Raw genomic sequence first — 461,373 nt, 5'->3', positions numbered from 1 at the left:
GTGAATAGTCAATAGTGGGTAGTGAATATTTTTACTCACTATTGACTACCCACTTCTCACTAATAAAGTTACTACTCCACGCTCCCTTATCAAAATATTTACTCCCAAAACCACATACTTATGTGATGCCTTTTTTAACAGCAAAACCGGGCATTACACTGACAGGCGGTGATTAATGCGGATAGAAAGTGAAGAATGTTAAAAAGAGAAGATGAATACAATATACCGCTACTGTTTTTCACATGGAAATGCGGTTGAATAAGGGAGTTTATAAATGCACTTTTGCAGTATCAAATAAAAAAATCAGCACATGAAAGGGAAATTCATTACAACCGCATTGATCATAGCAGTGATCGCCGGTGGTAAAAAATCGACAACACTCGCATAAGGCGAGAGCAACCCTGCAAAGGGTTTTAACTATGGCAAGTTTGGGTTTTTTATAAGCAGTATGTTAGAAGCAGAGCAAACAGGTTACATAACAAGTGTGTAACCTGTTCTCATTTTAGCACCGTCCATCGAATTCTCTCCATTTTCTTGTGACCGGATCTTTAATTTTAATAAAAAATGAAAGCCTTTTTTCTTTGTCTCCTCACTTTCCTATCTGTTAACGGGTACTCACAAAAAGGAATACATGGATTGATTCATGCAGAAAGATCTTTCGCCCGTTATACGGTTCAGCAAGGAATACCGACCGGGTTTTCTCATTTTTTAGATAAGAATGGTATTGTATTCAATGGCGCCGAGCCCAAAAATGGTATTCAACAATACAAGCAACAACCACTATCACCTACCATATTAAATTGGGGACCCGAATATGCTGTCATTAGTGCTTCGCAAGATTTTGGTTTTACAACCGGTCCTTATCATGTACAAAGAAGCTCAAAAGATTCTGTGTCAGGAAGGGGCCAATATAGTTCTGTATGGCATATCGATGAAAAGGGAGAATGGAAAGTATTGATCGATCTTGGTGTCCGTTATTCGAATCAACGCAATATTCCGGAATCGACAATGGACATGGATCTTTCCAAAATTACCGTCATTCCTTTTTCAATGGAAGAAGTACAGCATGCAGATGAAGCGTTGAATCGTTTGTTAGAACAAAAGGGTGGAACTGCTGTAGAAGGTTATCTGACTACTCAATCATGGTTCAATACAAACGGACAAGCACCATTGATGGGCGCAAGAGATATTTTCAGCGCATTGCAAAAATTTTCAGCAGGTAAGAAGCTTGCTTATACTGGCGGAGGAATCTCTTCTGCAAAAGATCTGGCTTTTACTTACGGAAAATTGATGGATAAGGAACCCCAACCTTACCTGCGTATTTGGACCAAGCAAAAAACAGGATGGATACTACTCTTGCAAGTCATGAATTGGTATCAACAATAGAGCCCGATAAGACTACCGGGCTCTTCCCTTGGCAGGGAACCTATAGAAAACAAGAGAGATAAAGAATCACTTCATCATTCCATATTTATCATTGGATATTGTTCAATTGTCAAAGCCTGATACCGGCAGAAAGATTCAGATAGAACATGCTTTTTCCCCGCTCTGAAAGATCTGGTCTTCCTGCCGTTGTTATCAGGTTTTGTGGCATTACATAGGATGGTGTAATGGCCAGATTGCATTTGCCCTTGACAAATACAACAGGTACGGCTATTTCATAGGAAAGTATATTGAATTGGGTAATATTCTCTGTTGTTCTTTGTGTTACAGGAATACCCAATACATTTTTTCGTTCGAGGTATGTATTACTGAATTGTTGTGTACCAATATTAGCGGTAAAAGAAGGCGCTACTGCAATGGCTGCATTATTCATTCCCTTATTAAAAATGAAGAGATGATCTACACCCAAACTGGCATTCACATCTGTCTTGTCACTGAACAACAAATTCAATCCTCCATTCAGGTTGAGTATTTTATTCAAATAACTAAGGTTAGCTCCCGTTTGTGATTTGATGGCTGATTGTACCAATGTGCTCTCATCCTTGTATAAGAAGCGAGACAAAAAAAGATTCCCGGAAAAATGTTCTGTCTCAGGAAAGCGATACCCCGCTTCGATCGTAGCACCTGTATAAGCCGTCGATTGCATACTATTCTGAACAAAGATGAAATTTCCCTGTGCATACAAACCTCCTTTGAACTGAAACCCTAATATGGGAAATAAACCACTGCTTCGTAAACTATCGGTCCGACCAAAAAAATGTAAAGCCGATTGATAATTGATAGACGCACTGAATTCATTTTTCTTATTGGCTTCATCTCCGGCTTCTTGTGCCAGGAGGAATAAGGGACAAAACATTGCCAGCAAAAGCAATGCGTTGCTTTTGAACTTTTTCATAACCATTAAGTTTTAGTATGTTTTTATCGACGGCTTATCAGGATACTATCTGCGATTTAGGTATCGACCTTACTTTTTAGCTGCCGGATTTTACAGAACCCTTGGCTTTTACTTCACCTGATGCTGATACAGATGGTTTTGCTTCCTTTGCTTTTGTTTTTACTTCTGCGGCTTTGTTCATGCCTGCTTCTTTTGCAGCTTCAGCCTTCGTTTTAGCATCTGCTACTTTTTCTTTCGCCATATCTTTTTGCTCACCAGCCATCTCCGCTCCTTCACGCAAAGGGAGTTTAGCGTTGGCATTGGCATGTAGATCAGCTTCAGAACGAGAAGAAGCTCGAACCAAACCTCTTTCTTCTCCACCTGCATTACTATTCAGGTCTGCCTGACTAGATGCTTTTACACTCGCATTGGCATTTACATCTGTATTGGCTTTTACGCGATTTACAGAACCAACGGTTGCCGCAGTGGTGGCACGTGTGGCATTAACAGTAGCTGAAGTTAGCTTACCCGTAGTGGCTGTTGCCCTTACTGCTGCATTACTTGCTGCTGTAGTAGCACGTGTAGCATTAACGGTAGCTCTGGTAGCTGTACTGGTGGTTGCTCTTACACCGAGTTGTGCCTCTGCGGTCTGTAAAAAGAATAGACCCGCTAAGGCTGCTGTTGCTTTCATCATTGTTTTCATGATAAATGGATTTTGGTGAATAATCGGATTCCTGCTTTATCCTTTTCAAGTACTGTGCCAAAAAATTATTTTCACCTGAAATCCTTTATTATCAATGGTTCTAGGATGATGCAAAAACTTATATGTACGATATCGACAACATTTTAGATTGCCGAAATCGTTAAAATTTTGCATTGTGAAATTTTGAAAAACAGATTTTTAAACAAAATCGGGAACCCAATATGTATTAAATTGGATGACCTAAAACTTCCTTATGAAAAAAATATTCATCGCAATCGCTTGCTTGTTTTCTTCTGTTGCTTATTCGCAATACCAACAGGATGTTATTTCCGAAGATGCCATTATCAAAGCATTGTACGATGTGATCTCCGGGCCTAGTACTCAGAATCGTGATTGGGATCGTTTCAGAAATCTTTTTACAAAAGAAGCGCGAATGATGACCGTTGCCTTACACAAAGACAGTGGTAAAGTGATACGCACCATTACACCCGAACAATACATCGAAAGAAATGGAAAAAGATTACAGGAGATCGGCTTTGTAGAAGCAGAATTAAATCGCATCACTGAAAGTTACGGTGCAGTCACACATGCATTCTCAACCTATAAATCTGATTATACCGTGAATGGAAATCCTATGAAAGCTCAAGGCATCAACAGCATTCAATTATTCAATGATGGCAAAAGATATTATATCGTTTCTGTGTATTGGGATGGTGATAGTAAACTCATCATGCCAAAAAAATACCAAGGTCAATAATTGAACATATCATCTTACTACCCTGAACAACCGATCTTATGAGTACTTTAAAGAAAAGATCTTTATTCATTTTTATACTACTGCTTGCGATTGCTGCAATAACTGTATTATGGAGTCCTATACTTGCCAAAACCCAAACCGGTATACGTGTATGGAATTGGAACAGCTGGCTTATTCTTTTGGCAGGTCTTCCATTTATTTTAATACAAAGGGAAGCGGGTTTACCTGAATTAACCGATCCTTCTGTTAGTAACCGTCATCGTATTTGGCAGCCGTTATTGATCGGTTTTCTGTTTGCCATTCCTGATGTGATCATTGTTGGCTTCCTTATGCATCCTGAGCCTTACACTGATTTACCTCCTTTTTTGCAACCTTTTCCCTACTCTTTATCACTGTACAGTTCCGGCGCTTTGGAAATAGAAATCTTTTATCGCCTTATTCCAATCACTTTACTATTATGGCTGATCTCTGAAAAACTCCTGAAAGGAAAACATCGTGCAACTGTTTTTTGGTGTGTGGCCATTCTTACGGCTATTCGAGAGCCGCTTGAACAGTGGCCTTCAGGAAATACCTGGTTCATACTCTATGCATTAGCTTCCGGGTTTGCTATGAATCTTTGGCAAGCATATCAATATAAAAAAGCGGGATTCCTTGGTGCATTGATGATTCGTTATGGACACTATCTTATTTGGCATATATTATTGGGTGTATATATAGAGTTTTTTGTATTGCAGTGATTTTTAAACCGCAGAGAAGAGGAGCAAAAGAGATAACACAGGGGTATTTCCGTGTATATTTAAACTATGTCTGCCATTCATTCATATCAGTGTTATACAATCGGTGATCATGGACTGACCTTCTGCTTTGGCGATCGTATAGATATCGCCGTGAATGAATACGTTCTGCAATTATTCCATCAATATCAAAAATTAAAACCTCCCGGTATCAAAGATTGTATCCCTGCATATACTACACTCAGTTTTGTATATGATGCCTTGTATTTTCTTGACAGAAAGATAGATCCCGTTGTTACCATTCAACAGTTTGTAAATGAATTATTAATTCCTAATGCAGTTACGCATAAGAGAAGCTCAAGCAATATCATTCGTATCCCTGTTTGTTATGACGAAAAATGTGGACCCGATCTTACATCACTTGCAAGCATCAAAGAAATATCAACCGATACACTGATTCAACTACACACGGCAGTTACCTATCGTGTGTTCATGAATGGATTTTTGCCCGGCTTTGCATATATGGGTAAAGTAGATGAAAAAATAAATGCGCCTCGCTTAACATCACCCCGACAAAAAGTACCCGCCGGTAGTGTAGGTATTGCCGGTGATCAAACAGGTATCTATCCCCTTGAATCACCCGGTGGCTGGCAGTTGATTGGGAGAACACCCCTTTCACTTTTTAATACTGAAGCTGTCAAACCCTGTTTGCTGGAACCCGGTGATGAAGTTCAATTCTATCCGATTTCATTGACTGAATTTCAAAACTGGTCTGACCAATGAGCATCCGTGTCATCAAAAAAGGATTACTGGATACCATTCAAGATCAGGGAAGGTATGGCTATCAACATCTGGGTATCAATCCTTGCGGTGTTATGGATACGGTAGCGATGCGCATCGCTAATGCATTAACAGGCAATACTGCTCATACACCGGTTTTAGAAATACATTTTCCGGGACCCGTATTATCATTTGAAACAGATGCAATCATCGCAATTAGTGGTGCAGATTTTAGTGCAAAATTGAACAATGATCTATCGATCCCAATTAACCGATGTGTAGCTGTTAAAGCAGGCTCACAATTGTCTTTTCAAAAACAAATCACAGGAGCCAGAGCATATATAGCTGTTCATGGAGGTTTTCAAACTGAACAATGGCTGAATAGTGCTGCAACTCATATGGGGCTTTCATCGGTGGGTACACTATTACAAAATGAAATGCTCCTTCCGATCAAAAAAATAATTCAGGTCTCTGAAAATAAAATACACAGCTGGAGTGCCATCTCTCCCGTTGTTGAAAAAGATCTTGTGATTCGGTATACTGCCGGACATGAGATCAACAGGTTGAATGATACAATGCAAGCAGTACTACACGATCATTCTTTTACCATTGATAAAAGCAGTAACAGAATGGGTTATCGTTTACAAGGACCTTCACTTATTCCGGATACAACAAGCGAGATCCTTTCTGCTGCGGTCACCAGAGGTACCATTCAATTGCTTCCCAACGGACAACTCATTATTCTTATGGCTGACCATCAAACCACCGGTGGTTATCCGAGGATTGGACATATCATTACGGCAGATTTTTCAAAACTGGCACAACTGAACGCCGGAGCATGTTTTCAATTACAGCAGGTTTCTCTCTCAGAAGCACATCAAGCATTACAAGCACAAGAATTACATTTGAAACAATTGGAAACAGGGTGTAAATTGAGGATCGCAGATAGCAGATCTCAGATGTCGGATATCTGATTTCTGATATTAGATATGGTATTTTGTATTGTATTCCTGAAAAGATATTACATCTGAGATCTGCCATCTGACATCAATAAATCAGCAATCCGACATCAGAAATAACAAAATGGTCATCGATATCAACTGCGACTTAGGTGAGGGTATGCCCAATGATGCTGCACTGATGCCTTATATCAGCAGTGCTAATATTGCTTGTGGTTTTCATGCCGGTGATGAGGATACCATGAGACGCACGATCGCATTAGCCGTTGAACATGGTGTGTCCATTGGCGCACATCCCGGATTCCCGGATAAGAAAAATTTCGGTAGAACAGAAATGATGTTTCCGGAAGAAGATATTGTATCGATTGTTTCGGAACAAGTATACATCATGCTTGACCTGGTATTTGCATTGGGCGGAAAATTACAACATGTAAAACCGCATGGTGCATTGTATAATATGGCTGCAAGAGACCTCTCTTTAGCAAGCGCCATTGCAAACGCCATCAAAGATATTGATGAGCACCTCATTCTATTCGGACTCAGTGGCAGTAAAAGTATTGAGGCTGCACAACTCATTGGATTAAGAACAGCCAATGAGGTCTTTGCTGATAGAACTTATACAAATGAAGGTACACTTACACCTCGACAGCAATCCGGTGCCCTGATCACAGATCCCGCTGCCATGGAACAACAGGTTTTACAAATGATCCGTGAACAAAAGGTAACAAGTTTGCAAGGAAAAACCATTCCTTTACAAGCTGATACTATTTGCATTCATGGTGATGGAGAACATGCGATCGTTTTTGCGCAGCAAGTTCATCAGTTATTACAGAACAATCACATAACCATTCAATCTTTCAATCGTTGAAACAAATTGCGAAGAATAGTGCTATTACCGGTGCTGCATTTTTAATGGCAACATCTGCTATTGGCCCGGGGTTTTTAACACAAACCACGGTATTCACGCAGACACTACTAGCTAGTTTTGGTTTTGTGATCTTGATCTCTGTTCTGCTGGATATCATTGCCCAACTCAATATCTGGCGCATACTGGCTGTTACCGGTAAAAGAGCACAGGATATTGCGAATGAAGTGATACCGGGTCTTGGTTATCTTTTATCCTTACTGATCGTATTGGGTGGTTTGGCATTCAACATTGGTAATATCGGCGGCTGTGGTTTAGGATTGAACGTACTCACAGGTATCTCTAATACCAGCGGTGCGCTCATTAGTTGTGGTATTGCCTTATTCATTTTTTGGATGAAAGAGTTTAGCAGTATCATGGATGCTTTTACCAAACTATTGGGTATACTCATGATACTACTCACATTATATGTGGCCATCAGTTCTTCGCCACCGGTATTAGATGCCATACATCATAGTTTTATTCCGGAAAAAATAGATGCTAAAGCCATTGTTACACTGGTGGGCGGTACTGTGGGTGGGTACATTTGTTTCGCGGGTGGACATCGATTACTTGATGCGGGATTAACGGGTGTTACTTCCTTACCTCAAGTCAGCAAAAGCGCTGTCACTGGTATCTGTGTGACTGCGGTAATGCGTATTGTATTATTTCTGGCCGTGTTGGGAGTGGTGACCAAAGGACAACTACTCGACAGTACAAATCCACCGGCTTCTGTTTTCAGGATTGCAGCCGGAGAGATCGGGTATCGATTTTTTGGTGTGGTGATGTGGTGTGCTGCCATTACATCTGTCGTAGGGGCGGCATATACTTCTGTTTCGTTTTTAAGAACTTTTCATCCCTGGATAGAAAACAATTATCGAATACTCATCAGTGTATTCATCGTGTCATCTACATTGATCTATATCAGCATGGGTAATCCGGTGAATATATTGGTAACAGTCGGGGCTCTTAATGGTGTTATACTTCCGATAGCCCTTGCTGTGATGCTCATCATTATGCAGCGAAAAAAAATAGATGGGTATCAACATCCCGTCTGGTTAAGTATTAGTGGTTGGATGGTTGTAGCCGCAATGGCTTATATGAGCTTTCTAACGATCAAAGACTGGTTGAACTAACAGGCATGTCTTGTTGATAGACCGCCAAAACTTTTTTTGCATTCGCGATCATGTCTACCGTTTCCAAACTGATCTTTTTAAATACCATTTCCGGATTTTCACGCATATTGTTCATGCTTTTGGTATAAAAGCGATCATAGTAATGAAGCAATACTCCAAAAGCGCCATGAAGATCATTTTCAATTAAATAATTCACAGCCGTTTTTGCTTCTAGTCCGCCTAATCGTTTTTGTATTCTGACGGTTGCGTTGATCAGGTCTTCTTTTTTAAACTTACCATAAGCAGTTACGATATATTTCAATCGTTCTTCAAAAGGTATATCCAAAAAATAAACCCTACATGTTCGCATGAATTTGAAAAGCGTGATCGGAATATTCACTTCACCGATACGCTGACTTTCATCTTCCAGCCAGATCGTGCTGTTCTTTTCTGATACAACGGATAAAGCATTGGCCAATAAATTCTCAAACATTTCCTGCTTGGGTTGTTTGGGTTGTCCGAGATTACCAAATGCCGATCCTTTGTGACAAGCTAATCCTTCAAAATCAATAATTGCTTCTCCTTGTTCTCTTAAAGCATGTAATACTTCTGTTTTACCGCTTCCTGTATATCCACCGATGATTTTGAATGGATATTCCTTTTCAAACTGCTTCAAGACCCAAGTGCGATAAGACTTATAGCCACCAACCAATGTATACACTTTAAAACCATACAGGTCCAACAACCAGGCCACACCCGCACTTCGCATACCTCCACGCCAGCAATATACCAGCACCGTTTTATCGGTTATCTCTACTGGCTTATTCTCCTTCTTGCCATTCATTTTCCCGTTAACTGTCATCTGTTTACTATCCAACACACTCTCCACTTCCTCTACCATCTTCACCATCTTTGGACCAAAATATTCGAGACCCAGTTTTATGGCTTTTTGTTTGCTTTCTTGTTTATAGGCAGTACCTACTACTTTTCGTTCTTCATTATTGAATAAAGGAAGGCTGTGTGCACCGGGGAAACAGGCATGCTGAAATTCACCTTCACTTCTTACATCGAAGACAGGATGTTGCTTTGCCAGCGTGATAAAATCTTCTATGAGTAGTCGGGTTATAGGCATGGATACAAATGTAAGTGGACTTTATTGTAACTTTTCAGCATGAAAGAACTTCTTGTGATCAGACATGCCAAAAGCAGCTGGGCCAATGCCTTTCAGGGCGATTTCGAGCGCCCCCTGAATGATAGAGGACATCGTGATGCACCCATCATGGCTGAAAAAATATTGAAACGGGGTGTATCCGTTCAATGTTTTGCATCAAGTACTGCCAACCGCGCACTGACTACAGCTATCTATTTCGCAGAGGCGTATGGTAAAAACAAGAAAGACATTCTTTTGTTCCCTGAACTATACCACGCACCGGAAGAAACATTTTATCAAGTCATCACCAAATTGCCCGACAACTATAACAGCGTTGCCCTCTTTTCTCATAACCCGGGTATCACTGATTTTATCAATGGTCTTACCAATACACGTATCGATAACATGCCCACCTGTGGCATCTTCGCCATCAAAGCTGTTACGAATGAATGGAAACATTTCAAGCGTGCTGAGAAAGAATTTTGGTTCTTTGATTACCCGAAACTAGATCTGTGATTTTTTGAATTTTGACTTATTCCTCAAGTCAAGAAATCAAAGATCAAAAATTCAAACATTTCTTTTCCGAAGATTAACGAGATAAACACCGCTAAAAATACAGATCGCTGCCAATGCTTTTGTAATGGTGAAATGCTCTCCCATGAATACCATGGCAATAATGGCTGCAAAAACGGGTTGTGTATAGATATAGGATCCTGTTGCTGAAGAACCAATCACAGAGAGTCCGTACACATTGAAGAGATACGCAAAGAAGGTAACAAACAAAGCCACAAAAGTCAATGCGATCCATTGTGAAGTACCAAAAGCTGCCCAGTTGGTATCTATGAACTGTTCAAGTCCGAAAGGAAGGATCATGAATGTGCCAAAAGTGAAAATCCAGCGTAGCACATGCACGGGTTTATAATGTTCCATCAACGGGCGTACCAATACCAGATAAGATGCGTATGAAACAGCATTGATAATGATCATCACATCACCCAACAACATATCTTTTCCGGTAGCACTATTATCTTTCATCAGTATCAGCATGGTTGCTCCTCCAATACCCAATGCAAGTCCTGCAACTTTGTTGATCGTCAGTTTCTCTTTGAGTAACCAGGCTGCAATGATGGTAATGAAAATAGGTGTGCCTAGTGAAAGCAATGAACTGTGTATCGCTGTTGTTAAAGACAAGCCCTTGATAAAAAATAATTGATTAATGGCCACACCCGTTAATGCGCATAATAAAAATCTGGAAAGATGCTTTCTTTCAAATCCGGCCTTACCGGGCTTCATTAAAAACAGCAACCAGAACAATAATAGGCTGGATAATACGCGCACCACATTCAATGCAAATGGTGCAATAAATTCAGGTGTAATGGTCTTCACCACAGCATAACCGGCCCCGAATATGAAATTGGCTGCCAATACTGCGAGATGTGCTTTGGTGGTTCTGTTCATTCCTTTGCAAAAATAAGAGACCTCAAGCCGATTTAAGAAGAAGCTTTTATCGGTAATGCCGCGATCAATCTTTGCAGGTCTGCTTCTTCAAAAAAATGGAAAGAAGGAAAGACAATATTTTGATCAACTGTTTTTGTTATTGCATTGATCAAATCAAGATCTGATTGATCCGCATAAACCGCATAACCCTTCTCCGCACAACGTTTTGCTAAGTAAACTTGTTCTGTTTGTCCGGGTGTAGGAATTAATATAGTAGTACAATGCAATCGTGAAAAGTCCATCAAACTACTGTAACCGCTGCGTGCTATCACTAAAGCACTATTCTGCAATACTGTTTGCATGTCTTCTGCTGTTAGATGATTCACTGCCTTGATCGTTGACGGAACCTTGATACTGTTTGTAGCTGCTGGTAGCCCTCTCACCAACAATACCGATTGCTGAACAGATGATATCTGTGCGATGATTTGCTCTTCTAAGATGGTTCTTTGAGGCTCGGGACCTGATAAAAGCACTGTGATCTGCTTTTCATTGGAATGATTGCCTTTTTGAAAACGTGAAAGCAATCCAATATAAGTCACAGGTATGGCCGGTTTTTTGATCGGATGTGACAGTGTACCTGCTAATCCATCTCCTGATTCCTGATCAGGAACCCAACAAGCGCTAAAGCGTTCAATAAAACGATAATGTATTTTTTGGATGAGGCGCTCAAGCCATGCAAATGGCGCTTTGATCTGTAATTGATGGGTAATAAAAACTGTCGGACATTTTTTCGTCCATAAACCATACCGGTTGTCGGAAATCACCAGATCGATGCCATATTGTTCAATCGCCTTATCTAACCAGCGGTGTTCCCATTGAACAATACGTAGTATGGCAGGCAATTGTTGCATTATTTTGAAGGGCAGCCAACCTTTGGATCGACTGTAACGTACCTGATAACCGGGAAGTGAAAGGAATGTATTCTCCGGAAATTCTTTTTGTAAAAGGGTTTGCTGAGGTCCGTGGGAAGCAATGTATACACGGTATCCCGCACGATTCAATGCACGAATCAATGGAATACAACGTGTTGCATGACCCAGGCCCCAGTCTAGTGGAGCGATCAGTACGTTTTGTATGTTAAAATCGGTAGACAGCTGGAATGGTTTGATTCATGAAATGATTGAAAAGTGTACTTTAGATCATCATATGAAACTCAAAATAAACCAAATAATCGTTCTGCTGTTACTTATCACGATGGCCAGTTCCTGTGGTATATTCCAAAAAGGAAGGAATGGCAGAGGGGGCTGTAATTGTCCCAACAATGTTCGTTAAACCGTTGAGGTATGAAAGACATGAACCGTGATCTCTGGCTGTTGTGTAAAAATGATTACATGACACAGTCTGAACTAGATCGTCAGGTAAGCCTGTTAAATACCCTTTTATACTATGCAGAAAACTGGAATAATTTCTGCGCCTCTCACGAAATTCTAGACATCAACCGCCGCAAGATCATCCGCAAACCCCATCTGATGCAAAGTATTCTGCATGAAAGAAGGTTGAAGGCCTTTGTGTTTGTGAATAATCTGAATTGAGCTGTAACCCACAAGTTTCAGGCATCAGGCTTGATTTATCATACCATTCAGGCCTTTGATTCAATATCAAAATTAGTAGGAGCTTAATTAAAAAAACTTGCAGCTTGTAGCCTGAAGCTTAAGGCTTATAAGAGCTTTCCTAAAGCGCTCTCTAATTTCTCCAACATCTCTCCAATCTCTTCTTTCTTACAAGTACCAACACTTAAGCGATACCATGAACTGTTGGATCCGGCGCCGAAAGCGGAGAAGGGTACTACCGCCAGTTTTGCTTCTGCAAGAATATAAGATGTTACATCAGATTGTGTTTCCAGTTTTTTACCGTCTGCCGTGGTTTTACCTACAAGATCAATTTTAATAGTAAGATAGATGGCCGCTTGTGGTGCAATGGCATCAACAGGATAGCCTTTCTGCTTGAGCGCAATAAAACCATCATGAATATTTCTTAAACGAAACTCTACTTCTGACTTGAATTGAGTGAGGTAGCGTTGAATATTTTCTTTCTGTAATAAATATTGTGCAACAGCTTTCTGCTCTGCCATCGGAGCCCATGCTCCAACATGGCTTAAGATGGCTTTCATTTTAGCGATCACAGTGCTAGGACCCAATGCCCATCCCACACGTACACCTGTTGCCGCAAATACTTTAGAGATACCATCTATGAAAATGGTATAGTCTTTCATAGCAGGTCTAAGGTGCAGCGGGTTGTAATGAACAGTAGTGCCATAAGTCAAGGTCCAATACATCTGATCAAACATCAGGTAACACTTCTTTTCACCCTCACCTCTTTTTGCATTCTCTTCCAGTATCAGATCACAGATGGCTTCCAGACTTTCTTTTTTAAGTGTAGTACCTGTTGGATTCTGTGGTGTGCAAATACAAATAAGCGTAGCACCGCTGATATTCTTTTTGATGTCTTCTACCGTAGGCATGAAATCATTCTCTGCCGTACACTCTACCACACAATGCACTGCATCGGTTAAATGTGTATAGTGATTGTTATTCCAGGAAGGAACACCATAGATCACTTTATCACCTTTGTCAACAATCGCTTTGAACAAAGTATAGATCAATGGGCGACCACCGGCTGCTATTTGAATTTCATTGGGTTCAAAACTCAATCCTTCCCATTCTTTGATGAATGTTGCTACCGACTTGCGCAGATCCAACACACCTTCTGCTGCAGGATAACTGGTATTTCTGTTGCGATAAGAATCGATGATGAGTTCTTCTAACTCTGCAGGAATAGGAAATACAGAGGGATCAAAATCACCGATGGTAAGGTTGTAGATCTTCTCACCATTACGAATACGCTCACTGATGGCATTACCCAATTTCACGATCTCACTGCCCGATAAAGTTTCTGCTAAATGACTCAGTTTTGGCGTACTCATACATTTGGTTTTGTTCCGGCCGCAAAATTAAGATTTTCAATCGGAGAAGAGGGGGAAATGTTGAATGTAGAATGATGAATATAAAATATCGAAGGAAAATTGACGGTTAGGTGACAAGACAAGGCTAAAGCCGCAGATTCGCTGATTATTAAGCAAACTAATCAGCGAATCTGCGGCTTTAGCTATTGCTAAGAAGCTTTGTGAAAGTTATCGATCAAACCACGCTTTTTCAGGTCTGTTTTTGGGATAGCCATTTTCATCGCGAAACTTTTTTCGTTCTTCGGTAAAGTCCCACCAGGTTTTTTTTGTGTCATTTGTATTTGCAAAGTTCACGACTAATCTGAATTGGTCTTCAACGCAAGGATCAATCCAATAGCCTTTTTTTTGTTCGTATTCGTCTGTGAGTTTGGCGCCGTCTTTTTGTTTGAGTTCCTTGAGTGAATAATAACCCAAAAACACAAGGTCTTCAGCAAACTTTATTCCGACTGACGGAACGGTTTGAAACTCTGCCAACGCATAAATTTCTTTTGCGCGTTCATTTGTAGCGTTTAATAAGACTTCTAATTCGTCAGGTGCGAAATCGAGAATATCAGCAATTTTGATTTTGTTTTTTCTCAAACTAGCTTTCTCTATTTCCGTCAAAGGAAGTTGTATATTTCTTTTATTTTTCATCCGCAGCAAAAGTTAGTGAATAATTTTTATCACCTTCTACTAAGAAGAATCTTGGGGAAAGATTTAAAACCTTCCAAAGTTATTGATCAAAAAAATCTGCGAATCTGCGGCTTTATGATTAGGCTATACCATAAAAGAAAAGAGACAACTGTTAGTTGTCTCTTTTCTTTTATGGTTTGATAGAAAATTTACTCTATCGCCTTATAATCCTTAAATAATTTCAACTCAATCTTATCCGCCACCGCTCTGAATGCTTTCCACTTGGTATCGAATAATGTGTTGGCACGGCTGATGACTTCTGAGATTTTATCTTCTGCTGTTTTCATCAGCCTTTCCTCTTGTTCTCCCGGTATGGTTGTTTTGCCGGTTACATTTGAGCGCGCTTCGTTGAGATAGCCATTGATGGTTACCTGTGGTATATTACCATAACCTTGTTTGGTTTGTGGTTTACCATTCAGCATTTCACGAATAGCTTGTATTTCTTCACGAACAGGTTTCATGGTTTTGCGGATCGTGTCTGCTTGTTTTGCATCCATATCACGCAATGCTGTTTCTACTTTATTCATGATACCTTCTGCATCGCTGAAACGTTCATTCAGATTACCCAATCTGATCGAGCTTTGATTCAAACGATCCACTGCTTTACGTAATGCATCACGCACTGCCTTTGGTGTTGGTGCATATGGATCATCATTCACAACGATCGTGGTACTATCACTGATATTTCTTCCCAAATTCATCACCACTTTGTAAGTGCCCGGATCTACTGGTAATCCCGGAGGCTCTGCAGTAGCTCCACCGCCTGCACCACCAAAGCGTCCGGCGCCACCGCCGCGACCACCGCCGCCGCCAATGCGTACACCTCTTCCTTCCATACCCCAGTAGTAACGGTTAAGGCCTGTATCTGCTTTGGCAGTCAGTGTGCGAACCAACACATTGTTGGCATCATAGATACGCATGGTCACTGTATCACTGAGTTTATTTTTTCCGGTATCCGCTGCTGTTTTATTGACGAAGAAACTAATGGGTGCGCCTGATCTTCTGTTCTCTCCTTCATAAGTTCCCCAAACACTATACTCAATACCCGATGCATTTTTACGCTTAGCCTGATAACCATCAGGTAATGCAAAAGCTGTGAGTTTATTGGTGAAGAGTTGTCCTTTATTAGCCGCTAATTTGCGAAGCGGACGAATATCATCCAGGATCCACAATGCACGACCAAAAGTTGCGATCACCAGATCCGCTTCTCTCTCTTGGATCACCATATCATAAGTAGATACTGAAGGATATCCATTTTTGAATTGCTGGAAAGTGGTTCCATAATCCAAGCTGATGAATAATCCCTGCTCTGTTCCAACAAAGATCAAATTTGGTTCTGTTGGATCTTGTACCACACACAATGTATAACCGGTTACTTTTTTCTCATCCACCAGATTGGTCCAGGTTTTACCATAATCAGTTGTACGGAATAAATAAGGTTTGTTATTACCACGACGATAATCATTCACCACTACATAAGCTTCTCCGGCATTGTGTCTGGATGCGCGGATCTGTGGAACCCAAGCTCCTGTTGGCATTCCGGGGATCTTACCGCGGAAGTTGGTCCAGGTTTTACCACCATCTCTTGTGAGTTGTACATTACCATCATCGGTTCCTACCCAAATCACACCTCTTTCTTTTGCTGAAGGCTCAATGGCCAAAATAGTACAATGGTTTTCAGCACCGGTAATGTCTACTGATAAACCACCGTTATTGCTTTGATCAATTTTTGCACTGTCATTGGTAGTCAGATCACCCGAGATCTGTGTCCATGAAGCACCTTTATCTGTACTCATGTTCACTAGCTGACTTCCATAATAAATGGTCTTCTTATCAAAAGGATCTTGTGCGATTGCTGCATTCCAATTGAATCGCTGACGAACACCACTTGCAGTGGTTGGTGGACGAATGCTCCATCTTTCTCCGGTTGCAATATTGTAACGTCCTACACTTCCTCCCTGACTCATGCTGTACACCCAGTTTGGATCTTCCGGATCAGGCATCACATCAAAACCATCACCACCACCAACTCCTTCCCAGAATGCATTACGGATACCGCTTTGTCTCCATACATATGCCGGACCATGCCAGCTACCATTATCCTGTAAACCTCCCATTACATTGTATGGGATATTATTATCGACATTGATGTGATAGAATTGTCCGAGTGGTAATTTTTCATCAAACTGCCAGTTCTTTCCGCGATCGCGTGTAATTGCGATACCGCCGTCATTACCATCAATGATGAAGTTGCCATCTTTCGGATGGATCCAGAAGGCATGGTGATCAGGGTGAATACCTGCATAAGGAATCACCGTCTTGAAAGTTTTGCCTGCATCTTCACTCACGGTGATGATCTGATTGATATTGTACAATCTATTTTCATTCGTAGGATCCACCGCTATGTCCTGAAAATAAAACGCACGATTGGTCACTACTGCTGCATCGCTATTCACGAGTTCCCAGTTATTACCACCATCATCACTTTTATACAAACCATTTTTGGTTGCTTCTACCAGCGCATATACTCGCTTTGGATCATTGCGAGCAATGGTAATACCGATACGGCCATAATCGCCATCCGGTAAGCCATTGGTTTTGCCCAGCTTGGTCCAGTTTTTACCGCCATCGTAAGTCACATAAAAACCACTGCCTTTACCACCACCCTGTAAGCTCCAGGGTGTGCGCTGATGCTGGTACATGTTCACAAACAATTTATTCGGATTAGCAGGGTCCATGACCATATCACCTACACCCGAAGTATCATTGGTATAGAGAATCTTATTCCAGGTAACTCCACCATCGGTTGTTTTATATACACCACGTTCAGGATGCGGCGCAAAAGGATTACCGATCACACCTACATACACGACATCCGGGTTATTCGGATCGATGATGATGCGATGAATGTTACTGGTTTTTTCGAGTCCCATCATTTTCCAGGTCTTACCACCATCGATACTTTTGTAAATACCGCCACCCAAACTGATTGAGTTACGGGGATTACCTTCACCGGTACCGGCCCATACCACACTAGGATTGCTTTGTGTGATGGCAACAGCACCAATATTCAATATGGGTTGGTCATCAAAGATCGATTCCCAGCTGGCACCGCCATTTTCAGTTTTCCATACACCACCACTCGCTGTTCCGAGATAAATGATGTTGGGATTGGTCCATACTGCATCGATCGCAGTTACACGTCCACTCATACCGGCCGGACCGATATTGCGTGGTTTCATGTTTTTAAAATGTTTTGAAAGATCTGCCTGTTGGGCAAAAGAAAGAATTGCAGTGCCTAGTAGCATTGCAGCAAACAGTAGTTTTCTCATTCCATTGGTTTTTGGGATCGGGAATTTCTGCAATTAATGGTGGATTGCCAAATTAGATGGATAATTGGGTGAGGAGGCTACGTGCTTTGAGTCAAGAGCGGCAAGCGACAAGCTGCAGGCTGCAAGTTTTAAATAATCAATTTCCCTGTGTACTTCTGTGTCTTCAGTGGCAACCAATCAACAAAAAAGATATTGCCACTGAAGACACAGAAGAGCACTGAGGTTTTGTTTGGAGTTTGCCTATATTTATTGCAAACAACCAACGCTTGAACACAAAATCAGTTTTCAAAGGTTCGCCGATACAAATAGGAATCTATGCTGCCGTTGCAGCTTTTCTTACCTATACCATGATATTCGGATTTCGCAAATCATTCACCGTTTGCACATTTGATGGAATGACTGTGGGTTCTTTGAGTTATAAAACAGTGTTGGTACTTAGTCAGATGATGGGGTATCTGATGGCTAAGTTTTATGGTATCAAATTCATTTCCGAATTAAAACGTTTTGGAAGAAATAAGATCATTCTCCTTCTAGTGGGTATTGCATGGATGGCATGGCTTTGTTTTGCGCTGATACCCGCTCCCTATAATATTGTCTTTCTTTTCATCAATGGTTTTCCCTTGGGTATGTTATGGGGCGTGGTTTTCTCTTATGTAGAAGGAAGAAGAAGTACTGATTTTATTGGTGCTGCACTTGCAGTGAGTTTTATCTTCTCGTCAGGTTTTGTGAAATCGGTGGGAGGATGGTTGATTCAATTGGGCGTCACAGAATTTTGGGTGCCTTTTTGCACGGGATTGGTGTTTGCATTGCCTTTATTATTGTTCATCTATCTCATGGAACGCATACCTGCACCAGATGCTGAAGATGAAGCCGCACGTATGAACCGAACACCCATGAGTGCTGAACAGCGCAAAGCTTTTGTTCGCTCTTTCTTACCCGGTATCATTGCCTGTATCTTTATTTATGGTTTTGCAACCATCTTTCGCGATATCAGAGACAATTTCAGTGCTGATATGTGGAAGGAAATGGGGTATCTAAATCAACCTGCTATTTTTTCTAAAACAGAAACACCGATTACACTGGTTATTCTTGCACTCATCGGCAGCATGGTCATCATCAAAAATAGTTTCAAAGCATTGATGATCGCTCACTTGTTCATTGCGATTGGATTTGTGGTTGCAGGCGTGAGTACGTACTTGTTTACCAAAGGACTTGTAGCACCGATCTGGTGGATGACATTGGTGGGACTGGGTCTCTACATGGTATATATACCTTTCAACTCTGTATTTTTTGAAAGAATGATCGCTGCATTTCGGTTTACAGGAAATGTCGGTTTCCTGATCTATCTCGCTGATTCATTCGGATACCTGGGCAGTGTGACTGTATTATTAAGCAAAGAAATTTTCAAAGTACAATTGAACTGGGTTCAATTCTTTTCAAATAGTGTGATGATATTATCTGTAGTAGGCGTAGGAATTACAGTATATGCGGCCTGGTATTTTAATGCCAAACAAAAACAGCTATAAAATCAGTGTAACTGTTCTTGATATTTATTGAATGTATTAGCTTTATAAAGAAGTTGTTCATGTGTTGTATTCACTGACTTGTTTCACAGACATGACTATTGTACTGAATAAAAACAACTAGATACCGTTTTAAAAAAATTTATGAAAAAATATATTTTACTGTGTTTTGTTTCCTTCCTTTTTATTTCTGCTTCTGCGCAGAAAAAAGCGATTACAGATACTGGCGAGGAAGTCATTCTTTACCAAGACGGCACTTGGAAATATGTGAATGGTGCTGATTCTGCAAGAGCCGTTGAAGTTAACAAAACACCATTCGTAAAACCATCTACCAATACCTTTTTACTTAAGAGTAAAAAATTCAATATCGGTTTCTGGATCAATCCGAAAAAATGGAAAGTACAAACTGATAAAAACAATGACGATGCAGAATATGAGTTGCATGAAGAAACCAATGATCTGTTTGCTATGATGATCACTGAGAAATCAGAAATTCCGGTTTTAACACTAAAAGATATCGCGATCAAAAATGCGAGAAAAGTTGCTCCAGATATCACCATTCAAAAAGAAGAGTTCAGGATCGTAAATGGACAAAAAGTATTGCTGGTACAAATGAAAGGAACATATAATGGTGTTCAATTTATCTATTATGGATATTACTACTCGAATAAAAACGGATCTGTTCAATTCGTAACCTATTCTACAAACAATCTGCTGATAGAAAACATCAAAGATTGTGATGATTTATTGAACGGCTTTGTGGTACTACAAGAGTAAAAATTTACAATAACACAGACTCCAGTTATGCCCATAATTAACAGAAGAAATTTTCTCCGTAGCTCCGGTAGCTTTGCCATTCCGGCCGTTTTTCCTTTGTCGGGTTTAATCAGTAATGATACTTCTGTTCGTAGCGACTGGCCTGCTAAGCTTATTGTAAAGTTTTTTGGTGATGGTGAAATGTATGAACCCACTGATTATATCCGAGTATTACAGGAAGCTGATAAAACTACTGCTATTGTAAAAGATCGTTATGGTGTGGGCGGTGTTGTAGAAGCACTGGAAAAAAAATTCGCTGATATTACTGGAAAAGAAAAAGCCATCTTCATGCCCAGTGGTACTATGGCCAATCAACTGGCCATTGCTGTATTAAGTGGCAACAAAAGCAAAGTATTTGTTCAGGAAACCAGTCATGTCTTTCGTGATGAAGCAGATGCGGCACAATCTGTGTTTCAGAAAAGGTTGATACCACTTGCTAAAAATGAAACTCATTTCACTGCTGATGAGCTTAAGAAAACAATCGAGGAAATGAGTACAGCAGAGGCTTTTGATACAGGTATTGGTGCCGTTTCAATTGAAAATCCGGTAAGAAGAAGTGATGGAAGAATGGTTTCCCTTGATGAGATCAAAGCCATCAGGAACTATTGTATCACTAAAAAAATACCGATGCATTTGGATGGTGCTCGCTTGTATGTAGCATCGGCATGGTCGGGTGTATCGATCAAAGAGTACAGCCAATATTTTGATACTGTCTATATTTCTCTTTACAAATATCTTGGTGCTACTGCAGGCGCTATTCTTTGTGGCAACGCCACAATCATCGATCAAATGACCCATCTTATTAAAACACATGGTGGCTCTATGTATGGTAACTGGACCAATGCTGCCATGGCTTTGCACAGACTCGAAGGAGTGGAAGAAAGATTCAAAGCTGCAAAGGAAAGAGGTGAGCAATTATTCAAAACACTCAATTTGAGTAATCATATTCGTATTGAGCCTTTGAATCAGGGAACCAATATCTATCGATTAACATTAGCGAAAAATATCAATGGTACTGCTTTTCAGACCAAGCTCAATCAGCAATTCAATATTCGATTGGCAAGGCCCGATACAAATAATCAATCATTGATCAATGTAAACGAAACAATCTTATACCAATCGCTGAATGATCTTGTAAATGCGTTTGGTAAGGCCTTAAAAAGTTAAGATCTGAAGTCGTGCTTATATAAAAATGGTTCATAACAAACAGTCAATACCCATTTGCCATGAACCATCCGCTATAAGCTGCTTACTATCCCTTCTTCCCTTCCTCGTATTTTTTCTTAGCAGCTTCTGCTTTTTCAAAATCAAGGATCACACCATTGATGCAGTAACGTAATCCGGTAGGAGGTGGACCATCTTCGAATACATGTCCTAAATGACTTTTACATCTTCCGCATTGTACCTCTGTTCTTACCATACCGTGTGAGTTATCTGGCAGGTAGATAATTGCGCTTTTGCTGATGGGCTCATAAAAACTTGGCCATCCACATCCGCTATCGAACTTGGTATCGCTTTTGAATAAGGCATTACCACAAGCAGCACAATAATAAGTACCTATCTCTTTGAAATTTTCGAACTTACTGGTCCAGGGACGCTCTGTTCCTTTTTGACGAGCGATATAATACACATCGGGAGAAAGAATCTTCTTCCACTCATCTTCTTTCAGGTTCACTTTTGATTTGTCGGTTCTTGAATACACCGGATTGTTCTTTTCTGTGCTGTCCATTTTTACCTCTTTCTGTTTAGTTTCTTGGGAATAACAGCCCTGCACTATTAAAGTTGCAAGGAGTAATATCTTGAATCCCTTCATATGCCAATACTTTTGATACATTAAAATTACGTTTATCGTGGCCGAATAGTTTACTGTTAAACTGACGAACAGTCGTTTTTTGCCTTACAATTTGCAGTTATTCAATGTTTTAATGTGTTGTTAAATGTTTTTTAAACGATCGGGCTTATATTTGTTCTTCACGTAAGGTTAGTTAGTACATGTTTAATATTATTCTGTTTGGACCTCCGGGCAGTGGAAAAGGAACCCAAAGCGAAAAACTGATCGCTGCTTACGGACTGAAGCACTTATCTACCGGTGATTTATTAAGAAGCGAAATTGCAGCCCAAACACCGTTGGGACTGGAAGCCAAGTCTATCATGGACAAAGGCCAGCTGGTGCCTGATGAAGTTGTAGTAGGAATGATCAGTTCCGCTCTTGATAATAATCCGCAGGCCAAAGGATTTTTATTTGATGGTTTCCCCAGAACAGAAGCCCAGAGTATTGCCCTGGATAAGCTTTTGAAACTAAAGAATACTGAGATCGGAGTGGTTCTGGCATTGGATGTAAGTGAAGAAGAACTCGTAAGTCGCTTATTGAACCGTGGTAAAACCAGCGGCAGAAGTGATGATACCAATGAAACCGTGATCCGTGCCCGTATTGCTGAATACAAGGCTAAAACCACAGTCGTAGCCAACTACTATGCTAACTTTGATAAAGTGGTTCATATCAAGGGAGAGGGCTCTGTGGATGAAATTTTTGATTCGCTGCGCAGCGAGATTGACAAAAGAATGTCTTAATCTAATAATACATAAGCATTTAACAACCAATAACCAACTGCACCCGCTCTGTTTTTTGAGCGGGTTTTTTTATGTCCAAATGCTCCCAATAAGCTGTTAAACCTGAAACAGCACTACACTTGCTTTCCGTTAACAGGCTTAGTTTTGCCGTCCCCCGTGCTGAAGTGGCGTGGAAAATTGGATGTATGATCAGCAAAAAAAGTCAACTAGTTCTACTCTGTCTTGTAATCGCTACCGGTTTTTCCTTTAAAGAAAAGCCTGTGATGCATATTGGTACTGCACCCAGTAACACACTCACAGCTGTATATGAAAACCTGGATCTCGCGGCTCTTGGACTTTCCAAAAAAGCCTATGAATTTGCCTTGTCCGGATATGAAAGTCTGAAGTCGAGCGGGCAGCTTATTCAGGACCATATTTTGTCTGTCGTAGATTTTAGTCTGCCTTCAAATCAAAAAAGACTATTTGTGATCGATCTGCTGAAAGGGGAGTTGTTGTTTCATACGTTTGTTTCGCACGGAAAAAATTCAGGCAAGCTGATCGCTAAAAAATTTTCCAATAAAGCCAGTAGCTTTCAAAGCAGCATTGGTTTTTACACCACCGGTGAACCTTATCAGGGAAAACATGGTCTTTCGTTACGACTGATCGGAAAAGAAAAAGGCATCAACGATAAGGCCCTGCAAAGAGGTATCGTGATTCATGGCGCTGATTATGCAGAAGAAGTGGTGGCAAGCAGACAAGGCTATTTAGGCAGAAGTCTGGGATGTCCGGCAGTACCTCAGTCTGTTCATCGCGAACTGATCTCAACGATTCAAAATGGGAGTTGCTTTTTCATCTATGCACCTTCTTCGGGGTATCCCAAACAGTCAAAACTCATTTAATCATTTGTTCTGACCGTACAACATTTTTTAACAAGTAAATGCCCTTGCACGCTGTCTATCTTTATTGCAAGGTGCAACACGTAGAATTTTTTCATACCGACCATTTCAACCAACATTACAAGCGGCAAAAAGCAGCTTCGTCCATTTCCTATTTCATAGATTTTTTCTGGGAGACAGATTTTGATCACCTGTGGGATTCATATCCCAAAGGGTTTTCAGATGCTTTATTTCCAAACACGGGTTACACATATCTCATTAACCTCGGTACTCCTTTTGTTATGCAGGTTGGTGAAAAGAAGTTTGATATGAAGACCGACGGTTTTCTTCCTCGTCACCGGGCCATTGAGTGTTTTCATCAAAAAGGGAATAAGCTGTTTGGTATCAAGTTCAAAATATCACCGGTTATTTTTGAAAAGAAGATCAATTTCTCAGAATACCGTGAATACATTTTTCCATTGAGTTATTTAATGGATTCGGGTATGCTGGTCAAGATCAAAACATCTACTTCTTTTGAAGAGCGTGTGAGCATACTCACTGATTATTTTGAAAAGATCATTGATCAATATTCCGGCTCTTTAAAGCCGATCGAAATTGTTTCTCAAATTTTGGCACATTGTGAAAACAACAGAGATTTTATAACCCCCGTAGAAGATTTCGCTAAACAATACAATATCTCTTCTCGAACACTACAGCGTTATTTTGAAACGGCTACCAGTATCAGTACCAAAACTGCTATACAGATCATGCGCATCAGAAAAGCCACAGAACACCTGGCCACTGATCCGGATACTTTCAATAGTGCAGACTATGGTTACTATGATCACAGCCATTTCTACAAACATCTCAAAAGTTTCCTCCAAAAAAATACACTCAAAAAACTGCAACCACATTTGAGGTTGCTGGAGAAGTTACATGGGAAGTAGTTAATGGTCGATGGCCCATAGTCCATAGCAGAATCGATATTTTTCTTGCTATGGACTATGGGCCATAAGCTATTAACTACATTAATTCCCTGCTCTGCTTCTTTCTTCTTCTGATGCGGTTGTTCTTCTGCGGGCGGCTTGTACGGTATTTTTACCGAATCGATAAGTGAAAGTTATATTAGCAACACGTGTTTCACGGTAAGCTCTCCATATCTCGATATAATTATTGTATGTGATGGTTGCGCGTGGTAGGTTGGTCCAGAAGATATCCGTTACATTAAAACGAATGGTCCCCTTTTTATTCAAGATCGATTTCTGCACACCAAGTGCCAATCCCCACTGTGGGCGGGCTACCATGAAGCCATATTGTCCACCTGAATTATAATTCACGTTCAATTCACTGATCCATCCTTTACCCATGGTAAAATTGTTATTAGTTCTGATATCAAAAGCCGGTTTACCATTGTTCAAAGTAGTACTGCCTAATTTTCCGTTGAAGTGATTATAAAATACATTCCCATTGTTCACCATATTCCACCAGCTGTTAACGCGCAAAGGCGCTGAAACGGTGAGACCATAATAATCCTGTGAGCTCAGGTTGATCGGTATCTGCACTGTTACATTATCATTGGACGGTAAATTTGGAAACACATCTTTGAAACGCGCAATAGCAATATTCTGATTTTGTTTTGTATGACTATACCCAAATGTAAAATTGATGTTCTTCATGGTATAACTCAACTCATAAGACCAGGTAAGTTGTGGTAACAGACCCGGCCGGCCGGTTGCATAAGTTGTTACATCAATCAAAAACAAAAATGGATTCAGTTGAGAATAACCCGGACGATCAATTCTTCTACTCACTGATAATCCCAGCGTTTGATCTTCTTTCAGTTTATAGTTGAAAAATGCACTCGGAAATAACTGGAAATAGGAAGAGTCGAATTTTTGATTGCCTTTGATCTGATGCGTATTGATCTTGGTATGTTCACCACGTAAGCCAAGCTGAATATTAAACTTCTTGAACTCTTTACTAAAGTTCACATACACAGCATTATTATATTCATTGTACTTAAATCGATTGGTTTTATTGACATCATCTTGTGGAATTCCAGTACTCATATCAAAGAATTTCGCATCATTATCCGCAGACACATAACTGGTCTTTGCACCTAATTCAAACTTGCCCCCTTCTTTTAAAGGATTTGAATAATCGATCTTTGCTGTGCGCAAGATCAATTTTCCATCCTGATCACCATCTAATATATAATCAGGTTGCAAGGGTGTTCCATTAAGATTGTAATACTTAGTAGCAACTCTCGAAAGTGAAGAAGAGTTGTACTCACCATAGTCAACATCCGCAGTAAGTTCTTTACCATTGGTGTTGAATGAATGTTTAAAATTGATATTGGCAACTACATTCTGCGCATCATCATTATTATTAGCGAGTGTGGCGAATGTGGATACCTTCTGCTTTTGCGCATCAATTACATCAGATGCATTAACTGTTTTTCTTCCGAAGTTATTGAAGTTGGCACTGACCACTGCACCAATAATGGTTTTCTTTGATGGAAACAGATCAAATCCAAAACGAGTATTATGAAAATGAAAAGGAGATGTGGTATAATTATCTTTTAGATCACCTCCTGTGTACACTTTACTCTCATTAAAGAAATTACGATCCAAGATCAGGTGATTCATGTTCATTCTGTAACCATAAGTATAATTACCAAACAGATTTATTTTTTTGTTGCGGTGGTTGAATGTTAGTCCGGCATTCGATTTAGGGTACACACCTTGACCATAACCCAGCGTTAATGTTCCATTGGTTCCCAAACGTTGGTCTTTTTTCATTCGGATATCAATGATGCCGGAATTACCCGCAGCATCATATTTAGCAGAGGGATTGGTAATAATATCGATCCGCTCAATCGTATTTGCCGGTAAGCCTCTTAAATAGTTGGCCAGATCTGCTCCAGACATCGGTGTTGGTTTTCCATCGATCATAATGATAACACCTTGTCTGCCTCTCAAACCAATCACATCATTCTGATCCACACTAACTCCAGGCGAGCGCTCCAGTACATCCAATGCAGAACTGCCCGCACTAACAATACTGCTCTCTACATTTACTACGATACGATCTGTGAGTTTCTGAATAAAAGGTTTACGACTGGTCACGGTTACCTCACTCATGGTATTGGCCGCTGCCTGTAAGGTTATAGTGCCTGCATTGACTTCGCCTGCTGATTCAGTAACAGTAATGGGTGCTGTATACGAAGTCGTATACCCCATCATTGAAATGCGGATGCGATAGTTTCCTGATAATAGATTTTCAAAAACAACAACTCCTGTTTTGTCACTGATCGAAGCTTTTATCAGCGAAGAGTCTTTCACGCGTAATAACTCAGCTGTTGCATTTTCAAGCAATTGCTGTTGCTCATTACGAAGCGTGAGCAAGATCTTTCCATTCTTTGAAGACTGAGCAAGAGATGAAATGCTCAACAGGATCATACCCATTAAAAACAGGTGCAACTTTCTCATTGTTTTCCTTTTAGCATTCAAATATGAAAATGTTCGTAGAAAAGAATTTTGGTTTTCATTTGAACAGTCAAACAAGAACAATGAGCGGAGTTTAGTCAAAAAATCAACGTCTGATTTTTACATGATTTCTTTGTATTCCACTTTGAGTAAGGGTCAAGGCCTTGTTTTATATTTGTTAGATGCAACCACTATTACTACTACACGGGGCTATTGGATCGATGGATCAGCTGTTATCACTTAAAAGTGAACTCAGTCCTTACTTTGACGTGTATTGCTTTAATTTCCCCGGTCATGGTAATAGCGACCCTGTTGAGTCTTTTTCGATGCAGGCTTTTGCAAAAGCAATCGCCGATTTTATCGAAAAGCATCAACTTGATAAGCCCATGGTATTTGGTTATAGTATGGGAGGATATGTTGCTGTTTATTTAGCGTCGCTATATCCCGGCATTTTTCAAAAGATCATTACACTGGGTACTAAATATGAATGGAGTGAAGAAATAGCCGCCAAAGAAACCAAAATGCTGCGACCGGAAGTTATCGAAGAAAAAGTACCGGCATTTGCTCAGCAGCTGGCAGAAAGACATGGTCATACGGAATGGAAAAATCTACTCCACAAAACAGCCGCCATGTTATTAGCACTAGGCAAAGATCCATTACTTCCTGTTGCTGTATTGCAAAAGATTGATTGTCCTACACTGGTATTACTCGGTGAAAAAGATAATATGGTATCATCCCAGGAAACACAAAATGCTGCAACAGCATTAGTGAACAGCCAGTATCAGATCTTACCCAATACCGCACATCCGATAGAGCAAGTGGATGTGAAGTTATTGGCTGAAAAAATCAAGGCATTTTTATTGGATCATTGATGATGGATCTTGATCAATAATTTCAGAAACTCATCCGGTTCAAAAGGTTTGGTAACGATCGCATTGATAGAAAGATCGCGTGCACGTTCTTCTACCTCTGATGGTAAACTCGCTGTTAGTGCGATTATAGGAATGTTGATCCCCTTACTGCGAATGATCTTCACTGCTTCATATCCATCCATCACAGGCATATGCATATCCATTAAGATCATTTGATGCTTATTTGTATCAAGCTTGCGAATGGCTTCTTCTCCATTGGCCGCCACATCGATCTTTGCTCCCCATTTCTCGAGGAACGTTTTTGCAACCAACACATTCAACTCATTGTCTTCTGCCATTAATAATGAAACGCCTGAAAGCGGACGGCCTTTTTCGATTTCTTCTAGTACGGGTTCTCCTTGTGAGAAATTAAACACTTGTGATATTGGGAAAGTCTGGGTGAAAAAGAAAACAGATCCTTTACCCGGCTCACTTTTTAATTGCAATTGTGACCCTTGTAGCTCCAGAATTTTTTTGCAGATGGCAAGACCCAGTCCGGTACCACCGAAACTTCTTGATGTTGAAGTATCCGCTTGTGTAAAACGATCAAAGATCAGTTTCTGTTTTTCAGCTGCGATACCGATTCCGGTATCTTCTACTTTGATCGTTAGTGTGATATGTTGTTTTTGGATCTTCTCCTGTTTTATGATGAGCTTGACATGACCCGATCTTGTAAACTTAATGGCGTTTTGCAAGAGATTGCCAATCACTTGGCTGATGCGTGTTGGGTCTGAGATGATACGATGATTAAATGCCGGATCCTTTTCTAGGAGTAATACAATCCCTTTTTCATCAGCCAGTGTTTTCAATCCGGATAAAAGATCTTGTGATACCTGAACCAGGTCCATATCAATGTATTCAAAATTGATCTTGCCCGCTTCAATTTTATTGTAATCCAGAATGTCGTTGACAATATTCAAAAGATTATTAGCAGAAAAAAGTAACACATTCAGTTGTTCTTTCTGATCCTCACGCGGCTGATTATCCAATAATATATGTGAAAGACCGATCACCGAATTCAGCGGTGTTCTTATTTCGTGTGACATATTGGAGAGGAAATCACTTTTTGCAACAAGTCCCTGCTCCGCTTCCTTCCTGGCTTTATTGAGCAGGTATGAATATCGATAAGAAAGAATCAATGACTGCAGAAAGAAGAATGATAAATAACCGATGAATAACAGTTCTTTTTGAGGAGCAACAAAGTCAAAGTATTGCAAATTAATGATCACAAAAATGATCATTACAACGCCTGTACTTAATAATGCATATCCTGCACCGAGTCTTTTTCTTCTATAGGCCACGACATATACATAAAATGCATGCGCAATCACAAAAAACATAACCACTAAAAACGGATTGATCAGCTGTGTAAATACCGAAGGAGGGAAGAACAGTGTGATCAGTGACAGGATGATACATGCCCACATTTCCAAAGTAGTAATGAGCTTGTTAGAATCTTCCGGATAAAGATTTTGTGTATACTGTGTAAAAAAGATAACACTTACAAACAATGACAGGTATTCCATGTGAATGGTGAACGCCCAGGGAAGATCAGGAAAGATCGTGTGCAAAGAATACTGGGATGTTCCAATGATACGATAACTGTAAGTGATACAGAAAAGAGCAAAGTAAAGAATGGTTTTATCGTAACGACCAAAGAAGTACAGACCAAAGAAGAAGAGTCCACACATAATGATACTTCCGGTAAGAATAAAGTTGAAGGCATTGTCTCTGTTTCTCTTACTGAATAGTTTGTCTTTATTCCCGATCGTAATAGATTTATAAGGACCTCCTTTAGAGTGTAAAAAATTCGCTACTTGAAGTATGAGTTTTACGGTATCTCTTTTTATGAATAGCTCCCGTGTAAATTGTTGCCACTTCGGTTTGGTCGTTTCCGCAGAAGTGCCGGGTATTCCTGATTCAACAAAAACGGCATCATCCACAAACATTTTATAGCTGGTATAAGTATCCGGAACATCCAATGCCAGATTTGAAGCGTTTTTGGGAAGTAAGATGGTAAGCATATAGGATGCATACCCTTGGGCTGTGATTTTCTTCCCACCAACAACTGTATTATCCCATCGCTTGGGGAAGGTGGTCATACCGGTCATTTCCTTAGAAGTGTCTCCCGGCACACATAATTTTTCCCAGCAGAGTCCCCATTCGCCATCCAGTGGAACAGATTGTTTTGATAGATCTATATTTCGTAAATCAATAACACCGTGTTTGGCAACCGGTAGTTGCGCGAAAGAAGAAGAGGGAAAAAGAAAACAACAGAAAATAATGACGGAAAAAAAGATACCAGTTCTCTTAAATATTGAATACATACTTATCTGCTTGCTTGTTAAAATTCGCTGCAGGGGTATCAGCGTTTCCGTTTCTTAAATGTATTAATTCTTCTGCGAATTAATACATTTTATCTGTTTATACAGAAACCGGAGGACCTTCTTTCTTGTAAAAATAGTGCCGTCATCATTGGTTTTAAGCCGCTCATCCGCAACCACACTTTTATGTGATTGAGCTATATAAACCGTTAGTGCAGTTTTGCGCAAACACTAAAAACGACCATATGAATCAATTATCACGTTACAACCCCTTTCATCAGATACATCAGGGGTTAAGAGCCCTGCTGTATCATTGCTCTTTGCAGGTGCAGCATACAGATTTTACAGAGGAGGAAGAAGCTTCCAAAACAATTGCACAACTAAAAGAGCTGATCTGGCTTTTTGATGGGCACGCGCATACCGAAGACACAAAAGTATTTACATTGATTGCAGATAAAGCACCACAGGTGATCGCAGATTTTGAACAGCAGCACGATAAGGATCATATGCTTGCAGCACATTTGCAAGGATGTATTGAACAGTATGAAGCCGCGGTTAAGCCCTCCGATAAAATTTTTGCTGGAAGACAAATACAGTTCTCGCTTGCCGAGTTTACTGCATTCAATTTATCACATATGAATATGGAGGAAGTGATCATTAAAGAATTGATCTGGCAACATTATACGGATGAGCAATTACACAACCTAACCATGGAGATCGTAGGCTCTCTTCCTCCTGATAAAAACGCGCGATATAGCTACTGGATGATGAAAGGATTAAGTATCAGAGAAATCGCTGAATGGTTTCGTGCCATACAAGCTTCTGCACCTCCATTTGTAATGGATCAAATGATGGAGTTAGCTGCAGCTGCATTGGATTGTACAGATTTTAATGAAGTTCAAAAATCTTTGGCATTAGAAACGGTCTAAATTTTCTAATAACTACAAATAGAAACCCCCGCAATTGCGGGGGTTTTCTTTAGGCGTATATGGTTGGGTTAGTATGTACTTTATTGCTGTGGTTTTGTCTCTAATAATTTGAAGAACTGATCCAACATTGGCTGGATCACAATACGCGTTCTGCGATTAGCCGCACGTCCTTCCGCCGTACCATTATCTTTCAAAGGAATATACTGACTTCTTCCCGCTGCTGTCATACGCTTAGGATCGATTCCATAGGTCTCTTGCAAAATGCGAACAACTGTAGTTGCTCTTCTCACACTCAGATCCCAGTTATCCTGGATCGCTGCTGTTTTGATCGGGAGAGAATCGGTATGTCCTTCTACGATAAATTCTATTTCAGGTTGCGCATTCAACACTTTAGCAACTTTACCCAGTACCTCTTTGGCTCTGTCTGTTACTTCATAGCTCGCGCTTTTGAATAAAAGTTTATCAGAAATATCAACATACACTACTCCTTTATCGACTTTGATATTGATATCTTCATCATTCAAATTACCGATAGCGCCTTTCAGGTTCATGACCAGAGCCATATTCAATGAATCTTTACGGGCGATTGAACCTTGCAGATCACGGATATACAGGTCTTTTGCACCGATATTCTCTAGCGACTTTTTAATACTTTCTGCCTGAGCACCCGTTACTACAGAAAGATCTTTCAACTGATTCAATACAGTCGTATTGTTTTGTTTCAGAAAATCAATTTGCTTATTCAGGTCTGCTATTTGATCTTCCAGTGCTTGCTTACGGGTGTTAAGTTCGCTGTTTTGTCCTTTTGATTTGGCCAATTGGTTTTCGAGGTCTTTGATCTCATCTTGTAGTTCACGGTACTTGCCCTGCATTTCAAGATAAGCACCACTTAACTGTGTATACTTGGCTTCTGAATCTTTGAATTTTTTACTGCTCACACAGGAAAAAAGCAGTACAGAAGACGCGAATGCGACTATAAAACGATTGGTTCTCATGCATTTACAATTTGAAATATGATCATTCGATAATTATAACGAAAGAACCATAACAATATTGTGCCAAAAATGAGAGATGCCCAAACTCTTCCTATTCAAAAATAATTATTTGCTCCGCGCGTAGCCAATCCGGATATGACTGTGCATATTGCTGATCGATATTTTTCCGCTTGATCTTAAGCGTTGGGGTCAGTAAGCCATTTTGAATACTCCATTCTTCTTTACACACGACCATGCGTGCCAATTGTTCATGATGCTCTAACTGTGTATTGAGGCTTCGCAATAAATTTTCCAGTTCTTGTTGCACATCATTGACCGGTACCGCTTTTGCCTGTTCCGACAAAGTACATAAAACCAGTGCTGAAGACATTCCCGATCCAACAACACAAGCCTGCCCTACATATTCATGAGCTCCCAATGTATTTTCCATTGGTGCCGGTGTGATATACTTACCCTTTCCGGTTTTGAATTGATCTTTGATACGGCCGGTAATAGTCAGGTATCCTTCTGCATCAATAGATCCCTCATCACCCGTTTTTAAAAAACCATCTTCAAAACATTGTGCCGATAACTCGGGCTCCTTATAATAACCCAACATAGAAGCCGGGCTCTTTACCTGTACCTCATTGTCTTTACCCAATCTCACTTCAACAGATGCATAAGGTTGACCTACGGTTCCAAATTTTGCGGAATGCTTTTTATTGACATGAGATAAAGCCACGTTCTCTGTCATGCCATATGCTTCCTGAATAATAATCCCCAATTTCGCATACCACTGTAATAATGCGGGATTGATGGGTGATGCTCCAGTGAAAATATGTTGCGCTCTTCCTAAGCCTAATTTCTTTCGGATCATTTTTTTGATCAATCCACTGATCAGGGGAATTTTTAACAAGCGATCCAACTTTGCTTGTGGCATTTTTTTCAATACACCTTCTTGCATCTTTTCCCAGATACGCGGTACCGCGAGAAAAACTGTTGGTTGTGTATGTGCAAGATTGGTAGCAAACGTATCTAGTGACTCCACAAAATAAACCGTACTACCCGTGAAAACAGTGCCACACTCTACCAACATCCTTTCGGCTACATGACAAAGGGGTAAGTATGAAAAGAATATTTCCTTTTTGATCTCTGGAAAATTGTCCAGGAATGACTGAACTGCAAATGACATGGCATGATAGGTATGCATCACCCCTTTTGATTGTCCTGTAGTTCCGGAAGTATAGACAATACACGCCAAAGAAAAAGGGTCTAGCTGTGGCACGCCTTGCAAAGGTTCGTGACTTTTTACCAGATCATTCCAGTTGATACAATCTGCGTTGGGATAAAAAGGAAAAGTGATCTGTAATAAGGAATCAGGAACTCCTTGACGAATAGCGTCCGGGTTATCCAGTTTTCCGATAAAAATTGCTTTGCTCTCGCTATGAACAATAATATCACGCAAAGCATCTGCAGTAATATTTGGATATAAAGGAACTGACACACAACCGGCCATGGCAATGGCCAGATCAGCCATGATCCAGTGAGCGCAGTTTTTACTGAGTATGGCTATCTTATCATCTTTACCATATCCGAAAGAACGCAAAGCTGCAGCCATGCTTCTGATCTGTACACCTGCTTCTGCCCAGGTAAAATGTTGGTACACGCCTCTCACGGGTTCAGCTAAAAATAAACGTGAGGGTGTTGTTTTTTCGTACTCACAAAATTTTTCAACAATGTTTGGGTAGTTCATGTTTCGGGGGGTTATCATGAATTAAACAAATGATGATTCTTTCAGGTGTGCCAATCCTTGTTCAGGAATTTTTCCCTGAACAGGTGCATAGAAATCTATGATCTTTCTAAAATCAGCTTCTTCATTATCGGATGTAAGAAAGGGTTCAGAAAACCAGGCTTCTTTTTTAGTGAAATCCATCGCCGCCATTACGATCGGAACATTTGCTTTTTTGGCGATGTGATAAAAGCCGGTTCTTAATCGGTCTACTTTTTTTCGGGTTCCCTCCGGAGAGAGCGCCAATACAAATGTCTCATGTTGATCAAATAATTCTGCTACCTGATCTACCATATTCTTATTATTGAAACGATCGACCGGATAACCACCTAGTCTACGAAAGAAAAACCCAAATCTTCCTTGAAATAATTCTGCCTTCCCTAAATATTTTACATGTGTGAGTCGAAGTACGCTTCGAATGGCGAGACCAATTACAAAATCCCATGCGCTCGTATGCGGCGCAACGATCACGATGCATTTTTTCAGATGGTACGGGAAATTATCCCGGACTTTCCATCCCGTGATCCACAGGTAGATTTTCCAGAGTATTCTCATGGCAAGCAATGGATAACAAGATAATTTGAAAATTTGAGAATGTAGCAAATTGATCAGTCTTAGGCAGACAAATTTTCCAGCTTCTTCTTTAACGAAAACATTTCATCTCTCAATCTTGCTGCTTCAATGAAATCCAGATCGCGGGCAGCTTTTTCCATTTGCTTTTTGATGGCATTGATTGCTTTCTCTAATTGCGGGATCGTTTTATATTCTACCTGCTCTTCTGCCGCTGTTTGTATCAATGGCTCATCTTTTTGCAGTGCATATGGATTGGATGGATCATATCCTTTAATATCCAGCACAGAAGTTTGTGCAAAGACCTGCTCCTTACTTTTTGAAACGGTTTTTGGCGTAATGCCATGTTCAATATTATAAGCGATCTGCTTTTCTCTTCTGCGGGTCGTTTCATCAATAGTACGCTGCATACTTTCTGTAATGGTGTCTGCGTAAAAGATCACCAGACCATCTACGTTACGGGCAGCACGTCCTGCTGTTTGTGTCAATGATCTTTCATTACGCAGGAACCCTTCTTTATCTGCATCCAGAATCGCTACCAATGAAACTTCCGGAAGATCGAGTCCTTCTCTCAAAAGATTGACACCGACCAATACATCAATCACTCCCAATCTCAGATCACGTAAGATCTCAACTCGCTCTAGGGTATCTACATCACTATGAATGTATTTGGATTTGATGTTGATACGACCCAGGTATTTATCCATTTCCTCCGCCATTCGCTTGGTGAGTGTGGTCACCAGAACACGATCTCCTTTTTTTACACGTTTATCAATTTCATCCAACAGATCATCTATCTGGTTCACACTTGGTCTGATCTCAATGGGCGGATCCAGTAATCCGGTAGGTCTTACAACCTGCTCCACCACCACGCCACCCGTTTTTTCCAATTCATAATCTCCGGGTGTAGCACTTACAAAAACCGTTTGTCCGATCAATGATTCAAATTCATGAAAGTTCAGCGGACGGTTATCCATGGCACTGGGTAAGCGAAAACCATAATCAACCAATACCAGCTTCCGACTTCTATCTCCGCCATACATTCCGGCTACTTGTGGAATGGTCTGATGGCTTTCATCAATCACACATAAAAAATCTTTGGGAAAATAATCCAATAAACAAAACGGACGCGTTCCCGGTTTCCTTCGGTCAAAAAAGCGGGAATAGTTTTCAATACCATTACAATATCCAAGTTCGCGGATCATTTCCAGATCATATTCTACTCTTTCTTTGATACGTTGTGCTTCAATAAATTTTCCGGTATTCTTAAAGTATTCTACCTGTGCCATCATTTCATCCTGTATCTCATTCATCACCTGTTGTATCATGTCTTTGGGCGCGAGATAAAGGTTCGCAGGAAAGATGGCTGCATTCTCCATCAGTCCGATTCTTTTGCTGGTTGCTGTTTCTATGCTTTCAATTTCTTCGATCTCATCACCAAAGAAGGTAATTCGATATCCAAAATCTACATAAGGCAGATTGATATCTACCGTATCCCCCTTCACACGAAAAGTACCGCGCTTGAATTCTTCCTGACTTCTGTTATACAATGCATTTACCAATTGATGCAAAAAACCCTGACGAGATATGACCTGACCTTTGTGAATTCGAATGATCCCGTTTTCATATTCCGTAGGGTTACCCATACCATAAATACAACTCACACTCGCTACTACGATGATATCTCTTCTACCACTCAGCAATTGTGAAGTGGCTTGTAAACGAAGCTTGTCCAGCTCCTCATTGATGCTTAAATCTTTTTCGATATAGGTATCGCTCACCGGCATATATGCTTCCGGTTGGTAATAGTCATAATAGCTAACAAAATACCCGACCGCATTCTCCGGAAAGAATTGTTTGAACTCTCCATACAATTGCGCAACCAGTGTTTTATTGTGTGTGAGTACCAATGTGGGTCTTTGCACCTGCTGAATCACATTGGCCATGGTAAATGTTTTACCACTGCCCGTCACCCCCAATAAGGTCTGATACTGCTCTCCATTCAGAAGACCCTCTGTTAATTGTGCAATGGCGGAGGGTTGATCACCTGCAGGAGAATAAGATGAATGGAGTTTGAATGGCATTTTTTTACACTTAAAGAAAGCTGATAAAGTTACGAGAGATAATATTTAAACAAGAGAGAATTTTGTTGGGTTGTATCACTCAATTATAAACAAGCGATACATTATATTTACAATGAAAGTTTGTATCAATTCTTCATTCTATGGACTTGAATTCAAGATCCGATATCGATATTTCAGCCTATCACCTCGAAAATTTTTTTGAGCTCTCCGCAGACCTGTTTTGTATTGCCGGTTATGATGGTTATTTCAAAAAAATTAATAGCGCTGTTGCGAAGGTATTAGGCTATTCAGAAGAAGAGCTGATGTCGCGTAGGATTTCTTCATTTATTCATCCGGATGATCAGGATAAGACCGCACAACACAGAAAAGAATTATTAAACGGTTCTCCGCTGTATCATTTCGAAAACCGTTATATCACTAAAAGCGGCGAAGTGGTTTGGTTGTATTGGACTTCCATGCCGGTTGCAGAAGAAGAACTGGTATATGCGATCGCCAAAAATATTACCCACAAAAAGAAAGAAGAAGAAGACAGAAATAAACTCATTGCTGAACTATCTGCGCTGAATGCTGATTTGAAGCGATTATCCTATACTACTTCTCACGACCTGCGTTCACCGGTCAATAATCTCTTGAATGTTTTTAATCTGCTTAATAAGAGAAAGATCGATGATGAACAGGTACAACAATTTTTATCGATCCTGAAAACCGGTACAGAACAGTTGAAGAACACTTTGAATGATTATGTAGATATCCTGGCGGAAAATGATCGTATCAATACAGAAAAAGAGTCTGTTCTTTTTGAGGATGTGTTGAAAAAAGTTACCCAATCCATTAGCAGCCTTATCATTGATTCTCGTACGATCATTCAAACAGATTTTGAGTCGCTTCCAACCGTGCTTTTCAAAAAAAGTTATTTAGAAAGTATTTTTCTGAACCTCATTACCAATTCCATCAAATATGCTATGCCGGGTAGAAACCCCCTCATTGATATTCATACCTGGGTAGAAAATGAAAAACAATATTTAAGTATTACCGATAATGGAATTGGCTTTGATATGGAGCTGGTAAAGGATAAAATCTTTGGCAAACACCAACGCTTTCATGATCATGCAGACAGCAAGGGTATCGGTCTGTACCTCGTTCATAATCACGTTACCAGTATGGGCGGAACCATTCAGGTCAACAGCGAGATCGGTAAAGGCACCAGTTTTGTTATTTGTTTTTAAATCCATTCCTTTTATTTATTCAACATGTTAATGCAAAAACGCTTTATTCTTTTTTATGTTTTCGTTTGTATGCTGTTGGTGACAAACGCTCAAAAATCCAATGAACAATTCTTTGCGTTTAAAGAAGATTGGTCACCGATTAATAGCATCGACAAGGCCACTTATTTCATGTATAAGTTACGAGAGAATGATACCACTTATTCCTGTCGCTTCTATCATAAAAACGGACCCATGATCCGATGTGAAACTTACCGCGATAATGAATTACAAATACCTCATGGAAGATTTGCATGGTACAATAGTAGTGGTCATATAGACAGTACCGGACTAGTAAGCTATGGCAAAAAAGATGGTTTTTGGGAGTACAAAAAACCGGATGGCTCTACACTTGCTTTGATACAGTATGAAAATGGCAAAAGAGTTTTGACGAGAAACTACGAAACCAAAACCATCTATTATTCAGATGGAAGACCTGAAGAACCAATGGATGCTCTATTCTTTATGAAGAATAATTTTACAAGTGATAATAAACCACCCGAATTCAAAGGTGGAGTGGAGGGCTGGGTCAAATACCTGGAGAAAAATCTGGAAACACCAGGGCGATTCAAACAAATTTTTCCACTCGGTAGCAAAGAAAGGGTTGTGATCAGCTTCAAAGTAGATACAACCGGTGCCGTTTCTGAACTGAATATCGATAAGTCTGTAGAATGGTCTGTTGATATGGAAACCTTACGTGTTTTCAGACAAAGTCCCCGTTGGATTCCGGCGGTACAAAATGGCAAAGTTGTTTCTTATTACCATAAACAAGGTATCACACATGCTTTAAGAAGCTTCTAAATCAATGGTTTAGCTAATCCTAGAAGATTTAATATTAAATAATTGTTACCATTTCGTAAATTCAGTAAGCACAAACGCATTGAATTTGACGAAAAAGGGGTTCATATTATTCATAATCACGGTTTTATACATTTCCACCGGTTTTTCACAAGATCGCTTGGATCGTTCTGTTACCGTGATCGATTTTTATGGAGACAGTCTACAATTCCCCGTGGATGCTTCTATGAATGTGCCTTTTGAAGAACAACTATCTAAAAAGAGTATCAGTGGTTTTTATGAGCACTTAAAGAATAGCCTGTATCAACCCATGATCCAGACCCTTATTCAGTACCGTGATCAGAAAAAATTAGATGATTGGTTTTACTATCAACTCATCAGAACAACTGCGGAAAAATTGAGTCCGAAAGCGGTCAACTATCATCGCTATACTTTATTCAAATGGTTTTTATTGAATGAATCAGGTTATTCATCTACTACGCGCTTCAGAAATGATACCCTATTGTTGTATGTAAGAAGCGAAGAAGTGATCTATGATGTGCCCTATTATATGAAGGATGATCAGCAATATGTTTGTCTGAACTATCATGATTACAACAGCAATGTAAACTTTGATGCCATGTCTTTCACCACACTTGCATTGGGTGTAGGTGGCACCAATCGTTTTTCATATAAGGTAACCAGTCTACCCATTCTGAAAAAGAACAACTATACCGTTAAGCAACTTCAGTTTGATTATAAGAATAAAGACTATCGTTTTAATGTGGTACTAGATCAGCAAATGCAGAAGATCTTTACCAATTATCCGGTGGTGGAATATGCTTCTCAATTCAGTATTCCATTGAGTCAGACCACATACAACTCTTTGATCCCGGTACTTCGTGAAGCCGTGAAAGGTATGACACATCAGCAAGGAGTAGATTATCTGATGCAATTCACTCGATCGGCATTTTTATTTGAAACCGACACAAAGGCTTATGGTAAAGAAAGAAGATTGTCTGCCGAACAAACGCTGTTCTATGAGTATAGCGACTGTGAAGACAGGTCTGCTTTCTTCTTCAATATCATTAAAGAGATCTATAACCTGCCAATGATCGTTTTATCATATCCCACACATATTACTGTTGCTGTACATTTTGAACATGCTACCGGTACTCCGATCGTTTATAATGGAGAACAATATTGGGTTTGTGAACCAACACCCCAAAAAAAGAACCTGAAAATCGGAGAGATCCTTCCCGCATTGAAAAAGCAGCCCTATGAAGTAGTGTATGCTTATAAGCCTTTTTAATTCCGTTTATCCTTCTTTCCAATAGCTTAACCCTTCTTTTTCTTTTTCCGCAGAAAAAAAATTTATCTTTTTTGTCTGATTCGGTCTGCGCTATTCGTCTTGTAATAGTTAATCGTTTCATTCATCTTTAAAACAACCGGTATGAGCAATTTTATGTTTGTCTTCCGCGGAGGACTGGATCCCTTTACTGCATCTCCAGAAGAAATGCAGCAGAATATGGAAAAATGGATGGCCTGGGTAGGTCAGCTACAAGCTAACGGAACCTATGTTTCCGGAGAAGCCTTGATGCCTACAGGTAAAACACTACACAAGGGCAATGTGGTGACCGATGGACCTTTTATTGAAAGTAAAGAAATGGTAGGCGGCTTCTTTATTGTAAAGGCAGATAATATTGAAGCTGCTGTAAAGATCGCACAAGACTGCCCTGATCTACCATTGGGCGGATCTGTTGAAGTTCGAGATGTTGTTGTATTTCAATAATGAACCTTCAACAACATACTGAACAAACCATTGACCATCTTTTCCGGCAACAATCGGGAAAGATGGTTGCTGTTTTATCACGTCTCGCAGGTTTCAAACACCTGAATCTTATTGAAGACATTGTGCAGGAGTCTTTTATCAGTGCACTACAGCATTGGAAGTTAAAAGGCATTCCGGACCAACCCGAAGCCTGGCTAATGAAGACGGCGAAGAACAAAGCAGTTGACCTGCTGAGAAGGATCAACTATCATGCTCGCTTTGTTCAATCACAGGATAACGCTAATTATAGCGAACAAGTAGCGTCATTTTTCCATGATCATGAAATCAGTGATAGCGAGTTGCGAATGATCTTTGCTTGTTGTCATCCCTCTTTAAAAAAAGAAGACCAGATTGCACTTACATTAAAGCTTGTTTTTTCTTTTTCAATAAGCGAAATTGCAAAAGCATTGGTACTAACAGATCCAGTTGTTCAGAAAAGACTGAGCAGAGCCAAAGAATTTCTGGTAAGTGAACATATTGAATTAGAAATCCCATCTGGAAAAGAATTGTCTAACAGACTCGAAGCTGTTCGAATCGTACTCTATCTTTTATTCAACGAAGGTTATTATGCACGTAAAACCGACGAATTGATCCGTCGCGATCTATGCATGGAGGCCTTGCGCTGCTGTAAGATTTTATGTGAACATACGGCTGTAAAAGATCCAATCAATCAGGCACTATTGGCACTGATGTGTTTGCATGCTGCAAGATTTGACAGTCGTTTTTCAGATACACAACAATTCATCCTGCTTGAACACCAAGACCGTTCTTTATGGGATAAAGAACTTATTCAGGTTGGATATTATTATTTGAATGCGGCTGCGGAAGGAGATAAGATCAGTAAATACCATATTGAAGCCGCCATTGCTGCAGAGCATTGCAAAGCGACGCTTTATAACGAAACCAACTGGGGGCAATTGTTATATTGGTATGATCTATTGATACAAACAGATGCTTCTCCGGTTATTTTATTAAACCGTGCACTTGTTATACATGCCAATGGTGATACTGAAAAAGCCATTGGTGAAGTACTTTCCATTCCCGGTATTGAGTTGTTGTTGAAAAATGATCATCACTATAGTTCGGTGTTAGGTTATCTCTATATGAAACTAAGCGACCGTATTCAAGCTAAAATATATTTTCTGCAGGCGATGTCTATGGCGAATTCCGAAGCCGAGAAAATACTTTTGCAAACGCGTATCGATCAACTATCTGCCAAAAATTAAAGCCGCTTCTTATCAGAAGCGACTTTGTTCTCATTCATCAATACTTATTCCTCTAGTTTTTTTACGATTGCTTTTACTTTACTATCGATTTGTTTGTCACTTAATTTTCTTCCGTTTAACTCAGAAGTAGTCCATCCCTGCCAAATGGTTTTATCGGTATCAGCGTCCATCATTGTCAATGTCAGTGTTCCTTCATTCACCGTTCTGGTATTCTCATCAAATCCCAGGAACCTTGATGGATAAAATACAGGTACCCATCTTCTGCTAGCCGGATTAAAGAACCATCGAGTAAAAGATTGTGAGTATACCGCATTACGATCGATCTTGTTTTCCTTTTCGATCATCACATCATAAACCAGGTATACGTCAGGATTATTTTTTACCTCTTTCCATCCCTTTTCCGCGAGATTGCGGTCAATGGACTGTCTGATCTTTCTATTTGTAAGATCATCGTTTCTGGTTGATGCATTCGCCGTTTCTTTATCAGCCTGTGTTCTTACCCAGCTGTACGTTTTTATTTTACTAAAATCAACATCACTGTCTTTTTGAACATAGGCCGTACGACTACAAGATATCAGCAAGAATATCGCTGATAAAAGTGTTGCTGTCCATTTCATTGTTTTCATAATAGTAAATTTTATGTTCAGGATTCTTTACACTATTATGTATCCAAGCTTCGTGCCTGTGATTGCGAAAAGGAATATAAAGTTTTGTCAATCTGCTGTTAAAAAGTTGCTGTCATTTGCTTTTGTAAAAGTTTAATTCGTGAATAAAAAAAGCCGCAATGCTGCGGCTTTCATACACATGAGAATAGTGAGTGAACTGTAGAAACAGTTTACGTGGTTATTTAACAGATTTTCGCAGGTAAAGATTACCGTAAGTTGATTTTAGCGAATATGCAGGACCTTTACCCGGTGCCATTGTTATTGACGTATAAAAATCTTTTTCTTCTTTTTCGGTGATAGTCAGTTTCAGATTTGTGTAGATCTGTCCATAATGTGTGGTAACAGAAAGCTTTCCGGTATTCGCTTCATTGATTGATGCATCAATTCCTCCGTAAGTAGCATCTGCTTTTAGTTGTCCATTAAAGTCGGCCAGCTCTACAATACCGTAAGTTGATTTTACATACGTAGTCGCGAGATTTTCCGGTACTTTAATATCGAGTGTGATCTCTATTTCTACACCTTCTGAATAATATTTAGCGCCTTTCAGGTCTGCGGTAAATTCCCTATACGCTTCTTTGGAAGTAAACACTGTTTTCTTTCCATCTTTCATCACAGTATAACGTTTGGGAAGTTTATCCATATCCTTGATGATATTCTTGATGGTAAGTGTATTGCCTTCAGAACTTTCGATCAATTGAAAAGCATCATTATTGTCGCCATTGTTAATGCTCACTGATGCAGTTATCGAAACTTCATTTTTATCCCAGGTGCTTAGCTTTACTACTTTCGGATAATCAAATGAAAGGTTTAATTGCTGACCTGCTTTTACCGGATAGCTTTTTGTGATGGTCTGTTGTGCCTGAGCAAGGCACAGCAGGGTACAGCACAATACGGTGAGTATTGTTTTCATACAAGTATGTTTGATAAGATGAGGAATTAGTTAGACTTGCGGAGGTATACTTTTCCGTAGTTAGAGGTTAAGGTCATATCAATACCACCCCCGTTTAATTTTCCTTTGATATTGTTATCGCTGTACTTCACCATATCGCCAGACTTTTCAATATCAATTTTAAAATCAGCAGAAGCCAGTATCTCACCCCAAGAGGTATTCATCTTTAGGTTGGCTTTAGTAGTTACAGGCATTGCAACATCAACGTGTTTATAAACGGATATGAGTGATACAGGCCCTTTGATATTCTGACCCAGCTTTACTTCTACACTTCCATAAACAGATTTAACGGTAAGTGGTCCGGTTGTATTTTCAAGCTCTACATCATTATATAATGCAGATACTTCGATTTCGCTCTCTACATTTTTAAATGAAGCAACAGAATGGTTCATTACTTTATTGAATGAATAAGAGATTGCAACTCCTTTAGGTACTTTGATCTTGATCTTGTTATCACCTTTACCTACAGGATTCACTTCTATATTCCCGCCTTTATCGGTTACATTGATTCCGATACCGGTATTATCCTCCAAGCCAGAGCCGCTGATCGGACGTAAGCCTTTTGCTCTTTCATCGTCTTCTGACTTCATCTTGCTGGAAGAGAAGATGATCTCATTGCCATCATATCCTTCAACCAATACGCCAGGTAGATTGATGATGAGTTTTCCTGAACTTTTTGCGATCTTATAATCCTGCGCAAATGCTGCTGTGGTTGCGATCAGCGCTACAATTGTGGTGAATATGAACTTTTTCATTTCTTTCGTTTTCTTTTTTATGATTTTATGATAGTGATTCAGACCTAACTGTCATGCATGAACCAGTATTTGTCTGTTTGTATTATGAACCAAGGGTTAAAATGCTTGAATAGGCGCGTTCTTTTACTGCATCATTTGTATTTGCATCCTGCACCATTTTCTGTAAATCGTCAAGAATTGATTTTTGTTTCATTTCTGTGAGTACTTGAATCAATTCTATCTGTACCATCGGATCTTTTTGCTTTTTCAAAGAAGCGATGAGCTTTTTCTTCACATAATTTTCTCGGTGAAAACGAGAGAGCGCTTCTAGTGCTGCCAGTCTTACATTGGTACTCGGATCTTCATTCATTGTTGATACCAGTGCGTCTATAATATCTCTGTCTGCTTCCTGCATCCGATAAGCTTTCATCGCTGCTGCAATTCTTGTGCTGGGTGATTCCATATTTCCCAGACTAGCGAATAGCAATTGCTTTTGTTGGTTGTTTTCCTTGATGAGTTGTTGTGCTGCTTCTCCTGTTGTTTTTTCAACTTCAGGCAATGCTGCAATAGCATTCTCCTGAATGATCTCTTCTTTCGGTATTGCTGGCGTATTCTGTTGTTGCGCTACTGTTTGTGTGGAGGCTACCACTGTTGCTGTATCTTGATTCATCCACCATATCCCGAACCCCCCCAATGCCAATACACAAGCTGCCGCAGCGATACGTAAGGTCCTGAAAGAGATCACCAATGCTTTCGGGCGTTCTTCTTTTACAGGTGTTTGTGCCATTCGTTCCTGAATGCGAGACAATACATCTGCTCCGGGAGTGCGATCATCAAACGCTTCTCTATTTTGCTGTATGAATTTTTCCAGTTCACTGCTCATGCAACACCTCCTTCTTTAAGGCTTTTTAAAATTTTTTGTTTTGATCGATGGTATTGGATCCTTACATTATTATAAGAGATCCCCAATATTTGTGCGATTTCTTCCTGTGGAATATTTTCGAACAGGTATAATTGCACAATGGTTCTATTTGAATCCGGAAGTTGATCGATCGCTTTTTTCACTTCTGCTACCTTGAACACAAATTCTGACTCATCGATGCTTTCCTCTTCTTTCAAATAACTGTCTTTATCTTCCAGCTCTACCCATCTTACTTTCTGTTTCCTGATCCAGGAAATAGAATGGTTGATGGCAATTCTTTTGATCCAGGCCCTGAATCCACCCGTATTCTCAAAGCGATGAATGGCCTGAAAAGCTGCAACAAATACTTCTTGTAAAAGATCCTCTGCCTCACCTGTATGGGGCACGAGACGATAGATCGTGTTGTACACTTCTTTGGAATGCAAGTGATAGAGTGCAGAAAAGGCTGATGTTTCGCCCTTTTTACACCGTTCCACAATTTCCTCGCTCGTTATTGTTTTTGCCGGTTCCAAAGATGTTTGCCTGTAGTCTTGTTATATAATCGCAGTTTCTGCATTCATGTTACAAGATATTCTCAATTTTTTCTTTTCGGGCATAAAAAAGCCATCCGCCTGAGGCGGATGGCCGTATTTGGGATAGGTTATTCCTTGGTTTAGTACTTCTTCTTCTCGCGGATCTCCAGCACTTCCTTCTTCAGAGGTGCCAATTCATTTGGATCCAGGTGATTCCAGGATGTGTTGAATACCTGCTTGTAATAATCCTGTAAGGCTTCGATCATGGGGTTGATAACACCGGGATCGCGGCTAAAACCAACATTGAAGCTTCTTTCCAGGGTATTATATACCGGAGCGATGTATACCTGCTTTTGCTTAAGCGGAATACTTTTCGCCCATAATTTTTCTTTGGTCAGCGGCTCTGCTGCAACCAGGTTTACTTTACCCGACAAGATAAAAAAGCCGGCGTACTTATAGGCTGTTCTGTAAGTAGCATAACGTCCTTTACCTGATACATACTCAGAATACGTATTCCAGTTTACATTAGAACTATTGATATCAAAATCAATTTCCACTTGTAATAACAGATCGCTTTCCTTTTTGTCGTTGTACACTACCTGATCATAGTATTCAAAAGGTCCGCGAACAGAATATCCTTTTGCGGTCAATGATTCGTTATAGTCAGCAGCCATGGCTTTAGAAAAGTCGCTGAATATTTTATAATTCGAGTACGCAAATTTTTCCTGATACGCCGGGTCTACCAGAAGAAATACGACCTGAGCTGATTTTGCGGGTGCTTTTTGTGGTGGTTCAAAGTCATAACTAGGCGCCTTGATCGTTGGGGCCGGAGGCGGTGCTGTAACTTTTGGTCCGGAGCTTGCCACATACAATACTGCATAAGACAATACGACCAATATTGCCATTAGATTTCTTTTGTTTCTCATATTCGTTTTGTTTTGTGTAGGATATATACGGTTAAAATCGCCATTTGGTACATCAATACATCTATCCAATCTCCTGTTCCATGCAACCATCCCAACCATTGGAATAATTCGGTTGCAGAAACCATTACTGCTATTCCTATTTTCCAGCTCTTTGGAATCCGATCCCAACCATCCCAAACCATTACCATCGCCATCCATAGTGAAACACACCATAAATAATCAGGTATCCATATTGAGCCGGGAAAAGAGCTTGTCTCTTTTGAATTATACAATAACCATCGTTCAAATAAGACCGGAACCTTTCTTCCTTTTAAGTACAGTGCCGTTCCTATGATAATGGGTACGACCACCCATATCAGTCTTACCATCAAAAGCCTTCTATTCGCGTTCAAGCTCTTCTGTATTAATGCGATCATCAAAAAAGACGACCACATAGTTTTCAGACTTCAGTTTTGCGATCAGATCATCTCGGTATTCTATAATTTCTTGAAGCGTTGCAAACAGCTTGGGTGATTTCCATGTTTGCGTTACCTTATCTTTAAAGTAACCCAGTTTTTCAAACTTGTTTTTAAAATGACCGACAGATCGCGTTGCCACTGAACTATAAAAATCTTTGGCTTTATAAAAACCACTGATGATCGCAAATTTTTTATAGTGCGCAGAACCTTTGGGATTACATTCTATACAGGTAGTAGAAAGATACATAAAGCCATACCCACCGGTTGTATCGGCAAATTTATCAACCTGTTGTTGGGTTGAATCAGGTTCTTGGGCCTTCAATTCCGTAATTCCGAAGATGAATAAAAACAATACCAATAACCGGCGATAACAGAATACTTGTTCACGCATTATATAGTAAAATTAGGCTTGTTTAAATCTATAAAAAATACCTGAAAATGAGTAGTTTATCTTCTTTTTTTTGATATTCTCACTTTCTTCTGACATTATAAATCGCAATCGGAGGATCGAGGTACTGATTTCTGTCATTCTGCATATAAATCTTTCGTACAACACTCATCCCCTTGATCACTTTTCCAAATGCGGCATAGCCTAATTTGTCTTCAACATTCTCGCCGCCTTCATCTAGTCCGGGTTGATCATCAATACAAATAAAAAATTCGCTTCCCGCAGTGCCGGGTGCCAATCTCGCTACAGATATCACTCCATCTTTATGTTTTACGCCTGTTTTGCCGGTACTCTCATGAGGTATCCCTGTAATGCTTCTTGCTTTTTCGTTTTTGGTGCGCCACAATCCGCCTTGTAAAATCTCTGTCTTTGGCGCGTTCGAAGGTTGATTGTTTACATTCAAGACCCTGTAAAAAGATGTGTTCTCATAAAAACCCGAATCCACATAACTTAAAAAAGCAGCAGTTGTTGCAGGGGCCTTATCGGCATAGAGCTCCAATTCAATTTCACCATATTTTGTTTCAATGACCACATGTGGATTTCCCGAATTTATCGTCTCGGTGCATGCAATCAGCGATATTAAAAGAAAAAGAAAGATCAGTTGCTTCATAACGATTCATTCACTTCAAATAAAAAGAGTTGTGATCTTTCCAAAGGTGAGAAATTATTATCAGCGATCATCCATAAAGATCGTTTTCCGTTTTTTAATCTGGGCCCCAGGCACATGCCTTCTACATTATCAGTATAGATTCCTAACTCATCCAGATTCAGCAATAGTTTTTTCCGAAGTGGCTTTTGGGGCGGAGCATTTTTCAAACTCTTCACCGCGCTGATATCTTCGGCCCCATTCAGATCAACCATAAAAATTTTGATCGTGCAGGCAAGTCTGCCAGTAGAAAAAGAACGCTCCATCACCAACAATCGGTTGTTACCAATATCCATGATATCGGGTATTCCATTCACCATAAAACTTCCCGCCGGATTCGGCGCATATGCAACCGGATCAAGTTTATAAGCATATTGTGCAACCGCTTTTCCATAGGCCATATTAAACTGATACAGACGAACCCACGCATCATTCGGTTCCAATGCTGCTTGTGGACCATCTTCATATCTTGGTTCTTCCAGACTAACGAATAAAGTTTGATAATTATTCGCGAATGTCGCTCCTTCTACAACACCGTTTCTCCGTGGACCTTTTTCCATTGCTGACATGCGTAAATTATCCGGCAATGAAAGACTGCGAATATATTTTCCGGTCTTATCGACCAAATGAATAGATGGATCTGCGATCACGGTATCTTTTGCTGTTACGATTCTTTCTCCTTCACTGGTCCATATCAATTGCTTTTGGATCGGATCATAACGAATGGCTTCCGGGTCGGGTGTTTGTTGTGGATTTTCTTTGGAAGAGGGATAGGGTTGTCCGTTCGGTTGTTTCAATGTAACAACCTGCTGAAACAAAACTGTGTCGATCTGCTGATCATTGAATAAGATCTTCATCGAATAAAACCGCGCAGGTTGTAAAGAAGATCGGTCATCGCTGATCGTGTAGAAAATTTGCTGTTTATGATCATAATCAATGCCTGATAAGCCTCCTACAGTTGTTTCACGAAACGAAAACTGATAAGGGATATCGTACACGTCTATTAATCGCAGTGATTGTGGTGTTACTTGTACCGTTACTTTTTTGAACGGAGAACACGCATACATAACCAATACAGCACAGGCAAGGATAAATGATTTCAAACGCTTTTATTGAGATCTAAAAAAATTTCAGTATTCATCGTAGTAATCCATTCACGCAAAGTTTGTCTTAGTTCTTTTTCATCTTCTTCTTTTGTGAAAACAACCAAGGCAATAATTTGGGTTCCGCGAACGCGTTATTCCAACTATCGTGTGCCACTCCGGGATATTCTGAGTAGGTCACATCTTTAGCACCTGCTGTCATCAAAGCTTTATACAATTCGCGGTTAGGCTCTGGGGATACAACAGGATCTTTTTCACCATGGAAGATCCACATAGGAACATCTTTTGCATTATGCACTAACAATGGTATGTCTGCGATGCCACAAATTGGAAATGCAGCCGCAAAAAAGTCGGGATAGCGACGTAACAGATCATAGGCTCCAAAAGCTCCCATTGATAATCCACCGAGATATACTCTTCTAGGATTTACATGTCTGGTATCAACCAGACTATCCATTAATGCTTTCACAAGTTGTTGTGAAACCGGGGCATCACCTTCAGAATCTACGGCTGCCCATTGTCTTTCTGCAGATCGCTTGTACTTAGACCATGTCATATTTTTCGGGCATTGCGGGAAGATAACGATGCTTTCAAAATATTTACGATTGGTAGGTTCTAGAAATAGTTTGGCGCCATGTGTAAGCTGTGCTTCATTGTCGTTCCCCCTTTCGCCAGAGCCATGCAAAAACATAACAAGTGGATATGCTTTGTTCTTTTTATACTTAGCCGGATACAAAATGCGGTAGTGAAGCGTATCGTTTCCTCGGATCAATTGCTTCTTTTCATAAGCAGAAAAGTCCTGTGCGGTCAATGCAGTAGAAAAGGGGATAAGAAACAGCAGTGACAGGATGTTTTTCATATGGAATCGTTTGGATAAATATACAAACATCCTATAAGTTAGCTTTGGTTTTGTGGTCGTCTTTTGTGCGGTTTTTGTAGTTTTATTTTATCCTGACAAAAGACCCACCTATGAAACATCTCTTTTTATTCTTGATGCTTTTCTTTTCAGCAACAGTATGTCTCTCACAAAATGTTCCGATTCCGCGCAATTATTCTATTGTTGACTCTATTCGTGGCGATCTTGATAAAGATGGGGTGGATGAACTTGTTGTTGCCTATAATACAAAAAGCGATGAAGAGGCGATAGATGATGGTGTTCCTAGAGAGCTGATTATATATAAACTGGTCAATCATAAATGGTCCGTTTGGCAAAAATCTACACAGGCATTGATGGGTAGTCGTGATGGAGGAATGATGGGCGATCCATATGGTGAAATGGTTATTGAAAAAGGTATTTTAAAAATTTTACAAGAAGGAGGAAGTAGCTGGAAATGGAATATCACTGACAAGTATCGCTATGATGGAAGGGAGTTTAAATTAATAGGGTGTGAAAGTCATTACGGTAAACCCTGTGAATATTTTGGCTCTTTTGATTTTAATTTGGTAACAGGTAAAATAGATGTCCAAAAAGAATTCGAACGCTGTAAAGATGATGCTGAAGATCCGGTAATTTATAAGAGACAAAACGAAATCTTTTTTAAAAAGGGGATTGTGCTCTCTTTACAAAACCGTTCTGCTAAAGACATCATGATTGTTAGTCCAAAGTATCGACACGAAATTTATATTGCTTCGAAACAAGATTAAACGTCCGCTTATTCAAACACTTCACAACTGATGTTGCTGTGCATATAACACCATCATTGCGGTATTTTTCAAATCCAGTTTTCTCAAAATGTTTCTGCGATGGGTGTCTACGGTATAGGTGCTTAAGAATAATTTTTCTGCTATTTCCTGGCTGGTCAACCCTTGTGTGATCAGTCGTATGATCTCTTTTTCTCTTTTACTCAGTACGTCTGCATGTTTTGCAGTCGCTGGTTTTTCGGGCGCCCACATAAAAATTTCTTGTCCATCCACAGATTGCTGAATAGCTTCCAGCAGTTCATCAGAGGAAAGGTTTTTGATCAGGTATCCTTTCACCCCGGCTGTTTTACACTGATAAATAATATCATTATCGTGCTCCATGCTTAGAATCAGAATAATTGCTTTCGGAAATTCTTGAAGGATCGTTGCCGCAACTTCTGATCCTTTTCCATCGGGTAAATGATAATCCAGCAACAATACTTCAGGCTGCTTTGCTTTGAATAAGGCAATGGTTTCTGCTGCGCTATGTGCCGCTCCCGCCCATATGATCCAATCGATCTCTTTGGTCACACTTTGTATGCCTTCTGCAAATATTTTATGATCATCTGCAATGGCAACACTTACTTTTCTCATGTTATCTGTTTTCGTTTTCCAAGGATACATCTATGATCACTGTGGAGCCCAGGTGACTGGAGTCCAAATTTACTTTTCCATTCATATACTGAACACGCTGTCGAATACTTTTACATCCGATTCCCTCTTCTTTTCCCATATCGAATCCTTTTCCATTGTCTTCTACCAGCAAAGTTAGTTTCTTCATTTTTTCATCTTCCCAAATCTCAATGGTTACTTCTGTTGCTTCTGCGTGTTTTTTGATATTGTGCAATAGCTCCAACACAATCCTATATAATGCCGCCTCTGTTCTCAAAGGGTATCTGTTGATGAGTTGGCTGCTATAACGGATCTTGATTCCTTCACCGCCATTCCATCTTGATACTGTTTTTTCCAGGATTTTATCCAATCCCTGTTCCTGTAATTGCACAGGCATCAGATCATGAGCGATATTGCGCAGGTCGGTTACTGCCAGATCAATCTGTTCTCCTATCCAATTTTGTGTTTCGGGATCTGATTTTAAACGGTGATGCGCTCCGATCCTGATCCCACCCAATAATCCTCCTAATCCATCATGCAATTCCCGCGCCAGTCTGTTTCTTTCTTCTTCCTGGGTTTGGATCATCTTATCGGCTACTTCTCTTTTTTCTTTTTCCAGCGCCTGTGTGATCAGTTCTTTTTCTTTTTTATACACGTTATAGCGTTGTGAAAGACCAAAAGAAAGAATCGTACTCTCTCCTAAAAATCCAACTGGTGCTCCATATACATTTGCAAAGAACATCCATTGTCCTCCCAAATTGTATTGTGATAAAAGCAGCAAGATCACATACGCCGCGAAGAAACCAATGGCGGCAAGAAAGAACTGTGATAATGTTCTTTGTTTTTTATAACTCTTGGCAATGAATAGAATAATCAGTATCGCTGCTACGATCCAGATTATATTCATGCTCGTTAAAAAAACATATCGCAGCAATGTTGAACTACTTGCATAATCGATCAGTAATAATCCTATACTTGAAATGACCAATAAAGTCTGAACGATCCTGATCGCTCTTGTAAATAAAGCCTGTGTATTGGGTATGGTAAAAAAGCGGGCGGTTAATTCCAGTAAAAAAATATAGGAAACATTAGAAAAGAAGGGGCGCGCTTTTGCGGTGAAGTCTGTCCATTCCGGCCAAAAAAAACGAAACCCGATTCCCCACTGTGCGATGATCCAGCAAACAGAAAAGGAAACATAGAGAATATAAAACAGATGGATGTGGTCTTTGAGGGAGATCCATAAAAAAGCGTTCAGCATCAACAATAAAATGATCCACCCGAAGAATATTCCATGAAAGAAGTTTCGGTTGGCGAGATAAGGTGCCAACGCGCTTTCACGGATCATTCGTAAGGGTATATTGAGTGATTCGCCTTTTTTATCTACAAGCATCAGAATTCGTTGCTGTTTGGGTGATATCGGATACCAGAAATCAGGGTCATCAAAGACCCTTTTTTCATAAGGATAATAATCCCCCGATACATAGTTTTGCCGCCACTTACCTTCATCCTCCTCATAAATACGAATATCATTGATGTGTGGATTTGCGATCTGTAGCCAGCTTTTCTCCTTTGGTGAAACCGTTATCAATACCCACCAACGGTATTGTGTGAATCCTGCATTGAAAAAACCATCCGTGATCTTTTCAGGATATTTTTGAATTTGAGTGAGTGCTTTTTCAGGTGAATAATCGGCAGAATCTGCCGTTATAAAAAATTCGGGAGTAGAAAGATCATTGCTGAAATGCGTAAGGCGAAATGCCCCGAGCATGGTAAACACAAAGAGCAAAACAGCTCCCGTTATTAGGATGATGATGTTTGTATTGGATCTTAAAGCCATAAGGGGGTTTACAACCGTTCTATAACAATACGAAAAAAGCCCGGAATCCGGGCCTTTTGTTTTACTGTTTTTTATTGATAGGCAGGTGGGTGCATTTCATCCCAGCCCGTTACTTGCTGATATGCTTTTGCGGCGGCCAGTATACTTGCTTCATCAAATAATTTTCCGATCAATGTAATACTGGTGGGAGTATTGGATCTTCTGTCAAATCCAGTTGGAAAACAGATAACCGGATGTCCGGTAAGATTTGTGATCGCTGATTGATTGCCGCTTCCTCTTGTCGGACAAATGATCACATCGAACTGACTAATTACTTCATTTACTTTTTGCATCAGCAGTAATCGGTGTCTGTTTGCATTGATATATTCTACTGCAGGAATCAGTCTTGATACACGAAAAGTATTTGGCCAGTCGAAAGAAAATTGTCGGGTCATTAAATCATCAATGTCTTTTCTGGTAAAATCATCAAACGCAGCAGCACATTCTGCGCTGATCACCACATCCATGATATTGAAAGGATATACGGCACTATCCGGAAAATCTACCGGTATTAATTCTATGCCCATGTTACGATAGGCTTCGAGTACTTTTAGTTCTGTTCTGCTGGTATCGGTGATCCTGTCGAAATAATTTTTTGCATAACCGATCCGCATTTTTTTAATGTCTGTATTGGGTTTGTAATTAAACGGCATATTTACCGCACTCTTATCTTTTCCGTCGGTTCCTTTGATATAGTAATAAACAATGGCCGCGTCTTCAGCACTTCTGCATATGGGGCCCACTTTGTCTAAACTCCAACTCAGGGTCATAGCACCAGAGCGACTGATGGCGCCGAATGTGGGTCTCAGTCCTGTAGCTCCGCAGGTTGATGAAGGAGAAATGATAGAGCCCCAGGTTTCTGTACCGATGGCAAAAGGTACCAATCCGGCAACGGTTGCTGATGCTGATCCTGCCGATGATCCTGATGATCCGAAGCGCGTATTCCATGGGTTCTTGGTTCTTCCGCCATACCAGTAATCACCCATCGCTAATGCACCGAGCGTAAACTTGCCAACCAAAACGGCTCCCGCTTCTTTTAGTTGTGTATATACAAAAGCGTCTTCATCTATTACCTGATTTTTATACGGCTCTGCACCCCAGGTTGTTTTGGTTCCTTTTACAGCAAACAGGTCTTTGAGTCCATAAGGAATACCATGCAAAGGACCGCGGTATTTTCCGGATGCTATTTCTGCATCCGCATTCGCAGCCTGTTCAAGTGCAAGGGATTCAGTAATAGATATCACACACTGTAAACTATCACCATACTTTTTGATGCGTTCGATAAAGAATTTTGTTAGTTCCGTAGAAGAGATCTTTTTATTCTTGATCAGTGATGCCAGCTGTGGTATACTATACCAGGCCAGTTCATTTTTATTGGCCGGCAGCGCAACATTTTTGGGAAGGCCCCAATCTATTTTTTCTTGTTTGGTATTGAATTGCATTCCCGGTAAAATAGCACTGTGTGCAAATGCCGGCTGGGTGCTATTATTGAGACTTTGCTGATGCATTCGCTGAAACACGCCAATATTTTCTTTCACCCCGGCGTACATCGTGTCGATCTCTTTTTGTGTAAAATTCAGGTCGAATAATCGTGCTGCTGCTGGAATGTCTTTTTTAGATAACGTGTCCTGTGCTTCTACACTAGCACTTACAATGAGTGCAAAACAAATCCACAAAATTCTCATAGTGTTCTGGTATTGGTTTAAAAACTTTTTCGCTGACGATTGTGTTCTATTATTTTTTTTGCTTGATTTCTTTATCCCTTATTACCCATTCGCTTCACCCACAAATATTCATCCAACAACTGATTGTTTTTAATGATCGCCTTTTGCTTGATGGCTTCCAAGTAAAAACCATTTTTTAATAACACCCTCATCGAGGCTTTGTTGTGATGAAACGTACTGGCTTCTATTCTGACCACATCCATTTGTTGCTCGACATAACTGCATATAAGTTTACAGGCTTCTGTTGCGATTCCTTTTCCCCAATAGGCTTCCCCGATATAATAACCGATCTCAATGTTCTTTCGATAGATATCTTGTTTGGTTACTAAACCAACTCCTCCAACCACTTGTCCATCATAAAGAATCGCAAAGTTCAATGCCGGTGATTCTTTTTCGGTCATACCGATCCATTGTATGGCATCGCTTACTGTATATGGACTCGGGAAAAAATCCCTCACCTGGTTCCAGATATTTCGATTGTTAGCTACAGCGGCCAGCGCTTGTGCGTCCTGCATGCGCCATCTCCTCAATTCAACCCTCATCTTCTTGTTTTTTGATAGATCGATTTAAATAATCGCTGTAGTCGGGTAACTGTGATTCGTATTCTTCGTGCATGAATGGTGATGTGATGAGAAAATCAGCAGTAGCTCTATCACAAGCCATCGGTATATTCCAAAGCACACATAAACGCAGTAGTGCTTTAACATCGCTATCATGAGGTTGGGCTTCCATCGGATCCCAGAAGAAGAACATCATATCTATTTCGCCGTTGGCGATCATGGCGCCGATTTGTTGATCACCACCCATTGGACCGCTCATTAATTTTCTTACCGGTCGATCTAATTTCTCTTCAATGATTCTTCCCGTGGTTCCCGTAGCAAACAACTCGTGTTTTGATAGTACAGTTCTGTTATGAACTACCCATTCCATGAGATCTGCTTTCTTATGGTCATGGGCAACCAGCGCAATTCTTTTTCGTTTGCCGAGTTTTTTAATGGCTGTCATCTTTTCTTCTTGATACGTTTTAACACATTAAGGTAACCGATTTTTAGTGGTTTACACGTTGTTGTTTCGTGTTATTTTATATTGAACTGCACACCAGGCTAAAAAAGGGTGCAATAAAATGACCGGACCTATGATCGAAAAAGGTAGGTGGAATAACGACAAGAGTACGATTAATAAAATCAGATACAGGGGATATAAAATCAATAAGACACCAAACATCACTGAATCAAAAAAAACGGTTCCTTTTGTTCGCCGATAGATTTGTTTTTTTATAAGCGTGTAGATCGGTATATGCAAAAAGAATCCAATGATGGCAGGAAGCGCAAGTAGTATTCGTTGTTGATGCCGAAAGGCTTCGGGAACGTGTATCATACCGGATAGTTGTTCATACATTCTTTCATTGAAATATTGAAAGTTTTTAGCATCATCCTCATACGGTAATAATTGTTCTGCCGAAATGGGTGCAGCCAGATGAATGCGAATGTTTTTACCGAAAGAAAGAAAGCTGTTGTATGCAATTGTAATTGGCATAATATTCAGTGGGCGTTGTTCTTTTAGTAATGCTAAGGCGATTCTCGCAGCTCCTTTTTTAAAAGGTTGTAATTGATGTTTGTTCAAACAGATGCCTTCTATAAAAATCAATACGATCTGATTTTGCTGTAATAGTTCTGCGGATCTTTTAAATGCATCTTCATTTTTGTGCAGGTTTTCTCTACCCTCGCTGATTCTGTAAATCGGTATCATATGCAAAAGTCGAAGCAGGGTATTGTGCCATGGTTTTCGAAAAGCATCACCACGGGCAAGAAAATGAATCGGGTGCTTAAAATGGGCTGCTATGATAATGGCATCGAGGAAAGAGTTGGGGTGATTGGCCACCAGCAGCAAGGGGCCTTTTTCCTGAAAATATTGGGGGTGAATGATTTCTTTGTTTACACAAAAAATGTGTAGCGCTAGTCGTATTGGCAGTTTGATCAGGAAATACAACAAAGAATGAATTTTCTATAAAGTACGTTCATGTTCTATTATGAAGCTTGAAAATCAGCATAGAATCAACAAATAATTAGTTTTTTTCTAATTTGAAACAGTATACCCCTAAAAATAGGGGTATAGATAAACAAAAGCCGCTTTTTTTCAAAAGCGGCTCATTTACTAACCCATCTCAAAAAACAGATTTATGCTTCCGTCGTGGCCCTGGCTTCTGCCACTTTGGCCCTGATCTTTGCTTCAATTTCATTTGCGAGTTCGGGGTTGTCTTGCAGGAGTGTTTTCACTGCGTCGCGACCCTGACCCAATTTATTGCTCTCATAGCTGAACCAGCTTCCGCTTTTCTGAACGATTCCAAGTTCTACACCCATATCGATGATCTCACCCATTTTGCTGATTCCGCCACCAAAGATGATGTCGAATTCCGCGGCACGGAATGGAGGTGCTACTTTATTTTTTACCACTTTTACTTTTACTCTGTTTCCTACAGCTTCATCACCATCTTTGATCTGTGTCATTCTACGAATATCAAGACGTACCGATGCATAGAATTTCAATGCATTACCACCGGTTGTGGTTTCGGGGTTACCGAACATCACGCCGATCTTTTCACGCAGCTGGTTGATGAAAATGCAGACTGTATTTGTTTTATTAATGGTTGCTGTTAATTTTCTCAGCGCCTGGCTCATTAAACGAGCCTGCAGACCCATTTTGCTGTCGCCCATTTCGCCTTCAAGTTCTCCTTTAGGAACCAGTGCTGCTACAGAGTCGATCACAACTACATCCAATGCTCCGGAGAGAATCAGACGATCAGCAATCTCTAATGCTTGCTCACCATAATCGGGTTGAGAGATCAAAAGATTGTCGACATCAACACCCAGCTTTTGTGCATAGCTGCTATCAAATGCATGTTCCGCATCAATGATAGCACACATACCTCCCTTTTTCTGTGCCTCGGCGATCACATGAATGGCAACCGTTGTTTTTCCGGATGATTCCGGTCCATATATTTCAATGATCCTTCCCTTTGGTAATCCACCAACGCCTAGCGCTGTATCTAAACCGATAGAACCGGTAGAGATCACTTCCATCGCATCCTGTGTGCGTTCGTTCATCATCATCACACTTCCTTTTCCAAAATCCTTGTCGATCTTGTCGATCGTCAGCTTCAGCGCTTTTAATTTTTCTGCGTTACTCATGGTTATTTGTTTTTTGAGATAAATGGGACTGTAAAAGTAATGCTTTTTTTGAAATAAACTAATTTTTTTAGTAAAATTTAGCTAATTCATTTAGTTTGTCCTTTTTATTCCTTGTGAGGCAATAAAAGTAGGGGTTTCAGACCTTACTGTTCTAGCGTATTTATACGCATTTTTCTGACAGTGTGCTGAACGCAATCAACAATGTGGCCTGGGTGTTGTTAATGCGCCGCTGATGTCTATGACCCTTGTAATCAATGCAGACTGGGTAAACACAATTGCGCGCTGATCGCTTGCGGCTTAAGTCTAATACGTGTTCGTCATATCCTCATCCACACAAATGATAAAATCGGCTTTGCCCAAGTGTTCTTTTTCTAGTTGGTGGATATTCTTTTGTGATACCGTACTGATGGTTCCAATTTTTAGGCCGGGATTTTGTCTTTTCAAATACCAATTAATACCATCATAATAGTCAGAATGATAGGCTCCGTTATAATGGATCAACATGCTGCCCTGACGAAGGTATTTCAATATAAAATGCGCCATCGTAGCATCCTTTAATGCCTGTGCCTTGGGCAGGTTTTCTCCTCCGTGTCCTCCCATCATTTCGATCATTTTTTTATAGCCCGGTAATTCGGCGTCATAAGCAATGGGGAGTGGGGCCATCCATGTTTTTTCTTTTGCCGATATAGTATCCAGTACCGTAAATCCTCCGCGCGACACCATCGATGCATATCTTCTCGGCACATTCGTGGCCGCAAAAGCGATCTTATTTTCTTTTGCAAAATTCACCAGCGGCGCATAATCTGTTGGATAGTTTTTCCAAAGTCTTGCCATTGAATCCAACTGCTTTTGTTTGATCGTTCCGGCAAGGTATAGATCAAGCGCCTCCTGATTATCTTGTTCAAACATTTCTGCTCCCAACACCAACGCTCTTTTTTCTTTAAGATCCTTGGTCACTTCCAGCTGCAACCAGTGTGCGATGGCGTTGTTGTGGTATTCGCCAAAAAGCAACACATCTTTCTCGGTCAACCGCTTCACCATTTTTTCATAGCTCACTTTTTTACCCTTGGCATCATAGATGATATATGGCTGCTTTTTCTGAGCATACAGCGAAAGAGAAAGCAAAAGCGTTGTTATTAAAATGATGTGTTTCATACGATGCAATGTAAATAAAAAACTCCGTGAAGCGCTGTAGCAAAAAGTAACAGCGGCTCACAATGTTCAGTCGTTTTTTTAGCGATTGTATTCACTTAACCAATGGAATTGTTTCTCTGCTAACCGATATTGTTTGTTGGTTCTTTTAAGTCTTACAAAAAGCGTGTCTCCTTTCACCGGACCGCGTAACAAGATCGTGCTGCTATCCGGAATAGTATACTTGAGCGTAAACAAGCTATCTGTTTGTTTACCGGCCCACCTGAATTCGATCTGTTGTTTGGTACTATCTACAAAATATCCAAAATAAGATCGTCCATATGCTTTTCGGAATACAGTATCTGAGCTGATCAAACTGCCTGTTGTACCCGGTTGTAAAATAAAGTGGGTCCATCGTGTAGAATCGCCTACAATGGCCGGAATGGTGTCTTTATTGATCACAAAATCTGCCACATCATAAATACCTGATCGTATCGGATCCTGATCACTCATTTTTTTTGCATCTACATAGCGTTCATAACTATTGTAAAATGGAAAAATAATGATGCAGATCACAAACAAACCCTTTAGCACATATCGAGTAATGCGTTGCCATTTTTTTGTGAGAGTGATCTCATACAAGGTTCCCGCTGCGGTGGTTTGATTGAAAACAAAAAAGGAGAGTATTCTTTTGTATTCCTGCAACACCAAAAACAGCGACATGAGTACGAGATGTGTTGAGAATAATTTCACCGGTATATCATAGCTCAGGTTCATGGCCATAACATTGGTAAAAACCGCCAATGCAACCAACGCACCCAATGTTGCTGTTTTGCGATTGAATAAAAGCAATCCCGCCAACACTTCTGCCGCGCCGGAAAATATTTGATAGGGGGCCGAATAGCCAATGAACATCCACGAAAATCGCATGGGTAAGTATTCTCCGAGAGGGGTTGCGAGTTGACTCAAAGAAGGAAACCACATTTGCAATGCAAATAGTTTGATGATACCATAACCAAATGAAACCATCGCTACATTATAACGAACCACAGTTACCAATAAATAATTCCATCTTGGATATGCAGGCTTGTTTCTGTCTACGGCAGACCAGATTGCGGCTACAATGAGAGAAAATAAGGTGAAGAACCAAAGATGTGTCCATGCCCATGATGTGTCTCCGCTTCCATTGAGTGGTACCAACTCTTTGTACACTTTGAAAATTGATCGATTGGCAATTTGAACGATCTGATCTTGCAGCCAATACCAGGGAACGGTTGCTTCTGCTACATATGGAATGTTCTCCAGCCATGTCCATGGTGCGATGGAGATCATGAAATAGATAAAGAAAAAACGGAAGAGGAATTTTTGCGTAAAATTCCATTGGGTGTTGACAGTATTCATGCTTATTGGTTGGTTGTATGAATTTATTAAAAAAGCGGAGGATGATAAAACATCTTCCGCTTTCTCTTTATTTATTTATTGCCACTGAGGGCACAGAAACTTATGCTACCAACCAATCCCATAATCCTCCCCATGATTGCTGCTGCCTCCCCAGAAACTGCCATGTTTCCAATCGAACCAAATCGCATTGATAGGACCGCTGGTTCGGTCTTCGAAACTGAGTGTGTAGCCCATACTACGCAATTCTTTTCTTACCCAATCCGGTGTATTACTGTGTAGTAAAAGATTTCCCGCACGTGGTGCGCGATCTGATGTTTTATTTCCTCCAAGAGATAACCACAATTGATTGGTATTAATATTCGCTGCTTCACTTGCTTCTTGTACGGTCATTCCGAATTCTACCATGTTCAGTAAAAATTGCAACAGGTTTTGATCTTGTGTATCTCCTCCTTGTACCGCAAATGACAACCAGGGTTTTCCATCTTTTAATGCCATCGATGGTGTCAGTGTTACACGTGGTCTTTTACCAGGCGCTACCACGTTGAATGGATTAATGGTGGAGTCCAACACAAAGCTCTGCATGCGTTGACTCATACCCACACCCGTTCTTCCTGCAATGCATGCGGGCAACCATCCTCCACTGGGTGTAATAGAAACAACCCATCCTTCTTTATCCGCCGCTTCTACCGAAGTGGTTCCTAACCATAATGCTTCTTTGTATGCTGCATCTGTAAGCATCGCCGTTTGTCGTTGATCGTGTGTAGGAGCAAAGCCTCTTTTGTTACTCGTATCTTTTACATCATATCCCCTGCTTTTCAATAAGCTGATGTATGGATTGGTCTTTCCTTCAAACGGATACGGATCTCCCGGGCCCGCATTCGCATCGTTTCTGTCCATGCGAATCTGCGCTGCTCTTTGTTTTGCATAGGCCTTGCTTAACAACCCTTTCATGGGCTCTTCCGGCGGGAAATAAGAATCACCATAATAAAAATCTCTATCCGCAAAGCTTAGGTTCATCGCCTGATAGATGGTGTGTATATATCGTGCTGAATTATACCCCATACTTTTCAGATCAAAATTCTCCAGTATGTTCAATGCTTGCAGTAACATCGGACCTTGCGTCCACTGTTTTAATTTGTAAACATCTATTCCTTTATAATTGGTTTGTAAGGGCTCTTCTTCTATCGGTTTCCAATTTGCAAGATCCGCTTTGGTGATGAGTCCGCCTTGCTCCTGCGCTCCTCTTACAAATTCGTCTGCGATATCTCCTTTATAAAAACGATCGTATGCAGCATAAATCGCTTCTTTTCTGCTCTTGCCCGCATTCAATGCATTCTGCTCGGCTTCCACCATCTTGGTCAGTGTATTCAACAGATCTTTTTGTACAAATATTTCTCCTGCTTCGGGTGCTTCTCTTTTTTCTCCGGGATGTGTCAGAAACACTTGCTTACTATATGGCCATTGTTTGATCTGGTCTTTTCCTCTTTCGATACTATTCGCTGTTTGTGCTTCAATCGGATAGCCTGCTGCCAGGTCCATCGCCGGTGCCAATACTTCTTTTAAACTCATGGTACCATATTCTGCAAGCATATAACAAATTCCGCCTGGTGTTCCGGGAGTGGTGGCGGCTAATGGACCGTATTGCGGTGGAAAATTCATCCCCTTGCTTTTGAAAAATTCGGGTGTTGCTCCGGTTGGTGCTACGCCCATCGCATTGATGGCGATCACTTTTTTCGTTTTAGGATTATAGATCAACGCCTGTGTTTCACCTCCCCAACTTAATACATCCCACATGGTACAAGTAGCAGCAAGCATTGCGCAGGATGCATCTACTGCATTTCCTCCTTTTTGAAAGATCATCGATCCTGCAGTGGCGGCTAATGGTTTACCGGTAATGGCCATCCAGTTTTTTCCATGTAAGGGTGGCTTCTGTGTTTGTTGTGCAAAAGAAAAAGATGAAATAAATAAGGCTGCGAAGAAAATTTTTTTCATGTGTAACTATTGATGCATAAATATAAGCATATCCTCTGTTCTTCTTTCCCTACGCCATCACCGCTAACATCGATAACAAATGTTCTCCCGCCATCTTGTTTCCTTGTACACTTATTCTTGTTTCTTCTCTACTAATTCCTTTCGTGAAAAGTCGCCACGCAATTTCTCCATCGATAGTAATCAGGTTTTCTGTCACAGCTATATCTTCTACTTGTAACCATTGTTGTCCATCAAAGAATAAATGCCAGATACCACCACCTTCACCTGTGATCTGAAATGATAATACCTCTCCTTTTGTTCCGGGAAAATTTTTATAATGATGGGGTAATGCCCGCATCGATGTATTTAAATGCGGATAATAGAATGCGCGACTATACAATTCTTTTTCTTTCCCCACCGCAAGTCGGATCTGTTGTTGATGGTGCCATTTCTCTGTATACTCTCTAGCCCAATGAAACCAATTCGCAGACTCCTCTTCTCCCGCCCAAGCAACAGAAAATAAAGCTTGTGAAAAAGGATCTATCGTTTGTAAATAATCAGCCACTGATACACTGGTCTGTTTCAATAGATCCAATACTAATTTTGGACTCATTCTTTTTGCTGCAGTGATCCAATCTGCATTTAATTCATTCAGGTAATTCAATAAGTCTTGATAACTATGGATATTTTTCGGCGGCACACCAAAATATCCATCTCTTTGAATAGAGAGTATTCTGATATTTCCATCCAATAAATGCAATATCACATCTTCTACTTTCCACCTGGGTGCAATGGTTTGTTTTTTCCAGTCTTCAGGAGAAAGTGTTTCGACTAACTCGATCAATTTAGTGTCCAACTGTGGAATACGATCAATGATCAATATTGGTTCCGGAAATTTCATAACAGAAAGATAGTTAAACACAGAAACAAGGAATATGAAATCATTCTGTTTTCTTTTTTCCGATGTCTCTGTTTCCTACCCGATCAATCCAGCTGCTTTACTGATTTCCAGCATTCTATCCATTGGTTTTTTAGCCGCGAGACGCAATGTTTCATCCATGATGATCTCTGGTTGTTCATACATCATACACAGGTATAATTTTTCGAGTGTATTAAGTTTCATGTGTGGACAATCATTGCAAGCACAATTATTATTCGGAGGTGCGGGAATAAAGGTTTTATTTGGGCTGGCTTGTTGCATTTGGTGTAGAATTCCTGTCTCAGTAGCAACAATATATTCCTGATTATTATCTGTTTGAGAATATTTCAATAATTGTGTAGTACTTCCAATATAATCAGCTACTGCCAGCACCGCTTCTTCACATTCCGGGTGAGCGATGACTTTTGCGTTTGGATGTCTCACTTTCAGTTTAGTGATCTTTTCCAAACTGAAAATCTCATGTACCATACAAGCGCCATTCCAAAGAACCATATCTCTACCGGTCTTTTTAGCGAGATAAGCTCCCAGGTTTTTGTCCGGTGCAAATATGATGGGTTGATCTTTTGGAACACTCTCAATGATCTTCTCTGCGTTACTACTGGTACAAATGATATCAGATAGGGCTTTAATCTCTGCTGTACAGTTAATATAAGAGATGACGATATGATCCGGGTGTTTCTCTTTGAAGGCCTTAAATGGTCCCGCAGGGGCACTGTCGGCTAATGAACATCCTGCCTTAAGGTCGGGGAGAAGTACTTTTTTGGTTGGATTTAAGATCTTGGCTGTTTCGGCCATAAAGTGTACGCCGGCAAAAACAATAAGATCGGCATTTGTTTCGCGGGCTTTTTGGGCCAGACCCAGACTATCACCGATATAATCTGCCACATCCTGAATATCGGGTTCTTGATAATAGTGAGCGAGGACGATGGCATTTTTTTCTTTCTTTAGTCGCTCAATCTCGGCAAAAATATCCAGACGCGCATCTATTTCTATGTCAAGAAAACCTTTTTGTTGAATTTGTTCTTTCGCTTCAGAAATGTTCATAATCACGGTAATAATATTTAATAATACTTATTTATATAAAAGACCTATTACTATTACGGGTGTGGATTTCGGGATAACTTACTTATCCCCACCCTGCAAAGTTAACCTGTACAGATGTATCCACAGGGAATTAACAGGTTTTTCCACGTCATAAGATTCGGTTAATGCTGAAAAAGCTGTAATTCAGTCACATCTGTGGAAATAGGAATACACAATCACCATTTTTCACAATCCACTTTTCTTCCACTGTGCGTTAACGTGTGGTAAAATGAGAAGAATTTGAGAGGTCGGCAGTCTAACCCCAGATTTCGGGGTATTTATTCGAGCTCTTTCCACATTTGAAAAGGTAAAATGCGGGGTTTTCCACCCAAAATGGAGGTTTTTCACATGCGTATGTGAATTATCTAGAATGTCTGATTTCTAATGTCGGATAATAATAGGGATGATGAATTATTGTGATTATCAAAAATCAAAAAATCAGAAATCATAGATCAGACATCCGAGATTCCCTTCAGCCTTTGTCTGGCTTGCACCGAAAAGGGTTTTCCACAATTTGTTCAAATGCTTTAAACCCCTATTTTTGCCTCCCGCCATTGGGCGGATTTTATTTATTAGACCAATTAAACTGTATTATGTCTGTTATTCAAAGAATTCGTGACAAAGGTGCCTGGATCGTATTTGCGATTATTGCGTTGGCCCTGATTGCTTTTATACTTCAGGATGGAGTGGGTCGTGGTGGTAGTGCCTTTTCAAATACTACAACGATCGGTAAAGTGAACGGACAAAACATCGAGCGTCTTGATTTCGAAGAGAAGTTAGCGATGCAAGAACGTATGTATGGTGCACAAGGTGCTCAGCGTGATCAATTGATCGGTTCATTGTGGAACCAGGAAGTTGAGCGTATCGTATTAGAACAGGAATATAAAAAGTTAGGTCTGCAAGTTTCAGGTAAAGAATTATCTGATATCTTATTCGGACCAAACTCTCCTTTGCGTCAAGAATTTACAGATCCTAATACCGGTGAATTCAAAGTTGCAGAAGCAAAACAAGCGTTTGCACAAATCAAGAAGAGCACCAATCAGGAACAAGTGAACATGATTCAGAAGGCTTATATCGAGCCTACTATTGAACAGACATTAAGAAATAAGTACTTGTCATTATTACAACAAGCTGCTTATGTTCCAAAATGGCTTGTAGAGAAACAACAGGCGGATAACAATGCGATCGCTAATATCTCTTATGTTTACTTTCCATATGCTGCCATTGCTGACAGTGCTGTAAAAGTAACGGATGCCGATATCAGCGCCTATTTGAAAAAGCATAGTAAAGAGTATCAGAAAGAAGAAGAGACCAGAAGTATCAGCTATGTAACATTTGATGCAGCTCCTAAAAAAGATGACAGCCTGAATACGCTGAATCAATTGATGAGCCTGAAAGAAGAATTCAGAACAACTACTGATATCGCTTCTTTCCTCAATCGTGCAGGTACTGAATTACCTTATTATGATAGCTATTTTGGTAAAGCCAGAATGCAGCAACCGAATAAAGATTCTATTCTTAACACACCGGTAGGTGGATTGTACGGTCCTTACATCGATGGTAATAACTATACCATTGCAAGAATCGTTGGTGCTAAGCAATGGCCTGATAGTGCCAAGGTTCGTCATATCCTGATCTCTACTTTCAACCCACAAACCAATCAGGTATTAAGACCGGATAGCATTGCTAAAAAACTGGTAGACTCTATTGAAACCGCTATTAAAGGCGGCGCTGATTTTGATGCATTGTGTAAAAAGTATTCCGAAGATCCGGGTAGTAAAGACAAGGGTGGTGTTTATGATTATTTTCCTCAGGGACAAATGGTGATACCATTCAATGACTTTGCATTTGATAAAGCAGCTGGTTCAAAAGGTGTTGTAAAAACAGACTATGGTTACCACTACATCGAAGTATTGGGACAAAAGAATTTCAGTCCTGCATATAAGATCGCTTATTTGTCTAAGCCGATTCTTTCTAGTGGAGAAACGATCAGTGCTGCAAGCACTGCAGCTGCTCAGTTTGCTTCGGGTGCAAAAGGAAAGAAAGAGTTTGATGCAGCAGCTATAAAAGGAAACTTGCAAATACTTACTGCAGCTGAAATCAAACAAAACGATTTCAGCATCAACGGTATTGGTCAAAGCCGTACGTTGGTTCGTTGGTTATATGAAAATAAAACGGGAGCTGTTTCTGAACCTGTAGAAGTTGGCGATAAGTATGTGGTTGCGATCATAACAGCGATCAATCCTGCCGGAACATTATCACCATCTGAAGCAAGACCTTTGGTAGAAGGTTTTGTGCGCAATGAAAAGAAAGCAAAGCAAATTCTGGATACCAAGTTCAAGGGAGCAACATTGGAAGCGCTTGCAACAGCGATCGGTTCTACTGTTCAGCGTGCTGATAGCATCAGTTTCTCTACCCCATTCATTCCGGGTATCGGAAGTGAGCCAAAGATCATTGGTGCATCATTCAATAAATCATTGATCGGAAAAGTTAGTGCTCCAATTGCTGGTGGAACAGGTGTATTTGCTGTGAAAGTGGAAAGCAACGGTGCCCGTCAGGGTACTATGGATGCTGAAACCGTGAAGCAGACCTTATTACAAGGAAACAGAGTTGCTGTTTTCCGTGGCGTTCAATCACTTAAGAGTGCAGCGAAGATCAAGGATAACAGATTTAAATTCTATTAATAGAAATAGCTTATCGCAAAGAAAACCCGGCCAATAGGTCGGGTTTTTTATTGCCCGATACGATTCCGCTTACCGAAAGCGAAGAATGAACAGGATATGGTAATTTTGTGTTTTAATCCCATGTTATGGCAGATGTGATCGTAAATAAAGTAGCAGAAAGCGGATTGATCAGTTTTGATCTGGAGACCTTATACCCTCAGCAAACCAGAAAAGTGTTTGACCTGAAGGATCATCTTTTTATGGGTCTTATTCTGAAAGAGAAGGATTTCAGGGCGGCGTTATTACAAATAGACTGGAATGAATACAAAGATGCCGCAGTTGCCATTACCTGTTCTGCTGATGCAATCATTCCGATGTGGGCATATATGTTGGTGGTCAGTTATTTGGAGCCGGTGGCATCCACCGTTTTCTTTGGAACAGAAGAACAAATGATCCAGTCATTATTATTGAAAAATATTGATGGTGTGAACGCAGAGGAGTATGCTGATAAAAGAGTTGTAGTTAAGGGTTGTGGAGATGTTGCGATTCCAGAAGCTGCTTATGTTGCCATTACACAAAAACTTCGTCCCGTTGCCAAGAGTATCATGTATGGCGAACCCTGCAGTACTGTACCCATCTATAAAAAGAAATAAAGCTTCTGTGTTTTCTGTGGCATTTTATTGCCACTGAGTACACAGAGAAGCACAGAAATTATTTTGAAGGAATGACCCTTTCTTTTACTTCATCAAATCGCGCTTCGTAATCTTCGCGGATGGTACCAAGAATTCTGTCCCAGAACAGAAAATACAAACCATAGTTCCCTTTAAAATATTGATGATGTTGGTTATGGTTTACAGATGTATTGATCCATCTGCCAAACCAATGTTTACCAAACCCTTTTGGATATAATTCATAACCGAGATGTCCATACACATTGTAAACGATCATGAATAAAAAGAAGATCAATAAATGTGTTTTATGAATGGGAATGGTAAATACAAACACAAACAGAATTCCAATTTCTATAAATGCTTCTAATGGATGAAACGCATACGCTGCCCAGGGAGAAGGGTTGGTAGATTGATGATGCACCAGATGTACATAATTGAAAATCTTTTTATGGTGCATCAATCTGTGACACCAGTAGAAATAAGTATCATGCATGAATAACATGATGGGGAAAGCCGCAAAATAATAGACCCAACCATATTCTGAAATATTTGTGTACATGGTAGTATGGGGCCGAATACGCGGATGTGTAAATACAATCGATGAAACCAATGCAAAAATGATCATCGTAGTAACTGAATAGAGAATTTCTCTCGCATAATCTTTGTTCTTAGGAAAACGCTGTTGAATTTTTTTATACAGCCACTTGTTTCTGAACAAAACATAAAACAGCATAAATGCAATAAGTGCCAGAACAAAATAGCGGGTGCCGATCAGCTGCAGGTTTCTGAAGAAAGCTTCCCAGTTCATAAGGTGTAAAATGATGACTATAAAGTTACCCTCTTTTCTGTGTTCTTCAGTGTTCACTGTGGCAATTATTGCCACTGAACGCTCAGAAATACACAGAAAATTATTGGTTCATAAACTTTTGAAGCCCCGTCTTGGCTTTCAACTGTAGTTTTTTATGAAAGTAGCCGGACCATCCCAGCAATAAACCTGTAAGACCAAAAGCCTGTCTGCACCAACGATATACAGGAAATGCATCCGAGTGTTCGCAGATGAGTCCGTCATTGAAACGCATATGCGCTTTGATCTTGTTCACTACTTTTCTACCGGTTTGAGTGAAAGTGTAAACGGCGACCCATTCCACAGTAGCATATTCATCATCTAAAACCTGGATATTACCGTAAGAGAGTTTTAGATCTGTTGCTCTTTTGCAAAGCATTTCCCACATGGCCCGAACTTCATTCCCATCCAATAGTCCAAATACGGGATCACTGAAAACAGCGTCAGGCGTATAACAGGATTGCATGGTGGTATAATCAAGTTGCTGAAAGGCGGTATAAAACTTATGTATGGTTGCTTCCATAAAATAATATGTGTTCAAGCATGAAGAAACAAGGTACAATGAAGATCCAAGAAACCAATCCTTCAAGATTGGATATCCAATCTTCCTTATTTTAATGTGCTTCCAACCAGTTGTGTCCCATTCCTACTTCAGCTTCTACAGGAACTTCGTTGGGCAAAGGCATGGCTGTTGTCATACAGTTGATGATCAGTTCTTTTAGTTTCGGAACCTCTGGTTCTACCGCATCAAACACCAATTCATCGTGCACTTGTAAGATCATTTTTGATTCCCATTTACCTACCCCCATTTCCTGGTGGATCTTGATCATTGCTAATTTGATCATATCAGCTGCGGTTCCTTGAATAGGAGAGTTGATGGCATTTCGTTCAGCATAACCACGTACCGTGAAGTTGCCGCTGTTGATATCTTTCAACCAGCGCTTTCTTCCCGCAAGTGTTTGTACATAACCATTCTCCTTTGCAAAATTTACTTGCTCATCCATGTAACGCTGGATATTGGGGAACTCTTTTTTATAGTTGTCAATGATTTCTTTCGCTTCTGTTCTGCTAATACCCAGATTGTCTGCCAGACCAAAAGCCCCTTGTCCATAAATGATTCCGAAGTTGACGCTCTTTGCTTTGTAACGCATTTCTTTGGTGACTTCATTTTCAGGAACACCATATACTTTTGCGGCTGTTGCTGTATGAATATCTTTATGTTGTCTGAACGCCTCACACATATTCGGATCACCACTAATGGCAGCAACAATGCGTAATTCGATCTGAGAATAATCTGCACTCAACAAAACGCGACCGGTCTCTCTTGGAATAAATGCTTTTCTGATCTCTCTTCCTCTTGCGGTTCTGATGGGAATGTTTTGCAGATTCGGGTTGTTACTACTCAATCTGCCGGTAACAGCAACTGCTTGCGCATAGCTCGTGTGAACCCGACCTGTTTTTGGGTTGATCATTTCCGGAAGCGCATCTACATAAGTAGACTTCAGTTTTGTGAGTTCACGAAAACCAAGAATATCATCAACGATCTTATGTTGATTCGCCAATTTTAATAACACATCTTCTCCTGTTGCATACTGACCCGTTTTTGTTTTTTTGGCTTTTGGGTCCAGTTTCAGTTTTTCAAAAAGCACTTCGCCCAATTGTTTGGGAGAAGCGAGATTGAAGCGAACACCCGCTTGTGCATATACACTCTCCTCACAACGCTTGGCTTCTGTTTCTAGTTCTTTGCTATAATCTTGTAAAAAAGGAACATCAATTTTAACGCCTTCAAACTCCATATCTGTTAACACACGAACAAGGGGATTCTCTACCTTTTCGAAAACCTGTACCACTTCTTTTTCTTTCAGTAGCGGAACAAACACTTGCTTGAGTTGAAGGGTGATGTCGGCGTCTTCTGCTGCATATTCTTTGATCTTTTCCAACTCCACATCACGCATACTTCCCTGGTTCTTCCCTTTTTTACCGATGAGTTCTTCGATATGCACCGGCTCATAACCCAGGTATTGAGCACTTAAAAGATCCATGCTTCTTCTTCCTTCGGGTTCAATCAGATAATGTGCCAACATGGTATCAAACAGCTGACCCTTGATTTCTATACCATACCATTTTAATACGAGCAGATCATACTTGGTATTTTGTCCTACCCACGTGATAGTAGTGGCATCAAATAAGGGTTTGAAACGGGCCAGTATATGATGTACTTTCTCCTGATCATTCGGACAAGGAACATAATAGCCTTCGCCGGGTTGATAAGAGAAGCTTAAACCAACCAATTCCACATTATTCGCATCGGTGCCGGTTGTTTCTGTATCAAAACAAATTTCAGATCGTTGTAATAGATCTTTGACAAGCGCATCAATTGCTGCATCATCATTGACCAGATGATATTGATGTGGTGTGTTTTGAATGTTTTTGTCTGCAACCAAACCTGATTGCTCAGCCGCAGATCCGTATACTGATTCTGTTTCGGGCTCTTTTTCTTTTGCGGATTTTGTTTTGGGTGTATCAACCGCATTGCCGAACAGGTCGGTTTGAACGCCTTGTGGTGCTGCATGAAAAGCATTGAATTCATCTCCCAGAATTCTTTTACCCAGCGTTTTGAATTCGAGCTCTGTAAAGACTTCTGTGAGTGCTTCGCGATTCCATTCTTTCAAACGATAATCTTCTTCATGAAACTCAACAGGTACATTGGTAATAATGGTTGCCAGTTTTTTACTCATGATGGCGAGGTCTGCGCCGTTTCTAACTTTCTCACCCAAAGCGCCTTTTATCTTGTCTGCGTTAGCCAATACATTTTCAAGCGTATCGTACTCTTTCAACAATTTAGCAGCGGTCTTTTCACCCACACCCGGTATACCCGGAATGTTATCTACTGCATCGCCCATCAGCCCCAACATATCAATCACTTGTTCTACTCGCTGTATATCCCATTTCTCACAGATCTTGGCCGCGTCTACAATTTCTTCGGGATTACCATAGGCAGGAGGTTTGTAAATATATACTCCCGGATGAATGAGCAATTGCCCATAATCCTTATCGGGCGTTACCATATACACTTCATATCCTTTGTCGGCGGCTTGCCAAGCTACTGTTCCGATCACATCGTCGGCCTCATATCCATCCATTTCCACAACGGGAATATTAAACCCGCGAATGATGCGCTGAATATCCGGAATAGAGTCTAACAAGTCTTCGGGAGCTTCTTGTCTGTTGGCTTTGTAATCCGTAAAATCAGTATGACGCTCTGTAGGTGCATGTGTATCAAAACATACGGCTAAATGCGTCGGCTTTTCTTTATTGATGAGATCGAATAAAGTATTGGTGAAACCAAACTGTGCATTGGTGTTTCTTCCCTTTGAAGTGATGCGGGGATTGCGGATGAGTGCATAATAGGCACGATAGATCAATGCCATTGCATCCAGCAGAAATAATTTCTTACTCATGAAGCTAAGGTAGTGAATTGTGAATGGTGAATTGTCAATATCAATATTTCTAATTGACAATTCACCATTCACAATTGACGGCTTTTATCTCTTCTTCCTGAGGCTTAAATAATCCAAGAAATAAATTACCCGAATAGAAATACTGTTTTGCTGATCAGAGCGTAACGTATTACCAAAGTTTTTGAAATAGTTGGTGTTTACATCTCTGTTGAAACTGCTGATCGCGTCTTTCCAAACCACATTGATAAAACTACCCAGTGCAAACTGCCAAGTATATACCATGTCGATATTGAAGTAGTTCACATTAAAATCTACATTGTTGCTGATGCCGCCGGGAATATGGTTGAGGTATCCGTCTTCTCTGAGTTTATAAAACTCTTTATTGGCAACCTTGCTCCAATAGTGTCTGGCCCTGAATGTAAGACCCATCTTATTGTTGAAATTGTATTTCACATTGAACACATTCTCAACTGTGTTTCTTTTGCGCAATGCGAAGATGATACTGTCTTGACCATACATCGTCGCATATCCCAGATTATTATGCGCGAATTGCAAGAAGGTATTGATGGATAAGGTCAGCTTCTTATTGAAACGATAGTTATGACGCAAGAAGATATCTTGTCCGTTGCTACCATACTGGTTAAAGGACCTATTGAAGAATTCAACGACTGCAGAATATTTCTTGGCATTATTGGTTTCGAACCAGAATCCGGTAGCCCAGCTGGCCGGACGTTTGAAAACCTTTCCATTGACACGCGGTTCAAAAAAGTCGTTTTGTTCCGGATTGATGTTGATGTTAAAACCGGTCCACCACAAATTTTTCAACTGTGAGTTCACGTTGATATTGAAATTGAAGCGCTGATAATCCATCGGCTTGTAGCGCATCGAATAATTGATGTTCATATTTGCCTGGATCCTGTTGTACCATTTTTTCGGCTGTAACCAACGATAGCCCATCCACAAACCATTATTGAAATAGTTGTTATTGGTGAAGTAGCCCATATCATTGTGGTTATACTTGTTATCGGCCAACTCCTGCCAGATATTGAAGTTGAATCGACCACTGGTTTTACCAAAACCCAGCGTGTGATTATAACCTGTAAGTGTTTTACCCGGCGCCTCATAACCAATCAACTGGCTCACGCCGACTTGTCCGTTTACATTCCAGGTATTCTTTTTATCGTAGATATCCCAAAGCGCGGCTGTTACATTGGCGTCATAATCAGTACCGCTTCTGGTGACATTGGTATTGATCAATGAAACACTTGAATTGTTTTTTAGTGATTGATCAAATACCAAAATGTTATAGTTCGTAAGTGGATTTGTTTCTATTCTTCTACTCTCTTTGCCTCCATTTTCAATGGTTGCATACTGTGCTTTCGTTACCGCGTTAAAGAAACCAATGCCTAGGCCGCTGCTTGTTCTTCCGCTGATCTTACTGGCATTCAGCAATCTTGTTTCCAAAGGATTGTTTGTGATCGATTCACCGGGTTGCAATTGTCCTTGAACTTTCCCCAAATGCATGGGTGTTCCACCAATTCTTCGGCTATAAAAAAGATTCCCCTTTCCAAACAGTTCTGTCCCCTCTGTGAAGAAGGTTCTGTTTTCGTTGAACTGTACTTCAAACGGTGTGAGGTTCAATACCTGATTATCACTTTGTACTTGTCCGAAATCCGGAACAAGGGTCATATCTAAAGTAAATGCCTGGTTGATACCATATTTCACATCCATACCACCATTGATAGATGTGGTAGTATTTTTTACACCGGGTGTGTTATAAGGAAAGTGATTGGCATAGGTTGATAAATATGGAGAAAGTGAAAGACGCACCGGAGGTTTGATATCACGAATGCCTGTCCATAAACCAAACTGAGCAAGAAAGTTTCCGCCAATGGCCGGATCGGTTGGATTCCACATTAACTGTTTACCACTTTTGCTTCTTCTTCTGGTGATATTGATACCCCAGTCCTGAATTTTTGTATTACCAAAACGAATGGCCGCATAAGGAATTTTCATTTCAAAGGTCCATCCGTCTGATTGTAACTGCGCATTGCTTTCAAAGACGCTGTTCCAGCTGCCATCTTCACCATTTGATGAATACTTTGCATCAAACTGCTCACCCAATGCTGTTACATAATACCCGAAACCATTGATCTTGTCGTTATACGTGTCGAAGATTACGCCTACAAAATCATTTACACCCACCACATCACGACCTACTAATTCTTTTGTAATGCTATCCGGACTTGCTTCGTGTGCATATCCGGCAATATAGATGGCATCATTATCGTACAGAATACGGATCTCGGTTCTGTTCTTTTCGTCTTCTTTGTTACCAAACGCAGGACGCCATTCCACAAAATCTGTGGCCACAGGAGCAGATAACCATGCAGAATCTTTCAGGTTACCATCAATGACGATCTTTTGGGTGGTTCTTGTGGCTTCGATCTTTTTCACCACACGAGTACTGTTTTGAGCATGCAGCGTAAATGCCGATGATAACAGCAGTATTAACAGGGATACGATTCTCATACAGTTGTTTTGCAGGTAATGGTTTTTCTTCATCTTGTTTCTTTTCGGGTTGTTCATGCGTTTACAACAACCACGCTTACGAAAAGAAACGTAGTAAAACTAAGAACGTTACATACCGGGCACTGTTAAGGACTGTACAAGAAAGATGAACGGTAATTGACGCAGAAGGATGGTGAATAGCAAGGATGCCGCTGTAAATATTTTGTTAAGCGAAAACAAAAAACCCCGATCAGATTTGACCTGATCGGGGTTTTTCTTTTGCAACAATTATGTCGCTTTTTTACTTGATACCGTATTTGTGTTTGTATCTTTCGTAGAGCTGTGTGTGTTTACTGCTCAGGTTAATACCGCGACCCTGGATATAAGCATTCGTGATGATGCTACTCTTCATATCAAGGATATCACCGGCGCTGATAACGATATTCGCATCTTTACCAACTTCCAGTGTTCCGGTTTTGTCATCAATACCTAAGATCTTAGCGGCATTGAGTGTGATCGCTTTCAGTGCTTCTTCTTTACCCAAACCATAAGCCGCAGCAGTTCCTGCATTGAAAGGAAGATTTCTTCCTCTGTTCTGCGGATCGTCATCATTCAAGCAAAAGAGCACCCCTGCTTTGTGTAATGCTGTAGCAGCTTTGTAAGGCTGGTCTACATCATCATCATCCAAAGTTGGCAAGTTGTGTTCTTGTGTGAGGATCACTGCAATATTGTTTTGCTTTAACAGGTCAGCAATTTGCCAGCTGTCAGATGCGCCTACTAATACTACATCGAATCCGAACTCTTTTACAAAGTCAATCGCCACCAGCATTTGTTTTACTTGTGAGCAATGGATGTAGAGTTTTTGTTTTTTCTCGAAGAGCGCTTTCGTAGCTTCAAATTTCAGGTTGATCTCTTTACCTGCATCTTTTTGATGATACGCTTTTGCTTCTCTGAAGAAAGCTTTCACTCCTTCAATACGGTCTAATGCTGCTTTCACAGGATCGCTGGGCTGTTGTGGTCCCAGTAATGCCAATAACGCAGCAAAACGACCACCACCCGGACGAGCCAACAAGCTTGGCATATAGAAGTGCATACCGTTATCGATCTTGTAAGCGGCATCTTCATAATTCCACGCATCAAGCTGAACAACGGATGATTGTCCGGCAACGAGTTGTCCGCCCGGTGCCACATGTGCTAACAGAATACCATTTGCACGCAAGGTGTTGGTAACAATAGATTCTGCTTTATAAGCAACGATAGAATGGATCGATGGATTCAATTCACCGAGTTCATTGATATCTGTGCTTCCGCGCACACCTGAAATTTCCTGAAGACCCAATGTGGATGCAGGAAGAATGATGCCTGGATATATGTGTTTTCCTTTTGCGTCAACGATGGTTTCAGCAGAAGGAGCGCCAGCAGCAGCACCGCTGTATGTGATCTTGCCATTATCGAAAACCAATGTACCGTTTTCAATCACGGTACCGTTTCCAACATGGATCACCGCGTTGGTGATGGCTGTTCTTTTGTTTTGTTTGGGAGCAGGATAAACATCATCCTGCGCTGTTGCAGTACTCAGCACCAGCGAAAGAAGTCCTGTATATAAAAGTGTTTTTTTCATGATGCGGTAGTTTATTGGTTATCTGCATGGATGTCTTCTGCCTCAATTTCCAACATGCCCAGTTTATGGGAGTGATCCAGACAGGTATGAACATATTTATAACTAGGTGTTGCAGGCATGGTTGGACGACCTCCGCGCTTTTCACCTACCATTTTATTAATGAGGCGCATACGCTCTGCTAATACTTGCTTACGCATAGCAGCATCTTTTTCACGATCGAAATAGATGATACCATCTACCATTGTTTTTTCTGCTTTCGCATAAATACTTAATGGATGATCGCTCCACAGAACAAGGTCAGCATCTTTACCTACTTTGATACTTCCTACTTTATCATCTACGTGCAGCATCTTTGCAGGATTGATGGTAACCATCTTCAATGCTTCTTCCTCTGTTAAACCGCCATACTTCACACTCTTCGCCGCTTCCTGATTCAGACGACGCGCCATTTCTGCATCATCAGAATTAATGGCAACATTCAATCCTACTTTATTCATGATAAAGGCGTTGTAAGGAATTGCATCGGTAACTTCAACTTTATAAGCCCACCAATCAGAGAAGGTAGAAGCAGCAGCACCATGTTCTTTCATTTTATCTGCTACTTTATATCCCTCCAAAATGTGTGTGAAGGTGTTGATGCGGAAACCAAATTTTTCTGCTACGCGCATGGTTGCAGTGATCTCATTCTGTACATAAGAGTGACAAGTAATGAATCTTTTCTTATTCATGATCTCTACCAATGCATCCAATTCAAGATCGCGACGTGTTCCTTTTGGATCTGCTTTCATGGCTTTCTCATAAGCAACTGCACGAGAGAAAGCGTCTGTCAGGACTTGCTCTACACCCATACGTGTATCAGGGAAACGATTGTTGCTGGTAGATGAAGTACGTTTTACGTTTTCACCCAATGCGAATTTGATGAAAGGATCTGCACCCTTGAATTTCAACCCTTCATCATCTGTACCCCAACGCAATTTGATCAATTGTGTTTGTCCGCCAATAGTGTTCGCAGATCCGTGCAGAATATGAGAAGTGGTAACACCACCGCTCAGCTGACGATAGATATTGATATCATCCGGATCCAGGTTATCACCCATGCGCACTTCTGAAGTTACACTCTGCGCTCCTTCATTGGTAGAAGCAGAAGCAATGTGTGAATGTTCATCAATGATACCCGCTGTCAGGTGTTTGCCTGTTCCATCGATCACAGTAGCTGCTGCATCAGAAAGATTCTTTCCAACACGGGCAATTTTACCACCTTTCACCAATACATCTGTTCCTTCAAGTTTACCTTCTTTTTCGCTGGTCCAAACGGTAGCGTTCTTGATCAGATAAGTTCCTTGAGTTGGAATGGCGTTTTCAGCAGCACCAAAAGCAGTGAAAGGGTACATTGTAGCGCCGATCAGATTTCCTCTGGTGTTCATTCTGCTTGCAGAATCTTTTTTAGCAACTGGAGCAGCACTCATTTTTGCTGTCCAGGTCATTCTGTTACCTTCTGCATCTTCGGCAGTACCATTCCAGCTATCACCATTACTGAATCCGCTGAAACGAATATTATTACGTGAACGTTTTTCAGGAGCGAAGCTGAATTTCACTGCTTTGCCATCAAAATTAAATGTGGCATTAACAGTATCTTTTGCGATCACAGTAGCAGCGCTATTGCTCTTCACATCCATGGTGTAAGCGGTTGTGCCGTTTGCACCTGTAATAGACAATTGATAAGTACCGGCAACATTGTACCAGTTGCTTTCGTTCACTGCATATTTTTTGCCCTGTACCCAGTTTTGAAGAATGCTTGTTCTCTCTGCAAAAACAGGTCCGGTTGTGATCACGAAGTTGGCCATCTTGCCGTTATCGAGACTACCTACTTTATCATATACACCCAACCAGGTTGCAGGTGTTTTTGTAAGTGCTTCCATAGCCGCTTTTTCAGACAGTCCCATTTCCATGGCTTTTCTGAGATTGGTCATGAAGGTTCTTGCATCACGAACATCAGCTGCGGTTAAGGCAAAAGAGATACCTGCTTTTTCAATCGCTGCTGGATTTGTAGGCGCGAGTTCCCAATTCTTCATGTCTGCCAGAGAAACCAAACGAGCATCGTTCGGATCTTCTACATCCATCGCAGCAGGGAAATTCAATCCCACGATCAGCGGAGCTTTGGTAGCCGCTACCTCTTTGATGCGCTGGTATTCTTTACCGGTAGCTTTTAAGATATATTGAACACCAAACTCATCACCCACGCGATCAGCACGCATGATGTTCCAAAGTTCCACACCGGTTCTGTCTGATGGATCCATGATCTGCGGAAGACTTTGTTGATCATTAAAATATTTCAAAGTGATATTGACGCCATCACCTTGTTCAGTAGTAGCTGTAGGATTGTTTTTATACCATTGACCATCTAAGTAGGTCTGGCGCAACAAAGCGATGGTTCCCATCAATGAACTTGGATACGATTGAGTGGATGTTCCTTTGTTGAATGACAAATGTGCCGCAGCTTTTTCTTTTACGATAAGGAAGTTGTCTGCATCGTTGGCCAATGTTACCACTGTTCCGGTTCCGCGGAGGATACCATCTTTCTGGTGCGACAATACTGTGCCAAAACCCATCTCACGAAGTGGCTTTGCACGCGCATCATCTGCAGTAAACATTTTGTAAGCATGCACATCTGTTCTTAATGCCTGATTCCAACCATAAGCCCCTTTTTGATTGGAGGTCAACTGTGCAGGTGCGTTAAAATTAAAGCCCCCTGTTTGTTGTCTTTGCTGGGGCATACCGTAATCTGTATAAATGTCAATGAAAGAAGGATAGATGTATTTATCCTTACAGTCAACCACTACTGCATCTTTTGGAATGGCAACGCCATTGCCAACCGATACAATTTTTCCATCACGAATAACCATTGTGGCATTGGTTAATGTGGTCTGTGCATCTTTCACAATGGTGGCATTGGTAAATGCGTAACAGCCGTCACGCTTATCTCCAATACCATTGATGTGAAATGTTTCCTGAGCCTGTAGCAATGTTGCGAACAGTAGCCCCGAAAACAGGAACTTGAGTCTTCTCATGGTAAGTTAGATTGGTTTTAGGAAGAGTTTAAAGCTACTGAATTAGCCGAGCCAATTAAACAGCAATTTTATTTTAAGGATGAATGGATGAAAACAATCGGTAAATCCCCGATCGGCTTATAATAGCTCCGGGCTTAAACCTGGAGCTATTTCAAAGAATTATTTGGCTGAGTCGGTTTCTTTGATGAATTGGATCACGCCATCCATGAATATTTTCTGGTCATCCCACATAGATAAATGACTTCCGTTGGGACAATACAAATATTTTCCATTTTTCACTTGTTTGCTCATCCATTCCATATGTGCCGGATCCATGGTGTCATATTTGGCGCCAACGGTCAGGGTTGGTACGGTAATTTTGGGTAGATCTGCCTTTCTATCCCAAGTCAGCAAGCGACCCCCTACTTTAAATTCACTCGGCCCCTGCATCATCACATAAACGGTTTCGTTGACATGCTTAAAGGTTCTGTTCACGGGTTCGGGCCATTCAGGTAGGCGACAAAGATGTTTTGTATAATATTCATTGAAGACCAGCTCCTGGTAGGTTGGATCTTTGAAGAGTCCTTTTGCTTCATACTGCTGTAATGAATCTACCAATGATGGACGCATCTGTGAACGAAGTACTCCATTGTACTTTTCATAATCAGGAATACTAGCCATCATATTGCAGATGATAAGACCTTTTAGATTTTGCTGATACTTCAGTGCATATTCCATTGCGAGAATACCGCCCCAGGAATTCCCTAACAAATAGAAATTGTCTTTGGTCAGTCCAAGCGCCGTTCTTACCTGTTCTACTTCTTCTACAAATCTTTCAGTAGTCCATAAGCTACTATCAGTAGGTTGGTCGCTATAGTAAGAACCGAGTTGGTCATATTCAATGATCTCAAAACCCTCTTTGGGAAAGAAGCTTTCAAAGGCTTCCATATACTCATGGGTCATAGCCGGACCGCCGTGCAGCAACAATACTTTTACGCGAGGGTTATTACCAATGGTTTTGGTCCACACTTTAAAAGTACCAATCTCTGTTTTAATGGGGATCATTTTGATACCGGCCATTTGCACACCGGAATCTTTGGTGGCAAAATACTCTTCAACCGTAGTAGATTTTGGTTGACAGGAAACAAGGAATGCGATCGATAGGAAAGCAATTAAAATTCTCATAGCAATAGATTTTATAAAAAAGGCTTATCCTTAAAGATAAGCCTTCGGTATAAAATTTGCGAATCGTGAAATCTTATCTACCCATATACACCATCAAAATCTGTACATCACTGGGATTCACTCCGCTGATTCTACTAGCTTGCCCGAGTGTACGAGGACGAATGCGTTTGAATTTCTGCAAGGCCTCGTTGGATAGAGCCGCTACACGATCATAATCAAAGCTATCCGGAATTTGAGTGTTCTCCATTTGACTCATGCGTGTTGCGATCTCTTGTTCTTTTTCGATATAGCGTTCATACTTGATCTGTATCTCCGCTTGCTCGATCGTGTCTTTGTCAAAAGCATTCAGTACATTGGCTAAACCGGGAACATGTTGCATCAAAGAAGGTAGATCCACATTTGGACGCAAGATGATCTTCGCAGCTTTTTGTTTTTCTGAAATACTTGCCGAGCCAATGCTCTCAAAGAAGTTGTTGATATGATCAGGTTCAATATTGAACTCCTGTAAGATCTTTTTGATCGAAGCAACACCGTCTCTTTTACTGATCACTTTATCCATCCTATCCTGAGAGGCAAGACCGAGTCTATAGCTCAGCTCTGTCAAACGCAGATCAGCATTGTCTTGGCGTAAGAGTGTTCTGAACTCAGCTCTGCTGGTGAACATGCGATAAGGTTCATCGGTTCCTTTGCTGATCAGGTCATCTATCAACACGCCGATATAAGCTTCGCTTCTTTGCAAGATCACTGGGTCTAACTCTCTTGCTTTTTGGTGTGCATTGATACCTGCCATCAAACCTTGACAAGCCGCTTCTTCATATCCCGTTGTGCCGTTGATTTGTCCGGCGAAGAATAAATTGGAGATGAGTTTTGTCTCCAGAGAATATTGTAATTGAGTAGGCGGAAAATAATCGTACTCGATGGCATAGCCGGGTCTGAAAATTCTACAGTTCTCAAAACCCGGAACAGTACGAATAGCTTCGTATTGCACTTCTTCGGGTAATGACGTTGAGAAGCCGTTGACATAGATCTCAACAGTATTCCATCCTTCCGGTTCCACAAATAGCTGATGTCTTTCGCGATCTGCGAAGCGGTTGATCTTGTCTTCAATACTCGGACAATACCTCGGTCCCGTTCCTTCAATTCTTCCCTGGAACATTGGACTTCTGTCGAATCCGGTTTTTAGAATATCGTGTACCTTTTCGTTGGTATAAGTAATATAGCAGCTGCGTTGTTCAGCGGCTTTGATACGGGGAACATCGGTAAACGAAAAGCCAACGATCTCATCATCCCCTTTCTGTTCCTCCATTTTGCTGTAGTCCAAACTACGGCCATCGACACGAGGCGGTGTTCCTGTCTTCAAACGATCGCTTTCAAAACCGAGTTCTACCAATTGCTCGGTGATACCTGTGGCAGCTTTTTCAGCGACACGTCCACCACCAAATTGTTTCTCACCAATATGGATGATGCCATTTAAGAAGGTACCACTGGTCACCACCACCGTTTTCGATTGGATCTCGTGTCCCAATCCGGTTACCACTCCACACGCTCTTCCATCTTTGATAATAAGCGAACGAACCATGTCTTGATAGAAATCTACATTCGGAGTATTCTCCAGCATCTCTCTCCACTTGGCAGCAAAGAGCATTCGATCGTTTTGGGTACGAGGACTCCACATGGCCGGACCCTTACTGCGGTTCAGCATGCGGAACTGTATGGTGCTGAGGTCGGAGACAATACCACTGTATCCACCCATGGCGTCGATCTCACGAACGATCTGTCCTTTAGCGATACCGCCCATGGCCGGGTTACAGCTCATCTGGGCAATGGTTTGCATGTTCATGGTTACCAATAAAACCTTGCTACCCAGATTGGCAGCAGCAGCGGCAGCTTCACAACCGGCATGTCCGGCTCCAACTACAATGACATCATATTGCGGAAACATAGTTTGCAAAGATAGTTCAGGCTACAGGCATTAGCTGAACTTTTTGAGTATTTCCCTTTCTAATAATAGGTCTTCAATGCTCATACCCGCATTATACCGGGCAAACTCCTCCCGGGTTAATTGAGTGATTTGTTCAAGGGCTGTTTTGTTTTCTATAATAAAGGCTTCTATCGAAGGACTACTTTCTATCTCTGATATTTCAAGGGTAGCGATTTTATCCAACATCTTTTGACAAAGGAAAAAACCTGTTTGCTCATAAAGCTTTTGAAAATAAGGCCTTACAGAAATAACATCGATTCGATTGCCCCTGTTTTTATGCTGATCTATCGGCTCAACCCTCAGGTTGATAAAGCTCCAGCATAGCTTTAGATCTTCCTCAGCGGAATAATCGAAGTAGGCGGCGGGAACGATATGGTCAAATTGCCAATGCGTTCCGAAATTGTCCCAGCCCAGCCCATCGGTAAATTGTATTTCAAACCATCTTCTAAGGGTTGAAGCGCTTAAACCAAAGTATGGCGCATAGAATTCGCTGGGGGCGCCTTCTAAAACATACCTTCTGTAGGCAAGCTGCCACTTTCTCTTTTCCCTAAACTTTAATAGAGAATCCGTTACCTCCTCCTGTGGAGTCCATCTTTTTCTAGCCATATCCCAAAGTTAGGCAATGTTTCAACCTGAAACTGGGATACGTGGAACAAATCAAGATTTAATGTTTCAGCATGAAACTGTGTTTTGTGGAACATCTTCGACTTGATAAAAGCTTGATTATTATCTGAGAAGGCTATCTCAACTCTAATTTTCTCCTATGCACCATCTCCGCGACCATTTGTTTTCTGTGGGTCATCAGTTCACCTTACCGCAAGAACGAGAGGGCGCGTAAGTTTCGCAGAGGAAGGTCTAATGTTTGGTGAGATAAGTAGAGAGATAGTGGTTTTCTTTTTCCCGCATCAAGGTGATGTCGCTTTTCTTCTTGTCTTTATAACCACATAAGTGCAAAGCGCCATGGAAGATCACCCTAAGCATTTCTTCCTTGAAAGAAACACCGAGTTGAACGGCATTGTCCTTCACGCGGTCTACACTGATATAGATCTCGGCTTCTACCGGCTCGCCAGGTTCGGAGAGACCGAAAGTGATGATGTCTGTATAATAATCGTGCGATAGAAAATCACGGTTGATATTTAGGAGGTAGGCATCGGAGCAAAAGACATAGTTGATATGCGCCAGCTTCTTTTTCTCTTTCTTAAAGATGGTCTCCACAAAAGCCTGAATGGCCGTCTTCTGTGCCAATACTAATTTCCTGTCTGCATATCGAAACGTTACTTCCTTCATAACCGTATATCTATTACTCCAAAATTCGTAACAAAAGCCCATTATGCCATGCTACCTTTATATAATATTTATAATCAGACGATGAAAAGACTCTCAGAGTTAGAAGCCGGACAAAAAGCCATCATTAATTCCTTTGAAAAAGATGAGATATTTATCAAGCTCATGGAAATGGGATGTATTCCGGGTGAAGTAGTTCAGGTAGAACAAGTGGCTCCACTGGGCGATCCGATCTCCATTTCTGTGGCCGGATACCATCTCAGTCTTCGTTTGAGCGAAGCCAGAAGTATTTTTGTGGAAGACGCAATATAGCATAATTAATTGATAGTCAATATATTAGATGAATATCGGACTCTATTTTGGCTCTTTTAACCCCGTTCATACCGGACATTTGATCATCGCATCTCATGTTGTGAACTATACCGATGTACAACAAGTATGGCTCGTGGTTTCTCCGCAAAATCCTTTTAAACAGTCTGCCTCTCTGTTGAATGAATACGACCGACTTCATCTGATGAACCTGGCCATTGATGATGAAACACGCATCAAAGCGTCTGATGTGGAATTCAAATTACCACGCCCTTCTTATACGATTGATACACTCACCTATCTGAAAGAAAAATATCCGCAACATTCTTTCAGCATCATCATGGGTAGTGATGGTTTTCAAAACCTGCCCAAATGGAAAAATGCAGAACTGCTCATCAAAGAATATCCCATCATTGTGTATCGTAGACCAGGATTTGAAATCACTGATGAATGGAATGCACAACTCACGGTACTCGATGCTCCTATGCTGGATATTTCTGCAACACTCATCCGCAACAATATCAAAGAAGGAAAATCCATTCGTTATCTCGTTCCTGAGAAAGTAAGAGAAGAGATTGAGCGGAATAATTATTACAAATAATTTTTATTGCCACTGAAGACACAGAGAAGCACTGAAAAATTTCAGTGTAATTCAGTGCTCTCAGTGGCAATACTTTTATCCGCCCGTCTATAAAATTCATTTCTTCATCCCCCATTGTTACAATAGATTTATCGGATTAAAATTTCCGAATGAAACATAAACTGCTTTTTACAGGGCTGATGTTGGTATGTCTTTCCTCATTTGCCCAGTTGACCGTTGAGAAAATCATGCGTGATCCAAAATGGATCGGCACATCTCCCTCCAATATTTTCTGGAGTGCAGACAGTAAAAAAATCTATTTCAGTTGGAACCCGGATAAAAAAATGTCCGACTCAACCTATGTCTACACGGTTGGCGCTTCTGGAACACCTGTACGTGCATCATTACAAGAAGTACAAGTTGCGCAAGCACAGAACAATGCCGTGTTCAATGAAGCACGCACCAAAATGTTGTATGTATTACGAGGTGATCTGTATCTCGTAGAGATCGCTTCCGGAAAAACCATTCGTATCACACAAACACAAGAACAGGAATTTGCACCACGCTTTATCCTGAACGACGAGTGGGTGGTATACAACCGCAATCAGAATTTATTTGCTTGGCACACACAAAATGGAAGTACACTGCAATTGACCAATATCATTCGCGGAACAGAAACAGCTGTTACTGCAGTTCCCTTTGGCGGAGGCGGTCGCGGTGGTGCACAATTTGGTGGAAACAGAAACGCCGCTCCTGCTATTGCTGCATTGGCACAATCACAAGAACAATGGTTACGCGATCAGCAATTGGATCTCTTTGCTGTATTGAAAGAAAGAAAAGAAAGAAGAGATGCCCGTACAGAATTTTTACGCGCCAATCGTGATACCGATACTTTAAAAACGATCGGTATCGGTGACAAACAATTACAAAATTTACAGATCAGTCCCGACGGACGTTTTGTTACGTATCGTTTGTATCAGGCTCCTGCCAATGCAAAGAATACCATCGTTCCTGATTATGTAACGGAAAGTGGATTCACTACCGATATTCCTGCCAGAACAAAAGTGGGTGCTCCCTTGGGTCGATATGAGTTTTATGTATTTGATAAAACAAAAGACAAACTCATGATGGTGATGATCGATTCTGCAGCTATTCCAGGTATCATGGATCAGCCGGATTATGTAAAAGATTATCCGAAACAATTTGGCAATCGTCGCGCACCGATTCGTGGCGTGATGATCAATGGTCCGTATTGGAATGCATCAGGAACTGTTGCCATTGTTGATATCCGTTCTCAGGATAACAAAGACCGCTGGATCATGCAACTGGATGCAGAAACCGCCAAACTCAAACTCATCGATCGTCAGCGTGATGAAGCCTGGGTCGGTGGTCCGGGTATCAGCGCCTTCGGTGCAACCATGGGTTGGATCAACGACAGCCAACTGTATTTCCAAAGTGAAGCCACCGGATATTCTCATTTGTATGTCTATGATATGGTATCCGGAAAAAAGACAGCGCTCACACAAGGGAAGTATGAAGTACAGTCTGTTTCACTGAGCAATAACAAACAATATTTCTATTTACTCACGAATGAAGAACATCCGGGCAAGCTCAACTGGTATCGAATCAATAAAGACGGCAGCGCAAAAGAAAAGATCACTTATATGACCGGTGGTTATGAAGTGAGCATGTCGCCTGATGAAAAATGGATCGCGTATCGTTATTCCTATAGCAATAAACCCTGGGAATTATTTGTTCAGGAAAATACAGCCGGAAAAACAGCAGCACAGATCACCAACAAAGCAGTGACCGATGAGTTCAAAGCGTATCCTTGGAGAGATCCGAAAATGATCACCATACCCGCACGTGATGGACAACAGATCTATGCACGTTTGTACGAGCCTACCAAAGCCAAGAACAACAAAGCGGCTGTGATCTTTGTACACGGCGCAGGATACTTACAGAATGTACACTATTGGTGGAGTTCTTATTTCCGTGAATACATGTTCCATAATTTATTGGCTGATCAGGGATATACCGTCATTGATATCGATTACCGTGCGAGCAGTGGTTATGGCAGAGATTGGAGAACTGGGATCTACAGACATATGGGCGGAAAAGATCTCGATGATCATGTAGATGCCGCTCAGTTCCTCACAAAAAATTATGGAGTAGATGCCGGAAAGATCGGTATCTATGGTGGCAGCTACGGTGGATTCATCACACTGATGGGACTCTTCACCACTCCGGATGTTTTCAAAGCGGGTGCTGCATTAAGACCTGTGACAGACTGGGCTCATTACAACCATGGTTATACCTCTAATATCCTGAATGAGCCGGTGAATGATAGTATTGCTTATGCAAAATCATCACCGATCAATTTTGCAAATGGATTGAAAAATCATTTGTTGATCTGTCATGGTATGGTAGATGTGAATGTTCATTTTCAGGATGTGGTGCGACTCTCACAAAAACTGATCGAACTTGGAAAAGACAACTGGGAGCTGGCAGTATACCCCATGGAAGACCACGGTTTTGTAGAACCCAGCAGCTGGACAGATGAGTATAAGCGAATTCTGAAATTGTTTAATGAGCGATTGTTGAAGAAGTGAGTAGGGTGAATGGTGAATTGTCAATTGTGAATATTGAGTAATCAATGATTGGCATTTAGCTAAAAAAAGCGAAGTGGTTTCTAATCACTTCGCTTTTTATTTTGTAGTCACCCCTTATTGACCATTGACCATTCACACCGAACTAACGATTCATCGACGCGAGAAACTCTTCATTGTCTTTCGTTCCTCTCATTCGTTTCAGCAATTCGTTCATGGATTCTTCGGTATTCATATCATTGATATAAAGACGAAGAATGTTCATGCGTTGTAACACTTCTTTATCGAGTAATAGATCATCTCTACGTGTAGAAGAACCTACCAGATCAATAGCAGGGAATATGCGCTTGTTGGCCAAACGACGATCAAGCAACAACTCCATATTACCGGTGCCCTTGAATTCCTCAAAGATCACTTCATCCATTTTACTACCGGTTTCGATCAAAGCGGTTGCAAGAATGGTCAGTGAGCCGCCGTGTTCAATTTTACGTGCCGCACCAAAGAATTGTTTGGGTTTTTGCATCGCATTGGCTTCCACACCACCACTCAGCACTTTACCACTGGCAGGTGCAACGGTATTGTGTGCACGAGCCAAACGAGTGATAGAATCTAATAAGATCACCACATCATGACCGCATTCTACGAGGCGCTTTGCTTTTTGTAAAGCGATAGTAGATACTTTCACGTGTTTTTCTGCAGGCTCATCAAAAGTAGAAGCGATCACTTCTGCTTTTACACTGCGCTCCATATCGGTCACCTCTTCCGGACGCTCATCGATCAATACCACCATCAGGTAACATTCCGGATGGTTGGCTGCAATGGCGTTGGCCACTTCTTTCAGCAACATGGTCTTACCCACTTTTGGTTGGGCAACGATCAATCCACGCTGACCTTTACCGATCGGGGTAAACAGGTCCATGATACGTGTGCTGTAATTATTGGAAGTGGTGAACAGGTTCAATTTTTCGTAAGGGAACAATGGTGTCAGGTAGTCGAAAGGAACGCGGTCGCGCACTTCATCCGGACGTTTACCATTGATATGATCCACTTTTAATAGGGCGAAATATTTTTCTCCTTCTTTTGGCGGACGAACAGATCCCGAAACGGTATCACCGGTTTTCAGACCAAATAATTTGATCTGAGATGGAGATACATATACGTCATCGGGAGAAGATAAATAGTTGTAATCAGAAGAGCGGAGGAATCCATAACCATCTGGCATCATTTCCAATACACCTTCACCGGAGATCACGCCTTCGAATTCGATATTGAAAGTAGGCTCTTTGCGCTGGTGTCTGTGTTGAGGCGGAGCAGGTGCTTCTTGCGGCAAACCTGTTTCAGGAGCTGTTTCAGCAGTAGCATTCGCATTGCTGTTGGCTTCTGTTGGCTCCTGCATTGTTTCCTCTGTTTCGGTAGGTTGTTTATCTGTGCGGCCTTTTTTAACCGGACCACGTTTAGCGGCTGCGGCAGGTTTTTCAGGTGCTTCCTGCATCACTTCTGCCTCTTCCGTACCATTCGCAGTTTTCACCGTTACGGGCTTACGGGCACGAGCCCCTTTTTTGGCAGCGGTATCTTTTGTTTCACTGGCCTGAACCGCCTGGTTGTCCAGGATCTTATAGATCAGACCTTGCTTGTCTAATTTCTTAGCACCCGTGATCTTTAGTTGCTCGGCGATATCGAGTAACTCGGGCAACAACATGTCATTTAATTGCAGAATATCGTACATAAAGTCTATTGTGGAGAAAAATCAAATTGTCATCATTCAACATCCAGTCTAAGGAAAAGTAAACTCAGATCGGAAAATCTATTGGGTATAAAACTGATTGGAAAGAAGATAAACTGATGTGTCGAGAGCTAAAAGAGGACCGTATCAGCTTGGTTTCCGATGCAATGTTAAGCGAATTTTCTTAAAAACAAAACAAAAAATCTTTCCCGGAATCGTTAAAAATCGGCTTCATATTGCGTTTTATCAACGATTCGACTGATCAAACCATCCAATTCCAACACGCTCTGCCTGAGATATTGCAAAATTTGTTCATTTTCTTCCTGCGTTTTTTCTTTCAGATCAAAAAGATCGGTCAGTCCCATGATATTGGCCACGGGTCTGCGGATCTCGTGCGACTGAATCTTAGCAATCTCTCGGAGCGAGTCAGCTTGTTTTTGGATTTGTAATTCCTGTTCTTTTCTATTCGTGATATTAATGGAGGCGATCACAATTCCGGTCAATTCACCACCATCATCGAAAACACCGTAATAACGTCGAAGAAACCAGCGGTTCTCACCATCCGGATATGTCAACTGGTGCTCATGAGAAATGGTCTTTTTTTCCTTTCTCAATTGACGAGCATGTTCCAACGCCCTTTCTCGTTCAGATTCAGGATAATAATTGGTCAGCTTCTCGCCTACAATAAACTCTTTCCCAAACAACTTTCGGGCATGTTCCTGCGCTCTTCGATTTGCATATCGGATCTTGAAATCATTGCTCATATATATAAGCACATTATCAGAGCTATTGATGATAGATTGAAGCGTTTGCTCTGACGCTATGAGCTGATCTCGTTTCGCTTTTAATTCAGTGATATCTTTTGAAACACCAACAACATATTCAATGGCACCATCCTCGCTTGTGATGGGAAACAATTCGCTGAGACTGGTGGTTTGATCTTCAAAGCTTTCTTCAAAACTGATATTCGAGCGAAGGCGTACGCACTCAGTAAAACGTTTACGGATATCTCCTACAATATTGGGCTGAAGCATGTCCCGGAACTCCTTGCCTACAACAGATTCCGGGGTAACATTGAATTTGCGGAGATATGCATCGTTTACATATTCCATCACAAACTCATCACCACTCGGCTGCACCCGCACAATGAATACGGCATCTGTCGTTAGTTCAATCAATGATCGGAACAAAGATGGCTTCATTGCTTGCTATTGGATTTGAGAGTAAAATGCCATTAAATATAGCGAAAAAGGGTATTGGGTGATCGGGGTATCGGGTAATTGGGATATTGGGTAATCAGGTAATTGGGAAATTAGGTGATCGGGTGTTTGGTAGGGAGCTTTTTTTATGGTGGGTTCTGATGCTACAGGATTCATTATATACACCTCCAATAGCCCTATATCCTGATTTCCCAATTACCTGATTACCCGATACCCCGATTCCCCAACCCCATTCCTTCTTATCTTTGCCGCTCAAAGCCCGAACGATGGGCGTTTCAAAACAGCAAGCGATGTTTAACAAAAGAACCAAGATCAAAGACCTGCTGAGTAGCGGGGTGGCCGGACAAGAAACCATTGTCATGGGATGGGTGCGAACTTTTCGCAACAATCAGTTCATAGCATTGAATGATGGAAGTACCAATAATAATTTACAGGTAGTAACAGAACTCGGCTTGTTGGATGATGCTACATTAAAAAGAATTACTACCGGTGCTTCTTTAAAAGTAACCGGCACAGTAGTGCCCTCTTTAGGAAAAGGACAGTCGATTGAATTAAAAGCAACACATGTAGAAATATTGGGTGACAGTGATGCAGAAAAATATCCGTTGCAACCCAAGAAGCATAGTCTCGAATTCTTAAGAGAGATCGCACACCTTCGTTTTCGTACCAATACATTTGGTGCTGTATTTCGTATCAGACATTCACTGGCATTTGCGGTACACAAGTTTTTCAATGAAAAAGGTTTTGTGTATTTGCATACACCCATCATCACGGCAAGTGATGCAGAGGGTGCAGGAGAAATGTTTCGTGTGACCACATTGCCGTTTGATAACCCACCACGCAAAGAAGATGGCAGCATCGATTTTGCAGAAGACTTTTTTGGGAAGAGTACCAATCTCACCGTAAGTGGACAATTAGAAGGAGAGTTGGGTGCGATGGCATTTAGTGAGATCTATACATTCGGTCCTACTTTCCGCGCAGAAAATTCAAACACGACCAGACACCTCGCAGAGTTCTGGATGATAGAACCGGAGATGGCGTTTTATGATATTGAAGACAATATGAATCTTGCTGAAGAGTTCATTCAATATTTGATTCGATATGTGATGGAACACAATGCCGATGATCTGTCCTTTTTGGATCAGCGACTGGCAGAAGAAGAAAAACAAAAACCACAGCAAGAACGTCAGGAGTTTGGATTGTTGGAGAAGCTGAAGTTTGTTACAGACAATAGTTTTGAAAGAATCACTTATACTGAAGCGATACAGATATTACTCGATTCACCTGCGTACAAGAAAAAGAAATTTAAGTTTGATGTGAAGTGGGGTATTGATATGCAGAGTGAACATGAAAGATACCTGGTAGAAAAACATTTCAAGAAACCGGTGATCGTAACGGGCTATCCTGCAGCCATCAAAGCATTTTATATGCGCTTGAATGATGGATGTGAGCCGGGTAAAGAAACGGTAGCCGCCATGGATATTCTGGCACCGGGTATCGGAGAAATTGTGGGCGGTTCACAAAGAGAAGAGCGTTTAGAAAAACTGGAAGCGCGCATGCAAGCGATGCATATACCATTGGAAGAGATGAGCTGGTATCTTGATACCCGTCGCTTCGGAACCGTTCCACACGCAGGTTTCGGCCTGGGCTTCGAACGCATGGTACAATTCGTAACCGGCATGACCAATATCAGAGACGTCATTGCTTTTGCGAGAACGCCGAAGAATTGTGAATTTTAATTAGCTACAAGCCACAAGCTGCAAGAAGAAATTAAATGTTCACTTGCAGCTTGTACCATGAAGCTTGCAGCTTACTCCCTTCAACCATTTCCCCCCTCCACACGTATATAATGCATGGAAAATGAAAAAATAGTTCAGCTGAAACAAAGGCTGGAAGAAGTAAGACCTGATCTTGTTGATCATTCTCTATATCATAGTTTGGTAGATCTTGAACAACTCCGTCGGTTTACGGAGTATCATGTGTTTGCCGTCTGGGATTTTATGAGTTTGTTGAAATCATTGCAACAAAAATTGACCTGTACAACTACGCCATGGATACCGGTGGGTTCGGCGAATACACGTTACCTCATCAATGAAATTGTATTGGGCGAAGAGAGTGATGTAGATGAAGCGGGCATCAGAACCAGTCACTTTGAATTGTACCTGAAAGCGATGGAACAGATGGGTGCTGATACAACGGCCATCACACAATTGTTAACCTATATACACAATGGTGTGCCGGTGCAACAGGCATTGCAACAATTACAATTGCCCAGGGCTATTTGTGATTTTGTAGGATATACGTTTGAGGTCATTGAAAAAGCACCGGTACATGTACAGGCAGCCGTATTTACATTTGGTCGTGAGGATCTGATACCGGATATGTTCATGGGTCTAGTGAAGGATCTGTCTGTGCAGTATCCAGCACAATTGGCCGTTTTCAAATATTACCTGGAACGACATATTGAAGTAGACGGCGATCATCATAGTCATCTGGCGATGGAAATGGTTAGTGAACAATGCGGACAAGATGCTTTGAAATGGGAGCAGGCCGCGGAAGCAGCACTCACAAGCTTGAAATATCGGAAGCGATTATGGGATGCGGTATATGCAACGGTAGTATAAAAAAGAAGAAGCCTGTTCAAGAAAGAACAGGCTTCTTCTTTTTTCGAAGTGTCATTACAGCTTTGTGGCTTTATAAATTTTAACGAGGCCATCATTCTCACTACTCACTACTAAAAGACTTTGTTGAATGGGACTTTTAGAAGCGGGAATGAATAAAACGCCTTCAGGTGCATCACCTGTTTTGATCATTTTCAGAAAAACAGGTGCAGTAGGAATGGTAACATCATAAATGGCAATGGCATCCGCTCTTTCTAAACCAACAAAAGCGATCATTTTGCTACCTACTCTGCCAATGGTAATGGCTTCCGGTTCTACTGATTTATCATCACTTCTGCCATCATCGTATACGGCCAGGTCTTTGGCTTTTACATCGAGTTCATTTTTACTATCGAAGATCAATGCGCCATTAGAAGCATCCCAAATACTGAAAGATCGTCCACCCATACTATACAGCGCATCGTAATCACCATCATTATCGGTATCACCATTGGTGGTGAGTATATTCAAACGACCCATCTGAGCATCTGTTTTTAAAGTGGCAGCATTAGGAAACGCAGTGGCATCTAAGTTCACAGAAGACAATCTTCTAACGTCAGCAAAATTGTTGTACTCTCTAGAGTCACCTTCATTGGCGGTGAATAAATAGGTTTTACCGGCCATAGAGAAATTGGCAATGGCATCTGGCATATAGATACCGAAGATCTTCCAGGGAGCGAAGTTGATACCATTGTCACGATCAGAAATATCAATCGCATGGGCAGTACTATTAAAATCTTTGAAGCCAAGGGGTAAAATATTGGTGAAGGTTTTAGAAGCCAGGTCAATGGTAGCAATGGCATTGGCTTCCTGTAAGGTAACCCAGGCTGTTTTAGAATCAGCAGAAACGGTGATGTATTCGGGTTCAATGTCTTTCAGGAAATTTTTATTGGGTCCGCTGATGCGTAACCCTTTTTCAGCCAGTGTAGTTTGTTGAGCTGTAAATGCAGCGAAGTTGAGTGTGGTAACAGCATAATTATTATCTACACTGATGATAGAAACCGATCCTTCGGGGTCATTGCTGTAGTCGGCACTGGGCTCACCTTCATTGGCGGTGAGAATAAATTTTCCATCAGGACTAAAAGTAACCATGTCAGGCAAAGCGCCTACTGTTATTACTTTTTCTTCCGCATAGGTAGTGGTGTTAAAGATCACCACTTTACCCGGATCTTGTTTGTTGGTAGATTCGATGGCGGCGGCCAGTTTACCATTGTATACATCCACGCTATTGACGAAACCACCATAGGGCGACATGCTTATGGAGTGAATAATGCTGATAGCAGCCGGATCGGCAATATTGATGACATCTATTTTATTGGTGGTGCCGTTGTTAACAGCAAAGAGTCTTTTGGTGATGGGGTCATACGTGGTGATTTCTGCAGCACCGAGACCGCCAAGGTTAATAGAGGCGATCTCCACATAGGAAGCGGGGTCTTCATTGACGAACTTTTCAACCGGATCGGTATCTTCTTTTTTACAGGCAACAAAAGCCAGTAAGCAACAGGCAAATGCGATGAATCTCATAGTCGTTTAGTTTTGGCTGCAAAACTGAAGGCGCAAGGTTATCGCAGAATTATGGAGCTGTTACCGAATTGTTATGGAGAAGGTTCGCAAAAAAGCAAAAAATTGTCATTTCCTGTGGATTATATGTGAAAACCCCCTATTTTTGCTGCCCCGAAAGGGGATAGTAAGCTTCAAGTATCAGGCTTCAAGCCACAAGTATAACCTTGTATCTTGTTTCATAGATCTTGAATCTTCACCGAAGGTGCGGTAGCTCAGTCGGTAGAGCAAAGGACTGAAAATCCTTGTGTCGCCGGTTCGATCCCGGCCCACACCACAAAGACCTCAACAGAGATGTTGGGGTCTTTTGTTTTAGGAGAAGTCATCAACAAAGGATAAAATTTTTTAAATAAGAAGCTATTACTAATAAAAGCCGCTCTCATTTTACTACACATGCTATTGCTGCATAACCGGAAATGGTGATGACCGCATCCGAAAATATTACGGATGCGGTGAGTATGGCGGCACTGATCTCTGCCAATCCAACAGAGATCTTCTTTAGTGTGCGGAAAATGAGATAGTTTAATTGAAGCGTATTGAATATATAATGTAGTAAGCAGGTATGAATATCTACCGACAACATTCTTTGCTGATTTACTCAGCTAATAAAAGAAAACACCACTCCTTTGTAATTTTTTCGAAATCGTTTCATCAAAAAATACTGATGTGTTATCAATTGTAATTCTCTATATAATGTAAATCCTCCATCAAAATATTAAACACGCTATCTCATTTTTACGCGATCACTTCTCTTTAATGATTTATCCCCCTCATTAAAGGGAATTTCAATTTAATAAAATCGGCGCATGTTTATTTACTGATAAATAAACCGCGAACAGCTTATTTAATTATATACAACTGCAGAATAATTGACTCCTCTTGCTTAGTGTATTAAACCCCATCGATTGTCTGAAAAGTAATTTCGACACTATTTTATAGCCATCGTTTTGGCATTTGACATCAATACATTTAGACAAGATCATATGAAGAGTTATTCCTATTTACTCAACAGAGTATTTGTTTTTTTATTTCTGTTTTTCATCGTTGAAAAAATATCTGCTCAAATTGAGATAAGCGTTCCTTTTAATAATGGTTTTGTGGGGCTTATAGACAATAACCCCCAGCAAGCGAATAATATTCAGCAGTTTTCAACTCTTTCTATTGCAAAGATATCGTTCGTTCAATCGACCAACTCTGGCAGGTTTGAGCTTACCCAAGGAAATGATATCGCAGGTTTATTAAGAGTGCAAATGTTGAATGGTCAAAAATTTGATATCGCCGGTTCATTGGTATGGCGAGTGAACTCGGGTAATACGAATGTTTTACTTGGCTTTATTGCTGGATCCAGCGTTTCATTGAATCTTTCTTCATATGGTGGTCCTAATTATTTAATTCAAGGTGGGAATGTTTCTGGTAAATCAAATTTTGGATTGAAGCTGAATGGAGCTAATTATACTTTACCCAATAGTGGCGGTAGTGTTTCTGGTAATGCCGCTACAGGAAACACGGCGCTTACTGATTTGAATAATTACTTGGATGCACTTCCAAGGGTGGTTTCACCTAACCCTGCAACTTTCCCATTAAGTGCAACCAACAATGATCCGGGTGATTTCTATTTAACAGGATTTAATCAGTCAGCTACTTTATTATGTGCGATCGGATTGGTCAATCCTCCTAATAATGTCACTTTTAATATCACAACAACAACCGGGTTAACACCCGCTACTGGTTATACCCTGACAGGCGATAAAACTCGTTTGGCTTTTACAGGTACGCAAGCAAACATTAATAACGCTCTTGCATCTCTTGCTGTTAAAACAGGAACATCAGCCGGTGATATAAAGATTTCTGTATCGGCTGCAGTAAATGATCCGGGTTATTTTTATAACCCCATTAATGGACACTTTTACAGACCGGTTTCCTGGCCTGCAAGCGGGAGATCTGGTGGTGCGAGTGTATACGATCAAATTTTATCAGATGCGGCAGCGCAAACATATAAAGGAGCTGCGGGATACTTAGTAACGATCACCTCAGAAACCGAAAACAGCTTTGTTTCGTCGAATACAAATGCAACCAATGTTTTAATCGCATTATCAGATAGAGAAGCAGAGGGTGTATTTAAATGGAATGCGGGACCCGAATCTGGTACCATAATTCGCAATGGTGCAACTAATGTATCCGGTAAATATAATAACTGGTGTGGTGGCGAACCGAACAACTGGGGCACAGGCGAAAACTATGTAGTAACCAACTGGAATGGTGGAACCTGTTGGAATGATTTTGGACCTCCGGCAACAAGTTTTCCCGGATCAATCAGTTCTTATGTAGTGGAATTCGGAACCTGGTCTGATCCTGATGACAATGCGTTTCTGGATTTTTATACTGCCAGTACAACTTATACAGCATTATGTCCTGCAAACCAATCACCAGCAGCCCCTACGCTTGTAAGCCAGGGTTCAACAGTTGGTGCGGGTTCAGTGCAACTGGTTGTTTCAACACCAGCTGGAACAACGGCTGACTGGTATTCTTCTCCTACAGGAGGGTCCGTAGTTGCAGGTGGAACAGGGGTAACAACATTTAACACGCCAGCCATCAACTCAACAACAAATTTTTATGCTCAAACCAGAAATACAACAACCGGTTGTTTGAGCACATCTCGAACATTAGCGGTGGCAACATTTGCTGCATGTCCAACAACATTGCCCAACATTCAGTTTAATTTATCACCACCCAACGTTACAACATCTGCTATTCAAGGACAAGCAGGTTCTAGAACAGAGAATTTTAATTCCGGATCAGTGGGTACTATCGCGAATTCCGGTTCATTCACGATTGGTAACTATACAACAATCAATCCCGGGAATATTAAAAAATTAGCAAATGATGTTTGGGGTGGTTCTGGATCACAGTATTTAGCAATACATAAAACAAATAACCAAGATGCATTTGTAAGTATAACATTGACAGATCCATCAAGATATGTTGGTTTCTGGTGGGGGGCAGGTGACGCAGCAAATACTGTTACCATTTATGGTTCATGCGGAGGAAATGAAATTGAATTGGGTCGTTTTACGACACAAACAGTTATCAATCTTCTAAGTCAGCAAACAGTTACGGCTGTTGATGGAAACAGTTATACCTCTTCATTGTATAGAAGATCTAATGCTGCGAATGAACCATTTGCATACATAAATTTACAGCTAGATGATCCCAATATTTATTTCACCAGACTAGTGTTTGGCGGGGGCGGGTTTGAGGTTGACAATATAACAACTGCAACTGGCTATGGTGCTGCAAGTGCCACTACTCCTTCTGCTCCAACCATTACTTCTATTACATCTTGTAATGCAAGTGCAACCGTGAACTTTACTGCACCTTCTTCAAATGGTGGATCTAATATTATTAATTACGAGTATAGTACAAATGGTGGTACTTCCTGGACTTTACTTGCTCAGCCAAGTACATCCTCTCCATTACAAATAACCGGGCTTACAAACGGTACTTCTTATAATATATTAATAAGGGCGGTAAATGGTATTGGAAGTGGAGCATCTTCAAATACTGTTTCTACAACGGTAATTACTTCACCAACAGTAGGAGCTATTTCCAATCAAGTAGTTTGTAATGGATCACTTACTGTACCTATTAGTTTCAGTCCTCCCAATACGGCTGGTTTTCAATGGATGACCATGAATAGTATTGCTGGAACTACTGCTTCAGGAACAGGTCAAAATGGTATTACTGTATCTATTAACCAAAGTGGCGGTGGGATGCAACCCCAACCTAATGGAATGTATTCAGCAAACAGATTCCCTGCTCGATACAATGTACCATCAACCGGCATTCAAATTCAAAATAACAACCGAGGTGTCTTTACTGCAACATTTAGTCAGCCGGTAACGAATCCAATAGTAGCATTTGCAAGTGTTGGTAATCCGAGTTTACCAGTTCCTGTAATTGTTTCCAGACCGTTTACACCCATATGGACAGACAATGCTACTCCAGGATGGTCTACTACTTATGATCTAGCGAATAATACATTCACTGGTAGGGAAGGGTTTAATATTATCAGATTAGATGGAACCTTTACCTCTGTTAGTTTTGACTACACAGTAGCGGAATCGTATTGCACAGTAGCGTTTGGTTTTGAAGATCAAAATGTAACGTATAACTGGACAAACAGTTTAACATCTATTGGACTTGCCGCATCTGGTTCGAGTAATATTCCTTCATTTACAGCCATCAATACCGGCTCTTCGCCAGTTATTGCGAACTTATCTGTTACTGCAACAAATGCTTGTGGTGCCGGAACGCCTCAACTGTTTACAATTACAGTTAATCCTTCTTCAAGTATAGCATATAGTGCTTCTACTTATACATTTGAGCGTAATAAAGCAATTACCTCATTTCAGCCAACATCTAGCGGAGGGACTCTTAGCAATTATAGAATTAATCCGGCGTTACCGACAGGTTTGTCTATTAATTCTACAACAGGAGCCATTAGTGGTACACCTACTATTTTGTCAGCAGCTACAACGTATACCGTTGCAGCCACATCTGCTATAGGCTGTACTGCCACAACAACATTTACGCTGTCAACATTTAATTCAACAGCACCGACCAATCTCACGTATAACCCCTCGTCACAAACTGTACGCCGTAATACAACTATTGCTAACATGCTGCCAACGGTCTCTGGCGGCACTGTTGATACTTATACCATAAGTCCATCATTACCGGCCGGTTTAACCATTAATCCTACAACTGGTATTATCAGCGGTACATTAACGACGCAGGTAACAGGCTCTGTAACTTATACGATTACTGGATCTAACTCCGGCGGTAGTGCGACAGCAAGCATTGTATTGATCTATAATAGTGCTCCTACCAACATTACTTTAAGTAGTTTATCTATTAATGAAAACAATACGGCGAATGCTATCATAGGCACATTGAGTAGTACAGACCCCGATGCTGGTGATACACATACGTATACATTGGTAGCCGGAAATGGGGATAGTGATAATGCCGCATTTAACATAAGCGGTAATAGTCTGCGCGCAAATGCTGCATTTGATTTTGAAACAAAAAACAATTACAGCATTCGCATCAGAACCACAGATGCAGGTGGATTGAGCTACGAGAGAATATTTGCAGTTGCTGTAATCGATGTGGATGAAGACAGAGATGGCGATGGTGTAATAGATAGCCAGGAAATACTGGATGGTACCGATCCACTGAACAGTTGTTCATTCAAACTGAGCAGTCAGACAGCAACACCAAGTACTGCATGGCAATCTGCGGATTGTGATAATGATGGATTAACGAATCAACAGGAAAAAACATTGGGTACTGATCCGGTGAAAGGAGATAGTGATGGAGATGGTGTATTGGATGGCAAAGAAGTGAGTGATGGTACAAGCCCATTAGATAGTTGTTCATTCAAGCTGAGCAGTCAGACAGCAACACCAAGTACTGCATGGCAATCTGCAGATTGTGATAATGATGGATTAACGAATCAACAGGAAAAAACACTGGGCACCGATCCATTAGTTGAAGACTCAGATGGTGATGGGGTACTGGATAGTAAAGAAGTGAGTGATGGTACAAGCCCATTAGATAGTTGTTCATTCAAACTGAGCAGTCAGACAGCAACACCAAGTAGTGCATGGCAATCTGCGGATTGTGACAATGATGGATTAACAAATCAACAGGAAAAAACATTGGGTACTGATCCGGTGAAAGGAGATAGTGATGGAGATGGTGTATTGGATGGTAAAGAAGTGAGCGATGGTACAAGCCCATTAGATAGTTGTTCATTCAAACTGAGCAGTCAGACAGCAACACCAAGTAGTGCATGGCAATCTGCGGATTGTGACAATGATGGATTAACAAATCAACAGGAAAAAACATTGGGCACCGATCCTTTGAAAGGAGATAGCGATGGTGATGGCGTGCCAGATGGAAAAGAAGTAAGCGATGGCACAAGTCCATTAGATAGTTGTTCATTCAAACTGAGCAGTCAGACAGTAACACCAAGTACTGCATGGCAATCTGCGGATTGTGACAATGATGGATTAACAAACCAACAAGAGAAAACATTGGGCACTGATCCGTTAATTGGAGACTCAGATGGCGATGGTGTGCCAGACGGCAAAGAAGTAAGTGATAAAACAGATCCTAAAAATAGCTGTTCATTGAAGCTGGAGAGCCAGACAGTAACTCCGTCTACAGCATGGTTGAATGCAGACTGTAATGGCGATGGTATTAAAAATGGACAGAATCTGGTTGTCATTATGTATGGTACCAAACCACAGTTATTGGCTGATGGTACTTTTAAAATGCAATACATCACATCGGTGCGTAACCTTCGTCCGGAAACAATTACGCTCAATACTGTTCAACAAAACCTGAGTACAGTATTTACGATGCCGATGACTTATCGGATAACAGGTGTACGATCAACAGGTCGACTAAATACAGTATCCGGTTATGATGGACGTACACAAATAAACCTGATCAGTAATACCAGTACTCTAGCCGGTTATGCGAAAGATTCGGTTGTGGTAGACCTTATTGTTACACCCAATGGTTTCTCGGGAATCGTAAATGCACAGGCGGTATTGACTGGAACGGGAGCCTTCTCGCTACCTATCAATACTACTTCAACAGATACCACGGCATCGAATGGGGCAATTCTATTGAATGGCTTACCTGCTCGTACGAACATTCCAAAAGTAGGCTATATCATACCTGATGGATTTTCTCCTAACCGCGATGGTATGAATGATGTATTTGTGGTCATACGTCCATACCAGACAACTATTTCCATTGAAGTATTTAATCGATGGGGAAATGTGGTCTATCGGAACAGTAACTACAATAATGAATGGGATGGCAGGGCTATGTCGCAATATGGTGGCGGTGATTTACCTCCGGGTACGTACTACTATATTATCAATGCGAAAGAATTAAACGGACAAGTAAAACAATTCAAAGGGTTTATTACACTTAAACGATAAAAGAATTCAGTGTTTATGCATTTCTATAAAAAAAGATTTCTGATGATACTGTTCAGCAGTATTGCAATTTCCATGCAAAGTGAAATACATGCGCAAACAGAGCCTATGTATTCTCAGTACATGTTTAATATGTTGAACGTAAATCCTGCTTATGCAGGTTCAAGAGGTACTACTACGGCTTCTGCATTGTTCAGAAAACAATGGATCGATATGCCTGGTGCACCACAAACAACGGTTATCTCTATTGATGGCGCTACTCGTGAAGGTCGTATTGGTTGGGGACTTCAACTACTGGATGATAAATTGGGTGTTGAGAGAACTACGGGATTGATGGCGAGTTATGCTTTTCGAATTCCTGTAAGCGATAAAGGAGTGTTATCATTGGGACTGCGTGGTGGTTTATTGAACTATCGTGCCAACTTCACAGAGGTAAATACATTTTCGCCCAACGATCCAACGTTCAACCAAAATGTAAATGGCCTTCTTCCGGCTGCAGGAGCAGGTATACATTATACTACTGACCGTTTTTATTTAGGTCTTTCCATTCCTTCCTTGCTGGAAACAAAACTAAATGCACAAAAGCAGGCAGATGTACAATCTGGCAAGTTGAAAAACCTGCATTTCTTTTATACCATGGGTATGGTGATGGACCTGAGTGATCAGGTAAAGCTAAAGCCATCAATGCTGGTAAAAAAAGTAAATGGCGCACCTGTTCAATTTGACCTTAACGCCAATGTATGGCTTATGGATAAACTTGCATTTGGTGCTTCTTATCGTACTAAAGATGCAATAGTCGGTTTGGTAGAATGGCAGATCAACGAGCAGTTGCGTTTTGGATATAGTTATGATCATACTATTTCAAATCTGAAATCTTTTACACAGGCAACGCATGAAATGATGCTTCGCTTTGAGATTGGTTCATCAAGATCTTCATTTGTTTCACCACGTTATTTTTAATACATGTATTATTTGTTACTTCCTTTTTTGTTATTAATATCAGCCATGTCATTTGCAGGCAATGAACCTGTGAATAAAACATATGAGCAATTGCGTAAGCAGGGCGACAAGCTGTATGCGGCAAAAAAATATTATGAAGCATTACCGTTCTATCAAAAATATCAGACCCGTTATCAGGATGATGTATTGAATTGGAGTATCTCAGATTGTTTTTGGAATATAGGTCTGTATGATAGTTCGTTGATCTATTTGGAAAAGCTGGAAAAGAAAAATGCACAGATGACAGAAAGGATAGCTGAGATCTATGCACGCAAAGGCAATTACGCATCAGCCATACAACAATATCAAACATTACTATCTGTAGGCAATGCCGATAGTAAAAAGGCTTACAATACAAGAAAGAAGGGTTTTGAGCAAAAGGACTTGTTTTTGAGAGACTCTTTAGATTGGCATCTGGAATATCTCTCCATCAATACTGCCGCTCGAGAATTTGCTCCTTTTGTACTACAGGGTCAATTGTATTTTGTATCAAATAGAAATCCCGGATTCATAATACCCAGAACAAACGCTTGGGATGGAATGCCCTATGACGATGTTTATGTAGGAGGAAACGTATCCTATTTACAAACAATGCAACCTGTACTTGCTAAGACTGATTATAATGTTCAGGTCAGTAGATTTTTATCAGACCTTACACCTGCAACCAGTAATGATAACAATACCCTGATGCCATCTAAATCAGGACCGGCGATGGGACCGTCTTCCGGCTCTTTAGCAAGATTATTGGGTAATGTGGTATTCAAAGGTCATACAGGTCCGGTGAGCATGACTGCAGATGGCAAGCATATTTTCTTTACCCGAACCAGTGTTCACAAAAGTCAGGGAGTATATTTACTTGAGTTATGCAAAACCACGAAAACTACATCCGGTTGGTCTAAACCACAAGTGCTGTCAGTGAATACAAAAGAATCATCTTCATTCCATCCGTTTTATGTTGATTCAGAAAAAGCCTTGTTGTTTTGTAGCGACAGAGCCGGCGGTAAAGGCGGAGCAGATATTTATCGTGCAAATATGAAAGAGGATGGAAGCTTTGAAGAACCCGTGAATTTAGGAGATCGTATCAATAGCATGGGAGATGAAGGATTCCCATTGGTATACAATGACAGATTGTATTTTTCTTCTAATGGTTGGCCGGGTTTAGGAGGCGTTGATATGTATGAAAGTGCATTGAAACAATCCAATAATCAACCCAAAAACCTAGGCTATCCGATCAATACATCATCGGATGATTATTCGATCAGTTTTGCAACGAATGAATCAGGGTTCATTGCGAGCAATCGTTATGGAAATGATGATATACTACGTTTTAACTATGCTTATAAAACAGTTACAATAAAGAGTGCCGTGACCAATGCAAGTAATGGTCTTCGTCAGGAGGGCGTCTTAGTTAGCTTAGAACAACAAGACGAGCAGGGTAACTGGAAAACAATCGCATCTCAGACCACAGATTACAAAGGGGTATATTCATTTCAAGTAAGACCTAATCAAACAAACTATCGAATCAAATTATCCGGAAAAGATTTTCAAGAGCAAATACAGTTGTTTGATAGTAAGGGAGTAACTGCTTGGAAAGAGCTCGATCCGATAAGCTTGCGTTTGAATGCTGAATCAAACTCGACATCGACAAGTTTAACTACGAATAAAGGAAATAGTGCAGCAACGTCGACTCATGAAAATGCCGCTTCGAAGACGATACCAAATACAAATGAATTGTCAACAAGTGGATATCGCTTATACCATTATTTTGATGGTCAGGGATACATTCCAGAAAGCCATACGGTATTACTGCAAGTCATAAACCTGATGCGTCAACAAAAAGAGTTGAATGTAGAAATTATTTCAGCAGCTGATTGTATTGGAAGCAGTGCTTACAACATTGCACTGTCGCAAAAAAGAGCTGAATACATTGCTTCTCTTTTTCCAAAAGAAATGAGATCTCGTATCAAATGGAATGGTATAGGTAATACAAAACCTGAAGAGCCTTGTATACAAGGAGATCAAGCCAATCCTGAGGCGCAGCAAAAGAATAGATATACGCTGTTGCGTGTGTATCAGTAATGATACGTATAGATGTTACAATTTTTTTTTCTTGAATGCGATCAAAGCAAAAACCCATCCCCCCATGGGTTTTTGTTTTTTATTTCCATTGAATCCTTTTAAATACGATCTCTTTATAACCCTTTCGTTCATACAAAATGCCAATGGAATTTTTATGGATGTAAACCAGATCCGAATAAGCAGTGTAGTCATTCTTTGTCTGGTCGGGTGCAGCATCAATGAGTTGTTGGTAGGGCCAGGTTTTTCCTTCATCCCAACTAATGCGCAAAGTGAGAGAGTCTCTTCGGGTGGTACTGGCTGCATTGCTAAATGCGAGGATGGCTTTTCCTTTTTTACGACCGATGGTCAATAAAGAAGCTTGATTCACCGGGTCAGGCAATTGTGTATCGAAATAACTCGTATCCCAATTTTGTCCGCCATCACTGCTGATAGAAATGATTCGCGCACGAATGTCTCCTTTTTGATTGCGACTGTTCATCATCAGGTTACCATTGCTTAATTCTGTTGCAATGGATTCGTTGCTTCCTTTTATAGTCAGTGATGATGTAAGCCGGAATGTTTTACCATGATCATCTGAATAAAACCCATGCGCCGTATAATCTTCGAATTGATTTTGTGGTGCACCAGCTGAATGATTGGCTGCAATAAAAATGCGTCCACGATATCGTCCTTGCTGAAACTGTATCGCATGTCCGGGTGTATTGGCATAACTTCTCCAGTCTTCCTGAAATTGATAACTTGAATTCCTGTTGGACTGAAGTGGTCGATGGACTTGCGTAGTGATATTTACCGGCGCACTCCAATTCAATCCATTGTCTGTTGAAGTAATATACCAGACTTCTCTGAGTCCATTTCCTTTACGTACTTCATTTTCATGATGATCACCGGTATTGTAAAACAAAAAAATGCGACCCTTAGGAAATGCAGGATCTGTTTGATCTACGACAGGGGCGGGATTACCTACTTGCAAGTTTCCCATGGCTGCCACCACTTGAATCGGTGACCAGGTTTTACCCGCATCCATACTTCTGCGCATTACAATTTTGATAGTACCATAATCACCGGCATTGTTCACGCGGCCTTCACAAAAAGCCAATAATGATTGATCGGGTGCGCGAATGATCGCAGGAATACGGAAAGTATGATAACCTGCTTCACCGGATTTGAATACCACCGAAAGACTATCTGATGCCTGACTAGAAAAGCTGCAGCAACACAATAAAAACAGAGATAACAAGCGCATACTGAAAGGTATGTTTTCTCATCAAATTCTAATAACAAGGCATCAATTGCGGTATAAAAGCCTGTGGATGTAACTTTCGTACACATTAAAATAAATTTATTTTAATGTTATATTTATGCAACGTTTTTATTAAACCAATTGCCTTCCATAAGAAAGGCCAAATACTGCCTATGAGAAAATTGCTCAACCTTGTTGTGTGCGTAATGCTTACGTATGCACTCTCCGCACAAGACACCGCCGCTATTTACCTGAAACTTCAGGAGATCGCTATTATCGATCAGAAAGTGATGATGCCAATGCGTGATGGTATCCGATTGGCTACGGATATTTATCGTCCTAAAGGCGATCAAAAAGTACCGATCGTTTTTTCCAAGACCCCTTATCAATTCAATACCTGGGTGGATGGTAAAATGACTACCCGCACCCTTGAGGAAGCCTATAATGCGGTTTCCCGTGGCTATGCTTATGTGGTTCAAAATGAACGCGGTCGTTATTTCTCGGAAGGCGAATGGGATATTCTCGGCGCTCCGATCACGGACGGTTATGATGCTTTTACCTGGATGGCTGCTCAATCCTGGAGCAACGGTAAAATCGGCGTCATCGGTTGTTCTTCGACTGCAGAATGGCAAATGGCTGTTGCCTCTCAAAACCACCCTGCCCTTGCAGCCATGGTAGCTCAGGGATATGGTGCCGGTATCGGTCGCGTAGGAAAATTCATGGAACAAGGCAACTGGTATCGAGGCGGGGCCGGACAAATGCTCTTCACTGCATGGCTCTATGGTACACAGAATGATAAATTCAAACCCACTTTCCCTAAAACCGTACAACAAAAAGACCTGCAGCGTTTACAACGCTTTTATGATATGTCTACCGAAATGCCTCGTGTAGATTGGTCTGTTGGTCTGCGTCATCTTCCGATACAAGACATCATTAAAAATGTAAAAGGACAAGAAGGTGTATATGAAGACATGATTCGTCGCAAACCCAATGATCCTAAATGGTTCAAGGGCGGATTGTATCATGACAATATGCCCTTGAATGTTCCTGCATATTGGTTTGTTTCCTGGTATGATGTTTCTTCTGCTCCCAATATTGCACTCTTCAATCATGTTCGTAACAATGCCAAAGACAAAGCCACAGCAGATAATCAGTATCTCGTAATTGCTCCGGTATTACATTGTTCTTATAAACGAGCAACAGAGAATACCATTGTTGGTGAAAGAAGTGTAGGTGATGCGAGATTGAATTATGATGAACTCACCTGGGGTTGGTTTGATCTGTTACTGAAAGGCGAACAAAATGATTTCAAACAAAAGAATCCACGTGTTCGCTACTATACCATGGGTAGTAACAAATGGCAACAGTCAGAAACCTTCCCTCCTGCAGGCGCTGAAATGCAATCTTTTTATTTGAGCAGTGCCGGTAAAGCGAATACCAGAAACGGTGATGGACAGTTGACAGCAACACCTCCTAAAGAAAACAAGCCGGATGCTTTTCAATATGATCCGATGAATCCTGTACCATCCTATGGTGGTAATGTTTGCTGTACCGGCAATGCGGTACAAGGCGGTTCTTTTGATCAGTCTACAATGGAGTTGAGAGAAGATATCCTCGTGTATACTTCTGATGTATTAAAAGAAGGCGTAGAAGTAACAGGTTTTATTGAATCTACACTGTATGTTTCTTCTTCGGGTCCTGATACCGATATCACATTGAAATTGATCGATGTACATCCGGATGGTAAAGCATATAACCTGGATGAAACCATTCAGCGTTTACGATACAGGGAAGGATATGATAAAGAAGTATTCATGGAGAAAGGAAAAGTATATAAAGTAGATCTTACTCCGATGGTAACGAGTAACTATTTCGCACCCGGACACAGAATTCGTATTGAAGTATCGAGCAGTAATTTTCCTCGCTTTGATAGAAACATGAATACAGGCGGAAATAATTATGATGAAGCAACGGGTATTAAAGTGGAGAATAAAATTCATCACTCTACCCAATATCCATCGGTGATCAAGTTGCCGATGATCAAAAAATAGTCTCTATATCCATTTCAAATAACCATTTCAAAAACCCAATTATTCACAAAACAAAATGCTGAGTATGCAGAAACGTTATCTACTGAAAACGCTGCTTCTGTTCTTCTTCTTTATGAAGATGATAGATGCAGACGCTCAGGGCTTTACCGCCTCGGGCACAGTTAAAGAAAGCGTAACTGGGAATCCACTTGCAGGGGTTTCCGTTACTATCAAAGGCACCAAACAGGTGACCACTACCGACGCGAGCGGTAATTTCTCCATTAAACCTGCAGGAAAAACGGCCGTGCTGGTACTGAATTATGTTGGTTATAAATCAACAGAGATCAGTGTATCAGCAGACAGACCAACCGTAAACATTATGATGGAAGAAGAGATCAATCCACTGAAAGAAGTGGTGATCACGGGTCTGGCTTCTTCTATCAAACGTTCGAATCTTGCCAATGCGGTGACAACTGTTTCAGCCAGAGACCTTACAGGAACTACACAGATTCAAACAACCGATGGAGCACTGTATGGTAAAGTTCCGGGTGCTACCATTCGTATGAACTCCGGTGCTCCGGGTGGTGGTATCAACATTCAATTGCGTGGTTTATCAAGTCTGACACAGGCTTCTGCGCCACTCATCGTATTGGATGGAGTGTATATCAGCAATGACTTTCAGCGTACCGGTCGTGCCTCTGTTACCGGTGCGGGTGCTGCCAATCAGGATGATGGTGCCAACCGTTTGGCAGATATCAACCCTGCAGACATTGAAAGTATTGAAGTATTGAAAGGACCATCAGCAGCTGCTATGTACGGTACACGTGCAAATGCAGGGGTATTGGTGATCAACACTAAAAAAGGTGCTGCCGGAAAAACAACGATCAGCTTTGCACAAGACATTGGTTTTGCAACTCCATTGAAATTGATGGGTGTTGACAATTGGAGCGAAGCAAAGATCAACACCTTCTTTCCTGCTGCCAGAAGACCGATCGAATTAACACGTTATCAGAATGCAGTTGCTTCAGGAACATTTATCGACTATGAAGATTATTTCTACGGAAACACAGCGACCCTGCTGAATAGCCGTTTGAGTCTTCGTGGTGGTGATGAGAAAACCAAATTCTTTATTTCAGGATCACTGACCGATGAAGGCGGTACTGTGAGAAGAACCGGTTTTGAGCGTCAATCGATTCGTGCCAATATCGATCACAAACTCACTAAAGACATCACGCTAACGGTGAACTCTAACTACAGCCGTAGCAATACAGATCGTGGTTTCACCGGTAACCAAAACAACTCCGGTGCAAGTATTGGTTATAACATCGCTTATGTACCCAATTATTTCGATCTGAGACCAGTAAATGGTATCTATCCTGCGAATCCTTATTTCGCAGAGAATCCGGTTCATGTAACCGATAAGGGTGTCAACAATTCCTTGGTGAATCGTTTCATTCAATCATTCGGATTAGATATCAACCTCCTGCGTACAGAAAGATCTCAGCTGAAATTCAAAGCCAATGGTGGTTTGGATTTCTTCCAGAATTCAACCAAAGTGTATTTGCCGGATGATCTTCAATTCCAGCGTGCACAGGCGAATCCGGGTGATGTTCTCGTAGGTAGACAACAAACCATGAACACCAACTTCCAGGCTGCGATGGTGTACAACTGGGAACTGAAAAAAGTGAACATGACCACACAAGCCGGTATGGTTCGTTTGGATTTTAAAAACGATGGACTCTTTAACCGTGGTCGTGGTTTAGCTCCGGGACAGTCTAATATCAAACAAGCAACTGTACAAGAAGTAGAAGCGCAGTTTGAAAACTCTCAAAGAGACGTGGGTATCTTCTTACAACAGGAAGCGAATTTTGAAGATAAGATCATTGGTACAGTAGGTATCCGTTGGGATAAATCCAATACCAATGGAGATCCCAATAAATATTATGCATTTCCCAAAGCATCATTGGCTGTGAACCTGACCAATTTTGATTTCTGGAAATCACGCACCATCACACAGTTGAAACCACGTGTGGCTTATGGTCAAACAGCGGGTCCTGTTCCTTTTGGTGCTACTTTCACTTCATTGGGTGGTGTGAACATCGGTGGATTACTGGGTTCTACTGTTGCAGTGAATGTAGGAAACTTAAACATCAGACCTGAAAGAGCGGAAGAAATTGAATTTGGTTTAGATGCGGGTTTCTTCAATAACAAAATTTTGTTTGAAGGAACTTATTACATCAAAACAACCAAAGACAACTTACAGCCGCTGAATCTTTCTCCTTCAACCGGTGTGGCAACTACGCTGAGCAATGAAGCAGAGATGAGAAACAAGGGTATTGAGTTGGCTTTATCAGGTACCGTGATTCAGAAACAAAATATCAAATGGTCTACTCGTTTGATGTGGTGGAAGAATGATGTTGTATTAACAAGACTGGGCATTCCTTCTTATACAGCAGGTGCATTCGGTACAGCACTGGGTACCTTCCTGTATCAGCAAGGTGTAGCACCTACTACGATCGTTGGTACTCCTGCAATTTCTCCGGGTGTATTTACTGTATGGGGTAATGCGCAGCCTGATTGGACTTCATCTTGGTCAAACAACATTACTTTCCTGAAAAATTTTGATCTGAACTTCCTGATGGAATACCGTAGTGGTGGTGATAACATCAACCTGACTTCATTCCTGACCGATGGTGGTGGTACTACTAAAGGTTGGTTTGATGATGATAACAAAGATGGTATTCCGAATGGACGTCAGCGTCCGCCAGCACCGTATAACAATGCCGGTCGTTGGGTACAGGATGCTACTTTCCTGAAAGTACGTGAGATCGGTTTGTACTATACTGTTCCAAAAGAATTCCTGAGCCGCACATTCGGAAGAGTGATTCAGCGTGCAAGAGTTGGTTTCTCAGGAAACAATGTCTTCCTGGCAACAAAATATGTTGGTTACGATCCTGAAACATCCACATTTGGAGCACAAGCTGTTGCCAATAACGTAGATGTGGCTCCTTATCCAACAGCCAGAAGATTATTCTTTCACTTACAAATTGACTTCTAAATCACAAACACATGAAATGAGCCATGATGAAAGTTGATATCAATTGATTTTTTGGCGAATTCCATGTGACTAAAATCAATAAACAGAGACACATGAAAAAGCTTCAAATACTATTAATAGCGGGTGCTGCAGCATTTCATTTTGCATGTAACCCACTGGAAGTAAAAGAGCTGGTTGATCCGAATAATCCAAGTGAGGCGAGTGTGTTGAACAATGCTACTCGTCGCCAGGTTCAGTTTCTGGTTACCGGTCTCGAACAAAGACACAAAGGATATGTCACTAATATTTGTCAGGCGTGGAATACTTTCGGAAGGGAAGTATGGTACCTGAATGGTTCTGATCCTCGCTTTCAAACCGATTGGTTAGGTCAGGCAGGTCGTGTACCTGATGCTGCTTACTTCGGATTTGGTGCAACAGGTGGCGGATCTTATGCAACACCTTATCAGTGTATCAAACAAGGCTATGTTTTGATTGATGCTGCAAATAATTCCGGTGAATTAACGGCTCCTGAAAAAAGAGCGGTTGCCGGTTTTGCAAAAACCATCATGGCATATCAATTCATGATTCCTGCCAACTGGCAATATGAAAACGGTATCCGTACTGATGTAAAAGATCCGTTGAAACCCGGTGGTTTCAGGTCTTATACTGCTGCAATGGGATTTGTTGATTCACTATTGAATGCAGGTTATGATGACCTGAATAATGGTGGTACTACTTTCCCATTCACACTAACAGCCGGATTTAATGGTTTTAATACCATCGATGGTTTGAAAAGATTGAACAGAGCGATAGCAGCGCGTTGCGCGATTTATCGTAAAGATTGGCAAGGTGCATTAACTGCATTGAACCTGTCGTTCATGAACCTGACCGGTGCTTTGGGCGTAGGTCCAGCACACACGTTTGGTGCACCACCGGATGGTTTCAATCCGATGTTTTATGTATTGGATGCAAATGTGAATACCATCATCGTTGTTCATCCTTCCGTTCTCGCAGATGCTACACCGGGTGATGCACGTGTTGCTGCTAAATTCCATCAGCGCGCTACACCGGTGACCATTACCACAGATGCGATGCCATTGGTTGGAACACATCAGGATAAAAGATGGGCAAGCAATACTTCACCCATGCCTTTCATTAAAAATGAAGAATTGATCTTGATCAAAGCTGAAGCGCATGCACAGTTAAACCAAACCACTGATGCCGTTAATGCGATCAATATCATTCGCAATGCTGCAAACATTGGTAACTATGGTGGCGCTACAACACAAGCCGCTTTGATCGATGAGATCTTGTATCAGCGTCGTTATTCACTGTGGGCTGAACCTTGGGGTCACCGCTGGATCGATGCGCGCAGATATGACAGACTCAATACCATCCCTACTTCATTTGATCAGGGAACGATCTTCAAACAATTCCCTCGCCCTCAATCTGAGATCAACTGGGATCTGTATGCGGGTGGATAGTTTATAGTTCATAGACCATGACCCATGGATAAAAAAGAGAGACCATCTGTTAAGTTGGTCTCTCTTTTAATTTTAAATGCTCAAAACTGTTTTCTTTAAGAGCGTCTCTTTAAATTGGACTTCTAAAACTTGGACTTGAAAAAAGGTGATCCGGTAAAAGTATTTACACATCAGTATCCAACATGGCTATTAAAACACCCTCGATGGATACACCTGATCTATACATTCAACTATCTGATACAACTTCGTAAATGGTATCTGACAAGCCGACTACAAAAAATGTTAGCTGCAAGAGCCCATTCATTTAATCTGCTTGATGCGGGCTGTGGGGAAGGGCAATTTCTTCTCCCTTATGTTGCCTCCTATAAAGATGCGCATTTCAAAGGGATTGATCGAGCAGATAGTAATATTTCATTCTGTAATAGCTACGCACAAGTCAATGGTTATGCCAATGCTGTTTTTGAGCAAAAGGAGCTGGAATCTTTACAAGAAACAGAAGTGTATGATATTGTTCTATGTATATCAGTGCTTCCTTATTGCAAAGATGACCATGCTGCTCTCTATGCACTATATACTGCCTTGAAAAAAGATGGTGAGCTTTTATTGTATGTTCCGGTGAACAATACCAGTATACTTCCTTTCTATAGAACGATACTGAATACGTATGAAAATTATGAGCGCATTCAAAACAATCAAAGAGTATATACAAAGTACAGGGTATTGGAACTTTTAGATTCCAATGGTTTTAGGATCTCTGACATGACCCTCACCTATGGCTTTTTTGGTAAGATTAGTAATGAATTATACAATACGCATCTGATTCTCTTTAATGCCTGTTCATTACCCTTGAAGATTATTTTGTCAGTATCTCTTCTTCTGTTTTACCCACTCATTTTACTTTGTATGATATTGGATTTCATACTGCCTGTTACCAGCGGGAACGGATTGATGATCGTTGCAAAAAAATGACTGTTATATATTTTATCCAGACTTATATAGCAGCTCAAAACATACTTTCTTATCTTCAACATTCAAACAGCGCCATATGAAAACAAACATGAATCGCATTTTTCTGTTATTGATCGTCACCGCAACATTCATCACTGTTACCGCATTTTCCTATAAGAAAACAATAATGGCGGATAATGACGTCATTGGTCGATGGGACCTCACTGTGAATATGGGTGATAGGATCGCACCATCTTGGTTGGAGATCAAATTGTCTGGTATAAAAACATTGGTTGGACAATTTGTTGCTGATGGCGGTAGTGCCAGACCTATTGCACAAGTGCATGTGAAAGAAGGAAAGATCACCTTCTCAATTCCACCACAATGGGATAGAACAGATAAAGACATGGTCTTAGAAGCAACATTTGCAAATGACCAACTTCAGGGAACCATTCAGGCGAGCAATGGTAAGACCTATACTTTTACAGGAGTAAGAGCACCATCCTTAAAAAGAACCAATGCTGTTGTATGGGGAGAGCCCATCGCCTTATTGAATACAAAAGACCTGAGTGGTTGGCATGGACAAGGAAAAAATAATCAATGGCAAAATATCAATGGCATATTGACCAGTGCTAAATCAGGTACGAATCTGATCACCGATCAAGCATTCGCAGATTTCAAATTACATATTGAATTTCGTTATCCCGCAGGAAGTAATAGCGGCGTGTATTTGCGCGGGCGCTATGAAGTACAGGTAGAAGATAATGCCGGTAAAGAACCTTCTTCCACTTATTTTGGTGGTATCTATGGGTTTTTAACACCCAATGAAATGGTTGCCAAAGCACCGGGTGAATGGCAGACTTATGATATCACGCTGATAGGTCGCAGGGTAACTGTGGTGGCCAATGGAAAAGCCATCATCGTTGATCAAATCATTCCAGGAATCACAGGTGGTGCTTTAGATAGTAAAGAAGGAGAACCGGGACCTATTATGTTACAAGGTGACCATGGTCCGATTGAGTATAGAAATATTATACTTACACCGGCTAAATGATCGTCATGATTGCTTTATCTACTGAATTCGTTTCTTGGTATACATATCGATATCCCTAATCGAAGTGATTTTATAGATCGGATACATACGGGTACTTTCGCCATAGAAATTATTCATTCAGAAAATAAAGAACGATCAGCTATTATCCGGGGGGATTTTTATTGACTTGTTTTTATAACCCTAATGAATATCTGGATCCGCCATCGGCGGATCTTTTTTTGATATGATCTGAGAGAAACGACTTCCGTTTCTTTTTCTCTTTCGTGAATCTGCAATGATTTTTTATAGTATCTTATGTGGTCAATACAACTGATTATGCATAAGAAGCTTGCTCTATGGTCCATCACGGTAGGATTAGGTGGATTATTATTTGGTTTGGACGTAGCTGTCATCTCAGGAGCTGAACAAGCCATTCAATCTTTATGGAATTTAAGTGATTGGATGCATGGAACTGCTATTGCCATGGCATTGTATGGAACGGTGTTTGGTGCAGCATTGGGAAATATTCCCGCCAATCGTATCGGAAGAAAAAAGACTTTGTTCTGGATCGGTATTTTATTTCTAGTAACATCAGTTGGGGCAGCATTGGCACAGGATGTGTATACGTTTATGGTCTTTCGCTTTTTGAGTGGATTAAGTATTGGTGCTTCTTCTGTTGTAGCACCTGTTTATATTTCAGAGATCGCACCTCCTAAGTATCGCGGACGAATGGTGATCTCTTTTCAGTTGAATGTAGTGGCAGGAATTCTGCTAGCTTATTTTTCTAATTATTTATTGCAAGGCTTGGGCGGAGAAAATGACTGGAGATGGATGTTAGGCGTTGTAGCGATACCCTCTCTTTTATTTTCAGTGATGATGTTGTTTACACCGGAAACACCGAGATGGCTTGTACTATATAAGAATGATCCTGCAGCAGCAAAAAAAGTATTGGCAATCACCGGTGAAGCAACAGATGCCATGATCGATGCTATTCGAAATTCTGTATCGAAGGCCAAGGAATCTTTGTTCTCAAAAAAATTCATAGTTCCTCTGATGTTGGCTTTCTTGATCGCTTTTTTTAATCAAATGTCAGGTATCAATGCCATCATCTATTTTGCTCCCAAGGTTTTTGAAATGGCGGGAATTGAACGAAGTGGTGCGTTGTTATCTTCAGTGGGTATTGGTGTGGTAAACCTTGTATTTACAATAACGGGCTGGTATCTCATTGATCGCTTTGGTCGAAAACTGCTGATGTATATTGGTTCCCTTGGTTATATCATTTCTCTCTCTCTGATAGCGATTTCTTTTAATGCAGCCGATAAAACCATGATTGTATATTATGTATTTATGTTCATTGCCGCACATGCTGTTGGACAAGGAGCCGTGATCTGGGTGTTCTTATCAGAATTGTTTCCCAACTCTGTTCGTGCCAGTGGAACATCTTTTGGATGTCTGACCCATTGGGTGTTTGCAGCATTGGTAGCACAGGTGTTTCCGTTCTTTGCGGCCAATGTTCCCGGGACTTACATCTTCGGTTTTTTTGCCTTCATGATGTTCCTTCAATTGCTATATGTATGGAAGATGATGCCTGAAACAAAAGGAGTGGCATTAGAAGACATGGAACAAAATATTGTATTACACTGAGCCGCTTCAGGAAATCATGGATGACACCTGCTTTACCTGATGTTTTTCTGAATGATATGCATCTAGCCTGTCTAATAAATGGTACAGGGTTTCTTGTTCCTTTGAATTCAATGGCAGAAGGATGTCTTCAATATCATCCAATGTTTGCATGCATGCAAACATAATATGCTGTGCTTTTGCACTCAATGAAAGCCTGGTGATTCTTTTATCATTTTTATCTCGTTGCTCCAGTAGCCATTTTCTCGCAACATAACGCTTTAGCATTTCACTGCCTGTGGTAATCTCCATCAGGTTCTGTTTCAATAATTCTGTTTTAGTCATACCCGGGTGTACCAATAAAGTTGCGAGCAAAGCGAATTCATCAATGGATGCAATATCATGTTTTGCCAACAAATCTTTGCTGGCCATTCGAATAAAGCGGTAGAGTCTGGAAATGAAAACCCCCACCATATCCGTAGAAGTCATTTTGCCGGATACTTTTTTCTTTGCAGTACTGTTCTCCTGATCCGTATTTTGTTTGACAGACTCTTTTTCCGGTGTATCATTTTTGATCAGCCATACGCCAAAATCTGTCAGAGACCCTTTTGGATGCTGATTTTCAAAGCTTTTCCATAATTGTTCTATCGGCTTCATGTATTAAAGTTACAATTTTGGAATAATATTATTTCAATTTTGAACAATTTTTTTATTTCTTTGTTTTTCGAAATAAAAGCAAGCATATGTTACTTCGTTTAGCACTTTTATGGTTGGGATTAGTTACTCTTTTCTTGTCTGACTTACAGGCTCAGGGTACTCAGCAAGGAAGTTTGACGGGAACCCTTATTGACAAAAATACACAGCGACCGGTTGTTGGCGCAGTGGTTTTGCTATCTCCTTCGGGGAAAAATACGCTTACCGACTCAACAGGTACTTTTCGTTTTATAGGTTTGACACCGGGTACTTATAATATCAGTATCAATACCCTTGGATATAAACCCTCGAACCTGAATAATGTTCTGATCACCAACGGAAATATCAATGTGATCACCCTGGAAGCAGAACCTACAGCTTCATCATTGGCTGAAGTAACCGTTTCAGGAAGAAGAGCTACAGCCAGAGCCGCCAGTATAGAAACGCCATTGAGTGTTCAAAAAATGACCACAGAAGAGATCAAAAGAAATCCGGGCGGAAACTTTGACATCAGTAAAGTTGTTCAATCGCTTCCCGGTGTAGGTGGTGGTGTTGGTGGCGGCGGCTTCCGTAATGATATCATCATTCGTGGAGGAGCTCCCAATGAAAATGTATATTATTTAGATGGCGTTGAAATACCCGTGATCAATCACTTCGGTACACAAGGAAGTGGTGGCGGACCACAAGGTATTCTAAATGCAAATTTTATTGAAGAAGTGAAACTCAGTACCAGCGCATTCGATGCGCGCTATGACAATGCATTGAGCAGTGTTTTACAGTTCAGACAAAAATCGGGGAATGATAAGAGAACACAAGGGAATGTGATACTGAGTGCAACGGAACTGGCATTGACATTGGACGGTCCGATGGATAAGAAAACCACATATCTCGCTTCTGTAAGAAGAAGTTATTTACAGCTGTTGTTTCAAGCCATCGATCTGCCGATCAGGCCGAATTACTGGGACTTTCAATTCAAGACAACAACTAAGATCAATCCTACTACTACCTTAAGTTTTCTGGGATTAGGTGCGATTGATGAATTCAAATTTGCTGCACCCAAATCCGCAACGCCTGAGAAATTGTATGTGATCAATAGCAATCCTATCATCAATCAGTGGAACTATACCATTGGCGCCAGCTTACGCAAGCTCACTAAAAAAGGATTCTGGAACCTGGCTTTGAGTAGAAATACATTGAATAATAATGTAGAGAAGTTTGAAGACAATGAAAAGCCATCTCCTGCAACACAAACCCTGTTAACAGATAGTCGCGAAACCGAAAATAAACTTCGCTTTGATATGACCGCCAACAGTGCAAACGGTTGGAAGATCAGTTATGGCGCGATGTTGCAGTATGTTGATTTCAATAATCAGTTCAACAATCTTTTCAGAAAAGAACTACGTGATCAGAATGGAAATATCATTCAACCGGAAGTCAGGATCTTTGCCAATAGCAATACAGATTTTATCAAATACGGAGCTTTTATTCAGGGAAGTAAAAAAATATTCCGTGATAAAGTGGCCATTAGTGGTGGTATCAGAATGGATGCAAACAGTTTGAGCACCAGCGAGTCCAATCCATTCGATCAGTTGTCACCGCGTGTATCACTGAGCTATGCTGTTGCACGTCAATGGAATATCAATGCAAGTGTGGGACGTTACTATAAACTCCCTTCTTACACACAATTGGCTTTCAGAAATGGAGGTGTCAGCAATCCGGGTAACTATATCCAAAGCACACATTATGTGGCTGGTGTTGAATATATTCCCAGTAGTACATTTCGTTTAACCGTTGAAGGGTTTTATAAAAACTACACTGATTATCCTGTAAGTATTTTAGAAGGGATCAGTTTAGCAAATAAGGGAACAGAGTTTGGCAGTATCGGTAATGAGGCAGTGGTGCAGTCGGGCAAAGGAAGAGCTTATGGTATGGAAATTTTCATGCAGAAAAAACTCACTAAACGATTCTTTGGTATCCTCAGTTATACTTTGTACAAATCAGAGTTTACCAATCGCAACGGTGTTTATTTACCGGCGGGTTGGGATAATGGACAACTTTTAAGCATCACAGCCGGATATAAATTGCCGCGTAACTGGGAGCTGGGTATCAAGTTCCGTTATCAAGGTGCTGCACCTTTGACACCGTTTGATCTGACTGCTTCTCAATTGAATTATCTGAGTGTTGGAACAGGTATTCTGGATTATTCCCGCTTTAATGCTAATCGTTTGCCGGCATTTAATTCAAGTGATATTCGTATCGATAAAAAATGGAACTATCGAAAAACAACACTCAATGTGTTCATTGATGTTACGAATTGGTATGGCTCAAAGATCAGTGGAGTACCACAATATACTTTCCAGCGTAATGCGGATAATACGGCCTTTCTTACTACGAATGGTCAACCTATTGCAGCCAATGGAAGCAATGCCATTCCTTTGATCTTATCAAATGCAGAAGTACAGATCACTCCTACTTTCGGATTGATAGTAGAGTTTTAGCTCCCTACCAGAATTTTATAGGAAGCAGCGTTCTTTTGATCGTATTAAAAAGCAAATTTTTATCTATTCGACGGGTGTATTTTTTGAATACATCCAAAGGAATATTTAAATGAAAGGTATCAAACTCACTGCCATTATTAACAATGACTTCTCTGAATAAAACAGGTTGATCTTGTATAAACAGATTCATGTATACTCTGTAATCAATCTTTGAATTATTATGGATGTGTACTGAAAATTCAGGCAAACTCCTGTCTGAGTTATATACTTTATCGAATGAACAGTGGGTCCCAAGTAATATTTTACTTTCAAATTCCTTTTCCTCTTTATAAATAAGATTTGCCTTAATGGATAAAGGATAAGAAACATGTACTTCGTACCTAAAACGTATATCTTTCTTTGTTTGCTTCATAGGTTGATGATTGTGTGTCATGCTGGTTGAAAGAATTGAATCTGCATTAGACTGTGATCTTTCCTTTGCGCGTAATGTTACCTTTTAGTAAAAAGAAATGTTTCTTGGCCCTTTTTATGGTAGATGTTAATAGCATAATATCCGGGTAAGTAGTTGTGACCAAACTCAATGATATTTTTATTGGCAATTAATGTTTCTACTTTTTGCCCGGAAATAGTATAAACATTGATGTAAATGATTTCAGAAATAGGAATCATCAGTTTCAGTGAAAAGTATTTGGTAGATGGGTTTGGATAAACAGATGACCTGGCAATGATTCCGGTTTTCGTAAGATTTTTCCCGAATGGTAATTTCAAGTTTATGCTTCTTTGTAAAAAAGTGATTTTCAGTTGTGATGGCTCACTGAGTTCACCATTGATCGACTGTCTCACCCAGAAGTTTTTGGTTTCATTGGTAAATGCTTCGAAACTGCTTACGGTATCAGTGGTTGTATGATCTTTAAACAAAAGCACTCTTGCATCTGACAGCGTAGTGACTTGTTGTAGTAGCATTTGTTTTGTCACCCACTGATCATAAGCGAAAGAAGTATCTCTTGTGATTGGCGGAGTGGGTACTATTTTAACTGATACAGATTCTGAAAAAACGCATCCCGCATCATTTACGGAGGTCATTACTAGATTTGTAACACCTGCTCTTTTTGCGATAAGAAAATCATTATTGTGAATGCTTGCCAAATCATCATTCACTTTCCACTGTATAGCTATGGGTTGATCTCTCAATGAGATAGAATCACCTATGGTCATTTTTGAGTTGATCTTTTCACTGATCCCTTTTAAAGCTTCTTTTGTTTTTTGAAGAAGCATAAGGCTATCAATTTTAATTTCATTCGTGGTAAGCTCCATTCCATTTTTAAGAATAACCTTTGCTTTATATAAACCCGGCTTCTTTACCTCTTGCACTAAATCAGCATCCGTCATCAGTCTTTTTTGAATGATTCTATGGTTGTGTTGATCAGTAATGAAGAGGCCCTGTTCATTATCCAGGAAAATATTTCTTGGAAAGTTCAATAATAGCGAGTCTTCAGTATCAAAGCCATTACCAGCAATCGTTATTCCATATTCGCTTTCTTTTGGCCATACCTGTATACGATGATTACAGAAATCAGCTACATAAATATCTCCGGCAGCATTTACAAACAGAGCTTTAGGATCTCGCAATTGATGGTTGCCATTACCTCTTCCATTTCCTCCGGCTACGGTAATGCCAAAATCCCCATCTTTTTTCCATAATTGTATCCTATCGTTTCCTGAGTCAGCGATGTATACGTTCTCTTGCTCATCTACAAAAATGCCGGTGGGATTTTTTAACTGATCATGCTTACTACCCAACCCATTTCCTCCTGCTACCGTGATTCCCTGCTTAGCTCCGGGTATCCATTTTTGAATACGTTGATTATAGGTGTCTGCCACATATATATTGCCCGTCTTTTCATGAACAAAGACATCTGATGGACTTCTTAATTGATGGGTACCATTGCCTCTTCCATTTCCTCCCGCTACGGTGATTAAGGATTTGGTTTTGTTATCGAACAATGCGATGCGATGGTTTTCCTGATCTGCTATATAGAGTTGATCTTTTGAATTGATGAAAAGATCTGAGGGATAATACAGCAATGGATCTTCAGCATCATTGTTGCCAATTAGTGTTGAAGCTTTTTTTTCATCAACTTTCCATGACTGTATTCTGTGGTTAAAAAGATCAGCAATATATATATGACCTTCGCGAACAGTGCTTGCTGAAGGAAATTTTAAATGTGTATCATCAATACCCTCTCCGTCTTTTCCTGCGTACAAAAAGGAATTCCCTCTTTCAGATTTGCTTACTAATACAGTATCGTCTTTCAACCAGATAAGCTCTTTGATTAAATGCTTGTTAATACTGGTGATACCTAGTTCAATAGATTCACATGAATTAACCCGTAAGTGAAGTGTAGGAACAAATAAAGGATTACCGGGAGCTTGACTTATTACTGGTGCATGATAGAAAAACATTTGTATGCAGAACAGACAAATGAAGGTATATCGGATATCACGATTCTTTTTTAGCGAATGCTCAAACACTTTGTAAAACTCCTAACCAATGAAAAGAGTTTGTAGTACAATTCGCGCATTCCTTGTAATGGAATCGTCAAATCTTTTGTCGTTAAAAATTCGGATTACAGATTCTTTACTGATTTTCTGATGATGCATCAGAAATATCACATTAGAAAAGTCATGTAAAAGTAAAATGTCTTGATGTTTCTGCATTGCAAACGATTGCAATTTAAAATTTACTTAACCCCTATTTTCAGGGATTTTAATATAACTAATTCGGGTGGATATTTGTAAAGATTGTTTTTTAATCAAACTGCTCATTTAATAAAATAAGTATAGCAAGATTTTAGCTACGAATATGAGACAAATAGGAATCATCGAAGATGATAATAACTTGCGAAGCAGCATAGAGGCATTCATTGAAATTGATGAGGATCTTGAACTCATTTTTTCATTTGAGAGCGTTGAAAAATGGCAAGCTGAATATGCTGTAATGAAAGAGCCGCCTTCTTTACTATTGATTGATATTGGCTTACCCGGTTTATCAGGATTGAATGCCATCTCTTTATTCAAGAAAGTATATACTGAAGTAAAAATTATTGTTATTACTGGTGATGATTCCTCTAACACTATATGGACCGCTATTTCCAACGGCGCTGATAGTTATGTGTCAAAGCCTTTTTCCTTAAAAGAGTTAAAGGAGCAAATCTCTATCGTTTGTTCTGGTGGAGCGGTTCTTTCTCCTCAAGTAGCCAATACGGTATTGGAACAGATCCGGAACCGATCGGGTTTAACGAATGAACAATTAAAGATTCTTACAAAGAGAGAACGTGAAGTAGTCGATGAACTTATAAAAGGGCTTACTTATAAAGAGATTTCCAAAATACTGAATATATCTTCTTCAACGGTGAATGATCACTTGAAAAGTATTTATCAGAAGATGTCCGTGAATTCTAAAGCGGAGCTGATCGCAAAAATCTTGACCAATTAATTATCCATCATTATAAAGTTCAATGAATACTCTACAGCTTTCAGATTGTCTGATACTTATTACAGACGATGATATGATCAATCGTGTTGTTTTAAAACACATGTTAAAGGAAGTCGGAATACAAACTGAAGAAGTAACAGATGGTGCTGAATGTCTGAATGCAATCAAAAATTCAAATGCCAAGCGTATCATTATTCTGCTTGATCTGAATATGCCTGTTATGGATGGCTTTGAAGTCATTGAACATATCAAATCTCGGCCATCAGAATTTGAACATACCCGAATATTAGTAGTAAGTGCAAGCTTATATAGTCATTTTTTAAAGTCTGGTCTGGGCGATCATATCCATGGATACATCGAGAAGCCTGTTGATCGAGAGCACTTATTGACCAAAGTAATCGAATGCAGCATTTGATAAAAGATATCGAAACCGATCTCAAACTAATACTTGAGAGCATATCTACTGCTGTTTTGTTCGAATCAGGAAAGCGGGAGATCATTTATGTAAACAAAAATTTTTGTAACCTTTTTTCAATTCCGGTTGAACCCGAATTGATGATAGGGGCCGATTGCAAAAATGCCGCAAAGGAAGCAAGACACTTCTTTAAGAATCCACAATACTTCATGGATTTGGTTGAACAGATCCTTGATGAGGGGTTACCCGTTTACAATCAGGAGTTGATCTTAGTGGAAGGGTCATCTGTATTCCTCGACTATATTCCGGTACAAAGAGAGCATGAGCCAGAACATGGACATTTGTGGATCTATAAAAACATTCAGGAGATCAATCATTTTGTTCAATCAGCCAATGAACAAAAAAGGCTTTATGAAAACCTACTGAATAATATACCTGCTGATATTGCCATTTTTGACCATCACCATAAATACCTTTTTGTCAATAAAAATGCTATCCAGAATGAGGAGAAAAGGTCTTGGATCATTGGCAAAGACGACTTTGAGTACTGTGCAAAATTTGATAAAGCTACCGATGGAGCAAATTTGCGAAGAACGGCATTTGAAAATGCAATCAATACCAAAAGTACGATCGAATTTGAGGAGATCAACTATGATACCCAACAACAACCGATCTATAATTTACGTCGTTTTTTCCCGGTGATAAAACCGGATGGAGATATTCATCATGTCATCGGGTATGGTATCAATATCACAAAGATCAAACTTCATGAACAGAATCTTATAGCGCGCGAAAAGGAATTCAAAAATCTGATCGATTCTATGGATCAGATGGTAGTTTCTGTAGATGATTCACTATCTGTACAATATTGTAATCCTAAGTGGACAAAGATCACAGGAAGAAAATTGGCTGATTGTAAAGGGAAAAAGTTAGATGCTTTTATACATTTGACCAGAGGGTCCTTTGAAGATATTCTTGTTTCATTTATAAAAAATGGCGCGCACAAAAAAGGGAATAGACGCGCGTACCTATTTGATTACAATGGTGGAAAACGAACGGTCAAATATTATATTTCACATTTCGTAGATAATTTGACACTATCAGATCGATATGCAATATTCATGACTGATATTACGGATCAAATTCTTGCAGAGACTAAGCTTAAAAAGATAGCCAAACAGGAAAGAAAGTTGAATGAACTGAAGTCGAACTTCATGAATATGGTGTCTCATGAACTGCGAACTCCACTGTCTGTCATCCTTTCTTCAACGGAACTGATAGAGCTAAAGTTGAATAATGATAACCAACTTAACTCCTCTTTATCTACATATACGGAAAGAATTATTGCACAAGTAGATAGAATGAGTCAGCTAATGAATGATTTCCTATTTATTAGCAAGATAGAAGCAGGAAGAATTGGCATCAGACCCGTCACGATCAATCCTAAACACTTTTTGGAAACAGTGATAGACGAATTGTATCGGCCGTGGAAAGATGGTCGTAATGTTCTCCTTGATATTAAAGGTGAGCCATTTGATATTCAGGCGGATGAAATGATGTTAAGGCATATTGTCGTAAATATCATTAACAATGCATTCAAATATTCGATGGGTAAACCGGCGCCGCGTGTCAGGCTGATCTTTAAAGCTAAACATTTCCAGCTACTCGTTATTGATGATGGAATTGGTATACATCAAGAAGATTCTAAGAATTTATTTGCGCCTTTTGTAAGGGGTTCGAATGTAGGAGATGTAGAAGGAACAGGGTTAGGTTTACTTGTTGTAAAATATTTTGTAGAACTCCATAAAGGAGCAATCGAAATTAAAAGTGTTCCCAATCGCGGAACAGCAGTATTGATCAGTTTTCCAATAAAACAATAAACATGTACAAGGTATTAGTAGTCGAAGACGAAAAAAATATCCGATACTCAATACAGGAGATCCTTCTTTTTAGCGGGTATGAAGTAGAATTGGCGGAGAATGGATTGGTAGGCTTGCAAATATTGAAAGCTAAAAAATTCGATCTGATATTATGTGATGTGATGATGCCTGAAATGGATGGATTTGAATTGTTGGCAACATTGAAAAAAGACGAAACCTTTAACACTCCATTCATATTCCTGACTGCAAAAGCACAATATGATGATCTGCGAACCGGAATGAATCTGGGCGCTGATGACTATATTTTCAAGCCGTTTAAAAGCAAAGATCTTATCACTGCTATTGAAAGTCGAATATCAAAGAAAGACAAACTCGTAGGTGCTTTGATTAATAAGTCACAAGAGCTGGAAAAAACGCTTGAACTAATGGTTGGGCATGAGTTCAATACTCCGATGAATGGTATTCTTTCTTTTTCAAAAATGATACGAGAGAATGCACAGAAGTGGAATGATAAAGAATTGGTAGATTTTTGTGATTACCTGGATAAAAGTTCTCAAAGGCTACATCAGACATTTAATAAGGTCAAACTCTTATTAGAGTTACAACAGGGCGGAACACAAGTACAACAGTCTACTGAAAAAAGGTTTGATGCGGAACATATCATTACTCGCATTTCGAATGATATAGCACTGAGGTCTAATCGTACAGCAGACCTTATTTTACAAAAGATCGATCATGTTCTTACTGCTGTTGATGAAGAACTTTTTACGATCCTTCTTTCTGAGATCATTGAAAATGCTTTCAAATTTAGTGACGCAGGAGATAGTGTTACCGTGCAATCGGAAAAACAGGCTGATGTGTACGTTCTGCAAATTACAGATACCGGCAAGAAAATTACGGCTGAGGAGTTGAGTAGCTATGAATCATTCACACAATTCAACAGGAACAAGTATGAGCAACAGGGATTAGGAGCCGGACTTGCTATTGCAAAAGCAATTATTGGATTGTACAAAGGAGAGCTAATTTTTTCGGACAATAAGCCTTCGGGTATCTGTGTAACCATAAAATTGAAGTTATGATGAGGCCAATACAAGAATCGCGTTCTCAGATTTTGGTTGTAGAAGATAATAAATCACTCAGGGAATCTGTCTCGGAAGCCTTATCTATTACGCATAATGTTAATGCAGTAGAAAATGGTATTTTGGCATTGGATTATTTAAAAACAACCATTCCCGATCTTATTCTCTTAGATGTGATGCTGCCATTTCCAATTGATGGCTTTTCCATTCTACGTATTCTTAAGAACGACACACGATTGTCATCTATACCGGTGATTTTAATGTCTGCACTAAATTCTGATGAAAAAATAACGACCGGACTTGAAATGGGTGCTAATGATTATATCGTTAAGCCATTTCGCATGCAAGAGATGTCATTGAAGATTCGTAACCTTATAACCATAAAGAATTCCATTGTCAACAAAATGGAAAAAGAGATCGTTCTCAAGATGCCTTTTCAACATCAAGAAGGATATGAAAATGTCTTCAAGCAACGATTCGAATCTATTGTTGAGAAAATCAGTGACGACTCTGTAATGTCTATTCATGATATAGCCAATGAAATGTCGATGAGTATATCAACTTTGGAAAGATGGGTGAAAAAAATGTACAATGTCACTCCCAAGAAGTATATACTGAATCATAAGCTATTCAAAGCAGAGATCATGCTCCGACAACAGATGGGTACTGTAAAGGATATTGCTTATCTGCTTGGCTTCAATTCTGTGCCTTATTTCTGTCTTTGCTTTAGGAATTTATATGGCAAGAGCCCGAAAGCGTATACGCAGGAAAAAAAGCGAATCATGGAAAAGGCGTAATGACTGCGGTTTAGTGATTTTGTTATACTGTTTGCGCAGAAGATGTAATGATACTGTTTACAGGCGATCTACCTTTAATACGTTACAGTTTTGTGAAATATCCTAGGGAAAACTTTAAGTTTGGTCTTAAGCAACTTCTTTTTTGCTTACCCCCCAAAAAGGAATGACTCGTAAGAGTTATTCCTTTTTACTTTATTGATAGGGCAGTGATATCACAAAGATCGATCCGATGTTTTCAATACTTTCAAAAGAGATCTTTCCGTGATGCATGTCAACGAACTTTTCAACTAACGCAAGTCCAACACCCGTGCCTATTATATCCTGTGTATTTCTTGCTCTGAAAAACATATTGAATATTTTACACTGATCTGCCTTAGGTATTCCTATTCCATGATCCCTGATATGTATTTGTAAATCAGCATCGTCAAAGATGAATGTAATGCTCGGTTCTTTTCTTCCTTCCGAATATTTAAGGGCATTGGATAAAAGATTGTCTATGATATGTCTGATCTGCGTTTCGTCAACCATCACTTTCTTGGGCTGACCAATGATCTCGATCGGAATCTTTCTGCCATCATTCTGTTTGGCGATCTGTCTTTCACTACAATCTTTTGCGATCTCAATGATGTCAGACCATTCTTTCTTTATGAAATAGTTTCTCCCTTCGATCTTACCAAGATTGAGGATCTCATCAATCAGTTGAGACATTCTGTCAACTTCTTTATCAATCGTTTTAAGGAACCCCCCAATTTTAATGATATCGGGTTGTGAACTAGATAATAACATTTCAGCTATTTCTGCGCTGGATTTGATGGCGGTCATTGGAGTCCGGAATTCATGAGAAGCCATGCTTACGAACTTTGATTTGAGTTCATTCAGCTCTTTCTCTTTTTGGTAAGACTCCATTAATTTTTGTTCAGCCTCCATTCTTTCATCTACAACCCTCGTAGAAATAATGATGATCTCTTTGTTATAAAACTCATCAAATACCGCTTTCGTATTTGACTCAAGCCATTTGTAAGTTCCATTCAAATGCTGAAAACGGTATAGCAGATAATTTTTCTCATTGTTATGTTCATTGTGAGCGAAACGTAAAATGACCGGCTCTCTTTCATCAGGGTGAATAAATTCAAATGGTTTTATGCCAATTAATTCTTCCTGTAAGTAGCCTAGATGTTGATACACGGCAACACTCGCGTAAAGAATGGTTCCATCGGTTTCATGCAAGGAAAGAATATCTTCAATGTTATTCGACAACAATTGATAAAGATGTTCATTTCTTTTAGCATCGGTAACATCTGTTAATATTCCGGATGTTCCCGTTATAACTTCAAACTCGTTGGTGAGTACGGTAATAGAAATCCTGATCCATTTTATACTAAGGTCTTTTGATACCATCGGCACTTCATAGGTACATGAGCTGCCTCGATTATTGATGACCGTATTGAATAGTTCAGTACAATGTTCTACTTGTGCAGGAGCAATAAAATCAAAAATAGATTTCCCGATAGACTCTTCTAAGGAGAATCCCACTGTTTTCTCCCAGGCCTGGTTAAGATAAATGATAACCCCTTCAGCAGAAGTGCGGAATACAATATCATTGATCGTATCAATAACCTTCTTGAATTCTTCCTGAGAATCTTTTAATTTTTTTCTTGATTCGATGGTTTCGGTCATATCAATTGAATAGACCGCAATACCGAAAATGGCATTTGTATCATCAAATAAAGGGCTGGCTCTTACTAAGATCTGTCGGCCACTAATATCTACCAGTCTTTCAGCTTTCAAACCTCTAAATGCATCCTGATATGCTTCTGACAATGTTTGGGATACTGTTAAAGAGTGATACGGATACTCTACTTTTTCACCAATCACAGGAGCTTTGCCCAATGCTTCTACATACGCATTAACAAACGACTCATTGAATCCAATAAAACAATGTGCTGTATCAAGTGCAAATATTCGATCCTCATTGGAATTGATGATCCCTTCTAGGTACTTATTCCGGATCAGAATATCCGACAGGTTTGTTTCCGCGTTTGCAGGCAATGGGGGGTGCATTTTATAGGTTGATAAAGATTATTTCCTTCAAGGGAAATGCCTTTCTTCAACTATAAAATTATTCGATAATCAACAGATTTAGTATAACAAATTAGTTAAGATTACGGGTCAGAGAGCTACAGACAAATGATACCATGTGTTTTTAAACGCTACTTCTGTATTTATAGTAAATACTTCTTCTACAGGAGGTTGTTCTTCTACCTGAATACTTAGCCGTACTGTTTCATTCGCTTTTTTTAGTGGATTCGTAACATAAGCTTTCAAAACAACTTTATCTATTGAAGGATGTAAAAAGGTTTCATATAAAAAATGATCCCCGAAAAACTCTTTAATGGTAGATTGTCCATTTTCATCATAATACCATACCTGGAAAAAGGCTTTAAAACTTATATTGATTTCATAATAGATGGATTTCTTTTTCGGAAATCCCAATATGGCTGAATTTTGTTTTTTTTCCATCAGTTTTTTAAAACTGTTGATCATAGGAAATGCTTTTTTATTTAGAATAAGGGATCTTTAAAAACACCTGTGTTCCTTTTCCCAGATCACTATGAAGCTGAATAGAACCATTGTGTAATTCAAGGAACTGCTTTGCAACTACAAGACCTAACCCGGATCCTTGATAGGTAAGCGTATTCGTTGCTCTGTAAAAGGAATTAAATACCTTCTCGATCTCGTTTTTAGGAATACCGATACCATTATCGGAAACAAGTACTTCTACAACATTATCCAAGTAGTTTACATCAATCTGAGGATCTGTGGAACCTTCAGAATACTTGAATGCATTGGAAATGATATTTGTAAGTACGTGTGTAATGAGCATTTCATCCATCATCACTTCTTGCTCTTTACCATTGATATTGATATGGATCCTTCTTCCGTCGGGTTGATTAGAGAAGTAAGTGTGTATGACTCTGTGTATCAGACCTGTGAAATCTGTTTTTCTGAAATTATAATTGAACTGCTTTGCATCATAACGACCCATCAAAAGAATATTATTCATCAGATCCGTCATTCTATCTATTTCATTTCTGATCAATTCGGCAGATGTATTGATTCTGGATGCCAGCTGAGGATCTGATTTTGTAGCATACAATTCGATCAGCTCGATATTGGAAAATATTACCGTCAAAGGTGTGCGGAATTGATGCGAGGTAAGAGAGACGAAATGCTCCTTCATGTCGGATAGCTCTTTCTCTTTCTCTTCGCTTAATTTCTTTTCATGAATATTGATGATACTTCCTGCGATGAATACGCTGTTGTCTTCATCAGACCCATATTTTCTCAATATTAGCTGAACCCATATCACTTTCAGGTCTTTCCTGATCAATCGAACGTCAAGTGCGATGCTTTCTCTGACTTCTTTTTTTACATGTTCCAGGGCATCCAGTATTGCGTCTCTGTCTTCAGCTACAAAGTAGTTGATGATTTTACTTTGCATGGAATCTTTGATGCTATAATCAGACAGGCTGGTCCAGTATTCATTTAAAAATGTAATATTATTATCCAGGTTTAATCTGAAAACAGCTTCACCTAATCCATTGATCAGGTTATTGAATTCATTACGCTGTTTTTGAAGTTGTTCCTGTTGTAACTTGATCTCTGAAATATCAATATGAGAACCTACCATGTAAACCGGTAAGCCATCTTTATTTCTTTTAACGATACCTGAACTTTGGATCCATACATAATTGCCCGTTTTGTGTTGTAACCGAAATTGAACAATGTATTTTTCTTTTTTTCTGGTCAAGTACAGGTTCAATTGTTCTAAGGCATATTCTCTATCATCAGGATGTAAGCGTTCTTTCCAGTTTTCGAAATCGTGTGCGAATTCGTAATGCTTATAACCCAGCATTTTCATGAAGATCTCTGAAAAGTAAACCTTATTGATATCTATATACCATTCCCAAAGACCTTGCTGAGAAGCTTGAACAGACATGTTAAAGCGTTCAATGATCTGCAGATGGTCTTGTTCTATTCGGTCACGGCTAAGTCTTAATCCTATATTTCTCGCTACTGCAAATAATACATCTACTTCATATTGAGTCCATGCTAATTCTGTAGAACAGTTATCATATCCCATCCATCCCCAGAATTCATTTTGAGAGAAAATAGGAACGAATAAATATGAGATGATACCCTGTGACTCCATGATCTCCCTAAAAAAAGGGTTGGGAGAATCTTTGACCATACCATACATGGGTTGGTTCTGAATCAATTGCTCATACAATCCCGGGAAAACTTCATAGCTATGACCACTTAAATCAGGGTTGCCTAGTTGAACTTCTATGCCTTCATTGCACCATTCATTGATATAATATAAGCGTAAAACACCTTCACTGTCTTTCTCATTTTTGAAAATGTAACACCTGTCTACACCGGTAGCTGATCCCAATGCCTCCACTACATCATGCAGGGCCCTATTATAATCACCACTTTCGAGTAGTATACTGTTCGCGTTTGATATACCGGTTAATAGATTGTTCATACACTCGGGTTTATGTGCGAATGTATTTTATGTGTATTTACCGATGTTTCACGCATTCGTCAACATGACGATTTTGAAACAGTTTTCGATTAAAAGTAGCTGAATTTTACGTGAATGGTTGGTATCAGGCCCTGGGCAGCTGTTTTAATAGTGTAGTTCCGTAATAGCTGTTCAGCCCCAACGAGGTGATCGACTCATATTTTTCAAGTGGAATAAAACCGGTATCATCTACTAGGTTTTCACTTAAATAGACGTCCTGTAATTGGCCTATTACCAAAAAAGTTCCATTATGTGGTATCGGTATGATATCGGCTAACTGTAAAGCATATTGAATACGACTTTCTTGTACAAAAGGTGCTTTGCAATCATCGCGCCACAACATATGTAAACCCACTTCCTCAAATTCATTGATGTTTGTATCATATTTAGCACTTGTTTGATGTGCTTGCTCAATGATACTCGGATGAATATGATTCATAGTGTATACGCCTGTTTCTTCGATGTTTCGAATGGTGTCCGGTGCTGCTGCTTTTGGTCTGTTAATGAATCCGATCAAAGCGGGATCAGCGCCTAAGTGAACGATATTGCTGAAGATGGCCAGATTGGGAATGCCTTCCTTACTCTGTGTGCCGATCAGACAAGCACTTTTGAATCCGCTTAAACTATTAATGAAATTGGCACGGTAAAATCGGTCCCAGGATTGAATGGAATCTTTTGTAATCGTTATCATGATCGACTTATATCCTTTTTACGCAAATGGTTATACATATCACTCATCACTTCCAGATGAGGTGCAGTTAGAATAGCAATACCTACAAAAAAGAAAAACAAAAATACTGACTCTGTTTTTAAGTAAGTCGCCATAATAATGAGTATACCTATTCCTAAAAATGCAATGATCGAATAAGGCACACATTTTTTCAAAAGAGCTGTAAAGCTGATAGTTTCAGATCCGGAATCCGAAAGATATTTTCTGATATTTTCCAGTGAATGTAAAGAATGCCAGCCTCCGAAGTAGAAAGCAAAAGCCAATGGTAAAGGAAGACAAATAATGATCGCCAAAATGATCGAGGTTCGAATGATGATATCCATATACCATTTATAGGGTAAAGCTTGAATCCTATGTAGCCAAATAAAGGTTACAATCAAAATGAACAGCGTTATAAGTATGATGAATATGGAATTGCGTGTTTCAAAAACAATAGATAAAATATCGGCATTTTGCTTTTTGATGATCGAAAGGATCGGTAGTACCTCTTGTGTATGTGTTAGTAGTAATAGTAACACGATCAATAACCCATAGATGGTTTGTGCAGTAGCTGCTAAGTTTTTTTTCAGTGAAGTGGGAAGTAATAAATCTGTTTCCCCAAAATGAAATGCCGATAACAGGATAAAAATCAACAAAGAAAAAGAAGGAAAGAAAAGCCAGCAAATTCCAAACAAAGCCATTCTGGATAAGTAGGTGAGATAGAATTGCGTACTTGAAAATGGCTTTTTTTGAAGCATGCTGTTTTGTTTGGCAACAATATGATCTAAAGCGCCATGTGGTACGCCGGCTATTAGAATGGTGATCGCAAAAATGATCCATTGTAGGGTTGCCGGTATGGGAAGGATATAATTATTCCAAACAACCAGTAAGACACCAATGGAGAGGAGTACTTTACTTAGGACTGTATTGCCGGAATATTGTTGAGTGGAACTGGCTTCCATAATTCAGGGATCGTTAGAAGAAACGACTTTTTGGGTAGTTGAGCAAACATAACCGCTTCTTGCCAAAGATTTGTATCCTCATCTAAGAATTGTAGAATGCGGTTAAATGAAATCTTTTCAAACAAGGTCTCGAGTATGAATCGAGCGTTTTTCGGATCTTTTTGAATGATCTGTAGCAATAAGTTATCATAAAAGTGAAAACGGCTCTTTTCAAATCCGGTGATATTTTTTCCGGTAAGAATTTTTGATGCAAGTTGTAAACTATCTTTTAATATTCTGTTGAATGCATATCCCGTTGTCGGCTTTACCATACCTGCTGCAGTTCCTATTGCGATCGCCCCATCTGATGTATGTCTTTTAAACATATGGTCTGTCATTGGTATGATGGCTTGCTCACATTTTATGACTTTGAAAGTTGTATCGAACTCTTTATGTATAAACTTAGAGAGTATGTTTTCAAAATACTGTTTGTCAAATGCCTTATCTGTGAAGCTGGTGAACTCTATCAATGCGGTATTTCCCGAGAAAGGTAGTGTGTAAATAAAACTGACACCTTGGTGCTGTTCTGTTCTAAAATCCATAAGAGTTGCAGCGCTTTCATTGAAAACCTCTTTTGCTGTTTCAATCTGCCAACCATAAAACTGCTGTTGTAAGTATACTCGAGAATGTTCAGCCACCATTTTATGATCCCAAGAACTGGAAAAAACATGTTGGGTAAAATAGCATTGTTTATTGGTACTCACATAAAAGCCTTGCTCTCTCTTTTCCGTAAACAATACTTGCTCTTCTAAATAATGTATCTGTGGATTTTGTTGAATCAATGAAAAATGGAAATCAAAAAAGTCAGTACTATCGATATGTCCGTAAACATAGGGTGTAATGACTTTTGTTTGATATTTTGATCTTGTACCAATGGATAGCTGATCCCATTTTTTACTGATCAAATGTTGGTAAGGATGCGAGTCTGGTTTAAACCAAAAGCACCATGTTTTTGATTGTTGAATTGATTTTCCATCATCCAACATCAAAATGCGCTGACCATCATACAAGGGGTGATGCAGTAATGCTTTCATAAGTTGCATGCCTGCACAACCTGCACCAATGATGATGATATCGTATTCTTGGGTGATCATAGTAAAACGGGTTGCGGATGATACCGCAACCCGTTGATATATATTTATTAAGCTTTTTCTTCGCTTCTGCTGAGTGCATAGATCACAAGACCGAATCCGATCTTATTAATGGCATCAGCAATATTGTAAACGATATCCATTGAAGCTTGAGCGGCTTTCGGATCTGTTACTAACTGCATACCGAATAAACCACCTTGCGTACCAAGTATGTAGCCTAAAGGATAAATAGCCCAACCTACCAATACGAACCAGGCTAATACTTTGTTGGCTTTTGCAACAGCAGGACCAGCACTACCGGCAAGTTTAGCTACATCACCAAACCAGATCAAATACACAATATAGAAATAGGCAACACCACTGATGGCGCCCCATACCCAGCTTTGCGTTTCTGTGCCATAGATGGCTTCACCAATATAACCGGTAACTAACATAACCAGTGATGCAAAAATGAGTTTCCATAACAAGCCTTGTGTTGCACCCACTTTTTTGGTGATCAGATAAAACTCAACACACATCAGAGGTACAGTAAGAATCCAGTCTACATAGCGAAAGAATGTAGGAGATTCGCCTGTCTCCAAATTGTAACCGCGCATATAATAATAATGCACAGCTGCAATGAATGTAATTAAACCAGATACCAACAATGACGTGCGCCATTTTTTATCGGTATTGTTTAATTCAAAAAAGAAAAACACCGAAGCGGCCATCATGGCCATAGTGCCGATGAAGAACGTGAATGCAACGTAATTGTCACTCGCAATGACTGTTGCATTGAGTAAGGTTTGTGGCATAGTTAAGGTTTTAGTGAAAAATTTGTTTAACCGTTGTACGGTCAAGGTCAAACAAAAATTTTTTAAAATTGGTTCAAACCCTTACCTGACAAGGGTTTCAAAGCATATCAAAAAATAGGCGTTTCGTGGATTCTTTTGTCGAATTATTACATTGATGATTCAACAAACAGACGTAGACCTGTTTTCAAAAAATTTTTTAAAAAAAGAGGAAAATTTTATGCTTTTTCATCCCCTGTGCAAGTTTTGAGGAAGCGAGTCGTCCCCCATTAAACCCCCTTCCGGTTCCGGCGTCTGAATAGTATATAAATAAAGCAATGAAGCATCATTATATCTGGATACTCTGTTTTCTGTTGTATGGATGTTCGAAAGAAACACCTCAACCCGTAACGATATCACCCAATACCAGTACTTATTATTTTCCATCTGCGAGCTCATGGGAAATGATGAATCCGGCATCGCTCAACTGGAACACAACAGCACTGAATGAAGTGTATACTTATCTGCAACAGAAAAATACCAAAGCATTTATCATCTTAAAAAATGGTAAGATCGTTGCTGAAAAATATTTCGGAACATTCACCGCAGATAGCAACTGGCAATGGGCTTCTGCAGGAAAAACCATGACAGCATTATTGGTGGGTATTGCGCAAGAGCAAGGGATACTTAATATCAACCATAAAACATCTCAATATATTGGAACAGGCTGGACCTCTCTTCCACTTGCAAAAGAAAATCTCATCACTATCAAACATCAGTTAACGATGACCACCGGATTGGATGATGGTGTTACCGATAATCATTGTACTACTCCCGATTGCTTACAATACAAAGCAGATGCCGGACAGAGATGGGCTTATCATAATGCACCCTATACATTATTGGATCGGGTGATTGAGAAAGCAAGTGGACTTACCTACAATCAATACTTTCAACAAAAGATTCGTGATCGAATTGGTATGAATGGGCTTTGGATCAAGTTGGGATATAACAATGTGTATTTCAGCAATGCCAGAAGTATGGCTCGTTTCGGATTGTTATTATTAGCAAAAGGAAAATGGAATGATACTCCTATTCTCGCAGATACCAATTATTTAGCCGCTCAGATCAATAGCTCTCAAACCATCAATCCATCTTATGGATACTTAACCTGGCTTAATGGTAAGAGTAGTTATATGTTACCAACACTTCAATTTAGTTTCAATGGTAGTCTGGTACCCAACGCTCCTGCTGATCTTTATGCTGCTTTAGGAAAAGATGATCAGAAAATATATGTAGTGCCTTCACAAGGATTGGTTGTGATACGGATGGGTGAATCAGCCGGACAATCACAATTGGCGCTGAGTAGTTTTGATAATGAACTGTGGGGTAAATTAAAAGCGGCCGGGGTTTTTTAATTGAACCCAGATCAATGAGCCGGGTTCGGGAATATTTTCTTGTGTATGTATTACCAAGGAATAATCACCATGTTTCGCAGTAACAGCATAGTAAGAACCACAGAATAAAACTTTTTCCACTACACAATCGATCGCATGAGTATGATCCTCTGTTATGATCAATTGCTCGGGTCGAATACAAATTGTAGATGATGTATCAGCAAGCGGCCAATACTTTCTAAAAGGATGTCTGCTTCCTTCTAATAGTGTATAAGCGCCAAAGAGCCCGGCAACATATGCATTTGCAGGACGATAATAGATCTCTTCAGGTGTATTGTGTTGAATGAGTTGTCCATTTTTCAAAACCATGATCTCGTCTGCCCAGCTCAATGTATCCACGGGGTCATGTGATACCAGTATGCAAGTGGTCTTTAACTGTTCACTGATCGCATGAACCACTGCATTAATGATCTGCTTATGCGGAATATCTAAATTGGAAAAAGGTTCATCGAGGAGTAATAACTGAGGCACACCCACTAATAATTTTGCCAACGCAATTCTTTGACGCTCCCCTCCGGATAGCTCATCGTTTTTTCTTTGTAAGAGATGATCTACCTGACAAACTTTGTACAGCTGTGCAGCTGATTCAGGTGATAAAGCATTTTGATAACTCAATAATTCATGCACTTTATAATTATTGCGCAACTCATAATGCTGAGAAAGATAAGCAATGCCTTTGTGTCCGGGTAACAATGTGATCGGTGGACTCCAGACTCTTTCCTGTTTGAAATATACTTTACCGGTGTCGGGAGCAATATGTCCACCAATGATGCGTAATAAAGTGCTCTTGCCGGATCCTGTTTCTCCCACAATGGCCAATTTTCGCAGTGCAGGTAACTGAAAGCTGATCGGATGAAGCACTTGGTTATTACCCTCAGTCTTACTGATATTCTCAACACGTAACAATGTATTTGGGTGAACCTTTTCCTGCTGCACGATGAACTGATTGTAGATGTGTCAAAGGTAATGATGAAAAGTGAACAGTACTAGGGATGAGTAGCTCTTTGGAGACGATCGTTAATCGATCTTCCCAAACCCTTATCAGGAAAGCGTTCTGCTATGATGATGTCGAGTTGATGATGATCCAATCTGTGCATCGCTGCATATAAATTGGAAGCTGCTTCTTCCATGGAGCCGCTTGCTGATAAAGTTTCAACAACGGTTACTTGCCCATTGGTGTAGGTATCACGGAATAACATCAATCCGATCTTCCTGCCTGTATTTTCAGCAATGCTTTTTTTAATGTCACTGCTCAGTATTGTTGTTGTAGCAGGTGCATAATGACGCAACAACATGCCCGGGGCATCGGGATTTTCTTCATTACGGATATATTCCTGTAAAGGTCCGGTGATGTTTTCTATTTCTTCGATGGCCAAAGATCCATAGCGATAAATGATAGCGCCATCTTCATTGAAGCCAATGATGGTAGATTCTATGCCTTTCTTACAAGCACCGCCATCTAATATGTAGGGAAACTCATCTTTAAAATAAGATGCTACATGTTCTGCAGTTGTTGGACTGATACTTCCAAAAGGATTCGCACTTGGTGCTGCAAGTGGAAAAGGTAATTGTTGTAATAGTGATAAGGTAACCGGATGGTTGGGAACACGTACGGCAACAGTATCTTTTCCTGCGGTAATGAGATCCGGAACCGAATCTTTTTTAGGTAATAAAAGAGTGAGCGGTCCGGGCCAGAACTTTTCTGCCAGTGCCTGAGCCAAAGGTGGGATAGCTGACGCTACTTTTTCCATTTCACTGACATCATGAATGTGCACGATCAATGGATTGAAAAGTGGTCTTTGCTTTACTTCATAAATACGTCTGATGGCTTTTTCGCTGAAAATATTACCTGCCAGTCCATACACGGTTTCTGTAGGAATCGCAGCAACATCATGCTGCATCAAACTATCAGCAACCAGGTTGATATCATTCGTAATAATGGGCATATAAGCTGTTAGCTTCAAGCCGCAAGCTACAAGGAAATTCAATTCGATGCGTGGAATTGAGCCATCAGCTTCAAGCCGCAAGCTACAAGGAAAATATATTTACTTTCTCCACCTATACTTGATACTTGAAGCTTGTGGATTGAAGCTTCAATCTTTCTACTTATAAACTCAATACACTATTACTGCTCCCATATGTATTTACTACTTCTCCATCTGCCTCGGGTTCATTGATCCATTCTGTTTCATTGAGCAGGTAACGGAATTCGTGTTGTGAAGCTTTGGGTAATTGAACTTCTGCGATGAAACTGCCGTCCTTTTTCTTTTTCATGGGGATCGGGTTTTTCCAATCTCCATTCAAACCAAGGATCGCTGCACTTTCTTTATCTTCTATTGAGAGGGTGAATTTTACTTTAGAGTAGTCTTTTGTTTTGTAGATGGTTTTCTGAATCATAATCGGTTGTTTGCTTGCCCTTAATACGAAAAGTTGGAAATGGTAACCCAAAAAAGCTTCAGGCTGCAAGTTTCAAGCTACAAGCGCTATGCAATTGGATTAACAAATGTTCGTTTACCTTTTTCATATTATCCATAATCCCTAAAATTTGATTGTTACCACGTGTAGCTTGAAGCCTGTAGCTAAAAGCTAAGCCTTATTCACGATCATCAATACAAATCCAATCAATGTAATACTCACATGAACAAACAGCCAAACACGTTGGTAGAGTGGTCTTTTGGCGAAGGGAACTTTTGCATCAAAGGGTTCGAAGATGGGTGCTAGTCCCCAGAACACGATGGCGTTACTATAATCTTTTCGGATCAGAAAATATATACCGGCGATGACAAATACGGCGTAAGCTATTTTCTCGAATTTTCCCGTTGAGGTTTTTGTGTTTGCAGAAGCTTCCATGGTTTTAATTTCTAAATTGGTTGCAGGAAGCTTTCAAAAATTACAGGGTCAGCTTTTTTCTTTTAAGTCGTCAATATTTTGCTTGAGTGTTTTCAGGTGTTTACCAAATGCTTTATGGCTTAACCATTTTGCAAGCCAATAACCAATCGGTGTTAAGACTGCCATACAAATCAATAAAGCCCATATCATCACCGGCTTAGACATGATCTCATCAACCGGCTTTCCGGCGCCGATCACACCACCCAACATAAAGCCTCCGGCTGCACTAACCGGATAAATAATGAGTCCCGCCCACTTTTGTGAGTTGATCCATTGAAGAATATTTTTGTAATGACGTTCCATTTCTTCTAATACCGGCAATGATTCTACATTACCATCAATGGCAGAACGCAAACGAAAAGCACCTATGGTTGCCCAGAGGGTGAAGATTAATACCGCACCGATACAGGTTTGTATTTGCCAAAAAGGAAAAGCAATGATGCAGAAAATATAAAAGCAGGCAATGATGATTCCTATGATACCATTGCGTAACAGATTTTTCCGAATTGTGTGAAGTGGATTTTTAGATTGTAGCTTTCCCAATGTCTTTGGTTTTAGCAAAGACAACAATGCTTCATCCGGCTGTTCATCTATATCTCTCCAGGTTTTCTCTATGCTCATGATCATTGCTTTAATAGGTTGGCTAATTGTTGCTTGCAACGATGCAGTTTTACCGCAACATGATTGACTGTAATACCTAAAACTTCAGCTATCTCTGCATTTTCATAACCATCGAGATGCATAGATATCAATGCGCGGTCTGTTTCAGATAATGTTCGTATGGCTTTTCTTAATCTTTCTGCTTCTTCTCTTTTATGTGTTTGATCATTTGTTGCACGATCTACTTGTTCCAATGATTCCACATAATCTATGCGGGATGATTTTCTTTTTTGTGTGAGAATGGTATTTAAAGAAATACGGTATAACCAGGTGCTGAACTTTGCATCTCCCCGAAACCCCGACCATGACCTCCAGGCTTGCAATAAAATTTCCTGATACAGGTCTTTCCGTTCTTCTGCATCATTGGCATAGAGTCCCACGAGCTTATAAATAATGCCCTGACTATTCTTCACCGCCTCTAAAAATTGTGCCTCGCTCAAATGACCTTTTTTCTGGTAGTACAATTGTATGTGAAGTTAGTTGCAGAAGACGAGGGGAAATTACAGGGGGTAAGCTTCACGCTACAAGCCGCAAGCTACAAGCGGTCTAAATTATTGATAATATATTGGTTATCAATTTCTTGTAGCTTGCGGCCTGCAGCTCTATTCCCCCTTATACAATCCTTTCTCACAAGCATACGCCACCAAGCCTGCAATACTCTTGACGTGCATTTTTTGCATGATGCGGGTGCGGTGTCCTTCAACGGTTCTTTGGCTGATGAACAGCGTACTCGCAACTTCTTTACTTGTACATCCCTGACAGATCAACTGAATGATATCTTTTTCTCTTTCGGTAAATACAACCAGGTGATTACGATAACCGGATTGGTATTTTTCGATCAGGTCCGTGATCTGTCGTCCACTTTCTGTACAGAAATATGGGCGGTGTTCATATACCGATTCAATGGCTTCAACGATCTCTCGTCTGCCGGCACTTTTCATCACATAACCAATGGCGCCGGCTTCCAGCATTTCCATGATATGTGATTCTTGTCCGAAAACCGATAAGGCGATGACACGTGGGTTGGTATATCTTTTACAAAGTTCTTTGGTAGCCATGACGCCATCCATTACGGGCATGGAAACATCCATTACGATCACATCCGGGTGCAATCGGCTTACACCGGATAGTAATTCGAGACCATTTTCAGCCTCTCCGATAATGTTAAGTTGTGGAACGGTTTCCAGTATTTTCCTGAGCCCTTTTCTAAAAATGATGTGATCATCTGCGATCATGATCTTGATCCTCGTTTTCTCCATGCCTGATAATTAATATAGAAATGGGGGGTGACAACGATTGCAAGTTGTAATAATTACAGCAATAGAATTACTGTATTTCTACGGAATTTTTCTTGCGTTTTTTCAATCCAAAATGTGATTTTACGAAAAAGGCGTCAGCGCCGTTTTTTACTTCAATTATTACGGAGTAATGAAGCCGGAGAAGAGTTCTTCCAGGCTCATATCTAAACCTTGTGCCAGAGATGACAAGGTGGTAAGCGCAACATTTACTTTTCCTTTTTCGATGCGCTGAACATGGCTGTATTCCAGATCTGATGCATGTGCCAGCTGATGAATACTCAGCTCGCGCTCCTTCCTAAGTTTAGTCAGGTGTTCACCAAATGCAATTTTAATTTGATCCTTATCCATGCGATGACAAGGTCAAGTGAATCGATAAAAAAGTTGGCGTATGATTATACGCCAACAGATTTTTCTTATTATTTTTATCAACTAAATTTTCTCTTATGGTTTCTTCGAGCGATACGATCATGCAAAGTATACCCGGCTGTTCCAAAAAAGTATCAGATATGATCTTATATGCTGTTGCAAGAGAGATGGCTACGAGATTACTCTCTGATCAGCCGGAAGAAAATCCAAAACATACCAACACAATTGTTAAACGAAAAAAAGTGATCGGTAATAGGCATAAAAAAATGTTGGCTGTTTGATATTTCATGGCATAGAACTTATCAACGACCTCACCACATACCCGCTCAACTGATTAACTTGCGCCCATGCAAGATTACCTGAATGGATTGAATGAACCCCAGCGCGAGGCAGTGACACATATCAAGGGTCCGCTCATGATCGTTGCCGGCGCCGGTAGTGGAAAAACAAAAGTACTCACCACCCGCATTGCTCACCTGATGAACAATGGTGTGGATTCTTTTAATATTCTCGCACTCACTTTTACCAACAAAGCTGCCGCTGAAATGAAGGAACGTATTGAACGTATCCTTGGCAATGCGGAAGCACGTAATTTATATATCGGTACTTTTCACAGCGTATTTGCACGCATTCTTCGTGCAGAAGCGCATCGTATCGGTTATCCCAACAGCTTTACCATTTATGATACAGATGATAGTCGCTCAGTGATCAAAACCGTGGTGAATGAACTGAACCTGGATGACAAACATTATAAACCCAATGTAGTAGGCAATCGCATCTCTTCCGCAAAGAATGCATTGGTAGGCCCGGCGGAATATGCTACTGATTATTATATTCAGCAGGAAGATATGCGGGCAAATCGTCCGGCCATTGCGCAGATCTATGCTGCTTATGCCAACCGTTGTTTTAAAAATGGGGCTATGGATTTTGATGACCTGCTTTTGAAAATGTATGAGCTGCTGAAGAATTTTCCAGAAGTATTGCATAAATACCAACATAAGTTCAAATACATTTTAATTGATGAGTACCAGGATACGAATCCGGTACAATACCAGATCACAAAACTGTTGGCAGCGGTTCATGAAAATATTTGTGTGGTGGGTGATGACGCACAAAGTATCTATAGCTTCCGCGGTGCTACCATTGAAAACATTTTACAGTTTCAGAAAGATTATGATGATGTGAAAGTGGTGAAACTGGAACAGAACTATCGCAGCAGTCAGAATATCATTCATGTAGCAAATGAAGTGATCAAGAATAATAAAGGACAGATCCCTAAAAATCTTTGGACAGAAAATAAAGAAGGTGATAAGATCAATCTGGTAAGAACGATGACCGATAACGATGAAGGTCGTTTTGTAGCCGATTGTATCCAAGAACAAAAACTGCGCAACCATTTTTATAATAGAGACTTTGCCATCCTTTATCGCACCAATGCACAGAGCCGTTCTTTTGAAGAAAGCCTACGAAGAATGGGTATCCCTTATCGTATCTATGGTGGTGTAAGTTTCTATCAGCGTAAGGAAGTGAAAGATTTTCTGGCCTATCTGCGTGTGATCGCTAATACCAGAGATGAGGAAGCATTAAAGCGTATCATCAATTATCCGGTACGTGGTATTGGTAAAACCACGATCGAGAAATGTGTCATTGCAGCGAATGAGCAGAATATCTCTATGTATGAAGTGATTGCTCGTGCCGGAGAATTTGGATTCAAGGCAGGCACGTTGGAAGCGCTGCAGAATTTTGTGACGATGATCCGCTATTTCCAGAGCCTGCTTACGGGTACCAATGCTTATGATGTAGCGGTACAGGTTGGCAAACATACCAATCTGGTAAAAGAGCTATTCAATGATAAGACCACGGAAGGACTCGCACGCTATGAGAACGTTCAGGAATTATTGAACTCTATTAAAGAGTGGACAGAAAGTCCGTCGAATGAAGATGGTGAACTGGGCGATAAATCATTGGGATCTTATTTGCAGCAGATCACCTTATTAACGGATGCGGATGATGATAAAGGTGATAATGATGTGGTGAAGCTCATGACCATTCATGCTGCAAAAGGTTTGGAATTTGAATGTGTATTTGTAGGAGGTGTGGAAGAGACTTTATTCCCTAGCGGTATGTCTATTAATACGCGCGAAGAATTGGAAGAAGAGCGAAGATTATTTTACGTTGCCGTTACCCGTGCCAAACAAAAGCTTTGGTTAACACATGCGAATGCGCGCTATCGTTTTGGTCAACTGGTACAGAATGAGCCCAGTCGCTTTATTGAAGAAATGCCGGAACAGTATATTGATAAAAGTTATGCCGGCGGCGGCGCACGTAACCATGCGGGAAGTGACATGGGTAGTGCTTTTGAACGTATGCAGCGTGGTTTTGGTTTTGGTGGTGGCAGCGCAGCCCAAGCTGAAAAACGTTATGGTCCCCCACCCGCACGTAAACCGAATGCAAAACCGGAATATCTACCGGTACAACCACCGGCACCCAAAGTAATAGCACATACACCTTCTCCGAATTTTGTAGCAAGTGATACTTCACAACTCCAGGAAGGACAACAAGTAGAGCACCAAAAATTTGGCTTTGGTAAAGTGATGAAGATCGAAGGCTCAGCTCATAATCCTGTAGCCACGATCGTATTTGACCAGAATGGCGAAAAGAAGATCATGCTGAATTATGCGAAGCTTAGAATTGTAGAATGAAGAAACAAGAAACAAGAAAGGTTCGAGTAACCATACATAAGCTTCAATAGCGCCGGACTTCAGTCGGGCGAAAAATTCGAAGCAATTGTTTGTTCCTTCATTTCATATTCATGACTCGATATTCTTTTGTTTTGCTAAATTGTATCATGCAAAAATCCATCCTCTCTTTTTTCGGGCTTCTTCTTTTTGTTTTATTGTCTTTACCGGTTCATGCACAAAACCTATCTGTACAAAAGGTGAAAGCCGCAGACATTACCTATGTACTGAATAATATCAGGTCAACGCATAAGACAGAAACGGCCAATTTCATCGTGAATGTATATGCCGTAGCTAATAAAAGAGGCAGTGCAAAGCAAAGCGGCTCTGATGAGGTAACAGATCATTTATATATTGCTATTTCATCGTTTGATGAAAATCCGCAACAGTTATTGTTTGTGATCAAAGATGTATATGGCCCATCAGCAATTAAGATGATCAAACAATCGGAAGAAGCCATTCAGCTTTCTTTTTACTATATGCAGAAAGGAAAACGAAAGTTTTTCACCACAGTAATAAAACAAGATGGACTGCATCAATAGTATAAATTTTATACTTTTTTTATACCTGATGACCTACCTTGGTTCTTAAATGACGGGGATACTTCCAAAACTATCAATAAAGATTCAATTTTTTATCGCTACGGCAATTGTATTGCTGGTATCGGGTTTGTGTTTTTTGGCAACAGGATTAATCGGATATAAAATTGTAGCGCTGATTTTATTAGTTGTAGTTTCCTTACAAGCACTTTTATTTGATATTATACCGGTTGTGTTTTGCGCATTGCTAAGTGCGTTCATTTGGAATTTTTTCTTTATCCCTCCACGGTTTACTTTTCATATTGCAGATACAGAAGACCTGTTGATGTTTTTCCTCTATTTTTTAATCGCATTAGTGCATGCGGTGTTGACTTTCAAAATTCGGCAAGCTGAAAAGAGGGCTAACCTGAAAAAAGAAAATGAACGAGCGGTTAAATTATATCATGCAGTATTCAATTCATTGTCACATGAACTGAGAACGCCCATTTCAACACTTATAGGTGCGGTTGATACTTTAAAAAATCCTTCAAACACACTCAATCCTCATCAAGAAAGTGTTTTATTGGGAGAAATTGAAACAGCGGGACTTCGTTTAAATCAACAAGTAGAAAACCTTTTAAATATCAGCCGATTGGAGTCGGGTATGATTCAGCCTAAAACAGAGTGGTGCGATATTCAAGAGTTAATAAATTCAGTGATTCAGGAGTTGAATTATTTATCCTCTAGGCAAATAAACGTATTGATGGATAAAGATTTCCCACTGATCAAAATCGATATAGGTATCATGGAGCTGGTTCTTTTCAATCTAATACACAATGCGATTCAACATACGGAAACTGATACCCGAATTGAACTAGAAGCCAAAATAGATGAAGAAAACATTTTTTTCTCGGTTCGAGATTATGGCATAGGGGTGTCAGAAAAGGATTTAGAGTATATTTTTCAAAAGTTTTATCGCTCATCCGATAATAAATCATCCGGTGGTATAGGTTTGGGGTTATCAATAGTAAAGGGCTTTATTGAATCGTTAAATGGTACTGTTACAGCTTATCGAACAGAGCCTAATGGGTTAACAGTTGCAATTACTGTGCCTTGTGAAATCTCTTATATCAACAGACTCAAAAATGAATAAAGCTACTATCCTAGTCATTGACGATGAGCCTCAAATCAGAAAGCTGCTTGAAATAATATTTGAGAGTAATGACTATCGTTGTATTGCAGCAGCCGATGCAAAGTCTGGAATAGCAATGGCAGCGAGTTATCAACCTGATCTCATATTGCTTGATTTAGGATTGCCGGATAAAAGCGGTCAGTTTGTATTACAAGAATTGAGAACTTGGTTTGATAAAGCCATCATTATACTATCAGTTCAAAATACGGAAGAAGATGTCGTAAATGCACTTGATAATGGTGCAACTGATTATCTCACGAAACCTTTTCGTACTGCAGAATTGCTTGCCAGAATCAGGTCTTCATTGAGAAGAAACATTGTAGTTGAGCAGAAAGAGGTATTAAAAGCGGGCGATTTAGATGTAGACATTTCTTCTAGGATCGTGCATAAAGGGGGACAACTTGTAAAACTCACTTCAACAGAATTTAACCTGCTTGTTCTTTTAATGCATAATGAAGGTCGCGTATTAACCCACCAATTTATTTTAAAGTCGATTTGGGGTGTGACTTACCAGAATGAAACACAATATTTGCGCGTTTTTATAGCGGCACTTCGTAAGAAAATTGAAACACACCCAGAAAAGCCGACTTATATCATTACAGAATCTGGAGTCGGGTATCGTTTTGTTTCCTGATCATCTTTATACTTTCTTTATAAAGCATCGTACATTCTTTATAACTAACTGATGCATCATACGACAATTTTGCTGAGCAAATCAGCAAGATGAAAAATTATTTTTCCCAGAAGCAAAACACAATCACTGCAGGCTCATTATTAGTAGCCCTTGGTATCATTTATGGGGATATTGGTACCAGCCCACTTTACGTTTTCAAAGCTATCATCGGTAACAGATCTATCGATGAAACACTTGTTTATGGCGGCATATCCTGTATATTTTGGACATTGGCTATTCAAACTACTTTGAAATATATCTGGCTGACGCTTAAAGCTGACAATGATGGTGAGGGCGGTATATTTTCTCTTTATGCACTTGTTAGACGTTATGGTAAATGGTTAGTGATTCCAACCATCATAGGAGCAACAACACTTTTGGCAGATGGAATTATTACTCCACCTATATCTGTAGCATCTGCAGTTGAAGGTTTAACAATGGTAGAGGGGCTTCAGGAACTTCCAACAGTTACAATTGTCATTATTATTTTGTCATTTCTATTTTTCTTTCAACGATTTGGTACGCAAAAAGTAGGGTTTGCTTTTGGGCCAATAATGGTTGTATGGTTTCTTATGTTATTTGTGTTAGGGTTGAATCAATTATTGAAGCATCCGCAAATACTGATGGCTTTAAATCCTGTATATGCATATGAATTACTGGTTCATTATCCTCATGGTTTTTGGTTATTAGGCGCAGTCTTTCTTGCTACCACAGGAGCTGAAGCCTTGTATTCAGATCTTGGTCATTGTGGCAAAAAGAATATTCGAATTACATGGGCTTTTGTTAAGATCTGTTTACTTATTAATTATATGGGTCAGGCTTCATGGGTGTTGACACAGGGGAATGATTTTTTGCAGGATAGAAATCCATTTTATCAAATCATGCCATCATGGTTTTTGATCTCAGGTGTTGTAATCGCAACTGCTGCAACTATTATAGCGTCTCAGGCACTTATTAGTGGAAGTTATACACTCATAAGCGAAGCAATGAATCTTAACTTCTGGCCTAGAGTGGCAGTTCGTCAGCCTTCAGAAACAAAGGGTCAAGTATATATACCAAGTGTAAATCTAATTCTTTGGTTAGGCTGTATTATGATGATTCTTTACTTCAGAACTTCCTCTCATATGGAAGCTGCCTATGGCTTCAGTATTACATTGGCTATGATGATGACAACTATTTTGTTATCCTTTTTTCTTCTTTATAAACTAAAATGGAATAAGTGGTTTGTAATCATTCTACTCTTGGTTTTTAGTACTGTTGAATTATCTTTTTTTGTAGCCAACATTGCTAAAATAAAGGAAAGATGGATGTTTTTGTTTTTCGAACTATTTATTTTTCTGGTGATGTATGTTTGGTTTTTTGCAAGAAAAATCAATAATAGATTTACTCGATTTGTTGATTTAGGTAAATATGCTTTATCTATCAAACAATTAGCTCAAGATGAAGGAATACAGAAATATGCAAGTCATCTTGTTTACCTGACTAAAGCAGATAGTAGAAATGAAGTAGAAGAAAAAATCATCAAATCTATTTTCGCGCCAAAACTTAAACGAGCAGAAGTTTATTGGCTGATTCACATAAATAGAACCGAACAACCTTACGGACTAAGCTATAGTATAAATGAACTCGTTGATCAGTGTTTATTTAAAATAGAAATTAATACTGGCTTTAGAGTTATGCCCAAGACTGAACTTTTCTTTAAAAAGATCTTGCAAGAAATGACTCATTCAGGGGAATTATATTTCAAAACGAACACCACCACTAATAATAGGTATCCTATCGAACCCGATATCCGATTTGTATTTATTGAAAAATTTTTATCGGTTGAAAATGAGTTTACTTTAAAGGATAGTTTGTTATTAAATGGATTTTTCTTCTTAAAAAATCTTGGACAAAGTGATGCAAAGGCATTTGGTATTGATAAAGGAAACATTGAAACTGAATTTTCTCCTTTAGTATATCATCCCGTTTCGTCAGAAATATTAATTCGAATTCAATCATGAAACATATAGTTATTATTTTGTCATTGCTTATTTCAATCAATGCAAACGGGCAAAAAGACAGTCTATCTCTGCGTAAAGATCAAAAAATCAAAGAACTGGATTTTAGTTGGGCAAATGGAAGTGACAGAAGAACTGAAGCATTATTTGGGGAACTAAAATATTTTTTGCCCAGTCTTTTGATGGATATTAATTATACGCATTCTTTCAATCAACCCAATGACAATACAGTAGTTGGCTCAACCGCACTAGCTAGAAACAATGAAGTGCAACTATCAGCATTACATTTCGGGGGAGATTTTTTCTATAAGAATGCACGAGCCAGGGTAATGACACAATTCGGAACAAGATCAGTAGTGGTTCCAAGAAATGACCTCAGCCCATATAGAGGGCAATATCAACTGGCAAATGTTTATCGCTATTTAAGTGAAGCGTATGCCGGTTATCATATCCCCAAATGGGAAGGAATAAATATTGATGCAGGCTTATTTATGTCGTACATCGGACTCAACTCTTTTTATCAAGCAGAAAATTGGGAATATCAGGCTTCGTTTACATCTGATAATACGCCTTGGTTTTTTAACGGACTCCGTATTCAGATCTTTCCAAGCAAGCATCTGAAGATTGAACCTTGGATTATTAATGGATGGCAGAGTTATGGCAGGTTCAATGCTATGCCCGGAATCGGAGGGAATATCACATGGACACCCAATAGCAATTTGAAATTATTGACTAATAATTATTACGGAACAGATGCTGCAGGAATACCTGATCGAAAACGTTTTCATAGCGATAATAGCTTATTGTATCGATACTATGATAACCCAACAAATAATGGTGTTTCAAGACTAGCTTTTTCAATTACAGGCGATATTGGTTTTGAAAAAGGAGGAGGGGTAAATGGATTTAATAATAAGGATTCTATCAAAGGACCTGCCCAGTATTTTGCCAGTGCAATGATTTATCATCGGATGTGGTTTGCTAAAAATAAGTTTGCATGGACCCTTGGAGGCGGTATCATGACCAATCCGGGTAGATACCTTGTCTTATATCCAACCGGAGAAGCGAGTCCGTTACCCAATCCACAAAACCCACAACAAACAGAAGGAAGATTTCCTTTTAGTGCTAATCCAGGCGATCAGTTTAAGGGATGGGATGTATCAACCAATCTTGACTATATGCCTAATCAAAGCATTACATTTCGACTTGAATGGGTACACCGAAACGCCAGTGTTCCTTATTTCGCAGGATCGGGTGGCGTAACTTCTTCCACCGGATATTCTACTACGCAAACTGATCCTCTATGGAGACCGGATCTGGTAAAGTCTGAAACTAGGGTAATTATGGCAATATTGTTTCGTTTATAAACAAAGAAATAAAAAGGGGATGCGGAAATACGAAACAAGAAAGTTTCAAGTAACCACTATTCAAGTTTACATAGCGCCGGACTTCAGTCCGGCGAAAAATTCGAAGCAATAGTTTGTTTCTTCATTTCATATTCATGATTCGATATTCTTTTGTTTTGCTAAATTGTATCATGCAAAAATCCATCCTCTCTTTTTTCGGGCTTCTTCTTTTTGTTTTATTGTCTTTACCGGTTCATGCACAAAACCTATCTGTACAAAAGGTGAAAGCCGCAGACATTACCTATGTACTGAATAATATCAGGTCAACGCATAAGACAGAAACGGCCAATTTCATCGTGAATGTATATGCCGTAGCTAATAAAAGTGGCAGTGCAAAGCAAAGCGGCTCTGATGAGGTAACAGATCATTTATATATTGCTATTTCATCGTTTGATGAAAATCCGCAACAGCTATTGTTTGTGATCAAAGATGTATATGGCCCATCAGCAATTAAAATGACCAAGCAATCAGAGCAAGTAATTGAACTCTCTTTTTTTTACAAGGAGAAAGGGATAAAGAAAAAGTTTATTGCTTCTGTACAACAAGATGGTGTTGTAAAAAAATAAAGAATGGAGAATATCCAATTGAAATATACCAACAGTTCAATATTGGATATTCACCATTCACTTTTTTGTTGTTAGTTGCCCACTTCTATCTTTACGGATGTAGCATATTTGAGTGCTGCCATTTTTAAACAAGAATCCATACCCAATGCTCTTACTGTAGCAGTATCACAACTGACTTTTTTTAAGTCTGCAGTAACCGTATAACTACCGGCCGCTGAAAAAGAGATCGTGTTTTTCTGGTTACTGGAATACTTCTCTGATAAAGTGGCTGAAGAAGCCGGTGTGACATTCCAAACAGCTACTAGATCTGCATCCGCATTTTTAACCTGAATTGTAACAGACTCACCTACTTTGGCAGTGGTTTTACTGGCTTCAATTTTTAGTGCAGTGGGATCATCTTTCTGCGTATCTGACTCATTTTTTTGACAAGAGATGACAGACAGAGAAGCAGCAGTCATAATGCATGCTGTAATGACAATTTTTTTCATAAACGATGGTTTCTTGCTTAGATACGTTTGCAGTCACATCTGTGGTACAACATTTTGCGTGTGACCGGTATATTCTACATATAACAAGTAACCGTGTATGAAAAGATAAATACTGTCTATGTAAAGATGATTTTTTTAGAACAAGTAGTGTTCAATCATGAGTTCTTGTGATCTCCGTTCTTGAATTCAACATGGAGGAAAGTTGTTCTTCGGTCAAATACTGCTCCAAGTTCCGTCATCGGGAATCCATACTTGTTTTTCCAATCGATTTTGTACAACCAGTTCACGGAAGTCTTTTCTTTTTTCCAGACAATGATTCACTGTTTCAAGATGTACTATACTAATCTTATTTTTAGTGTATCTACTTACTGCCAATACATCTTTTCCTGTCATTGTAATAGCATCTCCTTGTAAAAAACGGGCTCCGCCTCCATTCACGATGATATGATCAGGGTTCATCACTTCGATCACTTTTTTCACCTCATCACACCAAATCGTATCTCCTGCGATATATAGTGATTGCTTTTTGTGTGCGATCACATATCCTGATACCTGTCCCATTCTTTTCCCAATTTCTCCGGTGCCATGCTGTCCGCCGGTTCGGGTAATACCAATACCTTTCCACTCCATGTGCTCGCTCAATGGAATGATCTCTTTAAACCCTTGTTGTTTTAATCTTTCTGCGTCTCCAGGTTGACAAATGATCGGTATTTCTTTGTTGAGCAATTCTCTTGCTTTTACATCCCAATGATCTGCATGTAAATGCGTGAGTAAAATGGCATTGACAGTATTTAGTTTTTTCTTCAATTCCTCTTCACTAAAAGGCAGATCTACCATGGGTATCCTGAAACTATTCCCTGCATTTTGAATGGGATTCATGGTTTCTTTGGCACTGAGCATAGGATCTACCAGTATATTCAGTTTGTTCACTTCTATAAACAACGTTGCATGTCGCCACAATTGAAAACGAAAACAGTTCCTTCTTTTAGGTGCTGCATACAGCTTGTTAGTGGCCAATGCCATTAATGCCAGACTACTTTGCTTTAAAAAAACACTTCTTTTCATATGGCTTCAACTACAAATTGAGGAAACAAAATGTTCAGGCTGCAAGCTACAAGTTTCAGGCAATAGGGATCAGCTGTTTACAAATTGGATAGCTCTTCTTTCCGGATACGTTTCTTTTGTGCCCGCCAGCATAAACCCACAATGACCACCTGCTGCAGTGGTTTCAAGCAAAATATTTGGATTGCTTTCTGCCGCTTCATACCCCATGCATTCCGATGTTAAAAAAGGATCGTTCAACGCCTGTATTAATAAAACAGGAATTTGTATTTGCGGGAGCAGCGGTTTTACGCTGGCTCTTGTATAGAAATCGATCGCGTCTTGATAGCCATGTAAAGGAGCGGTATAGCGATTGTCAAATTCGATAAAGGTTTTCATTTTTTCATATCCCTCATAACTGATCTTATCTGGATAGCGGGTCGATTTTTCTCGGATCTTTTTTCCGAGCTTCTTCAAAAATCTTTTTACATAGATGCTATTGCCCGGTTGTGAAAGTGATTGCACACTGGAATAGAGATCGCAAGGCACAGAAATACCGATCACTTTTTTTACTGCTTCGGGAACCTGATCCGGATTTTCTCCTACAGCCCGTAAACTCAAACTACCGCCCATGCTAAATCCTACAAGTACAATTTCTTTATACCCATGTGTGTCAATGGCATGTTGTATCACAGCCCTTAGATCATTTGCATCGCCATGATGGTAAAAGCGTAACAGTCTGTTGGGTTCACCACTGCAACTTCTGCAATTCCATCCCAATGCGTCCCATCCGGCAGCAACAAATTTTTTCGCCATACCGGTTACATAATGCCTACCGGAATCACCTTCCAGCCCATGCGTGATGATGACCAACTTTTGATGAACAGTATTTTGCTGATGCCAGTCCAGGTCAATAAAATCTCCATCCGGTAATTCAAGTCTTTCCCGACGATCATATTCAAAAGATATTTTCCGAAACATACTCGGATAAATAGATTGTACATGTCCATTCCATTGCCAAAAGGGAGGACGATACGAAGCAGTGGAAATAAGTGGCATGAAAAATTTTGGTAAAAATAATGGGAAATAGGAGATGAGAAAGAAGGAACAAGGAACAAGAAACATGAAACAAGAAAGTTCCAAGTAAACAAAACACAAGTTTAGATAGCGTCGGACTTTAGTCCGGCAAGAGGTAGAAATAAGAAATTTAGGATGAATATAAGTCTCTCTCTTTTTCATTTCTTATTACTTATTTCTTGTTTCTTATTTCTTATTTTTAAGTCATGACCGGTGCCAAATACCTTAAATACTTAAACCCTTTATCACTGTTTGATACCAAGCGTACAAGGGATATTTTTCATGTGAATCCTACTGTTATTCCTGAGCGTATCGAAGCCAGTGAGATCAAGGTGAAAGTATATGATTATAATGCTTCATCATTTTCGGAGACACAATTAACTGATATCAAGGAATGTTTTGCCTATCGTGATAACGATCATATCTCCTGGATCAATGTAGATGGTATTCGCAAGGCAGATGTGGAAGCTATTTGTCATCATTTCGGCATACACTATCTGATCGTTGAAGATATCATGAGTGTGAGTCAGCGTCCTAAAATGGATGAGATGGACAATGTGCTGTTTTGTTTACTGAATATGTTGTATTTCAATGAACAAACCGGGGCTGTAGAAACAGAGCAGATCAGTATCATTTTAGGGAAAGGGTTTGTACTGTCTTTTCAGGAAGATGCAGGAAGAGATGTATTCAATCCGATTCGCGATAAGCTAAAACTCAATGGTAGCAAGCTTCGCGTGAGTGGTGCTGATTATCTCTGTTATGCTTTGTTGGATATGATCGTTGATAATTACTATTTAGTGATGGAGAAGCTGGGAGATCGTATCGAGTTATTGGAAGAAAAAATTATTCGCGGCAGTAATACGCGCACATTGGCTGTGATCAACAGTTTGCGGAAAGAGCTCATTGTATTGAAACGAAATGTGAGTCCGGTTCGTGAGCTCATCAATGGTTTTATCAGAAGTGAAAGTGATCTGTTGGAAGAAAGAACTACTAAATATTTTAAGGATGTATATGATCATATCCTGCAAGCAAATGACTTGGCAGAGAACTATCGTGATATGATGATGAACTTACAAGATCTTTATCTCAGTAATGTGAATTTGAAGACCAATGAAGTGATGAAGGTGATGGCCATCGTAACCTGTTTACTGGCACCGGCTACTGTTATTGGTGGCATCTTTGGTATGAACTTCGATCGTATTCCTTATATCCACCATCAATACGGCTTTTTCATCGCCGTAGGTCTCATGCTCATCGTTCCTGTTTGGATGTTGGTGGCGTTTAAGAGAAGAGGTTGGTTTTAGTATTATAGCTGCAAGTCACAAGCTACAAGCCGCAAGTATAAATTCCTTGCAGCTTGCAACTTGTAGCTTGCCGCTCATATCCTATACTTTCACCAACTTCCATTTCCCTCTTTTGAACAGTATCACGCTTGTAATGGTGATACAGGTTTCTGTGGTTACGATGGCGATGAAAACGCCGGTGGTTCCCATATTGAATACTTTGGACAATAGTAGGGCGAATGGAATTTGAAATACCCAGAACCAGAATAAGTTGATCCAGGTAGGTGTTCTGCTGTCACCAGCGCCATTGAAGGCATTGATCATGACCATTCCAACACCATAAAAAATGTATCCCAAGCTTACAATGCGTAATGCTGTGACGGCTGTTTTAGTAACGGCCGGATCATGAGAGATCAATCCCACAAAAAATTCAGCACCCACTACAAAGAGTACGGACACAAATGCCATGAATATTGCATTGTATCGAGCCGTTTTCCAAACAGATTGTTCTGCCCGATCAGGAAGTTGTGCGCCGAGATTTTGTCCGACCAATGTTGCAGCTGCATTACTCAATCCCCATGCCGGCATGATGAAGAAGATGAGCAATCGAATTGCGATGGTATAACCTGCAACTGCATCGCTACCAAAGCCGGAAACTATTCTGGCCATAGCGATCCAGCTGGCGGATCCGATGATGAATTGTAAGGTTCCTGTTGATGCGATATTGGCGATCGAAGAAAGGATCTCTTTATTCGGAATAAAATGTTTACGAACAATGCGTATGATATTTTTTCCATTGAATAAATGATAGAGCTGATACAATACACCAATACCTCTACCGGTAGTAGTGGCCATCGCCGCACCTGTTAAGCCAAACTGATCGATCAGTATCGGACATAGGATGATGTTACAAATATTGGCGAGCCATAAACTTTTCATGGCCATTGCTGCATCACCTGCGCCACGAAAGATACCATTGATAAGGAACAGTAACATGATCACCAGATTACCCACTAACATGATGCGGGTATAATCGGTACCCATTGCTACAACAGAAGCATCAGCACCCATGAGAGCCAGTACATCAGATGCATAAAAAATGCCGACGATACTGATGAGTATCGAAATAGCAAAGGATAATAATAATGCTTGAGCTCCTGCCTTGGCGGCGCCTTCGGGATTTTTTTCTCCGACCCTTCTGGCCACCATGGCTGTAGCCGCCATGCTTAAACCAATGGCAACGGAATAAATAAGGGTGAGACAAGATTCTGTGAGCCCTACAGTAGCAGCTGCGCCGGCACCGAGTTTGCTTACAAAGAAAATATCTACCACCGCAAATACTGACTCCATGCACATTTCAAGGATCATGGGTATGGCCAGCATGAAAACTGCTTTGCGGATGCTGCCTTGTGTAAAATCCTGATGTTCGCTATTGAGTGCTTCACGGAAATAGCTGAAAAAGCCCTTTTTGGGCGTATGATTAATGCTAGTATTCGTCATTACCTGATTGAATTATGTAAATGAAAGATGGTACGCTGATAGCGTACGTTTAAGGGTTTCGAAGAGAGTGGGTAGCAGTGTTCAATTCTGGTACCCTGCTTAGATGTTCATAAAACAGGTATTCGTGTGCGAATGTCTTTCGGTGATGATAGATATTTTGTAGACCGAAAGCATTGCAAAATTATTCTTTTCCTACATATATGCAAGACAAAAAAATAGATGAATGGTAAATCTGTGGTATAAATTCTTTCTGTATATTGAAACTGCTTAATAACCAACAAATACCCAAAGAGATTTGGTTCGCCTAAGACCAAACCCTGAGAAACAGCCCCGACGGTAACGTCGGGGTTTTTAATTTTTTCAATAGCAGCATACTAAACATAGGTTTTATACGTATATAATGCTGTTACCCAAGTATGAACTTTTAAAAGGATAAGCTGTTGAATATCATATTCCTATATCTTTATTACAAAGTTCAATATCCCCCAAGATGAACTGTTTGAGATTGATATGGTCCAATGTCTGCCTTAAGGTGAGCGGAGTGCTGCGTAGTTCAGCCTTAATTAAATTTATACTTCTAATATCATTTCTGAATCTTTTTTCTACAACATCCTCTTTTGCACAATTGACAGGAGGGACGATTACAGCCTCAAAATGTCAATTTTGGAATTTAAGAAGTATAGGAGAAGCCGCTAGCATAACGGGTCAGAATCTGGGAGAACCAATTTTTTACTATTGGGAAAGATCGCAGTCAAGTGATATGTCTGGTTTTGTTGATTTTTTAGGCGGTCAAGTTTTGAATAATAATACTACACAACTAAGAGGAACATGGTATTATAGGAGAAGAGTTGAAAATGATGGTAATATTGCTTATAGTAATATTGTTCAAATTGTAATGATGCCGACAGTTTCAATCACCGGTTCATTAACAGTTTGTGAAAATGCAACGAACCCAACATTAACCATTACGGCCGTAGGAGGAACTGCACCTTATTCGGTTACCTATTCTATCAATGGTGCTGCCCCTGTTACTGCTACTACTACAACGGGTTCGGGAACTATGACGGGTACGCTAACGCTTACTGTACCTACATCAACAGCGGGTGTGTTTACGTATAGTTTAACTTCTGTTGTAGATGCCAACTCTTTGTCTGAGAGTTGTACGAACACAAGCGTAACCAGTAGTGCAACAATTACTGTTACAGCGCTACCAACTGCAACTATTAACGCCAATACACTAACGGCGTGTTTGAGTGGAATATCTCCAGTTGTAACCATTACAGGGTCTGGAGGTACAGCACCTTATACCTTCGTTTATACGATCAATGGGGGTGCAAATCAAACTATCACGTCAACTGGGTCATCGGCTGATATCACAGTTCCTGTAAGTTCTTCTGGTAACTTTATCTATCAGTTAGTATCTGTTCAGGAGAGTAGTGCCACCGCTTGTATTAATGCGCAAACAGCTTCATTGACGATAGTCGTTAATCCTAAACCAATATTTGCAAGTATTGATCCTCTTGAGCCAACGATCTGTTATGGATCTTCTTTTTTTAATGTAACACTTACTTACTCAAATAGCCCTACAGAATATAAATTAGACTGGAGTCCCTTAGCTATTAGTCATGGCTTTACAAATGTTGGATATACTACAAATAATTTTTCTTCAGGTTCTCCACTTACTGTTGCTGTTCCAACAGCTACAGCTCAGATTACTACTTACTCAGGTACCTTAACAGTTCGAAATGCAGTAACAGGTTGTGAAAGTGATCCGGGAACAGCACAATTTAAAATCAATCCAGTTCCTATACTAGGAACGATAACGGGTGTTAGTCCTGTATGCGTTGGTTCAACCTTGAATTTATCTAATTCATTAGGGGGTGGAACTTGGACGATTGATAATGCAAATGCAACGATAGGATCATTGACTGGAGTATTAACTGGATCAGCAGCTGGAACATCTGTCGTTACCTATTCGGTTACGAATGTACAGGGTTGTTCAAGTCTAACAACAACAAGTGTAACGATCAATGCTTTGCCTGTACTAGGAACGATAACGGGTGTTAGTCCTGTGTGTGTAGGTTCAACCTTGAATTTATCTAATTCATTAGGGGGTGGAACTTGGACGATTGATAATGCAAATGCAACGATAGGATCATTGACTGGAGTATTAACTGGATCAGCAGCTGGAACATCTGTCATTACCTATTCGGTTACGAATGTACAGGGTTGTTCAAGTCTAACAACAACAAGTGTAACGATCAATGCTTTGCCTGTACTAGGAACGATAACGGGTGTTAGTCCTGTGTGTGTAGGTTCAACCTTGAATTTATCTAATTCATTAGGGGGTGGAACTTGGACGATTGATAATGCAAATGCAACGATAGGATCATTGACTGGAGTATTAACTGGATCAGCAGCTGGAACATCTGTCATTACCTATTCGGTTACGAATGTACAAGGTTGTTCAAGTCTAACAACAACAAGTGTAACGATCAATGCTTTGCCTGTAGCGGTGATTACAGCGAGTGGTTCATTAACATTTTGTGCTGGAAACTCTGTGGATCTAACTGCTGCGGGAGGCGTCGGTTACTTATGGAGTAATGGAACGAATGTAGCACTAACGAATATCACAACATCTGGAACATATAGTGTTACTGTTACGAATGCTGCGGGTTGTACGGCTGTTACATCAACAACTGTAACAGTAAATGCATTACCTGTGGCTGGGATTACAGCGAATGGATCATTGACATTTTGTGCTGGGAATTCTGTGGATTTAACTGCTACGGGAGGGGTCGGTTACTTATGGAGTAATGGAACGAATGTAGCACTAACGAATATCACAACATCTGGAATATATAGTGTTACTGTTACGAATGCGGCGGGTTGTACGGCAACTACATCCACGACAGTAACAGTGAATGCATTACCTATTGCTAATATCAATGCAAGTGGCCCACTAACTTTCTGTGCCGGTAATTCTGTAACGCTTACAGGCATAGGCGGAACAAGTTATGCATGGAGTAATGCAGCTACTACTGCATCAACTACAGTAAATAGTTCTGGTACTTATACGGTAACTGTGACAGATGGAAATGGATGTCAAAATACAGCATCAAGAATCGTTACAGTAAACGCATTGCCCGTTGCTAATATCAATGCAAGTGGACCATTAACTTTCTGTGCAGGAGGTTCTGTAAACCTCACAGCGAGTGGTGGTAACACATATGCATGGACTGGTGGTCCAAGTACTGCAGCGTATAATAATATCACCACATCCGGTACTTATAATGTTATTGTTACAAATGTGGCGGGTTGTACGGCAACTACATCCACAACAGTTACAGTAAATGCATTACCTGTTGCCAATATCAATGCAAGTGGCCCACTAACTTTCTGTGCAGGAGGTTCTGTAAACCTCACAGCGAGTGGTGGTAATACATATGCATGGACTGGTGGTCCAAGTACTGCAGCGTATAATAATATCACCACATCCGGTACTTACAGTGTTACTGTTACAAATGCGGCTGGTTGTACGGCAACTACATCCACTACAGTGACAGTGAATGCATTACCTATTGCTAATATCAATGCAAGTGGCCCACTAACTTTCTGTGCAGGAGGTTCTGTAAACCTCACAGCGAGTGGTGGTAACACATATGCATGGACTGGTGGTCCGAGCACTGCAGCGTATAATAATATCACCACATCCGGTACTTATAGTGTTACTGTTACAAATGTGGCGGGTTGTACGGCAACTACATCCACAACAGTTACAGTAAATGCATTACCTGTTGCTAATATCAATGCAAGTGGCCCACTAACTTTCTGTGCAGGAGGTTCTGTAAACCTCACAGCGACTGGTGGTAATACATATGCATGGACTGGTGGTCCGAGTACTGCAGCATATAATAATATCACCACATCCGGTACTTATAGTGTTACTGTTACAAATGTGGCGGGTTGTACGGCAACTACATCCACAACAGTTACAGTAAATGCATTACCTGTTGCCAATATCAATGCAAGTGGTCCACTAACTTTCTGTGCAGGAGGTTCTGTAAACCTCACAGCGAGTGGTGGTAATACATATGTATGGACTGGTGGTCCCAATACTGCGTCGTATAATAATATCACCACATCCGGTACTTATAGTGTTACCGTTACAAATGCGGCAGGTTGTACTGCAATCACATCAAGAACAGTAACTGTAAATCCATTACCTACAGCTACCATCAACGCCAGTGGTCCATTAACTTTCTGTGCTGGTAATTCCGTGAACCTCACAGCTACCAATGCAGTTAGCTATGTATGGAGCAGTGGCGCTACCACTAATGCGCTCTCAAACATTAGTAATTCAGGTACATTCAGTGTTACGATCACGGATGTAAACGGATGTTCCAATACCGCTGCACCCGTTACAGTCACAGTGCATGCACTACCTTCTTTGAATATTACCAACCCGGCATCTATCTGTTCTCCGGGTACGGTGAATCTTACGGATGCTGCTATCACCAATGGCAGTACTGCAGGACTGCAACTCTCTTACTGGACCAATGCAACTGCTACCACACCACTCTCAGCACCATCTTCTGTTGGTACAAGTGGTACATATTATATACGTGGTACCGAAACCGTTCATAACTGTTCTGTCATTCGTCCGGTTACTGTATCCGTTTTACCACAGGCTGCAATGGTGGTGAATACTCCAGCTGCGGTGTGTGCTCCTAATACAGTGGATATTACTGCTGCTGCTGTTACCAACGGCAGTGCTGCAGGTCTCACGTATACCTATTTTACAAATGCACTGGGTACTGTTGCACTAAATAATGCCAATGCGATTTCACAATCCGGCACTTACTATATCAAAGGAACACCCGCAACAGGTTGTAGTGCGGTAGTGCCTGTTCAAGTAACCATCAATCCACCACCGGTATTGGTTGTCAATAATCCTTCACCTGTATGTGCACCATCATTGATCGATCTTACACGCAATGAAATCACATCCGGTAGTGAAAATAATCTTCGCTTCAATTATTATATCGATGCGGCGTTGGCGGCTGAGATCGGAAATCCGGCACAGATCAATAATTCCGGTACCTACTACATTCGTGCAACCAGTAATGCAACCGGATGTCGCAGTAGTCTGCCCGTTACGGTTACAGTAAATCCGCTGCCTGCAGGACAACTGCAAATACCTGCGGTTAATTTTATTTGTGAAAACAGCACACTGACCTTATCTGCATCCGGTGCTAATAACTATCAGTGGTTGCGGAATGGACAGATCATTCCGGGTGCTGTAGCTGCTACTTATAATGCTGCAACTGCCGGAACTTATACGGTTCGTTTTACTTCAGCACAAGGGTGTAGCAGACAAGCATCAGAAAATATTGTATTAGAATTATTATCACAACCGGTGGTTGATTTTTCTGTTTCCAATGCATGTGTTGGCGTAACAGCTTCTTTTCAAAACAGATCACAAACAAATAATTCAGGAGGCATTAACTGGTTATGGGAGTTTGGTGATGGATCCAGCTCTAATCAATTCTCTACACAGTACGCATATCTTACGCCGGGTGTATATCAGGTGAAGCTTTCTGCCAGCAATCCGAATTGTTCTGTAAGTGCCAGTAAAACGATGGAATATATTGTGCGCAGTGCAGCCCCACCTGTTCGTTATCCGGATGTAGAAACACTGCGTGGTATAGGTGTTACTGTGAGTGCAAGAAGTAATATCGGCAATCAATATCGCTGGTCACCGATCACCGGTGTGAACCTGCCCGGTATAGCATCACCGGTCATCACCGTGAATGAAACCACTTTGTATACTGTTGCGATTACATCAGATATTGGTTGTGTTACAACAGATACGGTACTCGTGAAAATCATTCCGGGTACGGATATTTTTGTACCACAAGGGTTTACGCCCAATAATGACGGACAAAATGATCGACTGTTCCCGATACTGGTTGGTATGCGTCAGTTGAATTATTTCAAAGTATTCAATCGTTGGGGTAATATGATCTTCTCTACGAATACAGCAACTCCCGCTGAAGGATGGAATGGTGTGTACCTGGGCGTAGCACAGCCCACAGGTGCCTACACCTGGATCGCTGAAGCGACAGACCTGCAAGGCCGCGTAGTGAGAAGAACAGGAACGGTGATGTTGTTGAGGTAGCGAATGGCTGATAGCATATTGCTAATAGAATAAACGGTTCTTCTATTAGCAATGAACTATTAGCTATGCGCCAAAAAAAAGATAATGAGAAAATACCTACTAAGCATTTTACTATGTCTATCCTTCCATATTGTGGAAGGACAGGATCCTTATTTTTCTCAGTATTTCAGTTGTCCTTTGAGTTTTAATCCTGCGTTAACAGGATATATTGATGGGTCGCATAGATTGGCGGTGAATTTTAGAAACCAGTGGGCGAATATTTCAACACCTTATCAAACGGCGGCCGTTTCTTTTGATACGAGGATATTGCGCAAACAATTACCACAACGAGACCGATGGGGTCTGGGGGTTCATGCGATGTATGATGTAGCCGCCGGTGGTATTTATAAGAATAGTTATATCGCCCTTTCAACCGGGTTCAATAAGGGGTTGGATGAAGATGGGAATCAGTCGATCGGTATTGGTATACAAGCGGCGTTAGGGAGAAATGTAGTAGACTTTAATAAGATCAGTTTCGGTAATCAATTTACCAGTAGTGGTTTTGATCTTTCAGTGCCTAGTGGTGAAAGTATCAATAACCGTTCGGTTTCCTTTGCGTCTGTGAATGCCGGCATCTTATACAATTATGCTGATGAAGCAGGCAATGCCTTTAGTTTTGGGGCATCTGTCTTTCATCTTACCAGTCCGCGATTGAATTTCTTTACGGCACAAAACAGTCGGCTCTCTCGTCGCTATGTATTACATGGCAGTGCGCTGTTGAAGACAAATGAGCAGGATGAGCTTTTCTTTAGTGCCAACTTTATGCAACAAGCCAGGAATACACAGGCAGTTATTGGAGGCGCATATGGTTGGGGTGTGGGTAATAGCGGCTATCATTTATATACAGGTGCCTGGTTAAGGGCAGGAGATGCATTGTATCCTTATACCGGATTGAGAACGGAAAGTTTTCAGGTTGGGATCAGCTATGATATCACAAATTCTGATCTAAGTAAAAGCAATGGCTTTACAGGCAGCAGCGAAATTTCATTGATCTGGTTCTTTGATCAACGCAATAAAGGAAAGATTATTCCTTGTTTCTTTTAGTGAAAGATTGATGGGTCGCAGATTTTCATGGTCGTCATGATGAACGCGAATAATTTTTTTATTGTTAACCACTAAGCATTCCAATACTGTTAGGTAACAATCATGATAATCTGTGTTCCATTAACGACCTAATACAAATAAGCTAATATCATTACTGATTACTTCATGATGTTGCTGATAGCTTATCCATTTCTCAATAAAAGCTTTACCCATGATACGTTGAGGGGTGCTTAACAATATCAATGTTTGCTGATCAAGAAAATGCTGCAGCATTGTATTCAGCGCGTCAAAATCTGAAGGATTGTAGTTGATATCACTCAATAACAATACATCAGCACTTAGGTCTTTTGGTAGCTGTTGCCAGTTAATGATCTTTGTGCGTAGATGTTTGATATGATTGAGTTCAGCAGATGCTTGTATATACTGAAGAGGTTCAGGCAAAAAATCAGAGCAGCAGACTTCTGCCGCGAATGTTGCCGCCACTAGTGATGGTAATCCTAGTCCACCAGCCAGCTCTAATACTTTTTTGTCTTTTATATAATGAGGGTTCGCGGCGAGAAAACCGGCCAATGCTTCAGCCGCAGGCCAGCACTTACCCCAGAAGGGGAAATGTGTTAAACGATCTTCTTGCCAGTCTTTGCGTAGCTGATTTTGTTTTGGCGTTACCAATGTAACTGCAATTTCCCCGAACTTATATACTTGATGCTGTTGGTGCAATCGTTGAATCGCCGCTTTTTATTTTATCAGTTGCATGAGTTTTTCGATCACGGGATCTTTTTCTGATAAAAGTGCAGACGGCCGGAAAGGTATAAAAATAGTAGGCTGCACTCCCTTTGATTTTTTATCTGCGATGGCACCTTCATAAACTGCTAAAGAGCAATAGCCGTATAATTGGGTATTGGGTAAAGTAAAGCTGGCATTTTCTCCCGTAAGATCAATGCGCTCACCGGTGGGTTCACCAATAATAGTACCCATTCCAGAAGATTTTACAGACAAAGCGGTCATATGTGCTGATGAGTAAGTGACAGGCCCTGTGAGCAAATAAAACTGACCACGGAAAATATTTTCTTTTTTAATCGTAGTATCCAACCCTTTTGTTTCAAAACGCATGGTGTAATGATTCCCATGCTGTATTCCATTCTTGATGAAATTTTGCATCACCCGGTACATACCACTGTTCTCTTTAAAACGACGCATCATAGAACCATTGCGTAAGGTTTTACTATACACATCCATATACGGTTGTTGTGCGATATATGCCAACAGGTGATCACCGATAGAAGAGTTACCTCCTCCATTATTACGAATATCAAATGCCAGGTGCCGGATGTTTTCTTGTTGTAGTACTGCAAATGCAGAGTCGATGAATCGAATGGCTTCTGTGTAGTTATTATAGGATGAACAACTGATCACGGCAAGCTGCTGTTCTTTGAATAGTTGCAGATTCCATTTTTTTCTGGGGAATTGACGTTGAAAGAATCCATTCATCGTAATGCCTTCGGGATGGATAGTGGTGCTGCTTTGTTGGTAAGGATCCTGTAATACTATTTCATACTTATTCTCCCAACCATATAATGACCATAATAAAAATGGGAATAAACGCGATAATGATGCTTCTCTCATTCGATGATGATCTGCCGGAACTACGGGTAAAATACGTGCTACGATATCTTTTGTGGATATGCCATTGATCGACATTACCATCATGCCTCGATATAAAGAAGAGCTGTCTTTCCAGTTTTCAGTGATCCATAACGTATCATCATATAGTTTCACGCGATAAGGAAAAAGCTTTCCGTTTCTTGCGATCAGTTGCTCTACTTCTTCAAAATCGAAATCATAAGTGAGCGCAGTATGTCCATCATTGTACTGGGTAGTTGCCGGAGCTATCAATTCTATGAACTCCCATCGCTTCATAGGTCGATTGATCTTTTTTCTGATCTCTTTCCATCGTTGTTCTGTAGCTAAACTATCAGCATCTGCCCATAGTGCAGGGTGGTTATCAGTGATGATCTTATGCAAGCTATCATAGTCATTCAATAATTCCTGTACTGAAAAAACACGCAGGTGTGATGAATCTTGTGATGCTTTTGCATTTGTTGCAGTGATCATCAAGCACAAAGATGAGAATAGGGTGATCAGATATTTCATCATTATTGAATTAGATCATTGGGGATGGTTGTTGAGTGGACGGAAGAGCGGTTGCTCACTTTTTCCATAAACTTATATTCTTCATCCGGACTTTTAAATACTTCAATGGTTTCTGGTGAGGATTCGTTTTCAGTGGTATAATGTTTTTCTACCGTCTTCTGCAACATTAGTAATAACACCACCAATATACCCATTGTTACCACTGCAAAAAGGATCAATCGTAACAACTTTTTTTTAAAATGTGAATTTGATGATTGCATATTACCAATATGTATAAGAGAAAGTAATAGGAGTTACCGGATTGGGCATGTTTTCTACAAAGTGCTTTTTAGTGAGCACATATCCATCGCTGTCATAGGTATATTCAAAACGATCGACCCTGCCTGTAAGTCCCATTTTATCTACTGTGATGATTTTTGTAGGATTGTTTTTCATTAATACAAATCCAGGCAGAAAATAGTCGGTGCTTACCTCTTCCGGAACTGCGATTTTATTATCGTAGGCTTCATACAACTGTTTGTAATAAAACTCAAAAGGATCATTCAGGTCTTGGCGGGAATAATATTCTCTGCGTATCAGATTGCCTTGTGTATTGTAAAAGAGTAATGTTTTGGTTTCTGCCAGGTGATTTGATACGGGCACTTTGAACTGCTCAACTATTTCTGTGATTTGATTTTTTTCATTGATGGTCAGAAAACTGGTGGCAAAGAGACTGTTATGCTGGTTATAACTTTGAATGGTATGTGGCTTGCCATCTTTATAGTAGTAGAGACTATATCCATTCGCTGCCTGTAATTTTACCAGCCTTTTATTGTCATACTGAAAGCCAAGGTTGTACTGACTGATAGCACCATCTGTTCTACTGGTGAACTGTGCAGCATATTGTTGCAGGCTACCATCGGCATTAAAGGTATAGGTCCTGAAATCATTCGGAGAATTTCTGATTTCTTTGATCTTTTTTACAGCAACGGGCAAGTTAGGCTGAGGTGTTTCTATGGGTTTACTACAGGATATCACCGTTATGCCCGCTATAAGCGTCCACAATACATATTTCATATTCGTCTTGTTTTAAATGAACATCCAAAACTCACGAATAGTAGACCTTAGAACAACCGCATGATAGTGTGAACTGACCGGTGAAAATTTTGTTGAGTGGTGAATATGCTCATCCAATGGTAGGCAGGCATGCAACGTCACATATTTATGTGATATCGGGTTATTGAACAGGGATATTCAGTGTGATCTGTGTGCCTTCTCCGGGCTTTGATTGTATCTGTATGCGCCCTTTTAATGATGCGGCTCTTTTATACATGTTTCCGAGGCCATTGCCATCAGCTTTATCAATATCAAAACCAATTCCATCATCCTGAACGATCATGATCAGTCTTTGATGGTGTAATGCCAAATGAACCTGGGCCTTGGATGCATTTGAGTATTTAGCAATATTATTGATAGCTTCTTTGAATACGAGGAAGAAGTCGCGACGTGCCTGCATATCCATCTTTACTTCTTCAATGGAAGGATCTGTTCTAAAATCAAGGTCAATATCTTTTGCCTCCAATACACTGGTTGCGATTTCACGCATTCTGGCTGTTATTTTTTGCATGGAATCATTCATGGGTTTGATACTCCATACAATATCATCCATTGCTTCCATCATGCGCTGACTATTGTCACTGATCTTACCGAGGTATTCACTTACGCGAACGTTGTCTGTATTCAATTTACTTTTTGCCATGGTACTGAGAATATTGATGGTACTCAGTGTTGAACCCATGTCATCATGCAGATCCCTTGCTACGCTGTTACGCAGATTTTCAACCGCTAATATTTTATTGATGCGTAAGCGATGGATAAAATACAATAGTCCAAAAAAGGCCAAACTCAATAAGCTCAGGAACCACCATGTTTTCCAGAATGGCGGTTTGATATGAATCATGAGTGTTGTGATATTCTTTGATCTAACACCATCAATGTTTTCACAATACACGTTGAATACATATTTTCCCGGAGGAAGTAATGAATAGTTGACCAGCTTTTGACGGTCAGCTCTTTGCCAGTTATCATCAATGCCTTCCATTTTATAATAATAGATCAGCTTATCGCGATTGATATAACTCAGCGAAGAAAAATAAAGACTAAAAGAGTTCTGATCGTATTTCAGTTTTACCTGATTCTGTGCTGCAAGAGAGTCAATAGGAAGGTATTGATTGAACAGCTTAAAGTCTGTGATGCTAACATCCGGTGGTTGTTGATTGGTTTCAAACATCTCGGGCTGAAAGAACATCAGCGAGTTAGATCCCGCAAACATCACAAAACCTTCACTACACAGATAGTCGGCTGTTTTTACTTTCTCACTCATCACCATACCGTCTCTGCTAGAGTAGGTGGTGATATTGTTGTTATAAGGATTGTACCTGCATAAACCGTTATTGGTATTGATCCACAAGTATCCGGATCTGTCTATTCGTAAGCGCTGTATAGAGTTAGATGGTAGCCCTTGTTCGTAAGAAATTACTTTTACTTTTTTTGTTTGTTTATTGATCAGATTCAATGCGCCTGCTCCAAATGCAATGATACTGTCGTTCAGCTGATCAATATCGTTTCCGGTAGAGGAATACAAACCATTATCTGCTTTTGTATACTGTTGTAATATTTTTCCATTCTCACTATTGATAGCTACTATTCCGGTTCCTTGAACTGCAGCCCATAGCCATCCATCTTTGTCAAACATCAGTTTGGGGATGATGGCAGTTCCAAAATCTTTTACAACCGTAAATTTTTTATTGTCATACACAATGATCCTTCCTCTTTGTGTACTGAACCATAAACGTCCTTTTTTATCTTCTGTGATATATCGAACAGTTGCACTGGCGAATTCAGGTGGATTGTAATACGTGGTTTTATTGCTTACAGGATTATATCGCGTAAGGATACCGCCATTTGATCCGATCCAAACATCACCACTTGCTTTTTCCTGATGCATACACCAGGTAAGTGTTACAGCTGCTTGTGTTGCCTTTGGCCAAGAGGAGGGGGCTGATTTGAAAATATTATAGGGTTTCTTTTTAAAAGTTCGATCCAGTGTTACTACCCCTCTTCCCCAGCTGGTCAACCAATAATCGCCATTGTTCAACTCCAGGATATCAGTGAATTCGTGCACTCCATTTTTATCCATCACCATCATATTCTGCACGCCATTTCCATCAGTACCCGGAGAAGAAAAATACAAGCCTTCATTGGTAGCTACCCAAATACCACCCTCTCGGTCTTCCATTACCTGATGTACAACTTCATAATGGATATCAAAATTCCTAAGTGGATCACTCTTGTAAAAAATGAACTTGTTGGATCGTTTATTGAAGCTGAATAATTTATCCAGTCCAAACACCCACAGCCCGCTTTTCGGAAGCTCAGCCATATTTCTGTATTCCCCGTACTTGCCGGTGAATACCACCAGTCCGGCAGTATCTTTTAAATAACGTGTTCCCGTAGAATCCAGACAGTGGATGACTTCCCCGCCGCCTGCCCATACAGGCCAGTTATACAACCAATACCTTCCACTTTTATCAATGAATATATTGGCAATATTTTCTTGTACACGCCAATTCTTCAGTAGCGGAATATTTTTCGGATTGTATACGTGTGTGTAAGTTTCACCTGTTTTATAATCATAGGCGGCCAAACCTTTATCGCCAAACGTAAGCCACAGTAAACCATTGCGTGTATCTTCTGCGGATCGGATACCAAAACTCCAATTCTCCGGCGCACGAAAAGGGGCAGAAGAAGTAAATGCATCTGCAGTACTATCATATTTTAAAATGCCGGTAGGTTGAATGGAAAGATAGATACTACCCATTTTGTCTTTCCATAGTCTTGCATTGATTCTTGGCGGGATCTGTTTATTGGGTTTGATAGCAACTTTTCGATAAGTGAATTTAGCCGGATCAAATACCCCTACTTCCCTTAATTCAGGAAAATACAGCCATAAAGTTCCGTTCTTTCCCGGTACAATATAATCGAGTGTTGAGATCGGTAATGCATCACTTCCTTTTTTACCGGGCATAAAAAAGTTGACAAACTTGGTACCATCAAAACGTTGTAATCCATTCGAGCTTCCTACCCAGATAAATCCTTTCTCATCCTGATGTAAAGCATGCACATCATTACTGGCTAGTCCGTCATTGGTGCTAATTTGTGTAAACGTGTAGCCTATTTGTGCAGTGGTAGGAGCTACACAAAGAAAAGACAGCAGTATATAAAAGGATATACGAAGCAACACATTACAAATCTACTACCTGCTAAGGGTATAAAAAACAGCATATTTATGTGAGTGCGGGAGGTTGTAGTTCACTCTTTGCTAGCCTCTAATAGTGCTAATGCTTCAAATAGGGTCCTTGAAATACAATCTGAATCATAGCTGTTGAAAACAACATCATCGATACCGGTCACGGGTATCAGCCTTTTCGTAGAGCTGGAGATAAATGCCTCTTTCGCAGAACGGATGTCTTCCAAGCTTACCGCTCTTTCCTCTACTTTCATTATTCCCTTGGCTACTTTCAGAATATTGGAACGGGTCACTCCTTTTAACATGCCTTCATGAGGGGTTACTAGTACGTTTTCTTTTGTGATGATAAAAAAGTTAGATCGAGGACATTCGCTTACCCATCCATTGTCATGGTACAGTACATCATGCGCACCCTGCTCCTTGACCCATGGCTGTAGCCAGATGGCCATCAGGTAATCTGTGGTTTTTACTTCAGGTAATTGTCTGCGATACTGATAGGTCACTAGTTTATACGGACCCGTAAGCATGGCTTGGGGTGGTTCAGGAATAGATTGTTGAACAATGATGAGATGTGGGTCAACGGGTGTGTAGCCATCCGGTGAAGCCCCGCCGGTAACAGTAATACGAATGCCGGAATGAGATAATTGATTTTGATCGATCAATGATTGAATGATGTTGATCAGTTCTTCTTTGCTGTAAGATAAATGCAATCGCATCAGTTCCAATGAACGATACAAACGATCGATATGCTGCTGAAGAAAAAAAGGTTGCTGACCTTTGACACGCAAAAAATCAAAAACACCATAACCACGCTGCAAACCCAGATCATTTACGGGAATGCTTGCCGCTGTTGATTCAATAAAAGTTTCGTTGATATAACTGACCATGGTGCAAGTAACAATTTTTATATAATGGAACACGGATTGTCATGATAATAGAAGATCTTTTTAATAAATCATGACTTATCATGAAAATCTGTCTTCGATCCTGCTTATTTAATCTTGTTATACTTTCTTAAGATCTCTTTCACTTTCTCTACCGGTAATCCTGGTATTTCGCGATTGTCTTTTCCTTTCATGGTAGTAGACATGAATAAGGAATTCAATACAGCTTCTTCTGTTGCTTCAATGGCTGCCAGGAATAAAGGTGTAACGGCATCGTTCACCAATAATGAAGTACTCAATGTTTTTGTACGAGCTACATGAGGAATACGTAAACTGCTATCTGTAGAAAAAGCGATCACATAATCACCGCTGCCATTGGATGCAACACCTCCTGTTTTAGCTAAAGCCATAAAAGCGCGTTTGGCCAAGCGCTCGAGATTGCGACCATCCAAGGGTGCATCAGTAGCTACAACGATCATACAAGAACCATCAGATTTTTTACTCAACTCCCGACTAAAGCTAAACTGACCAAGCGCTTGTCCAACAGGCACACCATTGATCTCTAACACCCCACCAAAATTTGTTTGCACCAATACGCCAACAGTATATCCTCCCAAACTTTCGGGTAATTTTCTCGATGAAGTACCAATACCTCCTTTAAATCCAAAGCAGATGGTTCCGGTACCCGCTCCAACAGAGCCCTCTGCTACCATTCCATCTGAAGCAGTATTGATGGCATGCAATACATCGGCTTTTTGAATATGTCTTCCACGAATGTCATTCAATCCACCATCATTGGTTTCGCCAACCACTGCATTCACAGATTGTACTTGTTCATTGCCTTTTTGTGAAAGGGTGTGTTCGATCACTGCTTCCATAGCAGTGGCAACACTTAAGGTATTCGTGAGAATGATTGGCGTTTCTATATTACCCAGTTCTTTCACCTGTGTGCTACCAGCCAGTTTGCCAAATCCATTGCCTACATAAATAGCAGCAGGCACTTTTTCCTGAAAGAGATTGCCGGTATGAGGCAGGATAGCGGTAACGCCGGTACGGATATCATTACCCTTAATCAATGTAGTATGTCCGACTTTCACACCTGTTACATCGGTTATGCTATTGAATTTACCCGGTTCCAGTACCCCTATCTTTAATCCGATTGCACATGCTCTTTGTTGCGCAATAGCACTGGAAAGACCAAAAGCCAATAATAGTAGAAAAGGCAATTTCATGGGTGTGTATTTAAAGACCGCAGACTTTTAATTCATGATGATAACCGCAGATCGTAGATCGAAAATCATAAACCGTCATCAAAATCTGCGTCCCATCCTCGGCAAACAAGATACTGAAAATCCTCTTTTACCGATTTAGTCGCTCACTTATCAAACTCCTGAAAAATCTTAGCGGTTCTTTCTTAAATTACCGGTTCATTTAAATACTGTTATGAGAAAACTATCACTTGCATTGTTTTCGCTGATCGCTTGTTTACAGTCATCAGCACAAACCGAACCCAATTGGATGCGTTATGCTGCCATCTCTCCTGATGGTAAAACCATTGCCTTTACCTATAAAGGAGATATTTATAAAGTGCCGACATCAGGCGGTAATGCAACCATGCTTACGCTGCATGAGGCCAATGACATGATGCCTATCTGGAGTAAGGATGGCAAACAAATAGCATTCGCGAGCGACCGTTTTGGCGATTTTGATGTATTCCTTATTCCGGCTGAAGGTGGCGAAGCAAAGCGACTTACCTACCATTCCGTACCAGAGTTTCCATATAGCTTTACAACCGATAATAAGTCGGTACTATTTGGCTCTACACGTATGGACGCAGCCAGTAACCGTACGTTTCCTACCGGATCACAACCTGAGTTGTACAAGGTTTCTGTAAATGGAGGTCGTATTGAACAAGTGCTGACCACTCCCGCTGAATGGGTAAGCTTAAGTAGTAATGGACAATTGATGTTGTATCAAGATAAAAAAGGTGGTGAGAACCAGTGGCGTAAACACCATACTTCTGCTATTGCAAGAGATATCTGGATCTATGATAACAATGCGAAAACACATAAGAAGATCACAACGTTTAACGGAGAAGACAGAAACCCTGTTTTCACAGATGCAGACAAAGCATTTTATTATTTGAGTGAAGAAAGTGGATCATTCAACGTTCATAAAATGGGTATTGAAGGTGGTAAATCTCAACAACTGACCAGCTTCAAAAAACATCCTGTTCGTTTCCTCAGTTTGTCGAATGATGGCACGCTTTGTTTTGGTTATGATGGTGAACTGTATACCATGAAAGGTAATGGACGCCCGCAAAAAGTAAGTGTAAATATTGTAGCAGATGTGCGTAGCAATAATACACGTGTTGTACCTGTAAATGGTGGCGTGAGAGATATGGCTGTTTCTCCCAATGGAAAAGAAGTGGCGTATATATTTCGTGGTGAAGTGTTTGTCAGCAGCGTAGATGGTGGCGTTACCAAAAGAATCACCAACACCCCTGAGCAGGAAAGACTCGTAAGCTTTTCTCCGGACGGAAAAACATTGTTGTATTCTTCAGAGAGAGGAAACAGTTGGAAGATCTTCGAAACAAAAAAACAGAGAAGTGAAGAGCCTTATTTCTATGCTTCTACAGTATTGAATGAAACAGCTGTTATTTCAAACAACAATGAAAACTATCAGCCAGCCTATTCTCCTGATGGAAAAGAGATCGCTTTCATAGAGAATAGAATGACACTGAAAGTGTACAATATCGCAACCAAACAAACCAGAACCATCCTTACCGATAAAGAATTATTCTCTAATGGTGATAATGATCAGTACTTCCAATGGAGTCCTGATGGTAAATGGTTCTTATTTGATTATGCAGTGCCCGGTGTTGCTCCCGGTGAAGTTGGATTGGTTGCTGCTGACGGAAAAGGCAAAGTGATCAATCTTACTGAAAGTGGTTTCAATGATTCTCGTGCAAAATGGATCATGGGTGGAAAAGCCATGATGTGGTTCAGTAACAGAGACGGTTTGAAAGCAGTAGCACAAAGCGGTGGTGCTCAGGCCGATGTTTACGCTATGTTCTTTACGCAGGAAGCTTTTGATAAATTCAAGTTAAGTAAAGAAGATGCTGCATTGCAAAAAGAAATAGAAGACAATAAAGCAAAAGCGGATACCAGCAAAAAACAGTCTGCTAAAAAAGACAGTGTTGTAATTGAGTGGGAAGGATTGAGTATGCGCAAAGCCAAGCTCACGATCCATTCATCTCAGATGAGTGATGCATTGGTCAGTAAGGATGGCGAAACGCTTTATTACCTGACGCGTTTTGAAAGAGGAGTGAATCTCTGGACCACCAATCTTCGTACCCGTGAAACCAAAATGCTGGTAACACTGAATGCACAAGGTGGAAATATGGTATGGGATAAGGATCAAAAAAATATCTTCCTTTCTGCAAATGGCGGTATTTCTAAGATCGAACCGAACAGCGGTAAGAGAGATATGGTAAGTATCAATGGTGAAATGACCTTGGATGTAGCAGCAGAAAGAGTCTTCATGTTTGAGCATGTATGGCGCAGAACCAAAGAAACTTTTTACACCAGAACCATGCATGGTGTTAACTGGGATAGCTATAAACCAGATTATGAACGCCATCTTGCACACATCGGTAACAACTTCGAATTTGCAGAATTGCTGAGTGAGTTATTAGGTGAGTTGAATGTCAGTCATAGTGGTGCTACTTATTCAGGATTTAATCCAAATGGAGATGTTACTGCTTCGCTGGGTGTATTCTATGACCAAAACTATAAAGGTGTAGGTTATAAGATCGAAGAGATCATCAAAGGAGGTCCATTGGATCGTGCAGATATCAATGTTAAAGCAGGTATGATCATTGAAGCGATCGATGGACAAACCATCGCTGCCGATACAGATATTGCACAATACCTGAATCGTAAGGCGGGACAAAATACTTTATTGACTGTGACAGATGGCAATACCAAAATGGAAGTAACTGTAAAGCCGATCTCTACAGGTGAAGAAAATGGATTGTTGTACAGAAGATGGGTGAAGAAAAATCAGGATGAAGTAGACAGACTAAGCAATGGTCAATTGGGTTATGTACATATTCCAGGAATGAGTGATGGTGCTTATCGTACTACTTATGAAGAGATCATGGGTAAATATGTAAACAGAAAAGCGATCGTTGTTGACGTACGTTTCAACGGTGGTGGTGATCTTGTTGCAGACCTTGCTATGTTTCTGAGTGGTAAGAAATTCTTTGACTATACCACTGACACCAGAAGCAATGGCTATGAACCAAATTTCCGCTGGACCAAGCCAAGTATCTCTATCATCAATGAAGCGGCATACAGTGATGGACATTGTTATGCATATGCATTCAAAGAGTTAGGTATTGGTAAATTAGTCGGAATGCCGGTGCCTGGTACTTGTACTTTTGCAGCATGGGAGCAATTACAAGATAATAGTATTCGTTGGGGTGTTCCGCCGGTGGGTGTGAAAGGTTTGCAGAATCAATACCTAGAAAATGCACAAACCGAACCGGATATTAAACTGATGAATGAGTACGATGTCGTGAACAAAGGACGTGATCAACAACTGGAAGCTGCGGTGAATGAGTTGTTGAAACAGTTGAAATAAAACTTCAGGTTGTAAGTGATAAGCTTTAAGGAAGAAATAAGAAATCAATTTTATATAACGCCGGGCTTCTGCCCGGCGTTTTCTTTTGAGAATGCAGCCATTGTCTACCGTATAAATAATATTAATCATCACTCCGAACCTTTCGTGAATTCTGTTGTATACGGTTTTAAGTGTGAGATTTCTATGTAATAGACGCTTGCGCTTAGCAATTATTTCCCTGCTTAATAACAACACATGCTTAAGAAAATCACTAAACCCCTGGTAATGCCCTATTGGTGGCAGGACCTGATCCTTACCATCCCCCGCGTGGTATATGGTTATTTATTAGCCATTGAATTTGGCGCTTCAAAATTTGGCATGCCATGGACTCCCGACGATAAAAACCTCGGCTTATTCGAAGTGGTCTTCTGGTTCCCAGAAGATGTAAAAGCGTATGGTGGCATTTTTGCCATGTTCCCCGGCTTCTTTGCCTGGATGGGCGCATTCAGTGAAGCTGTAGGTGGAATCTTTCTGGTATTGGGTTTACAGACAAGGCTGTTTTCTTTTCTGATCGTTTGCACCATGATGGTTGCTGTGTTTATACAACAAATAGATAATGGCTTATGGAGCATGTTGTCTGGTATGGGCTTTCTTTGGGTGGCCGTATATACGATGATCCTTGGATCTGGCAGATTTGGATTTGATTATCTCATAACCAAAAAACAATTGACCCATGCGCAATAACATGTTATACTTATTCTTATTCGTCTGCACGCTTGCATCCTGTGTTCAAAAAACCTATAAAAAAACGGTAGTGTTTGAACTCGATGTCAGTCAGCTAAAAGATATTCAAACGGTTGGCTTACGTGGTGATGATAAACCATTGGATTGGGATGCCGGCATTCCCATGACAGCTATCAAAAAAGATACTACCTATACCGTTACTGCAACTTTTGTTACAGGCTACAAATTCACAGAAGTGAAGTTTGCAGTGAATGATGAATTTGAATTGAAAGGGAAAAATAATCGGCGGATCAATTTTTCAGAAAAAGATACTACTTACTACAAAGCAGTTTTTGATAAAGAATAATGATATTCCGAGTTAACTTTTGGAAAGTTTGAAAACTTTCCAAAAGTTCAAAATTAATCCACTAAGCGTAGTTTCCACTGAAATTGAGATTCTGTTTCTCCTACTTTGATAAAATTATTTCTGAGTAAGACTTTGAAAGAAGCTTCATTCTCTTTATTTGTAGATGCCGTTATTGATTTAACGGCATTTTGCATTTTTGCCCATTCGATTATGGCACTAACCATTTCAGTCATATAACCGTTGCCTTGAAATTCATCATAGGTGCCATAACCAATTTCAATTTCCCCTTTTTCATTGGGCTCTCCGACAATGCAAAGATCTCCGATCATCTTATTATCTTTTTTGGATATAGCAGTCCAAAGCGTTGAATACAAATAGTTCTTACTCGTATCAGCAACATTGGGTACGATCGTTTGTTCAAGCGCTTCTTTTAGTTCTTCACTAATAGTTCTTGAGGTGGGATTAAGATTCAACTCTTCCTCCAATGAACCATCGCACCGAATATATTTGATCAGTTGATCAAGCGTTAGTGGTTTAATTACCAGTCTATTGGTTTCTAGCATACAATCTATTTCTTACATTCTCCTTGGAGAGTAAACTTTTGTTTCTTGACCCATTTGTTGTTCCTTGTATCTTATTTTTTGTCTCTTTCCTGTCACTCTCCCGGATGATAGGTCTTGACTTTATTTTTCATCACATCTTCTTTATAAAAGAAAATGTCTTTGAATTTACCATTGATATAACCTTCCACCTGATCGGTAAAATTCGGCGACTTAGGATCAGTAGATTGTCCACCAGTAAGAATGGTTTTAGCTTTTAGTCTTTTCCCAAATTCAACAGCTGCGATAAAACTGTTACCTGAAACGCCATAACGCTTATTGTATCCGCTTCCTGATCTGCTTTCATAAGCAGGTAAAGAACCCCAACGTGATGAAGCCAATGGTACGGCGATACTAGGTTTACTGTCATCAAATCTTTCTCCATCAGCCACACGCTGGTAGCGATTGATATCTCCCCAAGGCTGGCGCCAGTTTCCATAAGTTTTAGTTAGCTCATCCAATACTCTTTTAAGCGTTTCCAGTTTTTGATTGGCTGATAATTTAGCCATGTCTTCATAGCGCTTTATCGAATTCGTGCCTTCTTCCATGGTTTCGGGACGAGGTAAAAATTGGCCGAGTTGATTGGCCCAATCAATAGCAAGAGTGGTTGCTACAGAACTGATGGAAGATGTTTTATCCCAATTACGTAATAATTCAATCGGCTCTTTCAATGCTGTTTTGAGCGAGCCATCTACATATCCATCATAATCTTTGATCAACGCTGGAATCAGAAAATCGAAAGCAGCGAGATAACGATTGTATCCCAGTTCAATCACTTTATCTAGGTTGAGGTTATTTGCAGTTGATAATAATCGAACAGCATTGATACCTCTTGCATTTTCACCATCGGGTGCCATATAAGATGGATACTTATTTTTATCAGGGCTATCTTTTCCTGACGCTGTGAAAGGTGTAGAGTTGCAATTTTGTATCCAACCAACAGATGGATTGTGAACTTGTACGATCTCCTCTAATGCATGAGTACCTTTCCATTCAGTGGCTTTGATACTGCCATCAACAGGTCTTGTAAAATCAAATGATGGATCGCGTTTCGGAACAAAATCTCCATGCCAATAAGCAATATTACCCTTGTCATCTGCATATACAGTGTTATTGGTCGTATTCGACAACAAACGCATCGCCTGTTTGAACTCATCCAAATTATTGGCCTTGGTACTTACCCATGATTGTATCAAAGCACTTAATGACCGATTGAATTCTTTCAGTGCTAGCCACTTTCCATTTCGATTACCCATCACAGGTCCATGATGTGTGAAATAACCGGTGAATGGAACAGCTATCTGCTTTCCATCTTTCAAATAACTGACAGTGATATTTTTAGTTGTTACTTTTTTTGATTCTTTTTCATATTCATAGACCCAGGTACCATTACGATTGCTTACTTTCTCTTCATACAGATCTGCTACATCCGCATAACCTGTGGTGTGCATCCAGCCGCAGTGTTCATTGAATCCTTGGTATACAAACATTTGTCCCCACGTCACTGCACCATAGGCATTCAGTCCTTCTTCACTAACCATATGCATTTCCGGACGGAAGTAAAATGGTACATGTGGATTGATATATAAAATGGCATTGCCACTATTAGTGAGTTTAGGCGCAATGGCAAAACCGTTAGAGCCACGTGTTTCAACATCTTGGTGACTCACGGGTTGATAGGCGCTTGCATTTTTATTACCGTTGTAAAAATTTCTTACTTCTTCCAATGCGATACCACCGGTACGAGTAGCAGAGACACTGCCATCCGTAAACATGAGGTGAAACCAAGGTTCGAAGCGAGTCAATACTTTTGGTTTTGTTTGCGGATGTTTGTACAAATAGTAGTTGACACCATCAGCAAAAGCGTTCAATAACTTTTTGAACCAATCCGGACTGTTGTTATAATCTTTAATAGCTTCAGCACTGTCTACGATCAGACGCATTTGTAAATCGGCGTACAACATGCGTTCTCCATCTGCTTCTGCTTGTCGACCGAGTACTTCCAGATAATTTCTTTCAACACGCGAAAAGTTTTCTTCGCATTGCGCATAGAGTAGACCAAATACAGCATCCGCATCTGTTTTACCATAAATATGCGGGATGCCCCAGGTATCTTTAATGATGGTTATATTTTTCGCTTGTTTCTCCCAGCGCTGTATTTCGGTGGGAGTAAAGTTTTGCGCATAACTAAAGGAGGAAAGGAGCAGAAGGCAAAGCAGTAATCGCATGGTATTGGTTTTGAGTAATACCAAATATAAAGAAGCTTTTTGATGATTATATTGGTTACGTGACTACCATTAGCGAAAGCTAAATTTTATCTATGAAAAACTATTACTGATTTGCTTTAATTTAATGCCATGATATCTTCAATTCGCAACTACATTCGAAATCACCCCTGGATTTTTTTGTTATTCATAGTAGGGTTGGTGGTTCGATGGATAATGGCTGCTGCTGATCCCTTCTTGCATCCATGGGATGAGCGTTTTCATGCATTGGTAGCAAAGAATATGATGGAGTATCCATTTCAGCCCATGCTTTTGGTTAACCCAATACTTCCGTATGATTATACCCATTGGTGGTCGAATAATATTTGGGTTCATAAGCAGCCATTATTTATGTGGCAAATGGCACTGAGCATGAAGATTTTTGGAATTTCAGAATTGACATTTCGGATTCCTAGTATAATAATGGGGAGTCTTATGATATTACTTGCACATAGAATTGCATGGTTATTTTCCAACCAAAATCAACGAATAAGTACACTCGTAGCTGTCATGATGACGTTCTCTTGCTTTCAGATTAAAACGATAGCAGGCATACAAACAACAGATCATAATGATATTGCTCATCAATTTTATATTTTATGTAGTCTTTGGGCTTTTGCTGAATATCTCAAAGAACCTACTATGAAATGGGCTTTTTGGATGGGCTGCTTTGCCGGGGCTGCTATACTCAATAAATGGTTAACGGGTTTATTAGTATTTCTTGGATGGGCATTTTTAATTGTAGTATTTAAAGAATTCCGAAATAAAAAATCTGTACTTCATTTTTCATGGGCGCTTTTTATCTGCTTTATTGTTTTTATTCCATGGCAGATATATATTCATACGGCATTTCCTAAAGAAGCTGCCTATGAGCTTACATACAATACGCAACACTTGTCAAAAGCTTTAGAAGGACATAGCGGCACCTGGTATTATTATCTCCATTTATTTGATCAGTATTTCGGCTATTTCATATACTGGCTGATATTGCCGGGAATACTATTTACTTTGAAAGACAAGCTTTTGAATACAAAGTTAGCCCGCGCATTGACGATCAACTTTCTGTTCACATTTATCTTTTTTTCTTTTATTGTGCAAACAAAAATGGAAAGCTTTTTCTTTTTTGTGGCACCTATCGGGTTCATTTATGTTGCAGTTGTGATTGATAAAGTCTTGAATTTTGAAAGATTTAAATACTTATTTCCTATTACAGCTATCGTAACAGCTTTGGGGATTATGAATATTCAGTTTTACACGGGATACTTTTCAAAAGAAAATACAGATAGAAATAAGCGTATCGAGAATGCAAGGGTATATAAAGATTTGTCTAAATACATAGATGCTGATACCAAAGTAGTGATCAATATGAATAGTCATGACGATAAAAACGTTATGTTTTACAATCCATCAATCACTGCGTATCATTGGTGGCCATCTAAAGCAGATATGGAAAAACTCTTATCTCAAAGAATAAAAGTGGCAGCTTTCCGTGATCATGATCAATATGTATTACCCGATTATGTGCGGCAATATCCATATCTACAAATTATTGAAGTAAATCTTTTTTCTTTTGAATAGTGTGTTTTATAGGCCACAGATTTTTATGATCACGCAGAAGAGTCTCGATGCTGATGCGTTTACTAAACTCAATTCTCCTATTGATCAGCAAGCCAACATCTACCCTTGTTCCTTGAAGTTTGAAGCTTGTTGCATGTAACTCAAAACTCACAGGCCTCTCAATACCCCCACTGCTTCATCACTGCTAAATCTTGTCTTACACATTCAATAGGATCCACGCCTTGATAAGCTTCTTGCTCAATGATAAAATGAAGGGTTCCTCCTTTTGATTTGCAGAGGTCAGTAATGGCTTTGGTATTGGCTACACCTTTTCCAAGTATGGTACTTTCAAATGATTTACCATCAGCTGTTTTGGTCTCATCCTTTACGTGTACAGAAACAAAACGTCCGGGATAGTTATGTACAATTTCTAATGCATTTACACCAGTATGGTACAGGTTACCCATGTCTAATTGTTGTACCACTAAAGATGGATCCGTATTTTTTAAGATGATATCATATACGGTCATGCCATTGAGTTTGGCTGTAAATTCAAAATCGTGGTTATGATAACCGAAACGCATGCCTGCAGCTTTACAGAGCTCGCCACTCTTGTTGAAGACTTCCATGTATGCCAACATCTCATCCAGCGTCTTGCGAAGATCAGCATCTAACCATGGACTGATCACCAGCTCTTGTCCAACTTCAGCTGCATCTTCAACGGTATATTTCCAGAGGTCTGTAAATTCTTTTTTACCGGCATCCCAATGTTGTTTACCCATAACGGTATGTCCGCTGGGCATTTGCATACCAAGATCAGCTAATATCTTTTTGAATTCTTTAGCTGTGTATCCATAAAACTTTCGATTCACATAGTTGGCATGTTCAACATAGCGATAGCCCATGTCAGACAAGGCTTTCAAAGTGCCCAACGGATCTTTACGCATCGCTTCACGCACAGAATACAACTGAACACCTGTCAGCATTTTGATATTGCCAGCGGCTAATAGGCTGTTGGGTAATAATGCAACTGCTGCTGCAGCAAAACCTGTGTTTTTCAGAAAGGATCTTCTTGTTGTATTCATATGGAAAGCTTTAAAGAATAAATATAAGCTGTTTTCTTCAAGCAAATACCTTGTAGCTCGAAGCCTGCTGCTTGTAGCTTTTCCCTAATTCTCTTCATCGAAGTATATCTTATAAAAATGCTTCCCACTCATTTCATCGTAACCTTTTTCAATCAGGTCTCTTCTGCCATGAATATAGATGTGAAAGTTTTTATCCAGCTTCAATACGCTTTTAAAAACACGTTGTTGTTTTTTGACAGCAGCCAGGTGAATATCGAAAGTATCTTCAATATTAACTTGTCTGGCCACTTCATATTGCTGTTTGTATTGTGTGAAGCTGTCGATCACTTCGGGGTGGTGTAATACTTCAGTAGCAAATTCATTCAGATCAAATGATTCTTTGGTGCTGAAATATTCTATGCTCTTATTCAGATAATCGATTTGGTCTGCTTTATTTACTTCAAACTTTTCATTGAGCTCATTACTGATGAATAATTTACACATACCCAGCGCTGCATCTGTATGGTGGTAACTATTCGATGTTCTGATTACCTGTAAAAAGTCATTGACCCAATATTGTGTATCCTGTTTATTGGTATTATCTACCACACAAACCACATAACCTTCTTCTTTATTCTTTTTAAAGATCAGACAGCCCTTGTCCAGCTTATTGATATTAACACCATCTTCTGCGATCACTTCCCAGCTTTGTCCATGTGGAAACACTTTTAAAAAAGTTTCTTTTGTTTCACTTTTGAATAAACCAATGGCATCAATGTATTCTGTTCCAAACGGAACCTGACCAAAGCGGGCAACATATAATTCACCTTCTTTTACCCTGGCATGAGTGCTTTTATTATATAGAAAAGAAGCGAGTAAGGCAGACTGAGATACAAAGCTTTTAGGATCTTCAAAGATGCCGGTGATATATTGATATACTTCATTCAGTTCTAAACTGCTTAAATGAGTGAACTGGTATTGCTCATGTTCATTGAAAGGCGACAAAAAATACTTGGTCAGCATACCTCTTACAATCTCGTCATTCAAAGTGAGGGCATTGGCTGACAGTTTCAGTTCTTCACCACGTGTCGGATTTCCGACTTTGTGAATGATCACTTGTTCTAATTGAACATCATTTATATTGGTCATGCTGCAAAATAATGGTTCTATAGTGTGACCAAGAAAAAAACTAACGGTCATAAGGAAAGGATTGCCAATTCTTTTATAAAAAGTCTACTTATTTTGTAGGGAATATGAAATTGCCTTTATATTTGTATAGCATATACGTTACTTATCCAGAAAGGCAGAGGGAATTGGCCCTATGAAGCCTTGGCAACCATCCATTTTTATCAGGAAAGGTGCCAAATCCATCCCGATCGAGATCGGGAGAGATGAGTCAGATTATATTATATACAGCAACTGTAGATATATAAGGCACATCTGACTGAGCATCGGAAGTGCCTTTTTTGATGGTATAAAGAATAAGATATAGACGATATGAACATGATTCATAACCATAAGACTTTCTTTCCTGATTTAGTAATATGACAGAAGAACAATTCATACAAAATTTGTTTAAGCGTAATAGAAAGGCATTGAATTATTTTCCTGACAAAGTCTTGTCAGAAAATTTTACAAATGACTTATTCAATTTTTTGTTTGGATCTTATCAGCGGGAATTTGATTCTGAAAAGAAATTAGCAGATGCGTATCAGGATTTGAAACATACTTTTTCAGTCATACTCTTTGAATTATTGAAAGAGGAATCGTCAGTAAAAAAGCATACAGAAACATTCTTTGAGGCTTTACCTGCTATTTATCAAGCATTACTCATAGACGCAGATACCGTATTACGTTTTGACCCGGCCGCACAATCGATAGAAGAGGTATTGATTGCTTACCCGGGATTTTATGCTACTGCTGTATATCGATTATCACATCAGCTGTATATACAAGGCATTAAAACCTTACCAAGGCTGCTTTCCGAATATGCACATAGTAAAACGGGAATCGATATTCATCCAGGTGCTACCATTGGTGCTGCATTTGCGATCGATCATGGAACCGGGATCGTTATTGGCGAAACAGCTGTGATCGGTGAAAGAGTAAAGATCTATCAAGGGGTAACATTGGGAGCGTTGAATGTTTCTAAAGAGCTTGCTAGTATGAAGAGACATCCGACCATTGAAGATGATGTGATCATTTATTCCGGTGCTACTATTTTAGGCGGAGAAACGATCATCGGCAGCGGGAGTATCATTGGTGGAAATATCTGGTTAACACATAGTGTTCCCCCCAATTCAGTGGTCTATCATAAAAGTGAAATACGCATCAAAGACAAAGACCCATTTCCTGAACCTTTAAATTTTGTGATTTAAAAATATAAACAGATGAAAGTAAACAATATTTTAGCGACGATCGGGAATACACCACATGTCAGACTGAATAAGCTTTTTGGTGATCAGCATGAAGTATGGATCAAGCTTGAAAAAAATAATCCGGGTGCAAGTATCAAGGATCGGATAGCCTTGGCTATGATCGAAGATGCAGAGCAGAAAGGAATCCTTCATAAAGACAGTGTGATCATTGAACCCACAAGTGGTAATACGGGCATTGGTTTAGCATTGGTAGCGGCGGTGAAAGGATACAAGATCATTTTAGTGATGCCTGAAAGTATGAGTATCGAGCGGAGAAGATTAATGGCTTTATATGGTGCTGAATTCGTACTCACTCCCCGTGAAAAAGGGATGAAAGGAGCCATTGAAAAAGCTACAGCGTTACTACAGGAAACCCCGAATGCTTGGATGCCGCAACAGTTTGATAATCCAGCCAACACCGCTATTCATAGAACTACGACAGCGCAGGAGATTTTAGCAGATTTTCCGGATGGACTTGATTATATCATTACGGGAGTAGGTACAGGTGGACATATCACGGGTGTTGCCGAAATTTTGAAAGCGAAATTTCCTCAACTGAAAGTATTTGCTGTTGAGCCGGAACTATCGCCGGTATTAAGTGGTGGATCTCCATCACCACATCCTTTACAAGGAATCGGAGCAGGTTTTGTTCCATCTATTTTGAACACTAAAGTATTGGATGGCATTATTCAGGTATCCAAGGATGAAGCATTTTCTTTCGCACAGAGAGCTGCTAAAGAAGAGGGTATATTATTAGGGGTTTCATCAGGTGCCTCTTTAGCGGCTGTCGCAAAAAAGCTTGCAGCAATTCCCGCAGGATCCAAAGTGCTTACTTTTAATTATGATACCGGAGAAAGATACTTGTCAATCGAAGGACTATTCTAATGTACAATCCAAGCATCCCTGACCATATCATCAAAGAGTTGAAATCATGGCTGAGGGTTTCAAGTAATGGTATTTTGTAGCACCCGCTATAAACAAAAAACCTTTGCTGGAAAATATCCTGCAAAGGTTGGTAGCGTTTGGTTTTTCTTTTCGGATATTACCTGTTCAACTTACACTACAAGAGTCAACAGGCTTGCTTGGATTTTCTTAAGATGTTTGGATTCTAAAAAATTCCTTTTAAGGAATAATTTAATGATGTAAAGAAACAATAGTAGTAAAAAAAGACCAATAGTGCTGACTATTAAATGAGTGTAGCGACATCACTACATGTATACGGTGTTTTCAACCGTTTTCTGATTATTCTGATGTGAGATTCCCGTAGCGAATGTTACGATAAAGGTCTTCATGAATTTTTCTAACACTATTCATTACCTGAGGAATAATGTACTGTTGAACATGATCCAAATGATTCAACTGATTACTATTGTAGGTTTCTAAATCAAACTGTGGTGGTCGCATTCCATTCCTAGTAGTAGCGGTAGTAAAGCATTTCAGGTCTGATACCCTGCTTTCAAAAGCGCTGTCTTTGAAATTTACCGTGAGTGTGTACATCACAAAAGTCTGTTCCATATTTAGCCCTGATCGATCTTCGATCGGATACATGATATAAAATCCATATTTCCCGGATATACTCCTCATTCTTTTATCTTCTGATAAATAAACAGGTTTACCGTTTTTGCTAATATTAAAATGGTCATCGAATTTTGAAGTAGTATATTGATAGAGTAACCAGTTTCTGGTTCGTTTGTACATTTCTGATCTTGGTAATACCACTGAAGACACTTTGGTGAAAACGATCTTTCCCGAATTATCGTCTAGCGGAAATCGTAATTGTGCAAATATTTGTTGCAATGAAAATAGTAACAGGAAAAAGAACAGGGTTTTCTTCATGATTCAGTCTTGCTTCAGTATGCTCAAAATAGATAAATATTTTAATACACAGCCGTCTCTGAACATATATTTGATTTCCAGAAATTGCGAAGGGTACAACACATTCTGGTTTCAGCTAAAACTCCTCCCAGAATAGTGATCATGGAAATGATGATGAGTGTAATTGATAAGCCAAATCGATCTGCTAGTATTCCTGCCAGTATTGCACCAAATACATAGCCACTATCTCTCCAGAATCGAAAAATACTCAATCCCTTGGCTCTTTGTGAGGGATGTAAATGCTCTGCGATCACTGTCAAAAAGTTCGGATAGACCAGAGCGGTTCCAATGCCAAGTAATGTAGAAGCTGCTACCGTTACTATAAATGAATGGAAAAGAACAAACATGAGTATGGCCACACCTTGTAAGAACATACCCGCACTGATGATCTGTTTTTTACAAAACCGGTCTCCCATTTTACCACTGAATAATTGTGAAAGACCCCAAACAGCCGGATAGATACCGGCTACCCAAGCAATCTGTTCGATAGTAAAATTACGTTGCATCAATAATAAAGGAAGCAGACCCCATACGATCGCATCATTCATATTATTGATCAAGCCATTCAAAGTAGTTGTTCCCATATTATGGTGTTGCCAACTTACTTTAGTCCAAAGATCTGGATGTTGCTGAAGATTGCTTTGACCTGTTTCATGTATCACAAAATCTGTGGTGTCTTTGACTAAAAAGATGGAAACAAGTAAACCTGCCAATACAAAGAATACACCAGGTAAAAAAGGATACCACTTATAGCCCCATGTTGCTGCAATATTACCGGCTAATAATGCCGCCAGTCCAACGGATAAATAACCCGCAAATTCATTGATGCCCATGGCAAGTCCTCTGTTCTTGGGTCCTACCAGATCAATTTTCATGATCACTGTAGATGACCAGGCAAGTCCTTGGTTGATGCCCAATAAAATATTCGCTAGGATCACCCATTTCCAGGAGCTGGCATACATGAGTAAGAATGGAACGGGCAGTGCAAACAGCCATCCAATGATCAGTATCTTTTTTCGGGTGAGTGTATTCGATAAAAAAGCGACAGTCAGATTCGCCAATGCTTTTGTAATGCCAAAGGCGAGAATAAAAGAGAGAATGACTGCATATTCACTGAGATCAAAAACCTCTTTACCCAATCCTGATAATACTGAACGCTCAAGTCCGATCATCGCTCCGACAAAAGCATTCACCAATACCAAGAGGAAAAACTGATGCGCATTTTTTTGGAGACCCTGCATAGCTATAGCTGTTTAGTGTGGCAATCGGTCTCTGAAATACCCATATACCCAAGTGCCCGCGATAGCACTTAGTAATACTATGATCATGACCGTAATGCCCATACCGATTTGTGCAAAAATGGGACCCGGACAAGCACCGGTTAAAGCCCATCCCAAACCAAAGATCAATCCGCCAATGATTTGTCCTTTATTGAATTTTTTGGGTGTAAAGTGGATCTCTTCTCCATGAATCGTTTTCACCTTGAACTTTTTGATCAGTGCAACAGAGATGGCACCTACAACTACAGCGGTACCGATTACCCCATACATGTGAAAACTTTGAAAGCGAAACATTTCCTGCATTCTGAACCATGAAATGATCTCTGCTTTTACAAATACAATTCCGAATAAAATACCCACTGTTAAGTATTTAAAGTTATACCACCAGGGGTGTTGTTGTGTGGATTCATTCACACAAACAGTATCAAGTGAGCGTACTTCAAAATCTGTTAATGTCTCTTGTATATTTTTTTCAGAAGCCATGTGGTATCAAATTATAATTTCATAATGAATGGGAGAATCAGATTGGCCATGAGAAATCCGCCGGCCATGAAACAACAGGTAGCTACCAATGATGGCCATTGAAGATTGCTCAATCCCATGATTGCATGTCCACTGGTACATCCGCCTGCATAGCGAGAACCGAAACCTACTAAGAAACCACCGCCTACCATCATAATCAGGCCTCTAGCTGTAAACAATGACTCCCAAGACACCAATTGTTTTGGTACCATGCTGCTGAAATCATTGATGCCGTAGGTATTCAATTCACTAACGAGATCCGGATTCACAACAACCGGGTTGGGATCTGGCAATCCGAATATGGCGATCATTGCTCCGATCAATATGCCACCAACGAAAAATAAATTCCAGCTTTCCTTTTTCCAATCATAATTAAAGAAATTGATATTGGAAGGAAAACAGGCGGCACAGGCATGACGAAGATTCGCTGAAATGCCAAAATGTTTGTTTCCTAAAATCAATAATGCGGGAACGATCAGTCCGATCAAAACACCGGCCACATACCAGGGCCATGGCTGTTGTAAAAATTCTTTCATTGTTCTAAATGATTGAGTAGCAAAAATGAATGGTTCTTATACATTGAAACGTGATTGATGTCACGTCATTTAGTTTTTATCTCTTGCAAAAAGAATCGGTAAAAATGGACCGTATTTATGTTGTTGCTCACTAAAGCTGTCTGCATACGGACCAAAAGGATGATCTATGGGTTTTTTGTTGAGATGCGGCCAGTCATGGTTCTCTTTCATGACAGGTCTGGGTTGACTATTCACGTATGCTGCAATATCCCAGGCTTCTTCATCTGTAAGTTTATGCTGATCTGTTACCTCATTAAAAGGCATATTTTCTTGAATGTATCCGGCGAAATTGCTGAGTCTGTACAAACCTGCACCGGTATTATAACTGTTCTTGCCCCAGAGTGGTGGATAGCTGTATCCTGTATTCTCCGGATTCAATTGACCTTCACCATTGGATCCATGACAACGTTCGCAATGAATGGCGTAAACTTTTTTACCTTTTTCAGGATCAGCAGCTCGTTCTAAGTAATTCGGCCTCTTGATACCACTTCCTTTTGGATGTGTTCCTTTAGGTACATCTTTTCCAACCCATTGAATGTATGCATGTATGGCCTGATACTCTCGGCTATTACTATCCGGTGTAGTACCATTTAAACTTCTTTCAAAACAATCGCTGACTCTTTTATAAATGCTTTCCACTTTACCACTGCGCTCTCTGAATAATGGATAATTAGCATACACAGCACTGAAATTATTGCCATTGGGCTTAGTACCTGCATCCAAGTGACAGTTCTGACAATTCATGCCATTACTGATCTGCATCACGCTTCCTTTAGGCCCCAGGTATGCGGAGGTATTTGCGATCAACTCTTTACCATAAGAGATCAAATCTCTTTCCTGTTTATCTTTTATAGGATTAAGATACATGCTAGGGGCATGCCAGGTACTATCATTCGATACAGTAGGTTGTTGTCTCTGATCCGTCTTTATTGCTTTTGTCAATATGATCAATAGCACTACGAAGGATAGTAAGTATGCAGGCCAATCTGATTGAATCTTTCTCCACATAGCACACAAATTAAAAATGGTAGTTTAAAATTAAGTTGAATAATGATGTGTTCACTTTATGAATAACATATTTGTTATTGTCATAACTATTTCCTTCTTGTCCTTTATATACATATAACAATTCAGCACTCATGCCATGTAATGCGCCTGTAAAAGAATATTGGATGTCTATATTGATCTGAGAATATGAGGGCATTCCATATTTGTTGAGCCTCGTATCCGTTACATCCGGCAAAGCATAGTAACCTAAGCCGATCATTGTCTGAAAATGTTGACGGGGGAATATTTGCTTGAATTTGAACATAGTGGCATGTACATCCCCAAATCCCTCATTCCTTTCCCTTGGAAGAAAGGTATAAAATGGATCTCTTCCCCATTCTCTCGGCATTAGATAACGTCCTCGTTCCGTAATTCGGTTGTAGTTGAAAGAGAGGTCCGTGTTTTTATTTTTCCAACCTGTTGTTGCACCGAAACTAAGTGCTGTATTTCCTTTTTGAATATAAGTTTTACTTTGATCTGCGTTTCCTCCATCATTGATAGCATGTTGCAGGATTCCTTGTATACCAGTATAGAAAGAAGAAGAGCCCCATTTTTTATCCATTTGCAGCAAAAGCGTATTGAAAACATTTTCTGTCCACTGTTCCCATAGCTGCACTTTCAGTCCATTGTTAAAATCATGTGTAATACCACCAAGAAGAACAGCTCTGCTATTGATATGGTCTTTATAGTTGGCTGCTTGTCCGTTCTCACGAATGCCTTGCGGATACACTCCAATAGATGCACCGATATTGAACCATCTCACAGTACTTCTTGGACTTATTCCCCATAAAATCCCTCCTTCCCATTTTGTTTTTTTATGGGTAGCATTGAGCCAGATACCTTCTACGCCGGTAGGTCTCATTCTGCCATCTTGCTGATTGATAAAAGGCGTATTTATGATTTGCTTGCCTGCGCTGACCGTTGTTTTTTTGAAATGATATTTCAGATACAATTCTTCTAATCGGTCTATATCATTTTTATTGGATGCATTTTCAATATCAAATAAACCTATCTCATACCTGTTCATTTGTTTGGTGGCTGCATCTGGTTGGTTGAGATTGGAAGAACCGATATTGAATATAAAAAAACCGCCTACACCGGCCTGAAACCCATGGAACTTAGCGGTTTCATATTTTAATCCACCGCCAACTGCATTTGCGTAATAATCTGTAAGCCCTTTTTTATTATCTGTTATCATCAAAAAATAACGAAAACGAACTTCTGTTTTCCCATTGATGAAAGCGGCTCTCAGACTATTGCTATCTATTACGTTAGCTTCTTTTTCCGGCATAGCTGATGCGGATGAGCTTAGCAAACAGAATAGGAGTATAGCTGCAGTATTTTTTACTAGCATTGATAATGAATTGAACGATATAAATGATTATCGACCGGCTGAACAGGAAATGAACGAAGTAGCTTTACGGAAAAGCGAATTATGCCCCGATAAAGGATATCCGAGTTTAGCAAGGGTTGTAATGATCACATCTCTGTTGATTCCTATTCCCATCACACATACTTTCTTATCGGTTAAAGAAATAGTGACCCCTTGTATACCGGGTATTTTGATGATTGCCGATTCAATAGTGTTGGCACAACCATTACAACGCATGTTTTCAACAAAAAATATCTCTGTACTTGTCATGATGTATGTGATTGTAGGATCTGTTGTAATTGCGATACATTTTTTACACCAGGCTCTCTCCATAAAAGATTGCCCTGCTTGAATAACATCAGTGTTGGAATACTGCTAACCTGAAAATGGGCAGCTACATCATTGTGCTCATCTACATTTACTTTGAAGATCTTTATCTGATCGCCCATTCTGTCTTTTAACTCTTTCAAAACTGGGGGCATCATTCTGCAAGGGCCACACCAATCTGCATAGAAATCAACCAAAACAGGCGTCTCACTATCAATGATCTTTTGAAATGAATGATTCAGCATGATTTTTTTCTTTTGAATTCTTTTTGAATAAGCTAAATACCACTGCTCCAATAACAGCGAAATAGATCGTGCTATTCATCGGTTTTGAAGTAATAGCACAGGTGCCGCTTAGGCAGCCAACATATTTCCAATACAAATAGCCGCCTATCGCTCCGGTGAATGCTCCTATGATGATCAGCTTATTGTGTTTAAACCACTTCTTCATATACGGGATCCTTTTCTGAAGATTTTTTAACTGGATGAAAAGATTTACTACAACCGCCAGCCCCACAACATCCTACATTAAAGACAGCACTTGCGAGTAATACTACACCCAACACAGCAGTAGTAGAATCTCTCATGTACCACGACTGTACTACAATAGCCATCGCTAAGATCAGTCGAATGATACGCATCATATGCCAATTACTTGTAAGTACTTTCATTTTATTTTATTTTCTGTTCTAGACTATTCCAGGCACCACCATTGTAAACCTCTATGCCATCACTTTTCAGAATGCTTTTGGCAATACTGCTTCTGTTACCACTTCTGCAAACGACAATAATGGGTTTATGCTTTTGATGAAGCTCTCCAAGCTTTTTTGGAAGTTCATCCAGTGGAATATTTAAGGAACCTTTGATGTGTCCACTATCAAACTCGGCTTTTGTTCTTACATCAAGGATTAAAGCTCCTTTCGCTATTACTTCTTTGAAGTTCACTGGAGGCGCAAATAGTTTTTTAAATATTGATAGCATGGTTATTTGTTTTGATAAAACAACATGTCGTTCAGTCCTCCGCCATTGTACACATCCTTTAATCCTTGTTGATGCAAGAAATTCATACCGATACCGCTTCTGTTACCACTTCTGCAATAGAGAAGAATGGATTTGTCGTCCGCCTTCAGCTCTGCGAGATGTTTCGGTAATTCATCCAGGGGAATATTAATAGCACCCGGATAATGTGAAACATTGTATTCACTTGAGGTCCTTACGTCAATAATGATTGTGTTTGAATCGTTGATCAGTTCTTGTATTGTTTTCATATTTATAATAAAGTTGTTGGGCATACATAATCACTCACAGGAAACTTTCCTGACTCTTTGATGGCTTTGAACCCCCCTTTTATATCGGTCAGATTATTAAATCCTCTTGCACGAAGAATCGAATTGAAGATCATCGAGCGGTAACCTCCTGCACAGTGTACATAATAGGTCTTGTTTTTATCGATCTGACTCATACTGTCATTGATAAAATCAAGTGGCGCATTTTCGGCATTGATCACGTGCTCGCTAAGGTGTTCACTGTTTTTACGAACGTCAAGTATGTGTACTTGTTCATTTGCTGCAATGACTGCAAGTTCTTCGGCTGAGATCGAACGAATCTGATCTACTTCTTTGCCGGATGCTTTCCATGCTTCAAAGCCGCCTTTCAGATAACCGATGGTATAATCGTAACCGACTCTTGCCAAACGTGTGATCACTTCCTGCTCCCTGCCTTCATCGGTCACCAATAAAATCTCTTGTTTGATATCCGGTATCATTGCACCTACCCATGGAGCGAAGTTTCCATCGATACCGATATTGATCGAATTCGGGATAAAACCACCAGCGAATGTTTGAGGATCACGTGTGTCAAGGATCAATGCACTTGTTTCATTGGCAGCTGCTTCAAAAGCCTCAGGACTCAATGCATGCTGACCTCTTTCTAAAACAGTATCAATACTATCATATCCATGGATATTCATCATGACATTCAGTGGGAAATAAGCGGGTGGAGCAACCAAACCAGTAATAACTTCTTTAATGAATTCATCTTTGGTCATATCAGCTCTAAGTGCATAGTTGGTTTGCTTTTGATGACCCAGTGTATCAGTGGTTTCCTTACTCATATTTTTTCCGCAAGCACTACCTGCACCATGAGCCGGATACACGATGATATCATCAGCGAGTGGCATGATCTTGTTACGTAAAGAATCAAACAGATATCCTGCTAACATTTCTTGTGTGAGGTCTGCTTTTACTTTTTGTGCCAGGTCCGGGCGACCTACATCTCCGATAAATAAAGTATCACCGCTGAATAAGCCTACTGCTTTACCTGTTTCGTCTTTCAATAAGTAGCAAGTACTTTCCATGGTATGCCCTGGCGTGTGTAATACCTGAATGGTAGCATTACCTACTGTTAATACTTCACCGTCTTTAGCAGCATAAAAATCAAAATCGGGTTTTGCATTGGGTCCATAAACAATCTTTGCGCCTGTTTTCTTTGCTAAGTCGATATGCCCTGATACAAAGTCGGCATGAAAATGTGTTTCTAATACATACTTGATCTTAGCACCATTGCGTTCTGCTTTTTGAATGTAGGGAGCTACCTCTCTCAAAGGGTCGATCACTACAGCTTCGCCATTGCTTTCAATGTAATAAGCACCTTGTGCTAAACATCCCGTGTAAATTTGTTCTACTATCATGGTATTATTTTTTTTGATTTGGTAAGGCAAATTTCAAATCGGTTATGCTCTTTTATCGTGACCGTTATCACGTTGTAACCGCTTTAACATTTCTGTTGAAAACCTTATCGGTATTATGTAAAACTGCAAATGAATGATCGAGAAAAACGTGACATTCGTCACATCAGGAACTGTTCTTTGTCATAAAAGGCGAAAGGCCTGCATTGCTGCAGACCTTTCTTTATTGGGGGGTATAAGAAACGATTTTAATGACCGGCGCCGGGTAGTAACAATTCTTTTGCGATAATATAAATGCCCATTACGAGTACGAACCAGCCAAAGCCTTTTTTGAGTTTATTGCCATCAATTTTTTTACTGAGTTGATTGCCAATGAAGATGCCTACAATCGCTAATGTTGTAACCAATCCCAGCAAAGTCCAGTCCATCTTATAATTACTGATGTCTCCTGTAAATCCGATCAATGATTTGGCAGCGATGATAAGTAGAGAAGTGCCCACGGCTTGCTTCATAGGCAGTTTACTCAAGAGTACCAATGCGGGAATAATAAGAAAGCCACCTCCTGCACCTACCAAACCTGTTAGAACACCTACCACAGCTCCTTCTAAAAGGATAACAGGGTAGTTGAATTTTTGTTCCTCGTTTTCATTTTTAGTGGATTTTCCCTTTTCACGAATCATCGAAACAGAAGCAAAAACCATCAATACTGCAAAGAGCAGCATCATGAGGATGGGTTTTGTGACGATAAAATCTCCTATTTGAAATACCTCGCTGGGAATATGTGGTACTATGAATTTTCTGGTAGCAAAGACAGCAGCAATAGAAGGGATACCAAAAATCACAGCTGTTTTAATATTTACAAGTCCTTGTTTGTATTTAGGCAAAGCACCTACTAAACTGGAAGTACCTACAATAAATAATGAATAGGCTGTTGCCAAAACAGGCTCTACACCAAACAGATATACCAATACCGGAACAGTAAGGATTGAACCACCTCCGCCTATCAATCCTAAAGAGATACCAATAACGAGGGATGCGATATAACCTGCAATTTCCATTTATACGAATTTGACCGCAAAACTCAGACCTTGTATCTGAATCTTTCGTGATTTATATCACGATAGTAGTTTTTGCAGGTTAATGATTTCGATGTGTGATTTATGTTGTTTGATCATTCCTTTTTCAGCTAGCTTTTTCATCAGTCTTGAGATCACTTCTCTTGAGGAATTCAACTCCTGTGCTATTTCAGTAAAACTGACGGATACAATATTTGATTTTAGTGTGTTCTGATGCTGTTGTAAATAAAACACCAAACGTTCATCCATATTGCGGAATGCGATATGATCGATCGTTTGTAACATATCCTCAAAACGATCTCTATAGCTGCTTACAACAAAATGATACCAGGTTTTATAACCGGCCATCCATTGATCCATAAAACTCAGCGGGATGGTAATGACCTCTGTCTTCGCAGAGGTTTTTGCCATGATCTGACTGGTCTCTTGTTTGATGGCACAAACCATTGAGAGGGCGCAGGCTTGTCCGGGTTGCAAGTAGTACATGAAAAACTCATTCCCATCTTCATCCTCTCTGAATATTTTAATGAGTCCGGATATAACGAGCATGGTTGAGCGAATATTCTGCCCCGTTTTCATGAGTATTTCTCCGGCGTCAAATTCCCGCACATCTCCTGCTTCAGCGATCTGCTCTTGTAAATCTTTTTCAAAAAAAGGAAAGTGCTCACGTATGATGTCGATAGGTACCATCGTCACAATTTAGACAATCTGCAAATTTATTCCGATAAAATAACCCGTGCGTGATATTTGTCACGCCTTATTTTTTACCCTCGATCAATAAGCGATAGAATTTTTCCAGCTCTTGCTGCTCAATCAGTGAAAATGGCTTTCGCTGCTTGAGAAGGGTCTCAAAATAAACCACTCGCTTGTGAGCCGGGTATTTTTCCAGGATCGCTTCACATTGACCGATCCATTTATCGTAAGGGTCTGTTTCAGTATTTTTTGTGAGATCTATTGGCGTTTTATCCCTTGTTGGCATTTTTAAAATGATGGCTTCTACGGCTGCTAGCCATCCCACAGGCATATCGGGTACTTTACGGGCTTTGGCAATCAGTCCTTCCAACTGTTTCTTACTCAGGCTACCCCTTTCTTCATACTGATGCATCAGGCTCATAACAAATAATGCGTCTTTATTATATTGATAGCAGGCTTCCAAGACCTTATCAATCACATCGACTTTCTTTTTATTCCCCTGTAATGGCATTTTAAAAAATATAGATGTGGGAAGGTAGAAAAACTAAGCTATTCGAGTAGTTTTATCTTCCTTAAAACAGAAAATACATGTCCAGGAAAATTGTTTTGTTTGGTGTGCTCATGCTGACTGCATTCGTATTTCAGCATTGTAAAGTCTCGCAAAAAAATCAATCAGTAAAAAACCCTGTAAATACAACATTCCAGGCAGACAGAGAATTCAGGGCTGCATGGATCGCAACAGTAGCGAATATCAACTGGCCATCAAAGCCGGGTTTAAGTGTTGCTGAACAGCAACGTGAAGCCATCGAGCAATTGGATTTTCTAAAGGCACACCATTTCAATGCTGTGGTATTTCAGGTACGACCGCAGGCTGATGCCTTGTATAACAGTGAGTTGGAGCCTTGGTCTTATTATCTAACCGGACAACAAGGGAAAGCCCCGGATCCATTGTATGATCCGCTGACATTCTGGACAGAAGCTGCACATGACCGTGGAATGGAAATGCATGTATGGCTGAATCCCTATCGTGCGCATCATAAGGATGGTAAAGAGATCAGTGAGCAATCCATTGTTAAGAAGAGACCCGACCTTGTGATGAAATTGAAAGAAGGATATTGGTGGATGGATCCGGCACGTAAAGCCACACAAGATCTTACTTCTGCTGTTGTAAAAGATTTGGTGAAGCGCTACGATATTGATGGCATTCATTTCGACGATTATTTCTATCCATACCCTTCTTATAACGGAACGGATGATTTTCCGGATGATGAAAGTTGGTCGGCCTACAAAGCATCCGGTGGACAACTATCCCGCGGCGATTGGCGAAGGGATGCAGTGAATACTTTGATCGAGAGATTGTATAAAGAGATCAAAGCAGAAAAGAAATATGTGAAGTTTGGATTGAGTCCATTTGGTATCTGGCGTCCGGGTTATCCTGCTTCAATAGAAGGCTTCGATCAGTACGATCAGTTGTATGCTGATGCAAAGCTTTGGTTGAATAAAGGGTGGATCGATTATTTCTCTCCGCAGTTATACTGGCCTATCAACCGAATGCCACAGAGCTATCCCGTATTGCTGGGTTGGTGGCAAGGTGAGAATACCATGCAGCGACATTTATGGCCGGGGATCAGTGTTGGCAGAGATACCAGTGCTAAAAATGTAAATGAGATCATGAGTCAGATCATGATTTCTAGAGGGATGCTTCCACAAAGTATGGGCGTGGTTCACTGGAATATTTTTTCAGTGTCTAAAAATCCACCTATGGCCAAAGCACTGATCGATGGGCCTTATAAAAAACAGGCATTGATACCTGCAAGTCCATGGCTGGGATCAGAGCCACCTGCTACACCAATGGTATCACTGGAAACACTGACAGATAAGATCAAAGTCAGTTGGACACATACCAATGAAGCATCGGTTTTCAGATGGGTTATTTATTATGAATATGGCAATCAGAAAAGGTATCAGATACTCAACCGAAAAGACAGATCTATTTTACTCGACAGATATATTGCCAATGGAGGAAACGAAAAACTGGTTGTTTCAAATATTAAAGTAACAGCTGTTGACAGATTAGGAAATGAAAGTAAACGATAGCTCTTTTTTGCTGCTAAACATGTAAATTGATAGACAATCGAAGATCATGAAACAAATTTTGATGCTTATGGCATGGCTTGCTTTTTCTTCAGCAGTTGATGCACAATATACATTTGATAGATATCCTACCTATAAAGGGTCTGACTTGGGGTTAACTTATACGCCATCATCTTCTGTATTCAGAATTTGGAGTCCGCCTGCATCAGCAATGGAGTTGAAATTATATGAAACAGGAACGGGAGGTGTTGCAAAGCAGACCATTCAAATGCAGAAAAATGTATCAGGCACTTGGGTGGCTATTGTAAATCGTGATCTAAAGGGTATGTTTTATACCGTTCGTGCTAATATAAATGGCCGGTGGAGTAATGAAGTAACAGATCCCTATGCCAGAGCAACTGGTATCAATGGACAAAGGGCACAGGTACTTGATTTAAAAGAAACAAATCCTGTTGGTTGGGAACAAGACAAGAGCCCGAATTTTTCGGAGAAAAATTTACCTACCGATGCTATCATTTATGAATTGCATATTCGGGATGCTACTATCGATGAAGAATCGGGAGCAAAACATAAAGGGAAATTTCTTGGGCTTGCGGAAACGGGAACCAGAAATAAAGCCGGACTTTCAACCGGATTGGATCATATCAAAGAACTGGGTGTAACGCATGTGCATTTATTACCCTTCTATGATTATAACTCAGTTGATGAAACCAAGACCGGTCAGTACAATTGGGGTTATGATCCGGTGAATTACAATGTACCCGAAGGTTCTTATAGTACAGATGCAGCTGATGGCAGAACACGCATCCGAGAATTAAAACAAATGATCCAGGCATTTCATCAGAATGGATTGCGTGTGGTGATGGATGTGGTGTATAACCATACAGCATTAACAGAAACATCCAACTTCAATCAACTGGTGCCGGGCTATTACTATCGCCAAAAACCTGATGGTAGTTTTTCTGATGCTACGGCTTGTGGTAATGAAACGGCAAGTGAAAGAGCCATGATGCGCAAGTTTATGTTAGAGAGTGTGGTGTATTGGGTGAAGGAATATCATATTGATGGATTTCGTTTTGACCTGATGGGTGTTCATGATATTGAAACCATGAATTTGATTTCAGATACACTGCATAAGATCAAGCCGGATATCTTATTGTATGGTGAAGGATGGACAGCCGGTGCATCTCCTTATCCCGAAGAAAAAAGAGCGTTGAAAAAAAATGCCCATCTGTTAAAAGGGATAGCAGTATTCAGTGATGATATCCGTGATGGAATCAAAGGAAGTGTATTTGATATTAAGGATCGGGGTTTTGCAACCGGTAAGGCTGCAAATACTGAATCAGTGAAATTTGGGATCGTGGCTTCCTTACCACATCGGCAAATTGATATGAGTAAGGTGAATTATTCTAAAGAAGCATATGCTAGTGGTCCATCGAATGTGATCACTTATGCAGAGTGTCATGATAATAATGTTCTGTGGGATAAAATAGCATTATCGGTACCCGAGGCCTCAGAGGAAGAAAGAAAAAAAATGCATGAGTTGGCATTAACGATCGTGTTGACTTCACAAGGGATCCCTTTTTTGCATGCGGGTTCTGAATTTTTGCGTTCTAAGTTTGGAGAAGAGAACTCCTATAATAAAGGAGATAGTGTGAATGCGATACGATGGGGATTGAAGACAAAAAATAAGAGTACCTATTTTCTTATCCAAAAACTGATCAGCTCAAAGAAATGGCATTCATCTTTTAGACTGTCTTCAGCCGACGATATTCTTAAAAGCATTCAATTCATTGAAAATAATCCAGAGGGCGTTATTAGTTATATGACCCATGAAGTGATATCGAATCCTTCTATGAAAACGGAGCAAAAAAGGAACATTTTTGTGGTCTACAACGGAACAAGAAATAGTCAAACCATACAGATGCCGAAAGGTTTATGGATGCCGTTGGATGTAATGTGTTTAGAAGGGGTGCTTTCGCCAGCAAGAATAGTAGAGGGGGCTTTCGATTTAGCAGGATTTAGCGGTGATATTTTAGTAGAGGTTAGTCGTTAACCCTATATTTGCACAAAATCAACAAGGTATGACCATTGAAAGTTTTAAAGAACTGAGCCATGAAAAAAAGCTGTTGGAGCTGAAACACAATGGCGAAATATTGGGTGCATATGAGCGCAGAAGTGAGAATGGCGATAGTAAAACCCCCGGCGACATCTTCGCACTGTATGAATTCTGGGTATTTTTGAGTGAAGATGAAAAAATGATCATCCCCACTCGTCGTAACCCGCTTCATAAAGAAGAAGAGTAATCCGGTAGCCGATCGATACAATAGCCACAGAGGTATAGGATCAAAAGATAGTATGTCTTATTCTTATACATCTGTGGCTATATTTATGCTATAAACTCAGCTTATGCAATTTCGTTTATCAGCCAAATTGGTCAAAGCCCAACTGACCTATGATCTGATTGGTAAAGATTCGCAAAGGGGTATTACACTTAGTTATGGATGGCTGGCCAATCAGTGTGGACATTGCATGTTAGGGTATATTCCCACACACCTGATCTATTTGTTATTGCATTATTGTTTGAAACTGGATGGTGCCACTTGGATATCGGCACTCATTGTTTCATTGATCTGGACCATCTTTGAATATATCAATGTTCGTAAACCGCTCAAAAAACAAAAAGAAGAAGGCGCATTATTTGAGCCGGATTGGAAAAATATCATTCATGATACAGTAACAGATCTGGGATTTTTTATTTTCGGAGCATTATTGGCTGCTATTGTTTTAGGTGGTAGCTGGATCTTATCTATCATCATATTGATATTGGTTTTGTTCTTATACCCTGCATCAAAAAAATGGTATCACACGAAAATATTTCAACAAGCTGCGGAATATCCTATTCAATTCAGATTGAGTCAGTGGAAATGGAAGATGCAGGAAGTCGATAAGGAAAAAGTATTGGTATTTCTCTCTAATCGAAAACCTGTAAAACATCTACTGATCTCTGGTGAGTATAAAACAGGAAAAACATCTTTAGCGGTAGCGATCGCCAATGAGTTGTCGATACAGCATTACGCTTGTAAGTATACTACCGCTATTAAATTATTCAGTTCATTTATTGAGTCTGATCCTGCACAGCCACAAGTGCCGGGTAATATATGGGGTTGGCGTACATCTCATTGTCTGGTGATTGATGATATCAATACCGGATTACCCGGTACATCAGAGTTGATCTCAGCTGAAGCATTTCTGAAATATGCACAATCGGGTAATTACGGTACAGAAAATATCAATGCCTTGAAACAATTAAATGTGATTTGGGTATTAGGGGATGTTGCTGGTGTAGGCGCAATGAAACTGCAAACAACCTGGACACAAATGTTGCATCAATTAGGCATAGCAACTGAACAGATCACACATATTCATCTCAGTCGATCCTGACCATTTAAGGCAGGATATGATTTTCATAAGCAAAACTCACTAAGTGTGTCAAGCTTTTTACATCAAAACGTTTGTATAACGGAATGATTCTTTTTTCAATTGCGGATTGGGATACATTAAAAAGGTTTGCGATCTCTTTGAAGGAGTATCCCTTAGCAACCATGGCCAAAGCTTCTCTTTCTTTATTCGATATCGCATATTTATAAAACAGTGTTTTATTGAGTTCTTCTTCAAATTCAACTTTATCAGGACCGAATGCAGCATAGCGCATTACTTTTCCAAAAGTCAGATTTCTATTTACCTGAAAGCGACCAATGATCGATTTCAATTTTCCGTTTTCGTGTTCAAATACTCCTACTCTTGCAACGATGGGAACTTCAGAACCATTTTTGTGTAGTTTTTTTGACTCGATCAAGAAGCTGTATTTGTCGAGATCAGTAGTGGTCTTGTGAATAAACATCAATGCTTTATCGTTCAACTCATCTACAAAAGGTGCATAATCAGGTGCTGTCATACTTACTATTTTCAGCATCGTGATTTCATCATCCCGATAACCCAGCACTTCTTCCCATCCATGGGCATAGATCATTCTGCCTTCTACAAAAGAGTAGATATAAATACCTTCTTCCGGAAACTTTGGGATGGTTTCATTGAAATACTTGAACTCTTCAGAATGAAGATCAGCGGGGATATCGGTGACAAATGAACGCGTGTACTTGCCTAAATCTCTAGGTTCCATATCTGCATTTACTTTTCTAATCCCCTCTTACCTGTACCTGCGAATTTTCGCAGTTGACTTGCATAGCAGACAACCATAATTTTGGCCATAAGTAAGAAGAGGTATATTAAACTTTCGACCGTTTAACAGTTTAAAATTAACACTCATCTGTTAATACACCAAAACTGGCACTTCTTCTAACTTACTGATAATCAGGCGAAAGCCTTTATCGATATACCTGGTGGGACTGTTACTGATCATATCGGGGGGTGTGATTCGGTAACAGCCCCGGGTTTAAGCAAGCAATCTGATTGGTCCTATGAAGCCAAGATCCTGCATTCCAATCAGAGGAATGTTCAATGATCCGGGTACATACTATCCGGATCTTCTTTTTCTCCCCCTCCCCTAATAGCTGGATTCACACTGAGAAAGGATGTATTCATTCATTTCAACATAGAATACCATGCCACTAGCGCAATTCAAAATTTTTTCAGCGGATGATTTTGAAGCGTACTTGCAAGCAACAAGTTTTTCCAGAACCATCAAGATCATACAAAACCATCACACTTGGAAACCGGGTTATTCGCACCTAAAACACAGTGAATATTTCATTCATACCGAAAAGTGTCAATGGTGCAATATTATTAATGAATTCCATAGATGATCAGGCAGATACTTTTTTCGGGAAAAATATACCCTATGGCATTTATATATTAGAAGTACAACTTTCACATCAATCCGAAGCGGCATCTATTATTAATTTGTCTGCATCGAAACAGATCGAAATCAAAAAGAGACAAGAACAGGTTCATGTTTTATTAGAAAAGCTGGAAGGAGAGGGATAAGCAGAAAAAAACTATATTTGGTTACATCCATTTCCAGACCGAACAGCCTTCGATGCAATTTAACACATGGGAATTCTTATGGTTTTGTAGCGCCGTATTGTTGCTTTATTGGTGTTGTTATAAGTCTGTACGTCTACAGAATATTCTTTTACTGATTGCCAGCTTTTATTTTTATAGTCGACTTCATTATAGTTTTGTTTTTTATTTAGCTGGTCTCATTCTCCTCGCTTTTTTTTCTGGATTATGGATCAGCAAGATCAAAGCACTCAAAAAGCCGGCGCTAATTTTATCCCTTGTACTACTATCTTCTTGTTTGGTTATTCTGAAGTATACCAATTTTGGTATTGATATTATCAATGGAATGGGGGCTCGTTTCGATAATTTGAAATTTTTGGTACCCGTTGGCCTTAGCTTTTATACGTTTAGCACCATTGGATATGTAACAGACGTATACAGGAAAAAGATTGAGCCGGAGAAAGATATCTTTTCATTTAGTGCCTATATCAGTTTCTTTCCCCATCTTTTAGCAGGGCCTATTCCTGCTGCAACAAAACATCTGCGACAATTTACATATCCAAGAATATTTAGTGTATCGAATGTTGAGCCCGCTATTCGTAAGATCATTTGGGGCTTATTCAAAAAAATGGTGATCGCTGATAATATTAGTATCTCAGTAGATTATTGTTTTGCAAGGGCTGACTCATTGAATAGTCTCTCCTTGTATTTGGGTATTGTATTATTCAGCTTTCAAATTTATGCCGACTTCTCTGCTTACTCAGATATAGCTAGAGGGGTAGCCAAATTTTTCAGTATCGATCTTTTCCAAAATTTTAAATCTCCCTTTTTTAGTAGAAACCCGGGTGAGTTTTGGAGGAGATGGCACATCTCACTTACAAGATGGCTTACTGATTATTTGTATAAACCAATGGGCGGACGCTCTTTAGGATACGGGGGTTTTATAGTTGTTATTCTTTTTATTTTTCTGTTCAGTGGCTTATGGCATGGTTCGAGTATCAACTTTGTATTATGGGGATTGTTGAATGGGATCTATTATGTCGTTTATCTGCTTTTTAAACAGATCAAGCATTATGATGAACCCCCAGATAAAAATCGATGGTTACCCTCCTTTGCAACGTTGGGGAAGGTCATGCTAACATTTCATCTGATCACTTTCAGTCGTATCCTATTCAAAGCAGAAAGTCTGGGAAAAGCAAAGTTGTACTGGAATAGTATGATCAATAATCATTCCTTGAATTGGCCTCCCTCTTTTTTATATGCTCACATTCATTGGTGTTTGTTGTTAGTACTGATGGAGTGGATGCAACGTTTTAGGCAACATCCGCTGGATGTTTCAAATAATAAGTGGATACGTTATTTTCTCTATGCCATTATTTTTTTGATCGTGATTCTTTATCATAAGAAATTATCTTTGCAAGAGTATTATTACTTCAGATTTTAAAATTCCAATATGCTTCAGAAGCTAGCACTGCCTTTCGTTGTTTTATGTATTGCTGTCTCTTGTAAAGATGGAGAGAAGAAAGATACAATGGTGATGGACCCTGTTGTAAGTGAAACAAAAAATGAACAGCGAGAAGAATACCTAAGTCAATATCCTAAAGTACCCGAAACGCCAGACATACTCAATGCAGGTGATACAGGAGCTGCTGTTTATAATATTTGTGCTGAACGATATGAGCAATCCCTTGCGGCACTGAAACAACAATCAGATGAGCTAGAAGCAAAACTCATTGTCACGATTTTATCTCCGGAAGTAGGAGATGCTACAACAGTAAGCGGACAAAAAGGCATTCCACTCATCAATTCAATTAGTAAAAAATTAGGACTGGATGTATATGATTGCATGAAACCGCTGGAAGCCTTCGTTGGACAAAAAATCACGCAAATGCCATTGGATGGTCATTGGTCTGTAAATGGATCAAAAGTTGTTGCTGATCTATATCAACCAATTATTGGCAAATATGTTGCCCACCGCTCTACCAAAACCTTTGCTGAAAATGAAAGACCGGCTGTTTTGGGTGATCTGGATCCGAATCAGGATGTGGCATTGGATGGAGGAAAGAACCTTCCATATCAGTTGATCACCAATAAGCAAGGATTCAGGATGAATACAGATCTTGTTTTTCCGAAGGCTAAACAACGGATCTTATTAATAGGAGACTCACAGCTCTATTCTCCTTTTCTTGATAACAGTCAGATTTTTACTGCATTACTACAACAGCGTTTTCCGGATGCAGAGATCATCAATGCAGGTGTGATCGGATATACCATCGATGACCAGGTAAGTTTAATAGCAGAACGTGCAAAATATGCTGAGCCTGATCTGATTATTCTGGTAACCAATCCGAATGATATCGGAGATTTTTATTTCACCCAACGAAATAGGATGAATCGTGCTAAGAAAGCGTATGATCCCACTACAACAGAATTGGCTTTGTACCAACAATTGTATGGCTCTAAATAAGTGATCTCTAAAAAGAAATAGCAGCTACAAGCTGCTATTTCTTTTTAGGAGTATTCAGTAGAAACATTCGCATTCTCACGTCATTAATAGGTCTGTCACTCTTAGTGGGTGTTGTTGCAATTGAATCCAAGACATTGAACCCTGTAATAAGTTCGCCGAATACCGTGTATCCACCGTCAAGATGTGGCGTGCCCCCTTCTGTAGTGTATAGATTTTTTTGGTAATCATTCAGCGTAAGATTTCGCGAGCGAATGGTACTGTCTAATTCTGATCTGCGCCATGCAGGTCGTTGAACGATATAAAATTGACAGTTACTGCTGGCTTTTTCCGGATTATCTGTTCTGGCTGCAGCCAATGCACCTCTTTTATGGAAGATATTTTTTTCTGTTCTGAACTCAGCAGGAATACGATCTCCGGGTGCAGATCCACCACCAATTCTTTTATCAGCAGTAGCATATTTACTTTCAGGGTCACCACCCTGGATCATGAAGCGATTGATGACACGATGAAAAAGAAGGCTGTCATAAAATCCTGCCTTGACCTTTGAGATAAAATTATCTCTGTGCAAAGGTGTTTCGTCATATAATTTCACTACCATTTCTCCCTTGCTGGTCATGATGAGTACATGCGTTTGTTTCGGAGACAGATCGACCCATTTCTTTGCTTTTTTTACCGCCGTTTTTTCCTCTTTATCCAGCTTTCGGAAATACTTAGGGGTAGAGCAAGCCGATACAGCCAGTAAAACCAATAAGCAAAATTGTTTTATATACATATTCATAAGATTAAGCTTCTCCATTCCATTCTGCATAAAATTGTTGTAGATATTTTTCCATGAAACTGTGTCTCTCTTCGGCGATCTTCTTACCGGTATTGGTATTCATTTTATCTTTTAACAACAACAATTTTTCATAAAAATGATTGATGGTAGGCGCAGTGCTTTTTTTATACGCTTCTTTGTCCATATGGAGATCGGGTGGTATACCCGGGTCATAGATCTCGCGGTTCTTATAACCACCATAATGAAAAGCCCTGGCGATGCCGATTGCACCAATTGCATCAAGCCTGTCTGCATCTTGCACTACTTGTAATTCCGGGGATATAAAAGAAGGTGTATCGTATCCGGATCTGAATGACATGTTTTCCATGATATGAATAACATGCTCAATAATCGCAGTATCCGCACCTTGGCTTTCTAAAAAATTCCGCGCCATCTTAGGTCCGATGGTTTCATCTCCATTATAAAATTTTGAATCTGCTATATCATGTAAAAGCGCCGCTAGTTCAACAACAAGCATATCTACAGGCTCATATTGGCCTATGTGTTTTGCGTTTTTCCAAACACGCTCGATATGAAACCAATTATGTCCGCTTTCGCTGTGTTGTAAAGTATCTCTAACGAACAATTCTGTTTTTTCAATAATATCTTGTTCCTGCATCAAAAAGAGATTAATATTTTTTTTAAGGCATCTTTTTACTGAATTTTTTTTCTTAACCAGTAATCGTATAATCTGTAGATGCTCAGCAAAACATTTGATCAGCAAAACAAACAAACCAGCAGAGTAGGTTGTTTTTATGGTTTTGATTATCGGTTAAATATAGAAAAATTAATACAGTATCATACTTACTGTTGGCGCTCATATATAAAATGTAGTGGTTTGTATGACAAGCTTGTAGCATAATTATTAAATAGCATTAACTTGATCATTATTTCCTTCCTGTTGGTATCTTTATTACCCAAAAATATCTTAATGCCGGCCCCATTACCAGAAAAAGAAATGCAACGCGTGATTGAATTATCTGAATTCGATCTGGATTATTCATCGTTACAAGAAAATTTTAAAGATTTAGCCAAGCTTGCAGCTAAAGTAGCAGGTACCAATATCTCATTGGTGAATATGATTGATTCGTTCACACAGTGGACTGTCTCTAATTTCGGACTAGAGATTGAGCAAATGCCAAGGGAGGATTCTGTTTGTCAATATACGATTGTATCAGATCAGTTCTTTGAAGTAAAAGATCTGTCTGCTGATGATCGCTTCAAGGATAAGTTTTATGTAAAGGATGATCCAAACCTCCGCTATTATTTTGGCGTGCCATTGCAAACGAGTGATGGACTTCCATTGGGGGCCTTGTGTGTATTGGATACGATCGGTAAAGAAGTTAGCCCCGAAAAGGTAGAAATGCTGAAGATCATTGCTGATGAAATTGTGAATCGACTCATGGTAATTCGGGTAATCAATGGCTTAAAGAACCGAGTGAAAGAAGCAAAAGAGACTCAGAAAAAAATTGCACATGATATCAGAGGTCCATTGTCCGGTATCGTAGGTTTGGCACAGTTGATTAGCGAACAAGGAAATGATAATAAGCTGGAAGATGTATTGCAATTGGTGTCCATGATCCAGAAAGGCGGCCACTCTTTATTGGAATTGGCTGATGAGATATTAAGTGCCGAAAAGAAGATAGATAATCCTTCTCATGAAGCAGGGGCTAATGAATATAACCTGCTTAGCTTTAAAGAAAAGATCGAAAAGTTGTTCGCACCGCAGGCGGCAAATAAGAATATCACATTCCGAGTGGTTACAGATAGCAAAACAGAAGACATTCCTTTTTCGAAAAACAAATTATTACAGATCACCGGTAACCTCATTTCAAATGCCATCAAATTCACACCGTTAAACGGTCAGGTTACTGTTCAATTATCGATTGTTATAAGCAGGACCAAAAAATTATCGATCAAAGTCACAGATACCGGATCGGGGATGGATCAGGATACAATTCATCAAATATTATACGGAGAACAAGAATCAACCGAAGGTACTTCCGGTGAAAAGGGATATGGCTTTGGTCTAATGTTGGTCAAACACCTGATCATTAAGTTGAACGGATCACTGAATATTGAATCAGAACCTAATAAGGGAACTACATTCAGTATTGAATTGCCTATCGTGTAACTTATATTGTTAACCCCAAACAATGTAAAAGTAAAAGATAGCAGCTATCAATGCACTCCAGAATATGGCGGTACCTGCAGCAACTAAGAAAGCTTTGACTTTCCCTGCCAGGTTGTACTCGCCCATAAAGCGGTAGTAGAAAAAGGTCCTGTATACAACTTCGAATAGCATAAATCCGAATTGCAGGCTTCTGTTTTCAGTTGGGATACTGAAGAGTATTGCAATTGGAGAAATGATCATACATCGAAACAGATTCGTGAAGCCGATGAGGTATAAGTTAGCAACAAGATGCTCTGTAAAGTTATATCGGCCTTTGAAGTATAAGAGCCAAATCAGTAAACTGATCAGTGGCGCAGCAAACATGGCTACGTAATTGGAATACTTGGAAAAAAAGCGACCAATTTTAACCATTTTTTCCATCCGCTTGATACCTTCTGCTTGCTTTAAAGCATCGGGCTTTGTTATTTGCTGTGCAGATGCATAATTATTACTGCGATATCTTTTTTGAAGAGCTGTATTGCCATATTTTGTTGTAATACTTCCTAAGATCAGATAGACCGCAGCTACGATCAAGAAGAAGTTCAAGGGCGGGAAATGTTTCTTTCTTTTCCCTTCAACATATTCTTTGGCTACTAATCCGGGTTGTAGCACAAGTGATTTCAGTAAGGTAAAAATACCTTTATCGGCATGTGTGAAATAGTGAACAGCATCATGTAAGACATCATGTAAATTCACGCGCTTCAATGCAGTCTTTTGACCACACTCGCCACAAAATTTTTGTGTAGCGGTAAGAGCAGCGTTACAGTTTAAGCAGTTGGACATTTTATATCTGCAATATAAAAAACAAAGATTGCTTTTCTATGAACTTTTGCTCATTACAATACCATTACCTTAGCAGAAAAAAATGGATCAGCAGAAAGCCTTGTATATCAGAACCTCTTTTCCTGAATCGGTGGCGCATTTATCAGCAGATACCGAAGCTCTCTGGGGGAAAATGAGTGTTCAGCAAATGGTAGAACATGTTACCGGGTTCTTCAAAGTATCCACCAATGAGCTGCATTTCCCATTGGTTACACCAGAAGAACACTTGCCAAAATTCAAAGAGTTTCTTTTAAGCGATAAGCAGTTTCGAGAAAATACAAAAGCTCCGGTATTACCTGAAGAGCCCTTACCTGTTACAACACCGGATCTTTCAACGGCCATTTTACACCTGAAAGCAGCAATCGAAAAGTTTTTCCAATTTTATGAACTTCATCCGGATCTGAAAATCGCACATCCTGTATTTGGTCCACTCAATTTTGAAGAATGGATACTCTTGCATTATAAACATGTCACTCACCATGCCAGACAGTTTGGTTTGTTACCGCGTTAAATATGTTGATCCGGTCAACAAACAAAGCGATCAATCGTTAGCTTTGTTGTTCTAAACGATTGCTATGGCTAAGCTTGAAAATTTTATTCTGGGACGATGGATCACCGGAGATGGGGAAGGACAACCCTTGTTTAATGCAGTTACGGGCGAACAGATCGCTACCGCTTCTACTAAAGGAATCGACTTTAAAGATATTTTACGATATGCCAGAACAACCGGCAATCCTGCACTCCGAAAAATGAGTTTTCATGAGCGCGGGTTGATGCTGAAAAATCTGGCACTATACCTACGCAATCATCTGGATAAATTTTATCAGATCAGCTATCAGACAGGGGCAACCAAAGCCGATAGCTGGGTAGATATTGAAGGTGGAATTGGAAATCTATTTTCTTATGCCTCACTCAGAAGAAAGTTCCCTGATGAATCATATTGTCTTGATGGAGAACATCATGTGCTGGGTAAAGCCAATACATTCATGGGTCATCACTTACTGGTACCCAAAGAAGGTGTAGCTGTTCATATCAATGCATTCAATTTTCCGGTATGGGGTATGCTTGAAAAAATTGCGGTGAATCTGCTGGCCGGAATGCCGGCAGTTGTTAAACCTGCAACAGTTACCTCTTTTCTAACAGAAGCAGTGGTCCGCGAGATCATTGCTTCGGGTATTCTCCCTGATGGGGCATTACAACTGGTGTGTGGAAGTGCAGGCGATATGTTACAGCATGTTACCGAACAAGATGTGGTAACATTTACAGGTTCTGCTTCTACAGGGCTGATGTTGAAATCAACGCCATCTATTCTATCGCAAAACGTACCCTTTACGATGGAGGCAGATTCATTGAATTGTATCGTTTTAGGGAATGATGTAACTCCCGATATGCCAGAGTGGGATATCTTTCTGAAAGAGGTCAGAAAAGAAATAACGACCAAGTGCGGACAAAAATGTACAGCTATCCGTAGAATTTTTGTGCCTGCAGATAAGATCGAAGATGTACAGATCGCACTAGGTAAATATTTATCACAAACAACGATCGGTAATCCATTGAATGAAAAAGTAAGAATGGGATCGTTGGCAGGTGAATCGCAACGCGCAGAAGTAAGAGCACAAGTTCAAAAATTATTGGCTTCTTCACAACTGATCTACGGATCATTAGATAGTGTACAAGTCATTGATGCAGATGCGCAGAAAGGAGCATTCATGAGTCCCTTGCTATTACTGAATGAACATCCATTTCAGTCCAAAGAAGTACATGAGATCGAAGCATTTGGTCCGGTTTCAACACTCATGCCTTATGACCATTTAGAAGATGCAATACAACTCGCTAAAATGGGTAAGGGGTCTTTGGTGAGTTCAATCGTTACTGCCGATAAAAAAATTGCTAAATCCTATGTCTTAGGAGCGGGTATGTATCATGGACGTATCCTAGTGTTGAATGGTGATTGTGCCAAAGAGAGTACCGGACATGGTTCGCCGTTGCCATTATTGGTGCATGGGGGTCCGGGCAGAGCCGGAGGTGGTGAGGAAATGGGTGGAATCCGGGGTGTGAAACATTATATGCAGCGAGTAGCTATCCAGGGCTCTCCGGATATGATCACTGCGATCAGCAATATTTATCAGCCTGGTGCGAAGGGAAATACCGGAGGGATACATCCTTTCAAAAAGTATTTTGATGAATTACAAATAGGAGATCAGTTATTGACTGAAAAAAGACTGATCACCGCAGAAGATATCGATCAGTTTGCTGATCTAAGTGGGGATCATTTTTATGCGCATTTAAGAGATACTGATTTTTCAGGTACAATGTTCGAGAGACAAGTTGCACATGGTTATCTGATCATGAGTTTAGCAGCCGGACTCTTTGTAAGCAGTTATGATAAAAATCCGGTATTACTGAATTATGGTATTGATGAGTTGCGATTTACAAAGCCCGTATATCCAGGATCAGAGATACAGGTTCGTTTTACTTGTAAAGAGAAAACAAGGCAAGAAAAAAAGGAACCTACGGATATTGATAAAGGAATTGTGAAATGGCTGGTAGAGATCATGGATGAAACCGGTGAGATCACCGGAGTTGCTACTATTTTGACGATGGTGGAAAGAAAAAGCTAACAAGCCTAATCATTAACTTGAAAAACTATTGTTATGATCGAAGAAATTAAAGAGGGTTATGTAAAAGTGGAACGTGAGCATGGTATTGCTACTATTGAGTTTTATCATCCGCAACGCAACTCGCTACCCGGAAAGATCCTGGATGCACTTGCAAAAGCAATTCATAGTGAAGGATTGAATCATGAAACGAAAGTGATTGTACTTCGATCTGCGGGAGAAAAAGTGTTTTGTTCTGGCGCTTCTTTTGATGAGCTTTCATCGATCACAGATGAAGCAACCGGATCAAAATTCTTCAATGGTTTTGCTCACGTCATCAATGCGATGAGAACAGTTCCTCAATTGATCATTGCTCGAATTCAGGGAAAGTGTGTGGGTGGAGGTGTAGGTATTGCGGCAGCAGCAGACTATGCAATAGCTGTGGAAGGTGCAGACGTTAAACTAAGTGAACTTGCAGTAGGGATAGGTCCTTTTGTAGTAGGGCCAGCTGTGGAAAGAAAGATCGGCACTTCGGCATTTTCCCAATTAGCCATTGACGCATCGATGTGGAGGCCGGCAGATTGGGCCAGACGAAAAGGATTGTTTGCTGAATTACATGCAGATGTAGCGGGCATGGATGATTCTATAACCAGAATGACAACCACACTATCTAATTCCAGTCCTGAGGCTATGCACGAAATGAAGAAAATATTTTGGGCGGGTACCGAGCATTGGGATGAGTTGTTGAAAGAGCGTGCTAAGATCAGTGGACGATTGATCTTGAGCGAATACAGTAAAAAAGCGATCGCAAAGTTTAAGGAAAAACAATCATGACAGCAGGATCAAGGTTTAATGAAAAAGACCTTGTAGTGATTTGTGGTCGATTATCTGAAAAAGACCCACATTTATTACAGATACTGGAGAACTATGGATATCCTCCATTTTGGAGTAGAGAACCTTCATTTGCTACATTGATACATATTATCCTGGAACAGCAAGTCTCCTTAGCTTCAGCGAAGGCAGCATTTGTGAAGCTGAAAAGTTTTATCGGTGAAATTCAACCCGAGAAAATCATGAAACTGACAGATGAAGAACTAAAAATGTGTTATTTCAGCAGACAAAAAACAGTATATGCACGTTGTTTAGCCCAGGCTTTTATTGAGGGGTCTATTACTATCGAGCAGCTTACGAATTCTTCTGATGAACAAATTCGAGCTGCACTCACCCGTATCAAGGGTATTGGTCATTGGACAGTAGATGTTTTTTTGATGATGTGCTTGCACAGTACTGACCTCTTTCCTTTTGGAGACATTGCTCTGATAAATAGTTTAAAGTATGTCAAACAATTACCTGCTGATACGAATAAAGAAGAACTGCTAGCAATAACAGAATCATGGAAGCCTTATAGAACGATTGCCTCATTCATGTTATGGCATGCGTATATCCGTCGGAAAAATATTGTTTTTGAATCAGCGTAATAATCCCGAAGCCCAATCAATTGCGTAACGTGATTTGAGATACTTGATACGAAGTGAGATCATTTTTTCAGCTGTCTCGATCACTTTATTTTCTCGTGTATTTACAAGAAACAATGAGCTCTCACCATTACGAAACCTTAGATACTCTGCATTTAGTAAGCTTTGAAAATTCTTATAAGCACTCTGAGCAATGACAAGCTGTTGTTCAAGCTGTGTTGTTTCATTTAGATAAGATCTTACTTTGTTTTCAACTTCTCTTCTTTTCAATGAAAGCTCATAATTGGTTTCTTTGATCTTCAATACAGACTTCTTATAGTCTCCCCTTCCTTCTCTCAAGAAGATCGGAAATTTGACATCAATGCCCCACAAATAGTTGTTTTGAAACAATGCACTATTCCAGCCCTTAAAAACATTGTATCCGCTGTTAAGCAGATTGGCTTTCAGGTTGATGGTAGGCAGTAGATTTTGTTGCTTGAGTCTTCGATCAACTTCCAGTGCATTCAATTTAAAATCATACGATCTGATAGAAGGGTTGATCGTAAGTGCCTGTTGGAGAATTTCATTTTCTGCAGGAAGCTGTGCGTATTGCATGAACTGCAAAGTATCAGGTACAACTCTGGGTGGTAATAAATAAACGCTGTCTTGTTCATCCCATAAATAGTTTGATAATTCCAGTGTCGTATTGGTCAATCGCAAGAGCGCTTCATTTTGTACCAGCTGAAATTGCTGGAGTTGCGTTAAAGCTTCGATAGTATCAATGGTAGCTCTGTCGCCATTTTCAAAAGCGATCTTTACTAAACGAAAACGGTCCTGCGCAATACTTACAAATTTTGAATAGATATTGTACAACTGATAAGAACCGGCCCATTGCCAATAGATCTGGTAAGCGTCGAATAATAGATTGTTTAGCGCATTCAATTGTTCTTGCTCGCTCATATCACGATAGATACGCGCTTGCTGAAGTGTGGCTCTTCTTTTATCCAACAACAATCCTTTTGCAATCGGCATTTCAATTCCGAGATAACTGGTTTGTCCGGCAGTTGTTTCTCTCGCCAAAAACTGACCGCCATTATTTTCAATACCGGCTTTGATATCAGCACCGATCCAGGTAGGAATTTTCACTTCAGGATTGGTATAGAAATAGTAGTTCTTACCATCAAATGTTTTTCTGCTGGCATCCATACCGATCAATGGATCAAATCCGCCTTTGGCACTTAAGAGATCAGCTTCTGCCTTACGAATTCCGATCAATGCCTGTTTAGCGATCGGATGATTGTTACGCACCAATTTGATGAATGCATCCGCATTCAATACCTGCGCTGTACTTTGAAGCGTGAAAACCAATCCTAAAATGAATACAATTCCTTTCATGAACATGCTTTATTTCGCTGACTCTTTATTCTTTGTTGTAGTGGTACTGGTAGCCGGTTGATAATACTCTGGCGGGAATCCATTGATATTTCGCCATAATTCATAACCAACAGAAACATCTTTCAACAATGCAATCCCGTTGGCTCCTCCACCTATTCTCAAAAGCTTAGGCCATGCTTTATCAGAAGGATCTTCAGTTACCAATACCCTGAATTTACCATTGGTACTTACTGAATTTTCAATAGCAGTAACCAATCCTCCGAAAGTTCCATACGAACTTGCAGGCCATCCACTAAAGACGATAGCAGGAAAACCGTCAAATACAAAACGTATTTTCTGTCCTTTCGATAAAAGTGGCATATCCATTGGCTCTACAAACAATTCAACTGCATATTGAATATTATCTGGAACGATCTCGACGATCATATCTCCTTCTTTCAATATTTCGCCAATACCCGCTTTTCTGGCTTTTGTGATTTGTCCACTTTGAGGTGCAGTAACATAGTATAGCTTGTTACGCATATCATAGTTTGAGTAGGCGTTTTTCAATTTTGCTACCTCTGCATCACTGGAAGCTTTATCTGACATGGCACTGAACTGATCACCTCTTGCTTTTGCGATCTTATCAGTATAATCCTGTATCACCGTGTTTTTCTCGATCCTTAAGGCAGTAAGCTCTTGTTTTGATTGCAGGTATTTATTTTCTGCACCGATTCTTTTGGCTGTAGCATTTTGAAATGCAATTTTTCGTCTTTCAAAATCAACCAATGAAATAACGCCACTATCGAGCATGGCTTTGGCAGCATCAATCTGTCTTTTAGCAACGGCTAATTCATTTTGTACCGCACCCAGATCCATGCTATCGCTCTCTACTTTGAGTTGTTGTTGTTTGAGTTTGATATCTATTTGTGAAAGCTTCAGTTCTCTACCCTCTTCTAATGCTACTACTTGTTGTGAAGCAGTGAGTGCTTTGTTCTGATATCCTTCTGCTGCATTTTGTTTGGCGTCGATCTGTAATCCTGTTCTTTCCAATAATGCAGGATCGAAATATTCAACTTTTACCTCTCCCAGTTGTAAAATAGTATCCCCTTTTTGTACAAAGTCACCTTCTTTTACATACCATTTTTCAACGCGACCACCAATGATTGAGTTTAACTCCTGAGGTCTTTGTTCTTGCTTAAGTGTTGTGATCAATCCGCGCGCACGAATATTTTGTGTCCATGGAAGAAACATCACAAGTACTACCAATATCAATGACCCCCATAACCACTTACGCACTCTGCTGGTACGGTTGATATGATAAATATTACGAAACGAGGGTAGTTCGTTTTTTTCTAGCTCTTTTTCAGGTTCACAAGTCAGGTATTTGCTCATACGATTATGCATTAAGTTGATTAGACACCGCATCCCAGCTGCCAAAAGATTCAGCAACTCCGCGATTCAGGTAAAGCACTTTATCACAATTCTTTGCTACTTCACTGTCTGTAGATGTGATAATGATGGTTGATTCAGTATCATTTCTCAAGAAAGACAATACTTCTTGTTTATTTTTTTCTTCCAAACCGTGAAAAGGATCTTCCAATAACACTAGTTTTCTATGTCCTACCAATGCCCGCGCTAATAAGATCCCTTGTCGGATCTTCATCGGTAATCTTTTTCCGGTAGGATCTAATGATGTATCAAGTCCATCAGGTAATGATTCCAGAAAATCACTGAGTCCGCAAAGCTTCAATGTATCTGTGATCTCTGCGATAGAGATGTCTTTATTACCCATGGTGATGTTTTCCCATAAAGTGCCCTGGAAGATATCCTGCTGGCTCAATAAAATACCAGTGGACGCTCTTAGAGATCCAACGTTGTAGTTGCCGATAGGAATATCATTGATGAGAACGCTGCCTTCAAAATTTCTGAAAGCGCCAGTCAATAATCGGAGTGCAGTAGATTTTCCTGATCCGGAATTACCCATGATACATAGTTTCTCTCCCGGATTCAAAACGAAGTTTACGTTTTGTAAAACATTCCCACCATCAGGATAACGGAAACTCACATTGGAAAAACGTACACGAATAGCTTCTCCGGTTTTACTGATCAGTTCTGTGCCTGATTTTTCAGTTTCTGCACCCGTTACCTTATCCATCTTTTCGATAGATGTTAATGCGTCATAAACATTATCGAGATTGATGATCAGTTTTTCGATGGAGTTCATAACAGTGATGATCACAATATCTGCAGCTATGAACTGACCGATATTGATTTGTTGATCAACCAAGAGTACCACACCTACGATTAACATAGCAGCGGTGATGATCACTTTAAATCCAATCAGACTCCAGAACTGGGCCAATAAGATATTAAAGTATGTTGTTCTTGAGTTGAGATAACTTGTAACAAGGATGTCCGTTTTTTCTACGTTGAGAGAAGTACCACGTGAATACTTGAATGATTTGATTGATCTGGAAATTTCTTCCAGCCAAGAAGCGGTTTTGTATTTGAAGTCACTGGCCTGCATACTTGCTGAAAATCCATTGGGAAGTGTGTTGCGTAAAATGATATACAACAACAGCAGCAATACAGATCCAAAGCCAATGAATACAGGATGATAGAATGAGAGTAATACGATACCAAATACGATTTGTATCAGTGCTGTAGGGATATCCAGCAATATCTTCTCAATACCTTTTTGCAGAGAGATGGTATCAAAGAAACGATTGACCAGTTCCGGCAGGTAGTAGTTATCGAGTTTTTCAATATTGAGTTTAGGGATACGATCAGCAAATTCAAAAGAGTAGCGCGTAAATATTTTTTGCTTGATTTTTTCAATGATCTGCATTTGTCTTACCTGGAGCAGACCATACAGAAAAACACCCGCCACTACTAAAACAATCAATACCACAATGGATGTGGAAATAGATCCAGCCATTACGAAACTGATAATGGTTTGAATTCCTAAAGGAAGTGATAGCTGAACCAATCCGGCAAGGATGGCGAATGCGTATACGGCAGAAACGTCCTTCCTGTCCAGATTCAACAATGCAAAAAATTTCCGTGCTGCACCCGCTGGTGAGCTGTTTGCCTCTTTGGCCATAATGATTGTTTGTCAAAGAAAGTTATGAATAATTTAGCCCGTTCTATAACAGAACTTTAAGCGTATTGTTCTCTCAAAGCCTGATAAATAAGGTCTTTAACGCATATTTAAGAACCAAAATCGGGAACAGGACAATAAATATCCTGTCCCCTAGATAATTTACAGATCATCGTACTCATACAAATGATCAATATTGGTATTGGCAGGCATTTCAAATACAGGTTTGATCAGACCATCTTTCAAACCATATACCCAGCCATGTAAGTGTGGTCGTTGTTCATTTTTCCAGGCCCTTTGAATGATGGATGTTTTGGCCAGGTGAATTACCTGTTCCTGAACATTCAGTTCAACCAGTCGGTCAAATTTTTGCTGCTCATCAGCCATGCTATTCAATTCGTCTCTGTGAATTCGGTATACATCTTTGATATTACGTAACCACATATTCAATACCTGCTTATAGTCATGATTCGTCATAGCAGCTTTAACGCCACCGCAACCATAATGTCCGCAAACGATGACATGTTTTACTTTCAAATGCGTAACGGCGTAATCTAAAACGCTTAACAGGTTAACATCTGTATGTACCACCATGTTGGCGATATTACGATGTACAAATATTTCACCCGGTTGCGTATTGGTGATCTCATTGGCAGGTACGCGACTATCACTACACCCGATCCAGAGAAAATCAGGTTTTTGTATATCGGCAAGACGACTGAAATATTCAGGATCATCCTGTATTTTCTCAGTTGCCCAGGCTTTGTTTTCTAAGAGTAACTTTTCATAAATTTTCATCTTCAGTGATTTGAGGGATGGTAAATATATTTTTTGAGGCTCTGCCTTGACCTGTTTTCACTTCAACCCTGATCTTCTTCAAGTGAGCGTGGCATAAGAAATTATTCACTTCTTCTATCACATCCTTATCAATAAAATCAGCTCTTTCAGCATCTATGATTACAAAAGCATTTTTAGGAACTTCTTCCAGCTTCTTTTTTACAATGGGTTTATTCAAAAAAGAAACATCTTTTCTGAAACGAATGAGATAATTATTATCATCATTCACCACCATTACAGCCGATCTAAAATTACTTCTTATTAGGAAGAATAATGCCACACAAATTCCCACAAGGATACCGATCAGGAGATCTGTGAGAAGAATTGCTGCTATTGTAGCAACAAAAGGCACAAATTGATTCCATCCTTTTACATAAAACTCTTTGAACAAAGAAACTTTGGCCAGTTTATATCCTGTAAAAATTAATACAGCGGCCAGTGCACATAATGGGATCTTATTCAGAATAGTTGGTACGAACATGACGCAGAGCAACATCATGGAACCATGTAAGATGGTAGACATTTTTGATTTGGCACCTGCAGAAATATTAGCAGAGGTTCGTACAACAACAGAGGTAAGTGGTAGACCACCGATCATTCCTGAAACCATATTGCCAATGCCTTGTGCTTTGAGTTCTCTGTTGGTTGGAGTAACTCTTTTCAGGGGGTCTAGTTTATCTGCTGCTTCTATACCCAATAAAGTCTCCAGACTGGCAACAATTGCCAATGTGATTCCTGACATCCATACGTCTGGATTTTTCAGGAATTGAATATCAGGGAATGTAAAGAAGGATAAAAATGATCCTACATTTTCAGCAACAGGTAAGGTCACCAGGTGTTTTTGTTCCAATGCATAACTGCTGCCGGATAAGCGCAGGTATTCATTGAATAAAGTTCCAACCAATACCACGATCAATGCACCCGGAAATAATTTCAATGACTTTTTTGTTTTGATGAATTTACTTTCCCAAAACATCAGCAGTAAGATGGATATTACTCCAATGACCAATGCAGTTGGAGTGATATATTTCACTGCTTCAAATAAAGCCGTAAATGTATTTTGATGATCTGCTTGTATAAAGGATTCATCTCCTTCAAAATCGGTATCGTAGCCAATGAGGTGCGGGAATTGTTTCAGAATCAAGATCAAACCAATCGCTGCTAACATTCCTTTGATAACAGCATTGGGTACATAATCCCCAATTACACCTGCTTTCAGGAATCCCAAAATAACTTGTAACAAACCTCCAATCACAACCGCCAGTAAAAATGCTTCATAAACCTGAAGCTTAGTGATGGCTGTTGCAACAATAACTGTTAGTCCGGCAGCCGGACCGCTCACGCTCAGTTGTGACCCGCTCAAGAAACCGATAACGATACCACCTACTACGCCCGCAATAATTCCGGAAAAGAGGGGAGCTCCGGAACCAAGTGCAATACCTAAACACAGTGGTAATGCTACCAGTAGTACAACAATTGATGCAGATGCGTCGGCACCTGCATGCTTTAAATATTTCTTCATGCAATGATTGAATTAAGGAAGAGGTAAAAGTTGCTAATCTTAGAGGATAGGATCAGCAATTCGGTGGGGGAACATGAATCTCGTTCGTATGGTTCTGCGGAATCACATCTGATGTAATTGGACGAATTAAGTTGGAAGAACCATTCACATATAGTAGTGCTAATTCAGGAGTAGAAATGAAATCGCTTTTTGATTCAGATTGTTTTGCGTTTTCCTGATTATGATCTAAGCTGTGTGGAATTTCCTCTGTAAACTGGTTGCAGTACAGCATTTTTCCCATTTGTTGAACAGGAAGTATCTGTACTGACAAAACGAGTATCAGAAAAATATTTATAATTCGCTTAGCCATAGAGAGTTGCAAATGTAACAGGCGATTAAACAAATTGCAAGCTTAAACATTTGTTTAACAAAAAAATAAGCCGAAACAATTCCTCTAAAATACTGAAAATCAGGGAATTAAAATTATTTCTAAACCCGTTTCGGTGAGAAGTCTATATAAATAGGGGAATAAAGCCGCTATCTTGAGTGGATCGATAGCGGCTTGAAAGATATCAATTCAGTAAAAGGATTAGATATTCAGACCACCACAAGCACTCAATACCTGGCCTGTGATATAACTACTCATATCACTTGCCAAAAAGAGCGTGGTATTTGCAATTTCTTCTGTCTTTCCAAATCTTCCCAAAGGAATCTTCTTTAAAAACTCGGCTGCTCCTTCACCATCTTTCAGGTAATGGGTCATATCGGTTTCAATAAACCCCGGTGCAATGGCATTGCAACGGATATTTCTACTGCCGAGCTCATGTGCAACAGACTTTGTAAAACCAATGATACCAGCTTTGCTGGCCGCATAACTGCTTTGTCCGGCATTACCTCTGATACCGATGATTGAACTCATGTTAATGATGCTGCCATTTTTGGCTTTCATCATGGGACGTATAACCTGCTTGGTCATATTAAAGACACTTTTGAGGTTGATATCCATGACATCATCCCATTGTTCAGCTGTCATGCGAAGCAAAAGATTGTCTTTTGAAATACCCGCATTGTTCACGCAAACATCTACCGTACCAAATTCTTTGATGACTTCATTCACAAAGCTTTCGCATTCTGCAAACTCACCGGCATTACTTTTCCAGGCTTTGGCATTTACACCCAAAGCTTTTAATTCTGCTTCCAAAGCTGCGGCTTTTTCTGCACTACTGTCGCTAACATACGTAAATGCGATATGACTGCCTTGCTCAGCAAGTTTTAATGCTATGGCTGCACCAATTCCTCTTGCAGCACCGGTAACAATGGATACTTTTCCTTCAAGTAGTTTCATGTTGATTCTTTTGATAACAGCTACAAATAAAATGAATTTATCAGAGATGTTGTAAGTGGGTTCTTTGAATATTAGTGTTGATGCATCATCATTTTGATATCATCGATGTATTTTCTGTCATTACTCAAGCGAGGCACTTTGTGCTGTCCGCCCAGCTTCCCTTTGCTTTTGAGCCATTGATGAAATAATCCTTGGGGAACTGCAATTACATTTGGAAGGGTTAATGCTATGTCTTTATATCGCTTCGCTTCATAATCGCTGTTCAATGCTTTCAATGCACAATCCAGTTCATACGCAAACTGATCTGTAGAAGAAGGTGATTGCTCAAACTCGATCAACCATTCATGCGCACCTTTACTATGATCACCAAAATATACAGGCGCAGCAGTGTAATCCTTTACAAATAACCCTGTTTTTTCACAAGCCATAGCAATGGCTTTATCGCTATTATCAGCGATCACTTCTTCACCAAATGCATTGATGTATTGTTTGAGCCTGCCACTTACTTTGATTCTAAAAGGATATAGTGAAGTGAACTGAATAGTATCTCCAACGAGGTAACGCCACAGACCACCATTGGTACTGATGACCAATGCATAATTTTTTCCGATCTGAACTTTATCCAGACCAATGGTCATCGGATCTTTTTTGCCGTATTCTTCCACCGGCATGAATTCATAGAAAATACCATGATTCAGAAACAATAACATTCCTTCTTCCTTCGGATCATCCTGCGCTGCAAAAAATCCTTCGCTGGCATTGTACATTTCCAAGTAAGTACAACCGTCTCCAATCAATCTTTCAAACTGTTCACGATAGGGCGTAAATGAAACACCGCCGTGTATGTAGAGCTCTAATCCTGGCCACACTTCCTTAAGGGTTTGCTTACCCGTGATCTCTAATATTCTTTTGATGAGTACCAATGTCCATGTGGGTACTCCAGATATTGAAGTAACAGGTTCGGGTATCGTAGACTGTGCTAATTTTTCAATTTTCTCTTCCCATTCATCCATCAACGCAATGGATAAGTCAGGTGTTCTGATCCAGTTGGCCCAGATGGGTGTATTTTGTAATAGTACGGCGCTAAGGTCACCATAATTTACTTCTTCATTCACCTTACTGATCTGATGACTGCCACCGATGACCAATCCCTTTCCTGTCAACAGATCACTTTCATTTCGCTGGTGATAGTATAAAGTCAAAACATCTTTTGCGCCCTGATAATGGCAATCTTCCAAACTTTCTTGTGTGATAGGGATGAACTTGCTTTTATCACTGGTGGTACCACTACTTTTTGCGAACCAGTTCACGGGTGTATTCCATAAAAGATTCTGTTCGCCCTGCATCAATCTTTCGATGTATGGTTTCAGGTCATCATATTCATGGATGGGTACTGCAGCCTTGAATTTTCGAATGTTAAATAGAGAGGTGAAACCATATTTTCTGCCGATCTCGGTATATTGTCCGTGTGTGACGAGGTCTTGTAACACTTCACGTTGTGCTGCTATTGGATCAGTCACCCATTGTTCAATGCGCCAATGCCTGAAGCGGGCCAAACGGGATATCGCGGGACTGAGCAGTTTCATGGTTGATGTCAGCAAAATAAGGAATACCCGTGAAAAATGCTAATGTGTGATGCTAAGTTGACAATACTATTCTGCAGGAGCTGTATGTGTTTTGCCCATTTCAATGATCCAGTCTTTTCTGCGTAACTCAAAATTTGTACCCAGATAGAGACGCCTCACTTGTTCATCATCCGCCAATTGTTCTGCGGATCCGTGTTTAAATATCTTACCCTCGATCAACAGATAAGCACGATCGCAAATAGAGAGGGTTTCATTCACATTGTGGTCTGTGATCAGAATACCAATATTCTTATACTTCAATCGGGCTACTACCCCTTGAATATCTTCCACGGCGATCGGATCGACACCGGCAAAAGGTTCATCCAATAAAATGAATTTGGGGTCTACTGCCAAAGCACGGGCGATCTCTGTTCTTCTTCGCTCACCACCGCTTAAACTGTCACCATTGTTTTTTCTGACATGATGCAGGTTGAATTCATCCAATAACTGTTCCAGCTTAGTGAGACGCTCTTGTTTGGTGAGCTTGGTCATTTCCAGTACAGATAGAATATTGTCTTCTACACTCAGGCTTCTGAAAACACTGGCTTCCTGCGGCAAATAACCTATGCCCATTTGTGCCCTTTTGTACATGGGCAAACGTGTAATATCTATATCATTCAGGAATACACTTCCTTCATCCGGTTTGATCAGGCCTACTACCATATAAAAAGTAGTGGTTTTGCCGGCTCCGTTGGGCCCCAGTAACCCCACGATCTCACCCTGGCGAACTTCAATACTTACATTGTTTACAACGGTTCTTCCTTTGTAACTCTTAAGCAGGTCTTTGGTATGTATCGTAATATTCAAGTGGGATGATTTTCTACAAAACTAAGGCATCTGTTTTGCATGCCATAAAGCATACTAGGTATTAACAGATGTTTTTGTAACGCTGACAAGGCTGTATATTGCAGCAGTTTAATACCCAGCAAGTAAGCAATCATGAAAATTACAGAACATATACAGCAGGCAAAAGATACGCTGATTTCTTTTGAGGTATTGCCTCCATTAAAAGGTAAGACCATTGTATCGCTTTATGACCATCTGGATCCTTTGATGGAGTTTAAGCCATCATGGATCAATGTTACCTACCATCGAAGTGAAACCATGTTCAAGAAAAAGGGAGATGGCACATTCGAAAAAGTAGAAGTCAGAAAACGTCCGGGCACAGTAGGTATTTGTGCGGCCATCATGAACCATTATCAGGTAGATGCAGTTCCCCATATCATTTGCGGTGGTTTCACCAAGCGTGAAACAGAAGATGCCTTGATCGACCTTGATTTCTTAGGTATTGATAATGTACTGGCACTAAGGGGCGACGCTGCTAAAAATGAAGCTTCTTTTGAACCTGAAGTAGGCGGTAATCATTATGCGATTGATTTGTTACAGCAAATCAATAATATGAACAATGGTATTTACCTAGACGATGATATAAAAAATGGTGGTAAAACAAAATTCTGTATCGGTGTAGCAGGGTATCCTGAAAAACATTTTGAAGCACCCAATCTGGATATCGATCTGCAAAAATTAAAACAGAAAGTTGATGCCGGAGCAGAATATATCATGACTCAAATGTTTTTTGATAATCAGAAATTCTTTGATTTCGTGAACTCCTGTAAAGCAATGGGGATCAATGTTCCGATCATTCCGGGCTTAAAACCATTGACGAATAAAAAGCAATTGTCAGTACTTCCCAGAATATTTCATGTCGATATTCCATCAGATCTTTCCAATGCTATCATGAAATGCAAGACCGATGCAGAGTGTGAGCAGGTAGGAACTGAATGGCTGGTTCAGCAATCTAAGGAATTAAAAGAATTTGGAGTACCTGTACTACACTACTATACTTTAGGAAAACCTAAAGTGATCTGGAATGTTGTAAAAGAATTGGTATAAAAAAAGGGCTGATTTGTATCAGCCCTTTTTTTATAGTGCTACTTCGATCGCTGCATGAATATCCAGCACCTCATTTTTGTTGGACTGAATTTTATATCTCAACTCTGAAAATGTTTGCTGCAATTGCTTGATCTTTTTTTCAGAGTGTTTGATATCTTCTTCATTCATCTCTGTAGTTCTGATCTTCTCCTCATGAAACCCGATCTTGGCTCCATACAAAGCAGATAAGATATGTAGAGCTTCTTGTTTTGTGAAACGACCATCCATTAATTGTTGTTTCATATAAAGTGATTTGGTGTGTGTTATTGTCCTTGTGCAGCGGTATATCCGGCAACACCATCGAATTCATACAGATTTTCTGTTTTGATGATCTCAAGATCTGTTTCATGGATACTTTTCATCAATGTGAGTACATCTGCATAGTTGATCTTGGAAGCGTTATTGGGTTTGAATCTGCAACGCCAGTGGTCAGTACAGAATGTTTCCGGGAATCCATCGGGCCATACTTTGGTACCTCTGTTGGTTATCATGCTTAGTTTTAGTTCATCGCTGTTGGAAACCTGTAATCGTTTTGCAAGTGATTCAGGGTCTCTTTGTTTTGAGCAGATGAATACATCTACACCTACCAGTTTCTTTACAACTTCCTGCTGTGGTTTCAATGTGATCTTGAAATTGGCGGATTGATTTGAATAGCTGATGGGCTTCAGTTGCTGTGGTTTTTGTCCTAGTCGCTCAATGACAGCATCTGCGAATTCTTTGGTCCCCAGTCTTGCCTTTGAAAGATTTTCTTTGAAAATATCATAGGTATGCATTCCATCTTCCAGTGTACGTAACCAGGCATTTTGAATTTTTTCAGCCACATCTTGTTGACCAATATGTACCAACATTTGAATGGCTCCTAATAAAAGACCTGAAGGATTTGCTTTATTCATTCCTGCGATCCTCGGTGCTGATCCATGAATGGCTTCAAACATGGCAAATCCATCGCCGATATTGGCGCTGCCTGCTAAGCCTACAGATCCTGTTATTTGTGCAGCAACATCGCTGAGAATATCGCCATATAGGTTGGGCATTACAATGACATCAAACTTTTCAGGGGTATCTGCCAGTTTAGCCGCACCAATGTCCACGATCCAGTGTTCTTTTTCAATATCCGGATACTCGTTGCCAATCTCATCAAATACTTTATGAAAAAGACCATCAGTCATTTTCATGATATTGTCTTTTGTGAAACAGGTCACTTTTTTTCGGTTATAAGCTTTCGCATATTCAAAAGCATAACGAATGATCTTTTCTGTTCCCGGGCGTGATATCAATTTAAGACATTGATATACCTCATCTGTTTGCTGGTGCTCAATACCTGCATAGAGATCCTCTTCGTTTTCGCGGATGATCACAACATCCATTTCCGGATGTTTGGTATCTACAAAAGGATGATAAGAAACACAGGGTCTAACATTGGCGAATAAACCCAGTACTTTTCTGGTAGTTACATTCAGACTCTTGAATCCGCCACCTTGTGGTGTTGTGATGGGTGCTTTTAAGAATACCCTGGTTTTTCTCAAACTGTCCCAGGCTTCAGGTAGAATTCCTGCTGAATGACCTTGCTGATAAATCTTTTCACCTATTTCAATCTCTTCAATTTCAAGATCAGCACCAGCGGCTGTTAAGATTCGAAGCGTTGCGTCCATGATCTCCGGACCGATCCCATCGCCTCTGGCAATGGTGATCTGAGTAGGCTTTTTTGTATTCATGCCGCAAAAATGAAACAATCATACAGTATAATTTTATTTATGTTTTTTATAGTTTCAATAAATAAAATTTATGATTAGATGTAGAACGTCTTACTGCTTGGTATTGGTTAATGTCCCTGCTTGTATTTTCTGACGGCTATTTCTGTTTCGATTTTGTAACGATCAAATCATCAAACTGCTCCAGACTTAGTTGCTTGGCGATGATTCTTTTGTCTTTATCTAAGAGGTATAATGTCGGTGTCTTGAATATGTCATACAGTTGCCTGTAATTAGGCGCTCCTGCTCTCTCTTCTGCTTCTTTGGCAGCCTTTGTCTGATAAGTATGTGTCCAGCCTGCTAACTTTTTCTCTGCAATAAATTTTTTCCATGCCGGCACTTCATTTTCATAAATATTCACAGCATAAATGGCTACACCCAATGCTTTCCATTTACTTCTGTAGAAAGAATCCAATCTTGGCATTTCTTCTTTGCAATGTCCGCAATTGGGATCCCAGAAAGCAACAACAGTAAAGGCCGATTTCAATCCGTATAACGATACGATCTTTCCGGTAGTATCCGTTAAATTCAATACCGGTGCAGGTTTGCCCAGTTGATTTGCCATTAGACTATAGGCCCTTTCTGTCACCGTTTTTCGTGAAGCAGGATTTAGGATCATTGTGTCTCCCTTCGCATAAAAATTCTCAAAGAGGTATACAAAGACTTTATCCTGTCCCATGAATTCAGGATTCATATACTTATTGGTGAACTTGGTCAGCAAATAAGGATAGATCTCTTTTCCTGTTCTGGCAGATAATAACATATACTTTACCTCTTCAATGATGGAATCAGGCTCAGGTGACACATAATACCTGAAATAATCGTCAAGTTTAGGCTCAAAGAAGGGTGTGCGTAATAAGCGATCATCATTGAAAGCTACATCATCCCAAAAATGTTCTTTTACATAGCGGAATGGATAAGTGGAATCCGGTTTACCATTTATAACAGGAATGGCCGGTGTTTCCGGAGTTTTCATGGTATTGAAAAACATGGCCAGTAGAGAGTTCGGATGTTGTTGAACAATATTCATCCGATACTGCTGCACTTCTTTATCTAATGCTGTCAATGAATTATATAAACGCGTAGAATCTGATTTATTCGTAGCTGCTTTATAAGCATTGCTCAATTGCTGTCTCAATTGTCCCTTCTCGATCGAATAAGCGGTATAACTTTTAAAAAGATCATTGTCTTTTGAGCCGGTGATTTCAGCCTGATCTTTTAAGGTAGTATCACCTTTAATTGAGAAATGCTGAATATCATCCATTAACAATTCAAACTGAATGGTCATTTGTGGCGATACCACGAAATAGATACCTCCGGGCAATTTTTTATCACCTTTGAACACACCCTGACTCTTATCATTCAATATTGCAGAATCAACCAGTGTTCTTCCCGTACCCAAATAACTGCCTAGATATACTTTACAGTTTTTTAATGGAGTGAGTGTGATAGGAATATTCCGTCCGTTTGCTAGTGCTGTAGGCGATTTAGTGGCAGTTTTTGTCTGCGCTGCAGATACTAAGAAAGCAAGGATCCATCCGGACAACAATACATATTTTTTCATAACCCAAAATTCGCAACAAGTTAGTTAAATACTAAAAGCCATGATACCTATTTAACAAACACTCCGTGTATTCTTAAATAAATTGATACTCATTTCTGATAGAGAACAGTGGTCTGACCGATCATGTTTACCTTTGCAGGGTGAGAAAACAAAAGAAAAGAATCATTCTGGAAAATATCCTGGTGGAGGATTATGCCGCTGAGGGTCGCTCATTGGCACGCGTGGATGGGAAAGTGGTGTTCATAGAAGGCGCCGTACCCGGCGATCAAGTAGATGTACAGCTGACCAAAAACAAGAGTGATTGGGCAGAAGGTCATACAATTGCCATAAAAAGCTTTTCACCCGATCGTGTGCAACCTTTTTGTAGTCATTTCGGTGTATGCGGTGGTTGCCAATGGCAAATGCTGCCGTATGAGCAACAATTGAAATACAAACAAAAACAAGTAACGGATAACCTTACCAGAATAGGGCGTATCCGATTACCTGAAATATTGCCGATCGTTGGTGCTGATGAAACCAGGTATTACCGGAATAAAATGGAATACACATTTGCCACTCGTAAATACATTCCTTCTGATGAATTCCGTAGACTTAAAGCGGAAGGAATTGATCCCGATGCTTTACCGGGTGCAGCCGGATTTCATGCCCGTGGTTTTTTTGATAAAGTAGTAGAGATCGATACCTGTCATTTACAGGAAGAGCCAACTAATTTGATCCGAAAATTTGCAGCCGCGTATACGATCGAAAAAGGGATTCCTTTTTATAACATCAAAGAACATCAGGGTTGGCTACGCAACATGTTTGTACGTAATACAAGTACGGGAGAGCTGATGGTAAACATCATTTTTGGTTATGAAGACGTAGCATTACGTGAAGAGCTGTTGAATTCATTACTTGAGCGTTTTCCGCAGATCACGACTTTGTTATATACGATCAATATCAAAAAGAATGATAGCCTTTTCGATCTGCATCCTCAGATCTATACTGGTAAAGGATATATCATTGAGAAGTTGGAAGATTTTCAATTCAAGATCAGTCCTAAATCATTCTTTCAGACAAATACCAAGCAAGCTGAAAAATTGTATCAGGTAACGCGTGATTTTGCTGAGTTGAATGGAACGCAAACTGTTTATGATCTTTATTGTGGAACTGGCAGTATTGGTATTTTTGTGAGTAAACAGGCGGCCAAGGTAATAGGGGTTGAAGTAGTAGCTGATGCCATTGAAGATGCAAAAGAGAATGCAGCATTGAATGGACTCGCCCAAACCGCTTTCTTTGCCGGAGACGTGATCGATATTTGTGATGATGCTTTCTTTGTGGAGCATGGTCGTCCGGATGTGATCATCACCGATCCGCCAAGAGCCGGAATGCATGAGAAGCTTGTAAGAAAGCTGTTGGATATCGCAGCTCCGTTAATAGTGTATGTGAGCTGTAATCCGGCCACACAAGCAAGAGATCTGGCATTATTGGATGAAAAATATGAAGTAACAAAAATTCAACCGGTTGATATGTTTCCGCATACCTTGCATATCGAAAATGTAGTTCAACTGAGATTGAAAAAAGAAGCCTAACTATTCACTATAAATACGCATAAGCGTTGGATGCATGACAGAATTCAGACCCAGTAGATTTGAGATATTACCGATCATCGTTAAGAACCTGCTTATCATCAATGGCTTGTTCTATCTGGCACAGGTCACTTTCTCTAAAGGTGCGGTTCCGATCTTTTCTTTTGAAGACACATTGGCTTTACATGCTTGGCAGAGTGATCTTTTCAAACCCTGGCAACTGATCACACACATGTTTTTACATGGTGATTTCTATCATATTCTGGGAAATATGTTCGCTTTGTGGATGTTTGGATCTATTCTGGAAAATGTGTGGGGTGCAAAAAGATTCCTTACGTTTTACTTGATCTGTGGACTAGGCGCTGCATTGATACACCTGTTGTTTCTTTCTTATGAGCTAACACCCATCATGAAAGATTATGCATTGGTTTTACAACAGCAAAATGATCCGATCGCTTTTGTAGATGCCATGGCAAGCTTTGGTCGTAGATACAATATGGGTTTTAATGAAGAAGCCTTGGTTTTCCTGAAAGCGGATCCATCCAATACCCTTATGACCGATAAGGTTTTGGAAGCAGTGACCACCTATTACAATAACAGGATCAATACGGCCACATTAGGTGCAAGTGGTGCTGTATTTGGTATTTTGGCAGCTTTCGTATACCTGTTTCCCAATACGTATATCTATTTGTATTTCTTGGTACCGGTTAAAGCAAAATGGCTAGGCTTATTGTATTTTTCCTATGAACTGTTCTTCGCCCTTCAAAACTCAGCCGGAGATAATGTAGCACGATGGGCACATATCGGAGGTGCGATTGTAGGCTTGCTGATTGTGATTACCTGGAACAAAACCAACAAAAAAACGTTGTATTAATAGTCACCAAGAACCGTGTGTATGGAAACCAGACCGTATAAAACAAACAAAAAGATATTACTGGGGCAGGATAATAATGCACTTGTATTCCTGTTTGCCGTTAATGCATTGATGTTTGTGATCGTGAATTTCATAAAGATCGTGTACTATCTCTCCGAAATTCCCGATGAATTTTTTTACCGTCAGGTACTGAATTGGCTAAGCCTGCCACCACAAGCAGATATCTTGCTTACCCGTCCCTGGACCTTTATCAGCACCATGATCACGCATCATAGTATCTGGCAACTGATCAGCAGCATGTTATGGTTATGGTGTTTTGGATATATTCTGCAAGACCTTGCCGGAAACAATAAATTGATTCCCCTTTATATCTATGGGGGTATTACCGGCAGTGTATTTTTTGTGGTGATGAATAATATGGTTCCGGTTTTGGCCAATCAGGTCGAAACAGCCGCACCCTTATTGGGCGCTGGCTCTGCGGTAATGGCCATAGCAGTTGCTACAACCACATTGGCCCCTGATTATCGCATCTTCCCTTTGATCAATGGAGGGATTCCATTGTGGGTCATCACGCTCATTTTTGTGGCAATTGATTTTGCAACCCTTGCCGGTAGTAATGCCGGTATTGGTGCCGGACACCTCGCAGCGGGTATGGTGGGTTATTTATTTATCCGCCAATTACGCAGAGGCAGTGATTGGGGTGCATGGATGAACCGATTCGCTGTTTGGGTAGATGATCTTTTCAATCCCGAAAAAAAGCATCGAGAAAAAAATAGCAGCGAACGTCATTTCTATAAAGCCGATGCAAAACCTTTTGATAAAAAACCCAATCTCACGCAACAGCGCTTAGATGAGATCTTGGATAAGATCAATCAACAGGGCTATCAGTTCCTGACAGATGAAGAAAAGGAGTTTTTGAAAAAAGCCAGCAAGGAAGATCTTTAGTAGGATGCCACTGAAGTATCCTGTATAGACGCCGGTATTTTTCTATATCAGCACGTCTTTTTTATCAGTATTTTAGCTCATGGCCAAGAGCATCTTTCGACGCATTACTAAAACAGTATTTCTAATACTGAATCTGGTGATCGTTATTCTATGGCTGACCTCTTGTTTAACTCCGTTTTTGAACCCCGCTAAATGGTGGATGATCGGATTTGTTGGACTAATGGTTCCATACTTGATTCTAGCACTGATCCTTTTTCTTATTTTCTGGTTGTTCGTGAAACCCAGACTGGCATTGATTCCTGCGATTGCCTTACTGATCGGGTATCAACAGTTGAATGTGGTATTCGCCTGGAAATCCGGTCCCTCGGTCACTGAAAGCAAGCCGGAAAAAGTATTACGTGTGATCAGTTGGAATATCCAAAGTTTTAATGGCAATAGTAAAAGTCGATCGGCCAAACAATTGGCCAGAACTGAATTGGCAGAAAGTATTCAAAAACTGGATGCAGATATTGTTTGCTTGCAAGAGTTCAATCATACCGATGGACATCAATCCGAATCCAATAATCTTTCTCTCTTTAAAAGTAAATATCCGTATCATTTTTTTTCAAAAGACTATGAGCGAAACGGGGGGAGTTATCAATCGGGATGTATCATTTTTTCAAAATATCCCATCATTCATCAGGAAAAAATTAAGTTCCCGATAGCGGAGAGTCTCATCTATGCAGATATTGTAAAAGATGAAGACACCATCCGCATTTTTAATACGCATTTGCAATCTTTTAAATTCAAGCAAGCAGATTATACAGATCTGGAAAAGATCAAAGAGCAGGATGATGAGACATTGAGAGCATCTAAAAATATTATCCGTAAAATGAGACTTGCCTTTAAAAGGCGTGGGGTTCAGGCGGGTATTGTCAGAAACTCAATGGATCAAAGCCCTTACCGATCGCTGATCTGCGGGGATTTTAATGATGTGCCGAATTCTTACACCTATTTTCATATTCGTGGTGATTATCAGGATGCATTTCTGAAAAAAGGCTTTGGTATCGGTCGTACTTTTATCTCTCTGGCATCCACTCTGCGAATCGATTATATTCTTCCGGATCCATCTTTTGAGGTTAAAATGTTTGATATGATCGATGAAGGGCTAAGCGATCATATTATGCTGGTCGCAGATTTACAATTGAAAAATTAAATATCTTCGCCACAGAATGAAACGAATATTTAATTCTTGCTGTTGTTGATGCTGTTAATGCGGACTTTTCTGGTCCAGCTGTTTCTTTATTTTCGGTATCGTTTTTTATTTTCTCTAATTCGCAAGCATGTCACTAAAAGTTTATAACTCATTAACCCGTAAAAAAGAAGTTTTTGAAGCCATCAATCCACCTTATGTGGGTATGTATGTGTGTGGACCAACCGTGAGTGGAGAGAGTCATCTCGGACATGCGCGTCCATTCATCACATTCGATGTCGTGTATCGTTATCTGATGCACCTGGGTTATAAAGTTCGCTATGTAAGGAATATCACTGATGCCGGTCATTTTGAAGAAGAAGGAAGAGAGGCAGAAGATAAGATCAGTAAAAAGGCGGTATTAGAAAAGCTGGAGCCTATGGAATTGGTGCAGAAGTACACAAATCTGTATCACTGGGCCATGGCTCGCTTTAACAATTTACAGCCAAGCATTGAACCTACTGCTACCGGACATATCGTTGAGCAAATTGAAATGATCAAAAAGATCATTGCAGACGGCTATGCTTATGAAGCCAATGGCTCTGTTTATTTTGATGTTGAAAAATACAATACTGACTTCTCTAAAAAAGGAATGCCTTATGGTATGTTGAGTGGAAGGATACTCGATGATCAGATGGATACCACTCGCGAACTTGATAATCAGGAGGAGAAAAGAAATAAAAGTGATTTCGCCTTGTGGAAGAACGCGCCCCCTGAACATATAATGCGCTGGCAAAGCCCATGGGGAGAGGGTTTTCCCGGATGGCATATCGAGTGCTCGGCGATGAGTAATAAGTATTTGGGAGATCAGTTTGATATTCATGGAGGTGGTATGGATCTTCAGTTTCCGCATCATGAATGTGAAATTGCTCAGAGTACGGTTTGCAATCATAAAACACCGGCTCGTTATTGGTTGCATAATAACATGATCACCATCAACGGAAAGAAGATGGGTAAGAGTTATAACAATGTGATCAAGTTGAGTGAGTTGTTTGAAGGAACACATCCGATCTTAACACAGGCATATCATCCGATGACGGTAAGGTTCTTTATCCTGCAAAGTCATTATCGTGGTACGCTCGATTTTAGTAATGAAGCGCTGCAGGCTTCTGAAAAAGCGTTGCGTCGTTTATGGGAAGCTTATGAATGGTTAATGAAGCAAAACTTTGATGCTCAGGTAGCCGCAGGTGATAAAGCGTTGGATGAGAAAATGGCTGCTCAGATCCGTGAATTCGATGAGTTTATGAATGATGATCTGAATACAGCCAAAGTACTCGCCAATATGTTTGAATTGAGCTCAGTGATCAATTCTATCAAGGATAAACATATTGCCAATACTGCCATCAGTGGTACTACGCTTCAATTGCTGCAACAGCAAATGAAAATATATATTGAAGATATTTTTGGTCTCACCGGTGAACGAAGAGCCGATGACGGAAAACTCGATGGGGTATTACAACTACTGATCGATATTCGAAAAGAAGCTAAACAACGCAAGGATTTTGTGACAAGCGACAAGATTCGAAATGAACTAGCAGCATTGGGTGTGCAGTTGAAAGACGAAAAAGATGGTGGCGTGAGTTATACGATTCAGTAAGAGTTTAATGATGTCAGATCTCAGATGTCTGATTTGTTCCAAAAGTCTGTGTTGGTTACTGACCAATACAGACTTTATCATTTTATTGAAACTCTCATCCCAAAAAAGAATCGAATTCCCTGATTGGGTGCATACACATAGGTTGGATCAAAACTCAATGCATAAGGGTTATCAGCGGTAGCTTCCACTTGTCCGTTGGTATTGTATACGACTTGTTTATCAAACGGGTCATTGGTCCGGGCAATGATGAAAGGATTGCCTTTATTGGGTGTCCAGTTCAATAGATTTTTTACACCGCCATACAATTCAATCGAACGCATACCTGAGAATACCAATTGAATATTCTGAATACTCCACAGCGGTGAATGTGCACTGCGTGGATCTAACGGACCTAGTAGTGGTAATCGCATAGGGCCATAAAAATTTCCTGTATAGTCAATGCCCAGGTTCCATGGTTTGATACGGTATGAAAGAGACCAGGTTCCGGTTATTTTTTCCGTAAGAATTTGTTGGGTTTTTATTCCTTGATTAACAGTAGCTACTTCCTGTAATGTGATACCTGCCATGCCTTTCAAACCATTCAGCAAACTCAGTTCTGTATTAAGGGTAATGCCTTTACTGATGGCATGCCCATTTAAATTATCATAATTGATCTCATTAGGATTGCTTTCATAATCAGCAATGATGCGATTATTGAAATAAGTGTACCAGGCTGAAATATCAAAGTTCCAGATGACGCCTCTTGTTGTCAGTAATTTTTTGGAATAGTTTAGATTGATATTATAAGAGCGTTCAGGTTTCAGTTCATTTTTGATCACCACTTTTCTGGCACCTGTTAATGCTGCATGATCTTCCGTAAAGAGGTTTACCACTCTAAAGCCACTACCCGCATTGATACGAATACTCTCCTGATCTCCTGTTTTCCATTTGAAAGCAAGACGTGGCGTGATGATGTTTCCATGAACATCATGTTTATCGTAACGTAGCCCTAATAATAATTGCTGTTTTGCATTCAACCTGATTTCATCTTGTACAAAAATGCCGGGCAACCAATTTCTGTTAGGAATATTTTTAGATCCGACCGGATCGGCAGTTGCAGGAGTATTGTCATCATAAAAAGTATAACGTGCTGTGATACCGGCCAATACATCGTGTGCACCTGATTTTTTATCCCAGGTTAATTGCTGAAAGAAAATTTTTTGTCGGGCGATGTAAGAGGTCGTTCCATACCTGCTATCCTGATCATGATCATTGTATGAAACAGCGTAGAGGATCTTTTCTTTAAATGGTAATTGATATTGACCGGTCAATTCCCATCGTTTGGTGTAAATGCTCTCTCCATAAATACTGTCTCCACCTCTGAATCTTTTATTCCAGTTCATCTCACCGCCCCATCTGTCTTCATAATAGTAACGTAGGGCTACACTGAGTAGTCTGTTTTCTTTTCGTTGGAAATTCCATTTTTGAAAAACAGAGATACGCTGCTGTAAGGTTACATCTGTAAATCCATCTTTATTCTTATCGATAGGGTCATTATAGTGATAGAGATTAATACCGGTTAATACTTGTGCTTTCTGTAAAGGCTTCCAGACAAAACCCAGGTCAGCATTTTTTTCTTTCCAACTTGTTTGCATATAATCTACATATACCGATGGCGCATGCTGTGGCTTTTTTGTGATGATGTTGATGAGTCCGCCAACTGCTTCACTGCCATATAAGGAAGATGCGGGTCCTTTTACGATCTCTACTCTTTCAACCAATGCATTGGGGATACCGGATAACCCATACACAGAAGCCAAACTGCTTACGATCGGCATACCGTCAATTAATACCATGGTATAAGGCCCTTCAAGTCCATTGATATGGATATCACCGGTATTACAAATATTACAATTCAGTTGTGGTCGTACTCCATTGATCTGTTGTAAAGCATCAAAAATATTGGGCGTCGGATTTTTTTTGAAGAAGGTCTGTGTATAGACTTCTACCGGAACCGGGCTTTCTGTTTTTCTTACTTCTTTCAAAGTGCCCGTTACTACCACATCCGAAACCAGGGAAGTGATTGGGGTCAATTGGATGTCAAGTAATAATGACTGTGTAGATACGAGTTGAATTTTTTTACGAAATGATTGATAGCCGACCTGGTCTACAACTAAAGTATAGGTACCGGGATTCAGGTTTTGTAATTGATAAAATCCATTCACATCTGAATGAATTTGTATATCAGTATTCATCAAACGAATAGTAGCCAGCTCAACCGGATTACCGGATTCTGTTATTCTTCCCGCTACCGATGCATACTGGGCATTGGCTGAAGTGGATAATAGTCCTAAGAAAAAGGCATACAAAAACTGTCTCACAAAATAACATTTACGCTGTTCGGTTTGTAAAAGTAAAAAAGTTAGGTCTATCTAACAAAATAAGTTTGTCAATTCAGCTATCTTTGTAAGATGTTATCGACCACCGAAGAGAATTATCTCAAGGCCTTATTGCAGCTCACGCTGGAGCAATCACCTAAAACAGAAGCCGGTACCAATGAGTTGGCGGCACATTTGGGTGTAAAACCTGCTACTGCAAATGATATGTTGAAAAAACTGAAGGAGAAAAAGCTGATCAATTATGAAAAATATGGGAAGTCATCTCTTACAGCACAGGGACGAAAATTGGCTATCGAAGTAGTGCGGAAACATCGTTTATGGGAGACTTTTTTGTATGAAAAGCTAGGGTTTACATGGGATGAAGTTCATGAAGTAGCAGAGCAGTTAGAACATATTCAAAGTCAAAAGCTGATCGATCGGTTGGATAAACTTTTAAACTACCCAAGTTTTGATCCACATGGTGACATCATTCCAACTGCTGCCGGCGAAATGAAAATGCCGGTGAAGAAAACATTGAATGAAGAAGAGGTGGGGCATAACTGTAAGATGATTGGTGTGAAAGATAATTCCGCTGCTTTTTTGCAGTATGTCGATAAAGTAGGGTTGAGTATGCACAATCATATCAAAGTATTGGCCAGACAAACCTATGATGAGTTGATCGAGATCGAGGTGAATGGTCGGAAATCCAGTGTGAGTCCGCGTTTCGCAGAGAATATTGTGATTGTATGTGAAGACTGTGAAACAAAAAATAAAAAGTCTTCGAAGAAAAAAAATCAGTGATTACAGTCATCACTATGCGCATGATTGTGAACCCTACACATGCGATAATTGAGATAGTGTGCGGTAATGATGCAGGCAACGGAGGGAATTAATAACCATAGCTCCCATTTATGCCAGATCACTTTGCTGAGCAAGAGAAGTATTCCTACTGTGAAAAAGATCATTGGAATCCAGCTGTGGTGGTGTTTCTTTCTACCATGATATAAAGAATAAGTGCCCACCCCAAACGCTAGAGCGATCATTGCATATTCAAACCAGTTGTTATCAATGATATTATAACCAAAAAGCGGGAGGCTGCTGATGAACAAAGGCAATAATGCACAATGTATAGCACAGGCTACCGATGTGGCAATTCCAAAAGCATCCCAATTGATCTTAAAATTCATGAGGCGACAAAAATACGACTATGCAACAATGTTGCAAAATTAATTTCAATATTTTTTAGAGCACCCCGATTGAACAGAATGGGGTGTAACTTTGTCCTTTAGTATTGATTATGAGTAAGAAGTTAATAGGTTATCTGTTGTTTTTTGCGGTTTTGGTCGCCGCCTTTTATTATTTCCTGTTTCGAGGAACTGATAACTGGAAGGTGAAATTACCGCAGTTAAGTTATGTGAAGCCTTTTATGTTCCGCAATCAGGATGGGGTACCCTTTACTGAGAAAGACATGTTGGGCAAAGTATCGGTGGTAGAATATTTCTTTACTACCTGCAAAGGGATATGTCCAAAAATGCATGTGGGTATGAAAGGGATCTATGAAGCGTATAAGGATAATCCAGACTTTATGATCGTAGCGCATACCTGTGATCCTGAAACGGATTCTGTTCCAAGGTTGAAATTCTACGCAGACTCGATGCAAATCAACACTAAGAAATGGGTGCTACTGACAGGAAGAAAAGACAGCCTATATCAAATGGCCAGAAACTCCTATTTATTAGATGATCCTAAGAATAATTTTGAGAAGATCGAAGATCAATTCATTCACACGCAATTTTTTGCATTGGTTGATAAATCAGGTAAAGTTCGTGCACAGATCTATGATGGCCTGAAAGCGGATGAATTGGAAAAGCTCAAAAAGGATATTGGTATTTTATTGAAGGAGAAAGCGACCGGTAATTTTGTGAACGGTATTTTTACAAACAATCCACAGTAAATCATAAGATCATGCAGGAGCGTATTGTAGATCTGTTGAAAAAAAACCACTTAAGTGTTACGGAAAGCAGGAAGAAGATCCTGCATCATTTTCTGGATGCAAATGGTGCGTTGGCTCATGCAGATATTGAAAGTAAGAGTGGTACTGAATTCGATCGGGTAACAATTTACCGAACCTTACAAACCTTTGTAGAAAAGGGGATCATTCATACCATACCCACTGCGGATAATTCTGTGCGCTATGCTTTATGTAAGGATGAATGTTCTGCCGGACATCATCACGATGATCATGTTCATTTTATGTGTGATGCATGTGGAACTACTTATTGTCTGGATCATGTAACAGTTCCAAAAGTAGCGCTACCCGATGGATTCAAAGCGGTACAAAAAGATCTGGTAGTGAGTGGGCTTTGTAATAAATGTTCTAAATAGCGTATCATATCAGGGTGTTTCGGTTATCCGTATCATTAGGTTAACTTCGTTCAAATCAATTTCATGATTCTTGTTACCGGGGCAACAGGTTTGGTTGGATCACATTTGTTACAGGCATTACTGAACAAAGGTGAGCAAGTGCGTGCTTTATACCGTTCCGTCATTCCTCAGATACCCGGTGCAGAAAAAATTGATTGGGTCAAAGGTGATATCCTCGATATCCTTTCATTGGAAGAAGCCATGAAGGGGGTCCAACAAGTTTATCATTGTGCTGCAGTTGTTTCATTTCATCCATCACAAAGAAAAAATCTGCACCATGTAAATACAGCAGGTACTGCCAATGTGGTCAACGCCTCTTTGGATGCCGGTATTACTAAAATGGTTTTCATGAGTTCTGTAGCAGCTTTGGGCCGCATACGTGAAGATGTCATGATCGATGAAACCATGAAGTGGACACCCGAAACCAGTAACAGTGAGTATGGGAAGAGTAAGTATATGGCCGAAATGGAAGTGTGGAGAGGTATTGGTGAGGGATTGAATGCTGTGATCGTGAATCCGGTGATCATTCTTGGTGCCGGTGACTGGAGCAGTGGTTCAACTGCCATCTTCAAATCAGCATATGATGAATTTCCCTGGTATACGGAAGGTATGAGTGGGTTTGTAGATGTAATGGATGTAGTGAATGCAATGGTAGCATTGATGGAAAGCAAGATCAGTGCGCAAAGATTTATCATCAGCGGGGCAAATCTGCCCTATCGTTCTGTTTTTACCATGATCGCTCAGGCTTTTGGAAAAAAACCACCACATAAAAAAGTAACAGCCTGGATGGCCGCGATCGTTTGGCGTCTGGAAGCGATCAAATCAAGATTTACCGGGAAGTCGCCCTTGCTGACCAAAGAAACAGCCAAAACAGCCAGAGCTAAAGTGCGATTCAACAATACCAAACTATTAGAGGCAATTCCGGCATTCCAATACACGCCTATAGAAGAATCGATTATTCGTATTTGCAGGGAGTTGAAAATAAAATACCACTTACCCTAAATCTATTCCTCTCATTCAGAAAATACGGTAAATTGTACTGCTTGAAATACATAGTAGCAGTCATATTATCCTTTTCTCTTTATGCGCCATCGGTAGCGAAGTTTCTTGCATATGCAGAATGTTCTGCCCTTGCCGTTTCGCAGGCTGATCAAAATTGGTGTGATTGTATGTTGACAGCGGATACTGATACGGACGGAATACCTGCCACTGAAAAACAAAAAGATATTGCCTTCAAAACAGACTGGAAGTATACAACAGCAGTAGCTTATGAGCAAAGCACTGATTTTATTTCTTTAGATAGATCCCATACAGATTTTATAGCTGATGCACTTCTGCATCCTTATCAGAAAGCTGTTTTTCATCCTCCGCTTTATTGATTACATACACTAGATCGTTATGCTCCCACAGCAGGGGGCTATCTGTTTATTCATGTAATCAATTCAACAATATGAAATCATTTTCTTTGATGTTCACTGTGTTGTGCATAGTGACCATCCAATCATCTATTCTTGCTCAGACAAGAACTCCATTTGCCAATATAGAAGTTAAGAACAGTTATGGTGAGCCTATGTTACTGGGTCACTGTGATCTTTCTTTTTTACAACAAGGGGTTTATAAAAGTTGGTATCAGCCAGGATACGATAGCTATGTTCCTGATTCCTCAGTCATTCGATCACTTAATGGATCATTGAAAGGAAAGCAAATCGATATTTTTCTGGGCACCTGGTGTGGCGACAGTAAACGAGAAGTGCCTCGTATGATGAAGATATTGGCACTATCAGGAATGGATCTGCAACAGGTCAGACTCATTTTTGTGAGCAATGAAGCTAACAGTTACAAGCAAAGCCCGCAACATGAAGAAGCCGGAAAAAATATCAAAAGAGTACCAACAATGATCATCTATGAAAATGGTATAGAAATAGGACGTATCGTGGAGTATCCAATTGTTTCTCTGGAAAAAGATATGTTGTCCATTATCCGACAGGAGAAGTATGTGCCGAATTACGGGTTGATGAATTAATGTGAATGGTGAATGGTGAATTGTCAATTATCAATAGTTTAATCCATTATTGACAATTCACCATTCACCATTCACTACCAACCTACCCCTCCATCACTTTCTTCCACAATTCAGGAATTCGTTTGATCCAGACAAGTTCCCTTCTTTTGAGTGAAGCATCTTCCGCAGGGTATCCGAAATATGTTTTTCCGCCTTCCAGAGAAGAAGGAACACCGCTTTGAGCTAATACTACCGCATTGGCACCAATGGTCAATGTTTTACTTACGCCGACCTGTCCCCAAAGTGTTACACCATCTTCGATTATCGTACCCCCTGCAATACCAACCTGTGCGGCGAATAAGCAGTTCTTTCCTACAGTGGTATCATGACCGATATGTACCATGTTATCCATACAAGTTCCTCTGCCAATTCTTGTTTCTGCGGTAACACCTCTATCAATGGTACAACCGGCACCGATCTCTACATGATCTTCGATCACAACATTGCCACAGCTTTGCATTTTCTTATACCATACTTCACGATTTTTTTTCGTGTTATAATAAAATGCATCACTTCCAATAACTGTTCCGGCCTGAATCGTAACATGGTCTCCAATGATGGTATGATCCAATATGGTTACACCTGGATGAATGATACAATGCTTGCCGATCTGCACATGATTACCAATAAAACAATTGGGCATTACGACCGTTCCTTCACCAATCACAGCAGAATCACTGATCGCTTTTTGTGCAGGTACAAAGGGTCTGAAATGATTGACGATGGTTAGATATGCTTCGAAAGGTTCGGATGTTACAAGAATGGTTTTGCCTGAAGGAATATTCACTTCAGCAGTATTAATGATAATAAAATCAGCAGCGCTGCTTAAACATTTATCATAGTACTTGGGATGATCAACAAAAACAAGATCTCCTGTTTCTACTTTGTGAATTTCATTAATACCGGTGATCAATGCATCACTATTACCAATCAATTCGGCATTGATCAATGATGCGATCCAACCGGCAGAAACAGGTGCAGGAAACTTCATAACACGCTTTTTTGTTAAAATCAAAGGTAATAAGAGCCGGTCAGCCTTAGGTATTTTAGTTTTTTTTAAGGCGGAAAAACCAGGTTAAAAAGAGGCGTCCATTCTGTAATTATAGTCGATCGTTTTGTGATAACAGTAAAACACGATCTTCTGAAACCATTTATTCATCAATGTTTCAGCGGTTTTATTTTTTTATATCACTTTGTATTTCGTCTAAGATTCAGTGCGTATCAATGTCAAAAGCTGTTGAGGTATTCACAAGGGCATCTAAAATGTGAATAAAATTGTTTAAAAAATTTTTTGCTTTCGATGAAACTCTTTTTAATATTGTGTAGGGAAATTTATTTCCCAGTACTTACTAACCCATCCATATACAAAGTCTCGCTTCTGCGGGACTTTTGTTTTGTATGAATCACTACTACATCATCTACAAACCATATCTCGTACAATCGCAGTTTTCTCCGGTTGAAGGAAAGCGAACACTCGCTGATTTTTTTGATGTTCCAAAAGATGTTTATCCGGTAGGCAGACTTGATCACGATAGTGAAGGATTGTTGATCCTTACCAATGATAAGCAACTTAATCATCGATTATTGCATCCTTCTTTTCAACATGAAAGAGAATATTGGGTTCAAGTAGATGGTGCAATTACTACAACTGCTATTCAGGAATTACAAAGAGGCGTAAACATTTCTATTGACGGAAAGAAGCATCGTACGCTACCTTGTAGTGTTTCTGTTTTTTCTAATGAACCGCAAGTGCCGATTAGAAATCCCCCCATCCGATATCGAAAAGAAATTCCGGCACCATGGATCCGAATGGTTTTGAAAGAGGGAAAGAACAGACAGGTCAGAAGAATGACAGCCAGTGTCGGATTTCCGACCTTACGATTGATCCGCTACCGTATAGAAGATATTACCATTGATGGATTACAACCCGGTGATATAGTGGATCTTTCGCGCAAACAATTGTACCAACAACTTTTTCATGAATAACTACAAATTTTTATCCAACGAGGGATATACCATCAGTACCGAAAAGCATAGGTTGGACATCTTTTGTATTCATCAATTTTTATCAAAGTCTTCTTATTGGGCTAAAGACATACCGATTGAAGTACTCCAGCGTGCCATTGAACATTCTATCTGTTTTGGCTTATACCATCAGGATAAGCAAATAGGCTTTGCGAGAGTGGTTACCGACCAGGCAACATTTGCTTATCTGGCAGATGTATTTGTATTGGATGAATACAGAGGAAAGGGTTTATCAAAATACCTGATGGAGGAAATTCATCAATATCCGTTGTTACAGGGACTAAGACGCTGGATGTTAGTGACCAAAGATGCGCAGGGCTTATACCAGCAATTCGGGTGGGAGCTCATCCCGGAAACGGTCATAGGGAGGTTTATGCAGATACATCAGCCTGATATTTACCAAAGAGGGAAAGCTTCCGAACAAAACGGCAATAATCAGTAGCAGATTATCGATTCTTCCTCGCTAACCTTTAATTTTGCTGCTCTTCACAATTGAGTATTTATGAGTCAAGCACATTTGTCAGAGCAGGAACTGATTCGCCGTGAGAAACTGGCCAAATTACAAGAAGTGGGTATTGATCCATTTCCAGCTCCGTTATATCCCGTAAGTCATTATTCAACCGATATCAAAGAGAATTTCAGTGAAGAGCATAAAGACAACTTTGCGAATGTCTGTGTTGCCGGTAGAGTGATGAGCATCAATGATAAAGGCAAAGTATTTTTTATCAAGATTCAGGATAGTAAAGGAATTATTCAACTCTATGTAAAACGCGATGATATTTGTCCGGAAGAAGATAAATCCTTTTGGGATCATGTTGTCAAGCATGGACTGGATCTGGGAGATATCATTGGTGTAACCGGATTTGTTTTCATTACCAAAACGGGTGAAACCTCGATCCATGCACAGACCTTTACCTTACTGACAAAATCATTGAAGCCACTTCCGGTAGTTAAAAGAGATGAAGAAGGTAATGTCTTTGATGCTGTAACAGATCCTGAATTCCGCTATCGTCAGCGTTACGCAGACCTGATCATCAATCCGGATGTAAAAGAAACATTTGTAAAACGCACGAAACTGATCAATACCATCCGCGACTTTTTAAATGAGCAGGGTGCATTGGAAGTTGATACGCCTGTATTGCAAGCGATACCGGGTGGTGCAGCTGCAAGACCTTTTATCACACATCACAATGCATTGGATGTTCCTTTCTATTTAAGGATCGCCAATGAACTATACCTGAAAAGACTGATCGTTGGCGGTTTTGATTGGGTGTATGAGTTCAGCCGTAATTTCAGAAATGAAGGAATGGACAGAACACATAACCCGGAATTTACTGTGTTGGAATGGTATACGGCCTATAAGGATTACTTCTGGATGATGGAAACAACGGAGCAACTCTTTGAAAAAATCGCCATCGCTTTACATGGAACTACAGACGTGCCTTTGGGAGATAAGATCATTAGTTTCAAAGCACCCTTCAAGCGTATCAGTATTCATGATGCGATTCAAGAGAATACTGGAATAGATGTTAGTGGAATGGATGAAGCAGGTCTTAGAGAAGTATGTAAGCAACTCAAAATCGATGTTCCGGGAAATATTGGTAAGGGTAAACTGATCGATGAGATATTTGGCGCTACCAGTGAACATACTTTTATCCAACCAACATTTATCATCGACTATCCGGTTGAAATGAGTCCATTGACCAAGAAACATAGAAGTAAACCCGGACTCGTAGAAAGATTTGAATTGATGGTGAATGGAAAAGAAATCGCTAATGCCTATACAGAATTGAATGATCCGATTGACCAGCGCGAACGTTTTGAAGAACAATTGAAATTGATGGAGCGTGGAGATGATGAAGCAATGTTCATCGATCATGATTTTCTTCGTGCATTGGAATATGGGATGCCACCAACTTCAGGGATTGGTATTGGTATCGATCGTTTGTGTATGATGATGACCAATCAGCCTTCTATACAAGATGTGCTGTTATTCCCACAAATGAGACCTGAGCGTTTACAGGATACACAAGAAGGTTAGTATTTATAAATGGGAATTTGCTGTTTCAGCTCATTTGAAAAATTATTGGCAGTTCCTTCATTTCTGAATGATATCAACAAATTATTACGGACCCCATAAGTGGGTCCGTTTTTTTTCTGCAAATAAGTCGTTGTAAAAAAGAAGGTTTCCTTTTGTGACAACCGAACTTTAAGTGTAAAGGGATCAACAGCAACGGATTCTATACAGGAAGTATCGATCTCAGATAATCTAGCCCACATGGAGATAAACTCATTTACCTGTTGATTGCCGGGCTCAAAAATTTCTTTCCAAAACCAGATGTACCCGGATTTTTGCTCAATAGAATAATAAGTTTTAGTGGTAACGTCGTTGATTTCTACGGTGCTCACGAGTTTTCCCTTGATGGTATACCTAAAATTGCCACATCTCCCATTATATTGGGCTTGGGTATACAATGTCATTATCACCAACAGAGTGGTAAGCAGGGATATCGTTCGCATAAGGGGGTATGTAATGTTACCCCGTTTTACCCGTATTAGATAATGAACGACCTTAAAATCTGTTTAAACCTATACAAACAGGTCATTATAGAGTATTCCGCCCGGTACAACGGAGTACTTTTCGAGGTCTGTAATGCCTTCTCCGGCCAGAACCTGCTCATCGATAAAAGTATTACCGCTGCATTGATCTGCTGTTTTTTGTAGGATATAATAAACAGCATCAGCAATGATCTCAGGCGTGCGGCTCATTTTTGCCAAAGCCTCACCTCCCAACAGGTTGCGAACAGCTGCGGTATCGATCGTCGTTCTGGGCCAAAGTGCATTTGAGGCAATACCCATTCCTTTGAATTCGGCAGCCCATCCTAATGCCAGCATGCTCATATTATATTTTGTAAGTGTATAAGCAATATGTCCGCCCATCCATTTCGGATCCAGGCTAATCGGAGGAGATAAAGTAATGATATGTGGGTTTTTACCCTTCTTAAGCCATGGTAAGCAGTTTTTTACCACCAGAAAAGTACCTCTGACATTGATGCTATGCATCAGGTCGAAGCGTTTTGTATCGGTTTGTTCGGTGGGAGTTAGTTGTATAGCTGAAGCATTATTGATCACAACATCAATGCCTCCAAATTTTTCTACAGCTTTTTGAACGGCAGCTTGTATTTGGTCTTCATGCCGAATATCTACCTGAACAGCCAAAGCCCTACCACCGGCTTTTTCTATTTCTTCTGCAGCAGAAAAAATGGTACCGCCAAGTCTTGGATCTTCTTCCACACTTTTCGCAGCAACAACAATGTTGGCTTTTTCTTTGGCTAAACGAAGGGCAATGGCTTTCCCGATGCCTCTGCTGGCTCCGGTAATAAAAATGGTTCTGTTCTCAAATGACATGATCAATGGTGTTGCTGAACCTTAAATTTCAGGAAAACTGTCTTACCAACCTAAGAATTCTTTGATAAGATCTTCTGTCTGCGCACAGGCTTTATCTAACTGCTCGTTTACTACTATATGATGGAAATGATGATTGAAAGACAATTCATAGCTTGCCTTGTTCACGCGAGTTGCAATACTTTCCGGTGTTTCTGTTCCTCTACTTTCCAATCTTCTTTTTAGCTCTTCAACAGATGGAGGTTGAATAAATATTGATAAACACTTACCGGGAAACTCTCCTTGTACATGTATGGCGCCCTTTACATCAATATCCAAAACAGGAACGCGTCCATCATTCCAAATACGCTCTAATTCTTCTTTTAGGGTACCGTAATACTTTCCTTCATAGACCATTTCCCATTCAATGAATGCATGTTCATTGATCTTCGACTGAAATTCTTCAACTGACAGAAAATAATATTCTACGCCATGCTGCTCGCTGCCTCTAGGAGAACGGGTAGTAGCTGAAATGGAAAAACAAAGTCCGGGATATTTATTCAACAGATAATGCGTAATCGATGTTTTCCCGGATCCTGATGGAGCCGTAATAATAATGATCTTGCCTTTGTTTTCCTGCATGCGCAAAGAAACAGAATTTTAAGAAGGCTTAGTCTTTCCAGGTGATTTTTTCTGCCAGCGGAATATTTCTCTTAGCGACTGGTGAGGCATCATCTGTATAGCCGAGATACAGTAACCCCATCATCAGATCCTGTTCTTCCAGTCCGAGTAGTTGCTTCATGCTGTCGTGATATGTCATACCACCCGTACTCCAAAGCGCTGCGATACCTTGTTCCTGAGCACCCAACAAAATATGTTCAATAGCTGCTGCAGTAGCCGCAATTTCTTCGATCAGCGGAATTTTCTGCGTAGCCTGTCTTTTCATATATATTGCTATGATATGTGAAGCTTTTTCTCCATTCTGAATGATATTCTGGTACTTAGCATTGGTAAAACTTTCTTCTGCGGTGTGATTTTTGTACAAGGCTGCATGTTGTTGTGCAAATGTTTGTAATCCTTGTCCACTGAATACAATAAAACGCCAAGGTTCAGTTCTGCCGTGTGTAGGGGCCCAATCTGCTAATTCCAGTAAATATTGAATCAATGATCGATCGATCTTTTTTCCATTCATGGAAGAAGGTTTGATGCTTCTTCTTTCATGGATAATTTTTTTAAGTGTACTCATCTTACAAAATTAGCGGCGCAGAACTGAACAATTTCGTTGAATGACGAAAATGTTTTATATTGATGATCGTTTCTTTTAATCCGCAGGTTTCTTTTCAAATTTTCATAGTAACGATTGTAATGACGATAAAAGAATTTCAATCTGTTTTTGATAACCTGCCGGGGATGTACCTTCTATTACAACCCGATACGCCCAATTATACGATCTTATCAGCGAACAAATCTTATTTACAGTCAACCTTTACGCAAGAAGCGCATATTATCGGCAAACCGGTATTTGCCGTTTTTCCGGACACACCCGGCCTTGATACCAAAGCCAGCAAAGAATTACTACTGGATCTTTTTGCAGAAGTGATTCGTATCAAGCAAACAAATCGGGTAGAAGAGTTGCGTTATGATATCCCTTTAAATGATGGCACAGATAATTTTTTAGAAAGATATTGGCGAGTGATCAATACGCCGGTATTAAATGAAGAGGGAGATGTCATTCAAATCATCAATTCAGTAGAAGACATCACAGATCGTGTTTTTGCACAGAGAAGTATTCAGGAAAATCTGCAAAAAACCCAATCATTGATCACCAATCTGTTGACCAGTATTTCAGATGGTTTTGTAGCATTGGATGTCAACTGGAATTACACATATATCAATGAACGTGGTGCTGCATTGTTGAATGGACTTCGGCCTGAAGACCTGGTAGGCAAGCATATATGGACCTTGTTTCCTGACGGCGTGGGTCAGCCTTTTTATTGGAATTACCAGAAGGTGATGAAAGAAAGAGTACCCATCGTTATGCAGGAGCATTATGCACCCTGGAATCGATGGTTTGAAAATCGGATCTATCCATCACCAGATGGAGGCATCACTATTTTCTTTACAGACATTACCGATTCCAAAAAAGCACAAGAGCGGTATCGTCAGTTGTTTTATGACAATCCCATGCCTATGTGGATTTATGAGGAACATTCATTTAAGTTCCTTGAAGTGAATGATACGGCAGTTCGTCATTATGGTTATAGTAGAGAGGAGTTCCTGCATATGACCATCAGGGATATAAGACCTGTTGAAGATCTTGAAAAGTTGGATCGATCACCCAAAACTCGAAAGGGTGATATTTTAACACACAAAGGAATCTGGCGCCATTATAAAAAAGACAGAACCCTGATCGATGTAGAGATCACAGCACATCATATAGATTTCAATAACAAACCCTGTGTACTGGTATTGATCAATGATATCACTGAGCGATTGCAGAATGAAAGAGCACTTACCCAAGCTTTTAAAGAGGTATCAGATTACAAGTTTGCCTTGGATCAATCCAGTATCGTTGCTATCACAGATCAAAAAGGGATCATTCAGTTTGCAAATGATAATTTTTGTACCATATCCGGTTACTCCAGACAGGAACTGATCGGTCAAGACCATCGTCTGATCAACTCAGGGTATCATAGCAAAGAATTTTTAAGAGAGTTGTGGGTAACGATCGCTAATGGAAAGGTTTGGCGCGGAGAGTTAAGAAATAAAACCAAATCCGGCAATTATTATTGGGTTGATACTACCATTGTTCCTTTTTTAAATGAGCAGGGTAAGCCTTATCAGTACGTGGCTATTCGAACTGATATCACAAAAAAGAAAGAAGAGGAAGAGAGATTGAGACTCATGGATATGGTGATCACAAATACAAATGATGCCATACTTATCACCGAAGCTGAGCCCATTGAAGAGGAAGGACCAAGAATTTTATATGTAAACGCTGCGTTTACAAGAATGACCGGTTATACTGCCGAAGAAGTGATCGGGAAAACGCCCAGGATACTACAAGGCCCTGATACAGATAAAGGAGAATTGGCTCGTTTGAAACAAGCTTTGCAAAGATGGGAGCCATGTGATATAGAAGTGTTGAATTATAAAAAGAATGGAGAACCTTTTTGGAACAATTTTACTGTTGCGCCTGTAGCCAATGAATCGGGATGGTATACACATTGGGTAGCCATTGAAAGAGATGTGACAGAAAGGAAGAAGACAGAAGCCTTGATTCGTGATAGTGAACAAAAAAGAAGGCTGATCATGAATGCGGCGCTTGATGCGATCGTTTGTATCGATACTGAAGGAATGATCACTTTCTGGAATCCACAGGCAGAAGTTGTTTTTGGATGGAAAGAAGCAGAAGTCATAGGAAGAAGACTATCGTCTATCATTATTCCTGAGCCTTACCGACAAATGCATGACCATGGTATGGAGCAGTATAAGGTAACCGGCAAAGGACCTGCATTGAATGTTTTACTGGAGTTGAATGCGATCAACCGTGAGGGTAATATGTTCCCCATAGAACTTACCGTACTACCGATCAAGCAGGAAAGTGAGGAATTCTTTTGCGCATTTATCAGAGATATTTCTGAGCGAAAGAAATCAGAGACATTGATCAGAAGAACCAATGAGCGATATGAGCTGGTGGCTAAAGCTACCAGTGATGCAATATGGGATTGGGATCTGCGTACACATGCAGTGGTTCGTTCAGGTGATGGCTTACAAAAACTATTTGGATACAATACATTAGAAGCATCTCAGGATAATGAGTTCTGGCGCAAACATGTACATCCCGTCGACCTCGAGAGAGTGATTGAGAAGAGAAGAAGATTATTGGAAGAAACCAAGGATCAATTTTGGGAAGATGAATATCGCTTCGAAAGAAAAGATGGTTCTTATGCATTTGTATATGATCGAGGATATGTCATCAGAAATAAAGAAGGAGTAGCGGTTCGTATGATTGGTTCTACCCAGGATATTTCGGCATTAAAACAATCAGAACAACAATTACAGGAGTTGAATCAGGTATTGGAAAAACGCGCTGCAGAACTAATGACCTCGAACAAAGAGCTGGAAAGATTTGCATATGTGGCTTCACATGATCTTCAGGAGCCTTTGAGAATGGTAAGTAGCTTTTTGCAGTTGTTGGACAGACAGTATGGAGCGAATTTGGATGAAAGGGCCAGAGAGTACGTCAATTTTGCCGTGGGTGGTGCAGAAAGAATGAAACGACTGATACTGGATCTGCTTTCTTATTCCAGGGTAGGCACTGTAAATGAACCTTTTCAGCCAATTGATATGAACAATTTGGTGAAGAGCGTGATACAAATATTTGAATCCAGATTTGAAAAAGAACAAATAACTTTAAGGGTAGATACATTACCTGTTATTCTTGGAAATACATCACAATTACAACAATTGATGCAAAACCTGATAGGGAATGCATTAAAATACAAAAGCGACAAACCCCCGGTCGTTGAAATCGGATGTATTGAAGAAGCGAATCGTTTTGTGTTCTTTGTGAAAGACAATGGGATCGGGATCAATTCTAAATATTTTGAAAAGATCTTCGTTGTATTCCAAAGATTACATCCGATTGATAATTACTCTGGTACAGGAATTGGGTTGGCTATCTGTAAAAAGATCGTAGAAAGGCATCACGGAGAAATATGGGTGACTTCTGAAGAAGCGAAAGGAAGTACTTTTTATTTCAGTCTGCCTAAACCATAGACCCCTAAAATTATTTTATGTCAGCATTTCAAGATCTGGAAATTCTACTCGTTGAAGACAACGAGGGAGATATCCGACTCACAATAGAAGCTTTTAAAGAAGCCAAGATCCGAAATCATATTCGTGTAGTAAGAGATGGCGAAGAAGCGATGTCCTACTTAAAAAAACAAGGTGCATTTGTGGATGTACAAACACCGGATATTATTTTACTCGATATCAATCTTCCTAAAGTAGATGGCAAAGAAGTATTGCACATGATGAAAACAGATCCTTTGCTTAAGAGCATACCGGTGATCATGTTAACGACCTCTTCTGCAGAAACAGATGTACAGGAGTCTTATGCAAATCATGCAAACAGTTATGTCATAAAACCTGTAGACCTGAATAAATTCATGGAAGTGATACGCAGTATTGAAGAATATTGGATATCTATCGTAAAACTGCCTTCGCGATAAATATTTTAAGGTACTCTTTTGATATCAGCACCAATACTTCTCAATCTCTCATCAATTTTCTGATAGCCTCTGTCGATCTGTTCAATATTTTGAATCGTACTCTTCCCTTCAGCACTCAATGCAGCGATCAGCAATGCCTGTCCGGCACGGATGTCGGGACTACTCATCGTAATACCTCTCAAATTATTCTTTCTTCCCAATCCGATCACCGTTGCACGATGCGGGTCACAAAGAATGATCTGTGCTCCCATATCAATGAGTTTATCTACAAAGAATAATCTGCTTTCAAACATTTTTTGATGAACGAGTACGCTACCTCTTGCTTGTGTAGCTACTACCAATACAATGCTTAATAGATCCGGTGTGAAACCCGGCCATGGATGATCTGAAACAGTAAGGATGCCACCATCAAGATAAGTTTGTATTTCGTAAACATCTTGTTGTGGTACATGAATATCATCTCCCTGAATATCTAATGCGATACCAAGTTGTCTGAATTTCTCAGGAATGATACCCAGGTGATTCACACCCGCATTTTTGATGGTAAGTTCACTTTGTGTCATCGCTGCCAGTCCAATAAAACTTCCGATCTCGATCATATCCGGCAACATTCGGTGAGAAGTGCCATTCAGTTTACTCACTCCTTCAATGATCAATAAATTACTGCCAATACCGCTGATCTTTGCACCCATGTGATTGAGCATAGCACAAAGCTGTTGCAGGTATGGCTCACAAGCGGCATTATAAATTTGCGTAGTTCCTTCTGCTAATACTGCTGCCATTACGATATTGGCTGTTCCGGTTACAGAAGGTTCATCCAGTAACATGTACGTGCCTTTCAATGAAGGTGAAGTCAGTTTGAAACAACTATTGTCTTCATCAAACTCAAACTTGGCACCTAGTTTTTCAAAGCCAATAATATGGGTATCCAATCTTCTTCTGCCGATCTTATCACCACCTGGTTTTGGGATGTATGCTTTTTTAAAGCGGGCCAACATAGGTCCGGCCAACATCACACTACCTCTTAATCTTCCTCCTTTTTTTCTGAAATCTTCGGAAGACAAATAATCAATATTGATATCATCGGCGCGAAAACTATAGGTATCATCGTTGACGCGATGGGTTTTAACGCCCATATCTGTAAGTAATTCTATCAACAGATTCACATCAAGGATATCAGGAATATTGGAGATGATCATTTCTCCATCCGTTAATAAAACGGCAGAGAGGATCTGTAATGCTTCATTTTTAGCGCCTTGAGGAATGATCTCCCCTTTCAATCTGTTACCACCGCGTACTTCGAAGGAACTCATAAGAATAGTTTGATTGCTTATTGATACGAATGTAATAAAACGAAGTGGTGATTTTTTTTATTGTCTGCATACAGTACATAAAAAAAGTCCACCGAAGTGGACTTTCTAAACAAAGTATATGGATCAATATCTTTTCTTGAATTGACCACCGCCACCATTACGGTTGTTATTGTTTCTTCCGCCGCCACCATTGTTGCGGTTGTTATTGTTTCTTCCGCCACCGCCATTATTGCGTCCACCACCGCCACCATTATTACGGTTGCGTCCACCAAAGTTTTGTTGCCAGCGACCACCACGTCCACCGCTACCATACTCATCGCGCTCAAAATTCTGATTGCGATGTTTGATGTATGGGGTATTGCTGAACTCAAGTTCACCGCCTGTGATACTGTTGAGCTCACTGCGGATCGCATCATCATGCACCAACTCCTTATGCCAGTTACTATACGCAAGTTTCATATAGTAAGCAATCGCATGCGCAAAACCGGCTTTCTTCTCCGGATCTTCCTCTTTTAATGCCTTATCAATCACAACTTCAAGGTTTTTACCCAAGTGCGCATACTTAGGATGACGCTTAGGGTAAGGAAGTGGATCGGGTTTTAACTTGTACGTTTCTTTAGTAGGTATCGGATATGGACTATCTACATCCAATTTAAAATCACTGATAAAAAACAGGTGATCCCATAATTTATGTCTGAAATCTTCTACATTCTTTAAATGTGGATTCAAAAAACCCATCAATTCAATCACAGCCTGTGTCTGTTGCTGTCTTTTTTCACGGTCTTCAATGGTCAGTAAATAGTCCACCATTTTGTGTACATGACGACCATATTCACGCATTCCCAGATAACTTCTCGAAGTATTATATTCCATGTAACGATAATAAGTAAGACAACAAATGTAAGTAATTAGGGCTTTTCAGGAGGTATTTTAACGTTATGACCGCTAACAAATCATTTTTTTGTCACTCCTCTCCGCTATTTATCTTCGCAATATGGAACAGATCGTGCAAAAGATTGAGCAGTATAAGCTGGAAATGCAGGCTTTCGAAGCTACCACCCCCGATCAGGTAGAAGCCTTTCGTATCAAATACCTGGGTACCAAGGGATTGGTAAAGACCGTTATGGGTGAGATGAAAAATGTGCCCGTAGACCAGAAAAAAGCATTCGGACAAATCCTCAATGAGTTCAAAGAGTTTGCAGAAGCCAGATATGCTTCTTTAAAAGACCAGACAGGAGATCAGTCTGCAGGTGGAGATCTGCAAAGAGATATTAGCTTACCGGGTGAAATTTTCTCAGTAGGTACAAGACATCCGCTGAATATTGTACGCAATCAGATCGTATCCATTTTTGGTCGATTGGGTTTTGCAGTGGCTGAGGGTCCGGAGATTGAAGACGACTGGCATAATTTCGGAGCGATGAATCTTCCGGAAGATCATCCTGCTCGCGATATGCAGGATACTTTTTATATCAGTCAAAACCCGGATTGGTTATTGCGTACACATACCAGCAGTGTTCAGGCCCGTGTAATGGAAACACAAAAGCCACCAATTCGAGTGATTTGTCCCGGTCGTGTATATAGAAATGAAACCATCAGTGCCAGAGCACACTGCTTCTTCCATCAGGTAGAAGGTTTGTATATCGATGAAAACGTAAGCTTCGCCGATCTGAAACAAACACTGTATTTCTTTGTACAAGAATTATTCGGTCAACATGTGAAAGTGCGTTTCCGTCCTAGTTATTTTCCTTTCACAGAACCTAGTGCTGAAATGGATATCAGTTGTCAGATTTGTGGTGGTGATGGTTGTAACATTTGTAAACACACCGGTTGGGTAGAGATATTGGGTAGTGGTATGGTACATCCGAAAGTGTTGGAGAACTTTGGTATTGATTCCAATAAATACACAGGTTTTGCATTTGGTATGGGTATCGAAAGAATCACCCAGCTAAAATATCAGGTAAACGATCTACGCCTTTACTCACAGAATGATGTGCGGTTTTTGAAACAGTTTACGGGAGCGATTTAAAGTTGGTCCATGGTACATGGTCCATGGAATGGTAACTATATCCATTTTAAAATCAAAATACTATTGACCATGGTCTAGGGACTATTGACTATGGTCTAAACGCATCATGGTTCACTCCACAAAAGGCATTGTACTAAGAACAGTTAAGTATGGCGATACGAGTGTCATCACAACCGTGTATACGGAGTTGTTCGGCATACAAAGCTATTTGGTGAAAGGAGTTCGACAGTCGACCAAAACGTCTGCAGGTAAAGCAGGATACTTTCAACCTTCAGCTTTGTTGGATATGGAAGTATATCATAATGAGCTCAAACAATTACAATTCGTTAAAGAGTATCGATGGAGTTATTTGTATGATCATGTTCTGTCAGATGTGGTCAAACATGCTGTTTCAATGTATATGATTGAAATGGTGCAACACAGTCTGAAACAACCGGAAGCCAACCCTGAATTATTTTATCTTATTGAAGACAGCCTGAAACAACTGGATAAAGGCAATGAAACCTTAACAGCGAATCTGCCTCTTTATTTTGTGCTACACCTTGCATCGGAACTGGGTTTTCGTCCGCAAGGGAGATACAGTAAGGATACCCCGGTATTGGATCTGCAAGAAGGTGTCTTTACAAACACGATACCTCCGCATCCCTACTTTCTTGATGAACAAATGGCTGAATTAACATCACAACTCATCGATCTTTCTTTTTACAATGAACTGGAACATCTAAAATTGAATCGTTCAACCAGAAGAACTTTATTGGAGTCTTATCAAAATTATATGGCATTGCATATTGCTGATTTTGGGGAGCTGAGAACACTTGCGATTCTTCAGGAAATATTGAGTTAGTGATCTTACAATATTCGTTGCACAAAAGCATCGGGTCCGATCTTATCAGTGATATGCTGCAGTAGCAATACACCCGGCTTTTTTCCTTTCTCAAAACTGCCCAATTGTTTTTCCATTCCTAGAGCGATAGCTCCATTGTAGGTAGCGGCTTGTAATAAAAGAGAAGTAGTTAATTGCGGAAAATGATTGTGTAATGTTTTTAATTCCTCCAATACACTCAATTGATGATTGCTGGCGAGGCTATCTGTTCCGATAACCAAGGAAACATCATTCTTGACCAATAAATCAATAGGTGGCAATGTTTGCTCAATGTATTTATTAGCGTTGGGGCATAAACAAAAAGAAACGGATGTTGGTGAAGATCGAATGAGATCGATATCTGATTGCTCAGTAAAACTATTATGTACTAATAATACATGCTTGGCTGCTTCAAGATAATGAAACACAGAAGGCAAGCTATTCTTTCCTGTAGCAACGAATGAAGGATTATCAATTTGCATTTGTCGATACAATCTTTGAAAATCACCCTCACCTGATATGAACAACTCATTTTCAGCCGTTGATTCCTGATTATGTATCGTGATGATCTGATCGGTAAAATATGGTTGCATTTCCTGCCATAAAGCATCGGAAACAGAATACGGAGCATGTGGAGAAATGCTGGTATGCTTAGGAAACAATTGATCAAATGCTTTAAAATAACCCAACGATTTTTCCATTCTGATTTGAGCAATGGAAGGGTTCCATCCACTGATCTCGATAAAATGATGGTAATCTAGTCGTTGAAGTTTTTTTTGCGGGATCGTGAGTGTATTGTTGCAAATATCTCCCACCGCTACGATTCCGGCTTGTAACATCTCATCTTCAGCCTTACTGATCGCAGCCAAAATTTCTTCATCCGGAAAATGTCTTTGTTGCACAACCTGCAAAATAAAATCTACCAGACCTGTTCTTTCCGGAATACATCCTTTCAAATGACTCAATTCCAGATGACAGTGTGCATTGATGAAACCCGGACAAAGAGTGCCCTCTAATACTTGTACATCTTCGCCTGCATCTTCTTTTCCAACAATGCTTTCGATATTACCCAGATCATCAGTGATGAGTACGGCATTTGTGTCCAGCATTTGTTCGCCGGTAAAAACCTGGGTTGCATTGAATTTCTGATAAGCCATTGATGTCGGCGAAGTTATTACATAAGTAAGTTGTTCTATTCAAGCAAGACTCACTTTCTGTCGTAATAGTTTAGTAACTTGAAAGTGAATCTATATAAAACCGGATCTTATGTCAGCACATATGCATGATTATCTCGCACCTCATTATATCAATAGAAGTAATTGGCTACGAGCGGCCGTATTGGGAGCCAATGATGGAATATTATCTACAGCCAGTATTGCGATAGGTGTGGCGTCAGCCAGTATCACAAGAGATCCGATTGTATTAGCAACGGTTGCCGGACTGGTAGCCGGTGCTTTGTCGATGGCAGCAGGAGAATATGTTTCTGTGAGTTCGCAGACAGATGTAGAGAAAGCAGATATAGAACGTGAAAAGCAAGAACTGGAAGAAATGCCTGAATTAGAGTTGCAAAGACTGGCGGAGATTTATGAGCATCGTGGATTAAAAAAAGAAACAGCGATGTTGGTAGCAAAAGAATTGACCGAGCATGATGCACTAGGTGCACATTTAAGAGATGAGTTGGGTTTGAATGAGATCAGTCAGGCCAATCCCATTCAGGCTGCACTAGCATCAGGCGCGGCTTTTACAGCAGGGGGGGTACTTCCCTTATTGGCCACTTTGTTTTTACCACTAGAATCACTGCGTTATACATTGTACGGGTCTGCCATTCTTTTTCTCATTATCTTGGGTGCATTGGCAGCAAAAACAGGTGGTTCCGGTGTGCTCAAGGCAATAGTACGAGTGACTTTTTGGGGAACCATCGCGATGGGCTTGTCTGCATTCGTAGGTTATTTGTTCGGAGTAAATGTAGCCTGATACGAACAAACGATCGTAAGATCATAGCTCGCTGATGATGCATAACTCCATGTGCGATAAGCTTTATGATTCTTGTATGACAATCACCTCTTGCGAATGAAATGTGAAAAACAATGGATTGATCTTTCTAAACACATTAATAAGTATTTTTGCTCAAGCAAGATGTATACCCAAAAGCAAAAAGCACCTCTTACAAAGTTGATCAAGACCGGCAAGAACATTGCAGGTTGCTTTCTTTTGGTATTATGGTTACTGGTCTTTTTTACCAGCCCGCTGAAACTCAGTGCAAGTAAAACTGGGTCTTATCCATACAAAAGCAATGTTACAGCCAATGTAGAAGCGGGTGCACACCAGCATACTCCTACTTCTCCTCATGATCCGCTACCCATACCTGAAGATCCGGAAGCGGTTTCAGAAATTGAGAACATCATTGATGCTGATAAAAAAGCAGCCATTACTGCGTTTATCATCCATGTATTGTCGATCACAGAAATACAATCTGTACAATCGGTTCGCTCTTTTCATTACAATCAGGCAATCTTACAAAGATTAGCCATCCCTCTTTTCGTACTCCATCACTCCTGGAAAAGTTATCTTATTTGATTCTCGTTTGAGTAGTTGTATTTCCTAAAGATGCTACAGCTATTGTGTGTCCATAGTTCAATTGCACTATGGTTTGCTTTCATTTTATTATCAATCAGAGAATCATGAAGATGCGTTCACTTTTTTTCTTTCTTATCGGTATATTTTTAATTACGAGTTGTAAAGAACACCATGAACAAAAGCAGGAAGAAGTTGCTTTTGTAGTTACCAGTCCTATTCAAAAAGATACGGTCATTTACCGTGAATATGTTTGTCAGATACAATCCCACCAACATATAGAACTAAGGGCACTTGAAAAAGGATATCTACAGAATATCTATGTTAACGAAGGGCAGTTCGTTAAAAAAGGGCAGCTGATGTTTCGTATCATGCCCTTGATCTATCAGGCAGAAACAGAAAAATCAGAAGCGGAAGTCAATTTCGCAAAGATCGAATACCAAAACACGAAGAAGCTGGCAGACAGCAATATTGTTTCTAAAAATGAATTGGCTTTAGCCAAAGCAAAACTAGATAAAGCACAAGCCGAATTATCATTGGCCAAAGCACATTTAGCTTTTACTGAAATACGTGCTCCCTTTGATGGTATAATGGATCGCTTTCAGGTTCGTTTAGGTAGTTTGGTAGATGAGGGTGAGTTATTATCAACCTTGGCAGATAATAGTAAAATGTGGGTTTACTTCAATGTTCCGGAATCTGAATATTTGGATTATATCACCCAAAAAAAATCAAATAAACCGGCAGAAGTAAAACTGCAGATGGCCAATCACCAACTCTTTGATCAGAAAGGCATTGTTGAAACCATTGAAGCAGATTTCAATAACGAAACAGGGAATATCGCATTCCGGGCAACTTTCTCCAATCCACAACGCATACTGCGTCACGGTGAAACAGGTAATATCTTGATGCCGGTGCCGCTTAAAAACGCGATCATCATTCCGCAAAAGTCAACCTTCGATGTCTTAGATAAAAAGTTTGTGTATGTAGTTGATGGTAATAATATCCTTAGAGCCAGACAGATCACTATTGCACAAGAAATGCCGCATGTGTATGTGGTGGCTTCCGGACTTGGTCCTAATGATAAGATACTCGCAGAAGGATTAGGCAAAGTGAAAAATAATGAGCGTATCAAATTCTCTTTTATTCCTTTCGAGAAAGAGCTCTTTGACTTAAACAATTTACACGCAGAATAGCGGAGAACCCCAAAATATTGAATGATGTTTAACAAGTTTATTAAAAGACCGGTTCTTGCTATTGCATTATCTATTGTGATCGTGTTCATGGGTCTGTTGGCGATCAATACATCACCGGTTGCACAGTTTCCTGAAATAGCACCACCGCGTGTGAATATATTTATTGAATTCCCCGGATCGAATGCGGATGTATTGGTGAAATCAACCTTGACCATTCTCGAACGAGCGATCAATGGGGTGCAAGGCATGCAATATATATTGTCTGATGCCACCAGTGCTAGTGAAGCAAGTATCGAAGTGATCTTTGAACCAGGTACCGATCCTACGCTTGCTGCTGTAAGGGTGAAATCAAGGGTGGATCAGGTGATGACGAATTTGCCACCATTGGTACAAAGAGAGGGTGTTATCATCTCTCCATTACAACCCAGTATGTTGATGTACCTCAATCTGTATAGTGAGGATAAAAGCATCGATGAAAAATTTCTATTCAACTATGCCAATACATTCATACTTCCTGAACTTCAGCGTATCAAAGGAATGGGCTTTGCACAAGCCATCGGTAGCCGCTCTTTTGCCATCCGTGTTTGGCTTGATCCGGAACGTATGCGTGCTTATAATATTTCCGCAGAAGAAGTATTAAAGTCGATCGATGAACAAAGTGTATTGGCTCGTCCCGGACGAGTAGGATTGAGCTCCGGTAAAAAAGCGCAATCACAAGAATATGTATTCACCTATAAAGGATGGTACAATACTCCCGAACAATACCAGGATATCATTATCAAAGCCAACGCCAACGGTGAGATCCTGAAACTAAAAGACATTGCACAGGTTGAAGTCGGAAGTGAATTTGTCGATATCTATTCCAATAAAGACGGACACCCTTCCGCTTCATTGGTACTCAAACAAAACCCGGGAAGTAATGCCAGCACGGTTATTAAAGATGTAAAAGCAAAGCTGGAAGAGTTGAAAAAAGACTTTCCGCCGGGAATCAATTATGAGATCAACTATGATGTATCAAAATTTGTGGATGCATCAATTGAAAAGGTATTACATACGTTGATCGAGGCATTTGTACTGGTTGCCATTGTTGTATTTGTTTTTCTGGGCGATTGGCGCTCTACATTCATTCCGATACTTGCAGTTCCTGTATCATTGATCGGCGCATTTGCATTGATGAAGTTCTTTGGATTGAGTATTAATCTGATCACACTGTTTGCTTTGGTACTCGCTATCGGTGTCGTCGTCGATGATGCCATTGTGGTGGTTGAAGCTGTTCACGTGAAAATGGAAGAAGAATACCTTTCACCTTTTGCTGCTGTTAAAAAAGTGATCCGAGAGATCAGCGGAGCCATCATCGCCATTACACTTGTAATGACATCGGTATTCGTTCCGGTGGCTTTTATGACAGGTCCTGTAGGTGTATTGTACCGTCAGTTCTCACTCACCATGGCAAGTGCGATCGTTATCTCCGGCTTTGTGGCATTGACACTTACCCCGGTATTGTGTGCGATGTTATTAAAGAATACACACGGTAAACCAAAAAGAAAAACACCGATCAATCTGTTCATTGACTGGTTCAATAAAACCTTTGAGCGGGTTACTGGTCGGTATACAGGATTCCTTACAAAGATCGTTGATCGAAGATTGATCACTTATGGACTATTGATCGTATTTGCTTTTGGGATCATGAATGTCAATAAAGTACTTCCTGCCGGATTTATTCCAAGTGAAGATCAGGGACAAATCTATGCTATCATTCAAACTCCACCGGGTACTACATTGGAGAGAACGAATGAGATCTCCAGAAAACTTCAACTCATCGCTAAAAAGATGGAAAGCGTTTCATCTGTGACTTCTTTGGCAGGGTATGAAATTCTTACGGAAGGACGCGGATCCAATGCCGGTACTTGTTTGATCAATTTAAAAGACTGGGCAGACAGAAAACAATCTGTTAAAGAAGTGATCGAAGAACTTGAAGAAAAATCAAAAGATCTTCCTGCGAATATTGAATACTTCGAGCCGCCGGCTGTTCCCGGTTATGGTACATCGGATGGTTTTTCATTGCGATTACTCGATAAAGGAAGTAGTGTAGACTATCAGGAATTCGACAGAGTCAACACAGAGTTTTTAGCAGCATTGCGAAAGCGGAAAGAGTTGACAGGTTTATTCTCATTTTATTCTGCCAAATATCCGCAGTATGAGATCACGGTTGATAATGAGTTGGCCATGCAAAAAGGTGTTTCGTTGGGGAATGCCATGGAGAACCTGAATATCATGATCGGTAGTACTTATGAGCAAGGCTTCATCCGTTTCAACAATTATTATAAAGTGTATACGCAGGCCGGACCTGAATTCCGGAAACAGCCTTCTGATCTGCTGAACATGTTTGTGAAGAATGATCATGGTGAAATGGTTCCTTATTCGTCATTCATGAAGATCACGAAAACACAGGGGCCTAATGAGATTGCACGTTACAATCTTTATATCTCATCATTGATCAATGGTATTCCTGCAAAAGGATATTCTTCCGGAGATGCGATCAATGCGATCAAAGAAGTGGCGGCACAAACATTGCCTCGAGGGTATGATATTGCCTGGGAAGGTCTCTCTTACGATGAAGCCCGCAGAGGAAATGAAGCGCTGTATCTTTTTATCATCGTTGTATTTTTTGTGTACTTGATCCTTGCTGCACAGTATGAAAGTTTCTTACTACCGATGGCGGTTATTCTCTCCTTACCACCCGGCATCTTTGGGTCCTTCCTTTTATTGAAATTAATGGGACTTGCAAACGATGTGTATGCACAGGTTGGATTGATCATGTTGGTCGGATTATTGGGTAAGAATGCAGTATTGATCGTTGAATTCGCAGTACAGAAACACAATAAAGGCGCTACAGTATTGGCTGCAGCGATTGAAGGTGCAAAAGCAAGATTCAGACCTATCCTCATGACATCATTTGCATTCATCGCAGGATTGATACCACTTGTGATCGCTACTGGGCCCGGAGCAGTAGGTAACCATACGATCGGTGCATCAGCATTGGGAGGTATGGTCTTCGGAACTGTGTTTGGTGTGATCGTAGTACCCGGACTGTATTTCATTTTCGGAAAACTGCAGGAAGGAAGGTATTTGATCAGGGATGAAGATAAAAATCCACTCAGTGAAGATTTCGTAGAAAGCAATGATGGAAAATCACTGACCATGAAGATCAAACGAATTATTTCACGAATCAGAAATAAAAAAGAAGATGAAACGAACGTATAGTTATATATCACTCATCGGTTGGATGATCATATTGTTCGCTTGTAAAGTGCCTGCTATCACCAGCAAGCAAGAGAATACCACTGTTCCGTCTACCTACGGAAATACAAGTGATACTGCTAATATGGTTACAATACCATGGAGAAATTATTTTGATGATCCCGATCTCATTTCACTGATCGATACCGCATTGCGGAATAATCAGGAACTGAATATCATGCTTCAGGAAATTGAGATCAGCAAGAATGAAGTGATGCAGCGAAAAGGGGAATACAAACCCTTTGTAAATCTAGGTGCAGGTGTAGCAGCCGACAGAGCGGGCAAGTACACTTGGGATGGATTTTCAGAAGAAGACCTGAAAGCTAATCCTGATAAAGGTCCTAAGTATATCGGTGATTTCAGGGTCGGTGCTTTCTTTTCATGGGAGCTGGATGTATGGAAGAAATTACGCAACGCACAAAAATCAGCAGTCATGCAATTTCTTTCAGCTGTAGAGGGAAGAAATTTTATGGTGACGAATATCATCGCCGAGATCGCAGATGCTTATTATGAATTGATAGCACTGGATAATCAGTTAGAGATCATTCAACAGAACATCGCGCTACAAAGCAATGTGCTAAAAGTGATCAAACAACAAAAAGAGGCAGCAAAAGTTACGCAGCTTGCGGTGAATCGATTTGAAGCACAATTACTCAATACTGAGAACCTACGTTTTGCTATTGCACAACAGATCACCGAAAATGAAAACAGGATCCGCTTTCTTACCGGTTCTTATGCACCTGTGATCAAAAGAAACGCAGCTCGTTTCAATCAGATGGAGTTTAAGGAAATGCAAACAGGTATTCCTTCACAGTTGCTGGTGAACAGACCAGATGTTCGGCAAGCAGAACTGGAATTGGAAGCTGCTAAGATCAATGTACAGGTGGCAAGGGCGAATTTTTATCCATCATTCAGAATGGAGGCTGGACTTGGGTTTCAGGCTTTTAATCCATTGTATGTGATACAACCTGCATCCATTGTTTACAATCTGGCGGGTGATATGGTAGCACCGTTAATAAATAAGAATGCTATCACCGCCACCTATTACAATGCCAATGCACAACAAATACAGGCTGTTTACAAATATGAACAGCAAATAATCAATGCTTATACGGAAGTCCTGAATCAATTGGCAAAAGCAAAAAACTATGAGAAGAGCCATGAAACAAAAGCAAAAGAAGTAGAGATCTTATTGCAGTCTGTCAATATCTCTAATAGTCTTTTCAATTCGGCAAGAGCTGATTATCTCGAAGTTTTATTGACACAGAAAGAGGCATTGGCTTCAAAGATGGAATTGATCGAGATCAGAAAAGAGCAATTGAGCGCTAAAGTAAATATGTATAAAGCCCTCGGTGGAGGGTGGAATTAAAGAAGGTAGAAAACCAGCAGACAGGATAGATGAATAATTGACGATTTGGTTTTTGAAATGGGCGGTCGGGTTTCTACCCGACCGTATTTTTTGATGCATAGTATTATTAAAGTATCTTGATAAAAAAATGTTATGCGTATAAAAAACTTTTTAGCAATGGCTTTACTGGCATGCATGATTCATGTCGTAGAAGCGCAAGAAGTGATCAAGCTTTATGAAGGCAAAGCACCCGGCTCAGAAAGCTGGACCTGGTCTGAAGCGTATATCGAAAAGACAGCATGGAATACGCCTGTTGTATATAATGTGTCAGAGCCCACACTTACAGTGATTAAACCGGAAGCAGGAAAAGCGAATGGAACATCGGTAGTGATTTGTCCTGGAGGAGGATTTTTTGCATTATCGATCGAAAATGAAGGGTTGGGTGTGGCAAGATGGTTGGCTTCAAAAGGAGTAACCTGTTTTGTTTTAAAATATCGATTGGCAAAAGCATCAGGTGATGATCCGATCAAAGATTTCAATGCTTCATTTGGCGATAAGGATTTGCAAGCTAAACAAATGGCATCCGTTCCGATGGCCATTGCTGATGGAAAGCAGGCGATCACTTATGTAAGAAAAAATGCAGCACAGCTAGGAGTTGATCCCAATAAAATTGGGATCATGGGCTTTTCTGCGGGTGGAACCGTAGCCGGTTCAGCAGGTTTTGGCTATACTCCCGCCAACAGACCCGATTTTGTGGCTCCTATTTATGCCTTCCTTCCTCCGGAAATGCAAGGAACAGTTGCGGCAGATGCGCCACCTATGTTTATCGCAGTGGCATCCGACGATCAAATTGGACTACAAACACATAGTGTAGCATTATATACAAAATGGAACAATGCCAAACGATCGGCTGAGTTGCATGTATATAATAAAGGTGGACATGGTTTCGGCATTCGAAAGCAACAACAGCCTTCCGATGCATGGGCAGATCAGTTAGCAGCATGGATGGAGTATCAGGGGCTGCTTAAAAAATAGGATATTAAGCTACAGGCTGCAAGCCACAAGCTACAAGTCATTGGTCCAGAAATGCCGTAAAGTGGTGTTATAATAAGCCACAGATGCACAGATTTTGGTGGCATAATCTATGCATCTGTGGCTCATTTTTTACTCAATAGAAATTTTCATTCAAATTTTTTATTGATAATCAATCAATTACAAAGGTTCGATTAAAAATACATCTCTTTTTCTTTGGAAAATCATGTATAACAGACCTACCTTTGCCGTCCCAAATTTCTGGGAACATTATAAGTCCGGTGGGATAGCGCCGGGTTCACTTAAAAAGAAATATTATGAGTAAACTTCATTTCACTACGAAGCATGCGAATGCGGCTACCGTACAGCACAACTGGTACGTTGTGGACGGTACTAATCAAACCGTAGGACGTATTGCCTCAAAGATCGCTTCTGTTCTTCGTGGTAAGAACAAGGCTTATTACACACCACACGTTGATTGTGGTGACTACGTAATTGTTATCAATGCTGAAAAAGTTGTTTTCACAGGTAACAAGTTCGAAGACAAACAATACATCAACTTCTCTGGTTACCCAGGTGGTAAGAAAGAAGAAGCTGCACAGGATTTGATCAAGCGTCGTCCGGAAGTTATTATGGAGAGAGCTGTAAAAGGTATGCTCCCTAAGAATCGTCTGGGTCGTAAAATGATCAAGAAATTGTTTGTGTATGCAGGTAGTGCACATCCGCACACTGCTCAACAGCCAAAAGAACTGAAGTTCTAATCAACAACAAATTAGCTAATTACAAATTCCTGATAAATGGAAAAACAAAAAAACGCAGTTGGTCGCCGTAAAGAAGCTGTTACCCGTGTCTTCATCAGCAAGGGTGATGGTAAGATCACTGTAAACGATAAAGATTACAAAGAATATTTTCCGCTGGTATACCTGCAGAATCAGGTAGAAGCTCCTTTGAAAACTGCTGAAGTATTTGGTAAATATGATGTAGTGATCAATGCACAAGGTGGTGGTCTGAAAGGCCAGGCCGAAGCAGCTAAATTGGGTATTGCTCGTGCATTACTAGAGATCAGTGCTGAGTTCCGTCCTTCATTGAAGGCTGCCGGACAACTGAAGCGTGATCCACGTGGTGTTGAACGTAAGAAATTCGGTCACAAGAAAGCACGTAGAAGCTACCAGTTCAGTAAGCGTTAACAGAAGAGAAGCCACAAGTCTCAAGCTACAAGTTACAAGCAAGATATCGCTTGCAGCTTGAGGCTTGTAGTCTGAAGCTGATAAATAATTTTAAAAAATTACAACAATCATACAAGATGGAAAATAACACTTCATTACAGCAACAACTTCTGGAGGCCGGCGTACACTTTGGTCACCTGAAAAAGAAGTGGAATCCCAAGATGTTGCCTTACATCTTTGCTGAGAAGAAAGGTATTCACATCATTGATCTGAATAAAACTGTTGATCACCTGCAGGAAGCTGCAGCAGCTGTGAAGCAGATCGCTAAAAGCGGTAAGAAGATCATGTTCGTGGCCACCAAAAAGCAAGCAAAAGAAATCGTGAGTGAATGCGCTAAGCGTGTGAACATGCCTTTTGCTACAGAACGTTGGTTAGGTGGTATGTTGACCAACTTCAACACCGTTCGTAAGAGCGTAAAGAAAATGCAGAGCATCGAAAAAATGCTGGCTGATGGCAGTGCTGAAAGCCTGACCAAAAAAGAACGTCTGACTTTGAGCCGTGATAAAGACAAAATGGAAAAAGTACTGGGTGGTATCGCACAGTTGGGTCGTCTTCCAGCAGCTTTATTCCTGGTTGATATCGGACATGAGCACATTGCATTGGCTGAAGCTAAGCGTTTAGGTATTACCACTTTTGGTATGGTTGATACCAACTGCGATCCTAATAAAGTAGATTTCGCTATTCCTGCGAATGATGATGCTACTAAGTCTATTGCTATCATCACCAACTATATCGTTGCAGCTATTGCTGAAGGTCTGGCTGAACGTCAGGCTTCAAAAGATGAAGAAGAAACAGAAGACAGCAACAACGAGAATGAAGCAAAAGCACGCAGATTAGAAGCTGAAGCGCAAGCTGAAGCTGCACGCGGTGGCCGCCGTGGTGGTGCTGGTGCTGGTGAAGGAAGCGGAGCTCCTAAGCGTCGTGTTCCGGGAAGCCGTCGTCCTGCTGGTGGCGGTGGAAGCAGATAATGAAGTAATCAGATTGGGTCATTGCGTCATTATCTGTTCGGATAGTGACATAATGACCCAATTTATATATACACTTCAGTCTTTTGAAGATCAGGCATTGTATTTGACAATACCTGTTCATCATTTCATAAAATAAGTATTCTGAGACAGTCATTTATTTTGCACGTCATCAGATTCATATCAATTAACATTCAAAATTCAACATACCATGAGTACTGTAACAATTACAGCCGCTGATATCAACAAATTACGCCAGGCCACAGGTGCTGGCATGATGGATTGCAGAAAAGCTTTGACTGAAACCAATGGTGATTTCGAAGCAGCAATTGACTGGTTGCGTAAGCAGGGACAGAAAGTAGCTGCTAAACGTAGCGACCGTGAAGCAAAAGAAGGTGTGATCATCGCAAAAACTTCTGCTGATAACAAAACCGGTTTTGTGGTTTGTATCAGTTGTGAAACTGACTTCGTATCTAAGAACGCAGACTTCGTTGCATTTGCACAATCTATTGCAGATGCTGCTGTTGCAAATAATGTAAAGAGCGCAGAAGAACTGAGTGAAGTAGTGATCAATGGTTCTAAAGTTGCTGATATGATCAATGATAAACTGGCTGCTATCGGTGAAAAGATCGGTATCGCTAAGTTTGAAAGAGTAGAAGCTCCTTATGTAGCATCTTATATCCATGGTGCATACCGTATGGGTGTACTGGTAGGATTAAGCAGCGAAGCTGCTGAAGCTGGTAAAGATGTAGCGATGCAAATTGCTGCGATGAATCCATTAGCAGTTGATGCAAATAGCATTCCTGCTGAAACCATTGAAAGAGAAAGAGCGATCGTAATGGATACCATGAAAGCAGATCCTAAAATGGCGGGCAAACCTGAAGAGATGATCGCTAAGATCGCTGAAGGTAAATTGAATGCATTCTTCAAAGAGAATACATTGTTGGCTCAGGCTTTCGTAAAAGATGGTAGCATTACCGTTGAAGCTTACCTGAAAAATGCCGGTAACGTAACTGTTACAGGATTCAAGCGTGTAGCTTTAGGTTAATTACAATTCATGAATTGATATAATGAGGGAGATGAGTGATCATCTCCCTTTTTTTTACTGAATTTTTTCAATTAATGACCAGTAGGCTCACGATGATCATAACTCAACACCTCACTCAGTTTCCAAATACCATCCTCCATTAACCATACATGCGTGAATTTCGCGGTACTGGTATGTACATCATCTTTGCCCTGTTCTCTGATATAAAAATGATGAACACCCATTTGAATCGCACCATATAATTTTCCATTATTATATAGTGGAAAAACTTCTAAACTATTCGCCTCTACTTTCCGGATGGGCTTTTTATTCGTTGGAGCGCAGATATACTGTTTGATATTCTCAAAAAATTTCGTTCTGTCCTGAAATCCACTTTGGTCATGATAAAATTTAAGATCGCGTGTCATACGACTTTCCAGATAAGCGATATCACATTGGTTGAAGCTGCGTTCAAAGAATAAACTGTCTTGCTGTTTAAGCTCAAGAAAGAGGGAAGATTTTTTATCAGTTTGTCCTACAACCGTGCTCGCTGTAATTAAGAGTAGTAAAAATATATTTACAATTCCTCGTGTCATATGTATCAATTTTCTTGAAAGAATACTTTAAGATAGTTTTTTATCGACCAATGACGTTCAATAAAAATTGATGATCAACGATTATTTTTTTTCATTGCACGAACTATTTTATCTGTTCGCTTGTCGGCTCTTGCATTTTGCAGCGAAATAACAGCCCAAATGGCAGCGGGAATCCAACCTAGTATGGTGATTGGTAAAATCAGACATAGGATACTTGTAAATAGTTTACCTCTTAACAGGAAAGAAAGGAAAGGGAATAAAATAGCAATGAGTGTCATAAGGAATTAGCTGCTTCAAGTTAAGGACTATGAATGATATTTTTTACTACACATCTGCAGCTAGAAATTACACAATCATTTTTTTAAAAGTAAGGGTGTATATGCTGGCTATGCGATTTTTACATTTAATATGAACGACGCTTTGCGAAAGATGAAATTATGCGAAAACACATATAGTATGCTTATTTGAGTTAAACATATGAATTGTAGGGCAGACTCACATAATCATGTGATTGCGGTAACCTTTTGTAACATCTAAGTTCGAACTGCGTTTTATCACAAAATCCTTTGCATGAAACAGATCCTTACACTGCTTATTTTATTACTGTTGGGCACGCAGGCCTGGACTCAGGTTCAAATTCGTGTGCTGACTGATCCTTCTTTAAAGAAAACTTATACGGGTAAGCTCTACATATTTACCCAAAGTGATACGGCTAAACGAATTCCGAATAATCCTGATCCTTCTCAAGCCATGTTTGCATGGATGGTAAAAGATGTAAAAGACGAAATCACGGTGAGTACCGATCAGGCTAGCAGCAGCTATTTTCCCAATGGCTTAACTGCATTAAGACCCGGTTACTATAAGATTGCCGGCATTTTGGATACCGATTTTGAAGAGAGAGGAACTTTCAATGCAGGAAATATCTACGCAAGAAAGGAAGTTCTTTTATATGTTGATGAACAAGGAAAAGGTACTGCAACAATTGCATTCACTTCTTTTATCGCTTCTCGTGTTCTTCGTGAAACCGATCAGGTGAAGGAGGTAGTGGTAAAAAGTAAGTTGTTATCTGACTTTCGTAAAAAAGATATTTTCATAAAGGCTGCAGTACGCTTACCTGCTTCTTATAAAAATGATAGCACTCGATCTTATCCTGTTGTATTTGTAATACCTGGTTGGGGTGGCACACATTATGATATGCAAGGCTCCATGCCGGTTAGACGCTATGGAATGGATATGGGGAAGGATAAGATCTTTGTATACCTGAATCCTGAAACACAATCTCCTTTTGGATTACATGCTTTTGTAGATTCCAGAGTGAATGGTCCATGGGGTAAGGCATTAGTCGAAGAATTGATCCCACACTTGGAAAATAAATACCGCATTGTAAAAGATGCAGGTCAGCGGTTTTTAATGGGACAAAGTACCGGGGGCTATGGCTCTCTTTGGTTACAATTGAATTATCCGGATGCCTTCGGCGGTTGTTGGTCAGTATCTCCGGATCCAGTTGACTTTACTTCTTTTATCGGCATCAATTTATACGAAAAGAATGTAAACCTCTATACCAATCAAGAAGGAAAAGAACGCGGTATCTTTCTTATGCAAGGAGTTCCAACCATGACCACTCGTGTTATGGCTGCAGTAGAAAATTTCACAGGCGATGGAGAGCAGCTGCAAGCATTTGAAGCAGAGTTTGGAGTGCCTGATAAAAACGGGAGACCCAAACAGGTGTATGATCATACCACGGGAAAAGTAGATGTTGCAGTGGTAAAAAGCTGGGAGCCTTATGACCTAGGTAAATTCATTCAACGAAATGCATCTAAGTTATCGGGCAAGATCAATGGTAAAGTCCATGTGTATGCAGGAGCTGCTGATAATTTTTTATTGAATGAAGCAGTAGCTGCTTTCGCACAAAAAGCCGCTATGGTAAAAGTGCCGGTTACTACAGAATTAATACCTGGTGCAGATCATTGGAGTATCTGGTCGGAAGCCTTTACAAAAAGAGTAGTGGCAGAGATCGATGCGAAAATCAAATAAAAAAATGGCTCCGGACTTAAATCCGGAGCCATTTTTTTATTCAGGAAATGATCTGTATAAAATATACCAGATGATATCAGCAGAATAGTTGGCGACTAATGACATGAGAAATGCGATAACGAGTCGCTTCATCTTTGAACTACCAGGCTGAAATACCTTTTCAAAACTATAGATGAACCATGCTATTGAGATGAAATAGATCAATAAGTAGAAATCATTCATTATACCTGTTCGAAGCGGCAGCTGAAAGATTCGACAAATAAAACCGAATGTTGCTAATAGGGTAGAAATGATGGTAGTATAGGCAGAGCCATATATAAGGGCTACCCATCTTTCAATAAAAGAGGTTTTAGTATTTCTAAAAACTATCCACCCCAATAACACCAGTAAGGGTGCAACGATGAGGATGGTAATAAAGTTTTCATATTGAATAAGGGTTTTATTTTTCGTTCCATGCCATAACACCCTTAATGCTGGCTCAGAACGCGTGAATTTTTCAAGATCAAGCCATAAAGACAATGAGTCGTAACCGGCGGTAATGATTTTATAGATCGCGAACCAAATTAAAACAAAGGTTATCGGCTTATGAACTTTCTTTCTTTTGCCGTCTAAAAATTCTTTTACAATATGTCCGGGTTGCGTAAAAAGGGAGCGGGATGTATAAATGAAACTATGCTCTGCATGCGTAAAAAAGTGAATAAATTCATCACTTAAACTTTTCCAAGTGAGTTTTTTCACTGAAGCTTTTTGTCCACATGAAGAGCAATAGTTTCCTTGAAATGAGTAACCGCAGTTCAGGCAATGAATCATTTTTGAGTTACTCATGGTGTATCTTATTTCACTGGAGGTAGTTAGTTTTTGGCGAAATACTTATCATTATAAATATAAGAAGTAATCGCAACACCAAATACGAGTACCATCATACTCATGCCAGGATCTACACCCCCAACGCTGATAATTGAGTATACTGCACCGATGAGGTCAAAGAACAATCCTGCATAAGCCCACTCTTTGATCTTTTTTAAGAAAGGCATCAGTATGGCAATGGATCCTAACAATTTCGCAATACCAATAAAGCGAATAAAATATTCGGGATAACCAAGGTATCCTGATAGAAATTGTTTAGACTCTGCATTCACCATGATATTGGGAATCGCAGAGAAGATCATAAATCCTGCAAATAATACAGTCGTGATCCAGTAGATGAGTTTGGTTGATTTGTTTGGCATAGTTGGGTGTTTTATAAGGGTTCTTCAGTGTATTTCTGTGCTTTCAGTGGCAACCTCCTGATACAAAAACTATTTGTCACTGAAGACACAGAGGAGCACTGAAATTATTTTGCAAGACAATTGATCATCCAGTTGATACCATATTTGTCTGTGAAGCTACCAAAATAAGCGCCCCAGAACATATCCTGTAATGGCATTGAAACATTACCTCCTTCAGACAGCGAATCAAAAATTCTTTTGGCTTCAGTTCTTGAAGATGGCTCTAAGCTGATATGCATATTGTTTCCTTGTGTAACAGTAAAGCCCATTTCTTTAGGCGCATCGGTACCCATCAAAATATGATTAGCGGTGATCGGTAATTCTACATGGAGGACCATATTTTTTACAGCATCAGCTATCGCCGGTTGACCAGCCGAAGGTGGAAGTTCACCAAAGCGTTTGATGCCTCCTGTTGTAAATTCTGTTTTAAAAACAGAACGATAAAAAAGAAAAGCTTCTTCTGTATTACCCGGGAAATTCAGGTAGGTGCATACTCTCTCTTTAGTTGAATTTTTTATTTCAGCACGTAGTTTAAATTGTGCTTCAATGTATTGATCGAGATTCTGCAATGCCATTGTAAATCCTTCTTTGAATCCGAGTTCTACAATTTTTTCAAGATCTGCCAGTGATTGATAAGCGATCACAATATTTACCGTGGTGATATCTTCATTCTCACTAAAACGGTTGGTCCAATGTGAGCGCGGGAAATCAGTATTGACAGTTCCTGCTTCATCGCAGAATGCATCTAAGCCAGAGAATACGACGTGTGTATCAATATGTTCAAAATCTGCGCGGCACCAATGACAATCATTTTCCGGACCGATCATTCTGTAGTGCCAATAACCCCCTTCTCTGAAATCCATGGATTTAGTTTCGGTACGATACGGTTTGGGCGCCCACCAAAGATCAAGTAGCTCCGGTTTTGTCCAGGTATCCCATACAAAATGAAGATTAGCGGCAAATTCTCGCTTTACATGAATAGTGTTGGTTTCTTTATTCACTGTAAAGTCGAATAAAAGATTGGTGTTCATTTCTTTTGTGTTTTAAGGGTGTGTAAGACTTTATCTAATTGATTGAACCTGTTTTCCCAAAGCTGGCGAAACTGTTCCAACCATTTATCTATCTCTTTCATTTTTTTTGCGTTAAGGGTATAGAAGATCTCTCGTCCCGATTGCTCTTGTTCTACCAATTGGCATTCTGTTAATATGCGTAAGTGTTTGGAAACCGCTTGTCTGCTCGATTCAAAATGTTCCGCAATGGCATTAGGCGTCATTGCCTGAAAAGCAATCAAAGCAATGATGGCTCTTCTGGTCGGATCTGCAATAGCTTGAAATACATCTCTTCTCATGATAGGCTAATTTATGAAACTATTCGGTTGCAAATATAAATGCAACCATTTGGTTTCTCAAAATTTATTTTCTAATTCTTTAGGGGAGCTTTTGTTGTTGGTAGTTTTTCTAGGGTGGATAAAAGAATCTATGCCTCACCGGCTAAAGCGGGAAAAATGATTTCAGGGGTGTTGAGTACCAAACAGAATTAGTAGGGTATACAATCTGAGGGTTTAAATGCATTATTTCATCATAAAATATTCTTTTACTCTCCATACTTCTCTTCCCCAACGTACTTTTGCACCAGCTAAGCATCTGTTATGAAGAAAATTCTGTTATTATTGGTTCTTGTTCCTGTTTTTTCGTGGTCTCAGAGTAAACGTAAAAAGCGAATTGCTGAAGAAAAAGCCAATATAGCTTTGGTAACATCGCTGAAGAATCATGTTCAATACCTCGCCGATGATCAGTTGGAAGGCCGTTTAACCGGTAGTAAGGGGGAAGAACTGGCCATGCAATACCTGATCAGCCAATACCAACAGATGGGTATTACAGCTAAAGGAACGAACGGATATGTACAGGAATTTGAGATCAAAGAAGGCAAACAGATTGATGCCGCTACTATTTTAGTGGTAGAGGATCAAACACTCACCCCCCGTATTGATTATTTCCCCCTCCCTTATAGTGCCAATAAATCAGCACAAGGAAAACCGGCAATGGTGCTTACTGAAAAGGGGCAGCCCTGGTTTTTTGATCTACAAGATGCATTGGAAGACAATCAAAACAATCCACATTTTGATGTAGAGGGGCTTATCAAACAGCAAGCAACACTTGCGGTAAGCAAAGGAGCCACAGCTTTGTTTGTATATAATAGTTCCAAGCGTGTTGACAATATTCAATTCAATAAAAATGACAGTTCAGCATTGCTGTCCATTCCTGTAATATATATCACGAAAGAAGGGATCAAAAAATATTTTGCAGATGAGTCTGCGAGTTATCATATCCGCGTCAATGTTTCTTTATCAGAAAAAAAGCGAAAAGCCAGAAATGTGATTGCATTTTTGGATAATAATGCTGCCAATACCGTGATCATTGGTGCACATTATGATCACCTAGGGTATGGAGAAGACAAATCCGCCTTAGATACTTTTCATGCCATTCACAATGGGGCTGACGATAATGCCAGCGGCACTGCGGCGCTACTGGAACTTGCTCGTATGTTGAAAGCAAAATCACCTGTTAACAATAATTACCTATTCATTCATTTCTCAGGCGAAGAACTGGGATTGTTGGGAAGTAAATACTGGTTGGAAAACCCTACTGTAAAGATCACACCTAATTATATGATCAATATGGATATGGTGGGTCGTTATGATACTGCTCATAAACTAACCGTAGGTGGTTATGGTACGTCGCCGGTTTGGGGCGAAGTATGGAAGGGATTGAATACTCCTCTCATTGTTAAGTTTGACAGTACCGGAAGCGGGCCGAGTGACCATGCCAGTTTTTATCGTGCAAATATTCCTGTACAGTTCTTTTTTACAGGTAGTCATCCGGATTATCATAAGATCAGTGATGATGCAGACAAGATCAACTACGATGCACAGAAAGATATTGTGAAACTGATCTATGAACTTATTAACCGAACAGATACCAAGGGTAAACTGAGTTTTGCTAAAACGACAGAGCCACAAATGGGACAAACACGCCGATTCACAGTAAGCTTAGGTGTGATTCCTGATTATGGCTATTCCGGCACCGGTATGCGTATTGATGGTGTGAGTCCGGGTAAGTTAGCAGAAAAACTGGGCTTGCAAGCCGGAGATATTTTGTTGCAGTTGGGGGAATTTAAGTTTGTGGATGTTATGAGTTATATGCAGGCATTGGGTAAATTTAACAAAGGAGACAAAACACAATTGCGGATCAAGAGAGGGAATGAGGAGAAAGTGTTTGAAGTGGAACTGTGATGTGGTCCATGGTCCATAGTCGATGGCCCATGGTAGGAAAAGAGTAAGTTATCGAAAAAATGCCCTGGTCTACGGACCATGGACTATCAAGTATCACCTATGGCCACTACTAAACTAAGACTGAACATTGAAGAGTTGAACGAGGATTTCTTCGATGATACACGGTTGTTGGGTATAACGGCACCGGTAAAGAATTATCAGTTTTGTTTACAATTGAATCATCTACTGGGATATCAATTCAGACTCAATCCTTCATTAGAAATTCACTTGAGAAGAAAGGAAAGGAGTTATTATTTCAGCATCTATGAATCCAAAGAGCCCAATAGTTTTTTGGTACACTATTTATACCATAACCAATTTGATGGGGAATACCTGTTACCTGAATTTAAGCATATGGATTTCTTATGGCTGATGAAAGGTGATCTGGTTGATGATACCAAATGTAACTGGATCAAACAATCAGTGAAAAACTTAGTAGGCGTTCAGTTGGTAGCTGAGCTAACGAATGAACAGATCAAGAACAAAGGCAATATGGTCTTTTAAATCATGGAGAGTGAATGTTGAATGACGAGTCATTCGCTTCATTATTCAGTATTCATCATTCAAAATTCATTTATCATCATGTGGGTAGAAGAAAATAATAAACTGTATAAGAAGTTTCAGTTTCAAAATTTTTCCGAGGCTTTTGCTTTTATGACCAGAGTGGCCATCGAAGCAGAGAAATTGAATCATCATCCTTATTGGAGTAATGTGTGGAATACTGTTGAAATATGGTTAAGTACGCACGATGCAGGAGATATCGTGACCGACCTTGATCATAAACTAGCTGAACGAATTGATAAATTGTGTTGATATGGCCACACCCGCTGAATTAGTATTAATGGTACGTCCGACAGAAAATGCTGACAAAGGAGTGTTACAGGATTTTGATGCACTACATACTGCATTCAAGAAACATGATGTTCAGGCGGTAGTATTTGAGCAGGATATGGATAGTTCTATCGATGCTATTTTCCCATCTTGTTGGTTAACGACCTTGCCTGATGGTACGGTAGCAGTACTGCCGATGTATCGAAGAGAAAGAAGACAGGAAAAAAGAGATGATGTTCTAGAATACCTGCGTAAATATTTTCTGGTGAATGATATCGAAGACTGGAGCGAGTTTGAAGTGGATGGGTTTTTTCTCGAGGGTACAGCCAGTATGGTGATGGATCATGAAAATAAACTGATTTATGCTTGCATGTCGCAACGTACACATACAGCTATGCTGGAAAAGTTTGCGGCAGCGCATCGGTATAAAGCCATCACATTTTATGCAACCGATACTGCCGGTAAATTTTTATTGCATACGAATCGATTGTTGTGTCTGGGTAATGATTTCGCTTTGCTATGTGAAGATGCTTTTGTTGATGATATGGATCTGATGGCCGTAAAGCAATTACTATTGTCTACCGGTTATCGAATTATTCCGTTCTCGCATGATCAGCTCGAAGCATTCATGGGTAATGCGTTTTGTTGCACCAATGCCAAAGGAGAAACGCTTTTATTCCTTTCCGAAACAGCTCTATTAACCACAGAGCAACGTACAGCCATTAATGCATCAGCAACGATTGTTAAAGTTCCATTGAATGCTATCGAACAACTGGGTGGGGCTAGTATAAGCTCTATTGTTACACCTGTTTTTATCCCTGTTGCATAAAGTGCTATGAACGAAGGTTGTATCCTTCCTGTTCGATCATCCGGCAATAACGGTTATGGTTTTCTCAGTTTTGCTGATCATTTTACCAACAGGTGTAGTGAAATTTTCAAGCCCATTTTCACGTAGCGTATTTTGTACTTGCTCTAATGCATCGGGTGCAACGGCAATAAGTAGTCCGCCATTTGTTTGTGGATCAGGAAGTATATTGAATGCCTCCATTACATTGACACCTGCACCAAAACCTGTTTTACTGCTATAGCTGTTCCAGTTGCGGTACGTAGCATCGGGAACAATTCTTTGTGCCAGATATGTTTTAGCGGCATCGATCACGGGTACTTTTGAATAATAGAGTTCTGCTGAAAGTCCGCTGCCTTCCGCTACTTCGAGTAAATGTCCAAGTAATCCAAAACCGGTAACATCTGTCATCGCATGTACGCCATTGATCTTGCCCAATGCTGCACCAACTTTATTCAACTGCATCAATTGTTGCAACAAAATGTTTTGGTCATCACTGCTTAGCAATTCTTTTTTCTGTGCGGTCGATAATATTCCTACACCTAAAGGTTTGGTCAGTAATAACCAGTCTCCTTCCTGTGCAGTATTATTTTGTTTGAGTTGGTCTTTATGAACGAGTCCATTGACCGATAGCCCAAAAATGGGTTCAGGAGAATCAATACTATGTCCGCCAGCCAGTGGTATACCTGCTTCAGCGCAAATGGCACGTGCACCTTCGATTACCTGTTGCGCCAGTTCAGCTGGTAGTTTATCCACCGGCCATCCAAGAATGGCGATAGCAAGAATGGGTTGTCCACCCATGGCATACACATCACTGATTGCATTGGCTCCTGCAATTTTTCCAAAAGCAAATGCATCATCGACGATCGGCATAAAAAAATCGGTGGTACTGATGAGTGCTTGTCCATTACCCAGATCATAGGCTGCAGCATCATCCTTACTTGCATTTCCTACCAATAACTGCGGAAACAAAGCGGTAGGCTGATCAGATTTGAGAATGGTATCCAGAACAGCCGGTGCTATCTTACAACCACAGCCTGCACCATGAGAAAACTGGGTAAGACGAATATTGTCCATAGTAAAAATTAAATCTGCTGCAAGTTACGAGGCGGGGAATAAGGAATGAGATATCAGCAATCAGAAAGTTTCTCCACTTTCCTTTGTTTCTCACCCCCAACTCACTTCGCCAAACGCAAAACGATCAGAAGGACCGTCTTTTACGAGCAGTTCTCCTATCTCATTAACGCCAAGAATGGTACAAGTGAAGCGGGTATTTTGTTTTTTTAGGTGAACGGGTTGATTTCTTTTGAATAAGCATTGATTGTATTGCTCCAATAGAATTGCGAAAGGAGTGTTGAATAGCATATCGATGCGGTGTGTAAGGTCTTTGCACAGTTCTTTGGCGAGCAAAACAGGATCAAAGGTTTTGCCGGTGATCTGTTTGAGAGAAACAGGATTGAGTAGTACAGGATCAAAAAGGGTTTGATTGATATTGATACCCATACCCGCTACGGCCCACTGCCATTGTTGACCACGGATCTGGTTTTCAATCAAAATACCCCCTGCCTTTCTGTCACGCCAATAAATATCATTGGGCCATTTAATACGAGTTTCTTCCCCAGCATACCTGCTGAAAAAATCATAACAACCCAATGCTACCGCAACGCTTAATCTGAATTGCTGCCCCAATACCAATGGATTTGGGTCGATGATCGTTGAAAGAATGATGTTTTGTCCCCCCTCGGTCACCCAACTTTTACCGTGTTGTCCTTTACCGGCTGTTTGCTGATGCGCAAAGAAAACTGAACCATGTGTTGCCATATTGTGTTGAATATGGGTCATGGCATAGATGTTGGTACTATCCGTCACGGATAATTCCACGAACGGCTGTCCGATTGGTGTTTTAACGATGTCTGATGGCAAAGAATTACTATTTTTGACGAAGTTACCGATGTCAAAGGTAAGCCGACCGTTCAACACCTGTATTGGGTAGGGTTTAAAGGACCCGGATCATTGTTTAATTTAAATCAACGCTATTATTGGAACCGCTTTCAGTTTTACAGGGCCGCACGAAGAGTTCAGTATCTAGACTCACCAGAAATTCTAAAATTTTTAAGGCTATTATTAAAGCCATTCAGGATAAAAAAGGTGAAAATATCATCAGTCTTGATCTCAGAAAAATACCGGAAGCTTCCGCTGATTTCTTTGTGGTTTGTCAGGCTTCCAGTACTACCCAGATCAGAGCGATCTGTGATTCGGTGGAAGAGGAAGTGAAAAAAAGTTGTGATGAGCATCCGTATAAACATGAAGGCAGACAGGCATTGCAGTGGGTGTTGATCGATTATGTGAACATTGTGGTGCATGTGATGCATCCGGATGCCAGAAAGTTTTACAAATTAGAAGAAATGTGGAGTGATGCGGCTTCGCAAATCCATGAATAAATAAAAAATACAGGATCACTGAATATATCGGATCCTGAATCGTCAATCCAGAGAGGAATATGTCACAGGAAAACAAGCAATCGAAAATGGAAAAAGGAGATGGTCAACGTAAGGGACCAAAATTCAATATTTATTGGGTATATGGTATCATCGCTATTGTGCTGATCCTTGCACAGGTCATGAATTTTTCACCCGAACTCAAAGTGATCTCTGAGCAGCAATTCAGAAATGAAATATTACTGCCCGGTGATGTACAGAAATTGGATCTGGTGAAGAACAAAGAACAAGTACATGTATATATCAAGCCCGACAGGCTCTCCAAAGAGTTTTATGTAAAACAATTCAAAGGACGTTTGTCTGCCGATAAAGTAAAAGGTACTCCACTGTTTGCTTTTGAGGTGGTAGACTGGAAAGCATTTGAAGAGCGACTGGATACTTTCTGTAAAGCCAACAATGTAGCAGAAGTAGAAATGCGTGTAGTTAAAGCACCGGAATGGTTTGGGCCATTGTTGAATACGGTATTCACTTTACTGATCATTATTGTTGCATGGATACTACTGATGCGTAAGATGGGTGGTCCTGCCAGTGGCGGCGGCCCGGGTGGTATTTTCAATATTGGTAAATCAAAAGCGACTTTATTTGATAAAGGCGCGAAAGTGAATATCACATTTGCAGATGTAGCCGGATTGGATGAAGCGAAAGTAGAAGTGATGGAGATCGTTGACTTCCTCAAGAATCCAAAAAAATATACTTCACTGGGCGGTAAGATTCCAAAAGGTGCTTTGCTGGTAGGTCCTCCGGGAACCGGTAAGACCTTGTTGGCAAAAGCCATGGCCGGTGAAGCACAGGTTCCTTTCTTTAGTTTGAGTGGTAGTGATTTCGTAGAAATGTTTGTGGGTGTTGGCGCCAGTCGTGTACGTGATCTCTTCAAACAAGCAAGAGAGAAAGCACCTTGTATCATCTTTATTGATGAGATCGATGCCATTGGTCGTGCACGTGGCAGAAATGCCATCATGAGCAATGATGAAAGAGAGAATACACTGAACCAGTTACTGGTAGAGATGGATGGTTTTGGTGGAGATACCGGTATCATCATCCTTGCTGCTACGAACAGACCGGATGTATTGGATAGTGCCTTATTGCGTCCGGGTCGTTTCGACAGACAAATTTCTATTGACAGACCAGATGTAAAAGGTCGTGAAGCGATCTTCAAAGTACACTTGGGTCCGATCAAGATCTCTGAAACCTTGGATCTGCATAAACTGGCGGAACAAACACCGGGTTTTGCGGGTGCTGATATCGCCAACGTTTGTAATGAAGCGGCATTGATCGCTGCACGGAAAGGCAAGGAAGCAGTTGATATGAGTGACTTCCAGGATGCGATCGATCGTGTGATCGGTGGACTGGAAAAGAAAAACAAGATCATCGCCCCACATGAAAAATCTGTGATCGCATATCACGAAGCAGGGCATGCAGTATGTGGATGGTTCCTGGAACATGCCTACCCATTATTGAAAGTAACCATTGTGCCAAGAGGTACCGCTGCTTTGGGTTATGCGCAATACACACCTACTGAACAATACTTATACAATACAGATCAGTTAATGGATCAGATCTGTATGACACTGGGTGGTCGTGCAGCTGAGCAGATCTTCTTTGGAAAAATTTCGACCGGAGCTGCCAATGATCTGCAACAGATCACACGTATTGCATACAGTATGGTCACTGCGTATGGTATGAACAAGAAAGTAGGTAATGTAAGTTTCTATGATCCTTCACAAGAAAATACATTCACAAAACCATACAGTGAAGAAACCGGCAAGTTGATCGATGAAGAAGTGAGAAGTATTATTGATGAGGCTTACCAGCGTACTATTCAGTTGTTGACAGAGAAAAAAGAAGAAGTAGAAAAACTTGCAAAAGAATTGTTGGATAAAGAAGTATTGCATAAGAGTGATGTGGAAGAGCTGATCGGTAAAAGACCTTTTGAAGAAAAGAAATTACTAGAGGTGGAAGAAACCACTACACCTGTGGTAACAGATGCTGCTACTGAAGAAACAGCAGCACCTGATGCGGAAACAGCAACAGATTCAAACGAAACGGTATAATGTCACAATCAGCAAGAGATACCATTTTAAAAAAAATAAAACAGGCACTGACTCAACCGGTGCCTGTTCCCTTTCCTCAACAGACAGACCAGTCATCAGTGTTTCATACACCAACGGAGGAATTAGATCTCTTATTTGCAGAAAATTTCACCAAACTACAAGGTCGCTTTTCTTATTGTGAAAATGAAAAAGAACTGGCCTCACAGCTCAATATGCTTTTTATTAAGCGAGAGTGGAAGGAGTTGTATTGCAGAGAAGATGAACTTAGGCAAGTGTTGACAGATGCCGGCTTCCATGCCATGACATCGCCTGATGTAGAGAGTTGTGATGCTTCTATTACTGGTTGTGAATACCTAGTAGCAAGAACCGGAAGTATGGTATTATCCAGTGGACAGCAAAGCGGCAGAACAGTAAGTGTTTATGCGCCTATCCATATTTGTATTGCATATACAGACCAGCTGGTGTATGATATAGACGAAGCGCTATTGTCATTGCAAAAAGAATATGGAGAGCAATTGCCATCTATGATCACACTGGCAACCGGACCGAGCAGAACGGCAGATATCGAAAAGACCTTGGTTGTAGGAGTGCATGGTCCGAAAGAAGTATTTTGTTTTTTAGTACAAAGAAGTAACTAAAGTATATATGTCCATTACCGTTTTGCCTTTATTTGTATATGGTTCACTGAGGAGTGGTTTTCAGCACCCAGCATATGCGTATATCAGCAAATATTTTGAATTGGCAGGTACTGCGAAAGTCAAAGGTCAGTTATATGATATGGGCGATTATCCGGCGGCGGTTCCCACCGATGAGGAAAACTGGATCATCGGAGAATTATACACCATCAAACAAGATGCTGAATTTCCCTGGGCGATTGGTCAGCTAGATGATTATGAAGGTATCAATGGTGAAGCAGATGAGCCGGTATTGTATGCAAGAGAAAAAGCAACCGTATATCTGAATGATGCAGCCGTTGAGGCATGGATTTATTGGTATAAAGGTGATGTGAACGGCAGACCCCGTATTGAATGTGGCGATTTGCTGGTCTATATTCAGCAGAAAAATAAACAGTAACTTCATACATCATTCATGCATCCATTAAGATGCACAATTGTTATATAACTGATGCCATCCATCACACCCCAGCAAAAAATATATTTCCTTTCAGATTTTCATCTCGGCGCGCCTGATCATGAACAGAGTCTTGTTCGTGAAAAGAAAGTAGTGGCATTTTTGGACAGCATCAAAGACAGTGCTGCTATGATCTTTATTGTGGGAGATATCTTTGATTTTTGGTATGAATACAAACAAGTAGTACCCAAAGGATATGTACGCTTACTTGGCAAACTCGCAGAACTCACCGATCGGGGTATTCAGATTCATTGTTTTGTAGGGAATCATGATATGTGGATGCGTGGTTATTTTGAAAAAGAATTGAATATTCCTGTGTATCATCACCCCAAAGTATTTGAGTGGAATGGAAAACGATTTTATATCGGTCATGGTGATGGTTTAGGTCCGGGAGATCATGGTTATAAGTTTTTGAAAAAAATATTCCGCAACCCACTGTGTCAATGGTTATTTGGAATATTACATCCCAGTTGGGGAATTGGATTGGCCAATTATTTCAGTAGAAAGAGCCGTGAGAAAACCGGTATGTCTGATCAGCATTTTCTGGGAGAAGAAAATGAGTGGCTTATTGTTTATTGTAAAGAAATGTTAGAAAAAGAACATTTTGATTTCCTGATATTCGGACATCGTCATTATCCTATCGACTTCAAACTCAATGATAACAGTCGTTACATTAATTTAGGCGACTGGATCCGCAACTTTACTTACGCAAGCTTTGATGGTACTGATATGCAGTTGCATCAATGGCAGTCTTAATGGTTATTTGTAAATTGCAGCATGGAAAAATTGTTGCAACAAAAGGTACTGGACAATACCATTGAATCGTATTTGTATGTGTTAGGTACGATCTTGGTGATGCTTGTCTTAAAGCGCTTTATTTCCAAATACCTTGCGAATCAGTTATACAAAGCGATTACCAAGAAAAGAAATCAAACAGCTCGTCAGTCTTTTTTAGATCTGGTTGCTGGTCCGCTGGGTTTATTTCTCTTTTTATCAATCACCATCATAGCAGTAGATAAACTACGTTTTCCGGGCGTATTGGATTTTAAGATCTATCGTATTACATCACGTCAGATGATCGAGTCTGTTGCCAATGCAATTATGGTGATCGTTTTTATTCGTCTTTGTTTACGCATCATCGATTTTGTTGCGATCGTATTGGAAGAGAAAGCCAATCTCACCGCCGACCAAACAGATAATCAACTCATCATTTTTTTCAAAGATTTTTTTAAAGTGATATTAGTGATCATTGGGATATTACTGATGATGAAATTCTCTTTCAATAAGCCTGTAGGCAATGTATTAACCGGATTGAGTATTGTGGGTGCTGCACTGGCATTGGCTACAAGAGAGAGTTTAGAAAATCTGATCGCTTCTTTCATCATTTTCTTTGATCGACCTTTTGCAGTAGGTGATCTGGTGAAAGTAAATGGTTTTACAGGCAATATCGAAAAGATCGGGTTGAGAAGTACTCGGATCAGAACAGCAGAGAAAACCTATATCTCAGTACCCAATAAGCAGATGGTGGACACGATCGTTGATAATATCAGTTTGCGAACACAACGCAAGGCAGAGCTTAGGATGGAATTGGATCTGGCGGCATCTGCATCACAGCTGGAAGCGTTCACTGTTGCAGTAAAGAAAATATTGGATAAACCAGATGTGCTCAACTCTGTGGTCTTTCTTGCAGAAACCGGTAAGAATGCAAATGTGGTGATCATTGAATTTTTCACTTCTATGGATCAATCCATTGAAGCATTCAATCAATTAAGACAGCAAGTGAATCTCGAGATCATCACTTGGCTGGAAACACATCAATTACAATTGGCTGCTGCGAATACGGATGTCACAGTAAGACAGGGTTAACTTCCCAAACCTGCTCTTAGTTCTAATAAGAACGATTTGAACTTGGTCAGCGATTGTACGAGCTGTGCTTGTACATCTGCCTGGTGTTTATTTTGTTTGAGATAGGTTCTTGCACCTTCAATGGAGAACTTGCGCTGGCGTAATAAAAAATAAATCAGCTGCAAGTTGCGAATGTCTTCATATCTGAATAAGCGATCTCCTTTGCGCGTTTTGCGGGGCTGGAGAATATCAAATTCATTCTCCCAATAACGCAATAAAGAAGTATTCACTTTGAACCATTTGGCTACTTCACTGATGGGGTAATACAGTTTTTGTTTCAGTGTTTCTTCATCCGGAATATCAACAAGATCGATCTCAGTATCTATTTCACGAAACGATTTTCTACCGCGTTTGCCGGGTTGTTTGGTTACAGGCTCTGCAGCTACTTTTACGGGAGCAGGTGTTTCAACCGCTTTCGCTTCTGGGATCGTGTTCTTGGGTTTGATCTTTACCACAATACGTTCGTCGGCAAAAACAACAGGGTCTGTGGTAGGTAAAGTAGGAGTTGCAGCAACAGGAGTTTCGGCTTCAATAGCTGGTACTTCTATCACTTCTGCAACAGGTGCAGGAATAACAATAGGTTCAGGTTCTGCTACAACAACGGGTACAGGTTCAGGTTGCTGTTCCTGAACAGGCTTTGCTTTTGGCGCTGTTGTTTTTTTTGTAGGTGTACTCACCGGTTCAACAGGCATTCCAAACAGATCGAGTTGCTGCATTTTTTGCATGGCATAAAAGTAAGCCATCTGAGTAGCAGGATTTTACGACGTTTAGTTAAAGTGGAAAAGATGTAAGTATCTTGCGCTCCAATCAATCGAACACCGTATGAAATCGATTCAAACCATCTGTATCTGTGGTGCCGGAACCATGGGAAGCGGTATTGCACAGGTGAGTGCCCAGTCTGGCTACCGTACCATTCAGTTTGATCTGAGTGCGGAGATGATCGAAAAAAGCAGAAAAGGCATTGAGTTGAGTCTTAGTAAGCTGGCAGAAAAAGGGAAGATCAGTGTGGAAGAAAAACAAGCAATACTCGATCGTATCCTGTTTACTACCCGAGCAGAAGATTGTGTTGCAGATATGATCATTGAAGCCATCATTGAAAAGAAAGAAGCCAAAGTAGGTTTGTTCACGCAATTGGCTGCTTTGAATAGTGCTGATACCATTTTAGCTACCAATACCTCTTCGATCCCTGTGAGTGAGATCGCTGCTGCAGTTCCTTATCCTGAAAGAGTGGTCGGGATGCATTTCTTTAATCCTGCGCCCTTGATGAAATTGGTCGAAGTAATTCAGGGGGATGTTACGTCTCCCGAAGTGATGCAACAAACGATCGATACCAGTAAGCAAATGAAAAAAGTGCCAGTGGTATGTAAAGATGCACCGGGTTTTATTGTAAATCGTGTGGCCCGACATTATTATCTGGAAGCCATGCAACTGGTTGAGAAAGAGCAAGCAGATTTTGCTATGATCGATACAGTGATGGAAGCCAGTGGCTTTAAAATGGGTCCGTTCAAACTGATGGATCTGATCGGTATGGACATCAATTTTGGTGTGAGCAATATTGTATGGAAAGCATTGGGTAAACCCAAACGCTTAACGCCATCTCCTGTACAAGCCGCTAAAGTAGCTGCGGGTGAATTGGGAAGGAAAACGGGGAAAGGGTTTTATCATTACTGATAAGGAATACCGATTTTCATTCATTGTTATTGCTCACAAATCTCTTTCAACCTATTGAGTGCTTTTGGGTATTTCTCATTCATGTAATCTAAAAAATCTTCTGTGGTATCTAATTCAACAGTAACAGCAGTAGTGCCATTGTTTTCTTCGAAACGATAGTTCTCGTATCCATTGGCCCATTTTTCTACATCCGGTCCTTCTGTTATTTCCTTGTTACCTTGTACAAGACCATAATGTTGAATCGAAACAAATTGGTTGGGAATATTCTCAGCTATCTTAGAAACAATACCTCCCTTTTCTCCTTTCTCATCTACGCCAATAAATAAAATCTTACTTCCCTTATCCCAACTTCCTTCATAGGTGGACGTGGGATTGAACAAAGAAGTCCATTGCTCATAAGTTGATTTATTACTGATGCCCAGCATTATATTATATGCTTTGGTAGCAGGTGCATGGATACTTACTTTGAATTGTAACTTTTGCATGGCATGAATATTTTGGAGAACGACTATTTTACTTTAATATCATCTGTGATATTAAAACTACACAATTCATCAAACAGAATCTATACTAAAAAAGCGAATTAAAAATTTACTGCCAGATTGTTTCCACAGGGGTGTAGCCTTTTACGGTAAAGCTGTGTTTAAATCTATTCTTCCCGGCAAATTCACCTCGCTTCGTATAAATAGCAATGGCGCCTGCTGCTCCAGATAATGGTGATAACATTGCAGGCGGACGATACACTTTTACCATCGCCACATCAGATGGAGACACGATCCAGATATCCTGTGGTGTTACTCTAAATTCATCCAGATAAATTTCAGCCGGCTCACCTCGCCATCTGGCCATTTCAACCATGGTTTCCTGATCTTTTTCAATGATCAATCCCGGTACTTTCCCTTCTAAAAACCGAAGAATACTCATAGAGCGTGCCATGGTTTCATCTTCTATTCCATCAAAGATCATCGCTTCATCACGTTTGAATGGACCGCTTGAATAATAGTCATCGTATTGCTCTACTTTCTTTTTGTATTTGCCAACCACTGTTACATTTGGCAAGAGGTCTGTACCGGAGCTTGTGATCATGTTAAATGCATAAGCAGCAGAATCTTCTTTATTAATTGCTCGCTTTACACTGCCTACGCTGATCCATATTCTGCTTTCCATTTCAGGAATAAAAGAAGAATCGAGCGGTGTTTCAATACTAATATTCAAATTGTTCTTTGCATTCTTTTTTACTGGCGTAAAAATGAAATAAGCAGAGTCTTCAAACAAAGTGCTTTTCAAACGAAAAAAACCATCCTTGTTCAAGGCAATGGTTTCCATATAAGTTCGCTTATTCTTTGGAATCATCAAGTAATTAATACTGTTCTCGTCAGCGAATTTATCTTTTAGTTGTCCGGACAAACGGAAATACCCTTTTTGAACCATGAAGTTTACCGCGAAATGTCCATCAGGTAATGTTTTTGCCAATACCAAAGAAGCTTGTGCCTCACCGTTGATAAAAGGGTAGCGAAATTTCCAGCGGGTACCGGTGCTGATATGATCGATCCATACATGAAGAGATGCGGCATTTAGTTTTACTTTTTCAAAATCAGGTATGATACAAGAAAAATCAAGCGTATCTCCTTTTTTGAAACTTTGTTTATTGAGTTGAATGCTCAAGGAGTCAGCTGCTTGTATCTGCGACAACGATAAACAGGTGATCAATATGAAAAGTATTTTTCGCATAAGTGAATACAATAATATAATAAAAGAGGCAGGCGATATGCGCGATAATATAATTTAACAAATTTGGGTTGAGACCTGCTAATTTTGCTACCCATGCGCATCGCTATCAATGCTATATTTCTGCAGAACAATCCAATGGAAGGGTACGGGCATTATACCGCGGAGGTCCTGCGTCGCATGGTGGCCTCTCATCCGGAAGATGAATTTTTATTATTGTATGATCGGCCATGGACCCATTCTTTTATCACTGCGCCTAATATTCATGCTGTATTAGTACCGCCGGCAGCGCGTCATCCCCTGAGTTTTAAATATTGGTATGATGTGAAAGCTACACGGATAGTAAAAAAATGGAAAGCTGATGTATGGTTTCAACCATATGGCTTCTGTAGTTTGACAAGCACTATTCCGCAAGTATTGATGATCCATGATCTGGCTTTTTTGCATCACCCCGAATATATCAGTTGGTATCAGCGTGCTTATTATCGTTGGTTTACACCTGCATTTGTACGAAAAGCAAAACAGATCATTACGGTATCTGAGTTTTCAAAAGCAGATATCTTGAAGCATTATCACACTCCTGAAACAAAGATTCAGGTGATCGGTGGTGCGGTGCGAAATGGATTTCAACCCATGGAATGGGAAGAAAAACAAACGATAAAAGATGGGTATGCTGATGGCAGAGAATATTTTTTATTTGTTGGCGGCATTCATCCGCGGAAAAATTTATTGAATCTTCTAAAGGCATTTTCTCATTTCAAGAAATGGCAGCATAGTAATATGAAACTGCTGGTGGCAGGAAGAAAAGCCTGGCAATACGATGATCTGCTAGAAAAAATCAAAACCTACAAATACAGAGAGGATGTGGTGTTACTCGATTATTTATCTGAGGAACAACTGCAAAGAGTAACGGCAGCCGCATATGCCTTGATCTATCCATCTTGGTTTGAAGGGTTTGGCTTACCGATCCTGGAGGCCATGCAATGTGGTGTTCCGGTGGTTTGTTCGAATACCAGTAGTATGCCGGAAGTAGCGGGAGATGCAGCGCTACTCGTTGATCCCTCTGATCCGGATGCTATTGCGAAAGAAATGCTGAGTTTGTACCGCAATGAAGGAATTCGTAATGCCTTTATTGCCAAAGGACTAGAAAGGGCAACTCAGTTCAGTTGGGATAAGACCGCTGCCGCTGTACATGAATCATTATGTAAAGCAGCACAGAAGGGCTAAGTCCTTACTCGACTGCTGATTAAACCTTATTTTTGCGGCTTATTTAAAAATCTTCGAAAAACATATGCATACTTCAACAATAAATATTGATGTTCATTTGGATGAACAAAAAGTACCACAGGCCATTAATTGGAAAGCAAGTGACAGTACCGCGGATATGGCACAACCAGCCAGGGCCATGATGGTGGCTTTTTGGGATGCAGCTGATAAATCTGCTCTTCGTATTGATCTTTGGACCAAAGAAATGATGGTGGATGAAATGGCTGATTTTTATTATCAAACCCTGATGGGTATGGCAGACACTTACATGCGTGCAACACAGCAAAAGGAAATGATGGAAGACATGAAAGCGTTTGCAAAAGAATTTTATAAGAAATTCCGCGATTCTCAATTAAAAGAAAACCAATAAAATATATCGCTATGAGTTTAGAAGAAAAAGTAATGGCAGGTATGAAAGAAGCGATGAAGTCAAAGGATGAAGCGCTTCTGCGTGGCTTACGTGCCATCAAAGCTGAGATCATCAAAGCTAAAACAGAACCGGGAGCGAATGGACAAGTTACTGCTGAAGGTGAATTGAAACTGTTGCAGAAACTGGTGAAACAAAGAAAAGATTCACTCGAAATATTTCAGCAACAAAATCGTGAAGACCTCGCTAAAAAAGAACAGGAAGAGATCGCAGTAATTGAGCAGTTTCTTCCAAAGCAATTGGATGCTGCTGAATTGAAAAAGATCATTGCTGATATCATTGCCGCTACCGGTGCCGCAGGTCCTCAAGACATGGGCAAGGTAATGGGTGTTGCCTCCAAGCAACTTGCCGGACAAGCAGATGGGAAAACGATCTCTGCTGTGGTGAAGGAATTGCTGGCATCTAATTAAAAAATCAAAAGTCAAAAGTCAAAATCATTTTGACTTTTGACTTCCACTTTTGAATTATCTCATGCTCATCGACATCATTTTCCTGCTATGTATGATCCTTGCTTGTATCAAAGGATACCGCAACGGATTGATTGTGGCAGTATTTTCTTTTGTGGCCATTGTGGTAGGTTTAGCCGCAGCCATGAAATTATCTGCTTATGTAGCGGAGAAGTTGGGACAACAGACAAGTATTTCTCAGTCTTGGTTGCCCTTTCTTTCTTTCGCAATTGTGATGGTCGCTGTGGTGATATTGGTGAGATTAGGTGCTACTGCACTTCAGAAAATGGTGGAAATGGCTTTTTTGGGATGGTTGAATAAAATAGCGGGTATGCTCTTGTATGCAGTGATCTACACGTTGGTGTTAAGTGTAGTCTTGTTTTATGTAGAACAATTACACTTGTTTGATAAAACCACTGTTGAAGCCTCACAAACCTATGGGTTTATACAACCTTGGGGACCTAAAGTGATCGACGGGATCGGGAAAGTAATACCCTTATTTCGGGATATGTTTGCTTCTCTTTCAGATTTCTTTGAGACGGTTGCGAAACCTGCAGCCACCGCTTCCGGTCAGGTTACACAGTAAAAGCATACACTTTTGCTTATAAATCAGTATTTTAGTGAAGATGCGGCACAATCCGAAGCCTGTTTCAAACGTTTCTTATATTGTTAATGGTTTTTCTTATATTTGTAACGGATATCATGCTTGCATAAGAAATTAACCCCATGAATTACGAGATCAAACATCAGGACAAGTTCAAATACATTGAAGAAGGGGAGGGTGAGCCATTGTTGCTGCTCCACGGATTATTTGGCGCACTCAGCAATTTCAAAGACCTCATTGAATATTTCAAACCCAAATACAAAGTGGTGGTTCCCATGCTGCCACTGTTCGACTTGGATATCTTTCATACTTCGGTGGGTGGATTGGAAAAACATGTCCATAAATTCATTGAGATGAGAGGGTATGAAAATATTCATCTCTTGGGTAATTCTTTGGGTGGACATGTTGCCTTGGTACATATCCTGAAACATCCGGGAAGAATCAAATCACTCATTCTCACAGGAAGTAGTGGTTTATTTGAAAATGGAATGGGCGATAGTTACCCGAAGCGTGGTGACTATGAGTACATCAAAAAGAAAACTCAACTTACTTTATATGATCCGAATACAGCTACCAAAGAATTGGTCGATGAAGTATTTGAGATCACGAACAATAGATTGAAAGTCATCAAGATCATTGCATTGGCAAAAAGTGCCATCAGAAATAACCTGGGTGAAGAATTAAACCAGATCAAACAACCTACATTGTTGATCTGGGGTAATAACGATACCATTACACCACCATTTGTGGGTAAGGAATTCAACCGATTGATCCCGAATAGTGAATTGCATTTTGTAGACAAATGTGGTCATGCTCCGATGATGGAGGTACCGGATGAATTCAATCGTATACTCGATGGGTTCTTGCAAAAATTAAGTGTTGTTTCACAACCTTCCTAAGGGTTGACGCGTATATTAGTTGACGAAAGAATTGGATCTATCATGCTCGCAACGCAGCTCATCAATACCGGTTTTCCTGCAGTCAATTTGTTTGACAAAGTTTCTTTTGCGCTCCAATTAATGGAAGATTATGATCTGTTGCATTTGCCAGTACTGAGTGAAGAAAAGTTTGCAGGGATCATTGAAAAAGATGAATTACTGGATGCTGATGAAGATGCATTACTGGCTTCACTGGAGCAATCGCTAAAAAAAATATCTATAAAAGGAGAAGAGCATTTCCTTGTTGCGCTTAAACTGATCGCAGAACATGAACTCACCATACTGCCCGTTGTGAATGAGCAATCGGAGTTGGCAGGAACCATTTCTTCCCGATCGATGCTTGTACATCTTTCCCGCTTTTTAAGCACAGAAGAAAAAGGAGGTGTGATCGTATTGGAAACAGATAAAAGACATTTTTCTTTTGGAGAGATCAGTCGATTGGTAGAAACCAACGATGCATATATCACACAGCTGAACACATATCCGGAAAATGATTCAGGTCAGATCATTGTAACGATCAAGATCAATAAAGTGGAAGTATCGGATATCGTAGCTACTTTCCAGCGTTATGACTATTCAGTTCGCTACTATTTTGGCGAAGAGCAGTATGCCAATGAGCTGAAAGAGAACTATAATCACCTGCTCGCCTACTTAAACATGTAGTGGGATCATCTACCTGCTTTTCCCTATTTTTACAAGCTTACTATTGTATAAAGGGTTTCATGCGCAAGAGGTTATTCATTGCTTTTATAGTTGTTTTTGTATCCTCAGGCGCTTTGCTTGCGCAGGAAGATTCCACCACCAAAGAATCATTGAGTTTGGCTGAAAGGGTTGCTATGCGCAGTATCTATCAGATCGTTGGTGACATCAAACTCAATGGAAATAAAAAGACCCGCGACTTTATTATCCTTCGTGAAATGGCCTTTAAAAAAGGAGAACATATCGCAGACAAGGAACTAGATAAACTACTGGAGCTATCACGACAACAGATCATGAATACATTGTTATTTGTAGATGTGAATGTGTATGTAGCCGCAAAAAAGGGAAATGTATTGATCATCAATGTTGATCTCAAGGAACGTTGGTATTTTTTCCCGACACCTTATTTCAGATTGGTCGATAGAAATTTTAATCAGTGGTGGGTAGATCAAAAAAGAAGCTTAGATCGGGTGAACTATGGGATCAAATTCATACAAAACAATACTACCGGAAGAAATGATAACCTCAATATCTGGTTTATCAATGGATATACTCAACAGTTTACAGTCAGATATGATATTCCTTTTATCGATAAAAAACTCACGAAAGGATTTAATATCGGCTTCATACGGGCTACTCAAAAAGAATTGAATTATGGAACAGCAGACAATAAGCAATTATTTAAGAGACAAGAATCTATAGCGAGAAAGTTTACCAGAGTGGATCTGACCTATTCTTATCGTCCGGATGTTCGTAATCGTCATTACTTTAAGGTGTCTTATAATGATGAGAATTTATCAGACAGTATTCTTCTACTCAATCCGAATTATTTTCCTGGTCGCACCACAAGATTCAGATACATTGATTTCAATTATCAGTATAAATATTACAATGTAGATTATATCCCCTATCCATCAAAAGGTTTTCATCTCGAAGCAAACCTGTATAAACGTGGGCTAACAAAAGAATCCAATCTCTGGCAAACCAGTGTGCGTGCTATTTATGCACGTCCATTATCAAAAAATTCCTTTTTGCATTTTGAGGGAATCGGCATCGTAAAGCTTCCCAGAAATGATGTGTTTTTTAATCAGCGATTATTGGGGTATGGACTGAATCAAATGCGTGGATTGGAATACAATGTAGTGGACGGAATTGCGGGTGGCATCCTGAAAACCACTTTACACAAACAGATATTCGGCTTTATTCTGCGTAATCCCTTCCCTAGTAAAACACATGATAAAATCCCTATTCGCTTTTTTCTGAAAGCTTATGGAGATCTGGGTTATGGGCATCATATCAATCCGGTAGCATCTAATACCCTGAACAATACATTGTTACGGACATGGGGCTTAGGCTTGGATATGGTATCGATCTATGATTTTCTATTTAAAATTGAGTACAGCTTCAATCAACTGGGGCGCAATGGCTTATATTTACAGACAAGAAGAGAGTTCTGACAACCAGCTTGTAAGAACGGATGTATCTGGCGGGAGATGGAACAGACCATCTACCAAACACACAAAGCATAACAATGAAAATTGCCATCTATAGCCGAGGGCTTGATTCTGAAATGGGTAATCCCATTCTGATATTATTGGATGAATTGGCCCGTTATGAAACTGAGGTATATATCTATCGTCCACTGATCGAAACCATGCATATTCCCGGGCATCTTTCAGAGAAAATGATCCCATTTAATGGTTCACAAGACCTGAATGAAGAGATCGATTGTCTGATCAGTTTGGGTGGTGATGGTACCATGTTGGATGCAGTAACCATGGTGCGCGATTATGGCATTCCCATACTGGGTATCAACTTTGGCCGATTAGGATTTTTGGCAAGCATCAGTAGGGATGAACTGACCAGTGCAGTAGAAGCGCTTATCAATCGCACATTTGTTGTTGACAAGCGAACACTGATGCATCTTGATTCCAATGAACCTTTGTTTGGTGATGCTCCCTTTGCATTGAATGAGTTTGCAATCCATAAACGGGATACTTCACCGATGATCAAGATACACACTTATCTAAATGGTGAATTCCTGAATACTTATTGGGCAGATGGATTGATCGTAGCCACACCAACCGGATCTACAGGTTATAATATGAGTTGTAATGGACCGATCTTATTTCCTGAATCAGCCAGTTTTGTGATCACACCGGTTGCCCCACATAATTTGAACGTACGTTCCATCATTGTTCCGGATAATAATATCATTTCTTTTGAAGTGGAGGGCAGGGCCGATATGTTCATTTGCGCATTGGATGCGCGCCGAGAGATCGTGAGTAAATCTGTTCAACTGGCCGTGCGAAAAGAACAATTTTGTGTGAATCTTGTCCGCTTGAATGAGAATAGTTTTCTATCAACCCTTAGAACCAAGCTGACCTGGGGATTGGATAAGAGAAACTAGCACATTCTATAAATTCCAAGGTAAAACTAAGCGCAGGCATCATTTTTGTGTAACTACTTATCTAATCATAATACGGTTTCCTTATCGGTAGTATGGTCTTGTAGTGATAGTTCTATGTGAAATACCGTTAAATTAACTTTTATCGTAACAAAATTTGGTGCTATTTTACAAAGGGTAAAGACGCAAACGCTATGTTCAAAAAAGCAATCGTATCGGTGTTACTGGTATTGGGTCTTCAACAGACACATGCTCAATTGATGGAAAGTTTTGTTCATCAGGGAGAAGTAGGTGTATCTGTAGGGGCCGCACATTATTTCGGTGATCTAAATCCGAATATCAAGGTCAATAGACCAAAAATGGCTGCGGGTCTTTTCTTTCGTAAACAGATCAGTAATTATATCGGTGTCAGACTTTCGGCAGAATATGCCATGTTGGGCTATTCAGATATTTACAGTGATAATGCTGCGCAACGCCGGCGTAACCTGAGTTTCAATAGTAATGTATGGGAACTTTCGGTGTCAGGAGATTTTAACTTTTTCCGTTTCCAGCCAGGATTTAAAGGATATCACTACACTCCCTATGTAGGTATCGGCTTGGGCGTTTTTTCACATGATCCTTATGCTTTTCTGAACGGAGAAAAATATATGCTTCGTCCTTTAGGTACCGAAGGTCAGGGTAGCTCACTGTATCCAAATTTGCAACCTTATAACCCAATTGCCATCAGCATACCTTTTACATTAGGGTTTAAATATGCTTTGAATGAAAGGATGAATGTATTTGGCGAATTGACCTACCGCTTTACCAATACCGATTATTTGGATGATGTCAGCGGACAATATGCTCCGGATGCCTTTCCACCCCTACCTGATGGATCACCTTCTCCGGCCTTCCTTTTACAAGACAGAAGCTATGAAACAGGTACTTCTATCGGAATCAAGGGGCGTCAGAGAGGAAATAGTCCACAAAAAGATGCTTTTGCAAGCTTCAAAGTCGGTGTTTCTTTCAGTTTACAGTCGTATAAATGTCCCCCTACCAAGTAGTTTGATGGTCAACCATCGGCTTAATGGCTGTTTATTCCTGATTTTTATGGGAATTAAATCCCTGCAACCCATTGATTTTGTTAATTTCGCAGCCTTAATACCGTAGGGACGACCATGCAGGAAACCTTAATTACACAAATCAATAAAGAGCGTCTGCCCAAACATATTGCCGTGATCATGGATGGCAATGGTCGTTGGGCCAAAGAAAAGGGGCAGGACAGACTTTATGGCCATTTTCATGGTGTGGAGAGTGTTAGGAGTATTGTTGAGGGCACTGCTGAATTGGGTATCAGCTATTTAACCTTATATGCATTCAGTACCGAAAACTGGGACAGACCGGTAAAAGAAGTAGAGGGGTTGATCGCTTTATTAGTGGATTCGATCAGGAAGGAAGTACCAACGCTCAACAAGAACAATATTCGTTTGCATGTGATCGGGGATTTGAGTATGCTGCCTGATTTCGCTCGAAATGAATTGAATGAAGCACTGGAAATGACGAGTACGAATACCGGCCTCAATCTCATACTGGCACTCAGTTACAGTAGCCGATGGGAGTTGACAAATGCCGTGAAACAAATCGGATTGGATGTTAAAGCCGGAAAAATCGATCCAGAAAACATTAATCAGGATACGATTCAGCAATACCTGGCAACCAGTGAGTTCCCTGATCCGGAATTGATGATCCGTACCAGTGGAGAATATCGTATCAGTAACTTTTTATTATACCAGTTGGCCTATGCGGAATTGTATTTTACCAATACCCGCTGGCCTGATTTCCGCAAAGAGCATTTATATGAAGCCCTTATTGATTTTCAATCCAGAGAAAGACGTTTCGGTAAAACCGGTCAACAAATTCAGGAAGAAAAACAATTGGCCTAAACAAAGCTGTCATAATAGCCTACATAAAGGTGGTTGATTTAACAAAGACTTTTAATAATTCCCGTTAATTTGCCCCGTTTATATAACCCAAAACCATTGAAAAGACTGCTGTTTCAAGTCCAGCCAGTTGAAGAACAAACAGAATCCGGATGCAGAAAGTGTACAAATTTTTAGTCTTGGCTTTAGTATCATCACTGGTAAGCGTAGGAACCTATGCGCAAGAAACTACTAGTAAGGATACGGTAATTACTTCCGTAGATGCGGATCTGATCAATATTTTCAACCAGCGTACTCCCAGAAAATACAAAATATCAGCTATCAGAGTTACCGGTAATAAATTCTTTGATGAGAATCTACTCATCTCGATTTCCAATATGAATATTGGCGATGAAGTGACCATCCCGGGTGGGGATGCCTTCTCTAAAGCCATCATGAAATTGTGGGATCAAAAATATTTTAGTGATGTAGAGATCTATATCACCAAACTGGTGGATAAAGAAATTGAAATCGAAATCGCTGTTACAGAGCGTCCGCGTTTATCTAACTTCTTTTTTAAAGGTGTTCGGAAAGGTGAGTCAGAAGATCTTACCGGTAAGACCGGTCTCGTTCGTAATCGTGTGATCACTGAAAACATGAAGATCTCTGCGATTGAAGCGATCAAGAAATTCTACAGTGAGAAAGGCTACCAGAATGCAAAAGTGCGCATTGATGAAAGACCGGATTCCACCTTTGATAATACACTGATCCTCGATTTCGTGGTCAATAAAGGACCTAAAGTTCGAATCAACAATATCAACTTTGGAGGCAATACTGTTGATGCCACTAAGTTGAAAAAACAATTAAAGGGCACGAAGGAAAAATCAAGACTGACATTAAATCCATCATTTGATAGCGGTCAGATCGTAACGGTAAAACGATATGATTTTGAACAATACCTTAAGGAAAAAGGGTTCCTGACATTAAGTAAGACCAAAAAAGTATTGGACCCTTATGCACGTTTCAAATTGTCTTCTGCAAAATTCAATATCATCAAATTTGAAGAAGACAAACAGAGTTTATTGGATTATTACAACTCACTGGGTCATAGAGATGCAGTGATTGAGAAAGACACGGTTTATTACAACAAAGCCGGTCATCTCAACATTGATATCAAAATGAATGAAGGTCGTAAATATTATTTCGGAAACATTACCTGGAGAGGTAACACCAAATATTCCGATTCTATTCTTTCAGCGATCATCGGTATTCGCAAAGGCGATATTTACAATCTCGATGTACTCAACAAAAAATTAGGTAAATCTGCTTCACCCGATGGAGGTGATATCAGTGGATTGTATCAGGATGATGGTTATCTTTTCTTCCGTACAGAACCTGTTGAAACGGCTGTATATAATGATACCATTGATTTTGAGATCAGGATCATTGAAGGTCCGCAAGCGACCATTAAGAATATCCGCATCAGTGGAAATGACCGTACCAAAGAACACGTGATTCGCCGTGAGTTGAGAACCATTCCGGGAGAGAAATTCAGCAGATCGGACCTGATCCGTTCACAGCGTGAGATCGCACAATTGAATTATTTTAACCAGGAGAAAATTGGTATCAATCCGATCCCTAATCCTGAAGATGGTACAGTAGATATCAATTACAGCGTTGAAGAAAAATCGAGCGATCAGCTTGAATTGAGTGCAGGTTGGGGTGGAGTGATCGGTTTAACAGGTACACTTGGGGTGTCTTTCAATAACTTCTCTATCCGAAATATCTGGAAGAAATCTGCTTGGGATCCATTGCCAATGGGGGATGGACAAAAACTCAGTTTACGTGTACAGAGTAATGGTAAGGCCTTCCGTTCTTATAACTTCTCATTCACTGAGCCTTGGCTGGGTGGAAAGAAAAGAAATGCATTGACCTTTAGCATTTACAATACCCGATTCGGACAAACGTTCAATCCTAATACCGGACTTTTTGATCCAAATTTTGCAGATAGAAGTTTTATCTCAACCACTGGTGCAACCATCAGTTTAGCCAAGCAATTGAAATGGCCGGATGACTTCTTCTCGCTGTCGATCGGTTTGAACTTTACGCGTTATAAACTAAGCGACTATGCAATTGATCCGATCAATTTGCCTGGTTTCAACAATGGTAACGTACACAACTTTAACTTCCGTATTGCTTTACAGCGATCATCGGTAGATCAGCCTTTGTTTCCGCGTTCAGGATCCAACTTCATGTTGAGTTTGGCGGTAACACCACCTTATTCATTGATCAATCCGAATATCACGAGCAAGGTCAACCCGTATCGTTGGGTAGAGTATCATAAATGGCGCTTCAATGGTGAATGGTTTGTGCCATTGGGAAGACCGCATGGTGAAGAGAGAAATAAGCAGTTTGTTCTTCGTGCATCTGCAAAATTCGGTTTTCTGGGAAGATTCAATAAAGACCTTCAGATTTCTCCATTTGAACGTTTTCAGGTGGGTGATGCGGGCTTGAGTAACCAGTTTGCACTGTTGGGTTATGATATCATTGCACACAGAGGATATCCTGTTTATGATAACTCAAATCCTAAAGTGAACCCTGATCAGCAGACAGCCAGACAATATTTTACAATATTTAACAAATACACCATGGAGCTGCGTTATCCATTGAGCTTAAATCCGAGCAGCACCATTTATGGGCTTGCATTCTATGAGGCAGCCAATGGTTGGTTTAACATGAAAGATTATAACCCATTCAAGCTCAGAAGGTCTGTCGGATTGGGTATGCGCTTCTTCTTACCCATGTTCGGTTTGCTTGGATTTGATTATGGCATAGGATTGGATAGGTTCTCACCAAACGGTCCGTTGAAAGATGCAGCAAGGTTTACCTTTATGCTAGGATTCGAACCGGAATAGAAACCTGAACAAAAAATTAATAGTTTATGAAAAAAACCTTACTCTTCGCCTTTCTATTGGTTGCTACATCCTTTATGGCACAATCGCAGCAGCGTTATGCGATCATTGATACCAAATACATCCTCGAGAAAATACCAGAGTATAAAAACGCAGATAAAAAATTACAGGAGATCGGAGAACAATGGCAGAAAGAGATCGATGATAAGCAGACTGCCTTGGATAAAATGTACAAGAACTATGAGGCAGAGCAGTTCATGCTGTCTGAAGATCTAAGGAAAAAACGGGAAGATGAGCTGTTTGTACGTGAAAAAGAGATCCGTGACCTGCAGAAAAAGCGTTTCGGGTACGAGGGCGATCTGTTTAAGGAACGTCAGCGACTGATCAAACCGGTACAGGACAGGGTTTATTCAGCTGTTCAGAAAATGGCGCTTGCCCGTTCTTATGATTTCGTACTCGATAAAAGTGAAGGAATTACCGTTATATTTGCCGACCCCAAACTGGATAAAAGCGATGATATCCTGAAAGAACTGGGGATCAAATAAAACTCCTAAAACAAAACAAATATCTCAAAATCCTCTCTACAATGAAGCAATTATTACTTGTGTGTGTGACGGTGGCTAGCTTACTGTTCTCCAACAATGCCCAGTCTCAGGTTAAGATCGGTCACTTCGATGAACAAAGTTTACTGAGCCTGTTCCCCGGTTTAGAACAAACCATGGACTCTGTTATGAATACTTATCTCAGAGATTCTTTAAATGTTGAATATGCATATTCCGTTCAGGATTATCAGCGCAGAGACAGCATCTTCAAAAAAGATTCTGCTACCATGCCTGCTAAAGCAAGAGAAATGGCCCTGAGTGATTTGAATAGATTGTATTACAAGATCGCAAACTGGCAACAGTATTCTCAGGAAATGCAACAAGATAAAATGGAACGTTTATTGGCTCCATACAGACAACAAATGTTCACTGCTTTACAACAGATCGTTGCAGAACAGAAATATACCTGGGTATTGAAATCAGAATCATTGTCTCCTTACGTACAGCCAAGTATCCTGGACAACCTTACCATTCGAGTTGCCATGAAACTCAATCTGCCACTGAGCAAAGAGATCATGGATGCTTGGAAAGCCGCAGGTGGAACAGTTCCTGCAAATACCGGAGCAAAGCCAGCAACACCGGCTCCTAAGAAAAATTAATTCCATTCTTTGAATGATATTCGATCCCGTTCATGTTACAATGAACGGGATTTTTTATGCTCATTTCTTATTCCTTTGATGAGCTGATAGGTATTAACTTCGTAACATGTCTTCTGCAAAGCAACCAATTGGTGTTTTTGATAGTGGTTATGGTGGACTTACCATTCTCAAAGAAATGGTCAAGACCTTGCCAGCATATGATTATCTCTATATGGGAGACAATGCACGCGCGCCATACGGTCCACGCTCTTTTGATACCGTGTACCAATACACTTTGCAATGCGTGCAATGGTTTTTTGAGCAGGGTTGTGAATTGGTGGTACTGGCATGCAATACGGCATCTGCAAAAGCTTTGCGTACCATTCAACAAAAGGACCTGGCAAAGATCGATCCTCATAAAAGAGTATTGGGTGTGATCAGACCTACTACAGAAGTCATCGGTGAATACAGCCGATCCGGATCTGTAGGTATTTTAGGAACCACAGGAACGGTGGTAAGTGAAAGTTATCCCATTGAGATCGCTAAATTCTTCCCATCCTTGAAAGTATATCAGGAAGCCTGTCCTATGTGGGTTCCATTGGTAGAGAATCATGAATATGATAAACCGGGTGCGGATTATTTTATCCGACAACACTTGAATCGTTTGTTTGAACAAGCACCGGATATCGATACACTATTGTTGGCCTGTACGCATTATCCATTGCTAATGGATAAGATCCGGGCATTTGCTCCTGCAGGTACCACCATTTTATCTCAGGGAAATATTGTGGCAACCAGTTTGAAAGCCTATCTCGAGCGGCACCCGGAAATGGAACAACGCTGTTCCAAAAATGGTAGCCGTACTTTTTATACCACCGATTCCGTGCAGGATTTTAATAATCATGCCAGTCTATTTTTTGGAGAAAAATTAGAGTCCAAACATCTTGAACTTTTATAACTGCACTTTTTTATCACTGAAAATCAATGCTTTAAAATTTATAAAGCGAAATTTTGTCGATTTCTGACCGCTTTTCCTTACTTTTGCCGTCCTTTCACAGACAGCAGTATGGTGACTGCCGTAATGAAATGAAACAAAATTATAGGGTTAGTTAAAAAAACGTAATTATGAAACGTACATTTCAACCGCATAAGCGCCGCCGTAAATCTGTTCACGGATTCCGCAAGCGTATGCAAACTGCTAACGGCCGTAAAGTATTGGCAAGCCGCAGAGCGAAAGGACGCAAGAAGCTGACGGTTTCAAGCGAAAAAGGATTAAAATAAATCTTGTTCCGATCTATCGGAATAAAGGATGAAATATAAAGTCCCGCTTTACGGCGGGACTTTTTTAGTTTAGTACCCAACAAATGAAGGCAAACGGTTATCATAAGAAAGAAAAGCTCAAGAGCAGAACGGAATTAAAAGCTGTATTTAGTACCGGCAAGAGTTTTTCTGTGTTTCCGATCAAAGTGTTTTTTATTGAGAAAGAAATCAATGATGCTTCATTTCCGGTGAGTGCCGGTGTGGGTGTGAGTTCAAGACATTTCAAAAAGGCAGTAGACAGAAACCGTATCAAAAGATTATTGAGAGAAGCATATCGTCTGGAAAAGCAACCTTTACTGCAAGCAGTTGCATCACAATCAAAGAGTTTTGCTGTATTCTTTCTCTACCTCGATAAAGAATTGCCGGATTATACATTGATCAGAGAAAAAGTAAAAGAAGGAATAGAAAAGCTGATCAAAAAAGTAACTAATTAAACAACCTACTCACTATTCACAATTGCCCATTCACATCATGAAGCTTCTCCTTCAACTACTCAGCTACCCTTTTATTCTGTTGATCAGGTTCTATCAGTATGTGATCTCTCCGAATATAGGCCCTAAATGCAGGTTTACTCCTACTTGTTCCCAATATGCAGTAGAGGCATTAAAAATGCATGGGTTGATCAAAGGCGGATGGCTATCAGTCAAAAGAATCAGTAAATGCAGACCGGGAGGAGGACATGGGTATGATCCGGTGTCGGAATAGAAAATAGGAAATAAGAAACAGAGAAATAAGAAATCAGGAATAAGAAAGTATATGTTTTCTCACTTTCTGATTTCTTATTTCTCTGTTTCTTATTCTTCTGTTTTCTCCTCTCCTGTCATGCCTTGTAATTTGGCAATGGTTTCGCGGATCTCTTTGATGCTGTAGAAGCGGTATACTTCGGGAGCTTTACCGTCTTTGCCTTCGGCAGAACGCATTTTATGAAATGGTCCGATGATAATGGCGTCAAAGTTATCGGTGATATGTACTGCCGAATTAGGAAGGATGAAAAAATTGCGATTGGCTTTACCAACATTTTTATTGGCTACCAGGTTTTCCAAAGAATCGATCTTAAATCGCAGCGCTTCCTGTGTGATCACCTGATTGGCCAGTTGAGGATTAGTATAGTTGACCTGACTTCCGATGATGGTATCGCTCTTTACATTCACGATATAGTAACCATTCTCTGTCAAGGTAACTTTAGCATCTCCCGCAGGAGTATTTAAAGTAAGTTCTACATTCTTTCCTACAAAGTCAACCGTTTTATCTTCATGTCCGGCTCCATCTGTGGCTTTGATGGTTTTGTTTTCTGTATTGATCTCGGCTGTTCCTTTACTAAATACTACCACTCTTTTCTGATCAGAAGCGCAAGCAGTAAAGAATAAGACAGCAATGAGGATGGAGAGGATTGATTTCATGAGTTATGTTTTGGTATAAAAAGGCTACAAGCCGTAAGCCTCAAGCTACAACGAATATTTCTATTCCTTTCTTATAGCCTGAAGCTTGTTGCTTGCAGCTTCTATTATTATTTGGCAGCTGCAAAACGCTCAGCTACTTTATTCCAGTTCACTACGTTCCAGAAAGCGGCGAGATAATCAGCACGGCGATTTTGATATTTGAGGTAATAAGCATGTTCCCAAACATCGGCACCTAAGATCGGCGTTCCTTTTACTTCTGCAACATCCATCAATGGATTATCCTGATTAGGAGTAGAGCTTACTTCCAGTTTGCCATCTTTTACAATCAACCAAGCCCATCCGCTACCAAAACGGGTCATACCTGCGTTGGCGAATTTTTCTTTAAAAGCATCAAAAGAGCCGAATGCAGCATTGATGGCATCGGCCAGTGCTCCACTTGGTGCTCCACCTGCATTGGGTGCTAAACTTTCCCAGAAAAAAGTATGGTTCCAGTGTCCGCCGCCATTGTTGCGTACTGCGGGACTAATAGATCCAGCTGCAGCAACCAATTGCTCCAATGTTTTTCCTTCATGCTCTGTTCCTGCAATAGCTTTATTCAGGTTGTCGACATAAGCCTGGTGATGTTTACCATGGTGGATTTGCATGGTAGTAGTATCAATATGTGGCTCCAACGCCTCATGTGCATACGGTAATGCTGCTAAAGTAAATGCCATAACTATGATTTTTTAAATGATTAAATAGGGATAACAAATTTACTGCTGTTAGGGGGAATGGAGATGATTTGTTTCTTAAATCGAAAGTTGGTTTTAGCTTCAAGCTACAAATAGTGGATTTAAGCCTGACTTGTGGTATGTCGCTTGCCGCGTGCAGCTTTTCATCGCTTCTGCTGAAAGAAATTCTTCATCAGCCAGGCGCATTCATCTTTCAATATACCACTAATGACTTCTGTTTTGGGATGAAAGGGGGAGTGATTGGCGATGAGGTGTTTATGGAACCCATTTTTTTCATCACTAGCCCCATATACAATACGTCCGATCTTACCCCAATATAGAGCACCGCAGCACATCAAACAGGGTTCTAGGGTTACATAGAGTGTAGCATCGGGAAGATATTTACTGCCTATACTACTGTATGCAGAGGTTAATGCCAATATTTCTGCATGTGCGGTTGAATCATTCAATAATTCTACCTGATTATGCCCACGCGCAATAATCTTATTATTCATTACCACTACAGCGCCCACGGGTACTTCATCGGTATCAAAAGCCAATTGCGCTTCTTTCAGCGCTTGTTGCATGAAGTATTCGTGGGATTCTGGGATCATAGAGGGAGTTGAATAGTCCATAGACCATAGACCATGGTCCATGGACTAGTTTGGCGTAAAAGTACTATATATCGTGAAACATATTTTGCATCTACCATCTGCCATCCGCCATTTCACTTGTACTTCCAGTTTCTATCTTTTCCTTCTTCCAACCATTCCATCATGGTATTGAGGCGTTTGATGCGGGTGGGTTCTGTTTTGGCTTCTGTGATCCATTCGATGTATTCTTTTTTGTGCGATGGTGAGAAGGCTTCAAATATTTTTCTGGCTTTTGCATTTTTTTTCAATGCAGCGGTCACATCTGATGGAACAGTGATCTCTTTTTGTACTGTTTTGGTCTTGGCAGGCAACTTAACACCGTTTTCATTCAGTTGAACGGCTTCTTTGATATATGCGAGCATGATCTTATCAGCAGGCAGATCTTTAATGCTTGTTATTCGATCAAAATGTCCCATCGCCCCTCGGTCTTTGAGCTGCATGATCTTATTCGGATCTTTCATGATGGATGCTTTCCAGAAACCAAAAGCACAATGTTGTTTGAAGGCTGCCATACTACATACCACACCTTTGTATTCAAAATGAGGGAAGCTCCATTTCATGGTTTCAGTAATATCCGGACAGGCCTTGTGTACCAACTTTCGAATGTGTTGTAAAATGGGCTGTGCAAAAGGTGCAGCTTTTGCGATATAGACATCAATACGTGGGTCTTGTCTGGTCATTAGCTAATATAAAAAAACATCCGCTCTAATTAAAGCAGATGTTTTTAAAATCCTTACAGGTGGAAGCTTGCAGCTTATACTCAAAGCTTTTTCACCACAATGTTCTTAAACCAAACATTGTCTCCATGATCTTGTAAAGCAATATGTCCTTTGAAAGTTTTACCGAAGGCAGGCATGGATCTGAATTTGCTGTTTGCGATCAGATTATTCCACTGCTCATCACCATAGGTAGTTGATAAAATGGAACTGCCATTCAATTTGAACTCCAGTTTGCCTCTGTTGCAAATGATCTCAGCAGTATTCCATTCTCCTACCGGTTTGATAACCCCTTCTGTGGTCGCGATCAGGTCATATAAGTTACCTGCACGATGTTTTTGGATCTTTCCATCCGGATGTCCATCATTATCTAGCACCTGCATTTCAGGTCCGGTATACCAAACATATTTGTATTTGGATGGATCATTCTGTACCCAGAAAATAACACCACTATTACCGTTCTTGGCGATCTTCCAATCCAATTTCAGGTGAAAATTTTCCAGTTCCATTTCATGCACAATGTCACCACCGCCTTTCGATTGCCAGTCTGTTTTATCAGATGCATCTAAATGCAATGTACCATCCACTACTTTCCATGCTTGTCCAACAGATTCTTTACCATAGGTCTTCCAACCTTTGGTAGATTTTCCATCAAAAAGGGATATCCATTCTCCCTTTTGTTGAACACTGTTCATGGTAGTATCATGATTGGAAGGCGTGCTAAAAAACAACATAGTGCTTAACAATGCTGCACTGATCCAGGTTTGTATCATACTTATTTCTTTAAGAGCATAATGTATTTCACCATTGCTTTTGCATCCTCTTCGCTAATGGTTGGGTGAGCAGTCATAGGAACAGATCCCCATACGCCTTGTCCACCTTTGATGATCTTTCCTGCCAGCATGGTGATATTCTCTTCTGTATTCTCATACTTCTCAGCCACTTCTTTGTAAGAAGGACCGATCAGTTTATCGCCAACTTTATGGCAGGTCAAACAATCAGATTTTCCGATCAGTTCCAATCCTTTTACATAATCAGGATTGCTACTCAAGTCATCTGTTGCTGCGGTAGTAGTGGTAGCAGCAGTCGTAGTTTCTTTTTTCTCTTCATTGCCTCCACATGCAGCCAGAATAGCTAACATTGAAAGGGATACTAAATACTTTTTCACGGTTTATTTGTTTTGGTGATGAGTGTGAGTCGTCCATGGACCATGGTCCATGGACGATTAAGCTAAGTTATTCATTGATTCCCAGAATTCTCCGGTTAAAGTTTTCATCTGATCCGGTACCGGCAAAATCGTCGAAGGCTTTGTCGGTTACTTTGATGATGTGTTTTTTTATGAAGGGGGCTCCTTCCGCAGCTCCTGTTTCCGGATGTTTGATGGCACATTCCCATTCCATCACAGCCCAGCCTTTGTAATCATAGGCCGCCAATTTGCTGAAGATGGAACTGAAATCTACTTGTCCATCACCCAGTGAACGGAATCTTCCCGCACGGTCGATCCAATTCTGATAACCACCATAAACACCTTGTTTTCCACTCGGATTGAACTCCGCATCTTTTACATGAAACATACGGATACGTTCATGGTAATGATCGATATAACTGAGATAATCTAGACACTGTAAAACAAAATGCGAAGGATCATAGAGTAAACAAGCGCGCGGATGATTGTTTACTTTTTCGAGGAACATTTCATAGCTAATGCCATCGTGTAAATCCTCACCGGGATGAATCTCATAACAAAGATCCACGCCATTTTCATCGAATACATCTAAAATCGGTTTCCATCTTTTTGCCAATTCGGTGAAGCCTGTTTCTACCAGTCCGGCCGGACGCTGCGGCCAAGGATAGACTGTATGCCATAGCAATGCTCCGCTGAAAGTAGCATGTGCATTTAATCCGAGATTGGCAGATGCTTTGGCAGCATATTTTAATTGCTGAACCGCCCATTCTGTTCTGGCTTTTGCATTACCTCGAACAGTTTCCGGTGCAAATCCATCAAACAATACATCATATGCAGGATGTACAGCAACTAATTGTCCTTGCAGATGGGTAGATAATTCTGTGATCTCTAATCCGGCAGACTGTACAATGCCTTTGATCTCATCAGCATAAGTTTTACTCTCGGCAGCTTTTTGCAGATCGATACATCGTGCATCCCAGGAAGGGATCTGCACACCTGTAAAACCCAATGATGCTGCCCATTTACAGATACTCTCCAAAGAATTAAATGGCGCCTGATCTCCCATAAACTGCGCCAAAAAAATACCGGGTCCTTTGATTGTTGTCATGATGTTTAAGTCAAAAGTGAAAAGAGTGAGTAGTTAGTAGGGAGTAGTCAGTAGTGAGTGTTTGTATTTTTACTCACTACTCCCTATTCACTAAATCTGGTATTCCGTCCATTTTTCCGATGAAGCAGCTGATGCTACAACATTATCGATGAAAGCCATACCTCTTAGTCCATCTTGTGTGTTGGGGAAATCCAACATTTCTGCAGTGGGGGTAGTACCATCGATCCTTGCTGATAATGTTTGTGCAAAGTTGCGGTAGATATTCGCAAAGGCTTCCAGGTATCCTTCCGGATGTCCGCCAGGTGTTCTGCAATTAGCAGTAGCAAAAGAGCTGAGTCTATCGCCATAATTACCACCAGCTCTTAAAATCTGTGTTGGTTGGTCAAGCCATTTTACGATTAGGGTATTGGGTTCATGTTGAGCCCACTCGATTCCGCCTTTTTCTCCATAGATGCGGATCTTTAAAGCATTTTCCTCACCTGCAGCAACTTGTGATGCCATCAGTACACCACGAGCACCATTGCTCATGCGTAATAGAACATTGCCATCATCATCCAGTATTCTTCCTTCTACCATGGCATTGAGATCTGCGCAGAGATGGGTGATCTGTGCGCCGGTGACATATTCTGCCAGATGAGCAGCATGTGTACCAATATCACCCATGGCACCTGCTTTACCTGATTTCTTGGGATCTGTTCTCCAGGCGGCTTGGGCATTGCCTTCTCTTTCTGATAACTTACTCAACCAGCCCTGCGGATATTCCACCCATACTTTTCTGATCTTGCCCAATGCACCTCCGGTAACCATAGCTCTTGCTTGTTTTACCATTGGATATCCTGAATAAGTATGTGTCAAACAAAGGATCAATCCTGTTTCCTGTACTTTTTGATGTAATTGTCTTGCCTCATCAAGTGTAAAAGCAATTGGCTTTTCGATCACAACATGAAAACCATGATCCAATGCCATCATTGCAGGAGCAAAGTGGGCAAAGTTGGGGGTAACGATGGTAACGAAGTCCATGCGTTTGTCTGCAGGCAGTTGACTTTCCTTGGTGATCATCTCATCATAGGTCAGATAGATACGATCTTCCGGTAAAAACAAGGAGCGACCAGAGTCTTTCGCGATCTCGGGATTGATGCTGAGTGCTCCACAGCAAAGTTCGATCAGTCCATCCATGTTAGCGGCAAGGCGGTGAATGGCACCAATAAAGGCATCTTTACCACCACCCACCATACCCATCCTGAGTTTACGGTTCATGTCAATTAATTTTTGGTTTCGGTTATTAAGCGCTGAAATATTTTAGGAGTGTAAGGTTATTAAAAAAAAGGAAGCGGACGAAATTTTGCTGAGCAAAACGAAAAGATAAAAGTGAACAGTTGTTCGTTTTATACAGAGGGTGATACCAAATGTATTAAACATTTTGGTCGGGCATCTAAAAATAAAAATTACATTTAGTGGACTTTTCAATCTTCAATGCCAACGATCATGCAAGCCATCACAGTTCCGTGGATATACCGTTATTTATTAGCCTTTCACCGACAATCAATTTTTCTCACTCAACAGCTATTGTTTAAACACTAATTCCTATATTTATTACCCGCGAAAAGAACATCATGGGAACAGATCAGAACAGAAGAAAAACGATCAAACAATTGCTTGCCGGATCTGCATTACTTGCTACATCTGTGCCTTCTTTTGCATTGGAATCTGAAAAAAAATCTTCCCCTATGGCACTCAAAGGCAATATCAATCATTCTGTTTGTCGCTGGTGCTACAATGATATTCCACTTGATCAGCTATGTGTGATCGTGAAAGAAATGGGCTTAGTGGGTATTGATTTGGTTGGACCTAAAGATTGGGATACACTCAAAAAACATAACCTCATCTCTACCATGTGTAATGGTGCGGAGATCGGACTCGTAAAAGGATGGAATGATCCGCAATACCATGAGGTATTGATAAAAAATTATACAGAACATATTGACCTGGTAGCCAAAGCGGGTTATACAAATTTGATCTGTTTCAGTGGTAACAGAAATGGGATGGATGATGAGATCGGATTGAAAAACTGTGTCGAAGGATTGAAAAAGATCATGTCCCTCGCTGAGAAGAAAGGCGTGGTGATACAGATGGAGCTATTCAATAGTAAAGTAGATCACAAAGATTATATGTGCGATAGTTCTGCATGGGGTGTTGAATTGTGTAAACGTTTGGGCTCTCCTAATTTTAAGTTACTGTATGATATCTATCATATGCAGATCAATGAGGGAGATATCATTCGTACGATCAAAAGAGATCACCAGTATTTCGGACATTATCATACTGCAGGTGTTCCGGGCAGACATGAAATCGATGAGACGCAAGAATTGTATTATCCTGCCATCATGAAAGCTATTGTAGAGACAGGGTTTAAACAATATGTAGCACAGGAATTCATCCCAACCGGAAATGATAAAATAGGATCACTGAGGAAAGCGGTGGAGTTGTGTGATGTTTGATTTGGGATATAGTCCATGGTCCATAGTCCATGGTGCAGCATTTTTTCCATGGGCTATGGACCATGGACCATCAATGAAAACAAACAACAAACCTTCATAAACAAAAGACCATGGCCGATCAAAATTATGACGCAATTGTAGTGGGCTCAGGTATTAGTGGTGGCTGGGCTGCCAAAGAGCTTACTGAAAAGGGGCTCAAAGTACTGATGCTCGAACGTGGACGTAACATTGAGCACATCAAAGATTACGTGAACGCCAACAAAGAAGCATGGGACTATCCCCATCGTGGAAGAAGAACACAGCAGATGATCAATGATTATCCTGTGTTGAAACGCGACTATCCTTTGAATGAAACCAATCTTGACTATTGGGTGAATGAAAAGGAAAGCCCGTACACCGAAGTAAAACGTTTCGACTGGTTCCGTGGATACCATGTAGGTGGTCGTTCACTGATGTGGGGCCGTCAAAGTTATCGCTGGAGTGATTTTGATTTTGAAGCCAATGCCAAAGATGGTATTGCTGTAGATTGGCCTGTGCGTTATAAAGAGATTGAAAAATGGTATGATTATGTAGAACTGTTTGCGGGTATCAGCGGAAGCAAAGAAAACCTGCCTCAGTTGCCTGATGGACAATTCCTGCCTCCCATGGAATTGAACTGCGTAGAAAAAGACCTGGCAAAGCGACTGAAAGAATATTATAAGAATCAGCGTACCATGATCATTGGTCGTACGGCTAACCTTACCAAAGAACATGAAGGTCGTACCAGTTGCCAGTATAGAAATAAATGTTGGCTGGGTTGCCCATTCGGAGCCTACTTCAGCACGCAATCATCAACTTTGCCTGCAGCAATGAAAACAGGTAATCTGACATTGCGTCCATGGTCTATTGTTACCAAGGTCTTATATGATAAAGACAAAAAACGTGCAACCGGTGTTGAAGTGCTGGATGCAGAAACGAATAAGACCTATACCTATAATGCAAAGATCATTTTCCTGAATGCCTCTGCTTTGAACTCTGCATGGATACTCATGAATTCTGCAACCGATGTATGGCCTGATGGTTTAGGCAGTAGCAGCGGTGAGTTAGGTCATAATGTAATGGACCATCATTTAGGCGTAGGTGCAGGTGGACGAATAGAGGGTTATGAAGACAAATACTATTTCGGTCGCCGTGCCAATGGAATTTATGTTCCGCGTTATCAGAATCTATTTGGTGATAAGCGTGATTACCTGCGTGGCTTTGGTTATCAGGGAAGCGCTTCTCGTGCAGGCTGGGGAAGAGATGTAGCTGAGCTCACCATCGGTGCTGCATATAAAGATGCATTGACTGAGCCGGGTGGCTGGTCATTTGGTATGATGGGCTTTGGTGAAGTATTGCCTGATCATAGCAATAAGATCACACTCGATAAAAATGTAAAAGACAAGTGGGGACTTCCAGTACTCTCTTTTGATTGTGAGTTGAAAGAAAATGAGCTCAAAATGAGAAAAGATATGGAAGCTGATGCCGTAGAAATGTTGACCAATGCCGGCGTAAAAGATGTAAGAGGTTACGAAGGCAATGGTGTACTCGGTCGCGGTATCCATGAAATGGGAACAGCTCGTATGGGACATGATCCTAAAACATCTGTATTGAATAAATACAATCAGGTTTGGGATGCACCAAACGTATTTGTAACAGATGGCGCATTCATGACTTCATCAGCTTGTGTAAACCCATCATTGACCTATATGGCATTCACAGCAAGAGCTGCAGATTATGCAGTGTCTGAATTAAAGAAACAAAATTTATAACAGTGAGTAGTGAGTAGTGAGTAGTCATAAAAATGATTATTTACTCACTACTCACTGCTGACTTCTCACAAAAAATATTTACCATGAATAGAAGAGAAGCCCTTTCCAGCGTAGCATTGCTGCTTGGTGGAACCATCATCGGTTCCAGCGCTTTCCTGATGGGTTGTAAATCCAGCGGAAGCGAAAGTGGTATCAGCTTTTCCCCAGACGATATCAGTTTCCTCAATGAAGTTGGAGAAACGATCTTACCTGCTACCAGTACTCCCGGAGCTAAAGAAGCCAAAGTGGGAGAGTTCATGTCTGTATATGTAGCAGATTGTTATGAAACCAAGGATCAAACGATCTTTAAAGAAGGTATCAAAAAACTCGATGAAGCCAGTCAGAAAAAGAATGGTAAATCATTCATCGAAAGTACACCGGAACAACGTCATGAATTATTGGTTGAGCTTGATAAAGAAGCCAAAGAATACCAGAAGAATAAAAAAGAAGAAGACCCTAATCATTATTTCAGAATGATGAAAGAACTGACACTACTAGGCTTCTTCACTTCAGAAGTAGGCGCTACCAAGGCATTGCGTTATGTAGCGGTGCCTGGAAAGTATGAAGGCTGTATCCCTTATAATAAAGGGGATAAAGCCTGGGCGACTTAATTATGTAAAAGTTAAAAATCAAAAGTCAAAAGTGAAAAGGATTGAATCATACAATTTCTAGCTTTTGACTTTTGATTTTTGTTTTTCCATCACCTTAAACTTATCACCATGTCAACCAATCGCAGAGAATTTCTTCGGAATACAGGTTTTGCAGCACTTGCGGCTTCATTGCCATTTGCAGGCAAATCATCCTCTTTATTAAGTTCACTTGCTCCTTATAAACCTATTGGCTCTTTTGGCATTCAATTATGGACCGTAAAAGAAGCCATGTTTGCTGATGCAAAAGATACCCTTGCTAAACTTTCTTCTTATGGATACAAACAGATCGAAAGTTTTGAAGGACCCAAAGGTTTCTTCTGGGGAATGAAACATACTGAATTCAAAAAGTACATGGATGATTTGGGTATGAAGATCGTTTCCTCACATTGTAACAATACCGTAGACTTTGAGCGAAAAGCGGCTGAAGCTGCTGAGATCGGAATGTCTTATCTCATTTGTCCTTGGAAAGGTCCACAGAAATCGATCGATGATTTCAAAAAGTTCAATGATGAGTTCAATAAATGTGGTGAGATCGCTAAGAAAAATGGCATTCGGTTCGCTTATCATAACCATGATTATTCTTTTAAAGTACTGGATGGACAAGTTCCACAAGTGGTTATGATGGAAGGAACGGACAAGGATCTGGTAGACTTTGAAATGGATATTTATTGGGTAGTAGCTGCGGGAGAAGATCCAAAAGCATGGTTCAAAAAATATCCGAATCGTTTCCGTTTGTGTCATGTAAAAGACCTCACCAAGACCGCCAAAGGAAATGAATCTTGCCAGATCGGTAAAGGAACCATTGATTTCAAATCGATCTTAAGTGAAGGATCAAAATATGGAATGAAAACATTCATTGTAGAACAAGAAGCTTTTACCGGTACCAATCCAATGGATAGTGCGAAAGCGAACGCAGGGTACATGAGTAAGTTTGAAATCTGAGAAATAAGAAATAAAGAATAAAAAATAAGGAATGAGAAAGTAAAGACTCTACCACTTTCTCATTCCTTATTTTTTATTCTTTATTTCTCAGTTCCTACACTCCTAAACTCCAGCCCTCTCTGTACTGTCTCTTCACAAACTGATTGGCTTCATCGAAGTTGGTGATCTTCATGTTCGGACCATCCCATACAAGTCTGATATTACGACCCGGATATGTAATACGTCCATTTTCCATTTTCTTTTGAAGATCATAACTGCGGATCGCCAGGTTACCCATGAGAACACTTTCAGTGAGTGGTCCGGCAACATCGAAGTTCGAGCTGAGATTTTTAGCAGCAGCAGAACCATATCCTGCAATAGCTGCTTCTACCCATGCAGCATAGTGCCCATTGTCTCCATTCGGAACCCTGGCAATGGTTTGAGGAACTTGTGTGGTCTTGGTCAAACTAGTAGGCAACAGATTAGGAATCGCACCATAAGTACCACACATCATCTTTCCTTTGGTACCTATAAAGATGGTTCCGTTACCGCCATCACCCATCATTTCATTCGGACCTAATTCTGCAGGACGTTCTGGTTGAATACCACCATCCATCCAATGCATGGTAAGATCAGGCTTACCATTCTGTCCTTTGAATTTTAAGATGATATGTGAAGCGATAGGTCCGCACTCAGGAGCATATACCGCATTCCAGTTTCTTTCATAACGTTTGGCAACACTACATTCTGCAGATTCAGGATAACCAAGTCCTAATACAGCAAAAGCTGGCGCCATAATATGACAAGCCATATCACCTAAAGCACCGGTACCATAATCCCACCAGCCGCGCCAGTTGAATGGAACAAGATTGTCTACATAGTCTTTATAAGGCGCTGTTCCCAACCATAGATCCCAATTCAATTCTTTAGGAACAGGCAATGTATTCTTAGACCATTGAATGCCTTGCGGCCATACAGGTCTGTCAGTGTAACAATAAACCGTATGTACATCACCGATTAATCCGGCATTGTACCAGTCTACCAGTTGTCTCACGCCATCGCCTGATGCCCCCTGATTTCCCATCTGCGTCACTACTTTATAACGATGCGCTGCTTGTGTAAGCATTCTTGCCTCATAAATATCGTGAGTCAAAGGTTTTTGAACATACACGTGTTTCCCTAATTGCATAGCAGCCATTGCTTGTACGGCATGCATATGATCAGGTGTGGATACAGAAACGGCATCAATATTTTTATGTTCCTTATCCAGCATCTCACGGTAGTCTTCATACACTTTGGCTTTTGGATAACGTTCACGGCTTTTCGCTGTTTGTCTGCTGTCTACATCACAGAGAAAAGCAATGTCTGCTTTTCCGCTCATGAAGAAACTATAGATATCACTTTCACCTTTACCACCTGCACCAATACCGGCAATTTGCAGTTTATCACTCGGTGCTACAAAACCGCGGCCCAATACATTGCGCGGAACAATGTAAAAGCCGGCTAAAGCCGTAAGACCGTTTTTCAGAAACTTTCTTCTGGAATCATCCTGTGAAACAACTTCTTGTTGTTTCTTTTTGGAATTTTTTTTCATAAATCAGTTGTTGGTTGGATAAGCAATCGAGGTATGAATTTATTTAATTATTTTGATTGATGGGGTTAAAAGATTGAGCCGCAGATCCAAGTTCTTTGATAAAGAATCCGGAATCTGCGGCTCAAGAAACAAATGATCCAACTACCTTATAAGTTAGGGGGGCGTCTGTTCTCGATGTACATATCAATACCGGTATATTTTCCTCCGATTTTTTTCAATATACCCGTATCCACAAAACCATACTTTTTCTGTATGGTCAGGGAATCATCATTGATATATGTCACCATCAGCCATCGGTCACTGTCTAATCGAATGGGTAATACTTTGGATTGTTGTCCATTATGTGTATTGATCTGAAGTGCATACTCCCCTCTTTTAAACTGTGTAACAGGGATTTCCTGTAATCCAGGTTTGGCCTGATGCTTAATAGACGTTAGTACTTTATTATGTGATCTGTCATTCGCTACAATACTAAAATCTATTTTTTCTTTGCTTTCATTGTTGAAAACGACATAAGTAACGGGTCTGTAAGACCTGCATGCAAAAAGAAAAATACAAGCTAATAAAAAGGATACTGGATGAAGTTTCATAGGCGAATATTTACATCAAAATGTCAAAATTAAATATTGCTTCATCGATTGATGATGAACGCAACTAATGATGTACACAAAGAGTAAAACGTTGCCTCTACGTCAAATAAAAATCAACTTTTTATTGATTGAAAGTGCTGTCAGGAACAATGGCAAAACTGCCGGGTTGAATATTGAAGAAGGTGATATCTGTAAGATCTTGATTGGAGCGAAACCCATTCGCATATCTCCCTTTTTGTTTGTAAGGATAGCTCTGTATCAGTGTAACCGGTGTTGCAGTAAAAAACTGTGCGAGATTTTGATCCCAATACAATTCATCGCAATACAATGTATCTCCTTTTATATTGTAAATCACGACCTGATCTCTCAGGTATACTTTGCTTTCATTTTGTAAATAACGCCCGTATTTGGCGGATAGCTTGCTTTCCACCTTCATACTATCATCGTAAAATTCAACAAACAATGAATTAGGGAATTCTGTTTTTCTGGCACTATCACCTTGGTAGCGAAGCAATACCGGAGCAGTTAATTTCGCACCAATTCTTCCGTTCTGACTCAAAAAACTTTCGATATTCTTTCCTTCCTCAACCGCTGGAATTTTTTTACCTAATGCTTTCACATCATTTACATCATTTTCACAGGCCAATAAAAAAACACAGCCCAACAAGCAGGCTGTGAGTAGATGTTTAATATGTTGCTGATGATTAATCATACCTGCGTTTCTGGAACCAAATATCCGTTAAGCTGATACCCAAAGTAAACTGGGCATAACTCTCAGTAATATTGTTCACGCCTGAACCACGCTTCCCAAATTGTAAAGCAGTATTCAGAATCGTAAACTGACGATCATAATTATTCCACTTCTTGATCGGGAATCCTGCTCCCAATGAGAAACCGGTTGTTTTAAGACCATTGCCATCCGGATCGATGTAATCCTTACCAATGAAAGCACCCACGCGATAGTTTACATTGCTCCAATAGTTTCTGCCATTCAAAGGATCGGGAGCCAACTGAGCACCGATCTTCAGCTGCCAGCTATTCACTAAACGATCAGGCTGGTTATAAAAACGATACCTGCTCCACTGTGTTGTTGTGTATTCAGCACCAACAGACCACATTTCAAAAGTACCGCGATTATTGCTTGATGTTTTGTGGATGGTAATTCCCGCTGCATAAGTAGAAGGTAATACAACGGTACCTTTGATATCATTCACAACAGATACGGTATCAATGGTAATATCACCCGCTTGGGTTTCTGTATACGTTTCTCTCTTCTGATCCTGTGAGGCCGACATATTTTGATTCAAGCTGTACGTACCCCCTAATCTTAGGAAATAATTATTTGTAACACCCGATTTCTGATCGATCTGCTTTTTCAACAGGAATTCATATTGAAAACCCGTATTCAGAAAAACTTTATTGAAAGTTGTAATGGTAGAAGAATTCGATTGGAAAAAGAAAGCAGTATCACTTAAGAAAATCTTTTTAGTGGATATTTCCCTTCTTCCGAAATTAAATCCGGTATTGAAACCCACGCTAAAGTTTTTCCATTTTTTACCGAGCCCTACAAAAGCCTGATTCAAACCTCCGGATCCTTCATAGATAGTAGCTAAACTATCACCGGCCACTCTTTCTCTGTTCACAACAGAATAGTTGATACGAGTTACAGGTCTGATACCAAACGCCATACCCAAACCTTTGGTTCTTTTCAAAGGCATACCTACAGCTATGTATGAAGGGTAGAAATAATTAGATCTGAATTTACCGGATGGATTTTCACTTCTTAGATTTCTGGTATCGATCGTTAATCCAAGATCATAGGACACCATGAAATAATTAGAATAGGTGGCCGGATTCATAAAATTCACCGCCTGACCAACGTTATTATTGATACCATCAGAATAAGCGGCACTTAGTCCGCCCATGGCCCGATTGATCGCATGTAAGCTGTTGAAACTTTCACCCAATCCATAACGTGTGAAAGGTGAATTCTCCTGAGCGCTTGTTTGAAGCAGGGTAAATCCGGTGATCAGAAGGGTTAAACTAGATCTCAATAATGTTGTGCTCACAAATCGCATACAGGCCTTTAAAAATTAGATAAGGGTCGGCAAATATCCTGTTTTTTAGATGTGGGACAAAAAAAGCCATATCTCCCCCGGTTAATAGCACGTTAAAGTTGTTGAATTTCAATGCATAAGCATCAATAATTCCATCTATTTCCTTGGCCATTCCCATGATTACACCACTTTGGAGGTTGGTTTTGGTGTCAAAACCGATCAAAGGGAAGTGATGATCCGGTTCTACCATGGGCAATAAAGCAGTTTGTTCATGCATCGCCCTGAAACGCATGGTCATGCCCGGAGAAATACTTCCACCCAGAAATTCATGCGCTTTATTGATATAATTGTAAGTAATGCATGTACCTAAGCCAATGGCGAGATTGTGTTGATTTGGAAACAGGTCCACCGCCGCGGCGCAGATGGCTAACCTGTCGGCTCCAATCGTTTCAGGCTTGCCTACCGGCGTAGTAAAAGGAAGTTTACTGGTATGGCCGAGTTTATGAAAGCGCGTTTTTTCAGTTAAAAGCTTTTCTATGACCGGATTATGCTTGATCACAGAAGAAAGGATGGCTTTTTTCGGTTGATACTGATCCAGCACAGCATCTACGATGTCAATATCATCACTCTCCAGAACAAGTACTTCTTTGAGTTCTTTGCCTTCAAATACAGCACACTTAAGACGGGTATTGCCAAAGTCGAAACATAAACTGGTATACATAGATCGGTTTATAGGTCAAAGTTAAAGCCTTTCAGTTCTCTAAAATGACCATTGAGTTGTATACGCTCTTTTAATGATTCCATACCGGCAATAACTGGCAATACTTTTGATAAATGTTGTTTCAGGTATTCCAACCGCTGCGACTCATGTAATAAACTCAATAATTCATATTCTTCTTCGAGTGAAAGTCCGGCATGATGTGCCAGGTCATAACTGCACAATTCATCATCCGTTTTTTTGAAATCCTTGGTCACCTGGATCAACTTGTGTAATTCTCGGATACCTGAGATCACCTGAGCAGTTAACTTACTGTTTTGTCTTTCGTCATTTGTAGGATAATGAACAATAGCACCACTATAAAGCTTATCGGGAATGGTTTTCACGAGCTCAAGCATCCGGAATACTTTTTCACCACGCGTACGGATGTCCATCTTGCCATCTTCATGCACCTGAACGATCTCAGTGATCGTAACCAGTGTACCCATTTCTGATACATTGTTCTTGAGTACGATCGGAATACCAAAAGAACGATTTTCACTAAAACAATCCTGTATCAGTTGTTTATATCGAGGTTCAAAAATGTGCAGATTCAATTGTTCTCCCGGAAAAACGACTACACCTAAAGGAAAAATGGGAATAAAATTGGTCATATACTTTCAATACAATACGAAATAAGGGAAATAGGTGTTATCCGACAAATAGCGTGGAAGGATTAATATGTTGTTTTCTCAAACACTCGTGTTTTGTTTTCTTGTATCCCCTATTTCATCTTTACTTTGTACTATGAAGATCTCAGGGTTTACCATTATCAAAAATGCGGTATTGAATGATTATCCGATCGTAGAAGCGATCCGTTCTATTTTGCCTGTGGTGGATGAAATGATCATTCTGATCGGTGATTGTGAAGATGATACGATCGCTTTGATGCAATCTATCAATGATCCCAAGATCAAGATCCATCACTCGGTTTGGGATAAAACCCTGCGTACCGGCGGTACCGTACTTGCTGTTGAAACCAACAAAGCTTTTCAATTGATTGATCCAGAAAGTGACTGGGCTTTTTATATCCAGGGAGATGAGGCAGTACATGAACAATACCATGATCGTATTCGCAAGGCCTGTTTACAATATAAAGACGATAAGCGAGTAGAAGGATTGGTATTCAAGTATCTCCACTTTTATGGCACATATGATTATGTAGGTGACAGTAGAAAATGGTATGATCATGAAGTTAGAATTATCCGAAATGATAAGAAGATCAGTTCTTATAAGGATGCACAAGGTTTTAGAGTAGGTGAAAGAAAGCTATGGGTGAAACCGGTAGATGCATATGTGTATCATTATGGATGGGTGAAAAATCCGGAGCAGATGATGAAGAAAATGAAAAATTTCAGCAAACTCTGGCATTCTGATCAAAAGCTTGAAGAATTGATGAAGTCTCCAGACTTCTGGAACTATGATGATTTTGATTCACTGCAAAAATTTACAGATACACATCCTGCGGTAATGCGAGAGAGAATCGCCCGACAAAACTGGAAAACAGAACTCGATATCAGCAAAAAGAAATTCTCTTTAAAAGATAAATTCCTTTACTATTTCGAAAAACTGACGGGTATCAGACCTTTTGATTTTCGTAATTACCGGATCTTGAAATAGTGATTCCCTCGAGAAAAGAGTCAGGTAGATTCCACAATAAAGCCACTGACCATGCGTGTATCCAAACACTGTATTGATATGCAAGATTGGTTTCTATCAAACAAGAAACAATGACGGCGGCTGATACAGCACTAAGCGCTATATTATTTTTACGAATACCCCGAATCAAAGGATATATCAACCATGCGCTGAATAATAGTAAGCCCATAACACCGCTTCCCATATACCAAAACAACCATTGATTAAAAGGCCATCCGAAATCAAATGTTTGCTGCGGATAGTTCTTGCGAATACTGTTTCTGATTACATCATCGATGGCAGACCAGCCTATATTATTTTCTCCGGCTTGAATGAGCTTCCAGGATTCGCCATTGATCACCCTTCTGGTGGCATCTGATAAATTTGGATCGGCTTTACCAGCTTCAAATTGTTGCCAGTCGTATACTGTGTAAGCAATTTTTTGTTGTATGCCTGGTGATAGCAGATAGGTGATGGCAGTAAATGAAACCATAGCTAAGATCGCGGTCATCAATACTCTTTTTTGAAATGGAGTACCCTTTAGCAGGGTCAATAATGACACAACTATGATCATGATCAATAGCATGATCCATGCTGTTCGGATAGCAAGTATCAAAATTGCGAAGAGTAAAAAGACACCGATCAGTCGCATTGATTTTTCTCGCACGAATACTGCCAAACTGATCAAACAACTGATGGCTAAAAACATTCCAAAACGAACATGATCATCATCCATCCATACCGGTACTGTTTGTCCTGAGCCATACCTGATCAATGTTTCCTGATAATGCGTGATATACCATAATAGCGGATAACCCAATGCGATCAGACTTGTCCAAACCCAATATTTCAACAATACATTTTGCGTATATCTTGCTGAAATAAGCGCACCTGCTAAGGCAGCAAGTATATATGTACTTAAAGTGAGTAAATGATCAAGATCTTCTTTGGCAAAACCATTCTGCCAACAACCCAATAAGGCGATCAATACCGGCGATATTCCCCAGATGAGTAAGGATTTATTTTTGTCGTGGAAGATGTCTTTTTTTGAATGAGACAGCAGCCAAATGACCCATAAGGGTGCGGATAACGACAAGAGAGCACGGCTCCAAAGTAAACCTGCTAAGGAGATGATCATCAGTAGAACAGGTAGCCACGCTTTTTTCATGATATATCAATGAATCAGTGATACTCTGGAGGCAAATACTTTCTTTTGCAATAGTAAACTTAAATTTAAGCTACCTATCGCAATATGTGGGATCAATTATTACGACAAATAGCACATTCAGATCTGAAAGCTTTGGCCAGAAGTATTTCATTGGTAGAAAATGAAGTAGAAGGCTATGAAAAGTTTTTAGGTCAACTGCCTGCCGGACATGCTTTTGTTACCGGTATCACAGGCCCGCCGGGAGCAGGGAAGAGTACATTGGTAGATGTATTGATCCATCAATGGGTCAATGAAGGAAAGAAAGTAGGTGTGTTGTGTGTAGATCCTTCATCCCCCTTCAATTTAGGGGCTGTTTTAGGTGATCGTATTCGCATGAGTGATTGGTACAACCACCCCAATGTATTCATTCGGTCACTTGCTACCAGAGGTTCATTAGGCGGGTTGCATCCGCATATCATTGAGATCACTGCTTTGATGCAGGCTGCAGGATTTGATCAGGTAATTGTTGAAACCGTTGGGGTTGGACAAAGTGAAATAGAAATTGCAGGGTTGGCTGATACAACTGTTGTAGTGGTAGTGCCTGAGGCTGGTGATGAAGTGCAAACAATGAAAGCCGGATTGATGGAAATTGCTGATGTTTTTGTAGTGAACAAAAGTGACAGACCTGATGCCGATCATTTTGTAAAAAATCTGAGAATGATGTTGGCACCTGCTTTCAAACAAACCAGTTGGGAAGTGCCGGTAATAAAAACCATTGCCTCTGAGAAGAAAGGGATCGCTGACTTAGCAGCATCAATTCAGCAGCATCAAAGCTTACAAGAAGATCGACCAAGAAAGGCCTGGTTGTTAACGGAAAGAGCTTATCAGTTGATACAAAGATACCGTATGCGTGATGTGGAAAAGAGCGCGATCAAGGAAGCCATAGAAGTAGATTTGAAAAAAGGAAATTTCAATCTATTTACTTTCATTCAACATTACATATAAATTTCGTGAGCAATTCATCAACAACCTTGATCGATCAACCTTTGGTTTCTGTGGTAATGGCCACTTATCAGGGCGAACGGTTTATTGGAAAACAACTGGAAAGTATTCTCACCCAAACATATACGCACTTAGAAATCATCATTGTAGATGATGGGTCAACAGACAGGACCTATGCTATCCTTGAAGAATATGCTGCAAAAGATCCACGCATCCGATTATTTAAAAATGAAAAGAACATCGGCTATATCAAAAACTTTGAGAAAGGATTATTGCTGGCTACCGGTGATCTTATAGCACCCAGTGATCAGGATGATATATGGTTGCCTGAAAAAATTGAGGTTTTGATAAATAGTATTGGAAGCGCTACAATTGCTTATTGTGATTCTTCTTTGATGGATGAAAACGGTTCACTAATCGGAAAAAAACTTTCTGAGATCAAACGATTAGCAGATTTTAATGATTGTTTGAATTTCCTGGTGGGTAATTCAGCAGCCGGACATGCCATGTTAATCAAAAAAGAATTGATAAGAAATTCAATTCCTTTAGCACCTATGATCCCTCATGATCACTGGCTGGGATTTGTTGCTACATTATATCAAGGAATCAAATTCATCGATCGGCCTTTGGTACATTATAGACAACATAATAGCAGCGTTTTTGGAGCAGTGAAAGTAAAGGATTCAAGCGGAGAACGCAGAGCCAAAAAAAGAAAAGACCTGGATGCGATCAGACAACGAGTAGCCCTGATGTATGATAAATGTAAAATATTAGCGCATAAGGAAACTGATTTTTTCAGACGCTGTTCAAAAGCTTATGAATCTTTTACGCTTATTCATAACTTTAATCGAATGCTTTTATTTTTCTCTCATAACAAGAGAATTCTAGCCTATAAAAGAAGAAATCTTTTAAGAAGATGGCTGTATTGCATAAAACTATTTTTTACTATCCAATAAAGTGAGTACGATAAAAAGAATAACCCAAGAGAAACAACGGATCGTATTCGATTGCGAACGTATGAAGTATCCTCATACGGGGTTGTATCATTTTTGTCAACAACTTGGCAGTGCTTTACTTGAAGAAGTGAGCAACGATGAAGAGATCGTTTTTTATACTTCAAAAAAAAATATTGGAGCTTTTGGTCTGGATCATACTTATCTCACTCAACGTTTTTTTCATAAGTTGATAATGCCTTCAGTGGAACAGTACAAAGTCTGGCATGTTACGCATCAGCATAGTATGTACCATCCCTCTCCCAAAAACATACCGGTTGTACTTACTGTTCACGATCTGAATTTTTTAAAAGGGGCGCTAAAAAATGATGTAAAACGGAAGCATTATTTGAGAGAGTTACAAAATAGAATTAATCAAGCTCAATATATTGTTACGATATCTAATTATGTATTGAACGATCTAAAAGAGAATATTGATATTGGTACAAAACCTCATTCTGTAATTTATAATGGCTGCAACCTTTCTACCTTACAAACACCGGAAACTCCGTTGGTCATTCCCGAAAAGCCATTTCTTTTTTCCATTGGAACTGTTACCGAGAAGAAAAATTTTCACGTATTACCCAGGTTGTTGAAAAATACTGAGTTCTCATTATTATTATCGGGAGTAATTCAGGATGAGGAGTACAAGAAAAAAATTATAGATGAGGCACGGACATTAGGTGTGTTGGATCGAGTATATTTTACCGGACCCATTTCGGAAAACGACAAGCAATGGTATTATAAAAACTGCGTAGGTTTTGTCTTCCCGTCCATTGCAGAGGGGTTCGGGCTTCCTGTAATAGAGGCGATGGCGCAGGGTAAGCCTGTTTTTTTATCTTCTCTTACCAGCTTACCGGAAATAGGCGATCAGTATGCATTTTATTTTTCAGACTTTACAATAGAAAGTATGCAGAAAACCCTCGAAGAAGGGCTACGATCGTATGTACAACAAAATATGGAGCAATCGATCATTGCACATGCAAAGAGTTTTGATTGGTCGATCACTGCAAGGAAATACCTAGAGATATACAGGTCCTTTTATTGAAATGATCATTTTGTAGCATATCCCCATAACCCTGATGGCATGGTATGATTCTCAAATGATGTGTATCCTTTTTGATAGGTTGAATATTTCTTGTCGTTTTTAATGAGATGTTTATGAAAACAAAACAAGAAAAATTTCACTAGTAATCGAATAATACCCTTGCTGCCTGCTTGTTTTGCCCATAAACTCATCATGATGATCAGGCTATAATTAAATCCACCTCTTGGATAAATAGAATGACTTGAAAATTCATTGTCAGTAAAAAATCTGCTCAATGAATAAGGCGTAAAACGATGGTGATCATGCGGTACTTCATGTAGACTATAAATAAATGGTACTGAAAAGAAGATGCTACCGCCCGGTTTTAACACACGACGCATTTCTTTCAATATTGCATTTGTATCAAAGTAATGTTCTAAAAATTCGGTTACGATGATCCAGTCAACACTTTCTGACTCGAGCGGAATGGTATATCCATCCCAATACATATCTGGTTTCACCTTATTATGATACTCAGAGTATTCAAGATCCATTCCAATATATTGATCGATAGTACCTGCCTCAAGCAGGAAATCTCTGTAAGGCATTACCCCACATCCTAGATCAAGAACATTTCCTTTTATTTTCTTTTTTAAGTCTTTAACAGCTTCAATCAACGAGTGTTGAATAAGATAATAACCATAGCCCAATTTTAGCGTAGGTTTAATATAAACTTTTTCAATTTGTTGCTTGGTCATGGTGGATTTGTTTCTAATCAATCATACCTAGTATGTATTGCTATTTAAATTTCTTTCTTGATCTGACGATAGGGGAGTCAATTATTTTCAATAAATACAACGGATAAAGAATCGGAGTTAAGATAAACCTGAGCATATCAACCTCATAGCGCTCTTTGATGTAGGAAAGACGAATGATCTTTTCAAGATAGAAGTCCGAGTGTTTTTTTATGATGTATTGCTTATTTAGTTTTATCCGGTCTTCATTGGAATAACCGGTAATCACTGAATTATTGATGATGCGGTAATAAAAAAGTTCTTCGTCAAGAAAGTGAAATTTAAATCCGTTTGACGCTGCATGGATCCAGAACTCCCAGTCTTCAAATCCATAATAGGGGATGGCTGTATCATATCCGCCATTCTTTTCCCATACTTCTCGTTTATATAGGGCACACGCATCAGCACAGTTGCCGGTTACAATATCGAGGTCATCAAATTTTCTCACTTTATATTGTCGCTTCTTTTGAGAAAGATCACCAAAAAAAATAGGTCTTGCATAAACTATATCAATATCTTCTTTTAATAAAAGCGGCATCGCCTTATTGATATAATCAGGTGAGATTTTGTTGTCGGCATCCAGTGGTAAAATATATTGACCTTTTGCATTGGCTACCCCGGTATTTCTTGCACTGGCAGGCCCTCCATTTTTTTGGAAAATAACATGATAACCTGCGGTTTGAAGAGCTTCTAATTTAGCATGTGTTGCATTGTCACTAGAGCCATCGTCTACAATGATAATTTCAATGGGGTATGCAATTTTATCTACAGTGATACTATCAATGGCTTCTTGAATATAGGCTCCATGGTTATAACAAGGAATGACAATTGATACAAGCGGGTTATGTAGATCCATTATTTTGGGATGAAGCGATTAATGGTTGTTTTCCTTTTCATTCTTCCACCATCTCCATCCAATATACCCCATAATCGCCAATGGTGCTCCGGCAAGGTAAATAATAGCAGAATTCAATGCTTTGGCTGGTCCTTCCCCTAACTGTGAAGCTGTTTTGGTACAAATAGAGCATTGTGCATCAGCGAACTGACTGATCATTAGCAATACGAATACAAAAACCATCATTTTCCATCCCTGCTGTTTCATATCGGAAAGTTTGTACAAAGGTAGGGATAAGTTAAAAGCCAAAAGTGATAAGCGCAATGGTCTTATGAGTGTTTTTGACTTTTCACTTTTGACTTTTGAGTTTCCTTCATTATCTTTCTTGTTCAACCTTTTACCGTGAATCAACGCAGAGATTTTCTACAGCGTATGGGACTTTTGGCCGGAGCTTTTTCCGCCAATAGTCTGTTTCAGCAGTTACATGCTGCCGAATGGGCGTCTGCACAACAAAGAGTGGCGTCTTTTAGTCCGGAACAAACCGCTACGGATGAAGACTATTGGTCAGTGATCCAGCAGTCCTATACTGTTAATCCCAACCTGGTCAACCTGAATAATGGTGGGGTAAGCCCTTCGCCCAGAGTAGTACAACAGGCGGTGGAAAGATTCAATCAGTTGTCGAATGAAGGTCCTTCCTACTATATGTGGCGAATCCTGGATCAAGGTCGTGAACCACTCCGTTATAAGTTGGCAACATTGGCAGGATGTTCTACAGAGGAAATAGCGGTCAACAGAAATGCTACAGAAGCATTGAATACAGTGATCTTTGGTTTGGACCTCAAAGCAGGTGATGAAGTGATCGGTACCAAACAAGATTATCCCAATATGATCCAGGCATGGAGACAAAGAGCCTTGCGAGATGGTATTGTGTATACACAGATCAGTTTTGACTTTCCGATTGAAAATGATGATGAGATCGTAGCAGCATTTGAAAAAGCCATCACTCCCAAAACAAGAATTTTACATCTGACACATATCATTAACTGGATCGGACAGATTCTTCCGGTAAAAAAGATCGCACAGATGGCACATCGACGTGGATTGGAAGTGATTGTCGATGGCGCTCACTCTTTTGGCTTGCTCGATTTTAAGATCCCGGACCTGGAATGTGATTATTTCGGCACAAGCTTACACAAATTCCTCAGCGCTCCGATCGGTAGTGGGATGTTATGGATCAAAAAAGAAAAAATCGAAAAGATATGGCCGTTGGTATGTAATGATAAACCACGAAGTGACGATATCAGAAAGTTTGAAACCCTTGGTACCAGAAGCTTTCCAATTGAACAAGGGATCGGTGAAGCTTTGAATTTTCACAATGCAATTGGTGCAAAAAGAAAAGAAGAGCGGATTCGTTACCTGAAAAATTACTGGGCAGAGAAAGCCAGATCTATTCCCAAAGTAAAAATACATACCTCATTTAAGCCCGAATATGCTTGCGCCATTTGTGGTGTATCTGTTGATGGCATGACACCTGCGCAATTGGATCAGGCATTATTTAATACCTATAAGATTCACACTGTAGGTATTGTCTGGGAAAATATCAGCTGTGTTCGTGTAACACCACATGTTTATACCAGAATACAGGATCTGGATAAGCTGGTGTTTGCATTGGAGGAAATAGCGAAGAAAAAGATGTAAGATGTCAGATCTCAGATGTCGGATTTTGAATACAAATCTGAGATCTGACATCAAACGTCCTAAGAAGCTTTCGCAGCTGCTTTCTTAGCCTTTACTGCAGTTGCTTTAGCATTTGCAGGACGGCTTTTGCCGAAAGAACCTTTGAATCTTTTTCCTTTAGCGGTTTTTTTATCGCCTCTACCCATGGTACTATAGTTTTTGTTTGATGAATGGTGAGGTGCAAAAATAGAAAAACCCCGCGAAAGCGGGGTTCAATTCTTTTTAGAGGCTCAGATTAGATCTTTGCGCTCAGTTCTTTACCAGCTTTGAAGCGGGCAACTTTTTTAGCTTTGATCTTGATAGTCTCACCAGTTTGAGGATTACGACCTGTACGAGCAGCACGCTTAGATACAGAGAAAGTACCGAAACCTACCAGTGTAACTTTATCACCTTTTTTCAGGGTTTTAGTTACTGTATCAACAAAAGAATCTAAAGCAGCGTTAGCTTGAGTTTTGGTGATACCTGCATCTTCTGCGAGTTGCGCGATTAATTCAGCTTTGTTCATAGATGTGTTTTTAGATGTATTTTAATAAGAGAAACAAATTTATTCGCTTTTATCAAACAGCAAAATATTTTTCCAACTTTACCGTCTTTTTGTGATTCCTTAAAACCCTTCGCCAATAAGCATTTCAGCCGATTTTATAGAACTTGCATATTGCGTGTTTCAACACCGGTATCTCGTGAAACCCTTTATTATCAATGGTTTCAGATGATTTGTGCTGAAAAGCAGTCCCAAAGCGGGTTTCAGAGCAATATAGCGAAGTTTTGTGATTGACAAAATGAATTTGCAAAACTATCCACACTCAATTCACAACCTGCATTAAAGAACGAAAACCGGCAAATTGATTGCCCCAAACATCCAGTGTATCTTTACGTAAGGCTGATGCATGGTGCTCTATGTAGCGGTCATAATCTTCTTTGGTTGCAGCAAAATATTGAGTAGCATAAGTAGGTCCTTCTGTTTCATCCAGTTCAAGAACACGAACAAAACGAAATTCAGTAAAACATCCGGTGGCCATTACTTCCGGAATATGTTTGGTTTTCATCCATTCCAGCCAGTCTTCATGAATGCCCCAGGCCAATTGAATGGTTACATTATAGATATACACGGTAAAAAGTTTATCATTTAGAGAATATTAGCCGATCTCAGCATAGATCGGACAATGATCGCTGTGCTTGACATCCGGATAAATAGCTGCTGCTTTCAATTGCGGTTGTAAAGCATCTGTGATACTGATATAATCGATACGCCAGCCCTTATTTTGTAACCTTACTGAAGGAAATCGCTGACTCCACCAGGAATACGCTCCGGTTACTTCCGGATGAAGATGGCGAAAAGTATCTACCCATTTGTTGGCAAGAAATTGATCCATCCATGCCCGTTCTTCCGGTAAAAAGCCAGATGATTTTTTATTGCCTTTCGGATCATGAATATCAATCTCGGTATGTGCAATATTATAATCACCCGTAACGATCAGTTTCTTTCTTTTTTTTCTCAGGTCTTGTACATAGGTGAAAAACTCATCGAGCCACTGGTATTTATAAGTTTGTCTCTCATCTCCACTTGTACCGGATGGGAAATAAGCATTGATCAGGGTAATATCTCCAAAGTCTGCTCTGATCACCCTTCCCTCTGCATCACTTTGTTCAATACCATTTCCAAAGAGTACTTGATCTGGTTTTATTTTAGTGAAAATGGCGACGCCACTATACCCTTTTTTTTGTGCAGAATACCAGAAAGTCTGATACCCCGTTTTTTCAATCGAAGAGACATCAACATCTTCCTGATTGGCTTTTGTTTCTTGCAGGCAGATCACATCAGCAGGATTTGTTGCTAACCAATCTGTAAAACCTTTTTTCATGGCAGCCCTGATACCATTGACATTATAGGATATGATGCGCATAGCTTACTGGTTTATCGGAAAAAACGGGAGAACCCGATCATCATTAACTGGTTCAATGTTTCCTTGTCTAAAGATGCATCAAAAACAGCAATTCTTTCGGGTAAAAATTTTCCCATAGCAACCGCTGCTGTTTTTTTATTTAGATAAAACTCTTTGAGCATATTTCTGTCACTGCATATGATCATGAATGGCTCATTACGAATGGATCCGGAAATAACATATTCCGCAAAAATATTTCTGGTAACATCATCAGGTCTAAGTAAAATGATGCTAGTACTGTCGTAACCATTGCTTATTTTATTCAAATAAATCTTCCTGTCACCAATACCCAACGCTGTGTTCTTATTGATTTTGAACTTGGCAATGGTATCCTTATCCGATAAGAGAAAATGTATTGGATCAGGCATAAAACTCGTAAATGCTTCATCTTCATTTTTATAATTAAACAAAGGATTGATCTCTATGAACATTTTAAGTGTATAGTTTTTATCTCTCAGTACATCCCTGCTTTCCTGTCGTAGCTGAACAAAATCAGAACTGCTTTGCCTGTCGGTATTGATAATGGCTGTATTGATGAGAGAATTGTCTTCTATATTTTTATTTTTCCCTTTCACAATGAGCTGCTCATAAAATGAGTCACCCATTCTTATGAGCTCATCTGTCTGATCTCTTTTGTAAGAGGCAATATTGTTTTTGCCATTTACTTGTATGACCGGGTGATTGCCAATAATGGGGAGTATGAAATTGTCTGCATAATATACCGGAGCTGCTTTTACTTCCATCATAGCTATTTTATTCTCCGGGTCCAAGAGTCGCCCTAATCCAAGATTCAGCATATCTGTAAAACCTTTACTGCCGAGTGAAGGGGTAGCGGCCATGATACCGAATCCGCTACTATTACCTCTGCTGACACAAATGGTCATGATTTCGTTCAGTATGATTTCTTTAGCTGAATTGGTCAATAATACACCTAACTGGAATACGGACTCTGTTCTTTTGAACACCGCTGAGTCTTCTTTGTACTCGGGTTGTGAGAAATAAAAAGTATTGGTTTCAAATTCATACAGATCCAGATACATGTGCCATGTACTGCTATCTGCTAATGTAAATGGCACATTTGATGAACTGGTTTGTTTTAGATCCGGCAGCACGATCAAGCGTAAATCATGATCATTCAGTTGAGCATTTTTATGTTTTAATAAGTTATTGTTCAGTTGTTTCAGAAATACGGTTTTGGTTTCTTCATTGCTCAAGTACTTCATCACAGGACCTACCATAGAAAAGGTTCTGAATTGTTCCAATATCACTTTTGTTTGTGAAGCGGCAGACAGAAACATGATGGCGCATACAATGCTGACGTAGAATTTTCTCATAAAACTGTTAAGGATGGTTGGCTATTTATTATGACAGCAAATTTTGTGCTAATTTGAATTTTCATCAATATAAGGATAGATATGAATAAAACAGAAAGGATCATTCCCGCGCAGGAATCAGTGTATTTAGATGGACCGAAGCCAAGGATCAATGAATTGGGTTTTGCCTGGCAGATCTTCAGACAGTTTATCAAAGGATTTCGTACACTTCACTTTGTAGGACCCTGTATCACCGTGTTTGGATCAGCGAGATTTAAAGAAGATCATCCTTATTATCAACAAGCGGTTGCTGTAGGTAAAAAAATAGCTGAGTTGGGTTTTACAACCATGACAGGTGGCGGTCCGGGTATTATGGAGGCAGCCAACAAAGGTGCTTACGAAAATGGCGGACAATCCGTTGGTTGTAATATCAAATTGCCTTTTGAACAGTATCCGAATCCATACATGCATAAATGGATCACGTTTGATTATTTTTTTATCAGAAAAGTGTTGCTGGTCAAATACTCTTACGCTTTTATCATTATGCCCGGCGGATTTGGTACGATGGATGAATTTTTTGAAACGCTTACACTGGCACAGACAAAAGTGATCAATGATTTTCCGATAGTGTTGTTAGGTAAAGATTATTTCCAGCCTCTATTAGACAGTATTGATGATATGGCAAAACATGGAACCATTTCTCCGGAAGATAAAAAACTGATTTTTCTGACAGACGATGTAGATGAGGCAATGAATTACATCAAAACCTATGTCAAAAAGAATTATAAAGTGAGACCAAGAAGAAGATTGTGGTGGTTGTTTGAGAAAAGATGAGAAATGGGATTCAGAAATGAAGCCAAAAAAACATGAAATGGGAAAATCTTATAAGATCAATTTTCCCATTTCATGTTGCTTATTAATCAAATCGCTAACCTTCCAATACCGGTCTTAGCCATTTTTCAGCGGTTTCGAGAGACATGCCTTTTCTTTTCGCATAGTCTTCAAATTGATCTTGCTGAATTTTGCCTACACCATAATACTGACTTTGTGGATGAGCGAAATACCAGCCACATACAGAAGATGCAGGATACATGGCCAGGCTTTCTGTAAGCTCTATGCCGATATTTTGAGTGACCTGAAGCAGATCAAATAATTTGTATTTTTCTGTATGGTCTGGGCAAGCTGGATAACCGGGTGCCGGACGAATACCCACATATTTTTCTTTGATCAACTCTTCATTGCTCAAGGTTTCATTCTTATCATATCCCCAATATTCCTTTCTGGTTTTCAGGTGAAGGAATTCTGCAAATGCTTCTGCTAAGCGATCTGCCAATGCCTGTAACATGATCTTATTATAATCATCAAGGTTGGCTTCAAACTTCTTGATATGTTGGTCGATGCCCTGAATGGTTACCGCAAACGCACCTATATGATCTTTTTTTCCGCTGTCAGCAGGTGCAATGAAATCTGCTAAAGATAAATTGGGTTGTCCGGGTGCTTTTTTGATCTGTTGACGGAGGAATGAAAGTGTGGTCTTTTTACCTTCATTGGTTACGACCACATCATCATCAGTACTCGCTGCTTCCCAGAAACCAATGGTACCTTTTGCAGTCAACCATTTTTCTGCAATAATGGTATCCAATAAAGCATTCGCATCATTGTACAGTTTAGTGGCCTCTTTTCCTACTACAGTATCTGTTAGTATCTCCGGAAAATTGCCATGCATTTCCCAGGCGATGAAGAAGGGTTTCCAATCGATGTAAGGACGAATCTCATTCAAATCTACATCCGCAAATACTTGGATGCCTGTAAATTCAGGACTAACAGGCGAGAAGGTATTCCAGTCGATTTTGACTTTGTTCTGTAATGATTCATTGTAAGGAAGGTATTGTTTGATGCTCTTTTTGTTATCAAACCCTTCTTTCAACTTTACATATTCTTCACCGGTAGACTTCAGGAATACTTCTTTCTGTTCTTTATTCAGCAATGATCCTGCAACAGTAACACTTCTGGATGCATCCAATACATGAATGACGCCATTGTCATATTCGGGAGCAATTTTTACAGCAGTATGCATTCTCGAAGTAGTAGCTCCACCGATCAGTAGTGGTTGAGTCATACCACGACGTTTCATCTCTTTGGCAATATGAACCATTTCATCCAGCGAAGGAGTGATGAGTCCACTCAAACCAATGATATCTGCATTTTCTTTTTGTGCAGCATCTAAGATTTTATCTGCAGGTACCATTACACCAAGATCAATGATATCATATCCATTACAGCCGAGTACCACGCCTACAATATTCTTTCCAATATCATGTACATCACCTTTTACGGTAGCCAACAATATTTTTGCAGCACCTGCTGCTTCTGTATTGGCGGTACCGGCTTTGAGATGGGCTTGTTTTCTTTCTTCTTTTTCAGCTTCAATATAAGGAGTGAGTACGGCCACACTCTTTTTCATGACACGTGCACTCTTTACAACTTGTGGTAAGAACATTTTACCAGCACCAAACAGATCACCAACAATGTTCATACCATCCATCAATGGACCTTCAATGACATCCAAAGGTTTGGGATATTTTTGTCTGGCTTCTTCCGTATCTGCTTCAATATAATCTGTGATACCATTGATGAGTGAGTGTGCCAGCCTTTTTTCAACAGGCTCATTGCGCCAAGCTTCATCTTTCACTTCTACCTTGCCCTTCGCCTTCACGGTTTCAGCAAAAGCAATGAGTTTTTCTGTGGCTTCGTTGTTTTCATTGTTTCTGTTCAAAAGAACATCTTCACATAAATCACGAAGCGTTGGCTCTATTTCATCATATACCACCAATTGTCCTGCGTTCACAATGCCCATATCCATTCCGGCTTTGATCGCATGGAAAAGGAATACAGAGTGGATGGCTTCACGGACATGATCATTCCCACGGAATGAAAATGATACATTGGATACCCCACCACTCACTTTGGTCAGTGGCATCAATTGTTTGATCTCTCTGGTAGCTTCAATAAAATCGACAGCATAATTATTATGCTCTTCAATTCCTGTAGCTACAGCAAAAATATTTGGATCGAAAATAATATCCTGAGGTGGGAAACCCACTCTCTCTGTGAGGATCTTATACGCACGATGACAGATCTCTACTTTTCGCGCTTTGGTATCAGCTTGTCCTACTTCATCAAATGCCATCACAATGACTGCAGCACCAAAAGCTTTACAAATGAATGCTTGTTCTATGAATTTTTCTTCTCCTTCTTTCATGGAGATAGAGTTCACGATACATTTACCCTGTACACATTTCAAACCTGCTTCAATGATCTCAAATTTTGAACTATCGATCATGATCGGAATACGTGCAATATCCGGCTCACTTTGTAAGAGGTTCAGGAAAGTGGTCATGGCTTTAACACCATCCAATAATGCATCATCCATGTTCACATCCAAGACCTGTGCGCCATTCTCTACTTGTTGACGTGCAACAGACAATGCTTCTTCATATTTATTTTCACGGATCAGTCTTGCGAATTTTTTTGAGCCGGTTACATTGGTTCTTTCCCCAACATTCACAAAGTTGGTTTCCGGTCTGACCACTAATGGTTCAAGACCTGATAAACGTAGATATGGTTTTATGATAGTAGCTGAACTCATGTTGTTAACTTAAAAATTAAGCCAATGCTGTTTCAATAACAGGAAGTGGTCTTGGTGAAATGGTTTTAACGTGATCGGCGATATGTTTGATGTGATCGGGAGTCGTACCGCAACAACCACCAACAATGTTGACAAATCCTTGCTTAGCCCACTCTTCAATAAAGTGTGCTGTTTGATGCGGTGCTTCATCATATTCACCCATTGCATTGGGTAATCCTGCATTCGGGTATGCTGAAGTATAGCAAGCAGCGATCTGACTCAGTTCCTCAATATGTGAACGCATTTCAGCGGCTCCTAATGCGCAATTCAACCCTACACTTAATGGTTCTGCATGCATCACAGAGGTGTAAAATGCCTCGAGTGTTTGTCCGCTCAATGTTCTTCCGGATGCATCTGTAATGGTACCGCTGATCATGATCGGTAATTCGGGTATACCTGTTTCACGGAAAAATTGTTTTGCCGCGAAAATGGCACCCTTTGCATTCAGGGTATCAAAGATGGTTTCGATCAGAAGAATATCTACACCTCCATCAACCAGTCCTTTGATTTGTTCTTTATACGCTGTTACCACTTCGTCAAAAGTAACAGCCCTAAAGCCGGGATTATTAACATCAGGTGAAAGACTTAATGTTTTATTCAAAGGGCCAATGGCACCGGCCACATATTTAGGGGTTGTACCTGGATTTTCAGCCATAAATTCATTCACCGCATCTTTAGCGCATTTGGCGGCAGCTACATTTAGCTCGTAGGCGAGTGATTGCATATCATAATCAGCCATTGCGATCGTGGTACTGCTGAATGTATTGGTTTCAATAATATCAGCTCCGGCAGTAAGATATTCTTTATGAATTCCTTTGATGATGCCGGGTTGTGTAATGCATAAAAGGTCATTATTCCCTTTTACATCACAATGCCAGTCTTTAAATCGTTCGCCACGATAGTCAGCTTCTGTCAATTTGTGACGCTGTATCATTGTACCCATTGCGCCATCAATGACCAGAATTCTTTTTTCTAATTCTTTGCGTATACTCATAATACCTCATTTAGAACAATCAATTGTTCAGTGAACATTGGTGAACCAATAAAACGCAGTGAGAAAATTTGAGGGTGCTTTTCTGTACGTTTATTAGTTCGATTTGTCCCGATACCATCGGGATTACAGGCCGAACAATAAACAAATCCGCCTGTGAAGGGAACAAAGATAGGTAAAATGTAATAAAAAGCCCCTGAGTACAATACCCAGGGGCTTTTTAGTTATGCGGATCGGTCCTTATTTCTTTTTGTTTTTACCCAGCGTAAAAATACGAGAGATATTAAAGCCCCATCGGATATCTCCTTTACCCCATGATCCAAAAGTCTCATGAATAAATGTATGTTCGTTCATACCGATCGAATTTGTGAAATGCAGTTGGAATACGTGTCCGCCTGTTTGTATGTCTACTCCGATCGATAAAGGATTATACGTTCCATCAAAACGTTCTGTCTGCACGAAATACTCAGCATTGATGCTGACGCGCTTGCTTACTTTTTGTCTGGCCAAAAAGCCCACCGAGAAAAGATCTTTTGCTCCTCCGTTCAGGAAAAGAATTCTGTTATAACGGGTATAAGTTGGAGAGATCTGTAAAGAAGTGTGCTCATTGAATTTTCTGGCGATCATTAACTGTGCTGTATAGTAGGTTCGGTCTTTTGTTTTAACATTAAGGGTTGGATCAGCATAGCGCAATCCACGGTACATCACGGAGCCCAGCAAAGAGATCGATACAGGAACATTTTTCACGCCGCTGCTTTGTCTGAGTACTCTGTATTTTACAAAAGCATCCCCTTCTTTATTGGTACCTGTTCTTCCAATGCCGACCATTAGATTTTCTGCTAATCCGAAATCAAAGCCGATACGTGCGGAAACAAAATCAAGTCCGAATAAGTTATAAAACCCTTGATTCAAAGGGGCGAAACGGTGATTGATTCGAAAGTCCATACTTCCCTTACCTGTGATCTCCACAGTTTGTGTGGTCACGAGTCGGGTAGAATAAAATGTATTCAGTGTTTTTTCGGTCTTGTTTTTATCATCAGCTGCATTGGTACTGTCTTGCATTTTGAACAGATCCGTTTCTTGTGCAACAGAAATAAAGGTGATGAGGGTCAGGCATATGATGGCCAGTGACCTTGTAAATAAGATCTTCATACAGGTGTTTTTATAGTGATAATGATTACTGGTACTGACAGTTGATATCAACGGATACTTTTTCTGTAACCGAAGATGCATCGATCTTGAAGTCGCTCATATTGATCACAAATCCTGCTCTGGCACTAGGCTTTCCGCTTTTGATCTCAATATTGCCTTTTACGGTGATGTTTTTGGTTACACCATGCATAGTCAGGTCTCCCTTCACAGTAACGGCATAAGATCCGTCTTTTGCGAAGTTCACATCTTTCAGATTCACGATATTACCTTTAAAATCAGCTCTTGGAAACTTGGTACTTTCTATATACTGATCATTAAAGTGTTCTTGCATTTCAGCATACTTGAATTTGAATCCTTTCATCAACATGCTGAACGTTATTTGTCCATTATCAGCTATTCTGCTGGTTACTTCATTGTTTACAGCTTTCACATCAGCATCTGTTGGAGATTCGAATGTGATCTTTCCATTGCGTGTTCCGAATATTTTTTGTGCGTCGGCTTGAAGTCCGATCAGAAACACCATTGATACCAATCCAATAATTTTCTTCATATTCTATCCTTTCTTATTTTACTAAAATGCCATCATTGATCACAACATTTGCATCGGGAATATATCCTCTGCAAAATCCTTTGAACGTAATGTTTTGTCCGGCAGCTAAGGTTCCCGGGTCTGTTTTAAAAGTACAATTGATCACTACAAACGGATCATTTGTTTTTATATCTACGACAACCTGACCATCCTGGTTTGTATTGACAGCCAATATCTCTCCCGACAGTTCTATGGCTTTATCCAGATACAAAGCATTAGCGGCGTTTTCGTCTGCTTTGAAGGCATCAAATAATTGTTGTGCCGTCATCTTCACACCTTCTTTTTGACTTACATCTTCGTGTTTACGGTTATAGACAAAAAACACCGTGGCTGAAACCGATAGTAGTGCACCGACCACTCCAAACCACAGTAATTTTTTTGCCTTACTGAAATTGGTAACTACATAGATCAGTAAACCCAGAAAAGGAAGAATAGCAATCAGTATCATCCACTTTTGCTGCTGACGCTTGTCCAGATCTGTTCTCTTGGCTACTGCGATCAATGATATGATCATCAAGATCAACCAAATGATGCCTGTGCTGATCAATCCTGCCATTAAACCTGATATTTCCATACGATTGTTTTGAACTGGTTTATAGAAACACCTGTTTTTTGTTTTAGTTCAATGCCTGTTCAAGGTTAAAAGATAAAACAAAAGGCGTTTCCGGAAAAATTCAATGTTTAAACGGCAATTTAGTCGATCTTGTTTATATGAACTATTACGAAAAGGGAAAAGAAAGGTTGCTTTTAGCTAAAAATTAACCTATTTCACATATTGCTGTACGGGAAGTCGGTTAGCGATGCTTTTCGCGAGGGTCATCTCATCTGCATATTCAAGGTCTCCCCCAAAAGCGATGCCCCTGGCGATGGTTGTGATGCGACAAGGAAGATGGGCAATTTTTTTCTGGATATAGTAGATTGTTGTATCTCCCTGTATATTGGGATTCAAAGCAAAAACGATTTCTTCTGTTTTCTCTTTTTCTATTCGCTGAACGAGTGACTCAATGCTTAATTGTTCAGGACCGACGCCGTCCAGTGGTGAAATGATACCGCCTAATACATGGTAGGAGCCATTGAATTGCTGGGTGGTTTCAATAGCGATCACATCTCTAATATTTTCCACAACGCAGATCATTTGTTGATTGCGCATGGAATTTGCACAAATAGAACAGATATCGCCATCACTGATATTGTGGCAACGCTGACAGAACTTGATATCACGTCTCATTCTGGCAATGGTTTCGCCAAAATGCTGCACTTCATTCACCTCTTGTTTCAGTAAATGCAAGACCAGTCGCAAAGCGGTTTTTTTTCCAATACCCGGAAGTTTGGAAAACTGCTGTACTGCATTTTCAAGAAGTGAGGAGGGGAGTTGCATGATGCGAAGATAAGAGGGAAAAGCTACAAGCTGTAAGCTTCAAGTAACAAGTCATAAGAAAGAGAGAAGGTTCAAGGTACAGATAATGTATAATTAGGGTTGTAGATGACATTATAAGTAACTTGTTACCACTTATTGTAAAGCAATCGTTGTTTCGTTATCCCAGTTGGCTCGAATGTTTAATTGACGAGGTATGAAGAACACTTTTTCCGGCTGCTTTTTGATGGGGGTAAAACTACCGGTATCCCATTTGCCGTTTTTATTTGCATCATACAAAATCCTTAACTCATAACTGCCCGGTTTAAAACGGCGAATCTGAATATCATTTTGATTGATAGGATAAGAGGCCACTTGTTCTTCATTCTGGAAGAGTTGCAAGACCGCATGCTGTGCGGTATCAACATTCAGAAAACGAAAGCGTACACTGCCATACTCTGTTTCTTTTCTTGTACTTAACAGCAATGTATCTGCTCGCGAAAGCGATATGGCATTACTATCCAGTACTGCATCTTTTTGAATGATGAGTTTATAGGTAGTATTTTCTTTCCATGAATAGCGAAGTATCAGTGTTTTACGCAGACTGTCCAAACTCACCGTATAGCCATTTTGTACTACATCCTCATTATTAGTGAGTCTCACTTTCCCCGTATCCAATGAGAATATCTTTCTATTGAATACCATCTTAAAATCGCTTAGCAGATCTTGCATGCCATTATCTAATATGGTGAGATAGCGGAGTCTTTTATCATCACGCAATGAAGGCGGTAGACTGCCGGAAGGATCAGTAGCTTTTACATTTTTGATGATCGATTGTGTAAAAGCATAAAAAGTATCCAACTCATTGTAGTTGCCAATTTCTACCAAAGCATCCCTGAAAGCAAAAAGAGCAGTACTGTCAAAGATTTTATTATAGCTTTTCCCATCTACCACATATGCTGCAAAAGTTCCTGCTGGTAAATTATTGAACTTGAATTCGCCTTTGCCATTGATCCTGGTAAAAAAACGCGGACTTAATTTTTTGATCGCACTATCCGAAGTGTTCTTATGTAAAACGATGATCAAGGTACTATCGACTTTACCCGTTTCCGCTACCAATACTTTACCTTGATAGGTATTGAAATCAATAGAAGGGCCGGTAGAAAAAACGTATCGGAAATTTTTCGCCACATTGCTTTCATTCACATCGATGATGCTGTTACCGAAATCGATGGAATAAGTAGTATTCTCTTCCAATGAATCTCTGAACCGAACGGTAACATTTCGAAGTTTATAATCAACCTGTGGGGTATTCTTTGGAACAGGTGAATAGATAATATTCTCCGGACTCTGTAAACTCACAAACTCGTTAAAAGTGAGCAGGATATTTTTGGTCTTTACATTCGTAGCCGAATCCTTTGGATTGGCGATCACTAATCGGGGAGGTAAACTATCTCTCGGCCCCCCGCTAGGCGGTACGATATTGGCACATGAATTGGCCAACAGGATGGTCATGAAGCCAATGACGATGCAATTGATAGGAAGAATATGTCTCAAAAGATTTTTCATGCGTGTTGCAAACTTACAGGCTTTCTGCGGAGCGATGTGCCGGTTGAATCAAAAATCGTGTTAATCATTCTGTCTCTTCTTCATTTTCATCTGTTTCATGTAATGCAACAGCCATTTCATTGGTCTTTACAAATTCACACCAACGACAGTCTTCCTTACCGCAACCGGTATAGAAATCTCTTTTTTTGATCTTCTCCCAAACCATTTCGATCTGTGCCTTAACCGTTGCAATATCCTGAGGTGTGATGACTCTTTTTTCTTTCAGGTAGCCTTTCTTTTTATCAGGCTCTATAAAATCAAACTCTGCACTCACTGCTTCCCAGTTTTTGGATGGGTAGTGATCAACCAGGATTTTATAAAATACTGCTTGTCGCCAGTAATCACCTCCATTTGGATCCTTATCGCTTGGGGGGGTTAATTTTTTGATTCCCTTTTCAGCATCGCCTGTTTTGTAATCTACCACATTGACTTGTCTTCCCGTAAATTCAAGTTTGTCGAGTTTACCTTTTAAAGGGATGCCATTAAGGATCACATTGCGGATATTGGTTTCTATGGCCACGATCTTTTCCCATTCATGAATGTAGCGTTCATAATAAGCGGGTAAAACCTGTTCTCCTTGTTCTATTCTCCTTGCAAATTGTTCTTTGGTAAAATGTTCTTTATTGCGCTCCATATACCATTTAAAATCTGCCAGAAATTCTGATTGATCCGGGAACTGGTTATGATTCTGCTGCATTTTTTGGAATAGCTTCTGCAGTGCATGGTGTACGGCAGACCCGAACTCTGTAGCTTCGGACTTACCGGAAGGAACCCGTACGAGGTTATTGAAGTAAAACTGCAGCGGGCATTTCAGGTAGTTATTCAATGCTGTTACATTCATCACAAACTTATCGAGGAGCTGATCGATGAAGGCTGCTTCGGTATGTTCGATCTCCGGTTTTAGTTCTTTGCTCATAGCGAGTATCGCAAAATCAGCGATCGTTTCTTCCGGCAGACTGATCTTTTCATAAGGCAGTGCATGTTCTTCTCTGATCTCGGCAATGAACATAGACGGCTCTATTTCTTTTCCATCTCTGTTGGTTCTGGTATAAGAAATATATAAATGCTGAGACGCACGAGTCATTGCTACATAAAACAATCTTCTTAGTTCTTCTTCCTCACTATGCGCCGGCTGAGATGCGAAGATGGTATCCGGCATACTATATCCACCAGACGGTTTCCTTTTCTTTTCCCAATTAGCGGAATTACATCCCGCAATAAATACGTACTCGTATTCTAATCCTTTGGAGCCATGTGCTGTGAGAAGATTCACAGCGCTATCTGTACCCGATACCCGAACAAGTGGTAACACCAAGGATTCTTTTTCCATTAGATCAAAAATGTTGACCAGCTTTTCTAATGTGAGGTTGGGATTGCGGTGTGTTTCTTTTTTAATAAAATCAAACAATCCAGTCAGTAATTGTAAAAGCCAGTGTTTATCCGGACTGTTCATGACATATGCCAATAAACCTGTTTCACGAATACAATTTTCAAATAACTGTTGTACGGTTACATTGGGAACATCTCCGATCAGTTTTTCCAAAATGGTCTGTGCTTTTCTTAGACCAGGGATTTCAGTGCTGAATAGATCCGGCAATGGCCCCTGAAGTTTTTCTGCGATCAACTGACGTAAGGAAATTTTTTGATTACTCAGATTTTTCTGCGCAGCTTCTGCACTCAATTTCGCGACTTCAATGGGGGGGATACCAAACCATTGATAATGGAGGATTTCAAACAATAATTCATCACCACTAAACGGAATATGATGTTCATCTTTCAGATATCTCAACAATTGTAATAACTGCCGACAGATTTGTTCATGAAGAATATTGACATCTCTTTTACTGTATACCGGTATTTGTTTTTGTTGAAAAAACTTGGCCAGTTCTTCATTTGGTTTATTCTCACGATAGATGATACAAATATGCCTGGGTTCTACACCACTTTGAATCAACTCCTCCACTTGTAATGTGAGATGGATCATTTCTTCCCGTGGATTCTCATACTCTCTTATTGTTGGAGGTATTGTACCCTCATTGATCTTTGTATTAGAAGCGGTCAGTATTTTACTGAGTCCTTCAATCTTATTCACCAATCGTTCTTTGTTTCTTTCGATCAATGATCTAGAAACATCCAGAATGGGTTGAGTAGAACGATAATTATTGGTGAGCACAACTGTATACAATGAGTCACTGAACTGATCAGCAAACTGCTGCATATTCTCCACATTCGCTCCCTGAAAACGATAGATACTTTGATCATCATCACCTACTACAAATACATTGGGTTCATCCCAGTAGCTGATCAATAGTTTTATCAGCATATTTTGAGTGCCACTGGTATCCTGAAACTCATCCACTAAAATGTATTGGTATTGCTCCTGATACCTTGCGAGTACATTGGGATGTGTTTTGAAAACATCGATCACCCAATTGATCATGTCATCAAAATCGTATAGGTTCTTACTTCGCATCATTTGCTGAAAACGGGTAAACTCGTTTACAGCTGCGCGAAGTTTTTCCATCTTTTCTTTTTCATCAGCGATCTTATTCTCTTTCAGGTCTCCCTTTTTAAAAGAGCCTTGGTTTCTTTTATAGATGAACTCTTCCCGATTGGGTAGATCATTCAGGTAGTCGTCAATACATTGATTGATATATTCCGGTTGCCAACCCTCTCTTTTCATATTACTGAAAAGATGTTGCAGGTTTTTGATCTCAAAATATACATCACCCCTGTATCGCTTTAGCAAATGATTTTTTGGAAAACTATCGATCAGCGATTTTAGTAAATCAATTCTTTCGAGATCAGATATTGGGTCCATCGCAGTTTTCTCGAAAAGAGATAAGTTATCCTGGATCACATCATTACAAAAAGCATGAAAAGTGCAGATATTTACCTTATATGCATCGGGGCCGATGAAATTCAATAATCTCTTACGCATCGCTACCACACCGGCATCCGTATAAGTAAGACATAAAATGTTTTCGGGCTGTGTGTCTGTTTCCAAACGAAGTTTTCCGATACGGGCTCCCAATATTTGTGTTTTACCGGTACCAGGTCCGGCGATGACCATTACCGGTCCTTCCGTTTTATCAACAGCGCTTTTTTGTTGTTCATTCAAACCATCATAAATCTTCTTGAATTGAGCCTGTTGTTGTTCGCGCGTAATCATATATATAAAGATAGAGGAATATTGGGTGCTGTATAATGGGTTATGAGCGTTTGGGAATTACAAAAATAGGTAGATGACCGAACGCTTGAACATTGCCTACCACCCATTCCCCTTCATATAACCTGAACCTTTTACGCTAGAATCTGTTATCACACAAAGTACTCGCATGTCAAAGGTTTATTCACTCAAAACCATTCAGAAAATACCGATCTCACTGGCAGAAGCCTGGGATTTTTTTAGTCGCCCACAGAACCTGAAAGAAATCACTCCTTCCAACCTGGGTTTTAATATCATTAGTAAGCATCATGGCGACAGAATGTATCAAGGGCAGATCATTGAATACAAAGTGAGTCCAATCCTCGGTATTCCTTTGTATTGGATGACCGAGATCACACATGTGGAAGATCAGAAATTCTTTGTAGACGAGCAGCGCTTTGGTCCGTATAGTTTATGGCATCACCAGCATCATTTCAAAGCTATTGATGGCGGAGTGGAAATGACCGATATCGTACACTATAAATTGCCATTATGGTTCTTGGGTGATATAGCCAATACCATTATGGTACGTGCCCAATTACGTGGCATATTCGATCATCGTTTTCAGGCCGTGGAACAACGTTTTGGCGCATGGTCTGGCAGTCAGGAAAAAAAGGTCATGTTCGACGGCTCACTGTAATAATCTGAGTGGGCTCACATTATTGTCTGTATCTACTGAAGCAATGAGTACATTTTTATTTTTTGCTTCTGGTAATTTAGTCAGGTCAATAACAGCTGTTTTATCTCCCGGAATAAAAAGAATGAGTTGACTATTTGCAAAATCAGCTTCTCCTTTTCCCTGATGCATGAATACGGCAAAACCTTTGATCTTTTCTTCTCCTTTATATGCTAACTTATAAGTATGCTCATTCGTCTTTTCTACCAAAGGTTGTGGTGGAATTGTATTGTCGATCCAGGGCATAGGAGGAACCAATGCAGGATAGCGATAATAGTTTTGCTGTAAACTATCATTCCATCCGTTTGGATTTCTATTGAAAGAGCTGCTGTTGTAATAAATACTTCCCTGTACATTTTCATAACTTCTCAATGCCTTGATCTGTTCAGGAATTTCATTTCTGTTCTTCCATGCAGTATTACTTCCTGCACGGTAAATACCATGTCCGATATATAAATGTCTTTCATAGCTGTGTTCATTCCACCAGCGGAGTAAGATATCATAACTCGCCAAGGGATGTCCTCGCTCCCAGTAGAGTTGTGGAGCGATATAATCTATCCATCCTTTTTGTAACCACAATAATACATCGGCGTGTAGCTCGTCATAATTGGTAGGACCCGATCTGGTCTCGCTTCCCATGGGGTCCTGATGTTTATTGCGCCATACTCCAAATGGACTAATGCCAAATTTTACTTTCGGATTTGTTTTTCTGATCGTTTGTTGTAACTGAACAATGATGCTATCACAATTGCTTCTTCTCCATTCATCTTTGGTCATCCCCTTTCCATATTTCAAAAAAGTAGACTGATCGGGGAATTCTCTTCCGGGTATTTTATACGGATAGAAATAGTCATCCATATGAATGGCATCAATGGCATAACGTTGCACGATATCTTTTACAACAGCTGAAACATGATCCCTCACTTCAGGGATGCCGGGATTGAAATATTTTTTGTCGCCGTAAGTAACAAACCATTCCGGATGCTGTTTGCTGATATGATTAGGGGCAATGGAAGATCGAAGAATATTGAATACTGCACGATAAGGGTTTAGCCATGCGTGAAATTCCATGCCACGTTTATGTGTCTCTTGAATCATGAACTGGAGTGGATCATAATAAGGTGTAGGAGGTAAACCTTGTTTGCCGGTAAGGTATTCACTCCATGGTTCCAATGTTGATGGATAAAATGCGTCTGCAGATGGACGGATCTGAACAATCAATGCGTTCATTCCATTCCGATGATGCATCTCTACCAATTTGATGAATTCAGCTTGTTGCTCTTCCGTTGATAATGTTCTTTTACTCGGCCAGTCAATATTTTCAACTGTGGCAACCCAAGCTGCTCTGAATTCATAATTCGGAGTGTTTTGTGCTGGTGACTGATAGAACAGAACAAGAAATAGAAAAAGGGGGAGTAGACGCAACAAAGATTTCATATCCTAAAGATAACCCAGTCATACACGAACCGGCCGGTTGTGGAAGAAATCCAATTGCGTAATGAGGAAATTCACATTTATGAAGCCAGCTCGCGCACTTTATCAAGCAGTTTATTGAGGGTGACTGCTTCTGCCTCTGATAAGTTCTGCATCAGTTGATCTATTTCGGCATTTTTCTTGTCAAGCTTGTCAAGAAGGGCCAAACCTTTTTTAGAGATGCTGACATCCACCAATCGTTTGTCGGCAGAGCAAACCTTTTTTTCAACCAGTCCTTTTTTGAGCAATCGTTCAACGATACGGCTGGTATCACTCATTTTGTCAAGCATTCTTGCACGTATCTGTAAAGTACTGAGTGGTTGTTGACTTCCCCTTAAAATGCGAAGAATATTGTATTGCTGCGGGGTAATGTCATCCGGATCAAGCATGGTTTTGATCTTTTCATTCAACCAGTTGGCAGAATAAATGATATTCACAGAAGCCTTCTGGTATTCATTCCTGAAATGCTGTTGTTGTATATCTTTCTCAATACCCATAGCTGTAAAAATAGGTGAAAACTAAGAGGTGAAAAGTGAAAAACATAAGAAATACGTTTCCTGTCACCTTTCACTGTTGAGTTTTCATCTCCTTAATCCTCCCAAACACTCAATCCTTCACTGCAATTGGCGCAGATATCTATATTCTTCCTGCTGGTCATTAACTCACTTCGAAACTGTTTATAGTTATCGTTTCGCCAGATATCTTTAAAACTTTGTGATTTCAGATTGCCTAATTGATGCATGGCATCTTTATCAAAACAGCAAGGAACTACCAATCCATCCCAGGTGATCACATTGGCATGCCAGAGTTTCCAGCAACGGTTATTGAGGCCACTCTTCACCTGCATTACACCATTTTTATCCTTTTTATATCGACTGTATTTATTCTTCGTAGGGATCAGTTGATGCGGATCGTTTTCATAATCATAAACCTGAGCGGTCTTAAAACGTACTTGATCAACCCCTATTTCAGCACCTAGTTTTTTTACTTCTTCGATCTGATGTTCATTGGGCTTTACTACCAGGAATTGAAAGAAGATAAAGGGCGTTTTACTCTTCAACTCTTTTTTCCACTTCACAATATTGCGAGCGCCTTCCAGTACTTTATCCAGTTTACCACCTACACGGTATTGCTGATACACATCCTGCGTAGTACCATCAATGGAAATGATCAGACGATCTAATCCGCTCTCAACTGTTTTTCTTGCTTTTTCATCGGTCAGATAATGAGCATTGGTAGAAGTAGCAGTGTAGATGCCTTTATCATGTGCATACTTGACCATATCCAGAAAATCAGGATTCAAGTAAGGTTCTCCCTGAAAATAAAAGATCAGATAGAGCAGATCTTTATGAATATCATCAATGGTTTCCCTGAAAAAATCCTTTTGTAGCATGCCGGTAGGTCTGGTAAATGCACGGAGTCCGCTCGGACATTCAGGACAACGAAGATTACATGAAGTTGTAGGTTCGAAGGAAATGGAAATTGGATAACCCCACTGTATTGGTTTTTTGGTAAACTGACTGATCTGGTAGCTGCTGTATACTTTACAAGCATTCCAAAACCTTCTTAAGGTAAGCTTACGCAAAAAATTAACGCTGTCGTTCCAGTTAAAATAGCCCATCAGTGTAAAATTAGGAAAAACAAGGCTTGTATGAGGTTTTCGTCACCTTCTGATGGGTATAAATATGATTCAAATAGCTTTTCAACGATTTTTGTACTCTATGGCACGAAAGAGACGAACAAAACTCAGCAGATCGTAACGTCTATGGTTGATTTTATTGAGCAGTGGGTTTCTGCTGATCTTATATTTTGCCTTACTGGAAAAATGGGAAGAAAGACAAACAGCCACAATCGCTTCTGTTCACTATGATGCTTTTGGCATTACAATGCCGCCGGGGTACTCGATACACGGTATTGACGTGAGTAGTTATCAGGGGGTTATTCACTGGCCTTCTGTAAAAAATAAAGTGTCGGGAGAAGTGAAAATGGGTTTTGTATTTATGAAAGCAACAGAGGGTTTGAATGATACAGATAAGCGTTTTCATACCAATTGGCAAAAAGCCAAAGAAGCAGGCATGATCAGAGGTGCATATCATTTTTTCCTGGCTACCAAAAGCGGGAAACAACAGGCGCTACAATTCATCAAACAAGTAGTGCTAAGAAAGGGAGATCTGCCTCCGGTTGTCGATATCGAAAAATTATATGGTGTTAAACCGGTGTTGATGCGACAAAGAGTGAAAGAGTTTTTGGAAACGATAGAAGCTTATTACAGGGTTAAGCCTATTATTTATACGTATGCAGATTTTTATGACAGGTATTTAGGTGAGCCTTTCAAAGAATATCCCTTATGGGTGGCGCATTATTTTCAGCCGGATAAACCAAGGGTTCAGCGCGACTGGCATTTCTGGCAGCACAGTGAAGATGCCACCATTGATGGCATTAGACACAAAGTAGATTGCAATGTGTTCAATGGTGACTCTGTAAGATTTAAACAATTGCTGATCAATTGATAAGATTAAAGGATTTTTAAAGAGGTTACATTAATTATAATTTATTTTTGTATCTCAATCCTTCTAATGAACGTTCAGTACGATCATAACACATGTCAAACTTGTTCTCAAAGATTCAACTCTGTTTTCTGTAAAGCAAGGGAAGAATATGTGAATGCTATCAACGAACAAAAGATCTGTAATAGCTATAAAAAAGGACAGGTCTTATTCAATGAAGGTTCTTATCCTTTTGGTGTATACTGTATCAATGATGGGAAAGTAAAACTCTCACATCAGGGAGATGATGGTAAAGAACAAATCATTCGTCTGTTGAAAGCGGGTGATGTATTGGGTTATAGAGCTTTACTCAGTGGAGACCGTTATGGTGCATCTGCAGTTGCACTGGAAGACACAAAAGTTTGTTTCATTCCCAAAGACCTGTTCGTAACTGTACTAAAAAATGATACGGGACTAGCATTTGAGATGATGAAATTATTGAGTGATGAGTTGCATAAGGCTGAAGTCAAGCTCACGCATCTTGCACAAAAACCCATCAGAGAGCGCTTAGCGGAAACTTTGTTATTTATCAAAGAAACCTATGGCTTTGAGGAAGATGGTATCACACTCAATGTGCGACTTTCCCGTGAAGAAATTGCCAATCTGGTAGGCACCGCTACTGAATCTACCATTCGTTTACTCTCTGACTTTAAAAAAGACGGGATGGTTGAGCTGGATGGTAAAAAGATCAAGATACTCAAACCTTCATTACTCCTGCAAACCGCTAATCTTCAAGATTAATGGCCGAAACATGATAAAAATCATGTTTACGGTTGAGTAGTATCATAGTTACCCTGTTTACCTGCCGCTACCTTGCATTCAAATTACCGGTAATGTTATTGCAGGCACGCGACCCTTTATTTTCAGGATTTAGTTCAGCACAGGAAGTTTGTTCTGTGATACCGGCAGACTATCATGCCCCTGTCTTAAAGTCGTGCACCATCATTAATACCTATCTGCAAAACAATGCATCAATCCGGGAGTTGCCGGAATCAGTTACAGAATTGGTTCAATTGGTATTTCAGCGTATTGAAGATGAATTGATACACACTTTCCGTAAAGAAACGGGTATTTTATTTCCATGTATTCATCAACAGAACACAGCATCTGCACACTTACAGCCTAAAGTCATTGAGACCATGATCTCTACTCATCAGGTTTTGATCGCTTTGTTCCGAAAGCTGCGTGAGTTGATGAATCAGTATATCGCTAGACCTGATTGGTCAAAAGAATTAAAAGATTGTATACACGAAATGTTTTTACTGGAAACCTATGTATTCAGATGGATCCAGTTTGAGCAAAGTGTTTTATATCCCCAATTGATCAGAATCGTTAAAGCAGGAAAAGAATGAAGCAAGATCCTGTCATCCCATCTACTGATATTGCATGTTTTCACTGCGGGGAACCTTGCAGAGACCGGGATATCATAATCGACGATAAACATTTTTGCTGTGAAGGCTGCCGATTGGTATTCGATATCTTGAATCAGAATGGGATGTGTACTTACTATGATCTCAATAAAACTCCGGGTCAGTCACAAAAAATAACTGTTCGAAAAGATAAATTCTTGTTTTTGGATGATACATCCATACAACAGTCACTGATCAGTTTTAAAGATGCCAGACAAACACATATCACGTTTTATCTCCCACAGATGCATTGCAGCAGTTGTTTGTGGTTGTTGGAACAACTACACCGATTGCATGAAGGGGTGATCAGTTGTAAAGTGAATTTTGAAAGGAAAGAAGCAGATATCATTTTCGATCATGATAAGATCTCTCTTCGTCAAGTTGCGGAACTGCTTACCGGGATTGGTTATGAGCCTTATATCAGCTACAATGATATGGGCAAAAAGAAAAGGGTCATTGATCGTAAAAAGATATTTCGTTTGGGGGTAGCAGGCTTTTGTTTTGCCAATATCATGTTGATGAGCTTTCCCGAATACCTTGGTATTGATGATAAAGAAGAAAGTCTGCTCATCTTTTTTCGTTATCTCAATCTATTCCTAAGCTTACCGGTTTTCTTTTATAGTGCAGGTGAATTTTATACAAGTGCGTGGAATGCTTTAAAGCAAAGATTCCTGAACATTGATGCGCCGATCGTATTGGCCATATGGGTGACTTTTGCAAGAAGTCTCTATGAAGTATTTACAGCAACAGGCAGCGGGTATTTTGATTCCATGACCGGTATTGTATTCTTTATGCTGGCAGGACGCGTGTTACAAGACAGAACCCATCGTCAGTTAAATTTTGACCGTGATTACACTTCTTATTTTCCGGTAGCTGTTACCAGGATCAAAGAAGAAGGAAACTCAACGGTTACGTTACCAGATATTCAACTCAACGATACATTATTGATCCACCATCAGGAATTGATCCCTGCAGATGGTATCATTACTCGAGGCAGGGCATTGATCGATTATAGCTTTGTAACGGGTGAATCATTGCCGGTTGCAAAAGAAATGGGTGAGATCGTATATGCAGGCGGGAAACAAGTTGGTGGAAATATTGAGATACTAGTGATCAAAGAAGTAGCACAAAGCTATTTGACCCGCTTATGGAATAAAGATGTATTCAATCAGTCTTCTCAAACAGAATCTTCATTTGTACATGGACTGAGTCGCTGGTTTACCTGGGTTGTTTTTGCCATTGCATTGATAGCTGGTATTTATTGGACCATTTTTGATACCAGCAGAAGCTGGAATGCCATCACAGCAGTATTGATCATTGCTTGTCCATGTGCGTTGTTGTTGAGTAATACTTTCACGAATGGAAATATCTTAAGGAGATTGGCGCGCAATCAGTTCTATCTGCGCCATGCTACCGTCATAGAAAAAATGGCATCCATTGATACCATTGTTTTTGATAAGACGGGTACCCTTACAGCAAGTACAGAAATGGAAGTGGTTTATGATGGAAAACCTTTATCAGCTTCACTGAAACAAAAGATCGCAACACTCGCTGCACAATCTACTCACCCTTTGAGTAAAGGAATCGCAGCTTGGGCGGGCGCGCCGTTGACAAATCCTTTTCTGGCATTTGAAGAAAAACCGGGAAAGGGAATAGAAGGTATGGTGGATGGTGATCTGATCACTTTGGGATCTGCATTGTTCATCACCGGAAAACCACAGCAGGACGATGCTTCAACTGTATATGTAGCTGTTGAAGGTCAATTATTGGGAAGGTTTCGATTTCGGAATCATTATCGTCAGTCTGTACCTATGTTATTACGCCGGTTGCAGCAACATTTCAGATTGGCCATTGTGAGCGGAGATAATGATGGAGAATTACCGTATCTCAGAAAGTTATTGGGACCACTGGCCGCATTACATTTCCATCAACAACCGGAAGATAAACTCGAGGTTTTACAACAGATGCAGCAAGATGGCCATCGTGTTTTAATGATCGGTGACGGACTCAATGATTCAGGCGCTTTAAAACAAGCTGATGTGGGTGTTGCGATCACAGATAACAGTAACAATTTTACACCTGCCAGTGATGCGATCATTGAAGCTTCTGCTTTACCCAAATTATTTGAGCTGATCCGATTGTGTAAACTGAATCGGAAAATCGTAATGGCAGCATTCATTATTTCGATCGTGTACAATATTGTCGGACTCTATTTTGCGGTGCAGGGAACGCTGTCGCCGATGATCGCTGCAATTTTAATGCCTTGTAGTAGTATCAGTATCCTTCTCATAACATTCGGCTTGAGTAATCTGGCAGCGAGACGATTAAAACTGAGCTGACAAAAACATGACTAAAATCATGTGTTCCCTTGAGTAATATCATAGACTGCCCGAGTAGCTCAAAATACTTTTACATCCATTACAGAACCATTATGAGTGTGATCATCCTCTTATTAATTGCCAGCATCAGTGTAGCAGGTTTATTTCTGGGAGCATTCATATGGAGTGTTAAGACAGGTCAATATGATGATGAAAATGCACCTTCTGTAAGAATGCTTTTTGAAGATAAACCGAAACCATAAAAGTTTAACTGCTTCTCAAAAACCAACATTCATGCAATCAGAAAAATTTTTCTACGACAACAAAACAGTAAAGCTTTTTGCCTATGCTACCATTCTATGGGGTGTAGTTGGAATGATCGTTGGATTACTCGCAGCTGTTCAGATCTATTTGCCAGCAGCGAACTTCGGTCTCCCCATTACTACGTTTGGCAGGGTAAGGCCTTTGCATACCAATGCGGTGATCTTTGCCTTTGTAGGTAATGGTATTTTCATGGGAGTGTATTATTCACTGCAACGTTTGTGTAAAGCACGAATGTTCAATGATACACTTAGTAAGATACATTTCTGGGGATGGCAATTGATCATTGTGGCTGCAGCCGTTACTTTATTGGCAGGATATACTACCGGTAAGGAATATGCAGAGCTGGAATGGCCAATTGATATTGCTATCACTTTAATATGGGTAGTATTTGGTATCAATATGTTTGGTACCATTTTGAAAAGAAGAGAAAGCCATTTGTATGTAGCTATCTGGTTTTATATCGCAACATGGGTAACTGTTGCCATGTTGCATATTGTAAATTCATTTGAGATCCCTGTTACCTTTCTGAAAAGTTATAGCTGGTATGCAGGTGTTCAGGATGCATTGGTACAATGGTGGTATGGTCATAATGCGGTGGCATTCTTCCTGACCACTCCATATCTGGGTATCATGTATTACTTTTTACCTAAAGCTGCTAACCGACCAGTATACAGCTATCGTTTATCAATCATTCACTTTTGGGCGCTGATCTTTATTTATATCTGGGCAGGTCCGCACCACTTATTATATACTGCCTTACCTGATTGGGCACAAAGTTTGGGCGTAGTATTCAGTGTGATGTTAATCGCTCCATCATGGGGTGGTATGTTGAATGGATTGTTCACGCTAAGAGGTGCATGGGATAAGGTTCGCGAAGATCCTATTCTGAAATTTATGGTGGTGGCGATCACTTGTTATGGTATGGCCACTTTTGAAGGTCCGATGTTAAGTTTAAAAAATGTAAATGCTATTTCGCATTTCACTGATTGGACCATTGCTCACGTACACGTTGGTGCTTTAGGATGGAATGGCTTTTTAACCTTCGGTATTTTATACTGGATCATTCCTAAAATATTCAATACACCACTGTATTCAACCAAGCTGGCGACCACGCATTTTTGGATCGGTACTATTGGTATCGTTCTCTATGCCATTCCGATGTATTGGGCTGGTTTTACACAAGCCATGATGTGGAAACAGTTCACTGAAGATGGTACTTTGAAGTTTCAGTTTCTTGAAACCGTTACACATATCATTCCATTGTATGTAGCAAGGAGTATTGGAGGCTTATTATACCTGGTAGGGGTATTCATCATGGTATACAATATTGTGAAGACGGTTAAAGCAGGACAACTTGTATCTGAAGAAGCTGCTGAAGCTCCACCATTGCCGGCTAAGATCGTTACCCACGGTAAGCAATATTGGCATCGTTGGATCGAAGCAAGACCTATTCAAATGTTGGTATTTAGCTTGATCGCAGTTGCTATCGGTGGTATTCTTGAGATCGTTCCTACATTCTTGGTGAAGAGCAATGTGCCTACGATCGCAGCGGTGAAACCTTATACACCACTTGAGTTACATGGTCGGGATATCTATATCCGTGAGGGTTGTTATACCTGTCACTCACAAATGATCAGACCTTTCCGTGATGAAGTAGCACGTTATGGTGAATACAGTAAAGCGGGTGAGTTTGTATATGATCATCCATTCCAATGGGGCAGTAAACGCACCGGCCCGGATCTGGCTCGTATTGGCGGAAAATATCCTGACAGCTGGCACTATAATCATATGCTCGAACCTCAGAGTATGAGTCCGGGTTCTGTAATGCCTTCCTATCCCTGGTTATTGGATGATGCGATCGATACTGCTACCACAGGTGCACGCATCAGAGCCATGCAAACTTTAGGTGTGCCATATCCGGAAGGATATGATCTGATCGCTAATGCTGAGTTGACAAAGCAAGCTGAGCAGATCCAAAAAAACCTGAAAGCAGATAAGATTGAAACAGGTACTCATAAAGAGATCGTAGCACTCATTGCTTATATGCAAAGAGTAGGTACTGATATCAAAGGAGAACAAAAACCACTGGCCGCAAAACAATAAAATCAACACACATGAAATTCATTAATTATTTAGAGAAGATCATTGGCGTAGATATCTATGCGATCAGTTCTTTTTCCATCTTTTTTACATTCTTTCTGCTGATGACCTTATGGGCATGGAAAGCAGATAAGAAAATGATTGAAGAGATCAGTCATTTACCACTTGAAAACTAACCTTCTGACCTATATAAAACCGACCGCAATGCAACAGCGTAAAAATCAATGGATGAAAATTTCAGGTCTTCTTTTCATGGGTGTCTTATTCGCTGCAATTCCCATGAACGCCTGGGCTGATGGCCCACCCAAACCTTCTGCTATGGCAAATCCATTGGCACAGGTACTGGTAGTCATTATTGGAGTACTCTTACTGGCCATTGCTTTATTGGCCCATGTAGTATTAGGGGCAGCCGAAATGAAGATGCAACGATTTCGTGATCAGCAAAAAAACAATGCAGGGGCAAAAATAATGAGCGTAATAGCATTGTTATTTGCTGCCAATAGTGTTTTTGCAGCGGAAGAACCTGCAGCAGAAGCTGTAGTAGCTACTTCTTCAGCAATTGGCGGATTGTCACCTACCGCATTTTATTCATTGATCTCTGTAGTAGGAGTTGAATTGTTGGTATTGCTTTGGTTATTGTATCATCTGAAAAGCTTGCTGGCAAAAGAGCCGGTTGCAGCAACCGCATCTGAAATTGTAATCAAGGAGTCTGCCTGGAAAAAATGGTGGGAAAAGGCAAACAGCTTTAGACCTGTTCAAGAAGAAGCCAATATCGATCTGGGGCACAATTATGATGGTATTCGTGAACTGGATAACAGATTGCCTCCATGGTGGCTCTATGGATTTTATATCTGCATTATTTTTTCCGCTATTTATTTATGGCGTTACCACGTTACACATACAGCCCCATCAAGTTTGGAAGAACTTGCCATTGTGATGGAAAAAGCTGAGCTGGATAAAGAGAATTATCTTAAAAAAGCAGCCAATAATGTGAATGAGAATACTGTTACTTTTTTAACAGATGCAACATCGCTCGAAGCAGGTAAAAAAGTATTTGTAACAGCCTGTGCTGCTTGTCATGCAGCGGATGGCGGTGGTACGGTTGGTCCGAACTTGGTAGATGATTATTGGATCCATGGGGGTAGTATCTCAGATATTTTTAAATCCATAAAATATGGCTGGCCTGAGAAAGGGATGAAAAGTTGGAAAGATGATTACTCTCCGGCACAGATCGCACAGATCGCGAGCTATATCAAGTCTTTGAAAGGAACAAAACCAGGAACACCAAAAGAACCTCAAGGCGAATTGTATGAAGAGAAACCGGTTCAAGATACTGCCAAAGCTGCACCGGTCATCAAAGCGGGACTTAACTAAGTAGAATGAGTGAGATAAAACATAGTAATGTTGTTGAAACTGAAGCATTCAGAGATCGTATTGCTACGGTTGATGAAACAGGAAAGCGAAAGTGGATCTATGCATATCAACCCAAAGGGAAATTCTATACCATCAGAACAGTATTAAGTGTACTGTATTTTCTGATCTTTTTTGGATTGCCCTTCGTAGAGATCGATGGAAGACCCTTGTTCCAGTTCAATATTCCGGAAGCAAAATTTATTTTGTTTGGGAAAATTTTCTGGCCGCAGGATTTTTTCATCTTCGGTTTAACAATGGTCACTTTTGTTTTCTTCATTGTTCTTTTTACTGCAGCATTTGGTAGATTATTTTGTGGTTGGGCTTGTCCACAAACCAACTTCATGGAAATGATGTTCAGAAGGGTCGAGTATTGGGTATTAGGAGATGCACCCGCACAACGGCAACTGAAAAATGCCCCATGGACAAGTAAGAAGATCTTTAAAGTAGGATTGAAGCATGTTTTATTTTTCTTGTTATCCTTCATTATCGCCAATTTTTTTCTGTCATACATTATTGGCATCAAAGAGTTGGAAAAGATCATCACAGAGCCCGTAACTGCGCATGTAGCCGGATTTGCTTCAATCATCGTGTTTAGTGGAGTATTCTATGGTGTATATGCTTTCTTCAGAGAACAGGCCTGTACGGTAGTTTGTCCATACGGAAGATTACAAAGTGTATTGCTCGATAAGAACTCCATGATCGTAGCGTATGACTATAAACGCGGAGAGCCTAGAGGTAATTTTAAAAAACAGGCCGAACTGAATCTTGGCGATTGTATCGATTGTCATCAATGCGTGAAAGTTTGTCCAACAGGAATCGATATCCGCAACGGAGTGCAAATGGAATGTGTAGGTTGTACTGCTTGTATTGATGCGTGCGACCATATTATGGACAGCATTGATAAGCCTAGAGGTTTAATACGTTATGCATCTGAAAACAGTATTGCGAAAGGAGAGCCGCTTCGCTATACAACAAGAATGAAACTGTATACAGGTCTGTGTTTTTTATTACTGGCAGTACTGAGTGTGATACTGATCACCAGAAAAGATGTGGATGCAACGGTAATCAGAACAGCTGGAATGTTATATCAGGAAAGAGGAACAGACAGTATCTCTAATTTATACAATATCAGAATGGTGAATAAAACCGCGAAGGATTTGAATATCGGAATACGACTGGTGGATACAAAAGGACGAATCCAAATGGCTGGAAATCCGGTGATCAAGATGGCAAAAGAGGCACAGGCAGCAGGAACTTTCTTTGTGGTATTGCCTAAAGAAGAGATCAAACAAAGGAAAACAATAATTCGACTGGTAATTTTTGAGAATGGAAAAGAGATTGCAACTACAAAAACGAATTTTTTAGGGCCCGCGCTCTAAAGAATGAATGATAATCCAATATCCCCGAGTCTCATGACCCTTAAAACGAAACAAAATGAACTGGGGGAAAGCGTTACTAATAATCATTTTGGTGTTTTGCGCCTTTCTGATTTATAGTATTAATAAAATCAATCATCGAGGGCACACTGATTTTATTGCACAAATCGATATAGAAAATTATCAGAGGTGTAAAGAACAATTGATTTCAATTGAAAATGCACAGAAGGATCATTCCTTTAAAGTTGTACAAGCTGATCCATTTGTGGTTATAGAATTACCCAAAAATGACAGTGATGAACATATTGTTGGGGAGATCTTGTTTTATTGTTCTTATGATGCTGATTTGGATAAACACATACAACTAGTCCTTGATAAGAATAGGCAACAACTTATACCTCGTAGTTGGCTTCAAGCAAAAGGATATCTTGTGAAAGTTGGATGGATTGATCATAATGAATGGCACTATGACGAAAAATATATCATTTTAAAATAGCTCATATGAATTGGGGAAATAAACTAATACTCGTATTCGTGGCATTCGCAGGATTGATGTTTGTGCTTGTCTATAAAGCCATGAACACACGCTATGAATTGGTGAGTAAAGATTATTATCAAGATGAATTACGATATCAGGATAAAATTGATGGGAAGGCCAATGCAGCTGCTATTAGTCAGATAGGAGTTCAAACAGACCAGGAGCATCTAATTCTGCAGATGCCCAAAGAATTGTATGGTCAACCTTTAAAAGGCGATATCTGGTTGTATTGCAAAACAGATGCAGTTAAAGATCTTCGTTTGCCATTAAGTGCCGACGCCGAAGGGCGACAATTCATTTCTAAAAAGCAACTCAAGGCCGATAAGTATTTATTGAAGCTAAGTTGGAGAGCTGCCGACAAGCATTATTATACTGAACAAGATATTGAACTGAATATACAATGAGTGCTGCATTACTCATATCATCCTTACTATTAGGTCTTGCCAGTAGCTTGCATTGTGTGGGCATGTGCGGACCTTTGGTGATGAGTGTTCCTGTTCATCATTTACCTCGCGATAAAAAAGTGACCGGTATTTTACTGTATCAATTGGGAAGAATCGGAACTTATGTTGTGTTGGGTGTAATAGCAGGGTTACTGGGTTGGCGAATCTATGCAGCAGGTTTTCAACAGTTATTTTCGATCACCCTTGGTGTGATAATTCTATTGATGCTATCAGGACGTTTTTTTCTCAACAAGCTACATGGAAATAACTGGTTGAATAAAAGCGTAACTCAACTCATGTTTTGGGCTATCAACAAGCAAACACCCGAAGGAATGCTCATGATGGGTGCGGCAAATGGTTTGCTGCCTTGTGGTATGGTATACATTGCACTCACAGGAGCCATGGCAAGTGGAACCATTGTTGGTGCGGCGTCTTTTATGTTTTCATTTGGAATCGGAACATTGCCTGCTTTACTCGGATTGGCATTTTGGGGTGTAAAATTAAATTGGCAAACCCGCCGGTATATGCAAAAAGCTGTTCCATATGTTGTTGCGGTAACCGGTATTTTATTGATTATCAGAGGACTTAATCTAAATATTCCTTACCTCAGTCCATTTCTTTCCGAACGTAGTGCTGATACGGTATCCTGTCATTGATCCTTTAACAAATCATTGTTAAACCATTGACATTTTCTTCTGTCTATTATATAGAACTTTGCACTAGGCAACAGTCCAAAAAGAATTAGTATCTATTTAGAAAGGATTAACAAATTCCTGAAATCTTTTGGCACTGAATTTGCGTTTATATAGATATAAGTAAGTAGTCAATTTTCTCATAAGCAGTTAGTTTTGGTTGCGTCCCCTGTTTCCACAGGGGACAATTTTTTGTATATACACCAAGTATTCTGTCTATGCGTATACAATCAGTTTTTCGAAGTTTGTTTTTGGAGGAAAAATGTCAAAGAAAAAGCCAATGCTGAGAAAGCTCCTACGCTATCTGCAAGAATATCAGCCTCTTCAAAAGATCGATTTACAATCAGTTCTCTTTGTACAAACTCCATGATCGTACCATAGGCAACGGAGAAACAAGAGATCATCCAAAACCACAGTTTTCTACGCGTATTATTCCAATTACTTTTCATAGCCGGCCAATGAAATAACAGACTAAGTAAACCAAAGAGGCCAATATGTACCAGCTTATCAAATTGAGGTATTTTCTGAAACCACCATGCTGCCGGAAAATTTTTTGTACCGGGTAAGCAAAGCAGGATCACACTGATAATAAAGAATAGAAAGGCGGGAATAAAATGGATGATTTTCAAAACAGGGACTGTTTTATGCAGTGAAGTACAAAAATATACTTCGCAGACAAAGAAACTGTTGTGATAAGGTTAATAAGGGGGAAGATTATCCATTTACCCCACCAAAGACCTGTAATTGGTCCAGATTAGGTGTAGGGCTGCCGCCACGTTTTTCCAATGTGATGGCAAAGGCAGAGGCATTGCTGATGTTCTTCATCTTGCAAAGACCATTGCAAATATCTACCATACCCGCATCTACAGGTTTACCGTCTACGATAGCCCACAGCTGGTATTGGGTATCAGTACTGGTTTTTGGTAAACGGTTGGTAAGCAAATACACTTCATTGTTTTTCTTATCCCAGAAAACGGTGGCTAGCTTGTTTTCTTCTGCTTTTACTCCAGGCATAGACACTTTGGTATAGCTAGGATCACTCATGATCTGCATTCCCTGATAGAGATCCAGTCCTTTCGCTTGTAAAGCTTGGTTTTGAGCCAGCAAACTGGTCTTTTCAAGGAGTAATGCCTGATATTGAGTAGAAGCATCACGGAATTGGCGATAGAAATAAACATTGGTAGCTGCACTAACAACCAAGAGAATCACAGAAGCGGCAGCTACATAACGTAACCAACCTGTGCTGGGGGCAGACATAGAAACCAGTTTGGCTGTAGATGCAGGAGCTGTCTTGTCAGAAAACTCATCAGCGATCTCAGCTAAGATATTGGCTTTTACATGTGCAGCGGGGTTCATGGCATTGGCCATGGCAGTTTGCTCGAGCGACAATTCAAACGCATCAATAGCAGCCCTGATCTCAGGGTATTGACGGCTTAACTGTTCAAGTTCGGCACGCTCCTGATCATCAGCCATGCCTAACACATAGCTTTCAATGATTCCGCTTTCTATGTATGCCTTTATATCCATTTATGGTTTAATAATTCCTCTTAATTGTGTTAATGCTGTTCGTAGCCTTGTTTTCACGGTACCCAAAGGTATATCCAACATTTTGGATATCTCATCTTGAGTAAAACCTTGAAAATAAGACAGGTCGATCAATACACGATGTTCCTCTTTCAGCTGATGCACCACTTTGCGTAAACCAATCTGGTCTACTTGAAGTTGTGCTGTACCGGCTGATACATATACGTCTTCTGATAACTCACGGTTTTGAAGATTATTCTGATAACTTTTACTGCGAACGGTATCAATAGATGCATTACGGGCAATGTTCAGCATCCAGGTGAATAATCTTCCCTTACTACTATCATAGCTTTCAATTTGACGCCAGATCTTTACAAACACCTCCTGGAGTACATCATTAGCAAGTTCTTCATCCTTGACAATGTTGCAGATGATGGATAATAAGGCGCCTGAGTAGTTATCATACAAATAGCTGAATACATGCTGGCTCCGCTGTTGAAGCAAACGGACCAATTCGGACTCGCTGTATTTTTTAGCTACTTCCAAAAGCAGGTTGGTGTTTAGTACAAGGTTATGTAACCAATATACGGGGAAATTGTTCGGATGGATTTAGCAGGTATAAAAGCTATCCTACCAGTGCTGCATAAGCTTCACTATTCATCAAAGCTTCTACATCTGCCGGATTATTTACCGTCATTTTAACCATCCAGCCGTCACCGTATGGATCAGAATTGACCAGTTCAGGCTGCTTTTCCAGTAAGCTGTTCACTTCATTGATTGTGCCTGCTACAGGTAAAAAGAGGTCACTCACGGTTTTTACAGCTTCTACTGTACCAAAAACTTCTTCTGAAGCCAGACTTTTACCAACGGTATTGATATCAACGTATACAATATCACCCAACTCATGTTGAGCAAAATCTGTAATACCAATAGTGGCAATATTACCTTCTAACTTGATCCATTCATGATCTTTAGTGTAACGTAATTCAGCTGGGAAATTCATATGGTGGTTTTTTTATTAGCTTTTTGTCCATAGACCATTCTCCATGGTCTAACAACGTGCAAATATTGCTTAATTCTTCAACATGAAAAATTTATTCCTCGGGAAGTTCGGATTGTTGGAAATATAATAAAACATGGTCTTTAATGAAGTTCTCCTGATCCGGCAAAGACATCACCGGTAACTCCTTTACCTGTCTGAAATGGGGCCATCCTTCAGTATCCTTTCCTTCAACGACATAATAACCACTCTGCGCAAGAACGGTACACACCGCCACATGCATCAGGTCTTGTTTTTGTTCTTTTGAAATTTTTTCCTGAATAAATCCGGTCTCTTGTAATCCGATAAGAAAAAGGACCGCTTCCAGATCAGGTTTTTTTCCAAAACGTTCTACCAATTGGGCTTCCAGTGCCCACCAACGCTGCTGCAGATCATCACTTATAAATTGCATGATGCAAAGGTAAACGCTGAAAGCCATCCTTCATCAGCAGCAAGGCTTTATCTTTGCGCAAAATTGACCCTTATGTTACAAGTGAGTGTTTTGAGAGCGAATCCTGAGGAAGTAAAGAAAAGATTGATCAAAAAGCATTTCAAACAACCTGAACTGGTAGATACGATCATTTCATTGGATGATGAACGTAAAAGAATCCAATTAGATTTTGATACTACACAAGCCAGTATCAATGCTGCTTCTAAGGAAATCGGCAAACTGATGGCACAGGGAAACAAAGAAGCGGCTGAAGCTATGAAAGCGGAAGTGGCAACGCTGAAAAGTGGACTGGAACCGCTGAAAGAGAAAATGGCGGTTACAGAACAAACATTACTGGATACATTATTACAACTACCCAATCTGCCTGCAGCAGAAGTACCTGAAGGAAGAACACCCGAAGAAAATGTGGTAGTGCGTGAGGGTGGCATTCATCCATCTTTACCGGCAGGAGCACAACCACACTGGGACCTGACAAAAAAATACAACCTGATCGATTTCGAGCTGGGTAACAAAATCACTGGTAGCGGATTTCCGGTTTATATCGGAAAAGGTGCGAAGCTGCAAAGGTCTTTGATTCAATATTTTCTTGATTTCAATACTGCTGCCGGATATACAGAATATCTACCTCCTTTTATGGTGAATGCGGCATCTGCCATGGGTACTGGTCAATTACCGGATAAAGAAGGGCAGATGTATTATATGCCGGAGGATGATTTTTATATGATTCCTACCGCTGAAGTGCCTGTTACAAACGTTTATCGCGATGTGATCTTAAAAGAAGATCAGTTTCCGGTAAAGATGACCGCCTACTCTCCATGTTTCAGAAGAGAAGCAGGTAGTTATGGAAAAGATGTACGTGGACTGAATCGTCTGCATCAATTTGAAAAAGTAGAGATCATACAAATTGTTCAGCCCGATAAAAGTTATGCGGCATTGGATGAGATGGTATTGCATGTAGAAAAACTATTGCAATCTCTGGAGTTACCCTATCGCATTCTTCGTTTATGTGGAGGTGATATGGGTTTTGCAAGTGCAATAACATATGATTTTGAAGTATTCAGTGCAGCACAAGAACGTTGGCTGGAAGTAAGCAGTGTTAGCAACTTCGAAAGTTTTCAAACCAATCGTTTGAAATGCAGGTATAAAGATGAAAATGGTAAAATGCAATTAGCACATTCACTCAATGGAAGTTCATTGGCATTGCCGAGAATTGTTGCCTGCTTATTGGAAAATCATCAAAAGGAAAATGGTATCCAGCTTCCTACTGCACTCATTCCTTATTTTGGCGCAGCAATGATCGACTAATACCCTTGTATATTTTAAAACAACCGCACATGTTATCTAAATGGCTCAAACGAGTTGGTTATACCTTTCTTGTTTTGTTCGTACTTGTGAATATTATCGCTGCTTTTCATGCATATAAATTCACACATTTTTATGTGGATGCTCAACCCGTTAAGAAGCCACAGGAGATGGGTTTAGGGGAAAAAACAAAAGCGATATTTTTTGGCATCAGCTATCCTAAAAGCAAAGTGGTTGATTCACTTAACATCCCGCATGAAACAATACAATTAAAAACTGCCGATAGTATTCGTTTGGAGAGTTGGTACGCACAAAAAGATTCTGCAAAAGGAACTGTACTCATGTTTCATGGACACGGAAGCAGCAAAAGCGGCATCATTGCTGAAGCACGTGAACTTTATTCAATGGGATACAATGTGATGCTGACCGACTTCCGCGCTCATGGAAATAGCGAAGGAACAGCAACATCCATTGGGATCTATGAATCGAAGGATGTTAAAGCAGTTTACGATCACATTGCTCAGAAAGGAGAAAAAAATATCATTATCTGGGGCATATCAATGGGCGCTGCTACAGCTTTAAAAGCAGTGGATGAATTTGGTATCAAGCCCTCTAAAATGATCATTGAAATGCCCTTTGGTTCTTTACACTTAGCAGTACAGGGGCGTATGAAAACCATGGGACTACCTGCAGAACCCTTAAGTACTTTATTGACTTTTTGGGGTGGACTGGAGTTAGGTACTTGGGCTTTTGCTCATCAGCCATCGGAATATGCCAAAAAACTGAATTGTCCGGTCTTACTCCAATGGGGAGCCGGCGACCAACGTGTTACAGAAGATGAGACCAATGAATTATTCAAAAATCTCGCTAGTCGTGATAAGGTCATGATCAAATATCTCCAAAGCGGTCATGAAAGCCTTTTTAAGAAAGAAAAGGCCAAATGGGTGTCTGTAATGAGCTTTTTTCTAAATAAATAGCGATTTTTAAGTGAGTAGTGAATAGTCAGTAGTGAGTAAAAAATAGGACTCACTACTGACTATTCACTACTCATTTCTCCCTCCTAATCGTAATCTGCGTTCCTACCGGAAGCACATCAAAGATCTCTTCTACATATCTGTTCTTGGTGCTGATACATCCTTCGGTCCAGTTTTGGAGTCCATCTACAGCAAAATCTTCATTGGGCCAGGTGCCGTGAATACCGATACTACCACCGATCTGGGCATTGGCAGGAATGAGGCCGGCAGCTTTTCTTTGATTGAACTTTGCAATACTTTCTGCATTGGGGTAATCGATCAACAAAAACCGACTCCATTTTTCATGTTTTCTTTTGAAGGAAATTTTGAAAGTTCCTTCCGGCGTTCGGCGATCGCCTTGCATCATTTTATCGCTCATGTCTTTGTTGCCAAATACAACCGGATATGTAGCTAAACATTCGCCGGTTGAATCAAAGATCTTCATCGCATACTTTGTTTTGATCACTAGAATTCGATACGTGTCTTTAGTTGCGTGGAGCTTGTTGATGTTAGTAGGTGTTTTGAATGAAGTGCTGCCAATGCATATGGACAACAACGTGGTGGCATAAATGAGGGGGCGCATGGTCATAGGGTTTTGATTCGACCACTAAACTAAAATTACGCTGCACCTAAGACTGTTGTTCTTCGGTTAATTGACAAAAGTTTTGGTTAACAAACTTTATGTTAAAGCTACAAGCTTCAAGTATGGGAATAAAAAAACAGAGTGTCTATTTAACACTCTGTTTTTAGTTTACTTGTGGCTTGAAGCGTGAAGCTTGTAGCTTCGCTGCTACCATCTACTAAATCTAATACCAAATGCATATGGGAACTGCTCTACACGTGTAATGTCTTTATGCAATTTATTAAGGCTATAACTTCCGTACAAGCGGATCGGGCCGAGTCCTACTTCACCAATTGCGGCAACACGGAAAGGTTCTAAGTTGAAGTCGCCCGGTGATTTTTGTTTACCTCTTTCACTGCTTTTTTGCTTGTTACGACTGCTGATCAGATAACCGGCACTCATACCAGCACTGATGCTGAAGCCCCTTCTGTTATTAGGTGATGTATTGATATTGATCATGAAAGGAACTGTCAGATAACCTGCATACAATTTATTCTTAGAGAAACTGATCGAGTCATTATACACATATGGGTTTGGATCTTTTCTGTAACTCAGTCTTGAATCAAATCTGAAATTATACATCTCTAATCCCAAACCATATTTCAAATTCACCACATGCTTGATCACATTCACTTTTTGCATGAAGAACCAGATATTGACATTGGTTGATTTGCCGGTATTCAATTTGAAACTGTTTTCATTTACAGGGCCATCTGCCGGACGAAGTGTTCTAAAATATCCGCCTGCTTGTGCAGCAGTATAGTTGGTCTGATCGCGGTAATTAGTAAAACCCAGATCCATGATCCACCAATTGGTGCTCACATTACGGTTGGCTCTGTTTCTGCGTTCTATTTTGATATCAAAATTGCGATCCCAGTCTTTCCATACACTGTTGCTGCTGCTGTTACCATCTTTATTTTTTTTGATGATGATAAAGTTGCCCACTTTAACAGTATCTGATTCTTGTGAATGGGTTGTACTGTCTGTTTGAGCCATAAGACTCCCAGAAAGCAGGATACCTGCTACTACAATTGCTAAACGTTTCATACAATGTGCTTTTCTTTTATTTTAATGGTCGTGAGGGGCCGGTTTCGGCTCTTTCTTCTTCAGTACGTTTACTTCTGAATATACTGGTTGCTTTTCTGAAGATACCACGAAGTTTATCTTTATTGATTTCAACAGACCCGATCAGTAAGCTTTTATTTTCACTGTCAGTTTCCGTATCCAATTCCTTGTATACTACTTGCTGCATCAGCGATTCGGGTTTTGTTTCTGCTACTTCCGGTGTTGCCATTTTGATCATTTCACTTTCCTTTACGGCTCTACTCGCAGTAATCGTTCTCAGATCAGGAACCCCAATGTCTGCTTTTGTTTCGGTATGACTTTCAACAATTCCTGCGTTATCAATAATAAGAGCAGGGCTGTTGATTTTTTCATTTGTTGTACTACTGATAGTATTAGCAACCAATAATGTTTGTGAAGAACGATTGTCGGTTGTAATTAATACTTTGTTGTTCTTGCTCACCTCATTCAATGCAACTGCCTGATCAGTGCTAATAACGCCATTTTGTGACGGCTTAGTATCAGTAGCTGGCAATTCGGTATTGTTTTTTGAGAGTACGGTATTATTACCAGATATGTTTTCAATATTATTGAGTGATAAAGTCCAAACCATAACAGCAAACCCGATCACTACTGCAGCAGCAGCTATACGCCACCAACTCATATATATCACAGGCTTTTTCTCTCTTTCTTCCGAGCGATACAAAGATGCCTTATCAGGAAAAGGAATGGTTTCGATCGGCAACTTGGTTTGCTTCAACTGAATGAACGATTCCTGCAATGAAGGATGCTGTAATACAAAGGTTTCTACTGATTCTTTTTCTGTTGCACTCAATTCATCATCCACATACATCAGGAATTGAGTGGTATGATTTTGTAAATTGATACCTGTTGCTTCGTTTCTATATAGTGAAGCTTTGTCAGGCATTTCAAGCATCATATCTTCGGTGAGCATGGTTTGTTGTAAGGCATCCAGCTCATGTTGCAGATCGGGATTCTCCTGAACAAACTGTTCAACAGCCACTCTTTCGGCAGCAGAAAGTTCCCTGTCTACATAAAGCAGGAAAAATTCTTCGTAATTATGTCTGTTGATGTTGATCACTATAACTGATTTATTTATAAAACATTTTCAGGGCTGACCAGATAATTTCTCAATGTAAGTCTGGCTCTGTGTAGGTACACTTTCACCTGACTCTCATTCAGATCCATGATCTGACCGATCTCTTCATAACTATATCCCTCATAATCTTTCAGCATCACCAGACTTCTTTGTGTTTCATTCAGTCTGTTTAATGCCTCCATCAGAATCTTCTTCATTTCTCGTTTATGACCACTGGCTTGTTCTGATCTGCCATCTTCCTGAAATTCATCTTTCAGATGGATTCTTTTTACTTTCCTGATATGATCGATCATCTGATTATAGGCAACAGTAAACAAGAATGATTTTGACTTACTGTTCTCTACATTTTCACGGTTTCTCCAGAGTTTTTCGAAAGCTGTTTGTACAATATCGCGGGCATCTTCCTCATGCCGAAGATTTTTAACGATGAAACGATATACGTTGTCCGCATATTGGTTCACACATTGATTGTACTCTTGCTCAGTCATAAACAGCGCGATAATTCAGTTGATTGCCTTGTATAGTAGTAATACGGACAGGCATTTGTTTTGTTACAGTGCAAAGAAAAAAAATCCTGCGTTTCTGGCGCAGGATCAATGATTATCGGAAAGTTGAGACGATTAAGCGGTTTAGTCCACCATAATGAAGCTCATCAGGGCTGCTTCCCTGGGGCTTTGTAAGTTGATTCTTCTGCTTTAGGGGGCAGTTCTTATTATTCACAGAACACATCTTTCGGCCAGTCAGATTATTGGTAACAATACCTGCAACAGCTAAAACTGCTACTGCCAAGCCGGGAACGATCAGATGTCTTGTTTTCATAAGCTCAGTTTAAGAAAGCATAAAGGTATAGCTCACAATCTTAAACAGGAAGGGTTAAAAGTTAAATGAAGTTAAAAAGTGAAAGTAGAAAAGCCCATTCCTACCATGGACTATGGACTATGATCCATAGTCCATAGTCCATGGTAGGAACACTAAAATAGCTTCTCCTCTTAATAATCAATCACTTGCTCCTGAATGCTCTCCGGAATCTCTCTCCAGTCATATTGCTGACTGCGTAGTTGAGGTTCAAAACCGGCTTCTCGGATCGCGTCTTGCATGGTTTTATAGGTAAATCTGTGCGGAGCACCGGCTGCACTCACTACATTTTCTTCGATCATGATTGAACCAAAATCATTAGCTCCGGCATGTAAACAGATCTGTGCAGTTTGTTTACCCACCGTTAACCAGCTCGCCTGAATATTTTTCACGTTGGGTAGCATGATCCGACTGATCGCGATCATTCTAATATATTCATCTGTAGTAGTCAGATTATGTACCCCTCTGATACGGGTCAGTAAAGTGTCCACATCCTGGAATGTCCATGGAATAAAGGCTAAGAAGCCTTTCGCATGCTCAGGTTTACGGCTCTGCACTTCTCTGATTCTGGTTAGATGGATAAAACGTTCTTCCAATGTCTCCACATGTCCAAACATCATGGTAGCGCTGGTTGTGATATCGAGTTTATGTGCTTCATGCATGATATCCAGCCATTCATCTGCCCCACATTTTCCTTTTGAGATCAGTCGGCGTACCCTGTCTACCAATATCTCTGCACCGGCACCCGGCAATGAATCCAATCCGGCTTCTTTCAATGCACTCAACACATCCTTATGACTCATCTTCTCCAACTTACAGATATGTGCTACTTCAGGTGGTCCGAGCGCATGTAATTTCAATTGCGGATATTCCTGTTTGATCTGTCTGAAAGTATTGGTATAAAAGTCCAGCCCCAGTTCCGGGTGATGTCCTCCTTGCAGCAGTAACTGATCTCCACCGTAACGAAGTGTTTCTTCGATCTTTTTGCGGTAAGTGTCCATATCAGTGATATAGGCTTCCGCATGTCCGGGTATCCTGTAGAAATTGCAGAACTTACAATTAGCGATACAAACATTGGTAGTATTCACATTACGGTCGATCTGCCAGGTTACTTTCCCGTGCGGGACCTGCTTTTTACGTAATTCATCCGCAACATGCATCAGTTCAGAAAGAGGCGCCTGTTCAAACAGGAACATCCCCTCTTCGATGCTTAAAAACTCAAAATTCAATGCTTTTTGATACAAATCAGCTAACTGCATACCCATTCATTTCAATTGAACAACAAAGGTAGGAGGATATGGTTGATTCCTGTTGCAACAAAACATGGCTTTTGGTTGTCCTTTCTCTTAGCCGATCATAAACTCGCTGTTTGCTTATCACTTAATCCTTCATCGAGTCCTAAAATCAGCGTATTTTCAAACTGCATGAAACTCTTTTTGTTTGCCGTTACTTGGATCGGCGTATTATTTGCCGGCAAACCTGCGTTCGCTCAGGAAGAGTTCATCATGCCTGAAGCCAAGCTACTCACCAAATTCCCTTTTACCCAGTTGAGTGGGGGTATTGTGATCATCAAAGCAACGATTGATAACCATCCCGACAGCCTCAATTTTGTTTTTGATACAGGCAGTGGAGGCATTTCATTAGATTCTACTACGGTCAATTATTTAGGTATCACCAAAACCATGAGCGATCGTACCATCCGTGGTATCGCCGGCATCAAAACAGTAGAATTCGCGTATAACCATACACTAAAACTGCCCGGATTGGATATCGATAAACTTGATTTCCATGTGAATGATTATGATTTGTTGACCAGTGTGTATGGAATGAAGATCGATGGTATCATTGGGTTCAGTTTTCTGAGAAGGTTTATCGTTCATATAGATTATGACAAGCAGTTGATGGAAGTATACACACCCGGTAGATTCAAATACCCAAAGGGTGGTTATTTGCTTCGGCCCGATTTCTCTACGCTTCCATTACAGTTGGCTTCTGTGAAAGATGAGAAACAGGTGACTGGTAGATTTATATTCGATACAGGAGCCGGATTAACTTTTTTACTGTCCAAAGAATTTGTGGAAGACAGTATCATTTTTAAACGAAAGCGGAAATTTTATCCTACACAGGCTGAAGGACTTGGCGGAAAGAAAATGATGGACATCACCGTAGCGTCAGAAGTCAGGATCGGTCCATACAAATTTCGAAACGTACCTATTCATGTTTTTGATGATGAATTCAACGTGACATCTTATCCGTTGTTGGGTGGGCTGATCGGTAATGATATCATGCGCCGGTTTAATGTGATCCTGAATTATCCTGAAAGATCCATTCATATCAAACCCAATAACCATTTCCCGGAAATGTTTGATTACGCTTATACTGGATTGGGGATTTATCTTATAGATGGTGAGATTCGGGTGATCGATATCATCAAAGGCTCACCGGGCGATAAGGCCGGATTCCAGCCGGGAGATATTATTTTCTCCGTAGAGAATAATTACACAAAAAACATTCAGGCTTACAAAACTTTGTTCCAGAATTCGATCGGTAAGGTAAAAGTCATCATTTTCCGTGATCAAAAACCGCTGATCCTGACCATAAATATCAAAGACATCCGTCGAAACCGATAAGCAGTATTCCGTGTTTCGGAATGACCATGATTTGATTTCACTTAATTTCGTCCTTTAAGCTGAACTATGATAACATTTGAAAGATTTGTGCTGGATAACGGTTTGAAAGTGCTGGTGCATGAAGATCATTCTACCCCTATGGCGGTAGTCAATATTATGTACGATGTTGGGGCAAGAGATGAAAATCCTGATAAAACGGGTTTTGCGCATTTGTTTGAACACCTCATGTTCGGTGGCAGCATCCATATCCCCGATTATGATGAGCCTTTGCAAAGAGCAGGCGGAGAAAATAACGCCTACACCACCAATGATCTTACGAATTACTATTGTCAGATACCTGCAGAAAATATTGAAACCGCTTTCTGGCTTGAGAGTGATCGTATGCTGAGCTTGGCCTTCAGTAAAAAAAGTCTGGAAGTGCAACGCAAAGTGGTATGTGAAGAATTCAAAGAGCATTACCTCAATAAACCTTATGGTGATGTATGGCATAAAATGCGCGAACTCGCCTACACAAAACATCCTTATCGCTGGATGACCATCGGAAAGGAATTGAGTCATGTCGAGAATGCACATATCGATGATGTAAAAGCATTTTTTTTCAAACATTATCGACCCGTCAATGCGATTTTGGTGGTGGCCGGACATGTAACTGTTGAGCAGGTAAAACAACTCGCACAAAAATGGTTTGGTGATATTCCGATGGGAGATAAGTATGTACGTGATCTGCCTCAAGAACCCAAGCAAACTGAAAAACGTGTGCGAGAAGTACATGCTGCAGTGCCGCTGGATGCATTGGTGAAGACCTGGCATATGGATGCGCGACTGGATAAAGGCTATTATGTAGCAGATATGATCACAGAAATATTGGGCGGTGGTGGTTCTTCCAGATTGTATCAAAAGCTGGTAAAAGAGAAACAGTATTTCTCAAATCTGGATTGCTATCACTTTGGAAGTGTGGATGCCGGATTACTGACCGTAGAAGGCAAGCTGGTAAAAGGGGTGAAAATGGAGGATGCTGCATCTGCGATTGATGAAGAGATCGAAAAATTAAAGACATCTTTCATCGAAGAACCGGAGTTGCAGAAAATAAAAAATAAAACAGAGAGCGTGATCGCTTTTGAAGATATGAGCATCATGAGTCGTGCAAATAGCTTGGCAATGTATGAGCTATTGGGAGATGCATCCATGATGAATACAGAACTGCAAAAGTATCAGGATATCACAGTAGAAGATGTTCAAAAGTATAGCCAACAAATATTTCAATCCAATAACAGTAATACATTATTGTATTATGCCAACTGATCATTTAGTTGAATAGACAAGAAGATATGATAAACAGAACCGTAGCGCCACCGATCACAGATGCAGTAGCTTTTGATCTTCGCCTGAAACCTTGCGATCGTTATATTTTAGATAACCAAGTACCCGTGTATGCGATCAATGCAGGTGCACAGGAAGTGGTGATGATTGAATGGGTATTTTATGCCGGAAATTGGTATGAATCAAAAAATATTGTTGCAGGTACCACCAATTTTCTTTTAAAGAATGGTACAAAACAACGCAATGCCTATTCCATCAATGAATATTTTGAATTCTATGGTGCTTATCTGAATAGAAGCTGCTATAATGAAACCGCTACTGTAACACTGCATTGTTTGAGTAAACATGTAGCAGAGTTATTACCGGTAGTGGCAGAATTACTGACAGAAAGCATTTTCCCTGAACAGGAACTGGCGATCTACAAGCAAAATCAAAAACAAAGACTCGAGGTCAATCTGAAGAAATGTGATTTTGTATCAAACAGACTGATCGATGAGTATGTCTACGGATTTCACCATCCCTACGGTAAATACACATCTACATTAGATTATGATGCAGTGGATACTGCAGAACTTAAAAACTTTTTCAATCAGTTTTATCAGCAAGGGAAGTGCATGGTATTTGCGGCAGGTAAATTACCGGTTGATTTAGATCAGCAACTTAATCGTGTATTTGGTTCTTTACCACTGAATAGTACCACTTTGCCGGAGATCAGTTATCCATTGAACCCGGCAGCAGAAAAAAAATACAGGATCATCAATGATAAAGAGGGGGTGCAGGGAGCGATCCGAATCGCACAACCATTCTTCAATCGTCATCATCCTGATTTTCCGAAAGTACAGGTGCTGAATAATATTTTTGGCGGTTTCTTCGGGTCAAGACTCATGAGTAATATTCGTGAAGACAAAGGATACACCTATGGTATCCATAGTTATTTGCAGAACCATATACATCATAGCGCATGGATGATCAGCACAGAAGCCGGCAGAGATGTGTGTGAAGCAACCATCACTGAAGTGTATAAAGAAATGGAATTACTGCGTAATGAGCTTGTAGATAATGAAGAGCTGGATCTGGTAAAAAACTATATGATAGGATCCTTATTGGGGGATCTTGATGGGCCATTTCAAATCATCGGTCGTTGGAAAACCTATATCCTGAATGGGCTGGATGAGCAGTATTTCTATAACAGTATCGAAACCATCCGCAAAGTAACCGCAGAAGAATTGCAAACCTTGGCAAAGCAGCACTTGAATCCGGAGCAGTTTTATGAGTTGGTAGTGGTATAGTTTATCTCGAATAAAAGCATGCTGTTAAAATTCTGTGTAAGCATGGACTTCAGAAAAATATACCCTATTTTGTTTCTTCTGAATGAATGAATCATGGGACGATTTTTTACAAAGACCATTGCCAGCACACTCGCTATTTTATTAGCAGCATATATTTTAAAAGGAATTGATGTAGCTGATCCTTTAACTGCGATGATCGTTGCGGTAGTGTTGGGTCTGCTCAATAGTTTTATAAAACCGGTACTCATTCTGCTCACCATTCCTATCACAGTCATTACACTTGGATTATTTCTGTTTGTGATCAACATCATTATTGTTAAATGGGCTGCAACATTGGTACCCGGATTCACAGTAGATGGTTGGGTATCTGCTTTATTCTTTAGTTTACTCGTATCATTTGTAACTTCTATCATTGAAGCGATCCTTGGTAAGGGCGGAGAGCAAACGGAAAACTAAAATGCTGCGAACCCCCTGCTTCTCCTATTCGCTGCGGTTGAATGTTTTTGACCACAGAGAACAGGAGAAAGAGAGTTAACGCAGCATTAAGTTTAGATAATGATAATTATAGTGAGCTGATCAATGCTTTTACTTTCTCACTGATCATATCTCTGATCTCATTGAACTCCTTTGGCTCCATATGTTTAGGATCGGGGATCTGCCAATCAATGAATTGCTTGGCGGGCATCCACGGACAAGCATCACCGCAACCCATAGTAACTACTGCATCAAAAGGCGCAAAAGCTTCTACCTCTTGCAATGATTTGCTGTCGTGCGTGCTAAGATCATAACCGAGCTCTTTCATGGCGGCAATGGCTTTTGGATTTACAATGCCACTGGGTTTACTGCCGGCACTGTAGGCTTCTATCATTGAACCGCCATGAATGCTCGCGAAAGCCTGACTCATTTGACTGCGATTGCTGTTTTCAACACAAACGAATAAGAGTTTCTTTTTTTCAGACATAGATCTTGTATTTAATTATGAACAACATCCTGGTGCACAGCAGGCTGCTGCTTCTTCAGTAGATGGTTTTTCAGCATACACCGTTATACTGTATATACCGGCACTGCTGTTTCTGAATGATTGAATTTCTTCCGCAGAAAAATAATTGCGAAGAATATCATCTGGTAATAGAATGCTTTTTTCTTTCTGTACCGTTACATTTTTAAAACCGGTCGCATGAATGAGTTCGAGGTATACTTCTTTTTGAATAGCACCTGATACACAACCTGCATACATTTCAGCAGCTTCTCTCAGTGTCGCAGGTAATTCACCTTCCAAAACAATATCAGAAATACTGAAATGTCCGCCAGGTTTTAGCACACGGTATACTTCTTTCAATACATTGAATTTGTTGGGAACGAGATTTAATACGCAGTTGCTCACAACCACATCCGCAACATTGGTAGATACAGGCATTTGCTCAATATCACCAAAGCGGAATTCCACATTGTTGAATCCGAGTTTCTCTGCATTGGTTCTAGCTTTTTCGATCATACGTTCAGTAAAATCAATGCCAATCACTTTGCCTGATTCACCGGTAATCGCACGTGCTACAAAGCAATCGTTTCCTGCGCCGCTTCCAAGATCGATAACGGTATCTCCTTTTTTGATCTTAGCGAATTCGGTTGGTAAACCACAGCCCAATCCCAGATCGGCATCCGGGTTGTATCCCTGCAAACGTGTGTAGTCGTCTGCCATAATATTATAGACTTCAGTACTGCAACCACCTGCACCACAACAGGAGGCGGCATTGTTCTCGCGCGACTGGTCAGCTATTTCACCATATTTTTCTTTTACCAGTGCTTTTAAAGCGGTTTCTGTTTGCATGTTCTTTGTTTTATGTGTTATGAATAGCTGTTCATGATCACTATTGTATGCGATCGATCGCCCGCACACAGTGATGATCATTAACAGCAGGATTTTGTGTGTTGATCTTTTAGTTTATCAAAAAGGCCTGTAAACTCTGCATTGAATTTTTCAAATGCTTTCCAATTGATACAATAACAACTGCGTGGACCATCTACAGAACCATTAATGAGCCCGGCTTCTTTTAATTCTTTTAAATGTTGTGAAACGGTAGATTGTGCCAATGGTAATACTTCAACGATCTCACCACAAATGCATTCATTCTTTTGCGCCAATACTTTCAATATGGCAATACGTGCAGGATGAGCTATGGCTTTTGCAAATGCTGCCAGGTCTTGTTCTTTCTTTGAAAACGCTTCTGTTTTAGGTGTTGCCATTTTTCTAATCGTTTTTATACGATAAAGCAAAGTAAGGGAAGTTTTTCTTTTATCGTATAAAAACGATAAATATTTTTTTGATCCTTTTCGTAGGCTGAGCCTCCAATCAGCGGAATACCGTTGTTCACAAAATAATGCCATTCATCCTTTTGAATTTCGTAATAAAAATTATAAATACTTGAAAATCAATAATTTAAGCTTAGCCTATTATTAAGTTCTGCCCATTACCTAAAAAAACTTGGTACTATGTGTTGCATAGTACCAAAAGTTTCCTCATCTTTGTGTTATGAAAGAAGGGAATCAGGGAAAAGCCCGGAAGGCCTTCAGAAAAAGAAAAATTAAAAACACTTATAAATATTAAGTCATGAAAACGCAAAACACATTCTTCTTACAACAACTGGGTCAGGAACAACTGAACAATCTGGTAAAAGAAGTAAAGGAAACTGTTGCAACCACTATGAACCTTCAGAACAACAAAACCGTTTTTGGCGCCGTTGATTACTACAAGTTACAGCGCAGCCGCAGAAACAGAATCGTAAGAAGACACTTGGTTGCTTAATTCAAATTCGAATCATTATTAATAACGATTGTTCCATTCCCCCCGAAAGGTTTAGGAACAAACAAAAACTCCGGCTATGGATATTCAGAACACACAAAGTCAGATGCGAAAGGGTGTATTGGAGTTTTGCATTTTATCCATCATCAGACAGGGTGAGGTTTACCCGAGTGATATCGTGGACCGAATGAAAGCTGCAAACCTGCACATCCTGGAGGGTACTTTATATCCCCTTCTGACACGTTTAAAAAACTCCGGCTTACTGACCTACCGTTGGGTGGAAAGTAACAGCGGACCACCCAGAAAATATTTCGTGATGACCGATAAAGGTTTAGAGTTCTACAATGAACTGGAAAGAACTTGGCAGGAACTGGCTGATGCAGTACATGCACTGACCATTACCCAAACCCAAACGGCCTCCGAAGAAAATCCAACCCAACCTTAACCAACAAAACTGAACAGAAAATGAAAAAGGTAATCAATATAAACTTTCAGGGCAGAGTGATTCCCATCGAGGAGTCTGCTTATGACATGCTGAAGCAGTATGTAGAAAGTTTGCGCAAATTCTTTGCCAACGAGGAGGGTCGTGATGAGATCATCAATGATATTGAAGGTCGTATAGCCGAACTTTTTGGCGATAGCCTGAAAAAAGGTGCTACCTGCATCACTGATGATACTGTAAATGAGATCATCAACAGCATGGGTAGACCTGAAGATTTTGAAGGCGAAGAAAGAAATGTACACGCTCAATTGGGTGGCGATGGCGCTCAGTCTGCCAATACCGGTAGCACTGCATCAGAATCATCTCCAAGAGGCAGACTGTATCGTGATGATAATGAAAAAATATTAGGTGGTGTCTGCGGTGGCTTGGCGAACTACCTCCGCATCGATCCAACTATTGTACGTCTGGTATTTGCCCTCATCACTTTCATGGGTGGCTCAGGTATCTTGTTGTACATCTTATTATGGATCATTCTTCCATCAAAACCATTGGATAATATCGTTTCTACCAAACGTTTGTATCGTAACCCGGAAGAAAAAGTAATTGCCGGTGTCGCTAGTGGTATCGCTTCTTATTTCGATATCGCTGTTTGGATCCCGCGTCTCATCTTCGCTTTCCCTTTGGTAGTCGGTATCTTCAGCTCTATTTTCAGAGGTGTATTCTGGATGGATGATGACTTCTTCCCAGGTATCGTATTCGGCTCATTCGGTGGAACCTTATTTGTAGTGTACGCTGTATTGTGGGCTGTTATCCCTGAAGCAAAAAGTGCCTCAGAAAAACTGGAAATGCGTGGTGAAAAAGTAGACCTTAACACCATTAAAAATACCATTCAAGAAGATCTGGAAGGATTTAAAAGTCGCGCTGAAAAGTGGGGTGGTGAATTCAAAGAAAAAGCAAGTCAGTTTGGACAAGAATTTGGTCAGACTGTAGGACAAAAAAGTCAGCAGTTCAATGCAGAAACAGGCTCAGCGCTGAAAAGAGGGGGTAGAAGATTAGGTGGTATCATTGCCATCCTGTTCAAAGCATTCTTCTTATTCATTGCAGGTATACTTGCCTTTGCGTTACTGGTAACCGTTTTAGCCTTGATGTTTGCAGGTGTTGGTGTATTCCCGCTGAAGAATTTCTTCCTCGAAGGTTTCGGACAAAACTTCCTGGCATGGGCAACACTCTTATTATTCCTGGGTGTTCCGGTAGTAGCATTCATCACTTGGTTGATCCGTCGTATCATGGGTGTGAAATCTGGTAGCCGTTATCTCGGATTTACATTTGGTGGTCTTTGGTTCATCGGTCTGATCTGCGGTAGTATACTCGTGTATTCGATCGCTACCAACTTCGATGCGAGAGCAAGAGAAAAGCAGGACTTCACAATCCAGCAACCTACCACCGGTAAACTGATCATCAAAGTACCCGATACCAAAGTAAAAGTATATGGTCGTTGGTTTAGAATGGATGGTATCGTGAGCATGAACGATGATAGTCTTTTCCTGAATAATGTGAGAGTACGTATCGTAAAAAGCCAGGATTCAGCTTATCATATCTCTGCTTTCAAATACAGCAGTGGTAAAGATGAAGGAACTGCATTGAGCAATATCAAAGAGATCTCTTACGGTATCAATCAATCAGACAGTACCATTTGGTTAGATCGAGGGTTCTCACTGAAAAAAGGTACACGCTTCCGTAATCAAGGAGTACAAGTAACTGTTCAGGTTCCTGTAGGAAAAAGAATATTGATTGATAGAAATGTTTCCAGAAGATTGAACTGGTTCAGCCTGGGTTCTAGTCACGATTGGGATTGGGAAGAAGAGTGGAACAATGATTATGAAAGCTGGAGTTCTGATGTAGAATATATCATGACACCTGGCGGATTGGAAAGAGTAGACAAAGAGGAGAATAATGATCGTAATCGTTTGAATGATAATGAAGACAGATCTCAAACCATTGAGCAATACAAGAAAAGTAAAGAAGAGCTGCAGAAAGAATATGAGCGCAAGCAGAAAGAGGCAGAAGAACTGAAAAAAGAATTAGAAAAACCTATTGATACCACACGCTATCGTTACAAAAAAGAAACTGTACAAAACAGTACTGTAACAGAGAACAGATCAGAACAGCAGTTGCCTATTGAGGCTTCCCGCTTAATGATGATGCAAATGGTATACTAAAGACGGTTGAAGTTGGGAAAAATAAGAACCTCGTCTTGTTCTCATGATGAGGTTCTTCCCTTCTCTTAAAAAATCCGCTTAACCCTTAAAACTTCCAATATGAAAATGAAATATGTAGTAGCTATCTGCATCTTCATTATGTTGCTCTCCGGTTGTATTCATTATGAAACAGATCGTGTACGCAAAGGCCGTGTTTCTGTTACTGTTAAGGAATCAGACCATCAGTTCAGATTGGATGCAAAATTCAAACGCTCTCAAACCGATGCTGTAGCACAGATCATTCAAGAAGAGTTGGGTGGCTCTTCTTACGATACAGAGAATCATCGATCTTCTACCTTTACCATCCGTGATGATGATAAATTATATGTAAGACTTCGTAAAGGTCGTCTTAGAATACGCTTCGATAAAGATCAGAATGATGAAATGGCTTACGAACGTGTGAAAAGACTTGCAGATCATATAAAGGTCTCTTTGACTTCCCAATAAGCTTCGCGCTCACTTTTTTTACTGCACATAGATGATCCACCCACTTGCAACCGCAAATTAACCGATGGTTAATAAGGTATGGCATTCGTATGTCATTCATTATAACCATCACAAATCATCTTTATGAAAAAAATATTGTTGAGATCCATTTTTGTGATCGTATTGCTGCTGGCCATCATTTACCTAATGTCATGGAAGTCGCCTAAATACTATATTCCAACAACATCTTATCATGCGGCAGACTCCATTGTTCCTTTTGAAAAATATACAGGCGAGCATGCTCGACCATTTATCATCAAGCAAAAAAGAGCATTGATCTTTGGCGCAACACATACCAAAGATCCCAATGACCCACAGATACCTCAAATGGAAGAACTGTGGGGAGAGTTTCATCCCACCATTGCATTGGTAGAAGGTAGGCTTGGATTTCTGTTACCCTTATTCATGAATCCGGTGAAACAATTGGGAGAAGGTGGATGGGTAAAATCCCTGGCTCATAAAGATGGCGTGAAGATCATGAACTGGGATTTATCTAAAGAAGCATTGGCCGATTCATTGCAACATTATTTTTCCAAAGAACAGATCGCATTACAACAAATTCTAAATCCCTATTTCGGAAATCTTCGTTTTGGCAAACCTGATTCTCCTGAAAGCTTTATCAAAGAGTACCTCAAGCGGGCATCACATGTCGGACTTCAAGACAGTATCCGATCGGTAGATGATGTTGATCGTCTATGGAAAAAATATTTCCCTGCCGGTCCCGATTGGCGCAACACTTCTGATGAATATGCTTTACCGGGTTATTTGGCGCAAATGATGGCGACTTCCAATGATATCCGTAACAGACAACTGGTAACGATTGTAAAAGAATTGACCGGAAAAGGAGAGCGGGTGTTTTTGATCTGTGGCTCCAGCCATGCCTATTGTGTAGCAACAGCATTCCAGAATTAGGGTCGTATAAAATAATCGCGAAAACCGGATTGCCCTTTTGTCGGGACTCATTGAAGTCTTTACAAAAGGGCAGTTCTGTTATGGGTAAAACAAATGTATTTCCCATCCTCCTTTCTCTTATTTTTGCGCCACGATAAACGATTGATATGAAAAATACACCCTTCACACAAAAACACATTGCACTCGGTGCTAAAATGGCTGAGTTCGCAGGTTACAATATGCCCATCAGTTATTCAGGTATCAATGATGAGCATGCTACAGTTCGTAACAATGCAGGTGTATTTGACGTGAGCCATATGGGTGAATTCATCCTGAAAGGAGACAAAGCACTGGATCTCATTCAACGTGTTACCTCCAATGATGCTTCTAAGCTCACCAACGGAAAAGCACAGTACAGCTGTTTGCCCAATGAGCAAGGTGGTATCGTAGATGATCTGATCGTATACTGTATCGAAGAGAACAAAGTATACATGCTGGTCGTAAATGCATCGAATATTGAAAAAGACTGGAACTGGATCAGTAAGTTCAATACCGAGAATGTAGAGATGCACAATATCAGTGACAAGACTTGCTTGTTGGCCATTCAAGGTCCCAATGCAACTAAGATCTTGCAACCACTGACGGATATGGATATCATGAACCTGAAATACTACACTTTCACAAAAGGGAAGTTTGCAGGTGTAGACAATGTTCTGGTTAGTGCAACAGGTTATACCGGAGCAGGTGGTGTTGAGATCTACTTTGAAGATGTAGACGGCGCCGCAGATAAAATCTGGGACGCGATTTTTGCTGCGGGAGGCCCTCAGGGTATGAAGCCTATTGGTTTGGGAGCCCGTGATACACTTCGTTTAGAGATGGGTTATTGTTTATATGGTAATGATATTGATGATACAACATCTCCATTGGAAGGAGGATTAGGATGGATTACGAAGTTCACCAAAGACTTTACAGCCAGGGCTATTTTGGAAAAACAAAAAGCAGAAGGCGTAACACGTAAACTTGTAGGATTTGAGATGATCGAAAGAGGGATTCCTCGTCACGATTATTTGATCAAAGATGCTTCGGGAAATACGATCGGAAAAGTTACTTCAGGAACACAGGCCCCATCGCTGAACAAAGCCATTGGATTAGGTTATGTAAATACCGCATTCACAGCAACAGATACAGAGATCTTTATTGAGATCCGTAATACTCCCGTAAAAGCAAAAATTGTAAAATTTCCATTTGCTTAAATAGATCATTGATATATATCGAAGCCGTAACCAAGTGTTACGGCTTTTTTATGGTATCATTTGATGATGTTTGGCACTGATTTTATGATTTGTATGTAGCTTTAAAAATGTTTTCCCGCAAAACAAAATATCTATTGTTATGGCTGCTGATGGTTATTGCCTGTAAACCCAGACAGCATGTAGCACCTTCCATGCCCGATATTGGTTCTTTGGGAAATGAGGTTGGACATGCGGTCATGATTCCGGCAATACTACATGGACTCACAACCGCAAGCGGTGAGAAATATGATTCTACACGTTATACCGGAGCCCATAAAACTTTGCCATTTGGTACCAAAGTGTTGGTGACACATACACTGAATGGTAAGAGTGTAACAGTTAAGATCATTGACCGGGGTCTGGTTGGGAGTGGACAAGTGATCGCACTTAGTAAAGCGGCAGTTCAAAAATTAGATACCACAAAAGTTATCACCCTACCGGTCAGGATCCGCTATCAGGAAAAGCAATAGCAGTATCCTTCACCTTCGAGAGCTTACAGATCTCTAATTGCTGCTCTGATACTAAATGATATGCATGATCATAACAGCAATAATAGGTAGTTCCTTCTTTGCTGATAGCGGTATGGGTGAAATAATTGAAATGAAATCCTTGGTGATACAATAACTCTTTTGCCACCATCTCTGTCTCCTTGCTACCTGCTACATAAGAAGCAAGAATACGTCTGTTTTTCAATAATAAGTGGTTCACTTTTTTTACAAACCCCTTTTCATGGATGTATCGCTTATTATTGAATACACTTCTACAGTTATCATCACAAAATTTCTTGTCTGTTCTTCCGCGTAAGGAATGGCCGCAGGTCAGACAATGTTTTGTATTGACAGACATAAGCATCGGTTTATGCCATGAAAATATTGGCAATTGATGATGATCTCTGATTCAGGTTTAAAAACAGGTATTTGTACAAGCGTTGTAAGAGTATTTATACGCAATCATACTTCATGATGGGTGGTTACATCAGCTCTCACAAAGTGTATGAAATATAAGCGAGTATAAACGGAAATAAACGGATAAACTCCGTGTATAAATTTTTATCAGTAAGATATTCGTTTTGAAATAGTGCTTAGACTCTTTCATAAAAATATCGGATATGAATATGATCAAAAACAAGGTTCAGCTGATCGGACATTTAGGTCAGACACCTGAAATAAAAAAAATAGAAGGTGGGAAAAAATTAGCCAGTATGAGTTTGGCCACAAAGGAAAATTATAAAGATGCCAATGGTGAGAAAATAACCGATACCCAATGGCATCAGGTGGTAGCATGGGGCAAGATGGCAGACTTTGCCGAAAAATACCTCGTTAAAGGAATTCAAGTGGCGGTAGACGGAAAACTTGTTAATCGACAGTATGTTGATAAAACAGGTGTAAAACGATCCGTCACAGAAATACATGTGCATGAGCTCTTGATAATTACACCCAAAAAGTAGTAGCCTTTTCTTTCTGAGCGGCCGGCTTTTCTAGGCTGGCCTTTTCCATACTTCACTGCTTTCTGTTTGGTGTATATTTGCAGCCTTATGAGCATGAAGCCGACCTTATACACGATTCTTTCTCCAAGATTATTGGATATATATGATGTGTCAGATAGCATTGTAGTGATCATTGATGTTTTTCGGGCTACTTCAACCATAGCAACTGCTTTGTACAATGGTGCAAAAAGAGTGATACCTGTTGATGCAGTAGATAAATGTATTGCTATTGGAAAAGAAACCGGAGGCATCACAGCCGGTGAAAGAGATGGTAAAGTAATTCCCGGTCTCGCACATGGTAATTCTCCAGCTGAATATCCTCGTTCGTTCATTGAAGGTCAAACATTGGTCCTTACAACGACGAATGGAACCAAATTGCTTCACATGGCATTGAATAGTGGAGCCGCTGAAGTGATCACTGGCTCTTTCCCCAATATCTCAGCTGTTTGTGATTACCTCATTGCACAAAAAAAGAATGTGATCTTAGGTTGTTCTGCGTGGAAAGACCGTTTTAATTTGGAAGATGCAATATTTGCAGGTGCTGTGATCCATCGTGTACAGGAACATTTTACGATTCATTGTGATAGTAGTCTAATGGCTTCCGATATGTACGGTCTCCACCAGCACGATATGCAACAATTCATTCGCAGAACCACTCACTGGCACAGACTCGCTTCTTACGGATTGGAAAAAGATCTGGAATACTGCGTAACTCCCGATGTCGCCAATGTTCTGCCGATCTACCGGAATGGGGATTTGGTTTGCGGTTAGTTGGTTGATGGTTTATAGTCCATAGTCCATGGTCGATAGTCCATGGTCGATGGCAAAACCATTACTTAGTAGATTACCATCATCAATACTTCCTACCATGGTCTATGGACCATTAGCTATGACCTATTGGCTATAAGCTAACCTTAACAAACATTTCATCCACATTCTTTGTATTTCTTTTCATTTACTGGATTGCTTTCCTTTACTTTTGCAAATTGCCCTCTTCGGAGCGGCATTCATTGCTAAACAGGTAAACGGAATGTAGTAATGCCTATTGCAGCTCTTCTGTTTGCACTAATTGTTGATTGATTGTATGGCACTTCCGTATCTGGTTAAACATATCTATAACAGCGGCACAGAAGAAGTGATCCGCCGAGGTAAGAAAATCCATGCGCTGGGAAATGTGGAGCTGGTAGAATATGATGAACTCATGGCCAATATTGTTTTCCGTGTGAAAGATGATGGCTATGCAACTTTTTACAAAGTACATATCAATCAATTCAAAGATCCCAAGACGCTTTCACTGCGTTGTAGCTGCCCTTATAATCTTTCTGAAGTTTGCAGACATAAAGCCGGCGCACTATTTCACTTACAAGATCTTTTAGATCGTAACCAACTGGGTGAAAAAGAAACCAGCTACGATCAAAAGCATACAGTAGTAAAAATGAAGCAACTCGATCTTAAACTGATCAAGATGCTTTCTTCGCAAGAAAGTTTTGAAAAAGCTGAAAACTATCTAAGAAGCAATCGTTCCAATATTCTGGAAGCAAAAGATGAGCGAGTACTTGCTGATCTTGAATATGAAGGGGAATCATTTCGCATCCTTCTTCAAAAGAATGAAGAGCGAAACTTTGATACCAGCTGTACTTGCTCTTCCGATCAAGAACATCCGCTATGTGTACATAAAGACATAGTTCTTTTACAGTTATTACATAATTATGGTCCGGGTTATTTTGATTCTATTCGTAACTGGGATAAAGAGAAAAATAAATTGCTTGCCCTGTATGGTTATTCATTGAATGATGACCTGAAAGGGAAATTTGAATTCACTTATACTGATGGTAAGCCTTTCTTAAGAGTACTGGATGCCAGTATCAAAAGGGTTTCACTGAATCCCAATACAGATTTGAAGCCTAAGAGAGAAGAAGAGCAACCCCCGGCAACAACCACAATTGTTCAGGAACCTGAAGAGCAAGAAAAAGAGTGTCTGAAGCTTGGTCTGGTACTTACTTTCAATGAACAGCAATATCCGTATGTTCAATTTGAAGGGGTTCAGGGAGAAGTGGATGAACAAAGAACACAATACACAGGTAAGGTCACTAAGCTTGATCTCAACCGATTTATCAATACAGAAGTATTTGATGAAGAGGATAAAGGATTATTACAGCAACTGCGTAAACTGATGCCTTCAGAAGTAAGTCGCTACCTCGATCGTAATTCTCCTTTTAGTGGTATCTGGGAAAATATCATCCAACAACATGATGATGAACTTCCGGAAGAAACCCGTCATTTGATCAATGAATACCTCCACCCTAAAGTAAAAAAATTATTCTCCGAGCTCAGTAGTAGTCATTTTGTTTTCAGTTTGCCTGAAAAGAAACCCTTCACTACAGCTAATCTTGTAAAGGCAGAATTCGTCACTGATTTTATCAGTCCTGAATTTGAAGTGACCTATCAAAAAGGAAAATATGAGATAGACTGTCGGGTGAAACTTCCCCTGGCAGATTTGAATATCTCAGAAAATGAAAGCAGTTCAGCGCTTTTGTTTCAATACCATCAACAGTTTTTTACCTGGAAACGAACGGAAGATATTTTGATACTGGAGAAGTTTCTGCCTTCAGGCAAAATGATCATTCCTGCTGAAGACTGGTCAGCTCAGCTTCAACAATTTATACTGCCGCTTTCCAAAGAATACAATGTTCATTTTGGGAATGTGCAGAAAGAAGAAGTGAAGGATGTAAAGCCTGAAGTAAAAGTATTATTGAAGGAGAAAGGAGAATACCTGTTATTCCAGCCAATATTCAATTATCGTGGTTATGATGTGCGCAGTTCTGATAAAGAAAAGATCATCATGCCGGTGGCAGATAAACTATTGGTGATCCAAAGAAATCTTGAAGCCGAAAAAGAATTCATTCAAAAAATAGAGTCTTTACACTCTCATTTTATCAGACCTGCAGAGGGCGATGTATTAGCATTGAAAGGTGCAGAGGTATTACGCAATAATTGGTTTTTCCTCTTTGTAGATGCAGTAAAGGAAATGAATATTCCTGTGTATGGATTTGAAGCTTTGAAAAATTTCAGATTCAATACTGCAAAACCTTCTACCAAGATCTATATCAGTAGTAATACTGACTGGTTTGATGCCAAGATCGAAATCAATTTCGGAGATCAGAAAGTAACAGTAGATGAAGTAAAGAAAGCATTGAGTAATAAGCAGCAATTTGTACAATTGGGTGATGGTACTTTGGGTATTTTACCGGAAGAGTGGATCAAGAAATATTCATTGCTGTTTAGGGTTGGAGAAGGTAAGTCAGGTTCGATGAAGCTCAGTAAATACCATTTTAGTGTGGTAGAAGAGTTGTACATGCAGCGTGATGAAGAAGAATTGTTTTTTCAGTTAGAAGAAAAGTATGACAGGCTCAAAGAAAATCACTCGATCAAAGAAATTCCTGCACCAGCACATCTTCGTTCCATATTACGTCCTTATCAGGAAAGCGGGTTTCAATGGTTGAACTACTTGCGAGAAGTACAATGGGGTGGTATACTGGCTGATGATATGGGTTTGGGTAAAACCATTCAAGCACTGAGTTTCCTGCATCATCTCAAAGAAGAAAACGGATCCCTGAAGGCATTGGTGGTTTGTCCGACAACATTGATGTTCAACTGGCAGAATGAGATCGGCAAGTTTACGCCTACAATCAAATTCTATGTACATCATGGCGCACAAAGAACACGCGATAGTCTAGCCGCCACCGATGCGGATGTGATCATCACAACCTATGGTACCTTACGCAGTGATATCAAACAATTTGTTGAAGTAGCATTTGATTATGTAGTGTTGGATGAAAGTCAGGCCATTAAAAATCCATCCAGTAAAGTAACCAAGGCGGCTAGTCTCATAAAAGCAAAAAACAGACTTTGTTTAAGTGGTACACCGCTTCAGAATAATACGTTCGATATCTATGCACAAATGAATTTCCTGAATCCGGGAATGCTGGGAAGTGTTGAGTTTTTTAAACAGGAATTTTCGATCCCGATTGATAAGTTCGGTGAAAAGGAGCAGAAGGAACACTTGCGCAAACTCTTATTCCCATTCATTCTCAGAAGAACAAAAGAACAAGTGGCCAAAGATCTTCCCGAAAAACAAGAGATGGTATTGTTCTGCGAAATGGGTGATGAGCAGCGTCGGATCTATGATGCTTTCAGGAATGATTATCGTGATAAGATTTTGGGAGTAGTAGACAATCAGGGTATCCAGAAATCACAGCTTACCATTTTACAGGGCTTAATGAAGCTCAGACAGATCTGTGATAGTCCGGCGATCATCAAAGACGAAGAGAAATTCCCGAATGTATCTGTAAAACTGGAAGAATTAGGGCGTGAGATCACCGAAAATATCGGTAATCACAAAGCATTGATCTTCTCACAATTCCTTGGTATGCTGGCGTTGATCAAAGAAAAGATGAAGGAATTAGGGGTCGATTATGAATATTTTGATGGCAGTAGTACGGTCAATGAACGCGAGAGAGCCATTCAGCGTTTTCAGAATGATGATGCTTGTCGGGTATTCCTTATCTCACTGAAAGCGGGAGGTGTTGGTTTGAATTTAACAGCAGCTGATTATGTATACATTGTAGATCCATGGTGGAATCCGGCGGTTGAACAACAAGCGATCGACAGAACGCATCGCATCGGCCAAACCAAAAATATCTTTGCTTACAGAATGATCTGTACTGATACAGTGGAAGACAAGATACTCAAACTACAGGACCGCAAACGAAGTTTAGCCCGTGAATTGATCACTGATGATGAAGGTTTTGTGAAGAACCTGACCCGTGAAGATGTGGAGTACCTGTTTAGCTAACGGTTGTTTGTCAAGCGTTTACGTATAGATGATCGATCGTCCCCATTAACCGAGCGACCTATCTTCGATTGTCTTTCACCGATTTTAACAGGAGGCTTCCCAACCATCCTGTTAGCTTTCCGTTAATCTTTTTGCATATCAGCCAGTCTAATATCAAAGCATAGCTTTATACCATATAATAACCTTGAGAATGACCAAAATTTTAACTGCCATCACCTGTTTGTTTTTTGCATTCAATGTGCAGGCTCAAACCAGTGCTACCCTTAAGGGGAAACTAGTGGATTCGGTAGGAAAACAATCACTGAAAGACGCATCCATCTCTATTTTAGACGCTAAAGATTCAACTCTAGATGTTTTTGGACTTACCAAAGCTGATGGTAGTTTCTTAATCAGCAATATCACTTTTGGTGAAATGATCGTGGATATCAAATTCCAGGGTTATGAACCCATTTCTAAAAAGATCGTTTTCTCTAAGACCAATAGCATGGTCGATCTTGGAAATATCTATATGACCATTGCAGCTACAGATCTGGGTAATGTTACAGTAACTCAATCTGCTGTAAGGATGAAAAATGATACAGTTGAGTTCAGTGCTTCTGCATTTAAGACCAAACCGAATGCGGTTGCAGAAGATTTATTGAAAAAAGTACCGGGTATTCAAGTCGATAAAAATGGTAACATCACTGCACAAGGTGAGCAGGTACAGCGAATATTAGTAGACGGAAAAAGATTCTTTGGTGATGACCCAAGAATGGCAACGCGAAATCTGCCTCCGGATGTGATCGATAAGATTCAGGTATTTGATCAGGCAAGTGACCAAAGTGCATTTACCGGATTTGATGATGGTAACAGAGTGAAGACGATCAATATCACGACACGCAAAGACAGACGTAAAGGATATTTCGGCCGAGGTACTTTAGGTTTTGGTGCAAATGCTGATGAAGGATTGTATGATAATAGTTTTAGTCTCAGTCGTTTTAATGGGGATAGACAAATCACATTTACCGGGCAAGCCAACAATGTCAATAAACAAAACTTCTCAGTACAGGATATGTTGGGCTCATTAGGCGGAGGTAATTTCACCGGTGGCGGTGGTGGCGGCGGACGCGGGGGTGTTCAGGCTTTCACCGGTAGCGGCGGTGGTGGTGGATTGGTGAATACATGGGCAGGGGGTATTAACTACCGAGATACCTGGAGCCCAAAGACACAATTCTCAGGCAGTTATTTTTATAATGATCAAAAAACTTACCGTGATCAGAAAAGTTTGGTTCAGAATCTAATCCCTGGTGCACCTGACTCTTCGATATTCAATGATCAGAACAATTCTTCTAAAACCTATAATACAAATCATAGGATCAACTTCAATATCGAACATCAATTCGATTCTTCTAATTCTCTTATCATTAGACCCAATATCAGTTTCCAGGATACATGGTCTCAGACATTGCAACAAACCTCTTCAACAAGAGGTAAGTTCACTTCCCTGAACAGTTCTGATGCAAGATCTATTCGTAAAAATGATGGATACAATGGTAGTGTGGAAGCTACTTTCCGACATCGTTTCCCTAAAAGAGGCCGTACTTATTCAATCGGTATCAATGCCGGTGGTAGTGCCAATGATGGAACAGGATCTAACTATTCACTGAATCAATTCAATCCTCCAGGCAGACCGGCATATATTGATACGATTGACCAGATATACAGTACGAACAGAGATACCAGAAATTTCAGTGGTACGCTTTCTTATACTGAACCGATTGCCAAGAATCAACAGTTGGAGTTCAATTACAATTACTCCTACAATAAAAATAATTCCGGTCGAGAAACGATGGACTATGATGCAAGTAGTGGTAAATACGAGATACCGGTGACTAATTTGACCAATACTTTTGAAAATACATTCAGCTCAAACAGATTCACCATGAATTATCGTTTGCAGAATGCGAAATACAATTTTAGTATCGGATCAGGCGTACAGGTAGGTGAGTTGATGAGTAATAATATAACCAAGAACACATCCATCAAACAGAATTTTGTAAACCTTTTTCCTTCTGCGAACTTCAGATATGAATTTTCGAAGACAAAGAGCTTACGCTTATTCTATAACGGACGTACGTCACAGCCTACAGCAGAGCAATTACAACCTGTAGCAGATAATAGTAACCCGCTGAATATCAGAACAGGTAATCCGAATTTGAAACAGCAGTTCACGCACAGTTTTAGATTCTTGTACAACTCATTTGATGTGTTCACACAGAAATTGGTTTTTGCTACGATCAACGCCAGCTTCATTCAAAATGATATTCAAAATTCAACGGTATTCCAGCCTAATGGAGCACAGCTGACCATGCCTGTGAACTTAAGTGGCACATACAGGATCAATGGTTTCTTCAATTATAGTTTTCCTTTAAAGAAACCAAAGAGTACCCTTAACTTAAGAGCTACTATAGTGAGAGATCAATCACAAACATTGATCAATAACGCAAGCAACTATACGCGTAATACAACTTTGGGCGGTGAAGTAGGTTGGACCACCAATCTGAAAGAAGGATTTGATATGAACTTCTCTTCCAATTCTTCATTCAATATGGCGCGATACACTTTGCAGCCTCAGCAGAATGGTGATTTCTTTACACAAACAGTTTCAACAGAAGCAACAGCCTACTCAAAAAGTGGTTGGGTGTTCTCACTTGATTTTGATTATATCTACAATGGCGGTAGAGCGCAAGGATTCAATACCAGTATTCCTTTGCTCAATGCAAGCATCTCTAAACAAATGCTGAAGAATAAAGCAGGGGAGTTGAAATTCTATATGTTTGATCTATTGAATCAGAATGTTAGTATTGCCAGAAATATTACGGGTAATACCATTCAAGATGTTTCAACAAGAGTGTTGACTCGTTATTTTATGGTTAGCTTCACCTACAACCTGCGTCGTTTTGGTGGTAATCAGCAACAACAACAAAGAGGTCCGATGAATATGATGATGCCGGGTGGTAACAGACAAATGCAGATGATGAGAGGTGGTGGTGGATTTTAATCCGTGATCTTTTCAATCGTAAATAGCCGTCATATGAAATGACGGCTATTTTTATGCTTACACTTGTTAGCATAGATTTAATATCCCGTTCGAAAAATTTTTTGACCGATATCCCGCAAACTAATATACTTTTACACCCCGAAAGTAAATTATTATCCATCAAGTGAAGCAGATACTCTCACAATATTTATTTCTCCTGTTGAATACCCGTATTCAGGTATTCTCTATGGAAGCTGCTTTCAACTTTTTGCCGAGACCCCGACGTGGTTGCTGATAGGACGAGCAACTGGCACTTGCCCCTATCAGTGAAAAATCCCCCGGAATCAATCATCTGACAGATAGCTGTCATCCTCTTTACGTTATTTAATTTATTATAAGTTGGAACAAAATATCATTGTTCGTGTAGCCAATGGTGGCGACACGCAGTATGCGCAAACCATTACGGATGAAATGGAATCATCTGCAAAAGCACGTGGTACCGGTATTGCCAAGCGGAGTCCTGATTATGTGGCTCGTAAGATGGAAGAAGGTAAAGCTGTGATCGCTTTACTTCCTGATGGCACCTGGGTTGGCTTTTGTTATATTGAAGCTTGGGGACATGATGCATTCGTGGCCAATAGTGGCTTAATCGTTTCACCACCCTTTCGAAAAAGTGGTGTGGCAAAACTGATCAAACAGACCATCTTTAACTTATCACGCGAAAAATATCCAACCTCTAAAATATTCGGTCTTACTACCGGACTCGCAGTCATGAAGATCAATAGTGACTTGGGTTATGAGCCGGTTACTTATAGTGAGTTAACAGATGATGAAGAATTCTGGGCAGGATGCAAAAGCTGTATCAATTATGAGATATTGATGAGCAAGGATAGAAAGAATTGTTTTTGTACAGCAATGCTCTATGATCCTGCAGATCATTATGAACCGGAAGAAACTTCGACTGACTTTAAAAAGAAATCAAAACTATATGAACGTTTCATGAAAGTGAAACAGCATAAGTTATTACGTGTTTTCAGAAAAAAGGAAAACGGTGGTACTCCAAAACCGAAATCATTTTTTCATCATTTTTTTAATTTTTAATATTCTAAGCAAGCAATCATATGAATCAACTTCCTACAAATCTTCCCGCTGGTACAAAAGTGGTCTTGGGCTTTAGTGGTGGACTGGACACTTCCTTTTGTGTTAAATACCTGACTGAAGAGAAAGGTTTTGAAGTACACAGCGTGATCGTAAATACGGGTGGTTTTTCAAAAGAAGAATTACAGCAAGTGGAGGCACATGCCTACAACTTAGGTGTAAAAACACACACGACTGTTGATGCTGTAAAAAGTTATTACGATAGTATCATTCGTTTCCTCATTTATGGAAATGTATTAAAAAACAACACTTACCCATTGAGCGTAAGTGCTGAAAGACTGAGCCAGGCATTACATATAGCCGAACATGCAAAAAAAATGAATGCTAAAGCGGTAGTGCATGGCAGTACAGGAGCAGGAAATGATCAGGTGAGATTTGATATGATCTTTCATATCATGATCCCCGATACAGAGATCATCACGCCGATCAGAGATATGAAACTGAGTAGAGAAGAAGAGATCAGTTATCTGAAGTCGAAAGGAGTAGCGATGAATTTTGAAAAAGCAGCGTATTCCATTAACAAAGGGCTGTGGGGAACCAGTGTTGGAGGAAAAGAAACATTACATTCAAAAGGGATGTTGCCGGAAGAAGCTTGGCCTACACAAGTTTCCAAATCTCAGCCTGAAGAAGTAAAACTTGGATTTGTAAAGGGTGAACTTACTCGTATCAATGATCAGCAGTTCTCACATCCAACAGATGCCATTCAATACCTACAATCTATAGCCGGTTCTTTTGGAATTGGCAGAGATATTCATGTGGGTGATACCATCATTGGTATCAAAGGGCGTGTAGGTTTTGAAGCAGCAGCGCCAATGGTCATACTTAAAGCACACCATGCTTTGGAGAAACATGTACTTACCAAATGGCAGCTGAACTGGAAAGATCAACTGGCTCAGTTTTATGGAAACTGGTTACATGAAGGACAGATCCTCGATCCTGTAATGAGAGATATTGAAGCTTTCCTGACCCAATCTCAAGAGCATGTGACAGGGGAGGTTTTCGTGCAGTTAATGCCGTATCGTTTTGCAGTCATTGGTATTGAATCTTCCTTTGATCTGATGAGCAGCAAATTCGGGAAGTATGGTGAAATGAACAGCGGATGGACAGGAGATGATGTGAGAGGATTCTCTAAAATCTTCGGCAATCAGACAGCTATTTATCACAATATTAAAGCTGATAATAAATGAGTCAGATACATGCAGCGATCATAGGTGGTGCAGGATATACAGGTGGCGAAATGATTCGTTTACTGCTTCGTCATCCTAAAGTGAAATTGCAAAGTGTACACAGTTCTAGCAATGCAGGAAAACCCTTGTATACTGTTCATAAAGATCTGCTTGGAGAAACAGAACTGATATTTTCCGAACAGCCATTCACTGATATTGATGTTTTATTTTTATGTGTAGGACACGGAGATGCTAAAAAATTTCTGGAACAACATCTCATTCCTGATGCTGTAAAGATCATTGATCTTTCACAAGATTTTAGATTGCCTTCAGGATCTGCTTTTGGGAACAAATATTTTGTTTACGGGTTACCGGAGCTCAATCGCGAACAGATCAAAACAGCACAACATATTGCAAACCCAGGTTGCTTTGCAACAGCTATTCAACTTGCATTGTTGCCACTTGCACAAGCAGGTATATTGAGTGATGTGTATACAACCGGTATCACAGGTTCTACTGGTGCAGGTCAATCTTTGAGTAATACTTCTCATTTTAGTTGGAGAGCGAATAATATACAAGCCTATAAATCTTTGAATCATCAGCATATCAAAGAGATCACGGCATCGATCAATCAACTGCAAAAGGATTCTCCTTTGTCTGATGTAGGAGAAGGTCCGGGTATTCATTTTGTTCCTTGGCGTGGTGATTTTGCAAGAGGTATTTATACCAGCTCTACTATTGATTGCAGTTTTCCGTTGGAAGAAGTGAATCGAATCTATAAAGATTATTATAATGGTCATGCATTCACTTTTTTGAGCGAATCAATGATCGATCTGAAACAGGTAGTGAATACGAATAAATGCCTGTTGCACATAGAGAAACAGGGGAACAAACTGATCATTCATAGTGCCATCGATAATCTGTTGAAAGGAGCGAGCGGACAAGCTGTTCAAAATATGAATCTCATGTTTGGACTTGATGAAAAAACAGGGTTGGATTTGAAAGCCAATTATTTCTAATTAACTAACGGATCTGTATGAAACTTTTTGATGTATATCCTTTGAACAATATTACCATAGCCCGTGCATCCGGTTCTTATGTATGGGATGACCAGGGCACTCAATACCTTGATATGTATGGTGGTCATGCGGTAATAAGTATTGGTCATACACATCCGCATTGGGTGAAAAGAATTGAAGATCAATTGGAGAAAATTGCATTTTATTCCAATTCGGTCATCATACCCTTACAGCATCAACTCGCAGAAAAGCTTGCAAAGCTTAGCGGTAAAACCGACTATGAACTGTTTTTGTGTAACAGTGGTGCTGAAGCAAATGAAAATGCATTAAAACTGGCCTCTTTTCATACCGGAAGAAAGAAGATCATTGCTTTTAAGAAATCTTTTCATGGAAGAACATCTCTGGCGGTGGCAGCGACTGACAATCCAGCGATCGTTGCACCGGTGAATGAAACAGAAAATATTGTATTTCTTCCTTTCAATGATGTTGATTCACTTCAAAAATATTTTGATCTGCATGGTGAATCCACTGCAGCTGTAATAACGGAAGGAATACAGGGAGTAGGAGGGATCAATGTCGCTTCTGATCTTTTTTTGCAAACCATAAGAAAACTGTGTGATCAATACGGATCAGTATTCATAGCAGATAGTGTACAGTGTGGTTATGGTAGAACAGGAAAATTCTTTGCGCATGATCATGCAGGGATACAGGCAGATATTTATTCGATGGCTAAAGGCATGGGTAATGGTTTTCCAATCGGAGGTATTCTGATCGCACCGCATATACGCCCAAAACATGGTATGCTTGGAACTACTTTTGGGGGTAATCACCTGGCCTGCGCTGCCGCATTATCTGTATTGGAAGTAATGGAGCAAGAGGAGCTGATTCAAAAAGCAGCGGTGAATGGGGAGTATATGATACAAGCATTGAAAGCCATTCCAGAGATCCAAAATGTAAGAGGACGTGGATGGATGATCGGATTTGATGTTCCTGACAACATTAAAGATTTGAAGAAAGTATTATTGAGTGAATTCAAAATATTCACTGGAGAAGCAAAACCGAATGTGATCAGGCTCTTACCTTCTTTGGCCTTACAGAAAGAACAAATCGATGAATTTTTAGCATCATTAAAAACTGCCATAACAACTTTAAATAAAAGCTCTGTGTAAACGCTCCATTCTCTTGTTCTCTGCAGTAACTACTTACCGCAGAAAATAAAAGAATAAAGAGAAGATCGCAGAGTGTATTATAGAACTTCAACCCTTAACTCAGCCATGAAACAATTTATTTCAGTAAATGATGTGCCGGATATCAATGCACTTATTGCAAAAGCAGTGGCATGCAAAAAAGATCCGTTGAAGTATCAAGACCTTGGTGCAGGGAAACGTATTGGATTACTTTTTCTGAATCCTAGCCTGAGAACTCGCTTGAGCACACAAGTAGCTGCAAGAAATCTTGGAATGGAGGCGATTGTTTTCAATGTGGATAAAGAAGGCTGGGCATTGGAGTTTGAAGAAGGTGCGATCATGAGCGGTAATACAGTAGAACATGTGAAAGATGCTGCGCCTGTTCTCGGACAATATTTTGATATTCTTTGTATCCGAACATTTCCATCTTTGAAAAATAGAGAGGATGACTATAGTGAAATGTTCATTCATCAGTTCATTAAGTACGCAGGTGTTCCGGTGGTAAGTTTGGAAAGCGCCACATTACATCCATTACAATCCCTGACCGATCTGTTAACGATCACTGAAGAACTGCAATTCAAGAAAATGACTCGTCGCCCTAAAATCGTTCTTACTTGGGCACCACATATAAAACCACTTCCTCAATGCGTAGCTAATAGTTTTGCGCAGTGGATGAATGCTTGGGGAGAAGCTGATTTTGTGATCACACATCCACAGGATTATGAGCTATCTACTGAATTCACAAAAGGAGCTGTTATCACTCACGATCAGGATGCTGCTTTAGCGGACGCAGATTTTGTTTATGTTAAGAATTGGAGTACTTATACTGATTACGGAAAAGTATATGAAAATGATCCTGCATGGATGTTGACAGAAGAAAAACTTAAAAATACACATGCAGCAAAAGTCATGCATTGCTTGCCGGTCAGAAGAAATGTGGAACTTAGTGATGAGATATTGGATAGCCCTCATAGTCTGGTAACCAAACAGGCTGGTAACCGTGTTTGGGCAGCACAGGCAGTGTTACAAGATATTCTAACACATCAATATTCATAAATTGGAGCAACTGTTTATCATAAAGATCGGAGGTAATATCATCGATGATGAAAATCGATTGACATCTTTCTTACAGCAATTTGCTGCCCTTAAGGGGAATAAAATATTGATACATGGAGGTGGTAAACTCGCAACCAAACTGGCAGAACAGATGGGTATTCAACAACAGATGGTCGATGGACGTCGGATCACAGATGGAGAAACCTTGAAAATCGTAACGATGGTGTATGCAGGATACATCAATAAAAATATAGTAGCCAAATTGCAATCCCTAGGTGAAAATGCCATAGGACTTACCGGTGCAGATGCTAATTTGATCATGGCTCATCAAAGAAAACATGCCTCTATCGACTACGGCTTTGTTGGTGATATTGATGCGGTAAGCTCAGCAACGATCACTCATATGCTTCAGCAAAATCTCTCACTTGTAGTTGCACCGATCACTCATGATGGCAAAGGACAACTATTCAATACCAATGCTGATACGATCGCACAGGAATTGGCGAAGGCAATGAGTCATGCCTATGAGACCACATTGATCTATTCATTTGAAAAGAAAGGAGTACTGAAGGATATCAATGATGAAAACAATGTGATACCGGTGATTGATACGGATCTCTATCGGCAGTTAAAAGAATCAAATATCATATTTGCCGGTATGATACCTAAATTAGATAATGCTTTTGCTGCGGTGAACGCTGGGGTTAAAAAAGTGATCATCGGACAAGCTGAAATGTTACAATCCCTTGTTGAGGGAGTAGAAGGAACCTCTATTCAGGCATAATATGCAGTCAACAACAACGATATTATTTCAAGAAGCGATTGATTTATTAAAAGCTTTGATCAGTCAACCTTCTTTCAGTCGTGAAGAGGATAGAACTGCCACTATCATTGAACAATTTTTTCAAAAGAAGCAAATACCTGTTAATCGATTCCTGAATAATGTATGGGTTGTCAATCAATATTTTGATCCTGTAAAGCCGGTTTTACTTCTGAACTCACATCATGATACTGTAAAACCCAATCCCGCATATACATTGGATCCATTCGCAGCGATTGAAAAAGAAGGGAAGTTGTTTGGATTAGGCAGTAATGATGCAGGAGGAGCTTTGGTAGCTTTGCTGGCTGTTTTTTTATACTATTATGAACAGCAGGATCTTCCTTATAATATTTTATTTGCCGCTACAGCTGAAGAAGAGATATCCGGTAAGAATGGTATTGAGGCATTATTACCACATTTGCCCAATATTACTTGTGGTATTGTAGGAGAGCCTACGCAAATGCAGATGGCGATCGCTGAAAGAGGTTTGTTGGTGCTGGATGTGACCGCACAAGGTAAGCCCGGACATGCAGCCAGAAATGAAGGTGAGAATGCCTTATACAAGGCGATAAAAGATATTGAGTGGTTTAGTCAGTATCAGTTCGAGAAAGTATCTGATCTGTTAGGTCCGGTGAAAATGTCTGTGACCGTGATCGAAACAGAGAATAAAGCACATAATGTAGTACCGGCTATCTGCAAATTTGTTGTGGATGTTAGGGTCAATGAATTGTATTCATTTGAAGAAATATTAACGACGATCCAAAAAAATATTCAGTCAACAGCGGTTCCCAGAAGCCTTCGTATCAAATCTACGGCGATACCTCAGGATCATCCATTAGTAGTGGCAGGCACTAAGTTGGGAAGATCATCTTATGGTTCTCCAACTACATCCGATAAAGCATTAATGCCATTTCTGACATTGAAAATGGGGCCAGGAGATTCTGCAAGAAGTCATTCTGCAGATGAATTTATTTATCTGACTGAAATCAAAGAAGGCATTGACTTATACATCGCCTTAATAGATCAATTCATGCAAAACCAAACATCATGAAACTTTGGCAAAAAAATACGAACGTGTCTCAAGCAGTAGAAACTTTTACTGTAGGCAAGGATCGTGAACTCGATATATTACTTGCTCCTTTTGATGTATTGGGGTCTATTGCACATGTAAAAATGTTAGCAGAAGTTGGTTTACTCACAAAAGAAGAATCAGTTCAACTCGTGAAGGAACTCCGTAATATCTATTCACATATCGAGCATTCGCCATTTACCATTGATGCATCTGTTGAAGACATTCATTCACAAGTGGAGTTCATGCTCACAAAAAAGTTAGGCGATACAGGCAAAAAAATCCATAGTGCAAGAAGCAGAAATGATCAGGTTTTAGTGGATATAAAAATGTTTTTGCGCCATGAGATATATTCCTTGGTTGAAGAAATACAAACACTATTTACCTTACTGCAACAACAAAGTGAGCAATACAAAGGCCATCTGCTACCGGGCTATACACATCTGCAGCTAGCAATGCCTTCCTCTTTCGGATTATGGTTTGGAGCCTATGCAGAAAGTCTGGTAGATGATACAATTTTACTTCAAGGCGCTTATAAAATTGTCAATAAGAATCCATTAGGCTCTGCGGCAGGATATGGTTCATCTTTCCCGATCAATCGAACATTAACTACTTCTTTACTCGGGTTTGATGACCTGAATTATAATGTGGTATATGCTCAAATGGGGCGCGGAAAAGCAGAACGTACCACTGCAATGGCAATGGCTAGTGTAGCTGATACGCTTAGCAGAATGAGTATGGATATGTGCTTATACCTTAATCAAAACTTCGATTTTGTAAGTTTTCCTTCGGAACTCACAACGGGCTCCAGCATCATGCCACATAAAAAGAATCCGGACGTTTTTGAGCTGATTCGTTCACATTGTAATCGTATCAAAGCATTACCTAATGAGATCATGATGATGACCACTAATCTGCCTTCCGGATATCATCGAGATTTACAATTATTAAAAGAACATCTCTTTCCTGCCTTCCAAACATTGAAGCAATGTTTGCAGATGTCACATGTCATGCTCTCTTCCATCAAGATCAGAAAAGATATTATGGCAGATGAAAAATATCGTTATGCCTTTAGTGTTGAAGAAGTAAATAAGCTTGTATTAACAGGTATTCCTTTTCGGGATGCTTATCAGCAAATAGGGTTTGATATTGAAGCCGGTAATTTTCATGGAGGCACTTCCGATATTCAACATACTCATGAAGGAAGTATTGGAAATCTTTGCAACGGGGAAATTCGTTCTATGATGGAGAAAGCTGTTAAAGACTTTCATTTCAATAAAATTAGTCAGGCGTACAAAATGTTATTGGAAGACTAAACAGTAGCAGATCCTTTGATTCTTTCTTGGAACAGTGCCGGAAATATTGTTGTTTTGGGTGTATTAAACCTGAAATGATGCGAATATTAGTCCCTTTTTTTATGCTTATGTTGATGTCTGTTACTAGCTATGGACAGACCAAACCTGCTGTTAAAGCGCCGGTGAAATCAACCAATGTAGCTGTGAATCCTTTAAAAAATAATAAAGATTCAGCAGGATATGCGCTGGGTATCCGAATTCTTCAAAATTTACAGGCGCAGGGATTGGATGCTGTGAACTTAGCCATGCTTCAAAGAGCAATGAATGATGTTTTACAAAAGAAGCCTTTGTTATTGAAAGAAGATGTTTTGGATCGTTGTATTGGAACCTTTGCCAATGAAATCAATGGTGCTAAATTGGAGAAGTCTAAGAAAGCAGCTAAAGACTTCTTAGTTGCCAATGGCAAACGTCCGGGAGTAGTAACATTGCCTAGTGGATTACAGTATGAGATCATAAAAGATAATCCAGGTGGTGCAAAACCAACTGCCAATGATCAGGTAAAATGTCATTACCATGGTACTTTGATTGATGGTACTATATTCGATAGCTCTGTCGAAAGAGGTGAGCCGATCGTATTTTCAGTTGGAGGTGTGATCAGAGGCTGGCAAGAAGCATTACAATTAATGACAGTAGGCAGCAAATGGAAACTATATATTCCTTCTGATCTTGCTTATGGTGATCAACAGGCAGGACCAAAGATCGGTCCAGGCTCTACCTTGATTTTTGAAGTTGAACTGTTATCGATCGAAAAATAAATTTGACGATTTTTTACAAAGGCTCTTTATCACTGAAAAGTGTAAAGAGCTTTTTTTATTCTATTAACCTTCATTAACCTTTCCCTAAAGTTCATTAACCGCATTTACCTGGACAGGCATCTACTTTTGAAAGAATTAAACCAGAAGTAAATGCTTAAATACATTACTACCTTACTCGTTCTTTTTGTATTGCCGGTTTTGGTGCAAGCACAACAGCCTGCAGCAGTGAAAGGAAATGTATATGATACTACATCCAAGCGTGGATTAGCTTATGCCACGATTTCCATTGTCAATGCAAAAGATTCCACCCTCGTTACCTTTACCCGCGCAGATTCAACAGGAAAATTTGTTTTCAAATCCTTAGATAAGGGAAGTTATTTACTATCGACTTCCTATGTGGGATATATACCGGTTTGGAAAAATATTGAAGTAAAAGCTGGTCAGGAGTTAGATCTGGGGCAAATCATTATGACCGATCTGTTACATGGCGGCGATGTTACAGTTACAGCCAGAAGACCACCGGTGACCATTAACAATGACACCGTTGAATTCAATACTGAAAATTTTAAAACACAGCCCAATGCAGTCGTAGAAGATCTACTGAAACGTTTGCCGGGTGTTACGGTGGATAATGACGGGACTGTTCGTGTGAATGGACAAAGAATCAATCGCGTATTGGTGAACGGGAAAGAATTTTTTACGGGTGATCCAAAGATCGCTACAAAAAATCTCGACGCTGATGCTGTAGATAAAGTGCAGGTATTCGATAAGAAAAGTGATCGGGCAGAATTTACGGGTATTGATGACGGGAATTCAGAAAAAGCAATTAACCTGAAACTTAAAAAGGATAGAAATAAATCAACTTTTGGAAGAATAGCGGCAGGAGCCGGTGGAGATGATGGACGTTATGACGGACAAACAAATGTGAACCGATTCAATGGCGATCAACAGCTGTCTTTATTAGGTATGGCCAATAATACCAACCGTCAGGGCTTTTCATTGAATGATATCATGAATTTTACCGGAGATCTTGCCAGAGGCATGCGCAATGGAGGAGGGGTCAATATCTCTATCGGTACTGGACCTTCTGATAATGGGTTGCCGGTAACAGGACTTGGACAAAATCAGCAAGGAGTAGCAACAACTTATGCAGGCGGGGTGAATTATAATGATACCTGGAATAAGAAATCGAATGTCAATACCAGTGGTATGTTCAGTGATATTGATCTTCTTACAGATCGTGTTACCAACAGACAAAATCTATTGCCGGGTAATACATTCGATTATAGAAGCAATAGTAGCTCAGCTCGAAAAGTACAGCAGCAAAGATGGAATGGAAGTATCGATCATAAATTTGATACCATGATCTCTTTAAAGATCACACCACAAGTATCTGCTCAACAGAATAATACCAATACGTATAGTAGTTACAGTTCTACCAATGCCAATGGACAAAAGATCAATGATGGTTTTAGTGATAGTAAAACACGATCAGAAGCTTTGAATTTATCAGCAAATGCGTTGTATCGTCAGCGATTGAAGAAAAGAGGCAGAACCATATCAGGAAATTTTAGTGTAAACTATAACGACAGCAAACAATCAGGTGATCTGTATACACGCAATACATTTTATGCTGCGGGTGTTCCTTTGCGGGATTCAATCACTAACCAAAAGAACAGCCGTAATGCTGTCACCAGAAACTTTGGTGCGATGGTTACCTATACAGAACCAATTGGTCGGAAGTCTTTACTTGAGATCACTTCCTTCTATAACACCAATAGCGGGCAAAGTGATCGTAAGACCTACGACTTTGATGGAACTTCGGGTAAGTATGACCGCTATAATACTATTCTGAGCAATGATTTCACCAGTAGTTACAATTATGGAGGCGGCACCTTGAATTTCAGGGCCAATATGAATAAGCTGATCTTAACAGTAGGCTCCTCTTTCCAGGCTGCCACTTTGAGAAGTACTAATAATACCAACAAGAATGTCATTGAGCAAAAATTCTCAGATATTCTTCCAAGTATGAATGTGCAGTATCGCATCAATTCTACTAAAACATTGTCGTTGAATCTAAATACGTCTACCAATCAACCATCTACTGCCCAGTTGCAACCGATTGCAGATGTAAGTGATCCACTGAATACATATACCGGTAATCCAAATCTAAAACGTAGCTATGTTCAATCATTGAACCTAAATTTCTTCTCTACAAATATTTATACGCAAAGGAATTTATTCGCATTTATTTCTGCTACCAAAACAAATAATGCAATCGTTAATTCGGATGTGATTCAACCAAATGGTTCACGACTTTCAATGCCGGTGAATGCAGATGGACAATACTTTGTTTTCGGTAATATCAATGCAGGGTTTCCGCTGAAAAAATTAAAATCACGAATTGATATCGGAATAGGTACCAATTATCAGCGAAATATCGCTTTTCTGAATGGACAGCGTAATAATATATCTAATATAGGAATTGGTCCGTCTTTGAATTATAGTTTTAATAAAGATGGATTGATGGATATCACTGCCAGTGCCAGACTGAATATCAGTAAAGCCACTTATTCACTGCAGCCTATCCTGAATACCAATTACCTACAGCAGACCTACAATATTGAAATGAATAATTACCTGCCATTGGGTTTGATCATGAATAACAGTTTCAATTATGTAGTGAATAGCGGACGTGCTAATGGCTTCAATACCAAGGTTCCTTATTGGAATGCTTCATTGGCAAAGAGTTTCATGAAAAACAAGCGAGGAGAATTAAAACTGACCGTTTATGACATGCTGAATAAGAATGTAGGTGTGAATCGTTCTGCAAATCAGAACTACATAGAAGATACCAGATACAATGTATTACAGCGTTACTTTTTGGTAAGCTTTACCTATCGCCTGAATAAAGCAGCTACTACAGGTGGTGCCAGAGTGATTACCAGAACTTTCTGATCCGTCTTTTATTTTCTCATATATATCAGTTTCCCCTCCTGTCTAGGAGGGGATTTTTATTTACGGATGATTCTATCAGTAGTATGAAATGAACTACTGAGCGTCTGGATGTACAATAGGGATACTAAGTTTACATAGAGGAAGGCTAAGCGACAGCGATTGATCATTATAGGGGAGTCATGACCGTATGAACCAGTAATCAGAAGCTTATAACAAGAAGGGCTTCATATTCTACAGCCTGTTACATTCAAATAGAATCACCACTACGGGAGTGATACCATAAAAAAAGGCTATATCAAACGATATAGCCTTTTTTATTTTAGTTGGATAAATTAACCGCCAAATCTGATACCACCATTCTGAAATTGTTGTTGCATCATTTCCATTCTCATTTTTGAGAATTCTGATGCTGTTACTGTTTTTCCTTTTTTAGGTTCTTTCAGTTGCTTCGGATCAACTTCTTTTTTAAACTCTAATGCGGTATAAACAGTTGCACCATTATCGCTGTTCAACTCCATGATCACACCTGGCAATTGACCGTAATTTTCAGGACCAACAGGACTGGCAATATCTTGAGCATACCAGGCTACCAGTTCTATTTCTCTTGGCTTAGGACGTGTAGTATCGCTGGAAGCGCTGGCTGAAGGTCCGCCAATGGAGATGGTTCTCATCTGAGTGGCTTGTACTGTGATTTTTCTGGTTGCTTTCAGACATGTGTACCCAAGGATCTGTTTGGTTTCATTGGTGAGCTTCCAAGGTTGTTGTGTGATAGAATCTACCACTAAATAGCTTTTACCGGCTAGTTCAGAACTCAGGATCGATTTTGACTGAGAGAAATTCTTGTAGAGATCTCCCCCATCACTACCACCTGCCATATTGAATGACATACGAATACCATTGCCACCGCCAGCTCCGGCACCGCCTGCAAATGGATCCGGCGCTTCGTTCTCAGGAATCATTCTGTATATAGAAATGCTGTCACTGAAAATCAATAAGTGCTTCGAGATCCTAAACTCCGGTATCATCGCCCGCATTTGTTCATTTGTGATGCTACGATGATTGTTGACCTTCCTTTCATAGACGATCGTGCCCTCCTTGATCTGAGCTTGTAATGCACTGATACCCATCGCAGCGGATATCAATAAAAATGCTTTCTTCATGTAGGTTAAGATTTACTTTTTAATAATAAAATAGATTGATTTTGTTTAACCTTAAATCCCTTCAAAACTAATCCCAGCCTTTGTTAAGCATTCTTGCTCAAAGGTTAATTTAGGTTAATGAAATGTCCTTGATCGGAGCCGAACCCTTTACCTTTGTTATTCACTATTACAACATGAAAAAAGTACAGCTTACCTTTTTATTAATGATGGCCACCATTCTGTTATTGGCTGTCTTCGAAGGGTATTGGCTACATAAGCTGTATAAAGATGAATATGCGGGTCTGCGTAAAGAAGTAGATGTCAGTTTCCGGGAAACCATGAACAAACTCCAATTAGGCAGATTTGAAAAAGATACTGCATTGGTAGGTGAAGTTTTTACCACAACGCTGACTACAAAAAAAAATAATACTTCTTTTCAATCTGATGAATCAGTTAAAAAGAATCCTCAACCTTCTGCATTTATTTATCGATCCATTAGTCCATCTGATGTATTAAAACAGATACCGGCAGATTCTATTGAGTCAGTTACGGTTCACAAAGGAGCAGCTTCAGGTTTTAGCTTTAAGGGTGCACCCAATCCTGCATTGATAGAGTTGATCATGAAGCAATCCAAAAATGCGATCGACTCAGCACGAAAAATCGTGATCAGTGTGGATAGTACCTTTCAAGACGATTTTTCTGGTAAGTCATTCCAAAAAAGCAGTGGTATCACGATCAGCATAAAATCAAAAGATACAGCTTCATTGAACCTGTTAAGAGATAGTGTGGCTAAATTATCCGGCAAGGTTTTTACCATGCCCATGTTAAGAGCCGCTAAAACCTTAGAAGAAAGAATGCGCAGAACGGATAGTGCCCGTTTTACGAGGATCTTTACTCCAAAAGCGGATTCTGTTTTTCAGTTTCAATCTCCGGTTCGGAAAACCCAAAGCTCTCCAATCATTCGTTTTCTTTCCAGTAATAAAACCATCAATGATTCTATCCCTGTAAAAGTTGTAGACTCTGCTTACAGAGTAGAATTGAATAAGACCAATAAACGACTCAAGTTTTCAATACAGTTTGAATCATTTAAAGATAGCAGTCAGAAGATCTGGAATCTGAAACGCGATAGCTCCGATGCCGTGATGACTGATAAAGTGTTTGTGGGGTATACAACACCTTATGCTTACCAGGCCAGGTTTGAAGACACCAATATGTATGTATTGAGTAAGATGCAAATGCAGATCGGCGGTTCTTTACTGGTTTTACTGTTGGTTGCCGGTTCATTTATTGTATTGTACCGTAATTTATTGGCACAGCAAAGACTTGCAGAGATCAAGAATGATTTCATCAGTAATATCACACACGAACTCAAAACACCGATCGCAACAGTAGGTGTTGCAATTGAAGCATTGAGAAACTTTAATGCAATTCAAAGTCCGGAAAGAACAAAAGAGTACTTGGATATATCTGCAGCGGAACTTCAGCGGTTAAGCCTATTGGTTGATAAGGTATTAAAACTTTCCATGTTCGAGAAACAACAGATCGAACTGAATAAGGAACCTTTTGATCTGAAAGAATTGATGAATGAGAATTTGAAGATCATGAAACTTCAATTCGATAAGCAAAAAGCTAATGTAGTATTCACCAACTCGGATCATAGCTTCATGCTGGAAGCAGATAAATTGCATATCACCAGTGTGATTTACAATTTGTTGGACAATGCATTGAAGTACAGTAAAAGCAATGCACAGATCAAAGTAAACTTAGAGATGGCTGATCCAAGAACAATGGTGTTAAGGGTATCGGATAATGGGGTAGGAATAGCACCTCAATACCAGGGGAAGATATTTGATAAGTTTTTCCGCGTTCCTACAGGTGATAAACACAATATCAAAGGCTATGGTTTAGGTCTGAGCTATGTTGCAGAAGTCATTAAAAGTCATCATGGGTCTATCTCTGTAGAAAGTGAACCGGAGAAAGGCAGTACATTTACGGTAAGACTTCCGGTTAACGACAAATAATGAACTATGGCAATCAAAGTATTATATGTTGAAGACGAATTGTTTCTGGGAAAGATCGTCAAGGAAACCCTTGAGACAAGAGGATTTGAAGTGATCATGGAATCTGATGGTGCTGATGTGATCCGTACTTTCGAAGACGAAAATCCTGATATCTGTATTCTCGATGTGATGCTGCCTAATAAAAGTGGCTTTGAGCTGGCTGAAGATATCCGCAAGTTGAATGATGATGTTCCAGTCATCTTCCTTACTGCTAAAACACAAACGGAAGATGTAGTACAGGGTTTTAAAATAGGAGGGAATGACTATATCAGAAAACCCTTCAGTATGGAAGAACTGATCGTGCGTATTGAAAATGCATTGCGTGTAAAGAAAGAGGTATTGATTCCGGAAACCGGTGATAGCATTACCATGGGTAAATATCAGTTTCATTTAAATAAACAAGTACTCGCCAATGGTCCAACAGAGCGAAAACTCTCTTATCGCGAAGCTGAATTGGTTAAATACCTCTACCGTCATAAAAATGATGTGATCGACAGAAGGGATCTCTTGAACCATATCTGGGGCAATGATTCCTTTTTTAATAGTCGAAACCTGGACGTTTACATTACCAAAATCCGTGGCTACCTGAAAGAAGATCCCTCATTGGAGATCATTACGATTAAAGGGGTGGGGTATCGATTTGTTGTCTAACTTTTGGTAGACAGATGATAGATGACAGTTGACAGAAGGAATTCTTTTCCTGTCAACTGTCATCTATCATCTGTCAATTCTACTCTTCCCTAACTTTTCCTACCTTCGCATTCCATAATTGTTAAGCTATGAATGAAAAGTTTGTGACCCGTATCAGGGAAGAATTACAAGAGATTGATGCGGCCGGATTGTTTAAGAAAGAACGCATCATCACCAGTGAACAAGGCCCGGAGATTGTAGTGAATGGCAAAACCGTTTTAAACTTTTGTGCCAACAATTATTTGGGTCTTTCTTCTCACCCTAAGGTAATTGAAGCTGCACATAAAGCCATTGACACACATGGTTATGGTATGAGCAGTGTTCGTTTCATCTGCGGAACACAAGATATTCATAAAGAACTGGAGAAAAAGCTGGCTGATTTTCTCGGTACAGAAGATACAATCTTATATGCAGCAGCATTTGATGCGAATGGTGGCGTATTTGAACCATTGTTCAATGAACAAGATGCCATCATCAGCGATGCTTTGAATCATGCTTCCATTATTGATGGTGTTCGTTTATGTAAAGCACAGCGTTTCCGTTATGAGCATAACAATATGGATGATCTGGAAGCTAAATTAAAAGAGAGTGCAGGATGTAGAAGCAGAATCATCGTAACAGATGGCTCTTTTAGTATGGATGGAACGATCGCTCAATTGGATAAGATCTGTGATCTGGCTGATCAATATGATGCTATCGTAATGATCGATGAATGTCATTCATCCGGTTTCTTGGGTAAAACCGGACGTGGTACACATGAATATAGAGGTGTGATGGGAAGAATCGATATCATCACGGGAACACTCGGTAAAGCATTGGGCGGCGCCAGTGGTGGATTTACATCGGGAAGAAAAGAGATCATTGAAATGCTGCGTCAAAGAAGCAGACCTTATCTTTTCTCTAATACTGTAGCACCATCTATCGTAGGTGCATCAATCGCAGTATTGGATATGTTGACCGAGACAACAACTTTAAGAGATCAATTGGAATATAATACCAAATACTTCCGTTCAAAGATGACGGAAGCTGGTTTTGACATTAAGCCAGGTGACCATCCGATCGTGCCTATTATGTTGTATGATGCAGTAGTGGCACAACAATTCGCTGCTAAATTGTTGGAAGAAGAAGTGTACGTGATCGGATTCTTTTATCCGGTTGTTGCTAAAGGTTTGGCACGTATACGTGTTCAGCTGAGTGCGGCACATCAACAGCATCACCTTGATAAAGCTATCGCAGCTTTCATCAAAGTAGGAAAGGAATTGAATGTATTGAAATAACATCCACTCCATGTGGTTAAACCAATGTGTATGAAGCTTTCGAAAATAGTTTTTGCGGTAGCTGCTGTTGTAACAGTTGTGTTCATCGCCTGCTCACCCAATAATGTAACAGTTGAGAATGGGTATAAAAAGTATTTTGATGAAAACAAAGTGACCGGCACATTCGGAATATTTGATAATGGTACCGGTCAATTCACGATCTATAATTTATCCCGGTTCAAAGATTCTTCTTATTTACCGGCTTCTACATTTAAAATTGTCAACTCATTGATTGGTGTTGAAACAGGAAGAGTCACCAATGAAAAAATGGTGATCAAATGGGATGGAGTTGTTCGCGTTATGCCGGGTGGTGATACTGCTCATGGATGGAATAAAGACTTGACCATGGAGGAGGCATTTGCAGCTTCCGCATTGCCTTACTATCAGGAGGTAGCCAGACGAATCGGAAAAGATACCATGCAATTATGGATCGATAGTTTGCAATATGGCAACAAACAATTGGGCAGTGCAATAGATTCTTTTTGGATCAATAATTCACTCAAGATCTCTCCAGATGAACAATTGGGCTTAGTAAAGCGATTGTATTTTGGTCAATTACCTTTTCAAAAGAGAACCCAGGATATTGTGAAAAAAATGATGATCCGTGAGAATAATGCAAACTATCAGTTGGCATATAAGACCGGCTTAGGGTTTAAAGAGAATGGAAATTTGATTGGATGGATTGTTGGCTGGATAGAAGAAAACAAACATCCTTATTTCTTTGTATTGAATGCTGAAGGGCCATCAGATGCGAAAATGATGGATGCGCGAATGAATATTCTGAAAGGTATTTTGAAAGAGCAAGGGTTTTTTGAAGGGAAACGTTAAACAAAGAATCTTAACGATACGTTCATTTGTAGAAGTATAGGGATGTGATTTTCATTACTGAACTTTATATAAATGGAAAGAAGAAAATTCATCGTTCAAACAGCCACCCCTTTTTTAGTCTTTTGTGCTGCCTGTAGTAAATCGGGAAACAGTACAAATTCTTCGAGTGTTGATTTTACGATTGATATTACAAATACCATAACAACCCCGGGAAGCAGTATTACTCGAGATGGTGTAATCGTAGTTAGAGTAAATGCGCAGAATACCAATTCTTCTTTTATTGCTTTCCAAGTTGAATGCACGCATGCTGCAAATCCTATAGTTTGGAATCAATCTGCTCAACAGTTTAATTGCAATTTACACGGTAGCGTATTCAGTATTACAGGAGCTGTCATAAACGGACCTGCGAACAGGCCTTTAAAAGCATTTAATCTCAGTCTTACTGGTAATAACTTACGTGTTACCGGCTAGTAAGTGTTTTCAAAAAATCGATCAATGCGAGCTTCTCTTCTTTGCTTAAGTTCAATGGATCAGGTGGTAATGTTTGATTAGGCACTGTAAGACCTAATCCTATTCCGCCACCTCTATCATAAAATTCAATTAACTCTTCCATATTCTTTATGGCACCATTGTGCATATAAGGGGCAGTGAATGCTGCGTTTCTTGCACTACTTGTTTTAAAAGAATATTGGTAAGGCAATGCGGGAATAATATTGTACTTCCCGAAATCCTTATCCAACGTGTATGGGAATGAGAATTTTTCAGGAACACCCAACACTTCTGTTTCTATTTTAGAAAAATTTGGAGGAACTGTTCCGTTAAATAACGGCATGAAGTGACATGTGCCACACTTAGCTTTCCCCATAAACAAATTGAATCCTTTCACAGCTGTTTTACTAATTGCTTTTTTGTTCCCTTGCATATATTCATCAAATGAACTATTCAAAACAGATTTAGTTCTGATGTAAGCAGCAATTGCAGTTTGTAACTCTATTTCAGTTGGCTCTTTTTTCCCATATGCCTGATAGAACAATGAGTCATATTTTTTTTGTCCCTTTAGTTTTTGGATGGCTTTTGTAAGATTACCATGCATTTCTTCCGGGTTTTCAATGACCTGCTTAGCCTGATCTTCTAAGTAGGCCACCCTTGTATCCGCGAATTGGGATGCTTGTAAAGCAGAAAACAAAATACTGGGTGTATTTCTAAGGATGATTTTTTTGCTATCAAAGCTTTTGTTTTTCGAAAGTCCATCTGTAAAAGCTTTTTCGGGTTGATGGCAGCTGGCACAGGTTCTGATATTATTACCCGATAATAAAGGCTCATAAAATAGAGCTTCTCCAAGTTTCTCTAATAAAGCGGCATTCTCAGGTTTACGATAGTTTGTTGAATAATACCAGGTATTCCATACACTTGAATCAAAAAGAGAGGATGCATTTGATGCTAATAGTCTAGGCTCTTTAAAATAGGGGATTTGTAATTGCTCCTGCACGGCGTTCAATGATACAGTGACGCTATTCATATATGTCGTAATAAAGAATGCACGATCAAAAGCAATAAAATTATTATTGGTTGTTAAATAGTTATCAGCTGTAGCAATAGCTGCTATTAGTGCATCCATTTTTTTTGCCTTTGTATCAGTACTATATAAGAGTATATATTGCTGTAAGCTTTTTAAGGAGGCTGATGCTTCAGTTAATGAATACTGGGCTACGGGAGAATCATACCCGGAAATTCCTAAAGTCTGAATACGAAAGCATTGTAATCTCAAGGCATCCCAAATATGAGCATCTGTTAATTCTAGTGTTTCAGCAGTAGTTGCAAGACGTGTAACTGCAGAATTTAATAATTTACTTTGTATGATGAGTTCATTATAATCATCGGTATTTTCCTCTCCAAAAATCATTTCTTCGATTACCTGAAAACCGCTGGGCTCTGTTGGGTAAGTGGGATTATCTGCCTCTACCTCTGGGATAGCTGCACCATTCATAGCTTTTGATGTAGTAGGATAATAATATTCCGTTAAAAACTCTATTGACTTATACTTAAGTCGGGCTTTCTTAAAGCACTCGCGGAGAATGGCGAAACTACTTTTACTTTCTGCTAAGTGCAAAAAGTTATCAGTTTCCTCTTGTAAAGATTTTATTTGTTGCTGGTATAATTTTTTAACTACTACACTTTTATTTGCTTTTTGCCAATTGCAAAATATGGCAAATACTGATGAGCAACAAAGTAGTAGAATAATAATTCTGCTTTTCATACACACGCTACTAAAAACGCTCCTGCATATGGGCAGGAGCGTTGATCGTTTATAATCTATTTTAATTACTTAGGAAGACCTTTGATGATTACGATTTGGCTTGCCTGATTTTCATTGGGTCTTAAAGCACCACCATCTACTCCTTTGTATTTGTCACCTCTCCATGTGTGTGGTTGAATACAAAGCATGAAAGTATTATCAATACCGATAGTTTCTGATACATCAATTAAAGCACCATATTCCCAACTTCCGAAAGTTGAAGTGCCACCAACATTATATTTGGCAGCATCCGATGCAGTTCTTCTATGATCCAGCTCAATTACTTTTTTCAATTCTTTAGTAGCAATATTGTACTGGTAGATATATGCATCGTGTGTTTCATCTCCATAACTGTTAGCATCTTCTTGGATATACACATACTTTTCTGTTACAAGGATGTTATCGGGATTTTGAAATTCTTTTGCTTTACCTGTTGTTCTATTATCTCCATCCAGAATGCATTCCACTCTACCCACCAATGGGTTAGTAGCATCAAGTGCTAATTTGTATACACGACCATATTTGGTTCTGCTAAAATCAGCATTTGCTCCTGTAGTAGCTTGACCTGTAACATTAAAATAAATATCACGGTTTGCAGTAGCATTTCCTTTACCATAATCAAGATCTTCCACACGACCAAAGCGAATGGAGCTCAATCCTGCTGCTGCCACTTGTAGTTGGCGACCGGTTAATGTTGCAGCATTTGGTATTTCAACAAACTCAACATCATATCCTGTACCCTCGAGCATGTCTCTTTCTTTGATGTTTTGATCTTTACGACGAAGCGTATACAACTTTCCATTGGTAAGATCACCGACTGTATTTGATACATATAATAAAACTTGTCCTCCTTCAGCACCACTATCGTCATCACCAATAATGATCACAGTTTTACCCGGGTAGGCATTTTTATTCAGCGGCACAGCATTTTCAGCACTTGTTCTGCCTAAAGCGGCAATTTCTTTGCTGGCATTGGCAACAAAATTTGTTTCTAAGGGATTGATACCATGCGTGCGACTTTCTTCACCACTTTCACCCGATGTTAAGAACAAAGGACCAAACCCATGTTCAGATTGAGTGGCCATGGTAGCTGAGCATAAACGCCAGATACCTCCATTTGAATTTAAAATATATTCTCCTTTGGTAGGTTTAAAGGTCTTATCAAATGTAATTCTTGATACTGCAAAATTATCTTCGTGATTTACAAGGAAATAATAACCCCCATCATTATTCTTGATAAGTCCAGCACCATCAGCAGACCCACCAAATACAAAGCTTGGGCTGCCCGATAAAACATCGTCGCTACCGATCAGACTAAACATTTCGAGACTTTCAAAACCCGCTAATTTTTTCGCAAGAACGGGTGTGGTTGAATGGTTGGTTAATACAACTTCAGTTCCTGTTTTATCTGAATCAGAATTTTTTTTACAGGAGTTTAAAGAGATCAATGCGCAGATAGCAATGATACCATTGCGAGACATTGTTAAGAGATTCATATTGCTTAGAATTTAGATCACAAATATCCTTTGCAGTATTTCTGTTGCGATTAAGCCAACATGAACAGAAAGTAAAGAAATTGTTAGCCGTTGAATCATTTTGATTTCGCTAGATCGGATGCATAAACAACATCATTAAATCATTAAATGATTGTAAACTTGACTCAAGAAAGTAGATCGCTGGCTCTTTATAATTGAAATTGCTTATGCATGTCAAAGAAAGTTTCAGAATCCTGAATAAGAGCTATTTTTATGATGAATAAAATGTTATGCAAAAAAGAACTGACTATATCTCTTGGGATGAATATTTTATGGGAGTCGCTTTATTATCTGCCCAACGAAGTAAAGACCCCAATACCCAAGTAGGTGCCTGTATTGTGAATGACAAAAACAAAATTGTTGGTGCCGGGTATAATGGCTTACCTATTGGATGTAGTGATGATGAATTTCCATGGAGTAAACAAGGAGATTTTCTGGAGACAAAATATCCTTATGTGTGTCATGCAGAATTGAATGCAATTTTGAATAATATAGGAATGGATCTAAAAGGATGTAAGATCTATACCGCGCTTTTTCCTTGTAATGAATGTACCAAAGCCATTATTCAATCCGGTATCACTGAAGTGATTTATTTATCTGATAAATACAATGGTTCAGACACATCAGTAGCGTCCAAAAAAATGTTGGATACTGCTGGCGTAACTTATCGTAAAGTGGTCTCTCGGATTGAGGAATTACATCTTTCCTTTAATGAAAAGGATGTCTAAGCTTATTTATGTAGCGCTGCCTTTACTGCCGGAGCGATCTTTGTTCCAAAGATCTCAATCGATTCCATCAGGTCTTTATGTGAAGGACCACCAACATCCATATGTGCAGCAAAGCGATCGAAACCAAGTGTTTCTTGCAAATAAAGGATCTTATCAATGGCTTCATTTGCATCACCAATAATAAGTGCACCATGTTTGCTTCTTCCTGCTTCATATTGTTCTCTTGTATAGGATGACCATCCTCTTTCACGTCCAATTCTATTCATCTGCTGTGCATAGTGATGATAATATTTATCGGCAGTAGCTTCAGCATTTTTTCCAAAAAAAGCATGCATGTGCACGCCGGTCTTTCGATTGGCTTCGGGGTGCTTGAAATGCGTATATACTTTGTGATAATAATCGAAAAGTGGTTTGAATTGAGCCGGACTACCGCCTATGATCGCGAATATCACTGGGATGCCATACGTGCCGGCTCTTAATACAGATTCCGGAGTTCCTCCAACCGCGATCCACAGATCTAACTTTTCATTGAATGCTCTCGGAAAGACTTCCTGATCAATCAAAGGTTTTCTGAACTGTCCTTTCCAACTCAATTTTTTTTGCTGGTTGATTTGAAATAACAGATCAAGTTTTTCTTCGAATAGAATATCATAATCTCTGAGATCAAAACCAAAAAGTGGAAATGACTCTGTAAAACTGCCACGCCCAACGACCAATTCTGCACGTCCGTCAGAAAGCAGATCGATGCTGGAGTATTGCTGATATAATCGAACGGGATCGGCAGAGCTCAGCACGGATACTGCACTTCCCAATCGGATATTCTTTGTTAAAGAAGAAGCCGCTGCCAATATGATCTCAGGTGCGGATACCGCATATTCATTTCTATGATGTTCGCCGATTCCGAAGAAATCAAGACCCAATTCATCCATTAATCTTATTTCCTCGATCATTTGTTTCAAACGATCGCCTGTTGGTTCTTGGATACCTTTCTCGTTTACGTGAATATCCCCAAACATACTGATTCCTAGTTCCATACAATCATGTTTGTGCAAAGATAAACAGTATGTCGTAGTTCGTGCAGCGGAAAGAGTAGTTCATTTTTTAATTAAACTTTTCACCGATTAGGAAGCAATTTTGAATAAATGTGCGTATGAAAAATCAAAAGCGTAATGTTTATATAGCGCTCGTTTTAATTTTATTTTTTAAGTATGAGGTTGTCGCTCAAATTGCTGATCGTAATGATGCAGGTGAGCAGTATAAGAAAATCGCTGATAGTTTAGCCAATAAGGATGAGTTAGCAAGAGCAGCAAAGATGTATATGCAAGAATCTTATGCTCGAACCATGGGGCCATTTAAAAAATCAGCTTTAATTAATGCAACATATTGTTACGCAGCTTCAAAAAATATAGATAGCGCTTTATCTTCTTTAGAAATTGCTACGTACAAATATGGGTTTAATAATCTTGGTTTCTTAACAGGAGATACCATCATGCAGGCCCTGGCTTCTCATCCCAAATACAAAAAAATCTTACAACAAATTAGGCTCAGACAACAACAACAGAAAAATGTAAATAATGCAATCATTAATACTAGTGATATTGATCTGTTTTGGAATACGTATGATCACTTTTTAAAAGATACCGGAAATGGTGTTAAACTTTTTCAAATGAACTACTTTGAAAAGGGGACACCTGCGTTGCAGGAATATTTTCGAATCAAAACAAAAAATATTGGCGGAATCGAGGGCTTTGTTCAGAACATAAAAAAAATGCCCAAATTTTATAGTTCTATTCGGGCTAATACATTTCAACTCAACTCTTTGAAAGATACTATCCGAATCATTTATCGTAATTTAAAATATTGGTATCCAGAAGCTATATTTCCTCCACTTAGTTTTCATATTGGTGGATGGAGCTCTGGTGGTACAGCAACAGATTATGGTTTACACGTTGGGGCAGATATGTATGCAAATAATCCCAACACTGATAAATCAGAACTTAATGCATGGCAAAAGCGTAACTCCTATCTGTTCGAAAACCTGAAATATGTGGTAGCTCATGAATTGATACATGCACAGCAAGACAATATGCGTAATGATACTACTTTGTTGAAGTATGTGATTCAAGAAGGAATGGCTGATTTTATTGGCGAGCTCATCTCAGGTAATACTGCGAACCAATTTCTGATCAATTGGGCAAAGGGAAATGAGAAAAAAATATGGGAATCTTTCAAAAGTGAAATGTATTTAAATAGGTATCGTAATTGGATTGCTAATAGTAGTCAAGAACGACCGGATTGGCCTGCCGATTTAGGTTACTGGGTAGGTTATCAGATATGCAAGTCATATTTCGAAAGAGCAGTTAATAAAAAAAGGGCAATCTATGAGATGTTGCATATTCGAAATTATCAAGCATTCTACGAAGAGAGTCAGGTAGAAGCCAGGATTTATCAGCAGTAGTCAAGTTTTGTCATTTACCCAATCAAACATTGGTCATTTTTTCTGAATTATTTTTCAAAATTTGAATTTTATATTTTTACTTTGTAATTCAAAGTACTTTTAAAAAAATAAATATGACACAACAAAACGACGCCAGCTTCATTCAGGTTGATCTTGTTGCAGCTGCTAAGCGAATGTTCATCGGTGCTGCGCTGGCATTTGCTTTAATCCTAAGTTTATTGCTTAGTGTAGATGAACCTAAACCAGAGTGGGGTTCATTATGGATGTTGAAACCCTTGCTTATCACGCCTTTAGCAGGAGCCGGTGGTGGTGCTTTTTTCTACTATATGACACAGATCGTGAAAAATAATGTCTGGGCAAAATTGGTCGCCACTGTGGTAGGGTTAGTAGGTTATGTGATCGCTATCTGGTTAGGCTCTGTACTGGGATTGAATGGCACACTTTGGGATTAATCAGTTTTTTTAATAAAGGTTGAAGCAATAAAAAAGGTGACCATTCTTGGTCACCTTTTATTTTTTTTTCTAACTCTTTATGCAAGATCGAAACGATCGAGGTTCATCACTTTATTCCATGCTGCCACGAAGTCTTTTACAAACTTTTCTTTTGCATCTTCACAAGCATATACTTCTGCCAGTGCACGCAATTCTGAGTTAGAACCAAAGATCAGATCAGCACGAGTGGCTGTCCACTTTACTGCTCCGGTCTTACGATCACGGCCTTCAAACTCTTGTTGATGACTGTCTGCAGTAGCGCTCCAGCTTGTTCCGAAATCCAACAGATTTACAAAGAAGTCATTGGTCAATACACCTGGTTTATTGGTGAAAACACCATGCTTTGATTGATTATAGTTGGTATTCAGAACTCTCATACCCCCTACAAGAACTGTCAGTTCAGGAGCAGTGAGTGTGAGCAAATGAGCTTTATCGATCAACAGTGCTTCTGCAGTCGCCATTTGCTTTCCTTTGATATAATTACGGAAACCATCAGCCTGTGGCTCAAGTACAGCAAATGATTCAACATCTGTTTGTTCTTGAGAAGCATCTGCACGTCCAGGTGTAAAAGGAACGGTTACATTGTGTCCTGCATCTTTTGCTGCTTTCTCAATGGCTGCACATCCACCCAATACGATTAGGTCTGCCAATGAAACTTGTTTCTTACCGCCATTTGCATTGAAGTTTTGCTGAATTTTCTCCAGTGCATCCAATACTTTACTTAACTGTGTAGGATTATTTACTTCCCAGAATTTCTGAGGAGCCAATCTTACGCGTGCACCATTCGCACCACCACGTTTGTCTGATCCACGGAAAGTAGATGCAGAAGCCCATGCAGTAGATACCAATTCAGATACGGTTAAACCTGAAGCAAGAATGGTTGATTTTAAAGAAGCGATATCAGCATCGTTGATCAACTCATGTGTTACAGCAGGAATAGGATCTTGCCAGATCAATTCTTCCTTCGGTACTTCTTTGCCGAGGTAACGAGCGCGTGGTCCCATATCTCTGTGTGTCAATTTGAACCATGCACGTGCAAATGCATCTGCAAACTGATCAGGGTTCTCATAAAAACGACGTGAGATCTTTTCATAAGCAGGATCAAAACGCATAGAAAGATCGGTGGTCAACATGAATGGCGCATGACGCTTATTCGGATCAAATGCATCAGGGATGGTTCCTTCACCCGCACCATTCTTGGGTCTCCACTGATGAGCACCAGCCGGACTCTTAGTCAATTCCCACTCATAGCCAAACAGGTTTTCAAAATAGTTATTGCTCCATTGTGTAGGTGTGGTGGTCCAAGCACCTTCTAATCCACTGGTAATGGTATCCGCACCTTTACCGCTTCCATAAGTGCTGGTCCAACCCATACCTTGTTCTTCAATACCTGCAGCGGCTGGTTCTTTGCCAACATACTTTCCAGGATCAGCAGCACCATGTGTTTTACCGAATGTATGTCCACCCGCGATCAACGCTACAGTCTCTTCATCATTCATTGCCATGCGACCAAAAGTTTCGCGGATGGCTTTAGCAGCAAGGATTGGATCCGGATTGCGATCTGGTCCTTCAGGATTTACATAGATCAATCCCATTTCTGTTGCGCCCAATGGAGATTCCAGACTTTCCGGATTTCTGTGGCTGGCAACAAATTCTTTTTCACTTCCCCAGTATACATCTTCATCAGGCTCCCACACATCTTTACGTCCACCTGCAAATCCAAAGGTTTTGAAGCCCATTGATTCCATCGCTACGTTACCTGCGAGGATCATCAGATCAGCCCAGGAAATTTTCTTACCATATTTTTTCTTGATCGGCCATAATAATAAACGGGCTTTATCAAGATTGGTATTATCAGGCCAGCTATTCAGTGGAGCAAAACGTTGCATACCTGCACCGGCACCACCACGACCATCAAAAGTGCGGTAAGTACCTGCGCTGTGCCATGCCATACGAACAAAGAAAGGACCATAATGTCCATAGTCCGCAGGCCACCAGTCTTGTGAATCGGTCATCAAATCTGTAAGGTCTTTTTTGATGGCATCCAGATCCAATGACTGGAATTCTTTTGCATAATCAAAATCAGGATCCATGGGGTCAGACAGTTCAGAGTGCTGACGAAGGATGTTAAGGTTGAGTTGGTTCGGCCACCAGTCGCGGTTACGGGTACCGCCACCGGCTACTTGTTTCAGCGAGCCGTTATGGAACGGACACTTGCTGATGTCTCCGGCAGGATGTTGTTGTGCTGACATATGATTAGGTTTTTTATCGAATGAGATAAATAGATTGTATAGTAATACACAATCTTTTGCAACGCAAGATTACACAGACATAACAAATAAATCAAATTGATTATCTTTATAAACATATAGTTTTTATCTATGACGCTCACTCAATTGGAATACATGGTTGCGGTAGACACCTATCGTCATTTTGTACTGGCCGCTGAAAAGTGTTTTGTGACCCAGCCTACGTTAAGTATGCAGTTGCAGAAACTCGAAGATGAATTGGGAATCAAACTGTTCGATCGAACCAAACAACCGGTGATCCCAACTGAAATCGGTGCCCGCATTATTGCGCAGGCAAGGGTGGTTTTGCGTGAGGCAGAACGTATTCATCAAATGATCAATAGTGAGAAGAACGTGATGACAGGAGAATTACGTATCGGCATCATTCCCACGTTGGCGCCCTATGTATTACCTACTTTATTCAAACAAATGCGTGAAAAATATCCGCAGTTAGAGTTGGTGATCAAAGAAACGATCACAGAAGAGATTATTCATGAATTGAAAAACAATCGGCTGGACTGTGGTTTGGTGGTAACGCCATTGAAAGATCCATCTATCAAAGAAGATGTGTTGTTTTATGAAGAGTTGTTTGTGTATGTATCCCGTAAAAACGCATTGTACGATAAAAAATATGTGTTGGCAGATGATATCAATCCTGATCAGTTATGGCTATTGGAAGAAGGACATTGTTTTCGATCACAGGTATTGAACCTGTGTGAACTGCGCAAAAATGCAGACCTGCATTTCAAATATGCAACGGGTAATATTGAAACACTGAAAAGAATGGTGGATAAAAGTGATGGGCTTACCATTCTGCCTGAATTGGCTGTTATGGAGTTCAATAAGAATCAAATGAAACTGGTGAAACGCCTAAAAGATCCTGCTCCTGCACGAGAAGTGAGTTTGGTCACACACCGCGATCATATCAAAACCAAATTGATACAGACGATGAAAGATGAGATATTGGAAATGGTACCTAAACAGATGAGGCAACTGCGAAATAAGAAAGTGGTGGAGATCACGGATTGATGCTTTTGAGTTTAAAACATGCTGCTATCAGAAACTGGTCATAATAAAAAGTCCGCCCAAGCTTTAGCGAAGGCGGACTAGTAGTCCCGACAGGAATCGAACCTGTATCTAAAGTTTAGGAAACTTCTATTCTATCCATTGAACTACGGGACCAGTGAAATCAGAAACAGAGGAATAAGGAATAAGAAATGTCCAAATTCGATGTTCGAATTTCTATTTAAAAGAGCTTGCATTCAAAGTTTAGTCCCCACAATACTGTGGGGATATTCTATCCATTGAACTACGGGACCCCGGGAATAAGAAACAGCGGAATTAGAAATATCCAATTTCCAATGTTCGAATTCAGATGGAGCAAAAATAATGGTTTCGGGTTATGGCTGTTGAGTTTTATGTACTTTTAAAATCTTAACCTCTCAACATGCGCATACTTATTTTATCCCTATTGCTACTTGTAATTACAGCAAATACCGATGCACAAGAAGTGAAAATTGCTGTTCAACTGAATCATACGGCTATCTATGTGAAAGACTTGCAGAAGTCAGCTTTTTTTTATGAGCATGTGATCGGATTGGATACCATTCCTGAACCTTTTCGTATTGGCCGGCATAAATGGTTTCGTACCGGGCCGAAAATGGCTTTGCATATTATTCTGGGTGCGACCGAACTCAAAGAATATTATAAGAATCAACACACTTGTTTTAGCGTGAGTGATATGCAATCATTTGTTGCTCGACTGAAAAAGAACAATGTTGTCTTCGAAGACGTCAACGGTAATCAGGGAGCCATCACCAAAAGAGTGGATGGTGTTCAGCAAATCTGGTTCCGTGATCCGGATGGGTATTGGATTGAGGTGAATGATGCGAGGGAGTGAATTGTGAATGGTCAATGGAGAAGGTCCTATTGGTAATTTCTCATTCACAATTCACAATTCACCATTCACTCTTCCTATATTTGCCCTTCTCAAATCTTATTATGAAGTTCTACAATATTATCATTAAATACCGCTTCTGGCTGAGTTTGGTCTTGATTGCTGGTGGGGTGGCATTGAATATGACGGGTACGGGGTTCTGGCCTACATTTCCGATCTATTTCATTGCTTTGATCGGTTTATTGAGCCATTTTTTTATTGGCCCTTTGCGTTTGATACAAGAGCCGATGGAATCGGGCAATATTGAGGAAGTAGAAAGAATTCTGAATTCGATCTGGTTTCCGAATTTATTGTATAAGCCTGTTCGTTCTACCTATTACACCATCAAGGGTAACCTGGCTATGATGAAGCAGGACTTTGATTCTGCTGAAAAGCACTTGAAAAAAAGTACCGATCTGGGTTCTCCCATGCCTGAAGCAGAAGGTGCCAATAAATTACAATTGGGTATGATGGCCATGCAACGCGGTGACCTGAAACAAGGTGAAAGTTATATCCGTGCGGCTATTCGTGCCGGTATTCCTGATAAAGAGAGTGAGGCGGTTGCTTATCTCACCATGTGCCAGATCTTTATGAACAAAAGAGAATTCCGTGCTGCTAAAGATTTCTTCCGCAAAGCCAAAGCTTGTAAACCAACTACCAAACAAGTTGTGGATCAGATCAAGGAAGTGGAGAAATATATTTCGAGGGTACCGGGATAATCTTTGATTTTTTGATCTGTGATTTCTTGATTCAGGAAATTTCAATAGATCAAAAATTCAAAGATCAGAAAATCAAACTTTTACATGCTTCGCATTCAAAAAATATTACCTGATTCTGCCGCACTGGAAACCGTGCGGCAGCTTTTTTTAGAGTATGCAGATGAACTGCAGGAGAACTTGTGTTTTCAGAGTTTTGATGCAGAAGTTAAAGATCCAATGAAAAAATATGGTCCACCCACCGGTGCGCTGTTTCTTGCTTACTGGAATGAAGAGCCGGCTGGATGTATCGCATTACAACCTTTGAAAGAAGAAGGGGTATGTGAAATGAAGAGGCTTTATGTAAAACCTGTTTTCAGGAAATATGGAATTGGTCGTTCTTTAGTAGACTTATTATTGAGTGAATCTCGTCAACTAGGGTACTCAAAAATGCGATTAGACACTTTGGAAAGATTGCAGCCAGCCATTGCTTTGTATAACAGTTTGGGTTTTGAAACCATTCACGCATATAATGAAAACCCGCTTTCTGGTGTTGTGTATATGGAAAAACAAATTCAATAAATGATCTGTATGCAAAAAGTCCATTGAAGAACACTCGTCTTCAATGGACTTTTGATTTCATGCGTTATTGATTAACGAATTTGTCCTCGTACAATACCTGATGGTCTGTTCGTAGAGTGCACATTCACATACAATGCATCAGTCTTGATAGCGGTTAAAATAGCGGCTGTTGGCGTAAATATTTTTGTTACACCAAAGTCTGCTGCACTAGAACATAGTCCTAACAGTACTCCTCCATTGGTTCCAGCAGCACCAGTGTGAATATGTCCGGCTGTCAATGCATCTCCTGCTTCAACATTTGTAACTGTGACTTTGCTGTAAAGTTTATTATCAGTAGTGATGCGCAATAATGCAGTGCCGGTAGCAGTGGTATTAACTGCAGGAACTTCGTTCATTCCTGATAATGCAACACTGGAAGCAAAAGTTACAGCATTGAATACCTGACCTCTGATGATTCCAGCAGGAACTTGAGATGAGTGAACATTGAGGTAGATATCAGCAGTTCCGTTCATCAAAGTATCAATGAAAGAGCTGCGAACATTGGTCAATTTAGCTTTTACCATATTACCCATAATGGTTGGGTTTAAATCTACAACTACACCACCATTGGTTACAGGATCACCCACGTGAAAATGCCCTGCAGTGATATTATCACCGGAAGCAAGTCCGTTTACCGTAATATCTACTGTCATAGACTGATCACTATAGAGTTTGATGGAAGCTGAGCCTGTTTCAGTTCTACCAGCTGGTTGAGGGTTTTCATTAGCAGCTGATAATAAAACAGTGATTTCTTTTGTTACTGTTGCAGCCGGTGCCATTTCATCTTTTTTACATGAAATCACCGTGGTCGCTAACAATACAGTTAAGGCGAATAAATTAATTTTTCTCATTTGAATAAGGTTGTACAATAAATAATGTTATCACCTTATCTACGTAAGCTTATGCAGTTTGGATGTGCAGAAGCAAGAAAAGTACTTTTAATTATTGTATCATATAGTTCCCTAGTTTATGGATAGGGATCAATTACAACTATTCGCCACACTCATTTTAGCAAGAAAGCCCGGAAATTTCCGGGCTTTCTTGATGATGGATCTAAACTGATTTTATCATTAATATTTTGCAGGTTGTCCTGGCTTAGGGATGGTTCTTTTAATGAACTTCCTAAGGTTATCATTACTCTTTTCCAGATCTTCTTTACGCAGATACATCATATGTCCGCTGCGGTAACCTTCCCAGCTCATGCGATCTTTCAAGCGTCCGCTTGGATCCATTTGCCAAAGATTGTATTGTGCATTGAAGTAATCGCAGGCGCCATCATAGTAACCAGATTGCACAAGTACATGTAAGAAAGGATTCTCGGCCATAGCGGTACGAAGGTTATCACCTGTTCGATCGTTGGTGCGATCCCAAGGGTTTACCGGTCCGAATACATAATAGCGCTGGTCTGTTTTGTATTTCAGTTCTTCACGTAGGTACATATTAATAGCAGGAGTAAAAGAATGCTCCCATGATAATAATTCTGAATTGTAATCAGGAGATTCTCCTGCATCTTTTTTATCAATGCCTTTATAGCGTGAGTCAAGACGTCCGACAGTAAAACCTTCTTCACGTAACAGTTCCTTCCAGAATAAGTTGGTGGAAACATCTAGGTTGTTTTGTAAGATCACTTTTTCATCAATGCCTGAATAGCGCGACATTTTTGCTGCGATCTCTTTTCTTTTTGCATCACCCAATAACCATCCTTTATTAATGGCAGGAATCAGTTCATTCATCGTAAATGCTTCTACCTCGGGCAGCATATCTGTCAGGTCTTTTTTCTGCAGGTCAGAAGGTAATTTTTTGTGGTACCAGGCAGTTGCTGCATAATAAGGTAAACGTAAAGCAGCAGCTTCTCTCGGACTTCTTTCAATACCCAATGTGGTAGGAGAAACCAAGATGACACCATTGAGGAACATCCAGTGTGCGTTCTGTAATTCGAGTGCTAGTCCGGAAACTCGCGTGGTACCATAGCTTTCCCCGATCAGGTATTTAGGGGATGCCCATCTGTTCATACGTGTAACAAAAGTGTTGATCCATTCAGCGAGGTATTGCACATCTGCACGAACACCAAAGAATCTGGTAGTAGGAATGTCTTTGCTGATCGGACGAGAGAAACCAGTATTCACCGGATCTACATATACGATATCACATACATCCAAAACAGAATGCGGATTGTCTTTCATGCCATAAGGCTGAATTGGATATCCTTCATCATCGATATTTAAGATGCGTGGTCCGGTATAACCGATCTGCATCCACAATGCAGCAGTACCGGGCCCTCCATTGAATGAGATCAGTAGGGGTCTTGTTGATTTATCTTTTATATCGGTTCTTTCATAGTAGGTAAAGAATACTCCTGCTTCAATTTTACCATCTTTATCCCAAACGGGCATGGTTCCAACGGTTGCTTTATAAGGAATACGAACACCTTTGATAGTGGCTTCATGTTCTGAAGTGACTGTAGCATCCGGATTGAATGGAATATTAAAGGATGCAGATTTTGGATCAGCAGCACTAGCTGCAGGTGTTGCTGCAGGAGTACCAGTAGTAGGTCCTGTTGGACGCTGTGCAATAAGTCCGGTTGCAATGCTTAAAGCAATACAGCCGAGTAAGATCTTTTTCATAGTAAGCAATAGTTAGTGATTGGAATAGATTCGAATATAAATCGAAGTAGGGAATTGTGGAGGATAAATCGGTGGGTAGAGGTGTGAATTGTCAATGGTGAATAGTGAGTAGTGAATAGTCAGTAGTGAGTGTGGAAAAGAGGATGGCTTTTAAGGACACACTTATTCGCCATTCACCATTCACGATTCACATGACAATTATCATAAAATAATGTCCATCTAATGAGTACCTTGTATTATGAAATCAAAATGGCTGCGATTGGCGTTGGTTTGTGTGATATGTGTGACGTTGGTATGGCTGATCGTATGGCTTATTCAATCTCGTTAACAAAACACTTCTATATGAAAGCAAACATGGGTAGCGCCGACAGAATCATACGTGTGATATTGGCCATCTTTTTCGCCGTCTTGTATTTCACGGGAACAGTAACCGGCACTTGGGGTACCGTACTGGTTGTACTCGGCGGTATTTTTTTGGCTACTTCGGTGATCAGTTTTTGTCCATTGTATACGTTGGTAGGGCTGAATACTTGTAAGAAATAGTCTGTAGATCATGGTCCATGGACCATTTCATGTAAAAAAGTGTCTCTCTCTTTTTTGGTACCACACACAAAAAGCAGGGGCATCAACCGTATATCCTTTTATGTGTACCATGGTCTATGTTTTACCATGTATCTTACCTCTATGAATGGATATTTGTAGTCCATTCAACCCGCTATGAAGAAAAGAGTACTTGTCTTATTAGGATTTATTTGTGTCTTATCAGTCTCACTGTATGCCCAACAACGGAATATCATCATCAAAGTTTCAGATGAGAAGCAGTTGCCTATCGAAGGTGCTGTTATAGCGCTGATCGATAAAGGGAAGGAAATTCGATCTGTTATCAGTAAAAAGAATGGGGAAGCAGTATTAGACCAAGTGACTTTGGGTGCTTATGATATCAAAGCTTCTTTTACAGGATACACAGCTCAAATACTTTCAAATGTGTTGGTTGAGAAGAATGATCTCTATCTGGAAATTCAATTAAAGGAGAGTATCTCTGAATTGAAACAAGTAGTGGTTCAATCGTCAAAACCTTTTATTCAAAGAGAGCAAGGGAAACTTGTTGTTAATCCTGATGCGTCACCCACCAATAGCGGTACTACTGTTGTTGAATTATTGGAGAAGTCACCGGGCGTCATGATCGATCGTAATAATGGGATCAGTTTGCGCAATAAATCCGGTGTATTGGTATTGATCGATGATAAACCTACTTACCTGCAAGGAGCTGACTTGATCAATTTATTGAGCTCGATGAATACTTCGCAGGTAGATAAGATCGAACTTATTACCAATCCCTCTGCGAAATATGATGCTGCAGGTAATTCTGGTATCATTAATATCAAAACAAAAAGAAGCAAGCAGATCGGATTCAATGGCAATATCACTTTGGCTGCGGCTTTGGGTTGGTATCCGAGAACGAATCCTTCTTTATTATTGAATTATCGATACAATAAATGGAGTCATTACTTTTCATACGGATTTAATTATTCCAAGACCAAAACAGATATCTATGCACTAAGAACGTATTTCGATGCGGTCGGAAATCCAACTGCGATTCTGGAACAACCTACGGTTTTCAATAACAAAGGGTTGAACCATACATTCAAATACGGAACGGAATATGCGGCAACGGATCGACTCAGTTTTGTGTTTTCTTTATCGGGTTCATTGATCAATCGCAAAGGAAGGAATACTGCAAAGGCAGATTGGCTGACACCACAAGGTGTGATCGATTCTTCTGTTTCAACAGTTGCAAATTCTGAAAATAAATTTCAGACCGGAGCGATCGGTATTGGTAGTAGACATAAACTTTCTAAGACCACTCAATTGAATATCGATGCAGATGCTGCCAGGTATGATCTGAGTAACCAACAACTATTTCGAAGCGACAGAACAGGCAGTATGGGTTATACTGAATCTACGCAAGGCTTTATTCCATCACTGATCAATATTCTGTCACTGACTGCCAACTATTCTGCGGATCTAAGTAAACAATCTAAGTTTGAAGCAGGTGTTAAGACCTCAAAGATCGATACTGATAATGATGCGGCATACAGTATGAGTATCAACAACTCACCATGGAAGCCCAATTATGGCATGAGTAATCATTTCTTGTATTCGGAAAAAATTCATGCAGCTTATGGAATGTTGGAGCAGAAGTTTAAAAAACTTACGATCCAAGCCGGTTTAAGATATGAATACACGCACTATGATGCCAATCAATTAGGAAATATCGTTGTGAAAGATTCTTCCTTTAGCAGAAACTATAGTGGGTTGTTTCCATCCGGATTCATCACTTATGAAGCAGATTCTAGTCACACATTCTCATTATCTATTGGCAGACGTATTGATCGGCCTTCTTTTCAGCGACTGAATCCTTTTGTGAACATCATTAATAAGTATACATTAGAAAGAGGGAATCCTTTCTTCAGACCGCAGTTCACCTGGAATTTTGAATTGTCGCATCAGTACAAGCAGTTGCTACATACGACGGTTTCTTACTCGTTGATCAGGGATTATTTTTCGCAGTTGTTCCTGACCGATCCTGATGGCTCATTGGTATATACACAAGGTAATGTAGGTCGGATGCATAATTTCACTTTATCAGCTATGCTCACTACAAAGCCAACCAGATGGTGGTCGCTGAATACAGAAGCTATTTATACTTATAAAAAACTGATCGGTTATGTATGGAACAATTATCGTTCAGATATCTCACAGTTGACCATTAACATGAATAATCAGTTTCGTATCAGTAAAAAGATCAATGGCGAAATATCAGGAACCTATACAGGTCGTTCAAGAAATGATCTGCAGGAAGAATTGTATCCATTCGGACAATTGTCAGCAGGACTTTCTATGCCTGTGTTGAAGAATAGTGGTACACTACGTTGTTCTATCAGAGATATCTTCCGTACTTTCTGGATGGAGGGGATGACAGATTTTTTGAATGCAGATGAATATTTTATTCTTCGAAGAGATAGCAGGGTATTCACTGTTTCCTTCACCTATCGTTTTGGAAAAACCGGTAAAGCGGCTAAACAGAAAACTGCAACGGATGAGATGCGTAGAGTAGAGCTGTAGAAATAGGAAATAATAAATAAGAAACATGAAATAAGAAATGAGAAAGTATACAACCTACTTTACTTTCTCATTTCTTATTTCCTATTTTATGTTTCTTATTTTCTCACCCCCAGATATCCGGATGTTTGGCAAAATAGGGAAGAGCAAAACAACCAGAAATACCGGTGATGATCTCAATACCCATGGTGAGTCCGCGTGCGCTGGTGGGCATTGCTTCGCCGGTAGGCAGCATATTAGGTCCAAGTGGAATAAATGCAACAATGGTGACCAAGCAAATACATAGCAGCGTGTAGAGTAGTGCTCCTTTTTTCAGATACTCGACCATTGCAGCATATACAATACCTGCGGCTATTAATGTTGGTATGGTAAAGTAAATGATAGAATTGATGTTGACCCATTCCGCAAATTCATAACCTGTTATTTTTCGGTAGATCAGGTCGAATGCAAGATTGATAACGGTAGTACCAATACCTACAAATAATCCACCCAGAATCCCACGAGTAGCCATGGTGTATTGGTAAGGGGAAGTTCCTGTTTCCATATCGATTGGTTTTGTGGTTGAATAATGAATTGCAAAACACACTTGCGATTGGAAAAAGCCTAGCGATGGTAAGACCTGTTGTTGTTTAAATTTCGGAAGAATAAATGAGATAAACAATAGAACTTGTCATCTCATTTATTCTTTCTTTGATTAGAACTGGAAGTAAATAAATGATCCACTACTTTCCTGGCTTAGTATCAATAAGATAAGCATGGCCGACCATACAATACCGAGCAGCCAAACAGGCATTTTAGCCGCTGCTTGCAGTACACTGGTGTTGCGCATGCGCCAATGAAACAGTACCATTATTATTATAACGATGCTTACTGTTACTACATCCAGTGAATTCAAAACAACAATGCTGTCTGCCACACTGGAAAACATAGATATCAATAAGCGCCATGCGGATGTAAAATCAGGTGCGCGGAAAAAGACCCATGTCACATTTACCAGGAAGAAAACAAACAATGCTTTGAAGAATCCTGATGGTATATTTTTTTTCCATCCTGATAATGCAATGGCAGCATCTTCCGGGACAGCATTTTTTTGAGATCTATCCTGAATCAATTTCTCAATACACAAGTAAAGACCATGCAATGCTCCCCATACTACAAAGGTCCAGTTAGCGCCATGCCACAATCCACCCAGTAACATGGTGATCATTAAATTTATATAAGTGCGAAAGATGCCTTTTCTATTACCGCCCAATGGAATATATAAATAGTCGCGAAGCCAGGCTGATAATGTAATATGCCATCTTCGCCAGAAATCGGAGAAGCCGGTTGCAGCATAAGGGTATTTGAAATTTTCCGGTAATGTAAAGCCCATACAGGCTGCAACGCCGATGGCGCAGGTAGAATACCCTGCAAAATCAAAAAAGATCTGACCTGAGAATGCAAGTACACCGAGCCATGCATCGAGTGTATGTAACGATTTCTGTGCGCCAAATACAGTGTCAGCCGGTGAAGCAAGCATACCATCTGCAAGTACCACTTTCATGAATAATCCTAGTGATAAAAGAAATAAACCTTCATAGATCTGCTGAGCAGTTGCTTTTTTTGGTGATTCAAATTGTGGTGCGAGTTGTGGTGGACGAACGATCGGACCTGCAACAAGATGCGGAAAGAAAGTAACAAACAGGGAAAAATCGAGTAGTGATTTTACCGGCTTGCTTTCTTTTTTATACATGTCGATGGTGTAGCAAAGCGTTGTAAACGTATAAAAAGAAATACCTGCGGGAAGAATGATATTGGGTTTAGCGGGATGATAATCCATGCCTAATGCATTCACAAGCAGTACAAAGTTGTCCAATAAGAAACCACCATATTTGAAGAAGCATAGCATACCGAGATTTCCGATCAGGCTGACCACAAGTAATAATTTCTTCTTGGCTTTATTCTCTTGTGTGTACAAAGCACGGCCTACAAAAAAATCAACAACAGTAGATAGCCAGAGCAATAATATAAAAGGTGGATTCCATGCTGCATAAAAAAGATAACTGCCTAACAGTAAAATGATCTTTCTCGATTTCCATGATATGGGAAGATTGTAGAGTCCCATCATCACAAGAAAGAAAACGATGAATGTATATGAATTGAAAACCATAAAGTAGTAGTTGGGTGAGGGTGATTAATTACTTTTTGTTTTGTTGGGGAAACTCCATCCTTTCTCTGTTTCGAGTATCCTGACCAAACTTTTTGTGTAAGTGATGGCATCAGTGGGAGAGAGATGGGAGTCTTCCGGACAAATCAATTGTTGTTCTGGATAATCCATAAAATGAATACCCGGGGCTCCTGTCATGGTGAGTATTCTGTTCCAGAAATGTTCTCTTGGGAAAATTTGTTGTTCTATTTGCAGGAATACACCACTTGAAGGGGTTCTTACAAAGATCACTTTACCGCCTCTGGCAGTTATTTTTTGTACATCTTTTTGAATCACTTGAAATAGAGAGTCGATTGATTTTTTTGTAGGAGGTGGTTGTTTCGCTCCCATTCTGCTGTAATACGACCAGATGTGTTTTACACTATCCTGAATGGAGACCTCCTTCAAGAACTTCGCAGACATTTTATCTTGACGATCAAAAGTGATCCTTCCAAAATCAATCGGGAACAGTGGTTCTTTTTCCATTCCCGTACGAGATGGAATATTGATTCGTTTTAAGAGTGCTTTGGTAGAAAAATAATCACGTTCCAAAAAAACAAACTGTGATTCTAAAATTTTATTTACTCGAAAACTAAACCATTGTGCCGGTGTAATATTTTTATAGTAATCAAGGGCTTTGGTAGCCAATCTCGAGTCATCCGGATTAGGAGAGAAGATGAGCATCTCAGTGACATCGATCATTAATTTTCCTTTGAACTGATCATCATTGGCCAGGTCGTTCAAAACCGGCATTGGAGAAGTGCCTTCAAAAGCGAGCTGAATGGCATCTTCACCGGTCAATGATCTCCATGTTTCGATGTCCAGATCATATTTATTCCTGGAAGATCCGATAAATACAGTAGCCTTATCCTGTTCTTTTGTTACCAGCGAACGTTTATGGGTCCATAGTTCGGGGCCGTCGTCATAGGAGATACCGATACCGGTTGATCGTAAATAAGTTTCCCAGAAGATTAAAAAGAGAAGAACGATACCGCATGCCAATAGAAGGGCATTACGCATAGGCGTGTGTTTCATGCTGTTGTTGGGTTATAGTGAACATCTGCTTGTTATCAAGCGAATGTTTAAATGATATTAGACTTGCTACACAGACCTTATGCTAATAGAACAAAGTAGAAGGAATAGTTGATACCTGCAAGTATTCGAGGAATTATTTTATGGAAGAGGGAGATGCAATCGTTATTAGATCTTCGCAAGTACAGTGCTTTCCACAATTCTTGGAAAGTGGTTATGTTCCAGTTGATGGATCTTTTGTGCCAGTGTTTCAGGGGTGTCTTCTTGTGTCACTTCACATTTAGCTTGAAAGATGGTTTCACCTTCATCAAAATGTTCGTTCACATAATGTATAGTGATGCCACTTTCTTTTTCACCTGCTTCGATCACAGCCTGATGCACATACATTCCATACATGCCTTTGCCACCATATTTGGGTAATAGTGCGGGATGTATATTAATGATCTTATTGGGATATGCATGAATGAGTGCTGTAGGTACTTTCCATAAAAATCCAGCCAATACGATAAAGTCAATACCTTCTTTGTGTTGGATCTCATCTACGTAGGCGTTGCCGCGAAAGAATTTTTCTTTTTCGATCATCAATACGGGGATCTGATGTGATGCCGCTATTTGGATCACCCCTGCACCCGGTTTATTGCATACAATGAGTGCGACCTGAATGTTGGGATGATCTTTCAAATGCTCAATGATCTTAGCCGCATTACTCCCTGCGCCAGAGGCGAAGATGGCTATACGCTTGATGTCTGATGTCTGATTTGGATTTTGTCCATGGTCCATGGTCCATGGTCCATGGACTTCCGTTTCACCTTTCACTTCACCCTTTTCACTTTTGCCCCCCCCTGAGATCCTCTTCCACATTTTCGCCAGATATTTTTTGAAAAAAGGGAATTGTCCCATAGGAATACTTACCGTCAATACACAAATAGGCCAAATGATGGTGACCATAATAATGTAAACGATATAGTATAATGGGCCTTTTTCAAGAGAAGTGAAGACCATTAACTTCTTTCCTGCATAACCACAAAGGCTTCCGCCGAGGGCAAATGTGGTGAAAACGAGGATGAAACCTGTCCATGTAAGCTTCCATTTTTCTTTCAGGCGACGAAACATGCGCCAAAAATGCGATAAAAAGAGGAGGAAACTTTCAGTTTTAGTTTTTTTTGCCACTGAGTGCACAGAACGGCACAGAATATTTTTCTTCTTTCAATGTTCTTCTGTGTCTTCAGTGGCATTTCAAATATTCGCACCAAAAGCATGACATTCATCATGTCGTTGTTATACCAATTCGCTGAAACACAAGCCAGATAAGGATAAAAAAAATTCTACAAGGTTTGGTTTTTGTCAGCATCCTGTCATATTTTTGCAGCCGTTCACGGATATTTTTCCACACCAAGAACCACGTTTGTGTATATGATATCTTTTAGACGCATAACCAAGACCTGCCTGCTCAGTGCACTCCTTTTCTTGGGTTTTTCAACAGTGAATACAGTATCGGCGCAAGACGGTAAAGCCCTCTTTACTACTAACTGTGCATCCTGTCACCAGGTACATAAGCCATCTACCGGTCCGGCTCTGGCTGGTGTGGAAGATCGTTGGCCTAATAAGGCTAATTTGTATTCTTGGATCAGGAACAGTGCCGCTTTCCTGAAAACGGGAGACAAGTACGCCAATGACCTGTATAATACATGGAATAAAACAGCCATGAACCAGTTCCCGAATCTGACCGATGAGGAAATTGGTGCTATTTTGAAATACATCAATTCAGTACCTGCTCCGGGTGCGGCTGGTGCTACTGCTGGCGCTGCTGCAGGAGATCCTAACGCTGCTGCCGCTGCTGAAAGTGATAATACCTTATTATTTGGTATCCTCACCCTGATCCTGGCTGTTGTAGCCCTGATCTTATTGCAAGTGAACGCGAATCTGAAGAAATTGGCAGATGAGCGTGAGGGTCACAGACCGATTGAACCTGTTCCTTTCTGGAGAAATAAGAGCTACATCGCTATGATCACTGTGATTCTGTTCGTAGTGGGTGGTTATCTGACCTCAAAAGGTGCGATGGCATTGGGTCGTAGCAAAGACTATCAGCCTGAACAGCCGATCTATTATTCGCATAAAGTACACGCAGGTATCAACCAGATCAACTGTCAATATTGCCACGTAGGTGTTTATCAGGGTAAACAAGCAACCATTCCTTCAGTGAACGTGTGTATGAACTGTCACATGTCTATCAATGAGTACAATGGTGAAAAGATGTACACTGAAGATGGTAAAGAGATCAATGGTACCGCAGAAATTCAAAAATTATACAAATATGCAGGTTTTGAGCCCGGTAAACCTTGGGATCCTTCTAAGGCAAAACCAATTGAATGGGTTCGTATCCACAACCTGCCTGATCACGTATACTTCAACCACTCTCAGCACGTAAAAGCAGGTAAGGTAGAATGTCAGACCTGTCATGGTGAGATCCAGAAAATGGGTGAAGTAAAGCAGTTCAGCGATCTGAGCATGGGCTGGTGTATCAACTGTCACCGCGAAACACAGGTTCAGTTCAAAGACAATGGTTTCTATAGCATTTACGAGAAATACCATCAGGATCTGAAGAGTGGAAAAATGGATAGCACCAAAGGTGTTACTGTGGAAGCGATCGGTGGTACTGAATGTCAGAAATGTCACTATTAATCGTTCTGTGTAAGGCAGAATAGAACTCAATTAGAATTAAGATTTAGATATTGTACCGAAAGAAGGTTGGGATGAGCGGATAACGATCACCCAATTTTCATCCCGATCTGATCGGGACAAATTTTCAAACTAATACAATGGAAAAAAAGTACTGGCAAAGTTTTGGAGAGCTGAATCAGTCTGAGGCTTACAATAAAGAAGTGAAAGACGAATTCAAGGAAGAATTGCCTTTTGTAGGTGATGAAAGCAAGAGTTTCCTGGAAACAGCTGCTCCGCGCAGAGACTTTCTGAAGTACCTGGGTTTTAGTACTGCTGCTGCTGCCGTAGCTGCTAGTTGTGAAATGCCCGTAAAGAAAGCCATTCCTTTTGCTAATAAGCCTGAAGATATCGTTCCTGGTATCTCCAATTACTATGCTACCACTTACGTACAAGACGGTGATGTGGTAAGCGTTTTGGCGAAAGTGCGTGATGGTCGTCCTATTAAAATTGAAGGTAATGACCTGAGCCCGATCACAAAAGGTGGTACATCTGCCCGTGTTCAGGCTTCGGTGTTAGACCTTTATGATACTGCTCGTTTACGTTTCCCTACCATCGATGGCAAGGAGGTGACATTCGAAGCAATCGATAAAGCACTAGCCGGTGCGGTGGGTGGTAATGTGGTGATCTTAACCAGCACTATCACATCTCCTTCTACCAAAGCTATTATTGCTGAATTCCTTGCCAAGAATCCAGGTAGCCGACACGTAACCTATGATGCTGTTTCTTACAGTGCAATGTTACTGGCGAATGAAGCTACTTATGGTGTTCGCGGTATTCCTTCTTATCATTTTGAGAATGCAAAAGCGATCGTGAGCCTAGGCGCTGATTTCCTCGGTACCTGGTTAAGTCCGGTTGAATTCTCTAAACAATATGCTACCGGTAAAAAGATCGACGAGAAGAACCCAAGCATGAGCAAGCATATTCATTTTGAATCTGTTGCTTCTCTGACCGGTTCTAATGCCGATGAAAAATACTTACACCGTCCATCTGAAACAGGTGCTATCGCTGCTGCTTTATTAAGCGCAGTAAATGGTCAGGGTGTAACCGGAATCAGTGATGCAAAACTGAAAGCGGGTATTGAAAAAGCTGCAAAAGCACTGAATGAAAATAAAGGTGCTGCATTAGTGGTAGCAGGAAGCAATGACGTGAATGTTCAGATCATTGTTAATGCGATCAACAACACCATCGGTGCTGGTGGAACTACCATCAACTGGGGTGTTATGAATCACCAGCGTGCTGGTGTTGATGCTGATTTTGTGAGATTGGTAGAAGACATGAATGCAGGTATTGTGAACACTTTATTGATCTATGGTGCAAACCCTGCTTATACTTGGTTCGATGCTGAGAAATTCAAAGCCGGACTGAAAAAAGTAAGAACAACTGTTTCTTTTGCTTCTAAAATGGATGAAACTGCTGAACTGTGCAAGTTCGTAGTACCTGATCATCACTACCTGGAAAGCTGGGGAGATGCTGAAGCAAAAACCGGTCACTTCTCTTTCATTCAACCTACGATCTATCCTTTATTCAAAACACGTCAGTGGCAAGATAGCCTGCTGAAGTGGAGTGGAAATACAGTTGATTATCTCGCGTATCTGAAAAACTTCTGGAGTGCTAAACTGGGCGGACAAACCGGTTGGGATAAAGCATTGCAAGATGGTGTGATCAGCTTAGGTGAGTCAGCAACCAAGCCGGGCTCTTTCAACGGAGCATCTGTAGGAGCTGCAGTAGCTGCTGCTACATCAGGTAAGAAAGGTGGTAAGTATGAATTGGTGTTGTATGAAAAAGTAGGTATCGGTGCCGGACAAGGTGCTTCTAACCCATGGTTACAAGAGTTGCCGGATCCGGTAACACGTGCTACTTGGGATAACTACGTAATTGTTTCTCCTGCATTGGCGAGAACCATTTTGGATATCGATTTGAACAATGGCGGACAAGCGGATGCTTATGAAGTGAATCCTCCAAAGAAAGTGGTGAAAGTAGTTGCCAATGGTAAAGAAATTTCACTGCCTGTATTGATCATCCCAGGTACACATCCTGATACCATCGGTATCGCTGTAGGATATGGCCGTAGCAATAATATTGGTAAGGCAGCTGCAGGTGTTGGACAAAATGCATTCCCGCTGGCAAGCATCAGCAATGGTGTAGTAAGCTTTAGCAATAGCAGTGTTGAAATCACTGTAACTGGTGAAAAATATCCGGTTGCATTGACACAAACACACAATCGTTATGATACCACTCAAGGTAATCGTACCGAGGTAATGAAAGAATTGACACTTGCTGACTATAAGAAACATCCAACAGAGATCCGCGAAGAGCGTGATCATGAATTGAAGCCTTGGGGTGGATTGGAGAAGTTCGAAAGTCAGGGTACCATTTATCCTGTTTATGACAGACCGGGTATCAAATGGGGTATGAGCGTAGACCTGAACACTTGTACCGGTTGTGGTGCTTGTGTGGTGGCTTGTAATGCTGAGAACAACGTTTCTGTAGTAGGTAAGCCTGAAGTATTACGCGGACATGAAATGCATTGGTTACGTATCGACCGTTATTACAGCGGTGATATGGATAATCCAAACGTAGTATTCCAGCCGCTGATGTGTCAGCACTGTGATAACGCTCCTTGTGAGAACGTTTGTCCGGTAGCTGCTACCAACCACAGCTCAGAAGGTCTTAACCAAATGACTTATAACCGTTGTATCGGTACAAGATATTGTGCGAACAACTGTCCGTATAAAGTACGTCGTTTTAACTGGTCTGATTATACTGGCTCTGACAGCTTTGGTAACAATCAGGAAGGTATTGTGAATGATGTGGTGTTGAACATGAATGATGATCTGACCCGCATGGTACTGAATCCGGATGTAACTGTACGTTCACGTGGTGTGATCGAAAAATGTTCATTCTGCGTACAGCGTTTACAAGAGAGCAAGTTGAAAGCGAAGAAAGAAAGCAGACCATTGGTAGACAGCGATATCAAAGTTGCATGTCAGCAGGCATGTCCTACAAACGCGATCACTTTTGGTAATGCAAATGATAAACATAGTGCTATCACCATGGTGAGAACCGAGAATCCGAATCGTCAGTTCTACGTATTAGAGCAGCTGCACGTATTACCGGGTGTTACTTATCTCGCAAAAGTGCGTAACACAGAATCGGCGCATGGTGAAGCAAAGCATGAAACTAAAAAAGAAGCAGAACACGCATAAGAGTGAATTGTGAATTGTCAATTTTTCACCATTCACAATTCACCATTGACAAAAGATCTAAAATAACTATGGACCATTAATCTGGCCCATGGACCAAAATAAGACCAGATGCATTTAAAGTACGAATCACAGCTTAGAGAACCGTTGGTGTACGGTGACAAAACTTACCATCAGGTAACTGAAGACATCGTTAAGCCTATTGAAGCCAAGCCTACCAGATTATGGTACATCGGTTTTTATATCTCTGTAGCCCTTTTGTTGTTTGGTGTATACAGCGTTTATCGTGAGGTAACTTACGGTATCGGACAGTGGAACCTGAATAAGACCATTGGATGGGGTTGGGATATCACCAACTTCGTATGGTGGGTAGGTATCGGTCACGCGGGTACACTGATCTCAGCGATCTTGTTATTGTTCCGTCAGGGTTGGAGAACAGGTGTGAACCGTGCTGCGGAAGCGATGACCATCTTCGCGGTAATGTGTGCGGGTCAGTTCCCGATCTTCCACATGGGTCGTGTATGGATGGCGTTCTTCGTACTTCCATATCCAAACACACGTGGTCCTTTGTGGGTGAACTTTAACTCTCCACTTCTGTGGGACGTATTTGCGATCTCTACTTACTTTACTGTATCTCTTTTATTCTGGTATTCTGGTTTGATCCCTGACTTTGCAACCGTTCGTGATCGTGCCTTTACAAAACTGCGTAAGCGTTTGTATGGTCTTGCATCTTTTGGTTGGACAGGTTCTACCAAACACTGGCAGCGTCATGAAAGTCTCTCATTGGTTTTGGCCGGTTTGAGTACGCCACTGGTATTGTCTGTACACACGATCGTATCCTTTGACTTCGCTACTTCAGTAATTCCTGGTTGGCATACAACGATTTTCCCGCCATACTTCGTTGCGGGTGCGATCTTCTCCGGATTTGCGATGGTACAAACACTGATGGTGATCGTTCGTAAAGTATTCGGAATGGAAGATTATATCACCATGGGTCACATCGAAGCGATGAACAAGGTGATCGTATTAACAGGTTCTATTGTGGGTGTTGCTTACCTCACTGAGTTATTCATGGGTTGGTACAGCCAAAACAAATATGAAGGATACACATTCTGGTATAGCCGTGCTTACCTGTTCAGTCCATATGGATGGAGCTACTGGGGTATGATGGCATGTAACGTATTGAGTCCGCAGATCTTCTGGTTCCGCAAAATGAGAAGAAACCTGTTCGTGACCTTCTTCATGAGTATCATCGTAAACATCGGTATGTGGTTTGAGCGTTTTGTGATCATCGTTACTTCATTGTATCGTGATTATTTACCATCAAGCTGGTCAGTATACTATAGCCCAACCATTTGGGAGATCGGTTTCTATGCCGGTACATTCGGATTGTTCTTTACCTGCTTCTTCCTCTTCGCGAAATACTTCCCGGTAATTGCGATCGCAGAGATCAAGTATGTATTGAAAACTACCGGTGAAGGATATAAGAATAAGATGGGCAATATTGAAGAGCAGAAATTGGAAGAGTTTGTACATGAACAAGCTCATCACTAAGAGTGAGTGTGAGAACTGGCATAAAAGAATTGTATAAAGGCCTAATAAAATAGGCAAGAAATAAAAGCTAGCGGCTAGCAGCTAAAAGCTAAAAGCAATAAAAATGGCAAAAAAGAAATTCGTAGTAGGCTGTTTTGATGATGAAGCAGTTTTGTTTCCTGCGGTGAAGAAAGTTCGTACTTCAGGTTACAAGATCCATGATGTATACACACCGTTTGCAGTACATGGATTGGATCATGCGCTGGGATTGAGAGAGACCAGTTTGCATACTGCAGGTTTCATCTATGGTATCACAGGTACAACAACAGCATTGAGCTGCATCAGTTGGATCTTTACCCGCGACTGGCCTTTGAATATTGGTGGTAAACCTCACTTTGCATTACCTGCATGGGTACCTATCATGTTCGAATTGACCGTATTGTTTGCGGCGGTAGGTATGGTACTGACTTTCTGCTACCTGTGTCAGCTGGCTCCTTTTGTGAAGAAACATCATTTCCATCCCCGTGCAACAGATGATCTGTTTGTAATGGTGATCGAGTGTACTGATAAAACCAATACCGATGATCTGAAAGCATTTCTCACCAGCAATGGCGCAGTAGAAACAGATGTTCAGATCGCTGAAGATGGTTGGTGGTTAGGTCGTTACGACAAAGACGAAATGCCCTTTGAAAATAAAGAAATCGTTGCTGCTTAATTTTTGAATAAGAAAGAAGATGAAGAAATTATTGATCATAGCTCTTGCTGCCACTGCAACTACCATCGTAGCTTGTAGTGATGTTAAGCGTACGCCAGGTACCATTTATATGCCTGATATGGCTTATAGCCGTGCCTACGAATCTTACTCAGATTATAGCAATCTGACCGAGAAAGGAATTCATTACACAGCAATGCCTGTTGAAGGTACCATGCCTCGCGGTGCTGAATTGCCTTTCCATATCGCCAAAGATGCTCCCGGTGATACGACTAACTACTATGCATCAAGAGCAGTGCTGAATCCGATCGATTCTATGAGCGAAGCTGAGACCATCGAAGCTGAGCGCTTGTATCAGATCAACTGTGGTATCTGTCATGGTGCCAAGCTGGATGGTAATGGTCCGCTTTACAAAGATGGTAATGGACCCTATGCTGCAAAACCTGCTACACTGGTAGGCGATGCTAAATATGAATCAATGCCAGAAGGACAAATGTTCTACTCTGTAGCTTATGGGAAGAACATGATGGGGTCTTACGCTTCTCAGTTAAGTCGTAAGCAACGCTGGATGGTGATCAAGTACATCAAGAACAAACAAAAAGAAGCAAAAGCTGCAGCTGCTACAACAACAGCCGCGAAATAAGAAATAGTGCCGGTAAAATATAGTCCGAACTTTTAAATAGATCCGGACTGAAGCCCGGAAAAAATATAACAACCGATTCTAAAAGAATAAAAATGGCATCTATCAAAACGCAATTTGAGATACCCGGAAAGATGAAAACATGGTCATATGCCCTTATTGGCGTTGGTCTTGTAGCGCTGATCGCCGGACTCGTGATCAAAGGTTTCAGTTCTGATGAACATGAGCAAACCATTTTCTGGGGAACCCTGATGTACAATACCATTTTCTGGACACTGGTTTGTAATGCCAGTATGTTCTTTATCTGCGTTACTACAATGGCGATGGGCGGATGGCAGCAATCATTCCGTCGTATTCCGGAAGCCATTTCTACTATGGTACCTATTTTCGGTGCCATTACTTTTGCAGTTTTGATCTATGTTGTTGTTGGACATAAACACCATATCTATCATTGGTTAGATAGCGAAGCAGTTGCCAATGACCCGATCCTGAAAGGAAAAGCAGGATTCTTGAATCCTGTATTCTTCATCGTTTGGACTACTTTGACCATTGGTCTTTGGAGTATTTTAGGTTGGAGAATGCGTCAGTTGAGCAGTGAAGCAGATGAAGCTCCGATGGATGCGGAAAAAGGTGCAAGTTTTATCTGGAGAAATACAGTTCGTGCAGCTTTATTTACTGTATGGTTCGCATTGACCGTAGGTTCTACTATTCCTTGGTTATGGATGATGAGTATCGATGCACACTGGTACTCTACCATGTATAGCTGGTATACTTTTGCAAGTTCATTTGTATCGGGTATGTCTTTGATCGCTCTTTGGGTGATCTACCTGAAGAACAAAGGATACCTCGAATTAACTTCTCAGGAACACCTGCATGATATCGGTAAGTTCATGTTTGCATTCTCAATCTTCTGGACTTACTTATGGTTCTCTCAGTACATGCTGATCTGGTATGCAAATATTCCTGAAGAAACTGTTTACTTCAAACACAGAGTACAAGGTCCATATAAAGGAATCTTCTTCCTGAACCTGATCATCAACTTCTTGTGTCCTTTGTTGATCCTGATGAAACGCTCAGCGAAGAGAAATTACACACTTGTAACTTTTATGGCAGTATTGATCATCTTTGGGCATTGGATCGATTTTTACCAAATGATCATGGGAAGTCTGTCTAAAGAACACGTGACTTTAGGCTGGTTGGATTTTGGAATTCTGAGCTTGTTTGTAGGTATGATGATCCTGGGTGTAGGAAAAGCGCTTACTAAAAAACCATTGGTTCCAAAATATCATCCTTTCCTGAAAGAGAGTGTGATTCACCAGGTGTAGTTAGCATTTGTCCGAAAGGACATGGATGAAGAAAATTTGAAAATTTGAAAATTTGGTTGCCTCAGGCATATCAAATTGATTAAATACTGATAGCATTATGACAATGTTTTTAACAGCAGCCGTAATCGTACTGATCTTTGTAGTGATCTTCCAGATCGCTAAAGCGAGTGAATATGTTTCAGTACTAAAAGGAGAAGAAGTTAGCCGTAAGCAGAATAACAAGATCAACGGATTCCTGATGATAGGTTTTCTGGTATTGGGACTGATCGGCGTATGGTATTGTAATGAACTGTACTATGGTAAAACCTTGTTGGTTCAGGATGCAGCCAGCGTTGAGGGAGCACGTGTAGATTCTATGTTATGGGTTACATTGGCTGTTACCGGTATTGTATTCATCATTACACAGATCATTTTATTCTGGTTTGCTTATAAATATCAGGAGAGTGATACTCGCAAAGTTTTCTTCTTTCCGCATAATAATAAGTTGGAGATTATCTGGACTGTTATTCCTGCTATCGCATTAACTGTATTGGTTGTGATCGGTTTGCGTAACTGGTTCCTCTTTACCGGTGAGCCTCCGCAAAATGCAATGGTCGTAGAAGTAACCGGAAAGCAATTCGGATGGATCTATCGCTACCCGGGTAAAGATGGTTCTTTCGGTAAAAAATATTATAAGAACATTGACAATGCATCTAATAGCTTAGGTCTGATCTGGGAAGATGAATTAGCACATGATGATGTGGTAATGGAACAAACCATGTATCTGGTAAAAGGTAAGCCTGTTAAACTGATCATTGGTTCTAGAGATGTGATCCATGACGTAGGTCTTTCTCATTTCCGTATGAAGATGGATGCGGTTCCTGGTATTCCTACAACAATGTGGTTTACGCCTAAGTATACGACCAAAGAAATGAAAGAAATGACTGGTAATCCTGATTTCCAATATGAGATCAGTTGCGACCAGATGTGTGGTAATGGTCACTACTCAATGAAAGGTGTGATCGAAGTAGTAGAGCAAGAAGAGTATGATGCATGGATGGTGAAACAAAAGCCATACTATGTTCAGCAGTTTCCTGATAAAGATCCTGCAGCTCCAAAGCCGGCCACTGACAGCGTAAAAACAGCTTCTGCTAAACCTGTTGAAGCAGCTAAGAAAGCAGTAGCCAAATTGTAAAACATTGTTCAACCGTAATAGCGATCGGTTGTTATCATTGATAGAAATTTTTAAAAGAAGATTATGAGTAACGAAGCAGTAGTGCATGCACATGGAGCAGTGGCCACACACGAGGGTCATGGCGATCATCATCATGAGCATCACCATCATGAGACTTTCATCACGAAGTATGTGTTTAGTCAGGATCATAAAATGATCGCTAAACAGTTCCTGATCACCGGTATGGTTTGGGCTGTATTGGGTGGTTTGATGAGCGTTCTCTTCCGTTTGCAGCTGGGTTATCCTGATGCTACTTTCCCATGGTTAGAAGATATCCTTGGTAAATGGGCCAAAGGTGGTCGTATCACTCCGGAAGCTTACTATGCTTTGGTTACAACACACGGTACCGTTCTGGTATTCTTCGTATTGACCGCCGGTTTGAGTGGTACATTCGCCAACTTCCTGATTCCTTTACAAGTAGGTGCACGTGATATGGCATCTCCTTTCATGAATATGCTGAGCTACTGGTTCTTCTTCGCAGCTAGTATCGTGATGTTGTCTTCTATGTTCGTAGAGACAGGTCCATTCAGTGGTGGTTGGACAGCTTATCCTCCGTTAAGTGCTTTGGGTGATGCATCACCGGGTTCTAAGATCGGTATGGATATGTGGCTGATCTCAATGGCATTATTCGTTGTATCCTCTTTATTGGGTGGTTTGAACTATATCGCTACTGTATTGAACATGCGTACAAAAGGTATGAGCATGACTCGTATGCCTTTGACCATCTGGGCATTGTTCTTCACTGCAGTATTGGGTGTATTATCATTCCCTGTATTATTCTCTGGTTTTATTCTGTTGATCTTCGACAGAAACTTCGGAACCAGTTTCTATCTGTCAGATATTTTCATCAATGGTGTAGGTGCATTGCCTAATGAAGGTGGTAGCGCTATCCTTTACCAGCACTTGTTCTGGTTCTTAGGACACCCTGAAGTATACATTATCCTGTTGCCTGCCATGGGTATGGTATCAGAGATTCTTTCTGTGAACTCTCGTAAACCGATCTTCGGTTACATGGCGATGATCGGATCATTGTTCGCGATCGCAATCCTTGCGTTCTTAGTATGGGCACACCATATGTTCGTGACTGGATTGAATCCTTTCTTAGGTTCCATCTTCGTACTGTTGACATTGCTGATCGCAGTACCATCTGCTATCAAAGTGTTCAACTGGTTAACAACATTATGGAGAGGTAATATTCGTTTCACTCCGGGTATGATGTTCGCGATCGGATTTGTGAGCTTATTCATCTCCGGTGGTTTAACAGGTATCTGGTTAGGTAACTCAGCATTGGATATCCATCTGCACGATACCTATTTCGTAATCGCACACTTCCATATTGTAATGGGTGTAGCTTCTATGTTCGGTATGTTCGCAGGTATTTACCACTGGTTCCCTAAAATGTATGGCCGTTACCTGAATAACACGATGGGTTATATTCACTTCTGGGTAACCATCGCCGGTGCTTACCTGATCTTCTGGCCAATGCACTATGAAGGTCTGGCAGGTATGCCACGTCGTTATTACGATTACAGCATCTGGGAAAGCTTCAAGCAATTTGCTGAACTGAACAGATTCATCAGCACAGTGGCAATGATCGTATTCGCAGTACAGTTATTGTTCTTGTTCAACTTCTTCTATTCTATTTTCAAAGGAAGAAAAGTGACGACATTGAATCCATGGGGTGCTACTACATTGGAATGGACAACACCGATCAAACCTGGTCACGGTAACTGGGTGGGAGAAATTCCTGAAGTACATCGTTGGGCTTATGATTACGGTAAGGATGGCAAAGAATTCATTGCACAGACAACACCGGTGGGAGCAGATGAAAGTCATCATTAACAGATCAGTCACCTGCATCATTTAATAATCGCAGGTTACCCATATTGACAATGCTCCCGATCATCGGGAGCATTGTTTTTAAGATTCAAAGCATGGATATCAGAAGCAGATAGGAAGGTTCGCAGAGAAAAGAAATGGATATTCCAATTATAAGATACCCTTAAGATACATGACAGCAGACACCAAAGATTCCGCTTCGTTCTCAGTAGCGGCCAAAGTAAAAGACTACTTCCAGCTCATCAAGTTTACGTTGAGCTTTACAGTGGTTTTTTCTTGTGTGGTTTGTTATCTGCTGGCTCCAAAAGTTGTGGAGTATGATCTGGGGATGATCGTAGTTCTTTTCATTGCAGGTATGTTAGTGACTGGAAGTGCTAACGCTATCAATCAGGCAGTAGAAAAAGATACAGATGCCATGATGAAACGCACCGGTAAAAGACCGGTAGCAAATGGCAGAATGAAACAACAAGAAGCTTACATATTCGCTTTGATCGCAGGATTGTTGGGAGTAGTGATGATGTGGTATTTTTTCAACCTGTCATCTGCTTTATTGTCTGCCTTCAGTTTGTTTCTCTATGCATATATCTATACACCACTAAAGAAGATCAATTCGATAGCGGTATTGGTAGGGGCTTTTCCGGGAGCGTTACCTTGCTTGATCGGATGGGTAGCAGGCAATGATGATTTTGGTCCGGGTGGATGGATATTATTCGGCATACAATTCCTTTGGCAGTTCCCGCATTTCTGGGCGATTGCCTGGGTGGCTCATAGTGATTATAGTAAGGCAGGATTTAAACTACTGCCTTCAGACCTGGGTCCTACTAAATTCACCGCTTTACAAGCAGTGATGTATTCGGTATTAATGATACCAGTGGGTATTTTGCCTTATTACTTTGGATTGACAGGTGAAACAAGTATGTGGATACTCATTGCTGCCAACTTATTCATGGTAGTACAAAGTATCAGGTTGTATAAAGACATGGACGTAAAAGCAGCCAGAAGAGTCATGTTCAGCAGTTATATCTATCTGCCGATCGTATTGCTTGCTCTGCTGGCGGATAAAATAAAATAGTGAGTAGTGAATAGTCAGTAGTGAATAGAAAAGGACTCACTACTCACTACTGACTACTCACCATTCACAAAAAAACTGAGATGATGACAAGTGCGACAACAAACGAACCGAAAAGGATTCACCCACACAAATTCACCATGTGGGTGGCCATGGGAAGCATTGTGATGGCTTTTGCCGGATTGACAAGTGCTTACATCGTAAAAAAGAACCAGAGTAGCTGGTTGGAGTTTGACCTTCCGATCGTATTCTGGTATTCAACAGTCGTGATTTTGGTCAGCAGCCTGACCATGCACCTGGCTACAAAAGCGTTTAAAGCAAGAGAGATGGGGCGTTATCGTACACTGATAACAGTAACTGCGGCACTGGGTCTCTTATTCATTATTCTTCAATACATGGGTTTTAATGACCTTGAAGCTCGCAGTATTGCGCTTATTGGACCCAAAAGCAATTCAGCGGCCTCCTTTTTGTTTGTGATCACCGGTTTGCACATGGTGCACGTACTGGGTGGAGTGATCGCTTTACTGGTGATGTTTATTCGTGCTTATAGCAGCAAAGTGAAGTCGTACAGCGCTATTCCGGTGGAAGTAGCAGGTACTTACTGGCACTTTGTAGACATACTCTGGATCTATCTGTTCATCTTTTATAACTGGATCGGATAGTTCAAGAAAAAGTTAGGGTTTATTCACCTTTTTTGAACAACAGCCAATATTTTTGTAACGAAATTTTTAGAACGATCATGGCAACGACAACAACTGCAACAACAACCAAATTGTGGGGTGGAGGAAAGAGTCCCTTCAATGTGGAGTATGGTAAACTGATGATGTGGTATTTCCTCATGAGTGATGCCTTCACATTTGGAGCTTTCCTGATCTCTTATGGTACCATCCGCTTCTCAACCAATGGATGGCCTGACCCGAATGAGGTCTTTAAAAGCTTCCCTTTTGCTCCCGAAGGAGTAAATGCACCGTTGGTATTCGTTAGTATCATGACCTTTATCCTGATCATCAGTTCAGTTACCATGGTATTGGCCGTGCATGCCGGACATAACATGGATAAAAAAGGGGTAGTGAAAAACCTGATCTGGACCATCATAGGTGGTTTGGCATTCTTAGGTTGTCAGGCTTGGGAGTGGACACATTTACATCATGAAGGTGCATGGTGGGGTAGCAATCCATTCTTAAATGCAGATGGAACCGCTTCTTCAACCAATTTTACCAATTATTTCTTTACGATCACTGGTTTCCATGGCTTCCACGTATTCTCTGGAGTGATCATCAATATCGTGATGCTGATCATGACACTGATGGATAAGTTCGAACAGCGTGGACATTACCTGATGATCGAGAAAGCAGGTTTGTACTGGCACTTTGTAGATCTGGTATGGGTATTCGTATTCACCTGTTTTTATCTGGTTTAGTCAAACATTCATTCATTTAATTAAGATATTGATATGTCACATTCAGTAGGTCACGAAGAAACACATGGTGGTGGTACCAGCGAGATCAAAAAAGTAACCATCATCCTCTCTGTTTTAACCATCATAGAACTGGTACTCGGTTTCTGGATGATTGGTATGGAAAGTGAAGGATTAAGATTCGCCATCAAAGGTGCCATCATTATCCTGATGCTTGCCAAAGCTTTTTATATCGTTGGATATTTCATGCACCTGAAACATGAGATCAAAAACCTGATCATGACGATCGTGGTTCCTTTGGCTTTATTCATTTGGTTCATCATCGCATTCCTGGCTGATGGTAATTCTTTCAGAAATTTGCGTAATACTTACGATCCTTATTTCAAAGAACAAAGCACCATCAAAGTTGAGAAGAAAGAGCATGGATCACATGGTGCCGCTGCAGGTACACATGCTGATTCTACCCATAAGAGTGAAGGTGCGGTGGAAAACAAACACTAAGAGATACTTGTTATAACCTTATTACTGTTCAAACCATCGCTGTTTTGGCGATGGTTTTTTTATACTGCTCAATATGAATAAGAAAGCAATACTCGGTTTGTTGGTAGCGGTTTTCATTCCTATCCTTTGTTACCTGATCTTAAAATACGCCAGCGAAACTGCGGTAGATATGCCTCGAAAATATCTGCTGGATACAGTTGTTACACGTGTAGAGAAAGGTAAGATGATCACGGATAGTGTTTGGCACAAGACAGCTAATATCACTCTACAGAACCAGCTGGGTGAAACTGTGAGCTTGTATGATAAGCAAGGAAAGATCATGGTGGTTGATTTCTTCTTCACCAGCTGTAGAAGTATTTGTCCCGGACTTACCAGAAACATGTCGAAACTGCAACAATCATTTTTGAAGGGAGGAAATGTCCGTAATAAGATCGATACTTCTATAGTACAATTCGTATCGTTCACTGTTGATCCCGAACACGATTCTGTAGCAGTATTAAAAGATTATGCAGATCGCTTCGGTGTGAATCATGATAACTGGTGGATGTTAACAGGAAGTAAGGACTCGATCTATCGGTTCGCTTATGAGGAATTGAAAGTAGATAAGTTCAGTGAAGAGCCAATGAGCCCGGATTTTGTACATACCACACGATTTGTATTATTGGATAAAGACCGTTATGTAAGAGGATATTACAATGGACTTGACTCAACTTCTCTTTCCAAACTGGCACGTGATATCGGATTCCTGATGCTGGAAAAGGATAAAAAGAAAAAGAGTACCGTATTCATGCAGATCATTGATCTGAGCTGGCTTTGGTTGATTGTAGTATTGGCAGTGATCTTCTTTGTACTCTATATGCGTAATCGTAGAAAAATAAACGGATAATCAACTTTCTGTATCATTCTGTGTTTTCAGTGGCAATAAACTCAATAACATGCTAGAACCCTCACTCCCCAAAAACGACAAACAAGCACGCTGGCTGATAGGTATATTCTCAGTTGTTGTATTCACAGCTGTAGTAGTACTCGGCCGTGTTAAACTGGATATCGGTGTAAATTTTGATGTACACGTCTTTGCAAAGATCAATGCATTCATTAACGCTTCTATTGCTGTATTATTAGTAGCTGCATTAGTTGCCGTAAAACAAAAAAGTTATGCCGTACATAAGCGACTAATGATGCTCGCTTTATTGCTTTCAGTGGCTTTTTTAGTATCCTATATTGCACACCACTTATTAGCAGGAGAAGCAAAATTCGGAGATGCAGATCACGATGGATTGGTAAGCGAAGCCGAGAAGATAGCAGTGGGTAGTATGCGTATGGTATACTATGTCATTTTGATCACCCATATTTTTCTGGCAGCCATCATTCTCCCCTTTATTTTATTCACGGCATACAGAGGTCTCACTGGTGAATATGTGCAACACAAAAAAATTGCAAAGATCACATGGCCTTTATGGTTCTATGTAGCTGTAACAGGGCCGGTGGTGTATTGGATGATCAGTCCGTATTATTCTTAAGTTACGAGCTTTGAGCTACAAGCTGCATGCTTTAAGCCGCAAGCGATTGATCTGAAACAGTATTGTTTAGCAAATGCCTTGTGGCTTGTAGCTTTCAGCTTATAAACTAATTTCTACAGCCGGATCCCAGAATTTTTTTTCAAAGTCAATGATCATATCATCTTTCACTTTGATCTTCTCTTTGGCGAGCAATTCTTCCATCAGTGTGGGTGTTGCAAAATGAGCTTTCCCACTCAGCATGCCGTTTCTGTTGACAACACGATGTGCGGGTACTTTCGGTTTTATATGAAAAGAACCATTCATGGCCCAGCCCACCATTCTGGCGCTCATTTTTGTACCTAAAAAAGCAGCAATTGCGCCATAAGATGTTACACGTCCTTTAGGTATTTGACGTACCACATCATATACCTGTTCGAAAAAGGAAACATCTTTACTACCGGAGGGTAATACAGTCCTTGGCTTTTCAGTTGATTTTTTAGGAGGCACCTGTAATAAAATTTATACAGGCAATTTACGCTTTTGGCTCTGTAGCTTTTTGTTTTTGGGTCAATAGTTCTGAACGTTTTGGCTCAGGAACCGATTCATAATCGAATGGACAATGCCTGCATCCATGTCCACAGCAATATCCCTTACTGATATGGTAAGCTTCTGTGAACACTACATAGCCATGTTCATCGTAATAAAAATCCTTACCCTCAATCAGCTGTCGATTCATGTAAACGTTGTTTTAAAATGTCATCAGTAGCCAATGGCATTTCTTTGTCTAATCTAAAACATAGATAATGAATCCGATTACTTTGTGCAATGTCTAGCCCCTCATAGTGCGTTTTGATACACAATTCCGGTTTAATACTTGCTTGGGCATATACATTGTCTGATTGCTCAACCAACGTTAACCCATAAAGCTGGATCACCAGTAAGGTAAATTGATATAGATCCGGACTGTCTGTTTTCAAATGAATGAGTCCACCGGATGATAAAATCTGTTGGTATAATCTAAGAAATTTAGGATGTGTCAGTCTTTTCTTGGCTCGTGAAGTACGCAGTTGCGGATCAGGAAAAGTGATCCAAATTTCCGAGACTTCTCCGGGTTGAAAATATTGAGTGATCTTATCCATATGAGAACGGATAAAAGCAACATGCTTCAATCCCTCATCTAAAGCAGTTTTAGCGCCACGCCAGATACGATTGCCTTTGATATCGATACCAATAAAATTACGATCGGGATACATACGACCCAGTCCAACAGCGTATTCTCCTTTGCCACAAGCTAATTCAAGCGTAAGTGGATGATCATTCTTAAAGAATTCTTTCCACTTACCCTGCATCCCCTCCGGATACTCCAGTACATTCTCAAAGCCCTTGATTGCTTCAAATCGTATCAGTTTTTTCTGTCCCATTCGGACAAAAGTAGTAAAACAGAGGAATAGAGAATAATGAATATAGAATGTAAACGGTCTTCATGATTTGACATTCTATATCATCATTATAACAATCCTTTCCCCGCTACAGCCTTTAATACCCTTCTTTCAGGTTCAATGGCTAGAAGTGGGGTAGCTTGAGAGATGGCTTCCTGAAAATCACGTAGACTTTGTGATTGTTGATGGCTTTCCAGAGAATCCCATAGTTCAGTTACCAGGATATGATCGCTATTCTCGGCATCTTGATTGATAATATACAGATGACATCCGTGTACATAAGCGATCTTATTGTACAGTCGGGTAAGAATGTTCAACAGGCTATTACCCTTTGATTCACGGGTAATGAATCGGGTTTGTAAAGTGTAATGCTCCATGGTTTGGTTATTTGTAGGTAGACACGCAAGAATGAGGCCATGAAGCCTGAATTTTGTGAAAAAACCATTAAAATACTGGTCTTCAAGGTAAAAAAAGAGCCGCAACGATTTGCAGCTCTTTTTTATGGGGGGCAGATAAAAGCTTTGTAATTAGGGGTTCTATTTAGCTGTTAGTTTCCTCCACCTACTCTACTCTGCTCTTCCTGAGAACCGATCGTTCTTTTACGAGGTTGTGAGCCAGGGGTATTCTTTCCAAAACGTAATGAGAAAGTAACGGCTACCATTCTGGCATCTGGTCTGGCATCAGTACGTACATCTACATCACTGTATTGAGTGGTGGCTCTAAAGCGTTGCCATGCAAAAGGATCACGTATGTTCATTCTTAGTGTACCCCTTCCTTGCATGACCTGTTTTTGTAATCCAATACTTAACAGGTATACCGGATCAAATACTGCTAATTGATCAACTGCTTTATGACGATAGAAACCACTGAGTTCAGCATTCAATCCTTTCTTTTTACTCAATACAAAACTATTGGTAATATTGGTATTAAAAGAAGTAAAGGAAATGTCGATCGGATCAGTATTATAGATGCCTTCGTAATGGTTGTTGAATATCGTCACAAAGAAATTAGCATTCCACCACGATGTAAATCTTGCCGGTGCTGTCACTGATAAACTTACATTGTCAAAGCTGGCAATATTCTCCGAAGTATTGAATGTGATCTTATCAGTTGAATTCTGACGAAGAATTTGAGAGATCACATTATTCGTCGTATTCATCGCTAAAGTGAAAATGAATTTCGATTTGAAGGCATAAGTTAATTCAGCATTATGTGTGAATTGAGGAAGCAAATAAGGATTCCCTACACGATAGGTTAATGAATCCAGGAAGAATGTAAATGGATTCAAGTCCTGGTAATTCGGTCTGGTGATCCTTCTGCTATATGACGCTGTCAGCTGATTTTGCTTGTTGAATGCATAGCTTAAAAATACACTTGGAAATAAGTTGGTGAAATTCCGCTTGAAAGTTGAATCATTGGAAACCTGTCTTCCTTTTGCAATGGTATTTTCTAATCGTAAACCGGTTTGTAAGGTCCACTTGCCCCATTGTTTATTGGCATTGACATACACTGCATTGATATTTTCACGATAAATGAAGTGATTGGATCGGTTATCAGGTATCCATGTTTTATCAGGGAGCTCTCTCTTGTAATCTACTTCATTATCATTTTCTACAATACTACTTTTGATACCAGCCTCAAAACGTCCTCCTTTATACGGTTGTACATAATCAGATTTGAATGACCAAATATTGATCAGTGAAGGGAGATGACCTTTCAGTAGAATCGTTGGGCCTACTTTATTACCAACGCTATTATATACATCTGTTGTGAGTAATAAGTCTGAAGTATTGTTATAGGTAACATAATCAATGTCTGCAGTTAACTCTCTTCCGGTTGAATCAAAATTATGTTTCCAGTTGAGGTTCCCGGTAAAATTGCGGAAACTGCTGATGTTTTTTGTATTAGAGACAAGACTTGACAGAATATTATTGTTATTGTCTTTAATAGTTGAAATACTGGTAGGTGTAGGTCTTCCTTCAAATACAAATCCACTCATCACAACTCCGAAAATATTCTTCTTATTGGGTTGGTAATCCAATCCTAGTCTCAATGTTTGATTAAAATTGCCGAACCGGAAACGTGTGATAAGATCAGATGATCCATCTTTATTTCCCATAGCATCATAAAAATTTCTGTTGATCGTTAAGTTTTGCCTTCCGCGAAAGAAATTGGGGAGATAGCTTCCAAAAAAATTGATCTTATTGTGCTTGTAATTGAATGTAAAATTGTTTTGTGATTTAGGGATTACATGCAAAGCGTTTTCTGGCTTAAACAATGATGCTGTTGCACCGAGTGTAACCGTTCCATTGAAGCCATTGTTTCGTCCCTTTTTTGTTTTGATATTGATGATACCCGAATTACCGGCAGCATCATATCGCGCAGAAGGATTTGTCATGATCTCTACTACATCCAATTCTGAAGCAGGCATATTGCGTAATAAATTGGCAAGGTCTGTAGCAGACATATAAGTTGGTTTTCCATCCAGCATCACGATCACACCTGCTTTACCACGCAAACTGATATTACCTTCATTGCTGACACTCACACCCGGAGATTTCTCCAGTACTTCCAAAGCACTTGAGCCTGCACTGGTTGGAGATGCTTCTACATTAATAATGGTTCTGTCGATCTTGGTTTCTACAAAAGGCTTACGCGCGGTTACAGTTACTTCACTCATACCACGATTACTCGGGCTTAGTGAAATGGCCGGGATCGTTACTGCAGTTGATGAAAATGAAAAGGGTGCCGATGATTGTTTGCCATATCCGATCAGTGTTATGGAGATCCGATAATTCCCGGGCTTGATGTTTAGGAATTCGAACTGACCATTTTCACCACTCACGGCTAGCTTTACCAGGGATGAATCTTTTTGCTGTAGCAATGAAACAGTGGCTGCCTGTAATGGCTTTCCCTGGTCGTCGGTAACAGTACCCGATATCGATGGTGTGGTTTGAGCATAGATGCTGGATAACAAGATCGATAGGCATACTATAAGTAATGTACATTTCATTTTCATGCGTTTCAGTTTAAGCAGTGTAAAGATTTACATCTTCATGCGAATCGAAACGCTAATATGGATAGGGGTTTAATTTAACAGGTGCAGTGGGTGAATATGGCTTGACGAAAAGATTTGGCTTGTCAGTTTGTTACATCGAATTAACCATAAATAAGCTTCGTTAATCAAGGTACACGGATAAACTGTATTCTTTTCACCCTGTCACCACTAAGATAAAGGGTAGTAGGAATACCATTTTCCATGTGTAAAACATAGGATCCTGCTAACATTAGCTGAGGTGTAACCAAGATCCCCTTGTAAGCAGATTCTCCGATCTTGACCGTATAGTTTTTTTCGTTTATCGACTCTAATACTATTGTAACACCTGTCTCTGTATTGAGAAACTGACCACTCCAGATTTCCTTTTTAAAACCATCCCATTTTACGACTGGTCTTTTTAAAGTATAAGGTGCATGTGTTGTATAATATGCAGTGACTAGCATTTCTCCCTGCTCACTCAAATGAAATTCCTGTTTAAAAGCCGGATCATTTTTTTGATGAAAAATATTGGCTGATTCTCTTTCTAAAACAACATCATTTCTACCGAATCTTTTTAGCACCAATTGTTCGTTGATCCGCTCAAATTGAAAACTAAAATTGTTCTCGGTTAAATAGGTGCCTGTTATCTCACTCTCATTTACAAAATTTCCTGTTTTGATCGGTTGCGTAAGAAAAGAAGTTGTTGTATTCTGGAGTGATAAAAACGCGTCTGCCATTTGTCTAGTTTGCTGGGAAGGGATCGATTTACCTGTATTGGTTAAAGTAATCATCGAAAGCGATCGTTCTGGAAACCTTATGGTAGTAGCCTTCCAGGCTCCTGTAGCGCCTTCATGAAAGGTATACTTTATACCTCTATATTCACCGAACTCAAGTCCGTAACCATATTGCTTAGATATCGAAGGATTAACGAGTTGCTGACTTTTGCGTATGATGGGTCTTTTTATTCCTGCATGAACGGTACCTTGAATGATTTTTTCCCAGCGAATCTGGTCTTTTAATGTAGTGAACAGATTGCCATCACCACAGACATTCCATATCCAGGAATAGGTGGTCCAGGTATTGAAATTGAAATAAGCTCTCGCGATCGGACCTTTGATCTTTGTATGATCATCTTCAAAAGATGTTTGATGCATACCTAATTGGCGAAATAGTTCCTTTGTGAATGAACCGAAAGTTTGTCCGGTAACTTTTTCTATCAGTAATGCCAGTAGGATATAATTGCTATTGCTATAGAGGTATTTAGCACCCGGTTCAAAATTGAGATCCCTCTGCTTTTGTATCAATTCCAAGACATGCAGATTATTAAACTGCTGTTTCCACCAGGTAAGCCCTTGTAATGACCATAGATCATATACATCACGAATACCGCTGGTATGGGTCAATAGATTTTCAACGGTAATCGGTCTTTTTATGGAAGGGTACAATGAGGGGAAATATTGTCTGATATCATCAGTCAACTGAAGTTTCTTTTTCTCGATCAAAGAAAGAATGGCTAAAGCTGTGAACTGCTTCCCGTTAGAAGCAATATTGAATCTGGTATGTACCCCGATCCTGGAGCTATCAGTAAAATCTTCAATGCCTGCATATTTTTCATAGACCACTTTACCTTTTTGAATAATAGCTGTTGCGATTCCCGGCGCTTTGGGGGGTACGTCCTGTGTGGCAATACTATCTAGTTGCTTTTGGAGTAATGGCGAAAGTTTGGATTGGGCAGATAGAAGGGATGGTAAAAGAAAGACGAGTAAAATAATTAGGCTATACTTAATCTGATGAAAGCGCATGTTCTTTTTTTCTGCAAAAATGCATTTCGATGCAGCAGAAACGGTCTCATATCTGGAAATGACACTCATTTCTTGGCTTTTTTGTCTACATATTCCTTGGGAGTCATGTTTTTCAATCTTTTAAAAGCTCGGTTAAAAGTTGATTTGGAATTAAATCCAGCGTCATAGGCCAACCCCATGATCGTTTGAGAAGATATTTCACCCGCATCTATTTTCTGAATCACTGACTCGATGCGATACGTATTGATATAATCATTGAAATTCATCCCAAAGCCTAGGTTGATGATCTGTGATACTTTTTTGCTGTGTGTACCCAAACGATCAGCAACGATCGTGATGGTCAATAAAGGGTCTTCATATAATTTTTGCTCTGTCATGAGTAAACTGATCTGCTCTTTCCTTTTTTCAAGATCGGGGATCTGTTCAGCAGGCCCTTCATGCTCACTGATAAGTGCTGATGTATCTTGATGTATCGGCTCTTCTAGTATGCGAAAGGAAGTAGCAGACCGGATATTATTATTGTAGCCATTAATAGAGATAAAGTAAAACAATCCTGAAAAGCTGAGGTAATACCAGAATTTTCGCCCAAATTCTGCCCACTCCGGATTGAGTATGAAAAATAGGAGCCGAATGCCGAGTAATAATACAAAGGCAGTTAAAAATCTTTCTGCCCATTTGAATAAAACTGAGTCTGCAAAGCTGAGCGTGGCATAACTCAGCCCTTTATATTTTTTATATACACGTAAACTTGCGGTCAAATAAATTGTCAGCGAGAGAAAGCCCAAGAGCTGATACCAAAGATCAAAGTCTTTATCACGACCATCTTTATAAAAAAACACCTCTTCAGTAAGCCACTGATCACTAATGAAAATGATCAGCGTATATAATAAGTACAAAACAGCAGGGATAAAATGTAGCCAATCTTTTCGTTGGAAAGAAAATGTTTGATCCAATAATGATCGCACATAGAAATACAAAACAGGGGGTATCAAGAATAATTGCTGAAATGGTACATAAAAAAGTATTTCCCTATAAATGCCACCCGAATACCATCCTGCATAGCCAAGCATGAAGGGTGTGATATAAAGTGTACACAGGAAAGTGAAGAAGCTCAGCCATTTCTGAGCAGTATTATTGTGTTGAATGCCACGCCACAATAGAAGGAAGGTAAAAACCAATCCATGAAAAAAAAAGACAAAGAGAAAAGAACTCTTTAAAGAAAAATCAAAGGGCATATTATTATTCGTTCGGTCATCAGATTATTGAAAATACGAACAACTGAGAGAAAATAAATACCGATTGATATGTATGATTTTAGTCCGATAAGCAGGATCAAAAATAGACGTCACGGATGGATTCGAACCATCGTAGAAGGTTTTGCAGACCTCAGCCTATCCACTCGGCCACGTGACTATATTTCTTGAAGTGCATTTTGATCACTGTCTATCAGAAGGTACGGAAGTAAAACATTCATAGTAAACAGCAGTAATGATGGGTGCTTTCGGCGGTAAAATTATCAGAATTTTATAAGTCTACCAATTTGGTAGGATAATATTTTAAAATTAATTTTATCCCTCAACATGGAAAGTATCTATGACCAAAATCAATTTTCTCGCGCTGGCAGTACCATTCTTTATTGGATTCATTTTATTAGAGTATTATGTTAGTTGTAAAAGAAAAAAAAGAGTCCACCAATTTGAGGAGTCCATCGCTAATCTAAATGTTGGTATTGCTGAAAGGGTAACTGATTTACTCACGACAGGGGCATTTTACTTTGTTTTTTCCTGGATCTATTCTCATTATGCAATTTTTGATATCCGCCCAAGCTTCATTACTTGGGTTTTGATTTTCTTGGTCACAGATTTTGTATGGTACTGGTACCACAGATTTGGGCATAAGGTGAATTTATTCTGGAGTGTTCATGTGGTGCACCATCAAAGTGATGATTTCAACTATACGGTTTCTACACGTATCACCATTTTTCAGGCGATTGCTCGTGGATTATTTTGGTCGGTTCTGCCGCTTTTAGGATTTCCTCCGGATATGATTGCTATTTTCCTGATTATTCATGGGGTATATCCTTTCTTTACGCATACACAACTGGTAGGAAAATTAGGCTGGTTGGAATATGTTTTTGTAACACCCTCACACCATCGGGTTCATCATAGTAGTAATCCTGAATACTTGGATAAAAATTATGGTGATATACTGATCATTTGGGATAAACTTTTAGGAACGTTTGCAGAAGAAAAAAGCGAGCCTAAATATGGGCTCACCAAACCTTTGAATAGTTATAGTTTCTTATGGCAACACTTTCACTTCCAGCTTGAATTGTTATTAGCACTAAAAGAAGCAAAAGGAGTAAAAGCCAAGTTAAAAGTGCTATTAGGTAAGCCGGATGATATTGACCCTGTTCATCGTGAATACCTTGAGCGGAAATTATTGAATCGAAATAAACAAAGTATGCAACTTGCATTACAGCGCCTGATTTTACTGAATACAGTGATTACGCTTATTATTTTATTTTTCACATTATTACTAACAGAATACTTTACTACAGAACAACAAATTTTATTGTGTCTTTTTATATTGATCAGTATTGTGAATTCAGGTGCCATGATCGAGCAAAAGAGATGGGTATTTTATCTCGACTATATTCGATTACTATTAATTGGATTGATCCTATATGCATTTATACCCAGTGGTTCAATCCTAATTTCATTAACCATTCTAGGATTGGTCCCTTTGGTCTTTTATAAAAGCACACAAAAAAGATATTACGCTTATTTGTATAATGGATAGTAGCTCTTGGAAGAAAATATTTCTTTAAAAAATTATGTCCAAGATTCGATATGATACATAATTAGGGGCGGAAACTAAAAATCCTGTAGCCCATTTTAACATGGATGTATAAAACACAAACGCCTTGTAATAAAATTACAAGGCGTTTGTATTTAAAAGCTGTAGGGGGAGGGATCGAACCTCCACGAGGCAGTTAGCTATAGCGCAAAGTTCAGTGGTCGACCCTGGTCTCCCGATTTTCACCGGGAGGCTCTACACTACGTTTGTCCTGTTATCCTCACCCCCGAGACAAGAGGGCATGTCTGCCGAAAAATTTCATCACCCCACAGTATATAAGAGCTTTGTCTTTGTTTGACAACACAATATTAAGATAAAACACTTATTCGTTGTATAAATTTCAACAATTAATTTTAAAATATAGATATTATTCAATAATTTTGATTTTATATTGAAAATAATCTAAAAACGAATCATAAAATGTCTACCAAATTAAATCTTGACAAACTGGACTACCAGATCATACAAGAAATGATGGAGAATGCCGAGATATCTTACGCCGATTTAGGTAAGAAACTCTTTGTATCCGGCGGTACCATTCATGTACGGATCAAAAAGCTAGAAGAACTAAAGGTAGTGAAAGGTAAAAAATTATCTATAGATCTCAAATCTCTCGGCTATGATGTGATAGCATTTATTGGTGTCTATCTGGAAAAAAGTTCACTTTATGATACGGTAGCAAAAGAACTAAAAAAGATTCCTCAGATCGTTCGACTAAACTATACCACAGGCAACTATAGTATGTTCGCTGAGATCGTTTGTAAGGATATTCAAGAGCTGCGATATGTATTGCATGATGAATTACAAAAGATAAAAGGTATTGAAAGAACAGAAACCTTTATTTCATTGGAAGAGAGTTTGGACAGAAATGTAGTGGTATTGCCTTCCGATACTTAAAACAGAATCAATTTTTAATTGTATTTTCAAATGCTATGACCACATCCGGTTTACATATGGCCAACACGGTTCAGGTATTGCAAAAAAATACCCGCTTCATTTTCTTCTTCACATTATTAGCAATGCTGATAGCTTTTGCAACAGTGATGTTGGTGCCGAAGTATTTTCGGTCCAGTGCCAGAATCATTGCTGCAAATCCACAACTAGCTGATAAGTCCAGGTTGTTCAATGAAAATATTCAAGCACTCTATTCTTATTTTGGTTCCGGTGATGATCTGGATCGCATCATAGGAGTGGCTGATATGGACACCACTTACAAACAACTCATCGATCAATTTGATCTGATCAACTACTATGAGCTTCAGGGCGATTCAGTTCCATTGCTTAGGAGAAAAGCGGTATTAAAACTTAAAAAAGATATTTCCTTCCAGCGTACGGAGCAAGGTCAGATGCGGATCATTTGTTGGACAAAAGATAGTCGCTTATCTGCGAATATCATCAATTCAATGATCGAGATTGTACAGGGAAAATTGGAATCTATTTGGCTCAGTAATTATCAGGATGCTGTTAGCAAACTCAATGCGTCTATCCTCATTAACGAACAACGATATGCCTCTTTGAGTGATAGTATTTCAAAGGTCAAACCGGCACAACAAACTTTGTTGCAAAAGCATATGGAGACCCTGTTAGAGGAATTATCGCGGTATCGCAAAACAGCCGCCTCGTTTACGCTCATGGGAGAAACAGCACCACCGGCATTATATGTACTAGAAACAGCAGTGCCAGCAGCCAAGGCCGAAAGACCCGATAAACTCAATGCTATTTTGATTTCAGGGTTGGCGGGATTTCTTTTTTCGATTCTGTTCTTACTCTTGAAAGATAGAAGATCATAAGCTTAAACATGCAGCTGCCTATCCGCCATAATGGATTTTTTATAACTGCATCATTGTTATTTGTGTGTGCAATTATTGCCTCAATCCTCTTTCATTCGTATTCTTTTTTGCTGCTACCTTTCGTAGTATTATTAGCGCCTTTTGTTTTTGATGGGTTGATCAACACTACTGAAAAATTGTTTTGGCTGTTATTGGCCTTACTGCCGGTCTCTACTGAGATCAATATCACACCTTCACTAGGTCTTGATTTTCCGGATGAAGCCATTATGATGCTACTTACTGCGATGGCATTGCTTCGCTGGTGGCATCAACCTAAAGACTTTCCGAATATTGTATGGCTACACCCATTGTTTCTCTTATTGATGGTACATCTGCTTTG

General features: G+C 40.1%; 420 protein-coding genes, 3 tRNA genes and 1 riboswitch (1 of these 424 only partly in view). Of the genes, 216 read left to right on the top strand and 207 right to left on the bottom strand.

The genetic code is table 11. The features are described from left to right. Positions 1-564: 564 nt before the first annotated feature. Positions 565-1,386: a hypothetical protein gene (locus tag ABXG83_RS10230; protein WP_353548763.1), complete on the top strand. Its 822-nt coding sequence runs from the start codon at positions 565-567 to the stop codon at positions 1,384-1,386. 109 nt (positions 1,387-1,495) lie between these two features. Here the strand turns inward: ABXG83_RS10230 and ABXG83_RS10225 are convergent, their stop codons facing one another. Both ABXG83_RS10225 and ABXG83_RS10220 read right to left on the bottom strand, forming a co-directional pair. Then, complete coding sequence (locus tag ABXG83_RS10225; protein WP_353548762.1) at positions 1,496-2,338, bottom strand: hypothetical protein; 843 nt, start codon at positions 2,336-2,338, stop codon at positions 1,496-1,498. Between the two features lie 76 nt (positions 2,339-2,414). Beyond that, positions 2,415-3,020, bottom strand: a complete 606-nt coding sequence (locus ABXG83_RS10220; RefSeq protein WP_353548761.1) for a hypothetical protein — start codon at positions 3,018-3,020, stop codon at positions 2,415-2,417. 253 nt (positions 3,021-3,273) lie between these two features. Between ABXG83_RS10220 and ABXG83_RS10215 the strand changes: the two genes are divergently transcribed. The 6 genes from ABXG83_RS10215 (at position 3,274) to ABXG83_RS10190 (ending at position 8,290) form a co-directional block, all read left to right on the top strand. Beyond that, positions 3,274-3,777: a hypothetical protein gene (locus ABXG83_RS10215; protein WP_353548760.1), complete on the top strand. Its 504-nt coding sequence runs from the start codon at positions 3,274-3,276 to the stop codon at positions 3,775-3,777. Between the two features lie 38 nt (positions 3,778-3,815). Continuing rightward, a complete protein-coding gene (locus ABXG83_RS10210) occupies positions 3,816-4,514 on the top strand; it encodes a hypothetical protein (protein WP_353548759.1) in 699 nt (232 codons plus the stop codon). Positions 4,515-4,580: 66 nt separating this feature from the next. Beyond that, on the top strand, positions 4,581-5,294 hold the full coding sequence (pxpB, locus tag ABXG83_RS10205; protein WP_353548758.1) for a 5-oxoprolinase subunit PxpB: 714 nt from the start codon (positions 4,581-4,583) through the stop codon (positions 5,292-5,294). Then, complete coding sequence (locus ABXG83_RS10200) at positions 5,291-6,265, top strand: biotin-dependent carboxyltransferase family protein (RefSeq protein WP_353548757.1); 975 nt, start codon at positions 5,291-5,293, stop codon at positions 6,263-6,265. The genes pxpB and ABXG83_RS10200 overlap by 4 nt, the downstream gene beginning before the upstream one ends. A gap of 109 nt (positions 6,266-6,374) precedes the next feature. Continuing rightward, positions 6,375-7,118, top strand: a complete 744-nt coding sequence (locus tag ABXG83_RS10195) for a 5-oxoprolinase subunit PxpA (RefSeq protein ID WP_353548756.1) — start codon at positions 6,375-6,377, stop codon at positions 7,116-7,118. Beyond that, entirely contained in the window at positions 7,115-8,290 is a 1,176-nt protein-coding gene (locus ABXG83_RS10190; RefSeq protein ID WP_353548755.1) for an NRAMP family divalent metal transporter, read from the top strand. The genes ABXG83_RS10195 and ABXG83_RS10190 overlap by 4 nt, the downstream gene beginning before the upstream one ends. On the opposite strand, the gene mnmH is transcribed toward ABXG83_RS10190, so the two are convergent. Continuing rightward, a complete protein-coding gene (mnmH, locus tag ABXG83_RS10185) occupies positions 8,271-9,401 on the bottom strand; it encodes a tRNA 2-selenouridine(34) synthase MnmH (RefSeq protein ID WP_353548754.1) in 1,131 nt (376 codons plus the stop codon). The two genes, ABXG83_RS10190 and mnmH, sit on opposite strands and share 20 nt — an antisense overlap. A gap of 39 nt (positions 9,402-9,440) precedes the next feature. Here mnmH and ABXG83_RS10180 point away from each other — a divergent pair, with 39 nt between their 5' ends. Continuing rightward, positions 9,441-9,935, top strand: coding sequence for a histidine phosphatase family protein (locus tag ABXG83_RS10180; RefSeq protein ID WP_353548753.1), 495 nt, complete (start codon positions 9,441-9,443; stop codon positions 9,933-9,935). Between the two features lie 51 nt (positions 9,936-9,986). On the opposite strand, the gene ABXG83_RS10175 is transcribed toward ABXG83_RS10180, so the two are convergent. Together ABXG83_RS10175 and ABXG83_RS10170 are read right to left on the bottom strand one after the other, a co-directional pair. Next, a complete protein-coding gene (locus tag ABXG83_RS10175; protein ID WP_353548752.1) occupies positions 9,987-10,877 on the bottom strand; it encodes a DMT family transporter in 891 nt (296 codons plus the stop codon). 32 nt (positions 10,878-10,909) lie between these two features. After that, on the bottom strand, positions 10,910-11,929 hold the full coding sequence (locus tag ABXG83_RS10170; protein ID WP_353548751.1) for a glycosyltransferase: 1,020 nt from the start codon (positions 11,927-11,929) through the stop codon (positions 10,910-10,912). A 270-nt stretch (positions 11,930-12,199) separates the two neighbouring features. Between ABXG83_RS10170 and ABXG83_RS10165 the strand changes: the two genes are divergently transcribed. Beyond that, entirely contained in the window at positions 12,200-12,448 is a 249-nt protein-coding gene (locus tag ABXG83_RS10165; RefSeq protein WP_353548750.1) for a hypothetical protein, read from the top strand. Positions 12,449-12,573: 125 nt separating this feature from the next. Here ABXG83_RS10165 and ABXG83_RS10160 read toward each other — a convergent pair whose 3' ends face one another. From ABXG83_RS10160 to ABXG83_RS10150, 3 genes are all read right to left on the bottom strand, one after another. Continuing rightward, on the bottom strand, positions 12,574-13,839 hold the full coding sequence (locus tag ABXG83_RS10160) for a pyridoxal phosphate-dependent aminotransferase (protein ID WP_353548749.1): 1,266 nt from the start codon (positions 13,837-13,839) through the stop codon (positions 12,574-12,576). Between the two features lie 207 nt (positions 13,840-14,046). Then, the gene (locus ABXG83_RS10155) at positions 14,047-14,511 is read right to left on the bottom strand and encodes a helix-hairpin-helix domain-containing protein (RefSeq protein WP_353548748.1); all 465 of its coding nucleotides are present in this window, start codon (positions 14,509-14,511) and stop codon (positions 14,047-14,049) included. Between the two features lie 188 nt (positions 14,512-14,699). Then, positions 14,700-17,882 (bottom strand): hypothetical protein, encoded by a 3,183-nt coding sequence (locus ABXG83_RS10150; protein ID WP_353548747.1) that lies wholly within the window; start codon positions 17,880-17,882, stop codon positions 14,700-14,702. 266 nt (positions 17,883-18,148) lie between these two features. On the opposite strand from ABXG83_RS10150, the gene ABXG83_RS10145 reads away from it, so the two are divergent. The 3 genes from ABXG83_RS10145 to ABXG83_RS10135 all read left to right on the top strand — a co-directional run bounded on the left by ABXG83_RS10145 (position 18,149) and on the right by ABXG83_RS10135 (position 21,388). Further along, entirely contained in the window at positions 18,149-19,408 is a 1,260-nt protein-coding gene (locus tag ABXG83_RS10145; RefSeq protein WP_353548746.1) for a DUF5690 family protein, read from the top strand. A 141-nt stretch (positions 19,409-19,549) separates the two neighbouring features. After that, positions 19,550-20,182 (top strand): hypothetical protein, encoded by a 633-nt coding sequence (locus ABXG83_RS10140; RefSeq protein ID WP_353548745.1) that lies wholly within the window; start codon positions 19,550-19,552, stop codon positions 20,180-20,182. 27 nt (positions 20,183-20,209) lie between these two features. Further along, complete coding sequence (locus ABXG83_RS10135) at positions 20,210-21,388, top strand: aminotransferase class I/II-fold pyridoxal phosphate-dependent enzyme (RefSeq protein WP_353548744.1); 1,179 nt, start codon at positions 20,210-20,212, stop codon at positions 21,386-21,388. Positions 21,389-21,473: 85 nt separating this feature from the next. Here the strand turns inward: ABXG83_RS10135 and msrB are convergent, their stop codons facing one another. Next, entirely contained in the window at positions 21,474-21,950 is a 477-nt protein-coding gene (gene msrB, locus ABXG83_RS10130; protein WP_353548743.1) for a peptide-methionine (R)-S-oxide reductase MsrB, read from the bottom strand. A 263-nt stretch (positions 21,951-22,213) separates the two neighbouring features. Here msrB and ABXG83_RS10125 point away from each other — a divergent pair, with 263 nt between their 5' ends. From ABXG83_RS10125 to ABXG83_RS10115, 3 genes are all read left to right on the top strand, one after another. Beyond that, entirely contained in the window at positions 22,214-22,792 is a 579-nt protein-coding gene (locus tag ABXG83_RS10125; protein ID WP_353548742.1) for an adenylate kinase, read from the top strand. Positions 22,793-22,977: 185 nt separating this feature from the next. Then, positions 22,978-23,670, top strand: a complete 693-nt coding sequence (locus tag ABXG83_RS10120; protein ID WP_353548741.1) for a murein L,D-transpeptidase catalytic domain family protein — start codon at positions 22,978-22,980, stop codon at positions 23,668-23,670. A gap of 305 nt (positions 23,671-23,975) precedes the next feature. Continuing rightward, entirely contained in the window at positions 23,976-24,593 is a 618-nt protein-coding gene (locus ABXG83_RS10115; protein WP_353548740.1) for a helix-turn-helix domain-containing protein, read from the top strand. Between the two features lie 81 nt (positions 24,594-24,674). Here ABXG83_RS10115 and ABXG83_RS10110 read toward each other — a convergent pair whose 3' ends face one another. Then, complete coding sequence (locus tag ABXG83_RS10110; RefSeq protein WP_353548739.1) at positions 24,675-27,137, bottom strand: outer membrane beta-barrel protein; 2,463 nt, start codon at positions 27,135-27,137, stop codon at positions 24,675-24,677. 179 nt (positions 27,138-27,316) lie between these two features. Between ABXG83_RS10110 and ABXG83_RS10105 the strand changes: the two genes are divergently transcribed. After that, positions 27,317-28,006, top strand: coding sequence for an alpha/beta hydrolase (locus ABXG83_RS10105; protein WP_353548738.1), 690 nt, complete (start codon positions 27,317-27,319; stop codon positions 28,004-28,006). Here the strand turns inward: ABXG83_RS10105 and ABXG83_RS10100 are convergent. Further along, positions 28,000-30,372 carry an ATP-binding protein gene (locus tag ABXG83_RS10100; protein WP_353548737.1) on the bottom strand — a complete coding sequence of 791 codons (2,373 nt, stop codon included), beginning with the start codon at positions 30,370-30,372 and terminating at the stop codon, positions 28,000-28,002. The genes ABXG83_RS10105 and ABXG83_RS10100 overlap by 7 nt on opposite strands. Positions 30,373-30,614: 242 nt before the next feature. Between ABXG83_RS10100 and ABXG83_RS10095 the strand changes: the two genes are divergently transcribed. After that, a complete protein-coding gene (locus ABXG83_RS10095; protein WP_353548736.1) occupies positions 30,615-31,298 on the top strand; it encodes a hemerythrin domain-containing protein in 684 nt (227 codons plus the stop codon). An 80-nt stretch (positions 31,299-31,378) separates the two neighbouring features. On the opposite strand, the gene ABXG83_RS10090 is transcribed toward ABXG83_RS10095, so the two are convergent. The 4 genes from ABXG83_RS10090 to uvrB form a co-directional block, all read right to left on the bottom strand. Then, a complete protein-coding gene (locus ABXG83_RS10090) occupies positions 31,379-32,293 on the bottom strand; it encodes an OmpA family protein (RefSeq protein WP_353548735.1) in 915 nt (304 codons plus the stop codon). Positions 32,294-32,384: 91 nt separating this feature from the next. Next, complete coding sequence (locus ABXG83_RS10085) at positions 32,385-34,025, bottom strand: AMP-binding protein (protein ID WP_353548734.1); 1,641 nt, start codon at positions 34,023-34,025, stop codon at positions 32,385-32,387. 21 nt (positions 34,026-34,046) lie between these two features. Beyond that, entirely contained in the window at positions 34,047-34,616 is a 570-nt protein-coding gene (locus ABXG83_RS10080; RefSeq protein ID WP_353548733.1) for a 1-acyl-sn-glycerol-3-phosphate acyltransferase, read from the bottom strand. A gap of 59 nt (positions 34,617-34,675) precedes the next feature. After that, a complete protein-coding gene (gene uvrB, locus ABXG83_RS10075; protein WP_353548732.1) occupies positions 34,676-36,715 on the bottom strand; it encodes an excinuclease ABC subunit UvrB in 2,040 nt (679 codons plus the stop codon). Positions 36,716-36,855: 140 nt separating this feature from the next. On the opposite strand from uvrB, the gene ABXG83_RS10070 reads away from it, so the two are divergent. The 5 genes from ABXG83_RS10070 to ABXG83_RS10050 all read left to right on the top strand — a co-directional run bounded on the left by ABXG83_RS10070 (position 36,856) and on the right by ABXG83_RS10050 (position 41,811). Then, positions 36,856-37,941, top strand: coding sequence for a PAS domain-containing sensor histidine kinase (locus ABXG83_RS10070; protein WP_353548731.1), 1,086 nt, complete (start codon positions 36,856-36,858; stop codon positions 37,939-37,941). Positions 37,942-37,965: 24 nt separating this feature from the next. Continuing rightward, positions 37,966-38,778 carry an energy transducer TonB gene (locus ABXG83_RS10065; protein WP_353548730.1) on the top strand — a complete coding sequence of 271 codons (813 nt, stop codon included), beginning with the start codon at positions 37,966-37,968 and terminating at the stop codon, positions 38,776-38,778. Positions 38,779-38,935: 157 nt separating this feature from the next. After that, on the top strand, positions 38,936-40,066 hold the full coding sequence (locus ABXG83_RS10060) for a hypothetical protein (protein WP_353548729.1): 1,131 nt from the start codon (positions 38,936-38,938) through the stop codon (positions 40,064-40,066). A 141-nt stretch (positions 40,067-40,207) separates the two neighbouring features. After that, positions 40,208-40,546 (top strand): YciI family protein, encoded by a 339-nt coding sequence (locus ABXG83_RS10055; protein WP_353548728.1) that lies wholly within the window; start codon positions 40,208-40,210, stop codon positions 40,544-40,546. After that, the gene (locus ABXG83_RS10050) at positions 40,546-41,811 is read left to right on the top strand and encodes a sigma-70 family RNA polymerase sigma factor (protein ID WP_353548727.1); all 1,266 of its coding nucleotides are present in this window, start codon (positions 40,546-40,548) and stop codon (positions 41,809-41,811) included. Before ABXG83_RS10055 ends, ABXG83_RS10050 begins: the two co-directional genes overlap by 1 nt. Before the next feature lie 44 nt (positions 41,812-41,855). Here the strand turns inward: ABXG83_RS10050 and ABXG83_RS10045 are convergent, their stop codons facing one another. The 11 genes from ABXG83_RS10045 to ABXG83_RS09995 form a co-directional block, all read right to left on the bottom strand. Next, the gene (locus tag ABXG83_RS10045) at positions 41,856-42,437 is read right to left on the bottom strand and encodes a DUF4136 domain-containing protein (protein ID WP_353548726.1); all 582 of its coding nucleotides are present in this window, start codon (positions 42,435-42,437) and stop codon (positions 41,856-41,858) included. 217 nt (positions 42,438-42,654) lie between these two features. Next, complete coding sequence (locus ABXG83_RS10040) at positions 42,655-43,386, bottom strand: hypothetical protein (RefSeq protein ID WP_353548725.1); 732 nt, start codon at positions 43,384-43,386, stop codon at positions 42,655-42,657. Between the two features lie 26 nt (positions 43,387-43,412). Beyond that, positions 43,413-44,180 (bottom strand): hypothetical protein, encoded by a 768-nt coding sequence (locus ABXG83_RS10035; RefSeq protein ID WP_353548724.1) that lies wholly within the window; start codon positions 44,178-44,180, stop codon positions 43,413-43,415. Positions 44,181-44,262: 82 nt separating this feature from the next. Further along, positions 44,263-45,042: a HEAT repeat domain-containing protein gene (locus ABXG83_RS10030; protein WP_353548723.1), complete on the bottom strand. Its 780-nt coding sequence runs from the start codon at positions 45,040-45,042 to the stop codon at positions 44,263-44,265. Beyond that, entirely contained in the window at positions 45,039-45,557 is a 519-nt protein-coding gene (locus ABXG83_RS10025) for an RNA polymerase sigma factor (protein WP_353548722.1), read from the bottom strand. Before ABXG83_RS10025 ends, ABXG83_RS10030 begins: the two co-directional genes overlap by 4 nt. Positions 45,558-45,733: 176 nt before the next feature. Beyond that, on the bottom strand, positions 45,734-46,519 hold the full coding sequence (locus ABXG83_RS10020; RefSeq protein WP_353548721.1) for a hypothetical protein: 786 nt from the start codon (positions 46,517-46,519) through the stop codon (positions 45,734-45,736). Next, on the bottom strand, positions 46,516-46,887 hold the full coding sequence (locus tag ABXG83_RS10015) for a hypothetical protein (protein WP_353548720.1): 372 nt from the start codon (positions 46,885-46,887) through the stop codon (positions 46,516-46,518). Before ABXG83_RS10015 ends, ABXG83_RS10020 begins: the two co-directional genes overlap by 4 nt. A gap of 10 nt (positions 46,888-46,897) precedes the next feature. After that, positions 46,898-47,368 (bottom strand): hypothetical protein, encoded by a 471-nt coding sequence (locus ABXG83_RS10010; RefSeq protein WP_353548719.1) that lies wholly within the window; start codon positions 47,366-47,368, stop codon positions 46,898-46,900. A gap of 79 nt (positions 47,369-47,447) precedes the next feature. Continuing rightward, positions 47,448-48,035 (bottom strand): peptidylprolyl isomerase, encoded by a 588-nt coding sequence (locus ABXG83_RS10005; RefSeq protein ID WP_353548718.1) that lies wholly within the window; start codon positions 48,033-48,035, stop codon positions 47,448-47,450. Next, complete coding sequence (locus ABXG83_RS10000) at positions 48,032-49,174, bottom strand: esterase-like activity of phytase family protein (protein ID WP_353548717.1); 1,143 nt, start codon at positions 49,172-49,174, stop codon at positions 48,032-48,034. Before ABXG83_RS10000 ends, ABXG83_RS10005 begins: the two co-directional genes overlap by 4 nt. Positions 49,175-49,241: 67 nt before the next feature. After that, a complete protein-coding gene (locus ABXG83_RS09995) occupies positions 49,242-50,033 on the bottom strand; it encodes an alpha/beta hydrolase (protein WP_353548716.1) in 792 nt (263 codons plus the stop codon). A gap of 110 nt (positions 50,034-50,143) precedes the next feature. Between ABXG83_RS09995 and ABXG83_RS09990 the strand changes: the two genes are divergently transcribed. Further along, positions 50,144-50,818 carry a hypothetical protein gene (locus ABXG83_RS09990; RefSeq protein ID WP_353548715.1) on the top strand — a complete coding sequence of 225 codons (675 nt, stop codon included), beginning with the start codon at positions 50,144-50,146 and terminating at the stop codon, positions 50,816-50,818. 21 nt (positions 50,819-50,839) lie between these two features. Here the strand turns inward: ABXG83_RS09990 and ABXG83_RS09985 are convergent, their stop codons facing one another. The 12 genes from ABXG83_RS09985 to nadA form a co-directional block, all read right to left on the bottom strand. Beyond that, entirely contained in the window at positions 50,840-51,448 is a 609-nt protein-coding gene (locus ABXG83_RS09985; RefSeq protein ID WP_353548714.1) for a response regulator transcription factor, read from the bottom strand. 1 nt (position 51,449) lies between these two features. Further along, positions 51,450-53,303, bottom strand: a complete 1,854-nt coding sequence (locus ABXG83_RS09980; RefSeq protein WP_353548713.1) for a 7TM diverse intracellular signaling domain-containing protein — start codon at positions 53,301-53,303, stop codon at positions 51,450-51,452. 71 nt (positions 53,304-53,374) lie between these two features. Beyond that, the gene (locus ABXG83_RS09975; RefSeq protein ID WP_353548712.1) at positions 53,375-55,027 is read right to left on the bottom strand and encodes an amidase; all 1,653 of its coding nucleotides are present in this window, start codon (positions 55,025-55,027) and stop codon (positions 53,375-53,377) included. Positions 55,028-55,098: 71 nt separating this feature from the next. After that, on the bottom strand, positions 55,099-55,608 hold the full coding sequence (locus ABXG83_RS09970) for a GNAT family N-acetyltransferase (protein ID WP_353548711.1): 510 nt from the start codon (positions 55,606-55,608) through the stop codon (positions 55,099-55,101). Then, positions 55,598-56,071, bottom strand: a complete 474-nt coding sequence (locus ABXG83_RS09965) for a methylglyoxal synthase (RefSeq protein ID WP_353548710.1) — start codon at positions 56,069-56,071, stop codon at positions 55,598-55,600. Before ABXG83_RS09965 ends, ABXG83_RS09970 begins: the two co-directional genes overlap by 11 nt. A gap of 51 nt (positions 56,072-56,122) precedes the next feature. Beyond that, positions 56,123-56,947, bottom strand: a complete 825-nt coding sequence (locus ABXG83_RS09960) for a 1-acyl-sn-glycerol-3-phosphate acyltransferase (RefSeq protein ID WP_353550763.1) — start codon at positions 56,945-56,947, stop codon at positions 56,123-56,125. A 296-nt stretch (positions 56,948-57,243) separates the two neighbouring features. Then, the gene (gene recA, locus ABXG83_RS09955) at positions 57,244-58,254 is read right to left on the bottom strand and encodes a recombinase RecA (RefSeq protein WP_353548709.1); all 1,011 of its coding nucleotides are present in this window, start codon (positions 58,252-58,254) and stop codon (positions 57,244-57,246) included. Between the two features lie 303 nt (positions 58,255-58,557). Next, positions 58,558-59,409, bottom strand: coding sequence for a ChaN family lipoprotein (locus ABXG83_RS09950; protein WP_353548708.1), 852 nt, complete (start codon positions 59,407-59,409; stop codon positions 58,558-58,560). 78 nt (positions 59,410-59,487) lie between these two features. Continuing rightward, a complete protein-coding gene (locus tag ABXG83_RS09945; RefSeq protein ID WP_353548707.1) occupies positions 59,488-60,786 on the bottom strand; it encodes a hypothetical protein in 1,299 nt (432 codons plus the stop codon). A 105-nt stretch (positions 60,787-60,891) separates the two neighbouring features. Further along, the gene (locus tag ABXG83_RS09940) at positions 60,892-62,778 is read right to left on the bottom strand and encodes a gamma-glutamyltransferase (RefSeq protein ID WP_353548706.1); all 1,887 of its coding nucleotides are present in this window, start codon (positions 62,776-62,778) and stop codon (positions 60,892-60,894) included. A gap of 49 nt (positions 62,779-62,827) precedes the next feature. Then, positions 62,828-63,658, bottom strand: coding sequence for a maleylpyruvate isomerase N-terminal domain-containing protein (locus tag ABXG83_RS09935; RefSeq protein WP_353548705.1), 831 nt, complete (start codon positions 63,656-63,658; stop codon positions 62,828-62,830). A gap of 75 nt (positions 63,659-63,733) precedes the next feature. Continuing rightward, positions 63,734-64,741 (bottom strand): quinolinate synthase NadA, encoded by a 1,008-nt coding sequence (gene nadA / locus ABXG83_RS09930; protein ID WP_353548704.1) that lies wholly within the window; start codon positions 64,739-64,741, stop codon positions 63,734-63,736. Positions 64,742-65,373: 632 nt separating this feature from the next. On the opposite strand from nadA, the gene ABXG83_RS09925 reads away from it, so the two are divergent. Both ABXG83_RS09925 and ABXG83_RS09920 read left to right on the top strand, forming a co-directional pair. Continuing rightward, positions 65,374-67,464 carry a peptidylprolyl isomerase gene (locus ABXG83_RS09925; protein ID WP_353548703.1) on the top strand — a complete coding sequence of 697 codons (2,091 nt, stop codon included), beginning with the start codon at positions 65,374-65,376 and terminating at the stop codon, positions 67,462-67,464. Positions 67,465-67,589: 125 nt separating this feature from the next. Beyond that, on the top strand, positions 67,590-68,096 hold the full coding sequence (locus ABXG83_RS09920) for a DUF2480 family protein (RefSeq protein ID WP_353548702.1): 507 nt from the start codon (positions 67,590-67,592) through the stop codon (positions 68,094-68,096). A gap of 58 nt (positions 68,097-68,154) precedes the next feature. Here ABXG83_RS09920 and ABXG83_RS09915 read toward each other — a convergent pair whose 3' ends face one another. The 10 genes from ABXG83_RS09915 to ybeY all read right to left on the bottom strand — a co-directional run bounded on the left by ABXG83_RS09915 (position 68,155) and on the right by ybeY (position 84,051). After that, positions 68,155-68,922 carry a sterol desaturase family protein gene (locus tag ABXG83_RS09915; protein WP_353548701.1) on the bottom strand — a complete coding sequence of 256 codons (768 nt, stop codon included), beginning with the start codon at positions 68,920-68,922 and terminating at the stop codon, positions 68,155-68,157. A 100-nt stretch (positions 68,923-69,022) separates the two neighbouring features. Continuing rightward, the gene (locus ABXG83_RS09910) at positions 69,023-69,481 is read right to left on the bottom strand and encodes a nuclear transport factor 2 family protein (RefSeq protein WP_353548700.1); all 459 of its coding nucleotides are present in this window, start codon (positions 69,479-69,481) and stop codon (positions 69,023-69,025) included. 91 nt (positions 69,482-69,572) lie between these two features. Next, positions 69,573-72,419, bottom strand: coding sequence for a DNA polymerase I (polA, locus tag ABXG83_RS09905; RefSeq protein WP_353548699.1), 2,847 nt, complete (start codon positions 72,417-72,419; stop codon positions 69,573-69,575). Between the two features lie 84 nt (positions 72,420-72,503). Continuing rightward, positions 72,504-74,951 carry a DUF5916 domain-containing protein gene (locus ABXG83_RS09900; RefSeq protein WP_353548698.1) on the bottom strand — a complete coding sequence of 816 codons (2,448 nt, stop codon included), beginning with the start codon at positions 74,949-74,951 and terminating at the stop codon, positions 72,504-72,506. Positions 74,952-75,231: 280 nt separating this feature from the next. Next, complete coding sequence (locus ABXG83_RS09895) at positions 75,232-76,551, bottom strand: amidohydrolase family protein (protein ID WP_353548697.1); 1,320 nt, start codon at positions 76,549-76,551, stop codon at positions 75,232-75,234. Between the two features lie 11 nt (positions 76,552-76,562). Continuing rightward, positions 76,563-79,619 carry an amidohydrolase family protein gene (locus tag ABXG83_RS09890; protein WP_353548696.1) on the bottom strand — a complete coding sequence of 1,019 codons (3,057 nt, stop codon included), beginning with the start codon at positions 79,617-79,619 and terminating at the stop codon, positions 76,563-76,565. 159 nt (positions 79,620-79,778) lie between these two features. After that, positions 79,779-80,783, bottom strand: a complete 1,005-nt coding sequence (locus ABXG83_RS09885; protein WP_353548695.1) for a proline iminopeptidase-family hydrolase — start codon at positions 80,781-80,783, stop codon at positions 79,779-79,781. 73 nt (positions 80,784-80,856) lie between these two features. Further along, positions 80,857-82,725, bottom strand: a complete 1,869-nt coding sequence (mnmG, locus tag ABXG83_RS09880; RefSeq protein ID WP_353548694.1) for a tRNA uridine-5-carboxymethylaminomethyl(34) synthesis enzyme MnmG — start codon at positions 82,723-82,725, stop codon at positions 80,857-80,859. Positions 82,726-82,755: 30 nt separating this feature from the next. Further along, positions 82,756-83,370 carry a hypothetical protein gene (locus tag ABXG83_RS09875; RefSeq protein ID WP_353548693.1) on the bottom strand — a complete coding sequence of 205 codons (615 nt, stop codon included), beginning with the start codon at positions 83,368-83,370 and terminating at the stop codon, positions 82,756-82,758. A gap of 249 nt (positions 83,371-83,619) precedes the next feature. After that, positions 83,620-84,051: an rRNA maturation RNase YbeY gene (gene ybeY, locus ABXG83_RS09870; protein WP_353548692.1), complete on the bottom strand. Its 432-nt coding sequence runs from the start codon at positions 84,049-84,051 to the stop codon at positions 83,620-83,622. Between the two features lie 81 nt (positions 84,052-84,132). Between ybeY and ABXG83_RS09865 the strand changes: the two genes are divergently transcribed. From ABXG83_RS09865 to ABXG83_RS09855, 3 genes are all read left to right on the top strand, one after another. After that, positions 84,133-84,360: a FeoA family protein gene (locus tag ABXG83_RS09865; protein ID WP_353548691.1), complete on the top strand. Its 228-nt coding sequence runs from the start codon at positions 84,133-84,135 to the stop codon at positions 84,358-84,360. 28 nt (positions 84,361-84,388) lie between these two features. After that, positions 84,389-84,958 carry a nicotinate (nicotinamide) nucleotide adenylyltransferase gene (gene nadD / locus ABXG83_RS09860; protein WP_353548690.1) on the top strand — a complete coding sequence of 190 codons (570 nt, stop codon included), beginning with the start codon at positions 84,389-84,391 and terminating at the stop codon, positions 84,956-84,958. 149 nt (positions 84,959-85,107) lie between these two features. Next, on the top strand, positions 85,108-87,549 hold the full coding sequence (locus ABXG83_RS09855; protein ID WP_353548689.1) for a prolyl oligopeptidase family serine peptidase: 2,442 nt from the start codon (positions 85,108-85,110) through the stop codon (positions 87,547-87,549). A 142-nt stretch (positions 87,550-87,691) separates the two neighbouring features. Here the strand turns inward: ABXG83_RS09855 and rho are convergent, their stop codons facing one another. Continuing rightward, the gene (gene rho, locus ABXG83_RS09850) at positions 87,692-89,272 is read right to left on the bottom strand and encodes a transcription termination factor Rho (RefSeq protein WP_353548688.1); all 1,581 of its coding nucleotides are present in this window, start codon (positions 89,270-89,272) and stop codon (positions 87,692-87,694) included. Positions 89,273-89,487: 215 nt separating this feature from the next. After that, positions 89,488-90,471 (bottom strand): PAS domain-containing protein, encoded by a 984-nt coding sequence (locus ABXG83_RS09845; RefSeq protein WP_353548687.1) that lies wholly within the window; start codon positions 90,469-90,471, stop codon positions 89,488-89,490. Positions 90,472-90,779: 308 nt separating this feature from the next. Here ABXG83_RS09845 and asnS point away from each other — a divergent pair, with 308 nt between their 5' ends. Further along, positions 90,780-92,228, top strand: coding sequence for an asparagine--tRNA ligase (gene asnS, locus ABXG83_RS09840; protein WP_353550762.1), 1,449 nt, complete (start codon positions 90,780-90,782; stop codon positions 92,226-92,228). A gap of 114 nt (positions 92,229-92,342) precedes the next feature. Next, entirely contained in the window at positions 92,343-93,113 is a 771-nt protein-coding gene (locus ABXG83_RS09835; RefSeq protein ID WP_353548686.1) for a DUF3050 domain-containing protein, read from the top strand. A 54-nt stretch (positions 93,114-93,167) separates the two neighbouring features. Here ABXG83_RS09835 and ABXG83_RS09830 read toward each other — a convergent pair whose 3' ends face one another. After that, positions 93,168-94,673, bottom strand: a complete 1,506-nt coding sequence (locus ABXG83_RS09830) for a choice-of-anchor I family protein (protein ID WP_353548685.1) — start codon at positions 94,671-94,673, stop codon at positions 93,168-93,170. A gap of 240 nt (positions 94,674-94,913) precedes the next feature. Here ABXG83_RS09830 and ABXG83_RS09825 point away from each other — a divergent pair. Further along, a tRNA-Phe gene (locus ABXG83_RS09825) sits at positions 94,914-94,986 on the top strand. A 102-nt stretch (positions 94,987-95,088) separates the two neighbouring features. On the opposite strand, the gene ABXG83_RS09820 is transcribed toward ABXG83_RS09825, so the two are convergent. Beyond that, the gene (locus ABXG83_RS09820; protein ID WP_353548684.1) at positions 95,089-95,292 is read right to left on the bottom strand and encodes a hypothetical protein; all 204 of its coding nucleotides are present in this window, start codon (positions 95,290-95,292) and stop codon (positions 95,089-95,091) included. A 400-nt stretch (positions 95,293-95,692) separates the two neighbouring features. Between ABXG83_RS09820 and ABXG83_RS09815 the strand changes: the two genes are divergently transcribed. The 3 genes from ABXG83_RS09815 to ABXG83_RS09805 are packed head-to-tail and all read left to right on the top strand — an operon-like array spanning position 95,693 to position 104,806. After that, positions 95,693-101,731, top strand: coding sequence for a gliding motility-associated C-terminal domain-containing protein (locus ABXG83_RS09815; protein ID WP_353548683.1), 6,039 nt, complete (start codon positions 95,693-95,695; stop codon positions 101,729-101,731). Between the two features lie 42 nt (positions 101,732-101,773). Then, positions 101,774-102,688 carry a type IX secretion system membrane protein PorP/SprF gene (locus ABXG83_RS09810; RefSeq protein WP_353548682.1) on the top strand — a complete coding sequence of 305 codons (915 nt, stop codon included), beginning with the start codon at positions 101,774-101,776 and terminating at the stop codon, positions 102,686-102,688. A 3-nt stretch (positions 102,689-102,691) separates the two neighbouring features. After that, positions 102,692-104,806 (top strand): OmpA family protein, encoded by a 2,115-nt coding sequence (locus ABXG83_RS09805; protein WP_353548681.1) that lies wholly within the window; start codon positions 102,692-102,694, stop codon positions 104,804-104,806. Between the two features lie 79 nt (positions 104,807-104,885). Here the strand turns inward: ABXG83_RS09805 and ABXG83_RS09800 are convergent, their stop codons facing one another. Beyond that, complete coding sequence (locus ABXG83_RS09800; protein WP_353548680.1) at positions 104,886-106,049, bottom strand: sialidase family protein; 1,164 nt, start codon at positions 106,047-106,049, stop codon at positions 104,886-104,888. Positions 106,050-106,219: 170 nt separating this feature from the next. Here ABXG83_RS09800 and ABXG83_RS09795 point away from each other — a divergent pair, with 170 nt between their 5' ends. The 6 genes from ABXG83_RS09795 (at position 106,220) to ABXG83_RS09770 (ending at position 116,222) form a co-directional block, all read left to right on the top strand. Beyond that, complete coding sequence (locus ABXG83_RS09795; protein WP_353548679.1) at positions 106,220-108,097, top strand: CocE/NonD family hydrolase; 1,878 nt, start codon at positions 106,220-106,222, stop codon at positions 108,095-108,097. Positions 108,098-108,161: 64 nt separating this feature from the next. Further along, the gene (locus ABXG83_RS09790; RefSeq protein ID WP_353548678.1) at positions 108,162-111,134 is read left to right on the top strand and encodes a SusC/RagA family TonB-linked outer membrane protein; all 2,973 of its coding nucleotides are present in this window, start codon (positions 108,162-108,164) and stop codon (positions 111,132-111,134) included. A gap of 92 nt (positions 111,135-111,226) precedes the next feature. Further along, positions 111,227-112,597 carry a RagB/SusD family nutrient uptake outer membrane protein gene (locus ABXG83_RS09785; protein ID WP_353548677.1) on the top strand — a complete coding sequence of 457 codons (1,371 nt, stop codon included), beginning with the start codon at positions 111,227-111,229 and terminating at the stop codon, positions 112,595-112,597. Positions 112,598-112,732: 135 nt separating this feature from the next. After that, positions 112,733-113,566 carry a methyltransferase domain-containing protein gene (locus tag ABXG83_RS09780; RefSeq protein WP_353548676.1) on the top strand — a complete coding sequence of 278 codons (834 nt, stop codon included), beginning with the start codon at positions 112,733-112,735 and terminating at the stop codon, positions 113,564-113,566. 76 nt (positions 113,567-113,642) lie between these two features. After that, entirely contained in the window at positions 113,643-114,599 is a 957-nt protein-coding gene (locus tag ABXG83_RS09775) for a DUF1080 domain-containing protein (protein WP_353548675.1), read from the top strand. Between the two features lie 315 nt (positions 114,600-114,914). After that, the gene (locus tag ABXG83_RS09770) at positions 114,915-116,222 is read left to right on the top strand and encodes a sugar porter family MFS transporter (protein ID WP_353548674.1); all 1,308 of its coding nucleotides are present in this window, start codon (positions 114,915-114,917) and stop codon (positions 116,220-116,222) included. Positions 116,223-116,228: 6 nt separating this feature from the next. Here ABXG83_RS09770 and ABXG83_RS09765 read toward each other — a convergent pair whose 3' ends face one another. Further along, positions 116,229-116,855, bottom strand: coding sequence for a MarR family winged helix-turn-helix transcriptional regulator (locus ABXG83_RS09765; protein WP_353548673.1), 627 nt, complete (start codon positions 116,853-116,855; stop codon positions 116,229-116,231). Positions 116,856-116,941: 86 nt separating this feature from the next. Between ABXG83_RS09765 and ABXG83_RS09760 the strand changes: the two genes are divergently transcribed. After that, positions 116,942-119,389, top strand: a complete 2,448-nt coding sequence (locus ABXG83_RS09760; RefSeq protein ID WP_353548672.1) for a TonB-dependent receptor — start codon at positions 116,942-116,944, stop codon at positions 119,387-119,389. Positions 119,390-119,393: 4 nt separating this feature from the next. Here the strand turns inward: ABXG83_RS09760 and ABXG83_RS09755 are convergent, their stop codons facing one another. Both ABXG83_RS09755 and ABXG83_RS09750 read right to left on the bottom strand, forming a co-directional pair. Continuing rightward, positions 119,394-119,801, bottom strand: coding sequence for a hypothetical protein (locus ABXG83_RS09755; protein WP_353548671.1), 408 nt, complete (start codon positions 119,799-119,801; stop codon positions 119,394-119,396). A gap of 77 nt (positions 119,802-119,878) precedes the next feature. Then, entirely contained in the window at positions 119,879-121,705 is a 1,827-nt protein-coding gene (locus tag ABXG83_RS09750; RefSeq protein ID WP_353548670.1) for a T9SS type A sorting domain-containing protein, read from the bottom strand. 547 nt (positions 121,706-122,252) lie between these two features. Here ABXG83_RS09750 and ABXG83_RS09745 point away from each other — a divergent pair. The 5 genes from ABXG83_RS09745 to ABXG83_RS09725 are packed head-to-tail and all read left to right on the top strand — an operon-like array spanning position 122,253 to position 127,056. After that, complete coding sequence (locus ABXG83_RS09745) at positions 122,253-122,885, top strand: response regulator transcription factor (RefSeq protein ID WP_353548669.1); 633 nt, start codon at positions 122,253-122,255, stop codon at positions 122,883-122,885. A 22-nt stretch (positions 122,886-122,907) separates the two neighbouring features. Next, entirely contained in the window at positions 122,908-123,300 is a 393-nt protein-coding gene (locus ABXG83_RS09740; protein ID WP_353548668.1) for a response regulator, read from the top strand. Continuing rightward, positions 123,288-125,180, top strand: a complete 1,893-nt coding sequence (locus ABXG83_RS09735) for a PAS domain-containing sensor histidine kinase (RefSeq protein ID WP_353548667.1) — start codon at positions 123,288-123,290, stop codon at positions 125,178-125,180. The genes ABXG83_RS09740 and ABXG83_RS09735 overlap by 13 nt, the downstream gene beginning before the upstream one ends. A gap of 2 nt (positions 125,181-125,182) precedes the next feature. After that, a complete protein-coding gene (locus ABXG83_RS09730; RefSeq protein ID WP_353548666.1) occupies positions 125,183-126,259 on the top strand; it encodes a response regulator in 1,077 nt (358 codons plus the stop codon). After that, positions 126,256-127,056 carry a response regulator gene (locus ABXG83_RS09725; protein WP_353548665.1) on the top strand — a complete coding sequence of 267 codons (801 nt, stop codon included), beginning with the start codon at positions 126,256-126,258 and terminating at the stop codon, positions 127,054-127,056. The genes ABXG83_RS09730 and ABXG83_RS09725 overlap by 4 nt, the downstream gene beginning before the upstream one ends. A 192-nt stretch (positions 127,057-127,248) precedes the next feature. Here the strand turns inward: ABXG83_RS09725 and ABXG83_RS09720 are convergent, their stop codons facing one another. The 7 genes from ABXG83_RS09720 to ABXG83_RS09690 all read right to left on the bottom strand — a co-directional run bounded on the left by ABXG83_RS09720 (position 127,249) and on the right by ABXG83_RS09690 (position 135,239). Continuing rightward, positions 127,249-129,117, bottom strand: coding sequence for a PAS domain-containing sensor histidine kinase (locus ABXG83_RS09720; RefSeq protein ID WP_353548664.1), 1,869 nt, complete (start codon positions 129,115-129,117; stop codon positions 127,249-127,251). Positions 129,118-129,225: 108 nt separating this feature from the next. Further along, positions 129,226-129,576: a hypothetical protein gene (locus ABXG83_RS09715; protein WP_353548663.1), complete on the bottom strand. Its 351-nt coding sequence runs from the start codon at positions 129,574-129,576 to the stop codon at positions 129,226-129,228. A 37-nt stretch (positions 129,577-129,613) separates the two neighbouring features. Further along, positions 129,614-131,605 carry a PAS domain-containing protein gene (locus tag ABXG83_RS09710; protein WP_353548662.1) on the bottom strand — a complete coding sequence of 664 codons (1,992 nt, stop codon included), beginning with the start codon at positions 131,603-131,605 and terminating at the stop codon, positions 129,614-129,616. 124 nt (positions 131,606-131,729) lie between these two features. Then, positions 131,730-132,335, bottom strand: coding sequence for a flavin reductase (locus ABXG83_RS09705; RefSeq protein WP_353548661.1), 606 nt, complete (start codon positions 132,333-132,335; stop codon positions 131,730-131,732). Further along, the gene (locus ABXG83_RS09700) at positions 132,332-133,315 is read right to left on the bottom strand and encodes a Brp/Blh family beta-carotene 15,15'-dioxygenase (protein ID WP_353548660.1); all 984 of its coding nucleotides are present in this window, start codon (positions 133,313-133,315) and stop codon (positions 132,332-132,334) included. The genes ABXG83_RS09705 and ABXG83_RS09700 overlap by 4 nt, the downstream gene beginning before the upstream one ends. Then, positions 133,270-134,448 (bottom strand): lycopene cyclase family protein, encoded by a 1,179-nt coding sequence (locus ABXG83_RS09695; RefSeq protein WP_353548659.1) that lies wholly within the window; start codon positions 134,446-134,448, stop codon positions 133,270-133,272. The genes ABXG83_RS09700 and ABXG83_RS09695 overlap by 46 nt, the downstream gene beginning before the upstream one ends. A gap of 47 nt (positions 134,449-134,495) precedes the next feature. After that, positions 134,496-135,239 carry a bacteriorhodopsin-like gene (locus ABXG83_RS09690; protein ID WP_353548658.1) on the bottom strand — a complete coding sequence of 248 codons (744 nt, stop codon included), beginning with the start codon at positions 135,237-135,239 and terminating at the stop codon, positions 134,496-134,498. A 314-nt stretch (positions 135,240-135,553) separates the two neighbouring features. Here ABXG83_RS09690 and ABXG83_RS09685 point away from each other — a divergent pair, with 314 nt between their 5' ends. Continuing rightward, a complete protein-coding gene (locus tag ABXG83_RS09685; protein WP_353548657.1) occupies positions 135,554-136,633 on the top strand; it encodes a serine hydrolase domain-containing protein in 1,080 nt (359 codons plus the stop codon). On the opposite strand, the gene ABXG83_RS09680 is transcribed toward ABXG83_RS09685, so the two are convergent. The 8 genes from ABXG83_RS09680 to ABXG83_RS09645 all read right to left on the bottom strand — a co-directional run bounded on the left by ABXG83_RS09680 (position 136,610) and on the right by ABXG83_RS09645 (position 141,867). Further along, a complete protein-coding gene (locus ABXG83_RS09680; RefSeq protein WP_353548656.1) occupies positions 136,610-137,608 on the bottom strand; it encodes an ABC transporter ATP-binding protein in 999 nt (332 codons plus the stop codon). The genes ABXG83_RS09685 and ABXG83_RS09680 overlap by 24 nt on opposite strands. 50 nt (positions 137,609-137,658) lie before the next feature. Then, a complete protein-coding gene (locus ABXG83_RS09675) occupies positions 137,659-138,618 on the bottom strand; it encodes an L-threonylcarbamoyladenylate synthase (protein ID WP_353548655.1) in 960 nt (319 codons plus the stop codon). 160 nt (positions 138,619-138,778) lie between these two features. After that, a complete protein-coding gene (locus ABXG83_RS09670) occupies positions 138,779-139,069 on the bottom strand; it encodes an isoamylase early set domain-containing protein (RefSeq protein WP_353548654.1) in 291 nt (96 codons plus the stop codon). Positions 139,070-139,258: 189 nt separating this feature from the next. Further along, positions 139,259-139,522, bottom strand: coding sequence for a hypothetical protein (locus ABXG83_RS09665; protein ID WP_353548653.1), 264 nt, complete (start codon positions 139,520-139,522; stop codon positions 139,259-139,261). A 48-nt stretch (positions 139,523-139,570) separates the two neighbouring features. Then, positions 139,571-140,182, bottom strand: a complete 612-nt coding sequence (locus ABXG83_RS09660) for a hypothetical protein (RefSeq protein ID WP_353548652.1) — start codon at positions 140,180-140,182, stop codon at positions 139,571-139,573. Positions 140,183-140,184: 2 nt separating this feature from the next. After that, positions 140,185-140,661 carry an RNA polymerase sigma factor gene (locus ABXG83_RS09655; protein WP_353548651.1) on the bottom strand — a complete coding sequence of 159 codons (477 nt, stop codon included), beginning with the start codon at positions 140,659-140,661 and terminating at the stop codon, positions 140,185-140,187. 162 nt (positions 140,662-140,823) lie between these two features. After that, positions 140,824-141,480 carry a response regulator transcription factor gene (locus ABXG83_RS09650; protein WP_353548650.1) on the bottom strand — a complete coding sequence of 219 codons (657 nt, stop codon included), beginning with the start codon at positions 141,478-141,480 and terminating at the stop codon, positions 140,824-140,826. Positions 141,481-141,639: 159 nt separating this feature from the next. Beyond that, a complete protein-coding gene (locus ABXG83_RS09645) occupies positions 141,640-141,867 on the bottom strand; it encodes a helix-turn-helix transcriptional regulator (RefSeq protein ID WP_353548649.1) in 228 nt (75 codons plus the stop codon). Between the two features lie 95 nt (positions 141,868-141,962). Here ABXG83_RS09645 and ABXG83_RS09640 point away from each other — a divergent pair, with 95 nt between their 5' ends. The 8 genes from ABXG83_RS09640 (at position 141,963) to ABXG83_RS09605 (ending at position 150,978) form a co-directional block, all read left to right on the top strand. Then, entirely contained in the window at positions 141,963-142,166 is a 204-nt protein-coding gene (locus ABXG83_RS09640; RefSeq protein ID WP_353548648.1) for a hypothetical protein, read from the top strand. A gap of 66 nt (positions 142,167-142,232) precedes the next feature. Next, the gene (locus ABXG83_RS09635; protein WP_353548647.1) at positions 142,233-144,587 is read left to right on the top strand and encodes a UvrD-helicase domain-containing protein; all 2,355 of its coding nucleotides are present in this window, start codon (positions 142,233-142,235) and stop codon (positions 144,585-144,587) included. Between the two features lie 146 nt (positions 144,588-144,733). Further along, positions 144,734-145,165, top strand: a complete 432-nt coding sequence (locus ABXG83_RS09630) for a hypothetical protein (RefSeq protein ID WP_353548646.1) — start codon at positions 144,734-144,736, stop codon at positions 145,163-145,165. Positions 145,166-145,214: 49 nt separating this feature from the next. Then, the gene (locus tag ABXG83_RS09625; RefSeq protein ID WP_353548645.1) at positions 145,215-146,294 is read left to right on the top strand and encodes an ATP-binding protein; all 1,080 of its coding nucleotides are present in this window, start codon (positions 145,215-145,217) and stop codon (positions 146,292-146,294) included. After that, positions 146,287-146,967: a response regulator transcription factor gene (locus ABXG83_RS09620; RefSeq protein ID WP_353548644.1), complete on the top strand. Its 681-nt coding sequence runs from the start codon at positions 146,287-146,289 to the stop codon at positions 146,965-146,967. Before ABXG83_RS09625 ends, ABXG83_RS09620 begins: the two co-directional genes overlap by 8 nt. Positions 146,968-147,056: 89 nt before the next feature. Then, positions 147,057-149,009 (top strand): KUP/HAK/KT family potassium transporter, encoded by a 1,953-nt coding sequence (locus tag ABXG83_RS09615; RefSeq protein ID WP_353548643.1) that lies wholly within the window; start codon positions 147,057-147,059, stop codon positions 149,007-149,009. Continuing rightward, positions 149,006-150,373, top strand: a complete 1,368-nt coding sequence (locus tag ABXG83_RS09610) for a porin (RefSeq protein ID WP_353548642.1) — start codon at positions 149,006-149,008, stop codon at positions 150,371-150,373. The genes ABXG83_RS09615 and ABXG83_RS09610 overlap by 4 nt, the downstream gene beginning before the upstream one ends. Positions 150,374-150,543: 170 nt before the next feature. Continuing rightward, positions 150,544-150,978, top strand: a complete 435-nt coding sequence (locus ABXG83_RS09605) for a hypothetical protein (protein ID WP_353548641.1) — start codon at positions 150,544-150,546, stop codon at positions 150,976-150,978. A gap of 71 nt (positions 150,979-151,049) precedes the next feature. Here the strand turns inward: ABXG83_RS09605 and ABXG83_RS09600 are convergent, their stop codons facing one another. The 3 genes from ABXG83_RS09600 to ABXG83_RS09590 all read right to left on the bottom strand — a co-directional run bounded on the left by ABXG83_RS09600 (position 151,050) and on the right by ABXG83_RS09590 (position 153,566). Next, a complete protein-coding gene (locus ABXG83_RS09600; RefSeq protein WP_353548640.1) occupies positions 151,050-151,466 on the bottom strand; it encodes a hypothetical protein in 417 nt (138 codons plus the stop codon). 213 nt (positions 151,467-151,679) lie between these two features. Next, on the bottom strand, positions 151,680-152,531 hold the full coding sequence (locus tag ABXG83_RS09595; protein ID WP_353548639.1) for an MBL fold metallo-hydrolase: 852 nt from the start codon (positions 152,529-152,531) through the stop codon (positions 151,680-151,682). A 69-nt stretch (positions 152,532-152,600) separates the two neighbouring features. After that, a complete protein-coding gene (locus ABXG83_RS09590) occupies positions 152,601-153,566 on the bottom strand; it encodes an alpha/beta fold hydrolase (protein ID WP_353548638.1) in 966 nt (321 codons plus the stop codon). 224 nt (positions 153,567-153,790) lie between these two features. On the opposite strand from ABXG83_RS09590, the gene corA reads away from it, so the two are divergent. Further along, positions 153,791-154,888 carry a magnesium/cobalt transporter CorA gene (corA, locus tag ABXG83_RS09585; RefSeq protein ID WP_353548637.1) on the top strand — a complete coding sequence of 366 codons (1,098 nt, stop codon included), beginning with the start codon at positions 153,791-153,793 and terminating at the stop codon, positions 154,886-154,888. Between the two features lie 81 nt (positions 154,889-154,969). Here the strand turns inward: corA and ABXG83_RS09580 are convergent, their stop codons facing one another. Beyond that, positions 154,970-156,367 carry an MATE family efflux transporter gene (locus ABXG83_RS09580; RefSeq protein ID WP_353548636.1) on the bottom strand — a complete coding sequence of 466 codons (1,398 nt, stop codon included), beginning with the start codon at positions 156,365-156,367 and terminating at the stop codon, positions 154,970-154,972. Between the two features lie 760 nt (positions 156,368-157,127). On the opposite strand from ABXG83_RS09580, the gene ABXG83_RS09575 reads away from it, so the two are divergent. Both ABXG83_RS09575 and ABXG83_RS09570 read left to right on the top strand, forming a co-directional pair. Beyond that, complete coding sequence (locus tag ABXG83_RS09575; protein WP_353548635.1) at positions 157,128-162,548, top strand: gliding motility-associated C-terminal domain-containing protein; 5,421 nt, start codon at positions 157,128-157,130, stop codon at positions 162,546-162,548. An 84-nt stretch (positions 162,549-162,632) separates the two neighbouring features. Next, positions 162,633-163,631, top strand: a complete 999-nt coding sequence (locus ABXG83_RS09570; RefSeq protein WP_353548634.1) for a PorP/SprF family type IX secretion system membrane protein — start codon at positions 162,633-162,635, stop codon at positions 163,629-163,631. Between the two features lie 120 nt (positions 163,632-163,751). On the opposite strand, the gene ABXG83_RS09565 is transcribed toward ABXG83_RS09570, so the two are convergent. The 7 genes from ABXG83_RS09565 to ABXG83_RS09535 form a co-directional block, all read right to left on the bottom strand. Then, on the bottom strand, positions 163,752-164,348 hold the full coding sequence (locus ABXG83_RS09565) for a hypothetical protein (protein ID WP_353548633.1): 597 nt from the start codon (positions 164,346-164,348) through the stop codon (positions 163,752-163,754). A gap of 18 nt (positions 164,349-164,366) precedes the next feature. Next, positions 164,367-165,782 (bottom strand): S41 family peptidase, encoded by a 1,416-nt coding sequence (locus tag ABXG83_RS09560; protein WP_353548632.1) that lies wholly within the window; start codon positions 165,780-165,782, stop codon positions 164,367-164,369. A 2-nt stretch (positions 165,783-165,784) separates the two neighbouring features. Beyond that, on the bottom strand, positions 165,785-166,042 hold the full coding sequence (locus ABXG83_RS09555) for a hypothetical protein (RefSeq protein ID WP_353548631.1): 258 nt from the start codon (positions 166,040-166,042) through the stop codon (positions 165,785-165,787). Between the two features lies 1 nt (position 166,043). Next, a complete protein-coding gene (locus tag ABXG83_RS09550; protein ID WP_353548630.1) occupies positions 166,044-166,838 on the bottom strand; it encodes a hypothetical protein in 795 nt (264 codons plus the stop codon). Positions 166,839-166,998: 160 nt separating this feature from the next. Further along, positions 166,999-170,064: a two-component regulator propeller domain-containing protein gene (locus ABXG83_RS09545; RefSeq protein WP_353548629.1), complete on the bottom strand. Its 3,066-nt coding sequence runs from the start codon at positions 170,062-170,064 to the stop codon at positions 166,999-167,001. 68 nt (positions 170,065-170,132) lie between these two features. Next, positions 170,133-170,957: an aminotransferase class IV gene (locus ABXG83_RS09540; RefSeq protein WP_353548628.1), complete on the bottom strand. Its 825-nt coding sequence runs from the start codon at positions 170,955-170,957 to the stop codon at positions 170,133-170,135. 104 nt (positions 170,958-171,061) lie between these two features. After that, on the bottom strand, positions 171,062-172,186 hold the full coding sequence (locus ABXG83_RS09535) for a P1 family peptidase (RefSeq protein WP_353548627.1): 1,125 nt from the start codon (positions 172,184-172,186) through the stop codon (positions 171,062-171,064). Positions 172,187-172,397: 211 nt separating this feature from the next. Between ABXG83_RS09535 and ABXG83_RS09530 the strand changes: the two genes are divergently transcribed. The 3 genes from ABXG83_RS09530 (at position 172,398) to ABXG83_RS09520 (ending at position 176,670) form a co-directional block, all read left to right on the top strand. Beyond that, positions 172,398-175,601 carry a S41 family peptidase gene (locus ABXG83_RS09530; RefSeq protein WP_353548626.1) on the top strand — a complete coding sequence of 1,068 codons (3,204 nt, stop codon included), beginning with the start codon at positions 172,398-172,400 and terminating at the stop codon, positions 175,599-175,601. A gap of 234 nt (positions 175,602-175,835) precedes the next feature. Next, complete coding sequence (locus tag ABXG83_RS09525) at positions 175,836-176,324, top strand: DoxX family protein (RefSeq protein WP_353548625.1); 489 nt, start codon at positions 175,836-175,838, stop codon at positions 176,322-176,324. Continuing rightward, positions 176,314-176,670 carry a hypothetical protein gene (locus ABXG83_RS09520; protein WP_353548624.1) on the top strand — a complete coding sequence of 119 codons (357 nt, stop codon included), beginning with the start codon at positions 176,314-176,316 and terminating at the stop codon, positions 176,668-176,670. Before ABXG83_RS09525 ends, ABXG83_RS09520 begins: the two co-directional genes overlap by 11 nt. Before the next feature lie 53 nt (positions 176,671-176,723). Here ABXG83_RS09520 and ABXG83_RS09515 read toward each other — a convergent pair whose 3' ends face one another. After that, positions 176,724-177,233: a GNAT family N-acetyltransferase gene (locus tag ABXG83_RS09515; protein WP_353548623.1), complete on the bottom strand. Its 510-nt coding sequence runs from the start codon at positions 177,231-177,233 to the stop codon at positions 176,724-176,726. Between the two features lie 92 nt (positions 177,234-177,325). Next, positions 177,326-179,497: a penicillin acylase family protein gene (locus ABXG83_RS09510; RefSeq protein WP_353548622.1), complete on the bottom strand. Its 2,172-nt coding sequence runs from the start codon at positions 179,495-179,497 to the stop codon at positions 177,326-177,328. A 282-nt stretch (positions 179,498-179,779) separates the two neighbouring features. Between ABXG83_RS09510 and ABXG83_RS09505 the strand changes: the two genes are divergently transcribed. After that, positions 179,780-181,111, top strand: coding sequence for a glycosyltransferase family 39 protein (locus ABXG83_RS09505; RefSeq protein WP_353548621.1), 1,332 nt, complete (start codon positions 179,780-179,782; stop codon positions 181,109-181,111). 158 nt (positions 181,112-181,269) lie between these two features. On the opposite strand, the gene ABXG83_RS09500 is transcribed toward ABXG83_RS09505, so the two are convergent. Beyond that, on the bottom strand, positions 181,270-182,175 hold the full coding sequence (locus ABXG83_RS09500) for a TIM barrel protein (protein WP_353548620.1): 906 nt from the start codon (positions 182,173-182,175) through the stop codon (positions 181,270-181,272). 84 nt (positions 182,176-182,259) lie between these two features. Next, positions 182,260-183,303 (bottom strand): nucleoid-associated protein, encoded by a 1,044-nt coding sequence (locus ABXG83_RS09495; RefSeq protein WP_353548619.1) that lies wholly within the window; start codon positions 183,301-183,303, stop codon positions 182,260-182,262. 139 nt (positions 183,304-183,442) lie between these two features. Beyond that, positions 183,443-183,552, top strand: a riboswitch (SAM riboswitch). Between the two features lie 146 nt (positions 183,553-183,698). On the opposite strand from ABXG83_RS09495, the gene ABXG83_RS09490 reads away from it, so the two are divergent. After that, the gene (locus ABXG83_RS09490) at positions 183,699-184,532 is read left to right on the top strand and encodes a serine O-acetyltransferase (RefSeq protein ID WP_353548618.1); all 834 of its coding nucleotides are present in this window, start codon (positions 183,699-183,701) and stop codon (positions 184,530-184,532) included. Positions 184,533-184,544: 12 nt separating this feature from the next. Continuing rightward, positions 184,545-185,456, top strand: coding sequence for a cysteine synthase A (cysK, locus tag ABXG83_RS09485; RefSeq protein WP_353548617.1), 912 nt, complete (start codon positions 184,545-184,547; stop codon positions 185,454-185,456). A gap of 357 nt (positions 185,457-185,813) precedes the next feature. Here the strand turns inward: cysK and ABXG83_RS09480 are convergent, their stop codons facing one another. The 16 genes from ABXG83_RS09480 to ABXG83_RS09405 form a co-directional block, all read right to left on the bottom strand. Then, complete coding sequence (locus ABXG83_RS09480) at positions 185,814-186,407, bottom strand: hypothetical protein (protein WP_353548616.1); 594 nt, start codon at positions 186,405-186,407, stop codon at positions 185,814-185,816. Positions 186,408-186,448: 41 nt separating this feature from the next. Then, positions 186,449-187,687, bottom strand: a complete 1,239-nt coding sequence (locus ABXG83_RS09475) for an MFS transporter (RefSeq protein WP_353548615.1) — start codon at positions 187,685-187,687, stop codon at positions 186,449-186,451. A 12-nt stretch (positions 187,688-187,699) separates the two neighbouring features. Continuing rightward, complete coding sequence (locus ABXG83_RS09470) at positions 187,700-188,209, bottom strand: DUF6691 family protein (RefSeq protein WP_353548614.1); 510 nt, start codon at positions 188,207-188,209, stop codon at positions 187,700-187,702. Between the two features lie 11 nt (positions 188,210-188,220). Then, positions 188,221-188,811 carry a YeeE/YedE thiosulfate transporter family protein gene (locus ABXG83_RS09465; protein ID WP_353550761.1) on the bottom strand — a complete coding sequence of 197 codons (591 nt, stop codon included), beginning with the start codon at positions 188,809-188,811 and terminating at the stop codon, positions 188,221-188,223. A 42-nt stretch (positions 188,812-188,853) separates the two neighbouring features. Continuing rightward, the gene (locus tag ABXG83_RS09460; RefSeq protein ID WP_353548613.1) at positions 188,854-189,831 is read right to left on the bottom strand and encodes a c-type cytochrome; all 978 of its coding nucleotides are present in this window, start codon (positions 189,829-189,831) and stop codon (positions 188,854-188,856) included. Between the two features lie 10 nt (positions 189,832-189,841). Further along, on the bottom strand, positions 189,842-191,224 hold the full coding sequence (locus ABXG83_RS09455; protein ID WP_353548612.1) for an OprD family outer membrane porin: 1,383 nt from the start codon (positions 191,222-191,224) through the stop codon (positions 189,842-189,844). A 27-nt stretch (positions 191,225-191,251) separates the two neighbouring features. Further along, positions 191,252-191,512 (bottom strand): heavy metal-associated domain-containing protein, encoded by a 261-nt coding sequence (locus ABXG83_RS09450; protein WP_353548611.1) that lies wholly within the window; start codon positions 191,510-191,512, stop codon positions 191,252-191,254. Continuing rightward, positions 191,509-191,814: a thioredoxin gene (trxA, locus tag ABXG83_RS09445; RefSeq protein ID WP_353548610.1), complete on the bottom strand. Its 306-nt coding sequence runs from the start codon at positions 191,812-191,814 to the stop codon at positions 191,509-191,511. Before trxA ends, ABXG83_RS09450 begins: the two co-directional genes overlap by 4 nt. Continuing rightward, positions 191,783-192,019: a DUF6132 family protein gene (locus ABXG83_RS09440; protein ID WP_353548609.1), complete on the bottom strand. Its 237-nt coding sequence runs from the start codon at positions 192,017-192,019 to the stop codon at positions 191,783-191,785. Before ABXG83_RS09440 ends, trxA begins: the two co-directional genes overlap by 32 nt. Next, positions 192,003-192,239 (bottom strand): hypothetical protein, encoded by a 237-nt coding sequence (locus ABXG83_RS09435; protein ID WP_353548608.1) that lies wholly within the window; start codon positions 192,237-192,239, stop codon positions 192,003-192,005. Before ABXG83_RS09435 ends, ABXG83_RS09440 begins: the two co-directional genes overlap by 17 nt. Position 192,240: 1 nt before the next feature. After that, entirely contained in the window at positions 192,241-192,549 is a 309-nt protein-coding gene (locus tag ABXG83_RS09430) for a rhodanese-like domain-containing protein (RefSeq protein WP_353548607.1), read from the bottom strand. Between the two features lie 2 nt (positions 192,550-192,551). Continuing rightward, positions 192,552-192,836, bottom strand: a complete 285-nt coding sequence (locus ABXG83_RS09425) for a rhodanese-like domain-containing protein (RefSeq protein ID WP_353548606.1) — start codon at positions 192,834-192,836, stop codon at positions 192,552-192,554. Positions 192,837-192,838: 2 nt separating this feature from the next. Further along, positions 192,839-194,257: an MBL fold metallo-hydrolase gene (locus ABXG83_RS09420; protein ID WP_353548604.1), complete on the bottom strand. Its 1,419-nt coding sequence runs from the start codon at positions 194,255-194,257 to the stop codon at positions 192,839-192,841. Positions 194,258-194,502: 245 nt separating this feature from the next. Next, complete coding sequence (locus ABXG83_RS09415) at positions 194,503-195,312, bottom strand: sulfite exporter TauE/SafE family protein (RefSeq protein ID WP_353548603.1); 810 nt, start codon at positions 195,310-195,312, stop codon at positions 194,503-194,505. A gap of 57 nt (positions 195,313-195,369) precedes the next feature. Further along, the gene (locus tag ABXG83_RS09410; RefSeq protein WP_353548602.1) at positions 195,370-196,020 is read right to left on the bottom strand and encodes a Crp/Fnr family transcriptional regulator; all 651 of its coding nucleotides are present in this window, start codon (positions 196,018-196,020) and stop codon (positions 195,370-195,372) included. A 67-nt stretch (positions 196,021-196,087) separates the two neighbouring features. Next, positions 196,088-196,534: a hypothetical protein gene (locus ABXG83_RS09405; RefSeq protein ID WP_353548601.1), complete on the bottom strand. Its 447-nt coding sequence runs from the start codon at positions 196,532-196,534 to the stop codon at positions 196,088-196,090. Positions 196,535-196,611: 77 nt separating this feature from the next. On the opposite strand from ABXG83_RS09405, the gene ABXG83_RS09400 reads away from it, so the two are divergent. The 4 genes from ABXG83_RS09400 (at position 196,612) to ABXG83_RS09385 (ending at position 201,561) form a co-directional block, all read left to right on the top strand. Next, positions 196,612-198,120, top strand: coding sequence for a family 10 glycosylhydrolase (locus tag ABXG83_RS09400; RefSeq protein ID WP_353548600.1), 1,509 nt, complete (start codon positions 196,612-196,614; stop codon positions 198,118-198,120). A gap of 46 nt (positions 198,121-198,166) precedes the next feature. Next, positions 198,167-200,173, top strand: coding sequence for a type I pullulanase (gene pulA, locus ABXG83_RS09395; RefSeq protein ID WP_353548599.1), 2,007 nt, complete (start codon positions 198,167-198,169; stop codon positions 200,171-200,173). A gap of 28 nt (positions 200,174-200,201) precedes the next feature. Then, the gene (locus ABXG83_RS09390; RefSeq protein ID WP_353548598.1) at positions 200,202-200,423 is read left to right on the top strand and encodes a hypothetical protein; all 222 of its coding nucleotides are present in this window, start codon (positions 200,202-200,204) and stop codon (positions 200,421-200,423) included. Positions 200,424-200,526: 103 nt separating this feature from the next. Further along, a complete protein-coding gene (locus ABXG83_RS09385) occupies positions 200,527-201,561 on the top strand; it encodes a hypothetical protein (RefSeq protein WP_353548597.1) in 1,035 nt (344 codons plus the stop codon). A gap of 4 nt (positions 201,562-201,565) precedes the next feature. On the opposite strand, the gene ABXG83_RS09380 is transcribed toward ABXG83_RS09385, so the two are convergent. Continuing rightward, complete coding sequence (locus ABXG83_RS09380; RefSeq protein ID WP_353548596.1) at positions 201,566-202,300, bottom strand: LuxR C-terminal-related transcriptional regulator; 735 nt, start codon at positions 202,298-202,300, stop codon at positions 201,566-201,568. 626 nt (positions 202,301-202,926) lie between these two features. On the opposite strand from ABXG83_RS09380, the gene ABXG83_RS09375 reads away from it, so the two are divergent. From ABXG83_RS09375 to ABXG83_RS09365, 3 genes are all read left to right on the top strand, one after another. Then, positions 202,927-203,124 (top strand): hypothetical protein, encoded by a 198-nt coding sequence (locus ABXG83_RS09375; protein ID WP_353548595.1) that lies wholly within the window; start codon positions 202,927-202,929, stop codon positions 203,122-203,124. Positions 203,125-203,437: 313 nt separating this feature from the next. After that, a complete protein-coding gene (locus ABXG83_RS09370; RefSeq protein WP_353548594.1) occupies positions 203,438-204,583 on the top strand; it encodes an MBOAT family O-acyltransferase in 1,146 nt (381 codons plus the stop codon). A 9-nt stretch (positions 204,584-204,592) separates the two neighbouring features. Next, positions 204,593-205,606, top strand: a complete 1,014-nt coding sequence (locus ABXG83_RS09365; protein ID WP_353548593.1) for a hypothetical protein — start codon at positions 204,593-204,595, stop codon at positions 205,604-205,606. 34 nt (positions 205,607-205,640) lie between these two features. Here the strand turns inward: ABXG83_RS09365 and ABXG83_RS09360 are convergent, their stop codons facing one another. Together ABXG83_RS09360 and ABXG83_RS09355 are read right to left on the bottom strand one after the other, a co-directional pair. Then, positions 205,641-206,378, bottom strand: coding sequence for a peptidylprolyl isomerase (locus tag ABXG83_RS09360; protein WP_353548592.1), 738 nt, complete (start codon positions 206,376-206,378; stop codon positions 205,641-205,643). A gap of 10 nt (positions 206,379-206,388) precedes the next feature. Then, positions 206,389-207,042: an HD domain-containing protein gene (locus ABXG83_RS09355; RefSeq protein WP_353548591.1), complete on the bottom strand. Its 654-nt coding sequence runs from the start codon at positions 207,040-207,042 to the stop codon at positions 206,389-206,391. Between the two features lie 312 nt (positions 207,043-207,354). Here ABXG83_RS09355 and ABXG83_RS09350 point away from each other — a divergent pair, with 312 nt between their 5' ends. Further along, positions 207,355-208,557 (top strand): GAF domain-containing sensor histidine kinase, encoded by a 1,203-nt coding sequence (locus ABXG83_RS09350; protein WP_353548590.1) that lies wholly within the window; start codon positions 207,355-207,357, stop codon positions 208,555-208,557. 9 nt (positions 208,558-208,566) lie between these two features. On the opposite strand, the gene ABXG83_RS09345 is transcribed toward ABXG83_RS09350, so the two are convergent. Next, positions 208,567-209,379 (bottom strand): DUF3667 domain-containing protein, encoded by an 813-nt coding sequence (locus tag ABXG83_RS09345; protein WP_353548589.1) that lies wholly within the window; start codon positions 209,377-209,379, stop codon positions 208,567-208,569. Between the two features lie 82 nt (positions 209,380-209,461). On the opposite strand from ABXG83_RS09345, the gene ABXG83_RS09340 reads away from it, so the two are divergent. The 4 genes from ABXG83_RS09340 (at position 209,462) to ABXG83_RS09325 (ending at position 213,493) form a co-directional block, all read left to right on the top strand. Next, on the top strand, positions 209,462-209,929 hold the full coding sequence (locus ABXG83_RS09340) for a DUF1569 domain-containing protein (RefSeq protein WP_353548588.1): 468 nt from the start codon (positions 209,462-209,464) through the stop codon (positions 209,927-209,929). A gap of 64 nt (positions 209,930-209,993) precedes the next feature. Further along, complete coding sequence (gene paaZ / locus ABXG83_RS09335; RefSeq protein WP_353548587.1) at positions 209,994-212,039, top strand: phenylacetic acid degradation bifunctional protein PaaZ; 2,046 nt, start codon at positions 209,994-209,996, stop codon at positions 212,037-212,039. A gap of 33 nt (positions 212,040-212,072) precedes the next feature. Further along, positions 212,073-212,849, top strand: coding sequence for an enoyl-CoA hydratase/isomerase family protein (locus tag ABXG83_RS09330; protein ID WP_353548586.1), 777 nt, complete (start codon positions 212,073-212,075; stop codon positions 212,847-212,849). Further along, positions 212,846-213,493 (top strand): DNA-3-methyladenine glycosylase 2 family protein, encoded by a 648-nt coding sequence (locus ABXG83_RS09325; protein WP_353548585.1) that lies wholly within the window; start codon positions 212,846-212,848, stop codon positions 213,491-213,493. The genes ABXG83_RS09330 and ABXG83_RS09325 overlap by 4 nt, the downstream gene beginning before the upstream one ends. Here the strand turns inward: ABXG83_RS09325 and ABXG83_RS09320 are convergent. The 8 genes from ABXG83_RS09320 to lptB form a co-directional block, all read right to left on the bottom strand. Continuing rightward, on the bottom strand, positions 213,485-214,864 hold the full coding sequence (locus tag ABXG83_RS09320; protein ID WP_353548584.1) for a TolC family protein: 1,380 nt from the start codon (positions 214,862-214,864) through the stop codon (positions 213,485-213,487). The genes ABXG83_RS09325 and ABXG83_RS09320 overlap by 9 nt on opposite strands. A 9-nt stretch (positions 214,865-214,873) precedes the next feature. Further along, on the bottom strand, positions 214,874-216,238 hold the full coding sequence (locus ABXG83_RS09315) for an HlyD family efflux transporter periplasmic adaptor subunit (RefSeq protein ID WP_353548583.1): 1,365 nt from the start codon (positions 216,236-216,238) through the stop codon (positions 214,874-214,876). A gap of 4 nt (positions 216,239-216,242) precedes the next feature. After that, a complete protein-coding gene (locus ABXG83_RS09310; protein ID WP_353548582.1) occupies positions 216,243-217,949 on the bottom strand; it encodes an ABC transporter ATP-binding protein in 1,707 nt (568 codons plus the stop codon). Between the two features lie 159 nt (positions 217,950-218,108). Continuing rightward, on the bottom strand, positions 218,109-218,744 hold the full coding sequence (locus tag ABXG83_RS09305; RefSeq protein WP_353548581.1) for a carbonic anhydrase: 636 nt from the start codon (positions 218,742-218,744) through the stop codon (positions 218,109-218,111). After that, a complete protein-coding gene (locus tag ABXG83_RS09300; RefSeq protein ID WP_353548580.1) occupies positions 218,731-220,305 on the bottom strand; it encodes a SulP family inorganic anion transporter in 1,575 nt (524 codons plus the stop codon). Before ABXG83_RS09300 ends, ABXG83_RS09305 begins: the two co-directional genes overlap by 14 nt. Before the next feature lie 568 nt (positions 220,306-220,873). Then, positions 220,874-221,629 carry a 3-oxoacyl-[acyl-carrier-protein] reductase gene (gene fabG, locus ABXG83_RS09295; protein WP_353548579.1) on the bottom strand — a complete coding sequence of 252 codons (756 nt, stop codon included), beginning with the start codon at positions 221,627-221,629 and terminating at the stop codon, positions 220,874-220,876. 71 nt (positions 221,630-221,700) lie between these two features. Further along, on the bottom strand, positions 221,701-223,215 hold the full coding sequence (locus ABXG83_RS09290; RefSeq protein ID WP_353548578.1) for a GH3 auxin-responsive promoter family protein: 1,515 nt from the start codon (positions 223,213-223,215) through the stop codon (positions 221,701-221,703). Between the two features lie 66 nt (positions 223,216-223,281). Continuing rightward, positions 223,282-224,061: an LPS export ABC transporter ATP-binding protein gene (gene lptB / locus ABXG83_RS09285; protein WP_353548577.1), complete on the bottom strand. Its 780-nt coding sequence runs from the start codon at positions 224,059-224,061 to the stop codon at positions 223,282-223,284. A 132-nt stretch (positions 224,062-224,193) separates the two neighbouring features. Here lptB and metF point away from each other — a divergent pair, with 132 nt between their 5' ends. Further along, complete coding sequence (metF, locus tag ABXG83_RS09280) at positions 224,194-225,147, top strand: methylenetetrahydrofolate reductase [NAD(P)H] (RefSeq protein ID WP_353548576.1); 954 nt, start codon at positions 224,194-224,196, stop codon at positions 225,145-225,147. Between the two features lie 30 nt (positions 225,148-225,177). On the opposite strand, the gene ABXG83_RS09275 is transcribed toward metF, so the two are convergent. The 3 genes from ABXG83_RS09275 to ABXG83_RS09265 form a co-directional block, all read right to left on the bottom strand. Then, on the bottom strand, positions 225,178-225,429 hold the full coding sequence (locus tag ABXG83_RS09275; RefSeq protein ID WP_353548575.1) for a hypothetical protein: 252 nt from the start codon (positions 225,427-225,429) through the stop codon (positions 225,178-225,180). Between the two features lie 20 nt (positions 225,430-225,449). Beyond that, positions 225,450-226,901 carry an NADP-dependent isocitrate dehydrogenase gene (locus ABXG83_RS09270; RefSeq protein ID WP_353548574.1) on the bottom strand — a complete coding sequence of 484 codons (1,452 nt, stop codon included), beginning with the start codon at positions 226,899-226,901 and terminating at the stop codon, positions 225,450-225,452. A 136-nt stretch (positions 226,902-227,037) separates the two neighbouring features. After that, complete coding sequence (locus ABXG83_RS09265; protein WP_353548573.1) at positions 227,038-228,501, bottom strand: redoxin domain-containing protein; 1,464 nt, start codon at positions 228,499-228,501, stop codon at positions 227,038-227,040. A 140-nt stretch (positions 228,502-228,641) separates the two neighbouring features. Here ABXG83_RS09265 and rlmD point away from each other — a divergent pair, with 140 nt between their 5' ends. The 5 genes from rlmD to cysS all read left to right on the top strand — a co-directional run bounded on the left by rlmD (position 228,642) and on the right by cysS (position 234,716). Further along, positions 228,642-230,072: a 23S rRNA (uracil(1939)-C(5))-methyltransferase RlmD gene (gene rlmD, locus ABXG83_RS09260; RefSeq protein ID WP_353548572.1), complete on the top strand. Its 1,431-nt coding sequence runs from the start codon at positions 228,642-228,644 to the stop codon at positions 230,070-230,072. Positions 230,073-230,106: 34 nt separating this feature from the next. Next, positions 230,107-230,943 (top strand): rhomboid family intramembrane serine protease, encoded by an 837-nt coding sequence (locus ABXG83_RS09255; RefSeq protein ID WP_353548571.1) that lies wholly within the window; start codon positions 230,107-230,109, stop codon positions 230,941-230,943. Between the two features lie 21 nt (positions 230,944-230,964). Beyond that, positions 230,965-231,888, top strand: a complete 924-nt coding sequence (locus ABXG83_RS09250; protein ID WP_353548570.1) for a rhomboid family intramembrane serine protease — start codon at positions 230,965-230,967, stop codon at positions 231,886-231,888. A gap of 79 nt (positions 231,889-231,967) precedes the next feature. Further along, complete coding sequence (locus ABXG83_RS09245) at positions 231,968-233,083, top strand: endonuclease/exonuclease/phosphatase family protein (RefSeq protein ID WP_353548569.1); 1,116 nt, start codon at positions 231,968-231,970, stop codon at positions 233,081-233,083. Positions 233,084-233,210: 127 nt separating this feature from the next. Continuing rightward, positions 233,211-234,716 (top strand): cysteine--tRNA ligase, encoded by a 1,506-nt coding sequence (gene cysS / locus ABXG83_RS09240; protein ID WP_353548568.1) that lies wholly within the window; start codon positions 233,211-233,213, stop codon positions 234,714-234,716. 77 nt (positions 234,717-234,793) lie between these two features. Here cysS and ABXG83_RS09235 read toward each other — a convergent pair whose 3' ends face one another. Continuing rightward, on the bottom strand, positions 234,794-237,076 hold the full coding sequence (locus tag ABXG83_RS09235) for a TonB-dependent receptor (protein WP_353548567.1): 2,283 nt from the start codon (positions 237,074-237,076) through the stop codon (positions 234,794-234,796). Positions 237,077-237,166: 90 nt separating this feature from the next. Here ABXG83_RS09235 and ABXG83_RS09230 point away from each other — a divergent pair, with 90 nt between their 5' ends. Continuing rightward, complete coding sequence (locus ABXG83_RS09230) at positions 237,167-237,874, top strand: metal-dependent transcriptional regulator (protein ID WP_353548566.1); 708 nt, start codon at positions 237,167-237,169, stop codon at positions 237,872-237,874. Here the strand turns inward: ABXG83_RS09230 and ABXG83_RS09225 are convergent. Further along, positions 237,868-238,260 carry a MerC domain-containing protein gene (locus tag ABXG83_RS09225; protein WP_353548565.1) on the bottom strand — a complete coding sequence of 131 codons (393 nt, stop codon included), beginning with the start codon at positions 238,258-238,260 and terminating at the stop codon, positions 237,868-237,870. The two genes, ABXG83_RS09230 and ABXG83_RS09225, sit on opposite strands and share 7 nt — an antisense overlap. Before the next feature lie 110 nt (positions 238,261-238,370). Here ABXG83_RS09225 and ABXG83_RS09220 point away from each other — a divergent pair, with 110 nt between their 5' ends. From ABXG83_RS09220 to ABXG83_RS09200, 5 genes are all read left to right on the top strand, one after another. Beyond that, complete coding sequence (locus ABXG83_RS09220; RefSeq protein WP_353548564.1) at positions 238,371-239,027, top strand: SCO family protein; 657 nt, start codon at positions 238,371-238,373, stop codon at positions 239,025-239,027. An 11-nt stretch (positions 239,028-239,038) separates the two neighbouring features. Beyond that, a complete protein-coding gene (locus tag ABXG83_RS09215) occupies positions 239,039-239,458 on the top strand; it encodes a transcriptional repressor (RefSeq protein ID WP_353548563.1) in 420 nt (139 codons plus the stop codon). 63 nt (positions 239,459-239,521) lie between these two features. Next, positions 239,522-240,499: an NAD-dependent epimerase/dehydratase family protein gene (locus tag ABXG83_RS09210; RefSeq protein WP_353548562.1), complete on the top strand. Its 978-nt coding sequence runs from the start codon at positions 239,522-239,524 to the stop codon at positions 240,497-240,499. A 41-nt stretch (positions 240,500-240,540) separates the two neighbouring features. Beyond that, a complete protein-coding gene (locus ABXG83_RS09205; protein WP_353548561.1) occupies positions 240,541-240,876 on the top strand; it encodes a hypothetical protein in 336 nt (111 codons plus the stop codon). Positions 240,877-240,947: 71 nt separating this feature from the next. Next, complete coding sequence (locus ABXG83_RS09200; RefSeq protein ID WP_353548560.1) at positions 240,948-241,520, top strand: thioredoxin family protein; 573 nt, start codon at positions 240,948-240,950, stop codon at positions 241,518-241,520. Between the two features lie 82 nt (positions 241,521-241,602). Here ABXG83_RS09200 and ABXG83_RS09195 read toward each other — a convergent pair whose 3' ends face one another. After that, positions 241,603-242,550, bottom strand: coding sequence for a UDP-3-O-(3-hydroxymyristoyl)glucosamine N-acyltransferase (locus ABXG83_RS09195; RefSeq protein WP_353548559.1), 948 nt, complete (start codon positions 242,548-242,550; stop codon positions 241,603-241,605). 407 nt (positions 242,551-242,957) lie between these two features. Here ABXG83_RS09195 and ABXG83_RS09190 point away from each other — a divergent pair, with 407 nt between their 5' ends. The 3 genes from ABXG83_RS09190 to lysS are packed head-to-tail and all read left to right on the top strand — an operon-like array spanning position 242,958 to position 245,625. Further along, positions 242,958-243,545 (top strand): pseudouridine synthase, encoded by a 588-nt coding sequence (locus ABXG83_RS09190; RefSeq protein ID WP_353548558.1) that lies wholly within the window; start codon positions 242,958-242,960, stop codon positions 243,543-243,545. Then, on the top strand, positions 243,538-244,026 hold the full coding sequence (locus ABXG83_RS09185; protein ID WP_353548557.1) for a GNAT family N-acetyltransferase: 489 nt from the start codon (positions 243,538-243,540) through the stop codon (positions 244,024-244,026). Before ABXG83_RS09190 ends, ABXG83_RS09185 begins: the two co-directional genes overlap by 8 nt. A 60-nt stretch (positions 244,027-244,086) precedes the next feature. Further along, positions 244,087-245,625, top strand: coding sequence for a lysine--tRNA ligase (gene lysS / locus ABXG83_RS09180; RefSeq protein WP_353548556.1), 1,539 nt, complete (start codon positions 244,087-244,089; stop codon positions 245,623-245,625). Here lysS and ABXG83_RS09175 read toward each other — a convergent pair. The 4 genes from ABXG83_RS09175 to ABXG83_RS09160 form a co-directional block, all read right to left on the bottom strand. Next, positions 245,622-246,104 carry a hypothetical protein gene (locus tag ABXG83_RS09175; RefSeq protein ID WP_353548555.1) on the bottom strand — a complete coding sequence of 161 codons (483 nt, stop codon included), beginning with the start codon at positions 246,102-246,104 and terminating at the stop codon, positions 245,622-245,624. The two genes, lysS and ABXG83_RS09175, sit on opposite strands and share 4 nt — an antisense overlap. Positions 246,105-246,173: 69 nt before the next feature. Next, entirely contained in the window at positions 246,174-246,992 is an 819-nt protein-coding gene (locus ABXG83_RS09170; protein WP_353548554.1) for an NAD(P)-dependent oxidoreductase, read from the bottom strand. Positions 246,993-247,034: 42 nt separating this feature from the next. Beyond that, the gene (gene gmk / locus ABXG83_RS09165) at positions 247,035-247,610 is read right to left on the bottom strand and encodes a guanylate kinase (protein ID WP_353548553.1); all 576 of its coding nucleotides are present in this window, start codon (positions 247,608-247,610) and stop codon (positions 247,035-247,037) included. Between the two features lie 28 nt (positions 247,611-247,638). Next, the gene (locus tag ABXG83_RS09160) at positions 247,639-248,214 is read right to left on the bottom strand and encodes a nitroreductase (RefSeq protein ID WP_353548552.1); all 576 of its coding nucleotides are present in this window, start codon (positions 248,212-248,214) and stop codon (positions 247,639-247,641) included. A 62-nt stretch (positions 248,215-248,276) separates the two neighbouring features. On the opposite strand from ABXG83_RS09160, the gene ABXG83_RS09155 reads away from it, so the two are divergent. Both ABXG83_RS09155 and ABXG83_RS09150 read left to right on the top strand, forming a co-directional pair. Further along, entirely contained in the window at positions 248,277-251,750 is a 3,474-nt protein-coding gene (locus tag ABXG83_RS09155) for a PAS domain S-box protein (RefSeq protein WP_353548551.1), read from the top strand. Positions 251,751-251,767: 17 nt separating this feature from the next. After that, complete coding sequence (locus tag ABXG83_RS09150) at positions 251,768-252,205, top strand: response regulator (protein ID WP_353548550.1); 438 nt, start codon at positions 251,768-251,770, stop codon at positions 252,203-252,205. A 5-nt stretch (positions 252,206-252,210) separates the two neighbouring features. On the opposite strand, the gene murA is transcribed toward ABXG83_RS09150, so the two are convergent. Both murA and ABXG83_RS09140 read right to left on the bottom strand, forming a co-directional pair. After that, on the bottom strand, positions 252,211-253,518 hold the full coding sequence (gene murA, locus ABXG83_RS09145) for a UDP-N-acetylglucosamine 1-carboxyvinyltransferase (RefSeq protein ID WP_353548549.1): 1,308 nt from the start codon (positions 253,516-253,518) through the stop codon (positions 252,211-252,213). A gap of 123 nt (positions 253,519-253,641) precedes the next feature. After that, positions 253,642-254,391: a DUF4290 domain-containing protein gene (locus ABXG83_RS09140; RefSeq protein WP_353548548.1), complete on the bottom strand. Its 750-nt coding sequence runs from the start codon at positions 254,389-254,391 to the stop codon at positions 253,642-253,644. Positions 254,392-254,512: 121 nt separating this feature from the next. On the opposite strand from ABXG83_RS09140, the gene pheS reads away from it, so the two are divergent. Further along, positions 254,513-255,544 carry a phenylalanine--tRNA ligase subunit alpha gene (gene pheS, locus ABXG83_RS09135; protein WP_353548547.1) on the top strand — a complete coding sequence of 344 codons (1,032 nt, stop codon included), beginning with the start codon at positions 254,513-254,515 and terminating at the stop codon, positions 255,542-255,544. Positions 255,545-255,650: 106 nt separating this feature from the next. Then, positions 255,651-256,388 (top strand): DNA repair protein RecO, encoded by a 738-nt coding sequence (gene recO / locus ABXG83_RS09130; RefSeq protein WP_353548546.1) that lies wholly within the window; start codon positions 255,651-255,653, stop codon positions 256,386-256,388. 5 nt (positions 256,389-256,393) lie between these two features. On the opposite strand, the gene ABXG83_RS09125 is transcribed toward recO, so the two are convergent. Further along, entirely contained in the window at positions 256,394-257,563 is a 1,170-nt protein-coding gene (locus ABXG83_RS09125; RefSeq protein ID WP_353548545.1) for an amidohydrolase family protein, read from the bottom strand. A gap of 109 nt (positions 257,564-257,672) precedes the next feature. On the opposite strand from ABXG83_RS09125, the gene ABXG83_RS09120 reads away from it, so the two are divergent. From ABXG83_RS09120 to tsf, 10 genes are all read left to right on the top strand, one after another. Next, on the top strand, positions 257,673-258,380 hold the full coding sequence (locus ABXG83_RS09120) for a VIT family protein (protein WP_353548544.1): 708 nt from the start codon (positions 257,673-257,675) through the stop codon (positions 258,378-258,380). A 162-nt stretch (positions 258,381-258,542) separates the two neighbouring features. Further along, positions 258,543-258,983, top strand: a complete 441-nt coding sequence (locus ABXG83_RS09115) for a hypothetical protein (protein ID WP_353548543.1) — start codon at positions 258,543-258,545, stop codon at positions 258,981-258,983. 104 nt (positions 258,984-259,087) lie between these two features. After that, positions 259,088-260,173: an efflux RND transporter periplasmic adaptor subunit gene (locus ABXG83_RS09110; protein WP_353548542.1), complete on the top strand. Its 1,086-nt coding sequence runs from the start codon at positions 259,088-259,090 to the stop codon at positions 260,171-260,173. A 24-nt stretch (positions 260,174-260,197) separates the two neighbouring features. After that, entirely contained in the window at positions 260,198-263,437 is a 3,240-nt protein-coding gene (locus ABXG83_RS09105) for an efflux RND transporter permease subunit (protein ID WP_353548541.1), read from the top strand. Then, the gene (locus ABXG83_RS09100; RefSeq protein ID WP_353548540.1) at positions 263,421-264,842 is read left to right on the top strand and encodes a TolC family protein; all 1,422 of its coding nucleotides are present in this window, start codon (positions 263,421-263,423) and stop codon (positions 264,840-264,842) included. The genes ABXG83_RS09105 and ABXG83_RS09100 overlap by 17 nt, the downstream gene beginning before the upstream one ends. 132 nt (positions 264,843-264,974) lie before the next feature. Beyond that, a complete protein-coding gene (locus ABXG83_RS09095; RefSeq protein WP_353548539.1) occupies positions 264,975-265,856 on the top strand; it encodes an alpha/beta hydrolase in 882 nt (293 codons plus the stop codon). 314 nt (positions 265,857-266,170) lie between these two features. Next, positions 266,171-266,614 carry a 50S ribosomal protein L13 gene (rplM, locus tag ABXG83_RS09090; protein ID WP_178888700.1) on the top strand — a complete coding sequence of 148 codons (444 nt, stop codon included), beginning with the start codon at positions 266,171-266,173 and terminating at the stop codon, positions 266,612-266,614. A 36-nt stretch (positions 266,615-266,650) separates the two neighbouring features. Continuing rightward, positions 266,651-267,040 (top strand): 30S ribosomal protein S9, encoded by a 390-nt coding sequence (gene rpsI, locus ABXG83_RS09085; RefSeq protein ID WP_353548538.1) that lies wholly within the window; start codon positions 266,651-266,653, stop codon positions 267,038-267,040. 116 nt (positions 267,041-267,156) lie between these two features. Beyond that, entirely contained in the window at positions 267,157-268,047 is an 891-nt protein-coding gene (gene rpsB, locus ABXG83_RS09080) for a 30S ribosomal protein S2 (protein ID WP_178888698.1), read from the top strand. Positions 268,048-268,255: 208 nt separating this feature from the next. Continuing rightward, a complete protein-coding gene (tsf, locus tag ABXG83_RS09075) occupies positions 268,256-269,092 on the top strand; it encodes a translation elongation factor Ts (RefSeq protein ID WP_353548537.1) in 837 nt (278 codons plus the stop codon). 71 nt (positions 269,093-269,163) lie between these two features. On the opposite strand, the gene ABXG83_RS09070 is transcribed toward tsf, so the two are convergent. Together ABXG83_RS09070 and ABXG83_RS09065 are read right to left on the bottom strand one after the other, a co-directional pair. Further along, positions 269,164-269,667 (bottom strand): nuclear transport factor 2 family protein, encoded by a 504-nt coding sequence (locus tag ABXG83_RS09070; protein WP_353548536.1) that lies wholly within the window; start codon positions 269,665-269,667, stop codon positions 269,164-269,166. 74 nt (positions 269,668-269,741) lie between these two features. Beyond that, positions 269,742-269,945, bottom strand: a complete 204-nt coding sequence (locus ABXG83_RS09065; RefSeq protein WP_353548535.1) for a YqaE/Pmp3 family membrane protein — start codon at positions 269,943-269,945, stop codon at positions 269,742-269,744. A 292-nt stretch (positions 269,946-270,237) separates the two neighbouring features. Between ABXG83_RS09065 and ABXG83_RS09060 the strand changes: the two genes are divergently transcribed. Continuing rightward, positions 270,238-271,701 (top strand): alpha/beta hydrolase-fold protein, encoded by a 1,464-nt coding sequence (locus ABXG83_RS09060; protein ID WP_353548534.1) that lies wholly within the window; start codon positions 270,238-270,240, stop codon positions 271,699-271,701. 36 nt (positions 271,702-271,737) lie between these two features. Here ABXG83_RS09060 and ABXG83_RS09055 read toward each other — a convergent pair whose 3' ends face one another. The 4 genes from ABXG83_RS09055 to ABXG83_RS09040 form a co-directional block, all read right to left on the bottom strand. Beyond that, positions 271,738-272,439, bottom strand: coding sequence for a DUF3667 domain-containing protein (locus ABXG83_RS09055; protein WP_353548533.1), 702 nt, complete (start codon positions 272,437-272,439; stop codon positions 271,738-271,740). 113 nt (positions 272,440-272,552) lie between these two features. After that, positions 272,553-272,930, bottom strand: a complete 378-nt coding sequence (locus tag ABXG83_RS09050) for a DoxX family protein (protein ID WP_353548532.1) — start codon at positions 272,928-272,930, stop codon at positions 272,553-272,555. 104 nt (positions 272,931-273,034) lie between these two features. Then, the gene (locus tag ABXG83_RS09045) at positions 273,035-274,000 is read right to left on the bottom strand and encodes an SRPBCC domain-containing protein (protein WP_353548531.1); all 966 of its coding nucleotides are present in this window, start codon (positions 273,998-274,000) and stop codon (positions 273,035-273,037) included. Further along, entirely contained in the window at positions 273,997-274,317 is a 321-nt protein-coding gene (locus ABXG83_RS09040; RefSeq protein WP_353548530.1) for a metalloregulator ArsR/SmtB family transcription factor, read from the bottom strand. The genes ABXG83_RS09045 and ABXG83_RS09040 overlap by 4 nt, the downstream gene beginning before the upstream one ends. 300 nt (positions 274,318-274,617) lie before the next feature. Here ABXG83_RS09040 and ABXG83_RS09035 point away from each other — a divergent pair, with 300 nt between their 5' ends. From ABXG83_RS09035 to ABXG83_RS09020, 4 genes are all read left to right on the top strand, one after another. Next, on the top strand, positions 274,618-276,261 hold the full coding sequence (locus ABXG83_RS09035; protein ID WP_353548529.1) for a M28 family peptidase: 1,644 nt from the start codon (positions 274,618-274,620) through the stop codon (positions 276,259-276,261). A gap of 99 nt (positions 276,262-276,360) precedes the next feature. Beyond that, positions 276,361-276,804, top strand: a complete 444-nt coding sequence (locus ABXG83_RS09030; protein WP_353548528.1) for an IPExxxVDY family protein — start codon at positions 276,361-276,363, stop codon at positions 276,802-276,804. 78 nt (positions 276,805-276,882) lie between these two features. Further along, positions 276,883-277,113, top strand: a complete 231-nt coding sequence (locus ABXG83_RS09025; RefSeq protein WP_353548527.1) for a 4a-hydroxytetrahydrobiopterin dehydratase — start codon at positions 276,883-276,885, stop codon at positions 277,111-277,113. Between the two features lies 1 nt (position 277,114). Further along, positions 277,115-277,960: an arginine deiminase-related protein gene (locus ABXG83_RS09020; protein WP_353548526.1), complete on the top strand. Its 846-nt coding sequence runs from the start codon at positions 277,115-277,117 to the stop codon at positions 277,958-277,960. 36 nt (positions 277,961-277,996) lie between these two features. Here ABXG83_RS09020 and selD read toward each other — a convergent pair whose 3' ends face one another. Beyond that, positions 277,997-279,052: a selenide, water dikinase SelD gene (selD, locus tag ABXG83_RS09015; protein WP_353548525.1), complete on the bottom strand. Its 1,056-nt coding sequence runs from the start codon at positions 279,050-279,052 to the stop codon at positions 277,997-277,999. A gap of 90 nt (positions 279,053-279,142) precedes the next feature. Then, entirely contained in the window at positions 279,143-279,898 is a 756-nt protein-coding gene (locus tag ABXG83_RS09010; RefSeq protein WP_353548524.1) for a biotin--[acetyl-CoA-carboxylase] ligase, read from the bottom strand. Between the two features lie 116 nt (positions 279,899-280,014). Here ABXG83_RS09010 and rsfS point away from each other — a divergent pair, with 116 nt between their 5' ends. From rsfS to ABXG83_RS08980, 6 genes are read left to right on the top strand one after another with little or no spacing between them, the layout of a single operon-like run. Further along, positions 280,015-280,416 carry a ribosome silencing factor gene (gene rsfS / locus ABXG83_RS09005; protein ID WP_353548523.1) on the top strand — a complete coding sequence of 134 codons (402 nt, stop codon included), beginning with the start codon at positions 280,015-280,017 and terminating at the stop codon, positions 280,414-280,416. Positions 280,417-280,475: 59 nt separating this feature from the next. Beyond that, a complete protein-coding gene (ftsH, locus tag ABXG83_RS09000; protein ID WP_353548522.1) occupies positions 280,476-282,524 on the top strand; it encodes an ATP-dependent zinc metalloprotease FtsH in 2,049 nt (682 codons plus the stop codon). Next, positions 282,524-283,162 carry an LUD domain-containing protein gene (locus ABXG83_RS08995; protein WP_353548521.1) on the top strand — a complete coding sequence of 213 codons (639 nt, stop codon included), beginning with the start codon at positions 282,524-282,526 and terminating at the stop codon, positions 283,160-283,162. The genes ftsH and ABXG83_RS08995 overlap by 1 nt, the downstream gene beginning before the upstream one ends. Before the next feature lie 7 nt (positions 283,163-283,169). Beyond that, complete coding sequence (locus ABXG83_RS08990) at positions 283,170-283,598, top strand: gamma-glutamylcyclotransferase family protein (protein WP_353548520.1); 429 nt, start codon at positions 283,170-283,172, stop codon at positions 283,596-283,598. Positions 283,599-283,649: 51 nt separating this feature from the next. Beyond that, entirely contained in the window at positions 283,650-284,411 is a 762-nt protein-coding gene (locus ABXG83_RS08985; protein WP_353548519.1) for a UDP-2,3-diacylglucosamine diphosphatase, read from the top strand. Between the two features lie 21 nt (positions 284,412-284,432). Then, positions 284,433-285,521 carry a mechanosensitive ion channel domain-containing protein gene (locus tag ABXG83_RS08980; protein ID WP_353548518.1) on the top strand — a complete coding sequence of 363 codons (1,089 nt, stop codon included), beginning with the start codon at positions 284,433-284,435 and terminating at the stop codon, positions 285,519-285,521. On the opposite strand, the gene ABXG83_RS08975 is transcribed toward ABXG83_RS08980, so the two are convergent. After that, a complete protein-coding gene (locus ABXG83_RS08975) occupies positions 285,518-286,303 on the bottom strand; it encodes a MerR family transcriptional regulator (RefSeq protein ID WP_353548517.1) in 786 nt (261 codons plus the stop codon). The genes ABXG83_RS08980 and ABXG83_RS08975 overlap by 4 nt on opposite strands. A gap of 79 nt (positions 286,304-286,382) precedes the next feature. On the opposite strand from ABXG83_RS08975, the gene ABXG83_RS08970 reads away from it, so the two are divergent. Next, positions 286,383-287,231: a 3-hydroxyacyl-CoA dehydrogenase NAD-binding domain-containing protein gene (locus tag ABXG83_RS08970; protein WP_353548516.1), complete on the top strand. Its 849-nt coding sequence runs from the start codon at positions 286,383-286,385 to the stop codon at positions 287,229-287,231. A gap of 26 nt (positions 287,232-287,257) precedes the next feature. Here ABXG83_RS08970 and ABXG83_RS08965 read toward each other — a convergent pair whose 3' ends face one another. Together ABXG83_RS08965 and ABXG83_RS08960 are read right to left on the bottom strand one after the other, a co-directional pair. Next, positions 287,258-287,716: a hypothetical protein gene (locus tag ABXG83_RS08965; protein ID WP_353548515.1), complete on the bottom strand. Its 459-nt coding sequence runs from the start codon at positions 287,714-287,716 to the stop codon at positions 287,258-287,260. A 106-nt stretch (positions 287,717-287,822) separates the two neighbouring features. After that, the gene (locus ABXG83_RS08960) at positions 287,823-288,962 is read right to left on the bottom strand and encodes a hypothetical protein (protein WP_353548514.1); all 1,140 of its coding nucleotides are present in this window, start codon (positions 288,960-288,962) and stop codon (positions 287,823-287,825) included. A gap of 93 nt (positions 288,963-289,055) precedes the next feature. Between ABXG83_RS08960 and ABXG83_RS08955 the strand changes: the two genes are divergently transcribed. The 17 genes from ABXG83_RS08955 to yidD all read left to right on the top strand — a co-directional run bounded on the left by ABXG83_RS08955 (position 289,056) and on the right by yidD (position 303,761). Continuing rightward, the gene (locus tag ABXG83_RS08955) at positions 289,056-290,186 is read left to right on the top strand and encodes a glycosyltransferase family 1 protein (RefSeq protein WP_353548513.1); all 1,131 of its coding nucleotides are present in this window, start codon (positions 289,056-289,058) and stop codon (positions 290,184-290,186) included. Positions 290,187-290,250: 64 nt separating this feature from the next. Then, the gene (gene gldC, locus ABXG83_RS08950; RefSeq protein ID WP_353548512.1) at positions 290,251-290,595 is read left to right on the top strand and encodes a gliding motility protein GldC; all 345 of its coding nucleotides are present in this window, start codon (positions 290,251-290,253) and stop codon (positions 290,593-290,595) included. Between the two features lie 11 nt (positions 290,596-290,606). Then, positions 290,607-291,062, top strand: coding sequence for a GatB/YqeY domain-containing protein (locus tag ABXG83_RS08945; protein WP_353548511.1), 456 nt, complete (start codon positions 290,607-290,609; stop codon positions 291,060-291,062). Positions 291,063-291,111: 49 nt separating this feature from the next. Beyond that, positions 291,112-291,684, top strand: coding sequence for a CvpA family protein (locus ABXG83_RS08940; RefSeq protein WP_353548510.1), 573 nt, complete (start codon positions 291,112-291,114; stop codon positions 291,682-291,684). A gap of 140 nt (positions 291,685-291,824) precedes the next feature. After that, a complete protein-coding gene (locus tag ABXG83_RS08935) occupies positions 291,825-292,601 on the top strand; it encodes an alpha/beta hydrolase (RefSeq protein WP_353548509.1) in 777 nt (258 codons plus the stop codon). 3 nt (positions 292,602-292,604) lie between these two features. Then, positions 292,605-293,303 (top strand): CBS domain-containing protein, encoded by a 699-nt coding sequence (locus tag ABXG83_RS08930; RefSeq protein ID WP_353548508.1) that lies wholly within the window; start codon positions 292,605-292,607, stop codon positions 293,301-293,303. Between the two features lie 59 nt (positions 293,304-293,362). Beyond that, complete coding sequence (locus ABXG83_RS08925) at positions 293,363-294,796, top strand: POTRA domain-containing protein (RefSeq protein WP_353548507.1); 1,434 nt, start codon at positions 293,363-293,365, stop codon at positions 294,794-294,796. A gap of 74 nt (positions 294,797-294,870) precedes the next feature. Then, complete coding sequence (locus ABXG83_RS08920) at positions 294,871-295,749, top strand: NAD kinase (protein WP_353548506.1); 879 nt, start codon at positions 294,871-294,873, stop codon at positions 295,747-295,749. A 191-nt stretch (positions 295,750-295,940) separates the two neighbouring features. Then, the gene (locus ABXG83_RS08915) at positions 295,941-296,789 is read left to right on the top strand and encodes a DUF6089 family protein (protein WP_353548505.1); all 849 of its coding nucleotides are present in this window, start codon (positions 295,941-295,943) and stop codon (positions 296,787-296,789) included. 114 nt (positions 296,790-296,903) lie between these two features. Continuing rightward, positions 296,904-297,668: an isoprenyl transferase gene (locus ABXG83_RS08910; RefSeq protein WP_353548504.1), complete on the top strand. Its 765-nt coding sequence runs from the start codon at positions 296,904-296,906 to the stop codon at positions 297,666-297,668. Between the two features lie 176 nt (positions 297,669-297,844). Beyond that, entirely contained in the window at positions 297,845-300,559 is a 2,715-nt protein-coding gene (locus ABXG83_RS08905; RefSeq protein ID WP_353548503.1) for a POTRA domain-containing protein, read from the top strand. Positions 300,560-300,585: 26 nt separating this feature from the next. Beyond that, complete coding sequence (locus ABXG83_RS08900; RefSeq protein WP_353548502.1) at positions 300,586-301,101, top strand: OmpH family outer membrane protein; 516 nt, start codon at positions 300,586-300,588, stop codon at positions 301,099-301,101. A 41-nt stretch (positions 301,102-301,142) separates the two neighbouring features. Next, entirely contained in the window at positions 301,143-301,757 is a 615-nt protein-coding gene (locus tag ABXG83_RS08895; protein ID WP_353548501.1) for an OmpH family outer membrane protein, read from the top strand. 106 nt (positions 301,758-301,863) lie between these two features. Continuing rightward, entirely contained in the window at positions 301,864-302,694 is an 831-nt protein-coding gene (gene murI / locus ABXG83_RS08890) for a glutamate racemase (protein WP_353548500.1), read from the top strand. Between the two features lie 167 nt (positions 302,695-302,861). Then, entirely contained in the window at positions 302,862-303,017 is a 156-nt protein-coding gene (rpmH, locus tag ABXG83_RS08885) for a 50S ribosomal protein L34 (RefSeq protein WP_026774417.1), read from the top strand. A gap of 83 nt (positions 303,018-303,100) precedes the next feature. Beyond that, the gene (rnpA, locus tag ABXG83_RS08880; RefSeq protein WP_353548499.1) at positions 303,101-303,490 is read left to right on the top strand and encodes a ribonuclease P protein component; all 390 of its coding nucleotides are present in this window, start codon (positions 303,101-303,103) and stop codon (positions 303,488-303,490) included. 37 nt (positions 303,491-303,527) lie between these two features. Next, a complete protein-coding gene (gene yidD, locus ABXG83_RS08875) occupies positions 303,528-303,761 on the top strand; it encodes a membrane protein insertion efficiency factor YidD (RefSeq protein ID WP_353548498.1) in 234 nt (77 codons plus the stop codon). 89 nt (positions 303,762-303,850) lie between these two features. Here yidD and ABXG83_RS08870 read toward each other — a convergent pair whose 3' ends face one another. From ABXG83_RS08870 to ABXG83_RS08835, 8 genes are all read right to left on the bottom strand, one after another. After that, on the bottom strand, positions 303,851-304,456 hold the full coding sequence (locus ABXG83_RS08870) for a hypothetical protein (RefSeq protein WP_353548497.1): 606 nt from the start codon (positions 304,454-304,456) through the stop codon (positions 303,851-303,853). 107 nt (positions 304,457-304,563) lie between these two features. After that, a complete protein-coding gene (locus tag ABXG83_RS08865; RefSeq protein WP_353548496.1) occupies positions 304,564-305,169 on the bottom strand; it encodes a superoxide dismutase in 606 nt (201 codons plus the stop codon). Between the two features lie 161 nt (positions 305,170-305,330). Further along, positions 305,331-305,780: a tRNA adenosine(34) deaminase TadA gene (gene tadA, locus ABXG83_RS08860; RefSeq protein WP_353548495.1), complete on the bottom strand. Its 450-nt coding sequence runs from the start codon at positions 305,778-305,780 to the stop codon at positions 305,331-305,333. A gap of 113 nt (positions 305,781-305,893) precedes the next feature. Further along, positions 305,894-306,499 (bottom strand): YdeI/OmpD-associated family protein, encoded by a 606-nt coding sequence (locus ABXG83_RS08855; RefSeq protein ID WP_353548494.1) that lies wholly within the window; start codon positions 306,497-306,499, stop codon positions 305,894-305,896. 80 nt (positions 306,500-306,579) lie between these two features. Further along, complete coding sequence (locus ABXG83_RS08850) at positions 306,580-307,308, bottom strand: DUF1080 domain-containing protein (RefSeq protein WP_353548493.1); 729 nt, start codon at positions 307,306-307,308, stop codon at positions 306,580-306,582. Between the two features lie 2 nt (positions 307,309-307,310). Beyond that, on the bottom strand, positions 307,311-307,703 hold the full coding sequence (locus ABXG83_RS08845) for a c-type cytochrome (RefSeq protein ID WP_353548492.1): 393 nt from the start codon (positions 307,701-307,703) through the stop codon (positions 307,311-307,313). A gap of 67 nt (positions 307,704-307,770) precedes the next feature. Next, positions 307,771-308,829: a sugar phosphate isomerase/epimerase gene (locus ABXG83_RS08840; protein WP_353548491.1), complete on the bottom strand. Its 1,059-nt coding sequence runs from the start codon at positions 308,827-308,829 to the stop codon at positions 307,771-307,773. Positions 308,830-308,919: 90 nt separating this feature from the next. Then, the gene (locus tag ABXG83_RS08835) at positions 308,920-310,086 is read right to left on the bottom strand and encodes a Gfo/Idh/MocA family oxidoreductase (protein ID WP_353548490.1); all 1,167 of its coding nucleotides are present in this window, start codon (positions 310,084-310,086) and stop codon (positions 308,920-308,922) included. A gap of 356 nt (positions 310,087-310,442) precedes the next feature. On the opposite strand from ABXG83_RS08835, the gene ABXG83_RS08830 reads away from it, so the two are divergent. The 4 genes from ABXG83_RS08830 to ABXG83_RS08815 all read left to right on the top strand — a co-directional run bounded on the left by ABXG83_RS08830 (position 310,443) and on the right by ABXG83_RS08815 (position 314,748). After that, complete coding sequence (locus ABXG83_RS08830; protein ID WP_353548489.1) at positions 310,443-311,327, top strand: TIM barrel protein; 885 nt, start codon at positions 310,443-310,445, stop codon at positions 311,325-311,327. 110 nt (positions 311,328-311,437) lie between these two features. Beyond that, positions 311,438-313,117 carry a GMC family oxidoreductase gene (locus tag ABXG83_RS08825; protein ID WP_353548488.1) on the top strand — a complete coding sequence of 560 codons (1,680 nt, stop codon included), beginning with the start codon at positions 311,438-311,440 and terminating at the stop codon, positions 313,115-313,117. 83 nt (positions 313,118-313,200) lie between these two features. Further along, positions 313,201-313,767 carry a gluconate 2-dehydrogenase subunit 3 family protein gene (locus ABXG83_RS08820; RefSeq protein ID WP_353548487.1) on the top strand — a complete coding sequence of 189 codons (567 nt, stop codon included), beginning with the start codon at positions 313,201-313,203 and terminating at the stop codon, positions 313,765-313,767. Between the two features lie 108 nt (positions 313,768-313,875). After that, positions 313,876-314,748, top strand: coding sequence for a sugar phosphate isomerase/epimerase (locus ABXG83_RS08815; RefSeq protein ID WP_353548486.1), 873 nt, complete (start codon positions 313,876-313,878; stop codon positions 314,746-314,748). Between the two features lie 94 nt (positions 314,749-314,842). Here the strand turns inward: ABXG83_RS08815 and ABXG83_RS08810 are convergent, their stop codons facing one another. The 6 genes from ABXG83_RS08810 to ABXG83_RS08785 form a co-directional block, all read right to left on the bottom strand. Then, positions 314,843-316,321 (bottom strand): Gfo/Idh/MocA family oxidoreductase, encoded by a 1,479-nt coding sequence (locus tag ABXG83_RS08810; RefSeq protein WP_353548485.1) that lies wholly within the window; start codon positions 316,319-316,321, stop codon positions 314,843-314,845. 146 nt (positions 316,322-316,467) lie between these two features. Then, a complete protein-coding gene (locus ABXG83_RS08805) occupies positions 316,468-316,911 on the bottom strand; it encodes a hypothetical protein (protein ID WP_353548484.1) in 444 nt (147 codons plus the stop codon). Between the two features lie 121 nt (positions 316,912-317,032). Then, positions 317,033-317,623, bottom strand: coding sequence for an LPS export ABC transporter periplasmic protein LptC (gene lptC, locus ABXG83_RS08800; protein ID WP_353548483.1), 591 nt, complete (start codon positions 317,621-317,623; stop codon positions 317,033-317,035). Further along, positions 317,616-318,989: a hypothetical protein gene (locus tag ABXG83_RS08795; protein WP_353548482.1), complete on the bottom strand. Its 1,374-nt coding sequence runs from the start codon at positions 318,987-318,989 to the stop codon at positions 317,616-317,618. The genes lptC and ABXG83_RS08795 overlap by 8 nt, the downstream gene beginning before the upstream one ends. Next, the gene (locus tag ABXG83_RS08790; RefSeq protein ID WP_353548481.1) at positions 318,955-319,689 is read right to left on the bottom strand and encodes a type III pantothenate kinase; all 735 of its coding nucleotides are present in this window, start codon (positions 319,687-319,689) and stop codon (positions 318,955-318,957) included. Before ABXG83_RS08790 ends, ABXG83_RS08795 begins: the two co-directional genes overlap by 35 nt. 8 nt (positions 319,690-319,697) lie before the next feature. Continuing rightward, positions 319,698-320,339: an LON peptidase substrate-binding domain-containing protein gene (locus ABXG83_RS08785; RefSeq protein WP_353548480.1), complete on the bottom strand. Its 642-nt coding sequence runs from the start codon at positions 320,337-320,339 to the stop codon at positions 319,698-319,700. Positions 320,340-320,472: 133 nt separating this feature from the next. Here ABXG83_RS08785 and ABXG83_RS08780 point away from each other — a divergent pair, with 133 nt between their 5' ends. Further along, positions 320,473-321,345 (top strand): glycosyltransferase family 2 protein, encoded by an 873-nt coding sequence (locus ABXG83_RS08780; protein ID WP_353548479.1) that lies wholly within the window; start codon positions 320,473-320,475, stop codon positions 321,343-321,345. Here the strand turns inward: ABXG83_RS08780 and ABXG83_RS08775 are convergent. Further along, on the bottom strand, positions 321,305-322,531 hold the full coding sequence (locus ABXG83_RS08775) for a hypothetical protein (protein WP_353548478.1): 1,227 nt from the start codon (positions 322,529-322,531) through the stop codon (positions 321,305-321,307). The two genes, ABXG83_RS08780 and ABXG83_RS08775, sit on opposite strands and share 41 nt — an antisense overlap. An 84-nt stretch (positions 322,532-322,615) precedes the next feature. Here ABXG83_RS08775 and meaB point away from each other — a divergent pair, with 84 nt between their 5' ends. The 3 genes from meaB (at position 322,616) to ABXG83_RS08760 (ending at position 325,552) form a co-directional block, all read left to right on the top strand. Continuing rightward, entirely contained in the window at positions 322,616-323,515 is a 900-nt protein-coding gene (gene meaB / locus ABXG83_RS08770; RefSeq protein ID WP_353548477.1) for a methylmalonyl Co-A mutase-associated GTPase MeaB, read from the top strand. Positions 323,516-323,520: 5 nt separating this feature from the next. After that, a complete protein-coding gene (locus tag ABXG83_RS08765; protein WP_353548476.1) occupies positions 323,521-324,468 on the top strand; it encodes a glycosyltransferase family 2 protein in 948 nt (315 codons plus the stop codon). Positions 324,469-324,529: 61 nt separating this feature from the next. Next, positions 324,530-325,552 (top strand): glycosyltransferase family 1 protein, encoded by a 1,023-nt coding sequence (locus ABXG83_RS08760; protein ID WP_353548475.1) that lies wholly within the window; start codon positions 324,530-324,532, stop codon positions 325,550-325,552. A gap of 5 nt (positions 325,553-325,557) precedes the next feature. Here ABXG83_RS08760 and ABXG83_RS08755 read toward each other — a convergent pair whose 3' ends face one another. Genes ABXG83_RS08755 through ABXG83_RS08745 form a run of 3 tightly spaced genes read right to left on the bottom strand, consistent with a single transcriptional unit; the run spans position 325,558 to position 327,427 of the window. Beyond that, positions 325,558-326,289 (bottom strand): methyltransferase domain-containing protein, encoded by a 732-nt coding sequence (locus ABXG83_RS08755; protein ID WP_353548474.1) that lies wholly within the window; start codon positions 326,287-326,289, stop codon positions 325,558-325,560. 40 nt (positions 326,290-326,329) lie between these two features. Further along, on the bottom strand, positions 326,330-327,181 hold the full coding sequence (locus ABXG83_RS08750) for a glycosyltransferase (protein WP_353548473.1): 852 nt from the start codon (positions 327,179-327,181) through the stop codon (positions 326,330-326,332). An 18-nt stretch (positions 327,182-327,199) separates the two neighbouring features. Next, positions 327,200-327,427, bottom strand: coding sequence for a hypothetical protein (locus tag ABXG83_RS08745; protein ID WP_353548472.1), 228 nt, complete (start codon positions 327,425-327,427; stop codon positions 327,200-327,202). A gap of 135 nt (positions 327,428-327,562) precedes the next feature. On the opposite strand from ABXG83_RS08745, the gene ABXG83_RS08740 reads away from it, so the two are divergent. Then, positions 327,563-328,858 carry an aminotransferase class V-fold PLP-dependent enzyme gene (locus tag ABXG83_RS08740; protein ID WP_353548471.1) on the top strand — a complete coding sequence of 432 codons (1,296 nt, stop codon included), beginning with the start codon at positions 327,563-327,565 and terminating at the stop codon, positions 328,856-328,858. Positions 328,859-328,917: 59 nt separating this feature from the next. Here ABXG83_RS08740 and ABXG83_RS08735 read toward each other — a convergent pair whose 3' ends face one another. The 5 genes from ABXG83_RS08735 to ABXG83_RS08715 form a co-directional block, all read right to left on the bottom strand. Next, positions 328,918-329,085, bottom strand: coding sequence for a 30S ribosomal protein THX (locus ABXG83_RS08735; protein ID WP_353550760.1), 168 nt, complete (start codon positions 329,083-329,085; stop codon positions 328,918-328,920). 47 nt (positions 329,086-329,132) lie between these two features. Then, complete coding sequence (locus tag ABXG83_RS08730) at positions 329,133-329,402, bottom strand: HU family DNA-binding protein (protein WP_133474259.1); 270 nt, start codon at positions 329,400-329,402, stop codon at positions 329,133-329,135. A 298-nt stretch (positions 329,403-329,700) separates the two neighbouring features. Then, positions 329,701-330,006, bottom strand: coding sequence for a DUF4286 family protein (locus tag ABXG83_RS08725; protein WP_353548470.1), 306 nt, complete (start codon positions 330,004-330,006; stop codon positions 329,701-329,703). Between the two features lie 27 nt (positions 330,007-330,033). Beyond that, positions 330,034-330,801: an exodeoxyribonuclease III gene (locus tag ABXG83_RS08720; RefSeq protein WP_353548469.1), complete on the bottom strand. Its 768-nt coding sequence runs from the start codon at positions 330,799-330,801 to the stop codon at positions 330,034-330,036. Positions 330,802-330,812: 11 nt separating this feature from the next. Beyond that, entirely contained in the window at positions 330,813-332,174 is a 1,362-nt protein-coding gene (locus ABXG83_RS08715) for a hypothetical protein (protein WP_353548468.1), read from the bottom strand. 81 nt (positions 332,175-332,255) lie between these two features. On the opposite strand from ABXG83_RS08715, the gene ABXG83_RS08710 reads away from it, so the two are divergent. Then, positions 332,256-332,987: a TIGR00730 family Rossman fold protein gene (locus ABXG83_RS08710; RefSeq protein WP_353548467.1), complete on the top strand. Its 732-nt coding sequence runs from the start codon at positions 332,256-332,258 to the stop codon at positions 332,985-332,987. Positions 332,988-333,081: 94 nt separating this feature from the next. Here ABXG83_RS08710 and metH read toward each other — a convergent pair whose 3' ends face one another. The 8 genes from metH to ABXG83_RS08670 all read right to left on the bottom strand — a co-directional run bounded on the left by metH (position 333,082) and on the right by ABXG83_RS08670 (position 344,707). Beyond that, entirely contained in the window at positions 333,082-335,802 is a 2,721-nt protein-coding gene (gene metH, locus ABXG83_RS08705; RefSeq protein WP_353548466.1) for a methionine synthase, read from the bottom strand. Positions 335,803-335,818: 16 nt separating this feature from the next. Further along, positions 335,819-336,835 (bottom strand): homocysteine S-methyltransferase family protein, encoded by a 1,017-nt coding sequence (locus ABXG83_RS08700; RefSeq protein WP_353548465.1) that lies wholly within the window; start codon positions 336,833-336,835, stop codon positions 335,819-335,821. Positions 336,836-337,072: 237 nt separating this feature from the next. Beyond that, a complete protein-coding gene (locus tag ABXG83_RS08695) occupies positions 337,073-337,984 on the bottom strand; it encodes a DUF5777 family beta-barrel protein (RefSeq protein WP_353548464.1) in 912 nt (303 codons plus the stop codon). A gap of 25 nt (positions 337,985-338,009) precedes the next feature. Beyond that, positions 338,010-338,534: a YceI family protein gene (locus ABXG83_RS08690; protein WP_353548463.1), complete on the bottom strand. Its 525-nt coding sequence runs from the start codon at positions 338,532-338,534 to the stop codon at positions 338,010-338,012. A 13-nt stretch (positions 338,535-338,547) separates the two neighbouring features. After that, on the bottom strand, positions 338,548-339,147 hold the full coding sequence (locus tag ABXG83_RS08685; RefSeq protein ID WP_353548462.1) for a hypothetical protein: 600 nt from the start codon (positions 339,145-339,147) through the stop codon (positions 338,548-338,550). Positions 339,148-339,336: 189 nt separating this feature from the next. Continuing rightward, positions 339,337-339,951 carry a recombination mediator RecR gene (gene recR / locus ABXG83_RS08680; protein ID WP_353548461.1) on the bottom strand — a complete coding sequence of 205 codons (615 nt, stop codon included), beginning with the start codon at positions 339,949-339,951 and terminating at the stop codon, positions 339,337-339,339. Positions 339,952-340,083: 132 nt separating this feature from the next. Beyond that, positions 340,084-341,496 (bottom strand): Ig-like domain-containing protein, encoded by a 1,413-nt coding sequence (locus ABXG83_RS08675; protein WP_353548460.1) that lies wholly within the window; start codon positions 341,494-341,496, stop codon positions 340,084-340,086. A 64-nt stretch (positions 341,497-341,560) separates the two neighbouring features. After that, positions 341,561-344,707 carry an ATP-dependent DNA helicase gene (locus tag ABXG83_RS08670; protein WP_353548459.1) on the bottom strand — a complete coding sequence of 1,049 codons (3,147 nt, stop codon included), beginning with the start codon at positions 344,705-344,707 and terminating at the stop codon, positions 341,561-341,563. 166 nt (positions 344,708-344,873) lie between these two features. Here ABXG83_RS08670 and ABXG83_RS08665 point away from each other — a divergent pair, with 166 nt between their 5' ends. Continuing rightward, entirely contained in the window at positions 344,874-345,383 is a 510-nt protein-coding gene (locus tag ABXG83_RS08665) for an SRPBCC family protein (protein ID WP_353548458.1), read from the top strand. Here ABXG83_RS08665 and ABXG83_RS08660 read toward each other — a convergent pair. The 3 genes from ABXG83_RS08660 to ABXG83_RS08650 form a co-directional block, all read right to left on the bottom strand. Next, positions 345,375-346,856: a family 10 glycosylhydrolase gene (locus ABXG83_RS08660; RefSeq protein WP_353548457.1), complete on the bottom strand. Its 1,482-nt coding sequence runs from the start codon at positions 346,854-346,856 to the stop codon at positions 345,375-345,377. The genes ABXG83_RS08665 and ABXG83_RS08660 overlap by 9 nt on opposite strands. Before the next feature lie 77 nt (positions 346,857-346,933). Beyond that, on the bottom strand, positions 346,934-347,389 hold the full coding sequence (locus tag ABXG83_RS08655) for a MarR family transcriptional regulator (RefSeq protein ID WP_353548456.1): 456 nt from the start codon (positions 347,387-347,389) through the stop codon (positions 346,934-346,936). Positions 347,390-347,481: 92 nt separating this feature from the next. Continuing rightward, positions 347,482-348,513 (bottom strand): radical SAM/SPASM domain-containing protein, encoded by a 1,032-nt coding sequence (locus tag ABXG83_RS08650; protein ID WP_353548455.1) that lies wholly within the window; start codon positions 348,511-348,513, stop codon positions 347,482-347,484. Between the two features lie 148 nt (positions 348,514-348,661). Between ABXG83_RS08650 and ABXG83_RS08645 the strand changes: the two genes are divergently transcribed. The 12 genes from ABXG83_RS08645 to ABXG83_RS08590 all read left to right on the top strand — a co-directional run bounded on the left by ABXG83_RS08645 (position 348,662) and on the right by ABXG83_RS08590 (position 360,015). Further along, positions 348,662-349,402 (top strand): GH25 family lysozyme, encoded by a 741-nt coding sequence (locus ABXG83_RS08645; protein ID WP_353548454.1) that lies wholly within the window; start codon positions 348,662-348,664, stop codon positions 349,400-349,402. Positions 349,403-349,468: 66 nt separating this feature from the next. Further along, on the top strand, positions 349,469-350,179 hold the full coding sequence (locus ABXG83_RS08640) for a Crp/Fnr family transcriptional regulator (RefSeq protein WP_353548453.1): 711 nt from the start codon (positions 349,469-349,471) through the stop codon (positions 350,177-350,179). A 92-nt stretch (positions 350,180-350,271) separates the two neighbouring features. Further along, positions 350,272-350,790, top strand: a complete 519-nt coding sequence (locus ABXG83_RS08635) for a hemerythrin domain-containing protein (RefSeq protein ID WP_353548452.1) — start codon at positions 350,272-350,274, stop codon at positions 350,788-350,790. After that, on the top strand, positions 350,787-353,186 hold the full coding sequence (locus ABXG83_RS08630) for a heavy metal translocating P-type ATPase metal-binding domain-containing protein (RefSeq protein ID WP_353548451.1): 2,400 nt from the start codon (positions 350,787-350,789) through the stop codon (positions 353,184-353,186). The genes ABXG83_RS08635 and ABXG83_RS08630 overlap by 4 nt, the downstream gene beginning before the upstream one ends. Before the next feature lie 92 nt (positions 353,187-353,278). Then, positions 353,279-353,428: a cbb3-type cytochrome oxidase assembly protein CcoS gene (ccoS, locus tag ABXG83_RS08625; protein WP_353548450.1), complete on the top strand. Its 150-nt coding sequence runs from the start codon at positions 353,279-353,281 to the stop codon at positions 353,426-353,428. 31 nt (positions 353,429-353,459) lie between these two features. Beyond that, the gene (ccoN, locus tag ABXG83_RS08620) at positions 353,460-355,592 is read left to right on the top strand and encodes a cytochrome-c oxidase, cbb3-type subunit I (protein WP_353548449.1); all 2,133 of its coding nucleotides are present in this window, start codon (positions 353,460-353,462) and stop codon (positions 355,590-355,592) included. Between the two features lie 11 nt (positions 355,593-355,603). Then, positions 355,604-355,765 carry a CcoQ/FixQ family Cbb3-type cytochrome c oxidase assembly chaperone gene (locus tag ABXG83_RS08615; protein ID WP_178888308.1) on the top strand — a complete coding sequence of 54 codons (162 nt, stop codon included), beginning with the start codon at positions 355,604-355,606 and terminating at the stop codon, positions 355,763-355,765. A gap of 28 nt (positions 355,766-355,793) precedes the next feature. After that, positions 355,794-356,963, top strand: coding sequence for a cbb3-type cytochrome c oxidase N-terminal domain-containing protein (locus tag ABXG83_RS08610; protein WP_353548448.1), 1,170 nt, complete (start codon positions 355,794-355,796; stop codon positions 356,961-356,963). 5 nt (positions 356,964-356,968) lie between these two features. After that, a complete protein-coding gene (gene ccoG, locus ABXG83_RS08605) occupies positions 356,969-358,381 on the top strand; it encodes a cytochrome c oxidase accessory protein CcoG (RefSeq protein ID WP_353548447.1) in 1,413 nt (470 codons plus the stop codon). A gap of 55 nt (positions 358,382-358,436) precedes the next feature. Beyond that, entirely contained in the window at positions 358,437-358,874 is a 438-nt protein-coding gene (locus ABXG83_RS08600) for a hypothetical protein (RefSeq protein ID WP_353548446.1), read from the top strand. Positions 358,875-358,879: 5 nt separating this feature from the next. Then, positions 358,880-359,320, top strand: a complete 441-nt coding sequence (locus ABXG83_RS08595) for a FixH family protein (protein WP_353548445.1) — start codon at positions 358,880-358,882, stop codon at positions 359,318-359,320. Continuing rightward, a complete protein-coding gene (locus tag ABXG83_RS08590; RefSeq protein ID WP_353548444.1) occupies positions 359,317-360,015 on the top strand; it encodes a sulfite exporter TauE/SafE family protein in 699 nt (232 codons plus the stop codon). Before ABXG83_RS08595 ends, ABXG83_RS08590 begins: the two co-directional genes overlap by 4 nt. A gap of 266 nt (positions 360,016-360,281) precedes the next feature. On the opposite strand, the gene ABXG83_RS08585 is transcribed toward ABXG83_RS08590, so the two are convergent. The 5 genes from ABXG83_RS08585 to ABXG83_RS08565 form a co-directional block, all read right to left on the bottom strand. After that, complete coding sequence (locus ABXG83_RS08585) at positions 360,282-360,680, bottom strand: VanZ family protein (protein ID WP_353548443.1); 399 nt, start codon at positions 360,678-360,680, stop codon at positions 360,282-360,284. Between the two features lie 85 nt (positions 360,681-360,765). Further along, entirely contained in the window at positions 360,766-361,578 is an 813-nt protein-coding gene (locus ABXG83_RS08580) for an anti-sigma factor (RefSeq protein WP_353548442.1), read from the bottom strand. Continuing rightward, positions 361,579-362,121 carry a sigma-70 family RNA polymerase sigma factor gene (locus ABXG83_RS08575; protein ID WP_353548441.1) on the bottom strand — a complete coding sequence of 181 codons (543 nt, stop codon included), beginning with the start codon at positions 362,119-362,121 and terminating at the stop codon, positions 361,579-361,581. A 79-nt stretch (positions 362,122-362,200) separates the two neighbouring features. After that, a complete protein-coding gene (gcvH, locus tag ABXG83_RS08570) occupies positions 362,201-362,578 on the bottom strand; it encodes a glycine cleavage system protein GcvH (protein WP_353548440.1) in 378 nt (125 codons plus the stop codon). A 91-nt stretch (positions 362,579-362,669) separates the two neighbouring features. After that, entirely contained in the window at positions 362,670-363,026 is a 357-nt protein-coding gene (locus tag ABXG83_RS08565) for a hypothetical protein (protein WP_353548439.1), read from the bottom strand. Positions 363,027-363,098: 72 nt separating this feature from the next. Here ABXG83_RS08565 and serS point away from each other — a divergent pair, with 72 nt between their 5' ends. Further along, positions 363,099-364,370 carry a serine--tRNA ligase gene (gene serS, locus ABXG83_RS08560; protein WP_353548438.1) on the top strand — a complete coding sequence of 424 codons (1,272 nt, stop codon included), beginning with the start codon at positions 363,099-363,101 and terminating at the stop codon, positions 364,368-364,370. Between the two features lie 29 nt (positions 364,371-364,399). Beyond that, the gene (locus ABXG83_RS08555) at positions 364,400-365,344 is read left to right on the top strand and encodes an alpha/beta fold hydrolase (RefSeq protein ID WP_353548437.1); all 945 of its coding nucleotides are present in this window, start codon (positions 364,400-364,402) and stop codon (positions 365,342-365,344) included. Between the two features lie 70 nt (positions 365,345-365,414). On the opposite strand, the gene ABXG83_RS08550 is transcribed toward ABXG83_RS08555, so the two are convergent. From ABXG83_RS08550 to mqnC, 6 genes are all read right to left on the bottom strand, one after another. Continuing rightward, positions 365,415-365,963: a L,D-transpeptidase gene (locus ABXG83_RS08550; RefSeq protein WP_353548436.1), complete on the bottom strand. Its 549-nt coding sequence runs from the start codon at positions 365,961-365,963 to the stop codon at positions 365,415-365,417. Between the two features lie 207 nt (positions 365,964-366,170). Beyond that, on the bottom strand, positions 366,171-367,049 hold the full coding sequence (locus ABXG83_RS08545; protein WP_353548435.1) for an outer membrane beta-barrel protein: 879 nt from the start codon (positions 367,047-367,049) through the stop codon (positions 366,171-366,173). 16 nt (positions 367,050-367,065) lie between these two features. Beyond that, positions 367,066-368,166 (bottom strand): hypothetical protein, encoded by a 1,101-nt coding sequence (locus ABXG83_RS08540; RefSeq protein ID WP_353548434.1) that lies wholly within the window; start codon positions 368,164-368,166, stop codon positions 367,066-367,068. Positions 368,167-368,180: 14 nt separating this feature from the next. Continuing rightward, positions 368,181-368,672: an RNA polymerase sigma factor gene (locus tag ABXG83_RS08535; RefSeq protein WP_353548433.1), complete on the bottom strand. Its 492-nt coding sequence runs from the start codon at positions 368,670-368,672 to the stop codon at positions 368,181-368,183. Positions 368,673-368,784: 112 nt separating this feature from the next. Beyond that, positions 368,785-369,003 carry a hypothetical protein gene (locus ABXG83_RS08530; protein WP_353548432.1) on the bottom strand — a complete coding sequence of 73 codons (219 nt, stop codon included), beginning with the start codon at positions 369,001-369,003 and terminating at the stop codon, positions 368,785-368,787. Between the two features lie 170 nt (positions 369,004-369,173). Continuing rightward, positions 369,174-370,298, bottom strand: coding sequence for a cyclic dehypoxanthinyl futalosine synthase (gene mqnC, locus ABXG83_RS08525; protein ID WP_353548431.1), 1,125 nt, complete (start codon positions 370,296-370,298; stop codon positions 369,174-369,176). A gap of 165 nt (positions 370,299-370,463) precedes the next feature. On the opposite strand from mqnC, the gene ABXG83_RS08520 reads away from it, so the two are divergent. The 4 genes from ABXG83_RS08520 (at position 370,464) to ABXG83_RS08505 (ending at position 374,734) form a co-directional block, all read left to right on the top strand. Further along, positions 370,464-371,669 (top strand): aspartyl protease family protein, encoded by a 1,206-nt coding sequence (locus ABXG83_RS08520; RefSeq protein ID WP_353548430.1) that lies wholly within the window; start codon positions 370,464-370,466, stop codon positions 371,667-371,669. Between the two features lie 66 nt (positions 371,670-371,735). After that, on the top strand, positions 371,736-372,971 hold the full coding sequence (locus tag ABXG83_RS08515) for a pitrilysin family protein (protein WP_353548429.1): 1,236 nt from the start codon (positions 371,736-371,738) through the stop codon (positions 372,969-372,971). A 26-nt stretch (positions 372,972-372,997) separates the two neighbouring features. After that, positions 372,998-374,278: a pitrilysin family protein gene (locus ABXG83_RS08510; RefSeq protein ID WP_353548428.1), complete on the top strand. Its 1,281-nt coding sequence runs from the start codon at positions 372,998-373,000 to the stop codon at positions 374,276-374,278. 93 nt (positions 374,279-374,371) lie between these two features. Beyond that, positions 374,372-374,734, top strand: coding sequence for a phage holin family protein (locus ABXG83_RS08505; RefSeq protein ID WP_353548427.1), 363 nt, complete (start codon positions 374,372-374,374; stop codon positions 374,732-374,734). A gap of 106 nt (positions 374,735-374,840) precedes the next feature. On the opposite strand, the gene ABXG83_RS08500 is transcribed toward ABXG83_RS08505, so the two are convergent. The 3 genes from ABXG83_RS08500 to ABXG83_RS08490 form a co-directional block, all read right to left on the bottom strand. After that, positions 374,841-375,239 carry an arsenate reductase ArsC gene (locus ABXG83_RS08500; protein WP_353548426.1) on the bottom strand — a complete coding sequence of 133 codons (399 nt, stop codon included), beginning with the start codon at positions 375,237-375,239 and terminating at the stop codon, positions 374,841-374,843. Between the two features lie 15 nt (positions 375,240-375,254). Then, positions 375,255-376,106 (bottom strand): arsenite methyltransferase, encoded by an 852-nt coding sequence (locus tag ABXG83_RS08495; RefSeq protein ID WP_353548425.1) that lies wholly within the window; start codon positions 376,104-376,106, stop codon positions 375,255-375,257. 80 nt (positions 376,107-376,186) lie between these two features. Continuing rightward, positions 376,187-376,522, bottom strand: a complete 336-nt coding sequence (locus ABXG83_RS08490; RefSeq protein ID WP_353548424.1) for a metalloregulator ArsR/SmtB family transcription factor — start codon at positions 376,520-376,522, stop codon at positions 376,187-376,189. Between the two features lie 364 nt (positions 376,523-376,886). Here ABXG83_RS08490 and ABXG83_RS08485 point away from each other — a divergent pair, with 364 nt between their 5' ends. The 7 genes from ABXG83_RS08485 to ABXG83_RS08455 all read left to right on the top strand — a co-directional run bounded on the left by ABXG83_RS08485 (position 376,887) and on the right by ABXG83_RS08455 (position 382,917). Continuing rightward, entirely contained in the window at positions 376,887-377,081 is a 195-nt protein-coding gene (locus tag ABXG83_RS08485; RefSeq protein ID WP_353548423.1) for a hypothetical protein, read from the top strand. Between the two features lie 76 nt (positions 377,082-377,157). After that, positions 377,158-377,523 carry a PadR family transcriptional regulator gene (locus ABXG83_RS08480; RefSeq protein WP_353548422.1) on the top strand — a complete coding sequence of 122 codons (366 nt, stop codon included), beginning with the start codon at positions 377,158-377,160 and terminating at the stop codon, positions 377,521-377,523. 20 nt (positions 377,524-377,543) lie between these two features. Beyond that, positions 377,544-379,739, top strand: coding sequence for a PspC domain-containing protein (locus tag ABXG83_RS08475; protein ID WP_353548421.1), 2,196 nt, complete (start codon positions 377,544-377,546; stop codon positions 379,737-379,739). Positions 379,740-379,838: 99 nt separating this feature from the next. Next, entirely contained in the window at positions 379,839-380,225 is a 387-nt protein-coding gene (locus tag ABXG83_RS08470; RefSeq protein WP_353548420.1) for a hypothetical protein, read from the top strand. Between the two features lie 123 nt (positions 380,226-380,348). Next, entirely contained in the window at positions 380,349-381,176 is an 828-nt protein-coding gene (locus tag ABXG83_RS08465; protein WP_353548419.1) for a hypothetical protein, read from the top strand. Between the two features lie 146 nt (positions 381,177-381,322). Further along, positions 381,323-382,408 carry a glycine cleavage system aminomethyltransferase GcvT gene (gcvT, locus tag ABXG83_RS08460; RefSeq protein ID WP_353548418.1) on the top strand — a complete coding sequence of 362 codons (1,086 nt, stop codon included), beginning with the start codon at positions 381,323-381,325 and terminating at the stop codon, positions 382,406-382,408. 107 nt (positions 382,409-382,515) lie between these two features. Beyond that, positions 382,516-382,917 (top strand): septal ring lytic transglycosylase RlpA family protein, encoded by a 402-nt coding sequence (locus ABXG83_RS08455; RefSeq protein ID WP_353548417.1) that lies wholly within the window; start codon positions 382,516-382,518, stop codon positions 382,915-382,917. Here ABXG83_RS08455 and ABXG83_RS08450 read toward each other — a convergent pair. After that, complete coding sequence (locus ABXG83_RS08450; protein ID WP_353548416.1) at positions 382,889-383,293, bottom strand: DUF2116 family Zn-ribbon domain-containing protein; 405 nt, start codon at positions 383,291-383,293, stop codon at positions 382,889-382,891. The two genes, ABXG83_RS08455 and ABXG83_RS08450, sit on opposite strands and share 29 nt — an antisense overlap. Before the next feature lie 262 nt (positions 383,294-383,555). Between ABXG83_RS08450 and ssb the strand changes: the two genes are divergently transcribed. The 14 genes from ssb (at position 383,556) to ABXG83_RS08380 (ending at position 404,350) form a co-directional block, all read left to right on the top strand. After that, complete coding sequence (gene ssb / locus ABXG83_RS08445; protein ID WP_353548415.1) at positions 383,556-383,894, top strand: single-stranded DNA-binding protein; 339 nt, start codon at positions 383,556-383,558, stop codon at positions 383,892-383,894. A gap of 93 nt (positions 383,895-383,987) precedes the next feature. Continuing rightward, complete coding sequence (locus tag ABXG83_RS08440; protein ID WP_353548414.1) at positions 383,988-384,704, top strand: 2-phosphosulfolactate phosphatase; 717 nt, start codon at positions 383,988-383,990, stop codon at positions 384,702-384,704. Between the two features lie 313 nt (positions 384,705-385,017). Continuing rightward, positions 385,018-388,788 (top strand): DEAD/DEAH box helicase, encoded by a 3,771-nt coding sequence (locus ABXG83_RS08435; RefSeq protein WP_353548413.1) that lies wholly within the window; start codon positions 385,018-385,020, stop codon positions 388,786-388,788. A 190-nt stretch (positions 388,789-388,978) separates the two neighbouring features. Continuing rightward, positions 388,979-391,828, top strand: coding sequence for a TonB-dependent receptor family protein (locus tag ABXG83_RS08430; protein ID WP_353548412.1), 2,850 nt, complete (start codon positions 388,979-388,981; stop codon positions 391,826-391,828). A 378-nt stretch (positions 391,829-392,206) separates the two neighbouring features. Beyond that, positions 392,207-392,908, top strand: a complete 702-nt coding sequence (locus tag ABXG83_RS08425; RefSeq protein WP_353548411.1) for a GNAT family N-acetyltransferase — start codon at positions 392,207-392,209, stop codon at positions 392,906-392,908. Between the two features lie 20 nt (positions 392,909-392,928). Next, a complete protein-coding gene (gene argG / locus ABXG83_RS08420; protein ID WP_353548410.1) occupies positions 392,929-394,152 on the top strand; it encodes an argininosuccinate synthase in 1,224 nt (407 codons plus the stop codon). Further along, positions 394,149-395,150, top strand: coding sequence for an N-acetyl-gamma-glutamyl-phosphate reductase (argC, locus tag ABXG83_RS08415; protein ID WP_353548409.1), 1,002 nt, complete (start codon positions 394,149-394,151; stop codon positions 395,148-395,150). Before argG ends, argC begins: the two co-directional genes overlap by 4 nt. Before the next feature lie 17 nt (positions 395,151-395,167). Further along, the gene (locus ABXG83_RS08410) at positions 395,168-396,319 is read left to right on the top strand and encodes an aspartate aminotransferase family protein (RefSeq protein WP_353548408.1); all 1,152 of its coding nucleotides are present in this window, start codon (positions 395,168-395,170) and stop codon (positions 396,317-396,319) included. 105 nt (positions 396,320-396,424) lie between these two features. After that, complete coding sequence (locus ABXG83_RS08405) at positions 396,425-397,393, top strand: acetylornithine carbamoyltransferase (protein ID WP_353548407.1); 969 nt, start codon at positions 396,425-396,427, stop codon at positions 397,391-397,393. Position 397,394: 1 nt separating this feature from the next. Continuing rightward, a complete protein-coding gene (gene argB / locus ABXG83_RS08400; RefSeq protein WP_353548406.1) occupies positions 397,395-398,177 on the top strand; it encodes an acetylglutamate kinase in 783 nt (260 codons plus the stop codon). A gap of 1 nt (position 398,178) precedes the next feature. Next, the gene (locus ABXG83_RS08395) at positions 398,179-399,264 is read left to right on the top strand and encodes a M20 family metallo-hydrolase (protein ID WP_353548405.1); all 1,086 of its coding nucleotides are present in this window, start codon (positions 398,179-398,181) and stop codon (positions 399,262-399,264) included. Next, positions 399,261-400,598, top strand: coding sequence for an argininosuccinate lyase (argH, locus tag ABXG83_RS08390; protein ID WP_353548404.1), 1,338 nt, complete (start codon positions 399,261-399,263; stop codon positions 400,596-400,598). Before ABXG83_RS08395 ends, argH begins: the two co-directional genes overlap by 4 nt. Positions 400,599-400,675: 77 nt before the next feature. Beyond that, a complete protein-coding gene (locus tag ABXG83_RS08385; RefSeq protein WP_353548403.1) occupies positions 400,676-401,392 on the top strand; it encodes an FKBP-type peptidyl-prolyl cis-trans isomerase in 717 nt (238 codons plus the stop codon). 150 nt (positions 401,393-401,542) lie between these two features. Further along, positions 401,543-404,350, top strand: a complete 2,808-nt coding sequence (locus ABXG83_RS08380; protein WP_353548402.1) for an outer membrane beta-barrel protein — start codon at positions 401,543-401,545, stop codon at positions 404,348-404,350. A gap of 332 nt (positions 404,351-404,682) precedes the next feature. On the opposite strand, the gene ABXG83_RS08375 is transcribed toward ABXG83_RS08380, so the two are convergent. Next, positions 404,683-405,510, bottom strand: a complete 828-nt coding sequence (locus tag ABXG83_RS08375; RefSeq protein WP_353548401.1) for a GLPGLI family protein — start codon at positions 405,508-405,510, stop codon at positions 404,683-404,685. A gap of 173 nt (positions 405,511-405,683) precedes the next feature. On the opposite strand from ABXG83_RS08375, the gene ABXG83_RS08370 reads away from it, so the two are divergent. From ABXG83_RS08370 to ABXG83_RS08350, 5 genes are all read left to right on the top strand, one after another. Then, a complete protein-coding gene (locus ABXG83_RS08370; protein ID WP_353548400.1) occupies positions 405,684-407,510 on the top strand; it encodes a HAMP domain-containing sensor histidine kinase in 1,827 nt (608 codons plus the stop codon). A 6-nt stretch (positions 407,511-407,516) separates the two neighbouring features. Then, positions 407,517-408,200: a response regulator transcription factor gene (locus tag ABXG83_RS08365; protein WP_353548399.1), complete on the top strand. Its 684-nt coding sequence runs from the start codon at positions 407,517-407,519 to the stop codon at positions 408,198-408,200. A 128-nt stretch (positions 408,201-408,328) separates the two neighbouring features. After that, positions 408,329-409,516, top strand: coding sequence for a glycine C-acetyltransferase (kbl, locus tag ABXG83_RS08360; RefSeq protein WP_353548398.1), 1,188 nt, complete (start codon positions 408,329-408,331; stop codon positions 409,514-409,516). Between the two features lie 30 nt (positions 409,517-409,546). Next, on the top strand, positions 409,547-410,383 hold the full coding sequence (locus ABXG83_RS08355; RefSeq protein ID WP_353548397.1) for a penicillin-binding transpeptidase domain-containing protein: 837 nt from the start codon (positions 409,547-409,549) through the stop codon (positions 410,381-410,383). A 72-nt stretch (positions 410,384-410,455) separates the two neighbouring features. Then, on the top strand, positions 410,456-410,854 hold the full coding sequence (locus tag ABXG83_RS08350; RefSeq protein ID WP_353548396.1) for a Rieske 2Fe-2S domain-containing protein: 399 nt from the start codon (positions 410,456-410,458) through the stop codon (positions 410,852-410,854). Here the strand turns inward: ABXG83_RS08350 and ABXG83_RS08345 are convergent. Both ABXG83_RS08345 and ABXG83_RS08340 read right to left on the bottom strand, forming a co-directional pair. Beyond that, the gene (locus ABXG83_RS08345) at positions 410,844-412,493 is read right to left on the bottom strand and encodes a cytochrome c peroxidase (protein WP_353548395.1); all 1,650 of its coding nucleotides are present in this window, start codon (positions 412,491-412,493) and stop codon (positions 410,844-410,846) included. The genes ABXG83_RS08350 and ABXG83_RS08345 overlap by 11 nt on opposite strands. A 212-nt stretch (positions 412,494-412,705) precedes the next feature. Next, positions 412,706-414,175: a hypothetical protein gene (locus ABXG83_RS08340; RefSeq protein WP_353548394.1), complete on the bottom strand. Its 1,470-nt coding sequence runs from the start codon at positions 414,173-414,175 to the stop codon at positions 412,706-412,708. Between the two features lie 269 nt (positions 414,176-414,444). On the opposite strand from ABXG83_RS08340, the gene ABXG83_RS08335 reads away from it, so the two are divergent. Continuing rightward, complete coding sequence (locus ABXG83_RS08335) at positions 414,445-414,942, top strand: dCMP deaminase family protein (protein WP_353548393.1); 498 nt, start codon at positions 414,445-414,447, stop codon at positions 414,940-414,942. A 2-nt stretch (positions 414,943-414,944) separates the two neighbouring features. Here ABXG83_RS08335 and ABXG83_RS08330 read toward each other — a convergent pair whose 3' ends face one another. Further along, positions 414,945-415,976, bottom strand: a complete 1,032-nt coding sequence (locus tag ABXG83_RS08330; protein WP_353548392.1) for an LLM class flavin-dependent oxidoreductase — start codon at positions 415,974-415,976, stop codon at positions 414,945-414,947. A gap of 116 nt (positions 415,977-416,092) precedes the next feature. Between ABXG83_RS08330 and ABXG83_RS08325 the strand changes: the two genes are divergently transcribed. Both ABXG83_RS08325 and ABXG83_RS08320 read left to right on the top strand, forming a co-directional pair. Beyond that, complete coding sequence (locus ABXG83_RS08325; protein ID WP_353548391.1) at positions 416,093-417,400, top strand: DUF2268 domain-containing putative Zn-dependent protease; 1,308 nt, start codon at positions 416,093-416,095, stop codon at positions 417,398-417,400. Between the two features lie 113 nt (positions 417,401-417,513). Further along, a complete protein-coding gene (locus tag ABXG83_RS08320; RefSeq protein ID WP_353548390.1) occupies positions 417,514-417,852 on the top strand; it encodes a hypothetical protein in 339 nt (112 codons plus the stop codon). 77 nt (positions 417,853-417,929) lie between these two features. Here ABXG83_RS08320 and katG read toward each other — a convergent pair whose 3' ends face one another. Continuing rightward, positions 417,930-420,143, bottom strand: a complete 2,214-nt coding sequence (gene katG, locus ABXG83_RS08315; protein ID WP_353548389.1) for a catalase/peroxidase HPI — start codon at positions 420,141-420,143, stop codon at positions 417,930-417,932. Between the two features lie 129 nt (positions 420,144-420,272). On the opposite strand from katG, the gene ABXG83_RS08310 reads away from it, so the two are divergent. Next, a complete protein-coding gene (locus tag ABXG83_RS08310; protein ID WP_353548388.1) occupies positions 420,273-421,208 on the top strand; it encodes a hydrogen peroxide-inducible genes activator in 936 nt (311 codons plus the stop codon). A gap of 81 nt (positions 421,209-421,289) precedes the next feature. Here the strand turns inward: ABXG83_RS08310 and ABXG83_RS08305 are convergent. Beyond that, positions 421,290-421,361: transfer RNA gene (locus ABXG83_RS08305), tRNA-Arg, on the bottom strand. Positions 421,362-421,626: 265 nt separating this feature from the next. Between ABXG83_RS08305 and ABXG83_RS08300 the strand changes: the two genes are divergently transcribed. The 3 genes from ABXG83_RS08300 (at position 421,627) to ABXG83_RS08290 (ending at position 423,392) form a co-directional block, all read left to right on the top strand. Then, on the top strand, positions 421,627-422,079 hold the full coding sequence (locus ABXG83_RS08300; protein WP_353548387.1) for a VOC family protein: 453 nt from the start codon (positions 421,627-421,629) through the stop codon (positions 422,077-422,079). A 101-nt stretch (positions 422,080-422,180) separates the two neighbouring features. Further along, positions 422,181-422,834: a hypothetical protein gene (locus tag ABXG83_RS08295; protein WP_178888812.1), complete on the top strand. Its 654-nt coding sequence runs from the start codon at positions 422,181-422,183 to the stop codon at positions 422,832-422,834. An 84-nt stretch (positions 422,835-422,918) separates the two neighbouring features. Next, entirely contained in the window at positions 422,919-423,392 is a 474-nt protein-coding gene (locus ABXG83_RS08290) for a GNAT family N-acetyltransferase (RefSeq protein ID WP_353548386.1), read from the top strand. A 71-nt stretch (positions 423,393-423,463) separates the two neighbouring features. Here ABXG83_RS08290 and ABXG83_RS08285 read toward each other — a convergent pair whose 3' ends face one another. Beyond that, positions 423,464-424,282: a CHRD domain-containing protein gene (locus ABXG83_RS08285; RefSeq protein ID WP_353548385.1), complete on the bottom strand. Its 819-nt coding sequence runs from the start codon at positions 424,280-424,282 to the stop codon at positions 423,464-423,466. A gap of 219 nt (positions 424,283-424,501) precedes the next feature. Beyond that, the gene (locus ABXG83_RS08280; RefSeq protein WP_353548384.1) at positions 424,502-426,055 is read right to left on the bottom strand and encodes a carboxypeptidase; all 1,554 of its coding nucleotides are present in this window, start codon (positions 426,053-426,055) and stop codon (positions 424,502-424,504) included. Positions 426,056-426,397: 342 nt separating this feature from the next. On the opposite strand from ABXG83_RS08280, the gene ABXG83_RS08275 reads away from it, so the two are divergent. Both ABXG83_RS08275 and ABXG83_RS08270 read left to right on the top strand, forming a co-directional pair. Next, on the top strand, positions 426,398-426,598 hold the full coding sequence (locus ABXG83_RS08275; protein WP_353548383.1) for a DUF2892 domain-containing protein: 201 nt from the start codon (positions 426,398-426,400) through the stop codon (positions 426,596-426,598). A gap of 174 nt (positions 426,599-426,772) precedes the next feature. Then, positions 426,773-429,181 carry a TonB dependent receptor gene (locus ABXG83_RS08270; RefSeq protein ID WP_353548382.1) on the top strand — a complete coding sequence of 803 codons (2,409 nt, stop codon included), beginning with the start codon at positions 426,773-426,775 and terminating at the stop codon, positions 429,179-429,181. Positions 429,182-429,284: 103 nt separating this feature from the next. On the opposite strand, the gene ABXG83_RS08265 is transcribed toward ABXG83_RS08270, so the two are convergent. The 4 genes from ABXG83_RS08265 to purN all read right to left on the bottom strand — a co-directional run bounded on the left by ABXG83_RS08265 (position 429,285) and on the right by purN (position 433,508). Further along, complete coding sequence (locus ABXG83_RS08265) at positions 429,285-429,722, bottom strand: hypothetical protein (protein WP_353548381.1); 438 nt, start codon at positions 429,720-429,722, stop codon at positions 429,285-429,287. A 150-nt stretch (positions 429,723-429,872) separates the two neighbouring features. Further along, a complete protein-coding gene (locus ABXG83_RS08260) occupies positions 429,873-431,327 on the bottom strand; it encodes an MBOAT family O-acyltransferase (RefSeq protein ID WP_353548380.1) in 1,455 nt (484 codons plus the stop codon). A gap of 24 nt (positions 431,328-431,351) precedes the next feature. Then, positions 431,352-432,383, bottom strand: a complete 1,032-nt coding sequence (locus ABXG83_RS08255; protein ID WP_353548379.1) for a hypothetical protein — start codon at positions 432,381-432,383, stop codon at positions 431,352-431,354. A 180-nt stretch (positions 432,384-432,563) separates the two neighbouring features. After that, positions 432,564-433,508, bottom strand: coding sequence for a phosphoribosylglycinamide formyltransferase (gene purN / locus ABXG83_RS08250; protein WP_353548378.1), 945 nt, complete (start codon positions 433,506-433,508; stop codon positions 432,564-432,566). A gap of 369 nt (positions 433,509-433,877) precedes the next feature. On the opposite strand from purN, the gene ABXG83_RS08245 reads away from it, so the two are divergent. The 14 genes from ABXG83_RS08245 (at position 433,878) to ABXG83_RS08180 (ending at position 450,088) form a co-directional block, all read left to right on the top strand. Next, the gene (locus ABXG83_RS08245; protein WP_353548377.1) at positions 433,878-435,077 is read left to right on the top strand and encodes a c-type cytochrome; all 1,200 of its coding nucleotides are present in this window, start codon (positions 433,878-433,880) and stop codon (positions 435,075-435,077) included. 137 nt (positions 435,078-435,214) lie between these two features. Beyond that, positions 435,215-438,322 (top strand): TAT-variant-translocated molybdopterin oxidoreductase, encoded by a 3,108-nt coding sequence (locus ABXG83_RS08240; RefSeq protein WP_353548376.1) that lies wholly within the window; start codon positions 435,215-435,217, stop codon positions 438,320-438,322. Between the two features lie 108 nt (positions 438,323-438,430). Further along, the gene (gene nrfD, locus ABXG83_RS08235) at positions 438,431-439,873 is read left to right on the top strand and encodes an NrfD/PsrC family molybdoenzyme membrane anchor subunit (RefSeq protein ID WP_353548375.1); all 1,443 of its coding nucleotides are present in this window, start codon (positions 438,431-438,433) and stop codon (positions 439,871-439,873) included. A gap of 103 nt (positions 439,874-439,976) precedes the next feature. After that, positions 439,977-440,567: a DUF3341 domain-containing protein gene (locus tag ABXG83_RS08230; RefSeq protein WP_353548374.1), complete on the top strand. Its 591-nt coding sequence runs from the start codon at positions 439,977-439,979 to the stop codon at positions 440,565-440,567. A gap of 19 nt (positions 440,568-440,586) precedes the next feature. Beyond that, positions 440,587-441,207: a cytochrome c gene (locus tag ABXG83_RS08225; RefSeq protein ID WP_353548373.1), complete on the top strand. Its 621-nt coding sequence runs from the start codon at positions 440,587-440,589 to the stop codon at positions 441,205-441,207. 92 nt (positions 441,208-441,299) lie between these two features. Next, positions 441,300-442,529, top strand: a complete 1,230-nt coding sequence (locus tag ABXG83_RS08220; protein ID WP_353548372.1) for a quinol:cytochrome C oxidoreductase — start codon at positions 441,300-441,302, stop codon at positions 442,527-442,529. A 97-nt stretch (positions 442,530-442,626) separates the two neighbouring features. Next, on the top strand, positions 442,627-443,703 hold the full coding sequence (locus ABXG83_RS08215) for a cytochrome c oxidase subunit II (protein WP_353548371.1): 1,077 nt from the start codon (positions 442,627-442,629) through the stop codon (positions 443,701-443,703). Positions 443,704-443,766: 63 nt separating this feature from the next. Then, entirely contained in the window at positions 443,767-445,584 is a 1,818-nt protein-coding gene (locus tag ABXG83_RS08210) for a cbb3-type cytochrome c oxidase subunit I (protein ID WP_353548370.1), read from the top strand. A 169-nt stretch (positions 445,585-445,753) separates the two neighbouring features. Further along, positions 445,754-446,653, top strand: coding sequence for a heme o synthase (cyoE, locus tag ABXG83_RS08205; protein WP_353548369.1), 900 nt, complete (start codon positions 445,754-445,756; stop codon positions 446,651-446,653). An 80-nt stretch (positions 446,654-446,733) separates the two neighbouring features. Continuing rightward, positions 446,734-447,312: a heme-copper oxidase subunit III gene (locus tag ABXG83_RS08200; RefSeq protein WP_353548368.1), complete on the top strand. Its 579-nt coding sequence runs from the start codon at positions 446,734-446,736 to the stop codon at positions 447,310-447,312. 77 nt (positions 447,313-447,389) lie between these two features. Beyond that, the gene (locus tag ABXG83_RS08195) at positions 447,390-448,070 is read left to right on the top strand and encodes a cytochrome c oxidase subunit 3 (RefSeq protein WP_133474391.1); all 681 of its coding nucleotides are present in this window, start codon (positions 447,390-447,392) and stop codon (positions 448,068-448,070) included. A gap of 33 nt (positions 448,071-448,103) precedes the next feature. Continuing rightward, on the top strand, positions 448,104-448,568 hold the full coding sequence (locus tag ABXG83_RS08190; protein WP_353548367.1) for a cytochrome C oxidase subunit IV family protein: 465 nt from the start codon (positions 448,104-448,106) through the stop codon (positions 448,566-448,568). Positions 448,569-448,641: 73 nt separating this feature from the next. Then, positions 448,642-449,454, top strand: a complete 813-nt coding sequence (locus ABXG83_RS08185; RefSeq protein WP_353548366.1) for an SCO family protein — start codon at positions 448,642-448,644, stop codon at positions 449,452-449,454. A 49-nt stretch (positions 449,455-449,503) separates the two neighbouring features. Continuing rightward, entirely contained in the window at positions 449,504-450,088 is a 585-nt protein-coding gene (locus ABXG83_RS08180; protein WP_353548365.1) for a DUF420 domain-containing protein, read from the top strand. A gap of 99 nt (positions 450,089-450,187) precedes the next feature. Here the strand turns inward: ABXG83_RS08180 and ABXG83_RS08175 are convergent, their stop codons facing one another. The 8 genes from ABXG83_RS08175 to ABXG83_RS08140 form a co-directional block, all read right to left on the bottom strand. After that, positions 450,188-450,574 (bottom strand): MGMT family protein, encoded by a 387-nt coding sequence (locus ABXG83_RS08175; protein WP_353548364.1) that lies wholly within the window; start codon positions 450,572-450,574, stop codon positions 450,188-450,190. 25 nt (positions 450,575-450,599) lie between these two features. Further along, positions 450,600-450,803 carry a DUF5522 domain-containing protein gene (locus ABXG83_RS08170; RefSeq protein WP_353548363.1) on the bottom strand — a complete coding sequence of 68 codons (204 nt, stop codon included), beginning with the start codon at positions 450,801-450,803 and terminating at the stop codon, positions 450,600-450,602. After that, positions 450,784-451,488: a tRNA (guanosine(46)-N7)-methyltransferase TrmB gene (gene trmB, locus ABXG83_RS08165; RefSeq protein ID WP_353548362.1), complete on the bottom strand. Its 705-nt coding sequence runs from the start codon at positions 451,486-451,488 to the stop codon at positions 450,784-450,786. The genes ABXG83_RS08170 and trmB overlap by 20 nt, the downstream gene beginning before the upstream one ends. A gap of 86 nt (positions 451,489-451,574) precedes the next feature. Continuing rightward, positions 451,575-451,883, bottom strand: coding sequence for an antibiotic biosynthesis monooxygenase (locus tag ABXG83_RS08160; protein ID WP_353548361.1), 309 nt, complete (start codon positions 451,881-451,883; stop codon positions 451,575-451,577). Positions 451,884-452,053: 170 nt separating this feature from the next. Beyond that, the gene (locus ABXG83_RS08155; protein WP_353548360.1) at positions 452,054-454,525 is read right to left on the bottom strand and encodes a TonB-dependent receptor; all 2,472 of its coding nucleotides are present in this window, start codon (positions 454,523-454,525) and stop codon (positions 452,054-452,056) included. 164 nt (positions 454,526-454,689) lie between these two features. Further along, on the bottom strand, positions 454,690-456,414 hold the full coding sequence (locus tag ABXG83_RS08150; RefSeq protein WP_353548359.1) for a serine hydrolase domain-containing protein: 1,725 nt from the start codon (positions 456,412-456,414) through the stop codon (positions 454,690-454,692). Continuing rightward, positions 456,411-457,502, bottom strand: a complete 1,092-nt coding sequence (locus tag ABXG83_RS08145; protein WP_353548358.1) for a helix-turn-helix domain-containing protein — start codon at positions 457,500-457,502, stop codon at positions 456,411-456,413. The genes ABXG83_RS08150 and ABXG83_RS08145 overlap by 4 nt, the downstream gene beginning before the upstream one ends. Positions 457,503-457,687: 185 nt before the next feature. Then, positions 457,688-457,758: transfer RNA gene (locus ABXG83_RS08140), tRNA-Cys, on the bottom strand. 180 nt (positions 457,759-457,938) lie between these two features. On the opposite strand from ABXG83_RS08140, the gene ABXG83_RS08135 reads away from it, so the two are divergent. The 4 genes from ABXG83_RS08135 to ABXG83_RS08120 form a co-directional block, all read left to right on the top strand. Continuing rightward, entirely contained in the window at positions 457,939-459,147 is a 1,209-nt protein-coding gene (locus tag ABXG83_RS08135) for a sterol desaturase family protein (RefSeq protein ID WP_353548357.1), read from the top strand. 477 nt (positions 459,148-459,624) lie between these two features. Beyond that, the gene (locus ABXG83_RS08130; protein WP_353548356.1) at positions 459,625-460,101 is read left to right on the top strand and encodes an Lrp/AsnC ligand binding domain-containing protein; all 477 of its coding nucleotides are present in this window, start codon (positions 459,625-459,627) and stop codon (positions 460,099-460,101) included. Between the two features lie 35 nt (positions 460,102-460,136). After that, a complete protein-coding gene (locus ABXG83_RS08125) occupies positions 460,137-460,994 on the top strand; it encodes a Wzz/FepE/Etk N-terminal domain-containing protein (RefSeq protein WP_353548355.1) in 858 nt (285 codons plus the stop codon). An 8-nt stretch (positions 460,995-461,002) separates the two neighbouring features. Then, positions 461,003-461,373 carry the beginning of an O-antigen ligase family protein gene (locus ABXG83_RS08120; protein ID WP_353548354.1) on the top strand. It continues 1,078 nt past the right edge of the window, so 371 of the gene's 1,449 nt are visible here — the first part of the coding sequence; it begins with the start codon at positions 461,003-461,005; its stop codon lies beyond the right edge, outside the window.

The sequence above is a fragment of the Sediminibacterium sp. KACHI17 genome, from assembly GCF_040362915.1.
Classification (GTDB): domain Bacteria; phylum Bacteroidota; class Bacteroidia; order Chitinophagales; family Chitinophagaceae; genus Sediminibacterium.
The sequence above is the reverse complement of the archived record's forward strand: the minus strand, read 5'-3'. Positions and strand labels throughout refer to the sequence as shown.

Bases quoted from the DNA above. Each gene is read 5' to 3' on its own strand.
- ABXG83_RS08240 (WP_353548376.1), top strand. From the start codon at position 435,215: ATGGAAAAAAAGTACTGGCAAAGTTTTGGAGAGCTGAATCAGTCTGAG.
- recR (WP_353548461.1), bottom strand. From the start codon at position 339,951: ATGCAACTCCCCTCCTCACTTCTTGAAAATGCAGTACAGCAGTTTTCC.
- ABXG83_RS09700 (WP_353548660.1), bottom strand. From the start codon at position 133,315: ATGGAAGCCAGTTCCACTCAACAATATTCCGGCAATACAGTCCTAAGT.
- ABXG83_RS08790 (WP_353548481.1), bottom strand. From the start codon at position 319,689: ATGTATACCAGTTTATGTTTCGACTTTGGCAATACCCGTCTTAAGTGT.
- ABXG83_RS09580 (WP_353548636.1), bottom strand. From the start codon at position 156,367: ATGACGAATACTAGCATTAATCATACGCCCAAAAAGGGCTTTTTCAGC.
- ABXG83_RS08515 (WP_353548429.1), top strand. From the start codon at position 371,736: ATGATAACATTTGAAAGATTTGTGCTGGATAACGGTTTGAAAGTGCTG.
- ABXG83_RS10005 (WP_353548718.1), bottom strand. From the start codon at position 48,035: ATGAAGCAACTGATCTTTCTTTTTCTTTTAATATCGCTGATTGCATGC.
- ABXG83_RS08855 (WP_353548494.1), bottom strand. From the start codon at position 306,499: ATGACCAGACAAGACCCACGTATTGATGTCTATATCGCAAAAGCTGCA.
- ABXG83_RS09270 (WP_353548574.1), bottom strand. From the start codon at position 226,901: ATGAATACAAAAAAGCCTACTCAGATCACCATTGCCAGAGGCGATGGG.
- purN (WP_353548378.1), bottom strand. From the start codon at position 433,508: ATGTTTCGTCGCCTGAAAGAAAAATGGAAGCTTACATGGACAGGTTTC.
- cysK (WP_353548617.1), top strand. From the start codon at position 184,545: ATGAAAGTAAACAATATTTTAGCGACGATCGGGAATACACCACATGTC.
- ABXG83_RS09830 (WP_353548685.1), bottom strand. From the start codon at position 94,673: ATGAGATTCATCGCATTTGCCTGTTGCTTACTGGCTTTTGTTGCCTGT.
- ABXG83_RS08285 (WP_353548385.1), bottom strand. From the start codon at position 424,282: ATGAGAAAAATTAATTTATTCGCCTTAACTGTATTGTTAGCGACCACG.
- ABXG83_RS09865 (WP_353548691.1), top strand. From the start codon at position 84,133: ATGAAAAGACTCTCAGAGTTAGAAGCCGGACAAAAAGCCATCATTAAT.
- recA (WP_353548709.1), bottom strand. From the start codon at position 58,254: ATGAGTAACGCAGAAAAATTAAAAGCGCTGAAGCTGACGATCGACAAG.
- ABXG83_RS08945 (WP_353548511.1), top strand. From the start codon at position 290,607: ATGAGTTTAGAAGAAAAAGTAATGGCAGGTATGAAAGAAGCGATGAAG.
- argC (WP_353548409.1), top strand. From the start codon at position 394,149: ATGAGTCAGATACATGCAGCGATCATAGGTGGTGCAGGATATACAGGT.
- ABXG83_RS08280 (WP_353548384.1), bottom strand. From the start codon at position 426,055: ATGAAAAAGATCTTACTCGGCTGTATTGCTTTAAGCATTGCAACCGGA.
- ABXG83_RS08825 (WP_353548488.1), top strand. From the start codon at position 311,438: ATGGCCGATCAAAATTATGACGCAATTGTAGTGGGCTCAGGTATTAGT.
- ABXG83_RS09290 (WP_353548578.1), bottom strand. From the start codon at position 223,215: ATGAAACTGCTCAGTCCCGCGATATCCCGTTTGGCCCGCTTCAGGCAT.
- ABXG83_RS08835 (WP_353548490.1), bottom strand. From the start codon at position 310,086: ATGAACCGTAAACTCAGGATGGGTATGGTGGGTGGTGGTAAAGATGCC.
- rpmH (WP_026774417.1), top strand. From the start codon at position 302,862: ATGAAACGTACATTTCAACCGCATAAGCGCCGCCGTAAATCTGTTCAC.
- cysS (WP_353548568.1), top strand. From the start codon at position 233,211: ATGTCACTAAAAGTTTATAACTCATTAACCCGTAAAAAAGAAGTTTTT.
- ABXG83_RS09525 (WP_353548625.1), top strand. From the start codon at position 175,836: ATGCTTAAGAAAATCACTAAACCCCTGGTAATGCCCTATTGGTGGCAG.
- paaZ (WP_353548587.1), top strand. From the start codon at position 209,994: ATGGCTAAGCTTGAAAATTTTATTCTGGGACGATGGATCACCGGAGAT.
- ABXG83_RS08590 (WP_353548444.1), top strand. From the start codon at position 359,317: ATGAGTGCTGCATTACTCATATCATCCTTACTATTAGGTCTTGCCAGT.
- ABXG83_RS10150 (WP_353548747.1), bottom strand. From the start codon at position 17,882: ATGAGAAAACTACTGTTTGCTGCAATGCTACTAGGCACTGCAATTCTT.
- rho (WP_353548688.1), bottom strand. From the start codon at position 89,272: ATGTACGATATTCTGCAATTAAATGACATGTTGTTGCCCGAGTTACTC.
- ABXG83_RS08485 (WP_353548423.1), top strand. From the start codon at position 376,887: ATGAAAACGCAAAACACATTCTTCTTACAACAACTGGGTCAGGAACAA.
- ABXG83_RS09420 (WP_353548604.1), bottom strand. From the start codon at position 194,257: ATGATAGTAGAACAAATTTACACGGGATGTTTAGCACAAGGTGCTTAT.
- ABXG83_RS08610 (WP_353548448.1), top strand. From the start codon at position 355,794: ATGCAACAGCGTAAAAATCAATGGATGAAAATTTCAGGTCTTCTTTTC.
- ABXG83_RS08465 (WP_353548419.1), top strand. From the start codon at position 380,349: ATGAAAAAAATATTGTTGAGATCCATTTTTGTGATCGTATTGCTGCTG.
- ABXG83_RS10180 (WP_353548753.1), top strand. From the start codon at position 9,441: ATGAAAGAACTTCTTGTGATCAGACATGCCAAAAGCAGCTGGGCCAAT.
- ABXG83_RS09095 (WP_353548539.1), top strand. From the start codon at position 264,975: ATGCGTATAAAAAACTTTTTAGCAATGGCTTTACTGGCATGCATGATT.
- ABXG83_RS09800 (WP_353548680.1), bottom strand. From the start codon at position 106,049: ATGCGCTTGTTATCTCTGTTTTTATTGTGTTGCTGCAGCTTTTCTAGT.
- ABXG83_RS08150 (WP_353548359.1), bottom strand. From the start codon at position 456,414: ATGAGTGTCATTTCCAGATATGAGACCGTTTCTGCTGCATCGAAATGC.
- ABXG83_RS08685 (WP_353548462.1), bottom strand. From the start codon at position 339,147: ATGGAAATATCAGGTTTAATGGCAGGATTGATCAGCACAGGCATCATT.
- ABXG83_RS08325 (WP_353548391.1), top strand. From the start codon at position 416,093: ATGAAAAATCAAAAGCGTAATGTTTATATAGCGCTCGTTTTAATTTTA.
- argG (WP_353548410.1), top strand. From the start codon at position 392,929: ATGAATCAACTTCCTACAAATCTTCCCGCTGGTACAAAAGTGGTCTTG.
- ABXG83_RS08130 (WP_353548356.1), top strand. From the start codon at position 459,625: ATGTCTACCAAATTAAATCTTGACAAACTGGACTACCAGATCATACAA.
- ABXG83_RS09520 (WP_353548624.1), top strand. From the start codon at position 176,314: ATGCGCAATAACATGTTATACTTATTCTTATTCGTCTGCACGCTTGCA.
- ABXG83_RS10215 (WP_353548760.1), top strand. From the start codon at position 3,274: ATGAAAAAAATATTCATCGCAATCGCTTGCTTGTTTTCTTCTGTTGCT.
- ABXG83_RS08375 (WP_353548401.1), bottom strand. From the start codon at position 405,510: ATGAAGAAAGCATTTTTATTGATATCCGCTGCGATGGGTATCAGTGCA.
- ABXG83_RS09305 (WP_353548581.1), bottom strand. From the start codon at position 218,744: ATGAAAATTTATGAAAAGTTACTCTTAGAAAACAAAGCCTGGGCAACT.
- ABXG83_RS09590 (WP_353548638.1), bottom strand. From the start codon at position 153,566: ATGCCACTTATTTCCACTGCTTCGTATCGTCCTCCCTTTTGGCAATGG.
- ABXG83_RS08580 (WP_353548442.1), bottom strand. From the start codon at position 361,578: ATGGATATAAAGGCATACATAGAAAGCGGAATCATTGAAAGCTATGTG.
- ABXG83_RS09540 (WP_353548628.1), bottom strand. From the start codon at position 170,957: ATGGTCAGTTATATCAACGAAACTTTTATTGAATCAACAGCGGCAAGC.
- ABXG83_RS09345 (WP_353548589.1), bottom strand. From the start codon at position 209,379: ATGTCCAACTGCTTAAACTGTAACGCTGCTCTTACCGCTACACAAAAA.
- ABXG83_RS08660 (WP_353548457.1), bottom strand. From the start codon at position 346,856: ATGAAATCTTTGTTGCGTCTACTCCCCCTTTTTCTATTTCTTGTTCTG.
- ABXG83_RS10105 (WP_353548738.1), top strand. From the start codon at position 27,317: ATGCAACCACTATTACTACTACACGGGGCTATTGGATCGATGGATCAG.
- ABXG83_RS08965 (WP_353548515.1), bottom strand. From the start codon at position 287,716: ATGCAAAAGTTACAATTCAAAGTAAGTATCCATGCACCTGCTACCAAA.
- ABXG83_RS08910 (WP_353548504.1), top strand. From the start codon at position 296,904: ATGCAGGAAACCTTAATTACACAAATCAATAAAGAGCGTCTGCCCAAA.
- ABXG83_RS09160 (WP_353548552.1), bottom strand. From the start codon at position 248,214: ATGAGTACACTTAAAAAAATTATCCATGAAAGAAGAAGCATCAAACCT.
- ABXG83_RS08635 (WP_353548452.1), top strand. From the start codon at position 350,272: ATGTTATTGCAGGCACGCGACCCTTTATTTTCAGGATTTAGTTCAGCA.
- ABXG83_RS08820 (WP_353548487.1), top strand. From the start codon at position 313,201: ATGAATAGAAGAGAAGCCCTTTCCAGCGTAGCATTGCTGCTTGGTGGA.
- mnmG (WP_353548694.1), bottom strand. From the start codon at position 82,725: ATGTTTCCGCAATATGATGTCATTGTAGTTGGAGCCGGACATGCCGGT.
- ABXG83_RS09815 (WP_353548683.1), top strand. From the start codon at position 95,693: ATGAAGAGTTATTCCTATTTACTCAACAGAGTATTTGTTTTTTTATTT.
- ABXG83_RS09175 (WP_353548555.1), bottom strand. From the start codon at position 246,104: ATGCGAACGATATCCCTGCTTACCACTCTGTTGGTGATAATGACATTG.
- ABXG83_RS10165 (WP_353548750.1), top strand. From the start codon at position 12,200: ATGAAAGACATGAACCGTGATCTCTGGCTGTTGTGTAAAAATGATTAC.
- ABXG83_RS08840 (WP_353548491.1), bottom strand. From the start codon at position 308,829: ATGACAACAATCAAAGGACCCGGTATTTTTTTGGCGCAGTTTATGGGA.
- ABXG83_RS08925 (WP_353548507.1), top strand. From the start codon at position 293,363: ATGCGCAAGAGGTTATTCATTGCTTTTATAGTTGTTTTTGTATCCTCA.
- ABXG83_RS10035 (WP_353548724.1), bottom strand. From the start codon at position 44,180: ATGAAAAAGTTCATATTCACCACAATTGTAGCGCTGATCGCAACCACA.
- ABXG83_RS08265 (WP_353548381.1), bottom strand. From the start codon at position 429,722: ATGGAAACAGGAACTTCCCCTTACCAATACACCATGGCTACTCGTGGG.
- gmk (WP_353548553.1), bottom strand. From the start codon at position 247,610: ATGCAGGAAAACAAAGGCAAGATCATTATTATTACGGCTCCATCAGGA.
- ABXG83_RS09890 (WP_353548696.1), bottom strand. From the start codon at position 79,619: ATGAGAAGACTCAAGTTCCTGTTTTCGGGGCTACTGTTCGCAACATTG.
- ABXG83_RS08565 (WP_353548439.1), bottom strand. From the start codon at position 363,026: ATGCAATTTATAAGTGATGATCTGCAGCAGCGTTGGTGGGCACTGGAA.
- ABXG83_RS09790 (WP_353548678.1), top strand. From the start codon at position 108,162: ATGCAGAAACGTTATCTACTGAAAACGCTGCTTCTGTTCTTCTTCTTT.
- ABXG83_RS08500 (WP_353548426.1), bottom strand. From the start codon at position 375,239: ATGTCTGAAAAAAAGAAACTCTTATTCGTTTGTGTTGAAAACAGCAAT.
- lysS (WP_353548556.1), top strand. From the start codon at position 244,087: ATGAGTCAAGCACATTTGTCAGAGCAGGAACTGATTCGCCGTGAGAAA.
- ABXG83_RS08640 (WP_353548453.1), top strand. From the start codon at position 349,469: ATGAACGTTCAGTACGATCATAACACATGTCAAACTTGTTCTCAAAGA.
- ABXG83_RS09695 (WP_353548659.1), bottom strand. From the start codon at position 134,448: ATGATCACCCAAGAATACGATATCATCATCATTGGTGCAGGTTGTGCA.
- ABXG83_RS08745 (WP_353548472.1), bottom strand. From the start codon at position 327,427: ATGAAACAGCAGGGATGGAAAATGATGGTTTTTGTATTCGTATTGCTA.
- ABXG83_RS08135 (WP_353548357.1), top strand. From the start codon at position 457,939: ATGACCAAAATCAATTTTCTCGCGCTGGCAGTACCATTCTTTATTGGA.
- ABXG83_RS09990 (WP_353548715.1), top strand. From the start codon at position 50,144: ATGAAACATCTCTTTTTATTCTTGATGCTTTTCTTTTCAGCAACAGTA.
- argH (WP_353548404.1), top strand. From the start codon at position 399,261: ATGAAACTTTGGCAAAAAAATACGAACGTGTCTCAAGCAGTAGAAACT.
- ABXG83_RS08675 (WP_353548460.1), bottom strand. From the start codon at position 341,496: ATGAAAAATCTTTTGAGACATATTCTTCCTATCAATTGCATCGTCATT.
- ABXG83_RS09975 (WP_353548712.1), bottom strand. From the start codon at position 55,027: ATGAGAATTTTGTGGATTTGTTTTGCACTCATTGTAAGTGCTAGTGTA.
- ABXG83_RS09120 (WP_353548544.1), top strand. From the start codon at position 257,673: ATGTCAGCACATATGCATGATTATCTCGCACCTCATTATATCAATAGA.
- ABXG83_RS09340 (WP_353548588.1), top strand. From the start codon at position 209,462: ATGGATCAGCAGAAAGCCTTGTATATCAGAACCTCTTTTCCTGAATCG.
- ABXG83_RS10020 (WP_353548721.1), bottom strand. From the start codon at position 46,519: ATGAGAAACAAAAGAAATCTAATGGCAATATTGGTCGTATTGTCTTAT.
- ABXG83_RS09380 (WP_353548596.1), bottom strand. From the start codon at position 202,300: ATGGAACCTAGAGATTTAGGCAAGTACACGCGTTCATTTGTCACCGAT.
- ABXG83_RS09760 (WP_353548672.1), top strand. From the start codon at position 116,942: ATGTTACTTCGTTTAGCACTTTTATGGTTGGGATTAGTTACTCTTTTC.
- ABXG83_RS08535 (WP_353548433.1), bottom strand. From the start codon at position 368,672: ATGACTGAGCAAGAGTACAATCAATGTGTGAACCAATATGCGGACAAC.
- ABXG83_RS08320 (WP_353548390.1), top strand. From the start codon at position 417,514: ATGACACAACAAAACGACGCCAGCTTCATTCAGGTTGATCTTGTTGCA.
- ABXG83_RS09595 (WP_353548639.1), bottom strand. From the start codon at position 152,531: ATGAAAAGAAGTGTTTTTTTAAAGCAAAGTAGTCTGGCATTAATGGCA.
- ABXG83_RS09195 (WP_353548559.1), bottom strand. From the start codon at position 242,550: ATGAAGTTTCCTGCACCTGTTTCTGCCGGTTGGATCGCATCATTGATC.
- ABXG83_RS08915 (WP_353548505.1), top strand. From the start codon at position 295,941: ATGTTCAAAAAAGCAATCGTATCGGTGTTACTGGTATTGGGTCTTCAA.
- ABXG83_RS08220 (WP_353548372.1), top strand. From the start codon at position 441,300: ATGGCATCTATCAAAACGCAATTTGAGATACCCGGAAAGATGAAAACA.
- serS (WP_353548438.1), top strand. From the start codon at position 363,099: ATGTTACAAGTGAGTGTTTTGAGAGCGAATCCTGAGGAAGTAAAGAAA.
- ABXG83_RS09425 (WP_353548606.1), bottom strand. From the start codon at position 192,836: ATGAAAACAATACAAGAACTGATCAACGATTCAAACACAATCATTATT.
- ABXG83_RS08595 (WP_353548445.1), top strand. From the start codon at position 358,880: ATGAATTGGGGAAATAAACTAATACTCGTATTCGTGGCATTCGCAGGA.
- ABXG83_RS08335 (WP_353548393.1), top strand. From the start codon at position 414,445: ATGCAAAAAAGAACTGACTATATCTCTTGGGATGAATATTTTATGGGA.
- ABXG83_RS09025 (WP_353548527.1), top strand. From the start codon at position 276,883: ATGTGGGTAGAAGAAAATAATAAACTGTATAAGAAGTTTCAGTTTCAA.
- ABXG83_RS08670 (WP_353548459.1), bottom strand. From the start codon at position 344,707: ATGATTACGCGCGAACAACAACAGGCTCAATTCAAGAAGATTTATGAT.
- ABXG83_RS08330 (WP_353548392.1), bottom strand. From the start codon at position 415,976: ATGGAACTAGGAATCAGTATGTTTGGGGATATTCACGTAAACGAGAAA.
- ABXG83_RS08520 (WP_353548430.1), top strand. From the start codon at position 370,464: ATGAAACTCTTTTTGTTTGCCGTTACTTGGATCGGCGTATTATTTGCC.
- ABXG83_RS09570 (WP_353548634.1), top strand. From the start codon at position 162,633: ATGAGAAAATACCTACTAAGCATTTTACTATGTCTATCCTTCCATATT.
- ABXG83_RS09125 (WP_353548545.1), bottom strand. From the start codon at position 257,563: ATGGCTTATCAGAAATTCAATGCAACCCAGGTTTTTACCGGCGAACAA.
- ABXG83_RS10160 (WP_353548749.1), bottom strand. From the start codon at position 13,839: ATGAGTACGCCAAAACTGAGTCATTTAGCAGAAACTTTATCGGGCAGT.
- ABXG83_RS08700 (WP_353548465.1), bottom strand. From the start codon at position 336,835: ATGAGTATACGCAAAGAATTAGAAAAAAGAATTCTGGTCATTGATGGC.
- ABXG83_RS09215 (WP_353548563.1), top strand. From the start codon at position 239,039: ATGCAGGAGCGTATTGTAGATCTGTTGAAAAAAAACCACTTAAGTGTT.
- recO (WP_353548546.1), top strand. From the start codon at position 255,651: ATGGTTCACTCCACAAAAGGCATTGTACTAAGAACAGTTAAGTATGGC.
- ABXG83_RS09315 (WP_353548583.1), bottom strand. From the start codon at position 216,238: ATGAGCAAATACCTGACTTGTGAACCTGAAAAAGAGCTAGAAAAAAAC.
- ABXG83_RS09225 (WP_353548565.1), bottom strand. From the start codon at position 238,260: ATGAATTTTAAGATCAATTGGGATGCTTTTGGAATTGCCACATCGGTA.
- ABXG83_RS08430 (WP_353548412.1), top strand. From the start codon at position 388,979: ATGACCAAAATTTTAACTGCCATCACCTGTTTGTTTTTTGCATTCAAT.
- ABXG83_RS08545 (WP_353548435.1), bottom strand. From the start codon at position 367,049: ATGAAACGTTTAGCAATTGTAGTAGCAGGTATCCTGCTTTCTGGGAGT.
- ABXG83_RS09390 (WP_353548598.1), top strand. From the start codon at position 200,202: ATGACCATTGAAAGTTTTAAAGAACTGAGCCATGAAAAAAAGCTGTTG.
- ABXG83_RS09550 (WP_353548630.1), bottom strand. From the start codon at position 166,838: ATGAAATATGTATTGTGGACGCTTATAGCGGGCATAACGGTGATATCC.
- ABXG83_RS08900 (WP_353548502.1), top strand. From the start codon at position 300,586: ATGAAAAAAACCTTACTCTTCGCCTTTCTATTGGTTGCTACATCCTTT.
- ABXG83_RS09170 (WP_353548554.1), bottom strand. From the start codon at position 246,992: ATGTCATTTGAGAACAGAACCATTTTTATTACCGGAGCCAGCAGAGGC.
- ABXG83_RS08720 (WP_353548469.1), bottom strand. From the start codon at position 330,801: ATGCGCATCATATCCTATAATGTCAATGGTATCAGGGCTGCCATGAAA.
- tsf (WP_353548537.1), top strand. From the start codon at position 268,256: ATGAGTACTGTAACAATTACAGCCGCTGATATCAACAAATTACGCCAG.
- ABXG83_RS08975 (WP_353548517.1), bottom strand. From the start codon at position 286,303: ATGGCTTACTTTTATGCCATGCAAAAAATGCAGCAACTCGATCTGTTT.
- ABXG83_RS09875 (WP_353548693.1), bottom strand. From the start codon at position 83,370: ATGGCTAGAAAAAGATGGACTCCACAGGAGGAGGTAACGGATTCTCTA.
- rplM (WP_178888700.1), top strand. From the start codon at position 266,171: ATGAGTAAACTTCATTTCACTACGAAGCATGCGAATGCGGCTACCGTA.
- ABXG83_RS10110 (WP_353548739.1), bottom strand. From the start codon at position 27,137: ATGAGAAAGTTGCACCTGTTTTTAATGGGTATGATCCTGTTGAGCATT.
- ABXG83_RS08665 (WP_353548458.1), top strand. From the start codon at position 344,874: ATGTCAAAGGTTTATTCACTCAAAACCATTCAGAAAATACCGATCTCA.
- ABXG83_RS08690 (WP_353548463.1), bottom strand. From the start codon at position 338,534: ATGAAGAAAATTATTGGATTGGTATCAATGGTGTTTCTGATCGGACTT.
- ABXG83_RS08490 (WP_353548424.1), bottom strand. From the start codon at position 376,522: ATGGCAACACCTAAAACAGAAGCGTTTTCAAAGAAAGAACAAGACCTG.
- ABXG83_RS08340 (WP_353548394.1), bottom strand. From the start codon at position 414,175: ATGAATCTCTTAACAATGTCTCGCAATGGTATCATTGCTATCTGCGCA.
- ABXG83_RS09920 (WP_353548702.1), top strand. From the start codon at position 67,590: ATGGCAGATGTGATCGTAAATAAAGTAGCAGAAAGCGGATTGATCAGT.
- ABXG83_RS09450 (WP_353548611.1), bottom strand. From the start codon at position 191,512: ATGACAAGTACAGAGATATTTTTTGTTGAAAACATGCGTTGTAATGGT.
- ABXG83_RS09885 (WP_353548695.1), bottom strand. From the start codon at position 80,783: ATGAGAATTTTAATTGCTTTCCTATCGATCGCATTCCTTGTTTCCTGT.
- ABXG83_RS09605 (WP_353548641.1), top strand. From the start codon at position 150,544: ATGCAAAAATCCATCCTCTCTTTTTTCGGGCTTCTTCTTTTTGTTTTA.
- ABXG83_RS09220 (WP_353548564.1), top strand. From the start codon at position 238,371: ATGAGTAAGAAGTTAATAGGTTATCTGTTGTTTTTTGCGGTTTTGGTC.
- pxpB (WP_353548758.1), top strand. From the start codon at position 4,581: ATGTCTGCCATTCATTCATATCAGTGTTATACAATCGGTGATCATGGA.
- ABXG83_RS08505 (WP_353548427.1), top strand. From the start codon at position 374,372: ATGGGACGATTTTTTACAAAGACCATTGCCAGCACACTCGCTATTTTA.
- ABXG83_RS09265 (WP_353548573.1), bottom strand. From the start codon at position 228,501: ATGAAAAAATATGTATTGTTGTCCGGATGGATCCTTGCTTTCTTAGTA.
- ABXG83_RS08255 (WP_353548379.1), bottom strand. From the start codon at position 432,383: ATGCGTAATGCCCTTCTATTGGCATGCGGTATCGTTCTTCTCTTTTTA.
- ABXG83_RS08655 (WP_353548456.1), bottom strand. From the start codon at position 347,389: ATGGGTATTGAGAAAGATATACAACAACAGCATTTCAGGAATGAATAC.
- ABXG83_RS09330 (WP_353548586.1), top strand. From the start codon at position 212,073: ATGATCGAAGAAATTAAAGAGGGTTATGTAAAAGTGGAACGTGAGCAT.
- ABXG83_RS09645 (WP_353548649.1), bottom strand. From the start codon at position 141,867: ATGGATAAGGATCAAATTAAAATTGCATTTGGTGAACACCTGACTAAA.
- ABXG83_RS09730 (WP_353548666.1), top strand. From the start codon at position 125,183: ATGTACAAGGTATTAGTAGTCGAAGACGAAAAAAATATCCGATACTCA.
- ABXG83_RS09925 (WP_353548703.1), top strand. From the start codon at position 65,374: ATGTCTGTTATTCAAAGAATTCGTGACAAAGGTGCCTGGATCGTATTT.
- ABXG83_RS09515 (WP_353548623.1), bottom strand. From the start codon at position 177,233: ATGCTAGAAACCAATAGACTGGTAATTAAACCACTAACGCTTGATCAA.
- ABXG83_RS08410 (WP_353548408.1), top strand. From the start codon at position 395,168: ATGAAACTTTTTGATGTATATCCTTTGAACAATATTACCATAGCCCGT.
- ABXG83_RS09355 (WP_353548591.1), bottom strand. From the start codon at position 207,042: ATGCAGGAACAAGATATTATTGAAAAAACAGAATTGTTCGTTAGAGAT.
- ABXG83_RS10070 (WP_353548731.1), top strand. From the start codon at position 36,856: ATGGACTTGAATTCAAGATCCGATATCGATATTTCAGCCTATCACCTC.
- ABXG83_RS08960 (WP_353548514.1), bottom strand. From the start codon at position 288,962: ATGCGAAAAATACTTTTCATATTGATCACCTGTTTATCGTTGTCGCAG.
- ABXG83_RS08830 (WP_353548489.1), top strand. From the start codon at position 310,443: ATGGGAACAGATCAGAACAGAAGAAAAACGATCAAACAATTGCTTGCC.
- ABXG83_RS10100 (WP_353548737.1), bottom strand. From the start codon at position 30,372: ATGTATTCAATATTTAAGAGAACTGGTATCTTTTTTTCCGTCATTATT.
- ABXG83_RS09480 (WP_353548616.1), bottom strand. From the start codon at position 186,407: ATGAAGAAAACCCTGTTCTTTTTCCTGTTACTATTTTCATTGCAACAA.
- ABXG83_RS08530 (WP_353548432.1), bottom strand. From the start codon at position 369,003: ATGAAAACAAGACATCTGATCGTTCCCGGCTTGGCAGTAGCAGTTTTA.
- trmB (WP_353548362.1), bottom strand. From the start codon at position 451,488: ATGGGACAGAAAAAACTGATACGATTTGAAGCAATCAAGGGCTTTGAG.
- ABXG83_RS10120 (WP_353548741.1), top strand. From the start codon at position 22,978: ATGATCAGCAAAAAAAGTCAACTAGTTCTACTCTGTCTTGTAATCGCT.
- ABXG83_RS08810 (WP_353548485.1), bottom strand. From the start codon at position 316,321: ATGAAAAAAAATTCCAAAAAGAAACAACAAGAAGTTGTTTCACAGGAT.
- ABXG83_RS10155 (WP_353548748.1), bottom strand. From the start codon at position 14,511: ATGAAAAATAAAAGAAATATACAACTTCCTTTGACGGAAATAGAGAAA.
- ABXG83_RS09710 (WP_353548662.1), bottom strand. From the start codon at position 131,605: ATGAACAATCTATTAACCGGTATATCAAACGCGAACAGTATACTACTC.
- ABXG83_RS08370 (WP_353548400.1), top strand. From the start codon at position 405,684: ATGAAAAAAGTACAGCTTACCTTTTTATTAATGATGGCCACCATTCTG.
- ABXG83_RS08615 (WP_178888308.1), top strand. From the start codon at position 355,604: ATGAAATTCATTAATTATTTAGAGAAGATCATTGGCGTAGATATCTAT.
- ABXG83_RS09995 (WP_353548716.1), bottom strand. From the start codon at position 50,033: ATGAAAAACATCCTGTCACTGCTGTTTCTTATCCCCTTTTCTACTGCA.
- ABXG83_RS10010 (WP_353548719.1), bottom strand. From the start codon at position 47,368: ATGCGTGAACAAGTATTCTGTTATCGCCGGTTATTGGTATTGTTTTTA.
- ABXG83_RS09625 (WP_353548645.1), top strand. From the start codon at position 145,215: ATGACGGGGATACTTCCAAAACTATCAATAAAGATTCAATTTTTTATC.
- fabG (WP_353548579.1), bottom strand. From the start codon at position 221,629: ATGAAACTACTTGAAGGAAAAGTATCCATTGTTACCGGTGCTGCAAGA.
- ABXG83_RS08795 (WP_353548482.1), bottom strand. From the start codon at position 318,989: ATGCGATTTGTGAGCACAACATTATTGAGATCTAGTTTAACCCTTCTG.
- ABXG83_RS10125 (WP_353548742.1), top strand. From the start codon at position 22,214: ATGTTTAATATTATTCTGTTTGGACCTCCGGGCAGTGGAAAAGGAACC.
- ABXG83_RS10065 (WP_353548730.1), top strand. From the start codon at position 37,966: ATGTTAATGCAAAAACGCTTTATTCTTTTTTATGTTTTCGTTTGTATG.
- ABXG83_RS09900 (WP_353548698.1), bottom strand. From the start codon at position 74,951: ATGAGAATCGTATCCCTGTTAATACTGCTGTTATCATCGGCATTTACG.
- ABXG83_RS09660 (WP_353548652.1), bottom strand. From the start codon at position 140,182: ATGAGCATAGAGAAAACCTGGAGAGATATAGATGAACAGCCGGATGAA.
- ABXG83_RS08355 (WP_353548397.1), top strand. From the start codon at position 409,547: ATGAAGCTTTCGAAAATAGTTTTTGCGGTAGCTGCTGTTGTAACAGTT.
- meaB (WP_353548477.1), top strand. From the start codon at position 322,616: ATGTGGGATCAATTATTACGACAAATAGCACATTCAGATCTGAAAGCT.
- ABXG83_RS08785 (WP_353548480.1), bottom strand. From the start codon at position 320,339: ATGACCAATTTTATTCCCATTTTTCCTTTAGGTGTAGTCGTTTTTCCG.
- ABXG83_RS08920 (WP_353548506.1), top strand. From the start codon at position 294,871: ATGAAAATTGCCATCTATAGCCGAGGGCTTGATTCTGAAATGGGTAAT.
- ABXG83_RS08550 (WP_353548436.1), bottom strand. From the start codon at position 365,963: ATGCGCCCCCTCATTTATGCCACCACGTTGTTGTCCATATGCATTGGC.
- ABXG83_RS09620 (WP_353548644.1), top strand. From the start codon at position 146,287: ATGAATAAAGCTACTATCCTAGTCATTGACGATGAGCCTCAAATCAGA.
- ABXG83_RS08815 (WP_353548486.1), top strand. From the start codon at position 313,876: ATGTCAACCAATCGCAGAGAATTTCTTCGGAATACAGGTTTTGCAGCA.
- ABXG83_RS09035 (WP_353548529.1), top strand. From the start codon at position 274,618: ATGAAGAAAATTCTGTTATTATTGGTTCTTGTTCCTGTTTTTTCGTGG.
- ABXG83_RS09210 (WP_353548562.1), top strand. From the start codon at position 239,522: ATGATTCTTGTTACCGGGGCAACAGGTTTGGTTGGATCACATTTGTTA.
- murA (WP_353548549.1), bottom strand. From the start codon at position 253,518: ATGAGTTCCTTCGAAGTACGCGGTGGTAACAGATTGAAAGGGGAGATC.
- ABXG83_RS08495 (WP_353548425.1), bottom strand. From the start codon at position 376,106: ATGCAAACAGAAACCGCTTTAAAAGCACTGGTAAAAGAAAAATATGGT.
- ABXG83_RS09360 (WP_353548592.1), bottom strand. From the start codon at position 206,378: ATGTATATAAAACAATTTTGCTTATTGGTTTTACTGGCTGTATCGGCT.
- ABXG83_RS09200 (WP_353548560.1), top strand. From the start codon at position 240,948: ATGAAATCATTTTCTTTGATGTTCACTGTGTTGTGCATAGTGACCATC.
- ABXG83_RS09615 (WP_353548643.1), top strand. From the start codon at position 147,057: ATGAAAAATTATTTTTCCCAGAAGCAAAACACAATCACTGCAGGCTCA.
- ABXG83_RS08295 (WP_178888812.1), top strand. From the start codon at position 422,181: ATGAAGTTCTACAATATTATCATTAAATACCGCTTCTGGCTGAGTTTG.
- ABXG83_RS08180 (WP_353548365.1), top strand. From the start codon at position 449,504: ATGCTAGAACCCTCACTCCCCAAAAACGACAAACAAGCACGCTGGCTG.
- mqnC (WP_353548431.1), bottom strand. From the start codon at position 370,298: ATGCAGTTAGCTGATTTGTATCAAAAAGCATTGAATTTTGAGTTTTTA.
- ABXG83_RS08750 (WP_353548473.1), bottom strand. From the start codon at position 327,181: ATGGATCTACATAACCCGCTTGTATCAATTGTCATTCCTTGTTATAAC.
- ABXG83_RS08125 (WP_353548355.1), top strand. From the start codon at position 460,137: ATGACCACATCCGGTTTACATATGGCCAACACGGTTCAGGTATTGCAA.
- ABXG83_RS09720 (WP_353548664.1), bottom strand. From the start codon at position 129,117: ATGCACCCCCCATTGCCTGCAAACGCGGAAACAAACCTGTCGGATATT.
- asnS (WP_353550762.1), top strand. From the start codon at position 90,780: ATGTTTAACAAAAGAACCAAGATCAAAGACCTGCTGAGTAGCGGGGTG.
- ABXG83_RS08350 (WP_353548396.1), top strand. From the start codon at position 410,456: ATGGAAAGAAGAAAATTCATCGTTCAAACAGCCACCCCTTTTTTAGTC.
- nrfD (WP_353548375.1), top strand. From the start codon at position 438,431: ATGCATTTAAAGTACGAATCACAGCTTAGAGAACCGTTGGTGTACGGT.
- ABXG83_RS10195 (WP_353548756.1), top strand. From the start codon at position 6,375: ATGGTCATCGATATCAACTGCGACTTAGGTGAGGGTATGCCCAATGAT.
- ABXG83_RS09155 (WP_353548551.1), top strand. From the start codon at position 248,277: ATGATCGTTTCTTTTAATCCGCAGGTTTCTTTTCAAATTTTCATAGTA.
- ABXG83_RS09915 (WP_353548701.1), bottom strand. From the start codon at position 68,922: ATGAACTGGGAAGCTTTCTTCAGAAACCTGCAGCTGATCGGCACCCGC.
- ABXG83_RS08710 (WP_353548467.1), top strand. From the start codon at position 332,256: ATGAATAAAACAGAAAGGATCATTCCCGCGCAGGAATCAGTGTATTTA.
- metF (WP_353548576.1), top strand. From the start codon at position 224,194: ATGAAAATTACAGAACATATACAGCAGGCAAAAGATACGCTGATTTCT.
- selD (WP_353548525.1), bottom strand. From the start codon at position 279,052: ATGGACAATATTCGTCTTACCCAGTTTTCTCATGGTGCAGGCTGTGGT.
- ABXG83_RS09910 (WP_353548700.1), bottom strand. From the start codon at position 69,481: ATGGAAGCAACCATACATAAGTTTTATACCGCCTTTCAGCAACTTGAT.
- ABXG83_RS08970 (WP_353548516.1), top strand. From the start codon at position 286,383: ATGAAATCGATTCAAACCATCTGTATCTGTGGTGCCGGAACCATGGGA.
- ABXG83_RS09965 (WP_353548710.1), bottom strand. From the start codon at position 56,071: ATGACAGCCATTAAAAAACTCGGCAAACGAAAAAGAATTGCGCTGGTT.
- ABXG83_RS09455 (WP_353548612.1), bottom strand. From the start codon at position 191,224: ATGCTAGTAAAAAATACTGCAGCTATACTCCTATTCTGTTTGCTAAGC.
- ABXG83_RS10200 (WP_353548757.1), top strand. From the start codon at position 5,291: ATGAGCATCCGTGTCATCAAAAAAGGATTACTGGATACCATTCAAGAT.
- ABXG83_RS09835 (WP_353548686.1), top strand. From the start codon at position 92,343: ATGGAAAATGAAAAAATAGTTCAGCTGAAACAAAGGCTGGAAGAAGTA.
- ABXG83_RS09410 (WP_353548602.1), bottom strand. From the start codon at position 196,020: ATGGTACCTATCGACATCATACGTGAGCACTTTCCTTTTTTTGAAAAA.
- ABXG83_RS08990 (WP_353548520.1), top strand. From the start codon at position 283,170: ATGTCCATTACCGTTTTGCCTTTATTTGTATATGGTTCACTGAGGAGT.
- corA (WP_353548637.1), top strand. From the start codon at position 153,791: ATGACCGGTGCCAAATACCTTAAATACTTAAACCCTTTATCACTGTTT.
- ABXG83_RS10095 (WP_353548736.1), top strand. From the start codon at position 30,615: ATGAATCAATTATCACGTTACAACCCCTTTCATCAGATACATCAGGGG.
- ABXG83_RS09495 (WP_353548619.1), bottom strand. From the start codon at position 183,303: ATGACCAATATAAATGATGTTCAATTAGAACAAGTGATCATTCACAAA.
- gldC (WP_353548512.1), top strand. From the start codon at position 290,251: ATGCATACTTCAACAATAAATATTGATGTTCATTTGGATGAACAAAAA.
- ABXG83_RS09060 (WP_353548534.1), top strand. From the start codon at position 270,238: ATGAAACAGATCCTTACACTGCTTATTTTATTACTGTTGGGCACGCAG.
- ABXG83_RS08450 (WP_353548416.1), bottom strand. From the start codon at position 383,293: ATGTCTGTCAATACAAAACATTGTCTGACCTGCGGCCATTCCTTACGC.
- ABXG83_RS09475 (WP_353548615.1), bottom strand. From the start codon at position 187,687: ATGCAGGGTCTCCAAAAAAATGCGCATCAGTTTTTCCTCTTGGTATTG.
- ABXG83_RS09470 (WP_353548614.1), bottom strand. From the start codon at position 188,209: ATGGCTTCTGAAAAAAATATACAAGAGACATTAACAGATTTTGAAGTA.
- ABXG83_RS09250 (WP_353548570.1), top strand. From the start codon at position 230,965: ATGGAAACCAGACCGTATAAAACAAACAAAAAGATATTACTGGGGCAG.
- ABXG83_RS08155 (WP_353548360.1), bottom strand. From the start codon at position 454,525: ATGAAAATGAAATGTACATTACTTATAGTATGCCTATCGATCTTGTTA.
- ABXG83_RS09040 (WP_353548530.1), bottom strand. From the start codon at position 274,317: ATGAGAAGAGATGTATTTCAAGCTATTGCAGATCCGACCAGAAGAGCC.
- ABXG83_RS09430 (WP_353548607.1), bottom strand. From the start codon at position 192,549: ATGCTATCAATATTTAAAAAACTATTTGCGCCTCCAGTGAACTTCAAA.
- ABXG83_RS09490 (WP_353548618.1), top strand. From the start codon at position 183,699: ATGACAGAAGAACAATTCATACAAAATTTGTTTAAGCGTAATAGAAAG.
- ABXG83_RS08170 (WP_353548363.1), bottom strand. From the start codon at position 450,803: ATGAATCGACAGCTGATTGAGGGTAAGGATTTTTATTACGATGAACAT.
- ABXG83_RS08510 (WP_353548428.1), top strand. From the start codon at position 372,998: ATGATAAACAGAACCGTAGCGCCACCGATCACAGATGCAGTAGCTTTT.
- ABXG83_RS09600 (WP_353548640.1), bottom strand. From the start codon at position 151,466: ATGAAAAAAATTGTCATTACAGCATGCATTATGACTGCTGCTTCTCTG.
- ABXG83_RS09255 (WP_353548571.1), top strand. From the start codon at position 230,107: ATGACAGAATTCAGACCCAGTAGATTTGAGATATTACCGATCATCGTT.
- ABXG83_RS09435 (WP_353548608.1), bottom strand. From the start codon at position 192,239: ATGAAAGTACTTACAAGTAATTGGCATATGATGCGTATCATTCGACTG.
- yidD (WP_353548498.1), top strand. From the start codon at position 303,528: ATGAAGCTTCTCCTTCAACTACTCAGCTACCCTTTTATTCTGTTGATC.
- kbl (WP_353548398.1), top strand. From the start codon at position 408,329: ATGAATGAAAAGTTTGTGACCCGTATCAGGGAAGAATTACAAGAGATT.
- ABXG83_RS08480 (WP_353548422.1), top strand. From the start codon at position 377,158: ATGGATATTCAGAACACACAAAGTCAGATGCGAAAGGGTGTATTGGAG.
- ABXG83_RS10140 (WP_353548745.1), top strand. From the start codon at position 19,550: ATGAAAAAATATATTTTACTGTGTTTTGTTTCCTTCCTTTTTATTTCT.
- ABXG83_RS10015 (WP_353548720.1), bottom strand. From the start codon at position 46,887: ATGGTAAGACTGATATGGGTGGTCGTACCCATTATCATAGGAACGGCA.
- ABXG83_RS09735 (WP_353548667.1), top strand. From the start codon at position 123,288: ATGCAGCATTTGATAAAAGATATCGAAACCGATCTCAAACTAATACTT.
- metH (WP_353548466.1), bottom strand. From the start codon at position 335,802: ATGAGTTCAGCTACTATCATAAAACCATATCTACGTTTATCAGGTCTT.
- ABXG83_RS08955 (WP_353548513.1), top strand. From the start codon at position 289,056: ATGCGCATCGCTATCAATGCTATATTTCTGCAGAACAATCCAATGGAA.
- ABXG83_RS09030 (WP_353548528.1), top strand. From the start codon at position 276,361: ATGGCCACTACTAAACTAAGACTGAACATTGAAGAGTTGAACGAGGAT.
- ABXG83_RS09045 (WP_353548531.1), bottom strand. From the start codon at position 274,000: ATGAACACCAATCTTTTATTCGACTTTACAGTGAATAAAGAAACCAAC.
- ABXG83_RS08440 (WP_353548414.1), top strand. From the start codon at position 383,988: ATGAAGCCGACCTTATACACGATTCTTTCTCCAAGATTATTGGATATA.
- ABXG83_RS09020 (WP_353548526.1), top strand. From the start codon at position 277,115: ATGGCCACACCCGCTGAATTAGTATTAATGGTACGTCCGACAGAAAAT.
- ABXG83_RS09300 (WP_353548580.1), bottom strand. From the start codon at position 220,305: ATGAAGAAATATTTAAAGCATGCAGGTGCCGACGCATCTGCATCAATT.
- ABXG83_RS09690 (WP_353548658.1), bottom strand. From the start codon at position 135,239: ATGCCACAAACCTTACTCAATGCAACAGTCATTGCGAGTGACAATTAC.
- ABXG83_RS08600 (WP_353548446.1), top strand. From the start codon at position 358,437: ATGAACTGGGGGAAAGCGTTACTAATAATCATTTTGGTGTTTTGCGCC.
- ABXG83_RS08780 (WP_353548479.1), top strand. From the start codon at position 320,473: ATGAAGATCTCAGGGTTTACCATTATCAAAAATGCGGTATTGAATGAT.
- ABXG83_RS10050 (WP_353548727.1), top strand. From the start codon at position 40,546: ATGAACCTTCAACAACATACTGAACAAACCATTGACCATCTTTTCCGG.
- ybeY (WP_353548692.1), bottom strand. From the start codon at position 84,051: ATGAAGGAAGTAACGTTTCGATATGCAGACAGGAAATTAGTATTGGCA.
- ABXG83_RS08985 (WP_353548519.1), top strand. From the start codon at position 283,650: ATGCCATCCATCACACCCCAGCAAAAAATATATTTCCTTTCAGATTTT.
- ABXG83_RS09895 (WP_353548697.1), bottom strand. From the start codon at position 76,551: ATGAAAAAAACACTTTTATATACAGGACTTCTTTCGCTGGTGCTGAGT.
- ABXG83_RS09715 (WP_353548663.1), bottom strand. From the start codon at position 129,576: ATGGAAAAAAAACAAAATTCAGCCATATTGGGATTTCCGAAAAAGAAA.
- ABXG83_RS08290 (WP_353548386.1), top strand. From the start codon at position 422,919: ATGCTTCGCATTCAAAAAATATTACCTGATTCTGCCGCACTGGAAACC.
- ABXG83_RS08870 (WP_353548497.1), bottom strand. From the start codon at position 304,456: ATGAAATCAATCCTCTCCATCCTCATTGCTGTCTTATTCTTTACTGCT.
- ABXG83_RS09725 (WP_353548665.1), top strand. From the start codon at position 126,256: ATGATGAGGCCAATACAAGAATCGCGTTCTCAGATTTTGGTTGTAGAA.
- ABXG83_RS09245 (WP_353548569.1), top strand. From the start codon at position 231,968: ATGGCCAAGAGCATCTTTCGACGCATTACTAAAACAGTATTTCTAATA.
- ABXG83_RS09310 (WP_353548582.1), bottom strand. From the start codon at position 217,949: ATGGCCAAAGAGGCAAACAGCTCACCAGCGGGTGCAGCACGGAAATTT.
- ABXG83_RS08310 (WP_353548388.1), top strand. From the start codon at position 420,273: ATGACGCTCACTCAATTGGAATACATGGTTGCGGTAGACACCTATCGT.
- ABXG83_RS09820 (WP_353548684.1), bottom strand. From the start codon at position 95,292: ATGTTGTCGGTAGATATTCATACCTGCTTACTACATTATATATTCAAT.
- ABXG83_RS08395 (WP_353548405.1), top strand. From the start codon at position 398,179: ATGCAGTCAACAACAACGATATTATTTCAAGAAGCGATTGATTTATTA.
- ABXG83_RS09555 (WP_353548631.1), bottom strand. From the start codon at position 166,042: ATGCAATCATCAAATTCACATTTTAAAAAAAAGTTGTTACGATTGATC.
- ABXG83_RS10030 (WP_353548723.1), bottom strand. From the start codon at position 45,042: ATGAGCAGTGAACTGGAAAAATTCATACAGCAAAATAGAGAAGCGTTT.
- ABXG83_RS08215 (WP_353548371.1), top strand. From the start codon at position 442,627: ATGACAATGTTTTTAACAGCAGCCGTAATCGTACTGATCTTTGTAGTG.
- ABXG83_RS09375 (WP_353548595.1), top strand. From the start codon at position 202,927: ATGAATTCCATAGATGATCAGGCAGATACTTTTTTCGGGAAAAATATA.
- ABXG83_RS09400 (WP_353548600.1), top strand. From the start codon at position 196,612: ATGTCCAGGAAAATTGTTTTGTTTGGTGTGCTCATGCTGACTGCATTC.
- ABXG83_RS10175 (WP_353548752.1), bottom strand. From the start codon at position 10,877: ATGAACAGAACCACCAAAGCACATCTCGCAGTATTGGCAGCCAATTTC.
- ABXG83_RS08695 (WP_353548464.1), bottom strand. From the start codon at position 337,984: ATGAAGATCTTATTTACAAGGTCACTGGCCATCATATGCCTGACCCTC.
- ABXG83_RS10135 (WP_353548744.1), top strand. From the start codon at position 20,210: ATGCCCATAATTAACAGAAGAAATTTTCTCCGTAGCTCCGGTAGCTTT.
- ABXG83_RS09935 (WP_353548705.1), bottom strand. From the start codon at position 63,658: ATGAAATTTCCGGAACCAATATTGATCATTGATCGTATTCCACAGTTG.
- ABXG83_RS09635 (WP_353548647.1), top strand. From the start codon at position 142,233: ATGCAAGATTACCTGAATGGATTGAATGAACCCCAGCGCGAGGCAGTG.
- gcvH (WP_353548440.1), bottom strand. From the start codon at position 362,578: ATGAATTTCCCAGCTGAATTACGTTACACTAAAGATCATGAATGGATC.
- ABXG83_RS09745 (WP_353548669.1), top strand. From the start codon at position 122,253: ATGAGACAAATAGGAATCATCGAAGATGATAATAACTTGCGAAGCAGC.
- ABXG83_RS09440 (WP_353548609.1), bottom strand. From the start codon at position 192,019: ATGAAGAAGTGGTTTAAACACAATAAGCTGATCATCATAGGAGCATTC.
- rpsB (WP_178888698.1), top strand. From the start codon at position 267,157: ATGGAAAATAACACTTCATTACAGCAACAACTTCTGGAGGCCGGCGTA.
- ABXG83_RS09560 (WP_353548632.1), bottom strand. From the start codon at position 165,782: ATGAAATATCTGATCACCCTATTCTCATCTTTGTGCTTGATGATCACT.
- ABXG83_RS08850 (WP_353548493.1), bottom strand. From the start codon at position 307,308: ATGATACAAACCTGGATCAGTGCAGCATTGTTAAGCACTATGTTGTTT.
- ABXG83_RS09670 (WP_353548654.1), bottom strand. From the start codon at position 139,069: ATGATTCAGAAAACCATCTACAAAACAAAAGACTACTCTAAAGTAAAA.
- ABXG83_RS09945 (WP_353548707.1), bottom strand. From the start codon at position 60,786: ATGAATACTGTCAACACCCAATGGAATTTTACGCAAAAATTCCTCTTC.
- ABXG83_RS08435 (WP_353548413.1), top strand. From the start codon at position 385,018: ATGGCACTTCCGTATCTGGTTAAACATATCTATAACAGCGGCACAGAA.
- gcvT (WP_353548418.1), top strand. From the start codon at position 381,323: ATGAAAAATACACCCTTCACACAAAAACACATTGCACTCGGTGCTAAA.
- ABXG83_RS08995 (WP_353548521.1), top strand. From the start codon at position 282,524: ATGTCACAATCAGCAAGAGATACCATTTTAAAAAAAATAAAACAGGCA.
- ABXG83_RS08300 (WP_353548387.1), top strand. From the start codon at position 421,627: ATGCGCATACTTATTTTATCCCTATTGCTACTTGTAATTACAGCAAAT.
- ccoS (WP_353548450.1), top strand. From the start codon at position 353,279: ATGAGTGTGATCATCCTCTTATTAATTGCCAGCATCAGTGTAGCAGGT.
- ABXG83_RS09530 (WP_353548626.1), top strand. From the start codon at position 172,398: ATGAGAAAACTATCACTTGCATTGTTTTCGCTGATCGCTTGTTTACAG.
- ABXG83_RS09630 (WP_353548646.1), top strand. From the start codon at position 144,734: ATGCAAAAATCCATCCTCTCTTTTTTCGGGCTTCTTCTTTTTGTTTTA.
- ABXG83_RS09070 (WP_353548536.1), bottom strand. From the start codon at position 269,667: ATGACACGAGGAATTGTAAATATATTTTTACTACTCTTAATTACAGCG.
- pulA (WP_353548599.1), top strand. From the start codon at position 198,167: ATGAAACAAATTTTGATGCTTATGGCATGGCTTGCTTTTTCTTCAGCA.
- ABXG83_RS08865 (WP_353548496.1), bottom strand. From the start codon at position 305,169: ATGGCATTTACTTTAGCAGCATTACCGTATGCACATGAGGCGTTGGAG.
- ABXG83_RS08195 (WP_133474391.1), top strand. From the start codon at position 447,390: ATGGCAACGACAACAACTGCAACAACAACCAAATTGTGGGGTGGAGGA.
- ABXG83_RS09970 (WP_353548711.1), bottom strand. From the start codon at position 55,608: ATGAGGGTTGAATTGAGGAGATGGCGCATGCAGGACGCACAAGCGCTG.
- ABXG83_RS09320 (WP_353548584.1), bottom strand. From the start codon at position 214,864: ATGAAAGGAATTGTATTCATTTTAGGATTGGTTTTCACGCTTCAAAGT.
- ABXG83_RS08270 (WP_353548382.1), top strand. From the start codon at position 426,773: ATGAAGAAAAGAGTACTTGTCTTATTAGGATTTATTTGTGTCTTATCA.
- ABXG83_RS09385 (WP_353548597.1), top strand. From the start codon at position 200,527: ATGCAATTTCGTTTATCAGCCAAATTGGTCAAAGCCCAACTGACCTAT.
- polA (WP_353548699.1), bottom strand. From the start codon at position 72,419: ATGAGTAAGAAATTATTTCTGCTGGATGCAATGGCATTGATCTATCGT.
- ABXG83_RS09230 (WP_353548566.1), top strand. From the start codon at position 237,167: ATGTTATCGACCACCGAAGAGAATTATCTCAAGGCCTTATTGCAGCTC.
- ABXG83_RS09795 (WP_353548679.1), top strand. From the start codon at position 106,220: ATGAGAAAATTGCTCAACCTTGTTGTGTGCGTAATGCTTACGTATGCA.
- ABXG83_RS10085 (WP_353548734.1), bottom strand. From the start codon at position 34,025: ATGAACTACCCAAACATTGTTGAAAAATTTTGTGAGTACGAAAAAACA.
- ABXG83_RS08210 (WP_353548370.1), top strand. From the start codon at position 443,767: ATGAGTAACGAAGCAGTAGTGCATGCACATGGAGCAGTGGCCACACAC.
- ABXG83_RS08230 (WP_353548374.1), top strand. From the start codon at position 439,977: ATGGCAAAAAAGAAATTCGTAGTAGGCTGTTTTGATGATGAAGCAGTT.
- ABXG83_RS08650 (WP_353548455.1), bottom strand. From the start codon at position 348,513: ATGGGCTATTTTAACTGGAACGACAGCGTTAATTTTTTGCGTAAGCTT.
- ABXG83_RS09110 (WP_353548542.1), top strand. From the start codon at position 259,088: ATGAAGATGCGTTCACTTTTTTTCTTTCTTATCGGTATATTTTTAATT.
- ABXG83_RS08365 (WP_353548399.1), top strand. From the start codon at position 407,517: ATGGCAATCAAAGTATTATATGTTGAAGACGAATTGTTTCTGGGAAAG.
- ABXG83_RS09185 (WP_353548557.1), top strand. From the start codon at position 243,538: ATGAATAACTACAAATTTTTATCCAACGAGGGATATACCATCAGTACC.
- ABXG83_RS10210 (WP_353548759.1), top strand. From the start codon at position 3,816: ATGAGTACTTTAAAGAAAAGATCTTTATTCATTTTTATACTACTGCTT.
- ABXG83_RS08760 (WP_353548475.1), top strand. From the start codon at position 324,530: ATGAAGTATCCTCATACGGGGTTGTATCATTTTTGTCAACAACTTGGC.
- ABXG83_RS09940 (WP_353548706.1), bottom strand. From the start codon at position 62,778: ATGAAAAAAATTTTCTTCGCAGCCTTATTTATTTCATCTTTTTCTTTT.
- ABXG83_RS10055 (WP_353548728.1), top strand. From the start codon at position 40,208: ATGAGCAATTTTATGTTTGTCTTCCGCGGAGGACTGGATCCCTTTACT.
- ABXG83_RS08755 (WP_353548474.1), bottom strand. From the start codon at position 326,289: ATGACCAAGCAACAAATTGAAAAAGTTTATATTAAACCTACGCTAAAA.
- ABXG83_RS08455 (WP_353548417.1), top strand. From the start codon at position 382,516: ATGTTTTCCCGCAAAACAAAATATCTATTGTTATGGCTGCTGATGGTT.
- murI (WP_353548500.1), top strand. From the start codon at position 301,864: ATGTCTTCTGCAAAGCAACCAATTGGTGTTTTTGATAGTGGTTATGGT.
- ABXG83_RS09190 (WP_353548558.1), top strand. From the start codon at position 242,958: ATGAATCACTACTACATCATCTACAAACCATATCTCGTACAATCGCAG.
- ABXG83_RS08555 (WP_353548437.1), top strand. From the start codon at position 364,400: ATGTTATCTAAATGGCTCAAACGAGTTGGTTATACCTTTCTTGTTTTG.
- pheS (WP_353548547.1), top strand. From the start codon at position 254,513: ATGGAACAGATCGTGCAAAAGATTGAGCAGTATAAGCTGGAAATGCAG.
- ABXG83_RS09685 (WP_353548657.1), top strand. From the start codon at position 135,554: ATGAAGCATCATTATATCTGGATACTCTGTTTTCTGTTGTATGGATGT.
- ABXG83_RS09500 (WP_353548620.1), bottom strand. From the start codon at position 182,175: ATGAATACAACAAGAAGATCCTTTCTGAAAAACACAGGTTTTGCTGCA.
- ABXG83_RS09755 (WP_353548671.1), bottom strand. From the start codon at position 119,801: ATGAAGCAAACAAAGAAAGATATACGTTTTAGGTACGAAGTACATGTT.
- tadA (WP_353548495.1), bottom strand. From the start codon at position 305,780: ATGATCCCAGAATCCCACGAATACTTCATGCAACAAGCGCTGAAAGAA.
- ABXG83_RS08275 (WP_353548383.1), top strand. From the start codon at position 426,398: ATGAAAGCAAACATGGGTAGCGCCGACAGAATCATACGTGTGATATTG.
- ABXG83_RS09405 (WP_353548601.1), bottom strand. From the start codon at position 196,534: ATGCCATTACAGGGGAATAAAAAGAAAGTCGATGTGATTGATAAGGTC.
- ABXG83_RS08980 (WP_353548518.1), top strand. From the start codon at position 284,433: ATGGAAAAATTGTTGCAACAAAAGGTACTGGACAATACCATTGAATCG.
- rpsI (WP_353548538.1), top strand. From the start codon at position 266,651: ATGGAAAAACAAAAAAACGCAGTTGGTCGCCGTAAAGAAGCTGTTACC.
- ABXG83_RS10080 (WP_353548733.1), bottom strand. From the start codon at position 34,616: ATGAGAATACTCTGGAAAATCTACCTGTGGATCACGGGATGGAAAGTC.
- ABXG83_RS08630 (WP_353548451.1), top strand. From the start codon at position 350,787: ATGAAGCAAGATCCTGTCATCCCATCTACTGATATTGCATGTTTTCAC.
- ABXG83_RS09100 (WP_353548540.1), top strand. From the start codon at position 263,421: ATGAAACGAACGTATAGTTATATATCACTCATCGGTTGGATGATCATA.
- ABXG83_RS08385 (WP_353548403.1), top strand. From the start codon at position 400,676: ATGCGAATATTAGTCCCTTTTTTTATGCTTATGTTGATGTCTGTTACT.
- ABXG83_RS09740 (WP_353548668.1), top strand. From the start codon at position 122,908: ATGAATACTCTACAGCTTTCAGATTGTCTGATACTTATTACAGACGAT.
- nadA (WP_353548704.1), bottom strand. From the start codon at position 64,741: ATGAACATTTCTGAAGCGAAAGAACAAATTCAACAAAAAGGTTTTCTT.
- ABXG83_RS09805 (WP_353548681.1), top strand. From the start codon at position 102,692: ATGTATTATTTGTTACTTCCTTTTTTGTTATTAATATCAGCCATGTCA.
- ABXG83_RS09535 (WP_353548627.1), bottom strand. From the start codon at position 172,186: ATGAAATTGCCTTTTCTACTATTATTGGCTTTTGGTCTTTCCAGTGCT.
- ABXG83_RS09980 (WP_353548713.1), bottom strand. From the start codon at position 53,303: ATGGCTTTAAGATCCAATACAAACATCATCATCCTAATAACGGGAGCT.
- ABXG83_RS09810 (WP_353548682.1), top strand. From the start codon at position 101,774: ATGATACTGTTCAGCAGTATTGCAATTTCCATGCAAAGTGAAATACAT.
- ABXG83_RS09150 (WP_353548550.1), top strand. From the start codon at position 251,768: ATGTCAGCATTTCAAGATCTGGAAATTCTACTCGTTGAAGACAACGAG.
- ABXG83_RS09610 (WP_353548642.1), top strand. From the start codon at position 149,006: ATGAAACATATAGTTATTATTTTGTCATTGCTTATTTCAATCAATGCA.
- ABXG83_RS09785 (WP_353548677.1), top strand. From the start codon at position 111,227: ATGAAAAAGCTTCAAATACTATTAATAGCGGGTGCTGCAGCATTTCAT.
- ABXG83_RS09105 (WP_353548541.1), top strand. From the start codon at position 260,198: ATGTTTAACAAGTTTATTAAAAGACCGGTTCTTGCTATTGCATTATCT.
- ABXG83_RS09665 (WP_353548653.1), bottom strand. From the start codon at position 139,522: ATGGAAGCTTCTGCAAACACAAAAACCTCAACGGGAAAATTCGAGAAA.
- ABXG83_RS10220 (WP_353548761.1), bottom strand. From the start codon at position 3,020: ATGAAAACAATGATGAAAGCAACAGCAGCCTTAGCGGGTCTATTCTTT.
- lptC (WP_353548483.1), bottom strand. From the start codon at position 317,623: ATGATTAATCATCAGCAACATATTAAACATCTACTCACAGCCTGCTTG.
- ABXG83_RS10230 (WP_353548763.1), top strand. From the start codon at position 565: ATGAAAGCCTTTTTTCTTTGTCTCCTCACTTTCCTATCTGTTAACGGG.
- ABXG83_RS10090 (WP_353548735.1), bottom strand. From the start codon at position 32,293: ATGAGAACCAATCGTTTTATAGTCGCATTCGCGTCTTCTGTACTGCTT.
- cyoE (WP_353548369.1), top strand. From the start codon at position 445,754: ATGACAGCAGACACCAAAGATTCCGCTTCGTTCTCAGTAGCGGCCAAA.
- ABXG83_RS09275 (WP_353548575.1), bottom strand. From the start codon at position 225,429: ATGAAACAACAATTAATGGATGGTCGTTTCACAAAACAAGAAGCTCTA.
- ABXG83_RS10045 (WP_353548726.1), bottom strand. From the start codon at position 42,437: ATGAAAACAATGAAATGGACAGCAACACTTTTATCAGCGATATTCTTG.
- ABXG83_RS09575 (WP_353548635.1), top strand. From the start codon at position 157,128: ATGTCTGGTTTTGTTGATTTTTTAGGCGGTCAAGTTTTGAATAATAAT.
- ABXG83_RS08185 (WP_353548366.1), top strand. From the start codon at position 448,642: ATGAATAAGAAAGCAATACTCGGTTTGTTGGTAGCGGTTTTCATTCCT.
- uvrB (WP_353548732.1), bottom strand. From the start codon at position 36,715: ATGCCATTCAAACTCCATTCATCTTATTCTCCTGCAGGTGATCAACCC.
- ABXG83_RS09460 (WP_353548613.1), bottom strand. From the start codon at position 189,831: ATGTGGAGAAAGATTCAATCAGATTGGCCTGCATACTTACTATCCTTC.
- ABXG83_RS09325 (WP_353548585.1), top strand. From the start codon at position 212,846: ATGACAGCAGGATCAAGGTTTAATGAAAAAGACCTTGTAGTGATTTGT.
- ABXG83_RS09770 (WP_353548674.1), top strand. From the start codon at position 114,915: ATGCATAAGAAGCTTGCTCTATGGTCCATCACGGTAGGATTAGGTGGA.
- ABXG83_RS08895 (WP_353548501.1), top strand. From the start codon at position 301,143: ATGAAGCAATTATTACTTGTGTGTGTGACGGTGGCTAGCTTACTGTTC.
- ABXG83_RS08160 (WP_353548361.1), bottom strand. From the start codon at position 451,883: ATGGAGCATTACACTTTACAAACCCGATTCATTACCCGTGAATCAAAG.
- katG (WP_353548389.1), bottom strand. From the start codon at position 420,143: ATGTCAGCACAACAACATCCTGCCGGAGACATCAGCAAGTGTCCGTTC.
- ABXG83_RS09640 (WP_353548648.1), top strand. From the start codon at position 141,963: ATGGTTTCTTCGAGCGATACGATCATGCAAAGTATACCCGGCTGTTCC.
- msrB (WP_353548743.1), bottom strand. From the start codon at position 21,950: ATGGACAGCACAGAAAAGAACAATCCGGTGTATTCAAGAACCGACAAA.
- trxA (WP_353548610.1), bottom strand. From the start codon at position 191,814: ATGCTGAATCATTCATTTCAAAAGATCATTGATAGTGAGACGCCTGTT.
- ABXG83_RS10225 (WP_353548762.1), bottom strand. From the start codon at position 2,338: ATGAAAAAGTTCAAAAGCAACGCATTGCTTTTGCTGGCAATGTTTTGT.
- ABXG83_RS09050 (WP_353548532.1), bottom strand. From the start codon at position 272,930: ATGCCAAACAAATCAACCAAACTCATCTACTGGATCACGACTGTATTA.
- nadD (WP_353548690.1), top strand. From the start codon at position 84,389: ATGAATATCGGACTCTATTTTGGCTCTTTTAACCCCGTTCATACCGGA.
- ABXG83_RS09855 (WP_353548689.1), top strand. From the start codon at position 85,108: ATGAAACATAAACTGCTTTTTACAGGGCTGATGTTGGTATGTCTTTCC.
- ABXG83_RS09365 (WP_353548593.1), top strand. From the start codon at position 204,593: ATGCTTCAGAAGCTAGCACTGCCTTTCGTTGTTTTATGTATTGCTGTC.
- ABXG83_RS08405 (WP_353548407.1), top strand. From the start codon at position 396,425: ATGAAACAATTTATTTCAGTAAATGATGTGCCGGATATCAATGCACTT.
- ABXG83_RS10115 (WP_353548740.1), top strand. From the start codon at position 23,976: ATGAAGACCGACGGTTTTCTTCCTCGTCACCGGGCCATTGAGTGTTTT.
- ABXG83_RS09505 (WP_353548621.1), top strand. From the start codon at position 179,780: ATGGAGTATCCATTTCAGCCCATGCTTTTGGTTAACCCAATACTTCCG.
- ABXG83_RS08190 (WP_353548367.1), top strand. From the start codon at position 448,104: ATGTCACATTCAGTAGGTCACGAAGAAACACATGGTGGTGGTACCAGC.
- mnmH (WP_353548754.1), bottom strand. From the start codon at position 9,401: ATGCCTATAACCCGACTACTCATAGAAGATTTTATCACGCTGGCAAAG.
- ABXG83_RS09985 (WP_353548714.1), bottom strand. From the start codon at position 51,448: ATGAGAAAAGTAAGTGTTGCCATTGCAGATGATCATAAAATATTTGCA.
- ABXG83_RS08805 (WP_353548484.1), bottom strand. From the start codon at position 316,911: ATGAAACTTCATCCAGTATCCTTTTTATTAGCTTGTATTTTTCTTTTT.
- ABXG83_RS09650 (WP_353548650.1), bottom strand. From the start codon at position 141,480: ATGGAGAAAACGAGGATCAAGATCATGATCGCAGATGATCACATCATT.
- ABXG83_RS08715 (WP_353548468.1), bottom strand. From the start codon at position 332,174: ATGAGAAAATTCTACGTCAGCATTGTATGCGCCATCATGTTTCTGTCT.
- ccoG (WP_353548447.1), top strand. From the start codon at position 356,969: ATGAGTGAGATAAAACATAGTAATGTTGTTGAAACTGAAGCATTCAGA.
- ABXG83_RS09065 (WP_353548535.1), bottom strand. From the start codon at position 269,945: ATGACACTCATTGCTATTTTATTCCCTTTCCTTTCTTTCCTGTTAAGA.
- ABXG83_RS09115 (WP_353548543.1), top strand. From the start codon at position 258,543: ATGTATACCCAAAAGCAAAAAGCACCTCTTACAAAGTTGATCAAGACC.
- ABXG83_RS09950 (WP_353548708.1), bottom strand. From the start codon at position 59,409: ATGAAACACATCATTTTAATAACAACGCTTTTGCTTTCTCTTTCGCTG.
- ssb (WP_353548415.1), top strand. From the start codon at position 383,556: ATGAATATGATCAAAAACAAGGTTCAGCTGATCGGACATTTAGGTCAG.
- ABXG83_RS08225 (WP_353548373.1), top strand. From the start codon at position 440,587: ATGAAGAAATTATTGATCATAGCTCTTGCTGCCACTGCAACTACCATC.
- ABXG83_RS08730 (WP_133474259.1), bottom strand. From the start codon at position 329,402: ATGAACAAAGCTGAATTAATCGCGCAACTCGCAGAAGATGCAGGTATC.
- ABXG83_RS08380 (WP_353548402.1), top strand. From the start codon at position 401,543: ATGCTTAAATACATTACTACCTTACTCGTTCTTTTTGTATTGCCGGTT.
- ABXG83_RS09765 (WP_353548673.1), bottom strand. From the start codon at position 116,855: ATGAAGCCGATAGAACAATTATGGAAAAGCTTTGAAAATCAGCATCCA.
- ABXG83_RS09140 (WP_353548548.1), bottom strand. From the start codon at position 254,391: ATGGAATATAATACTTCGAGAAGTTATCTGGGAATGCGTGAATATGGT.
- ABXG83_RS08200 (WP_353548368.1), top strand. From the start codon at position 446,734: ATGATGACAAGTGCGACAACAAACGAACCGAAAAGGATTCACCCACAC.
- ccoN (WP_353548449.1), top strand. From the start codon at position 353,460: ATGCAATCAGAAAAATTTTTCTACGACAACAAAACAGTAAAGCTTTTT.
- ABXG83_RS08775 (WP_353548478.1), bottom strand. From the start codon at position 322,531: ATGAAAAAAGCGTGGCTACCTGTTCTACTGATGATCATCTCCTTAGCA.
- ABXG83_RS09675 (WP_353548655.1), bottom strand. From the start codon at position 138,618: ATGCCCATTATTACGAATGATATCAACCTGGTTGCTGATAGTTTGATG.
- ABXG83_RS08260 (WP_353548380.1), bottom strand. From the start codon at position 431,327: ATGGTTTTCAATTCATATACATTCATCGTTTTCTTTCTTGTGATGATG.
- ABXG83_RS09845 (WP_353548687.1), bottom strand. From the start codon at position 90,471: ATGAAGCCATCTTTGTTCCGATCATTGATTGAACTAACGACAGATGCC.
- ABXG83_RS09350 (WP_353548590.1), top strand. From the start codon at position 207,355: ATGCCGGCCCCATTACCAGAAAAAGAAATGCAACGCGTGATTGAATTA.
- ABXG83_RS10040 (WP_353548725.1), bottom strand. From the start codon at position 43,386: ATGAAAACAATACTCACCGTATTGTGCTGTACCCTGCTGTGCCTTGCT.
- ABXG83_RS08475 (WP_353548421.1), top strand. From the start codon at position 377,544: ATGAAAAAGGTAATCAATATAAACTTTCAGGGCAGAGTGATTCCCATC.
- ABXG83_RS09775 (WP_353548675.1), top strand. From the start codon at position 113,643: ATGAAAACAAACATGAATCGCATTTTTCTGTTATTGATCGTCACCGCA.
- ABXG83_RS09415 (WP_353548603.1), bottom strand. From the start codon at position 195,312: ATGGAAATTGCAGGTTATATCGCATCCCTCGTTATTGGTATCTCTTTA.
- ABXG83_RS08935 (WP_353548509.1), top strand. From the start codon at position 291,825: ATGAATTACGAGATCAAACATCAGGACAAGTTCAAATACATTGAAGAA.
- ABXG83_RS08470 (WP_353548420.1), top strand. From the start codon at position 379,839: ATGAAAATGAAATATGTAGTAGCTATCTGCATCTTCATTATGTTGCTC.
- ABXG83_RS09510 (WP_353548622.1), bottom strand. From the start codon at position 179,497: ATGCGATTACTGCTTTGCCTTCTGCTCCTTTCCTCCTTTAGTTATGCG.
- ftsH (WP_353548522.1), top strand. From the start codon at position 280,476: ATGTCACAGGAAAACAAGCAATCGAAAATGGAAAAAGGAGATGGTCAA.
- ABXG83_RS09705 (WP_353548661.1), bottom strand. From the start codon at position 132,335: ATGATAACGATTACAAAAGATTCCATTCAATCCTGGGACCGATTTTAC.
- rnpA (WP_353548499.1), top strand. From the start codon at position 303,101: ATGAAGGCAAACGGTTATCATAAGAAAGAAAAGCTCAAGAGCAGAACG.